The sequence below is a fragment of the Actinomycetospora sp. NBRC 106378 genome (genome assembly GCF_030269685.1).
GTDB lineage: Bacteria > Actinomycetota > Actinomycetes > Mycobacteriales > Pseudonocardiaceae > Actinomycetospora.
In genome coordinates this window covers 57,102-432,745 of record NZ_BSTT01000004.1, presented here as the reverse complement: position 1 = coordinate 432,745, position 375,644 = coordinate 57,102, and the positions used below count along the sequence as shown (strand labels likewise).

At 74.5% G+C, this 375,644-nt stretch carries 361 protein-coding genes, 7 tRNA genes, 1 other RNA gene and 1 riboswitch (1 of these 370 only partly in view); of the genes, 177 read left to right on the top strand and 192 right to left on the bottom strand.

All coding sequences use genetic code 11. The annotated features are described in order from the left end of the window. Positions 1–166: 166 nt before the first annotated feature. Both QSK00_RS13570 and QSK00_RS13565 read right to left on the bottom strand, forming a co-directional pair. Positions 167–577: a hypothetical protein gene (locus tag QSK00_RS13570; RefSeq protein WP_285591425.1), complete on the bottom strand. Its 411-nt coding sequence runs from the start codon at positions 575–577 to the stop codon at positions 167–169. Between the two features lie 116 nt (positions 578–693). After that, positions 694–1,803 carry a glycoside hydrolase family 27 protein gene (locus QSK00_RS13565; protein WP_285591423.1) on the bottom strand — a complete coding sequence of 370 codons (1,110 nt, stop codon included), beginning with the start codon at positions 1,801–1,803 and terminating at the stop codon, positions 694–696. A gap of 65 nt (positions 1,804–1,868) precedes the next feature. On the opposite strand from QSK00_RS13565, the gene QSK00_RS13560 reads away from it, so the two are divergent. Both QSK00_RS13560 and eccB read left to right on the top strand, forming a co-directional pair. Continuing rightward, positions 1,869–2,339: a hotdog fold domain-containing protein gene (locus QSK00_RS13560; RefSeq protein ID WP_285591421.1), complete on the top strand. Its 471-nt coding sequence runs from the start codon at positions 1,869–1,871 to the stop codon at positions 2,337–2,339. Positions 2,340–2,432: 93 nt separating this feature from the next. Next, positions 2,433–3,839: a type VII secretion protein EccB gene (gene eccB / locus QSK00_RS13555; RefSeq protein ID WP_285591419.1), complete on the top strand. Its 1,407-nt coding sequence runs from the start codon at positions 2,433–2,435 to the stop codon at positions 3,837–3,839. On the opposite strand, the gene QSK00_RS13550 is transcribed toward eccB, so the two are convergent. From QSK00_RS13550 to QSK00_RS13535, 4 genes are all read right to left on the bottom strand, one after another. Beyond that, on the bottom strand, positions 3,840–5,426 hold the full coding sequence (locus QSK00_RS13550) for a serine/threonine-protein kinase (RefSeq protein WP_285591417.1): 1,587 nt from the start codon (positions 5,424–5,426) through the stop codon (positions 3,840–3,842). It lies immediately after the preceding gene. 206 nt (positions 5,427–5,632) lie between these two features. Continuing rightward, the gene (locus QSK00_RS13545) at positions 5,633–8,089 is read right to left on the bottom strand and encodes a HelD family protein (protein WP_285591415.1); all 2,457 of its coding nucleotides are present in this window, start codon (positions 8,087–8,089) and stop codon (positions 5,633–5,635) included. A 103-nt stretch (positions 8,090–8,192) separates the two neighbouring features. Then, a complete protein-coding gene (locus QSK00_RS13540; RefSeq protein WP_285591413.1) occupies positions 8,193–9,236 on the bottom strand; it encodes an MBL fold metallo-hydrolase in 1,044 nt (347 codons plus the stop codon). A gap of 4 nt (positions 9,237–9,240) precedes the next feature. Then, the gene (locus QSK00_RS13535) at positions 9,241–9,978 is read right to left on the bottom strand and encodes a pyridoxamine 5'-phosphate oxidase family protein (RefSeq protein ID WP_285591411.1); all 738 of its coding nucleotides are present in this window, start codon (positions 9,976–9,978) and stop codon (positions 9,241–9,243) included. Between the two features lie 452 nt (positions 9,979–10,430). Here QSK00_RS13535 and QSK00_RS13530 point away from each other — a divergent pair, with 452 nt between their 5' ends. Continuing rightward, complete coding sequence (locus tag QSK00_RS13530; RefSeq protein ID WP_285591409.1) at positions 10,431–11,612, top strand: heparin lyase I family protein; 1,182 nt, start codon at positions 10,431–10,433, stop codon at positions 11,610–11,612. Positions 11,613–11,683: 71 nt separating this feature from the next. Here the strand turns inward: QSK00_RS13530 and mihF are convergent, their stop codons facing one another. After that, positions 11,684–11,995 carry an integration host factor, actinobacterial type gene (gene mihF / locus QSK00_RS13525; RefSeq protein ID WP_026204617.1) on the bottom strand — a complete coding sequence of 104 codons (312 nt, stop codon included), beginning with the start codon at positions 11,993–11,995 and terminating at the stop codon, positions 11,684–11,686. A 376-nt stretch (positions 11,996–12,371) separates the two neighbouring features. Here mihF and QSK00_RS13520 point away from each other — a divergent pair, with 376 nt between their 5' ends. Continuing rightward, complete coding sequence (locus QSK00_RS13520; RefSeq protein WP_285591405.1) at positions 12,372–13,229, top strand: DUF4190 domain-containing protein; 858 nt, start codon at positions 12,372–12,374, stop codon at positions 13,227–13,229. Positions 13,230–13,296: 67 nt separating this feature from the next. Here QSK00_RS13520 and QSK00_RS13515 read toward each other — a convergent pair whose 3' ends face one another. From QSK00_RS13515 to QSK00_RS13500, 4 genes are read right to left on the bottom strand one after another with little or no spacing between them, the layout of a single operon-like run. Further along, positions 13,297–13,947 carry a class I SAM-dependent methyltransferase gene (locus tag QSK00_RS13515; RefSeq protein WP_285591402.1) on the bottom strand — a complete coding sequence of 217 codons (651 nt, stop codon included), beginning with the start codon at positions 13,945–13,947 and terminating at the stop codon, positions 13,297–13,299. Beyond that, the gene (locus tag QSK00_RS13510; RefSeq protein WP_285591400.1) at positions 13,937–14,881 is read right to left on the bottom strand and encodes a lysophospholipid acyltransferase family protein; all 945 of its coding nucleotides are present in this window, start codon (positions 14,879–14,881) and stop codon (positions 13,937–13,939) included. Before QSK00_RS13510 ends, QSK00_RS13515 begins: the two co-directional genes overlap by 11 nt. Then, complete coding sequence (locus QSK00_RS13505) at positions 14,878–15,705, bottom strand: GNAT family N-acetyltransferase (protein ID WP_285591399.1); 828 nt, start codon at positions 15,703–15,705, stop codon at positions 14,878–14,880. The genes QSK00_RS13510 and QSK00_RS13505 overlap by 4 nt, the downstream gene beginning before the upstream one ends. Next, positions 15,702–16,901 carry a glycosyltransferase family 4 protein gene (locus tag QSK00_RS13500; RefSeq protein ID WP_285591397.1) on the bottom strand — a complete coding sequence of 400 codons (1,200 nt, stop codon included), beginning with the start codon at positions 16,899–16,901 and terminating at the stop codon, positions 15,702–15,704. Before QSK00_RS13500 ends, QSK00_RS13505 begins: the two co-directional genes overlap by 4 nt. Before the next feature lie 314 nt (positions 16,902–17,215). Between QSK00_RS13500 and QSK00_RS13495 the strand changes: the two genes are divergently transcribed. The 4 genes from QSK00_RS13495 (at position 17,216) to QSK00_RS13480 (ending at position 21,473) form a co-directional block, all read left to right on the top strand. Then, on the top strand, positions 17,216–18,190 hold the full coding sequence (locus tag QSK00_RS13495) for an SAM-dependent methyltransferase (RefSeq protein WP_285591395.1): 975 nt from the start codon (positions 17,216–17,218) through the stop codon (positions 18,188–18,190). Positions 18,191–18,391: 201 nt separating this feature from the next. Then, positions 18,392–18,799 carry a transglycosylase family protein gene (locus QSK00_RS13490; RefSeq protein WP_285591393.1) on the top strand — a complete coding sequence of 136 codons (408 nt, stop codon included), beginning with the start codon at positions 18,392–18,394 and terminating at the stop codon, positions 18,797–18,799. 22 nt (positions 18,800–18,821) lie between these two features. Then, positions 18,822–20,465, top strand: coding sequence for an FAD-binding dehydrogenase (locus QSK00_RS13485; protein ID WP_285591391.1), 1,644 nt, complete (start codon positions 18,822–18,824; stop codon positions 20,463–20,465). A gap of 9 nt (positions 20,466–20,474) precedes the next feature. Next, complete coding sequence (locus QSK00_RS13480) at positions 20,475–21,473, top strand: aldo/keto reductase (RefSeq protein WP_285591388.1); 999 nt, start codon at positions 20,475–20,477, stop codon at positions 21,471–21,473. Positions 21,474–21,476: 3 nt separating this feature from the next. Here the strand turns inward: QSK00_RS13480 and QSK00_RS13475 are convergent, their stop codons facing one another. Genes QSK00_RS13475 through QSK00_RS13465 form a run of 3 tightly spaced genes read right to left on the bottom strand, consistent with a single transcriptional unit; the run spans position 21,477 to position 23,487 of the window. After that, the gene (locus tag QSK00_RS13475; protein ID WP_285591385.1) at positions 21,477–21,914 is read right to left on the bottom strand and encodes an SRPBCC family protein; all 438 of its coding nucleotides are present in this window, start codon (positions 21,912–21,914) and stop codon (positions 21,477–21,479) included. A 2-nt stretch (positions 21,915–21,916) separates the two neighbouring features. Beyond that, positions 21,917–23,035 carry an alpha/beta hydrolase gene (locus tag QSK00_RS13470; RefSeq protein ID WP_285591383.1) on the bottom strand — a complete coding sequence of 373 codons (1,119 nt, stop codon included), beginning with the start codon at positions 23,033–23,035 and terminating at the stop codon, positions 21,917–21,919. Next, positions 23,032–23,487 carry a GNAT family acetyltransferase gene (locus QSK00_RS13465; RefSeq protein WP_285591381.1) on the bottom strand — a complete coding sequence of 152 codons (456 nt, stop codon included), beginning with the start codon at positions 23,485–23,487 and terminating at the stop codon, positions 23,032–23,034. Before QSK00_RS13465 ends, QSK00_RS13470 begins: the two co-directional genes overlap by 4 nt. Positions 23,488–23,504: 17 nt before the next feature. On the opposite strand from QSK00_RS13465, the gene QSK00_RS13460 reads away from it, so the two are divergent. After that, the gene (locus QSK00_RS13460; RefSeq protein ID WP_285591379.1) at positions 23,505–24,023 is read left to right on the top strand and encodes a GNAT family N-acetyltransferase; all 519 of its coding nucleotides are present in this window, start codon (positions 23,505–23,507) and stop codon (positions 24,021–24,023) included. 68 nt (positions 24,024–24,091) lie between these two features. Here the strand turns inward: QSK00_RS13460 and QSK00_RS13455 are convergent, their stop codons facing one another. Further along, on the bottom strand, positions 24,092–24,925 hold the full coding sequence (locus QSK00_RS13455) for a PhzF family phenazine biosynthesis protein (RefSeq protein ID WP_285591377.1): 834 nt from the start codon (positions 24,923–24,925) through the stop codon (positions 24,092–24,094). Positions 24,926–25,000: 75 nt separating this feature from the next. On the opposite strand from QSK00_RS13455, the gene QSK00_RS13450 reads away from it, so the two are divergent. Further along, positions 25,001–25,360 (top strand): DUF3253 domain-containing protein, encoded by a 360-nt coding sequence (locus tag QSK00_RS13450; RefSeq protein ID WP_285591374.1) that lies wholly within the window; start codon positions 25,001–25,003, stop codon positions 25,358–25,360. Here QSK00_RS13450 and QSK00_RS13445 read toward each other — a convergent pair. Next, on the bottom strand, positions 25,357–25,842 hold the full coding sequence (locus tag QSK00_RS13445) for a flavin reductase family protein (RefSeq protein WP_285591372.1): 486 nt from the start codon (positions 25,840–25,842) through the stop codon (positions 25,357–25,359). The genes QSK00_RS13450 and QSK00_RS13445 overlap by 4 nt on opposite strands. A 94-nt stretch (positions 25,843–25,936) precedes the next feature. Between QSK00_RS13445 and QSK00_RS13440 the strand changes: the two genes are divergently transcribed. Then, positions 25,937–26,512 (top strand): TetR/AcrR family transcriptional regulator, encoded by a 576-nt coding sequence (locus tag QSK00_RS13440; RefSeq protein WP_285591370.1) that lies wholly within the window; start codon positions 25,937–25,939, stop codon positions 26,510–26,512. On the opposite strand, the gene QSK00_RS13435 is transcribed toward QSK00_RS13440, so the two are convergent. Further along, positions 26,493–27,614, bottom strand: a complete 1,122-nt coding sequence (locus QSK00_RS13435; RefSeq protein WP_285591368.1) for a cobalamin-independent methionine synthase II family protein — start codon at positions 27,612–27,614, stop codon at positions 26,493–26,495. The two genes, QSK00_RS13440 and QSK00_RS13435, sit on opposite strands and share 20 nt — an antisense overlap. Positions 27,615–27,886: 272 nt before the next feature. On the opposite strand from QSK00_RS13435, the gene QSK00_RS13430 reads away from it, so the two are divergent. The 8 genes from QSK00_RS13430 (at position 27,887) to QSK00_RS13395 (ending at position 34,530) form a co-directional block, all read left to right on the top strand. After that, positions 27,887–29,065, top strand: a complete 1,179-nt coding sequence (locus QSK00_RS13430) for an FAD-dependent monooxygenase (protein WP_285591366.1) — start codon at positions 27,887–27,889, stop codon at positions 29,063–29,065. Further along, a complete protein-coding gene (locus QSK00_RS13425) occupies positions 29,062–29,931 on the top strand; it encodes a dioxygenase family protein (protein WP_285591364.1) in 870 nt (289 codons plus the stop codon). Before QSK00_RS13430 ends, QSK00_RS13425 begins: the two co-directional genes overlap by 4 nt. Before the next feature lie 3 nt (positions 29,932–29,934). Then, the gene (locus tag QSK00_RS13420; RefSeq protein ID WP_285591362.1) at positions 29,935–30,813 is read left to right on the top strand and encodes a LysR family transcriptional regulator; all 879 of its coding nucleotides are present in this window, start codon (positions 29,935–29,937) and stop codon (positions 30,811–30,813) included. After that, complete coding sequence (locus QSK00_RS13415; RefSeq protein WP_285591360.1) at positions 30,810–31,913, top strand: mandelate racemase/muconate lactonizing enzyme family protein; 1,104 nt, start codon at positions 30,810–30,812, stop codon at positions 31,911–31,913. Before QSK00_RS13420 ends, QSK00_RS13415 begins: the two co-directional genes overlap by 4 nt. Before the next feature lie 68 nt (positions 31,914–31,981). Next, positions 31,982–32,263: a muconolactone Delta-isomerase gene (gene catC, locus QSK00_RS13410; RefSeq protein WP_285591358.1), complete on the top strand. Its 282-nt coding sequence runs from the start codon at positions 31,982–31,984 to the stop codon at positions 32,261–32,263. 67 nt (positions 32,264–32,330) lie between these two features. Then, positions 32,331–33,095: a 3-oxoadipate enol-lactonase gene (gene pcaD, locus QSK00_RS13405; protein ID WP_285591356.1), complete on the top strand. Its 765-nt coding sequence runs from the start codon at positions 32,331–32,333 to the stop codon at positions 33,093–33,095. After that, positions 33,092–33,895, top strand: coding sequence for a CoA transferase subunit A (locus QSK00_RS13400; RefSeq protein ID WP_285591354.1), 804 nt, complete (start codon positions 33,092–33,094; stop codon positions 33,893–33,895). The genes pcaD and QSK00_RS13400 overlap by 4 nt, the downstream gene beginning before the upstream one ends. After that, a complete protein-coding gene (locus tag QSK00_RS13395) occupies positions 33,892–34,530 on the top strand; it encodes a CoA transferase subunit B (protein WP_285591352.1) in 639 nt (212 codons plus the stop codon). The genes QSK00_RS13400 and QSK00_RS13395 overlap by 4 nt, the downstream gene beginning before the upstream one ends. A gap of 79 nt (positions 34,531–34,609) precedes the next feature. Here the strand turns inward: QSK00_RS13395 and QSK00_RS13390 are convergent, their stop codons facing one another. Together QSK00_RS13390 and QSK00_RS13385 are read right to left on the bottom strand one after the other, a co-directional pair. Then, positions 34,610–35,284 carry a class I SAM-dependent DNA methyltransferase gene (locus QSK00_RS13390; protein WP_285591350.1) on the bottom strand — a complete coding sequence of 225 codons (675 nt, stop codon included), beginning with the start codon at positions 35,282–35,284 and terminating at the stop codon, positions 34,610–34,612. A 29-nt stretch (positions 35,285–35,313) separates the two neighbouring features. Further along, positions 35,314–36,201, bottom strand: coding sequence for a hydroxymethylglutaryl-CoA lyase (locus QSK00_RS13385; protein ID WP_285591348.1), 888 nt, complete (start codon positions 36,199–36,201; stop codon positions 35,314–35,316). 156 nt (positions 36,202–36,357) lie between these two features. Between QSK00_RS13385 and QSK00_RS13380 the strand changes: the two genes are divergently transcribed. Continuing rightward, positions 36,358–36,786 (top strand): CBS domain-containing protein, encoded by a 429-nt coding sequence (locus QSK00_RS13380; RefSeq protein ID WP_285591346.1) that lies wholly within the window; start codon positions 36,358–36,360, stop codon positions 36,784–36,786. On the opposite strand, the gene QSK00_RS13375 is transcribed toward QSK00_RS13380, so the two are convergent. After that, the gene (locus QSK00_RS13375) at positions 36,771–37,946 is read right to left on the bottom strand and encodes a glycosyltransferase (RefSeq protein WP_285591344.1); all 1,176 of its coding nucleotides are present in this window, start codon (positions 37,944–37,946) and stop codon (positions 36,771–36,773) included. The genes QSK00_RS13380 and QSK00_RS13375 overlap by 16 nt on opposite strands. A 92-nt stretch (positions 37,947–38,038) precedes the next feature. Here QSK00_RS13375 and QSK00_RS13370 point away from each other — a divergent pair, with 92 nt between their 5' ends. Then, a complete protein-coding gene (locus QSK00_RS13370) occupies positions 38,039–39,013 on the top strand; it encodes an aldo/keto reductase (protein WP_285591342.1) in 975 nt (324 codons plus the stop codon). Between the two features lie 62 nt (positions 39,014–39,075). On the opposite strand, the gene QSK00_RS13365 is transcribed toward QSK00_RS13370, so the two are convergent. The 7 genes from QSK00_RS13365 to QSK00_RS13335 form a co-directional block, all read right to left on the bottom strand. After that, positions 39,076–39,381: an antibiotic biosynthesis monooxygenase family protein gene (locus QSK00_RS13365; protein ID WP_285591339.1), complete on the bottom strand. Its 306-nt coding sequence runs from the start codon at positions 39,379–39,381 to the stop codon at positions 39,076–39,078. A 5-nt stretch (positions 39,382–39,386) separates the two neighbouring features. Continuing rightward, positions 39,387–41,126, bottom strand: coding sequence for an NAD-binding protein (locus QSK00_RS13360; RefSeq protein WP_285591337.1), 1,740 nt, complete (start codon positions 41,124–41,126; stop codon positions 39,387–39,389). Between the two features lie 11 nt (positions 41,127–41,137). Beyond that, positions 41,138–42,766 carry an adenylate/guanylate cyclase domain-containing protein gene (locus QSK00_RS13355; RefSeq protein ID WP_285591335.1) on the bottom strand — a complete coding sequence of 543 codons (1,629 nt, stop codon included), beginning with the start codon at positions 42,764–42,766 and terminating at the stop codon, positions 41,138–41,140. Positions 42,767–42,831: 65 nt separating this feature from the next. Then, on the bottom strand, positions 42,832–44,439 hold the full coding sequence (locus tag QSK00_RS13350; protein ID WP_285591333.1) for an adenylate/guanylate cyclase domain-containing protein: 1,608 nt from the start codon (positions 44,437–44,439) through the stop codon (positions 42,832–42,834). After that, positions 44,436–45,665 (bottom strand): fatty acid desaturase family protein, encoded by a 1,230-nt coding sequence (locus tag QSK00_RS13345; protein ID WP_285591331.1) that lies wholly within the window; start codon positions 45,663–45,665, stop codon positions 44,436–44,438. Before QSK00_RS13345 ends, QSK00_RS13350 begins: the two co-directional genes overlap by 4 nt. A gap of 41 nt (positions 45,666–45,706) precedes the next feature. Next, positions 45,707–46,819, bottom strand: a complete 1,113-nt coding sequence (locus QSK00_RS13340) for a ferredoxin reductase (RefSeq protein WP_285591329.1) — start codon at positions 46,817–46,819, stop codon at positions 45,707–45,709. A gap of 130 nt (positions 46,820–46,949) precedes the next feature. Further along, on the bottom strand, positions 46,950–47,699 hold the full coding sequence (locus QSK00_RS13335; RefSeq protein WP_285591327.1) for a MerR family transcriptional regulator: 750 nt from the start codon (positions 47,697–47,699) through the stop codon (positions 46,950–46,952). A gap of 150 nt (positions 47,700–47,849) precedes the next feature. Here QSK00_RS13335 and QSK00_RS13330 point away from each other — a divergent pair, with 150 nt between their 5' ends. From QSK00_RS13330 to QSK00_RS13320, 3 genes are read left to right on the top strand one after another with little or no spacing between them, the layout of a single operon-like run. Continuing rightward, on the top strand, positions 47,850–48,920 hold the full coding sequence (locus tag QSK00_RS13330) for a M4 family metallopeptidase (protein WP_285591325.1): 1,071 nt from the start codon (positions 47,850–47,852) through the stop codon (positions 48,918–48,920). Continuing rightward, positions 48,917–49,228, top strand: a complete 312-nt coding sequence (locus QSK00_RS13325; RefSeq protein ID WP_285591323.1) for a protealysin inhibitor emfourin — start codon at positions 48,917–48,919, stop codon at positions 49,226–49,228. The genes QSK00_RS13330 and QSK00_RS13325 overlap by 4 nt, the downstream gene beginning before the upstream one ends. Further along, positions 49,225–49,770, top strand: a complete 546-nt coding sequence (locus QSK00_RS13320) for an SMI1/KNR4 family protein (RefSeq protein WP_285591321.1) — start codon at positions 49,225–49,227, stop codon at positions 49,768–49,770. Before QSK00_RS13325 ends, QSK00_RS13320 begins: the two co-directional genes overlap by 4 nt. Positions 49,771–49,993: 223 nt before the next feature. Here the strand turns inward: QSK00_RS13320 and QSK00_RS13315 are convergent, their stop codons facing one another. The 3 genes from QSK00_RS13315 to QSK00_RS13305 all read right to left on the bottom strand — a co-directional run bounded on the left by QSK00_RS13315 (position 49,994) and on the right by QSK00_RS13305 (position 51,635). After that, positions 49,994–50,302: a hypothetical protein gene (locus QSK00_RS13315; RefSeq protein WP_285591319.1), complete on the bottom strand. Its 309-nt coding sequence runs from the start codon at positions 50,300–50,302 to the stop codon at positions 49,994–49,996. Positions 50,303–50,454: 152 nt separating this feature from the next. After that, complete coding sequence (locus tag QSK00_RS13310; RefSeq protein WP_285591317.1) at positions 50,455–51,177, bottom strand: hypothetical protein; 723 nt, start codon at positions 51,175–51,177, stop codon at positions 50,455–50,457. Then, on the bottom strand, positions 51,135–51,635 hold the full coding sequence (locus QSK00_RS13305; RefSeq protein ID WP_352231130.1) for a GNAT family N-acetyltransferase: 501 nt from the start codon (positions 51,633–51,635) through the stop codon (positions 51,135–51,137). Before QSK00_RS13305 ends, QSK00_RS13310 begins: the two co-directional genes overlap by 43 nt. A gap of 204 nt (positions 51,636–51,839) precedes the next feature. Between QSK00_RS13305 and QSK00_RS13300 the strand changes: the two genes are divergently transcribed. The 6 genes from QSK00_RS13300 (at position 51,840) to QSK00_RS13275 (ending at position 56,396) form a co-directional block, all read left to right on the top strand. After that, complete coding sequence (locus QSK00_RS13300; RefSeq protein ID WP_285591315.1) at positions 51,840–52,262, top strand: hypothetical protein; 423 nt, start codon at positions 51,840–51,842, stop codon at positions 52,260–52,262. Positions 52,263–52,371: 109 nt separating this feature from the next. Then, on the top strand, positions 52,372–52,932 hold the full coding sequence (locus QSK00_RS13295) for a YceI family protein (protein WP_285591313.1): 561 nt from the start codon (positions 52,372–52,374) through the stop codon (positions 52,930–52,932). A 13-nt stretch (positions 52,933–52,945) separates the two neighbouring features. Then, positions 52,946–53,818: a patatin-like phospholipase family protein gene (locus QSK00_RS13290; RefSeq protein ID WP_285591310.1), complete on the top strand. Its 873-nt coding sequence runs from the start codon at positions 52,946–52,948 to the stop codon at positions 53,816–53,818. 75 nt (positions 53,819–53,893) lie between these two features. Beyond that, positions 53,894–54,388 carry an inorganic diphosphatase gene (locus tag QSK00_RS13285; RefSeq protein ID WP_285591308.1) on the top strand — a complete coding sequence of 165 codons (495 nt, stop codon included), beginning with the start codon at positions 53,894–53,896 and terminating at the stop codon, positions 54,386–54,388. Next, positions 54,385–55,077 carry a hypothetical protein gene (locus tag QSK00_RS13280; protein ID WP_285591306.1) on the top strand — a complete coding sequence of 231 codons (693 nt, stop codon included), beginning with the start codon at positions 54,385–54,387 and terminating at the stop codon, positions 55,075–55,077. Before QSK00_RS13285 ends, QSK00_RS13280 begins: the two co-directional genes overlap by 4 nt. Further along, positions 55,074–56,396 carry a carboxylesterase family protein gene (locus tag QSK00_RS13275; RefSeq protein WP_285591304.1) on the top strand — a complete coding sequence of 441 codons (1,323 nt, stop codon included), beginning with the start codon at positions 55,074–55,076 and terminating at the stop codon, positions 56,394–56,396. Before QSK00_RS13280 ends, QSK00_RS13275 begins: the two co-directional genes overlap by 4 nt. Here QSK00_RS13275 and QSK00_RS13270 read toward each other — a convergent pair. Next, complete coding sequence (locus QSK00_RS13270; RefSeq protein WP_285591302.1) at positions 56,369–59,887, bottom strand: indolepyruvate ferredoxin oxidoreductase family protein; 3,519 nt, start codon at positions 59,885–59,887, stop codon at positions 56,369–56,371. The genes QSK00_RS13275 and QSK00_RS13270 overlap by 28 nt on opposite strands. A gap of 205 nt (positions 59,888–60,092) precedes the next feature. Between QSK00_RS13270 and QSK00_RS13265 the strand changes: the two genes are divergently transcribed. Continuing rightward, positions 60,093–60,569: an Lrp/AsnC family transcriptional regulator gene (locus QSK00_RS13265; RefSeq protein ID WP_285591300.1), complete on the top strand. Its 477-nt coding sequence runs from the start codon at positions 60,093–60,095 to the stop codon at positions 60,567–60,569. Positions 60,570–60,647: 78 nt separating this feature from the next. Next, complete coding sequence (locus tag QSK00_RS13260) at positions 60,648–60,848, top strand: hypothetical protein (RefSeq protein ID WP_285591298.1); 201 nt, start codon at positions 60,648–60,650, stop codon at positions 60,846–60,848. A gap of 13 nt (positions 60,849–60,861) precedes the next feature. Here the strand turns inward: QSK00_RS13260 and QSK00_RS13255 are convergent, their stop codons facing one another. Further along, positions 60,862–61,599, bottom strand: a complete 738-nt coding sequence (locus tag QSK00_RS13255; RefSeq protein ID WP_285591295.1) for a Clp protease N-terminal domain-containing protein — start codon at positions 61,597–61,599, stop codon at positions 60,862–60,864. A 373-nt stretch (positions 61,600–61,972) separates the two neighbouring features. On the opposite strand from QSK00_RS13255, the gene QSK00_RS13250 reads away from it, so the two are divergent. The 7 genes from QSK00_RS13250 to QSK00_RS13220 all read left to right on the top strand — a co-directional run bounded on the left by QSK00_RS13250 (position 61,973) and on the right by QSK00_RS13220 (position 66,963). Further along, a complete protein-coding gene (locus QSK00_RS13250) occupies positions 61,973–62,899 on the top strand; it encodes a helix-turn-helix domain-containing protein (RefSeq protein ID WP_285591293.1) in 927 nt (308 codons plus the stop codon). A gap of 33 nt (positions 62,900–62,932) precedes the next feature. Continuing rightward, a complete protein-coding gene (locus QSK00_RS13245) occupies positions 62,933–63,907 on the top strand; it encodes a phosphotriesterase family protein (protein ID WP_285591291.1) in 975 nt (324 codons plus the stop codon). Positions 63,908–63,941: 34 nt separating this feature from the next. Then, on the top strand, positions 63,942–64,448 hold the full coding sequence (locus QSK00_RS13240) for an SRPBCC family protein (RefSeq protein WP_285591289.1): 507 nt from the start codon (positions 63,942–63,944) through the stop codon (positions 64,446–64,448). Next, positions 64,445–65,500: an LLM class flavin-dependent oxidoreductase gene (locus QSK00_RS13235; protein ID WP_285591287.1), complete on the top strand. Its 1,056-nt coding sequence runs from the start codon at positions 64,445–64,447 to the stop codon at positions 65,498–65,500. Before QSK00_RS13240 ends, QSK00_RS13235 begins: the two co-directional genes overlap by 4 nt. A gap of 5 nt (positions 65,501–65,505) precedes the next feature. After that, a complete protein-coding gene (locus QSK00_RS13230; protein WP_285591285.1) occupies positions 65,506–66,291 on the top strand; it encodes an SAM-dependent methyltransferase in 786 nt (261 codons plus the stop codon). Between the two features lie 102 nt (positions 66,292–66,393). Continuing rightward, positions 66,394–66,714, top strand: a complete 321-nt coding sequence (locus QSK00_RS13225) for a DUF6247 family protein (RefSeq protein WP_285591283.1) — start codon at positions 66,394–66,396, stop codon at positions 66,712–66,714. A gap of 69 nt (positions 66,715–66,783) precedes the next feature. After that, entirely contained in the window at positions 66,784–66,963 is a 180-nt protein-coding gene (locus tag QSK00_RS13220; RefSeq protein ID WP_285591281.1) for a hypothetical protein, read from the top strand. A gap of 46 nt (positions 66,964–67,009) precedes the next feature. Here the strand turns inward: QSK00_RS13220 and QSK00_RS13215 are convergent, their stop codons facing one another. From QSK00_RS13215 to QSK00_RS13205, 3 genes are read right to left on the bottom strand one after another with little or no spacing between them, the layout of a single operon-like run. Further along, complete coding sequence (locus QSK00_RS13215) at positions 67,010–67,645, bottom strand: LutC/YkgG family protein (protein WP_285591279.1); 636 nt, start codon at positions 67,643–67,645, stop codon at positions 67,010–67,012. Then, positions 67,642–69,090, bottom strand: coding sequence for a LutB/LldF family L-lactate oxidation iron-sulfur protein (locus QSK00_RS13210; RefSeq protein ID WP_285591454.1), 1,449 nt, complete (start codon positions 69,088–69,090; stop codon positions 67,642–67,644). Before QSK00_RS13210 ends, QSK00_RS13215 begins: the two co-directional genes overlap by 4 nt. A 17-nt stretch (positions 69,091–69,107) precedes the next feature. Then, the gene (locus tag QSK00_RS13205; protein WP_285591277.1) at positions 69,108–69,896 is read right to left on the bottom strand and encodes a (Fe-S)-binding protein; all 789 of its coding nucleotides are present in this window, start codon (positions 69,894–69,896) and stop codon (positions 69,108–69,110) included. A 239-nt stretch (positions 69,897–70,135) separates the two neighbouring features. Between QSK00_RS13205 and QSK00_RS13200 the strand changes: the two genes are divergently transcribed. The 3 genes from QSK00_RS13200 to QSK00_RS13190 all read left to right on the top strand — a co-directional run bounded on the left by QSK00_RS13200 (position 70,136) and on the right by QSK00_RS13190 (position 75,915). After that, entirely contained in the window at positions 70,136–72,742 is a 2,607-nt protein-coding gene (locus QSK00_RS13200) for a helix-turn-helix transcriptional regulator (protein ID WP_285591275.1), read from the top strand. Positions 72,743–72,935: 193 nt separating this feature from the next. After that, positions 72,936–75,140, top strand: coding sequence for an HNH endonuclease signature motif containing protein (locus QSK00_RS13195; protein ID WP_285591273.1), 2,205 nt, complete (start codon positions 72,936–72,938; stop codon positions 75,138–75,140). Positions 75,141–75,180: 40 nt separating this feature from the next. Next, a complete protein-coding gene (locus QSK00_RS13190; RefSeq protein ID WP_285591271.1) occupies positions 75,181–75,915 on the top strand; it encodes a metallophosphoesterase in 735 nt (244 codons plus the stop codon). 48 nt (positions 75,916–75,963) lie between these two features. Here QSK00_RS13190 and QSK00_RS13185 read toward each other — a convergent pair whose 3' ends face one another. The 5 genes from QSK00_RS13185 to QSK00_RS13165 form a co-directional block, all read right to left on the bottom strand. Then, entirely contained in the window at positions 75,964–76,821 is an 858-nt protein-coding gene (locus QSK00_RS13185; protein ID WP_285591269.1) for a hypothetical protein, read from the bottom strand. A 147-nt stretch (positions 76,822–76,968) separates the two neighbouring features. Continuing rightward, positions 76,969–78,483: a dynamin family protein gene (locus tag QSK00_RS13180; RefSeq protein WP_285591267.1), complete on the bottom strand. Its 1,515-nt coding sequence runs from the start codon at positions 78,481–78,483 to the stop codon at positions 76,969–76,971. Beyond that, positions 78,476–80,293, bottom strand: coding sequence for a dynamin family protein (locus QSK00_RS13175; RefSeq protein ID WP_285591265.1), 1,818 nt, complete (start codon positions 80,291–80,293; stop codon positions 78,476–78,478). The genes QSK00_RS13180 and QSK00_RS13175 overlap by 8 nt, the downstream gene beginning before the upstream one ends. 20 nt (positions 80,294–80,313) lie before the next feature. Then, positions 80,314–81,030 (bottom strand): hypothetical protein, encoded by a 717-nt coding sequence (locus QSK00_RS13170; RefSeq protein WP_285591263.1) that lies wholly within the window; start codon positions 81,028–81,030, stop codon positions 80,314–80,316. 92 nt (positions 81,031–81,122) lie between these two features. Beyond that, entirely contained in the window at positions 81,123–82,841 is a 1,719-nt protein-coding gene (locus QSK00_RS13165) for a hypothetical protein (RefSeq protein WP_285591261.1), read from the bottom strand. Between the two features lie 269 nt (positions 82,842–83,110). On the opposite strand from QSK00_RS13165, the gene QSK00_RS13160 reads away from it, so the two are divergent. After that, on the top strand, positions 83,111–85,087 hold the full coding sequence (locus tag QSK00_RS13160; protein ID WP_285591259.1) for an Hsp70 family protein: 1,977 nt from the start codon (positions 83,111–83,113) through the stop codon (positions 85,085–85,087). Here QSK00_RS13160 and QSK00_RS13155 read toward each other — a convergent pair. Next, the gene (locus QSK00_RS13155; protein ID WP_285591256.1) at positions 85,084–86,214 is read right to left on the bottom strand and encodes a lysylphosphatidylglycerol synthase transmembrane domain-containing protein; all 1,131 of its coding nucleotides are present in this window, start codon (positions 86,212–86,214) and stop codon (positions 85,084–85,086) included. The genes QSK00_RS13160 and QSK00_RS13155 overlap by 4 nt on opposite strands. Positions 86,215–86,361: 147 nt before the next feature. Next, a complete protein-coding gene (locus tag QSK00_RS13150; RefSeq protein ID WP_285591254.1) occupies positions 86,362–86,829 on the bottom strand; it encodes a GNAT family N-acetyltransferase in 468 nt (155 codons plus the stop codon). A gap of 45 nt (positions 86,830–86,874) precedes the next feature. On the opposite strand from QSK00_RS13150, the gene QSK00_RS13145 reads away from it, so the two are divergent. Continuing rightward, entirely contained in the window at positions 86,875–88,155 is a 1,281-nt protein-coding gene (locus tag QSK00_RS13145; protein ID WP_285591252.1) for an aminotransferase family protein, read from the top strand. 4 nt (positions 88,156–88,159) lie between these two features. On the opposite strand, the gene QSK00_RS13140 is transcribed toward QSK00_RS13145, so the two are convergent. From QSK00_RS13140 to QSK00_RS13130, 3 genes are all read right to left on the bottom strand, one after another. Beyond that, positions 88,160–89,200 carry a magnesium and cobalt transport protein CorA gene (locus QSK00_RS13140; protein ID WP_285591250.1) on the bottom strand — a complete coding sequence of 347 codons (1,041 nt, stop codon included), beginning with the start codon at positions 89,198–89,200 and terminating at the stop codon, positions 88,160–88,162. Between the two features lie 61 nt (positions 89,201–89,261). Next, positions 89,262–90,101, bottom strand: coding sequence for an alpha/beta fold hydrolase (locus QSK00_RS13135; RefSeq protein WP_285591249.1), 840 nt, complete (start codon positions 90,099–90,101; stop codon positions 89,262–89,264). An 81-nt stretch (positions 90,102–90,182) separates the two neighbouring features. Then, positions 90,183–90,734, bottom strand: a complete 552-nt coding sequence (locus QSK00_RS13130; RefSeq protein WP_285591247.1) for a hypothetical protein — start codon at positions 90,732–90,734, stop codon at positions 90,183–90,185. 96 nt (positions 90,735–90,830) lie between these two features. Here QSK00_RS13130 and QSK00_RS13125 point away from each other — a divergent pair, with 96 nt between their 5' ends. Beyond that, positions 90,831–91,454 (top strand): L-threonylcarbamoyladenylate synthase, encoded by a 624-nt coding sequence (locus QSK00_RS13125; RefSeq protein ID WP_285591245.1) that lies wholly within the window; start codon positions 90,831–90,833, stop codon positions 91,452–91,454. A 4-nt stretch (positions 91,455–91,458) separates the two neighbouring features. Here the strand turns inward: QSK00_RS13125 and QSK00_RS13120 are convergent, their stop codons facing one another. Both QSK00_RS13120 and QSK00_RS13115 read right to left on the bottom strand, forming a co-directional pair. Continuing rightward, on the bottom strand, positions 91,459–91,998 hold the full coding sequence (locus tag QSK00_RS13120) for a DUF4333 domain-containing protein (RefSeq protein ID WP_285591243.1): 540 nt from the start codon (positions 91,996–91,998) through the stop codon (positions 91,459–91,461). Positions 91,999–92,357: 359 nt separating this feature from the next. Further along, positions 92,358–92,870, bottom strand: a complete 513-nt coding sequence (locus tag QSK00_RS13115; protein WP_285591241.1) for an Hsp20/alpha crystallin family protein — start codon at positions 92,868–92,870, stop codon at positions 92,358–92,360. Positions 92,871–92,985: 115 nt separating this feature from the next. Between QSK00_RS13115 and QSK00_RS13110 the strand changes: the two genes are divergently transcribed. The 3 genes from QSK00_RS13110 (at position 92,986) to QSK00_RS13100 (ending at position 94,784) form a co-directional block, all read left to right on the top strand. Then, entirely contained in the window at positions 92,986–93,198 is a 213-nt protein-coding gene (locus QSK00_RS13110; RefSeq protein ID WP_285591239.1) for a hypothetical protein, read from the top strand. A gap of 93 nt (positions 93,199–93,291) precedes the next feature. Beyond that, positions 93,292–94,053 (top strand): PP2C family protein-serine/threonine phosphatase, encoded by a 762-nt coding sequence (locus QSK00_RS13105; protein ID WP_285591238.1) that lies wholly within the window; start codon positions 93,292–93,294, stop codon positions 94,051–94,053. A 14-nt stretch (positions 94,054–94,067) separates the two neighbouring features. Next, positions 94,068–94,784 carry an HAD family hydrolase gene (locus QSK00_RS13100; protein WP_285591236.1) on the top strand — a complete coding sequence of 239 codons (717 nt, stop codon included), beginning with the start codon at positions 94,068–94,070 and terminating at the stop codon, positions 94,782–94,784. A gap of 2 nt (positions 94,785–94,786) precedes the next feature. On the opposite strand, the gene QSK00_RS13095 is transcribed toward QSK00_RS13100, so the two are convergent. Continuing rightward, on the bottom strand, positions 94,787–95,560 hold the full coding sequence (locus QSK00_RS13095; RefSeq protein WP_285591234.1) for an N-acetylmuramoyl-L-alanine amidase: 774 nt from the start codon (positions 95,558–95,560) through the stop codon (positions 94,787–94,789). 63 nt (positions 95,561–95,623) lie between these two features. Here QSK00_RS13095 and QSK00_RS13090 point away from each other — a divergent pair, with 63 nt between their 5' ends. Beyond that, a complete protein-coding gene (locus QSK00_RS13090) occupies positions 95,624–96,055 on the top strand; it encodes a phosphatase domain-containing protein (protein ID WP_285591232.1) in 432 nt (143 codons plus the stop codon). Here the strand turns inward: QSK00_RS13090 and QSK00_RS13085 are convergent. Next, on the bottom strand, positions 96,052–97,449 hold the full coding sequence (locus tag QSK00_RS13085; RefSeq protein ID WP_285591230.1) for an MFS transporter: 1,398 nt from the start codon (positions 97,447–97,449) through the stop codon (positions 96,052–96,054). The genes QSK00_RS13090 and QSK00_RS13085 overlap by 4 nt on opposite strands. A gap of 120 nt (positions 97,450–97,569) precedes the next feature. Here QSK00_RS13085 and QSK00_RS13080 point away from each other — a divergent pair, with 120 nt between their 5' ends. From QSK00_RS13080 to QSK00_RS13070, 3 genes are all read left to right on the top strand, one after another. After that, on the top strand, positions 97,570–98,475 hold the full coding sequence (locus tag QSK00_RS13080; protein ID WP_285591228.1) for a helix-turn-helix domain-containing protein: 906 nt from the start codon (positions 97,570–97,572) through the stop codon (positions 98,473–98,475). Positions 98,476–98,573: 98 nt separating this feature from the next. Further along, complete coding sequence (locus QSK00_RS13075) at positions 98,574–98,798, top strand: DUF397 domain-containing protein (RefSeq protein ID WP_285591226.1); 225 nt, start codon at positions 98,574–98,576, stop codon at positions 98,796–98,798. Next, complete coding sequence (locus tag QSK00_RS13070; RefSeq protein WP_285591224.1) at positions 98,798–99,064, top strand: hypothetical protein; 267 nt, start codon at positions 98,798–98,800, stop codon at positions 99,062–99,064. Before QSK00_RS13075 ends, QSK00_RS13070 begins: the two co-directional genes overlap by 1 nt. Positions 99,065–99,090: 26 nt before the next feature. On the opposite strand, the gene QSK00_RS13065 is transcribed toward QSK00_RS13070, so the two are convergent. From QSK00_RS13065 to QSK00_RS13050, 4 genes are all read right to left on the bottom strand, one after another. Beyond that, on the bottom strand, positions 99,091–100,542 hold the full coding sequence (locus tag QSK00_RS13065) for a wax ester/triacylglycerol synthase family O-acyltransferase (protein ID WP_285591222.1): 1,452 nt from the start codon (positions 100,540–100,542) through the stop codon (positions 99,091–99,093). Next, positions 100,539–101,933 (bottom strand): 1-acylglycerol-3-phosphate O-acyltransferase, encoded by a 1,395-nt coding sequence (locus tag QSK00_RS13060; RefSeq protein WP_285591220.1) that lies wholly within the window; start codon positions 101,931–101,933, stop codon positions 100,539–100,541. Before QSK00_RS13060 ends, QSK00_RS13065 begins: the two co-directional genes overlap by 4 nt. Beyond that, positions 101,930–104,284 (bottom strand): glycerol-3-phosphate 1-O-acyltransferase, encoded by a 2,355-nt coding sequence (locus QSK00_RS13055; protein WP_285591218.1) that lies wholly within the window; start codon positions 104,282–104,284, stop codon positions 101,930–101,932. Before QSK00_RS13055 ends, QSK00_RS13060 begins: the two co-directional genes overlap by 4 nt. Positions 104,285–104,368: 84 nt before the next feature. Then, positions 104,369–105,355: a helix-turn-helix domain-containing protein gene (locus QSK00_RS13050; protein ID WP_285591216.1), complete on the bottom strand. Its 987-nt coding sequence runs from the start codon at positions 105,353–105,355 to the stop codon at positions 104,369–104,371. A 216-nt stretch (positions 105,356–105,571) separates the two neighbouring features. Between QSK00_RS13050 and QSK00_RS13045 the strand changes: the two genes are divergently transcribed. After that, positions 105,572–107,707, top strand: a complete 2,136-nt coding sequence (locus tag QSK00_RS13045) for a molybdopterin-containing oxidoreductase family protein (protein ID WP_285591214.1) — start codon at positions 105,572–105,574, stop codon at positions 107,705–107,707. A 2-nt stretch (positions 107,708–107,709) separates the two neighbouring features. Further along, positions 107,710–108,117, top strand: coding sequence for a CBS domain-containing protein (locus QSK00_RS13040; RefSeq protein ID WP_285591213.1), 408 nt, complete (start codon positions 107,710–107,712; stop codon positions 108,115–108,117). 70 nt (positions 108,118–108,187) lie between these two features. Here QSK00_RS13040 and QSK00_RS13035 read toward each other — a convergent pair whose 3' ends face one another. The 3 genes from QSK00_RS13035 to QSK00_RS13025 all read right to left on the bottom strand — a co-directional run bounded on the left by QSK00_RS13035 (position 108,188) and on the right by QSK00_RS13025 (position 110,479). Beyond that, the gene (locus QSK00_RS13035) at positions 108,188–108,907 is read right to left on the bottom strand and encodes a hypothetical protein (protein WP_285591212.1); all 720 of its coding nucleotides are present in this window, start codon (positions 108,905–108,907) and stop codon (positions 108,188–108,190) included. Between the two features lie 254 nt (positions 108,908–109,161). Continuing rightward, entirely contained in the window at positions 109,162–110,028 is an 867-nt protein-coding gene (locus QSK00_RS13030) for a hypothetical protein (RefSeq protein ID WP_285591211.1), read from the bottom strand. A gap of 49 nt (positions 110,029–110,077) precedes the next feature. Beyond that, positions 110,078–110,479, bottom strand: coding sequence for a DUF3224 domain-containing protein (locus QSK00_RS13025; RefSeq protein ID WP_285591209.1), 402 nt, complete (start codon positions 110,477–110,479; stop codon positions 110,078–110,080). 69 nt (positions 110,480–110,548) lie between these two features. Here QSK00_RS13025 and QSK00_RS13020 point away from each other — a divergent pair, with 69 nt between their 5' ends. Both QSK00_RS13020 and QSK00_RS13015 read left to right on the top strand, forming a co-directional pair. Next, complete coding sequence (locus QSK00_RS13020; protein WP_285591207.1) at positions 110,549–111,301, top strand: SDR family oxidoreductase; 753 nt, start codon at positions 110,549–110,551, stop codon at positions 111,299–111,301. Positions 111,302–111,449: 148 nt separating this feature from the next. Beyond that, on the top strand, positions 111,450–113,027 hold the full coding sequence (locus QSK00_RS13015; protein WP_285591205.1) for an FMN-binding glutamate synthase family protein: 1,578 nt from the start codon (positions 111,450–111,452) through the stop codon (positions 113,025–113,027). Here the strand turns inward: QSK00_RS13015 and QSK00_RS13010 are convergent. Next, positions 113,024–113,461 (bottom strand): BLUF domain-containing protein, encoded by a 438-nt coding sequence (locus QSK00_RS13010; protein ID WP_285591203.1) that lies wholly within the window; start codon positions 113,459–113,461, stop codon positions 113,024–113,026. The genes QSK00_RS13015 and QSK00_RS13010 overlap by 4 nt on opposite strands. Before the next feature lie 286 nt (positions 113,462–113,747). Here QSK00_RS13010 and QSK00_RS13005 point away from each other — a divergent pair, with 286 nt between their 5' ends. Beyond that, the gene (locus QSK00_RS13005) at positions 113,748–114,335 is read left to right on the top strand and encodes a TMEM165/GDT1 family protein (RefSeq protein ID WP_285591201.1); all 588 of its coding nucleotides are present in this window, start codon (positions 113,748–113,750) and stop codon (positions 114,333–114,335) included. On the opposite strand, the gene QSK00_RS13000 is transcribed toward QSK00_RS13005, so the two are convergent. Beyond that, positions 114,325–115,677: a serine hydrolase domain-containing protein gene (locus QSK00_RS13000; RefSeq protein WP_285591451.1), complete on the bottom strand. Its 1,353-nt coding sequence runs from the start codon at positions 115,675–115,677 to the stop codon at positions 114,325–114,327. The two genes, QSK00_RS13005 and QSK00_RS13000, sit on opposite strands and share 11 nt — an antisense overlap. A 28-nt stretch (positions 115,678–115,705) precedes the next feature. On the opposite strand from QSK00_RS13000, the gene QSK00_RS12995 reads away from it, so the two are divergent. Further along, positions 115,706–115,843, top strand: coding sequence for a hypothetical protein (locus QSK00_RS12995; protein ID WP_285591199.1), 138 nt, complete (start codon positions 115,706–115,708; stop codon positions 115,841–115,843). Here QSK00_RS12995 and QSK00_RS12990 read toward each other — a convergent pair. The 4 genes from QSK00_RS12990 to QSK00_RS12975 all read right to left on the bottom strand — a co-directional run bounded on the left by QSK00_RS12990 (position 115,832) and on the right by QSK00_RS12975 (position 119,363). Next, complete coding sequence (locus QSK00_RS12990; protein ID WP_285591196.1) at positions 115,832–115,966, bottom strand: hypothetical protein; 135 nt, start codon at positions 115,964–115,966, stop codon at positions 115,832–115,834. The genes QSK00_RS12995 and QSK00_RS12990 overlap by 12 nt on opposite strands. Then, the gene (locus tag QSK00_RS12985; protein ID WP_285591194.1) at positions 115,963–117,450 is read right to left on the bottom strand and encodes an FtsW/RodA/SpoVE family cell cycle protein; all 1,488 of its coding nucleotides are present in this window, start codon (positions 117,448–117,450) and stop codon (positions 115,963–115,965) included. The genes QSK00_RS12990 and QSK00_RS12985 overlap by 4 nt, the downstream gene beginning before the upstream one ends. A 19-nt stretch (positions 117,451–117,469) precedes the next feature. Further along, positions 117,470–118,846, bottom strand: coding sequence for an LCP family protein (locus QSK00_RS12980; RefSeq protein ID WP_285591192.1), 1,377 nt, complete (start codon positions 118,844–118,846; stop codon positions 117,470–117,472). A gap of 166 nt (positions 118,847–119,012) precedes the next feature. Next, positions 119,013–119,363, bottom strand: coding sequence for an ArsR/SmtB family transcription factor (locus tag QSK00_RS12975; protein ID WP_285591190.1), 351 nt, complete (start codon positions 119,361–119,363; stop codon positions 119,013–119,015). Positions 119,364–119,626: 263 nt separating this feature from the next. Here QSK00_RS12975 and mgtA point away from each other — a divergent pair, with 263 nt between their 5' ends. The 4 genes from mgtA to QSK00_RS12955 all read left to right on the top strand — a co-directional run bounded on the left by mgtA (position 119,627) and on the right by QSK00_RS12955 (position 125,915). Beyond that, positions 119,627–122,224 carry a magnesium-translocating P-type ATPase gene (gene mgtA, locus QSK00_RS12970; RefSeq protein ID WP_285591188.1) on the top strand — a complete coding sequence of 866 codons (2,598 nt, stop codon included), beginning with the start codon at positions 119,627–119,629 and terminating at the stop codon, positions 122,222–122,224. Between the two features lie 74 nt (positions 122,225–122,298). Then, entirely contained in the window at positions 122,299–123,933 is a 1,635-nt protein-coding gene (locus QSK00_RS12965) for an NRAMP family divalent metal transporter (protein ID WP_285591187.1), read from the top strand. A gap of 204 nt (positions 123,934–124,137) precedes the next feature. Further along, positions 124,138–125,280 carry a magnesium transporter MgtE N-terminal domain-containing protein gene (locus QSK00_RS12960; RefSeq protein WP_285591185.1) on the top strand — a complete coding sequence of 381 codons (1,143 nt, stop codon included), beginning with the start codon at positions 124,138–124,140 and terminating at the stop codon, positions 125,278–125,280. After that, entirely contained in the window at positions 125,277–125,915 is a 639-nt protein-coding gene (locus QSK00_RS12955) for an NAD(P)-dependent oxidoreductase (protein WP_285591184.1), read from the top strand. Before QSK00_RS12960 ends, QSK00_RS12955 begins: the two co-directional genes overlap by 4 nt. Before the next feature lie 64 nt (positions 125,916–125,979). Here the strand turns inward: QSK00_RS12955 and QSK00_RS12950 are convergent, their stop codons facing one another. From QSK00_RS12950 to QSK00_RS12940, 3 genes are read right to left on the bottom strand one after another with little or no spacing between them, the layout of a single operon-like run. Then, positions 125,980–127,377 carry a dihydrolipoyl dehydrogenase family protein gene (locus QSK00_RS12950; RefSeq protein WP_285591182.1) on the bottom strand — a complete coding sequence of 466 codons (1,398 nt, stop codon included), beginning with the start codon at positions 127,375–127,377 and terminating at the stop codon, positions 125,980–125,982. Beyond that, complete coding sequence (locus tag QSK00_RS12945) at positions 127,370–128,083, bottom strand: FAD-binding oxidoreductase (protein ID WP_285591181.1); 714 nt, start codon at positions 128,081–128,083, stop codon at positions 127,370–127,372. Before QSK00_RS12945 ends, QSK00_RS12950 begins: the two co-directional genes overlap by 8 nt. Further along, positions 128,073–128,684 carry a sulfite oxidase-like oxidoreductase gene (locus QSK00_RS12940; RefSeq protein ID WP_285591180.1) on the bottom strand — a complete coding sequence of 204 codons (612 nt, stop codon included), beginning with the start codon at positions 128,682–128,684 and terminating at the stop codon, positions 128,073–128,075. The genes QSK00_RS12945 and QSK00_RS12940 overlap by 11 nt, the downstream gene beginning before the upstream one ends. A gap of 323 nt (positions 128,685–129,007) precedes the next feature. Here QSK00_RS12940 and QSK00_RS12935 point away from each other — a divergent pair, with 323 nt between their 5' ends. From QSK00_RS12935 to QSK00_RS12915, 5 genes are all read left to right on the top strand, one after another. Then, positions 129,008–129,478 carry a DUF5709 domain-containing protein gene (locus tag QSK00_RS12935; RefSeq protein ID WP_285591179.1) on the top strand — a complete coding sequence of 157 codons (471 nt, stop codon included), beginning with the start codon at positions 129,008–129,010 and terminating at the stop codon, positions 129,476–129,478. Positions 129,479–129,517: 39 nt separating this feature from the next. After that, positions 129,518–130,135 carry a TetR/AcrR family transcriptional regulator gene (locus QSK00_RS12930; RefSeq protein WP_285591178.1) on the top strand — a complete coding sequence of 206 codons (618 nt, stop codon included), beginning with the start codon at positions 129,518–129,520 and terminating at the stop codon, positions 130,133–130,135. Next, entirely contained in the window at positions 130,132–131,541 is a 1,410-nt protein-coding gene (locus tag QSK00_RS12925) for a cytochrome P450 (protein ID WP_285591176.1), read from the top strand. Before QSK00_RS12930 ends, QSK00_RS12925 begins: the two co-directional genes overlap by 4 nt. An 11-nt stretch (positions 131,542–131,552) precedes the next feature. Continuing rightward, the gene (locus tag QSK00_RS12920; protein ID WP_285591174.1) at positions 131,553–132,032 is read left to right on the top strand and encodes a nucleoside deaminase; all 480 of its coding nucleotides are present in this window, start codon (positions 131,553–131,555) and stop codon (positions 132,030–132,032) included. 120 nt (positions 132,033–132,152) lie between these two features. Next, the gene (locus QSK00_RS12915; protein ID WP_285591172.1) at positions 132,153–132,416 is read left to right on the top strand and encodes a hypothetical protein; all 264 of its coding nucleotides are present in this window, start codon (positions 132,153–132,155) and stop codon (positions 132,414–132,416) included. A 43-nt stretch (positions 132,417–132,459) separates the two neighbouring features. Here QSK00_RS12915 and QSK00_RS12910 read toward each other — a convergent pair whose 3' ends face one another. Next, the gene (locus tag QSK00_RS12910; protein WP_285591171.1) at positions 132,460–133,002 is read right to left on the bottom strand and encodes a YbhB/YbcL family Raf kinase inhibitor-like protein; all 543 of its coding nucleotides are present in this window, start codon (positions 133,000–133,002) and stop codon (positions 132,460–132,462) included. A gap of 76 nt (positions 133,003–133,078) precedes the next feature. Further along, positions 133,079–133,753, bottom strand: coding sequence for a metal-dependent transcriptional regulator (locus QSK00_RS12905; protein WP_285591169.1), 675 nt, complete (start codon positions 133,751–133,753; stop codon positions 133,079–133,081). Positions 133,754–133,969: 216 nt separating this feature from the next. On the opposite strand from QSK00_RS12905, the gene QSK00_RS12900 reads away from it, so the two are divergent. Together QSK00_RS12900 and QSK00_RS12895 are read left to right on the top strand one after the other, a co-directional pair. Next, positions 133,970–134,440 carry a hypothetical protein gene (locus QSK00_RS12900; RefSeq protein WP_285591167.1) on the top strand — a complete coding sequence of 157 codons (471 nt, stop codon included), beginning with the start codon at positions 133,970–133,972 and terminating at the stop codon, positions 134,438–134,440. Positions 134,441–134,647: 207 nt separating this feature from the next. Further along, positions 134,648–134,998, top strand: coding sequence for a hypothetical protein (locus QSK00_RS12895; RefSeq protein ID WP_285591165.1), 351 nt, complete (start codon positions 134,648–134,650; stop codon positions 134,996–134,998). Between the two features lie 52 nt (positions 134,999–135,050). Here QSK00_RS12895 and QSK00_RS12890 read toward each other — a convergent pair whose 3' ends face one another. Continuing rightward, positions 135,051–135,275 (bottom strand): FmdB family zinc ribbon protein, encoded by a 225-nt coding sequence (locus QSK00_RS12890; protein ID WP_285591163.1) that lies wholly within the window; start codon positions 135,273–135,275, stop codon positions 135,051–135,053. Positions 135,276–135,411: 136 nt separating this feature from the next. Here QSK00_RS12890 and QSK00_RS12885 point away from each other — a divergent pair, with 136 nt between their 5' ends. The 9 genes from QSK00_RS12885 to QSK00_RS12845 all read left to right on the top strand — a co-directional run bounded on the left by QSK00_RS12885 (position 135,412) and on the right by QSK00_RS12845 (position 146,613). After that, positions 135,412–135,930: a VldE C-terminal domain-containing protein gene (locus tag QSK00_RS12885; RefSeq protein WP_285591161.1), complete on the top strand. Its 519-nt coding sequence runs from the start codon at positions 135,412–135,414 to the stop codon at positions 135,928–135,930. Positions 135,931–136,074: 144 nt separating this feature from the next. Next, positions 136,075–137,496 (top strand): DEAD/DEAH box helicase, encoded by a 1,422-nt coding sequence (locus QSK00_RS12880; RefSeq protein ID WP_285591160.1) that lies wholly within the window; start codon positions 136,075–136,077, stop codon positions 137,494–137,496. A 28-nt stretch (positions 137,497–137,524) separates the two neighbouring features. Beyond that, complete coding sequence (locus tag QSK00_RS12875) at positions 137,525–138,178, top strand: DUF2461 domain-containing protein (protein ID WP_285591158.1); 654 nt, start codon at positions 137,525–137,527, stop codon at positions 138,176–138,178. Between the two features lie 29 nt (positions 138,179–138,207). After that, on the top strand, positions 138,208–139,254 hold the full coding sequence (locus QSK00_RS12870; RefSeq protein WP_285591156.1) for a YihY/virulence factor BrkB family protein: 1,047 nt from the start codon (positions 138,208–138,210) through the stop codon (positions 139,252–139,254). A 159-nt stretch (positions 139,255–139,413) separates the two neighbouring features. After that, a complete protein-coding gene (locus QSK00_RS12865) occupies positions 139,414–142,869 on the top strand; it encodes an indolepyruvate ferredoxin oxidoreductase family protein (RefSeq protein WP_502872037.1) in 3,456 nt (1,151 codons plus the stop codon). A gap of 22 nt (positions 142,870–142,891) precedes the next feature. Further along, on the top strand, positions 142,892–143,893 hold the full coding sequence (locus QSK00_RS12860; protein ID WP_285591154.1) for a YihY/virulence factor BrkB family protein: 1,002 nt from the start codon (positions 142,892–142,894) through the stop codon (positions 143,891–143,893). 157 nt (positions 143,894–144,050) lie between these two features. Beyond that, positions 144,051–144,896 (top strand): SDR family NAD(P)-dependent oxidoreductase, encoded by an 846-nt coding sequence (locus tag QSK00_RS12855; RefSeq protein ID WP_285591152.1) that lies wholly within the window; start codon positions 144,051–144,053, stop codon positions 144,894–144,896. A 149-nt stretch (positions 144,897–145,045) separates the two neighbouring features. Then, positions 145,046–145,438: a ribbon-helix-helix domain-containing protein gene (locus QSK00_RS12850; protein ID WP_285591150.1), complete on the top strand. Its 393-nt coding sequence runs from the start codon at positions 145,046–145,048 to the stop codon at positions 145,436–145,438. A 56-nt stretch (positions 145,439–145,494) separates the two neighbouring features. Next, a complete protein-coding gene (locus tag QSK00_RS12845) occupies positions 145,495–146,613 on the top strand; it encodes an extracellular catalytic domain type 1 short-chain-length polyhydroxyalkanoate depolymerase (RefSeq protein ID WP_285591149.1) in 1,119 nt (372 codons plus the stop codon). On the opposite strand, the gene QSK00_RS12840 is transcribed toward QSK00_RS12845, so the two are convergent. The 9 genes from QSK00_RS12840 to QSK00_RS12800 all read right to left on the bottom strand — a co-directional run bounded on the left by QSK00_RS12840 (position 146,610) and on the right by QSK00_RS12800 (position 155,399). Continuing rightward, positions 146,610–147,614, bottom strand: a complete 1,005-nt coding sequence (locus tag QSK00_RS12840) for an NAD-dependent epimerase/dehydratase family protein (RefSeq protein WP_285591147.1) — start codon at positions 147,612–147,614, stop codon at positions 146,610–146,612. The genes QSK00_RS12845 and QSK00_RS12840 overlap by 4 nt on opposite strands. Next, positions 147,611–149,212, bottom strand: coding sequence for a fatty acid CoA ligase family protein (locus tag QSK00_RS12835; protein WP_285591145.1), 1,602 nt, complete (start codon positions 149,210–149,212; stop codon positions 147,611–147,613). The genes QSK00_RS12840 and QSK00_RS12835 overlap by 4 nt, the downstream gene beginning before the upstream one ends. Then, a complete protein-coding gene (locus tag QSK00_RS12830; protein ID WP_285591144.1) occupies positions 149,209–150,090 on the bottom strand; it encodes an alpha/beta fold hydrolase in 882 nt (293 codons plus the stop codon). Before QSK00_RS12830 ends, QSK00_RS12835 begins: the two co-directional genes overlap by 4 nt. Beyond that, on the bottom strand, positions 150,087–151,109 hold the full coding sequence (locus QSK00_RS12825) for a 3-oxoacyl-ACP synthase III (protein ID WP_285591142.1): 1,023 nt from the start codon (positions 151,107–151,109) through the stop codon (positions 150,087–150,089). The genes QSK00_RS12830 and QSK00_RS12825 overlap by 4 nt, the downstream gene beginning before the upstream one ends. A gap of 228 nt (positions 151,110–151,337) precedes the next feature. Then, positions 151,338–152,243: a hypothetical protein gene (locus QSK00_RS12820; RefSeq protein WP_285591140.1), complete on the bottom strand. Its 906-nt coding sequence runs from the start codon at positions 152,241–152,243 to the stop codon at positions 151,338–151,340. A gap of 51 nt (positions 152,244–152,294) precedes the next feature. Then, positions 152,295–152,696 carry a DUF4267 domain-containing protein gene (locus tag QSK00_RS12815; RefSeq protein WP_285591138.1) on the bottom strand — a complete coding sequence of 134 codons (402 nt, stop codon included), beginning with the start codon at positions 152,694–152,696 and terminating at the stop codon, positions 152,295–152,297. Positions 152,697–152,771: 75 nt separating this feature from the next. After that, complete coding sequence (locus tag QSK00_RS12810; protein ID WP_285591136.1) at positions 152,772–153,671, bottom strand: chitosanase; 900 nt, start codon at positions 153,669–153,671, stop codon at positions 152,772–152,774. Positions 153,672–153,742: 71 nt separating this feature from the next. Further along, a tRNA-Thr gene (locus tag QSK00_RS12805) sits at positions 153,743–153,816 on the bottom strand. A gap of 86 nt (positions 153,817–153,902) precedes the next feature. Further along, positions 153,903–155,399, bottom strand: coding sequence for an MFS transporter (locus tag QSK00_RS12800; RefSeq protein ID WP_285591135.1), 1,497 nt, complete (start codon positions 155,397–155,399; stop codon positions 153,903–153,905). A 71-nt stretch (positions 155,400–155,470) separates the two neighbouring features. Between QSK00_RS12800 and QSK00_RS12795 the strand changes: the two genes are divergently transcribed. The 4 genes from QSK00_RS12795 to QSK00_RS12780 all read left to right on the top strand — a co-directional run bounded on the left by QSK00_RS12795 (position 155,471) and on the right by QSK00_RS12780 (position 158,583). Next, a complete protein-coding gene (locus tag QSK00_RS12795; protein ID WP_285591133.1) occupies positions 155,471–156,496 on the top strand; it encodes an Lrp/AsnC family transcriptional regulator in 1,026 nt (341 codons plus the stop codon). Between the two features lie 40 nt (positions 156,497–156,536). Beyond that, positions 156,537–156,965, top strand: coding sequence for a thioredoxin family protein (locus QSK00_RS12790; RefSeq protein ID WP_285591131.1), 429 nt, complete (start codon positions 156,537–156,539; stop codon positions 156,963–156,965). Positions 156,966–157,073: 108 nt separating this feature from the next. Further along, positions 157,074–157,493 carry a DUF4395 domain-containing protein gene (locus tag QSK00_RS12785; protein ID WP_285591130.1) on the top strand — a complete coding sequence of 140 codons (420 nt, stop codon included), beginning with the start codon at positions 157,074–157,076 and terminating at the stop codon, positions 157,491–157,493. A gap of 4 nt (positions 157,494–157,497) precedes the next feature. After that, on the top strand, positions 157,498–158,583 hold the full coding sequence (locus tag QSK00_RS12780; protein WP_285591449.1) for a PLP-dependent cysteine synthase family protein: 1,086 nt from the start codon (positions 157,498–157,500) through the stop codon (positions 158,581–158,583). Here QSK00_RS12780 and surE read toward each other — a convergent pair. Both surE and QSK00_RS12770 read right to left on the bottom strand, forming a co-directional pair. Continuing rightward, positions 158,580–159,425 (bottom strand): 5'/3'-nucleotidase SurE, encoded by an 846-nt coding sequence (gene surE, locus QSK00_RS12775; protein WP_285591129.1) that lies wholly within the window; start codon positions 159,423–159,425, stop codon positions 158,580–158,582. The two genes, QSK00_RS12780 and surE, sit on opposite strands and share 4 nt — an antisense overlap. After that, positions 159,422–160,147 (bottom strand): arylamine N-acetyltransferase family protein, encoded by a 726-nt coding sequence (locus tag QSK00_RS12770; RefSeq protein ID WP_285591127.1) that lies wholly within the window; start codon positions 160,145–160,147, stop codon positions 159,422–159,424. Before QSK00_RS12770 ends, surE begins: the two co-directional genes overlap by 4 nt. 21 nt (positions 160,148–160,168) lie before the next feature. Here QSK00_RS12770 and QSK00_RS12765 point away from each other — a divergent pair, with 21 nt between their 5' ends. Further along, positions 160,169–160,957, top strand: a complete 789-nt coding sequence (locus QSK00_RS12765; RefSeq protein ID WP_285591125.1) for a carbon-nitrogen hydrolase family protein — start codon at positions 160,169–160,171, stop codon at positions 160,955–160,957. Then, positions 160,957–161,433: a YbaK/EbsC family protein gene (locus tag QSK00_RS12760; RefSeq protein WP_285591123.1), complete on the top strand. Its 477-nt coding sequence runs from the start codon at positions 160,957–160,959 to the stop codon at positions 161,431–161,433. The genes QSK00_RS12765 and QSK00_RS12760 overlap by 1 nt, the downstream gene beginning before the upstream one ends. 411 nt (positions 161,434–161,844) lie before the next feature. On the opposite strand, the gene QSK00_RS12755 is transcribed toward QSK00_RS12760, so the two are convergent. Genes QSK00_RS12755 through QSK00_RS12740 form a run of 4 tightly spaced genes read right to left on the bottom strand, consistent with a single transcriptional unit; the run spans position 161,845 to position 164,453 of the window. Next, on the bottom strand, positions 161,845–162,357 hold the full coding sequence (locus QSK00_RS12755) for a DUF3558 family protein (RefSeq protein WP_285591121.1): 513 nt from the start codon (positions 162,355–162,357) through the stop codon (positions 161,845–161,847). Between the two features lie 31 nt (positions 162,358–162,388). After that, complete coding sequence (locus tag QSK00_RS12750; protein WP_285591120.1) at positions 162,389–162,856, bottom strand: hypothetical protein; 468 nt, start codon at positions 162,854–162,856, stop codon at positions 162,389–162,391. A gap of 51 nt (positions 162,857–162,907) precedes the next feature. Continuing rightward, positions 162,908–163,363 (bottom strand): ArsR/SmtB family transcription factor, encoded by a 456-nt coding sequence (locus QSK00_RS12745; RefSeq protein WP_285591118.1) that lies wholly within the window; start codon positions 163,361–163,363, stop codon positions 162,908–162,910. A gap of 16 nt (positions 163,364–163,379) precedes the next feature. Beyond that, positions 163,380–164,453, bottom strand: coding sequence for a serine hydrolase (locus tag QSK00_RS12740; protein ID WP_285591116.1), 1,074 nt, complete (start codon positions 164,451–164,453; stop codon positions 163,380–163,382). Positions 164,454–164,500: 47 nt separating this feature from the next. Here QSK00_RS12740 and QSK00_RS12735 point away from each other — a divergent pair, with 47 nt between their 5' ends. Further along, complete coding sequence (locus QSK00_RS12735; protein WP_285591114.1) at positions 164,501–165,373, top strand: hypothetical protein; 873 nt, start codon at positions 164,501–164,503, stop codon at positions 165,371–165,373. On the opposite strand, the gene QSK00_RS12730 is transcribed toward QSK00_RS12735, so the two are convergent. Together QSK00_RS12730 and QSK00_RS12725 are read right to left on the bottom strand one after the other, a co-directional pair. Further along, positions 165,370–166,572, bottom strand: coding sequence for a DNA polymerase III subunit delta' (locus QSK00_RS12730; RefSeq protein WP_285591112.1), 1,203 nt, complete (start codon positions 166,570–166,572; stop codon positions 165,370–165,372). The genes QSK00_RS12735 and QSK00_RS12730 overlap by 4 nt on opposite strands. A 38-nt stretch (positions 166,573–166,610) precedes the next feature. Further along, positions 166,611–167,087, bottom strand: a complete 477-nt coding sequence (locus tag QSK00_RS12725; RefSeq protein ID WP_285591110.1) for a hypothetical protein — start codon at positions 167,085–167,087, stop codon at positions 166,611–166,613. A 90-nt stretch (positions 167,088–167,177) separates the two neighbouring features. Between QSK00_RS12725 and QSK00_RS12720 the strand changes: the two genes are divergently transcribed. Beyond that, positions 167,178–167,360 (top strand): DUF4236 domain-containing protein, encoded by a 183-nt coding sequence (locus QSK00_RS12720; protein WP_285591108.1) that lies wholly within the window; start codon positions 167,178–167,180, stop codon positions 167,358–167,360. 1 nt (position 167,361) lies between these two features. Here QSK00_RS12720 and QSK00_RS12715 read toward each other — a convergent pair whose 3' ends face one another. Then, on the bottom strand, positions 167,362–168,129 hold the full coding sequence (locus QSK00_RS12715) for a thermonuclease family protein (RefSeq protein WP_285591107.1): 768 nt from the start codon (positions 168,127–168,129) through the stop codon (positions 167,362–167,364). A gap of 76 nt (positions 168,130–168,205) precedes the next feature. After that, positions 168,206–168,865: a TetR/AcrR family transcriptional regulator gene (locus tag QSK00_RS12710; protein ID WP_285591105.1), complete on the bottom strand. Its 660-nt coding sequence runs from the start codon at positions 168,863–168,865 to the stop codon at positions 168,206–168,208. Positions 168,866–168,936: 71 nt separating this feature from the next. On the opposite strand from QSK00_RS12710, the gene QSK00_RS12705 reads away from it, so the two are divergent. Then, positions 168,937–169,635 carry a DUF998 domain-containing protein gene (locus QSK00_RS12705; protein ID WP_285591099.1) on the top strand — a complete coding sequence of 233 codons (699 nt, stop codon included), beginning with the start codon at positions 168,937–168,939 and terminating at the stop codon, positions 169,633–169,635. 1 nt (position 169,636) lies between these two features. Here the strand turns inward: QSK00_RS12705 and topA are convergent, their stop codons facing one another. The 3 genes from topA to QSK00_RS12690 form a co-directional block, all read right to left on the bottom strand. Next, complete coding sequence (gene topA / locus QSK00_RS12700) at positions 169,637–172,384, bottom strand: type I DNA topoisomerase (protein WP_285591447.1); 2,748 nt, start codon at positions 172,382–172,384, stop codon at positions 169,637–169,639. A 358-nt stretch (positions 172,385–172,742) separates the two neighbouring features. After that, positions 172,743–173,603 carry a hypothetical protein gene (locus QSK00_RS12695; protein ID WP_285591097.1) on the bottom strand — a complete coding sequence of 287 codons (861 nt, stop codon included), beginning with the start codon at positions 173,601–173,603 and terminating at the stop codon, positions 172,743–172,745. 278 nt (positions 173,604–173,881) lie between these two features. Then, a complete protein-coding gene (locus tag QSK00_RS12690; RefSeq protein WP_285591095.1) occupies positions 173,882–176,185 on the bottom strand; it encodes a sodium-translocating pyrophosphatase in 2,304 nt (767 codons plus the stop codon). Positions 176,186–176,403: 218 nt separating this feature from the next. Here QSK00_RS12690 and QSK00_RS12685 point away from each other — a divergent pair, with 218 nt between their 5' ends. Continuing rightward, a complete protein-coding gene (locus tag QSK00_RS12685) occupies positions 176,404–178,779 on the top strand; it encodes a DEAD/DEAH box helicase (RefSeq protein ID WP_285591094.1) in 2,376 nt (791 codons plus the stop codon). 546 nt (positions 178,780–179,325) lie between these two features. Here the strand turns inward: QSK00_RS12685 and QSK00_RS12680 are convergent. The 9 genes from QSK00_RS12680 to QSK00_RS12640 all read right to left on the bottom strand — a co-directional run bounded on the left by QSK00_RS12680 (position 179,326) and on the right by QSK00_RS12640 (position 186,042). Continuing rightward, complete coding sequence (locus tag QSK00_RS12680) at positions 179,326–179,973, bottom strand: bifunctional DNA primase/polymerase (protein ID WP_285591092.1); 648 nt, start codon at positions 179,971–179,973, stop codon at positions 179,326–179,328. A gap of 275 nt (positions 179,974–180,248) precedes the next feature. Then, positions 180,249–180,614: an Rv3654c family TadE-like protein gene (locus QSK00_RS12675; RefSeq protein WP_285591091.1), complete on the bottom strand. Its 366-nt coding sequence runs from the start codon at positions 180,612–180,614 to the stop codon at positions 180,249–180,251. Continuing rightward, complete coding sequence (locus QSK00_RS12670; protein ID WP_285591089.1) at positions 180,611–181,000, bottom strand: TadE family type IV pilus minor pilin; 390 nt, start codon at positions 180,998–181,000, stop codon at positions 180,611–180,613. Before QSK00_RS12670 ends, QSK00_RS12675 begins: the two co-directional genes overlap by 4 nt. Before the next feature lie 17 nt (positions 181,001–181,017). Continuing rightward, positions 181,018–181,230: a DUF4244 domain-containing protein gene (locus QSK00_RS12665; protein WP_285591088.1), complete on the bottom strand. Its 213-nt coding sequence runs from the start codon at positions 181,228–181,230 to the stop codon at positions 181,018–181,020. Between the two features lie 42 nt (positions 181,231–181,272). Further along, a complete protein-coding gene (locus QSK00_RS12660; RefSeq protein ID WP_285591087.1) occupies positions 181,273–181,854 on the bottom strand; it encodes a type II secretion system F family protein in 582 nt (193 codons plus the stop codon). Further along, positions 181,851–182,657, bottom strand: a complete 807-nt coding sequence (locus QSK00_RS12655) for a type II secretion system F family protein (protein ID WP_285591085.1) — start codon at positions 182,655–182,657, stop codon at positions 181,851–181,853. The genes QSK00_RS12660 and QSK00_RS12655 overlap by 4 nt, the downstream gene beginning before the upstream one ends. Continuing rightward, positions 182,654–183,913 (bottom strand): TadA family conjugal transfer-associated ATPase, encoded by a 1,260-nt coding sequence (locus tag QSK00_RS12650; RefSeq protein ID WP_285591083.1) that lies wholly within the window; start codon positions 183,911–183,913, stop codon positions 182,654–182,656. The genes QSK00_RS12655 and QSK00_RS12650 overlap by 4 nt, the downstream gene beginning before the upstream one ends. Positions 183,914–184,107: 194 nt before the next feature. Then, positions 184,108–185,193, bottom strand: a complete 1,086-nt coding sequence (ssd, locus tag QSK00_RS12645) for a septum site-determining protein Ssd (RefSeq protein WP_285591081.1) — start codon at positions 185,191–185,193, stop codon at positions 184,108–184,110. Between the two features lie 108 nt (positions 185,194–185,301). Next, positions 185,302–186,042, bottom strand: coding sequence for a Fic family protein (locus QSK00_RS12640; RefSeq protein ID WP_285591080.1), 741 nt, complete (start codon positions 186,040–186,042; stop codon positions 185,302–185,304). A 135-nt stretch (positions 186,043–186,177) separates the two neighbouring features. On the opposite strand from QSK00_RS12640, the gene QSK00_RS12635 reads away from it, so the two are divergent. The 3 genes from QSK00_RS12635 to QSK00_RS12625 all read left to right on the top strand — a co-directional run bounded on the left by QSK00_RS12635 (position 186,178) and on the right by QSK00_RS12625 (position 188,115). Next, positions 186,178–186,555: a peptide chain release factor-like protein gene (locus QSK00_RS12635; protein ID WP_285591078.1), complete on the top strand. Its 378-nt coding sequence runs from the start codon at positions 186,178–186,180 to the stop codon at positions 186,553–186,555. A 131-nt stretch (positions 186,556–186,686) separates the two neighbouring features. Beyond that, the gene (locus QSK00_RS12630; protein WP_285591076.1) at positions 186,687–187,181 is read left to right on the top strand and encodes a phage holin family protein; all 495 of its coding nucleotides are present in this window, start codon (positions 186,687–186,689) and stop codon (positions 187,179–187,181) included. Positions 187,182–187,248: 67 nt separating this feature from the next. Then, complete coding sequence (locus tag QSK00_RS12625) at positions 187,249–188,115, top strand: alpha/beta fold hydrolase (protein WP_285591074.1); 867 nt, start codon at positions 187,249–187,251, stop codon at positions 188,113–188,115. Here QSK00_RS12625 and QSK00_RS12620 read toward each other — a convergent pair. The 4 genes from QSK00_RS12620 to nth are packed head-to-tail and all read right to left on the bottom strand — an operon-like array spanning position 188,112 to position 191,399. Next, on the bottom strand, positions 188,112–189,311 hold the full coding sequence (locus QSK00_RS12620) for a MarP family serine protease (protein ID WP_285591072.1): 1,200 nt from the start codon (positions 189,309–189,311) through the stop codon (positions 188,112–188,114). The two genes, QSK00_RS12625 and QSK00_RS12620, sit on opposite strands and share 4 nt — an antisense overlap. Then, positions 189,308–190,003 (bottom strand): NUDIX hydrolase, encoded by a 696-nt coding sequence (locus tag QSK00_RS12615; RefSeq protein ID WP_285591070.1) that lies wholly within the window; start codon positions 190,001–190,003, stop codon positions 189,308–189,310. Before QSK00_RS12615 ends, QSK00_RS12620 begins: the two co-directional genes overlap by 4 nt. Next, positions 190,000–190,641: a TlpA family protein disulfide reductase gene (locus QSK00_RS12610; protein WP_285591069.1), complete on the bottom strand. Its 642-nt coding sequence runs from the start codon at positions 190,639–190,641 to the stop codon at positions 190,000–190,002. Before QSK00_RS12610 ends, QSK00_RS12615 begins: the two co-directional genes overlap by 4 nt. Beyond that, positions 190,638–191,399 (bottom strand): endonuclease III, encoded by a 762-nt coding sequence (gene nth, locus QSK00_RS12605; protein WP_285591066.1) that lies wholly within the window; start codon positions 191,397–191,399, stop codon positions 190,638–190,640. Before nth ends, QSK00_RS12610 begins: the two co-directional genes overlap by 4 nt. Positions 191,400–191,511: 112 nt before the next feature. Between nth and QSK00_RS12600 the strand changes: the two genes are divergently transcribed. Together QSK00_RS12600 and QSK00_RS12595 are read left to right on the top strand one after the other, a co-directional pair. Beyond that, positions 191,512–191,793 carry a hypothetical protein gene (locus tag QSK00_RS12600; RefSeq protein ID WP_285591064.1) on the top strand — a complete coding sequence of 94 codons (282 nt, stop codon included), beginning with the start codon at positions 191,512–191,514 and terminating at the stop codon, positions 191,791–191,793. 231 nt (positions 191,794–192,024) lie between these two features. Continuing rightward, a complete protein-coding gene (locus tag QSK00_RS12595) occupies positions 192,025–192,699 on the top strand; it encodes a Crp/Fnr family transcriptional regulator (RefSeq protein WP_026204588.1) in 675 nt (224 codons plus the stop codon). A 69-nt stretch (positions 192,700–192,768) separates the two neighbouring features. Here QSK00_RS12595 and QSK00_RS12590 read toward each other — a convergent pair whose 3' ends face one another. The 5 genes from QSK00_RS12590 to sp36 are packed head-to-tail and all read right to left on the bottom strand — an operon-like array spanning position 192,769 to position 197,369. Next, positions 192,769–193,551, bottom strand: coding sequence for an MBL fold metallo-hydrolase (locus QSK00_RS12590; protein ID WP_285591061.1), 783 nt, complete (start codon positions 193,549–193,551; stop codon positions 192,769–192,771). A gap of 44 nt (positions 193,552–193,595) precedes the next feature. Further along, complete coding sequence (locus QSK00_RS12585; RefSeq protein ID WP_285591059.1) at positions 193,596–196,001, bottom strand: hypothetical protein; 2,406 nt, start codon at positions 195,999–196,001, stop codon at positions 193,596–193,598. Then, positions 195,994–196,701: a hypothetical protein gene (locus QSK00_RS12580; protein WP_285591057.1), complete on the bottom strand. Its 708-nt coding sequence runs from the start codon at positions 196,699–196,701 to the stop codon at positions 195,994–195,996. The genes QSK00_RS12585 and QSK00_RS12580 overlap by 8 nt, the downstream gene beginning before the upstream one ends. Before the next feature lie 51 nt (positions 196,702–196,752). Next, positions 196,753–197,211, bottom strand: a complete 459-nt coding sequence (locus tag QSK00_RS12575) for a RidA family protein (RefSeq protein WP_285591055.1) — start codon at positions 197,209–197,211, stop codon at positions 196,753–196,755. Beyond that, positions 197,208–197,369: a Sp36 family protein gene (gene sp36 / locus QSK00_RS12570; protein ID WP_179796080.1), complete on the bottom strand. Its 162-nt coding sequence runs from the start codon at positions 197,367–197,369 to the stop codon at positions 197,208–197,210. Before sp36 ends, QSK00_RS12575 begins: the two co-directional genes overlap by 4 nt. 169 nt (positions 197,370–197,538) lie before the next feature. Between sp36 and bagA the strand changes: the two genes are divergently transcribed. Both bagA and bagB read left to right on the top strand, forming a co-directional pair. Continuing rightward, a complete protein-coding gene (gene bagA, locus QSK00_RS12565; RefSeq protein ID WP_285591053.1) occupies positions 197,539–198,591 on the top strand; it encodes an ATPase BagA in 1,053 nt (350 codons plus the stop codon). Further along, positions 198,581–199,741 (top strand): ATPase BagB, encoded by a 1,161-nt coding sequence (bagB, locus tag QSK00_RS12560; protein ID WP_285591052.1) that lies wholly within the window; start codon positions 198,581–198,583, stop codon positions 199,739–199,741. Before bagA ends, bagB begins: the two co-directional genes overlap by 11 nt. A 95-nt stretch (positions 199,742–199,836) precedes the next feature. Here bagB and QSK00_RS12555 read toward each other — a convergent pair whose 3' ends face one another. Then, positions 199,837–200,184 carry a WhiB family transcriptional regulator gene (locus QSK00_RS12555; RefSeq protein ID WP_285591048.1) on the bottom strand — a complete coding sequence of 116 codons (348 nt, stop codon included), beginning with the start codon at positions 200,182–200,184 and terminating at the stop codon, positions 199,837–199,839. Between the two features lie 206 nt (positions 200,185–200,390). On the opposite strand from QSK00_RS12555, the gene QSK00_RS12550 reads away from it, so the two are divergent. The 5 genes from QSK00_RS12550 (at position 200,391) to QSK00_RS12530 (ending at position 206,076) form a co-directional block, all read left to right on the top strand. Beyond that, positions 200,391–202,793 (top strand): penicillin-binding protein, encoded by a 2,403-nt coding sequence (locus QSK00_RS12550; protein ID WP_285591047.1) that lies wholly within the window; start codon positions 200,391–200,393, stop codon positions 202,791–202,793. 125 nt (positions 202,794–202,918) lie between these two features. Beyond that, positions 202,919–203,908, top strand: a complete 990-nt coding sequence (locus tag QSK00_RS12545; protein ID WP_285591046.1) for a metallophosphoesterase — start codon at positions 202,919–202,921, stop codon at positions 203,906–203,908. Positions 203,909–203,931: 23 nt separating this feature from the next. Next, positions 203,932–204,005: transfer RNA gene (locus tag QSK00_RS12540), tRNA-Pro, on the top strand. 194 nt (positions 204,006–204,199) lie between these two features. After that, complete coding sequence (locus tag QSK00_RS12535; protein WP_285591045.1) at positions 204,200–205,030, top strand: hypothetical protein; 831 nt, start codon at positions 204,200–204,202, stop codon at positions 205,028–205,030. Beyond that, positions 205,027–206,076 (top strand): glycoside hydrolase family 18 protein, encoded by a 1,050-nt coding sequence (locus QSK00_RS12530; RefSeq protein ID WP_285591043.1) that lies wholly within the window; start codon positions 205,027–205,029, stop codon positions 206,074–206,076. The genes QSK00_RS12535 and QSK00_RS12530 overlap by 4 nt, the downstream gene beginning before the upstream one ends. Here the strand turns inward: QSK00_RS12530 and QSK00_RS12525 are convergent. Then, the gene (locus QSK00_RS12525; RefSeq protein ID WP_285591041.1) at positions 206,073–207,089 is read right to left on the bottom strand and encodes an alcohol dehydrogenase; all 1,017 of its coding nucleotides are present in this window, start codon (positions 207,087–207,089) and stop codon (positions 206,073–206,075) included. The genes QSK00_RS12530 and QSK00_RS12525 overlap by 4 nt on opposite strands. 163 nt (positions 207,090–207,252) lie before the next feature. Between QSK00_RS12525 and QSK00_RS12520 the strand changes: the two genes are divergently transcribed. Both QSK00_RS12520 and QSK00_RS12515 read left to right on the top strand, forming a co-directional pair. Further along, entirely contained in the window at positions 207,253–209,709 is a 2,457-nt protein-coding gene (locus QSK00_RS12520; RefSeq protein ID WP_285591039.1) for a glycerol-3-phosphate 1-O-acyltransferase, read from the top strand. A gap of 1 nt (position 209,710) precedes the next feature. Next, a complete protein-coding gene (locus tag QSK00_RS12515) occupies positions 209,711–211,159 on the top strand; it encodes an HAD-IB family hydrolase (protein WP_285591037.1) in 1,449 nt (482 codons plus the stop codon). A 57-nt stretch (positions 211,160–211,216) separates the two neighbouring features. Here the strand turns inward: QSK00_RS12515 and QSK00_RS12510 are convergent, their stop codons facing one another. Together QSK00_RS12510 and QSK00_RS12505 are read right to left on the bottom strand one after the other, a co-directional pair. Beyond that, positions 211,217–211,954, bottom strand: a complete 738-nt coding sequence (locus QSK00_RS12510) for an enoyl-CoA hydratase (RefSeq protein WP_285591036.1) — start codon at positions 211,952–211,954, stop codon at positions 211,217–211,219. Positions 211,955–212,055: 101 nt separating this feature from the next. Then, positions 212,056–212,538, bottom strand: a complete 483-nt coding sequence (locus tag QSK00_RS12505; RefSeq protein ID WP_285591034.1) for a winged helix-turn-helix transcriptional regulator — start codon at positions 212,536–212,538, stop codon at positions 212,056–212,058. A 42-nt stretch (positions 212,539–212,580) separates the two neighbouring features. Here QSK00_RS12505 and QSK00_RS12500 point away from each other — a divergent pair, with 42 nt between their 5' ends. Further along, on the top strand, positions 212,581–213,372 hold the full coding sequence (locus QSK00_RS12500; RefSeq protein WP_285591032.1) for an alpha/beta hydrolase: 792 nt from the start codon (positions 212,581–212,583) through the stop codon (positions 213,370–213,372). On the opposite strand, the gene QSK00_RS12495 is transcribed toward QSK00_RS12500, so the two are convergent. Continuing rightward, entirely contained in the window at positions 213,353–218,944 is a 5,592-nt protein-coding gene (locus QSK00_RS12495; protein WP_285591030.1) for an ATP-binding protein, read from the bottom strand. The genes QSK00_RS12500 and QSK00_RS12495 overlap by 20 nt on opposite strands. A 134-nt stretch (positions 218,945–219,078) precedes the next feature. On the opposite strand from QSK00_RS12495, the gene QSK00_RS12490 reads away from it, so the two are divergent. Both QSK00_RS12490 and QSK00_RS12485 read left to right on the top strand, forming a co-directional pair. Further along, positions 219,079–220,932: a prolyl oligopeptidase family serine peptidase gene (locus tag QSK00_RS12490; protein WP_285591028.1), complete on the top strand. Its 1,854-nt coding sequence runs from the start codon at positions 219,079–219,081 to the stop codon at positions 220,930–220,932. 9 nt (positions 220,933–220,941) lie between these two features. After that, on the top strand, positions 220,942–221,691 hold the full coding sequence (locus tag QSK00_RS12485) for an HpcH/HpaI aldolase family protein (protein WP_285591026.1): 750 nt from the start codon (positions 220,942–220,944) through the stop codon (positions 221,689–221,691). Here QSK00_RS12485 and QSK00_RS12480 read toward each other — a convergent pair whose 3' ends face one another. Next, a complete protein-coding gene (locus QSK00_RS12480) occupies positions 221,692–222,255 on the bottom strand; it encodes a TetR/AcrR family transcriptional regulator (RefSeq protein WP_285591024.1) in 564 nt (187 codons plus the stop codon). A gap of 96 nt (positions 222,256–222,351) precedes the next feature. Between QSK00_RS12480 and QSK00_RS12475 the strand changes: the two genes are divergently transcribed. After that, positions 222,352–223,269, top strand: a complete 918-nt coding sequence (locus tag QSK00_RS12475) for an SDR family oxidoreductase (RefSeq protein WP_285591022.1) — start codon at positions 222,352–222,354, stop codon at positions 223,267–223,269. 143 nt (positions 223,270–223,412) lie between these two features. On the opposite strand, the gene QSK00_RS12470 is transcribed toward QSK00_RS12475, so the two are convergent. Beyond that, positions 223,413–223,892: a Dps family protein gene (locus QSK00_RS12470; protein ID WP_285591020.1), complete on the bottom strand. Its 480-nt coding sequence runs from the start codon at positions 223,890–223,892 to the stop codon at positions 223,413–223,415. Positions 223,893–224,202: 310 nt separating this feature from the next. On the opposite strand from QSK00_RS12470, the gene katG reads away from it, so the two are divergent. Beyond that, complete coding sequence (katG, locus tag QSK00_RS12465) at positions 224,203–226,458, top strand: catalase/peroxidase HPI (RefSeq protein ID WP_285591019.1); 2,256 nt, start codon at positions 224,203–224,205, stop codon at positions 226,456–226,458. A gap of 81 nt (positions 226,459–226,539) precedes the next feature. On the opposite strand, the gene QSK00_RS12460 is transcribed toward katG, so the two are convergent. From QSK00_RS12460 to QSK00_RS12445, 4 genes are all read right to left on the bottom strand, one after another. Then, a complete protein-coding gene (locus tag QSK00_RS12460) occupies positions 226,540–228,039 on the bottom strand; it encodes a catalase (protein WP_285591018.1) in 1,500 nt (499 codons plus the stop codon). Positions 228,040–228,117: 78 nt separating this feature from the next. After that, the gene (locus QSK00_RS12455; RefSeq protein ID WP_285591017.1) at positions 228,118–229,170 is read right to left on the bottom strand and encodes an aspartate-semialdehyde dehydrogenase; all 1,053 of its coding nucleotides are present in this window, start codon (positions 229,168–229,170) and stop codon (positions 228,118–228,120) included. A gap of 13 nt (positions 229,171–229,183) precedes the next feature. Continuing rightward, the gene (locus QSK00_RS12450) at positions 229,184–230,449 is read right to left on the bottom strand and encodes an aspartate kinase (protein WP_285591016.1); all 1,266 of its coding nucleotides are present in this window, start codon (positions 230,447–230,449) and stop codon (positions 229,184–229,186) included. An 81-nt stretch (positions 230,450–230,530) separates the two neighbouring features. Further along, positions 230,531–230,884 carry a hypothetical protein gene (locus QSK00_RS12445; RefSeq protein WP_285591015.1) on the bottom strand — a complete coding sequence of 118 codons (354 nt, stop codon included), beginning with the start codon at positions 230,882–230,884 and terminating at the stop codon, positions 230,531–230,533. Between the two features lie 294 nt (positions 230,885–231,178). On the opposite strand from QSK00_RS12445, the gene leuA reads away from it, so the two are divergent. Further along, the gene (leuA, locus tag QSK00_RS12440) at positions 231,179–232,972 is read left to right on the top strand and encodes a 2-isopropylmalate synthase (protein ID WP_285591444.1); all 1,794 of its coding nucleotides are present in this window, start codon (positions 231,179–231,181) and stop codon (positions 232,970–232,972) included. Between the two features lie 45 nt (positions 232,973–233,017). Here leuA and QSK00_RS12435 read toward each other — a convergent pair whose 3' ends face one another. Next, entirely contained in the window at positions 233,018–234,154 is a 1,137-nt protein-coding gene (locus QSK00_RS12435; RefSeq protein WP_285591013.1) for an epoxide hydrolase family protein, read from the bottom strand. Between the two features lie 64 nt (positions 234,155–234,218). Here QSK00_RS12435 and QSK00_RS12430 point away from each other — a divergent pair, with 64 nt between their 5' ends. Further along, entirely contained in the window at positions 234,219–235,220 is a 1,002-nt protein-coding gene (locus QSK00_RS12430; protein WP_285591011.1) for a helix-turn-helix transcriptional regulator, read from the top strand. On the opposite strand, the gene recR is transcribed toward QSK00_RS12430, so the two are convergent. Together recR and QSK00_RS12420 are read right to left on the bottom strand one after the other, a co-directional pair. Then, positions 235,217–235,843 (bottom strand): recombination mediator RecR, encoded by a 627-nt coding sequence (recR, locus tag QSK00_RS12425; RefSeq protein ID WP_285591009.1) that lies wholly within the window; start codon positions 235,841–235,843, stop codon positions 235,217–235,219. The genes QSK00_RS12430 and recR overlap by 4 nt on opposite strands. A 33-nt stretch (positions 235,844–235,876) precedes the next feature. Next, on the bottom strand, positions 235,877–236,200 hold the full coding sequence (locus QSK00_RS12420) for a YbaB/EbfC family nucleoid-associated protein (protein WP_218891505.1): 324 nt from the start codon (positions 236,198–236,200) through the stop codon (positions 235,877–235,879). A gap of 87 nt (positions 236,201–236,287) precedes the next feature. On the opposite strand from QSK00_RS12420, the gene QSK00_RS12415 reads away from it, so the two are divergent. After that, positions 236,288–238,093, top strand: a complete 1,806-nt coding sequence (locus QSK00_RS12415; protein ID WP_285591007.1) for a S9 family peptidase — start codon at positions 236,288–236,290, stop codon at positions 238,091–238,093. A 91-nt stretch (positions 238,094–238,184) separates the two neighbouring features. On the opposite strand, the gene QSK00_RS12410 is transcribed toward QSK00_RS12415, so the two are convergent. Both QSK00_RS12410 and ffs read right to left on the bottom strand, forming a co-directional pair. Continuing rightward, positions 238,185–240,422: a DNA polymerase III subunit gamma and tau gene (locus QSK00_RS12410; RefSeq protein ID WP_285591005.1), complete on the bottom strand. Its 2,238-nt coding sequence runs from the start codon at positions 240,420–240,422 to the stop codon at positions 238,185–238,187. 45 nt (positions 240,423–240,467) lie between these two features. After that, an RNA gene (gene ffs / locus QSK00_RS12405) (signal recognition particle sRNA small type) lies at positions 240,468–240,562 on the bottom strand. Positions 240,563–240,681: 119 nt separating this feature from the next. Between ffs and QSK00_RS12400 the strand changes: the two genes are divergently transcribed. After that, positions 240,682–240,769, top strand: a tRNA-Ser gene (locus QSK00_RS12400). 22 nt (positions 240,770–240,791) lie between these two features. Here the strand turns inward: QSK00_RS12400 and QSK00_RS12395 are convergent. Next, positions 240,792–241,541 carry an AraC family transcriptional regulator gene (locus QSK00_RS12395; RefSeq protein ID WP_285591003.1) on the bottom strand — a complete coding sequence of 250 codons (750 nt, stop codon included), beginning with the start codon at positions 241,539–241,541 and terminating at the stop codon, positions 240,792–240,794. An 86-nt stretch (positions 241,542–241,627) separates the two neighbouring features. On the opposite strand from QSK00_RS12395, the gene QSK00_RS12390 reads away from it, so the two are divergent. After that, positions 241,628–242,185: a class I SAM-dependent methyltransferase gene (locus QSK00_RS12390; protein WP_285591440.1), complete on the top strand. Its 558-nt coding sequence runs from the start codon at positions 241,628–241,630 to the stop codon at positions 242,183–242,185. 66 nt (positions 242,186–242,251) lie between these two features. Here QSK00_RS12390 and QSK00_RS12385 read toward each other — a convergent pair whose 3' ends face one another. Continuing rightward, positions 242,252–242,830: a TetR/AcrR family transcriptional regulator gene (locus QSK00_RS12385; RefSeq protein ID WP_285591001.1), complete on the bottom strand. Its 579-nt coding sequence runs from the start codon at positions 242,828–242,830 to the stop codon at positions 242,252–242,254. Positions 242,831–242,903: 73 nt separating this feature from the next. On the opposite strand from QSK00_RS12385, the gene QSK00_RS12380 reads away from it, so the two are divergent. Genes QSK00_RS12380 through QSK00_RS12370 form a run of 3 tightly spaced genes read left to right on the top strand, consistent with a single transcriptional unit; the run spans position 242,904 to position 245,873 of the window. After that, positions 242,904–244,049 carry an acyl-CoA dehydrogenase family protein gene (locus QSK00_RS12380; protein ID WP_285590999.1) on the top strand — a complete coding sequence of 382 codons (1,146 nt, stop codon included), beginning with the start codon at positions 242,904–242,906 and terminating at the stop codon, positions 244,047–244,049. A gap of 27 nt (positions 244,050–244,076) precedes the next feature. Continuing rightward, on the top strand, positions 244,077–244,850 hold the full coding sequence (locus QSK00_RS12375; RefSeq protein WP_285590997.1) for an LmeA family phospholipid-binding protein: 774 nt from the start codon (positions 244,077–244,079) through the stop codon (positions 244,848–244,850). 24 nt (positions 244,851–244,874) lie between these two features. After that, the gene (locus tag QSK00_RS12370) at positions 244,875–245,873 is read left to right on the top strand and encodes a Gfo/Idh/MocA family protein (RefSeq protein WP_285590995.1); all 999 of its coding nucleotides are present in this window, start codon (positions 244,875–244,877) and stop codon (positions 245,871–245,873) included. Here QSK00_RS12370 and QSK00_RS12365 read toward each other — a convergent pair. Then, on the bottom strand, positions 245,848–246,645 hold the full coding sequence (locus QSK00_RS12365; protein WP_285590993.1) for a hypothetical protein: 798 nt from the start codon (positions 246,643–246,645) through the stop codon (positions 245,848–245,850). The two genes, QSK00_RS12370 and QSK00_RS12365, sit on opposite strands and share 26 nt — an antisense overlap. 416 nt (positions 246,646–247,061) lie before the next feature. Here QSK00_RS12365 and QSK00_RS12360 point away from each other — a divergent pair, with 416 nt between their 5' ends. Continuing rightward, positions 247,062–247,334 (top strand): hypothetical protein, encoded by a 273-nt coding sequence (locus QSK00_RS12360; RefSeq protein WP_285590991.1) that lies wholly within the window; start codon positions 247,062–247,064, stop codon positions 247,332–247,334. Between the two features lie 48 nt (positions 247,335–247,382). Here the strand turns inward: QSK00_RS12360 and QSK00_RS12355 are convergent, their stop codons facing one another. The 3 genes from QSK00_RS12355 to QSK00_RS12345 all read right to left on the bottom strand — a co-directional run bounded on the left by QSK00_RS12355 (position 247,383) and on the right by QSK00_RS12345 (position 251,035). Beyond that, a complete protein-coding gene (locus tag QSK00_RS12355; protein WP_285590989.1) occupies positions 247,383–249,179 on the bottom strand; it encodes an ATP-dependent DNA ligase in 1,797 nt (598 codons plus the stop codon). 345 nt (positions 249,180–249,524) lie between these two features. Beyond that, positions 249,525–250,355, bottom strand: a complete 831-nt coding sequence (locus QSK00_RS12350; protein WP_285590987.1) for a zf-HC2 domain-containing protein — start codon at positions 250,353–250,355, stop codon at positions 249,525–249,527. Further along, a complete protein-coding gene (locus QSK00_RS12345; protein ID WP_285590986.1) occupies positions 250,352–251,035 on the bottom strand; it encodes an RNA polymerase sigma factor in 684 nt (227 codons plus the stop codon). The genes QSK00_RS12350 and QSK00_RS12345 overlap by 4 nt, the downstream gene beginning before the upstream one ends. Before the next feature lie 229 nt (positions 251,036–251,264). On the opposite strand from QSK00_RS12345, the gene mftD reads away from it, so the two are divergent. Next, the gene (gene mftD, locus QSK00_RS12340; protein ID WP_285590985.1) at positions 251,265–252,446 is read left to right on the top strand and encodes a pre-mycofactocin synthase MftD; all 1,182 of its coding nucleotides are present in this window, start codon (positions 251,265–251,267) and stop codon (positions 252,444–252,446) included. A 143-nt stretch (positions 252,447–252,589) separates the two neighbouring features. Here mftD and QSK00_RS12335 read toward each other — a convergent pair. From QSK00_RS12335 to QSK00_RS12325, 3 genes are all read right to left on the bottom strand, one after another. Continuing rightward, positions 252,590–252,678 (bottom strand) — tRNA-Ser (locus QSK00_RS12335). Positions 252,679–252,688: 10 nt separating this feature from the next. Then, positions 252,689–253,174, bottom strand: a complete 486-nt coding sequence (locus QSK00_RS12330) for a nucleoside deaminase (RefSeq protein ID WP_285591438.1) — start codon at positions 253,172–253,174, stop codon at positions 252,689–252,691. Continuing rightward, positions 253,164–253,703 carry a tRNA adenosine deaminase-associated protein gene (locus QSK00_RS12325; protein WP_285590983.1) on the bottom strand — a complete coding sequence of 180 codons (540 nt, stop codon included), beginning with the start codon at positions 253,701–253,703 and terminating at the stop codon, positions 253,164–253,166. The genes QSK00_RS12330 and QSK00_RS12325 overlap by 11 nt, the downstream gene beginning before the upstream one ends. Before the next feature lie 122 nt (positions 253,704–253,825). Here QSK00_RS12325 and QSK00_RS12320 point away from each other — a divergent pair, with 122 nt between their 5' ends. Continuing rightward, the gene (locus QSK00_RS12320) at positions 253,826–255,076 is read left to right on the top strand and encodes a M20 metallopeptidase family protein (RefSeq protein ID WP_502872036.1); all 1,251 of its coding nucleotides are present in this window, start codon (positions 253,826–253,828) and stop codon (positions 255,074–255,076) included. 80 nt (positions 255,077–255,156) lie between these two features. Next, positions 255,157–256,176: a prephenate dehydrogenase gene (locus QSK00_RS12315; protein ID WP_285591433.1), complete on the top strand. Its 1,020-nt coding sequence runs from the start codon at positions 255,157–255,159 to the stop codon at positions 256,174–256,176. A gap of 27 nt (positions 256,177–256,203) precedes the next feature. Here the strand turns inward: QSK00_RS12315 and QSK00_RS12310 are convergent, their stop codons facing one another. Continuing rightward, positions 256,204–257,133, bottom strand: coding sequence for an SDR family NAD(P)-dependent oxidoreductase (locus QSK00_RS12310; RefSeq protein WP_285590981.1), 930 nt, complete (start codon positions 257,131–257,133; stop codon positions 256,204–256,206). Positions 257,134–257,239: 106 nt separating this feature from the next. Here QSK00_RS12310 and QSK00_RS12305 point away from each other — a divergent pair, with 106 nt between their 5' ends. Further along, on the top strand, positions 257,240–257,896 hold the full coding sequence (locus QSK00_RS12305; protein ID WP_285590979.1) for a TetR/AcrR family transcriptional regulator: 657 nt from the start codon (positions 257,240–257,242) through the stop codon (positions 257,894–257,896). A gap of 9 nt (positions 257,897–257,905) precedes the next feature. Here the strand turns inward: QSK00_RS12305 and QSK00_RS12300 are convergent, their stop codons facing one another. Next, positions 257,906–258,679, bottom strand: coding sequence for an ATP-dependent DNA ligase (locus QSK00_RS12300; RefSeq protein WP_285590977.1), 774 nt, complete (start codon positions 258,677–258,679; stop codon positions 257,906–257,908). 67 nt (positions 258,680–258,746) lie between these two features. On the opposite strand from QSK00_RS12300, the gene QSK00_RS12295 reads away from it, so the two are divergent. Both QSK00_RS12295 and ku read left to right on the top strand, forming a co-directional pair. Further along, positions 258,747–259,496: a DUF6597 domain-containing transcriptional factor gene (locus QSK00_RS12295; RefSeq protein WP_285590975.1), complete on the top strand. Its 750-nt coding sequence runs from the start codon at positions 258,747–258,749 to the stop codon at positions 259,494–259,496. Between the two features lie 73 nt (positions 259,497–259,569). Further along, complete coding sequence (gene ku, locus QSK00_RS12290; protein WP_285590974.1) at positions 259,570–260,550, top strand: non-homologous end joining protein Ku; 981 nt, start codon at positions 259,570–259,572, stop codon at positions 260,548–260,550. A gap of 141 nt (positions 260,551–260,691) precedes the next feature. Here ku and QSK00_RS12285 read toward each other — a convergent pair whose 3' ends face one another. Beyond that, positions 260,692–260,922 (bottom strand): heavy-metal-associated domain-containing protein, encoded by a 231-nt coding sequence (locus tag QSK00_RS12285; RefSeq protein ID WP_285590973.1) that lies wholly within the window; start codon positions 260,920–260,922, stop codon positions 260,692–260,694. A gap of 189 nt (positions 260,923–261,111) precedes the next feature. Between QSK00_RS12285 and QSK00_RS12280 the strand changes: the two genes are divergently transcribed. Further along, complete coding sequence (locus tag QSK00_RS12280; protein ID WP_285590972.1) at positions 261,112–261,702, top strand: type 1 glutamine amidotransferase domain-containing protein; 591 nt, start codon at positions 261,112–261,114, stop codon at positions 261,700–261,702. Between the two features lie 82 nt (positions 261,703–261,784). Next, complete coding sequence (locus QSK00_RS12275) at positions 261,785–262,900, top strand: YncE family protein (protein ID WP_285590971.1); 1,116 nt, start codon at positions 261,785–261,787, stop codon at positions 262,898–262,900. A gap of 40 nt (positions 262,901–262,940) precedes the next feature. Here the strand turns inward: QSK00_RS12275 and QSK00_RS12270 are convergent, their stop codons facing one another. Then, positions 262,941–264,146, bottom strand: a complete 1,206-nt coding sequence (locus QSK00_RS12270) for an MGDG synthase family glycosyltransferase (RefSeq protein ID WP_285590970.1) — start codon at positions 264,144–264,146, stop codon at positions 262,941–262,943. Positions 264,147–264,422: 276 nt separating this feature from the next. Here QSK00_RS12270 and QSK00_RS12265 point away from each other — a divergent pair, with 276 nt between their 5' ends. Both QSK00_RS12265 and QSK00_RS12260 read left to right on the top strand, forming a co-directional pair. Beyond that, the gene (locus QSK00_RS12265) at positions 264,423–265,607 is read left to right on the top strand and encodes an MGDG synthase family glycosyltransferase (protein WP_285590967.1); all 1,185 of its coding nucleotides are present in this window, start codon (positions 264,423–264,425) and stop codon (positions 265,605–265,607) included. After that, positions 265,604–266,497: a DMT family transporter gene (locus QSK00_RS12260; RefSeq protein WP_285590966.1), complete on the top strand. Its 894-nt coding sequence runs from the start codon at positions 265,604–265,606 to the stop codon at positions 266,495–266,497. The genes QSK00_RS12265 and QSK00_RS12260 overlap by 4 nt, the downstream gene beginning before the upstream one ends. Positions 266,498–266,670: 173 nt before the next feature. Here QSK00_RS12260 and QSK00_RS12255 read toward each other — a convergent pair whose 3' ends face one another. After that, on the bottom strand, positions 266,671–267,576 hold the full coding sequence (locus QSK00_RS12255) for an LCP family protein (RefSeq protein WP_285590964.1): 906 nt from the start codon (positions 267,574–267,576) through the stop codon (positions 266,671–266,673). A 541-nt stretch (positions 267,577–268,117) separates the two neighbouring features. On the opposite strand from QSK00_RS12255, the gene QSK00_RS12250 reads away from it, so the two are divergent. Then, a complete protein-coding gene (locus QSK00_RS12250; protein ID WP_285591431.1) occupies positions 268,118–268,831 on the top strand; it encodes a VOC family protein in 714 nt (237 codons plus the stop codon). A gap of 164 nt (positions 268,832–268,995) precedes the next feature. Here QSK00_RS12250 and QSK00_RS12245 read toward each other — a convergent pair whose 3' ends face one another. Continuing rightward, on the bottom strand, positions 268,996–269,652 hold the full coding sequence (locus QSK00_RS12245; RefSeq protein WP_285590962.1) for a TetR/AcrR family transcriptional regulator: 657 nt from the start codon (positions 269,650–269,652) through the stop codon (positions 268,996–268,998). A 71-nt stretch (positions 269,653–269,723) separates the two neighbouring features. Between QSK00_RS12245 and QSK00_RS12240 the strand changes: the two genes are divergently transcribed. From QSK00_RS12240 to QSK00_RS12215, 6 genes are all read left to right on the top strand, one after another. After that, entirely contained in the window at positions 269,724–271,241 is a 1,518-nt protein-coding gene (locus QSK00_RS12240; RefSeq protein ID WP_285590960.1) for a flavin-containing monooxygenase, read from the top strand. Then, positions 271,238–272,122 (top strand): SDR family oxidoreductase, encoded by an 885-nt coding sequence (locus tag QSK00_RS12235; protein WP_285590956.1) that lies wholly within the window; start codon positions 271,238–271,240, stop codon positions 272,120–272,122. Before QSK00_RS12240 ends, QSK00_RS12235 begins: the two co-directional genes overlap by 4 nt. 61 nt (positions 272,123–272,183) lie before the next feature. Next, positions 272,184–273,389, top strand: a complete 1,206-nt coding sequence (locus QSK00_RS12230; RefSeq protein WP_285590954.1) for a cytochrome P450 family protein — start codon at positions 272,184–272,186, stop codon at positions 273,387–273,389. A gap of 12 nt (positions 273,390–273,401) precedes the next feature. Further along, entirely contained in the window at positions 273,402–274,553 is a 1,152-nt protein-coding gene (locus tag QSK00_RS12225) for a hypothetical protein (RefSeq protein WP_285590953.1), read from the top strand. Between the two features lie 96 nt (positions 274,554–274,649). Beyond that, a complete protein-coding gene (locus QSK00_RS12220; RefSeq protein WP_285590951.1) occupies positions 274,650–275,513 on the top strand; it encodes a DNA-formamidopyrimidine glycosylase family protein in 864 nt (287 codons plus the stop codon). Then, positions 275,476–276,126 (top strand): DUF1707 SHOCT-like domain-containing protein, encoded by a 651-nt coding sequence (locus QSK00_RS12215; RefSeq protein ID WP_285590949.1) that lies wholly within the window; start codon positions 275,476–275,478, stop codon positions 276,124–276,126. The genes QSK00_RS12220 and QSK00_RS12215 overlap by 38 nt, the downstream gene beginning before the upstream one ends. Before the next feature lie 74 nt (positions 276,127–276,200). On the opposite strand, the gene cobA is transcribed toward QSK00_RS12215, so the two are convergent. The 8 genes from cobA to QSK00_RS12175 form a co-directional block, all read right to left on the bottom strand. Continuing rightward, the gene (gene cobA, locus QSK00_RS12210) at positions 276,201–277,418 is read right to left on the bottom strand and encodes a uroporphyrinogen-III C-methyltransferase (RefSeq protein ID WP_285590948.1); all 1,218 of its coding nucleotides are present in this window, start codon (positions 277,416–277,418) and stop codon (positions 276,201–276,203) included. Beyond that, positions 277,415–279,313 (bottom strand): 5,6-dimethylbenzimidazole synthase, encoded by a 1,899-nt coding sequence (bluB, locus tag QSK00_RS12205; RefSeq protein ID WP_285590946.1) that lies wholly within the window; start codon positions 279,311–279,313, stop codon positions 277,415–277,417. Before bluB ends, cobA begins: the two co-directional genes overlap by 4 nt. Beyond that, a complete protein-coding gene (cobC, locus tag QSK00_RS12200; protein ID WP_285590944.1) occupies positions 279,310–280,362 on the bottom strand; it encodes an Rv2231c family histidinol phosphate aminotransferase CobC in 1,053 nt (350 codons plus the stop codon). The genes bluB and cobC overlap by 4 nt, the downstream gene beginning before the upstream one ends. Next, the gene (locus QSK00_RS12195; protein WP_285590941.1) at positions 280,359–280,736 is read right to left on the bottom strand and encodes a hypothetical protein; all 378 of its coding nucleotides are present in this window, start codon (positions 280,734–280,736) and stop codon (positions 280,359–280,361) included. Before QSK00_RS12195 ends, cobC begins: the two co-directional genes overlap by 4 nt. Before the next feature lie 93 nt (positions 280,737–280,829). Beyond that, positions 280,830–280,953, bottom strand: a riboswitch (cobalamin riboswitch). 74 nt (positions 280,954–281,027) lie between these two features. Then, a complete protein-coding gene (locus QSK00_RS30415; RefSeq protein WP_352231129.1) occupies positions 281,028–281,600 on the bottom strand; it encodes a response regulator transcription factor in 573 nt (190 codons plus the stop codon). Between the two features lie 88 nt (positions 281,601–281,688). After that, positions 281,689–282,636 (bottom strand): asparaginase, encoded by a 948-nt coding sequence (locus QSK00_RS12185; protein WP_285590940.1) that lies wholly within the window; start codon positions 282,634–282,636, stop codon positions 281,689–281,691. 34 nt (positions 282,637–282,670) lie between these two features. Next, positions 282,671–283,243 (bottom strand): cyclodeaminase/cyclohydrolase family protein, encoded by a 573-nt coding sequence (locus QSK00_RS12180; protein ID WP_285590938.1) that lies wholly within the window; start codon positions 283,241–283,243, stop codon positions 282,671–282,673. Beyond that, on the bottom strand, positions 283,244–284,941 hold the full coding sequence (locus QSK00_RS12175; RefSeq protein WP_285590936.1) for a formate--tetrahydrofolate ligase: 1,698 nt from the start codon (positions 284,939–284,941) through the stop codon (positions 283,244–283,246). Between the two features lie 100 nt (positions 284,942–285,041). On the opposite strand from QSK00_RS12175, the gene QSK00_RS12170 reads away from it, so the two are divergent. Then, the gene (locus tag QSK00_RS12170; protein WP_285590934.1) at positions 285,042–285,983 is read left to right on the top strand and encodes an AEC family transporter; all 942 of its coding nucleotides are present in this window, start codon (positions 285,042–285,044) and stop codon (positions 285,981–285,983) included. Here the strand turns inward: QSK00_RS12170 and QSK00_RS12165 are convergent. Beyond that, a complete protein-coding gene (locus QSK00_RS12165) occupies positions 285,980–286,198 on the bottom strand; it encodes a hypothetical protein (protein WP_285590931.1) in 219 nt (72 codons plus the stop codon). The genes QSK00_RS12170 and QSK00_RS12165 overlap by 4 nt on opposite strands. 88 nt (positions 286,199–286,286) lie before the next feature. Here QSK00_RS12165 and mobA point away from each other — a divergent pair, with 88 nt between their 5' ends. From mobA to QSK00_RS12140, 5 genes are read left to right on the top strand one after another with little or no spacing between them, the layout of a single operon-like run. Then, the gene (mobA, locus tag QSK00_RS12160) at positions 286,287–286,940 is read left to right on the top strand and encodes a molybdenum cofactor guanylyltransferase (RefSeq protein WP_285590930.1); all 654 of its coding nucleotides are present in this window, start codon (positions 286,287–286,289) and stop codon (positions 286,938–286,940) included. 28 nt (positions 286,941–286,968) lie between these two features. Continuing rightward, entirely contained in the window at positions 286,969–288,516 is a 1,548-nt protein-coding gene (locus QSK00_RS12155; RefSeq protein WP_285590929.1) for a chloride channel protein, read from the top strand. Then, positions 288,513–288,971, top strand: coding sequence for a hypothetical protein (locus tag QSK00_RS12150; protein WP_285590928.1), 459 nt, complete (start codon positions 288,513–288,515; stop codon positions 288,969–288,971). The genes QSK00_RS12155 and QSK00_RS12150 overlap by 4 nt, the downstream gene beginning before the upstream one ends. A 51-nt stretch (positions 288,972–289,022) precedes the next feature. Then, positions 289,023–289,448: a PPOX class F420-dependent oxidoreductase gene (locus QSK00_RS12145; RefSeq protein WP_285590927.1), complete on the top strand. Its 426-nt coding sequence runs from the start codon at positions 289,023–289,025 to the stop codon at positions 289,446–289,448. Continuing rightward, on the top strand, positions 289,445–289,864 hold the full coding sequence (locus QSK00_RS12140; protein WP_285590923.1) for a cupin domain-containing protein: 420 nt from the start codon (positions 289,445–289,447) through the stop codon (positions 289,862–289,864). Before QSK00_RS12145 ends, QSK00_RS12140 begins: the two co-directional genes overlap by 4 nt. Here the strand turns inward: QSK00_RS12140 and QSK00_RS12135 are convergent, their stop codons facing one another. Continuing rightward, positions 289,865–293,419, bottom strand: coding sequence for a transglycosylase domain-containing protein (locus tag QSK00_RS12135; protein ID WP_285590920.1), 3,555 nt, complete (start codon positions 293,417–293,419; stop codon positions 289,865–289,867). 330 nt (positions 293,420–293,749) lie between these two features. Between QSK00_RS12135 and QSK00_RS12130 the strand changes: the two genes are divergently transcribed. Beyond that, positions 293,750–294,259 (top strand): hypothetical protein, encoded by a 510-nt coding sequence (locus tag QSK00_RS12130; RefSeq protein WP_285590919.1) that lies wholly within the window; start codon positions 293,750–293,752, stop codon positions 294,257–294,259. Here QSK00_RS12130 and QSK00_RS12125 read toward each other — a convergent pair. The 6 genes from QSK00_RS12125 to QSK00_RS12100 all read right to left on the bottom strand — a co-directional run bounded on the left by QSK00_RS12125 (position 294,256) and on the right by QSK00_RS12100 (position 299,520). Continuing rightward, the gene (locus QSK00_RS12125) at positions 294,256–295,014 is read right to left on the bottom strand and encodes an SDR family NAD(P)-dependent oxidoreductase (RefSeq protein ID WP_285590918.1); all 759 of its coding nucleotides are present in this window, start codon (positions 295,012–295,014) and stop codon (positions 294,256–294,258) included. The two genes, QSK00_RS12130 and QSK00_RS12125, sit on opposite strands and share 4 nt — an antisense overlap. Before the next feature lie 9 nt (positions 295,015–295,023). After that, the gene (locus QSK00_RS12120; protein ID WP_285590916.1) at positions 295,024–296,031 is read right to left on the bottom strand and encodes an acetamidase/formamidase family protein; all 1,008 of its coding nucleotides are present in this window, start codon (positions 296,029–296,031) and stop codon (positions 295,024–295,026) included. Beyond that, positions 296,028–296,351: a putative quinol monooxygenase gene (locus QSK00_RS12115; protein ID WP_285590914.1), complete on the bottom strand. Its 324-nt coding sequence runs from the start codon at positions 296,349–296,351 to the stop codon at positions 296,028–296,030. Before QSK00_RS12115 ends, QSK00_RS12120 begins: the two co-directional genes overlap by 4 nt. A 69-nt stretch (positions 296,352–296,420) precedes the next feature. Beyond that, on the bottom strand, positions 296,421–296,810 hold the full coding sequence (locus QSK00_RS12110) for a hypothetical protein (RefSeq protein ID WP_285590912.1): 390 nt from the start codon (positions 296,808–296,810) through the stop codon (positions 296,421–296,423). A gap of 136 nt (positions 296,811–296,946) precedes the next feature. Further along, positions 296,947–298,755 carry a protein kinase domain-containing protein gene (locus QSK00_RS12105; protein ID WP_285590910.1) on the bottom strand — a complete coding sequence of 603 codons (1,809 nt, stop codon included), beginning with the start codon at positions 298,753–298,755 and terminating at the stop codon, positions 296,947–296,949. A gap of 54 nt (positions 298,756–298,809) precedes the next feature. Next, positions 298,810–299,520: a DUF1707 SHOCT-like domain-containing protein gene (locus tag QSK00_RS12100; RefSeq protein WP_285590908.1), complete on the bottom strand. Its 711-nt coding sequence runs from the start codon at positions 299,518–299,520 to the stop codon at positions 298,810–298,812. A 46-nt stretch (positions 299,521–299,566) separates the two neighbouring features. On the opposite strand from QSK00_RS12100, the gene QSK00_RS12095 reads away from it, so the two are divergent. Both QSK00_RS12095 and QSK00_RS12090 read left to right on the top strand, forming a co-directional pair. Further along, positions 299,567–300,523, top strand: a complete 957-nt coding sequence (locus QSK00_RS12095) for a DUF3048 domain-containing protein (RefSeq protein ID WP_285590907.1) — start codon at positions 299,567–299,569, stop codon at positions 300,521–300,523. Between the two features lie 18 nt (positions 300,524–300,541). Beyond that, a complete protein-coding gene (locus QSK00_RS12090; RefSeq protein WP_285590905.1) occupies positions 300,542–300,715 on the top strand; it encodes a CsbD family protein in 174 nt (57 codons plus the stop codon). A gap of 58 nt (positions 300,716–300,773) precedes the next feature. On the opposite strand, the gene QSK00_RS12085 is transcribed toward QSK00_RS12090, so the two are convergent. After that, a complete protein-coding gene (locus tag QSK00_RS12085; protein ID WP_285590903.1) occupies positions 300,774–301,019 on the bottom strand; it encodes a hypothetical protein in 246 nt (81 codons plus the stop codon). 375 nt (positions 301,020–301,394) lie between these two features. Between QSK00_RS12085 and QSK00_RS12080 the strand changes: the two genes are divergently transcribed. The 3 genes from QSK00_RS12080 (at position 301,395) to QSK00_RS12070 (ending at position 303,350) form a co-directional block, all read left to right on the top strand. Beyond that, positions 301,395–301,745: a hypothetical protein gene (locus QSK00_RS12080; protein ID WP_285590901.1), complete on the top strand. Its 351-nt coding sequence runs from the start codon at positions 301,395–301,397 to the stop codon at positions 301,743–301,745. A gap of 13 nt (positions 301,746–301,758) precedes the next feature. Further along, a complete protein-coding gene (gene purU, locus QSK00_RS12075) occupies positions 301,759–302,616 on the top strand; it encodes a formyltetrahydrofolate deformylase (protein ID WP_285590898.1) in 858 nt (285 codons plus the stop codon). A gap of 422 nt (positions 302,617–303,038) precedes the next feature. Beyond that, positions 303,039–303,350: a hypothetical protein gene (locus QSK00_RS12070; RefSeq protein WP_285590896.1), complete on the top strand. Its 312-nt coding sequence runs from the start codon at positions 303,039–303,041 to the stop codon at positions 303,348–303,350. Between the two features lie 37 nt (positions 303,351–303,387). Here the strand turns inward: QSK00_RS12070 and QSK00_RS12065 are convergent, their stop codons facing one another. Next, positions 303,388–304,935 (bottom strand): alpha/beta fold hydrolase, encoded by a 1,548-nt coding sequence (locus tag QSK00_RS12065; RefSeq protein ID WP_502872038.1) that lies wholly within the window; start codon positions 304,933–304,935, stop codon positions 303,388–303,390. A gap of 162 nt (positions 304,936–305,097) precedes the next feature. On the opposite strand from QSK00_RS12065, the gene mtnA reads away from it, so the two are divergent. Then, positions 305,098–306,042 carry an S-methyl-5-thioribose-1-phosphate isomerase gene (gene mtnA, locus QSK00_RS12060; protein ID WP_285590892.1) on the top strand — a complete coding sequence of 315 codons (945 nt, stop codon included), beginning with the start codon at positions 305,098–305,100 and terminating at the stop codon, positions 306,040–306,042. Here mtnA and QSK00_RS12055 read toward each other — a convergent pair. After that, positions 306,039–306,971 carry an SDR family NAD(P)-dependent oxidoreductase gene (locus QSK00_RS12055; RefSeq protein ID WP_285590890.1) on the bottom strand — a complete coding sequence of 311 codons (933 nt, stop codon included), beginning with the start codon at positions 306,969–306,971 and terminating at the stop codon, positions 306,039–306,041. The two genes, mtnA and QSK00_RS12055, sit on opposite strands and share 4 nt — an antisense overlap. Before the next feature lie 82 nt (positions 306,972–307,053). Between QSK00_RS12055 and QSK00_RS12050 the strand changes: the two genes are divergently transcribed. Continuing rightward, positions 307,054–307,584 carry a TetR/AcrR family transcriptional regulator gene (locus QSK00_RS12050; protein WP_285590888.1) on the top strand — a complete coding sequence of 177 codons (531 nt, stop codon included), beginning with the start codon at positions 307,054–307,056 and terminating at the stop codon, positions 307,582–307,584. A gap of 5 nt (positions 307,585–307,589) precedes the next feature. Here QSK00_RS12050 and QSK00_RS12045 read toward each other — a convergent pair whose 3' ends face one another. Beyond that, on the bottom strand, positions 307,590–308,207 hold the full coding sequence (locus tag QSK00_RS12045) for a proteophosphoglycan 5 (RefSeq protein ID WP_285590886.1): 618 nt from the start codon (positions 308,205–308,207) through the stop codon (positions 307,590–307,592). Positions 308,208–308,277: 70 nt separating this feature from the next. On the opposite strand from QSK00_RS12045, the gene QSK00_RS12040 reads away from it, so the two are divergent. Then, the gene (locus QSK00_RS12040) at positions 308,278–309,168 is read left to right on the top strand and encodes a sterol desaturase family protein (RefSeq protein WP_285590885.1); all 891 of its coding nucleotides are present in this window, start codon (positions 308,278–308,280) and stop codon (positions 309,166–309,168) included. Here QSK00_RS12040 and QSK00_RS12035 read toward each other — a convergent pair. The 5 genes from QSK00_RS12035 to QSK00_RS12015 form a co-directional block, all read right to left on the bottom strand. Continuing rightward, a complete protein-coding gene (locus tag QSK00_RS12035; RefSeq protein ID WP_285590883.1) occupies positions 309,113–310,561 on the bottom strand; it encodes a hypothetical protein in 1,449 nt (482 codons plus the stop codon). The genes QSK00_RS12040 and QSK00_RS12035 overlap by 56 nt on opposite strands. 5 nt (positions 310,562–310,566) lie before the next feature. Next, on the bottom strand, positions 310,567–311,310 hold the full coding sequence (locus QSK00_RS12030; protein WP_285590881.1) for an ABC transporter ATP-binding protein: 744 nt from the start codon (positions 311,308–311,310) through the stop codon (positions 310,567–310,569). Then, positions 311,307–311,873 carry a TetR family transcriptional regulator gene (locus QSK00_RS12025; protein ID WP_285590879.1) on the bottom strand — a complete coding sequence of 189 codons (567 nt, stop codon included), beginning with the start codon at positions 311,871–311,873 and terminating at the stop codon, positions 311,307–311,309. Before QSK00_RS12025 ends, QSK00_RS12030 begins: the two co-directional genes overlap by 4 nt. Before the next feature lie 82 nt (positions 311,874–311,955). Then, complete coding sequence (locus QSK00_RS12020) at positions 311,956–313,245, bottom strand: aspartate aminotransferase family protein (RefSeq protein ID WP_285590877.1); 1,290 nt, start codon at positions 313,243–313,245, stop codon at positions 311,956–311,958. Further along, on the bottom strand, positions 313,242–314,021 hold the full coding sequence (locus QSK00_RS12015) for a helix-turn-helix domain-containing protein (protein ID WP_285590875.1): 780 nt from the start codon (positions 314,019–314,021) through the stop codon (positions 313,242–313,244). The genes QSK00_RS12020 and QSK00_RS12015 overlap by 4 nt, the downstream gene beginning before the upstream one ends. A 53-nt stretch (positions 314,022–314,074) precedes the next feature. Here QSK00_RS12015 and QSK00_RS12010 point away from each other — a divergent pair, with 53 nt between their 5' ends. After that, complete coding sequence (locus tag QSK00_RS12010) at positions 314,075–315,949, top strand: prolyl oligopeptidase family serine peptidase (protein ID WP_285590873.1); 1,875 nt, start codon at positions 314,075–314,077, stop codon at positions 315,947–315,949. Here the strand turns inward: QSK00_RS12010 and QSK00_RS12005 are convergent. Beyond that, entirely contained in the window at positions 315,939–316,391 is a 453-nt protein-coding gene (locus QSK00_RS12005) for a nuclear transport factor 2 family protein (RefSeq protein WP_285590871.1), read from the bottom strand. The two genes, QSK00_RS12010 and QSK00_RS12005, sit on opposite strands and share 11 nt — an antisense overlap. Before the next feature lie 137 nt (positions 316,392–316,528). Here QSK00_RS12005 and QSK00_RS12000 point away from each other — a divergent pair, with 137 nt between their 5' ends. After that, on the top strand, positions 316,529–317,155 hold the full coding sequence (locus QSK00_RS12000) for a DUF3159 domain-containing protein (protein ID WP_285590869.1): 627 nt from the start codon (positions 316,529–316,531) through the stop codon (positions 317,153–317,155). 152 nt (positions 317,156–317,307) lie between these two features. On the opposite strand, the gene QSK00_RS11995 is transcribed toward QSK00_RS12000, so the two are convergent. Next, positions 317,308–317,380: transfer RNA gene (locus tag QSK00_RS11995), tRNA-Arg, on the bottom strand. Positions 317,381–317,424: 44 nt separating this feature from the next. Next, positions 317,425–317,514: transfer RNA gene (locus QSK00_RS11990), tRNA-Ser, on the bottom strand. Positions 317,515–317,716: 202 nt separating this feature from the next. Here QSK00_RS11990 and QSK00_RS11985 point away from each other — a divergent pair. Continuing rightward, entirely contained in the window at positions 317,717–318,748 is a 1,032-nt protein-coding gene (locus QSK00_RS11985) for a zinc-binding dehydrogenase (RefSeq protein WP_285590867.1), read from the top strand. Between the two features lie 57 nt (positions 318,749–318,805). On the opposite strand, the gene QSK00_RS11980 is transcribed toward QSK00_RS11985, so the two are convergent. Both QSK00_RS11980 and QSK00_RS11975 read right to left on the bottom strand, forming a co-directional pair. Then, positions 318,806–320,557, bottom strand: coding sequence for a phosphatidylglycerol lysyltransferase domain-containing protein (locus QSK00_RS11980; protein ID WP_285590865.1), 1,752 nt, complete (start codon positions 320,555–320,557; stop codon positions 318,806–318,808). A 63-nt stretch (positions 320,558–320,620) separates the two neighbouring features. Further along, positions 320,621–321,325: a dienelactone hydrolase family protein gene (locus QSK00_RS11975; RefSeq protein ID WP_285590863.1), complete on the bottom strand. Its 705-nt coding sequence runs from the start codon at positions 321,323–321,325 to the stop codon at positions 320,621–320,623. Positions 321,326–321,422: 97 nt separating this feature from the next. Between QSK00_RS11975 and hisC the strand changes: the two genes are divergently transcribed. After that, on the top strand, positions 321,423–322,475 hold the full coding sequence (gene hisC, locus QSK00_RS11970; protein WP_285590861.1) for a histidinol-phosphate transaminase: 1,053 nt from the start codon (positions 321,423–321,425) through the stop codon (positions 322,473–322,475). Here the strand turns inward: hisC and QSK00_RS11965 are convergent. Then, positions 322,388–323,557 carry an acyltransferase family protein gene (locus QSK00_RS11965; protein ID WP_285590859.1) on the bottom strand — a complete coding sequence of 390 codons (1,170 nt, stop codon included), beginning with the start codon at positions 323,555–323,557 and terminating at the stop codon, positions 322,388–322,390. The genes hisC and QSK00_RS11965 overlap by 88 nt on opposite strands. Before the next feature lie 144 nt (positions 323,558–323,701). On the opposite strand from QSK00_RS11965, the gene QSK00_RS11960 reads away from it, so the two are divergent. From QSK00_RS11960 to QSK00_RS11950, 3 genes are all read left to right on the top strand, one after another. Next, positions 323,702–324,388, top strand: a complete 687-nt coding sequence (locus QSK00_RS11960) for a DUF1990 family protein (RefSeq protein WP_285590856.1) — start codon at positions 323,702–323,704, stop codon at positions 324,386–324,388. Positions 324,389–324,412: 24 nt separating this feature from the next. Continuing rightward, the gene (locus QSK00_RS11955; protein ID WP_285590854.1) at positions 324,413–325,603 is read left to right on the top strand and encodes a low temperature requirement protein A; all 1,191 of its coding nucleotides are present in this window, start codon (positions 324,413–324,415) and stop codon (positions 325,601–325,603) included. A 71-nt stretch (positions 325,604–325,674) separates the two neighbouring features. Further along, positions 325,675–326,007, top strand: coding sequence for a nitroreductase/quinone reductase family protein (locus QSK00_RS11950; RefSeq protein WP_285590852.1), 333 nt, complete (start codon positions 325,675–325,677; stop codon positions 326,005–326,007). Here QSK00_RS11950 and QSK00_RS11945 read toward each other — a convergent pair. After that, positions 325,988–327,118 (bottom strand): FAD-dependent oxidoreductase, encoded by a 1,131-nt coding sequence (locus QSK00_RS11945; protein WP_285590850.1) that lies wholly within the window; start codon positions 327,116–327,118, stop codon positions 325,988–325,990. The two genes, QSK00_RS11950 and QSK00_RS11945, sit on opposite strands and share 20 nt — an antisense overlap. 68 nt (positions 327,119–327,186) lie before the next feature. Here QSK00_RS11945 and QSK00_RS11940 point away from each other — a divergent pair, with 68 nt between their 5' ends. Continuing rightward, positions 327,187–327,849, top strand: coding sequence for a TetR/AcrR family transcriptional regulator (locus QSK00_RS11940; RefSeq protein WP_285590848.1), 663 nt, complete (start codon positions 327,187–327,189; stop codon positions 327,847–327,849). A 34-nt stretch (positions 327,850–327,883) separates the two neighbouring features. On the opposite strand, the gene QSK00_RS11935 is transcribed toward QSK00_RS11940, so the two are convergent. Continuing rightward, a tRNA-Ser gene (locus tag QSK00_RS11935) sits at positions 327,884–327,971 on the bottom strand. Positions 327,972–328,099: 128 nt separating this feature from the next. Then, positions 328,100–328,564 carry a MarR family winged helix-turn-helix transcriptional regulator gene (locus tag QSK00_RS11930; RefSeq protein WP_285590846.1) on the bottom strand — a complete coding sequence of 155 codons (465 nt, stop codon included), beginning with the start codon at positions 328,562–328,564 and terminating at the stop codon, positions 328,100–328,102. 80 nt (positions 328,565–328,644) lie between these two features. On the opposite strand from QSK00_RS11930, the gene QSK00_RS11925 reads away from it, so the two are divergent. Continuing rightward, the gene (locus tag QSK00_RS11925) at positions 328,645–329,637 is read left to right on the top strand and encodes an NAD(P)H-quinone oxidoreductase (RefSeq protein WP_285590844.1); all 993 of its coding nucleotides are present in this window, start codon (positions 328,645–328,647) and stop codon (positions 329,635–329,637) included. Positions 329,638–329,730: 93 nt separating this feature from the next. On the opposite strand, the gene QSK00_RS11920 is transcribed toward QSK00_RS11925, so the two are convergent. Further along, on the bottom strand, positions 329,731–330,948 hold the full coding sequence (locus QSK00_RS11920) for a cysteine desulfurase-like protein (RefSeq protein ID WP_285590843.1): 1,218 nt from the start codon (positions 330,946–330,948) through the stop codon (positions 329,731–329,733). Positions 330,949–331,174: 226 nt separating this feature from the next. On the opposite strand from QSK00_RS11920, the gene QSK00_RS11915 reads away from it, so the two are divergent. The 6 genes from QSK00_RS11915 to QSK00_RS11890 all read left to right on the top strand — a co-directional run bounded on the left by QSK00_RS11915 (position 331,175) and on the right by QSK00_RS11890 (position 339,041). Continuing rightward, complete coding sequence (locus QSK00_RS11915) at positions 331,175–331,723, top strand: bacterial proteasome activator family protein (RefSeq protein ID WP_285590841.1); 549 nt, start codon at positions 331,175–331,177, stop codon at positions 331,721–331,723. 47 nt (positions 331,724–331,770) lie between these two features. Further along, positions 331,771–332,751: a galactan export ABC transporter permease subunit Wzm/RfbD gene (gene wzm / locus QSK00_RS11910; RefSeq protein WP_285590839.1), complete on the top strand. Its 981-nt coding sequence runs from the start codon at positions 331,771–331,773 to the stop codon at positions 332,749–332,751. Between the two features lie 21 nt (positions 332,752–332,772). Beyond that, positions 332,773–333,579: a galactan export ABC transporter ATP-binding subunit Wzt/RfbE gene (gene wzt, locus QSK00_RS11905; protein WP_285590838.1), complete on the top strand. Its 807-nt coding sequence runs from the start codon at positions 332,773–332,775 to the stop codon at positions 333,577–333,579. Next, entirely contained in the window at positions 333,576–334,490 is a 915-nt protein-coding gene (gene glfT1 / locus QSK00_RS11900; RefSeq protein ID WP_285590837.1) for a galactofuranosyltransferase GlfT1, read from the top strand. The genes wzt and glfT1 overlap by 4 nt, the downstream gene beginning before the upstream one ends. Before the next feature lie 85 nt (positions 334,491–334,575). Then, on the top strand, positions 334,576–337,965 hold the full coding sequence (locus QSK00_RS11895) for an arabinosyltransferase domain-containing protein (RefSeq protein ID WP_285590835.1): 3,390 nt from the start codon (positions 334,576–334,578) through the stop codon (positions 337,963–337,965). Positions 337,966–338,132: 167 nt separating this feature from the next. Further along, a complete protein-coding gene (locus tag QSK00_RS11890; RefSeq protein WP_285590833.1) occupies positions 338,133–339,041 on the top strand; it encodes a type IV toxin-antitoxin system AbiEi family antitoxin in 909 nt (302 codons plus the stop codon). Positions 339,042–339,126: 85 nt separating this feature from the next. On the opposite strand, the gene QSK00_RS11885 is transcribed toward QSK00_RS11890, so the two are convergent. Further along, positions 339,127–339,579: a GtrA family protein gene (locus tag QSK00_RS11885; RefSeq protein ID WP_285590831.1), complete on the bottom strand. Its 453-nt coding sequence runs from the start codon at positions 339,577–339,579 to the stop codon at positions 339,127–339,129. A 65-nt stretch (positions 339,580–339,644) separates the two neighbouring features. Here QSK00_RS11885 and QSK00_RS11880 point away from each other — a divergent pair, with 65 nt between their 5' ends. The 4 genes from QSK00_RS11880 to dprE2 are packed head-to-tail and all read left to right on the top strand — an operon-like array spanning position 339,645 to position 347,844. Next, a complete protein-coding gene (locus tag QSK00_RS11880) occupies positions 339,645–342,782 on the top strand; it encodes an arabinosyltransferase domain-containing protein (RefSeq protein WP_285590830.1) in 3,138 nt (1,045 codons plus the stop codon). After that, positions 342,766–345,651 (top strand): arabinosyltransferase domain-containing protein, encoded by a 2,886-nt coding sequence (locus tag QSK00_RS11875; protein WP_285590829.1) that lies wholly within the window; start codon positions 342,766–342,768, stop codon positions 345,649–345,651. The genes QSK00_RS11880 and QSK00_RS11875 overlap by 17 nt, the downstream gene beginning before the upstream one ends. A gap of 46 nt (positions 345,652–345,697) precedes the next feature. Next, complete coding sequence (gene dprE1, locus QSK00_RS11870) at positions 345,698–347,068, top strand: decaprenylphosphoryl-beta-D-ribose oxidase (RefSeq protein WP_285590827.1); 1,371 nt, start codon at positions 345,698–345,700, stop codon at positions 347,066–347,068. Between the two features lie 20 nt (positions 347,069–347,088). Then, positions 347,089–347,844: a decaprenylphospho-beta-D-erythro-pentofuranosid-2-ulose 2-reductase gene (gene dprE2 / locus QSK00_RS11865; protein ID WP_285590825.1), complete on the top strand. Its 756-nt coding sequence runs from the start codon at positions 347,089–347,091 to the stop codon at positions 347,842–347,844. Between the two features lie 258 nt (positions 347,845–348,102). Here the strand turns inward: dprE2 and QSK00_RS11860 are convergent, their stop codons facing one another. Next, positions 348,103–349,464: an acyltransferase family protein gene (locus tag QSK00_RS11860; RefSeq protein WP_285590823.1), complete on the bottom strand. Its 1,362-nt coding sequence runs from the start codon at positions 349,462–349,464 to the stop codon at positions 348,103–348,105. A gap of 430 nt (positions 349,465–349,894) precedes the next feature. Here QSK00_RS11860 and QSK00_RS11855 point away from each other — a divergent pair, with 430 nt between their 5' ends. Next, positions 349,895–352,120 carry a DUF8728 domain-containing protein gene (locus QSK00_RS11855; RefSeq protein WP_285590821.1) on the top strand — a complete coding sequence of 742 codons (2,226 nt, stop codon included), beginning with the start codon at positions 349,895–349,897 and terminating at the stop codon, positions 352,118–352,120. A 39-nt stretch (positions 352,121–352,159) separates the two neighbouring features. Here the strand turns inward: QSK00_RS11855 and mscL are convergent, their stop codons facing one another. Together mscL and QSK00_RS11845 are read right to left on the bottom strand one after the other, a co-directional pair. Next, positions 352,160–352,594: a large conductance mechanosensitive channel protein MscL gene (mscL, locus tag QSK00_RS11850; protein ID WP_285590819.1), complete on the bottom strand. Its 435-nt coding sequence runs from the start codon at positions 352,592–352,594 to the stop codon at positions 352,160–352,162. A 149-nt stretch (positions 352,595–352,743) separates the two neighbouring features. Continuing rightward, on the bottom strand, positions 352,744–353,064 hold the full coding sequence (locus QSK00_RS11845) for a hypothetical protein (protein ID WP_285590817.1): 321 nt from the start codon (positions 353,062–353,064) through the stop codon (positions 352,744–352,746). 350 nt (positions 353,065–353,414) lie between these two features. On the opposite strand from QSK00_RS11845, the gene QSK00_RS11840 reads away from it, so the two are divergent. Next, the gene (locus QSK00_RS11840; RefSeq protein WP_285590815.1) at positions 353,415–354,758 is read left to right on the top strand and encodes an MFS transporter; all 1,344 of its coding nucleotides are present in this window, start codon (positions 353,415–353,417) and stop codon (positions 354,756–354,758) included. A gap of 295 nt (positions 354,759–355,053) precedes the next feature. Here the strand turns inward: QSK00_RS11840 and QSK00_RS11835 are convergent, their stop codons facing one another. After that, a complete protein-coding gene (locus tag QSK00_RS11835; protein ID WP_285590813.1) occupies positions 355,054–355,779 on the bottom strand; it encodes a cell envelope integrity TolA family protein in 726 nt (241 codons plus the stop codon). A 138-nt stretch (positions 355,780–355,917) separates the two neighbouring features. On the opposite strand from QSK00_RS11835, the gene QSK00_RS11830 reads away from it, so the two are divergent. After that, complete coding sequence (locus QSK00_RS11830) at positions 355,918–356,331, top strand: hypothetical protein (protein ID WP_285590811.1); 414 nt, start codon at positions 355,918–355,920, stop codon at positions 356,329–356,331. Here QSK00_RS11830 and QSK00_RS11825 read toward each other — a convergent pair. Next, entirely contained in the window at positions 356,328–358,331 is a 2,004-nt protein-coding gene (locus QSK00_RS11825) for a glycosyltransferase (RefSeq protein WP_285590809.1), read from the bottom strand. The genes QSK00_RS11830 and QSK00_RS11825 overlap by 4 nt on opposite strands. Before the next feature lie 163 nt (positions 358,332–358,494). Here QSK00_RS11825 and QSK00_RS11820 point away from each other — a divergent pair, with 163 nt between their 5' ends. Beyond that, positions 358,495–359,958, top strand: coding sequence for a hypothetical protein (locus tag QSK00_RS11820; protein WP_285590807.1), 1,464 nt, complete (start codon positions 358,495–358,497; stop codon positions 359,956–359,958). Positions 359,959–359,976: 18 nt separating this feature from the next. Here the strand turns inward: QSK00_RS11820 and QSK00_RS11815 are convergent, their stop codons facing one another. Genes QSK00_RS11815 through glf form a run of 4 tightly spaced genes read right to left on the bottom strand, consistent with a single transcriptional unit; the run spans position 359,977 to position 363,981 of the window. Beyond that, entirely contained in the window at positions 359,977–360,702 is a 726-nt protein-coding gene (locus QSK00_RS11815; RefSeq protein WP_285590805.1) for a hypothetical protein, read from the bottom strand. A 24-nt stretch (positions 360,703–360,726) separates the two neighbouring features. After that, the gene (locus tag QSK00_RS11810; RefSeq protein WP_285590803.1) at positions 360,727–361,920 is read right to left on the bottom strand and encodes an alpha/beta hydrolase; all 1,194 of its coding nucleotides are present in this window, start codon (positions 361,918–361,920) and stop codon (positions 360,727–360,729) included. Continuing rightward, on the bottom strand, positions 361,917–362,783 hold the full coding sequence (locus QSK00_RS11805; RefSeq protein ID WP_285590801.1) for a DMT family transporter: 867 nt from the start codon (positions 362,781–362,783) through the stop codon (positions 361,917–361,919). Before QSK00_RS11805 ends, QSK00_RS11810 begins: the two co-directional genes overlap by 4 nt. A 4-nt stretch (positions 362,784–362,787) precedes the next feature. Next, positions 362,788–363,981: a UDP-galactopyranose mutase gene (glf, locus tag QSK00_RS11800; protein WP_285590799.1), complete on the bottom strand. Its 1,194-nt coding sequence runs from the start codon at positions 363,979–363,981 to the stop codon at positions 362,788–362,790. A gap of 43 nt (positions 363,982–364,024) precedes the next feature. Between glf and QSK00_RS11795 the strand changes: the two genes are divergently transcribed. Continuing rightward, complete coding sequence (locus tag QSK00_RS11795; RefSeq protein WP_285590797.1) at positions 364,025–364,471, top strand: SRPBCC family protein; 447 nt, start codon at positions 364,025–364,027, stop codon at positions 364,469–364,471. A 91-nt stretch (positions 364,472–364,562) separates the two neighbouring features. On the opposite strand, the gene QSK00_RS11790 is transcribed toward QSK00_RS11795, so the two are convergent. Beyond that, complete coding sequence (locus QSK00_RS11790; RefSeq protein WP_285590795.1) at positions 364,563–365,936, bottom strand: heparin lyase I family protein; 1,374 nt, start codon at positions 365,934–365,936, stop codon at positions 364,563–364,565. A gap of 162 nt (positions 365,937–366,098) precedes the next feature. On the opposite strand from QSK00_RS11790, the gene QSK00_RS11785 reads away from it, so the two are divergent. Next, positions 366,099–366,680 carry a TIGR03086 family metal-binding protein gene (locus QSK00_RS11785; RefSeq protein ID WP_285590793.1) on the top strand — a complete coding sequence of 194 codons (582 nt, stop codon included), beginning with the start codon at positions 366,099–366,101 and terminating at the stop codon, positions 366,678–366,680. On the opposite strand, the gene QSK00_RS11780 is transcribed toward QSK00_RS11785, so the two are convergent. After that, positions 366,662–367,957, bottom strand: a complete 1,296-nt coding sequence (locus QSK00_RS11780) for a heparin lyase I family protein (RefSeq protein WP_285590792.1) — start codon at positions 367,955–367,957, stop codon at positions 366,662–366,664. The two genes, QSK00_RS11785 and QSK00_RS11780, sit on opposite strands and share 19 nt — an antisense overlap. 201 nt (positions 367,958–368,158) lie before the next feature. On the opposite strand from QSK00_RS11780, the gene QSK00_RS11775 reads away from it, so the two are divergent. Continuing rightward, positions 368,159–368,770 carry a hypothetical protein gene (locus QSK00_RS11775; protein WP_285590789.1) on the top strand — a complete coding sequence of 204 codons (612 nt, stop codon included), beginning with the start codon at positions 368,159–368,161 and terminating at the stop codon, positions 368,768–368,770. Here QSK00_RS11775 and QSK00_RS11770 read toward each other — a convergent pair. Genes QSK00_RS11770 through QSK00_RS11760 form a run of 3 tightly spaced genes read right to left on the bottom strand, consistent with a single transcriptional unit; the run spans position 368,730 to position 371,039 of the window. Beyond that, the gene (locus tag QSK00_RS11770; RefSeq protein ID WP_285590787.1) at positions 368,730–369,194 is read right to left on the bottom strand and encodes a hypothetical protein; all 465 of its coding nucleotides are present in this window, start codon (positions 369,192–369,194) and stop codon (positions 368,730–368,732) included. The two genes, QSK00_RS11775 and QSK00_RS11770, sit on opposite strands and share 41 nt — an antisense overlap. A 46-nt stretch (positions 369,195–369,240) precedes the next feature. Then, positions 369,241–369,597 (bottom strand): DUF6752 domain-containing protein, encoded by a 357-nt coding sequence (locus tag QSK00_RS11765; RefSeq protein WP_285590785.1) that lies wholly within the window; start codon positions 369,595–369,597, stop codon positions 369,241–369,243. Beyond that, the gene (locus QSK00_RS11760; RefSeq protein WP_285590783.1) at positions 369,594–371,039 is read right to left on the bottom strand and encodes a class I SAM-dependent methyltransferase; all 1,446 of its coding nucleotides are present in this window, start codon (positions 371,037–371,039) and stop codon (positions 369,594–369,596) included. The genes QSK00_RS11765 and QSK00_RS11760 overlap by 4 nt, the downstream gene beginning before the upstream one ends. 220 nt (positions 371,040–371,259) lie before the next feature. Between QSK00_RS11760 and QSK00_RS11755 the strand changes: the two genes are divergently transcribed. The 3 genes from QSK00_RS11755 to QSK00_RS11745 all read left to right on the top strand — a co-directional run bounded on the left by QSK00_RS11755 (position 371,260) and on the right by QSK00_RS11745 (position 374,624). Further along, entirely contained in the window at positions 371,260–372,042 is a 783-nt protein-coding gene (locus tag QSK00_RS11755) for a class I SAM-dependent methyltransferase (protein WP_285590781.1), read from the top strand. A gap of 87 nt (positions 372,043–372,129) precedes the next feature. Further along, positions 372,130–372,720: a class I SAM-dependent methyltransferase gene (locus QSK00_RS11750; protein WP_285590780.1), complete on the top strand. Its 591-nt coding sequence runs from the start codon at positions 372,130–372,132 to the stop codon at positions 372,718–372,720. Positions 372,721–372,737: 17 nt separating this feature from the next. Further along, positions 372,738–374,624, top strand: coding sequence for a glycosyltransferase (locus tag QSK00_RS11745; RefSeq protein WP_285590778.1), 1,887 nt, complete (start codon positions 372,738–372,740; stop codon positions 374,622–374,624). A gap of 6 nt (positions 374,625–374,630) precedes the next feature. On the opposite strand, the gene QSK00_RS11740 is transcribed toward QSK00_RS11745, so the two are convergent. The 3 genes in view from QSK00_RS11740 to QSK00_RS11730 are tightly spaced (at most 53 nt apart) and all read right to left on the bottom strand, a layout consistent with a single transcriptional unit that may run on beyond the window. Next, on the bottom strand, positions 374,631–375,059 hold the full coding sequence (locus QSK00_RS11740; RefSeq protein ID WP_285590776.1) for a type II toxin-antitoxin system VapC family toxin: 429 nt from the start codon (positions 375,057–375,059) through the stop codon (positions 374,631–374,633). Next, positions 375,059–375,286: a hypothetical protein gene (locus tag QSK00_RS11735; RefSeq protein WP_285590774.1), complete on the bottom strand. Its 228-nt coding sequence runs from the start codon at positions 375,284–375,286 to the stop codon at positions 375,059–375,061. Before QSK00_RS11735 ends, QSK00_RS11740 begins: the two co-directional genes overlap by 1 nt. Before the next feature lie 53 nt (positions 375,287–375,339). Beyond that, positions 375,340–375,644 carry the 3' end of an arabinofuranosyltransferase gene (locus tag QSK00_RS11730; RefSeq protein WP_285591429.1) on the bottom strand. The gene runs 1,507 nt beyond the window's last position, so 305 of the gene's 1,812 nt are visible here — the last part of the coding sequence; the start codon falls outside the window, past its right edge; it ends in the stop codon at positions 375,340–375,342.

Below are 375,644 nucleotides of genomic sequence, written 5' to 3'. Positions count from 1 at the left end.
ACCGTTCTCATCGATAACGCGATCGCCGCCAGCCTTACCCTTGACCGCAGCGTCCGCTACCAGCGGAACACCAACCTGTCCGCGATGTGCTGAGACTTATCTGTCCAGGATGTGCTGAGACATCACACCGTGCCAGGACACGGAGAAGTACTCACGGGCGGAGCACCTACGCGGGTCGCGGCATCCCGGGGCGACGCGCGGCGAGGGCACGGTGCGGCACCCGTGCCGGGGCGTCGGCGCGCACCGGCACGGCGCCCGGGCGGGCCGCCCGCCCGGCCGGGACCGGACCGCGCATCGTCGGGGTGACCGGCATCGGGCGACCGGTGAGTACGGCGGCGAGGACGCCCAGCACGTCGGCGGCACCGGCGTAGTCCGCCTCGGGCACGCGTCCGAGCAGCTCGCGCGTCACGGTGTCGCAGCCGTACAGGTCGCCGGCGGTGACGATCTGCCAGCGGCGGGCGGGGAAGGGCAGCTCGCGCAGGATCGGCAGGAGCCGCTCGGCCAGGGCGGCCGGCGAGCACTCGCTGCGCGGGAGTCCGGGGACGGCGACCGGTGCGGGGCGGGGCGTCGTGGGCATCGGGTGCTCCTTCGGGTCCGCGGCGCCATGCCGCTCCATCTCCCCTGTCCCCTGCGAACATGTTCCATAACCCTCGTTGTGCGCCAGACGGGTGTCGAACGTTCCGGGATGCGGAATCAGGACACGACGACGATCGTGTCGTGCGCCGCCACGAGCTCCCCCGGGGCGACCGCACCCCCTGCCACCACGTCGCGCCCCGCGATCCCGGCGGGCACCGTCTCCGGGCGGTCGCCGAGAGCGGTGACCGACACCGCGGTCCGCCCGTCCGCGAGTGCCCGGCGCAGCACGAGCCGGTCTCCGTCCCAGGTCACGGCCGGGGTCGACCACGCCGGGTCCTGGTCGATCGCGACGAGGTCGGGGTTGGCGAGCAGGGCGATCGCGGCGGGGTCGTCCCGAGCGGCCGCCGCGACGTCCGTCCCGGCGAGCAACGGCGCCCCCAGCATCGACCACACGGCCATCTGGCTGGCCTGCTCGGTCGGGGTCGTGCCCGGGTTCCCGACCTCGAGCATGTCGGGGTCGTTGCCCCGGGCGTACGGCACCGCGGTCGTGAGCCGGACGATGTCGGCGATCGAGTCCCAGTCGTCGGCCACGTCGTGGGTGGTGCGCCACACCTGCGCGATCCCGGGCGCCCAGCCCCACGGCGCCGAGTTCCCCTTGTCGCAGACGGCGAACACGATCGGCCGCCCGGTGGCCCGCAGCGCGGCCGCCATCGCCGTGTAGCGGGCGATCGCGTCGGTACCGGCGGTGAAGCAGTCGTCCTCCTTCACGTAGTCGACGCCCCACGCGGCGAACGACGCGGCGTCGGCGGTCTCGTGCCCGAGGGAGGCCGGGAAGCCGCGGGGATCGCAGGTCATGGTCCCGGCGCTGGTGTAGATCCCGAGGCGCAGGCCGCGGGCGTGGACGTAGTCGGCGAGGGCCGCGATGCCGTGCGGGAAGCGCACCGGGTCGGCGACGAGGCGGCCCGCGGGATCGCGGTGCGGCGCCGCCCAGCAGTCGTCGAGGTTGACGTAGCGGTAGCCCCGGTCGCGCAGCCCGGTGCCGACCAGGGCGTCGGCCTGGGCGTGCACCCAGTCCTCGTCGAAGGCGTCCGTGCAGCCCGTCGCGTTCCAGTTGTTCACGCCCATCGGGGGCGCGGCCAGGGAGACCGCCGGGATCGGGACGGCGGGGGCATCGGCCGCCACCCCGAGCACCAGGAGCGCGGCGAGGAGCACGAGGAGGGACCGCATCGCTCGCGGAGCGTGCCCGCCCGAGCTGTGTGCACCATCTGTTACTCCTGAGTAGGTTCTCATCCATGAGTGCCGTGCTGTCCTCCTGGAACCGCTTCTCCGGCTCGCTGCCCGGCCGGCTGCTCGTCAGCGGTGCGGTGTGGCTGCGGGCCCCGTACTTCCTGACGGCGGCCCCGGTGATCAGCGAGCTCGACGAGAAGCACAGCCGGGTGCGGATGACGAAGTGGTGGCTCGTGCACAACCACCTCGGCACCGTCCACGCCATCGCCTCGTGCAACCTCGCCGAGTACGCGATGGGGGTGCTCGCCGAGGCCGCCGTGCCGCCGAGCCACCGCTGGATCCCGGTCGGCATGGAGGTCCGCTACCTCGCCACCGCGAAGACCTCCGTCGTCGCCGACGCGCAGTGGGCGACGCCGCCCGCGTTCGGGCCGGACAAGGAGGACGTGACGGTGGAGGTCGCGATCCGCGACGACCGGGGCACCGAGGCCGTCCACGCCTCGATCCGGCTCCGGGTGTCCCCGCGCCCGCCGAAGTAGGTTCCCCGCGGGCGGAACGAACGACGCGTTCGTGCGGCCAGAAGCCGCGAACGCGTCGTTCGTTCCGTCCGGCTGTGCCACGATCGGCCGGTCATGAGCGCCCCGCCCGAGTCCCCCGGCCGCCGCGGCGCGACGGCGGGGCAGGTGGTGGCGGCGCGGTTCTCCGCCCGTCGGCTCACCTCCGCGCTCGTGCGTCGCGACCCGGCGCCCGTGGTCGACCCGCTCCGCGCGCACTCCCGCGCCACGGTCGCGGGCGCCCTGCTCGCGGCGCTGGGGCTCGGCGCGGCGGCCGTGGTCGGCGCGGTCCACCGGCCGGCGGACTGGCGGACCTCGACGATCGTGGTGGGCGAGCGGTCCGGGGCGCTGGCGGTGGTCACGCGCGCCGACCCGCCCGCCCTGATCGGTGTCCCGAACCTCGCGTCCGCGCGGCTCGCGGCGGCCGCCGTGGCGGGGGCGCCCGTGCCGGTCGACCCGGTGGAGATCGACGACGACGTGCTGGCCGCCGCACCGCGCGCCCGGCCCGTGGGGATCGTGGACGCTCCCGTGCTGCCGCCGCCCGACCTCCCCGGTCCCACGGTCTGGTCGGTCTGCGACACCACCGAGGCCGCCCCCGACCGGTCCCGCCCCCGCACGACGACCACCGTGCTCGGCGGCACCCGCCCGTCCGGGCGGCCCCTCGCGCCCGGCGAGGGCCTCGTCGTGGTGGACCGGGCCGGGCAGAACTGGCTGGTCCTCGGCGGGACGCGGGCCCGCCTCGACGTCACCCGCCCCGCCGTCGTGGAGGCCCTGGGGCTCGGCGGCCTGCTCCCCCGTCCCGCGAGCAGCGGGTTCCTCGCCGCGCTGCCGGAGGCGCCGGCGATCACGCCCCCGGTGATCCCGCGGCGCGGGGCCCCGGTCCCGGTCGACCTCGCGGGCGAACGGGCCGGCGGGGTGGTCCGCCTCGTCGGCGCCGGGACCGCCGACACCTACCTGCTCGTGCTCAGCGACGGCGTCGAGGTGGTGCCCGAGCTGCTGGCGCGTCTCATCCGCCTCGACGACCCGGCCCTCGCCGGTGTCCCGATCCCGACCGTCTCGCCCGCCCAGGTCGCGAACACCCCGGTCTCCCGGGCGATCGACGTCGGCGCCTACCCCGATCCGGCTCCGGTGCCGCTGCCGCCGGACCGCGCGCCGACGGCCTGCGCGGACCGCACCGCCGGGCCGGCCGGGGTGACGGTGGCGGACGGTCCGCTGCCGCCCGGCGTGGCGCTGCGCCAGGCCGACGGGTCCGGCGACCGGGCCGACCGCGCGGTGCTCCCCGGTACGGGCGTGGCGATCCGCGGGGAGGACGGGGCCCTGGCCGTGGTCGGGGCGAGCGGTTCGGTGCACGGGGTGCCCGACGCCGCCACCGCCGAGGCGCTGGGGCTGGGTCGCACGGCCACGTCGGCGCCGCGCGCCGTCATCGGCCTGCTGCCCACCGGCGCGCCGCTCTCCGTCGAGGCCGCCACCCGCCCGCTGGGCTGATCAGCGCCCGGCCGCGACGACCTGGTTGGGCTGCTGCGGCGCCGGGTCCTGGTCGGGCACCGGGGCCTCGGTGGTGGTCGAGCGCCCCGACGGCTCGGTGGTGACGACCGGCGGGGGCGGGGCCTGCGTGGTGACGACGGGTGGCGCGGGCGCCACGGTCGGAGCCACGGGGGCGGGGGTGGTCGTCGTGGTGCGTACGCGGGTCCGGGTCGTGGCGCGCACCCGCGTCGACTCCACCCGCTCGGGTGCCTCGGTGGTGGTCGGCACCACGACGGCCGGCACTGGTGGCGCCGGGACCTGGGTGGGCACCGCGGGCAGCGGGGTGGCCCGGGCGCCGGCGACGAGCGAGTAGGCGAGCGCGGACCCGGCGACGAGCACCACCGCCAGGACGATGCCGACCGTGAGGAGCACGCCGCGTCGCCGTCCCGACGACGGCGAGGCCCCGGTGGGCCGGTCGAGCGCGGGTCCGGTGGGGACGCCGGCGGTGAGGAACGGGCCCGGCGCCTGCGCGGCCGGACCCGTCGCGAGCGGCACGGCGCCGGTCGGCGCGGCCATCAGGGCGGGCGAGAGCACCGTCTCGGCGTCCAGACCGATCTCCCGCGACACCCCGCGCATCGCCGCGAGCACCTCGTCGGCCTCCGGGCGGGCGGCCGGCTCGTCGGCGGTCATGGCGACGAGGAGCGTGCGCAGCGACTCGGGCAACGCCGTCGGCACTGCGGGGCGCCGGTGCAGGCGGGCGACGGCGGCCTCGAGCGCGTTGCCCGGGTACTCGCGGCGTCCGGTGACGCACTCGATGAGCACCAGGCCGAGGGCGTAGATGTCGACGGCCGGCGTGACCGCCTCACCGCGCACCTGCTCGGGGCTCAGGTAGGACGCCGTCCCGATCACCATGCCGGCCGCGGTGACGGGGGCCGCGTCGCGCACCGCGGCGATCCCGAAGTCGGAGAGGTGGGCGCGGCCCTCGGCGTCGAGCAGGACGTTGCCGGGCTTCACGTCGCGGTGCACCACGCCCCGGCGGTGCACGTAGCCCAGCGCGTCGGCGAGGGCGGCACCGAGGGCGACGACGTCGCCGAGCGGCAGCGGGCCCCGCCGGATGCGCTGGGCGAGGGTGTCGCCCTCGATGAGCTGCATGACGAAGTAGGCGCGACCACGGTCGTCGCCGACGTCGTAGACCGTGACCAGACCGGGGTGCGACAGCGCGGCGAGCGTGAGCACCTCGCGACGGTTGCGCGCGTCGGAGCCCTCCTCGAGATCCCCGACCAGCTCCGCGGGCGACGCGGCCGCACGGGACCCGGACCCGCCGTCGTCCCGGCCGTAGCGGGCGTGCTCGGCGCCCGACCCGTCGTCGGGACCGGCCTCGTCCGCGGGCGGGTCGGCCGGCGCGTCCGCGGAGCCCGGCACGTCCGGCGCGGCCTTGGCCTCGGCGACCACGTCGCCCCCGGCACCGAACATCTTGATCGCGACGTCGCGGCCGAGGAGCTCGTCGCGGGCGCGGTAGACGTCGGCGGCGCCGCCGCGGCCGATGAGGTCGCCGACGGTGTAGCGCCCGCCCACCACGGAGGGCGGCCCGGCCTCGGTCGTGCTCACCGCGCCACCTCCTCCGCTCCCCGCCGGGGTCCATCATCCCCCGGAACCCGGCCCCGTGTCCGTGATCCGCACGAACCCGGCCCACGGTTCATCCCTGGTCAACGACGACGTCGGGCCCGGGACGCGGGTCGTTACGCAGCCGTGAGCTGGGGTGTCCGGATCGTGACGAACCGGATGCCGGGCCTGCGCCGTCCGCCCGGCGGGGCTCAGCCGACGGGCGTGTCGTCCAGGGCCGCGAGGACGGCCGGGAGAGCGCCCGGGTGCACGACGTCGAGGGAACGGGTGGCCCGGGTGAGGGCGACGTAGAGGTCGTTCAGCCCGCGCGGGGACTCCGCGACCATGCCCTCGGGGTCGACGAGCACGACGGCGTCGAACTCGAGGCCCTTCGCGTCGGACACCGTGGAGACCACGACGGCCACCTCGAGGTCGGAGCCGCCGCGTTCGTCGTCGGTCTCCGCGGCATCGCCGGCGACGAGACCGTCGGCCACCAGCCGCGCGCGCAGCTCCCCGACCCGGCTCTCCGGCACGAGCACCGCGACCCGGCCGTTGCCCTCGGCGTCGACGACCTCGTCGGCGGCCGCGCGGGTGGTCGTGGCCACCTGGTGCGCGAGGCCCGCCGGGTCGGTGGCGACCGCGCGGGGCGGCACCCCGGACTCGCGCACCGACTCCGGCGGCTTCTGCCCCGGGTCGATCACGGCGAGCACGTCCGCGGCGACCGCCGCGATCTCGGCCGGGGTGCGGTAGTTGACGGTGAGCGACTCGCGGCGCCAGCGCGCGGCGACGTAGGGCGAGAGCACGGAGTGCCAGGAGGAGGCGCCGTCGCGGGCCCCGGTCTGGGCGACGTCGCCGACGAGCGTCATCGACCGGCTGGGGCAGCGGCGCATCAGCACGCGCCAGGCCATCGGCGAGAGCTCCTGCGCCTCGTCGACGATCACGTGCCCGAACGTCCAGGTGCGGTCCTCGGCCGCCCGCTCGGCGGCGCTGGCGTAGGAGACCTCGCGGCTGCGGTCGGCGAGCACCGAGGCGTCGACGACGTCGGTGGGGCGCAGCAGCTCCGGGTCCCAGTCCTCCTCCATCGCGAGGATCTCGAGGACGCCGGCGGCGTAGGCCTCGTCCGCCTCGCGCTTGCGCTCGGCCCGCTCCCGCTCGGCGGTGTCGTCCTCGCCGAGCAGCTCCGCGGCCTCGTCGAGCAGCACCGCGTCGGCCGGGGTCCACCACTGCGCGTCCAGCGGGTGGCGGGGACCGGACTCCCGCCGGAGCAGGGCCCGGTCGGCGTCGGTCCAGCCACGGGTGGCGGCGGCGATCCGCTTCGGGTCGGTGAACAGGTCGACGAGCAGCTGCGGCGGGGTGAGCGTCGGCCAGAAGGCGTCGAGCGCGGCCATGAGGTCCGGGTCGTCGCGCATCGTCTGCCGGATGTCGGCGAGGTCGCCCCGGTCGAGCAGCCGACGGTCGGAGTCGGGGACCTCGGGGTGCGAGCCCTGCGTGGCGATCCGGTCGCGCTCGCGCCGCGCGAGCAGGTCGACCGCCTCGCGCAGGAACGTGCGCTTGGCGTCGTTGTGGGACCGGCGGGTGCGCCGCGCCCGGGTGCGGGCCTGCGCGACGAGGTCCCGGTCGATCTCGACGGGCTCCCCGTCGACCACGAGCCGCACGGGCCGCCGCGGCAGCTCCTGCCGGTCCCGGACGGCGGCGGCGAGGACCTTCGCCATGTCCAGGTCGCCCTTGCGGGCGGACCGCTCGGGCGCCTCGTGGCCCTGGGCCGCGAGCCCCGGGTAGAGCTCGCCGACGGTCTGCAGCAGCACCGAGGTCTCGCCGAGCGAGGGCAGGACCTGCTCGATGTAGCGCAGGAACGTCGGGTTCGGCCCCACCACGAGCACGCCGCGCTTCGCGAGCTGCCGCCGGTGGGTGTAGAGCAGGTACGCCGCGCGGTGCAGCGCGACGGCCGTCTTCCCGGTGCCCGGGCCCCCCTCGACGACGAGGACGCCGTTCACCCCGGCGCGGATGATGCGGTCCTGCTCGGCCTGGATGGTGGCGACGATGTCACCCATCCGCCCGGTGCGGCCCGCCGTCAGCGCGGCGAGCAGCGTCGCCTCGCCGGTGAGGCCCTGGCGCTGGCCGTTCGAGGCGGCGACGGCCGCTTCGGCCAGGTCGAGGATCTCGTCGTCGACGGCGAGCACCCGGCGGCTGCGGGTCCGCAGGTGGCGTCGGCGCCGGATGCCGTCGGGGTTGGCCGCCGTCGCGGTGTAGTACGGCCGGGCGACCGGGGCACGCCAGTCGATGAGCAGCGGCTCGTAGTCGTGGTCCTCGTCGAGCAGCCCGAGCCGGCCGATGTAGACCGTCTCCTGGTCGAACCCCGGCGTCTCCGGGTCCGCGTCGCCGCTCAGCGCCTCGGGCTCGACGTCGAGCCGACCGAAGCAGAGGCCCTCCTCCACCGCGGAGAGCGTCGCGAGCTGCTCGGAGTACATCGCCGCGGCCGCGTCCCGCTCCGAGACCGCCTGCGGCGTCCCCGTCGTCTCCTCGCGCAGCACCCGGGCCAGCAGCTCGGCGGTCTCCTTGCGACGCACGTCGAGCCGCCCGTAGAGCATCTCCACGTACGGCTGCTCGGCGGCGACCGGGTCTCCGGCCGGCTCGCTCTGCGGTCCGGCGGGGGTGACGGGGTGGGACAAGGACGACCTTCGTTCGCGCTCGCGTGCCTGCGGTGAGGGCCCTCCAGCCTAACCGCCGCGGGTGGGGACCCGGCGCCCCTTCCCGACGGCGGGTGCGCCCGCGTCAGCCGCCGACGGCGTGCCGCGCGACCCCGTCGTCGCCGACCGCGCGCGTCACCCGGCCCTGCGCGCCGAGCACCTCGAGGTGGGCGTCGGTCTCGAGGATCGCGAGCACCTGGTGGAACCCCTCGAGGTCGTCGAGCTTCGTCTCGCGCCGCGTCCACGTCATGGCCGCCGCCACGTCGAGGGCGGTCGCGTCGCCCGCCACCACGCGCCGCTCGATCTCGCCCAGCCGCGCGTCGTGGTGGTCGAGCAGCTCGTCGATCCGGGCGTGCACGCTCGGCGCGACCGGCCCGTGGGCGGGCAGCAGCTGCCGGTCCGGCCGCTCGCGCAGGCGGGCCAGCGAGGAGAGGAAGCGCTGCAGGGCCCCGGGCCGGGCGTCGGGCTCGAACCCGATCGACGGGGTGATGTGGGGCAGCACGTGGTCGCCCGCGAACAGCAGCGGCTCGTGCTCCCCGTCCGCCTCGAAGACCAGGTGGCCACGGGTGTGGCCGGGGGTCTCGAGCGCGGTCAGCGTCCGGTCGCCGACACCGATGCACTCCCCGTCGACGAGCCACCGGTCGGGCAGCGCGTAGTCGGCCATCTCGTCCTCGGAGGGCGCGGGGACGGTGCCGGCGACCTCGTCGGCCAACCCCGACGCCCCGGCGACCCGGAGCCCGGCGAGCTGGGCCGCCATCGGGGTGGGACGCGTCGCCATCAGCTCCAGCGAGTCCCGCTCGCCGACCCCGAGGGCGACCTGCGCGCCGGTCTCACGGCGCAGCGCCACGGCCTGCGTGTAGTGGTCCCGGTGCATGTGCGTGACCAGGAAGCGGACGATGTCGCCGACCGCGGCCCCCGAGCCGGCGAGGGCGGAGTCGAGGATCTCCCGGGCGGTGGTGAGCGTCCAACCGCCGTCGACCAGCGTCAGCCCCCCGGCCTCGGCGAGCACGTAGACGTTGACCGCACGCAGGGCGTCGAAGGGCAGCGGCAGCGGGACCCGCAGGACGCCCGGCGCCACCTGTTCCGGCTCGGGTCGGCTCCAGGCGTGGCGGTCGGGGGTGGCGCTCATCCGCTCAGGATGCCGCGCCCGCTCCCGCACGCTCGTCGACCGGGGACATCTCACGTTCCGGGGCGGTCCGGTCGGCCTCCGCCGCCTCCGCCGCCTCCCGGGCCTCCGTGGCCTCCTCGGCCCGCCGGGTGGCCGCCGCGCCGAAGAAGTCGCCCCCCTTCGGCGCCGTGGCGTCCGTGCCCCAGCGACGGCGCCGGTCGGCCGGGACCATCCGTGGGATGTGCTTGCGGCAGTGGATGTAGGCCTCCTCGACCTCGACCACCACCCACAGCTCGGCGCGCCGCCCCGGCACCGGGTCCGACGGCAGGTCGGGGTACTCGCCGCGGAGGTCCGCGTCCTCGACGACCCGGGCCGTCCCGTTGACGTGCAGCCCGATCAGGTCCTCGACGAAGTCGATCATCATGAGCCCGACGTGCGGGTTCTCCGCGATGTTGCCCAGGCTCGCCATGACGCCGTTGCCCCGGTACTCCGGATACGCCACGTGCCGGTCGTCGAGCACCTCGACGAAGCCCTCCGGCCCGGCGCGCAGCGAGGAGTCGCACTCGCCGTGCGCGTCGGAGGTGGCCACGAAGAGCAGGCTCATCCGCCGGACGAAGTCGATCATCGTCGGCAGCAGCCGGTCGCGCACCTGATCGCCGTAGAAGCGGTCGGCCCGGGCGGTGGTGCCCAGACGCTCCTGCAGCTGGTGCTCCCCGTGCGAACCGGGGAGCAGGTCGCGCGGATCCAGGGCGGCGTCGGTCATGGTCCTCGTCTCGCGTCGGGGGTCGCGCGGGCCTCGACCGACGATGGTACGGACGCCGACGACCGGGTCCACCGGGGTCGACGCGCAGGTCGGAGGCCGTTCGGAGCAACTTGACCGTGACGTCGGTCACGGCTTCGTCGGGTGTACCGACGTGACCTGCGCGTCTCGCGATCGCGACCCGCCCGTGAGCAGGCAGAACGTGACCTTTTCGTGATGCGGCCCTCGCGCGCGCGTCCCGCGGCCGTCCGACGGGGCCTCCGGGGAGTCCCTACGGTGGGAGGTGACCGGCGCCCGCCGCGGTGCCGGTCCCGGACCCGTGGCGCCCGCCTGTCCCGGCGGGTCCGGCCCCCCGAACCGGTGCGGGACAGGTGGACACGCCTCGACGACCCCGTCGGGGCACCGGATCGCTCCCCCTCGACCGGGTCCCGTGCGCCACGACCGAGGACCGACCCATGGCTCGACATCGCTCCGGGGCCCAGCAGCCCCGTACGGGGTCCTGGCCCGCGGCGCTGGACGCGCCGGCGTCCGGACCCCGCCCCTACGGCGGTGGCCGCCACCGCGGTGACCCGGCGACCACTCCGCTCGACCTCGCCGCCATCGCCCGCGCGACCGCCGAGGCCCGCGGGACGGCGCCCGGGCGTCAGCCGTGGGCCCCCGCCGACGACGAGCGTCAGCAGCCCGCCACACCCGCGACCGGCAGCCACCGCACGCCCCGCGCCCGGGCCCTGTCGACCACCCGCGCGGCGGGCGCCCTCGCCCTGTTCGGCGCCCTCGCGGGCGCCAGCGTCGCCGCGGCCAGCACCGGGCCGGCCTTCCTCGCGGACCCGCCCGCCGACGCCGGCGAGCTCGTGCGGCCCGACGCCCTCGCCGTCGCCCCGGCCGGTGTCTCGGAGGCCGTGACGCCGCGCGTCAGCCCCCACACCACGTCGGCGGCCCCGACCACGACGACGACGCCGCCGACCACCTCCACTGCGGAGGCCGCCCCCCGTGACGACGGCGGCCGCACCCTCTGGTCGGCCGACTTCCGCGAGGCCGGCCTGAAGAACTTCAAGTCCACCCCGTGGAACAACCAGGGCGCGAAGTCACCGACCCTCGCGGGCGGACTCCTGAACTTCCTCATGCCCGGCGGCGGCAAGCGCTCCGAGGTCGAGCCCGACTTCAAGAGCCTCTCCGAGGGCGACGAGTACTACTTCGGGTTCTCGGTGCGCCTGGCCCCGGACTTCCCCGTGAACACCTCCGACTGGCAGGTGATCACGCAGTTCAAGAACGACGGCACCGGTACGCCTCCGCTCGAGCTCAAGGTCCAGGACGGCAAGTTCCTCGTCGACGGCGACGGCGGCGGGTTCTCCCGGGAGGTCGGCCCCGCGACGCCGGGCCAGTGGACCCACATCGTGCTCAAGGTGAAGTTCTCGTCCTCGGACGGCACGGTGAGCGCCTGGCAGGACGGCGTGCAGCGCTTCGCCGACTTCGCCCCGCCCTCGGGGACGCTCTACGAGGGCAAGGACAGCTACGTGAAGACCGGCATCTACCGGGACACCTCGATCGGCCAGGCCGGCAAGCTCTCGTTCGGCAGCTGGGCGATCGGGACGAGCCTCGGCTCGGTGAGCAAGGACCTGCCGGCCGGCACCGACTGACGCCCGGTCACACGACGACGGCCCGGTCACCTCGCGAGGTGACCGGGCCGTCGTCGTGAAGGCGGGTGGACTCAGCCGAGGGCCGAGACCAGCGCCTCCTTCTGGCGGGCGCCGAGGCCGGCGACACGCCGGTCCTCCGGGATGCCGGCCTGCTCGAGCACCGCGGCGGCCTTGGCCGGGCCGTAGCCCGGCAGGGCCCGCACGAGCTGCGACACCTTCGTCTTGCCCGCGATCGGGTCCTCCTTGCCGCGGTCGAGCACGGCCGGGATGGTCTCGTCACCGCTCTTGATCCCTGCGAGCAGGGCCGAGCGGGCCTGACGAGCCTCGCGGGACTTGGCCTGGGCCGCCTCGCGCTGCTCGGGGGTCAACGTGGGGAGTGGCATGGTCTCCCTCTCTCCTCACCTGCACAGGTCTGGTCTCGGTGCGACCGCGCCCCGGACGGGCCGGCCGGTCTCATCGTGACCGGGTGACGGGTTCCTCCCCGGTCACGACACACCATCGCGCACCACGTGTCGGTGGCTGACGCCGGGGGCAGGTGGTCGACCCCGACGCCGGTGACGGTGGCCGGACGCTACACCGGGCCGTTTTGCCACCACGGGCTGACCTGGTGTTATCGCTCAACGTAACATTAACTAGGCCGAACGAGTGGCACTTTGCTGCATTACTTGGCGTTTTGGTCGACGAAGAGTGACGGTAGTCGGGCACCCGGCAGAGCCCGGAACCACCGCCGGGACACCCCGGCCGACCAGGGAGACCGCCATGACGCAGCACCTCGACCACCCCGTCACCCCGATGATCGACCCGTCCGTCGACGCCGCCACCACCACTCCGGCCGGTGGCACACCCCTGGTCCAGAACCCGGGGTGGCCGCCGCCCGGCTCGCCCGTCGGCCACCCGGCCCCGGCGCCGGCGCCGTACTCGACCCCGACCCCGGCCGGCACCGCGTACCCCGTCGCCCCCGAGGCGCCCCTGAACACGCTGTCGTGGGTGTCGGTCGTGGTCGCGTTCGTCGTCTCGCCGGTCGCGATCGTGCTCGGCGCGATCTCGCGGCGCCAGATCGCCCGCACCGGCGAGCGGGGCAAGGGCCTCGCGACCACCGGCATCGCGCTCGGCATCGTCTTCACGCTCATGGGCATCGTCTCGACGATCATGGTGCTGTCGATGGTCACGACGGTGACCTACACGCCGGCCCCGGCCCCCGCGCCGGCTCCGGTCGCGGCGGCCCCGTCCTCCGCCGCCGCCCCGGCGGCGACCGACCCCGGCACGGCCACCGGCCAGGCCGACGTGCTCACCGCCTACCTCGACCTGATCGGCGCCAACCAGACGTTCGAGACGAACTGGCAGGCCCACAACACGGCCGCGGAGCTCCGGGCCGACATCGCCGAGTACCGGGACGCCGTGCAGAAGTTCCGGGACACCGTCGCCGCCGCGGACCTCCCGGCCGACCAGCGGGCCCGGATCGACGGGCAGCTCCTGCCCGCGGTCGACAAGGTCCTGGCCGACTGCAACGGCATGCTGAACGCTCAGACCGACGCCAAGGTCAAGGCGGCGGCGCAGGCCTTCGACACCGACAACCCGGCCATGGTCCAGACGGCCGCGGACGCCATCAGCAGCTGATCCGGCCCGGGGGGGTGAAGGACCGGCCCGGCGCCGGGAGCCAGGAGCTCCCGACGTCGGGCCGGCGTCATGCCCGGACCGGGCGGGCGGCGCGGTGCACGACGGCGGGTGGCAGGTTGCGCCAGACCGTGGGGCTGGTGGTGACCTCGCCGTAGAGCTCGCGCAGCTCCTCCTCGAGGGCCCGCGCCGGCCCGGCCCACCGGGTGAAGGTGTAGCCGAACTGCACGAACACGCCGCCGGCGGCGAGGGTCGAGGCCACGACCGGCAGCAACGAGTCGTCCCGCCCGGGACGGGTCGCGGACCACCCGAGCCCGCTGACGACCACGTCGACGCCCCCGGTCGCGGGCAGTCCCCGGACCGCGAGCAGGGTCGGGAGCTCCGCGACGTCGGCCGGGACCACCTCGACCGTCGGGAGCCGCTGGGCGAGGTGGTGCGCCAACGCCGGGTTCAGCTCCACCGCGAGGTGCCGGCCCCGCCCGCCGAGGCGACGCGCGAGCTCCAGGGTGAAGGCGCCGGACCCCGCACCGAGCTCCACGACGACGGGCGCGGTCGTCCTCGTGGGCCCCTCCGGCCCCAGCGCGGCGTCGGCCACCGTCCGGGCGAGCGCGGACGAGCTCGGCCAGACCGAGGCGGTGGCCACGGGAGCCCGGACGAACTGCGCGGCGAAGCGGGCGTCGTCGCGCCAGCCGCGGGTGGGGACGTCCTGGTCAGGCGGCACGGGTCACCTCGTCACGGGTCATCCCGGCGGGCCGCACGGCCGGGCGGACCGGGCCGTGGACGGCCGGCACCGGGCGCGGGTCGGTGCCGGGCGCGGGCAGGGCCGCGGTGATCGCCGCCGCGGCGGCCCGGGCACTGCCGCGGCGGGCGGGTTCCCGGTCGCCGGGCCGGTGCTCGTGCCCGACGACACCGGTCCACGCAGGGAGCACCCGCACGGTCAGCACGGTCCGCGGCGCGGCGGCGACGCGGAGCAGGGAGGAGAGGAGGTCGTCGTCGCCGACGAAGGCGGCCGTGGCGTCGACGGTCCCGCCGGCGTCGGCGTAGGACAGCGCGACGGGGACCACCGGGGCGTCCGCGTCGAACGCGGCCTGGAACGCCGCCGGACGGAACCGGCCGAGGTCGCGACCGCAGCGCGTGGTGCCCTCGGCGAAGACGCCGACGCACCCGCCGGCCCGCAGGGCGTCCGCGACCGCGGCCACGGCGGCGGGCAGGGCGCGGAGGCGGTCCCGCTCCAGGAAGACGGTGCCGACGCGGGCGGCCATGGCGCCGATGAGCGGCCAGGACCGCACCTCGACCTTGGCCAGCATGCGGACCGGGGTGACCCGGTTGAGCGCGAGCACGTCGAGCCAGGACACGTGGTTCGCGACGACGAGCGATCCCGCGGCGGGGCGTGGACCGGTCACCACGACCGTCACCCCGGCCGCCGCGAGCAGCCGGGCGCACCAGAAGGCCTGCATCCGGCCGACCGCGCGCGGGCCGAGCAGCGGGGCGAGGGCCGCGAGCGGCACCCCGGCGAGCAGCACCACGAGGAGCCCGGTCATCCGCGCGACGGTGCGGGCGAGCCGCCGGAACCGGACCCACCCGTCGTCGGGAACCCGCTCGGGCAGGCACGCCGGGGTGCAGGGGGACGCCGGGAACCAGCCGGAGGGACTCATCCGTCCTCCCCCAGCAGGTGGCGGCGCCAGCGCGGGTCGATGGCGGTGTGGTCGAGCAGGACCAGGAGGTCGGCGACCCCGAAGTCGTGGTCGATCGCGGGGGCACCGCCGATCTCGGCGCCCAGGCGCAGGTAGCCGCGCAGCAGCGGCGGGGTCAGGGCGCGGGCCGCGCGACGGCCTTCGTCGGGACCGATCGGGGCCGGACGGTGCGGGACGACCCGGCGCTCGTCGGGGGCGTAGTGCTTCTCGCGGACCAGCGACCAGACCGCGCCCGGCAGCTCCCCGTCGGCGGTGAGGGGAACGCTGGCGCACCCCACCAGCCAGCGGTGCCCGGAGAGGACGAGATAGCGCCACATCCCCGCCCACACCAGCGAGAGCACGGTGCCGGTGCGGTGGTCGGGGTGCACGCAGGAGCGGCCGACCTCGACCAGGCGGGAGCGCAGCGGATCGAGTCGACGCAGGTCGAACTCGGTGTCGGAGTACAGCCCGCCCGCCTCGGCGGCGCCCTCCGGCGTGAGCATGCGGTAGGTGCCGACGATCGAGCCGTCGGTGTCGTCGCGCACCATCAGGTGGTCGCAGAACGCGTCGAACCGGTCCTCGTCGCGGCCCTCGTCGGCCGCCGTCCCCGGAGCGAGACGCGCACCCTGCTCGACCGCGAACACGTCGTGGCGCAGCCGCTGCGCCGCGCGCACCGCGCCGGCCTCGCGGGAGACGAGCAGGCTGTAGCGCCCGGAGTCCTCCGGCCGCGCGATCTCGTCCCGGGCGGGAGCGGGGCCGGCCGGGGCGGCCGCTCCGGTGGTGAGCAGGACCTCGGTGCTGGTCATGCCGCGGTGTCTACGGTGCCAGTGCGCCGTTCGGCCGACCCGCGCGTGACGACGCGGTGTGCTCCGCGTGAATCGTGAGCGGTGAGATCCGCGTAGTGCCCCAGCAGCTCCTCGCAGACCGCGGGCCAGGTCCGGCCCGTGGTCGACGCCCGGGCGGCGAGGCCCGTCCGGCGGCGGACGGCCGGCTCGTCCCGCCACTGCCGGACCCGCTCGGCGAGGCCACCCCCGGCGGGGTCGTCGACGTCGAAGAGCCACCCCGTGACCCCGGGATCCACGAGGTCGCGCACCCCGCCCGCGTCCGGCGCGATGACCGGCAGGCCGGTGGCCTTGGCCTCCTGCACCGTCTGGCAGAAGGTCTCGAAGGGGCCGGTGTGGACGAAACCGTCGAGCGCGGCGTAGGCGGTGGCGAGGTCGGAGCCGCCGCGGAAACCGAGGAAGGCGGCGTCGGGCAGGAGCTCGGCGAGCCGCGACCGGGCCGGGCCGTCCCCGACGACGACGACGCGCACGCCGCGCAGAGCGGAGAGCGCGGCCAACCGCTCCACCTGCTTCTCGTGCGCGAGCCGCCCGACGTAGCCGACCAGCATCTCCCCGCGCGGCGCGAGCTCCCGGCGCAGCGCCGCCGCGGCCGCGCCGCCGTCGGCGTGCTCCGCGGCCGGGCGGAACCGGTCGGTGTCGACGCCGCGACCCCACCGGTGCACGCGCGGGATCCCGTGCTCGCGCAGCGCGTCGACCGCCCACGCCGACGGGGCGAGCGTCCGGTCCGCGCGGCTGTGCAGCCGCCGGGTCCAGCGCCAGGCCGCGCGGGCGGTCAGCCCGACGCCGTACGAGGCGGCGAACCCGGCGACGTCGGTCTGGTAGACCGCGACGGTCGGCACCCGCAGCCGCCGGGCCGCGGTGATCGCGCGGGCACCGAGGACGAAGGGCGACGCGAGGTGGACGACGTCGGGACGGAACTCCTCGAGGGTCGCCCGGACCGCGGGCGTGGGGACGCCGACGGGGAGGGAGTCGACCACCGCGAGATCGAGCGCCGGGACCCGGATGACCGGGGTGCCCTCCACCTCGTCGGGGCCGACCCCCGGGGCCAGGACGAGGGCGTCGTGCCCTCGTCGTCGGAGATGGGCGATGACCTGCAGGACCGAGTTCGTGACCCCGTTGACCTGGGGCAGGAAGGACTCGGTCACGACCGCGACGCGCACGGGATGGACGGTTGCCGCCGTGAGGTCCGGGTGAGCGACGACGACGTGACCTCCCGCCGAACCCTCTCCCAACAGCTCGGAGCGGCCGCGCTGTGACCTAGTCGTGACATCTGACCGTCCGTGACGAGATCGGCGCGCGCCACGGAAGGCGCCCGGCGCGGCACAGGGTTTTGCGGACGGGTCGCTCACCGTGCGGGGTCGTCCGGACCTCGACGCGCTGGTTCCTCCGTGGTGCGCGTTTGACACCGCCGGATCCCCCTTGCCTACTGGCCACCGACCGCCCCCGCCCGGAGGCGACCGTCGGAGGTGGCCGCGTGCTCGAACCGCCGCGCCGCCACCGCCCCGCCCCGCCGGCGCCGGGGAACCCCGGCGGCCTCGCCGAGCGGGCCGCGACGCCCCGTGCCGTGCTCGGGCTGCCGCCCGGGTCGGTGCCCGGCCAGGCCGGTCCGCCCGCCGGCGAGGTCCTCCACCCCGCCCTGCCGTCGTCGCCCACGCGCGGGCGGGAGCCGTCGCCGTCGCCGGAGGAGTTCGAGCGGCCGAGTTCGGCGCGCGTCTACGACTACCTGCTCGGCGGGGCGGCCCACGGCGCCGTCGACCGCCGCGCCGGCGACGAGCTGACCCGAACCTCGGGGGACGTGGTGACCCTGGCCCGCGAGAACCGGGCCTTCCTGCGCCGGGCCGTGCGGTTCCTGCTCGCCGCCGGCATCGACCAGTTCCTCGACCTCGGCTCCGGGGTGCCCACCATGGGCAACGTGCACGAGGTGGTCGCCCGCAGCCGGTCCACGGCCCGGGTGGCCTACACCGACGTCGACTCCATCGCCGCCCTCCACGGGCAGGCGCTGCTCGCCGCGGTGCCGACGGCGAGCTACAGCACGGTCGACGTCACCGACGTCGCCGCCGTGCTCGCCGCACCGGGGGTCGCCGGCCTGCTGGACCTCGGCCGGCCGGTCGGGCTGCTCGCGTTCTCGATGCTGCAACACGTTCCCGACGACGCCGCCGGGCTCGTCGAGCGCTACCTCGCCCGGCTCGTGCCCGGCAGCGCGCTCGCCGTCTCGCACTTCACCACCGACGACGGCCGGGCCACCCGGCACGTCGAGCGGATCACCGCGAGCTACGCCCACGGCGCCCCGCGGGCCCGCTCACGGGACCAGGTCGCCCGGATCGTGGCCGGGGTCGATCTCGTGGAGCCCGGGCTCACCTGGGCCGGGCAGTGGCGTCCGGAAGCGGGGCGGCCACCGGCCGACACCGACCCGCGTGGTCACTGGGCGGCGGTCGGCTTCCTGCGCTGAGCGCCCGTTCGGCCGATTCAGCCGTATGGGGTCGCTCCGTTCGCCGCCCACCGCCCGCAGCCCGCCACTCACCGCGACACTGCGCGGCCGTCCGGTCACGCGAGGTGACGGAAGGTCTCGGTTCGATTACGGTCCCCGCCTGCCGGTCCGCTCCCCACGCACTCCGGCCCGAGTGTCCCCGACTCGACTTGGAGCCGACGTATGTCTGGTCGCCACCGCAAGCCGTCCACGCTGTCCGAGACCACCGGCAGCCTCGCCCTCGCGTCGCTCAAGGTCGGCGTCGTCGCCGCCTCCGTGACCGCGCCGGTCGCCCTGGCCGGCACCGCCATGGCCGCGCCGAGCGCGACCGCCTCGCCGGAGAGCAACGCCACGTGGGACCGCCTCGCCAAGTGCGAGTCGACCAACAACTGGGACGCGGACACGGGCAACGGCTTCAAGGGCGGCCTGCAGTTCACCGACTCCACCTGGCGCGAGTTCGGCGGCCGCAAGTACGCGCCCTCGGCCGACCAGGCCAGCCGCGAGGAGCAGATCGCCGTGGCGAAGAGGGTGCAGGACGAGCAGGGCTGGAAGGCGTGGCCGACCTGCACCAAGAAGCTGGGGATGCGCTGACCGCTCTTGGCATGATGGCGGCGTGAGCACCCCGGACGTCGTCGTCGTCGGAGCCGGCCTGTCCGGGCTCGTCGCCACCGCCGAACTCGCCGACGCGGGTCGTCGGGTCGTCCTGGTCGACCAGGAGCCCGAGGCCTCGCTCGGCGGGCAGGCCTGGTGGTCGTTCGGCGGGCTCTTCCTCGTCGACTCCCCGGAGCAGCGCCGGCTGCGGATCCGCGACTCGGTCGAGCTCGCGTGGTCGGACTGGCAGGGCTCCGCCCAGTTCGACGCGACCGGCGACGAGCAGGGCCGGGCGTGGGCCCGGGCGTACGTCGAGTGGGCCGCCGGGGAGAAGCGCTCGTGGCTGCGGGCGCAGGGCGTCCGCTTCTTCCCCGTCGTCGGATGGGCCGAGCGGGGCTCCGGCTCCCCGACCGGTCACGGCAACTCCGTTCCGCGCTTCCACATCACCTGGGGTACCGGCCCCGGCATCCTCGAGCCCTTCCTGCGCCGGGTGCGTGCCGCGGTCGCCGACGGGCGCGTCGAGCTCCGGCACCGCCACCGCGTGGACCGCGTCGTCACGACGGCAGGTGTGGTCACCGGCGTGAGCGGCGCGGTGCTCGAACCCAGCGACGTCTCCCGCGGGCAGTCGAGCTCGCGCGTCGAGACCGGGACGTTCGAGATCGCCGCGGGCGCCGTCGTCGTCACCAGTGGCGGGATCGGCGGGGACCACGAGGCCGTGCGGAAGTACTGGCCGGCCCGCCTCGGCACCCCGCCCGAGCACATGATCTCCGGCGTGCCCGCGCACGTGGACGGCCGGATGATCGGCATCACCGAGGCCGCGGGCGGCGCGGTGGTGCACCGCGACCGGATGTGGCACTACACCGAGGGCATCGTCAACCACTCGCCGGTCTGGCCGCTGCACGGCATCCGCATCCTGCCCGGGCCGTCCTCGATGTGGTTCGACGCGACCGGGCGACGACTGCCCGCACCCCTGTTCCCCGGCCACGACACGCTGGCGACGCTCGCGCACATCCGGTGCACGGGGCACGACCACACCTGGTTCGTCACCACCCAGCGCATCCTGGAGAAGGAGTTCGCGCTCTCCGGCTCCGAGCAGAACCCGGACCTCACCGGCCGCGACATCCGCCTGACCCTGCAGCGCGGTCGTCCGGGCCCGACCGGTCCGGTCGGCGAGTTCCAGCGCCGCGGCGCCGACTTCGTGGCGGCGGGCTCGCTCGCCGAGCTGGTCGACCGGATGAACGCCCTGACCCCCGAACCGCTGCTGCGCCTCGAGGACGTGGAACGGGAGGTCGTGGCCCGCGACCGCGACCTCGACAACCCCTACGGCAAGGACGCACAGCTCGCGGCGGTCCGCAACGCCCGCGGCTACCTGGGCGACCGGCTCGTGCGGGTCGCGGCGCCGCACCGCCTGCTCGACCCGGAGGCGGGCCCGCTGGTGGCGGTGAAGCTGCACGTCCTCACCCGCAAGACGCTCGGCGGGCTGCACACCGACCTCGCCGGCCGGGTGCTCGGCGTGGACGGCGTCCCGGTGCCCGGGCTGTACGCGGCGGGCGAGGCCGCCGGGTTCGGCGGCGGCGGGGTGCACGGCTACAACTCGCTCGAGGGCACGTTCCTCGGCGGCTGTCTGTTCTCCGGGCGCACGGTCGGGCGGGCGCTCGCGGGGTAGTCCCGGGACATGGAGCAACGACCACTCGGGACCCAGGGCCTCTCCGTCTCCGCCCTCGGGCTCGGCTGCATGGGGATGACCTACGCCTACGGCGGGCAGGACGACGCCGAGTCCCGCGCCACGATCGCCCGGGCCCTGGAGCTCGGCGTCACCTTCTTCGACACCGCCGACATCTACGGCCCGCGCACCAACGAGGACCTGGTCGGGCAGGAGCTGCGGGCCCACCGCGACGAGGTGCAGATCGCCACCAAGTTCGGCAACGCCGTCTCCCCCGACGGGAGGCCCGCGGGCCGCGTCGACGGATCGCCGGAGTACCTGCGGCAGGCCGTCGACGGGTCGCTGCAGCGCCTCGGGACCGACCACATCGACCTCTACTACCAGCACCGCGTCGACCCCTCGGTGCCGATCGAGGAGACCTGGGGCGCGCTGGGCGAGCTCGTCACGGCCGGGAAGGTCCGCTACCTCGGCATCTCGGAGGCGGCGCCCGACACCATCCGGCGGGCGCACGCGACGGCGCCGGTCAGTGCGGTGCAGACCGAGTACTCGCTGTTCACCCGCGAGGTCGAGGACGACGGCGTGCTCGACGTGTGCCGCGAGCTCGGCATCGGCTTCGTGCCCTACAGCCCGCTCGGCCGCGGTTTCCTCTCCGGGGAGATCCGCAGCACCGACGACCTGCCCGAGGGCGACTGGCGCCGCAACGCCCCGCGCTTCTCCGGCGAGGCGCTGCAGGCCAACCTGCGCGTGCTCGAGCGGGTGGAGGAGATCGCGGCGTCGAAGGGCGTCCCGACGACGGTGCTCGCGCTCGCCTGGGTGCTCGCGAAGCAGATCCCGTCCGGCGTCGTGCCGATCCCCGGCACCAAGCGCCGCCGGTACCTGGAGGAGAACGTGTCCGCGGTGGACGTGACGCTCACCGACGACGAGCTCGCGGCGATCGACGAGGCCGCGCCGCTGGGCGTGGCGACCGGCGACCGCTACCCGTCGGCGATGATGGGCGCCCTGCGGCACTAGCCGTCAGGAGCGCTCGGCGTCCTTCTTCACCGACTGCAGGTTCTTCTTCGCCGAGCGACCCATCGCCCGCTCGAGCCCCCACTCGGGCACGGGGACGGTGACCTCCATCGTGGAGGTCATCGTCAGCTCGGTGCCGTCGCCGGACTCGGCCGCCTCGTAGCTGATCGTGCTCTCGCGGATCAGGCGCCCACCGTCCCCGGTGCAGGTCAGCGTCACCGACGAGTCGGTGTACGCGACGTCGTAGACCGCCGCGGTGGTGAACCCGATCGCGCCCAGGGTGACCTCGATACGCGTCGGCCGCCCGTCGTCACCTCGCGCCTTCACCTCGGCGCCCTTGGCCTCGTTGGCCCAGCGCTCGGTGTTCTCCAGGTCGGCCACGATGTCGACGACGGTCGACACCGGCGCGGCGATGGAGATCGATTCCTTCACGGGTCCCGCCATGGTCAGGAGATACCCGCACCACGGTCCGCCACGCCCGGCGTGTCCAGGGCCATCCCCGACGACGACCGTGGACCGGTCAGCGCGATCCCCGCCCGGAGGGCCGACGCCGCGTCGAGCACCGCGTCCCGCGCCGCCGGGATCAGCCCCGCGAAGCCCGCGTAGCCGTGCACGAGCCCGGGGAACCGGCGGGCCACGACCGGGACCCCGACGGCCCGCAGCGCCGTCACCAGCTCCTCGCCCTCGTCGCGCAGCGGGTCGAAGCCGGCGGTGGCGACGTAGGCGGGGGGCATGCGGTCGAGATCGTCGGCCTCGAGCAGCGCCGTCGGGCGGATCGGGTCGAGCCCCTCGGGCAGGTACAGGCCCTCGAACCACTCCACGTCCTGGGTGCGCAGCCCGAACCCGACGGAGAACAGCTCGCGGGAGCCGCCCTGCCGGCCGGCGTCGGTGACGGGGTAGAGCGCGAGGACGAACTCGGCGGTCGGCTCGCCCCGCCGCGCCAGCTGGTGGGCGGCGGTGAGGGCGAGGTTCGCGCCCGCCGAGTCGCCCCCGACCGCGACCGCGCCCGCCCGGAACTCCTCCCGGTGGGCGAGGACATGGCGCAGCGCCGCGACCGCGTCCGCGAGCCCGGCCGGGAACGGGTGCTCCGGGGCGAGGCGGTACTCCACCGACAGCACCCGGGCGCCGGCCTGCTGCGCCAGCGCCCGGCACAGCGGGTCGCCGGAGGCGATGCTGCCGAGCGCGAAGCCGCCGCCGTGGAAGAAGACGAGCAGACCCGACGTCGCACCCGCGACGTCGACCGGTTCGTAGAGGCGCGCGTCGAGGGTGCCCGGGGCGTCCCGGGTCGGGCCCACCGGCACGGGGATCGTCACCGACCGGCTGACGACGCCGCGGGTGACCTCGGCGAGACCGGTGGCGGCCTCGTCGGTCAGGCGGCGCTGATCGGAGATCGGCGGCTCCTCGCCCGGGTTCGCGGCGAGCGAGATCAGCTTGATGACCATCTGGACGTCGAGGTCCAGCACCTGGCCGTCGAGCTCGACGCGTCGTCCGGCGATCGCACGCTTGAGCGGACGCGGCAGCCCGACGAGGCCGCGCAGGACGCGACGCAGGATCGGGAACTTCACTCCTGGGAGCCTAGGAGCGTCCCGTCGGTGGGGCGCACCGGGTCGGCCGGGATCACCCGCTGCCACACGGTCACGTCCGAGCGCCGGTAGCCGAGCCGCTCGTAGAAGGCCGACGCGGCGGCGTTGTCGGCGCGGACCATGAGCTGGACCTTCGGGACGGACGTGGCCAGCCAGGTCTCGGCCGCCGCCATGAGGGCCCGCCCGACGCCGTGCCCGGGGGCGGCGGAGGCGAGGTAGTACACCCAGCCGCGGTGCCCGTCGTGGCCGGCCATGACCGTCCCCAGCAGGCCGTCGCCGTCGTCGGGAACGGCCACGAGGACCGTCGAGGACGGTCCGCGGACCGCCCGCTCGAGGTCGGCGCGCGGGTCGTTCCAGGGACGGGTCAGCCCGGCGGCGTGCCAGAGGGCGATCGCGGCGTCGTGCTCGGCGGCCGCGAGATCTCGGATGCGCACGCCGCGATGATGGACCCGTGACCGTGCTGCTCGGCGTGCTGACCCGACTCCGGCCGTGGCGCGACGACGACGCCGAGGCCATCTTCCGCGCGTGCCAGGACGCCGACGTGCAGCGCTTCACGACGGTGCCGTCGCCCTACCGCCGCGAGGACGCCGACTGGTTCCTCGCCCACTACGTCCACGACGTCGAGGCCGAGGGCGGGGCGTCGTTCTGCGTCGAGGGGCTCACCGCGCCGGGGCGGGTGGCGGGCAGCATGGCGCTGCTGCACGTGCGCGACGGCGTGGGCGAGATCGGCTACTGGTGCGCGCCGGAGGTCCGGGGACGCGGGTGGACGTCGGACGCGCTCGCGACGCTGGCGGCGTGGACGTTCGCCGAACGGGACTGCCGGCGGCTGGAGCTGACCGTCGAGCCCGCCAACGCCGCCTCGCTGGGCGCGGCGCGGCGGGCGGGGTTCGTCGAGGACCACGTCGACCCCGCCCGGCGCCTGCGGGACGGGTCGGTGCGGACGATGGCGGTGCTCGCGCTCGACCGGTGAGCCCCCGGGCGGAAGTGCGGCGAAGTGCGTCAGGAGTGACACATTCCGCCGCACTCGCGGGAGCGGGCTCAGACGGCGAGCGTCCCCGACACCCCGACGACCGTGTCGCCGCCGACGTGCACCGCGTCGCCGGCGTGCTCGACGTGGATCCGCCCCCGGCGGCCGAGGACGGTCCCCTGCGCCGCCACGTACGACGACGGGGCGTGCCCGGCCGGGACCAGCCACTGCGCCAGTCCCGCGTTGAGCGAGCCCGTCACCGGGTCCTCGCCGACTCCCATCGACGGCACGAACGCGCGCACCTCGAACGCCGCGTCCGACCCCGCCGGGTGCGGCCCCACGACGCCGACCGCCCGGCTCACGTCGCTCTCGGCGAGGGCCCGCAGGTCGGGCTCGAGGGCCAGCACGGTCGCCGCGTCGCGGAGCAGGAGCGCGACCCAGCCCGGCCCGTTGTCCACCCACGCCGCGTCCACCACGTCGTCCACGCCGAGGCCCGCCGCCAGCACCGGCAGGTCCCCGGCGTCGACCGGGCCCGAGCGCAGCAGGGGCGGCGCCTCGAACGCGAGCCGGTCGGCGGCGTGCACGCGCACGAGACCCGCGCCGCACTCCTGGACCGGACCGGCCCCGTCGTCGGGAACGCCTCCGGCCTCGAGCCAGGCGCGGGCCGAGCCGAGCGTCGGGTGGCCGGCGAACGGCAGTTCGCGGCGCGGGGTGAAGATGCGCAGCCGGTAGTCGGCGCCGGGCTGCGTCGGGCGCAGCAGGAACGTGGTCTCGGACAGGTTCGTCCACGCGGCGATCGCGGCCATCTGCGCGTCGGTGAGGTCGTCGGCGTCGTGGACGACCGCGACCGGGTTGCCGGCGAAGAGCTCGTCGGTGAACACGTCGACCTGGGTGAAGCGGTGCACGGCGCGACCCTTCCCGACGACAGGTCACCGCGGCAGAGCCACCTGCGACCGGGTGGCAGCGGGTACACCGGGGGCGTGGAGGAGAAGACCTGTGCGACCTGCGGGCGGCGCATCGAGTGGCGCAAGAAGTGGGCGCGGGACTGGGAGAACGTCCGCTACTGCTCCGACGGCTGCCGTCGCCACCGGCCGGACGACACCGACCGGGCGCTGGAGACCACGATCGTCGAGCTGCTCGACCGGCGGGCCGCCGGGAAGACCATCTGCCCGTCGGAGGCCGCGAAGCAGGTCGGGGGCGACGGCTGGCGCGACCTCATGGAGCCCGCCCGACGCGCGGCCCGTCGGCTGGTCGACGCCGGGACGATCGAGATCACGCAGCAGGGCCACGTGGTCGACCCCTCCACCGCGAAGGGGCCGATCCGGCTCCGGAAGGTCTAGAGCGTCGCGTTCGTGCGCGCGTAGGCGCCCCGGTGGAACACCAGCGGCGGCAGCTCGGCGGTCGCGAGCTCCTGCACCGCACCGACGACGATGAGGTGGTCGCCGCCGTCGTAGGACGCGTGCAGCGTGCAGTCGATCCAGGCGGTGGCGCCCGCGAGGATCGGTGAGCCCGACCCGGAGGCCGCCGTCCACTCGACGCCGGCGAACTTGTCGGTCCCCGACCTCGCGAACTGCGTCGACAGCGCTCCCTGGTCCTCGGCGAGCACGTTGACGCAGAAGCGCCCGGTCGACTCGATCCTCGGCCACGAGGACGAGTTGCGGCCCGGCAGGATCAGGACCAGGGGCGGGTCGAGGGACAGCGAGGAGAACGACTGGCAGGTGAAGCCCGCGGGCTCGCCGTCCACGACCCCGGTCACGATGGTGACGCCGGACGGGAAGTGCCCCAGGACCGACCGCATCGTCGTCGGGTCCGTGCTCGGCATGCGTTCCTCCAGGTCTGGCTCTCGCGGCGTCCGGCGGCCACGCTAGGCGTTCTCGCCGATCCGGGCCATGCACGCGCCGTACGCTCCGGGGCCCATGGAGCCCGCACCGTCCCCGGTGACCCGCCGCGGTCGCGTCAAGGACCGGAGCAAGGACGCGGCCGTCCTCGACGCCACCGTGCGCCTGCTGGCCGAGCACGGCGTCGCGGGGACGTCGATGGACCGGGTGGCCGCGGCGGCCGGGGTGTCCAAGGTGACCGTCTACACGCGGTGGCCCACGAAGAACGCCCTGGTCGGAGCCGCCCTGGCCCACCTGCGGCTCGGCGACGTCCCCGAGCCGACGGGGGACGTGCGGGCCGACCTCGTGGCGCTGCTCGACGCGATGCGGGCGCAGTACGAGGCGGTCGGGGCGATGAGCATCCTCGGGACGTGCCTGACCGACCGGGACGGTGTCCTGCTCGACATCGTGCGCGAGAACACCCTGCTCCCCCGCCGGGCCCTGTTCGCCGCCGTCCTCTCCGCCGGTGTCGAGCGGGGCGAACTCCAGGACGATCTCGACGTCGAGGCCGCGACCAGCCTCGTCGTCGGGACCCTCTACGCCGACCACCTCGCCGGTCGGACGACCCCGCCGGAGACGGTGGTGGCCCTGGTCCTCAGCGGAGCCGGGCGCTGACCAACCGGGCGCCCTCGGCCATCGCGTCGAACTTGGCCCACATGACGCGCTCGTCCACCTCCGGGCGGTAGGTCGCCTGGGAGGAGAACCCGCAGTCCGCGCCGGCCATCACCCGCTCCGGTCCGACCAGGCGGGCGAAGCGCTCGAGGCGCTCGGCGATGAGTTCGGGGTGCTCGACGATGTTGGAGGCGTGGGTGATCACGCCCGGCACGAGCACCTTGTCCTCCGGGAGCGCGACGGTCTCCCACAGGTGGTACTCGTGCTCGTGGCGGGGGTTGGCCGCCTCGAACGACACGTAGCGGGCGTTCACGGCCAGCACGAGGTCGATCACGTCGGCCAGCGGGACGTCGAACACCCGCGGTCCCTCGTTGATCGAGTAGCAGGTGTGGAAGCGGACCCGCTCCGGCGGTATCCCGCGCAGGGCGTGGTTGACCGCCTCCACGTACATCCGTCCGCGGCGCTCACGGGCGGCCTCGTCGTACCCGTGGAAGCTGAAGATCTCGGTGAGGAACGGGTCGTCGACCTGCAGCGTGAACCCGGCGTCGACGATCGCCCGGTACTCGGTGTGCAGGGCGTCCGCGACGGCGAAGTAGTACGCCTCCTCGGTCTCGTAGTACTCGTTCACGCCCACGCCGCTCGGGGCGATCGAGGGGACGAACGCCTCGGCCGGGTCGACCGCGGCGGCGAGGTTGTCCAGGTCGCGACGCAGGGCGGTCTCCCCCTGGTAGACCAGCGGCCCGGTGCACACCACGGGCTCGATCGTCCCGACGGTGCCGCCCATCATGGCCTGCGCGAAGTACCGCTCGTAGTACTCCGGGAACGCCTCCTGCTCCGCCGCGAAGCTGTACACCGTCTCCGCGCCCGGCCGCCGCTCCAGCCCACCGAGGCGCTCGGTGACGTAGCTGAAGAAGCCGAGCTTGCCCATCTCGCCGTCGGTCACGACGTCGATCCCGTGCTCCCGCTGCGCCGCGACGATGTCGGCGACGGCCTCGCGGGTCGCCTCCTCCCGCGCGCCCGGGTCGGCCTGCGGGGAGGCGAGCAGGTCGAGCAGGGTGGTCGGGCGCGGAAGACTCCCGACGTGGGTCGTGCGGATGCGGACCACGGTGTCCCCTTTTCCTGAACCGAACAGTTCAGGTGAAGCTAGGCGGGCCCTCGATCGACGGTCAAGCGGCCGAGTATCGAGACACTGAACATCTCAATCGTGCGCGATTCAGCGCTTTCTCCTCCGGGATGACCCGTGTCACGCTGGCAGTCGAGACCCGCACGACAGGAGGCGTTCAGCGTGGAGACCTTCGTCCTGATCACCGGTGCGTGGCACGGCGGGTGGAGACGGCGCCCCGCCGAGCTCACCGACGCGTTCCTCTGGGCGGCCTCGTGAAGATCGCCGTCGTCGGCGCCGGGATCGGCGGACTGACCCTCGGGCTCGCGCTGCGGGCCCGGGGGATCGACATGGACCTCTACGAGCGCGCCGACGAGCTGCGCGAGGTCGGCGCCGCGGTGGCGCTCTCGGCGAACGGCAGCCGGGAGCTGTACCGGTTGGGCGTCGGGGAGGCCCTGGACCGGGTCTCCACGATGCCCACCGAGCTGATCTACCGCGACGGCCGCAGCGGCGAGCGGATCGCCGCCCACCCCGGCGGCGACGAGTACCGGCGTCGCTTCGGCGCGCCCTACTGGGGCATCCACCGGGTCGACCTGCAGCAGGGTCTCGCCCGGGCGTTCGGTGCCGAGCACCTGCACCTCTCGCGGGCGGTCGCCGGGATCGGCGACGACGGGCGCTCGATCGCCTTCGCCGACGGATCCACCGTGACCGCGGACGTCGTCATCGGCGCGGACGGGGTGCACTCCGTCGTCCGGGAGTACGTCGCCCCCGGCTCCGGCCCGGTCTACTCCGGCACCAGCGCCTTCCGCGGGCTCGTCCCCCGCTCGGCGCTGCCGTCGCTGCCCGACCCGCTCGCCATCCAGTTCTGGGCCGGCCCCGACGCGCACCTGCTCCACTACGCCCTCGGCGGCGTCGAGCGCGACGACGACACGGTCAACTTCTTCGCCGTGCTCTGCGGTCCCTCGCAGTGGGAGGGCGGCAACCGGGAGGTTCCCGACGGCGAGCTCCTCGCGGCCTTCGAGGGCTGGCACCCCGCCGTCGTCGAGATGCTGGCGGCGGTCCCGCAGAGCCCGCGGTGGCCGCTGCTCTCGCAGCCGCACCTGACCCGGTGGACCCGCGACCGGGTCGCGCTGATCGGCGACGCCTGCCACGCGATGCTCCCCCACCACGGCCAGGGCGCGAACCAGTCGATCGAGGACGCGGTCGTGCTCGCCGATCTCCTCGCCGCGCTGAGCCCCGACGAGGCGCTCGCCGCCTATCCCCGTCAGCGGCGCGCCCGCACCCGCGCCGTCTCCACCAGCGCCTGGGAGACCGGGACGCTGCTGCACCTCCCCGACGACGACGTCGACGGCCTGAAGGCGCGCGACGCGCGCTTCGCGGGCTACCTCGACGACAACGCCTGGGTCCACGAGTACTCCGCCACCACCGCCATCACCACGAAGGAACCCGCATGACCACCACCGAGGACCAGTCCGTCTCCGACGCCGCCACCGCCGGGAGCCACGCCACCGACATCGCCCGCTCCGGCGCGGCCACCTTCCGGACGGCGGGTGGCAGCGCCGACCCGGCCCGCGTCTCGGCCGTCGTGGGCGCCGCCCTCGAGGGCATCCGCGCCGCCATCCGCGAACAGAAGGTCACCTACGAGGAGTTCGACGCCTTCAAGCGCTGGCTCATCGCCGTCTCCGACACCGGCGAGTGGCCGCTGTTCCTCGACGTGTACCTGGAGTTCGAGGTCGAGAAGGTCGCCGCCGAGACCCAGCAGGGGTCCGTCGGCACGATCCTCGGCCCGTTCTGGCTCGACGGGCAGGCTCAGCTGGACTCGCCGGCCACGCTGCCGATGCGCGACGACGAGCCCGGCACGCCGATGATCCTCGCCGGGCAGGTCACCGACACCGACGGCAACCCGCTCGCGGGCGCGACCGTCGACATCTGGCACACCGACGACGAGGGTTGGTACTCCGGCTTCGCCGCCAAGCCGCCGGCCGGGAACCTGCGCGGTGTCGTCACCGCCGACGACCAGGGCCGCTACGAGATCCACACGCGCAAGCCCGCGCCGTACACGATCCCGCTCGACGGCCCGACCGGGCAGATGACGCTGGCCGCCGGCTGGAGCCCGTGGCGCCCTGCGCACATCCACCTGCTGGTCTCCGCGCCCGGGCACCGCACGCTGACCACCCAGCTGTTCTTCACCGGCGACCCCTACCTGGGCAACGACGTCGCCTCAGCCGACAAGCCCGAGCTCACGCTCGACCCGCAGCCGACCGGCCACGGCACCGAGGTCCGCTCGGACCGGGACTTCGTGCTCGAGCGCGACGCCTGACCCGTGGACCTCCGGCAGCTGCGCTACTTCGTCACCGTGGCGCGGACGCGACACTTCGGGCGGGCGGCCGAGCAGCTGCACATCGCCCAGTCGCCGCTCTCGCAGGCCATCCGGCAACTGGAGTCGCACCTCGGGGCACCGCTCTTCGAGCGGACCACGCGCCGGGTCGACCTCACCGCCGCGGGCGAGGCGCTGCTGCCGGAGGCCGTGCGCATCCTGGAGTCCGTCTCGGCCGCCCGCGACCAGGTGTCGCGGGTGGCCGCGGGCGACCTGGGGTCGCTGCGGGTCGGCGCGACCGGGCTCGCGACCTACCGGCACGTGCCGGAGCTCGTCCGGCGCCTCGCGGGCGCCGTCCCCGGTCTGGCCCTCACCTTCCGCACGGAGATGCTGACCCCCGACCTGGAGGCGGCCCTCACCGACCACCGCATCGACCTCGCCGTCCTCCGGCCGCCGGTGGGCGACGGGAGTCTGTGCACGCACGTCCTGGCCCGGGAGGGCCTCGTCCTCGCCGAGCCGACGTCCGGCCCGGCGCTGGAGGGGCTGGTCGACCTCGCCGACCTCGCCGACGCCGACTTCGTGGTGTACGCGGCTCCCGGGTCCGTGGTCGGCGCCGCCGCCGACCGCGCCTGCCGGGCCGCCGGGTTCGTCCCCCGCCACACCCACGAGGCCGGTCAGACCTCGACCGTGCTGGCCCTCGTCGCCGCGGGCCTCGGGGTCGCGCTGCTGCCGGAGTCCGTGCTGGCCGTGACCGTCGAGGGCGTCCGCTACCGACCGCTCGCCGACACCGGGGTGACCACCGACGTCGCCCTCGCCTGGCGCGCCGACGACCCCTCACCCGCCCTCGCCCGCGCCCTCGCCGTCCTCCTGGAGGAGCGACCATGAAGATCACCGCCGTCGAGGCGATCCCGCTCGCCGTCCCCTACCGCCGGCCCTTCGCCTTCGCCAGCGGCGCCGTCACCGCCGCCGACCACGTGCTGGTGCGCATCACCACCGACGACGGGCTCGTCGGGGTCGGCGAGGCGCCGCCGCGGCCCTACACCTACGGCGAGACCGCCGCCTCCGTCGTCGCCGTGGTCCGCGACCTGTTCGCCCCCGTGCTCGTCGGCGCCGACCCGTTCGCCCGCGAGCGCATCCGCGCCGACCTGCGGCGCACGGTCGCGAACAACGCGGCCAAGGGCGCGATCGACACCGCCCTGTGGGACCTCGTCGGGCAGGCGTGCGGGCAGCCGGTCCACGTCCTGCTCGGGCACGCCGCCGACGAGGTGCGCGTCGCCCACATGATCGGCCTGGGCACGCCGCAGGAGATGGTCGCCGACGCCGCGGAGATGCGCGACGAGCACGGCGTGGAGGCCTTCAAGGTCAAGGTCGGCCGCGAGCTCGGGGTCGACCTCGCCGCGGTGCGGGCGCTGCGGGCCGAGCTCGGCGACCAGGTCGAGCTCTACGCCGACGCCAACCGCGGCTGGGACGCGGACACCGCCGTCGTCGCCGCCCGCCGGCTCGCCGAGCACGGCGTGACGATGCTCGAGGAACCCAACCCCGCCGACGACGTCCTGGGCCGGCGCCGCATCGTGGCCGCCTCGCCGATCCCGATCGTCGGCGACGAGTCGACGATCACCCTCGGCGGCGTCGCCCGCTCCCTGCTCGACGGCGACGCCGAGGCCATCAGCGTGAAGGTCGCCCGCACCGGATTCACCGAGTCGGCCAAGATCGTCGGGCTCTGCGAGGGCCTGGGGGTGACGACGATGATCGGCAACCAGATCGACGGGATGGTCAACACCGTCGCCTCGACGGCCCTCGGCTGCGGCCTGGCCGCCCTCGCGCGACACCCCGTCGAGGTCACGAACTTCCTGCTCATGGCCGACGACGTCCTCGCCGAACCCCCCGTGATCACCGACGGCCGCCTCGCCGCCCGGCAGGCACCGGGTCTGGGCGCGACGATCGACCCCGACAAGCTCGCCCACTACCGCGCCGACCGTCCCTGACCGGCAGGAAAGCGTCGTTGCTGTCAACCAGTGGCAGGAAAAGCCACATCGTCGAACTGGGAGTCCCCGTGCAGTTCCTCGTCCGTATGGACGTCCGCCTGCCCCACGACATGCCGCAGGACGTCGCCGACGACCTGCGTGCCCGGGAGCGGGAGCGGGCCCACGAGATCCAGCGGTCGGGGAAGTGGCCGGAGCTGTGGCGCGTGGTCGGGCGCTACGCCAACGTCAGCCGGTTCGACGTGGAGTCCGGCGACGAGCTCCACGAGCTGCTCTCCAGCCTCCCGCTGTTCCCGTACATGGACATCGAGGTGACCTCCCTGACCCGGCACCCGTCGAAGCTGGACGTGTGAGCGGCGCACACTGCCGGTGGCCGGAAGTCCCATGGGCACACATCGCCCGATACGGGAGGGTGTTCGAGTGCGACTCCACGTGACCGACGAAGGGCCGCGCGAGGCCCCGGTCGTCGTCCTGCTCTGCTCGCTGGGCTCCACGGTCGACATGTGGGCCCCCCAGCGACGGGACCTGGCCGTCGAGCACCGGGTGATCACGGTCGACACCCGCGGCCACGGCACCTCCCCCGTCCCGGACGGGCCGTACTCCGTGTCGCAGCTCGCCGACGACGTGCTGGAGACCCTCGACGGGCTCGGCGTCGACCGTGCGTCCTTCGCCGGCGTCTCCCTGGGCGGCGCGATCAGCCAGGCGATCGCCCTGCGCGCGCCTGCGCGGGTCGCGGCCCTCGCCCTGGTCTGCACCTCCGCCCGCTTCGGCGATCCCGACCCGTGGCTGGAGCGTGCGGCGACGGTCCGAGCCGACGGCGTGGGCGCCATCGCCGACGCCGTCGTGGCCCGCTGGTTCACCGACGACCACGCGGAGGCCGCACCCGCCGTCCGGAACGCGATGCGCGACATGATCGCCGCGACCCCGGCCGAGGGCTACGCCGCCTGCTGCGAGGCGATCGCCGCCTGGGACTCCCGCGCGCGGCTCGGTGACATCACCGCGCCCACCCTCGTGATCTCCGGGGAGCACGACCCGGCGACGCCGCCCGAGCACGGGCAGGTCCTCGCCGACGGCATCCCCGGCGCCCGCTTCGAGGTCGTCGCCGACGCCGCCCACCTGGCGTCCTACCAGCGACCCGAGATCGTCACCCCCCTGCTGGCCGAGCACGTGAAGGGATCTGCATGAGCGAGATCGACAAGGTGGTCGCGAGCGCCGACGAGGCGGTGGCCGACATCGCGAGCGGCGCCTCGTTGGCCGTCGGTGGCTTCGGCCTGTCCGGGGTGCCGATCGTGCTGATCGACGCGCTGAACCGCACCGACGCGACCGACCTGAAGGTCGCGTCCAACAACTGCGGCGTCGACGGCTGGGGGCTGGGCGTGCTGCTCGAGCAGCACCGCATCTCCCGGGTGGTCGCCTCCTACATCGGCGAGAACAAGGAGTTCGCCCGCCAGTACCTGGGCGGCGAGATCGAGGTCGAGCTCAACCCGCAGGGCACCCTGGCCGAGCGCATGCGCGCCGCCGGCACCGGCGTCCCCGCCTTCTACACCCCGGCCGGCGTCGGGACGATGATCGCCGACGGCGGGCTGCCCTGGCGCTACGACGCCGACGGCAACGTCACCGTGACCTCCCCGGCCAAGGAGGTCCGCGAGTTCGAGGTCACCCAGGCCGACGGCTCCCGGATCCGCAAGCCCTACGTGCTCGAGACCGCCCTGGACATCGACTTCGGCATCGTCCGCGCGGCCAAGGGCGACCGGCACGGCAACCTCGTGTTCAACAAGTCCGCGCGCAACTTCAACCCGCTCGCCGCGATGGCCGCGCGGGTCGCGATCGCCGAGGTCGAACAGCTCGTGGAGCCCGGCGAGATCGACCCCGACGAGGTCCACCTGCCCGGCATCTTCGTCCACCGCGTCGTCGAGCTCACGCCCGACGAGGTGGGCCGCAAGCACATCGAGAAGCGCACGACCCAGGAGACGATGAACCGATGAGCCTGACCCGCGAGCAGATGGCCGCCCGGGCGGCCCGTGAGCTCCACGACGGTTCCTACGTCAACCTCGGCATCGGCCTGCCGACCCTGGTCCCGAACTACGTGCCCGACGGCGTCGGCATCTCGCTGCACTCCGAGAACGGCCTGCTCGGGGTCGGCCCGTACCCCTACGACGCCGACGTCGACCCGGACCTCATCAACGCCGGCAAGGAGACGGTCACGACGCTGCCCGGCGCCTCGTTCTTCGACTCGGCGCTCTCCTTCGGGATGATCCGCGGCGGCAAGGTCGACACCGCCATCCTCGGCGCCATGCAGGTCTCCCAGACCGGCGACATCGCCAACTGGATGATCCCCGGCAAGATGGTCAAGGGCATGGGCGGCGCGATGGACCTCGTGCACGGCGCCAAGACCGTCATCGTGCTCATGGAGCACGTCGCGAAGGACGGCTCGCACAAGATCGTCGAGAAGTGCGACCTGCCGCTGACCGGTGAGGGCGTCGTCCAGCGCATCATCACCGACATCGCGGTCATCGACGTCACCGAGTCCGGCCTCGTGCTGCGCGAACTCGCCGAGGGTGTCACCGAGGACGAGGTCCGCGAGAAGACCGGGGCCGAGCTGACGAGCGCGCTGGGCTGATCGCCACACCCCCGTTCCGCACGAACGGCACTCTCGCGCACGTAGATGCTGCGAGAGTGCCGTTCGCTCGTTCCGGGGACTACGCCACCCGCAGCACCACCATCCGGGCGCCGACATCGGCGGCGCGGCGGTAGTCGACCACGTCGGTGGAGACGACCTCGACCATCGCCATCTGCGCGAGCCGGTCGACCTCGGCGCGGTAGCCGCCGGAGTCCCAGATGTCGTCGAGCACGGTCGCGACGATCGTCCCGCCCGGCCGGGTCAGCCGGACGAACTCGCCGAACGCACCCGGCCCCACGTGCCCGTGGGTGAGGGTCCCGACGCAGACCACCACGTCGTAGGAGTCGGCCGGGCTCGGCAGGGCCCGGGACAGGTCCGCGGGGGCCAGGCGTCGGTACACCCCGGTCGCCTTCGCCCGCGCCAGCATCCCCGGCGACAGGTCGACGCCGTCGATGTCCTTCGCGCCCGCCGCGGCCAGGGCGATCCCCACCAGGCCGGTGCCGCACCCGGCGTCGAGGATCTCCCCGTCGACGCCCGCCTGCGCCACGACCGTCCGGGCGGCGAGCTCCGGGCCCACGTAGCCCTGCGACGCGCCGGTGAGCTCCTCGTCGTAGGTCGACGCCCACTCGTCGTAGAGGTCGCGGGCGTCGTCGGGCCCGGTGAGGGTGTAGGCCCGCTGCAGCCAGGCGCTGCCGGCGGTGTTCGTGTCGAGCGGATCGGGCGCGGCGGCGGTGTCGGCCGGGGTCTCGGACATGCCGCCATCCTTCCCGACGGAGCGCGGTCCTACCCGGGGAACGTCCCCGCCCGCGGCAGCAGCGCGGGCACCCGGTAGCCGAGCTGGTCGGACAGGAAGCCGGCGATGGGGATGAGCCTGTCCAGGTCGAGCCCGGTGGGCACACCCATGCGCTCGAGCAGGTAGACGAGGTCCTCGGTGGCGATGTTGCCGGTCGCCGCGGGCGCGAACGGGCAGCCGCCGACGCCGCCGTTGGACGAGTCGAGCCAGTCCACGCCCCACTCGTACGCCGCGACCGCGTTCGCGAAGCCGGTGTTGCGGGTGTTGTGGAAGTGCGCGCGGATGATCACGTCGGGCGCCACCGAGCGCACGCCGTCGAGCAGGGTCCGCACCTGGGTGGGCACGCCGACGCCGATCGTGTCGGCGATCGCGATCTCCTTCGCACCCGCCGCCGCCGACCGGCGCGCCACCTCGACCACGCGGTCCGGGTCGACCTCGCCCTCGAACGGGCAGCCGAACGACGTGGCGATCGTGACCGTCGCGAACAGGCCCGTCGACGCCGCCTCGGCGCAGACCTCCTCGGCCACGGCGGTGAGCGCGTCGGTGGTCGAGTTCTGGTTGCGCTTCGAGAAGGTGTCGGACGCCGGGACCACGACGTTGATCTCGTCGACCCCGGCCGCGACCGCGCGGTCGAAGCCCCGCCGGTTGAGCACGAGCCCGATGTGCGAGACGCCCTCGGGCCGCGGCACCCGCTCCATCACGGCCTCGGCGTCGGCCATCGCGGGCACGAGCTTCGGGTGCACGAACGAGCACGACTCGATCCGCGTCGCCCCCGCGGCGATCGCCTGGGAGATCAGCTCGACCTTCGCGTCGGTCTCGAGCAGGGTCTTCTCGTTCTGCAGCCCGTCGCGTGGGCTGACCTCCACGATTCCGACCATGTCGTGTGCGTCCCTCCTGGTCCGTCGGCCGACGGCTCGACCCTAGCCGTCGCAGAGTGACCCGGAGATCGTCCCGGAACCCCCGTCGGGAGCCTTTCCGACGCAGACCGGACATGCGATCGTCGTCACACCATTCGCCGGACGAGGGAGTCGACGATGCGCATCCGGGACGTCCTGAACGCCAAGCCCGCCGGGGTCCTCACGGTCGAGCGGAGCACCCCGGTGCCCAGCCTGCTCGCCGCTCTCGCCGCCCGCGGCGTCGGAGCCGCGGTGGTCGTCGACGGCGAGGGCGGCGTGGTCGGGATGGTCTCCGAACGCGACGTCGTCCGGCACCTGCACCACCGCGGCCGGGCCGTCCTCACCGACTCCGTGGGGTCGATCATGACCGCTCCGGTCACCACCTGCGGCCCCGACGACGAGGTCGACGCGCTCGGCGCGGTGATGACGGAGCGCCGCATCCGCCACCTGCCGGTCATCGAGGACGGGACGCTGGCGGGCATCGTCAGCATCGGCGACGTCGTCAAGACCCGGCTCGACATGCTCGAGGACCACCGCCGCCAGCTCGAGGCCTACATCGCGGGCTGAGCCCAGTCCTCCACCCGGGCGGCGACGTCGTCCGGGGACGGGATCGCGGCCACCTCCGCCGCCAGCGCGCGGGCGGAGGCCCGCTCGGGGCCGTCGTCGAGCAGCTCCCGCACGGCCGTCCCGACGGCCGGTGGGGTCGCCTCGGGGCCGAGGAGCTGCCGGCCGGCACCGATCCGCACCACGGCCGCGGCGTTGAAGAACTGGTCGGCGCCCTGCGGCAGGAACAGCTGCGGCACCCCGGCGCCCGCGCAGGAGAGCGTGGTGCCGCTGCCGCCGTGGTGGACGACGACGGCGGGCGGGTCGTCGCTGCGGAGCAGCTCGGCCTGCGGCACGAACGGCTCGACCTGGACGCCGTCGCGGTCGAGGTCGGCCAGCTCCCCCGCGTCGACCGACCCGGTGGCGACCAGGACGTCGAGGTCGGCCGCGGCGAGACCCTCGACGGCGGCCCGCAGCACACCCGCGTCGCCGAACGCGGTGCCGAGCGTGAGCAGCACCCACCGGGTGCCGGGCCGGCGGCGGGCGACGAAGGAGGTCGGCGGGTTCCATCCCGTCGGCCGCAGGGGCAGCTCGGTCAGGCCCGCCAGCACGTCGGCGGTCTCCGGGTCCTGCATCGACGGCGGGCAGACGTCGAGGTAGGCGTGCGCGAGGGGCCGGTCGACGGCCACCTCGATCCCGACCTCCGCGGCCACCCGCGCCAGCGGCTCGCGGACCCGCACCGCGAAGGGCGCGATCGGCACGGGACGGCGCCCGAAGGAGTGCAGCACGCACGGGGTCCCGGTCGCACGGGCGGCGAGTGCGGCCCCGGGCGCGCCGGTCTCGGCGATCACCAGGTCCGCGGGGTGCTCGGCCAGGTGGTCGCGCAGGGCCGGGGCGAACAGCCGCGGCATGGCGGCGCCGAACACCTCGCCGGCGATCTCCCGGGTGCCCTGCGTCGAGGTCGGCGGCCCCGTCATCCCCCGGGCCGCCATCACCTCGCGGAAGACGTCGAACATCGGCCGCCCGACGGCGAGCGTGGGCACGCCGGTCGTCGCGATCGTCGGCTCGACGTCGGGACCGGTGGCGAAGGTGACGTCGTGCCCGGCGTCGTGCAGGGCGACCGAGAGCGGGACGAGCGGGAAGGCGTGCCCGGGCGAGCCCAGGGCGGCCACGAGGATGCGCACGTCCCGACACTGTGCCGAAGATCGCCGGGGCCGGGGAGACCCTGCCCGATACGTCCCCGAATCACGGCGCCGGGGCCGGGGTAGCCGTCGGTATGAAGACGACCAGGCTCGGCAAGACGGAGCTCGAGGTGTCCCGGATCGCGTTCGGGACGTGGCAGGTGTCCGGGGAGTGGGGCTCCTACGACGCGGACCAGGCGCAGCGCGCGATCCGCCACGCCCTCGATCTCGGCGTGAACTTCTTCGACACCGCGCAGGCCTACGGGTTCGGCGAGGCCGAGGAGGTGCTCGCCAACGCCCTGCGCAGCGAGCTCGACTCGAACCGCGACTCCGTGGTCATCGCCACCAAGGGCGGGATCAACCCGGGCGGCGACAAGGCCCGCGACTCCAGCCGCGAGTACCTGCGCTCCGGGGTCGAGTCCAGCCTGAAGGCGATGAAGATCGACCACATCGACCTCTACCAGATCCACTGGCCCGACACGGAGACGCCGTTCGAGGACACCGCCGGCTACCTGCAGGAGCTGGTGGACGAGGGCAAGATCCGCCACGTCGGGGTGTCGAACTTCGACGAGCAGCAGATGGCCGCGTTCGACCGGCGCCGCCCCGTCGAGACCCTGCAGCCGCCGTACCACCTGTTCCGCCGCGGCATCGAGGAGAAGATCCTCCCGTACGTCCGCGAGAACGACATCGGCACGCTCGTCTACTCGCCGCTCGGCTCCGGGCTGCTGACCGGGACGATGGACTCGTCGACGACGTTCGAGGACTCCGACTGGCGCTCCCAGGCCTCGGCGTTCCAGGGCGAGAAGTTCGAGAAGAACCTCGCCGTGATCGAGCGACTGAAGTCGTTCGCCGCCGACAAGGGCGTCGAGGTCTCGCAGCTCGCGATCGCGTGGGTGCTCGCGCAGGAGGGGATCGACGTCGCGATCGTCGGCGCCCGCTCCGACCGCAACATCGAGCGCTCGCTCGCCGCGGTCGACGTCGAGCTGTCGAACGAGGACGTGGCCGAGATCGAGAAGATCACCGCCGACGGCGTGCAGGTCTCCGGTGCCTCCCCGGAGGGCGTGGCCTGACCCACCCCCTGCGTGAGGGGAACCCTCGGGCCATAAGAGCGCTCCAGGGTTCCCCTCACGCGTCAGGTGGCGTGGCCGGGCAGCGCGAACTGGATGCGGCGGATCTCCGTCGAGATCGGCGCGAACAGCTCCCGGCGGATGCGGTTGTGCTCCTCGTCGGCGTCGTAGACGCGGTAGGCCTCGTCGTCCGGGAAGTCGACGGTGAGGCAGTAGGAGGCGTTGCCCGGACGCAGCCCGCGGTCCTGCCCGGCGAGCAGGTCGAACTCCAGACCCTCGACGCGGAGGTCGCGCAGCGCCTGCAGCGCCTCCTCGACCTGTTCGGCGCTCACGCCGTCGGACACCACACCGACCACCACGTTGCGGATCATGGTCGTCATCCTGCGACGACGGACCGTGGCGCGCAGCGTTCCAGCACCGTCCCGAGTCCGCCGCGGGTGGCGACGACGAGCAGCCGGTCGCCGACCTTGAGCCCCCGGTGCGGCCGTGGCGGCATCTCCAGCACGGCGTCGGGCCCGGCGCCGCGGAACACGCCGACCACGCGGACCTGCCCGGCCTCCACGAGCACCGCGACCGGCAGGCCCGTCATCAGGGACGCCCGCCCCACCGTCACCTCGGCCATGAGCAGGATGCGGCGCCCGACCGGGATGGTGGCGAGCACCTGGCCGTCCCGCAGGGCCGCCGCGAACACCGGCGCCGCGACGTAGGAGACGCTGCGTGAGATCGCGTCCATGCTGCGCTCCACGCGGGCGGCGAGGTCGTCGTCGCGCAGCCGCAGCACCACCCGGACCGCCCGCTGGACCGACCGGGCCACCAGCGCGGCCTGCAGGTTGGTGGCGTCGTCGCTGGTCACGGCCACCAGGGCGCGGGCCCCCTCGGCGCCGGCCTCCCGCAGCACCCGCTCCCGCGTGGCGTCGCCGAACACGACCGGCACCCCCGCCCGGGCGGCGGCGGCCGCCCCGGCGGTGTCGTCCTCGCGCTCCACCCCGACGACGGGGACCCCCCGCTCCCGCAGGGTCGTCACGATGCGCAGCCCGACGTTGCCCAGCCCCACGACCACCACGTGGTCGCGGCGCGGCATCCGCCGCGTCGTCCCGCCGGTGGTGCGCGCGCTGACGGCGCTCTCCACCACCACCGCCGTCACGAGCGGGATGATCGCGATGCCCACGACGGTGACGAAGGCCTGGATCACGCGGACCGCCACGCTCGCCTGCGTGTCCGGCTGCGCGGCACCCGCCGAGTCGAGCACGGCGAGGTAGATGGCGTCGCCGAGGGAGTAGCCCCCCGCCGTCGCGAAGGCGATGGTCCCGGCGACGAAGAGCAGGATCAGGGCCAGCGTGGCGCGCGCCAGCCGACGGGTGAGGGTGCCCCGGACCCGGGCCACGACGCGGTCGAGGAGGTTGCGGAGCCGCTCGGTGCGCGGGCGGCTGAGCTGGTCGGTGACCCGCGCCCGGGAGACGGCGAGGGCGAGCACGTAGTCGGCCGGGTCCTGGCCCTCGTCGGGCAGCAGCCGCGGTCCGCCCGCGGCGCCCGTCTGCGAGTTCGCGGCGAGCCCGCACAGGACCGTCTCGTCCCCCACCTCGCGGCGTCCCGCCACCACGAACGTGCGGTCCGCCAGGCGCACGTGCTGCCGGGTGTTCCGTCCGATCGCCTGCGCGACGAACGACGGCGCGGCGGTCTCGGAGACCGAGAGCACGGTCGCGGTCGGCAGGATCCCCTCGATCCGGGCGCCGAGGCGGGTGTTGAACAGGCGCACCACGAGCCGGACCGACGGGTCGATCTCCTGCACCCGCAGCGCCCGGTGGATGTTGGTGACGTCCTCGCGGTCGACCAGCGCGACCGCGGTGGCGCCGCGCACCCCGGCGGCGAGCAGGGTCCGGTCGTCGTCGGAGCGGCCGCCCTCGACCACGCGCACGCCCGGGGCGGCGGCGATGCGGTCGACGTAGCGGCCGGCCCGGTCGGCGACCACGACGACGATCTCGGTGCCGTCACCCCGTTGGCGTTGCAGCGCCTCCACGATCCGGAGGGTGAGCAGGTTCTCCCCGCAGATGACGAAGCGCTCCGTCCGGGTGCCCGAGCGCGTTCGCCCGGACGGTGCCGCCCCCACCGTCGTCACGAGCGGTGACCTTAACGGCGCGTGACCTCGTTCGTGGCCCCGACGGACTCGACGGCCTCGCCGGGCTCGACCGACGACGTGACGTACCGGTCACGCGGGACCGCCACCGCCGTGTCCGCGGCCCGTCCCCGCAGCCGCTCGGAGCCGATCACGAGCCAGCGCCGCGCCTCGGCGTCGCCCGCCCGCTCCAGGGCCGCACCGGAGGCGGCCACCCCGCGCCAGGCCGCGTCGCCGCCCTCGCCCCAGCGGCGGCTGCGCTTGGCGAGGTCGCACAGCCGCGCCGCCTCGTTCACCGGGTCGCCGATGACGGTGTACTCGTAGCGGCGGGCGTCGCCGACGTGCCCCGCGACGGCCTCCCCGGCGGACACGCCGATCCCGGCGTGGGCACCGCAGCGTTCGAGCCGGTCGGCGAGCTCGCGCGCGGCGGCCAGGGCCCGGGCGGCCGGGTCGTCCACGTGCTGGGGAGCCCCGAACACGGCGAGCGCGGCGTCGCCCTCGAACTTGTTGACCCAGCCGCCGTGGCGTTCCACGGCGTCGACCACCTCGGCGAAGAAGACGTTGAGCCGCGCGACGACCTCCGTCGGGGGCCGGTTGGCGGCCAGCGCGGTGGAGCCGACGAGGTCGACGAAGAGCACCGCGACCTCCCGCACCTCCCCGCCGAGCTCGACGTCGCCCGCCAGCGCGGCCTCGGCCACGTCCTCCCCGACCTGCCGCCCGAACAGTTCGCGCACCCGGTCCCGCTCGCGCAGGCCCGCGACCATCGTGTTGAAGCCCGACTGCAGCAGCCCGAGCTCGGTGGTGTCGGAGACCTGGACCCGGGTCTCGAGGTCACCCTGCTCGACGCGGCGCAGCGCGCGGCGCACCGCGGTCACCGACGCGACGATCGAGGTCGACGACAGCACGGTGACCAGGAAACCCACCGACAGCGAGACCAGCGCGAGCACGAGGACGACCAGCCCGAGCCGCTGCACGGTGAAGTAGTCGGCGTAGACCAGCGAGGTCCCGGCCGCGATCACGACGCCGAGCAGCGGCACCCCGGTGCCCATCACCCACGCGCCGAGCGAGCGCACCGCCACTCCCGGCAGGCCCTTCTCCGACGGCGGCTCGTGGACGAACACCCGCGCGACCTCACGGCGCATGACCAGTTCCGAGAAGCGGTAGGCGACCGTGACCGTCGCGATGCCGCCCAGCGCGATCATGCAGGCCACGGCCAGGGCGAGCGTCCGCGACCAGGTCGCGTCGACCACCGCGAACAGCGCCACGCCGATGGTCCAGGGCACGGCCTGCACGACGGCGAGCCGCACCGGCGCCCGCAGCACCACGCGCCGTGCCCGCTGCCGGTGGCAGGCGAGCTCCGCCTCGCTCGGCGTCGGGCCCGGCGGCTCGGGCACGCGCAGCCAGGCCCAGCCGAACGCGAACGCCCCCAGGCCGGCCAGCGGGGCGTACACCGCCAGGAGGACGAGGTTGGTGCGCAGGGCGGCCGTCTCGTCGGTCACCAGCGCCCGGAAGGGCAGCACCCAGGCGCCCAGTCCGACGAGGATGAGGGCGCCGACGACGTTGGACACGACGATCAGGGCGCCCACCAGCACCTTGGTCGATCGCGCGACCTGGTGCGGGACCTCCCGTGTCTCGTCCTGCATGTCACCGAACGTAGCGACGTTCGGGCGGCACGGGGACCATCTGTGGTCGGATCGACCCGACCGGGTCAGGCCTGCGCGGAGAACGTCCTCCCGTTCCCGACGTCAGGTGTGGTCGCCTCCGGTTCGCACGGCTCGGCCCCGAGGCGGTCCGTCGGCGCGGAATACTCGGTCTCCTCGTGGCGGCCGCGCAGCTGGGCCAGCCCCACCACCTGCCAGCGGGCGCGCTCGTCGTCGCCCGCGCGGGCGAGGGCCGCCCCCGACGCCGCGACGCAGCCGGGCACGGTCTTGGCCAGGTCGGTCAGCCGGGCGGCCTCGTTCACCGGGTCGCCGATCACGGTGTACTCGTAGCGGCGGGCGTCGCCGATGTTGCCCGCGACGGCCGGGCCCGCGGACACCCCGATGCCGGCCGACACGGTGTCGAGCGCGTCGAGCCGGACCGCGAGGTCCCGGGCGGCCGCGAGCGCGCAGCCCGCCGGATCGTCGAGGTCGCTCGGCGACCCGAACACGGCCAGCGCCGCGTCGCCCTCGAACTTGTTGATCCAGCCGCGGTGGGCCTCGACGACGTCGACGACCTCGGCGAAGAAGGTGTTGAGCAGCTCCACGACCTCGGTCGGCGGGCGGTCGACGGCCATCCGGGTGGAGCCGATCAGGTCGACGAACAGCACGGCGACCTCCCGCACCTCCCCGCCGAGCTCCAGCTCGCCCTCCATCGCGGCGCGCGCCACCTCCTCGCCGACGTGCCGGCCGAACAGGGCGCGGATGCGGTCGCGCTCGCGCAGACCGCCGGCCATCGTGTTGAACCCGGCCTGCAGCAGGCCGAGCTCGGTGGCGTCGGTGACCGGGACCGTGACGTCGAGGTCACCGCGCTCCACCCGGCCGAGGGCCCGGCGCACCGCGACCACCGGCCCGGCGATCGAGGCGGCGGTCAGGGCGTTGAGCCCGAAGCCGACGACCAGGGCGATCACCGAGAGCACGAGCACGGCGAGGCCGAGCGCGCGCACCGTGTACTGCTCGGGCACGAGCAGGCTCGTCGCCGCGACGAGCGCGACCCCGAGCACCGGGACGCCCGTACCGAGCACCCACCCGCCCACCGACCGGATGCCGACGCCGGACAGGCGGTAGCCGCTGGGCGGTTCGTGCGCGAGCACCCGCGCGACCTCGCGGCGCAGGGCGAGCTCGGAGAGCCGGAAGGCCACCGCGACCGTGGCGAGCCCCCCGAGCGCCACCACGCACCCCACGACGAGGGCCAGACGCAGCGACCACACCGCGTTCATCCCCGCGAACAGCACGACCGCGACCGCCCACGGCACCGCCTGGACGACGGCGAGCCGGGTCGGCACCCGCAGGACGACCCGTCGGGTCGCCCGGCGGTGCCGGACCCACCCGGACGGGGACGCCCCGCCGTCGGGAAGGCGCGGGACACGGCTCCAGACGATCCCCCAGACCACCCCGACCGTCACCGCGACGACGAGGTAGACGGCGAAGAGCACGACGTTCGCGGTGATCGCTCCCGCGACGTCGTCCACGAGCGACCGCGTCGGCAGCACCCACCCCGCCAGGGTGAGCACCACCGCCGCGCCCACGACGTTGGCGACCACGACGAAGACACCGAGGACGACCCTGGTGCGTCGTTGCAGGTCGCGGTGTGCCGGGCCGGGCCCGGCGGCGGTCACGACCCGCCGGCCGGGGACACCGAGGTCGGGTGACCGGGCGTCGACGACGGCGCCGGCGCGACCGAGGCGTTCTCCGCGCCGCCGGGCGAGACCTTGCCGTACTGGCGGGGGAGGCCGCGGTCGATGCGCCGCTCGTTGGCCTCCCGGATCTTCTTCGCCGGCAGCGACAGCCGCCAGATCGACCGGGTGGCCTGCCAGAACTGCCGCGGGAACGAGCCGGTGGTGTAGGGCAGCTCGTACTTCTCGCAGAGCGCCTTCACCCGCGTCTGGATCTCCGGGTAGCGGTTCGACGGCAGGTCCGGGTAGAGGTGGTGCTCGATCTGGTAGCCGAGCGAGCCCGACATGATGTGCATGAGGCGGCTGCCGGTGAAGTTGGCCGAGCCGAGCAGCTGGCGCAGGTACCACTCGCCCTGCGTCTCGTTCTCCAGCTCCTCCTCGGTGAACACCTCGGCGCCGTCCGGGAAGTGTCCGCAGAAGATGATCGCGTACGACCAGACGTTGCGGATGATGTTGGCGGCGAAGTTGGCCGACGCCGTCGACGCGAAGTTCGGGCCGGTCAGGGCCGGGAAGAGGACGTAGTCCTTGCCGACCTGGCGGGCCTGCTTGCGCAGGATGTCGAGGAACTTCTGCTTGAACTCCTCGGGGTTCTCGATCCGCTGCTTGACCAGGCCGTCGATGTCGAGGTCGTGCAGCGAGACGCCGTACTCGAAGAACGTCATGAGCAGCGCGTTCACCACGGGCTGCGTCAGGTAGTACGGGTGCCACGGCTGGTCGGAGCGGACACGGAGGATCTCGTAGCCGACGTCCTTGTCCTTGCCGATCACGTTGGTGTACGTGTGGTGCAGGTAGTTGTGGGAGTGCTTCCACTGGTCGGCGGGGCAGACGTTGTCCCACTCCCACGTCGACGAGTGGATCTCCGGATCGTTCATCCAGTCCCACTCGCCGTGCATGACGTTGTGGCCGATCTCCATGTTCTCGAGGATCTTCGCCACGCCGAGCGTGACCGCCCCCGCCCACCACAGCTCGCGGCGGTGGCTGCCGAACATCATCACGCGGGCGGCGACGTTGAGCCGCCGCTGCACGGTGATCAGGCGCCGGATGTACGCCGCGTCGTGGTCGCCGCGCGACTCCTCGATGTCGGCGCGGATCTGGTCGAACTCCCGACCCAACGCCTCGACGTCGGCCTCGGTGAGGTGGGCGAACTCCTTGACGTCCCGGATGGCCACGACGGTCCTCTCTCGATCTTCGGGGATCTGGTCAGGCAGCGTCAGGCATCGACGACGCAGTCGCCGGCCGCCGCGGTCACGCAGGTCTGGATCTTCACGGCGTCCCAGCTCTCGCCGCCGGAGCCGTCGGCCCGGTGCTCGGTGCCGTCGCGCAGGTCGCGCACCACGCCGGAGCGCAGCGGGACCACACAGGTGTGGCAGATGCCCATGCGGCACCCGAAGGGCAGCTGCAGCCCGGCCTGCTCGCCGGCCTCCAGCAGCGTCGTCGCCCCGTCGATCTCGATCTCCGCGTCGGAGTTCGAGAACGTGACGGTGCCGCCCTCGGCCTCGCCGCCCGCGAGGTTGGCCGAGAAGCGCTCGACGTGCAGGTGGTCCTCGATGCCGGCGTCGGCCCAGACCCGCTCGGCGTCGTCGAGCATCTCGTTCGGCCCGCACACCCACGCGGCCCGCTCGGCCCAGTCCGCGCAGACCTCGTGCAGCGCGTCGAGGTCGAGGTGGCCGTCGTCGCGGGTGTGCCGCCGGATCACGGTGAGGCTCTCGTGGCGCCCCTCGAGCTCGTCGAGCTCGTCGGAGAACAGGAAGTGCTCGGGGTCGGGCGCGGAGTGCACGACCACGACGTCGGGCATCGTCCGGCGTCGGTCCAGCGTCCGGAGGAACGCCATGATCGGCGTGATGCCCGACCCCGCCGTCAGGAACAGGATCTTCGCGGGCGGCGGGTCGGGGAGGACGAAGTCGCCCTGCGGCGGGGCCAGCCGGACGATCGTGCCCGGGGCGACGCCGCGCACCAGGTGCTGGGACAGGAAGCCCTCGGGCTGCGCCTTGACCGTGACCGAGAGGTGGCCCGCGTCGCGCTTGGGCGGCGAGGTGAGGGAGTAGGAGCGCCAGTGGAACCGCCCGTCGACCTGCACGGCGATCCCGACGTACTGGCCGGCCTGGTGGTCGAACGACCAGCCCCAGCCCGGCTTGATCACCAGCGTCGCGGCGTCCTCGGTCTCCTGCACGACCTTGACGACCTTGCCCCGCAGCTCCCGCGCGGACCACAGCGGGTTGAGCAGCGTCAGGTAGTCGTCCGGGAGCAGCGGCGTCGTGAACCGTGACGCAGCGGAGCGGAGCCGCTGGACCGGACGGGGGAGCTTGGCCGACGCCTCGTTCACGTTCGCCTCCGTATCGCCACTGAGAACACCCTCGTACGCATCTTCCCGGGTGAGAGGGGAGCGTGGCGCGTGGATGTCCGGTGTGAGCCAGATCAAAACATGCCGGGGTGTCATATGACATCCCGGGATGTCACATCGGCTCGCTGCCGCCGTCCTCGAGGACCTGCGAGGCCTCCCGGACCAGTTCGCCCACCGCGCGCGGCATCGTCTCGCGGAACGCGGACATCACGGTGCGGGCCGCGATCGGCTGCAGGTTCGCGACGGCGTGCCGCACGCCCTCGAGCTGCTCGGCCGGGAGCCCGGCCGCGACGAACTCCTGCCAGACCGTGCTGCGGAAGAGGTCGACGAAGCCGTCCGCGACCTCGTCGAGGTGGGCGAGCACCCGTTCCCGCGTGCGCAGCAGCGCCTCGACCGGGAGCCCGAGGGCGGCCGCCTCGACACCGGCCCGGACCATCTCCGGGCTGTGCACGCGGATGCGGCCCTCGGGGAGCTCCTCGACCATCCCGGCGTCGACCAGCGCGCCGAAGGAGGCCGGCTCCCCGCCGAGCCAGGAGGTGAACTCCTCGCGGGAGAGGTCCACCGGCGGCTCGGCCCGCCAGGGGGTGAGCATCTCGAGGTACTGCGAGAGCGCGCGCTCGGCGGACTGGCTGGGCGTGGCCTCGACGAGCCGCTCGATCGCGGCGAGCGAGAAGCCCTCGGCCTGCAGGTGGGTGATGAGGTCCAGCCGCGCCAGGTGGTCGGAGCCGTAGAAGCCCGTCCGTCCCTGCATGCGGGGCGGGGGCAGCAGACCGCGGGCGGCGTGCGCGCGGACGTTGCGCACCGTCATCCCGGCGTGGGCCGCCAGACGGTCGATCGTCCAGTCGGCCGAGGAGCCCACCACGATCTCCCACGCTACGGGCCCGGACCGGGGGGATCGGTTCGTGTTACGCCCGGTACCGCGTAGAGGTGCCCTGATCAGCGGTGTTCCGTCGTCGGAGCCCACCCGTCCGCCCGTCGCTGCGCCCGCCCCGGGTGTGCCACATTGCGGGCCATGCACCTGTGCGCGATCGCGCCCCCGTCCCTGCTGCTCCGTCTGGCCGAGTCCGGGTCGGAGGCCGCCCGCGAGGCGGCACGGGAGACGCAGCGGGTCTCCGAGCGGCTGCGGGGCCGCCGGATCGCGGTGGCACGGGCGCTGCGCGAGCAGGGCGCGGCCGTGCCACCGGACCGCCCCGGGGTCACCGCGAACACGGTGTTCGACGTCGAGGGCGGCGAGGAGTCGGCCCTGCCGGGCCGGCAGGTCCGGACGGACGGCGATCCGCCGTCGTCGGACACGGCGGTCAACGAGGCCTACGACAACGCCGCGACCACCGTCGCCTTCTACCGCGACGTCCTCGGCCGCGAGTCGATCGACGGCCGCGGGCTGGACCTCGTCTCGTCGGTGCACTTCGGGCAGCGCTACGACAACGCCTTCTGGACCGGCGAGCAGATGGTCTACGGCGACGGCGGGGGCGGCACCTTCGTGGCGGGCGCCCTCACCCGCTCCCTGGACGTCATCGCCCACGAGCTCACCCACGGGGTCACGCAGTACACCGCCAACCTCGTGTACGAGGCGCAGAGCGGGGCGCTGAACGAGTCGTTCTCCGACGTGTTCGGGATCCTCGTCAAGCAGCGGGCGGGCGGCATCGACGCGGCGACGTCGGACTGGTTGATCGGCGAGGGCGCGCTGGAGCCCTCGCTCGGCAAGGCCCTGCGCAGCATGCTGGCCCCGGGCACCGCGTACACCGGCGACGACCAGCCCGCCGACATGGACTCCTACCGGGACCTGCCGGTCGACGACGACCCGCGCAACGACTCGGGCGGCGTGCACATCAACTCCGGCATCCCCAACCGCGCCTTCGCGGAGGCCGCGCGCACGCTCGGCGGCAACGCCTGGGAGACGGTCGGGCCGGTCTGGTACACGGTGCTCACCGAGCGGCTGCGGGCGAACGCGCAGTTCGCGGACGCCGCGGCGGCCACCATCGCGGCCGCCGGGGAGCGCTACGGCGACGGCTCCCGCGAGCACGACGCGGTCCGCGGCGGCTGGGACGCGGTGAAGGTCGTCCCGACCCCGGACCCACGGTGAAGGTCACCGTGGTGCGGGCGGGCGGGATCGCCGGGATGGTCACGACCACGACCGTCGACGCCGCCGACCTGGACGACACCCGCACCGAGGCCCTGCGCGCGGTCGTCGAGGGCTGTTCCTTCCGCGAACGCCCGGGGCCGGTCGCCCCGGCGGTGCGCGACGGCTTCTCCTACGAGGTCACGGTGGACGCCGACGACGGCTCCTCGCACGGCGTCCGCTTCGTCCAGGGCACCGCCCCGGAGGGCATGGACGCGCTGCTGCGCTTCGTCGACGACGAGCCGGCGGGCCGGCGGGAGACCGGGCGGTGACCGACGGGCGACAGCCCCTGTCGAGCCGGCCGCGCGGGAGCGCCCGGCCCCGGTCGGCGGTCGGCGACGACGAGCTGCGCGTGGCCTGGACCCGCTGGCTCGGGGTGCTGCGCGTCCGCGGGTGGGACCCGGTCCCGGTCCTGCGCCCCGGCGCCGCGCCGAGCGCGATCGCGGCCGCGGAGCAGACGGTGGGCCGCGCGCTGCCCGACCCGGTGCGCGCGCTCTACGCCTCGACCGACGGCCAGGCGGACCCGGCGGAGGTCGGCGGCCCGGTCCTGTTCCCCGCCCGGCGGTTCTGCTCCCTCGACGCGGCGGTCGAGCTGTGGCGGGCCCGGGAGGGCGAGGACCGGTGGCCCCTGGCCGCGGGGGCCGCCGGCGGCCTGCTCCTCCTCGACGAGCAGGGCCGGGTGGTGGGGTCGGGCTCCGGGGTGCTCGCGGACGGGATCGTCGACTACCTCGGCCTGCTCTCGGTCGCGGAGCTCGAGGGGCCCGGGTCCGACCGGGACGGTGCCGTGGTCTGGGACGCGCCCGGGCTGCGGTGAGGTGGCGCCGGCCCCGAGGTCGGCCGTGGCCCACCGCTGACACCTGACGTCAGCAGCGGGCCACGCTCGACGCGGGCCTGCCGGGACCGGGAGGCCGGCTCCTCCGCGCCGCCTCGTCGCGGGGACCCGACCCTCCCCCGGCGCCCTGTCGTTCTGATTCACCACGACAGGACGGCGGAGGGACGGGAACTGCCCGCGACGAGGCGTCGAGGAGCGGCCGGGATCAGTGCTTGGTCGTGACCCCGTGGTGCGCGGCCGGCGTGCCGAGGGCGGCGTGCTTCGCCCCGGCCTTCGTCGCGTGCGCCTTCGTGGCCGTCACCCCGTGCGCCTTCGTGGCCTTCACCCCGTGCGCCTTCGTGCCGTGCGCCTTCGTGCCGTGCGCCCCCGGCGTGGTCGGCGTGGCGGGCGCGGTGGTCGTGCCACCGTGCGGCGCGGGCGCCACCGGCGCGGCGTTCGCGACGCCGACGGCGCCCACGGAGGCGGCGGCCACGAGGCCGGCCGCGACGGTGATCCTGCGGAACGTGCTCGCCATGACGAGCTCCTCTCCCCGACGCCGGACGGCCAGCCCGTCCGGACGACCGCGGAAAGTAGCCCCGTAATCACTCTCCGAAATCGCCTACCCGAAGCCTCGGGCGGGCCTCGGCTGCCGGTCAAGCGCCGGTCAGCCGCACCTCAGCGCGAGGTTCACCAGAGATCGCCGTCGAGGCCCCCGCCGAAGCCGTCGAAGGCCCCGTCGAAGCCCCCGCCGAGCCCGGGATCACCCCACCCGCCGTCGGGAACGCCCCCGAACCCGCCCCCGAAGCCGCCGCCGAACCCCGAGAACAGCGCGTCGGCCAGCAGCACACCCCCGACCGCGCCGGCCCCGCCGAGCAGCATCGGCTTCCACCACGGCTCGGAGTACCAGCCCGCCGCGACCGGGCGGCCGGCGACACTGCCGCCCGGGTAGTAGTGGGCGTTGCGCGCGGACGGGTCCGGCGAGCCGGTGACAGCACGACCGCCGACGTCGACGGTGCGCTCGCCCGTGAGTTCCCCGGCCCGGGCGCGGTCGGTGCTCGAGGGCAAGTCGGGGCCCGGGTCCATCCCCATGGCGGTGCGGGCGGCGCGGACGAAGTGCAGCCCCTCGAGTGCGGTGTCGGTGACGAGCCGCCACTGCCCGGGAGTCGTGGCCGAACCGAGCTGGGAGCCGGCGGCGGTGTAGCGCTCGGCGGCGTCGGCGAGGGCCTGGCGCGACGGCTCGTCGGTGCCGGTCAGCGCGAGGACCTGCCCGCCGAGCCGGTCGTACCAGCGGCGGGCCTCGGCCTCGAGGTCCGCGGTGTCGGCGGCGGCGACCGAGCGCCCGGGGCGACGGCCGACGGCGAGCGCGATCAGTCCCCCGACGACGAGGACGAAGAGCAGGAAGGCGAGCACGTCGCCGACGATCCGCCCGTCGCCTGTGGGTCGGCTGAGCCCTTCCTGAGCATCGGCACGTGCGGGATGCCGTCCTCGTCGTAGCCCGGGCCCGACACGGCGAAGCCGAAGCGTGCGTAGAACCCCTGCGAGCGGACCTGCGCCCCGAGCACCACCGGTCCGGACAGCGTCTCCAACGCGGCCGCGAACAGCTCGGCGCCGGCGCCGGTCCCGCGGACCGCGGGCGCCGAGACGACGCGGCCGATGCGGGTCGTCCCGTCCGGCTCGGACAGGACGCGCAGGCAGGCGGTGAGCGCCCCGTCGGCCGAGCGCGACCACCAGTGCTCGGCCTCGGGGTCGCGGCCGTCGATCTCGGGATAGGCGCACTCCTGCTCGACCACGAACACCGCGACGCGCAGGGCGAGCACGTCGTGGAGGTCGCGCGGGGTCATGTCGTCGAGGCGGGCGTGGTGGATCACCACACCGAGGGTGGCACCGAGGGTCGTCCACGGTGTAGGAAAAGCGCGTGGGCACCGAGGATCTGGAGCGGTTCTGGCCGAGCCGCCGCCTCGACGCCTTCGACGAGTTCTGTCGCCCGGGCACCTGACGTCGCCTCCGACGTCGCCGATCCCGCTCCGCGACCACTCCCTCGAAGGGCCTCATCCGTCATGTCCACCGTCAGCGTGACCACCCCCGCGACCGTCACCCTCGACCCCGTGCACCACGGCCTGGTCGACCCCTCCGGCGGCAGCCGCGACCTCGACGCGATGCTCGACGAGGCCCGCGAGGCCGAGCGCGCCGGTGCCGCCGCGGTCCTCGTGCCCGCCGCGGGCGCGGGCGCCCCGGCGCCGCGTCACTGGCCGGCCACCGCGCAGGCCCTCGCCGTGCTGCTCGCCACCACCCGGGTGCGCGTGATCGTGCCGATCCGCGCCCGCGCCTGGGACGTCGAGGCGGTCGCCCGCTTCGCCGCGAGCGCGACGGGGCTCGCCGGCGACCGCCTGGTCGTGCGGGTGCTCGGGGCCGGCGCGCCCGCGTTCGCCACCCGCCTGCAGTCGCGGTGGTCCGGCGCCGTCGAGGTCGGCGACCCCGAGAGCGCAGCCGCCTGATCCCCCGGTGGGGCCACGAGGCCCACACCACACCCCGACACTTGAAACTTGAAGCGTAAGTGCTAGGCTCTGGCCTATCAGTTGATGCTTCAAGTGTCTGGAGAACACGATGACCGAGACCACCACCCCGCAGCTCACCCTCGGCGGCTCCTACCAGATCGACCCGGCCCACAGCCGGATCGGCTTCACCGCCCGCCACGCCATGGTCACGAAGGTGCGGGGTCAGTTCGGGGAGTTCCGCGGCACCGCCGTCATCGACGAGGCCGACCCGGCCGCGTCCACCACCGAGATCGTCATCGCCGCCGCCAGCTTCGACTCCAGCCAGGAGCAGCGCGACGGCCACGTCAAGAGCGGGGACTTCCTCAACGTCGAGGTCTACCCGGAGATCACGTTCCGCTCGACCGCCGTCGAGAAGGCCGGTGACGACGTCTGGCGCATCACCGGGGACCTGACGATCCGCGACGTCACGAACTCGATCACCATCGACTTCGAGCAGAACGGGGTCGCGAAGGACCCGTTCGGCAACGAGCGGGCCGGCTTCGAGGGCTCGACCACGATCAACCGCAAGGACTACGGGATCACCTTCAACGCCGCCCTGGAGACCGGTGGCGTGCTCGTGAGCGACAAGGTCGGCCTCGAGTTCGACATCTCGGCCATCAAGCAGGCCTGATAGACACGCGTCCATGAGCGCGGCGCAGCAGCCCGGTCGGACGGCCCTGGTCCTCGGCGGCGGTGGAGTCACCGGCATCGCCTGGGAGATCGGGGTCCTGGCCGGGCTGCGGGCCGTCGGGGGCCCGCTCGCCGCGGCGCTCGACGCGCCCGCGCTCGTCGTCGGGACCTCCGCCGGCTCGGTGGTCGGCACGCTCGTGGCCGCGGCCGCCGACAGCGGCCCCGGCTGGGACCTCGCCGACGCCCTCGCCGCCCAGCACGCCCCCTCGACCACCGAGCTGCCGCGCGACGTCGACCTCGACGCGCTGTTCGAGCAGCTGACCGCGACCACGACGACGGACCCGCTGGAAGCCCGCCGCGCCGTGGGCGAGCTGGCCCTCGGCGTCGACCGTTCGGTCTCGGACGAGCGCCGCGCCACCGTGGCCGCCCGCCTGCCGGTGCACGACTGGCCCTCCACCCCGCTGCGGGTCACCGCCGTCGACGCCCGCTCCGGCGAGCTCGTCGTCCTCGACGCCGCGGCGGGCGTCGCCCTGGACGACGCCGTCGCCGCCAGCTGTGCGGTGCCCGGCGTGTGGCCGGTGGTCCCGATCGGCGACCGGCTGTTCATGGACGGCGGGATCGCGTCGCTCTGCCACGCCACCCTCGCGGCCGGGCACGACCGCGTCGTGGTCCTCGTCCCGTTCCCCGCGACCGGCGGCGCCGGGGCGCGCCCGCTCGACGACGAGCTCGCGGAGCTCCGCGCGGGCGGCGCGGAGGTCGTCGTCGTCGGGCCCGACGAGGACTACCTGGCTGGTCCCGGCCGGGCCGCGCTCGATCCCGCCGGACGGCCGGCGTCGGCCGATCTGGGGTACCGGCTCGGCCGGTCGATCGGAGAGGGACGGGCCTGATCCGCCCGGGGTGGCCCGGGCGGATCACACACGCCACACTGACCACCCACCGTCGGTGACCGAGAGGGGCAGGTCGTGGATTTCGACGTCTTCGTCGAGGTGCCTCGGGGCAGCCGCAACAAGTACGAGCTGGACCACGAGTCCGGCAAGATCCGGCTCGACCGGACGCTCTTCACCGCCACGCAGTACCCGGCGGACTACGGCTTCATCGAGAACACACTCGGACAGGACGGCGACCCGCTCGACGCCCTCGTCCTGGTCCAGGAGCCGACCTTCCCCGGCTGCCTCGTCCGCAGCCGTGCCATCGGCATGTTCCGCATGACCGACGAGGCCGGCGGCGACGACAAGGTGCTGTGCGTGCCGGTGGACGACCCGCGTCTGGAGCACCTGCGCGACATCCACCACCTCGACCAGTACCACCGCATGGAGATCCAGCACTTCTTCGAGGTCTACAAGGCGCTGGAGCCCGACAAGTCCGTCGAGGGCCACGAGTGGGTCGGCCGTGCCGCGGCCGAGAAGGAGGTCCAGGCCTCCGTGGACCGCGCGAAGCGGGAGGGCTTCACCACGTGACGACCGACGGGGGCCTGTTCGGGACCCCCCGCCAGGACGGCCCCCGCCCCAAGCTCGTCGTCATCGGGATCGTCTGGGCGGGCTTCGGCGTCGTCGCGCTCATCACCGCCGTGCTCATGCGCTCGGTGGGGATCGCGGTGTTCGGTCTGCTCTGCGTCCTCGCGGGCGGCGGGCTCTACGCGGGCCAGCGCGCCCGGGAGCGGCTCGAGGAGGACGAGCGCAGCTGGCGCTCCGACCCCGGCGACCTCGACGACGACCCGTCCGACCTCGAGCCCGACGACGAGCCGGTCGACGACGACGGCGCCCCGCCCGACCCGGACCGCGAACAGGCGACCCGCGTCATGTCGACGGGCGGGCACGACGACATCGTCGACGCGGAGTACACCGAGTACGTCGACTACGAGCCCTCCCCCTCCGAGCAGGACGACGGCACCGGGTACGACGACGAGGAGACGGCCTACCAGCGCCGCCGCCAGGACGAGTGGGAGCGGGAGTCCCGCGCCCGGGAGGACGACACCCAGGTGATCGAGGCCGACGACCACGACGACGAGCGCCCCGCTGCCGGCGACCGTCCCGAGGACCGCAGCGGTGGCCACAGCGACGACCACGGCGGCGACCACGGCGGCGGCGACGGCGGCGGCGACCGTGACGACCGTGACGACCGCGCGCAGCGGGACGCCCCGCGGTGACGGTCACGACCGGCGCCGACGCCCCCGTCGTCCGGACCCCGTCCGGGGCGGTCCGCGGCCGCGTCCATCCCGACGGCGGTGTCGTCGAGTTCCTCGGGCTGCGCTTCGCCCGCGCGGAGCGCTTCGGTGACCCCGAGCCGGAGGCGGCCTGGACCGACACCCGCGACGCCCGCACGCCCGGGCCGCAGTGCCCGCAGCTCGCGTCGCGGATGGACGCGATCGCCGGCCCGTCGAACGCCGACGAGCTCGGTCAGGACGAGGACTGCCTGCGCCTCACCGTGCGCGCCCCCGACGATCTCGGGCCCGACGAGCGCCTGCCGGTCCTCGTGTGGATCCACGGCGGCGCCTACGTCATCGGCGGCGTGGACCTCGCCTGGTACGACACCGCCCGCCTCGTGCGCGAGGGACGCGTCGTCACGGTGAGCGTCGGCTACCGACTCGGCATCCTCGGGTGGCTGCGCCTGCCCGGGGTGTCGGACGGCAACCTCGGCCTCGCCGACCTCGCGGCCGCGCTGCGCTGGATCCACGAGCACATCGGGGCGTTCGGCGGCGACCCGGACGCGGTCACGCTGGTCGGCGAGTCGGCCGGCGCCCACGCCATCGCCTGCCTGATGAGCGCCCCGTCGCTGCGGCCGCTGTTCTCCCGGGTGGTCCTGCAGTCCGGGCAGCTCGGGCTGGGCCTCGGCACGGAGCGCACGGCGGCCCGGGTCGCCGGGTACGTCCGCGACGCCCTCGACGGGGCCGACCCGCGCACCGTGCCGATCGCGGACCTCCTCGAGGCCCAGCGCCGGGCGATGGTCCGGCACGCCGGACCCGGCGGGATCAACTCCGCCCCGGCGTTCACCCCCGTCGCGGGCGTCGCCCCGCTGGTCGGGGTGGCCGCCGCCGACCCGTGGGTGGCCGCCGCCCACTCCGGCCACCCGATGATCATCGGGACCACGGCCGACGAGGCGAACACGTTCATCCACATCGCGCCGGGGCTGCGACGCCTCGGACGACGGTTCCCGACGCTCGTCGGCCTCGGGTCCCGCCTGGCCACGCACCGCGTCTTCACCGCGCCCGCCCGGGCACTCGCGGTCCGGGCGGCCGCGGTCGGCACCACCGTCAGCACCTACCGCTTCACCTGGTCGGCGCCGGACTCCGGACTCGGGGCCTGCCACGCGATCGAGCTGCCGTTCCTCTTCGGCGGCCGCGCGGCGTGGCAGGAGGCCCCGATGCTGGCCGGGGCCTCCTGGGACGACGACGTCGAGCCGCTGGGCCGGGCGATGCGGGCCCGGTGGTGCGCCTTCGTTCACGAGGCGGCGAGCGCCTCCCGGTAGCGGGCGACGTTGGCCAGCTTCACGTCCTCGTAGCCGCGGACCAGGTCGGGCAGGGCCGCGATCGTGACGGCCCGGTCCACCTCGCCGGCCGCCGCCATCTCCGCCAGGCGCGGCACGAGCGCGCGGTACTCGGCCACGAGCTCGCGCTCCACCCGGCGGACCTCGGCGCGCCCGAACGGGTCGAGCGGGGTCCCCCGCAGCCGGCGCATCGCCCGCAGCGAGGCGTACGCGGGCCGGAACCACGGGCCGAGCGTGAGCTTGTGCCGCAGCCCCATCGCCCGCAGCGACGGCGGGTGCAGCTTCCACGAGATCAGGGCGTCGGCGCCGAACTCCGCCCGGACCGACGCGCTGAACGCCGGGTCCAGCGAGAGCCGGGCGACCTCGTACTCGTCCTTGTAGGCCATCAGCTTGTGCAGCCCGACGGCCACCGCCTCGGCGAGCGCGGCCGGCCCGTGCACGAGACCGGCGACGACCTCGGCGTACGACCGCGCGTACGCCGCGTCCTGGTAGGCCACGAGCTCCGGCACCCGGATCCCGACGAGCCGCGCGAGGTCCGAACCGTCCGGTGCACCCACGGAGGCGACGATCTCGGCCGCCGCACGAGCACCCGCCGTCGTCAAGCCGGGCACACCGTCCGGCACCGGACGGGTCACCGCGTCGACCACCGCCCCGAACGCGTCCGGGTCCGCCACCGACTGCCGGCCCCGCCGGAACGCCTGGACGTTCTTCTCCACGGCAGCCCCGTTGAGTTCGAACGCCGCCTCCACCGCGGCCGCCGGGAGCGGCAGCGCCCCGAGCTGGTACGCGGCGCCGAGCAGCAGCGACAGCGCGAACTGGTCGTCGCCGAACAGCGACTCGGCCAGCGCCCGCGCGTCGAGCACCGCGCCGACGTCGGTCCGCACGGCGCTCCGGATCCGGCCGAGCACCGCGTCCACCGGCGGATAGGTCACCGTCGGGTCGACCACCTGGTCGCCGGTCGGGATCTTCGCGCTGGAGACGACCCCGACCGTGCGCGACGGCGAGGCGGCCTTCAGGTACGCCGGGTCGGCCGCGACGAGCAGGTCGGCCCCGAGGTAGAGGTCGCACTCGCCCTCGGCCGCGCGCCCGGCCAGCTCGCCGTCGCCGAGCTTGACGTCGGAGACGACGGCGCCGCCCTTCTGCGCGAGGCCCGTCTGGTCGAGGCCGCGCGTGGGTCGCCCGGCGATCCGTGCGGCGGCCGCGAGCACCTGCGCGATCGTGGTGACGCCGGTGCCGCCGATGCCCGCCAGCCGGACCACGGCGTCGTCGGGAACGGTCCGCCGCGGCTCGGGCAACGCCTCTGCGTCCAGCGGCGTCACGGCCGCGGTCGGCCGGTCGCCACCGGGCTCGACGACGGTGAAGGCCGGGCAGTCGCCGTCCAGGCAGGAGTAGTCCTTGTTGCACGACGCCTGGTGGATGCGGGTCTTGCGCCCGAACTCGGTGTCGACCGGGGTGACCGACAGGCAGTTCGAGGTCTGCCCGCAGTCGCCGCAGCCCTCGCACACGCGCTCGTTGATGACGACGCGCGTGGTCGGGTCGGTCGACGTCCCCCGCTTGCGCTTGCGCCGCTTCTGCGCCGCGCACTCCTGGTCGTGGATCAGCACGGTGACCCCGGGCGTGCCGGCCAGCAGCTCCTGGGCCTCGTCGATGCGGGAGCGGTCCCAGACCTGCACGCCCTTCGCGAGCTTCACCCGGCGGTAGCGGGCCACGTCCTCCGTCGTCACGACGACCCGCGCGACGCCCTCGTCGAGCAGCACCCGGACCAGCTGCGGCATCGACAGCTCGCCGACCGCGTCCTGCCCGCCGGTCATCGCCGCCGCCCCGTTGCGCAGCAGCCGGAAGGTCACGTGGGCGCCCGCCGCGACGGCCGCGCGGACCATGAGGCTGCCGGAGTGGTGGAACGTGCCGTCGCCCATGTTCTGCACCCAGTGCGAGGCCTTCGCCGGGTCGGCGAACGGCTCCGTGCCGAGCCAGTGCGCGCCCTCGCCGCCCATCTGCGTGATGCCGGTGACGGCGCCGACCTGCGCCTCCGGCATCAGCATCACCATCGTGTGGCAGCCGATGCCGGCACCGACCAGCGAGCCCTCCGGCGCCGAGGTCGTCGAGGAGTTGTGCGGGCAGCCGGAGCAGAAGTACGGGTTGCGGGTCGCGCCCGCGAGCGGGAGGTCGATGCGGGTCCGTTCCCGACGGCGGGTCTCGGCCCACGCCTCGACGCCCGGGATGCCGGCGAGTCGCGTCGCCAGGCCCTTCGCCACCGCGTCCGGGTCCAGGTCCCCGTGCTCGGCGAACAGGGCGCGTCCGTCCGGCCCGCGCTTGCCGTGCACCGCGGGCGCCCCGGTCCGCCCGTAGAGCCGGTCCTTGATCTGGGTCTCGAGGAACGCCCGCTTCTCCTCGACCACGACGACCTCGTCGAGCCCGTCGGCGAAGCGGTCGACGATGCCGCCCTCGAGCGGCCAGGGCATGCCCACGCGCAGCAGGCGGACCCCGCGGCGGGCGAGCTCGCCGTCGTCGAGCCCGAGGGTCGACAGGGCCTGGCGCAGGTCGAGCCAGCTCTTGCCGGCCGCGACGATCCCGATCCGCGCCGGGCCGGAGCCGACGATCGTGTCCAGCCCGTTGGCCGCGGCGTAGCGGCGCGCGATCACGAGCCGGCGCGCGTGCAGGTCGCGCTCGAGCGGGGCGAGACGCGCGCCGAGGAGCTTCGCGTGCGGCTCGTGGCGGAACTCCCGGCCGTCGAACGTCAGGTCGGGGACCACCGGGCGGATCCGGTCCGGCGCGACCACGGCGGTCCCGGAGCCGTCCGCGACCGCCGTGACCATCTTGAACCCGACCCACAGCCCGGAGACGCGGGACAGCTCCACCGCGTGCCGGCCGAGGTCGAGGACGTCCTGCACGTCGGCGGGGTAGAGCACGGGCAGGGCCATGTCGGCGAACGCGGCCTCGGAGGCGCACGGGACGCTCGAGGACTTCGCCGCCGGGTCGTCGCCGACGATCGCCAGGGCGCCGCCGTGGCGGGAGGTGCCGGACAGGTTGGCGTGGCGCAGCGCGTCGGTGGCACGGTCGAGTCCGGGGGCCTTGCCGTACCAGTAGCCGGTGATGCCGTCGGCCACGTCCGCACGCAGCGCACCGGTCGACGGGGCGAGCTGACCGCCCTGGACGGCGGTCAGCGCAATCTCCTCGTTCAGCCCGGGAGCGAACACCACGCCGAGGGCCTCGAGGAGGTCGCGCTGCCGGGCGAGCTCGAGGTCGTAGCCCGCGAGCGGCGAGCCCTCGTAGCCCGACACGTAGCCGCCGGTGCGCAGCCCGGCCGCGACGTCGGCGCGGCGCTGGTCCATCGGCAGCCGCACCAGGGCCTGGACGCCGGTCAGCGCCACCGTCCCCTCGGTCCCGGTGTAGCGGTCGCGCAGGGAGAACCGCCGGGGGTCGGCCGGCGACGGCGGGCGGGGCACGGGGCGGGCGGGAAGGTCGAGGGTCACGGTGGCGACCTCCGGTCGGGACCGGGGGAACCCGTCGCCGGGTTCACCGACGGCGAGCGCCCGAGTGTTGGTGCTCGGATGGCCGATGAAGTTAGCCACCTACTCGCCAGTGGTCCATGCTTTCCCTCTGGAGCTGGGCCATTGGTACCGTCGGGGAGATCGAACACCGCCCGGGGCGGGCCGATGGACCAGCGGGGAGACGCCGATGAACCTGGACGACCTCGACCGGGCCCTGCTCCTCGCGCTGCTCGAGCGGCCCCGGGTGGGCCTGCGGGAGCACGCCCGCTCCCTCGGCGTCGCTCGCGGCACGGTGCAGGCGCGCTTCGAACGCCTGCAGGAGGCGGGCGTCATCACCGGTTTCGCGCCGCGGGTGGCGCCGGCGGCCCTGGGCTACGGCGTGCTCGCGTTCGTCACCCTGCACATCGCGCAGGGACGGCTGAACGCGGTCGCCGAGCACCTGGCGTCGATCCCGGAGGTGGTGGAGGCGCACTCGATCACCGGGGACGGCGACCTGTGGTGCCGGGTGGTCGCGCGCGACAACGCCCACCTCGAACAGGTCATCCAGGAGGTGCTGGCCGTCCCCGGGGTGGAGCGCACGCAGTCGGAGATCTCGCTGACCGAGCGGGTGCCCGCCCGGGTGCTGCCGCTGGTCCGCTCGCTGCCGCGCGCCGGGCGCCGGTGAGCGACCCGTCCGTGTCATCGGCGTCACGTGTGCGGTTGCGGGGTATCGCAGCTCCAGGTGCACCCGAGGAGGACTCCCATGAGCAGCCCCGAACTCCGTCCCGCCGCCCTCGACGAGACCGCGCTGGCCGACGTCCGGCGTCTCGAGCAGAGCCTCGGGACGCCCGTCGTGGCCTACGAGCCGGAGAGCCCGTACGCCGAGCTGTCCGAGGCCCAGCTCGCGGAGATCCGACGCGTCGAGACCGCGCTCGGCGTCCGGCTGCTCGCCTACCGGACCTGAGGCCCGTCCCGCGTCAGGCGGGGACGCCGGTCGCCGGCTCGTCGACCACCGCGACCGCCGCGGGCGCCGCGGGCGCCGCGGTGGTCGGCACCATGACCGTCACCGGAGCGACCACGCCCACCGGCAGCGCGATCCGCCGGGGACGAGGCTCCACGGCGTCCGCCGCCGCCCGCACGGTCGCCGCGGAGGCGCCGGCGAGGAGGGCGTCGACGAGGTCGTCGACATCCACCCCTCGGCGTTCGAGCAGGTCGGAGACCCGGCCCGAGCGGGCCACGGCCACGGCGAGCTCGGCCGCGGACACCGCCCGGTCCTCCCGCGCGGCCCGGTGCGCCACCCGGTGCAGCACGGTCCGGGCCACCGAGCTCAGCGCGGGGTGCACCGGGTCGCCACCCGCCTCGTCGTCGGGAGCGTCGAGGTCGTCGTCGAGCGTGGCCAGCAGCACCGCCGGTCCGACGCCGCGCATCCCGAACACCCGCCCCACGTCGCCGCCCGCGCGCACGGCCGCCAGTGCGAGGTGGACCGTGCCGACCCAGCGCCGGCCGAGCGCCATCGCTTCCCGGCGCGCGCCCTCCAGCAGGCGGGTGACCTCGTCCCCGCCGCCGATCCGCCCGGGGTCCTCCGCCTCGAGGCAGCCCCGCCCGAAGGCGTCGGAGCCGATCACCGCCGTGGGCCGCGGACGCGGTGCCGTCCGACGGCGGTCGGCGGCCGCGTAGTGCGCGGCGAGATCGTCGAAGATCGGCGTGACGGCCACGGCGACAGGCCCCTCCCCCGGGTCGTGCGATCACGGACGGTCCAGGTATAGCTGCGCCGGGAACGCGGATCCGGCATCTGGGCGTCGGCCCGGCACGGGACGGTGATCCATCGATCGAGTGACCTGACGGCGCCCCGTGACCGCCACGCCCGGACCGGGCGACGAAGGTCCGCGCGGCGCCCCGCTCGGTCGGCCCAGCGTCGTCGCCCAGGGACGCCGGACGTCACCCCCCGGGGTGCTGCGCCGCATCGGGAGGACACCATCGGGTGGACCTCGGCCGCATCGCGTGGGGAGCAGCCCCCTCGGCCGTCGCGCGTTCTCGTGTGTGACGCTGCTGTGAGTCGCGCAGGGGCGAGGGACGAGGAGGTGGGCGATGAACACGGCCGGCCGACCGGACGCGCCCGCGGCCGTCCCCACCCGCTCCGGACACACCCGCACGGTCGTCGCCGCGCTCGCCGGGGTCGCCCCGCCGGCCCGGGACCGGGACGCGGGCGCGGAGGCCGCCGCCATCGTGCGCTGGGCCGGAGGACGGTCCCGCGACGGAGCGCTCGCGGTCGACCTCGACACCCCGGAGGCGGCGTCGCGTCTGGTCTCCCTGCTGACGCGGCTCGGCGCCGAGGACGGCACCGTCCGGGGCGACCCGGCGCGCGGCCGGTGGCGGGTGGAGGTGGGTCCCGACACCGGCACGGGCGACCCGCTGGCCGTCCGGCTCGGCGTCGTCGACAACCGCGGCCGGTCCCTCACCACCCCGCCGGAGTGGCTGACCGGCGGGTCGCTGCCCGGCGCGGTCGCGACGTGGCGGGGCGCCCTGCTCGCGCGGGGCACCCTCGACGACGGCGGGCTCGCGCTCGACTGTCCGGCTCCCGGGGCCGCGCTGGCCCTCACCGAGCTGGGGCTGCGGCTCGGGGTCCGCGCCCGGCGGGTGGACGCCGGGTCCCGCCTCACGGTCGGCGAGCCCGCGGAGGTCGCCCTCCTGCTCACCACGTGCGGCGGCCGGGCCACGGCCGCCGTCGCGGGGTGGGCCGACGCCGCCGACCCCGACCGCCACGAGTCGGCCAACGACGCGCGCGCCACGGTCGCGGCCTCGAGGGCGGCCGCCGCCGTCGCCGAGGCGTTCACGACCCTCGAGCGGGCCGGCGCCGCCGTCCCCGCCGCGCTCGCCGAGGCCGGCCGGCTCCGGCTCGCCCACCCCGACCTCGGCCTGCCCGACCTCGCCGCGCGCGCCGAGCCGCCGCTGTCGAAGGACGCCCTGGCCGGCCGGCTGCGCCGCCTGCTCGCACTCGCCGCCCGGCACCGCTGAGCGACCCCGACCGGCTCGCGCCACGATGGCGCGATGGTGGACACGGTGCGCGGCCCCGTCGACGCGGCGGCGCTCGGCACGACCCTGATGCACGAGCACGTCTTCGTCCTCACCCCCGACCTGCTCACGAACTACGGCGCGGACTACTGGGACGAGGAGCTGCGCGTCGCCGACGCCGTCACGAAGCTGCGGCGGCTGCGGGAGCTCGGCGTCGAGACCATCGTCGACCCGACGGTCGTCGGGCTCGGCCGCTACGTGCCGCGGGTGGCGCGGGTGAACGCCGAGGTCGACCTCAACATCGTCGTCGCGACCGGGCTCTACACGTTCGCCGAGCTCCCCCGGCAGCTGCAGAACCGCGGGCCCGGGACGCTCCTCGGCGGCCCGGAGCCCCTGACCGCGATGTTCCTGCGTGACGTCCGCGAGGGCATCGGCGGCACCGACGTGCGGGCCGCCCTGCTCAAGGGCGTCGTCGAGGCGGCCGGGCTGACCCCCGACCAGGCGCGCATCCACCGCGCGATCGCGGCCACCCACCGCGAGACCGGGCTCCCGATCACCGTGCACACCAACTCCGAGCACCGCACCGGCACGCTCGCCCTGGACTTCTACGCGGCGCACGGCGTCGACCTGACGAAGGTCGTGGTCGGCCACGCGGGCGACTCCAACGACCTGGACTACCTGCGCTCGCTGGCCGACCGCGGCGCCACGCTCGGCTGCGACCGCTTCGGGCTCGACCGGTACAACACCACCGATCGACGGGTGGCCACGGTCGCCGCGCTGTGCGCCGAGGGCTACGCGGACCGGATCGCGCTCTCCCACGACGCGTCCTGCTACATCGACTTCTACGCGGGCGAGGACGCGCAGCGGGCCCTGCGGGACGCGGCCCCGAACTGGCACTACGAGCACATCAGCCGCGACGTACTGCCGGCCCTGCGCGCCGCCGGGGTCACCGACGCGCAGATCACGACGATGATGGTGGACAACCCGCGGCGGTACTTCACGGCTGGGTAGCCGTCCGCAACCCAGAGCCCCTAGGCTCCGGCCCGTGGAGTGGACCGGAGCGCGCTACGCCGACCAGCCCGAGGTGTCCGTGGACACCTGGATCGCCGCGCCCCCCGAGCGGGTCTGGCCCCTCGTGGCCGACCTGGAGCGGATGCCCGCCCGCAGCACCGAGCTCGAGTCCCTGACGTGGCTCGCCGACGGACCGGGCGCCGGCGCCCGCTTCGTCGGGCACAACGAGCACCCCTCGCTCGGGCGCTGGTCGGTGGAGGGGACCGTCGTCGAGTGCGACGCGCCGGCGCGCTTCGCCTGGGAGATGGACGGTGAGGACGCGCCGTCCGCGCGCTGGAGCTTCGACCTCGTTCCCGACGACGGCGGCACCCGGCTGACCCAGCGGGCCCGCATGGGTCCGGGTCGCTCGGGGCTGAGCCGGGCCATCGAGGCCATGCCGGACAAGGAACAGAAGATCGTGTTCGTGCGGCTCCGCGAGTTCGAGGCCGCCATCACCCGGACGCTCGAGGCCATCCGCACCGAGGCGGAAGCCGCCGGATGAGGACCGCGACGACCGTCGAGGCCTCCTCGGACCCCGACCTCGCCACCTTCGTCGTCGAGGCGGAGCACCTCGGGCTCGACGAGTGCTGGGTGGCCGAGGCGTGGGGCAGTGACGCGCCGTCGGTGCTCGGCTTCCTCGCCGCCCGGACCGGCCGGATGCGACTGGGGAGCGGGGTGATCCAGCTCGGGACCCGCTCGCCGGTCGCGATCGCCCAGGCCGCGCTGACCCTCGCCGAGCTCTCCGACGGGCGGTTCTCGCTCGGCCTGGGCGCGTCCGGGCCGCAGGTGGTGGAGGGGCTGCACGGGGCGGAGTTCGCGCGCCCGCTGACCCGGATGCGCGAGACGATCGCGGTGATCCGCCAGGCGTTCGCGGGCGACAAGGTGGCGTTCGACGGCCGCACGGTCGCGATTCCCCGCCCCGGCGGCGAGGGCCGACCGATGCGGCTGTCGACGCGGGCCAACCCCGACATCCCGATCTACGTGGCCTCGCTCTCGCCGCGGATGCTGACGCTCACCGGGGAGCTCGCGGACGGCTGGCTCGGCACCAGCTTCGTCCCCGAGGGCGCGGACGCGTACTTCGGCCCGCTCGACGCCGGGCTCGCCGCGGCCGGGCGGGAGCGGAAGGACCTCACGGTCTGCCAGGGCGCCGAGGTCGCGTTCGCCGAGTCCCCCGAGGAGCTCACGACGATGGTGGCGGCCCGGAAGAAGGGCCTCGCGTTCTCACTGGGCGGCATGGGCACGGCGAGCACGAACTTCTACCACGACGCCTACGCCCGGCAGGGGTTCGCGGAGGTCGCCGTGGCGGTCCGGGACCGGTGGCAGGCCGGCGACCGTGACGGTGCGGCCGCGCTGGTCCCCGACGAGATGGTGCTCGCCACGACGCTGCTCGGGACCGAGGACATGGTCCGCACGCGGCTGCGGACGTGGTCGGACGCCGGCGTCGACACCGTGCGTCTCTACCCCGCCGGCGACACCCTCGACGAGCGCCTCACGACGCTCGGCCGCGCGATCGACCTGGTCCGGGACGTCGACCGGACATCTCGGGCACGATGACCCGCGTGTCCGACGCGATGCCCGACACCGACCGCCCCAACGCCGCCCGCATCTACGACTACATGCTCGGCGGCGCCCACCACTTCGCCGTCGACCGGGCCGCCGCCGCGCAGATGCTCGAGCGATTCCCCGACGCGGCCCGTGCCGGGCACGCCAACCGCGACTTCCTGCGCCGAGCCGTGGAGTTCTGCTGCGCCCGCGGCATCCGGCAGTTCCTCGACCTCGGCTCCGGCATCCCGACCGTCGGCAACGTCCACGAGGTCGCCCGCCGGCACGACCCCGACGTCCGGGTCGCCTACGTCGACATCGAGCCGGTCGCGATCGCGTACAGCCGCGAGGTGATCGGCGACGACCCACTCGTCACCGTCACCCGGGCCGACCTCCGCCGCCCGCAGGACGTGCTCGCCGCCCCCGGGGTCGCCGGCCTCCTCGACCGCAGCGCACCGGTCGCCGTGCTCGCGGTCGCCTCCCTGCACTACGTCGCGCCCGAGGACGGCCTGACCGCGGTCGTCGCCGCCTACCGCGCCGCGCTGGTCCCCGGCAGTGCCTTCGTCATGTCGCACGGCAGCGACGACGTCGACGACGAGGACGCCGCGGCACACATCCGGGAGCTCGCCGAGGTGATGCGGCACAGCGCGACCCCGGCGTACGTCCGCACCCGCGCCGAGCTCCTCGACGCGCTCGCCCCGTTCGAGCTCGCCGACCCGGGCCTGGTCGACATCCGCCGTTGGCGTGCGGAGTCCGACCTGCCCGACGCCGCGGTCTACGGCGCCGTAGGGCTCGTTCGGTAGGCCTGCCGCCCAGATACCGTTGGTCGCACCACGGCCGCTGGCCTGCCTCGTATGGTCGTGCGAAGGGCCGGCTCGTCGATGGGTTGCCGCTACGGTGCTCACGTGAGCGTTGCCCCGAGCCCGGAACCAGAGCCTCACCCTCTCCTGCAGGGAGCTTCACCTCGCACGGTCCGCGAGTGGCTCTCCCCCGAGCTCGCAGCGCGCTTCGATGACGCCTACCGGGCCGCGATCGACACTGCTCGGAGCACCTTCGAGCTCGAACCGGTCTACACGGTCGTCGAGGATTTCCGTCGAATCGCCATCCTGGAGACCGACCCGGCCGCCTTCCGTCGCACGATGCGAGCCGCGGCGGAGCTCGCAACCGGCGAACCCTCGCCGGAGGACGAGCCTTGGCAGACGACGCTGACCAAAGCCGGCCTGTAGGTGTACGTCGTCGCCGACGACGCCGTACGTGAGGCGGTCGCCGCGCTGCCGGCGGAGCTTCTTCCAGCGATGGCGGAGCTGCGTACCGCCCTCGAGCTCGCGCCTTGGTCCGTCGGGACGCCCCTCGTCCCGAGCAACCCGCGGGGGCTGCGCGTGGTCGGGTTCGGCGAGCGCGAACGGGCCCAACTCGTCTACGGCGTCGTCGACCGCGATCGACTCGTCTCGCTGCTCCAGCTCTCCTGGGTCTGACGGCGACCGCCGAGCGTCCCGGGAGAGTCCGGCTCCGTCGCGTCGGTCAGGGACCGACGAGCACCACGTCGAGCCGGCGCGGGCCGTGCACGCCCTCGACCCGGTCGAGCTCGATGTCCGAGGTCGCCGACGGGCCGGACACGAAGGTCAGCGGCGCCGAGGGGTCGAGCCGCGTGACCGCCTCCGGCACCGAGCACACGACGTCGGCCGCGCGGATGACGCACACGTGGTGGTCGGGGACCAGCGTGATCGCGCGGCGGCCCTGGTCGGAGGCGGCGGAGGCGAGCACGAACGTCCCGGTGTCGGCGATCGCGACGGCCGCGCCCGTGACGACGGCGTCCACCGCGTCGAGCTCGTCGACCGACAGCGGCGGACCGTCGCGCCGCACCTCGCCGTCGTACGCGGCGAGCCACGCCTCCGGCAGCCCCGACGGCACGACCACCGTGCGGGCCCCGCCGAGGAACGCCGCCACCGCACCCGGCACGTCGTCCGTCGTGGCCACGCGCGTGACCGTCGCCTTGTAGTCGGTCAGCGTCTCGTCGAGCCGCGCGAGCACCTCCGCGCTGCCCGGCGCGAGCTGACCCGTCGTCGCGTACTCCCGGGTCACGACGACGGGTGTGGCCGGGTTGCCGGCCACGCTCGCGGACCGCAGCCGGGCGAGGACCTCCTCACGGGCGTTCACCGGTGCGTCCTCTCCCACCACTGGCGGAACGTCTCCGCCGGCGGCGCCGGCAGGTCGCGGGCGTTCGTCCAGCCCGACATCGGCCACGGCAGCCCGGTGATCCGGCCCTTCTTCCCGGCGAGGACCCGCCCGAGCCCGAGCGCCTTCTCCGCGAGCTTGAACCGTCCCGGCGTGGTCATCGCGATCGCCATGGCCTGCATCGTCAGGTCCTGGCCGGTCGGCCGGGTGTGCGCCGCGACGGCGGCGGCCCGCTGCTGGACGAGCAGGTGCGGGATGTCGATCCGCACCGGGCACGCGTCGAAGCACGCCCCGCAGAGCGAGGAGGCGTAGGGCAGCGAGGCGTTGACGTCGTCGGTCCCGGAGATGCCGGTGAGCTGCGGGGAGAGCACCGCACCGATCGGCCCGGGGTAGATCGAGCCGTACGCGTGTCCGCCGGTGCGCTCGTAGACCGGGCAGACGTTCAGGCACGCCGAGCAGCGGATGCAGTGCAGGGCCTGCCGGCCGTCGGGCGAGGCGAGGACGTTCGAGCGGCCGTTGTCGAGCAGCACGAGGTGGAAGGTCTGCGGCCCGTCGCCCGGGGTCACGCCGGTCCAGGTCGAGGTGTAGGGGTTCATCCGCTCCCCGGTCGAGGAGCGCGGCAGCAGCTGGAGGAACACCTCGAGGTCCTGCCACGTCGGCACGACCTTCTCCACGCCCATCACCGAGATCAGCGTCTCCGGCAGCGTCAGGCACATGCGGCCGTTGCCCTCGGACTCGACCACCGAGAGCGTCCCGGTCTCCGCCACGGCGAAGTTGACGCCCGAGATGCCCACCTTCGCCGTCAGGAACTTCCGACGCAGGTGGGCGCGGGCCGCCATGGCGAGCCGCCGGGGTTCGTCGGTGAGCGCGGGGTCCACGTCCGGCATCTCGCGCAGGAAGATCTCGCGGATCTCGGCGCGGTTGCGGTGAATGGCGGGGACGAGGAAGTGCGACGGCCGGTCGTGGGAGAGCTGCACGATCAGCTCCGCCAGGTCGGTCTCGAACGCCGCGACCCCGGCGGCCTCCAGGGCCTCGTTGAGCCCCGTCTCCTGGGTGGCCATCGACTTGACCTTGACGACCTCGTCGGCGCCCGTCCCACGGACGAGGTCGACAACGATCCGGTTGGCCTCCTCGGCGTCCCGGGCCCAGTGGACCTGGCCGCCGCGCGCGGTGACCTGCTCCTCGAGCTGCACCAGCAGCTCGGGCAGGCGCGCCAGGGTGTCGGCCTTGATCGTCTCCCCGGCGCGGCGCAGCTCCTCCCAGTCGTCGACCTCGGAGACGACGGCGGCCCGCTTCGCGCGGATCGTGCGCGTGGCGTGCCCCAGGTTGCGGCGCAGCTGGGTGTCGGCGAGCGCGTGGTGCGCGGCCTTCGGGAACGACTCGGTGCCCCGGAGGTGCCCGTGCGGGTCGGCCGCGACGGTGGGCATGCCCAGTTCGACGGCGGTCACCGCGAGGCCTCCTCGAACACGATGTCGGTGGACGCGTCGTCCCGGTCGGTGCTCGCGAGGATCTCGGCCAGGTGCACCGTCCGCACCCCCGAACGCAGCCGCGAGAGCCCGCCGCCGATGTGCATCAGGCACGACGAGTCGCCCGCCGTGCACACCTCGGCCCGCGACGACAGCACGTTCGCCATCTTGTCCGCGAGCATCGCCGTCGAGGTCTCGGCGTTCTTCACCGCGAACGTGCCACCGAAGCCGCAGCAGACCTCGGCGTCGGGCAGTTCGACCAGCTGCAGGCCGCGCACGTTCCGCAGCAGCTGCAGCGGCTTGTCGCCGACCCGCAGCATCCGCAGCGAGTGGCACGTCGGGTGGTAGGTCACGCGGTGCGGGTAGTAGGCGCCGACGTCGGTCACGCCGAGCACGTCGACGAGCAGCTCGGAGAGCTCGTAGGTCCGCGACGCGCCCGCCTCGGCCGCCCGCGCGAGGCCCTCGTCGCCGCCGCGGCGGGCGACCATCGCGTGCTGGTGGCGCACGCATCCCACGCAGGATCCCGAGGGCGCGACGATCGCGTCCACCCCGTCGTCGAGGGCCTTGCCGAACACCTCGACGTGGTGGCGCACCACCGGCAGCGCCGCGTCCAGGTAGCCGGTGTTGACGTGCATCTGCCCGCAGCAGGTCTGGTCGGCCGGGAAGACGACGTCGTGACCGAGCCGTTCGAGCAGCTGCACGGTCGCGATGGGGGCCTGGGGGAACATCGCGTCCCCGAGGCAGGTCGCGACGACGGCGATCCGCATGGGCGGGTCCTTCCCGACGTCGGGTGGTGGTGGTGTCCGAGTCTGCCCGCTCCGTCCGTGTGGCGCCCCCCGTGGTCGGGGCGTCACGCTGCGCGATGCAGTAGTCGAAGTCCGACTACTGCACTGTGCCGTGATCGGTTCCGCCGCCTCCCGAGGGCGTCGACAATCCGTCGCATGTCGGAGATCCGGTGCCTCGCTGTGGGACCGGGCTGCGCGACTCGTCGTCAGGAGTCCTGACGATGCCGGGGCGGTTGCGGGCGGTGGGGGGCGAGGAGGTCGAGGCGGCGCGCGATCCGATGGTCGCGGGCCTGCCGGGTGCGGTGGCGCTGCTGGCAGCGCACCGCGCCGATCCCCGCGCGCCGCTCACGGCCGCCGTCGTCGGGCCGGGCGGATCGGGCAAGAGCGCCGTGCTCTCCGCGCTCGTCCGCTCGGCCCGACGGCGGGGGGTCACGACCCGGCGCATCCGCTCCGGGGACACCGTCCCCTTCCCCTCCGACGAGGACGCGCTGCTGCTCGTCGACGACGCGCACGCGCTCGACGCGGCCACGCTCGCGGAGCTCAACGACGTCGCCGACGATCCCGACGCCCGGCTCGTGGTCACCGCCCGCCCGTGGCCCTGCCCCCGGGCGCTGTCGACGCTGTGGCTCGCGCTTGGCCGGGACCGGGCGCCCGTGGCCCTCGAACCACTGACGGTGGCGGGGACCGGCGACCGCGCGTCGGCCCTGCTCGGCTCCCGGTGCCCACCGGCTCTCGCGACCACGCTGCGCCGGCTGTCCGGGGGCTCCCCCGCGGTCGTCGACCGCCTCGTCACGCAGATCCGCGACGCCGGCACGCGCGCCGTGTCGGCCGCCGCCGAGCGCGGGTCGCAGGAGGTGCCGCACGGGGTGCTCGACCTGCTCCGGCACGAGGTGGGGGGTCTCGACGACGGGACCCGCCGGCTGCTGCTGGCCCTCGCGGTCGGCGGACCGCGGGTGCCCGCGCCGCTCGCGGAGGTCCTCGGGATCGACCGCACCACCCTCGAGGACCGGCGTGAACGGGCGCGGGCGAGTGGGCTGCTGCTCCCCGCGCCGGACGCACCCGCCGAGCTCGGGGCGCCCCGGGAGGGCGTGCCCCCGCTGGCGCGGCGCAGCCTCGTCCGCCTCGCCGCCGCCGACGAGCGCCTCGACCTCGAGCGCCGCATCGCCGAGCAGGCACTCGCGCGCGGCGCCTCCGTCCTCGGGCCCGCCCGGCGACTGCTCGGCTCCGGGCTGCGTGGCGGCGATCTGCCGCGGGTGTTCACGGCCGCGGGCGACGAGGCCCTGGCCTCCGCCCCGCACCTCGCGGTCGCGCTCTACGCGGACGCGGTGGCCGCCGGGGCGCCGCCGGAGTCGGTCGTCCTGCGCCGGGCGGAGGCGGCGGCCCTCGCCGGGGATCTGGACACCGCCCTGCGCCTGGCCGACCCGCTCACCGCGGCCGCCGACGACCGGGACCGCGCCCGGGCCGTCACGGTCGTCGCCACCGTGATGGCCCACCGCGGCATGGGCCGCCGGGCCGCCGAGATGCTGGCGGAGGAGCCGGGCCTGCGCGCGTGGGCCGCACCGGGCCTCGTCGGGAACGGGGACCGGGAGCGGGCCGCCCTCCCCGCGGACGGGGTGGCGGTCGGGTCCACCACCGTCCGGTCCGCGACGGCGCTCACCGCCGAGGGGATCCTGACGTCGCTGCGGCCCGACCCCGGCGCGGCCTCGGCCGCCCTCTCCGAGCTCACCCGGGCGGCGTCGCTGCTCGAACCCCTCGGGACGGGTGTCCTCCTGCCCGACTCGCCGTCCGCCCTGGCCGCGCTCGTCGCCCTGCACGCGGGCGAGATCGATGTCGCCGAGTCCGTGCTGCGGCGGGCGGTGGAGACCACGTCCGGCGGACCGGCGCTCGGCCCGCGCCACCAGCTGCTGCTCGCCTGGGTGGCCATGGTGCGCGGCGACGTCGCCGGGCTGCGGGAGCACGTGGCCGCCGCCCGCTCGGGCGGTCCGCTGGAGCCACGGGACGAACTCCCCGCCGCGGCCCTCGAGATCGGGGTCGCCCGCCGCACCGGGGACTCGGCCGGGCTGAAGGCCGCGTGGGGCCGGGCGCGGGAAGCGCTCGTGCGCCACCCGGTCGACCTGTTCGTGCTCCTCCCGCTGGGGGAGCTCCTCGTGGGCGCCGCCCGGTTGCGGGAGCGCTCCGCGGTGCGGGTGGCGTGGGACGCGGCGGACGCGCTGCTGACCTCGTTGGGCGATCCGCCGCTCTGGCGGGCGACCACCAGCTGGTACGCCCTGGCCGCCGCGGTGACCGCGGACGACGTGCCCGAGGCGGAACGACAGCTGGAGGCCCTGCGCGCGGTGGCGCCCTCGTCGGTGCTGGCAGGCGCGCTGACCCGCTGCGCCGAGGTGTGGCTGGCCGCGCTGGCGGGCGAGGTCGACGCGGCCGCGGTCGAGAGTGCGGCGCGGGGGCTGCACCGGCTCGGGTGGACGTGGGACGGCGCGCGGCTCGCCGGCGAGGCCGCCATCCGCACGCGCGACCGCCGGGCCATGGCGACCCTGCTGGCCTGTGCCCGCTCCCTCGCGGACTCGGGCCGTCCGGCGCCGGACGGTGCGGAGGCCGTCCCGACGTCGGGTCTGGTCGGCGAGGGCGGGGAGGTCGCGCTCTCCGACCGGGAGCGCGAGGTCGCGCGTCTCGTGCTCGCCGGGCTCACCCACAAGCAGATCGGCGCGCAGCTCTACATCTCCGCGAAGACCGTCGAGCACCACGTCGCGCGGATTCGTCAACGGCTCGGCTCGACCAGCCGTGGGGAGCTGTTCGCCCAGCTACGGGAACTGGTGGGTGGGCCGGGGTAGCGGCAGTTGCCCGGTCCGTTCGTGATCACTTCGTGATCGCGCGGTTTCGCCGGCTTCCACGGCCGCGAGTGTCACGTGGGGCAGGTTTCTGGGGCTGGATTCCTGCCTGGTGTGCCTCTCGTGTGGGCGGCCGTGGCGTCGGGTGCTTTCGGGCTGCCGGTGACCGTCGGGGGTGCGAACTACAGTTCGAGTCGTGGCGGTGGAGGCGGGGTTCGCGGTGGGCGACGGGGTGTTCGACACCCCGCTGCCCGGCGTGCCGTTCGCCGACCCGCGGGCTGCGGTGGGGCAGGAGTGCGAGGCCGGGCTGGTGGCCTGGCAGGCCCGGATGGTGCACGACGAGTGGCGGCGGGCGTGCTGGATGCTGGAGACGGCCCGGGCCCGCGCGGACACGCTGCAGCGGTGGCCGGAGCCGGATCCGCGGGTGATCGCCGCCCGGCTGGGGTGGTCGGTGGCGATGGCCGCCTCTCGCCTGGAGACCGCGCAGGGTGCCCTGGAGCGGCTCCCGCGGCTGGGGGAGGCGATGCGGGAGGGCCGGGTGGAGCACGCCAAGGCCGCGGTGTTCGTCGCCGGGTTGCGGGATGTGACCGACGAGCAGGCCACGGTGGTGGTCGATGCGCTTCTGTCTCAGGCTCCGAAGTTGGGGGTGTGGGAGCTGCAGCAGCGGATCGCGGCGGCGGTGAAGGACGTCGACCCGCTGGGGGCGGAGAACCGCCGCGACGCGGCGGTCGCCCGGTCGCGGGTGTCGACGCGGATCGCGCCGTCGGGGGCGGCGGAGATTCACGGGCTCGATTTGGATCCCGGGATGGCGGTGCCGGCGTTCGAGCGGATCGTCGCGATCGCCGAGGAGGCCCTGTCTCAGCTCAAGGCGGCGGGCAACTCGGTGGGGCCGGCGAAGGTGCAGGCCCAGGTGTATCTGCGGCTGCTGCACGGCTGCCCGCACGGCAGTGATGACCTCGCGATATTGGAACAGGTCGTCCTCGACCTCACCACCCCCGCCGACCCCACCGATGATGTCGGGAACCTGACCGACCTCGACGACCTCCCCGACCCTGATGACGGGCCGGACGACGGCCCGGACGACGGCCCGGACGACGGCCCGGACGACGACGACCCGGACGACGAGGGCCCCGACGGCCCCTCGGACGGCGGCCCCGACGCTCCCGACGACAAGGGTCCGAACGAAGGCCCCGACGACAGTGGGCCCTGTGGCGCCGGGCCGGACGACAGCGGTCCCTCGGACAGCGGTCCCTCGGACAGCGGGCCCGTCCCGCGTGAAGACGGCGGCCCGGACGAACGCCCCGACGCCGGCCGGGGGAGCGACCACGCGCCTGACGCAGCTACCGCGGAGGACCTCGACACTCTCTTGCTCACTGCTTCACCGCCGGGGTGGCAGCCCGGGGACCCGGAACCGGACCCGCCGCCACCGGACACTCCCGATCCTCGGGTGCCGAGCACCGAGCCGCCGCCGGACGTGGCCGCGCGGTGGACCGAACGCGGGCTGGTGTTCCCACCCGCCACCCTGCGCACCACGTTGGCGTGCGTGCTCGGGCTGCAACGCGCCCACGGCCGTATCGGCGCCGGCACGTTGACCGGCTGGGACGCCTACCGCGCCGCCTGGGCGAGAACCTGCGCCCAGTTCCGGGTCCTGCTCTACGACCCCGACGGCGCCCTCGAACACGTCCTGCTGGTCAAAGCCCCGCAGCAGCCCGGCGCGGACCCCCGCTACCGGCGCCAGGTCGTCGAACTCACCGCCCACACCAGCGAGGTCGACACCCTCGACCCCGAGCGGCAACTGATCGGGATCTGGGCCGAACTCGCCCGCCGCGCCAAGAATGCGCTGGCCGCGGCGAGAGCACGACCACCAGAGGACCACCCCGCGCACAGCACCCGCGAGGCCGGCCACCGGTTCCCCGGCGCCGAGCTCACCCGCTGGATCCACGCCCGCGACCGCACCTGCCGGTTCCCGATGTGCACCGTCCCCGCCGTCGCCTGCCCGATCGACCACACCCACGACCACACCTATGGCGGACCCACCCAGGCCGACAACCTCGGGCCCCTGTCCGTCGGCGACCACGTCCGCAAACACGACCCGACCTCCGGCTGGACCGTCCGCCAGACCAGACCCGGCCGATTCGTGTGGACCGCCCCCACCGGCACCCACCACGTCGTCGAACCCGACCCCTACCGGCCCCTACGACCGGTCGGACGAGACCGGTTCGACCACGGCATCACCGACACCCGCACCACAGCCCGCCCCACGCGGCCCTGGCAGCCACGCACCGACCAACACGGGCACCTCACCGACGCCCAACGACAGACCCTGCACGACCTCGACCGCAGGAGGCGCCGACAGCAGAACCAACCCCCGAACCCCCACGACGACGACCCGCCGTTCTGACCGGCTGGCCACCGGGCTCGCGGGGCAGCACCGTGCACCCATGCTCGTCGCGCACCTGTCCGATCTGCACCTCGACCCCGCACGGCCCGAGACGCTGGACCGGGCCCGCCGCGTCGTCGACCACGTCCGCGCGCTGGACCCACGTCCCGACCTGAACCTCGCGTCCGGGGACATCACCGACCACGGAACCGACGAGGAGTACGCCCACGCCGCGGAGCTGTTCGCCGGACTCGACGTGCGCATGCTCCCCGGCAACCACGACCGGCGTCCGGCGATGCGGACGATGCTCGGACTCCCGCGGACCGACGAGCCGATCACGTCGATCCACCCGATCGGGGCGGTCACGCTGGTGCTCGCCGACTCCCACGTGCCAGACCACGACCACGGCGAGCTCGCACCCGAGAGCCGGGACGCGATCGCGGAGGCCGCCGCACGCCCCGGGGTCCTGGTCGTCGCGCTCCACCACCCGCCGATGCCGATCGGGAGCAGGCTGCTCGACCCGATCCGACTGCTCGACCCCGAGCCCCTGCTCGGGCCGCTACGCGGGCGCGGACACCCCTCCGTGGTCCTCTGCGGTCACGCCCACACGCCGCTGGCCACGACGGTCGACGGCATCCCGGTGCGGATCGCGCCGGGCGTGGTGTCGACGTTGCGGCTGCCGTGCGAGCCGCAGCCCGACACGGCCGACCGCGGTGCACCCCCGGGCTTCGCCCTGCACGTGCTCGACGAGCGCACCGGCGACCTCGCGACGCACGTCCGCACGCTCGCGACGTGAGGGGGACGCGTCCCGGGCCCGACCCCCGTCAGGCCCGGGACGCGAGGATCAGGAGGCCGAACCGACCGGCGTCGGGACCGCCACCGGGAGCGGACCGGAGGAGACGCGCGGAGCCGGGAACGGCCCGTCGTCGGGAAGGACGTCGACGGCGGAGCCGCGCGTGAACTCGAGCGTGGTCGGCTCGAAGCCGAGGAGCCGCTGGAAGTGGCGTAGCCCGGAGTCGAGCCAGAGGGCGGTGTCGACCGCGAGGTGGCGCACGCCGCGCTCGATCAGCTCGCCGACGAGGTGCGCCGAGAGGAGGTAGCGGGCGGGGCCGGCCTCGCGGTCGGGCGCCGAGAGCATGAGGTCGAGCCGCGCGAACGGGCCGTCGGCGGAGGTCAGGGCGATCACCTCGGTGACGTCGTCGGCGTCGCGGGCCACCCACGCCTGCACCAGCCCACCGACGAGGTCGGCCCGGACGCCGGGCAGCAGGTCCTCCTCCTCGCGGGCCCGCAGCAGGGCCGAGATCCGGACCTCGGCCTCGACCCGCCCCATCCGCCGGCAGGTCACCCCGGCCTCGCGGGCCCGGCGGCTGTTGGTGCGCAGGGCCTGCTTCGAGCGGCCGCGCAGGTAGTCCTCGACCGAGTCGGGCAACGACAGCACCGACACCGCGAGCCGGCGCGGGACCCCGGAGCGTGTCCCGTCGTACTTGGCCGCCATCCGGTCGCCGGCCTCCGAGACCGAGCTCGTGACCAGGAGCTGCGGCAGGTCGGCGAGCACCGGCATCCGCTCACGCAGGGCCGGGACCGCGCACGCCACCGTCGCCGCCGTCCGGCGCATCCGGCCCTGCACCCGGTGCCGCCGCTGCAGGGCCTCACCGAGGCGCACGAACTCCGGATCCGCCAACCCGCTGCCTGCCGAGCCCACACACGCCTCCGTCGTCGGGGGTTCGCCCGGCCGGGAGTCCTTCCCGGCGAGCGCTGTCCACCACCGACAACGGCGCGTCCGTATGGCGTTCCTGATACTCCGAAAGGTGCACTGACTCTGCGTCCATATGCACCACTCGTTCGAGGGTCACGCGGTCGTGAGGGCCACCAGCATGCCCTCGCAGCTGCGGACGACGACCCCGCACGCGTCGGCGGTCGCCCGGTCCAGCATCGGAGAGGCCGCCCGTCGGCGCCAGCGTCCCAGGGCGTCGGTGACCGCCGCCCGGCACGTCGCGGCGTCCGCGTCCGGGTCGAGGCCCAGACGTGCGGCCGCCCGGGACCCGGTTCCCCCGATCAGGCGCTCCGCCTCGTCGCGCGCCTCCGCGGGCAGGGGCACCGAGCGCGTCCGCAACGCGGCCAGGAGCCGGAGCTCGGCGAACTCGTGCGCGCTCGCGAAGACGCGCTCGACCTCCGCGCGCAGCGCCGCGGCCGCCGGACGCGGCTCCCGCTCGAGCACGAGCTCCACGGCGAGCAGCGCGGAGCGCGCCTTGAGCAGGTCCCGTCGTTCGCCGAACTGCGTGGCGAGCACCTCGCGCAGCTCGTCCAGACCGCTCGCGGCGACCAGCTCCGTGGCGAGTCGTGCGGCGTCCGGAGCGTGGTCGCGGAGGGCCGCGAGCGCGGTCCGCACCCCGAACACGCCCAGCCGCGCCAGCAGGGCGCGGCGGGTGTCCGCCCCCGGTGCGTCCGCGGGCAGCCGGTCGCGCAGGGAGTCCGGCGGCGTCACGAAGCGGTCCGTGGAGAGCAGGAGACCGTCGGTGACCTCGGAGGGCAGTGCCGCGAGCGCGCGGAGTGCGAGGAACTCGTCCTGACGCAGGGTCCGCCCGGACAGGGCGACCAGCCCGGCGACGGCGACCACGGTCTGGCAGAGCGCGGAGAGCTTCTCGTCCGTGCGGTACCGACCGGCAATCCGCCGGGCGGAGTCGAGCGCGTCGATCCGGCCCGCCCCGATCTCGTCGGCCCGGGAGAGGACCGCGATCGTGGAGACCGGGGTGGCCCGGGCGACGTGCCGGTCGTGGAACGACTCGAGGAACCGGGCGTCGGCCGAGTGCAGGTGCCGCATGAGGTAGAGCACGGCGTCGGCCTGACCTGGCGCCTCGTCGGAGGAGAGGAACTCCCGCGCCCGCCCGGAGGTGTCGGCGGTCAGCGAGGCGATCCCGGGCGTGTCGATCAGCGACGTCGTCCGCAGCCCGGACGACGGCCAGTCCACGGTGAGCCGGTCGACGGCCGCGGGGTCCTCCCCGTCGAGGTCGACGACGAGACCGCCGTGCTCGGTGCGCCGCGTCCGCAGCGGCCGTGCCGGGCCCCGACGCGGGTGCAGCACGATGCGGGGGCTCGGCCCGTCCTGGTACCAGGTGACGACCCGGGTGCACTCGCCCGCGTCCGTGGCCGCGATCTCCTCCCCCACGAGGGCGTTGAGCAGCGTCGACTTGCCCGCCTTCACCTTTCCGGCGATGGCGAGCCGCAGCGGCTCGTCGAGCCGGTCCAGGTGGTGCCGCAACCAGCCGGCGGCCCGCGGGCTGTCGCCGTAGACCTCGAGCGTCCGCTGCAGCAGGGTCCGGGTCCGGACGCCGAGCGCGGGCGCGCGGGCGGGCGCCTCAGTCATCGCCGACCAGCGCCTTCGCGCGCTTCTCCAGGGCAGCGAGCCGGTCGAGCTCCGTGGTCAGGGTCCGCACCCGCTCCTCGCGCTCGCTCGTCACGGTCTTCACCGCGGCCTGGGCGGACGCGACCGACTCCGCCATCGACGTCGACACCTGCGCGGCGATCTCCTGGAAGTGGTCGCGCAGGTGCCGCTGGACGGCGCGCAGCAGGTCGCGGGAGTCCTTGCCGACCGCGAAGGTGACGTCGTCGACGTGCCGGCGCACCGCCTGCTTGGCGTCCGCGCGACGGCGCTCGAGCAGGCGTTTGCGCTCGTCGCGCACGCCCTTGGCGCCGAGGAGCACCGCGGCGGCCCCCGTGATCGGGTTGAGCATCGCCATGCCCGCCAGGCTCGTGATCAGGCCGAACATCATCACGCCACCCTGGCCGCCGCGCATGCCGGTGATCAGGGCGGACCCGAGGTTGAACTTCGCCATCTCGGGTCGGATCATCGGCGCGACGTGCCCGCCCGTGCCCGGGGCCCGGTCGCGGGACAGGTCCGGGAGGTCCACCTGCCCGCCGGCCACGAAGTGGTCCGCGACGACCAGGGACAGGTGCTGCGCGCGCTGGCTCGCCCAGACGAAGTTCGTCGACGCGGCCTGGGCCACCGCCGCGTGCAGCCACTCCGCGAACTGGTCCCAGATGACGGCCGGGTCGTCACCCTCCAGCGTCTCCTCGGCCTCCTTCTGCAGCGCCCGCATCCGATCGCGCAGGTCGTGGTCGATGTCGGACTGCAGGTCCCCGAACCCGTCGTTGAGCGTGGTCTGCCACCGGGACGACCGCTTCTTCAGGTCCTCCGCACGCTGCTTCGCGTCCTGCAACCGCGCGATCAGGCGGTCGGCCTCGACGGGGTTCTGCTGCGCCTGCAGCTCGGCCCGCATCCGGTAGGAGATCTGCTCGACGACGGCGAGGACGTCCCGCGAGGCCGCCCGGCGGTCGAGCTGCTCGGACTGCGCCAGCACCTGCTCACGCAGGTAGGTGACGAAGGCCTTGAAGCCGGACTCCTCGTTGAGCGCCGCGTCGTTCGCCGCCGCCGCGGCCCGCCGCAGCACCGACGACACCGGCAGGATCGGCGCCCGGACGCCCTGGCGGTCGAGGTGGCCGCGGTCGAGGTCGGCGATCCGGCGCCACTCCGGGTACAGGTCGGTCTTGGTGAGGACGCACGCGACCGTCGGACACAGCGCCGTCGCCTGTTGCAGGAACCGCAGCTCGGGAGCGGTGTACTCGGTGGCGCAGTCCGAGACGAGCAGGACCGCGTCGGCGGTCGGCAGCGCCGCCATCGTCATCGCGCCGTGCGCGGACCCGAGACCGCCGACGCCCGGGGTGTCGACCACGACCAGGCCCGTCGAGAGCAGCTTGCGCGGGACGGTGACCTCGACGTGGCTCACCCGCTCCCGGTTGCCGGGGTTGCCCGCCTCGGAGACGTAGCGCGACAGGTCGGAGAACGGGACGTCGGTGCGCTCGGCGCGGACCTGCCCGTCGGCCGGGCCCGCGGCCTCACGCACGACCGTCACCGACGGCGCGCCGGCGGTGTACCGGACGGCGGTGGTGACCGCCGTGGAGATGTCGTCGTCCTCCGGGCAGACGTCGGCCGAGACCAGCGCGTTCACGAGCGCGCTCTTGCCCTGCTTGAACTCCCCGACCACCAGCACGCGCACGTCCGGGTCGGCGACCCGGCGCCGGGTGGCGTCGAGCCGCGCGGTCAGATCGGGGCGCTGGTAGGCGACGGTCGCCTTCTTCGCGAGGTCGATCAGGTCCAGGGCCGGCGTCGACGGCACGGCTGCTCCTTCCGGACGGCTCAGAGGTCGAGGACGTCGTGCGTGAGGTGGACCTCGACGGGGTCCGCGGCGTGGTGGAGGTCCCCGTACGCGCCGGGATGCTCGGGATGGCCGGGATGGCCGGGGTGGTCGTGGTACCGGTGCACCGCCGGCTCGTCGAACGGGTCGGTCACCGCCCCGTTCCCGACGTCGGGTCCGTCCTGCGGCTCCGCGGTCCCGGGGTCCTGCGCCGGCACGTCGACCGCTGCGGGCGTGGGGTCGTGGTGGTCCACGACCGCTGCCGCCCCGTGGGGGGCGACGACGTGCGCCACGTCCAGGTCGGTCGGCCCGGGGAGGTCGTCCAGGAACGCGGTCGGGTCGTGCGGTCCGACCGGCACGGGGTCGTCGAGGTCGTGGTCGGCCTCGCCCGCGTGGGGCCCGGCCAGCACGGCCTCGGAGACGTGGGCGAACTGCCGCGCCAGCGCGTCCAGGGGGTGCTCCCCGACGTGCTGGGCCTCCACCGGGCCGGTGCGCCCGGGGTCGATGTCGTGGCCCAGCCGCGCGGCCACCCCGTCGGTCACGAGCGGGAGCGCGTGGTGCAGGTCCGCCGGGACGACGTGCCCGAAGCCCTGTTCCCCGAGGAGCCCCCGGGGATCGGCGGCGAGGCGGGCGCGCAGCTGGGGGTCGACCGCGAGGCGCGTCGCCCACTCCAACAGGCTCGACGGCTCGTCGGCGAGGTCGGTCACGGCCTGGCTCACCTCCTCGGACCTCGACGATCGGCGCGGGGACCCGAACGATCCGGTGGAACCGACGCCCCGGCCCGCCGTCGTCGGTGGGCCGGGGTACGGGGTCAGCCGACGTGGCCGCCGTCCCCGCCGTGGTCGCCGCCGCCGTGGTCACCGCCGTGAGCGGCGTGCGCGGGCTCCTCGTGGTGGGCCGACCCGGAGTCGTCCGACCCGAGCCCGGTGCTCGAGGAGCCGTGGTCGAGGTCGGTGACCCCGCCGTGGCCGCCGTCGTCGGTGATGTCGGCCGCGGGGTCGTGGCCCGCGTCCGTGGTGTGCTCGGAGCCCGCCGGGTCGTGCTGCTCGATCTCCGGGACCGGCCTCGGCGCCGGCGCGCCGAAGTCGAGGTCCTCCGCCGTGCCGCCCGCGTGGTCGATCGGGGCGGGGGCGCCGAAGTCCGGGTCGCCGGGGTGCCCGGGGTCGGTCGTGGGGGAGGTCGTGGACGAGGTGGTCGTCCCCGCCGGGGCCGTGGGCGACGTGCCCGGCACGTCGTCGAGCCCCGGGTCGGTGCCGGCCGGGTGCAGCGGGTCGGCGCCGGCCGGGTGCAGCGGGTCGGTCGACGCGGGCGGGGTGGTCGTGGTCGTGCCGGAGGTGCCGGCCGCCGGGTCGCCGGGGTGCGTCGAGTCGGCGGGAGTCGTGGTGGTCGGGTCCGTGCCGGCCGGGCCCGTGGTGGTCGAGTCCGTGGTCGGGTCCGTGGTCGGGTCCGTGGTCGTCGAGCCGTGCGTGGGCTCGCCCGTGGTGCCCGGGTGGTCCCCGGCCGGGTCGCCGGTGCTCCCGTGGCCGCCCGCCGGCTCGCTGCCCGTCGTCGTGCCCATCGGGGCCGTGGTCGAGCCGCCGCCGGTCGGGTCGAGGGGTGCGTTCGCGTCGACCGGGACGACGATCGGCGGCGTGCCGGAGGTCCCGGTCGTGGTCCCGGTCGTCTGCCCGGTCGTCGGGGCGGGCTGGCCGGGCGTACCCGTCGTCGACGACGGGGTCGTGGTGCCGGGCGTGGTCGGCGGGGTGTGCTGTCCGGTCGTCGGATCCGTCGGGTCCCCGCCGTGGGTGGTCTCCACGACCGGCGGGGTGTGGCCCCGCGGCGGCCAGTCCTCGTCGGGGAAGGGCACGTGCTCGATCGGCACGGGACGGCCGATCACCACGTTCCCGTCGATGTCGATGTCGATCTCGATGTGCACGTGGATGGTCTCGCGGAACGTCTCGTTGCAGTGGTGCGCGAAGATCCGCTCGCACTCGTGGTGCTCCCAGTCGCCGCCCCGGTGCTCCCAGTGGCCGCCGTCGTGCCCGCTGGACCCGTGGCCGCCGGACCAGTGCCCGCCGGACCCGTGGTCACCGTCCGACCAGTGGTCGCCGCCCGACCAGTGGTGCGACTCCTGCTGGTAGCAGTGCGAGCGCTCGATCACGTACGAGAACGTGGTGCTCGAGCTGTAGTCGATGCCGAAGCGCTCGAACAGGGCCCAGCGGTCCGACAGGAGCTCCGCCTGCTCCTCGGGCGAGCACCCGCGCAGGAAGTCCATCATCGCGTCGAAGTGCGCCGACTGCTCGGCGGTCGCCTCGGGCGGCAGCGCGCCCCCGAGCGCGTCGACGGAGGAGCCCGCGTCGCCCGGGGTGACGGGTCCGTCGAGCCCGTCGAGGCCGGCGGGGTCTCCGTGGTCGCCCGTCGGGGTCGACGTACCGGGGTCGGTCTGCCCGGACCCGGACGCGGACCCGGAGGAGGTGTCGGGGGACGGGGTCGACTCGGCCTGCCCGCCGGTGCCGGCCGTCGGCTCGGCCGAGGGGGACGCAGTGGTCATCGGGGTCTCCTGGTTCTCGGGGCGATGCGCTCGCCGGGCGTCGGGGCCGGCGGTCGGCGACGACCGGAGCGGCGGACGGCGGGAACGTTAGGAACCCGCGAACCCCGGGCCATCGGGGCGAGACCGACGGCGACGGGGGAGCACGTCGGGGAGTGTCGTCACCCCATGTACCGGGGGACAGGGGATGCTCACTCGAACGGATGAGGGGATTTGCCCTAGTCCGCGTTCCGACCGGCTGACTGGTGACCCAGGGCCGCGATACTCCTGCCATGACCCCGCCGCGTGCCTATCGCCTGGGCATCGACCTCGGCACGACGTACACCGCGGCGGCCGTGTCCCGGCGGTCCGGCACCGGGTGGTCGGAGCCCGAGATCGTCGCCCTGGGCAGCCGCACGGCGGCGGTCGCGTCCGTACTCCACCTCTCCGCGGCGGGCGACGTGCTCGTCGGCGAGGCCGCGGAGCGGCGCGCCCACACCGAGCCCGAGCGGGTGGTCCGCCAGTTCAAGCGCCGGGTCGGCGACGACGTCCCGCTCGTGGTGGGCGACGGCGTGCACACCGCCCAGGCCCTCGCCGCCCGGTTGACCCGCTGGGTCGTCGACCGGGTGGCCGAGCGGGAGGGCGGCCCGGCCGACGCCATCGCCGTCACCCACCCCGCGAGCTGGGGCGACCACAAGCGGGAGCTCCTGGCGGGCGCGCTGCGCGACGCGGGGCTGACCGGCACGACCTTCCTCTCCGAGCCCCAGGCGGCCGCCGTCGCGTACGCGGCCAAGGAGCGGGTCGAGGTCGGGGCACCGGTCGCCGTCTACGACCTCGGGGGCGGGACGTTCGACGCCGCCGTGGTGCGGCGCGCCGCGACCGGCTTCGAGCTGCCGGGGCGCCCAGAGGGCATCGAGACGCTCGGCGGCGTCGACTTCGACGACCGCGTCGTCGACCACGTCCGCGCCGGCCTCGGCGCGGCGTTCGACGAGATCGACACCGAGGACCCCGACGTGCTCGCGGCCCTCCGGCGGCTGCGCCAGGAGTGCGTCGAGGCGAAGGAGGCGCTCTCCTCCGACACCGAGGTCACGATCCCGGTGATGCTGCCCTCGCTGCGGACGAACGTGCGGCTGACCCGGCGCGAGTTCGAGGCCATGATCCGCATCTCGATCGACCACACCGTCGGGGCGCTCATGCGGACCGTCGAGTCCGCGGGGCTCACCGCGGAGGACCTGCAGGCGGTCCTGCTCGTCGGCGGGTCCTCGCGCATCCCCCTGGTCGCCCAGATGGTGTCCGAGGCGGTCGGGCGGCCGGTGGCCGTCGACACCGACCCGAAGACCTCGATCGCGGTCGGGGCCGTGCTCACCGTCGCCCCGCGCACCGCGGACCCGCGTCCGTCGGCCTCGGCGGTCCCGGCCGGCCCCGACGCGGCCGCCTCGGCCGCGGTCACCTCGAAGGTGAGCTGGCGGACGGCCTCGTCCGGCCCGTCGTCCGGGCTGCTCGACCTCCGCCCGGCTGCCCCGACGCGCCCGAGCGGGCCGACCCCGTCGTCTGCCCCGTCGTCTGCCCCGTCGGGACCCACCCGGACGACCCGACCGGGCCGGGGCGAGGCCGTGACGGGCCCCGGGTCGGGCCGGCTCCCGGCGGCGCCGACCTTCCGCACGGGCCCGGGGTCGGGCTACTTCCCGTCGCCGAACCACGGGCTGGGGCCCAGCTCCTCGCCGTTCCGCTCTCCGGCCGCCGACGACCGGACGACCCTGACCCCCGGCGGCCGCACGCCGCCCCGTCCCCCGCTCGGCCCGTCCGCCCCGGAGGAGGCCGACGCCGGTGGGGCGCCGGAGACGCCCCCGCGGTCGCGGACCCGCCTCCTGGTGATGACGGGAGCCGCGGTGCTCCTCGTCGCGGGGCTCACCACCGGAGGAGTCGTCTACGCCCGGGGTGCCTCGGTGTCGGCCACGTTGGTTCCGCCCGCACCGACCACGAGCGAGGTCGTCCCGGCGGTCGTCGTCCCGACGAACGCGGTCGTCGCCGAGGACCCGGCACCCGCCGGGAACAGCGGCACCGCCGGCGGGGGTGCGACGGGCACCGGGTCGCGGAGCGGCTCGGGCGGCGGGAGCTCCTCGGGCGGCTCGTCCGGTGGCTCGTCCGGCGGACACCACGGTTCGACGACGACCACGACCACCACGAGCCGGTGGAAGCCGACGGAGGACCCTCGCCCGACCGACCAGCCGACGCCGGAACCGGGGTCGGGGTCGGGGTCGGGGTCCTAGCGGGGCCCCACCGCGTCGCCGCGGGTGCGGGCCGAGGGGAACGGCAGCGTCTGCACCTCGCCGTCGGGACCGGTCCGCTCGTCCAGCGGGTGCTCGTCGACGCTGCCGCGGGTCTGCACCCAGAACCAGGCGCCCCAGCCCGCGGCGGCCACGCCGACGAAGCTCACCAGCCGGTAGAGCAGGACCGCGGCGAGAGCGGGGTGCGACGGGACGCCGCCCGCGACGAGCGCCGCGAGCAGGGCACCGTCGACGAGGCCGAGGCCACCCGGCAGGAACGCGAGGCTCGAGGCGGCGGTGGCCGCGGCGTAGGCGACCAGGACGAGCGAGAGGGTCATCCCGTTGGCCCCGACGGCGACGCAGCAGGCCGCGAGGCAGGCGATGTCGAGGAGCCAGTTCGCCAGGGCCGAGAACCCGACCACGACCCGGCCGCGGGCGTCGAGCTCGATCAGCGCGAGCCCCTCGATCTGGGCGACGAGCTCGGGGACGCCGGTCTCGCGCGGGCGCCGCCGGACCTTGTTGACCAGGCGCAGACCCGCGGTCGCCGCGGCGGTGATGAGTCCGGGCCGGCGGCTGACGACCACGATGAGCGCGCCGAGCGCGACCACCCCGGCGAGCTGGAGCAGCTGCGGCCCGAGCGTGGTCGCCCGGCCGTTGACCACCAGCGCCGAGCCGACCGCGATCCCGGCGAGGGCCAGGCTGGCGGCCACTCCGCCCGCGACCATCGTCCAGGTGGTGACCGGCCCGGACGCGCCCCAGGCGCGCCGCTTGCGGAAGGTGTAGGCCGTCGAGAGCGCGGCGCCGCCGGGCACCGTGAGGTGCAGGGCGTTCGCCGCGAGGGTCACCATCACGACCGCGCGGAACCGGACCCGCACGGCGGCGGCTCGCAGCAGACGGTGGTGCAGCAGGGAGAACGCCAGGATCGAGGCCGCCTCGCAGACGACCGCGAGGGTCACCCACATGGCGTCCGCGTCGCCGAGGGCGGCGGCCGCGGCCTCGATGGTCGGCCAGATGAGGAAGCACCCGACGGCGAGCCCGGAGACCACGACGATCCCTGCGAGGACGCGGGTGGTGCGGGCGGACGCGACGCGCCGGACCCGGCCGATCACCTCACCCGTCGTCACCGTCACGACCTCCACTGTCCTCCATCGGCCGCATTCCGGGAACGCGGGGTGCCGAGCGTCGCCGATCGGATTAGCCGTTCGGCGGCAGCGCCACACGCGCCGACCCGACCGGACGTGTGGGGTGTGCGTCTCAGGCGGCGGCCGGGGCCGCGGTCACGGCAGGGGGCGCACCCACCACCAGGTCGCCGCCTCGTCCTCCCGGGCCGTCTGCCGGACGAAGCCGCACCGCGTGAGCACGGTGGTGGAGGCGCTCGGCCCCGGCGCGGTCCGCGCCACGACCCGCACCAGCCCGGCGCGTCCGGCACGCGCCACCCAGGTGCGCACGGCCGCCGTCGCGAGGCCGCGCCCCCGGCGGGCGGGGGCGACGTGGTAGCCGACCTCCACCTCGCCGTCGCGCGGCGGACCCGTGAAGCCCCCCATCCCGACGACCTCGCCGCCCTCGAGGAGCAGGTGCGTCAGCCACCGGGGGTCGACCCCGCCCTCGAGGGCCTCGACGGTCGGTTCCAGCGTGCCCGGTTCGTCCCAACCCTCGACGAGCGTGAGCCCGAACCGCTCACCGAAGGCCTCGGGTTCGAAGGCGAGCGTCACCGCCTCCTCGACGGTCACGGGCCGGACGTCCACGTCCCGACACGCTAGGGGCTTGCCCCGGCGGCGAGAATCGCGGACATGGGATCCCTGTGGCACCCGTTCTCCGACATGGCCGCCGTCCGCGAGCACGAGTTCGTCGTCGACCGCGCCGAGGGCGCCTGGGTGTACGACGAGGCCGGCCGCGCCTACCTCGACGGGTGCGCGAGCCTCTGGTACGCCAACGTCGGGCACGGCCGCCGGGAGATCGTCGACGCGGCGATGCAGCAGATGAGCCGGCTCGAGGCCTACTCGTGCTTCGCCGACATCGCGAACCGCCCCGCGCTGGAGCTGGCCGACCGGCTCGCGGCGCTCGCCCCCACGGGCCCCGACACCAAGGTGTTCCTCGGCTCGGGCGGCGCCGACGCCATCGACACGGCGGTGAAGATCGCCCGCGCCTACTGGCAGGCGCGTGGCGAGCACCAACGCGTCCACGTCGTCTCCCGCGAGACCGGCTACCACGGCACCCACGGCTACGGGACCTCGATCGTCGGCATCCCCGCCAACCGCGAGGGCTGGGGCGTGCTCGCCGGGGAGAACACCGTCGCGCCGCAGGACCTGGACGGGGTGGAGAAGGTGTTCGCCGACGTCGGCCCGGAGCGGATCGCCGCCTTCGTCATGGAGCCGGTCACCGGCGCGGGCGGCGTGCACATCCCGGCCCCGGGCTACGTCGAGGGCGTGGCCGAGCTGTGCCGCCGCCACGGCGTGCTGCTGGTCATCGACAGCGTGATCTGCGGCTTCGGCCGGCTGGGCACCTGGTTCGGCATCGAGCGCTTCGGCGTGCAGCCCGACCTGGTCACCTTCGCGAAGGGGGTGACGGCCGGCTACCTGCCGCTCGGCGGGGTGCTGGTGTCGGCGGCGGTCGCCGAGCCCTGGTGGACGACGCCGGGCGAGCGCACGTTCCGACACGGCCCGACCTACTCCGGGCACCCGACCTGCTGTGCCGCCGCCCTCGCCACGCTCGACGTCTACGAGCGGGAACGCCTCATCCCCCGCGGGCAGGAACTCGAGACCGCGCTGGAGGCGTCCCTGGCCCCGCTGCGCGAGCACCCGTACGTCGCCGAGGTCCGCGCCGGGTTCGGGCTGCTGGCCGCCGTGGAGCTGACGCCGGAGGTGCTCTCGTCCGTGCCCGACGCGCCGAACAAGGTCCTGGCGGGCGCCCGCGCGGCCGGCCTCCTCGTGCGGGGCCTGGGCAAGGGGGTGGCGGTGTCCCCGCCGCTGATCGTCACCGACGAGGAGATCCGGCTCCTGGGCGAGGGCATCCGGGCCGGGCTGGACGCCCTGCCGGACCGGACGCCGGTGCCGAGCGCGCCGGGCGCGTGACCGGCTACAGCCAGCCGCGCTTCTTGAAGATCAGGTACAGGACCACGGCGGCGACGATCATGAGGCCGATCGCGAAGGGGTAGCCGAGGGTCCAGTGCAGCTCCGGCATGTCGTCGAAGTTCATGCCGTAGACGCCGGCGATCACCGACGGGGTGAAGATGATCGCCGCCCAGCTGGAGATCTTCTTGACCTCGTCGCCCTGCGCGAGGCTCGTCTCGGAGAGCCGGCGCATCTCCTCGTTCTGCCGCTGACCGACGAGCGAGGCGTTGACGGTGAGCAGCCGTTCGAGCAGCTGGCGGAAACCGTCGGCGGCCTCGACGCACGACTCGACGTGGTCGGCGACGTCGCGCAGCCCCCGGTGCAGGACCACCGCGTGCGGGTCGTCCTCGGTCTCGGCCAGGAGGGTGCCCAGGATCGCGCGCAGCGGGTCGGTGGCGCGTTGGAACTCGATGACCTCGCGGGAGAGGTGGTAGATGCGCCGCGAGACGTCGGGGTCGCCGCCGAACACCTCGGTCTCGATCTGGTCGATGTCCCGGCGCAGCTCGTGCACCACGGGCCGGTAGTCGTCGACGATCCGGTCGAGGATGCCGTAGAGCACGGCGCGCGGGCCGAGGCGCAGCAGGTCGGGATGGTCCTCGAGCCGCCGGCGGACGTCCGCCAGGTCGGGGGTCTCGGCGTGCCGCACGGCGACCACGAAGTCGGTGCCGAGGAAGAGGTGGACCTCGCCGACCTGGACGTCCTCCTCCTCGTCGACGTACCAGGCGGGGCGGAGCACGACGAAGTCCACGTCGTCGTAGCGCTCGAACTTGGGACGCTGGTGGGCGTGCACCGCGTCCTCGACGGCGAGCTCGGGCAGCGAGAAGTCGCGGGCGACGCGCGAGATCTCGTCGTCGTCGGGGCGCAGCAGGCCGATCCACGCGAAATCGGCGGGCCCGCGCCCGTCGGACGACTCCTCGTCCCGCAGCACGCCGAGCGTGCCGTCCAGGGTCTCGGGCTCCGCCTCGCGACGTCCGCCCCGGTACACCGCGTTGTCGACGACGCTCATGCCGGGCCGAATACCCGACGGCGGATCGGAGCACGACCCGCCGTCGGGAAATTTACGTCGATCAGCTCACGAACTGCACGAGCGCGCGGTTGAACTCCTCCGCGTGCGTGGCGTTGAAGCCGTGCGGTCCGCCCTCGACCACGACCGTCTCGGCGTTCGTGATCGCCGCGGCGGTGCGCTTGCCGGAGACTTCGAACGGCACGATCGCGTCGGAGTCGCCGTGGATGACCAGGACCGGGATGCCGGACTCGTCGATCGTCGCGAGGTCCGCGCGGAAGTCGGTGCGGCCGAAGGCGGCGATGCAGTCGAGCGTGCCCTTCGGCGAGGCGAACTCGGCGATGTGGCGGTGGTACTCGCGGTTGGGCCCGGAGACCAGCGGGCCGTTCCCGGCGTCGAAGAAGTTCTTCGTGAACTCCTCGAGGAACGCGATGCGGTCGCCGGTCACGCCGCCCTGGAACTGCTCGATCGTGGCGTCGTCGAGCCCGCCGTCGGGGTTGTCGTCCGACTTGTACAGGTACGGCGGCACGGCGCCGGCGAAGACGGCCCTCGCGACGCGGGCCGTGCCGTACCGGCCGAGGTACCGCGCGACCTCGCCGCCGCCCATCGAGAACCCGACGAGCGTGGCGCCGGTGACGTCCAGCGTGGTGAGCAGCGTGTCGAGGTCCGCGGCGAACGTGTCGTAGTCGTAGCCGTCCCACGGCTGGGAGGAGTCGCCGAAGCCGCGGCGGTCGTAGGTGATGACGCGGTGGCCCGCGTCGATCAGGGCCGGGACCTGGTTCTCCCAGGATCGGCCGGACAGCGGCCAGCCGTGGATGAGGACGACCGGGCTCCCCGCGCCCTGGTCGGTGTAGTGCAGTTCGATCGGAGCGCCGTTCTCGGTTCCGACCTGGACGCGTGCCATGCCTGTCGACCTCCTCGTGTGGCGGACGACGGGTCTCGCCGTCCGTCCGACAGGCGAAACCTCGATTGCGCGCAATCGATGTCAGCGGATGGGGATGGTCCTGCTCTCACCCGACGGGGGAACGTCCGAGCTCGGACCGGTGTTGCCGGACGCCGCGATCGGCTGGACGGTGCTCCGTCCCGACGGCGACGACGGCGGGCTCGGCGGGGGCGCGGGAGTGGCGGCGGGCGCCGCGTGCTCCTCCGGTGCGGTCCCCTCGTCGGAGTGGCGGTCGGGATCGTCGACGTCGGAGTGGTCGTCGGCGGCGGCGTCGTCTCCGTACGCATCGAGGTCGCTGTCGCTCATCCCGACGTCGGCGAGGGCGTCCCGCACGGTCTCCTGCGCCTCCGCGCGGGCCCGGGCGGCCTCCTCCTGCGCCGCCGCGGCCGCACTCCCGCCGTGGCCGGAGGTGGCGTCGACCGACCGCTCGACGTGGCCGTGGTGGCCGGCCCCGTCGTGACCCGACCCGTCCTCGTGGGCGAGGGCGGTGCCGGTGCCGACGACGCCGGTGACGGCGACCGCCAGCGTGGTGGTCGCGACGCGCGCGACGGTGATCGGGCCGGTGTCGGCCGGGCGGGCCGAGTGGGCTCCCATGGTCGTGCCTCCTGCTCCCGGGTCACGGTGGCATCACGAACGTATCCCGAGACGGCTACGGTCACACGTCGCCACGGCGGGGCTACGCTGTCGGAGGTGGCCAGGTTCTACGACGTGCACCCGGAGAACCCGCAGCGTCGCACCATCACGCAGGTCGTGGCACTGCTGCGCGAGGGCGGTCTGATCGTCTACCCGACCGACTCGGGGTTCGCCTTAGGCTGCCGGATCGACGCGCGGGAGGCGGTCGACCGGATCCGGTCGATCCGCCACCTCGACGACCGCCACCACTTCACGCTGGTGTGCCGGGACTTCGCGCAGCTCGGGCAGTTCGTCGAGGTGTCCAACCCGGTGTTCCGCGCCGTGAAGGCCGCGACCCCCGGTCCGTTCACCTTCATCCTGCCCGCCTCGCGCGAGGTGCCCCGACGCCTCGCGCACCCGAAGAAGCGCACGGTCGGCGTCCGGATCCCCGACAACGTCGTGACCCGGGACCTGCTCGACGAGCTCGGCGAGCCGCTGCTGTCGAGCACCCTGCTGCTGCCGGGCGAGAGCGAGCCGCCCACCGAGGGCTGGGAGATCGCCGAGCGCCTCGAGCACCAGGTCGACGCCGTGCTCGACTCGGGCGACCAGGGCAAGGAGCCCACCACCGTGGTCGACCTGTCCGGCCCCGAGCCGGAGATCGTGCGGCAGGGCGCGGGCGAGGAGCGGGTCTGGCGCTGGTGAGCGCTCAGCCGCGCGTGACGTCGAACCGGACGTCGCGGCCCTGCACGCTCCTCACGGTCGCCTTCAGGTTCACCGGCTGACCGTTCTGCGTCCCGGTGCAGGTGATCGTGGCGTTCACCGCGGCCGGGAGCGATCCGGGGCACCGGACGCTGCCGGCGGGGAGCTTCGCGGCCTGCTCGATCTGCGTCTGCACGTCGGCCGCGGCGACGTCGTTCGAGGGGAGCCAGGTCGTCGGGATGCCGACGGTCAGCGCCACGACGAGGGCGACCTCGAGCAGGGTGAGCACCGCGCCGAGGACCACGGCGGCGGTGGCGGTCCCGCGCCCGGTGAGCCGTTCGCGTGGTCCGCGCGGTTCGCCGAACGGCCCGTCGAACGTCGGTCGGGTGGAGGCGGCGATGCGGCGTCGCGCGACGACGCCGAGGACCAGACCGACGGGGGCGACGAGCACCGCGAGCACGAGCGCCACGACGGCGGTGCGGGAGGCGCGGGTGGGCGGAGGCGCCGCCATCCGGTTCGGCCCGCCCGCCCCGTAGATCGACTGCACCGGCGGCCGCGGCGGAGGCGCCCCCGGCCCGCCGGGTGCCGCGCCGGGGAACGGACCCGTCGGCGGGCGTGGTGGACCCGGTGGACCCGATGGACCCGGTGGACCCGGTGGACCCGCTGGACCCGACGGACCCGGTGGCCGTGCTCCCGGGTACGGCCGCTGCTGCCATCCGGGACCGGGACGGCCGGGCGGCGGGGCCTGCGGGGGCATCGGTGTCTCCGGGCGGTCACGGCGTCGGGTCGATCATCGATCGTAGCGACCTCCCCGGGCCCGAGCAGGTGATCGTCCGCGCCCGGACACGACGACGCCCCGCCGGACGGGGTCCGACGGGGCGTCGTGCCGGGTGGCGGCGGGCCGGATCAGGCCTCGGTCGAGGCCCCCTCGGCGGGGGTCTCGTCCGCGGTCGCGTCGGCGGCCGGTGCCACGCCCGCGATCTCGATGCGGCGCGACGCCGGGGTGACCGGCTGCGGGGCGACGTGCGCACCCGCGACCCGGACGCTCAGCACGCCGGCGTCGTAGGACGCGCTCACGGCGTCGGCCCCGACGTGACGCGGGAGGCCGAAGCTGCGGCGGAACGCGCCGCGGCGCGACTCCCGGAAGCCCTGGCCCTCGTGCTCCTCGCGGCGCTCGCCGGCGATGACGAGGCGGTGCTCGACGACCTCGACGGTGACGTCGGAGGCGAGGTCCACCCCGGGCAGCTCGACGCGGACCACGGCGTCGTCGCCGTCGCGGACGACGTCCGCGGCCGGCACGTACCAGGCCGACTCGGCCTGACGCGGCGTGCCGAACGTGCCGCGGACGAGGGCGTCGGCCACGCGGAAGGGACCGAACGGACCGACGAAGCGGGGGTAGCGGATCAGTGCGGAACTCATGGTGGTCCTCCTCGGACGACGGAAGGGGGCCCGGCCTTGCGGGCCACTGACTCCTCCAACCTGAGTCGGGTCGACTCAATTCCCGCCCCCGGGCCGATTCTGGGAACCTGGGGCGATGAGCGAGCCCGGACCCGACTACACCGCCGACGGCGTGCCGACCTTCGACTACGTGCGCGACCGCATCGAGCAGCGCGCGGCGACCGCGGACGGCGCCGACGAGCTCGACGCCGCGACCCCGCAGGCGCACGACCTCGCGCAGCAGGAGGCCGACCGCGCGGAGGCCGCCCGCGTCAAGCTCGAGGAGATCCGCCGCAGCCTCGGCGGCTGACCGGCAGCTGATCTCCGCGTCTCACCCGGTCCTCAGCCGACCCACAGCTCCCGCGGGCAGCCTCGGATCCGAGGGCGTAGCGAGGAGGCCGCGATGGGCGTGACGGTGGGACCAGGGACCGTTCGGGCCGGGCGTCGGACGGCCGGTCCGACCCCGCTGCCCTGGTGGTCGGCCGCCGCCCGTGGCCCGCGGCGGCACCAGGCGGACGCAGCCGGCGGGTTCACCGGCCGGGACCACCGCCACGCGGTGGCCGTCGCCGACGGCGTCGGGGACTCGTCGGCCGCGGCGCACGCCGCCCGCATCGCCGTCGACCACGCCGTCCGCACGGCGGTCCTCGACGGGCGCGCCGACCTCGCGGTGCTGGCGGCCCGCGACGTGCTCCTCGGCGCGGGTCTGCCCGGTGACGCGGCCCTCACCGTCGCCCTCGGCCCCGATGCCCGGCTCGCCGAGCCGACGTGGACGGTGGCGTGGGTGGGCGACGTCCGCGCCGTCGCCCTGATCGACGGTGCGGTCCTCCCGCTGACCCGGGAGCACACGGTGGGCGCCGAGATGCGCGCGGCCGGGATCGCGGTCGCCGACCACCTGGACCACGTCCTGACGACGAGCGTGCGGACGGTGCGCGGCGCCGTCGAGATCGGCCTCACGTCGATCGCCGAGCCGGACGCGCTCGTCCTGGCGACCGACGGCGTGCACCGGGCCCTCGGACCGGACGCGCCGGCCGCGCTGTGCGCCCGGGTGCCCGCCCCGGGTCTGGCCCGGGCGCTCGTCGACGCCGCGGGCGCCGCCGGGACGCGGGACAACGCCACCGCGCTGGTGGTGGCTCCGGTGCGGGTGCCCCGGCCGCGACGGGGCTGATCCACACTGGGCCCGTGCGCGCCCTGTTCGACCTGACCGCCGCCTACGAGCCCACACCCGATCAGCGTCGCGACCCGGTCCCGCCGGTCGAGGCCGTGCTGTTCGACTTCTCCAACACCCTCTTCCACATGGTCGACACGGCCGACTGGCTGCGGTCGGTGGGCCGGGCGACGGACCGTGAGATCGCCGCCGACGTCACGCTGGACGACCTGGCGAGCGCCGCCGCCCGCCCGGACGTCGCGGCCGCGCAGCGCGGCCGCGACCTGTCCGACGACGCCCACCGCGCCGCCATGCGGGCGTGGTTCGCGCAGGTCCCGGTACTCCGCGGGGTCGAGGACACCGCGATCGACCTGCTGCGCGCCCCGGACGCCTGGGTGCCCTACCCCGACACCGCCGCGGTCCTGCAGGCCCTGGCCGACCGCGGCCTGCGGGTCGGCGTCGTGTCCGACATCGGGTGGGACATCCGGGTGCACGCCCGGGCGGCCGGCGTCGAGCACCTCGTCGGGACCTGGGTGCTCTCCTGTGACCTCGGCGTCGAGAAGCCCGACCCCGCCATGTTCACCACCGCCTGCACGGCCCTCGACGTCGACCCGCGGGCCACGCTCATGGTCGGCGACAACCCGGCCCGCGACGGCGGGGCGGTGGCCGTGGGGTGCCGGGCCTTCCTGTTGCCCAGCGAGTTCCGGCTCGGCGAGCGCGGGCTCGGCGCCGTGCTGTCCCTGCTCGGCTGAGCTCAGCCGATCGACGCGGCCAGCGCGGCGGCGAACCGCTGCTGTCCCTCCGGCGAGCGCGCCAGGGCCGCGTCGGCGGGGTTGCGGAGGTTGGCGCACTCGACGAGCACGGTCGGCACGGTGGCGAGGTTGAGCCCCGCGATGTCGGCGCGCGGGTCGAGGCCGTCCCGCCCGATGTAGGTGGCCGGGGTGAAGCCGGCCCCGCGCATCGCGGTGACCGCGGCGTCGGCGAGGGCCCGGGCGGGCCCCCGCTGCGCCGGGTTCAGCGGCGGCGCGGAGTACAGGACGTGGAACCCGTGGCCGGCCGCCGGGGCGCCGTCGGCGTGCACCGAGAGCACGGCCGCCGCCCCGGCCCGCGCTCCCGCCGCCCCGCGCTCGTCGACGCACGGCCCGACGCCGGCGTCGTCGGGCCGGGTGAGCACCACCCGGTAGCCGCGGGCGCGCAGCAGGTCGGCCAGCCGCTGCGACACCGCCCAGGTGAACGCGTGCTCGGGGTAGCCGTCCGCCGTCGACGCGCCGGTCGTGTTGCACGGCTTCGTCCCGCCCCGGCCGTCCGGCACGGGGCGCGCGATCGCGGCCGCGGCCCGGCCGTTGCCGCCGTCGTGCCCGGGGTCGATGACGATCGTCGCCCCCGCGGGAACCACGAAGGTGCCCGGCGGAGCCGCCGGACCCGCCGTCGGGACCGGAACGGCCGCCGGCGCGGCGGGCGCGCTGCCGGGCGCGGCGCACGCGGCGAGCACGACGACGAGGGCGGTGACCAGCAGCGCACGTGACACGCCGCGCGATGGTGCCGCACCGGGTGCGCCGCGCCCGGCAGCACGGCGCCAGAATTCGCGCACATGGAGGAGGTGCTGCTCTGCGACGTCGACGGCACGCTCGCCCTGCGCGCCGACCGTTCCCCCTTCCCCGGGCCGCACGGGGAGCTGCGGGCCGGCGAGGACCTCCCCAATCTCCCCGTCGTCCGGGTCCTCGACGACCTGCGCCGCTCGACCCCGCGCGTCGTGTTCCTGTCCGGGCGCACCGAGGCCGCCCGGGTCCCGACGGAATGGTGGCTGCACGCGCACGTGCTCGGCGGGCGGGAGTGGCCGGAACTCTCCCTGCGGGCGGTGGGCGACACCCGGCCCGACGACGTCGTCAAGCGCGAGCTCTACGAGCGGGACGTCGCAGGGCGCTACCGGGTGCGGCTGGTCCTCGACGACCGGGACCGGGTGGTCGCGATGTGGCGCGCGCTGGGGCTGACGGTCCTCCAGGTCGCCGACGGCGACTTCTAGGCCGCCTCCCGCGCCCGCAGCGCCGTCACCGCGCCGAGCAGGGCGACGACACCCATGCCGCCGTAGAGCAGGGTCGCGGACACGGCCGGATCGTCGTCCCCGAGCGCGACCGCCACGCCCGCGAACGCCGCCCCGAGGGCCACGGCGAGCATCTGCACCATCGTGATCGCGGCCGACGCGCGGTCGCCCTCGCCGTCGTCGTCGGTCCCGTCCTCGGCGGTGCCCCCGGCCATGGCCCCGGCCGCCAGGTGCGGCCACGCCACGCCGACGCCGAGCCCCGCCAGCACCAGCCCGACCGCCCACCACACCACGCCGTCCGGGCGCTGGGTGAGCGTCAGCACCGCGAACCCGACCACACCCAGGAGCGGCCCGACACCGACGGCGAGCCGTCCGCGACCCACCGACGCGCTGGTCATCTCCCCGACCACCCAGCCGCAGGCGAGCGCCACCCCGAGGAAACCGGCCCACACCGGCGACAGACCACCGAGGCGCTGACCGAACAGCGGCACGAAGCCCTCGACGGCCGAGACCCCGATCAGCACCGCCGCGGTCACGTACACCGCGGCCAGCGGCCCGCCGCGTGTGAACGTCGCCAGCGGCAGCACCCGCACGGCGCCGGGCCGGCGTTCGTGGAGCACCAGCCCGACGAGCAGCGCCAGGGCCACGACGATCCCGCCCGCGGCGACCACGACACCCCGCGTGCTCACGCCCGCCCCGGAGACGGCGAGCCCGGAGACCGACAGCACCGCGGCCGCCCCACCGACGAGGAGGACCGAGAACAGGGGGAACGGCGTCCGGGTCGACGGGGGCCGCGCGCCGGCGCGCCGCAGACCGGCCGGGACCGCCACCGCCACGACCCCGGTGACCACGACCATCGTCGCGAAGGCGCCCCGCCAGAGGCCGGACTCGGCGAAGACACCGCCGAGGACCGGGCCCACCAGCAGCCCGACGCCCCACATGGCGGAGATCGCCGCGCTGCCGCGGGTCCACAGCTCGCGGGGCAGGGCGGTGCGGATGAGCGCGTAGGCGAGTCCGGCCAGCAGCCCGCCGCCGGTCCCCTGCACCGCCCGGCCGATCAGCAGGACGGCCATCGAGGGCGCCACCGCGTCGATCGCCGTGCCGACGCCGAACGCGAGCAGGGCGAGCAGGTAGGCCCGCCGGGCCGACCACGCCGCGAGCGCGCGGCCGGTCAGCGCCGAGGTCACCACGGCGGGCAGCAGGTAGACGGTGACCACCCAGGAGTAGAAGCGCTCGCCCCCGATCTCCGCGACCGCGGAGGGCAGCAGGCTCGCGGTGACGTAGGTGTCCACCGCGAAGAGCAGCACCCCGCCGCAGAGCACCCCGACCGCCCCACGGCGTCCCGGGGCGAGCATCCCCGCCCAACCCGCCGTCACGATCGACCCCGTCCCACGGGCCCGGATGCTCCTCCCGAGCGGCCGCGACACGTTCGGAATCCGGCCACGGGCCTGTAGTCTCCCGGGTCCGAGGAGTCACCGACACCGGAGGACGCCGGCGTGGCCGAGAACGCTGCCGAGGGACCCGAGGGCACGGACCTCCCCTCCGGGGCGGACGACCCCGGGCCGACGGCCCGGCGCATCATTGTCGGCGCGCAGCTCAAGCGGCTGCGCGAGGAGGCCGGGGTCACCCGGAGCTCCGCCGGCTACCACATCCGCGGCAGCGAGTCGAAGATCAGCCGGATGGAGTCGGGCAAGGTCGGCTTCAAGCACCGCGACGTCGACGACCTGCTGACCCTCTACGGCGAGGGCGACTCCGAGCGCCGCGCCCGGCTGCTCGAACTCGCGACGCAGGCCAACGAGCCGGGATGGTGGCAGCGCCCGGGCGAGGCGGTTCCCGACTGGTTCTCCGAGTACGTCGGACTGGAGTCCGCCGCCGTCCGGATCCAGACCTACGAGCTGCTGTTCGTGCCCGGTCTGCTCCAGACCCGCGACTACGCGCTCGCCATCGTCACGCGCGGACACCCGGAGCAGGCCACGCCGACCGAGCACGAGCGGGTCGACGTCCGCATGAAGCGGCAGCGCATCCTCGAGCGCCCCGGCGCGCCCCGGCTGTGGGCGGTCGTCGAGGAGGCCGTGCTGCACCGGCCGATCGGCGGGCACGCCGTCCTCGCCGCACAGCTCGACCACCTGGCCGAGGTGGCGCGCCGCCCGAACGTGACGCTGCAGGTGCTGCCCTCGGAGCTGTCGGGCTACGGCAGCGAGACGGCCTTCACGATGCTGCGCTTCGCCGAGCCCGACGTCCCCGACATCACCTACATCGAGGGCCTCACGGGCGCGCTGTACCTCGACCGTCGCGCGGAGGTCGAGGAGTACTCGCGCCAGATGGACGAGCTGACCATCGACGCCCTGAGCCCCGAGGAGAGCCGCAGCCTGCTCGGGAAGCTGCGCGCCGACCACGCCTGACGACACCGGCGGGCGCTGAGTGCTTCTGCACATGCAGACGGCGCTCGCCGGTGTTACCGTCGTATCGGTTTCAAGCACCGACGGCGACGGGACGACCGATGCACACCACGGCTTCACGCCTCGTGGGCGCAGCCTGGCGCCGCAGCCGGTACAGCGGCAAGCAGGGCAACTGCGTGGAGCTCGCCGCGGTCGCCGGGCAGGTCGCCGTCCGCAACTCCCGGTTCCCCGACGACGCGGCCCTGCTGCTGACGCGCGACGAGCTCGGCGCCTTCCTCTCCGACGTGCGCGCCGGCCGCTTCGACGACCTGCTCGAGGGGGCGTGATGGCCGCCCCCGTCGACCACGACGCGCTCCGCGGCAGGGCCCACTGGCTCACCTGCGCGCTCGACGGACGGGACCACGCCGTCCTGCGCCACGACCCGGAGACCGGCGCCCACCGGGCCGCCTGCACCCGCACCGTCTGGGCGTCGTCCCTCGCGAGCCCGCCGGCCGCGCGGTGCCCGGAGTGCGCGGAGGCGACCGGGGAGGGCGACGGCACCGACCGCCGCCCGTCCCTGCTCGACCGTCTGCTCGGGCTCCGCGCCGCCTGACCCGGCGCCGCCCGAGGAACGCGACCTCAGGTCCGGAGCAGCGGCTCCGGGGCGTCGGGGCCGAGGGCGAGCACCTCGACGAAGCCCTCCACGAGGCAACGACCGAAGAGCTCGCGGTCGGTGATGGCCGCCGGGTCGATGTTCGCGCCGAGGCAGCAGGTGTCGCCGTGGGTCAACATCGTGATCATCGCGGCGCAGCCGGGTCGCGGGGCGTAGGGGAACATCCGGTCCACCCGGGCACCGGCCAGGAACACGTCCTCGCGGATCCCCGGGACGTTGGACGCCTGCAGGTCGTTGCCCTTGGTGACCCCGCCCGCGACCGCCGCCATCACGCTGCCCGGCAGCCGGGCGAGCAGCGGCGACACCAGGCCGATGTCGTCGGCCGCCGGCTCCGCCCGCCCCCGCGCCACGTCGGCGGCGATCGTCGCCATGCGGGCCACCGGGTCCTTCTCCGCGATGTGCCCGGCCAGCCGCAGCGAGGCGATGCGGTTGCCGCCGGCCGAGTCGGCGTCGGCGCGCAGGGACACCGGGATCGACATGCGGATCGTGTCGGTCGGCTGGCCCAACGCCTCGTGGTAGAGCCGGAACGCGCCGAGCAGCGCGGCGAGGTAGGCGTCGTTGACCGTCCCGCCACCGGCCTTCGCGGCCGCCCGGAACGGGGCGAACGGCAGTTCCATCGACACGAACCGCCAGTCCGGGCCGCGCGTCGCGAGCAGGGGCGACGGGGCGGCGCCGGGATCGCCGATGACCCGGATCGCCGAGAGCCCGAACGCGACCGCCTCGCGGGCCTTCGCGATCGGGTCGCGCAGGGCGGCGCCCGCCGCGCGCACCATGTGGACCGGCACGGACGCCAACGCCTCGGCGTCGTGCCGGACCTGCCGCCCGAGCGCCGCCCACGGGCCCGGCCCCGCCACCACGGGGACCTCCGGCTGCGGCTTGTCCGTGTCGGTCTCCCGCGAGCGGTTGAGCAGCCCGTTGAACAGCTGGACACCGCCGAGCCCGTCGGTCGTGGCGTGGTGCAGCTTCAGCAGGTACGCCGCCCGGCCGTCGGGCAGGCCCTCGACGAGCACGGCCTCCCACGGCGGCCGGTCCCGGTCGAACGGGGTGAGCGCGAGGTGCTCGGCGATGGCGAGGACCCCGGACCAGCCCTGCCCGCTCGGGACCGACACCCGTCGCACGTGCCGGTCGAGGTCGAAGTCGGGGTCCGGCGACCACACCGGGGCGCCGAGCCCCAGCGGGGGTTCCACCACGCGCTTGCGGAAGCGGGGCACCATCCGCGTCGCCCAGTCGTGGGCGGCGACGAGACGCGGCCAGTCGGGCGTCGCGTCCAGATCGGCGACGGCCACCATGGTCGACCGCAGGGCGGGGTCGGCCTCGGCACGCCACATCATCGTCTCGAACGCCGTCATCTCGTCGGCGTCCGCCCAGCCGAGGCCGTTCTGCTTCCCGTCGCTGCGCTCGCCCCGGTCCTCGGTCACTGCTTCTCCCCCAGTCCCAGGGTGTCCAGGAACAGGCCCCGCACGTGCGCGACGTGGTCGTCGAGAGTCTCGGTGCTCCAGTCGCCCGTGTCGATCGGAGGCAGGACGGTGACGCGCACGGTGCCCGGTCGGACCGTCACGTCGTGGCGCCACATCAGCTCGCCCGCGTTCTCCAGCACGATCGGCACCATCGGGACGCCCGCCTGCATCGCGATGTGGAAGGCACCCTTCTTGAACCGGCCCGGCCGGGGCGTCGGAGAGCGCGTCCCCTCCGGCGCCATCAGCAGCGACATCCCCCGCCGGACCTTCTCGACGGCGGGTTCGAGGGCCTGCCTGGCCTGGGTCGTGTTGCCGCGCTCGACGAACGCGACGTCGGCCAGCATGAACAGCTGCCCGAACACGGGCATCGAGCGCGCCTCCGCCTTCGCGACGCCGGTGAAGTCGTGCCGCAGCATCGTCATCGCCACGATCGGGTCCAGCGCGCTCTGGTGGTTGAACACGAACACCGCGGGCCGGGTCGACCACAGGTGCTCGGCGCCGTCGACCTCCACGTCGACCCCCGCGATGCCGAGGGCCAGCTCGGAGCCGAGCGACCCGGCGAGGTTGATCGCGTGGTGCCGCGACAGCCGCAGCGCGCCGGAGCCGAGGGCGGCCGCGGTCGCCGAGAGGAACCCGGCGTAGAAGCCGAGGGTGCCGCCGATCGCCTCGACCGGCGGCACCGCCCCCCGGGGCCGCACGGGCAGCGCCGGACGGATCCCGTCGGGCTCCCCGACGACGACGGCATGGGCCGCGAGGTCGAGGAGCGCCCGGTCCTCCGCCGGGGCGTAGACGAACGCCTGCCCGAGGTCCACGTCGTGGTCGTCGGCCCATCCCACCACCGCCGCGGCCGCGTCCGGTCCGCTGCACACGGGCGAGCCGAGGCCCGCGACGACGTCCCCGTCGACCGAGAGCCGCGTCGCCACCACGTCGTCCGCCCCGAGCGCCTCCGCCAGCGGCGCGACGTCGGGCGGGGTCGCCGCCGACACGAGGACCACCCGGTGCCCGCGGCGTGCGTGGTGCACCGCGAGCCGCCACACCTCGGGGTGCAGCCACGACGCCGTGGTGGCGCGGAACGTGGCCCGGCACTCCTCGGCGACCTCGTCCACCCGCCGGCGGCGCCGGGCGCGGACCACGCGCTCCACGTCGGCGGGGGTCACGACGGCGGGTCCGGCCACGCCCGCACGGACGTCGGCGACGAGGCGGCCCCAGAGCGAGTCCGGGGCGGCGAACGGCGCGAGCGGACTGCCGGCGAGCAACCCACCGTCGACGGCCACGAAGGCCGTCACCACCTCCCCCGTGGGCGCGGCGTCGATCCGCGCCCCGAGCTCCGTCGCGGGTCCGTCCGCGCTCATGCCAGCAGCTCCTCGGTCCGTCGCTCCTCGAGCCGGGCGAGCTCCACGAGCCGGCCCCGCACCTCGTCGATCTCGGCCAGGAACGCCGGCCGCCCGACCGGGTCCTCCAGCAGGCCCCGGTTGCGCGCCAGGTCCAGCGCCGACGCGTACAGCTCGAGGGACACCGAGTCCGGCCGGGCCACCCGGCCCTGGCGCAGCATCTGCCGGCCCAGCCCGAGGCACTCGCGGGGGAACGCCTTCGGGTCGACCTCGGCGGCCGGGTCCAGCGCGGCGAGCTTCGTCGCCACCACCCACTGCGCGTCGACGAACGAGCGCAGCGTCCGGGGCGCGACGAGGAACCGCGCGTCGGCCAGCAGGTCGGCCGCACCGTCCCCTCGCGCGACGCGCTCGCGCCACCGGACGTCGATGAGGTCGGTCTCGGCGGCGATGTCGTCGGAGAACCGTCGCTTCGACGGGAAGAAGAACTCGAACTTGAGCAGGTCGCGCAGCGCGAGCGCGTCCGCCCACGCGGCCTCGACCGGGTCGGTGCCCGCCGGCGCCCGCGACGCCGCGAGCAGGGCCATCTCCACGATCGCGCGGTCGACGAAGTGGTGGATCGCGCCGTTGCGGTAGAACGCCGCCACCCGGTGGCGCCCGTCGCGGATCGACCACACCGGCTCGTCCCCGCCGTCGTAGCGCTCGACGACCTCGCCGGAGACGAGCCGCGCGAGGGTGCGGGAGAGCCCGTCGTCGTGCAGGCCCTCCCGGGGTCCCGGGCGGTCGAGGGCGTCGAGGTGGTCGAGCAGCGGCGCCGTGGAGTCGCGGATCTGGTCGTGGGTGAGGGCCCTCCCACCTGTTCCGAGCAGGGCGAACGTCACCAGGGCGGTCGGGGTGGCCGGCGTCGCGCGGTTGATGCCGTCGCAGATCGCGAACGCGACCTTGTCGAGCCGGTTGGGTCCGTCGCCCGCCTCGGCGAGCGCCCCGGCCAACGAGAACGGCTCCCCGAAGCGCACGCGGGCGTGGCCGTCGTTGCGGGCCTGGCCCCGGATGTAGCGCGCCATCCAGCCGAGCCCCTCCGCGGACTTGTCCGCGCCGCCCTGCTCGGCGGCCATCGCATCGAGCTCGTAGAGCCGGTTGTAGACCAGGGAGGTCGGGACGAGCTGGACGTCCGGCACGCGGCCGTCGTCGAGGGCTCCGACGAGGTAGGAGAGCAGGCCCATGCTGGGTCGGCGGAGCTTGCCCGTCCGGGAGCGACCGCCCTCGATGTACCACTCGAGGTTGAACCGCTTGGAGACGAGGTGGGCGATGTACTCCCGCAGCGCGAGCCGGTAGACCGTGTCGTCGCCGCTCGAGCGCCGGATGAACACCACGCCCGCCCGCTTGCCGAGCGGCCCGATCGGCCAGAACGACATGTTGTTGCCGCCGAGCACCGTGTTGCGCGGCAGGTCGTGGTCGCGCAGCACCTCGCCGAGGACGAGCGGGTCGGCGTAGGAGCGGTGGGTCGGCAGGAAGACCAACGGCGCCGTGCGGTTGAGCGCCCGGAGCGGCTCGACGGTCTCGGCGTCCACCTCCACGTCCCACGCCGACGTGTGCATCGGGGAGAGCGCGGCCCGGAAGGCGTCGATGGACAGCGGGTTCTGCACCGCCGCGAGGTCGGCGAGACGGGCACGCATCGCGTCGAGCACCTCGTCGAAGGCACGTCCCTCCTTCTCGGCGAGCGCCCGCACCTTCTCCCGCACCGTGGTCGAGGCGACGATCTGCTCCACGACCATCCGCGGCACCGTGTAGTGGTCGCCGATGACCACCCGTTCCGCGCGCTCGCACGACAGCACACCGGCGCGGAACACGAAGTCGGCCAGCGGCTCCTCGCGCGCCTGCTCGTCGTGGCGCCGGGTGAGGTCGGCGAGCGTGGCCGGTTCGCCCTCGACCACCTGCACCCGGTCGGGGCTGTTCCGGGCCAGCCGGCGCTGCCAGAACGTCGGGGGCCGGCGGTGCCCGATCAGGGCCAGCAGGTCGACCGCCTTCGGCCGGTGGGGCGGGGCGCCGGTCCCGTCCGCCCACTCGGCGGCCCGGGTGGGCGGCAGCCAGGTCACGCGGACCGGGACCACGTCCGCCGTCGGGACCGCCTCCGCGAGCGCGTCGTCGAGGTCCGCGACGGACAGGCAGACCGGGGCGCCCGGGTGATGACGCGCGGCCCACTCGGCGATCAGCTCCCGCTCCGGTGCCGTGCGGACCGCGCCGAGCACGATCACCGCGCCGGCACCCGTCGTCGGGACCGCCTCGGACTCGACACCGACCGCCATCGCCCACACCCCTGCCGCGTCCAGGTACGTCTGCCCGAGCTCGCCGTCGGGGCCGGGACCGGTGCGCATCCGAGGTGCACGGCCGTCGATGGTCGCGATGGCATGGTTACCCACGCCACACCGGATCGCACCAGGGGCGCACGACCGGGTCGGTCAGCCGCGCATCGTGAACCCGCCGCGGCGGCGGTAGGCCGCGGGCGCCTCGTGGAACTCCTGCTTGAACCGGCGGCTGAACGACGCGAGGTCGGCGAAGCCGCACGCGTGGGCGATCTCGGTGAGGCTCAGGGCCGCGTCGCGGGGGTCGAGCAGCCGGCGCCGGGCGTGCTGCAGCCGGCGCAGACGCACGAGCGCCGCCACCGAGAGGTCGCTGTCGGCGAACACCCGGTGCAGGGCGCGGACCGAGATGAAGTGCGCGTGGGCGATGTCCTCGGGCCCGAGGTCGGGGTCGGCGAGGTGCTCGGTCACGTAGTCGTCCACGCGCCGGCGCAGGTCCTCCGCGCTCCCGGGGGAGAGCACCTCGTCGCGGCGCAGGGACTCGCCGACCGCGGTGCCGAGCAGGGCTGCGAGCTGCCCCGCGAGCCGTCCGCCGGCGGGGTCGCCGAGGTCGGGCGGTGACGTGGCCGTCTCCGCCAGGGCGTGCCCGACGATCGCGCCGAGCCGGTCCTCCCCGAGGGCGCGGGCGGTGGCGGCCCGCGTGACGTCGACGCCGAGGGGCACGAGCTCGCGCGGCCAGGTGAGCACGTTGAGCGTCCACGGGCCGTCGAAGTGCCAGACGAACGGGCGGTCGGTCTCGTAGACGGCGTAGCGGCCGGGCGTCAGGACCGCCTCCCGGCCGTCCTGCTCGAGCACCGCACGACCCCGGGTCACCATCCCCACCTGCAGGTAGGTCCGCGGGTCGGCGCGGACGAGCCGCTCGGTGCGTCGGGCGCTCTGGCGCATCGAGCTGACGACCGCGGCCGAAAGGTGGCCCACGAGCGTGCTCCGCACCGTGGAGACGAATCCGGCGTCGGCGTCCACGGTGTCGTCCACGTGGAGCGACACGAAGTGTTCGCGCAGCAGCTCGTTCCACCGTCCGAGCCCCTCCGCCGTGTCGGCGGCGCACGCGTTCCCGGGCTCGTCGAACGGCCCGACGGGGTGCATGGCTCGAGTCATGGGCGGGTGGCTTCCGGTGGTGGTCGCCCGACGCTATGGCGGCGATCACCCCGGCCGCAAGGCTGCTCATGTTTCCGTCCGGTAGCAACTGCGCCGCCCGCCGTGGTCTGGCACGGAGCGACAAGCCCGCTCCGGTGGGCCCGGACGACCATCCGCGACACGTCGATGACGACTCCGCCACCACCACCTGCCAGGAGGAGCTTCGTGACCGCTCTGGACGACCTGACCCTCACGCCGACCACCACCACGGTCCGCGCCGCCTGCCCGCACGACTGCCCGGACACCTGCGCGATGCTCGTGACCGTCGAGGACGGGCGCGCCACCAACGTGGCGGGCGACCCCGACCACCCCGTCACCCGGGGCGGCCTCTGCGTGAAGGTCAACAACTACCCGGACAAGACCTACAGCCCGGACCGGCTCCTGTACCCGATGAAGCGGGTCGGACCGAAGGGCCTCGGCCGCTTCGAGCGGATCACCTGGGACGAGGCGATGGAGACCATCGCGTCGACCTTCAAGGCGAAGATCGCCGAGCACGGCGCCGAGACGGTCATGCCGGTCAGCTACCTCGGCACGCAGGGCATCCTCAACGGCCTCTCCGCCGGCGACGCGTTCTTCCACCGCCTCGGCGCGACGGTCACCGAGCGCACCTACTGCGACTCCGGCGCCTGCACCGCCTACGCCTCCACCGTCGGCGCGACGGCGGGCGTGGACCCCGAGAGCATCGTCCACTCGAAGTACATCATCATCTGGGCGTCGAACACGATCTCGACGAACCTGCACCTCTGGCCGGTCATCGCCGAGGCGCAGAAGCGCGGCGCGAAGGTCGTCTGCATCGACCCGATGCGGCACAAGACGGCGCGGCGCGCCGACTGGCACATCCCGATCCGGCCGGGCACCGACGGCGCCCTCGCCCTCGCGATGATGCACGTGATCATCACCGAGGGGCTGCACGACGAGGACTACGTCCGCGAGCACACGCTGGGCTTCGAGGAGCTCTCCGAGCGCGTGGCGCAGTACACCCCGGAGTGGGCGTCGGAGGAGACCGGCATCCCGGCCGAGGACATCCGGACCCTCGCCCGCGAGTACGCGACCACCGACCCGTCGATGATCCGCATCGGCGTCGCCATCGAGCGGCACGCCGGCGGCGGCCAGACCGTGCGCTCGATCGCCTGCCTCCCGGCGCTCGTCGGGGCCTGGAAGCACGTCGGCGGCGGTCTGCTGCAGCTGCCGCTGTGGGCGCACCCGGTGAACTGGCCCGCCTTCATCCACCCCGAGTACCGCACGCCCGGCACCCGCGTGATCAACCAGTTCCTGCTGGGCCGCGCGCTGACCGGGGAGATGCAGCTCGACACCCCGGTGACGGCGCTGGTGGTCTACAACTCCAACCCGATGGTCGTGGCACCGGAGCAGGAGAAGATCGCGGCCGGGCTGGAGCGCGAGGACCTCTTCACGGTGGTCAGCGAGCACTTCATGACCGACACCGCGCGCTACGCCGACATCGTGCTGCCCGCGACCACCCAGCTCGAGCAGCACGACATCATGTTCAGCTGGGGCCACTTCTACGTCACGCTGAACACCCCGGCCGTCGAGCCGGAGGGCGAGTCGGTGCCCAACACCGAGCTCTTCCGGCGTCTCGCCGCCGCCATGGGCTTCGAGGACGACTTCTTCAAGCTCTCCGACGAGGAACTGCTCGCCCAGGCCTACGACTGGTCGGCGCCCGCGATGGAGGGCATCACCCTCGAGTCGCTGCGCGAGACCGGCTGGGCGCGCCTCAACCTCCCCGGCCCGGACGAGTACCGCCCGCACGCCGAGGGCGGCTTCCCGACGCCGTCGGGGAAGACGGAGTTCAAGAGCTCCGCGCTCGAGGCGATGGGCAACTTCGTCGTGAACCTCTTCCGGCAGCTCTCCGACGACCACCAGCCCGGCACGCCGGTCGACCCGCTGCCGCACTACATCGGACCGCGCGAGCGCGGCGAGCTGTACCCGCTGAACCTGCTCTCGCCGAAGTCGCACGCCTACATCAACTCGAGCGCGGGCGACCAGGCCATGCAGAAGCGGGTCCAGGGCGAGCAGACGGTCACGATCCACCCCGCGGACGCCGAGGCCCGCGGCATCGACGAGGGCAACTACGTGGCGGTCTCCAACGACCGCGGCCGGTTCGTGGCGCTGGCGAGGATCTCCGAGGAGGTCGCACCCGGCGTCGTGGTCTGTCCCATGGGATCGTGGGGCAAGAACGCGAAGGAGGGCACCACGGTGAACGCCGTCAACCCGTTCGTCTTCGCGGACCTGGGGAACGCACCGACGTTCTCCGACACCCGCGTCGAGGTCACCCCGGTCTGACCATGCCCACCGTCGCCGACGCCCACCTGCGGACACCGAAGGTCCACGGACCCGACGTGTCCGTCGGTGCGGCGCGTGTGTTCTTCCTCGACGGACACGTCCACGCCCTGCTGCTCGTCGACCGCGGCGTCCTCGTCGCGGTCGTCGAGCGGGCGGACCTCGAGGGTTCCCCCGATTCCGTGCGGGCCCGCACGGTCGGGACGCTCGCGGGTCGGGTCGCCGCGCCGGGCGACGACCTGGAGGAGACCCGGCAGGCGATGGCCGCCCGCGCCCAGCGCCGGCTCGCCGTGGTCGACGCCGACGGGCTGCTGCTCGGGCTGCTCTGTCTCAAGCGGCACGGTCGGGGCTTCTGCTCGGCCGCCGACGTCGCCGCGCGTGATGCCGACCGGGCGGCCAGCCGGGTCGGCTGAGCGGCCCCGCAACGACAGAACGCCGGTCCTCCCGTGACGGGAGGGCCGGCGTCCGTCGTCGTGCGGTGGATCAGAGGTTGAGGTGCATGCCGCTCAGGGCGGCCTTCGAACCCTCGTCCTTCGCGGCGTGCTTGCCGTCGTCCTTCTTGGCGTGCTTGCCCTGGGCCCCGGTGTCGGCCTTCTTCTCGGCGGCCTTCGTCGTGTCTGCGGCGCGGTGCTTGCCGCTCTCCTGGATCGGCTGCGTCGACGACGGGGCGGCCGGGGCCGCGGCGGGGGCGGCGGCGGGCGCCGCGGCAGGCGCCGGAGCCGCAGCGGGCGCCGGGGTGGCTGCCGCGGGCGCGGGCGTGCCCGTCAGCGCGTTGAAGACGCCCAGGATCGGCGACTCGGGCGCGGCCGCGGGCTGCGCCGCGGCGGCCGGCTGAGCAGCGGTGGCGGGCTGAGCAGCGGTGGCCGGCTGAGCCGCGGCGGGCTGCGCAGCGGGGGCCGGAGCGGCAGCGGGCTGGGCGGCGGCCGGCTGGGCCGCGGCGGGCTGAGCGGCGGCCGGCTGGGCCGCAGCGGGCTGAGCCGCAGCCGGCTGAGCGGCCGCGGGCTGAGCCGCAGCCGGCTGAGCGGCGGCCGGCTGAGCGGCAGCCGGCTGAGCGGCGGCGGGTGCCGGCGCAGCGGCGGGCTGCGCGGCGGCAGGGGCCGGAGCCGCAGCGGGGGCCGGGGCAGCCATCGCCACCGCCGGCGAGGCGGCAGCCGCGGCGAGCACACCGACGGTCAGGGCGCGGGTACGCGCGGACAGGGGCACGGACGACCTCCACTGCGGGGCGGGGAGCGGCGACGGACGGACGGGGCCCGTCGGGGGATGTCGTCCGCGTAACGAGTCCGATCGCGGCACGATGCGATCTCTCGCCCCGGCATCTGCCGATCGAGGTGATCGGCCCCCCGGACGGGGTACGGGACGGATCGCCCGCACGCCGCGTGCATCCGCCCAGGTGGGGAGGCACTGGTCGGAACGTGACGACGTCGCATCACCCGGACGACCGCCGCTCCGGCGACGGGTCAGCGCGGCACGGTGGTGCCGGCCGGACCGCCGGAGTGGGAGAGCTTCTTCGCCAGGCAGTCGTCGGCGGCGAAGCCCTGGGCGTCGCACCAGGCGTTGGCGCCGGCCGCCGTCGGGAAGGACTGCGGGTAGACGACCACCCAGTAGTCGCTGCCGTTGAACACCGGCCAGTCGCCGGACCACAGCAGCGCCGCCGACGGGTAGCGGGCGGCGAGCGCAGAGTAGTGGTCGAGGATCGACGCGTCGTCGTAGGTGATGCCGTCGGCCTTGGTGCCCTCGTGCTTCGCCGACAGCTGCGGCACCCAGGTGCCGACGACGCCCTCGACGGTCGAGCGGTCCGCCTCCACGAGGCCCTGCAGGCTCGCTCCTGCCGTTCCCGACGACGGGTCGGTGCCGGTCGCGTCCGATCCCTCCGATCCCTCCGATCCCTCCGACGCCTCCCGCGCCACGGGGACGCCGACGGTGACCGTCGGCGCGGCGACGGGGGTCGGGACGGCGACGGTCGTCGTGGCGGTGGGACGGAGGGCGAGGAGGAGCCCGAGGGCCAGGAGCACGACGGCCACCACCGCCGACACGCCGGCGACGATCCACGGGGCGTTCGAGCGGGGCGGCCCGACGGTCGCCGGACGGGGGTGCACCGGCGGGCCGAACACCGCCGGGGGCACGGGAGCGGGCCGGTGGGTGGGCGGCGGGTAGCCCGCCCCGGCCATAGCCGGGACACGCCGGACCACCGGTTCCTGGCGTGCACCGCACGCGACGCAGAAGTGCAGGTCCGGCACCAGCGAGGCCCCACAGCGGCAGCGCGCCATCACGATCATCCCCCCGACGACCAGGCCGGGCAGCTCCCGACCGTTCACCATCTGCATCGATCGGGGGAGGCACCCGTTAGCGGCGACCACTCGAACGAGTGACAGGTCAGCCGAGGTCGTAGTCGAACGTCACGTGGTGGGTGCCGTCCCCGTCGATCGAGAGGCTCCCGCCACCGCGGATGCCGGCCAGGTCGCCGGTACCGCTGCCCTCGACGATGCGCAGGTACTCGTCGGCGCGGTCGGAGCCGCCCGTCGAGGCGGAGTGCAGGAAGGCGAACGTCCCGGACCGCCCGTCGACGGAGCCCTCGAACGCCTCCATCGCGACGTAGCTGCCGAGGGTCCCGTCGAAGGCCGACGTGAACAGCGTCGCGGAGCGCCCGGACACGGCGCCGGCGAAGGTCTTCGTCAGGCGGGCGACCCCGATCGGGAGGGCGGTCTCCACGGACGGGGTGAGGGTCACGTCGACGGCCTCGAACAGCGTGACCTCGAAGGTCCCGGTGGTCTGCATGGCGCGGACGCTAGGGGCCCGGCCTGCCGTCGCGATTGAAGATTCGCGACCCCGTGCCAGGGTGACGCCATGGCCAGCCACACCGAGCCCGGGTTCGCCGTCGTCACCGGAGCAGGCTCCGGGCTCGGGCGGGTGATCACGCGAGCCCTGCTCGACGACGGGTGGCGGGTCGCTCTGGCCGGGCGCCGGGCGGAGGCCCTCGAGGAGACGGTGGACGGACGTGGGCACGCGCTGACGGTCCCGACCGACGTCGCCGATCCCGAGGCCGTCACCGCCCTCTTCCGCACCGTCCGCGAGACCTGGGGCCGGCTCGACCTGCTCGTGAACAACGCGGGGATGACCGGGCCGGTCGGCACGCCGGACGAGGTGGACGTCGAGGGCTGGAACGCCACCGTGGGCGTGAACCTGACCGGCTCGTTCCTCTGCGCGCGCGAGGCGTTCGCGATCATGCGGGCGCAGGATCCGCAGGGCGGCCGGATCGTCAACAACGGCTCGATCGCGGCGCACGTCGGACGACCCGGCGGGATCGCGTACACGGCGACCAAGCACGCCATCACCGGGATCACGCGGTCGATCGCCCTCGACGGCCGCCCGTTCGGCATCGCCTGCGGGCAGTTCGACGTCGGCAACGCCGCCACCGACATGACCGCCCGCATGCGCGAGGGGATCGTGCAGCCCCACGGCGCGCGGATGGTCGAGCCGACCTTCGACGCCGAGCACGTCGCCGACGCCGTGCGCTACATGGTCGGGCTGCCGCTGGACGCGAACGTCCCCTTCCTCACGGTCATGGCGACGACGATGCCGTATCTGGGCCGGGGCTGACCGGGGCTCAGGGACCCCCGCGAACGGGTCCCCGCCCGGGGTCTCGGTACCCATGATCGCCGCCACGATTCGAACACTGGTACGAAGGTCCGACCGTCACGGCCCGCTTCGACGCGCCCAGGATGCTTCGCAGTCCTAACGTGATCACGTGCTGGCCTTCTTCATCCTCGGCTTCCTGGTGCTGCTCGGGGCGCTCACCGTCCTGGCGGCCGCGGTCGGCTCCGCGGCGTGGTGGGTGCTGCTCGGCGTCATCGGCCTGATGCTGCTGCTCGGGATCGTCGACGTGGTGCAGACCCGGCACTCGATCCTGCGGAACTACCCCGTGATCGGGCACCTGCGGTTCCTGCTCGAGAAGATCCGTCCGGAGCTGCAGCAGTACTTCATCGAGCGCAACGTCGATGGCCGCCCCTTCCCCCGGGACACCCGCACGATCGTCTACGAGCGCTCGAAGGGCATCGCCGGGGAGAAGGCGTTCGGCACCGAGCTCGACGTCAACGCCGTCGGCTACGAGTACCTCGTGCACTCCGCCGCGCCCGCGGACGAGCCCGCGCAGCCCCACTACGTGCGCGTCGGGGGGCCGGACTGCACGAAGCCCTACGACATGGCCCTGCTCAACGTCTCCGCCATGAGCTTCGGAGCGCTCTCGGCCAACGCGATCCGTGCCCTGAACGCCGGCGCCGCGCTCGGCGGGTTCGCGCACGACACCGGCGAGGGCGGGCTCTCCAAGTACCACCTCGAACGCGGTGGCGACCTCATCTGGGAGCTCGGCAGCGGCTACTTCGGGGCGCGGCTCCCCGACGGCAGGTTCGACGCGGCCCAGTTCGCGGACAAGGCCTCCCACCACGCCGTGAAGTGCGTGTCGCTCAAGCTCAGCCAGGGCGCGAAGCCCGGCATCGGCGGTGTCCTGCCCGGCCCGAAGGTGACGCCGGAGATCGCCGAGGCCCGGGCCGTGCCGGTCGGCGAGACCGTCACGAGCCCCTCCCGGCACACCGCCTTCGCCACCCCGCGCGAGCTGGTCCGGTTCATCGCGCGGATGCGCGAGCTGGCGGGCGGCAAGCCCGCCGGGTTCAAGCTGTGCGTCGGCACCCGGGTCGACGTGCTCGCCGTCGTGAAGGCGATGCTCGACGAGGGCACGACACCGGACTTCATCGTCGTCGACGGCTCCGAGGGCGGGACCGGGGCGGCGCCGCTCGAGTACGAGGACCACATGGGGACCCCGCTGACCGAGGGCCTGATCCTGGTGCACAACGCCCTGGTCGGCGCCGGGCTGCGGGACCGGGTGCGGATCGGGGCGTCGGGCAAGGTCGCGACCGGCACCGACATCGTGAAGCGACTGATCCAGGGCGCGGACTACACCAACTCGGCGCGGGCGATGATGATGGCGACCGGCTGCATCCAGAGCCAGCGCTGCCACACCAACCAGTGCCCCGTCGGCGTCGCGACCCAGGAACCCAAGCGGGCCCGGGCCCTCGTCGTCGAGGACAAGCTGCACCGGGTGCACCGCTACCAGCGGGCGACGGTCATGGAGGCCTCCCGGATGACGGCGTCGCTGGGCGCCACCTGCCCGGCCGAGCTGCACCCACGGATGCTCCGGCGCCGGATCGGTCCGACCGACACCCGGTCCTACGCGGAGCTCTACGAGTGGCTGCGGCCCGGCCAGCTGCTGGCCGAGCCGCCGATGGACTGGGTCGACGACTGGGAACGCGCGGACCCGGACCGCTTCTAGCCGCGCACGTGCTCGCGCATGGCGTCGAGCGCGACGTCCTCCTCGGGTGTCGTGGCCCGCGGCGCCGCCGGGCTGATGCCGCCCTTGTCCCGGTTCATCAGCAGAGGGATGTCCGGCTCGTCGTCCTCGGTCACCCGCGCCATCGACCACCGGCCGAAGACCCGGGCGGCGGTCTCGGTGCCGATCACCTCGACGCGGTCGTGCCGTGGGTCACGCTCGATCACGTCGTACAGCGCGCGGACCGTGTCCTCGTCGCCCTCGAGCGACTGGACGATGTGGTCCTCCCAGACGAGCAGGGCGCCGGTGATCCCCGCGCGGGTGTTCTTCGAACGCGCGGTGCTGAAGATCGCGCCGAGCTCGGCCTTGCGGTCGTGCTGCGGCACCCGCAGCCGGCTCTTGTAGGTCAGGCGGAAGACCTGTTCGCCGTCGGCCATCTGCGTTCCCTCCCTCGGGCGCCCGACGCCGGGCGACCGCTCGACCGTAGACACGTATGGGCGAGGTCACATCATTCGATCGACGTGTGCAGATGCTGACGCCGCCGTGGCAGAATCGTTGCCGAAGCGAAGGGGAGTAGCCCCCCGCACCGGCGTCGACATGCTGGCGGTCCTCCGCCCGGCCCGGTGGCCCCGCTCGGGGTGGGCGAGACCTTCGGTGCCCCAGCCGCCCCACGCGGCCGCACCGAGGTCGGTCCGGTCGCGTGACGTCCCGAGAGGTCCAGCAGTGAGCCTCGCCGTCACCGGCATCGTGTTCGCGATCATCTTCCCGGCCGAACTGCCGGACAAGACCGCCCTCGCGAGTCTGGTGCTCGGCAGTCGCTACGACCCGCGACCGGTGTTCGTCGGGGTCGCGGGCGCCTTCCTGGTGCACGTCTGCCTCGCGATCGCGGCGGGAAGCCTGATCGCCCTGCTCCCGCACCGGCTCGTCGAGGGCGTCGTCGCGGCGATGTTCCTGGTCGGCGCGGTCCTGCTGCTGCGCGGGGCCCGTGGTGAGCAGGCCGGCACCGAGGAGCTGCCCGCCTCGTCGTCGGTGGCCGGCCGGCGGGTCGCCGCGACGAGCTTCGGGGTCGTCCTCGTGGCCGAGTTCGGCGACCTCACGCAGATCGTCACGGCGAACCTTGCCGCGCACTACCAGGACCCGATCGCCGTCGGGGTGGGCGCGACCCTCGCGCTCTGGGCCGTCGGCGGCCTCGCGATCGTCGGCGGTCGCAAGGTGCAGCGGATCCTGTCGCTGACCTGGCTGACCCGGATCGCCGCGGGCGTCATGATCGTGCTCGCGGGGTTCAGCCTGGTCTCCGCCGTCACCGGGTGACGCCCCACCCGTCGTCGGGAACGCCGCCGGGGATCACGTCGCCGGGCGCGTAGGGCTCGCGGGTGAGGACGAAGCTGCCGAGGTCGAGGTGGCTGACCGAGCCGTCGGGACGCCGGACCGCGCGGAGCGTCTCCCCCGCGTAGTAGCCGTCGAGCCCGACCCACGTGCCGTCCGGCCGCGGCGAGAACCGCGAGGCCCGCGCCCCGCCCCCGAGGCCGCCGACGGTCAGCTCGTCGGTCCCGCGCAGCCGCAGCGCGATCGGCGCGGCACCCCAGTACCAGGGCCCGAGCAGCGCGAGGACCTCCTCGTCCACGACGGCGGGTCGCCACGGCTGCGGCAGGCGTGGCTCGCGCTCGGCCACGATGCCGATGAGTTCGGCGACGAGGGCGCCGATCGCGGGGCCGGACGTGGCGTTGGCGAACGCGATCGCCGCGAGGTCCTCGGCCGGGTCGACCCAGAGCGTGGCCACGAAGCCGGGCATCGAGCCGGTGTGGCCCGACAGCGCACGCCCGGAGTGGCGGAGCAGCTGCAGGCCGAGGCCGTGGGAGCGGTCGGTGTCCCCGGCCTCGGACGGCGCGGAGGGCCGCCGCATCTCCTCGACGACGCGGGCCGGGAGCACCCGGTCGTCGCCGTGGAGGAGGAACGCGCCGTAGCGGGCCAGGTCGGTGGTGGTCGACCACATCTGACCGGCGGGCGCCATGAGGCCGGCGTCGTGCGCGGGCTCCGGGTGCAGCAGGTCGGCCCACGGGTGGACGGCCCAGCCGGCCGTGTGCGGGGCGGTCGGGTGGTAGGTCGTGCGGGGCATCCCGAGCGGCTCGAGGATCTCGTGGCGCACGGCGGTGAACCAGTCGTGCCCGCGCAGGTGGCCCACGAGCGCCCCGAGCAGGCCGAACCCGACGTTGGAGTAGTGGTGACGGCGACCGGGGGCCCGGAGCGGGGGCTCGGCGACGAGGCTCGCGAGGTCGGGGCGCACGCTGCCGTCGGAGCGCTCCCACCACGGCGACCCGGTCTCGGCCGGGAGCCCGGAGGAGTGCGCGAGCAGCTGGGCGACGGTCGCGTCCGGCACGGGCGCGTCGGGCAGGTGGTCGCCGAGCCGGTCGTCGAGCGCGAGCCGGCCCTCCTCGCGCAGGCGCAGGACCAGCACCGCGACGAAGGTCTTGGTGATCGAGCCCATCCGGTACTGCGTGTCGTCGGTGGGCGGAGCCCCGTCGACCTCGCCGCGCGCCCCGCTCCACACCACCTCGTCGCCCCGCAGCACCGCGCCCGCCATCGACGGGGCCCGGCCGCGGGACTGCTCGACGGCGAGGCGATGGGTGAGGGCGCGGGCGGTGGCGTCGAGCAGCACCGGACCAGTGTGGATCACGCCGCGGGTGCCCGGAACCGGAGTCCAGCTGCGCTCCTACGCCGACGCCGGCTACGACGAGGTGTACGTGCAGCAGATCGGGCCGGACGTCGAGGGCTTCTTCGCGGCGTACGCGAAGGAGGTCCTGCCCGCGCTACGGGGCTGAGTCGTCGTGCCCGCGTCCGCGCCACCGTTCGAGCCACACCGGCCCGAAGATGGGCAGGGCGATGAGGAACAGGACGACGAGCGGGATGCCGGCGAAGACGCCGGCCCCCTCCCAGAAGGTCATCGGGTCTCCGATCGACGGGCCTCGGCGACGACGTCGGGGCGCGGGCTCATGACGGTGGCGGCGTGGGCGAGGGGCACCGACGGTGCCGCGGGTCGCTCGATCGGCCGACGCGTGTGGTGGGACACGCGCAGCAGCGCGGCGACCAGGACGTAGTTGGCCAGCAGCGAGGACCCGCCGTACGAGAGGAACGGCGCCGTCAGCCCGGTCTCGGGGATCAGGTCGGTCACGCCGCCGACGACGATGAACAGCTGCAGCGCCAGGGAGAACGACAGCCCGGCCGCCAGCAGCGTCGAGAACGGGTCGCGCGCGGCGGTGGCGGTGCGCAGGCCGCGGCCGATCAGCAGGAGGAACACGCAGAGCACCGCGGAGAGCCCCGCGAGCCCGAGCTCCTCCCCCAGCGCGGCGATGATGAAGTCGGTGTTCGCGAGGGGCACCAGGTCGGGATGGCCGGCGCCCAGCCCCGTGCCGAGCAGCCCGCCGTAGCCGAGGCCGAAGAGCCCCTCGGAGAGCTGGTAGCCGGTGGTCGCGAAGTCCCCGGTCGGGTCGGCCCACACCGCGACCCGGACCGCGACGTGGGCGAAGACGTGGTCGGCGAGGACGCTCGTGGCCACGAAGAACAGCAGCCCGATGAGCACCCACGAGACCCGCTCGGTGGCGATGTAGATCATCGCCAGCACGATCCCGAAGAACAGCAGGGACGCACCGAGCTCCTTCTCCAGCGCGAGCACCCCGACCGCCGCGAGCCAGGCGATGAGCAGCGGCGCGAGGTCGCGTGGCCGGGGCAGCTCCATGCGCCCGATCCGCCGACCCGCCGTCCGGAACAGGTCGCGCTTCTCGACGAGGAACGCCGCGACGAAGACGATGATCGCGAGCTTCGCGAACTCGCCCGGCTGCAGCGAGAACGGCCCGAGCCGGATCCACAGCTTCGCCCCGTTGACCTGCGAGATGCTCGCCGGCAGCAGGCCCGGGAGCACGAGCAGGACGAGTCCGACCAGGCCGAACAGGTAGCCGTACCGCGCGAGCACGCGGTGGTCGGGCAGCCGCCACAGGACGACGACGAGCAGCAGCACCGCGCCGGCGGCCCACGCGAGCTGGCGGATCGCGTCGGGCGCGGGCGGGGTCTGGCCCTCGTTCAGCGCGTCGGTCGCGAGCCCGAGGTCGAGCCGGTGGATCATCACCAGACCGAGCCCCGTGAGCAGGGCGACGCAGGGCAGGATCAGCGGGTCGGCGTACGCGGCCCACCGCCGGACGGCGAGGTGCGCCCCCGCGAACAGCGCGAGGTAGGCGAGCCCGAGGTAGCCCAGGGCCGGGCTCAGCGCGTGCTGCTGGTCGATCTCCACCGCCACCAGCGACGCGGTGGTGATCGCTGCGGCGAGCACGAGCAGCGCGAGCTCGGTGCGTCGCCCGGTCGGCGGCGCGGGGGGTCCCGACGACGGGGCGGGTCGGGTCGGGCCGGCGGCCTCCACCCGGTCCCGGACGGTCACGACGGGCACCTCCGTCGGGTCAGTCGACGCACGGGACTCCTCCGGCCTGGACGGGCCCGCCGGACGGACCGGCGACGGACGGTGGGGCAGGCGGGCGGTAGTCGGTGCCCAGGACGACGCGCAGGTGCCCGGCGGGCAGCCCCGGGTCGGTCGTGGTCGCGACGCCGCCGCCGAGCAGGGACGCCGCGAGGGCCGCGGCGGGCCCGGAGCCCGGGGAGGCGGCCACCGTGGACGTCGCCCGATCGGCGACCGTCGTCGTCGCGCCGGGGCTGAACCCGTGTCCGACCAGCATCGACTCGGCCGTGGCCGCCTCGCCCGCCGTGCCCGAGGCGTTGTCGACCTCCACCGTGACGCCGGTGGCCGCGGCCGGGTCCGGAGCGGGGGCCGGGGCGGGGGGCGGCGCGGCGGCGGCCGCGATCTGCTGCCGGATGAACGCCTGCACCCGGGCCGGGTCGACCTCGTTGTCGTCCTCGTCGTTCGCCTGGACGTACCCCTCGATCGGCAGCGTGTAGAAGGCGGCGTCGCCGCTCGTCAGGTTCTGCGCGGAGGCGGCGAAGGAGAGGGCGTCGAAGCCCTGGTCGAGCACGACGTCGCGGTGCGCGACGTCGAGCAGGGACGCCAGCCTCGACGGGTCGGTCCACGTGCCCGCCGCCGTGACCTGGTGCATCGCCGAGGAGAGGAACGCCTGCTGGCGGTGCGTGCGGTCGAGGTCGCCGTTGGTCAGCCCGTGGCGCTGGCGGACGAAGGCGAGGGCCTGCGCACCGGTGAGCTGCTGGACCCCGGCCGGGAAGTCGGCGCCGGAGTAGGAGTCCGACACCGCGTGGTTCAGGCAGACCGTGACCCCGCCGAGCGCGGTCGCGAGGTCGTAGAAGCCGGCGAGGGTGATCTCCGCGTAGTGGTCGACCGTGAGCCCGGTGAGGGCCTCGACGACGCCCACCGTTGCGCGCCGCCCGGCCTCCCGGCCGTCCTGCTCGAGGGTGGCCGGGTCGGTGACGCCCTGCGCGGCCAGGCGGTCCTCGACGGCGGCCTTGGTGACGCCGTAGGCCTGCTTGATCTTGTCCGGCCGGTAGCCCGGGATGGGGACGAGGTCGTCGCGCGGGATCGAGAAGGCGGTGACCCGTCCGCCGTCGGCGGGGACGTGCAGCAGGATCAGGGTGTTGGTGTTGTAGCCGCCCTCGTTGCCGTCCCCGGCGTGCAGGGCGTCGAGGACCGCCGCCGGCAGGGGGCCGCCGTCCTGGTCACGGCGGGTGTCCAGCCCGATGAGCAGGATGTTCGTCGAGCCGTCGGCGGAGTGGGACCCCGCGGTGACCACGGACGTGCCGGTGAGCGACCGGTCGGTCGACCACGCCGCACCCGTCGCGAGCAGGACCAGCAGCGAGCAGAGCGCGACGAGCACCCGCCCGACGCGTGACCGCCGACGGCGGCCGCGCCCGGGTGCGGCCGGCGGAACCGGCGGGGCCGGCGGAACGGGCGGGGCCGGCGGGGCCGGCGGAACGGGCGGGCGCGGGACGAGCACGACGGGCCGGGAGGCGCCACGGGGGGCCGGGCGGCCCGGCCGCGCGTCAAGCACCACGGCGACGCCGACGCGCCGGCGGCGTCTGCCGGAGCTCCTCGTGGTGGGCGACGGCGCCCCGCACGAGGTCGACCACGTGCGGGTCGTCCACGGCGTAGACCTGGTGCTTGCCCTCCCGGCGGGCGCTGACCAGGCCCGCGAGCCGGAGCTTGCCGAGGTGGTGGCTCACGGTGGCCACCGACTGGCCGGTGAGCTCGGCCAGGGTGCCGACGTCACGCTCCCCGCCCGCGAGCAGCCAGACCAGCTCGACGCGCACGGTGGCGGCGAGGAGGCCGAACGTGCCCGCGGCGTCCTGGATCACGGCGGGATCGGGCGCGTTCCCGGGGTCCGACGGGGCCATCGTGTCTCCTCTCCGACGTGAGGGAGCATACTTGCACAATCGTTTGACCGTCCGTGCGTGGCGGGCGTCTACTGTCCCGGTCGCCGCACCAGGCGACGGAGTCCGACCTGCGACCCGAGGAGGTGGAGCCCGATGACCGACGACGGAAGTCCGGGCCGCCACGCGGGCGGTCGGACCCCCCGGGACCCCTGAGGTCCCCCGTGTCCGGTCGATCCGCGTGGTGGCGCGCCCCCGAACCGCTCGACCAGCGACAGGGACCGACCATGCCCACCGTCCTGCCCACCCCCCTGCCCGGCACCACCTCGCTGCGGCAGGTGGCCGCCGACCCGGCCTTCGCGGTGCTCCGCACGCTCGACACCCGACCGCACGGCCTCACCGAGGCCGAGGCGACCCGCCGTCAGGACCGGCACGGCGCGGACGTCCCGGACCTCGACCCGCGCCCGTCCGCGCTCGTCGCCGCCTGGAGCGCGCTGCGCAGCCCGTTCGTCGCCCTGCTCTCCGGGCTCGCCGTCGTGTTCCTCGTCGTCGGCGACCTCCGGGGCGCCGGCACCGTCGCGGTGATGGTCGTGGCCTCGGTGGGGCTGCGCCGCTGGCAGCAGGTCCGGTCCGAGCGCGCCGTGCGGTCGGTCCGCCCCCGGCTCGTCACCACCGTGACCGTCCGGCGGCGCGCGGACGACGACGTCGAGCCGTGCGACCGCGAGGTCCCGGTCGGCGACGTCGTGCCCGGGGACCTCGTGCTGCTCGCCCCGGGCGACGTGGTGCCCGGCGACCTCCGCCTGCTCACCAGCGCGGACCTCTTCGTGGACCAGGCCGTGCTCACCGGCGAGAGCCTGCCGGTGGCGAAGTCCGCGACCGGGACGGGCGGGACCGGCCCCGAGGACTCCCCGGTGCTGTGCCTCGCGGGGTCCGAGGTGGTCGCCGGGACCGCGACGGCGGTGGTCGTCGCCGTCGGACCCGCCACCTACTCGGGGGCCCTGGCCCGGCGGGCCGCCCGGGACCGCCCCGAGTCCTCCTTCGACCGCGGCGTCCGCGACGTGAGCCGCACACTCGTGCGCTTCATGCTCGTCCTGGTCCCGATCGTGCTCGCCGTGAGTGGCACCGTCAGCGGCGACTGGGGGCAGGCGCTGCTCTTCGCCGCCGCGGTCGCGGTCGGCCTGACGCCGGAGATGCTGCCCGTCGTCGTCACCACCACCCTCGCCCGCGGCGCGCGCCGGCTCGCGCGGGCGCACGTCATCGTCACCCGGCTGAACGCGGTGCAGGACCTCGGCGCCGCGGACGTCGTGTGCCTGGACAAGACCGGGACGCTCACCGAGGAGCGCCTGCTCGCGACGCACAGCATCGACCCGTGGGGACACCCCGACGACGAGGCCGCGGCCTACGCCGTCCTGGCGGTCCGCTCCCAGATCGCGCCCGTGGGCCGGCTCGACGAGGCCGTGCTCGACCAGCTCGCCGACCCGAGCGACACGCTCGACGAGGCGCTCTACACCCCGGTCGACGAGATCGGCTTCGACCAGGTGCGTCGCCGCGCGACGGCGGTGGTGCGCCGGCGCGACGGCGAACGCCTCATGATCACCAAGGGCGACCCGGACGAGGTCCTGCCCCGGTGCGACGAGGCGCGGCTCGACGGGGACGCGGTCGCGCTCGACCCCGGCCGCCGGTTCGCGGCGGAGGATCTCGCGCGGGCCCACGCCGACCAGGGTCTGCGGTTGCTCGCCGTGGCGGCGAAGCGGCTGCCGCGACTGGGCGAGGTCTCCGAGCGCGACGAGCAGGGCCTGACGCTCGTGGGCTTCGTCGGGTTCGTCGACCCGGTGCGCGAGAGCGCACCGGCGGCCGTGCGCGACCTGGCCCGGCACGGCGTCGAGGTCCTCCTGCTCACCGGGGACAACCGCCACGTCGCGGCCCGCGTCGCGCACCAGGCGGGCATCCCCGCCGCCGACGTCGTCGTCGGCGAGGACCTCGACGGGCTCGACGACGCCCGCCTCGGGCGCCTGCTCGAGCGGGCCCGGGTGTTCGCCCGGGTCACCCCGGCCCACAAGGCCCGCGTCGTCACCGCGCTGCGCGCCCGCGGCCGGGTGGTCGGCTTCGTCGGCGACGGCGTGAACGACGCGCCGGCGCTGCGCGTCGCCGACGTCGGCATCGCCCCCGACTCCGCGACGCCGGCCGCGAAGCGCGCGGCCGACCTCGTGCTCACCGACCCCGACCTCGCCGTCCTCGCGGCCGGCGTCGTGGAGGGCCGTCGGACCCTCGGCAACACCCTCAAGTACGTGACGATCACGGCGAGCTCGAACTTCGGCAACGTGCTGACGCTCGTCGCCGCGGCCGTCGTGCTGCCCTTCCTCCCGATGCTCCCGCTGCAGCTCGTGGTGCAGAACCTGCTCTACGACGCCGCCCAGCTGGCGTTGCCGTGGGACCGGGTCGACCCCGAGTACGCCGCACGGCCGCGCCGCTGGGACACCTCGGACCTGATCCGCATCATGCTGACGTTCGGGCCGCTGTCCTCGCTGTTCGACCTCGCCACCTTCGGGGTGCTCTGGTGGGGTCTCGACGCCGGGTCGGCGCCGGACCGCTTCCGCGCCGGCTGGTTCGTCGAGGGCCTGCTCACCCAGCTCGCGATCGTGCTGGTGCTGCGCACCCGGGGCGCTCCGTGGCGCCGTCTCCCCCGACGGCCGGTGGTCCTCGCGACGGGCGCCGCGGCAGGGGTGGGGCTCCTGCTGGCCTTCAGCCCCCTGGCCGGCCGGCTCTCGATGCAGGGCCTGCCGGCGGTCTACCTGCTGTGGATCGGGGCCGCGGTGCTCGGCTACGCCGCGCTCGCCCAGGTGCTCAAGGCCCTGCACCTGCGCCGACGGGGCCGCTGGCTCTAGTCCGCCCCGCTCCCGTAGCCCCTCCCCACGACCTCCGTTCAAACGATCGTATGACCATGAGAGCGAGCTGAACCATGGCCACGCCCACCCCGACCGAGCGCGGCAGCGCCGACAGCGCGGTTCTCGACGACGCCCACCTCGGCGACATCCACGGCGCCCTCGGCACCGTCCGCCTCGACGACACCGGCGCGCGGGTGACCCTCCCCGCCCGCCTGAAGACCCTCGTCGCCATCGTCGGTCCCGGCCTCATCGTCATGGTCGGCGACAACGACGCCGGCGCCTTCGGCACCTACACCCAGGCCGGGCAGAACTACGGGACGAGCCTGCTCTGGACGCTGCTGCTGCTCGTCCCGGTGCTCTACCTCAACCAGGAGATGGTGCTGCGTCTCGGCGCGGTGACCGGCGTCGGGCACGCGCGGCTGATCCTCGAGCGGTTCGGCCGCTTCTGGGGCGCGTTCAGCGTCATCGACCTGTTCCTGCTCAACGGCCTGACGATCGTCACGGAGTTCATCGGCATCAGCCTCGGGCTGTCCTACCTCGGGCTCCCGACCGTGCCCGGGGTGCTGGTCGCCGCCGTCGTCGTGGTCGCGGCGGCCTCCACCGGGAGCTTCCGCCGGTTCGAGCGGGTCTGCCTGGTCCTCGTCGTCGGGAACGTGCTGCTGATCCCGATCCTCGTCATGGCGCACCCGCCGATCGGGCAGCTGGCCCGCGACTTCGTGGTGCTCGGCCTGCCCGGCGGCGAGCTGTCGACGGTGATGCTGCTGATCATCGGCATCGTCGGGACCACCGTGGCGCCGTGGCAGCTGTTCTTCCAGCAGTCCTACGTGATCGACAAGCGCATCACGCCCCGCTTCATGAACTACGAGAAGGCCGACCTGTGGATCGGCATCGTCATCGTGGTGATCGGCGCGGGCGCGATGATGGCCTTCACCGCGACGGCGTTCGCCGGGCAGCCGGAGTTCGGGAACTTCACCGACGCGGGCGGGGTGGCCGACGGCCTGGGGCGCTACGTCGGCCCGGCCGCGGGCGTGATGTTCGCGCTCGCGCTCATCGACGCCTCGATCATCGGGGCCGCCGCGGTCTCGCTGGCGACCGCCTACGCGATCGGCGACGTCCTCGGGCTGAAGCACTCCCTGCACCGCGGGGTCCGGGAGGCGAAGGGCTTCTACGCGGTCTTCGCGGGCATCCTCGTGCTCGCCGCCGTCGTCGTGGTGATCCCGGGCAGCCCGCTCGGGCTGCTCACCGAGGGCGTGCAGACCCTCGCGGGCGTCCTGCTGCCCTCCGCGAGCGTGTTCCTGCTCCTGCTCTGCAACGACCGCGAGGTCCTCGGGCCGTGGGTCAACGGGCGGGTGCGGAACCTGCTCACCGTCGTCGTCATCGCGGTGCTCGTGCTGCTCTCGATCGTCCTCACGGCCGCGGTCGTGTTCCCCGACATCACCGCCGGCGCCATCGTGACGATCCTCGGGGCGGGCGGGGGCCTCGCGCTGCTCGTCGGGCTGGTGGCCCTCGTCGTCGGGCTGCGCCGGCCGCGCACTCCCCGGCCCGCCGCCCCGGAGCGCACCTCGTGGCGGATGCCGCCGCTGGCCCTGCTCACCCGCCCGGAGCTCTCCCGCGGCCGTCGGGTCGGCCTGACCGTGCTCCGCGGCTACCTCGTCGTCGCCGTCGGGATGGTCGTCGTCCGGATCGTCCAGCTCGCCCTCGCGTCGTGAGTCCCGCCCCGACCCCGGAAGGAAGCACCATGAACCGGCGATCCCTGCACGACCTCCTCGGACGTCCGGTCCGCGGCACCCACGACCAGCACCTCGGCCGCATCGCCGACGTGATCGTCCGGCTGCGCGGGCACGACCACCCGGCCGTGACCGGGCTCGTCGCCGACGTCGGCGGCCACCGCCTCGTTCCTGCCCGCCGAGGAGGTGGTCGACTGGAGCGCCACCGACCTCACCCTGCGCGGGGACCGGCTCGACCTCCGGCCCTTCGCCCGCCGGGACGGTGAGGTGCTGCTGCGCGAGGACATCCTGGGGCACCGCCTCATCGACGTCCCCGCCGCCGCCCTGGTCACCGCGTGGGACCTGGAGCTCGCCGTCACCCCGGCGGCCGCCACGCTCGTCGGGGTCGACGTCCGGCCGCGTGCGTGGTGGCGGCGGGCGCTCGGCCGGCTGCTCCCCGGCCCGGTGGCCGTCACCGACGACGACGGCGCCCGGTGCCGCGACTGGCTCGCCTTCGAGGCCCTCATCGGGCACGCGCCCTCGGTCCTCGCCCGCACCCCGCTCGACCGGCTCCGCGCCCTGAAGGCCCCCCAGCTCGCGGACCTGCTGGAGGACGCGTCGCGGGCCGAGCAGGCCGAGCTGCTCGACCGCGTCCACGCGGACCCGGAGCTGGAGGCCGACGTCTTCGAAGAGCTCGACGAGGACGACCAGACCCGGCTCTTCCGCGGCCGCACCGACGACGACGTGGCCGCCGTGCTCGCCCGGATGGACGCCGACGACGCGACCGACGCCCTCATGGACCTGCCCCAGGAACGCCGGCGGGGGGTGCTCGACCTCCTGCCCGCCCCGCGGCGGGCGAAGGTCGTCGCCCTGCTGGGCTACAAGCCGACGTCGGCGGGCGGGCTGATGATCCCGGACCACCTCGCGCTGCCCGGGTCGACGCCCATCGGGGAGGTCCTGGACCGGGTGCGGACCTCGGCCGTCCAGCCGGGGGTGCTCGCCACCGTGCTCGCCCTCGACGCCGACGACCGGCTGTGCGGCAGCGTGCCGCTCGTGCACCTGGTCCAGGCCGACCCGACGGCCGCGCTGGCCACCGTCGCGGAGCCGGATCCCGTGCGGGTGCGGGCCGACGCCGACGTCGTCGAGGTCGCCGTGCTGATGAGCGACTACGACCTGCTCGCGCTCCCGGTGGTCGACCGCGACGGCCGGGTGCTCGGCGTGGTCACCGTCGACGACGCGCTCGAGGCGACGGTCCCGGCGGACTGGCGACGCCGTGACCTGCCCGCCCCGGGTGTGCTGCCCGACACGGAACGGTTGGGCACACCTCCCGTGAGCCATCCCACCCCATGAAGGTCACCGTGTTCGGGGCGACCGGCGGGGTCGGCCGGTTCGTCGTCCATCACCTCCTCGCCGACGGGCACGAGGTCACCGCCCTCGTGCGCAGCCCCGAGAAGCTCGGGGACCTGCAGTACGCGGTCGACGTCGTGGAGGCCGAGCTCTCCGACACCGACGCGGTCGCCCGGGCCGTCGACGGCGCCGACGGGGTGATCACGGCCTACGGGCCGCCGATCGACCCGTTCCTGTCGGACACGCCGCTGACCGACGGCACCCGCACCATCGTCAAGGCGATGCACGCCGCGGACGTCCGTCGTCTGGTGTCGCTCGTGACCGTGAGCGTCCCCGACCCGCGCGACCGGCCCCGCCTGCTCGACCGCCTCGTGCCGATCGGCATCGGCATCCTCATCCCCGGCGCGCTCGCCGAGGTGCAGGGCATCCACGAGGCGGTGACCACCTCGGAGCTCGACTGGACCGTGGCGCGCATGTTCGCGCCGATCGACGTGCCGGGTGGCAACCCGATCCGCTCGGGCTTCCTCGGCGTCGACCCGATCGGCGTGGAGATGGCCCGCGCCGACGTCGCGCGGTTCCTGGTCGACCAGCTGACCAGCACCACGTACCTGCGCGCGTCGCCGGCGATCAGCAACTAGGTGGCTTCGCCAGGTGAGCACAAATCCGTGCCCGAACACGGATTAGTGCTCACCTGAGCGGAGCTCACATCCCGTACGTCTCCAGCAGGCGCAGCCAGACCTCGGACATCGTCGGGAACGACGGGACCGCGTGCCACAGGCGGGCGAGCGGCACCTCCCCGACGATCGCGATGGTCGCCCCGTGGACCATGTCGGCGACGTCCTGGCCGACGAAGGTCGCGCCCACGACGACCTCGCGGTCGGTGTCGACCACGATCGTCGCGAACCCGTCGTAGCCGTCGGCCTGCAGCGAGCCGCCGGCGGTGTTCCCGATCTCGTAGCTGACGGCGCGCACGGTCAGCCCGGCGCGCTCGGCACTCTCCGAGGTGTGCCCCACCGCCGCGATCTGCGGGTCGGTGAAGATCACCTGCGGGACGGCCGTCGACTCGGCGGTGGCCGCGTGCTTCGAGTAGCGCCCACCGAGCTCCTCCCCCCGCGAGCGCGCAACCAGCACGTCGCCGCAGATCCGGGCCTGGTACTTGCCCATGTGCGTCAGCTTCGCGCCCGTCGAGGCGTCGCCGACGGCGTAGAGCCAGTCGCCCTGCACCGTCGTCGTCTCGTCGGCGTCGAGCGGCTTCCCGGGTTCCAGGCCGACCGTGTCCAGCCCGAGGTCCGACGTGGCCGGCTTCCGGCCCGCCGCGACCAGCAGCTCGGCGCCGCGCAGCTCCGAGCCGTCGTCGAGCGAGGCCACGACCTCACTGCCGTCCCGCTTCACCGCCGTCATGGAGACACCGAGCCGCACGTCCACGCCGTCGCGCTCGAGCGAGGCCTGCAGCCGCCGCGACGCCTCGGGCTCGACGGAGGGGACGAGCCGCTCGCCGTGCTGCACGAGGGTCACGCGGCTCCCGAGCCGCTGGTAGGCCGTCGCCATCTCCACGCCGACCACCCCGCCGCCCAGGATCAGCAGCGAGTCCGGGACGCGGGAGGCCTGGGTGGCCTCGCGGTTGGTCCAGGCGTCGACCTCGTCGATGCCGTCGATCGGCGGGTAGGTCGGCACCGAGCCGGTCGCGACGACGACGTAGCGCGCGGCGACCTCCGTCGTCGTGCCGTCGCCGTGGTCCACCGCGACCGCACGCTCGCCGGTGATCCGGCCGCGCCCGCGCAGCAGCGTGATGCCGGCGCCGTCGAGCCAGTCGGCCTGGCCGGAGTCGTCCGGGTTCGCGAACTGGTCGCGCCGCTCGAAGACCTTCGCGGCGTCCACCGGGCCCACGTCGAGACCGGGCATGCGCTCCACCGCGGCCCGCAGGTCGACCGGCCGCAGCAGCGCCTTCGACGGGATGCACGCGTAGTACGAGCACTCGCCCCCGACCAGGCCCGCCTCGGCGACCGCGGCGCTCAGGCCCTGCTGGTGCGCGCGGTCGGCGACGTTCTCCCCCACCGGGCCCGCGCCGATCACCACGACGTCCACGTCGATGTCAGCCATTCTCCGCACTCTCTCCCGTCGGCCCGAACCGTTCGATCCGGATGCTGGACTCCGGCTGCCCGGCGGACAGGAGGTGTGACTCCATCGCCAGGGTGAATCGTGCCGAGCCGCACACGAACGCGGTCGCGCCGGGGTCGGCGACCGCGGCGATCACGGCCGCGTCCAGGCGCGATCCGCCCTTCTGCCGGGAGTACGCGACGAGCGCGCCGGACGACTCCAGCTCCTCGCGGTAGGGCAGGTGGTCGGCGGTCCACGCCGAGACCGCCAGGTGCAGCAGCTCGGGGTGCCCGACGTCGCGGGCGTGCCGCAGCATCGACACCAGCGGCGCCACCCCGCTGCCGCCGCCGATCCCGAGGGCGGGCGACTGGCCGTCCCAGGCGAACCAGCGCCCGATCGGACCGCGGCACTCCAGCAGGTCCCCCGGCTCGACGACCTCGGCGAGGAAGCCGGACACCTCGCCGTCGGGAACCTTCTCCACGTACAGCTCGACCAGGTCGTCCGACGGGGCCGACACCGCGGAGTAGGAGCGGCTCGCCGTGTAGCCGTCCTCGGCGCGCAGCCGCAGGACGTAGTGCTGGCCGGGGCGGTGGACGACGCGGTCGGGCACGTCGAGGCGCAGGACCACTCCGAGCTCGCCGTGGTGGTCGACCGAGACGACCTTCGCGTCCCGCCAGGTGGCCGCGAGCTTCCGGTCCTCAGTCGCCATCGAAGCGCTGCTCCTGCCAGGGGTCGCCGCGGTGGTGGTAGCCGTTGATCTCCCAGAAGCCCGGCTCGTCGTGGTCGAGCAGCGTGATCTTCGAGATCCACTTCGCGGACTTCCAGAAGTAGAGGTGCGGCACGAGCATCCGCACCGGTCCGCCGTGCTCGCGCGTGAGCGGCTTGCCCTCGTGCTCCCACACGACCCAGGCCTTCCCACCCGTGACGTCCTCGAGCGGGAGGTTGGTGCGGTACCGCGTCGTCGACTCCTCGACGACGAACCGCGCCTCCGGCAGCGGCTGCGCCACGTCGAGCAGGGTGTCCAGGCTGATCCCGGTGAACGAGGTGTCGAGCTTCGACCACGTCGTCACGCAGTGGATGTCGCCGCGGTAGGTGTCCTGTCCGAGGGCCTTGAGCTCCTTCAGCGACCACGACGTCGGGTGCGCGACGAGCCCGTCGATCGTCAGCGACCACCGCTCGGCGTCGACCCGGCCGGTCGGCTCGGCCGTCAGCACCGGCCACGACTTCCCGACGTCGTACTGGCCCGGGGGCAGCCGCGGGTCGCGTTCCGCCTGCTTGCGCCGCCCGGAGAACCCTCGTGTGATCGCCATACCGGCTCCTCTCGACCTCGCCGCCACACCCTAGGGATGGGCCGTGTCCGCTCGCGTCGGTCGAACGACGCAGCGCGGCGCTTCCTTCCCGACGCCGGTCGGTGCGGGTGCCGACGCGGCTCCGGCGAGACATCACCGTCGGGCTGCGCCGGGCCCGGAGGGCCGGATGAGTGACGGCTCGCCGACCCGACCGGGGTCCGCCGAGCCGGTCACACCCGTCGTCGGGACGACCTGGGGAATCTCCACGGTCGGTCGAGGCAACGCTCCGGAGCGTGCCCGGGCAGGATCGACCGCGTTCACCCGTGAGCGCCGAGAGGACCACCATGACCGGGACCGAGCTGCCCGACAGCCCCGACGACCTCCCCGCCGACGACCGCGACTCCGTCGACGACACCTCCTTCGAGCAGCTCGACGAGGCCGACCTGCTCGACGGCGACGCTCCCGAACGCGACCCCGAGGACCCGCTCGACGCCGGCTGGGTGCCGAACGAGCGCACCCGCGGCGTCGACGCCTGGGGCGTCACGCAGCGCGAGGAGGAGGAGGGCGAGCCGCTCGACGACCGGCTGCGCCGCGAGATCCCCGAGGACCCGGACGACCTCGGCGCCGACGGCCTCGGCGACTCCCGCGACACGGCGGGCGAGCTCTACGACGACGAGGTCGGGGACGCGCGCTCCGGTCGGCTGGTGCTGCGCGACGAGGGCGACGAGGGCTACGCCGACGACGTGGGCGTCGACGGTGCGGGCGCGAGCGCCGAGGAGGCCGCGGTGCACGTGATCGGTCAGGAGGAGGGTTGAGTCTTCCTTCCTGACAGGGCGTCCTGTCAGGATGGGTGCATGCCCACCCGCACCTTCCAGGGCGCGAGCGCCGCGGAGCGCGTGGCCGAGCGCCGCGCACGGCTGCTCGACGCCGCCCTGGACGTGGTGGGCGAGCGGGGGGTCGCCGACTTCACGATGACGGCGGTCTGTCGGGCGGCCGGGCTGACCGAGCGCTACTTCTACGAGTCGTTCGCCCGCCGGGACGACCTGCTCGCGGCGCTGTTCGAGGCGACGTCGGACACCGCGCTGCGCCAGGCCGAGCAGGCCGCCGCCGCCGTGCCCGCGGGCGACCTGCAGGCCCGGGCCCACGCCGCGGTCCGGGCGACCGTCACACTGCTCGCCCGCGACCCACGGTCGGCCCGGCTCTACCGCGAGGCGGTCGGGCACCCGGTGCTCGCGGCCCGCCGTCAGGACACCGTGGCCGCGTTCGCGGCCTTCCTCGCCCGCCTGATCGTCGAGGCGCGACCGCTCCTGTCCCCCGACGACCTCGACGTCACGACGGTGCTGCTCACCGCCGGCATCGTCGACGCCGTCGGCTTCTGGCTCGACGGCCGCCTCGCCGTCGACGCCGAGCACCTCGTCATGCGCTGCGCCCGCCTCGTGGTGGCGGCGGCCGATTTCCGGGAGGACCGATGACGGCACCACTGTCGCACCGCATCCAGAGCGGCCTGGCCACGGCTCTGAGCCGGGTGCCGTCGACCGCCGCGCCCCTCGCGCCGCCCCCGCCCGGTAGCGGGCTGGAGGCGGTCCCCGGGGACTTCGGCACGCCCGTCGTCGGGCGGTCCCTGGAGTTCGCGTCGGACATGCTCGGCTTCGGGCGGCAGCAGTACGAGCGCTACGGCCCGGTGTCGTGGACCGGGGCGTTCGGCCGGCGCATGGTGTCGGTGCTGGGCCCGGACGCGCTGGGCCAGGTGCTCGTCAACAAGGACAAGTACTTCGGCAACGCCGACGGGTGGGGCTTCTTCATCGGCCCGTTCTTCCGGCGCGGGGTGATGCTGCTCGACTTCGAGGAGCACCGCACCCACCGGCGCATCCTGCAGGAGGCGTTCACCCGCGACCGGCTCGCCGAGTACCTCGAGGTGATGAACCCGCGGATCCGGCGCAGCCTCGACGACTGGACCACCGGCGACGGCATCCGCATCTACGACCGCATCAAGCAGATGACCCTCGACATCGGCACCGAGGTGTTCGTCGGCGCCGAGCTCGGCCCGCAGGCGGACCGCGTCAACCGCGCCTTCGTCGACACCGTGCACGCCGGCGTCGCGGTGGTCCGGGCGCCGGTGCCGGGCGGCTCCTGGAAACGGGGCCTCGACGGGCGGAAGGTCCTCGAGGACTACTTCGCCGCGCAGATCCCGGTCAAGCGCGCGGGCGAGGGCCGCGACATGTTCAGCGTGCTCTGCCGCGCCCGCAGCGACGAGGGCGAGACGTTCTCCGACGACGACATCGTCAACCACATGATCTTCCTGCTCATGGCGGCGCACGACACGTCGACGATCACGCTGTCGATGATGAGCTACCTGCTCGCCAAGAACCCGGAATGGCAGGAGAAGTTGCGCGAGGAGTCGTTGGCGCTCGACTCCGACGACCTGACGGGCGCCGAGCTCGACTCGCTGGTCTCCCTCGACCTCGCGATGCGCGAGACGCTGCGGATGTACGCCCCGGTCGGCCAGCTCGCCCGGATCACCGTCCGCGACGCCGAGCTGCAGGGCTTCCACATCCCCGCCGGGACGCTCATGTCGCTCGGCATCCACGCCTCGCAGCGCATGGAGCCGTGGTGGAACCGGCCCGACGAGTTCGACCCCGACCGCTTCGCCCCCGAACGCGCCGAGGACAAGTCCCACCGCTTCGCCTGGATGCCGTTCGGCGGCGGGGTCCACAAGTGCATCGGCCTGCACTTCGGCGGCATGGAGGTCAAGGCGATCATGCACGCGATGCTGCGGCGCTTCCGCTGGTCGGTCCCCGCCGACTACGTGATGCCGGTCGGCCTGACGACGGGTCCGACCCCGGCCGACCACCTGCCGCTGCGCCTCGAGCGGCTGTAGCTTCCCCGGGCGTGCGCGACGCCGATCTCGTCCATCTCCGCCGCTGTGTCGAGCTGGCCCGCGAGGCGCTGGAGGCCGGCGACGAGCCGTTCGGGTCGGTGCTGGTCGGGCCGGACGGCACGGCGCTCGCGGAGGACCGGAACCGGGTGAACACCGGCTCCGACGCGACGCTGCATTTGGAGTTCGCGCTGGCGCGGTGGGCGGCGGAGTCGATGCCGCCGGCCGACCGTCCGGGCGCGACGGTCTACACCTCGGGCGAGCACTGCCCGATGTGCTCGGCCGCGCACGCCTGGGTCGGGCTCGGTCGGATCGTCTACGCGAGCTCATCGGCGCAGCTCAGCGGCTGGCTCGTCGAGTTCGGCGAACGCCCCGGGCCGGTCGCGGCGCTGCCGGTGGCGGCCGTCGCGCCCGGCGTCGTCGTCGAGGGCCCGGCGCCCGGCCTGGACGAGGAGGTCCGGGAACTGCACCGCCGCCTCCACGGACGGGGGTGACCCGCATCGCCTGTCACCCGGCCCACTCGGCGGTGTGACGGCGGCTCCGGGCAGGCATCCTGCGGCGATCGCCCCAGTGCTGTGGTGGTCGATACCAGCACGGATCAGGTGGTGATGGCGATGCCGACGACTTCTGTGCCCTGGATGGGCAACCGCGTCGTGATGTGGGAGATCGAGGGCACCGAGCTGACCGCCGTCGAGTGGCGGCGCCCCTACAACGGAGTCACCCGCGGTTTCCGGGTGCTGGGCGCCGAGGAGCTGGCGCTGGTGTGCCAGGCCGTCGAGGAGGCGACCGCGGACATCCGACCGGCCCCGCGTCTCGAGGACGTGGCCGGACGCCCGCTGGACCTCGAGGCGTTCATGGACGAGCTGCTCGAGCGCTGAGACGCGTTCCGGGCCCGGTGGACACCGGGTCCGGAACGGTTTCTCAGCCCGCGACCTCGTAGGTCGGCGTGATCGTGGCGCGGCCGATCGAGTGGAAGAACAGGTTGAAGCCCAGGAACGCCGGGCTCCCGTCATCCCCCACCCCGAGGTCCTCCACGTCGACGGCGTGGACCACGAAGAAGTAGCGGTGCGGCCCGTGCCCTCCGGGCGGGGCGGCCCCGATGAAGCGGTGGGCGCCGGCGTCGTTCGCGAGGGTGACCGCGCCCTCGGGCAGCAGGCCCTTGTCCGGGTTGCCCGCGTCGGTCGGCAGCGACGTCGTGGTCACCGGGATGTTCGTGACCGCCCAGTGCCAGAACCCGCTGGCCGTCGGGGCGTCCGGGTCGTAGCAGGTGACCGCGAAGCTCTTGGTCCCCTCGGGGAAGCCCGACCATTCGAGCTGCGGCGACACGTCCTCGCCACCGGCACCCATGATGCCGCTGACCAGCGAGTTCGGGACCGGCTGACCGTCGGTGACGTCGGTGGAGGTCACCTGGAAGGTGGCCACCTCGGGCAGGAAGCTGTACGGGTCCGGCGGCTGCGACGCCACGGGGTCCTCCTCGTTGGATCGTGGACGATTCCGTGAGGTCTCTTCCCCGGACGGCAGTCCGATCATGCACCGGGCCCTACTCGCCGCCGGCGACCCACATGGCGGCTGCGAGTTCCGGGCCGAGCAGGTGTTCCTCGGGATCGCCGCCGAGCGAGACGATGAACGAACCGCCGAAGGGGTGCCGCCCGCGCATGACCACCTCGGTGCCCAGGCCGAAGCCGCGCTCCTTCAGGTGACGCAGGACCGCCGGGTCCTCCTCGTCGACCCGGACCAGCCGACCCGTCGACCCGGTCTCGAGCAGCGAGAGGACACAGGCCTCCTGCTCCACCGTCCGGCCCTCGGGGTCGGGGATCGGGTCACCGTGCGGGTCGACCTCCGGGTGGCCGAGGCGGGCGTCGATGCGGGCGAGGAAGGTGTCGGAGACGTAGTGCTCCAGGACCTCCGCCTCGTCCTGCACCTCGTCCCAGCCGTACCCGAGCTCCTGGACCAGGAAGGTCTCGATGAGCCGGTGGCGCCGCAGCATCGACAGCGCGTGCCGGCGACCGGCCTCGGTCAGGGTGAGCCCGGCGTACGGGCGGTGCTCCACCAGCCCGAGGTCGGCGAGCTTGCGCGCCATCCCGGAGACCGACGATGCCGACAGGCCCAGTCGCAGCGCGAGGCGGGAGGTGGTCGCGGTGCCCTCGGACTCGACGAGCTTGTAGACGGCCTTGACGTAGTCGTCGACCGCCGCCGAGTGCGCGCCACCCTCCACGGTCACCACGATATCGCCGCGACCGCCCCGGGACCTGCGACTCCATGACGAGCAATCTCCGCCACGATCCGTGGTCACAGGAAGCACAGTGACCCCGAACCACACCATCAGTTCCGCGTGTCGACAATTCTTGTCGCACACGAGCACGCAGCGTTTCCTCCTCGTCGCCTGATCGCGACGGCGATCGGGCCGGCATCGAGAGTGCGGGGGCACACGATGAGGACGAGGACGAAGGCCGCGCTGGCGGCGGTGGTGGTGGCGGGTGCGGCGCTGTGGAGCGCACCGGTGGCGATGGCCGACCAGGTCTCGCCGCCGACCGGGACGACGGACCACGGCATCCCCGTGGTCTCCGACCTGCTGAGCTCGCTCGGGCTGGCCGACCCGACGCCGCCGTCGGGCTCGGTGGGCGTGAACGGATCGGCGTCGGGCGGGGTCGCGGTGCCGGTCCCGGCCGTCCCTGCCCTCCCCGCCGTCCCTGCCGTACCCGCCGTGCCGAGCGCACCCGCCGTGCCGAGCGCACCCGCACTGCCGAGCGCACCCGCACTGCCGACCGTGCCCACGCTCCTGACGCCCGCGCTACCCGCGGCCCCCGCACTGCCCGGCGCACCGGGCGTCCCGTCCGTGTCCGGCTCGGGCGGCGTGGGAGCGGGCCCGGTGGGCGCCGGCGGCGGGGTCTCCACCGGCTGAGCGGTCGGGCGCCGGCGCGGAACCGTGGCGGCGCCCGACACGCCGGAGGCACAGGGCCCGGGCGCCGACAAGATCGCGGAGACCCGAACCGCACGATCGAGTGCGGCGTGTCGCGCTCACTTGTCGTGATCACCCCCCGGGCGTTTGCTCGACACCGCCGAGAACTGGGGCCGACTGCTCCAGCGGATGAAGTCGATCGGGGGAGACATGCGCGTTCGGATCGCGGCCGCTGCCGCCATGATGGCGATCGGTGCGGCCGTCGTGGTCGCACCCGTCGCCAGTGCGACGGTCCTGCCGGCCACACCCGCCGTGGCGGGGCAGGTGACACCACCGACCGCACCGTCGGTCCCGGGTACCCCGGCGGTGCCCGGGGCTCCGGCCGTCCCGGACGTGCCGGCGGTGCCCGGTGCGCCCGCGGTCCCGAGCGCGCCCACGGCACCCGGTGCGCCCGCGGTGCCGAGCGCGCCCGCGGTGCCCGCGGTGCCCGCCGCGCCGGACGTCCCCGCCGCACCCGCCGTGCCGGGGGCTCCTGCGGCGCCGTCCGTTCCGGGCGCCTAGGCCGGGGCGGGTCCGGTGGACCGTGTCCGACGGACACGGTCCACTCCCGCGGTCAGCCGCAGCACCCGCCGCCGCCGCAGCACCCGCCGCCGCCGGACGGCGCCATGGCGGGTCGCTGCGCGGTCCGCGCCTTCCCGCCGAGCGCGACGGTCGACAGCAGCTTGACGGTGTCGGCGTGCCCGTCCGGGCAGTCGGCGGGGTCGCCCGCCTGCTGCATGGGCCGGTTGACCTCGAAGGTCGACCCGCACTCCCGGCACCGGAACTCGTACACGGCCATGCCCGCGACCCTAGGCCGCGCCACCCGCCGTCCGGAAGGCCGGCGGGGGGGCCACGACTCACCGCCGGATCACGACCGATCTTCCTATCCTGGACACATCGCCCGAACCACCACCCGCACCCTCGTCGCCGTCCTGGTGCTCGTGCTGCTCGCCGCCGGGGCCGCCTGGGTCGCCACGAGCCGCGGGGTCACCGCCGCCGACGTGTGGGAGGTCGCGGCGCCCCCGCCGCCCGAGGCGTGCAGCGAGGACGACCCGACGGGCGACGGCTGCCTCACGCCCACCACGCGGCGCCTGCACGACGCGGCGGTCGCCCGCTTCGACGCCGACCTGCGCGGGGTGAGCTGCTGGTCCGAGCACGCATGGAACCCGTCGAGCGACCACCCGGCCGGGCGCGCGTGCGACCTGTTCCCCACCCGCTCCGGGCGCTTCCCGGCCGGCGAGGAGCTCGCCGCGGGGTGGGCCATGGCGACGTGGTTGCGGGAGAACGCGACCGAGCTGCGCGTCCGGTACGTGATCTGGCAGGGCCGCATCTGGTTCCGCGGGTCCGCCGACCAGGACGGATGGGGCCGGCCCTACGACGGCGGCGGGGTCTACGACCCGACCGACGCGACCGGCGGGCACTACGACCACGTCCACGTCAGTGTGCGCCCCTGAGGACGAGTATCACGTTCGACGGCATCCCGGACGATCTCCGTGAGACACTGGCGAACGAGCGCGACACCCCCGATGCGTGACGCGCACGCCGCCTGGCCCTCGCGACGCGCGAGCACCGCCCGGGCGGACCCACCCCGACGCTAGGTGCTCCTCATCTCTGACATCACCACGTTCACCGGCCTGGGCATCTCGCCCTCGATCGCCGAGCTCCTCGCCCCCCGCGGCATCACGGAGCCCACCCCGATCCAGGCCGCCGCGATCCCCGACGCCCTGGCCGGACGCGACGTCCTCGGCCGCGGGCGCACGGGATCGGGCAAGACCCTCGCCTTCGGTCTCCCCGTGCTGGCCAAGCTCGCGCGCTGCGACGCCCCGACGCGCCCCAACCGCCCGCGGGCGCTGATCCTGCTGCCGACGCGCGAGCTCGCGAGCCAGGTCCGCGACGCGCTCGCCCCGCTCTCGGAGGCCCTCGGGCTCGAGCAGACCGTCGTCTACGGCGGCGTCGGCCAGCGCCCGCAGGAGAACGCGCTGCGCCGCGGCGTCGACCTCCTCATCGCCTGCCCCGGCCGCCTCGAGGACCTCATCGGCCAGGGCATCCTCGACCTCGACCGCGTCGAGGTCACGGTGCTCGACGAGGCCGACCACATGTCCGACCTCGGGTTCCTCCCGGCCGTGCGCCGCCTGCTGCGCCGCACCCCGACCGACTCCCAGCGCCTGCTCTTCTCGGCGACGCTCGACGGCGAGGTGGACAAGGTCGTCAAGGAGTTCCTCCGCTCCCCGGTGACCCACAGCGTCGACCGCGCCGCCGAGCCGGTGCCGGACATGACCCACCACGTCTTCACGGTGGCCCCCGGCGACCGCGCGCAGATCGTGCAGGAGCTCGCCGGCGGCCTCGGCCGCACGATGCTGTTCACCCGCACGAAGCACGCCGCCCGCAAGCTCTCCCGCAAGCTCGCTGCGTCGGGCATCCCGGCCGCGGAGCTGCACGGCAACCTCGCGCAGAACGCCCGCGACCGGAACCTGGGCTGGTTCCGTGACGGCGAGGTCCGCGTCCTCGTCGCCACCGACATCGCCGCGCGCGGCATCCACGTCGACGACGTCACCATCGTGGTGCACGTCGACCCGCCCGCCGAGCACAAGGCCTACCTGCACCGCTCCGGGCGCACCGCCCGCGCCGGCTCGGCCGGTGACGTGGTCACCCTCGCCTCGCCGGACCAGCGCTCGGACGTCAACAAACTGACTCGCCAGGCCGGCATCAAGCCGCGCACCGTGCAGGTCACCCCGGGGTCGCGCGAGATCCGCGACCTGGTCGGCGAGGCCGCCCCGCCCGCCGAGATGCCGGTGGCCGAGGCGCCCGAGCAGCAGGCCCGCCCGTCGTCGGGCTCCTCGCGCAGCGGCCGGCCGCGTCGACGGGGTGGCCGGGGCGGCGCCCCGCAGGGCGGCGGCCAGAGCACCGGCGGGCAGGCCCCGAGCGGTGGCGGCGGCCGACGTCGAGGTGGCCGGGGCGGACAGGCGGCCTCCGCGGCCGGGTCCGGATCCGGGGCTCCCCGCGCCCGACGCAGCCGCTGAGCCGACCGCCGTACTAGCGTCGTCGACCGTGTTCACGGGGTTCGGCGACGCGGCGGTCGACTTCTACGAGGGCCTCGAGGCCGACAACACCAAGGCCTACTGGCAGGACAACAAGCACCTGTACGAGGACCACGTGCGGGCACCGATGCAGGCCCTGCTGCTGAGCCTCGAGCCCGAGTTCGGCGAGGGCCGCATCTTCCGGCCGTACCGGGACGTGCGGTTCTCGAAGGAGAAGGTGCCCTACAAGACGCAGTGCGGCGCCACCGCCGGCGCCCACTACGTCCAGGTCTCGGCCGACGGGATCATGGTCGCCGCCGGCTACTACGCGATGGTCCCGGGTCAGGTCGCGCGGTACCGGGCCGCGGTCGACGACGACCGGCACGGGCCCGAGCTCGAACGGATCGTCGCCGATCTGCACGACGACGGGTTCTCCCTCGGCGGGGAGCGCCTCAAGACCCGACCCCGCGGCACCGATCCCGACCACCCCAGGATCGACCTGCTCCGCCACAAGGCCCTCTACGCCTGGACCTCGTGGGAGCCCTCCGACGAGCTGCACACCCCGGAGCTCGCCGAGCGTGTCGCGGCGGCCTGGCGGCGGATGGATCCGCTCGCGGAGTGGATGAACGCGCACGTCGGGGTCACCCTCGACGACGCCGCGGAGAGTTCCCGACGACGACGGTGACCCCGGCCGTCGGTCGGGTACCACCAGGAATGAACCCAGCCAGGTTGCTCGCCGCGGGGTTGGTCGCCCGCAGTGTCACCCAGGGGGTGCGCCACCCGCACCCGCCGTCCGACCACGCCCCGGCGCCGGTCCGCGGCACGGACGACCCGCCCGGCGGCAACGCCGAGAAGCCCACCGAGATCCCACCGACCGGCTGGTGGCAGATCCTGAAGCGTGCGTTCGCCGAGAGCGGCAAGGACAACGTCAGCATGCTGGCGGGCGGCGTCGCGTTCTTCGGGTTCCTCGCGATCTTCCCGGCGCTGATCGCCCTGGTGTCGCTCTACGGGCTGGTCGCCGACCCCGCGCAGGCAGCGCAGACGCTGGAGAGCATCACCTCGGCGCTGCCCGAGAGCGCACGCCCGCTGGTCGCCGACCAGCTCCGGTCGGTGGTCACCTCCTCGACCGGCGGCCTGACGACGGGCCTCGTCATCGCCGCGCTCGCCGCCCTGTTCAGCGCCTCGAGCGGCACCCAGAACCTCATGGCCGCGATCAACATCGCCTACGACGAGACCGAGACGCGCGGCGCGGTGAAGCTCCGGGCGCTCGCCCTCCTGCTCACGATCGGCGCGGTCGTCTTCGTCATCGTCGCGATCGCGCTCGTGGCCGTCGCGCCGATCGTGCTCGACGCGCTAGGACCCGTCGGTCAGGTGGTCGGACAGGTCGTCCGCTGGGTGCTGCTCGTGCTGTTCATGCTGGTCGCGCTGGCCGTGCTCTACCGCGTCGCCCCCGACCGCGACGCCCCGCGCTTCGCGTGGGTCACGCCCGGGTCGATCTTCGCGACGGTCGTCTGGGTCATCGCCAGCGTGTTGTTCAGCGTCTACGTCGACAACTTCGGCAGCTACAACAAGACCTACGGCGCGCTCGCGGGCGTCATCGTGCTCATGCTGTGGCTGTACCTGACCAGCTACATCGTGCTCCTCGGCGCCGAGGTCAACGCGGAGTCGGAGTACCAGACCGCGGCGGACACCACGACGGGCGCGACGGAGCCGATGGGGCGGCGCGGGGCGGTGAAGGCGGACGACGCCCTGACGCCCTGACGCCCTGACGCCCTGACGCCCTGACGCAACGTCCTCGCTCCAGAGCCCCTGTCGGGACGGGTTCTTTTGCGTCCTTCCCGACGGCGGGTCGCGGAAGGTTGCGCCGCCGAGGTCGCGTCCGCTGCCATGTGGGCTCCACCACGACGGGCAGGGGCGCACATGGGCAGCACGACCGTCTCCCTCGACGACCGCTACACCGCCACGAGCGGGCGCGCACTGATGACCGGGATCCAGGCGCTGGTGCGGCTCCTGCTCGACCAGCGCCGGCTCGACGAGGCCCGGGGGCTGGACACCCGCGTGTTCGTGTCCGGCTACCAGGGCTCGCCGCTGGGCGGGTTCGACTCCGAGATCGGGCGCGCCCGCCGTCACCTCGATCCCGCCGGCGTGGTGTTCACTCCCGGGGTCAACGAGGAGCTCGCCGCGACGGCCGTCGCCGGGTCGCAGCTGCTCGACCGCGTCCCCGGTCGGCGGCACGAGGGCGTCGTCGGGTTCTGGTACGGCAAGAACCCCGGCCTGGACCGGGCGGCCGACGCGATCCGGCACGGCCAGCTCGTCGGCACGGCCGCGCAGGGCGGGGCGGTCGCGATCATCGGCGACGACCCGGCGAGCAAGTCCTCGACCGTCCCGAGCTCCTGCGAACCGATGGCCGCCAGCCTGTCGCTGCCGCTGCTCGCCCCCGGGTCGGTCGCCGAGATCGTGGAGCTCGGCCTGCACGCGGTCGCGCTGTCGCGGGCGAGCGGGCTGTGGACCGGCCTCAAGATCATCGCCGACGTCGCGGACGCCTCCGCCACCGTCGACCTCGGTGCCCTCGCGCCCGACGTGGTCGGCGTGCCGCACCCGCCGTCGGGGACCCGTCCGGCGCCGTCCGCGCTGGTCGGACCCACCGCGCTCGACGCGGAGCACGACATCCTCACCCGCCGGCTGGACCTCGCGAAGGCCTACGCGCGGGAGACCGGGCTCAACCGGGTCGCCTTCACCGCGCAGCGGGCCCGGCTCGGCATCGTCGCCTCGGGGACGAGCTACGCGACGGTGCTGCGGGCCCTCGACGACCTCGGGCTCGGCGAGCCGGAGCTCGACGCGCTCGGCGTGCGACTGGTCCGCCTCGCGATGCCGTTCCCGGTCGACCACGAGGCCCTCGCGGCGATGACCGCGGACCTCGAGGAGGTGCTCGTCGTCGAGGACAAGGTGCCGTTCCTGGAGGGCCACGTCCGCCAGGCCCTCTACGGCGCGGTCCCCGCGCCGCGCGTGGTCGGCCGCCGCGACGACCGGAACCGCCCCCTGTTGTCGGCCCGCGCCCAGCTCGCGGCGGAGGACGTGGCGAAGGCGGTCGCGGCCCGAATCACCGCCCTCGGCGGAGAGCTGCCGGCGGCCGCGCGGGCGCACCTCGACGCCCTCGCCCCGCCACGGCCGTCGCGCATCCCGCTGACCACCGCCGACACCCCGACGCGCACGCCGTACTTCTGCTCGGGCTGCCCGCACAACACCTCGACGCGCACGGGCGACGACACGCTCGTCGGGGTCGGGATCGGCTGCCACGCCATGGTCGCGCTCGACCCGGCGCACCGCGGCCACCAGGTCGGGATGACGCAGATGGGCGGCGAGGGCGCGCAGTGGATCGGGCTGGCCCCGTTCACCGACGACCGCCACCTCGTGCAGAACCTCGGCGACGGCACCTTCCACCACTCCGGCTCGCTCGCGATCCGCGCGGCGATCGCCGCCGGCGTGTCGATGACCTACAAACTGCTCTACAACGACGCCGTCGCGATGACCGGCGGGCAGCGCGCCGAGGGCCGCCTGGACGTCGCCGCCATCACCCGCGAGCTCGCGATCGAGGGCGTACGCCGCATCGTCGTCACCACCGACGAGCCCGGGCGCTACGGGCGCGGCGACCTCGACCCGATCGCGACCGTCCGCCACCGCGACGACTTCGCCGACGTCGAACGCGAGCTCGCGGACGTCGAGGGCGTCACCGTGCTCATCCACGACGACCGCTGCGCCACCGAGGAGCGCCGCCTGCGCAAGCGCGGCGAGCTGCCGACGGTCACCGAGCGGGTCGTGATCAACGAGCGCGTCTGCGAGGGCTGCGGCGACTGCGGCGACGTGTCCACGTGCCTGTCGGTGCTGCCGGTGGAGACCGAGTTCGGCCGCAAGACCCGCATCCACCAGGCGTCGTGCAACTCCGACCTCTCCTGTCTGAAGGGCGACTGCCCGTCGTTCCTGCTCGTCGAGCCGGGTACGCCGACTCCCCGCGCGGTGCCCGAGCTGCCGGTCCGCCTCGTCGAGCCCGCCGAGCGGACGCAGGGCGACGAGGTGCTGCTGCGGATGCCGGGCATCGGCGGTACGGGCGTCGTCACGCTCTCCCAGATCCTGCAGATGGCCGCGCACCTCGACGGGTCGTTCGCGGCGGGGCTGGAGCAGGTCGGGCTCGCGCAGAAGGGCGGCCCGGTCGTCTCCGACGTCCGCATCGCGAAGCACCCGGTCGTCGGGGCGCTGCGGGCCTCCCGGGGCAGCGCGGACGTCATCGTCGGGTTCGACCTGCTCGGGGCGGCCGACGCCGCCACGCTCGGGGTCGCGCGGCCGGGGCACACCGTCGCCGTCGTCAACACCTCGCTCACGCCGACCGCGGCGATGGTCACCGGTCGGGTCGTGCTGCCCGGCTCCCCCGACGATGCGCTCGAGAAGCTCGCGGCGGTCAGCGCCGAGGTCCACGGGGTCGACGCTCAGCGCCTGTCCGAGGCCCTGTTCGGCGATCACCTGCCCACCAACCTGCTGCTGCTCGGCGCCGCCTGGCAGCACGGGGTGGTGCCGGCCTCGGCCGAGGCGCTCGAGCAGGCGATCCGGCTCAACGGGGCCGCGGTGGACACCTCGCTCGCGGCATTCCGGTGGGGGCGTGCCGCCGCCATCGACCCGGCGGCGGTCCTCGCCGCGGCGCTCCCGCCCGCACCCGTCGTCGTCCCGGTGGACGCGCGGTCGGCCGCGCTGGCGAGCGAGGTGGAGGGACTGGAGGACGTGCTGGCGACGCGGATCGCCGACCTCACCGGCTACCAGGACGCGGCCTACGCCGCCCGCTACGCCGAGGAGGTCCGGCGGGTCACGGCGCTCGCGACGGAGGCGGTGGGTCCCGATGACGGGTCGCGCCTCGGCGCCGCCTACGCGCGCGGCCTGCACAAGCTGATGGCCTACAAGGACGAGTACGAGGTCGCGCGGCTGCACCTGGACCCCGTCGAGGTCGCCCGCCGCGAGGCGGAGTACGGCGCCGACGCCGACGTGTCGGTGATGCTGCACCCGCCGCTGCTGCGCGCCCTCGGGATGCAGCGCAAGATCCGGCTGCGGGGTCGGACCGCGGACATCGCCTTCCGCGGGCTGCGGGCGGCCCGCCGGCTGCGGCACACCCCGCTCGACGTGTTCGGCCTCGCGCACGTCCGGGCGGTCGAGCGGGCGCTCGTCGGGGAGTACCAGCAGGCGGTCCGGACGGCGGTGACGCGGCTGCCGGAGCTCTCCGTCGAGCGGGTGTCGGAGATCGCGGGGCTGGCCGACGACGTCCGGGGGTACGAGGAGATCAAGCTCCGGAACGTCGAGCGCTTCCGCGCGCGGCGCGACGAGCTGCTGGCCTGAGTCGGGAGGCACCGTGGGTGTGGTGGGCGCGCTCGACGGTTTCCAGCGGCGACACCGGTGGGCGGGGCTGCCGATCGCGGTGCTGTGGAAGTTCATCGACGACGAGGGCACCTACCTCGCCGCGCTGATCACCTACTACGGCTTCCTCTCGCTCTTCCCGCTGCTGCTGCTCGCGCTCACCGTGCTGGGCTTCGTGCTCCAGGGCGACCCGGCGCTCCAGCAGGCCCTGGTCAGCTCGGCGTTGCGCAACTTCCCGATCGTCGGCGACCAGATCGGGGAGAACGTCCGCTCGCTGCAGGGCAGCGTGGGGGCGCTCGTCGTCGGGATCGTGGTGAGCCTCTACGGCGGGCTCGGCGTCACCGTGGCCGTGCAGAACGCGTTCGCCCGGATGTGGGTGGTCCCGAAGGCCGAGCGCCCGGCGCTGCCCACCGCCTACGGTCGGGGTGCGCTCGCCGTGGTCGTCCTCGCGGTCGCCATCGCCGCGGCGGCCGGGATCACCGCGCTCGGCGGGCAGCTCCCGGGGCTGCCGACGCCGCTCGAGGTCCTCGGTCGGATCCTGCTGACCCTCGCGGGCATCGCGGTGAACGCCGCCCTCGTGGTGCTCGCGTTCCGTCTGCTGACCCCCCGGACCCTGACGATGCGCCAGGTCCTCCCGGGGGCGGTGCTCGCCGCGGTGGCCTGGTACGTCCTGCAGTCGCTCGGCGCCTACCTCGTGCGCTACCAGCTGAGCGGCATGAGCTCGAGCTACGGCATCTTCGGCATCGTGCTGGGCCTGCTCGCCTGGATCTACCTGAGCGCCGTCGTCGCGCTCTTCTGCGCGGAGCTGAACACGGTGCGCGTCCTGCGCCTGCACCCGCGCAGCCTGCTCTCGGCGATGCCCGACGACACCGACACCACCCCGGCCGACGAACGCGCGTACGCGGCCTACGCCGCGGCCGAGCGGTTGAAGTCCTTCCAGACCATCGACGTGGAGTTCGACCCGACGGCCACCCCGCCCCGGGGCCACGAGCGGCCGGAGTCGTGACCCCCTCCCCGTGGCAGGAAAGCGTCGTTGCTGTCATCCAGTGGCAGGAACACCGCCTCGTCGCGTCCCGGGTGGCCTTGCGCCCCGCCGGTACGCTGACGTACCGTCTGCTTCGGTACGAGGCCGTACCGAACGACGCCGAGGAGGCACACCACCCATGAGCAGCGTGCGGGACAAGGTCACCGTCGTGACCGGGGCCGGGTCGGGCATCGGACGCCGGCTCGCGCTCGAGCTCGCCCGTCGTGGCGCGCGGCTCGCGATCTCCGACGTCAACGAGACCGGCCTGACCGAGACCGCCGACCAGGCGAAGGCCCACGGCGCCGAGGTGCACACCGCGCGGCTCGACGTCGCCGACCGCGAGGCCGTGCTGGCCTACGCCGCGGCCGTCGAGGAGCACTACGGCGTGGTCCACCAGGTCTACAACAACGCGGGCGTCGCCTCGTCCGGCACCGTACTCGACGGCGAGTGGTCGGAGTACGACCACGTACTCGGCATCAACCTCTTCGGCGTCATCAACGGAACGAAGGCGTTCCTGCCCGCGATCGTGCGCTCCGGCGACGGGCACGTCATCAACGTGTCGTCGCTCAACGGGATCATGGCCCAGCCCGGCATGTCGGCGTACTGCACCGCGAAGTTCGGCGTCCGGGGCTTCACCGAGACGCTGCGCGCGGAGATGCTCGCGGGCGGCAAGCCGGTCGCCGTGACCGTGGTGCACCCGGGCGGGGTGAAGACCAACATCGCGACCGCCGCCTTCGAGCGCGGGTCCGCCGCCGGGCAGACCACCGCCGCCGACGAGCGACGCGTGAAGGCCTACAACGAGAAGCTGCTCAAGATGCCCGCCGACCAGGCCGCGACGATCATCGTCGACGGGGTCGAGAGCGGGAAGCCGCGCGTGCTCGTCGGGAACGACGCCAAGCTGGTCGACCTCTTCGTGCGCCTCGTGCCGCGCTTCTACCCGGCCGCGCTCGTGCGCTTCGGCGGGAAGGTCCTCGGCGGCCGCTGACCCCCTCCGCCCCGCGACAGGAAAGCGTCGTTGCTGTCATCCCGTGGCAGGAACGCGTCGTTGCTGCCATCGGGGGATCGACACTTGCCCTCGCGCCCCCGGCCGGGCACCATCCACATGGATGGCGGCGGGATGACGAGGGGCAGGTCGTGGGGGAGGACAAGAACGAGAAGATCACCGTCAACCTCGGGTTGGTGGATCTCGGGCACATCGACCTCCTCGTGCAGGAGGGCTTCTACACGACCCGCACCGACTTCATCCGCACCGCGATCCGCAACCAGCTGAGCGCCAACGGTCCGGCCCTCGACCGCACGGTGGCCCGCCGCACGTTGGTGCTCGGCACCCAGCACTTCTCCCGCGCCGACCTGCAGGCCCTGCAGGACCGGGGCGAGCAGATCCACATCCGGGTGCTGGGACTGGCGAGCCTCGCCGAGGACGTCCCACCCGACCTGGCGGTGGCCACCATCGCCTCGGTCGAGGTCCTCGGCGCGTTCCGCGCGAGCCGGGCCGTGAAGGCGGCCCTGGGGCCGCGGATCGTCTGAGCCGTCGGCGGCGTCGGGGCCCTCCCCTCGCCCGACACCTCCTCCGAGGGGACCCCATGTCCGTCACACAGCGCGCCCGCCGATTCGTCGAGGCGCTCGCCGCACACCACCCGGTCCCGACGACGGGTCCCACGCCGTCCGCCGTCATCGAGGCCACCCGCCTGACCCGCGCCGGCCGGCTCACCGAGGCGATGACCGTCCTGCAGGGCGCGGGAGGCGCACCCACCGGCGTCTTCCCGACGATGCCCGGGTCGTTCCCGACGATGCGCGGAACCGTCCCGACGATGCCGGGCGCTTTCCGCGCGGGAGCCCGCGCGACCGGACCGGACCCGACGTCGGGAAGGGTCTCCCGCGGCTCTGTGACGGGCGCCGGCGGGACACGCTCGTACCGCCTCGTCGTGCCCACGCAGCCGCAGGACCGGCCCCCGCTGATGGTGATGCTGCACGGCGGCACGCAGGACGCGGAGACGTTCGCGGCGGCGACCGGGATGGACGACCTGGCCGAGCAGGAGGGCTTCGTCGTCGTCTACCCCGAGCAGTCCCGGTCGGCGAACGCGATGGGCTACTGGAACTGGTTCGAGCCGGCCCACCAGGGGCGCCACGGCGAGGCCGCGCTGATCGCGGCGGTGATCTCCGAGGTGTCCGCGGCGCACGGGGTCGACCGGGACCGGGTGTTCGTCGCGGGCTTCTCCGCCGGCGCGGCGATGGCGGCGGTGCTGGGCGCCGCCTATCCCGACCTCGTCGCCGGGGTCGGCATCCACTCCGGCCTCCCGGCCGGGTCGGCCCGGGACGTCGGCTCGGCGTTCGCCGCGATGCGAGGGGCGCCGTACCGCGCCGCCGCGACGGACGTGCCGACGATCGTGATCCACGGGTCCGACGACCCGACGGTGGCCGCCGTCAACGGCACCCGCGCCGTCGAGGCCGCCCTGGCCGACCGACCGGGGTGCGCCCACACCGTCGAGCATGGCCACGGGGGCCGGGACTGGACGCGGGAGAGCTGGACCGACCGGGACGGCATCGTGCGGGCCGAGCACTGGACGGTGCACGGCAGCGGGCACGCCTGGTCGGGCGGCCGGGCCGGCGGGTCGTACACCGATCCGGCGGGCCCGGACGCGAGCGCGGCGATGGTGCGCTTCGCGCAGGTGAGCAGAAATCCGCGCTCTGACACGGATTAGTGCTCACCTGCGCGCAGCGCACACCCCAACCGCGCGAACCCCTCGTCGAGCGGGACCTGCGGCGCGTACCCCAGGTCCCGCTTCGCGGCGGAGATGTCGAACCAGTGGTCGGTGGCGAGCTGGCGGGCGAGGAACCGGGTCATGGGCGGGTCGCCCACCGACGCGAACCGCTCGAGCCCCTTCCACACCGTCTCCACCACGGCGCCCGCTGCGACCGCCACGGGCAGCGGGACGGTCGCCGAGATCGGCTCCAGCCCGCCCGCCGTCACGATCCCGTTCACCAGGTCGCGCACCGGCCGCGGGTCGCCGGAGGTGATGAAGTACGGCCGCCCGGCGCAGGGAGCCCCGGGGGCGAGCCGGTCGGCGGCGTCGAGGTGGGCCTGGGCGGCGTCGTCGACGTAGGTGGTGTCGATGACCGCGGAACCGTCCCCGACCAGCCGCAACCGTCCCGAACGGGCCCGCTCCAGGATGCGCGGGACGAGCTGGGTGTCGCCCGGGCCCCACACGAGGTGGGGGCGCAGCGCGACGATCGCCAACGACGGGGAGTTCGCCGCCAGCACCAGCCGCTCGGCCTCGGCCTTCGTCTCCGGGTACGGGGAGTCGAAGTGCGTGGCGTAGGGCAGCGACTCGTCGCCGCCGCGGATGTCGTCGCCGCCGTGCACCACGCTCGGGGTGCTGGTGAAGACGAACCGGCCCACCCCCGCCGTTCGGCACGCGTCGAGCAGGCAGCGGGTCGCGTCGACGTTGCTGCGGCGGAAGAGCGCGGCGGAGCCCGAGATGCCGGCGCGGGCGGCGACGTGGAAGACCACGTCGACGTCCTCGACGGCGGACCGGGCGACGGCGGGGTCGGCCAGGTCGCCCCGAATCGTCGCGACCCCGCGGGCCCGCAATGCCGGGTAGTCCCCGCGGGCCACGCTGGTCACGTCGTCACCGCGCGCGAGCAGGGCGTCGACGACGGCGCCGCCGAGGAACCCCCCGCCCCCGGTCACGAGGGCCCTCACGACAGCTCCCCCGCCGCCCAGTGCCCCAGTGCCTCGCGGTCGATCTTCGAGTTGTGCCGCGGGTCCACGGGGAGCGCCCGGTGCTCGAGGAACGTCTCGATCGGCTTCGTCCGCGGGTCCGACGCGGCGAGCGCGCGCAGGTCGTCGAGCGAGGAGCCCAGCCGCGCGCCAGCCACCATCTCGACCACGGCCACCGGCGTGCGGTCCGCCGACGGCCCGATCCCGACGAGGGCCGTGCGCCGCACCGCCGGATGGCGGTTCAGCACCTCCTCGCACGGCACGCTGTACAGCGGGCCGTCGGCGGTGTGCACCACGTGCGCGACCCGGCCCGCGAACCAGAGCCGGCCGGCGTCGTCGAGCGAGGCGAGGTCGCCGGTGCGGTGCGCGAGGCGACCGTCCCAGGAGACCTTGGCGGCCGCGGTGGCCTCGGGCCGCTCGGCGTAGGCGGGGCTGACGACGGGGCCGCGCACGACCACCTCGCCCACCTCACCGTGTCCGACCAGCATCGACGGCTCGAGCCGCGTGACCGGCCCCTCGGTCGGGCGCATCAGGGCGACGTCGACGCCGGGCACGGCGCGGCCGACGCAGATGCCGTCGTCGGGCAGCTCGAGGAGCTCGTGGCTGCCGATCGTCGCCACCGGAAGCGCCTCCGTGGCGCCGTACGGGGTGTGCACCTGCGCGCCGTCCGGGAGCAGGGCCAGCACCCGCCGCTGGACGTCGCGCGGCACCGGTGCGCCCGCCGAGATGACCTGGCGGAGCGTGGGCAGGTGGGTGTCGGCGGGGACGCCGCGGCCGAGCCGGTCGAGGACGGCGGGCGAGCCGAACATGACGGTCGCGCCGGTCCGGTTCGCGGCACGCACCAGCCGCGACGGGACGACCTTCGCCGGCTTCGTCGGGTCCATCCGCGGCACCACCGTCGTCATGCCGAGGGCCGGTCCGAACAGGGCGAACGGCGGGAAGGTCGCGAGGCTGACGTCGCCGGGACCCAGCCCGTAGAGGTCGCGGACGAGGCGCGCCTGCGCGAGCAGCCCGTCCTCGTGGTGCTCGACGCCCTTGGGCGGGCCGGTGCTGCCGCTGGTGAACAGGATCGCCGCGGGCACGCCCTCCGGCCGCGGGAGCGGCGGGAGGGCCCGGCGTCGGGACCCCGCGCGTTCGAGGCGGCGCAGCGAGTGCGTGCCGGGCACGGGAACGGGGCCGGCCGTCACCGCGATCCGGGCGGACGGGCACCACCGCAGCCCGCGCCGCGCGAGGTGCGCCTTCGCGATCCCGACGAAGGCCTCGGGCGCGGCCTCGCCGAGGCAGGAGCGGACACGGTCCAGGCCGATGCCCGGGTCCACGACGACGGGGACGGCCCGCACGCGCAGGAGCGCGTAGGCGACGACGAAGAAGTCGGCGGTCGGGGGTACGAGCAGCGCCGTGCGCGTGCCCGGCCCGATCCCGGCGGCGAGCAGGCCCGCCGCGGCGTCCGCGACGCGGCGCTGCAGGGCCCCGAAGGTGATGGTCCGCGTGCGACCGAGGGGCGCCGGCAGGACCAGGGCGGCCGCGTCGGAGCGGGCGACGGCGTGCTCGGCGAGCATGCCGTCGAGCGTGGGCGTCACCGGCCCGCCGTCAGGAAGGTGCGGACGCGGGGCACGATCCGGTCGGCGGCGTCCTCGAGGACGTAGTGCCCGGCGGCCGGGTAGCGGTGCACCGCGGCGTGCGGCAGGTGCGCCACGAGGTGGCGCAGGATCGTCTCGTCGAAGACCGGGTCCTTCATCCCCCAGTGCACCTGGACCGGGTGCGTGTCGAGCTCGGGCAGCCTCTCCGCGAGCCGGACGAGGACGGGGTGGGCCGGGTCGTCGGGCCCGGTCGGGATGTCCTGGACGAAGGCGTGGACGGCGACGCGGTGCTCCGGGGAGTCGTACGGGGCGAGCAGCCCGCGACGGGCCTCCGGGCCGAGCAAGGGGCGGCCGCTCCCGAGGGCGAGCGCGCCGAGGGAGAACGCGTTGAAGCGCCGGACGAGCACGTCCCCGACGACGGGGAGGCGCGCGACCTGCAGCGTCCACGGGATGCGCTTGTCGGCGGGCAGCGGGAAGGCCGCGCTGTTGAGGATGACGATCCGGTCGACCCGGTCGAGGTGCTCGGCGGCCCAGGACAGGCCGATGGGGCCGCCCCAGTCGTGGACGACGAGGTGCAGGGGCTCGTCGAGGTCGAGGTGCTCGACGAACGCCGTCAGGTCGGCGACCCGGCGGGCGAGGGTGTGCGGGTACGCGTCGCGGCCGGGCTTGGCGGAGCGGCCCATGCCGATGTGGTCGGGCGCGATCGCGCGGAACCCGTCGTCGGGGAGGGTGGAGAGCAGCGAGCGGAAGTAGAACGACCAGGTCGGGTTGCCGTGGACGTGCAGCACCGGGGTGCCGGCGCCCTCGTCGACGTAGGCCATCGTGTGGCCGCCGATCTCGACCGTCCTCGACGCGAGGGCGAAGTCGACGGCCGTCACCAGACGACCTCGGCCGCCGCGGCGTTGATCCCGCTGCCGACGCCCATGAGCATCACGCGCGAGCCGTCGGTGACGGTGCCGTCCTCGACCGCCTTCGACAGCACCGTCGGTACCCCGGCCGGCCCGATGTTGCCGAAGCGGGGGAACTGCGAGGGGAAGCGGGCGATGTCGAGGCCGAGCTGGTCGGCGACCGCGCGGGTGTGCACCTTCGAGACCTGGTGCAGGCAGTAGACGTCGTAGGAGTCGGTGTCCCAGTCGAAGGCCGAGACCGCGTCCTTCCACGCCCGCCCGGCGAGTTCCATCCCGGCGCTGAGCAGCCCCGAGGAGTCGGTGCGCATCTCGTCGGCCTGCCCGACGCAGAGCTCGGAGTTGCCCATCGTGCTGGCCCGGCCGAGGCCGCCGAGGTAGCGGTGCCCCTGCGTGCCCCGGGAGAGCACCATCGCGACCGCGCCGGAACCGACGGTCAGCGTGGCGAACTGCTGGTGGAACATCTTCCGGGTGGCGTCGTCGCCCGCGAGCCGCGCGATCGTCGATTCCATCGCGAATCGACTCGTCTCGCCCGCCACGACGAGTCCGTGGTCGATCTCGCCCGCCTCGATCATCGTCGAGACCACGTTCATGCCGTTGAGGAATCCCAGGCACGCATTCCCGAGATCGAAGTTCCCCGCCTCCGGCGACAATTCCATCCGGCCGTGCACGATGCTCGCGGTGCTCGGCTCGAGGTGGTCGCGGGACACCGAGGTGTTGATCAGGATGCCGATGTCGTCGCGGCTCACGCCGCTGTCGGCGAGGGCCTTCTCCCCGGCGCGGGCGGCCACCTCGCTGGGCATCGTCCCGTCGTCCCACACCCGGCGCTCGGCGATGCCGGACAGCTTCTCGAGCAGGCCGGGGGTGATGCGAAGCTTGGCGAGGGTGCCGGCGAGCCGGTCCTCGAGGTCGGTGGAGGTGACCACGTGCGGCGCGTCGACGTGCGCCAGCCCCGTGATCACCACGTCGTCGTAGCGCTGTGCCGCTCTCATGAATCCGAGAGTGCGGGTTTTCTCGTGACGACGCCATGAGAGGTGTTCGGGACACCCCGTGTCCCTTACCGGACGTTCCCGTTACCGCGAATCATAAGCAACGCGCGGTAACGGGAAGATTCGTGCGATTCCCTGGGCCGAACGGTGGCCGCCGCTCGGGGAATCGGCAGCGGCGCACCGTACGGCACTACTGCGGAGTACGACGACGGGTCCGATGCGATGTTCTCATCAATCCTCGTCGTCGCAATCACAGCAGCAGTCGCAGCAGCAGGTGCAGAGCCGCGCGATCGGCATGCCGGCGGCGATCAGGTCGCCGTGCAGCGCGATCAGCACCCACGCCTGCTCCCCGACCTCGTCGTCGGCGTCGGTGAGCGGGAGCGTCTCCGCGTAGGCCCCGGCCGCGTCGCCCCGCGCGATCGCGATCTGGGCGAGGCGCAGCCGGTACCGCCGCGGACGGGCCCCGGGTGCGTCGGAGGCGGCCGCGAACCGGTCCGCCGCCTCCTCCAGCTCCCCCCGGCGGAAGGCGAGCTCGCCCCGGACCCCGTGCTCCCAGCCCGTGAGGTTCGGCCCGCCCGGCCGGTGGTCGGGGCGCTCGAGCCGGCGGAGGGCCTCCCGCGCCCTCGCGGTGTCGTCCGCGCCGAGGTGGCGTTCCGCGAGGGCGAGGCGGCGCTCGTCCCGACGGGCCGCGGCCTCCTGGGCCCGCTCCCGGTCGCCTCGCCGCAGCGCCTCCGCCGCCTCCGGGCAGCCCGCCTCCGCGCCCTGGCGCAGGAGGGGTGCGGCCGTCCCACGCCGGCCGCCCCGCAGGTGCGCGCGCCCGGCCCGCGAGGCCGCCGCGCCCGCCAGGGCCGCGTCCGGTCCGCGGGCCGCCGCCTCCCACCACGCGAGGGCGATCCGACCGTCCCGCTGCCAGGCGTCGATGTCCCCGAGGGCGATCAGCGCGCGCTGGTGCGGCACCGCGGCCGCGAACACCGGCCGCAGGGCCGCCCGCACGTTCGCGTCGGTCGTCCAGCGCGCCAGCAGACGGGCGGCGGTGTCGACGCGGGCGGCCACGTCGCCGGTGTCGCGTCGGAGGGCGGCCGCGACACGGAGCGCGTGGCGGCGCGCCCGGATCGGGTCGTCCTCGGGTGCGTCCATGCCCCCAGGGTGGGCGCGCCCCGTGTGGGGCGCGACGGAGTTTCGTCCCGCTCAGCGGGTCACGAGCAGGCCGGCGGCGGACGCGGCCATGACGAGGCAGGTGGCGCCGTGGATGCCGAACGCGTCCCGGGGCCGCCCGCCACCGCGCAGCACCACGACCATGTCGCCGAGCGGGATGGTGGCCGCCGCGAGCCCGACCTGGCCGGCGAGCCGACCGTCGCCCCGGGCGAGGACGGCGAGCGTCATGAGTCCGGTCGCGATGTCGCGGATCCCCTTGGGGGGGCCGTACGGGTTGTCCGCCGTCGTCGGGAGCCCGTAGCCGGTCTGGGCCGCGTCGGGGGCGACGAGGAAGCGCACCCCGATCGGGATGATCGCGACCGCGGCCGCGCCGAGTCCGAGGAGGCCGGCACGGTGGGCCCGGGAGGGGCCGGAGGTCTGTCGTAGCGTGGTCATCACGTCTCCTAGCATCGCTAGCTCCAGGAGCCACGCTAGACCAGGCGCCGGCATTTTGCTAGCGCTGCTAGAAGTTCAGGAGATCGTGTAGCGGTCCCCGTAGACCGAGAACGTCAGCGGCGTCCGGAGCTCATCGTTGCCGTCGCGGGCGAACTTCTGCTGCACGTCGGTGATGCGGGTGACGTCGGTGTGGGCGGGTTCGGAGCGCATCACCGCGATCCGCACGCGCCAGAAGGCGTCGAGGTAGTCGGCGAGGTCACCGCCCTGCGCCGGGGTCCTGGCCTGCTTCTTCGCCGCGGCGCGGATACCCCCGAAGCTCGCGGGATCGCTGCCCGGACCGTGCACCACGATCGCGTCGTAGTAGGCGAACTGCCCGAGCGGCGGCAGCCCGTCGGCCTTCGCCGCTGCGACGGCGGGGTCGAAGTAGGCCTGGTCGCGGAGGCGGTCCTGGGCGGCCGTGAACCGACGGTCGGTCGACGCCTCGCGCCAGGCGTCCTCGAACGCCGCGCCGAGTCCGTCGTGCGAGTCGCTGCCGTTCACCGCCCGCAGGGCCGGGAGGAACTCGGCGAGCGGGTTCCCCGGCACGGTCGCGGTGTAGTTCCGGACGAGAGCCAGCATGTCGCCGGTCCCGGACGTGAAGCCGATGATCCCGCCGGTGTAGCCGCGCCCGTCGCCGATGTCCTGCAGGTAGCCGTATTGGTCGCGCCAGTCCAGCGTCGAGTTCTCGGCGGCGGACACCAGCTGCATCGCGACGTCCTTGAGCGCCGGATCGTGCAGGTCGGCCGGCGCCGGGGCAGCGGTGGTGGGGGTCGTCGTGGGCGGCGCGGCCGGCGGGGGCGCGACCACGGGAGGCGGTGTGGGCGTCGCCGCCAGGGGTGCGACGGCGGGTGCCGGCGCACCGCCACAGGCGGTCGCGAGCAGCAGCACGGCCGCGCACCCGGCCACCGCGAGCGTTCGCCTGCGCAGCCCCGGCACCGGACACAGCCTCCACGACGTCCACGGAAAAGGGCCGGCCCGGAGACGTCCGGACCGGCCCTGACCAGCGGAGCCGCCTTCGGGATTCGAACCCGAGACCTACGCATTACGAGTGCGTTGCTCTGGCCGACTGAGCTAAGGCGGCAGCAGAGCCGAGTGTAGGGGACCTGTCCGGCGCCCCGGTCGGGCGGGGTGGGCAGGACGAGCGTGGCGGTTTCCTGACGTCGAGGGTCAGCGGTGGGCCACGGCTGACGCCGGGTCGGTGCGGCGGGCCCGCACCACCGTCCACGCGACGAGGGCCCCGAGCAGCCCGGCGAGCCCGGCGACGGCGAGCAGCGAGGCCATCCCGTGCGCGACCGCGGCGCGCACGGCTCCCTCGAGGGCCGGCCGCGCGGAGACCGGCGCGGCGGCGAGCACCTGGGCGGTCCGCCCGCCGACCACGTCGCGCGCCGCGGACCCCGCCCCGCGGCCGGCGAGGGAGGATCCCGTCGCACCGGCGAAGACACCGCCGAGCAGGGCGACGCCGAACGCGACCCCGACCTGTCGGGCGGTGTAGACCGCGCCGCCCGCCATCCCCGCCCGGGCGGCGGGCAGGGCACCGGTCCCGGCCGAGCCCAGCGGGGCGGTCGCGAGCCCGATCCCCACGCCGACGAGCAGGAAGCCCGGCAGCAGGGCCGGCCACGCCGCGAGGGTCCACACCAGCACCGCCCCCAGCAGGTCCCCGACCCCGACGAGCAGGAGGCCGCATCCGATCACCGCACCCGCCGTCCGGACCCGCAGCAGCCGCCCGGTCGCGAGGGAGGCGACGAAGGCCGCCACCGACATCGGCAGGGCGACGAGACCGGCCGTGACCGGTGAGAGCCCCAGCACCGACTGCATCCACAGCGAGGCGAAGGCCGGCGAGACGTACGCCGCGCCGTTGAGCAGCAGGGCCACCGGCAGGACACCACCGAAGACGGGCTGCCGCAGCAGGGCGAGGTCGAGCAGCGGCTCGGCGACGGCCCGCTCCACCGCGGCGAAGGCGGCCAGCAACAGCACCCCGAGGACGATCAGGCCCCAGCACGCCGGCGACGACCAGCCGTCGTCGGTCGCGCGGATCATGCCGGAGGTCAGCGCTGCGATCGCGGCGCTGAACACGACGACCCCGGCGACGTCGACCCGACGGGCCCGCGCCGGACGCGCGGCGGGCAGGACGAAAAGCGAGACGGCGATCGCCACGACGCTCACCGGCACGTTCACGAAGAAGATCCACCGCCACGACAGGGCCTCGGTGATCGGACCGCCGAGCAGGGGCCCGACCGCCGTGGAGGCCCCCGACACCGCACCCCACACGCCGTAGGCGCTCGCCCGGTCGGAGCCCGTGTAGGAGCCGTTGAGCAGCGCGAAGGTCGTGGCGATCATGGCCGCGCCCCCGATGCCCTGCACCAGCCGCGACACGATCAGCATCGCCGGGTCCACCGCGAGGCCGCAGCCAAGGGACGCGAGCGCGAAGACGACGGTGCCCGCGACGTAGGTCGACCGGTGGCCGACGCGGTCGGCGACCCCGCCGGCGGCCATCAGCAGCGCCGCCAGGGCCAGTGCGTAGCCGTCGATCACCCACTGCAGCGCCCCGAACGACGTGTCGAGGTCGACCGCCGTGGCCGGCAGCGCCACGTTCACGATCGTGACGTCGACGAGCAGCATGAACGTCCCGAGACACACCGCGATCAGCCGCAACCACCTGAGCACGCGGCCAGCGTGCGCCGCACCGCCCCGGCTTCCGACGCTCCGGCCGCCATTCCCGTGCGATCCTTGCGCACGTGGACGGCGAGACGTCGGAATCGTGCAGCCTGGCGCCCGAGGACCTCCGTATCCTCCGCACCCTGCAGCTCGCACCGAGGGCACCCTTCGCGACGATCGCCGCCGTGCTGGGGACCTCCGAGGCCTCCCTCTCCCGTCGTCACGCGCGGATGCGCCGGGCCGGCGTGCTGCACGTCGCGGGGGTCGTGGATCCCGGGGCGTTCGGCCAGACCCAGTGGCTGGTGCGGCTGCGCTGCCGTCCCGGCAGCGCGGCCGCGATCGCCGAGTCGCTGGCCCTGCGCGCCGACGTCGGGTGGGTCGCCCTGAGCGCGGCCGGCACCGAGGTCACCTGCGTCGTCCGGTCACGCTCCCAGGAGGCGCGCGAGGACCTGCTCGGCACGCGGCTGCCCCGGGCCGCGGCCGTCCTCGACCTCGAGGTCTCGGTGGTGATGCGGAAGTTCGCGGGCGGCCGGGGCGAGTACCGGACCGTGTTCGACGGCGTCCTGACCCCGGACGAGGAGGCCGCCCTGGGCGGCACGTCCGACACCGTCGTCGAGCGGTCGGCGGTGTCCGACGTCGGGCCGCTGCAGGACGGCGACGAGCCGCTCCTCGACGCCCTGGTCCGTGACGGACGCGCGAGCCACGTCGACCTCGCGGTCGCCACCGGGCTCACGGCCGGACGGGCCGCACGGCGGCTCGCGGACCTCGTCGAGCGCCGGGTCGTGCACTTCCACCTCGAGCTGGCGCCCGCCGCACTCGGGCTCGCGGTCGGGGCGAACCTCTGGCTGCACGTCCACCCGTCCCGCCTCCGGGCCGTCGGGCGCGCCCTCGCCGGCATGCCGCAGCTCGGGTTCGCCCTCGCGGTCTCCGGCCGCGCGAACCTCCACGCCCTCGTGCACTGCCGCGACACCGACGAACTCTTCGAGCTCACCTCCGACCGGATCGGCGGCCTGCCCGGGGTCGACGGGCTGGAGGTGAGCCCCGTCCTGCGGCACGTGAAGCAGTCGGGCGCGCTGACGGTCGGGCGTCGGCTGGAGACCGGCTGAGCGGGGAACAGTCCGCGGCCGCGCGGGGTTGGTGCACGACGTGTCCGTCACCGGTCTGATCGTCGTCCTCGGGGTGCTCGCGCTCGCGTCGGTCGTCGGCCTCGTGCTGCGCTTCCGCGCCGGCCGGGTCCGGACGACGACGCGTCGGGGCGCCCCGGGGTGGGACCTCGCGGGCGTGACGCCCGAGGCCGTCGACCGGGTGCTGCTGCTCCAGCTGTCCTCCCCGATCTGCACGCCGTGCCGTCAGACCGCGGCGCAGCTCACCGACCTCGCGGCGCGCCCCGGCATCCGGCACGTCGAGGTCGACATCGCCGAGCGCCCGGAGATCGCCCGCACGCTGGACGTCATGCGCACCCCCACCACCGTCGCCTTCGCCCGCGACGGACGGGAGCTGCTGCGGGTGTCCGGGGTGCCCCGTCGTCAGGAACTGCTCGAGGCGCTGGACAGCGAGCTGACCTCAGCCCGATGATCGACGACGTGCTGACCCGACGACGCGCCGTGGACCACGGCCGCCTCGCCTCGGACCTCTGTCCGGGCCGCTGACCCGCGCGCCCACCACTCCGCAGAGGAAGTCCCCATGCAGCTCGATCCCCGTGGCGTCCGTGTCGCCGCGACCATCACGACCGTCGTCCTGGCCCTCGTCCTGATCACCGGCAGCGGCTGGCTCGCGCTCGCCCAGGCCGTCGTGTTCGCGCTGCCCGCCCTGTTCGGCATGCGCCTCTCGCCGTACGGCGCCCTGTTCCGCGTCGCGGTCCGCCCGCGCCTGGGCCCGCCGTCCGAGACCGAGGACGCGGCCCCCGTGCGCTTCTCGCAGACCGTCGGGCTCGTGTTCACGGTCGTCGCGGCCGCCGGGTACATGACCGGGGTGACCGCGCTCGGCGTCGTCGCGACCGCGTTCGCCCTGGCCGCGGCTTTCCTCAACGCCGCGTTCGGCTTCTGCCTGGGCTGCGAGATGTACGGGCTGATCGCCCGCGCCCGGGGAGCGCGCACCGCCTGAGAGGCTGCGGGGCGTGGAGCTCCGAGACGTCCGCCCGGCCACGACGACCGACCGCGCCTGGGTGACCTGGGCGGTCGGGCAGATCACCGCGGACACCCGGCGCTCGGCCGACACCCACCTGCTGCGGCTGCCGGGCGGCGGCGACGTCCAGCTCTACCTCAAGGACGAGTCGACGCACCCGACCGGCAGCCTCAAGCACCGGCTCGCCCGCAGCCTGTTCCTCTACGCGCTCTGCAACGGCGACATCGGACCCGGCACGACGGTCGTCGAGGCCTCGTCCGGCTCGACCGCCGTCAGCGAGGCCTACTTCGCGCGGCTCGTCGGGCTGCCGTTCGTCGCGGTGATGGCGCGGTCGACCAGCGTCCGCAAGGTGCGCCTCATCGAGCGCGAGGGTGGCACGTGCGCGTTCGTCGACTCCCCGGGTGCGGTCTACGCGGAGGCCCGCCGGATCGCCGACGCGTGCGGCGGCCACTACCTCGACCAGTTCACCCACGCCGAGCGCGCGACCGACTGGCGCGGCAACAACAACATCGCCGAATCGATCTTCGACCAGCTCGCGGAGGAGCCGCACCCGGTCCCGACCTGGATCGTCGTCGGCGCCGGCACCGGCGGCACGAGCGCGACGATCGGCCGCTACCTGCGCTACCGCGGCCACCCGACCCACCTCGCCGTCGTCGACCCCGAGGGATCGGCCTTCCTGCGCCACTACGCCGGGGAGGAGCCGACCGGCCCCGGGTCGGTCATCGAGGGCATCGGGCGGCCGCGGGTCGAGCCGTCGTTCGTCCCGCGGGTCGTCGACCGGATGCTCGGGGTTCCCGACGGCGGGTCGGTGGCGGCGATGCGGTTCCTCGCCGACCGCTTCGGGATCGACGCCGGGCCGTCCACCGGCACGAACGTGGTCGGCGCGCTGCACCTCGCCGGCGAGATGATCGACCGGGGCGAGCAGGGCAGCGTCGTCACCCTGCTCTGCGACCGCGCCGACCGCTACCGCGCCACCTTCGGCGACGACGCCTGGCTGGCCGCGCAGGGGATCGATCCGACGCCGTACGCGGACGCGGTGGAGGCGGGCTTCGCCCGGGTCGACGCCTAGGCGGGGACGTCCCGGAGCCGGTCGACGACGGTGGTCGACGGCTCCGGTCCCAGGTCCAGCTGGGTCAGCGTCGCGACGCCGTCGTCGAGCAGGTCGACGTCGTCGTCCGGCCCGTCGGTCGGCACGCGCATGTCCTCGCCGTCCAGCTCGACGACGAGCGGGTCGCGCACCCGGACCTCCTCCGCGCGGTCGCCCGCCGGGTAGTTGACGTTCACGACGACGCCAGGTGCGAACAGCCGCGGACCGAGCGTCCGGACGAGCCGGGTGACGTACGCGGCGGTCGGGGCACAGTCGTCCTCCGTCTTCCCGCGGTGGGTCGACGCGGCGATGGCCGGGAAGCCGGCGCGCGCGGCGGTCACGGCAGCGCCCACCGTGCCGGACTCCACGATCCCGGTGCCCGAGTTGTGCCCGAGGTTCGTGCCGGAGACGACGAGATCGGGCGGGTCCGCGCGCATGAGGTCCAGGCCGGCGCGCACCGCGTCGACCGGGTAGCCGTCGACGGCGTAGACACCCGGGCGCTTCTCCTCGAGCTCGGTCCGCCCGTCCGAGGTGGCGCCCGCGCCCGAGCGGTTGCCGGACGGGGCGACCAGCGTGACGTCGTACCCGGCGTCGAGCAGGGCGGCCCGCATGGCCGTGATCCCGCCGGCCTCCCAGCCGTCGTCGTCGGTGAGGAGGACGCGGAGCTTCTCGGGTGGGGTGGCGGTGGTGGTCGTCGTCGGCGCGGGGGCTTCCCGCGCCTGGACGGTCGCCGCGGGCGGAGCCGGCGGGGCGACCGGCGCGGCGGCGCACGCACCGCAGAGCAGCGCACCGACGACGGCGAGGACCAGACGCGGCGCGATCACGACAGCGGGTGCAGGGCGACCGGGAGGCGGTCGAGGACGATCCCGAACAGGTCGCGGTAGGCGACCAGGGCCTCGTCGTCGGGAAGGTCGTTCTCGCTCCGGGTGCCGTCGGCGGCCGTGACGATGCGACGGGCGCCGGCCATCGTGACGCGGCCGCCGTCGGCGGTCGGCAGGGAGCACGTGGGGCCGTGGGTGAACCCGGAGTCGGGGTGGGTCGCGGTCCAGAAACAGGTGGGGCCGAAGTCGTCGCGAGACCGCACCCGGCGCTCCAACCGGTAGCCGGGCCTGCCGTCGGGACCCCGGACCTCGACGTCACCGTCGGGCTGCGGGTCGACGTGCGTCGACGGCCGGTCCAGTGCGGCCGGCGGGACGGGGAAGTCGCCGAACCCGACGTCGACGAGGAGGCCGTCCACCTGCAGGGCCAGGTGGGCCAGCGGCGCCGTGTCGCCCTTCGGGGTGTGGACGACCGCGCCGAGGAACGCGACGTCGTGCCCCAGCTCGTCGAGCAGCCACCCGAACAGACCGTTGAGCTCGTAGCAGAAGCCGCCGCGCCGCCGGTGCACGATCTTGTCGAACAACGCCTCGGGCGCGAGCTCGATCGGCTCGCCGAGGTGGATCGACAGGTTCTCGAAGGGCACGGACCGGAAGTGGCGGTCGGCGAGGGTCGCGAGGTCGTCGTCCTCACGCGCCCCGATGCGCCCGAGGTATGCGGTCACGTCCACGCGCCCGGTATACACGGGCCCATGCGCGTCGCCCTCGCCCAGATCCTGGCCACCGACGACCCGAAGGCGAACCTGGAGCTGGTGCGCGACCACACGGCGCTCGCCGCGCAGCAGGGCGCGACGGTCGTGGTGTTCCCCGAGGCGACCATGTGCCGCTTCGGGGTGTCGCTCAAGCCGGTCGCGGAGCCGCTCGACGGTCCCTGGGCCACCGAGGTGCGCGCGATCGCCGAGCAGCACGGGGTGCTGGTGGTCGCGGGGATGTTCACCCCGACCGACGACGGGCGCGTGACCAACACGCTGCTCGCGGTCGGGCGCGGGGTGGACACCTCCTACGACAAGATCCATCTCTACGACGCGTTCGGGTTCGCCGAGTCCCGGACCGTGGCGCCCGGCTCGTCGCCGGTCGTGGTGGAGGTCGACGGCGAGACCCTGGGGCTGGCGGTCTGCTACGACGTCCGCTTCCCCGAGCTGTTCCGCGCCCTCGCCGACCGCGGCGCCTCGACGGTCCTGCTCCCGGCGTCCTGGGGTGCCGGCGAGGGGAAGATCGAACAGTGGGAACTGCTGGTGCGCGCCCGGGCCGTCGACTCGACGACGTTCGTGGTGGCCTGCGACCAGGCCGACCCCCTGGCCCGCGGCCTCGACCCCGGCAAGGCGCCGCGCGGGGTCGGCCACTCGCTCGTGGCGTCGCCGACGGGGACGGTCGTGGAGTCGCTGGCCGACGACCCGGGCCTGCTCGTCGTGGACGTCGACACGACGTCGGTCGCGAAGGTGCGTGAGGTGCTGCCGGTGCTCGCGAACCGGCGTCTTTGATGGCCAAGGGACGGAGTGTCGCGCGGGTCGCGTCCGCGCTGTCCGAGCTCGGTCTGGGCGGTCGCTCCCGTGAGCTGCCGGACTCGACGCGCACGGCGGCCGAGGCGGGCGCCGCCCTGGGCTGCGAGGTCGGGCAGATCGTGAAGTCGTTGGTCTTCCGGCTGCCCTCGACGGACACGGCCGTGCTGGTGCTCGCGTCGGGGTCGACGCGGGTGGACGTGGGGAAGCTGTCCGCCGTGGTCGGTGAGACCGTGGAGCAGGCGTCCGGTGCGTTCGTGCGGGACCGGACGGGCTTCGCGATCGGCGGGGTCGCGCCGGTCGGGCTGGTGGCGCCGGTGACGACGTACGTCGACCGCGGGGTCCTGGGCTGGGACCACGTGTGGGCGGCCGCCGGGTCGCCGCGGACCGTCTTCGACGCGACGCCCGACGAACTCCTGGCGGCCACCGGCGGCACCGTGGTGGACGTGGCGGAGTAGGCCGGTCTCCACTCGGATCCGTGCCCGACCATCCGAGTCCTCGCGCCTCAATCGGACGGCCACGTAGTTCGGTGCCACACAGGTCGACGACGGCGGGGCGAGCAGAGGGCACGCGAGGGATGTCAGCGGCACGAAGCGCCCCAGAGGGGGGCCGGTGCCACTGACAAGGGCCGCACCGTCGTCAGACGACGAACTTGTGTGGCACCGGGGCCACCTGGGTGCACCCCGTGCCACACAGGTCGACGACGGCGGGGCGAGCAGAGGGCACGCGAGGGATGTCAGCGGCACGAAGCGCCCCGGAGGGGGGCCGGTGCCACTGACAAGGGCCACACCGTCGTCAGACGACGAACTTGTGTGGCACCGGGGCCACCTGGGTGCACCCCGTGCCACACAAGTTCCTCCGCCGGACGGTCACCGCAGCGGCGGGAGCTTCCTGACGACGAGCGCGATCGCCTCCTCGGCCTTCGCGCACGGGTCGGTGGTCTGGCGGGTCATCAGTCCCGACCACTCGGTCTCGAGCGCCTCGCTCGGGCCCAGCCCGGTCGTCACCGTGCACGTGTTGTCGTCGAGCCGCATCCGTTGCCGGACCGCAGGCATCCCCTCGACGGTCGTCGGCTCGAAGATCGGCAGCACACGCGCTCGGTAGGTGTCGACGAGCAGGTCGCGGCCTGCGTTCACGGCCATGGCCAGACGCCCGTCGCTCGCCGTTCGCCACGAGCACTCCTGGACATCGATGGACGTCCGTTGCCGGCCGGGCGCTCGCAAGCCGAGAGTGAGCAGTTCGGGCCCCGACAACAGGTCGCAGGGCTGCCCAGCGAACGCCCGACCGTCGCGCGGCTCCATCACGACGGGAGCGCCGTACCGGATCGGACTCGCTGTCGTCGGAGGAGTCGGCGCCGGGGCCTGCGCCGAACAACCTGTCATGACGAGTAGGAGACCGAGAGCTCCGACCAACTCACGGCAGCGCATCGAACCCGCGGCCGGCCGATTCCTCGGCGAGCCGGTACTCCCCGAGTTCGGTCTCGATCGCGTGGACCAACGCTTCGAGGCGTCGGAGGCCACCATCGAGGGCGCTCAACAGACTTCCGGTTCCGCCCACGGCCACCGTCTCCAGGACCGACGCTGCGTCGCGGCTCACCTCGTCGCTCGTCCCCGGATCGACCTTGCCCAGCTGGACCGCATCTCGTCGGATCGCCGTCAGCTCCTCGGCCGCCTCCCTGAGATCCCGGAGGACCTGGGGCGCGGCCGCGAGGTCGACGGAGAACGAGTCGACGGCCGGGACGGTCGGCATCGCCTGGCGCGGGACGACCTGGCCGGTGGAGAGGACGGTCGGGTCGGAGGCCTGCGGCGGGGGCGGCGGCGGGAACGCCGGAGCGCCACGGGACGGCTCCGTGTACAGGCCGAGCGGCACCGGGACACTCACCCGACCCACGCTAGCCAGCCGAACCCGCCGTCGGGAACGGAACGGACGAACTCAGCGGAGGAGGCCGGCGACGTCGCCCGCGGCGAGGAGCATCGTCAGGACCGGGACGACGCCGGTGGCGGGGACGCGGAAGGAGCGGGCGTCCTGCTCGACGACGCGGGCGGCGGTCAGGGCGCGCAGGTGGTGGTAGACCTGCCCGGTCGAGGAGAGATCGGCGGCCTCCTGGAGCTCCGCGGCAGAGGCGGGTCCGGCGAGCAGCCGGCGGACCAGGGCGAGCCGGACGGGGTGGCCGAGGGCCGCGAGGACCTCGGCGGTCGGACCGGCCGGGAGGTCGACGACGGCGGCCGGCGAGTAGCCGATCCGCCACGACACCTCGCCGTGCAGCCGGACCGCGCCCTCGTAGGACAGGAGCCCGGACTCGTCCGCCACGTCGGACGGCGGCGCCGGGGTGGACGACTCCAGCGCGGCGACGCGGGCCTCGAGGGCGGCGAGACGGTCGTCGGTCACCGGCCGATCGTCCCACTCACGCGACGCAGGCCAGACGGTCGAACCGGTCCGGGGAGACGAGGGCCTCGAGCACGAGCCCCTGCTGGCCGGTGACCTGCTCGGTGACCGGCGGCGTCGTCGGGAGGTCCCGCCCGAGGACGACCGCGTAGCCCGTCGATCCGTCGTCGCGACGGAGGAAGCCGCCGAAGGTCAGGACGCCCACGAGGCTCCCGCCCTTGAAACCGATCGTCCCGGCCGACGTGGGGCCCTGCCACGTCAGGTGTCGGGCGGCCACGTCCGCGCCGGGGACCGCGCCGGTCGCGATCGCCCGGTGGAGGGCGAGGAGCTGGGTGGGCGTGCCCTGCGCGGTGGTCGCCGACCAGGCGAGGGCGTCGGCGACGAACCGGGCCGGGTCCTGCGCCGCGGCCGCGGCGACGCGCCGGGCGACCTCATCGTGGAACGCCGCGTCGTCGGCCACCCGGCGGCCGAGGCGCCCGTCGAGGTCCATCAGCTGGGCGTGGGTCGACCCGGGGGTGACCAGCTGCGGCATCGCGAGCCGGGCCGTGGCGCCGGCGAACCCGGGCAGTTCGACGCCGGACCAGCCGACCGAGGCCGCAGCGGCCCGCAGGGCGTCGTCGCCGAGCCGGGCGCGCAGCCAGTCGGCGGCGGCGTTGTCGCTCTCCCGGATCATCGCCGTGACCAGCTGGTCGACGGTGTAGGCCGGCCCTGGCCCGAGCCGTTGCAGTGCCACCGGATGGGCGCCGCCGTCGGTCCCCGCGACGTACCAGCGTTCCCAGTCGACGCGGGCGACCGGCTCGTCGGGGCGGATGCGCCCGTCCGTCACGGCGGCGGCGTAGGCGGTCAGGTGCACGACCTTCACCGCCGAGGCGAGCGGGAACGGCGTGTCGGCCCCGTGCGACACCACGTGCCCGCGCCCGTCGTCGACCACGAGCCCGACGGTCCGGGGCGCTCCCGCGACGCGGCCGAGCCAGCCGTCGGCGGTCGTCAGGTCCGACGACCCGACCGGCGGGCAGGAGGCGGGCGCCGACCCGCATCCGACCAGTGCCAGGCCGAGGAGAACCGTGATTACGATAATCCGGAATGTCGACATGCCGGCGACGCTAGCAGCCGTCGCCCGCTGTTCGCCTCCCCGACGGCGTGGCCCCGCTCGGCACGGGGCACGGGTCCGACATGGCGTTCACGTGGATTCGCGGCCGGCTCGTGGTGGTCGGCTACTCCCCCGACGGCGACTCGGTGCGGTTCGTGCCGGACGAGATCGCGACCGTGCGCGGGCTGGAGAACGGCGGTCGGGTCGACCCGAGCACGCGGGACGGCAGCATCCAGCTGCGGCTCGACGCGATCGACGCGCCGGAGACGCACTACCAGGACCAGGCGCAGCCGCTCGCCGGCGAGGCCCGGACGACGCTGCTCGAGGCGGTCGGCTTCCGCGACGTGACGTTCGACGACCACGAGACCGTCACGGCGGCGACGCCGGAGTCGGTCCCCGCCGCCATCTGCGCAGCACTCGTCGAGGTCAACGGCCGCCCGGTGGCCCTGCTCGTGACCGGGGACGCGGCCGGGGCGCACGCGGACGGCGACGAGGTCGATCCGGCGACGGTCGTCGACTCCTCGGTCAACGCCACGCAGACGAGCAACGGGCGCGCCTACCTGACCCTGTACACCTCGACGCCGGAGCCCGTCCGTCACCGATTCCTGGAACTCGCGGCCGCGGCGACGGGGTCCGGCAGCGTGTGGGCCGCCGACCGGTCGGGCGGGTTCACGCTGACGAAGCAGGCCGACGTCGGGCCGGACGGCCAGCTGATCCTGCCCAAGCTCTTCCGGCGCGCCACCGACTACCTGCGCGCCGACACCTCCGAGACCTTCCTCGAGTGGCTGCGCGCCCAGGGCGGCGACGACGACCCGGTGGAGGCGGCCGGCCGCCGCACGACCCTCTCCGAGCTGATCACGCAGGACGGCGACCGCGTGTCGCTCACGGTGCCGATCACCGACCTGGTGTTCGTGGAGGACTAACCGGCCCGCAGCGCCGTCACCATCGCCTCGACGGCGATCTGCGGCTTCACGTTGGTCTCCAGCGCCTCGCGGCAGGCCAGCACCGCCTCGAGGCGCCGGAGCGTGGACTCGCGCGAGCCGTCGCGGGCGGCGTTCTCCACCTCGATCGCCCGGTCGGGATGCGTGGCGGCGACCTGGGCGTGGAAGCCCCGGACGAGGACGTCGCGGTAGTACCCGGCCAGATCGACGAGCGCCCGGTCGAGCGAGTCGCGCCGGGCGCGGGTCTGCCGCAGCTTCTGCGCCTTCTCCAGCTCCTTCTCCGCGGCCTTCGCGACCCGTTGCGCCTGCGCCACGCCCTTCCCGGTGCCGCCCGCCCCCATCGAGACGGCGAGTTCCTCGCGCTCCGCCTCGTCGCGCGTCCCGGTGAGGGCCACCATCTCGGCCTCGGCGGCGGCGAGCATGTCGTCGGACGCCTCGAAGGCAGCGGCCGCGTCCCGCAACGCCCGCGGCAGCCCCAGGACCGCCTCGCGGCGCGCCCGGGCGTCCTCGTCACGCGCCAGACGCCGCGCTCGACCGATGTGCCCGCCGCACACGCTGGCGGCCCACGACGCGGTCTCCGCGTCGATCCCGTCGCGCTCGCGGAGCACGTCGGCGATCGCCGACGCCTGCGGGGTGCGCAGCCGGACCGGCCGGCAGCGGGACCGGATGGTGACGCTGACGTCGTCCGGGTGCTCGCTCGGCGCGCAGAGCAGGAACACGGTGCGCTCGTTCGGCTCCTCGACGGCCTTGAGCACGGCGTTCGAGGCGTTCTCCGACATCCGGTCGGCGTCCTCGATCAGCACGACCTGCCAGCGCGCGGTGGTGGGCATCCGCGCCGCCCGCTCGATGACCGCGCGCATCTCCTTGACCCCGAGCGAGAGCTTCTCGGTGGCCACCTCGTGGACGTCGGCGTGCGTGCCGGCGAGCACCGTGTGGCAGACCTGGCAGGCGTCGCATCCCCCGCGCGGGCACTGCAGGGCCGCCGCGAACGCCCGGGCGGCCACCGACCGACCCGACCCGGGCGGCCCGGTGAACAGCCAGGCGTGCGTCATCCCGGCCGTGACCCGCGGCCGGTCGTCGGGGCCGTCGGAGGTGAACCGCACATGGGCCGCGTGCTCGGCGGCCGCGCGCAGCTCGGCCACCGCCTCCGGCTGCCCCACGACCTGCGACCACACGCTCACACCAGGAGATGATGCCCCAGGCCACCGACAGGCTCCGCCTACAGGTGCAGGGCCAGCGCGAACACCGCGATCAGGACGGCGATGAGCACGATCAGCGGCGCCCCGAGCCGCACCCCGCCGAGCGGACCGGGCGCGCGGCGCGGCGCGCCCGCGCGCCACTCCCCGAACTGCGCGCGGAACTCCGCCTCCTCCCGCCGTTCCCGCTGCCACGCCGACTCCTCGCCGTCCCCGGACCGGGCAGCCGGGACCTCCGTGAACTCCGGCGGGAGCACCCGTTCCCGACGCGGCCGCGGGATCGGCCGGGGCGGGGGCACCTCCCGCGCGAGCGGGCGCAGCGCGCGGCTGCGGTCCTCGTCCATCCACCGCGAGACGCCATCGGGGTCGGTCGCACCCGGGAGCCGCAGGTCCGACGGCCGGGGCGTGGCGGTCGTCGGGTCGTCCCCCCGACGGGCCGGTCCGGTCCCGTCCGGGCCGGCGAGGGGGTCCCCGAACCCCTCGGTCGTGCGCTCGTCCATCTCTCGACGATCCCCCTTTCGAGCGTCATCGGCCACTGTCCGCGCCGACCGACGCGCGTGGCACGGGCCGGGAGCGGGCAGGAGACCGGTATGGGACTCAACTACCGCAAGAAGCGCCGCCTGGGCCCGCTGCCGATCTGGCGGAACGTCTCGCGCTCCGACTCCGGCAAGACGGTGTCGTACTCGTTCAAGCTGGGCCCCTGGACCTGGAACAGCCGGACGAAGAAGAGCACCGTCGACCTGCCCGGCGGCTACTCGTACACGTCGGACTGAGTCACTCGCAGGCCACACCGTCCCCGTCGCGGTCCAGCTTCGCCGCGTATCCGGGCTCGCCCCGGTGCAGGGGCGTCACTCCGGCGGCGCGGGCCTCGGTGCAGTTCTTGTAGGACGCCGCCGCGGGCCTCGGGGCGGCGGCGACGGGCCTCGGCTGCGGGGCCCGCGGTGACACCGCGGGGCGCGGCTTCGGCTGCGGCTTCGGCGACGGGTTCCCGACGACGGGTGCCGGTTGCCTCGTGCTGCTGGTCGCGGCGGTCCCGCAGGTGCGTCCGTTGCCGTCGAGGGAGCGCAGCCGGGCCTGCACCGCGGCGGAGGCGTCGTTGCGACCCTTCGTGTAGATCGCGGTGTGGTCGGCGCGGACCATCATCTCCGCGAAGTCCCCGTCCGCGTAGGAGACGTAGCGCAGCTGCCGGCCGTACCGGTCGAGGTCGACGCCCGGCTCCGTGGTGAGCCGGACGGCCTGCCCCAGGATCGCGTCCTCCGCCGCGCGCGTCGCCCGCCTGCCGCCGGCCGTGGGCGCCTCGCACGAGTCGATGCCGAGCACCCGGACCTCGGTGCCGCCGTCGACGACGAACGTGTCGCCGTCGATCACCCGCGTGACGGTCGTGCCGGTCGTGGTGGCGGCGTCGGTGTCCGCCACCGGGGACGCGGCGACCGGGGCCGCGGAACCCGCCGCACCCGACGTCGGGAAGGAGCGCTCCGGGACGCACCCGGCGAGCAGCAGGACGGCCGTGACGGCCCCGACGACGAGCGCGACGATGCGCACCGATCCCCCCGATCGATTCGACCGGGCGCACCCTGCGCCTCGGACGACCGGGCTATCGACGCCCTTGACCTCGTCGTTACCCGAGCGGCCGGACGACCTGCAGCGCGTGCTCGACGAGGGCGTCGAGACGCTCGTCGTCGGGAGCGGGGGCGCCGGGGTGGAAGAGGGCGTGGTCGAGCTCGGCGCCGACGAGCACGAACGCGAGATCGGCCGCGACGCCCTCCGGGTCCTCGATGCGGACCAGGCCCCGCTCCGTCAGGTCGGCCAGTCCGGCCGCCACCGTGCGCAGCGTGGCCCCCGGCGCCCGTCGGTGGTACTCGGCGGCGAGCTCGGGGAACCGGCAGGCCTCGGCGATCACGAGGCGTCGGACCGCGAGCACCCGGGGGCTCAGGACGGCCGCCGCCCACCGCCGCATGAGCCCTCGCACCGCCGGCTTCACGTCCTCCGGCCGCGAGACGGCCGCCAGCACCGTGGACAGCTCGGTCCCGAACGCCTCGGCCGTGGCGGTGACGCCGAGGACGACGGCCGCGAAGAGTCGACGCTTGTCGCCGAACTGGTTGTAGACCGTCTGCTTCGACACCGCGGCCGCCGCCGCGATCCGGTCGGTGCCGGTCGCCTGGTAGCCCTCTGCGAGGAACAGCTCCGTGGCCGCCCGCACGATCGCGGCGCGCGCCGGCTCGTCCCGGCGTCGCCCGGGTGGCCCCCCGCCGTCGACCCGCACGATCAGCTCATCCACTGGACCGAACGGTACTGCTCTCGGTACCGTCCGGTCCAGTCGGAGTACTGATCAGTCCAGAGGGGCTCGCCATGACCACCTCCCGCCCCACCGGCCCCTCCGGCAGCCCGCTCGTCGGGCGCGGGGACGCGGACCGCCACGCCGCCGTGACGCGGTCGCTGCTCGGCTACGGCCTGCTGGCCGGACCGCTGTACGTCGTCTCGGCCCTCGTCCAGGGCCTGGTCCGGGACGGGTTCGACCTGACCCGCCACGACGTGTCGCTGCTCGCGAACGGCCCGGGCGGGTGGGCGCAGATCACGACGTTCGTCGTCTGCGGGCTCATGACGGCGGCCGCCGGGGTCGGCGTCGTCCGGGCGTTGCGGACGCTGCACACCGGCCGGGCGTGGAGCGGGTGGCTCGTCGTCGGCTACGGGATCGGCCTCGTGGGGGCAGGGGTGTTCGTGGCCGACCCGATGCAGGGCTTCCCGCCCGGCACCCCCGACGGACCACCGGCGACGGTGTCGGCGAACGGGACCGGGCACGTCGTGTTCGCCGCGCTCGGCTTCCTGTGCCTCGTCGTGGCGTGCTTCGCCGTGCCCGCGGGCCGGCCCTGGTTCGGCCGCGTGACCGGGGTGCTCCTCCTCGTCGCCTTCGTCGGCGTCGCGAGCGGATCCGCCGCACCCGTCGTCGTGATCGGCTTCTGGATCGCCGTGATCCTCGCCTGGGCGTGGCTCGCACTCACGAGCCTCGACCTGTACCGGCGGACGCCGTTGCTGACGCCCGTCGGGTGAGTCAGGTCGTCGGCGACTTCCGGGCGGTCGCCTTCTTCGCAGGGGCCTTCTTGGCGGTCGCCTTCTTGGCCGGGGCCTTCGCCGCGGCGGGCTTCTTCGGCGCCGGGCCCTTGGCCCGCTTCTCCGCGAGGAGCTCGGAGGCCCGCTCGTCGGTCAGCGTCTCCACGCTGTCGCCCTTGCGCAGCGACGCGTTGTAGCCGGTGCCGTCGGTGACGTAGGGGCCGAAGCGGCCGTCCTTGACCACCATGGGCTCACCGGACACCGGGTCCTTGCCCAGCTCCTTCAGCGGGGGCTTGGCCGCGGCCCGACCACGCTGCTTCGGCTGCGCGAAGATCTTCTGCGCCTCCTCGAGCGTGACCGTGAAGAGCTTGTCCTCGCTGTCGAGCGACCGCGAGTCCTTGTCCTTCTTGATGTAGGGCCCGTACCGCCCGTTCTGCGCGGTGATCTCGACGCCGGTCTCCGGGTCCTTCCCGACGACGCGCGGGAGGCTCAGGAGCTTCAGGGCGTCGTCGAGGGTGATCTCGGAGAGCGTCATCGACTTGAACAGCGAGCCGGTACGCGGCTTCTCCTTCGCGCCCTCCGGCAGCACCTCGGTGACGTACGGCCCGAAGCGCCCCTCCTTCGCGAGGATCTCGTGCCCCGACCCCGGGTCGGTGCCGAGCGAGCGGCCCTCCTGCGGCGTGGCGAACAGCTGCTCGGCCAGGTCGAGGTCGAGCTCGTCGGGCGGGAGGTCCTCGGGCAGGTTCGCCCGCTGGGAGCGCTCCTCGCCGTCCTCGGTGATCGTCCGCTCGAGGTAGGGCCCGTAGCGCCCGACCCGCACGACGATGTCGCGGCCCTCGCCGTCGACCACGATCGGCAGCGAGTTGATCTCGCGGGCGTCGATGCCCTCGAGGTTGTCGCCGACGAGCTTCTTGAGGCCACCGAGCTGGGTCATCGACGCCTCGACGCCGTCCCCGGTCGTGCCGTTCGCGGACTCGCCGTCGCCGCCGAAGTAGAAGTGCGAGAGCCACGTCTGACGCTGGGCGTTCCCGGACGCGATCGCGTCCAGCTCGTCCTCGAGGGTCGCGGTGAAGTCGTAGTCGACCAGCCGGCCGAAGTGCTTCTCCATCAGCCCGACGACGGCGAACGCGATCCAGCTCGGGACGAGCGCACTCCCCTTCTTCCAGACGTAGCCCCGCTCCTGGACGGTGTTGATGATCGACGCGTACGTCGACGGACGGCCGATGCCGCGCTCCTCCAGGGTCTTGACGAGGCTCGCCTCGGTGTAGCGCGCGGGCGGGCTCGTGGCGTGCCCCGACGGGTCGAGCTGGTCGGCCGTGAGCCCCTGGCCCTCGGCCAGGCGCGGCAGCCGCGACTCGGCGTCGTCGGCCTGGCCGCCCTCGAGCTCGTCCACGGTCTCGACGTAGGCCCGCAGGAAGCCGGGGAAGGTGATGGTGCGACCCGACGTCGTGAAGGTGCACGCCTCGCCGGTCGCGGCGGTCGCCTCGATCCGCACCGTCATCGTCGTGCCGCGGGCGTCACGCATCTGGCTCGCGATGGTGCGCTGCCAGATCAGCTCGTAGAGCCGGAACTCGTCGCCGCCGAGCTCCCCGGCGACCTGACCCGGCGTCCGGAAGGAGTCCCCCGCCGGACGGATGGCCTCGTGGGCCTCCTGGGCGTTCTTCACCTTGCGCGTGTACTGGCGCGGCTGCTCCGCGACGTTCTCGGCGCCGTACAGGTCGCGCGCCTGGCTGCGCGCGGCGTTGATGGCGGTCTCCGAGAGCGTCGTGGAGTCCGTACGCATGTAGGTGATGTAGCCGTTCTCGTACAGCCGCTGCGCGGTGCGCATCGTCCGCTCCGACGAGAACCGCAGCTTGCGGCCGCCCTCCTGCTGCAGGGTCGAGGTCATGAACGGCGCGTAGGGCTTGCGGGTGTAGGGCTTCTCCTCGACCTCGGCGACCGTGTAGTCGCTGGCGCCGAGGGCCTCGGCGAGCCGCCGGGCGGAGGCCTCGTCGAGCCGCGTGACGGCGTCGGACTTGAGCTGCCCCCGGGCGTCGAAGTCGCGGCCGGTGGCGACGCGCCGGTCGCCCACCTTCGTCAGGGAGGCCTTGAAGGTCGAGGTGTTGCCCGTCTCGGCCTTTTTGCCGGTGTTCAGCTGGGCGTCGATGCCCCAGTAGCCGGCGGAGACGAACGCCATCCGCTCGCGCTCCCGCTCCACGATCACGCGGGTCGCCACCGACTGGACGCGGCCCGCCGAGAGCTTCGGCATGACCTTCTTCCACAGCACGGGGCTGACCTCGTAGCCGTAGAGCCGGTCGAGGATGCGCCGGGTCTCCTGCGCGTCGACCAGGTCGTGGTCGAGCTCGCGCGGGTTCGCGGCGGCGGCGCGGATCGCCGACTCGGTGATCTCGTGGAAGACCATCCGGCGGACCGGGACCTTCGGCTTCAGCGTCTCGAGGAGATGCCAGGCGATGGCCTCGCCCTCGCGGTCGCCGTCCGTCGCGAGGTAGAGCTCGTCGACCTCCTTGAGGGCGTCCTTGAGCTCGGTGACCGTCGACTTCTTGTCCGGCGTGACGATGTAGAGCGGCTCGAAGGAGTTGTCGACGTCGACCCCGAGGCGCGCCCAGCTCTCGCCCTTGTACTTGGCGGGCACGTCGGCGGCGCCGCGCGGCAGGTCGCGGATGTGCCCGCGGCTCGACTCGACGATGTAGCTCGAGCCCAGGTAGTCCGCGATCTTGCGGGCCTTGGCCGGGGACTCGACGATGACCAGCCGACGGTTGCCGTCGCCGGCCGGCGTCGCCGTGCCGCCGCCGTTCTTCCGACCGCCGCCCTTCGCGGTGCTCTTGCGCGTGCTCGACGCGCGGGCGCGCTGGGTCGGAGCCGGCGTGTCGTCGGCCGTCGCGGTCGCGCTCCGTGCCGGTGTCGTTGCCGACTTCCCAGCCGCTGCCTCTCGCGCTGCCACCAGTCATGCCTCGTCTCGTCGCCTCGTGGCGGCCCGTTGTCGGGTCCCCCACTCGTCGCCAGTGTGCCTCACGGCGACGTCCGTGCCATCGAGAACGTCGACCGCGGTGCGGTCGTTCCCGGATCACCCACCGATTCTCGCTGGTCATGAGCCTGGATCGGCTCCGTCAGTCCGGCCACACCCCGTCGTGGAGGTGCCGTGGCCGGTCCCCGACCAGTTCGGCGAGCCGGCGTTGTCGCGCCCGCCCGACGATCCGGACGACGGGTTCGCCGGAGTCCCCGGCGAGGGTGGCGCCGAGGCCCGCCCGCTGACAGGCCGTGAGCAGGGGCTCGTGGGTCGTCGGGGCGAGCGGGTCGAGACCGAGAGTGTAGGCACGGCCCGCCCACCGCCCGGCGGCCAGGACCCACAGGCGTAACCGCGGGCCGTCCAGCTGGAGGGGATCCGGGACGTGCTTCGGGTCGGTGTGCCAGTGCTCCGCCAGCGGCAGGAGGTCGGCCCGGAAGGCGCTGCGCACCACCGGTCGCCCGTCGGGCAGGCGCTCCACCTCGGCCGGCACCCCGCGGCCCCGGAAGGCACAGCACAGGGCGTGCGCGCGCCACTCCGTCATCGGGTCCGTTCTCCCGACAGAGCAACCGAGCACGCCGACAGGAGATGGGGCCGGCCCGGGCGCGGCAGGCGGCGGCTCCGGGGTGGAGGGCGCCCCGTCGTCACGGACCGGGAGGTCGTCGTCGTAGATCTCGTCGACGCCCTCCTCCCAGGCCCGGGCGGGCGGCTCCTCGGTGGGCGCCTCCGGCTCGGGCGTCGCCGGCTCCGGGGTGGATTCGACGGGCTCTGGCTCCGGCTCGTCGTCGAGGTCCTCGTCGGGCGCCTCGTCGGGCGGGGGTGGTGGAGCGCCGAGGACGATCGTGAGGCGCGCGGCCGTGCCGCGGCCGAACAGGGACATGCCCCCGCCGGCGCAGAGCACGCCCTCGAGGTCGGTGATCGCGCGCGGCAGGGCGTCCGCCGAGTAGAACGACATCTGCCCCACGCGCGCGCACTCTAGAACATGCGTTCGAACGATGGACGATCACGCGCCGGTCGTGTCTCGGCACCGCTCTGCCGACCCGCTCGCGAGGGGTGCGTCAGGCAGCCTCCACGGCCTCCGGACCTGCCTGGCGTGCCTCTCGGGCGACCACCCGGCATCGGGCGACCGTGGCGCCGCGCTGACGTCAGGTGTCAGCCGTGTGCCACCGCTGACGTGCCGCCCGGCCCCGGACAGCACGAAGGGCGCCGCCCGGACCGGACGGCGCCCTCCGCGGAGCGGGACTAGGCCGACACGGACGCCGGGGCGTCGGTGTTGGAGTCCGCGATCGCCGTCGAGCGGCGCTTCGAGATGTAGACCGCCACCGCGATGCCGATGACCGCCACGAGGGCGATCACGATGCGCACCACCGGGTTCGCGTCGGGCCCGACCGAGAGCACGACCACGGCCGGCGCGATGAGCACCGACACCAGGTTCATGACCTTGATCAGCGGGTTGATCGACGGACCCGCGGTGTCCTTGAACGGGTCGCCGACGGTGTCGCCGATGATCGTCGCCTCGTGGGCGTCCGACCCCTTGCCACCGTGGTTGCCGTCCTCGACCAGCTTCTTCGCGTTGTCCCAGGCGCCGCCCGAGTTCGCGAGGAAGACCGCCATGAGCGTGCCCGCCGCGATCGCGCCGCCGAGGTAGCCGGCGAGCGGACCGACGCCGAGGCCGAAGCCGACGGCGATCGGGGCGAGGATGGCGAGCAGACCCGGCGTCGCGAGCTCGCGCAGCGCGTCGCGGGTGCAGAGGTCGACCACGCGGCCGTACTCGGGCCGCTCCTCGAACGTCATGATCCCGGGCTTGGTGCGGAACTGCCGCCGCACCTCGTAGACCACGGCGCCCGCGGCGCGGGACACGGCGTTCACGGCGAGACCGGAGAACATGAACACGACGGCCGCGCCGAGCACGACGCCGACGAGCAGGTTCGGGGCGGTGACGTTGTAGATGTCGGTCACCTGCTGGCCGACCTGCTCGTAGGCCTGGCGGATCGCGTCGTTGTACGAGCCGAACAGCGCCGTGGCGGCCAGGACGGCGGTCGCGATCGCGATGCCCTTGGTGATGGCCTTCGTCGTGTTCCCCACCGCGTCGAGCTCGGTGAGGATGTCCGCGCCGGCGCCCTCGACGTCACCGGACATCTCCGCGATGCCCTGCGCGTTGTCCGAGACCGGACCGAAGGTGTCCATGGCGACGATGACGCCGACCGTGGTCAGCAGGCCGGTGCCCGCGAGGGCCACGGCGAACAGCGCCACGATGACCGACCCGGAGAGCAGGAAGGCGCCGTAGACGGCCGCACCGATGACGATCGCGGTGTAGACCGCCGACTCGAAGCCGACCGAGATGCCGGCGAGGATGACGGTGGCCGCGCCGGTGAGCGACGAGGTGCCGACGTCCTTGACCGGCTGGTCCTCGGTACCGGTGTAGTAGCCGGTCAGCGCGAGGATGATGATCGCCAGCACGATGCCGATCGCGACGGCGATCGCGGCGATGACCGCCGGGTTGCCGGCCGCGGCGAGGTCGCCGACGGACGCGGCGTTGACCCCGGGCAGCTGGTCGAAGCTCGAGGGCAGGTAGACGAACGCCGCGATGATCGTCAGGACCAGCGAGATGCCCGCGGAGATGTAGAAGCTGCGGTTGATCGCCTTCAGGGCGTTCTCGCCCTCGCGGGTCCGGGTGATGAAGACACCCACGATGGCGGTGAGCACGCCGATCGCCGGGACGATGAGCGGGTAGGTCAGGCCGAGGGTGCCGAACGCGACCGAGCCCAGGATCAGCGCCGCGACCAGGGTCACCGCGTAGGACTCGAAGAGGTCGGCGGCCATGCCGGCGCAGTCACCCACGTTGTCGCCGACGTTGTCGGCGATCGTCGCGGCGTTGCGGGGGTCGTCCTCCGGGATGCCCTGCTCCACCTTGCCGACGAGGTCGGCGCCGACGTCGGCGGCCTTGGTGAAGATGCCGCCGCCGACGCGCATGAACATGGCGAGCAGTGCGGCGCCGAGGCCGAAGCCCTCCAGGATGCGCGGGGCGTCCTGGACGAAGATCAGGACGACGACGGCCGCGCCGAGCAGGCCCAGCCCGACGGTCGCCATGCCGACCACACCACCGGTGCGGAAGGCGATACGGGCGCCCTCGTCACGGCCGCCCGGCTTGGTGGAGGCGGCGGCGACGCGGATGTTCGCCTTCGTCGCGAGGTTCATGCCCAGGCCACCGATGGCCATCGAGAACAGCGCACCGACCACGAACGCGATCGAGCGCGCGATCCGCTCGCCCCAGCCGGTGGCCGGAAGCGCCAGCAGCACGAGGAACACGATGACGATGAAGGGGGCGAGGGTGCGGAACTGGCGACGCAGGAAGGCCTGAGCGCCCTCCTGCACGGCGCGACCGATGTCGCGCATGTTCTGCGTGCCCTCGTCGGCGGCGAGGACCTGCTTGCGCAGGACGAACCCGATGGCGAGAGCGATGAGAGCGATCACCCCCACCACGCTCACCACGGTGTATTCGCTCGTGGAGAACTCGACTCCCTGAGCGAGGACGGACGCTTGCATCCAGCCTCCCGGTTGGAACGGATCCGGCGACGGGAGGCCGGCTGGCGGCGTCCTCGGCGCTGAGTGACCGCCACCACGCGCGATCCGCACGAAGTGGCAGGTGTCGCAGTGTAGGAGGGGTGTACGACAGCCGTCGGGCCCGGTTCCCGATCAAGCTGTGAGATGCGGCTCTTTCCCGGCTCAGAGCGTTGTCGGGGTCGTGTGCTTTTCTCGGTGCCGTGAGCAGCGTCGGGGCCCTGGAGCGGGCGGAGGGCATTCCCGACGACGACGGGCGCGGCACCGCCCTGCTGCGCCGGGTCCTCGCGGGCACGCCGCAGGGCGAGGCGCCGCTCACGCACGCCGAGGTGGTCCCCGCCCGCGAGGGACGGCGCGCGCCGTGGCCGGAGTGGGTTCCCGACGACGTCCGTGCCCGGCTCGCCGCCCGCGGCATCCCGGGTCCGTGGCGGCACCAGGCCGAGGCGGCCGAGCACGCGTGGGCCGGCCGGCACGTCGTGGTCTCCACCGGCACGGCGTCCGGCAAGTCGCTGGCCTACCAGCTGCCGGTGGTCGCCGGGCTCTCCGCCGACCCGCGGGCCACCGCCCTCTACCTGTCCCCGACGAAGGCCCTGGGCGCCGACCAGCTGCGCGCGGCCCGGGCGCTCGACCCGGGCGGGGAGGCGGGCCTGCGGGCGTCGTCCTACGACGGGGACACCCCCTACGCCGAGCGCGACGCGATCCGCCGGACCGCCCGGTGGATCTTCACCAACCCCGACATGCTGCACCGCGGGGTCCTGCCGCGGCACGGGCGCTGGACCACCTTCCTGCGGCGCCTGCGCTACGTGGTGATCGACGAGGCGCACGCCTACCGCGGGGTGTTCGGCTCGCACGTCGCCCTGCTCCTGCGGCGGCTGCGCCGGGTCTGCGCCCGCTACGGCGCACACCCGGTGTTCGTGCTGGCGTCGGCCACCATGTCGGACCCGGCGACGTCGGCGTCCGCGCTGACCGGGCTCGACGTCGTGGGGGTCACCGACGACGCGTCCCCGCGGGGGGCACGCGCGGTGGGCCTGTGGGAGCCGCCGCTGCTCGAGGAGATCACCGGCGAGAACGGGGCGCCCGTACGCCGCTCCGCGGGCGCCGAGACGTCCCGGATCCTCGCCGACCTGGTGGTGGAGGGCGCCCGGTCGCTCGCCTTCGTACGCTCCCGACGCGGGGCGGAGCTCGCTGCGCTCGGGGCGCGGCGCGTGCTGGCCGAGGTCGACCCCGATCTCGCGGACCGGGTCGCGGCCTACCGCGCGGGCTTCCTGCCCGAGGAGCGGCGCGCGCTCGAGGAGTCCCTGCTCTCCGGGGAGCTGCGCGGCGTGGCCACCACCAACGCCCTGGAGCTGGGCATCGACATCGCGGGGCTCGACGCGGTCGTCGTGGCCGGCTTCCCCGGCACGCGGGCCTCGTTCTGGCAGCAGGCGGGCCGCGCGGGCCGTTCGGGCGACGACGCCCTGGTGCTGCTGGTGGCCCGGGACGACCCGCTGGACACGTTCCTCGTCCACCATCCCGCCGCGCTCCTGGGCGCCCCGCTCGAGCGCTGCGTGCTCGACCCCACGAACCCCTACGTGCTCGCGCCGCACCTGGCGTGCGCCGCGTCGGAGATGCCGTTGACGGCCGCGGACGTGGCCGACGTGTTCCCGGGCAGCGGGGACGTGCTGGCCGACCTCGTGGCGGAGGGCCTGCTGCGGCACCGCCGCGGCGGCTGGTTCTGGGCGCTGCCCACGGAGACCCCCCACCACGGTGTCGACATCCGCGGCTCCGGCGGGGAGCAGGTCGTGATCGTCGAGTCCGACACGGGCCGCATGCTCGGCACGGTCGACCCGGGCGCGGCGCACTCGACGGTGCACGAGGGCGCGGTGCACCTGCACCAGGGCGCCAGCTACGTCGTCGACGAGCTGGACCTCGAGGAGAACATCGCCCACGTCCACGCCGAGGAGCCGGAGTGGACCACGCAGTCGCGGTCGGTCACCGACATCGCGGTGGTGCACACCGAGCAGTGCGAGTCCTACGGCGCCGCGTGTGAGGACGGGCCGGAGCTGCAGGTCTGCCTGGGCACCGTGGAGGTGACCGAGCAGGTCGTGGGCTACCTGCGCCGGATGCCGTCGGGGCAGATCGTCGAGCAGGTGCCGCTGGACCTCCCGGAGCGCACCCTCGCGACCCGGGCGGTCTGGTACACGCTCTCCGAGTCGCTGCTGGCGGCCATCGGGGTGCAGCCCGCCGCGGTGCCGGGCTCGCTGCACGCGGCCGAGCACGCGGCGATCGGGCTGATGCCGCTCGTGGCCACGTGCGACCGGTGGGACATCGGCGGGGTCTCCACCGCCCTGCACCCCGACACCGGCCGACCCACCGTGTTCGTCCACGACGGGCACCCGGGCGGGGCCGGGTTCGCCGACCGGGGGCACGAGGCGATGCGGGTGTGGCTCACGGCGACCCGCGACGCGATCGCGGACTGCGAGTGCCGCTCCGGGTGCCCGTCGTGCGTGCAGTCACCGAAGTGCGGCAACGGGAACGACCCGCTGGACAAGGCCGGCGCGATCGCCGTGCTCACGGCGGTGCTGGACCGGCTGGGCTGATCCCCGGCCCGGTGTGAGCGAACGGCACTCTCGCTCACAGAGAAGCTGCGAACGGCACTTTCGTGCAGGGCCGACCGGACGTGTGCCGGGCCGCCCGCCGCGAGGGCGACACCACGCAGGCCCGGCGGACCGAAAAGCTGCCTGACGTCACTCTCGCGGGGGGAACGTGGGGTCCTCCGCGGGCCGAGGTCTTCGGGGGACGCTCGGCCCGCGGGGAAGCTGGTGGGGTCCACCGCGGGCCGAGGTCTTCGGGGGACGCTCGGCCCGCGGGGAGGTCTGCCACGCCGCAGGGCGGGGAGGTGACTCGACCCGCCCTGCGGCGCTGTTTCGGGCGGCGGTGGGCACCAGGGGCGCGCTCCACGCGGACGGCGGCACGTCTCCAGGGGGCCGCCGGGCGGGCGCTGCATCGTGCCGGTGCCCACCGCCGCGGGTCTGCCGGACCGGGACGTCCCCCTCGCGGGCAGCAGCGGGGCAGGGCGCGCTCCGCGGGACGTCGTCGGCGGTCCTGGCCGACCCGAGTCTTCAGTTGTGGTAGTGGTGCGGGTGCTACGAGCGGATGCCCGTGGCGACCGTCGCCAGGCGGTAGGTCGAGCTGCCGCCGAGCCCGCGGTGCGGGCGCTCGCGGACGGCCTCGGCCATCGCGTCCTGGACGCTGTAGGGGTCGGGCAGCCGCCAGCCGGATACCGCCGGGCGGACCCGCCAGTGGATCGAGCCCTGCGGGAACGTCGAGGGCGGCGCGGTGAGGTAGCTGCCGCGGCCGTGGAGCGTCATGCCCGGGCGCCCCGCGAGGTCGGGCCGCAGCGGCTCACCGGGCAGGACCGGGAAGAGCCACTCACCGGTCGGCGTCGCGGCGATCGGCACCGGGGCACCCACCGCGCGCAGGGCCGCGGCCGCCCGCCGGCCGATGCTCGCGGGCACCTCGATGACGTCGAACGTGAGGCCGGTCGGCAGCAGGATCGAGTACGGCAGGCCCGACCACCAGTCGGCGATCTGGGCCGTGTCGGTCGTCGCCCTGGCCGCCCAGTCGTCGAGCACGGGCACGGGACCGACCTGCGGCGCCTCCGCACGACCCGTCCAGACCTCCCCCTGCGGGAAGGTGCCCGGGACCACCGCCCAGCCGTGGTCGGCGAGCACCATCGCCTCGGCGCGGAGCTCGGTGCCGTAGACGGCGCGGTAGCTGTCCCACCACTGCATGCGGGTCCTCCCGGTACTGGTCCACCCCGTGCGGTGTTCCTGTTCCAGTAACGGCAGGTTCCGCCCCGATTTCCACCCGTCGTCGCCCATCGGACCCGCCGGAACGCCGAGCGCCCGTCCTGGCACCGTCGAACGGGCGAACGCGCATTCGGCGGGCGGTCGGCGCACCACTCGTCCCGGCTGCACCATCCGTGTCGCCGCTCGACGGGGACGTCGGGCCGCTCGTCCTCGCAGGACACGATCTGATGACGATCGGTCACCGCGCCCCCGGCGATTCAACCCATGACCTTCACCACAGGACCTGCCCGAGCGCGCACGGTGGCCGAGCCACCGGCAGGGAGACATCCGCAGCTCACGGCCACGACGACCTCCAGATCCCAGCCCTGCCACGTGCACGACCGCAGCTCGCCGCCGTTGCGCCCGGCGAGATCGCCAGCCCGGTCGCAGCCCGCCTGCTGACCCCGCACGCCCTCGGCCGCGCCTCCGAGCGCGGCGAGGTCCGCCGCGATCGCCGCCCGGTGCCGGGTCGCGACCGCCGACCCGAGCACGAGCACGCTGGCGAGCAGCAGCGTGAGGGCACCGATCATCGCCGCGGCCACGACCGTCGCGGCGCCGCGGTCGTCGGTCACCACCGCCCTCACGGCGGCAGCTCCTCGGGCGTGACCTCCGCACCGGGCGTCGCGGACCCACCGTCGGGCACCCCTGTCGGCCCGGCGACGGAGGGCTCCCGGGCCGCGACGGCCTCCGCCGAGACCTGCAGGCCCCGCAGTGCCCCGCCGAGGGGCGGGAGCCCGACGCGGACCCGCACCGTGTCTCCCTCGCTCGTCACGGTCACCGTGGCGCCCGGGGGTAGGTCCGCGGCGAGCTCGCCCGCACCGATCCCGTCGTCCCGGGAGGCGCGCCGCGCGGCCTCACCCGCCGCGTCCACGCAGCGGATGCGGGCGACCACGGCGCCGAGGCCCGCGAGCACCACCGCGAACACCAGGACGAGGGCGCCCAGGGCGATCGCGGCCTCGACGGTGGCCATGCCCCGGTCGTCGCCGATCAGCCGGCGGCCGGGGCGAGGGCCCGTTCGATCAGCCCGGTCAGGGCGTCCAGGACCCCCGCACCGTTGATGATCACGATCAGCAGTCCGGCGAACGCCGCCGCGGCCACCAGCCCGACGGCGTACTCGACCGTCGACATGCCGTCGTCGGACCGCATCAGCGCCGTCAGCCGGGCCGTCAGCAGCGCGACCGCGGTCGTGGGGTTCTCCATCACGTTCTCCTTCCGTCCCGGGCCCCGGGTGGGCGCCGGTGGTCATGTCCGCTCCAGCAGCGGGCCCGCCAGCCCGATGACGACCGGGGCGATCCCCAGCGCCAGGAAGGCCGGCAGGAAACACAGCCCGAGCGGGCCGGCGACGAGCACCCCGGCGCGTTCGGCCCGGGCGGCGACCGCCTCACCGGCCTCGGCCCGGACGTCGGCCGCGACGGTCGCCGCCACCTCCGCGACGGCCGCACCGCTGCGGGCCGAGCGACGGGCGGCCCGGGCGAGCCGCGCGGTGGAGGGCTCCTCGAGCGCGGGCAGCCAGGCCGCCGCGGGATCGGCGCCGAGAGCGACGAGGTCGGCGACCCCGGTCAGCGCGGCCGCGGTCGCGTCCGGGGCGGAGTCGGCGACCGCGCGGACCGCGAGATCGAGCGGGAGGCCCGCCCGCAGACAGGCGGCGAGCTCGTCCCACCCGCCCGCCTCGCGCCAGGGGTCCGGGCGGTCCGGCCGCAGGAGGACGGAGGATCGCGCGGGCGGACGGTCGAGCGCGGCCAGGCGGTGGGCGGCGTCGACCGGCCCCGGGGACACGAGCAGGGCAACGGCGAGCAGCAGCACCGCGAGCAGGACGCCGGTCACCGGACGACCCGTGCCGTGAGTCGGGCGCTCCACTCCAGCCCTGCGGCGACGAGCACGGCCCCGACGACGAGCAGGCCCTGACCGAGCGCCGTGCCGGTCAGCACCGCCCACGGCCGGGCGCCCAGCAGCTGCCCGAGGAGCAGGCCGACGACCGGCAGGACCGCGAGCACACCGGCCGTCGTCCGCGGACCGGCGAGCTGCGCACCCAGCCGGCCCTCGAACCGGGCCCTCGCACGCAGGTCCTCCGCGACCGCCTCCGCCAACCCGGCGAGACCGATGCCGTGGCGGTCGGCGAGCGCCCACGCGTCGGCGAGCCGTCGGACGTGCCCGCCGACCAGCGGCTCCGTGTCGGCGTGCGCGCGCAGGGCCCCCGGGACGTCCCCACCGAGCCGGGCCGTGGCCTCCACCAGCGTCAGCGCGCGGGCACACACCGCGTGGGCGTCCCGGGCGGCGGCGCCGGCCGCGACGGCGGGCGGATGGCCCGCGCGCAGGTCGGCCGCGAACCCGGCCAGCCCCTCCGCGAGCCCCGCGACCGCCGTGCGCCGCGCGCGGTCACGCCGACGGGCGGTGCGGGCCCGCCACAGCACGCCGCCCACCACGGCGGCCGCCACACCGCCGCCGGGTCCGGCGAGGAGGACCACCGCACCGAGCCCGACGGTCACCAGCGCGACGACGGGCGGACGTCGGACGGCCCGCGGGCCCGACACCGCCGCCGCGAGGGCGCGCACCCGGACCGGGGCGGGCGACCCCGGCCAGGTCAGGACGGCCGCAGCGCCGAGGAGGAGGGCGACGGGGGCGCTCACGCCGACACCGACCGCAGGCTCGCGACCCCGCCGGCCAGCCGCGGCGTCGTCGCCCGGGGCGCCGGGGCCTGCGCGGACGTGCCCGTCCACGGCGCCGCGACCCCGCGCTCGGCGAGCATCGCCCCCAGGTCGGCCCGACCGGGCGCCCAGCCCTCCTCGCGCCCCCAGGCCGGCACCACCGTGACCGCATCGCCCTCGGTGCGGCGCAGCACCCCCACCGCCTCGAGGACCCGCCGACCGTCGGGCACCCGCCGCACGTGGAGCACCGCCTGCACCGCGGCCGCCATCTGGCTGCGCAGCGCCGCCGGGCTCATCCCGCCGAGGGCGGCGAGGGCCTCGAGCCGTGCCGGGACCTCCCGCGGGGAGTTGGCGTGCACCGTGCCCGCCCCGCCGTCGTGCCCGGTGTTGAGCGCCGCCAGCAGCTCACAGACCTCGGCGCCGCGGACCTCTCCGACCACCAGCCGGTCGGGGCGCATCCGCAGCGCCTGCCGGACGAGGTCGCGCAGCAGCACCGTCCCGGCTCCCTCGACGTTGGCCGGCCGGGAGACGAGCCGCACCACGTGCGGGTGCGCGGGCCGCAGCTCCTCGGCGTCCTCGACCACGACGATCCGCTCGGAGGCCGGGACGCGGGCGAGGAGCGCCGAGAGCACCGTCGTCTTGCCCGACCCGGTGCCCCCGACGACGAGGAACGCCAGGCGCGCGGCCACGACCGCCTCCAGCAGCGCCCGCCCAGTCGCGTCGACCGTCCCCCCGGCCTCCAGCGCGTCCAGGTCGTGGCACGCCGGACGCAGCACGCGCAGCGACACGCACGTCCCGTCCGCCGCGACCGGCGGGAGCACCGCGTGCAGGCGCACCCCGCTGCCCGGCAGCCGCGCGTCGACGTACGGGCTGGCGTCGTCGAGCCGACGACCCGCGGCGGCGGCCAGCCGCTGCGCGAGGCGCCGCACCGCGTCCTCGTCCGCGAACGACACCCCCGCCCGCTCCAGCCCCGCCCCGCGGTCGACCCACACCGCGTCCGGTGCGGTGACCAGCACGTCGGACACGGCCGGATCGCGCAGCAGCGGCTCCAACGGCCCCGCCCCGACGAACTCGCGCTGCAGCGTGCGCACCGCCGCGAGGACGTCGGCGTCCCCCACCACCCCGCGGGCCTCGGCACGCACCGCCGCCGCCAGCTCCGCCACCCCCGCCTCGCCGCCCGCCGCCGCGAGCCGCGTCCGGACCCGTTCCACCAGGTCCGGCACCCCGCCGTCCGCCATCCCCCACACCTCCCGCCCGATCGACGTCGACGCTGCCCGAGCCCGAGCACCGCGGTCGAACGGCGATCACTGCTCTGTGGACAACCCGGGCACCGGCTGCCGGTGGGGACAACCCACTGCTCCGAACGCCACCGCGGGCAGGCACGACGACGACCCGGCTCCCCCGTGGGGAGCCGGGTCGCACACCGACCGCCTCACGCCGCCAGCGACGGACCTCCCGCTCCCTCGAGGGCGTCGAGCACGGCCTCGGCCGCGTCGGCCAGCGGTCCCCGCCGGACGCCGGGCACCGTCCCGTGGTCCATCGCGGCCGCCAGACCGGGCTCCGCGTCGACCGACGCCAGCACCTCGAGCCCGAGCGCGGCCGCAACGTCCTCGCCGGTCAACCCGCCCGGGGCCGGGCCGCGAACCACGACCCCGACCGCCCCGCCGTGCTCGGCGACGAGCCCGGCGACCCGGGACGCCGCCGCCGTCGCGCGCACCTCGGCGGGGACCACCAGCACCGTCAGGTCGGCCACGGCGAGGACCGCGGCCGCCGTGTCGGTGAGGTGGCGCGGCAGGTCGCACACCACGGTGTCGCCGGCCCGGCGGCCCGCCTCCACGACCGCCACCGCCGCGTCGGGCGCCGGGCCCGGCCCGTGCCGGTCGCAGGCGAGCACCGTCAACGGCCCGCCCGCCCGCGGCAGCGCCGCGTGCAGCGACGAGGCCGCCACCCGGCCGCCGCCGAGCGCGAGCCCCGGCCACCGCAGGCCGTCGACCTGCTCGGCGCCGACCACCAGGTCCAGCCCGCCCCCGAGCGGGTCGCAGTCGACCAGCAGCACCCGCGCGCCCGCGTCGCGCGCCCGCACCGCGATCGCCGCCGCCAACACCGAGGCGCCCGCGCCACCGCGACCGCCGACGACGCACACGACCCGCCCCGGCCCGCCGTCGGGAACGCCTCCGCCGGCGTCGGAGAGCGCCGTGACCAGCCAGTCCTCGCCCTCGGGCAGCGACACGACGTGCTCGGCGCCGACCGCCACCGCCCGCTCCCACACCGTGCCCGGCGGCTCCCCACGGCACAGCACGACCACGCCGTCGCGCCGGCCCGGCCGCGTCCCGGCGGCCCCCACCGCGGCGGCACCGCCCTCGTCCAGGAGCACCATCGCCGCGCCCGACCACCGGCGCCGCAGCGCCACCGCGTCCGGCACCCGCTCCAGTTCGGCCCCCGCCGCGGCCGCGACACGCACCGCGTCGTCGGCCAGGTCCTCGTCGTCGCACAGCAGGATCACTCGTCGTCCGTCCACGCCCCGCAGGGTGCGGCGGTCGTCCCGACGACGGGTACCGGCGCCGGTCGGGCTGGGGACAACTCCCCGGCTCGCTGCCGGTGGGGACGGAACGCGCGGCCGGACGGCCTAGCCGGCGGCGTCCGCGATCCCGGTGGCCTCCTTGGCACCGGTGCGCCACGCGGTCACCTCGTGGGCGAACCAGCGGGCCAACCCGTCGCGCGTGCCGGTGGCGAAGGCGGCGGCCGCGTCGACGTACTCGGCCTGCGCGCGCAGGTGACCGACCTCCGGCACCACGAGGCCCTTGGGGTCCAGCCCGGTGGAGATCGCGGTGAGGCGGGCCGCGGCCCGCGCGACGATCCCGTTCCCGACCCTGAACGGCGCCAGCGCCAGCAGCTCCCCGTGCACCACGCCGACCAGGACCGGCCCGGGCACGGACGTGCCGCCCGCGACGAGGCCCGCGAGACCGTCGAGGCGCGCACCCAGCTCCGGCCCCACCCGGGGACGGCCGAGCTCCGACTCGGGCACCCGGTCGGTCGCGGCGAGCACGTGCAGCTTCGCGAGCGCCTGCAGCGGGGCGCGGCGCCAGGTCGGGAGGAGCCCCCCGAGCGCCTCGGCGACCCGCAACGAGCCCGCCAGCACCGGGTCGGTCACCGGACCGTCCTCGGGGAGGTCGGCGGCACCGCCGTCGAGCGCGGCGGACGCCCGGGCGGCGCGGACGGTCGCCTCGGCCGCCGTCGCCGGCCAGCCGCGCCGGTTCGTGCGGTGCCCGTGCACGCCCTCGACGTGCCGGCGGATCGACTCGGCGCCCTCGGCGACACCGGGCAGGTCGAGCAGCGGCGCGAGCGGATCGGTGGTCGCGGCGGTCATGCGGTCCATCGTCCCAGGTCGCCCCGCGTCGACGATGTGGCGTTCCTGCCACTGGATGACAGCAACGACGCTTTCCTGCCGTCGGGGGAGCCGAGACAGGGGTTAAGGACTCGACACCGTGAGCACACTGGAGGCATGGACAGCACCGGACTGCTGCCCGAGCGTGCCCTGACCTGGCGGTTCTCCCGGTCCTCGGGCCCGGGCGGGCAGGGCGTGAACACCACCGACTCCCGCGTGGAGCTCCTCGTCGACCTCCACGAGCTGCCGGACGCCGAGCGGCTCGTCGAGCGCCTCGGGCCCGTGCTGCACGTCACGGCCTCCGAGCACCGGTCGCAGCTGCGCAACCGCGAGGCCGCCCTGGAGCGGGCGGTCGCACGGATCGAGGCCGCCCGGCGGCCCGACCCGCCGTCGAGAAGGGCACGCCGCCCCAGTCGGGGGGCGAAGCAGCGCCGCCTGGAGGACAAGCGACGCCGCAGCGACCGCAAGGCGTTGCGCCGCGCCCCGTCCGAGTAACCGGCGTCAACAGCAGGACTGGACCTCGCCATGATCGGGAAGACACGGGCCGTGCTGTCGTGTCACCGGTCGCGTCCCGGCCGGTCGTGGCACGATGTGCCCCCGCTCGACCCGACCCGCCAGGAGGGCCCGTGACCTCGCCGTCGTCCCCCGGAGGCCCGCCCGTGGTGCCCTCCATCCCGCTCCATGCCGAACCCGCGCGCCAGAACGGCGACGCCTCGGTCGGCGCGCTGGTGAAGGAGGTGACCACGCACGTCTCCACGCTGGTACGCGCGGAGGTCGAACTCGCCAAGCAGGAGATCACCGGCGAGGTGAAGAAGGGTGTGCAGGGCAGCATCTTCTTCGTGCTGGCCGGCGTGGTCGCCCTGTTCAGCCTCTGGTTCTTCTTCTTCGCGGTCGCCGAGGCCTTCAACCTCCTCTTCCCGACGCAGCGGTGGGCGGGCTTCGCCATCACCTTCGCGCTGATGCTGATCATCGCGGGCATCGCGGGCTTCCTCGGCTACCTCAAGGTCCGCAAGATCAAGGCGCCGGAGCGCACGATCGAGACCGCCAAGGAGTCCGTCGAGGTGCTGCGTCGCGGCCGTTCCGACGCCCCCGCCGCGACGCCCGTCCCGACCCGGACCTGAGCCGCCGACCCTGAGCCGTCGACCCGAGGACCCCGCCGCACTCGCCGGGCCGTGGCGGCACCGCAGCGTGTCCGCCAACGGCATCCGGCTGCACCTCGCCGAGTGCGGGCCCGCCTCCGGCGAGCCGGTCCTGCTGCTGCACGGGTTCCCGGAGTTCTGGTGGTCCTGGCGCCACCAGCTGACCGCGCTCGGCGCGGCCGGGCACCGTGCGGTGGCCGTCGACCTGCGGGGCTACTGCGGGTCGGACCGGCCCCCGCGCGGCTACGACCTGTGGACCCTCGCCGGTGACGTCGCCGGGCTCGTCCCGGCCCTCGGCGCCCGCCGGGCGACCGTCATCGGGGCCGGCTGGGGCGGTGCGGTCGCCTGGACCCTCGCGACGCTGCACCCGCGGGTCGTCTCCCGCCTCGCCGTCGTCGCCGCCCCGCACCCCCTCGCGCTGCGCCGCGCCGTGCGGCGGCGCCCCTGGCGCTGGACGCGCGCCCTGCGCGACGTCGCGTTCTTCCAGCTCCCCCGCCTGCCCGAGCGGTCCCTGCGCCGCGACCGGGGTGCTGCCGCCGGCGCCTTCCTGACGGCGGGTGCGGGCGCCGGCTGGCCCGCGAGCCCCGAGTTCGCCGGGGTCGCCGCCATGCACGCCGCGGCCCTGCTCACCCCCCGCACGTCGCACTGCTCGCTGGAGTACTTCCGCTGGGCGGTCCGGTCGCAGGCCCGCCCCGACGGGGCCCGCTTCGCCGCCGCCCTCGAGCGGGGTGTCGAGGTCCCCGTGCTGCACGTGCGGGGCGAGGTCGATCCCTGGGTGCCGGACGCCGTCGTGCGGGACTCGGCCCGCTGGGCGCCCGCGCACGAGGTGGTCACGGTGCCCGGCGCGGGCCACTTCCCGCACCAGGAGGCCCCTCGGCACGTCGGGGAGGTCCTCCTGCGGCGCCTCTCGGGCTAGCTGGCGCAGCTCCCCGTCGACACCCGCGCGGTCGAGGACTGCGCGGCGTCGAGCGCGGCGCGGACCTGGTCGGAGGTCAGCACGAACCCGGTGTCGCCCTGGTCGACGGCGGCGCCGAACACGACGCCGATCACCTGTCCCTGCGGGTTCACCAACGGCCCGCCCGAGTTCCCGGACTTCACGGTGCCGCGGATCGTGTAGACGTCGCGGGTGACGGTCTGCGAGTCGTAGATGTCGGGCCCGCGCAGCTGGATCCGCTGGCGGATCTTCGCGGGGCTCGACGAGAACGGCCCGTCGAGCGGGTAGCCGAGCGCCACCGCGTTGTCGCCGGTGTCGGCGCCCGCGTACTGGATCGGCAGCGCCCGCGCCTCGAGGCCCGGGACGGCGAGCACGGCCACGTCGACCTCCGGGTCGTAGTAGACGACCCGCGCCGACTCGGTGTCGGCCCCGCCGCCGGAGCGCGGCACCTCCACCGACACCTCGTTGGTCCCCGCCACCACGTGCGCGTTGGTCATCACGCGCTCGTTGCCGATGACGAAGCCGGTGCCCTCCAGGGCCCGGGAGCACGACGGCGCCCGACCCCGGATCTTCAGCACGCTCGCGCGGGCGCGCTGCACCACCGGGTCGCGCACCAGACCCTCGTCGGGGGCGGACACCTCGGCGACCCCCGGCGTCGGGGAGAACGGCGAGAGCACGTCGGGGAAGCCGGACGCGTCGAACATCGCGCGCAGCTCGTTCGGCAGGGCCCGCAGCGGGTCGGGCATCACCGAGTCGACGGTCGAGAGCACCCCGGAGTTCTTGAGCGCCGAGGACAGCGCGACGTTGGACGACGACGCCAGCGGCAGCGCGATCAGCCACGCGACGACCAGCGCGGTCAGTGCCTGCAGCACGGCGCCGAACGTGGAGTCGACGGTGCGGACGGCGCCCAGTCGCATCCGGTCGCGGACGGCGCGGCCGAGGTACACCCCGAGGGTCTCCCCCAGCGCGACCAGGGCGATGACGATCAGCACGCTGACCACGACGCGGCTGGTGTCGCCCTCGAACATCCCGACGACGAGGGGCGCCAGCTTGAGCCCCAGCAGCGCGCCGCCGATGACGCCCAGGAAGGACAGCGCGGCCACCGCGAGACCGTGCCGCCAGCCGGAGATGGCCGCGGCGACGGCGAGCAGCACGACGACGACGTCGACCCAGCTCATCGGATCGCTTCCCCCTCGTGCCGACGGGCCCACGCCTCGCCGAGATCGCGTACGTCTCCGTGCTCCCACGGGATGGTCCACCCCGCGAGGTCGAGCACCCAGGAGAGCACCCCGGCGGTGAACCCCCACACCAGCAGGCCACGCACCGTGAAAGCAGGACCCTGGTATCCACCCGGCGAGGTCACCGTGAAGCGTCGGGCCGGGTCGGTCAGTTCCGCCAGCGGGACCCGTACGACGGCGGCGGTCTCGCCGGGGTCGACGACCCCGACCGGCACCGGCGACGCCCAGTGCGCGACCACCGGGGTCACCGCGAAGCCGGAGACCGGGATCGTCAGGGGCGGGAGCGTGGTCAGCGGGACGATCCCGGCGGGGTCGGCGCCGATCTCCTCCTCGGTCTCGCGCAGGCCCGCCGTCACGAGCCCGTCGAGCCCGGTGCCGTCCTCCGGGTCCAGCCCGCCGCCCGGGAAGGCCGCCTGCCCGGCGTGCGAGCGCAGGTCGGCGGCCCGCTCGGTGAGCACGATGTCCGGGCCCGCGGGGGCGTCGTCGCCGAAGAGCAGCACGACGGCCGCCTCGCGCCCGTTCCCGCCCGGTCGGCGGCGGAACGGCACGTCGTCGGGGGACAGCCGTCCGCACGCCTCGACGAGCCCGCGCAGCCAGTCCGGGGCGGCCTCCGGGTGCAGCAGCCCGCTCACGCGGCCACCCCTGCGACGGCCGCGCGGACCTGCTCCGGGGTGGCGAACACCTGCGGCGCCAGGGGCACCACGGTGCCGTCGGCGCGCACGACGAGGCTCGCGGGCAGCACCGGCGCCGCCCCGAGCCGGCGGGCGACGACCTGGTCGGGGTCCGAGACCGAGGGGTAGCGCGCGCCGAGGGCCGACATCAGCGCCAGCGCGTCGGTCGGGTCGTCGGCCACGTCGACCCCGAGGACCGCCGCGGCGCCCGGCTGGGCGGCGTACGCGGCGATCGCCGGGATCTCCTGACGGCACGGCCCGCACCACGACGCCCACAGGTTCACCAGCGTCACCCGGCCCGGCAGGGCGGCGGCCAGGTCCACGGACCCGGGCGCCCCGAGGCATCCGAGGGTCAGCCCGGCCAGCGGCGCCCCGGCCGGGGCCGTCCCGACGGCCGGTGCGGGGCACTCCGCGAGCCCGGCCCGTGTCCGCGCGTCGGCCAGCGCCTGCGGGTCCGCCCCACCCGCCGCGGCCGCGCTGCTCGCCGGCGCCGACCCGGCGTCGGGAACGGATCCGGAGTCGCGCGGCCAGAGGGCGATGACACCGACCACGACGAGGATGAGGACGAGCAGGGTCGAACCGACCTCGGTGCGCGTCACCGCTCGAGACCGACGAGGGCGAGGAGGTGGTCGGCCTCCGGCCCCTTGACGAGCTTCGCGGCCTTCACCGGGTCGTTCTCCCCGATCCCGGCCGACGGGCAGTCCTTCGCGATCGAGCAGGCGCCGCAGGCGGGCTTCTTGGCGTGGCAGACGCGTCGGCCGTGGAAGATCACCCGGTGGGACAGCATCGTCCAGTCCTTGCGCTCGATGAGCTCCCCCACCTCCTTCTCCACCTGCACCGGGTCCTCGGAGGCGGTCCAGGCCCAGCGGCGCGTGAGCCGGCCGAAGTGGGTGTCGACCGTGATGCCGGGGACGCCGAACGCGTTGCCGAGCACCACGTTCGCGGTCTTGCGCCCGACGCCGGGGAGCTTCACGAGCGCCTCGAGCCTCGCGGGGACCTCACCGCCGTGGTCGGCGACGAGGGCCTGCCCGAGCGAGATCACCGAGTTCGTCTTCGCCCGGAAGAAGCCGGTGGGCTTGAGGATCTCCTCCATCTCGGTGCGGTCGGCACCCGCCATCGACGCGGCGTCGGGATACCGGGCGAACAGCGCCGGGGTGACCCGGTTGACCGTCACGTCGGTGGTCTGCGCGGAGAGCACGGTGGCGACGAGCAGCTCGAGCGGCGAGGTGAAGTCGAGCTCGCAGTGCGCGTCGACGTGCGCCGCGGTGAGCGCGCGGTGCATCCGACGGGCCCGACGCACGAGCCCGAGGTGCGTCTCGCCCGGCTTGGTCGCAGCAGGCGTCGCACCCGAGGTCATTCGACCAGGGTAGAGAAGACCTCCGACACCGTGACGGCCCGGGAGCACCCGCGACACGCCGGGGCACCCCGGTGCCCGCTCCGGCGCGCGGGTGCGGGACGATGCGCTCACCATGACCGCCTGGATCGCCATCCTCATCCCCCTGCTCATCATGGTCTTCGCCCTGGGCATGGAGCGCCTGGAGACGAGACTGCGGGCGGGTACCGTCCGTGAGGACGAGGTCGAGGACTTCCTCGAGCGCGCCCGACCCGACGAGGTCAAGGCCCTGTTCCGGCAGGGGATCGGCGGCGCGCTGACGTTGTTCCGCCTCCGCAACCTCGGCAAGCGCGGTGGACCCACCCGCCGCGGCGCTCGGGCGTCCGAGACGTCCGGCCGGAGCAGGACCAACGCCTGACGCTCACCCAGCGGCGTCATGATCGGCGGGTAGGGTCGTCCATTCGGGGGGCACGCCTCGCGGAGAACGACGGAACACGGCTAGATCCGGGGATCGTCCGCCGCGTGCTGCGTGATCATGACCATGCACGCGATTAGACTTGCGGCAGACGTGACTGGTGACACAGCGGAGTCCCGGGTGCAGGATGCCGGGCCCGTGGGGGTCTCAAGAGTCGGCGAGGAGCGGACGACGGTGGACGAGGTACTGGCGCGGGCAGGGATCTTCCAGGGAGTGGATCCGGCCGCCATCGAGGTGTTGACGGAGTCGCTCGATCGCGTCGAGTTCCCGCGGGGCACCGTCATCTTCAACGAGGGCGAGCCCGGTGACCGGCTGTTCATCGTGCAGAGCGGCAAGGTCAAGATCGGCCGCCGGTCGCCGGACGGGCGCGAGAACCTGCTGTCGATCTTCGGTCCGTCCGACATGTTCGGCGAGCTGTCCATCTTCGACCCGGGCCCCCGGACGTCGACCGCCACGTGCGTCACCGACGTCCGCGCCTACTCGATGGACCGCACCGCGCTGAAGGAGTGGATCGCGCAGCGCCCGGAGATCGCCGAGCAGCTGCTGCGCGTGGTCGCCCGCCGGCTGCGCCGCACGAACAACCTCCTCGCGGACCTCATCTTCACCGACGTGCCCGGCCGGGTCGCGAAGGCGCTGCTGCAGCTCGCGCAGCGCTTCGGGTCCCAGGAGGCGGGCCTGCTCCGCGTGACGCACGACCTCACGCAGGAGGAGATCGCCCAGCTCGTCGGTGCCTCGCGCGAGACGGTCAACAAGGCCCTGGCCGACTTCGCCGCCCGCGGCTGGCTGCGCCTGGAGGGCAAGAGCGTCCTCATCCTCGAGCCGGACCGCCTGGCGCGCCGGGCCCGTTAGCCCTGTTCCGGACGAACGGCACTCTCGCGCACACCGATGCTGCGAGGGTGCCGTCCGTGCGTTCCGGGGCTACTCCGGACGCAGGTACTCCAGCTGGGCGGCCACCGAGATGTCGGCGGCGGGCCACAGCGACTCGTCGACGTCGGCGTAGACGATCTCCACGACCTGCCGGGGCTCGGGGTCGGCGGGCAGCTGCCGCAGGGCCGCCCGGACCTGGTCGAGGCGCTGCTCGCGGTGCGCGAGGTAGTCGCGGGCCGTCCGCGGGGCGTCGGGCAGGTCGGGGCCGTGCCCGGGCAGCAGGGTCGTGCCGACGGGCAGGGCGGCGAGCCGGTCCAGGGACGCGAGGTAGTCGCCCAGGGCCCCGTGATGGTCGCCGAGAACGGTCGTCCCGCGGCCGAGCACGGTGTCGCCGGTCAGCACGGACCCGTCGCCGTCGACGACGAAGCACAGCGAGTCGACGGTGTGGCCCGGCGTCGCGAGCACGCGGATGTCCAGGCCCGCCGCCCCCACGGCCTCCCCCGCCCCGAGACCCTCGGCGCCGAGACACAGGGTCGGGTCCAGCGCGCGCACCGGGGCTCCGGTCAGCTCGGAGAACGTCCGTGCCGCCTCGGAGTGGTCGAGGTGGTGATGGGTCAGCAGGACGAGCTCCACCGGCCCGTGCTCGCGGAGGCGCTCCAGGTGGACGGGGTCGTCCGGTCCGGGGTCGACGACCACGCAGCCCCGGTGTCCGGGTGCGCGGAGCACCCAGCTGTTCGTGCCGTCCAGCGTCATGCCGGAGGGGTTGTCGGCGAGGACCACCCCCGCCGCCGTGGTCACGGGACGCAGGACCTCGTACGCCGGGTGCTCGGACACGTCGGGGACCCTAGAACGACCGGGACCCGCCCGCGCCCGCCGGCTCACGACGCCGGGTCGTGTCCCCCCGGCAGGCCGTGCCCGTTGGTCCGCCCGGGAGGCGGACCCTGGCCGTTGCGGCGCTCGGGCGGGGGGCCCGGCGGCCCCTGCGGTCGCGGCGGCTGTGGCCGGCCGGACGGGCCCGCGAACGGGTCGGTCCCCTCGGCCCGCTCGCGCTGGGCGAGTTCCTCGTGGAGCCGGGCCAGCAGCTCGCGCTCCCGGTCCGAGAGCTGCGCGACGGAGTCGTCGGTGTCCGGCGCCCAGCCGCCGGTCACCTCGGCGTCCGCGGGCCCGACCGGGCCCGACGGCGCGGGCTCCTGCGGCGGCCGGTACGTGGGCGGTACGGGAGCGGGCGGCGGCGGCCACCCCGCCTGCTCCTGCGTCCAGGCCGGGCCGTCGGCCGTGGCCCAGGGCGGGGCGACGTCCCCGACGGGACGGGGCGCCGTGTCGTCGGCCGGGCTGCCGTGCAGCGGCGTGCCGTTGACCGCCCGTGGGGGCGCCGCGGACCAGGCCACCGGCCCGGTGGCCGGCTCGTCGACCTCGTGCGGCTCCGGCGGGACGACGGGCACGGCGTCGTGGCGATGCCCGTTCGTCCCGAGCGTCACCGGCTCCTCCCCGATCTCGACCGGCGAGGTGAAGAGGGTGTCCGGGCCCGGGCGGTCGCCCGTGACCGGGGCACCCGGCCATGCCGGTCCCGGCCCGGCGCCGTAGCGGGCGTCGTGCCCGAAGCGGGCGGATGGCGTGGGTTCCTCGGGGCGTCCCCGGCTGTGCCGGGCGCGCTGCACCTGCGCCGCGTCGTCCTCGGGGTCGATCGCGGTGCCGTCGGGCGGGGTGGGCTCGCCGGGGTCGACCTCCTCGGCCTCGACCGGGTGGTCGCCGAGGTGGTGCCCGTTGCGGCGGGGCGCCGGGCGGGGCGGCCGGGCGAGGAACGCCGTGGTGCCCCCCTCGTCCCGGGGGGCCCGCCCGTGCCGGCCGACCGGATCGTCGTCGACCCCTCCGTCGACCCCGTCCTCGATCTCGTCCACCGCCGACGCCCCGTCGACGTGGACGTGGTCCGGTCCCGCCTCCGTGTCCGGGTCGGGCTGCGGTTCGAGTCGCGTCTGCTCGAGCGAGTCGGCGGGCAGCGGCGCCGAGAAGTCCTCGGGCACCGGGCGCGCCCACAGCGCCGCGATCCGGCGGGCGGTGAGCGAGAGGTCGTCGTCGATCGACGTGGGCGCGGCGGGCTCGGGGTCCGGCTCGGGCTCGGGCTCGATCCACACCTCCGGGGCGGGTGCCTCCGCGACGACGGGAGCGGGCTCCTCGGGCATCGGCGCCGGGGGAGCCAGCCGTGCCGTCCCGGCGTCGGCGACCGTCCGCCAGGTCTCGCCGTCCTCCCGGACGACCTCGCTCGCACGCGGCGGGTCGACCGGAGCGGCCTGGGCGGCCGGGGCGCGGGCGGGCAGCGGGTCGGACGTGGTGAGCGGGCGGGCCGCGGCCAGGGCGTCGCGGTGGTAGGCGGGCAGCGTGATCCCGGAGGCGAACACCTCGACCGAGGTGCCGCCGAGGCCGCGCGCGGCGTGCGCGAGGTGGTGGACGACGTGGTCGCAGTCGTCGGGGTCGGCCGTCTCGACCAGCACCACGCGGTGCGGGACCGGTCCGGGCGCGGCCCCGGCGGGCGTCACGCGCCAGCTCTCGCGCACCGCGACGACGCCGGAGAGCCGACGGGCGGCGCGCGCGAGCGGGGCGGCCGGGGCCACGCCCGCCGCCGTCGGGACGAAGCGGTGCCCCGAGCGGTGCAGGGCGTCGGGGTCGACCGGGAGGCGGGCGAGGAGGTCCGGGTCGACCCGGGCCGTGGCGAACCACGGCCCGAGGACGCCGCGCTCGTCGGGGCTCAGGCCCACCTCGTCGGCGAGCAGACAGCCCGCGAGGAGCTCCGCGGCCTCGGCGTCGTCCTCGGCGGCGACCATCTCGCGGACCGCGGTGAGCGCGTCGTCGTCGATCCGGCCGGCGAGCCCGAGCAGGACCTCGTGCAGCCGGCCCGGCGCCGGCGGCCCGTCGTCGGGAAGGGGACGGGGCGGGCGGGCCACCTCCGCATCGGTCCCCGGCCGGGCCTCCCGCGGCACGTCGCCACCAGGCTCACGCAGGACCGCGCCGTCGAGGGGGCGCGGCCGGGCGGGCTCGGGCACGTCGACGAGGCCCGGCTCGTCGATCTCGGGCGACGGAGACACCTCGGAGACCTCGGGCGCGGGCTCGGCGACGAGGTCCTCGACGGGGTCGACGTCCTCGCCACCACCCGCGGACCGTCGCCGCTGCTCCGCGACACGACGCCACGCCGCGAGCGCCACCGGGTCGCGTCCGGCGCGGGGGCGACCGGCGCGGCCGGGCCCGTCGGGACGCGGCCCGTCGGGGTGCGGGACTCCGGGCTCAGCCATGGCGCACCAGTTCCGGGGGCGAGGACAGGCTGCCGGAGCGCGGGTCCGGCAGCCGGGCGTGGTCGGGGGCGTCGCCGGACGCCGCGGCACCGGCCCGCCAGAGGACGTCGGAGGCGGCGAGCGCCGCGCGGTGGTACCCCGTGGTCGGCGTCCCGGCGCCGATGACCTCGACGCACGGGTCGGCGTCGCCGTGCGCGCGCAGGGCCCGCTGGACGATGCCGGTCAGGGCGGCGAGGTCGCCGGCGGCGCTGACGAGCACCACGCGGGAACCCCCGGAGCGCCAGGCCCGGCGGACCTCGCCGACGTCCCCGGCGGCGGGCACGACGGCCCGCAGCACGAGGTCGGCGGCGTCCCAGGCGGCGGCGCCGGGCTCGACGAACGCCGTGGCGGGCTCCGGGGCGACCTCGGTGTGCAGGACGGCGTCGACGAGCCGCGCCGACCCCCGCCACGTCGTGACCGCCTCGCGGAGCAGATCGCGCTCGGCGTCGGTGACCCCGACCCGGTGGCGCAGCAGCGTGCGGGGCACGGCCGTCCGCAGCGCGGTGTCGGCGCCGGCGGCGAGCCAGTCCCGCAGCCGCCACAGGGCGCGGTCGGGGACGCGTCCGGCGAGGGCGACCAGCAGGTCGTGGCACGCCCGGGCGCCGGCAGGGCCGCCGGCGGTGCCCGTCGTGTCCGCTGCGTCCGAGCCCGTGCTCGCCACGTCCGTACTCCCTACCGCCGCGGTGGGTCCACGGCACTCGTCACCATCAGCTCACGCGAGGTCGACGACGACCTCAACCTCCACGGGGGCGCCCAGCGGCAGCGCCGCCACCCCGATCGCCGAGCGGGCGTGTTCGCCCGCCGGACCGAAGACCTGACCCATCAGCTCGGACGCGCCGTTCACCACCTGGGGCTGGCCGCCGAACCCGGGCGCGGACGCCACGAAGCCGACGATCTTGGCCACCGAGACGACCGCGTCCAGCCCGACCAGCGCGTCGATGGCGGCCAGCGCATTGAGCGCGGCGATCCGGGCGTACGCGGCCGCGTCGTCCACCGACACCTCGGCACCGACCAGCCCCGTCGCGGGGAGCTCGCCGCCGACCAGCGGCAGCTGCCCGGACGTCCAGACCTGGGTCCCGACCCGCTTGGCGGGCACGTAGACGCCCTTCGGCGGAGCCACCGGCGGCAGCTCGACGCCGAGCTCCGCGAGCCGCGCGGTCGGGCTCGTCACGACAGCGGCCGCTTGAGGTAGGCCACGTGCTGCTCACCCGTGGGACCCGGGAGCACGGTGACGAGCTCCCAGCCGTCCGACCCCCACTGGTCGAGGATCTGCTTGGTGGCGTGGGTCAGCAGGGGGACGGTGGCGTACTCCCACGTCTGGGCACTCATGGACGCCGAGGGTAGATGTCCACCCCGACACTCCCGGCCGCGCCCCGATCCGGACGACACGCCCTCACCCCGGCGACCACACCGCACGCACCGTCCGTGACGGGCGGTGTGACCCAGCCCCTCCGGCCGGGGCCCGCGTCCCGAGGGACACGGTCCTACGCTGGTCGCCGTGAGCAACCAGCGGCAGTCCGGGGGTGTCGGTCTCTTCGACGAGGCCGGCGTCGAGCGGTGGCCGGACGCCCTCGCCGGGGCACGCCTGCACGTGGTGACCGGGAAGGGCGGCACGGGCAAGTCCACGCTCGCCGCCGCCCTGGCGCTGGCCCTGGCGGCCGGCGGCGGCCGCACGCTGCTCGTGGAGGTCGAGGGCCGGCAGGGCATCGCGCAGCTCTTCGACACCCCGCCGCTGCCCTACGCCGAGCAGCGCATCGCGGTCGCTCCCGACGGGGGCGAGGTCCGCGGCCTCGCGGTGGACGCCGAGGAGGCCCTGCTCGAGTACCTCGAGATGTTCTACAACCTCGGGCTCGCCGGCCGGACCCTGCGCCGCATGGGAGCCGTCGAGTTCGCGACGACGCTCGCACCGGGCCTGCGCGACGTGCTGCTCACCGGCAAGGTCAAGGAGTGCGTCGGGCGCACGGTCGGCGAGGACCGACGGGGCCGCGGGTCCCGCCAGCCGCTCTACGACGCCGTCGTCCTCGACGCGCCGCCCACCGGCCGCGTGGTGAAGTTCCTCGACGTCACGAAGGCGATGGGCACCCTCGCCCGCACCGGCCCGATCCGCACGCAGAGCGAGGGCGTCGTGGCGCTGCTGCACTCGCCGCAGACGGTGGTGCACGTGGTCAGCCAGCTCGAGGACCTGCCCGTGCAGGAGACCCTGGACACCGTCGACGAGCTCGCCGAGGCCAACCTGCCGCCGGGCGCGATCATGGTGAACCGCGTGCGCCCCGCCCGGCTGCCGGTCTCCGACCGGGTCGACGAGGGCGACCTGCGCGCCGGGCTCGAGGCCGCCGGGCTCTTCCTCAAGGACGACGAGGTGGGCGGCCTGCTCAGCGAGGTCTCCGAGCACACCGAGCGGCTCGCGGTCGAGTCCGGCGTCCGGTCACGGCTCGACGCGGCGGGGATGCCGCAGATCGAGCTCCCCGAACTCGCCGACGGGGTCGACCTGGGCGGGCTCTACGAGCTCGCGGAACTGCTGCGCGAGCAGGGGGTACGTCATGACCGCTGAGCCCGTCCCCGACGGAGGACGTGGTCGCCGTCCCCAGCACCTGGACCTCGACGCGCTGATCGACGACCGCGCCACCCGGGTCGTCGTGTGCTGCGGCTCCGGCGGCGTCGGCAAGACCACGACGGCCGCCGCCCTCGCCCTGCGCGCGGCCGCCCGCGGACGCCGAGTCGTGGTGCTCACGATCGACCCGGCCAAGCGGCTGGCGCAGTCGATGGGCCTCGAGGAGCTCGACAACGAGCCGCGGGTCGTCCCCGGGGTCGACCCCGGCGCGGGCGGCGAGCTGCAGGCGATGATGCTGGACATGCGCCGGACCTTCGACGAGATGGTCCTCGGCCACACCACGCCCGACCGGGCGCAGGCGATCTTCGACAACCCCTTCTACCAGACCATCTCCTCGTCGTTCTCCGGGACGCAGGAGTACATGGCGATGGAGAAGCTGGGGCAGCTGGCGGCGACCGGCCGGTGGGATCTCATCGTCGTCGACACCCCGCCGTCCCGGTCCGCGCTGGACTTCCTGGACGCGCCGCAGCGTCTGTCGTCGTTCCTGGACGGGCGGATGATCCGGCTGCTCTCGGCGCCCGCGCGGGCCGGCGGCAGCGCCCTGCGCAAGCTCGTCGGCTCGACGTTCAACCTGTTCGCCAAGGCGGTCTCGACGATCCTCGGCGGTCAGATGCTCGCCGACGCGTCCGCCTTCGTGCAGGCCTTCGACACGCTCTTCGGCGGGTTCCAGGAGCGGGCGAACGCGACCTACCAGCTGCTCCGCGCCCCGGGGACCGCGTTCCTCGTGGTGGCGGCGCCCGAGCCGGACGCGCTGCGCGAGGCGTCGTACTTCGTCGAGCGGCTGGGCACCGAGCGCATGCCCTTGGCCGGGATGGTGCTGAACCGGACCCATCCGGTGCACGCGACGCTGTCCGGCGCGCGGGCCCGCGAGGGCGCCGAGTCACTCGAGGCCGCGCGCGGCGACGCGACGACCGCCGCCGTGCTCCGCCTGCACGCCGACCGGGTCGAGACCGCCGAGCGCGAGCGCCGCGTCCTCGCGCGCTTCACCCGCGCCCACCCGGCCGTGCCGATCGTGGACGTGCCGGCCATGGCGACGGACGTGCACGACCTGGACGGGCTGCGCGCCATCGGGGAGCTGCTGAGTTCCTGACGGCGGGTCGGGCCGGTTGCGAGGTGCACACCCGGCAGGTCCCGGACGCGCGGACGCTGCCTGACGTCACCCTCGCGACCGGGGCCGCGACCAGCTCAGCCCACGTGACGGGCCGGCGTCTCCGCGGCCGGGGCCCGCTGCGGCGCCGGCTGCTGCGGGCGCAGGGCCGCGCGTCGGGCGGCCTCGAGCAGCGCCGACCACGACACGACGTCGGGCCGGCGCTTGAGCAGCGCGCGGCGCTCCCGCTCGGTCATCCCGCCCCAGACGCCGAACTTGATCCGGTTGTCCAGGGCGTGCGCCAGGCACTCGGTGCGCACGGGGCACGCCCGGCACACCTCGCGCACGTCACGCTGCTGCGCACCCTGCACGAACAGGGTGTCCGGGTCCTCGTGGCGGCAGCGTGCCTCGCGCCGCCAGTTCCTCGTGCCCGCCTCGTCGTCCACGTCATCCCGCCCTCGTGTGACCCACGGCTCCGGTGACCCCCGATCACCGGCGCGCCCGGCCCCGCCGGCCGTGCGCACGCCCTCTCATGGGCTCCGACGCACTCTAGGAGCGATCGGTTCCCCCGACCAAGGCCGAAAAAGGATCTGTCGTGTGAACACCCGCGCGGAGCACGAACCACACCTCGGGCCCAGTAACCTGGACACCGATGACTGGGGGAACGGAAACCGACAACGGTGACGGCGGACGCGGCGGCGGTCGTCCCGGGCTCGCGGCGCGTCCGATCGCGCGACTGCTGGGGCTGTGCCTCGTCGCCGGACTGATCCTCGCGGGCATCGTGTTCCCGCTGGTCGGCGGCGTCGGACTCGTCTCCAACGACGCGAGCGACACGGTCAGCGCCACGTCGTCGGACCTGGCGGCCGGGCAGCTCCCGCTCGTCACCACGGTCACCGACCGGCAGGGCGCCCCGATCGCCTACCTGTACGACCAGAACCGGCAGAACACCCCGCTGGAGCAGATCTCCCCGACGATGCGGGCCGCGATCGTCGCGATCGAGGACCGCCGGTTCTACGAGCACGACGGCGTGGACTGGACCGGGACGCTGCGCGCCCTGGTGACCAACCAGTCGGCGGGCTCGACCCAGCAGGGCGCCTCGACGCTCACCCAGCAGTACATCAAGAACTACCAGCTCTACGTGACCGCGCGGAGCGCCTCGGAGCGACTCAAGGCCACCGAGGCCACCTACGCCCGCAAGCTGCGCGAGGTCCGGGTCGCCCTGCAGCTCGAGCGCCAGCTCGCGGAGGGCACCTCGAAGCGCCAGGCCAAGGACGAGATCCTCCAGCGCTATCTGAACATCGTGTTCCTGGGGAACAACTCCTACGGCGTCGGCGCCGCCTCGCGGACCTACTTCAACACGACGCCGGACAAGCTGACGATCCCGCAGGCCGCGATGCTCGCCGGGATGGTGCAGTCCACCGCGCAGTTCGACCCGGTGGCCCACCCGCAGGCCGCCACGGGCCGGCGCAACGAGGTCATCAACCAGATGCAGCTGCAGGGGATGATCACCCCGCAGCAGGCGCAGGAGGCGATCGCGAGCCCGCTGGGCGTCAGCAGCGCCGCCCCACCGGCCAACGGCTGCATCGGGGCCGGTGACGCCGCCTTCTTCTGCAAGTACGTCGTGGACTACCTCGGGCAGGCGGGCCTCTCGTCCGAGCAGCTCGAGCGCGGTGGCTACACCATCCGCACCACGCTCGACCGCGCGGCGCTCACGGCGATGACCACCGCGCTGCGCAACGAGGTCCCCGCCCAGCAGCGCAACGTCGCCGACGTCATGGCCGCCGTGTCGCCCGGGCAGGACCGCCACGAGGTCACCGCGATGGGCTCGAACCGCGTGTTCGGCGTCGACGGGGCCGCGCTCGAGACGAGCTACGGGCTGCCGTGGGAGCCGGTGAACCTCGGTGCCGGGTCGGTGTACAAGGTGTTCACCGCCGCGACGGCCCTCGACAAGGGCCTCGGCATCGATTACCAGATGCAGATCCCGCCGGACGGCTACGCGTCGCCGATCTACCGCGACGGCCAGGGCAACCCGTTCCCGGTGCGCAACGCGGGCAACTACGCGCCGGTGCTCTCGATGACCGACGCTCTCGCCCAGTCGCCGAACACCGGGTTCGTGAAGCTCATGGAGTACACCGGCGTCGCGCCGGTCGTCGACATGGCGGTCAAGCTCGGCATGCGCTCGCTGGCCGAGCCGCAGGGCAACGGCGGCAAGTCCATCGCCGAGATCGCGAAGGAGCAGAACCAGGGCTCCTTCACCCTCGGCGTGACGCCCACGAGCGTCCTCGAGCTCTCGAACGTCGGCGCCACGCTCGCCTCCCGCGGGAAGTGGTGCCCGCCGACGCCGGTCGTCGGGGTCACGGGTCCCGACGGCGGGACGGTGCCGGTCCCGGAGCAGCCGTGCGAGCAGGTGGTGCCGCCGACGCTGGCCGACACCCTGATGAACGGGATGAGCAAGGACGACCAGCCGGGCGGCACCTCGGCGGCGGCCGCCGCGGAGAACGGCTGGACCCGCCCGATGTCCGGCAAGACCGGGACCACGCAGCAGAACAAGTCGGCGGCCTTCCTCGGCTTCACCCCCGGGATCTCCGGAGCGGTGATCACGTTCGACGACTCGTCCTCGCCGCGGCCGCTGTGCGACGGCGGCGGCGACTCCCCGCCCTTCGCCTGCTCGAGCGGCAACATCTTCGGTGGCAAGACCCCGGCCCGGACCTGGTACAAGGCGATGAACCCGATCGTCGGACCCACCCCGGTCCAGCCGCTGCCCCCGACGGACCCGCGCTACGTGCAGGGCGGCACCAACGAGCAGATCCCCGAGGTCACCGGCCAGCAGGTCGACGCGGCCGAGCAGGAGCTGCGCGACGCCGGCTTCACGGTCGTGCGCACGCCGGTCGCGAACCGCGCCCCCGCCGGTACCGTGGTCGGGCAGTCCCCCCGCGGGTCCGCGCTGCCCGACCAGGCCATCACGCTGCAGGTCGCCAGCGGCACCGTGCCCGCACCGCCCCCGCCACCCGGTGCCGTGGCGGCCCCGGCGATCGGCCCGGCACCGGGGAACTGACGGCACGGAGGACCCGGGTGGCGCGGCGCGGAGGGCTCTTCCGATCAAGGACGAGCACGCCGATAGGGGGTCGGGTCACCCTGGGTGCCACGGCCGCCGGTGCACTCGGGCTCGGGTACGCGTCGATGATCGAACGTCGCTGGTTCGTCCTGCGCCATGCGACGCTCCCGGTGCTCGCCCCCGGCGCCCGCCCCGTCCGGGTCCTGCACGTCTCCGACCTGCACCTGCGCCCCGGGCAGCGGCACGAGGAGCGCTTCGTGGCGGGCCTCGCGGAGCTCGAGCCCGACCTTGTCGTCGACACCGGGGACAACCTCTCCCACCCGCGCGGTGTGCCGGTGGTGCTGCGCGCCCTCGGCCGGCTGCTCGACGTGCCCGGCGTGTTCGTCCTCGGCAGCAACGACTACCACGGGCCCAGACCGAAGAACCCCGCCGACTACCTGATCCGTCCCGGGCACCGTGTCCTCGGCCCGGAACTCCCGTGGCGCGACCTGCGGGCGGCCTTCGTCGAGCGCGGCTGGCAGGACGCGACGCACACCCGGCTCACCGTGACCGTCGCCGGACAGACGATCGCGGTCGCGGGCGTCGACGACCCCCACCTCGGGCGCGACGACTACGACCGCATCGCCGGGCCGCTCGAACCCCCGTCGCTGCGCTCGCCCGGCTCCGAACCCCCGTCGCTGCGCTCGCCCGGCTCCGAACCCCCGTCGCTGCGCTCGCCCGGCTCCGAACCCCCCGTGCTGCGACTGGGGCTCACCCACTCCCCCGAACCGCGGGTGCTCGACGGGTTCGCCGCCGACGGCTACGACCTGGTCCTGGCCGGCCACACCCACGGCGGACAGCTCTGCCTGCCCGGGTACGGCGCGCTGGTGACCAACTGCGGCCTCGACCGCAGCCGGGTCAAGGGGCCGTCCCGGTGGGGTGCGCACACCCGCCTGCACGTCTCCGCCGGGCTGGGCACCTCCCCGTGGGCGCCCGCCCGGTTCTGCTGCCGCCCGGAGGCGACGCTGCTCGAGCTCGTGGCGGCGCGCGGCGGCCCCGACCCCGCACCGGTCGGCACCGTCGGCGTGGGCGGTGACACCCGGCCCCCGTCCCGGCCCGTCGGACCCACCAGGTAGGCTTCTGGACAGAGCGATTCGCTCGGGGTGTGGCGCAGCTTGGTAGCGCGCCTCGTTCGGGACGAGGAGGTCGTGGGTTCGAATCCCGCCACCCCGACACACCAGGTCCGGCCCCGGTTCTCCCAGGAGAGCCGGGGTCGTTCTCGTTTCCGGCTCGTATCGCCCTGATCACAAGGATCCGACCACGGGTTGGTCACCGGCTGGTAACGGTGCCATCCTTCTCCCCGATACCTCGTACGGGTGACGCCCGCACAGGCGTCGATCACCGATCGGGGACGGCAGGGACGAACCATGACGAATCACCGCGCGACGGACGGCACCGCACGCCGCTACACGGTGCTCGATTCCACCGATCGGATGTCGTTCGGCGGCCATCCGTCACCGCGCACCGTGACCGCCCGGACCACCGCGGTCCCGGCCCCGCGCACCGCCCTCACGGCCCGGCCGAGCACCGTTCCCGGGGTCCCGGAGCGCCGCCACGCCCCCGAGCCGGTCACCGCGGTCGTCGCCGGGCCCGCGCGGCGCAGCGACCCCGCGGACCTGCGGGGCGCCACCGCGCAGCGGAGTTCCTCCGACGACATCGAGGCCCGCGCCACCACGACGCTGATCCCCAACTCGCCCGGTGACCGGGCGAAGGCCGGACCCGTCTTCGTCGACGGCAGCGGCCGGCGCGCCCGCCGCTTCAAGGGCCTCGCGGTCGCCGCGGCCACCCTCGCCGCCGGCTACGTGGGCGTCGTCGTGACCGGCGCGCTCGCCGGCGCCACCGGGCCGGTCGGCGGCGGCCCCGCCCCGGTCGCGAGCGGCGCCTCCCTCGCACCCGCTCCCGCCGTGCCCGCCGTCGTCCCGAGCCCGATCGTCGCGACCCCGGCCGACGTCACGACGAAGGCCACCGCGCCGACGACGAAGCGCCCGAGCACGGCGAAGAAGGTCGTGCCGCGGACGACGACGCCGAGGAAGGTCGTCACGGCCCCCGTCGTACCCCCGCCGGCCGCGCCCGTGGCGCCCGCGGTACCCGCCCCGACGAAGCAGGCCGAGCCGCCCGTCGAGGTCCCGAAGGAGCAGCAGCCGGAGCAGAAGGAGCCCGCGGTCGTCGAGAAGTCGCCCGCGCTGAAGAACACGTGATCGTCGCCCTGCGCGCGGCCCTCGCGGGCGCCCTGCTGACGGTGCTGCTCGTCGTCCTCGCGATCCTGCCCTCCCCGGTGCGGACCGCCCAGAGCTCGCCCACCGCCGCAGGGCCGACGTCGACGGCCCCGAGCCGCCCCGGGCCGCGCGCCCCGGACGGACCGCTGCCGACCGTGCGCGCCGCGCCCTACGTCGACCTGACCACCCCGCCGCTGCCCGACCTGGGCGCCGTGGCGGACGCGTCGGGCCAGCGCGACGTCGTCCTCGGGTTCGTCCTCGCGGGCGGCGGCTGTGCCCCGACCTGGGGCGGCACCACCCCGATGACCGATCCGGCGTTCCAGCGGTCGATCGCCGGGCTGACGAGCCGCGGCGGCACCGTCACGGTGTCCTCCGGCGGCGCGGTCGGGGACTACCTCGAGACCCGCTGTCCGGACGCCGCGTCCCTGGCGCGCGCCTACGGCGAGGCCCTCGACGCCGTCGGGACCGACCACCTCGACGTCGACATCGAGACCGACAAGGGCCGCGCGGTGTCGACCGCCCGGGTCGCCGACGCGCTGAAGCTCCTGCAGGACGAGCGCGGGGCCCGGATCACCCTGACGGTCCAGGTCGAGAGTGCCGACGCCGGGATGACCGACGACGCCCGCGACCTCGTCGAGACGGTCAGCGCCCGCGGCGTCGCCGCCCGCGTGAACCTCATGGTGATGAACTTCGAGCAGCGTGGCGGCTGGGCCGAGTCGATGCTCGACGCCGCCGACCTCTCCCTCGCCGCGCTGCAGCGGCTCTGGCCGGGCAGCGATCCCGCCGACGTCGCCGGCCGGGTGGGGGTCACGATGATGATCGGTCGCAACGACACCGCGGCGACGACCACGCTCGCGGACGCGGGCGAGCTGGTCGAGGGCGCCCGCGCCCGCGGGTACGGCTACGTCGGCGCCTGGTCGCTGATGCGGGACGACGGGGGCTGTCCGGGCACCGCGACCGAGGCCGACGACTGCAGCGGGATCGCCCAGGAGCCCTGGGCCTTCACCCGCGTCCTGCAGCGCTTCTAGTTCCCCGTCGTCAGGACCATCCGGAACCGGGCGTCGTTCGCCATCATCTTCTCGTAGGCCTCGGCGGCACGCTCGAGCGGCATCGTCTCGATCATCGGCCGCACGCCGGTGATGCGGGAGAAGTTCAGCGTGTCCTCGGAGTCCTTCGACGTCCCCGACGGGTGCCCCGCGACCTGCGTCGCCGGGCCGATCAGCGACATCGCCTCGATCGTCAGCGGCGTCTCGGCGGCGCCGACGACGATCAGCTGGCCGCGGGGCGCGAGGCCCGGCACCAGCGAGGAGATGGCGCCGCCGTCGGTGGCGGTCGCGACGATCACGGTGGCGCCGCCCATCGCGGCGAGCGCCTCGCCCGGGTCGGTCGCCTCGGAGTCGACGTGCTGGTGCGCCCCGAGCTGCTTCGCGAGGTCGGCCTTGGCCGTCCCCCGCGAGATCGCGACGACCTCGCAGCCCATGCGGGCGGCGAACTGGATGGCGAGGTGGCCGAGGCCGCCGATGCCCATCACGGCGACGCGGTCGCCCGGCCGCACGACGCTGGAGCGCAGGGCGTGGTAGGTCGTGACGCCGGCGCACAGCAGCGGGGCGGCCTCCTCGCTCGAGAGCTCCTCGGGCACGCGGGCCAGCGCGTCGGCCGGCACGACGACGGCGTCGGCGTACCCACCGTCGAAGGTCACGCCGGGGATGCGGCCGTTGGCGCACGTGATGAAGTCACCGCGCCGACAGGACTCGCAGTGGTAGCAGGCGCCGCCGAACCAGCCGACGCCCACGCGGTCACCGGGCTTCCAGTCGCCGCGCACGTTCTCGCCCAGGGCGTCGACGAGCCCGACGATCTCGTGGCCGGGGATGATCGGGAACGGCGTCGCGTCGCCCATCGCCCCCTCCTTGGCGAACATGTCCGAGTGGCAGACCCCGCAGGCCTGCACCGTCACCCGCACCTCCCCCTCGCCGGGTTCGGGCAGATCGCGCTCCACCAGCTCGAAGTCGCCGCCGGCCTGGGGCACCTGCACTGCTCGCACGTCGTCTCTCCTCGTACCGGGTCCTCGGTCGATGGATGCGTACCCCTGCATCCGTCGGACGACGCGTGACGATCAGCCCGCACCCGCCGTCCGGGTAGGGTGGTCCCACCCGCGCCGCCGCCGTCTCCTGGCCGCCGCGGGTTCGGCGCGGGAGGTGCACACCGTGGGAGCTGGTCCCGTCTCCGCCGCGTACCCCGTTCCCGACGACGCGTCGGGTCCGGCGGGCGTGTCACGTCCGGGATCCGGGGGCCTGCCCGACTCGGGGGACCGCCACCTCGTCGTCCTCGTCGACGCCCCGAGCGTGCTCGAGCGCCGGCTGATCGACCGCTGGCTGACCGCGAACCGGCCCGACAACGGCCGCTCCGTGGAGACCGTCCCCGCCGAGGGCGGTGACCTCGCGGCGCGCCTCACCCGCGGCGACAACCCGCTGCTCGTCCCGGTGCGCCTGGTGTGGGAGCCGGGCAGCGAGGCCGTGCCCTCCAAGCCGCTGCTGCGCGTCCTCGACGCCGTGACCCGCCGTTCCAAGCTGCGCGACCGGGCCCGCGCCGCCCGCGCCCAGCAGGAGCGCGCCGACCGGCCGCGGCACCGCGTGGTGGTCGGCCGGCCCGCGACCGTGCGCGAGCTGCTGGTGCGGCACCGTCGCGAGCGGATGTCCACCGAGACCGAGGACTTCGTCCGCTTCGTCACCCAGCAGGCGAACCTGGCCCTCGACCGGGCCGAGCGCAGCGTGCTGGGCAACCGGTCGAAGGTGCCGCGGGAGGTCGCCGATCAGATCGTCGGCGGCGCCCACTTCGCCCGCGAGGTCCGGCGCCTGGCCGCCGAGACCGGTGAGCCGGAGGCGCAGGTCGCCGCCGAGGCCGAGCAGCACCTGCAGGGACTCGTCGCGGCGATGGACCCGACCGCGGTCGACATGTTCTCCGGCGTGCTGCGCCCGATGCACGAGCGCGCGTGGGAGGTCCACGCCGACACCAGCGGGCTCGAGCCGCTGCGCGCGCTCAACGCCGAGCACGCCCTGGTCTTCCTGCCCTCGCACCGCTCCTACACCGACCCGTTCGTCCTGGCCGAGGTGCTGCGCGAGAACGACTTCCCGCGCAACCACGTGCTGGGCGGGAACAACCTGCGGATCTGGGGCCTGGAGTCGCTGGCCCGGCGCAGCGGGATCATCTTCATCCGCCGCAGCTTCGGCAAGGACTCGGTCTACAAGGCGATGGTCCGCGAGTACTTCTCGTGGCTCGCGGCGAAACGGTTCAACCTCGAGTGGTACATGGAGGGCGGCCGCACCCGCACGGGCAAGCTGCGCCCGCCGAAGTACGGCCTGCTCTCCGACGTCGCGCACGCCGTGGAGACCCGCCGGGCCTCGGACGTGTTCCTGGTGCCCGTGTCCATCACGCACGACCAGCTCCAGGAAGTGCACCAGATGGCCGTCGAGCAGTCGGGCGGCACGAAGACGCCCGAGGGGCTGCGCTGGCTGATGGGCTACGCCCGGGCGCAGCGCCGACGCGTCGGGTCGTTGCACGTGGCCTTCGGCGAGCCGCTCTCGCTGCGCCAGGCGCTGTCGGCCTCGGGCGACCCGGCGCTGGAGCGCCACCCCGACGAGCTCGACGCCGACTCGGGGGACTCCCCCGCCCGCCGCCTCGCGCTGCAGAAGACCGCGTTCGAGGTCTTCGTCCGGATCAACCGCGTCACGCCCGTCACGCCGATCGCCCTGGCCGCGCTGGCGCTGCTCGGGGTCCGCGACCGGGCCCTGACGCTCTCCCAGGTGCGTCGCGTGGTCGAGCCGGTGCTCGACTACGTCGAGGCCCGCAAGCTGCCGCACACCGGGATCGAGTCGCTCCGCACGAACGGCGGCGTCGCCGAGGCGCTGCTCGCGCTGCGCCAGGAGAAGGTGGTCACCGCCTACACCGAGGGCACCGAGCCGGTGTTCACGATCGAGCCCGGCCACCACATCGTCGCCGCCTTCTACCGCAACTCGGCGATCCACCACTTCGTCAACCGGGCGATCGTCGAGCTCGCCGTGCTCGAGGTCGACGACGCCGATGACGGCCGGGAGGCGCTGGCCGCGGGCTTCACGCACGCGCTCGCCCTGCGCGACCTGCTCAAGTACGAGTTCTTCTTCCCCGACAAGGAGACCTTCCGCGCCGAGCTGGCCGACGAACTGACGCTCATCGACCCGGACTGGACCGAGGTCGGCCGCCCCGTCGCGCGGACGAAGGAGATCCTGCTCGCGAGCAAGTTCCTCTGCGCGCACCGGGTGCTGCGCTCCTTCGTCGACGCGCAGTGGCTGCTCGCGCAGCGCCTCGCAGCGTGGGACGTGGCCACCCCCGTCGTCGACGACGAGCTCTTCGACGACTGCCTCGCGGTCGGCCGCCAGCTGCTCCTGCAGGGCCGGCTGCACGGCCCGGAGGCGTTGTCGCGCGAGCTGTTCGCTTCGGCGTTGCGCCTGGCGGGGAACCGGGGACTCGTGACGCTGCCCGACGGGCCGGCCCCCGAGGTTCTCGCGCGCCTCGCGACCCGCCGTCAGGAGTTCGCCGACGAGATCCGCGCCGTGGTCGGCCGGGTCGTCCGCATCGACGAGACCGATGCCCGCAACCGACAGGAGAGCACCGGTGTCAGGCCCTAGCGTGTCGAGACCCAGCCCCGAGTCCCTGCTCGCCGACGTCCGCGACGCCCCCGAGGGCCCGACCGTCGGCGCGTTCTTCGACTTCGATGGCACCGTCATCGCGGGCTACTCGGTGGTCGCGTTCATGCGTCACCACGTCACCCACCTCGACATCGACGTGCCGACGACCGTCCGCACCCTCGCGGCGGCCGGCAGCCAGTCCCTGGAGACCGAGGAGGACTTCACGAAGTTCCTCGGGATCACCCTGCGCAGCTGGGCCGGCCGCACGCCCGAGGAGCTGGAGAAGCTGGGGCGCCAGCTGTTCCGCGACGAGATCGGGCCGTCGGTGTACCCCGAGGCGTGGCGCCTGGTGCGCGCCCACCTCGAGCGCGGGCACACCGTGGTGCTGGCGTCGTCGGCGACCCGCTTCCAGGTCGGGCCGGCCGCGGACGCCCTCGGCGTCGACCACACCATCTACACGGCCCTGGAGGTCGGCGAGGACGGCCGGATCACCGGTCGGCCCGACGGTCGCAGCCCCTACGGCGAGGGCAAGGCCGCCGCCGTGAAGGAGTTCGCCGCCGCCCACCAGGTCGATCTCGACCAGAGCTTCGCCTACTCCAACGGCAACGAGGACGTGCCCTTCCTCGCGACCGTCGGGCGCCCGACCGCGGTCAACCCGTCGGCCGGGCTGCGCCGGGCCGCCGCCGAGCGCGGCTGGCCGACGATCGACTTCCCCGGCCGGCCCTGGGCGGGCCCGGTCGAGGTCGCCCGCACCGTCGGCACCTACGCCGGGATGATGGGCGGGTTCGTGACGGGCCTCGGGCTGGGGCTGCTCGGCGGGTCGCGCCGGGCGGGGCTCAACCTGGGCATCGGGCTCGGCGGCGACCTGTCGCTGCTCGCCTCGGGCGTCACCCTCGACGTCGTCGGCGGGCACCACATCTGGGAGAACCAGCCCGCGGTCTTCCTCTTCAACCACCAGAGCCAGCTCGACGTGCTCGTGCTCGGCGGCCTGCTGCGCGGCAACTTCGCGCCGGTGGCGAAGATGGAGCTGGCGAACAACCCGCTCTTCGGCCCGCTCATGCGGCTGCTGGAGACGGCGTTCATCGACCGGGCCGACAACGCCCAGGCCCGCAAGGCCCTCGAACCCGCCGTCGAGCGTCTCCGCTCGGGCGTCTCGGTGGTCATCGCGCCCGAGGGCACGCGGTCGGCGACGCCGAGCCCGGGCACCTTCAAGAAGGGCGCCTTCCACCTGGCGATGCAAGCAGGGGTGCCGGTGGTCCCGCTGGTGTTCCGCAACACCGGCGAGCTCATGAGCCGCAACGCCATGCTCATCCACCCGGGCACGGTGCAGGTGGCGGTCCTGCCCCCGATCGACGTGTCGTCGTGGGACCCCTCGGACCTCGACGAGAAGGTCGAGGGCGTGCGTCAGCAGTACCTGGACACCCTGGCGAACTGGCCCGGCGAGGAGTGAGCCCCGTACGTCAGCGGTGGCACACGGCTGACGTCGGGTGTCAGCAGGGCGCCCCGTTCACCGGCCGACGAACCGCGGCGCCCGCTTCTCCTCGCGGGCCCGTCGCCCCTCGGCGAGGTCCTCACTGGCCCAGCAGGCGCTGAACCCGGCGGCGACGGCGTCGAGGGTGGCGGCGTCGGCCGGGTCCTCGAGCAGCCGGTTCACGGCGAGCTTGTTGTACGCGAGCGTGAGCGGCGCCAGCGCGGCGACCTCGGCCGCCCAGGCCAGGGCGGCCGCACGCGGGTCCTCGGCGGTGCGGTCGACGAGGCCGGCGGCCGCCGTGACGTCGAGGCGCTCGCAGGTCAGCAGCATCCGGCGCGCCGGGCCCCCGCCGGCCAGCAGGGCGAGCCGGCGGACGGTCCACGGGTCGACGGCGAGCCCGAGGGCCGCCGTCGGGAGCCCGAAGACCGCCTGCTCGGAGCACACCCGCAGGTCGGCCGCGATCGCGAGCTGCGTGCCCGCCCCGATCGCCGGTCCCTGCACCGCCGCGATCACCGGCACCTCGACCTCGACCAGCCGCTGCAGCATCGCGTAGAGCGCGTCGAGGAACCCGGCGTCGCCCACGGTGTGGAGGTCGGCCCCGGAGCAGAACGCGGTGCCCTCGCCGGTCAGCACAACCGCCCGGGTGCCGCCCGCGACGGCCTCGTCCAGCGCGGCGTGCAGGTCACGGCAGTGACCCGTGTCCAGGGCGTTGCGCCGCTCCGGGCGGACGATCCGCAGCTCGGTCACGGCGTCGTGGACGTGCGTCTCGATCACGGGGCCATCGTGTCAGCCCCCGACCCGTGACAGGAAAGCGTCGTTGCTGTCACCCGACGACAGCAACGACGCTTTCCTGCCACCACGGGGGACGCCCGGCGTCAGGAACCGGACACGACCGCCGCGTAGGCCGCCGCCAGCTTCTCCGTCGCCGACGGACCGTCCGGGGGCGGGGCGCCGAGGTGGACCGTCCGCAGCTCGGCCATGAACTCCGCCCACAGCACCGGGCCGCCCGCCTCGAGCAGTTCGGCGCGGACCCGCAGCGGCTCGGACGTCTCCCGGTGCCGCAGGCCCCACGAGCCGAGTGCCGCGTACACCGGCACCAGCTGGATCGCGGCCTCGGTGAGGCTGTACGTGGCCCGGCGGCCGCGCCCCGGGTCGTCCCGCGTGAGCAGCCCGCCCTCGACCAGCCGCTTCAGCCGGTCGGCGAGGATGTTCGACGCGATCCCCTCCTGCGAGCCCGCGAGCAGCTCCCGGAAGTGCCGTCGCCCGCCGAACGTGATGTCGCGGAGCACGAGCAGGCTCCACCGGTCGCCGAAGGCCTCCACCGCCTGGTTGATGGGGCAGCCGGATCGCGTCTCCATAGTGCTTGCACTTTACCACCGCCTGCCGCTAGAACTGGTTGCATGTTGCCACCGGTTGAGTCCCTGGGTCCCGACGACGGCTGGCCCGTGCTGCTGATCGGGGGCGCGACCTGGTCGCGCGACTGGTGGGACGAGATCGCCACGGGTCCGCTCGTCGCGGCCGGCGCCCGGGTGCTGCGCTACGACCACCGCGACACCGGCGAGGCCGAGCACTGGCCGCCCGGCGCGCCCGGGTACACCGGGGCCGACCTCACGGCGGACGCGCTCGCGGTGCTCGACCACCTGGGGATCGGGGCGGCCCACCTGGTCGGGCTGTCGATGGGCGGCGGGATCGCGCAGGAGCTCGCCCTGCACCACCCCGACCGCGTCACCGGCCTGACGCTGATCGCGACCACTCCGATCGACCCGCGCGTCACCGGTATCCCGGGGCCCGACCCGTCGCTCGCGCCCGGCCCGGAGCTCCACGACCCGGTGGAGTCGATCGTCGAGGCCGAGCGCCCGTGCGCCGGTCCCGGCCGGTTCGAGGAGGCGCGGGTCCGGGCCATCGCGGAACGGGTCGTCGCCCGCACGCACGACCTGGCGTGCGCGACCAACCACTTCCTGGTCGCCGGGGACGCGGCCGGGCCCGCCGACCTCGCCGCCCTCGCGGGCCTGCCGGTCACCGTGGTGCACGGCAGCGCCGACCCGGTCTTCCCGCTCCCCCACGGCCGCGCCCTCGCCGATGCGGTTCCGGGCGCGGAGCTCGTCGTCGTCGAGGGCATGGGCCACCAGCTCCCGCCGGAGCGGGACTGGGGACCTGTCGTCGGGACGGTCCTCAGCCGAGCGTGGCGATGATCCGCGGGCGCATCTCGCTCGCGGAGATGACCGCGTCCACCGACCCGACCTCGACCGCGCGGTGGATGCTGTGTACCCGGTCGAACTCAGCGGCGACCTCGCCGAGCTTCTCGGCGCGCACCGCGGTGCGGACCTCGCGCAGCCGCGCGGCGATCGGGACCCGCTCGACCTCGTCGGCCGAGCGGGCCGCCTCGGAGAGCTCGGCGACCCGCGGGTCGGCCTCGGTGCGCTTGTCGACCTCCGCGGCGAAGACCACCGCCGCCGCCGGGGCACCCCCGATGACCGAGGCGAACGAGCCCTCCACGGCCAGCACCGTCATCCGCGGGTTCAGCGCCTTCGAGAAGACCACGAACGCCCCGCCGTGGTACCGCGAGATCACGCAGAACACGATCGGGCCGTCGAAGTTGACCACCGCGCGGCCGATCTCGGCGCCGTACTCCAGCTGGATGTTGCGCATCGAGTCCGGGGAGCCGTCGAAGCCGGAGAGGTTGGCGAGGACGACGACGGGCCGGTTCCCGCTGGCGGCGTTGATGGCCCGGGCGGCCTTCTTCGAGGACTTCGGGAACAGCGTGCCCGCCGTGTAGGTGTCCGGGCCGTCGGTCGGCGGGAAGCCGCGGCGGGGCACGGCGCGCGACTCGATGCCCAGCAGGCAGACCGGATGGCCACCGAGGTGGGCGTCGAAGACCACCGCCGTGTCCGCGTCGGCCATGCCCGCCCAGCGCTCGAGCGTCGGGTGGTCGGCGTCGGCCAGCGCCCGCATCACGGTGCGGATGTCGAACGCCTTCTTGCGGTCCGGGTTCGTGGCCGACGAGAAGATCTCGCCGATCGTGGTGAAGGTCGAGTCCGGCGAGTCGTGCGGTGCCGTGGTGATGTCGCGGTCGACCGGGTCGGTGGTCGGCAGGCGCCGCGGCCCGGCCTCCCCGGGGACCACGTAGGTGTGCTCGTGGTGGGCCAGCACGATGTCGCGGGCGCTGCCGAGGTCGGGTGCCCAGTACTGGGCCTGCCCGTTCGGGCCCATGACGCGGTCGTAACCGCCGATGCCGAAGTTGTCCTCGGCCGACACCCCGCCGGAGAAGTCGAGGGACTGCTTGCCGGTGAGCACCATCGCCGACTCCGGCGTCATCACCAGGATGCCCTTGGTGTGCATGAGCATCGTGGCCTCGGCGTTCCAGTACGGCTGGGCGCCGACGTTGATGCCCGCGACCACGATGTCGATCTCACCGCCGGACTGGGTGAACTCGATGATGCGCTTGAGCGCCCGCGCCACCCAGTCCATGTTCTCGGTGCCCGACGCCATCGCGATCCGCGCGCCGGCCGACAGCGCGTACCACTCCACGGGCACGCGCATCGTCTCGGCGAGGTCGAGCGCGGCGATGATCCGCGAGCACTCCGGCTCGGAGACCGCGCCCAGGGCCTTCGTCGGGTCGCCGGCGAGGACCACCCGCGTGACGCCCTCGGGATAGGCGTCGGTCGGGGTGGTGACGACGGCGGCGACGATGCCCGCGCTGTTGCCGCCCGGGGCGCGGTGGACGGGCACGAGCCGACCGGTGTCGTCGAGGTCGTGCTCGACGTACGAGCCGTTCTCGCCCGCCACGACGGTGAGCACCTCGTAGGGGTGGACCGTGCCGCGACGGCGGGCGCGCATCACCTTCTGGCCGTAGTCGTCCATCGGGGCGAGCCGCTCGGTGGGGGGCGGGCCCACCGAGTACTGCACCCCGGCCCCGGGCTGGGCGTAGAAGCGGCCGGTGATCGGATACACGCCCTCGGGCGTCGCGATCCGGCCGGACGCGAGGACCTCGTCGATCCCGGCCCCCGACGTGATCGGCGCGATGCTCGCGCGGACCGCCGTCACCTGCTCCAGCTCGGCCTCGATCGGCGGCCAGATGTGGATCCAGACGTGGTTCATGTCCAGCGGCACCGACCGCGAGGACCGGGCCGCCCGCGCGCGGCGGATGCCCTCGACACAGTCGGCGATCGCCCGCTCGACCTGCGGCAGCGAGGAGACCCGGCCGTCGCCGTCCCGCACGACGGCGAGCTCGCGCACCTGGGTGAGCGCGACGAGGCGCTGGTCGGCGGGGTTGTCCTTCGCGATCGCGTGGTAGAGCAGCACGTCGTCGGGGGCGTCGACGCGGGTGATGTCGAAGTCCCGCAGCCGCCACAGGTCGAGTCGGCGCCCGACCATCGGGTGCACCCCGCGGACCAGGTCGTCCTCGACGAGGCCGCCGTCCTCGGACGGTCGCATCGTGAAGTAGCCGACCGGGCGTCCGGGGGTGCAGACCGCGACGGCGACCCGCCGGACCTCGTGCGCGAACGCCGTCGCGCCCAGCCGCTCGCGCAGGGCCGCGCAGCAGGCCTCGGGGTCGTCCGGCGCGTCGGGCCAGGCGAGGTAGAGGTCGACGACGGCCGCCTGGCCGGGGCCGTGCGCCGCGACGCGCTCGGCCAGGGCCGTGGCGAGGGCGCCGTCGGGCGTCAGCTCGTCGACCGTCCCCACCGTCGACACCAGCCGCGTCGGGCGGGCGTCGAGCACGTAGTCCGCCTCGATGCCCGGCCGGTCGGCCACGGTGGGGGTGCGCAGGTCGTCCAGCTCGTAGCCGCGGTAGTGCCGGCGGGTGAGGACGTCGAGCAGCGGCTCCCGCACCGGGACGCCGGCCAGGAGCCGGTCGGCCAGCAACCCGACGACCCGCTCCGGGGTGGCGGCGAGCGCCTCGATCCGCTCCGCGCGGTCGGGGGCGTCGGGGTGCTCGTCGAGGTAGGCGAGCTCGGCGGCGACCCCCTCGAGGGCCGCGGCCCGCTCGCGGGCGACCGCGGGCTCGTCGAACCAGCGGTAGCGCACGCTGCGGGCGAGGTCGCCGACCGCGGGGAAGCGGCGCTGCATGGCACGGACCAGCCGGTCGAGCAGCTCGCGGACGCCGACGGCGCGGTCGTCGTCGATCGCGGGCTCGACCAGCCAGCGCTGCAGGATCGCGGAGACGATCGCGAGGTCGGGGGCGGAGCGGCCCTGGGCGAGGAAGACCCGGAAGACCACGCGCTCGAGCTCGGGGGTGCGGGCGAGGTCGTCGATGCCGTAGTGCGCCAGCACGCTGCGCAGCTTGGCCGTGAACATCTCGGGCAGCGCCCCGCGCTCGACGTCGAGGCTCTGCAGGTAGGTGTGGAAGTACTCGCGCGGGCTGTGCACCCGCATCTCCGCGCGGGCCTCCTCGTCGGCCGGACGGTTGCGCGAGAGCTCGGCGAAGTCCGCGAAGATCGCGAGCAGGTCGATCTCCGCGTCGCGGACGTCCTGTCCGGCGGCGGCCCGCGCGTCGCGGTCGGCCAGGTAGCGGGCGAGGGCGGCCTCGGTCCCCCAGCCGCCCTCCTCGTCGTCCGAGCCCGACCCGACGTCGTAGCCGAGGAGCACCGCGACCAGGTCGTCGAGGGCGCTGCCGGCGTCGTCGCCCGCGTCGGGCAGGTCGAGCTCGGCGGCGCCCGGGTCGGGCTGCGCGGCGGCCTCGTCGGGGTCCTCGAGCGGCTCGAGGCGGGCCAGCGGCGTCCCGGTCTCCACCTGGCTGCCCGTCGAGACGTGCAGCTCGCGCACCACCCCGGCGAAGGGCGCGTGGAGCTGGGTCTCCATCTTCATCGACTCGAGCACGAGCACCGGGGCGCCGGCCGCGACCTCGTCGCCGACCGCCACCGGGGTCGCGACGACGAGGGCCGGCGCGGGGGACCGCACGACGCCGCCCTCGTCGCGGCTGACGCGGTGGGCGATCCCGTCGACCTCGACGAAGTGCACCGGCCCGTGGGTCGCCGAGAGCACGCGGTGCCCGTGGCCGCCGACCACCACCCGGCGGTGGTGGTCGTCGAGCAGGTGCACGGTCACGTGCACGACGCGGTCGGGGACGCCCTCGCCGACGACGATCACCCGGAACCGCCGGGCGGCGATCCGCGACACCTCGAGACGGTGGCTGCGGCCGCGCAGGGTCAGGTCGAACGGGCGGGCGGACCGGTGACCGACCTGCGGACGGCCGCCGCGCGCCGTCTCGAGCAGCCGCGCGACGTCGACGAGCTCCTCGCTCTCGTAGGCCTCGATCGCGGCGCTGACCAGCGCGATCCCGGAGTGCCGGTCCTCGACGAGGCCGCCCTCGGCGCGGACCCGGTCGATCCACCCCGTGTCGGCCGACCCGTCGATCACCTCGGGGCGGTCGAGCAGGTCGAGCACGAAGCTCTTGTTCGTCACGCCGCCCTCGACCACCACCGCGGTCTCGGTGACGGCCCGCCGCAACCGGGCGAGCGCCTCGTCGCGGGTGCGGCCGGAGGCGATGATCTTCGCGATCATCGAGTCGAAGTCCGGCGGGATGACGTCGCCGCGGCTGACGCCGGTGTCGACCCGGATGCCCGGCCCGCTGGGCAGCTCCAGCAGCTCGATGCGGCCCGGGGACGGGGTGAAGTCGCGGTCCGGGTCCTCGGCGTTGAGCCGCGCCTCGACGGCGTGCCCCACCTCGGACGGCTTGGGGCCGGTGAGCCGCCCGCCGCTCGCGACGTGGATCTGCAGCCGGACGAGGTCGGTGCCCGTGGTGACCTCGGTGATCGGGTGCTCGACCTGCAGCCGGGTGTTCACCTCGAGGAAGGAGAACGTCTTGTCGCCCGGGTGGTAGAGGAACTCGACGGTGCCCGCGCCGCAGTAGCCGACGCGCTGCGCGAGCCGCTCCGCCGAGACCTTCAGCTCGTCGGTCTGCTCGCCGGTCAGCAGCGGCGAGGCGGACTCCTCGATGATCTTCTGGTTACGACGCTGCACCGAGCAGTCGCGCACGCCGAGGGCCCAGGCGGTGCCGTGGGAGTCGGCGATGACCTGCACCTCGACGTGCCGGGCACCCGTGACCAGCCGCTCGAGGAAGACGACGTCGCTGCCGAAGGCCCGGCGGGCCTCGTCGCGCGTGTTCTGGAACGCGGCGCGCAGCTCGTCCGCACCGCGGATCGTCCGGATGCCCCGGCCGCCTCCGCCCGCCGCGGCCTTGAGCATCAGCGGGTAGCCGATCGCGTCCGCCGCCTCCAGCGCCGCGTCGAGCGAGTCGACCGCCCCGCCGCTCCACGGCGCGACGGGCACGCCCGACTCCTCCGCGAGCAGCTTCGCGCCGATCTTGTCCCCGAGCCGGCGCATCGCGTCGGCGCTCGGGCCGATGAAGGTGACGCCGTCCTGGGCGCACCGCTGGGCGAACCCGGGGTCCTCGGCGACGAAGCCCCACCCGACCCACACCGCGTCGGCCTCCGTCGCGCGCAGGGCGTCGGCCAGCCGGTCGTGGTCGAGGTAGGGCCGGTCGGCCGCGGCGCCGAGGGGATACACCTCGTCGGCCTCGCGGACGAACATCGCCGCCGGCTCCGCGTCCGTGGCCAGGGCGATCGTGCGGATCGGTTCCTCGTCGGTGCCGCGGCGCTCGGCGTTGATGTCGCGGACCGCGTGGATGAGCCGGACCGCCGCCTCACCGCGGTTGACGATCGCGAGCCGCCGCACGGCCCGCGGTGCGAGGCGGTCGTCGGACGCCGAGGGGTCGACCCTCCCCGAGACAGCGAGGGGCGGCGTGGTGCCTTCGTCGGACGCCATGGCGTGAAACTTGCCGTCTCCGGGGCGTACTCGCCAGTCCGTCGGCTGCGGAACTGCGCACACGGACCCGGCGGTACGCGCTACCCCGGGTCCGGTGTGCCCGCCCCGTCCCGGAGGAGGGGCATGATCGGGGCGTGGAGACCCGACGCGATCCCGCCGTGGACGTCCCCGAGGCCCTGTTCGCCGACCCGGAGGCCGAGGCGCGCTGGCGCGGCCGCTTCACGGCGGCCCGCATCTCGGTGCCGGACTGGGCCCGCGACGCCCCGGGGCGCAGCGTCTACTCCTCCAACGCCAGCGGCACCTGGGAGGTCTACGCCTGGGACCGTGCCACCGACTCCCACCGGCGGGTCACCGACCGGCCGAACGGCACGCGGGGCGCCACCGTGTCGACCGACGGCGACTGGATCTGGTGGTTCGACGACACCGACGGCGACGAGTTCGGCACCTGGGTGCGCGAGCCGTTCGCACCCGACGTCGCGAAGGCGGTCCCCGCGGTCGAGGGCGCGGAGCGCGGCTACCCCGCGGGGCTCGACCTCGGGACCACGACGACGGCGATCGGCTGGTCGACCGACGACGGGTCGACGCTCGCGGTCCGGGTCGGGGACGCCGACCTGCGCACGATCTACTCCCACACCGAGGACGCCGGGATCGGCGCGCTCTCGCGGGACGAGACGCTGCTCGCGATCTCGCACTCCGAGCACGGCGACTCCCGCCACCCCGCGATCCGGGTGCTGCGCGTCGCGGACGGCTCGGCGGTGGCCGACCTGTACGACGGCGAGGGCCTGGGCCTGGAGCCGGTGGAGTTCGCGCCCGTCGCGGGCGACCCGCGGCTGCTGGTCCAGCACGAGCGGCGTGGCCGGGACGAGCTGCTGATCTGGGACCCCGTCGCGGGCACCGAGACCGAGCTCGACATCGACCTGCCCGGCGACGTCTCGGCGGGCTTCTACCCCGACGCGTCCGCGCTGATCGTCGCCCACACCCGCGCGGGCCGGACGACGCTGCACCGCTACGACCTGGAGACCGGCGCCCTCGCCGACCTGCCCACGGCGCGGGGATCGGTCGGCGGCGCGGACGTGCGCCCGGACGGCTCGGTGGAGTACGGCTGGTCGTCGGCGGAACAGCCCTCGAGCGTCCGGGTGCTGCGACCGGACGGCACCGACGAGGTGCTGCTGACGCCGCCGGGCGAGCGGCCCGCGCCGTCGGTGGTGCTCGAGGACGCGTGGGTGCCGGGTCCCGGCGGGGACGTGCACGCGCTGTACTCGCGCCCGGCCGGCAGCAGCGGCCCGGTGCCCACGCTGTTCATGATCCACGGCGGGCCGCAGGCCGCCGACGAGGACCGCTACTCCGCGGTGCGCGCGGTGTGGCTGGACGCGGGCTTCGCCGTCGTCCACGTCAACTACCGCGGCTCCTCGGGCTACGGCTCGGCGTGGCGGGACGCCATCGAGGGGCGACCGGGGACCACCGAGCTCGAGGACATCGCGGCCGTGCAGGCGTGGGCGGTGGAGTCCGGCCTCGCCGACCCCGCGGCGTGCGTGCTCGAGGGCTGGTCCTGGGGCGGCTACCTGACGCTGCTCGGGCTGGGCGTGCAGCCGGAGCGGTGGGCGGTCGGCGCCGCGGGCGTCCCGGTGGCCGACTACGTCGCGGCGTACGAGGACGAGATGGAGCCGCTGCGGGCGTTCGACCGGTCGCTGTTCGGCGGGTCGCCCACCGACGTGCCGGAGCGGTACCGCACGGCGTCGCCGCTGACCTACGTCGACGCGGTGACCGCCCCGGTGCTCGTGCTCGCGGGCGAGAACGACCCGCGCTGCCCGATCCGGCAGATCGACAACTACCTCGACGCCCTGGCCGAGCGCGGCACGCCCTACGCCATGGTCCGCTACGACGCCGGGCACGGGTCGCTCGTGGTGTCCGAGACGCTGAACCACACGGCGGCGGAGATCGCCTTCGTCCGCCGGGCGCTCGGCATGTCGGTCCCCGTCCAGGGGTAGATCCCGGCCGTGACTCTCGCGGAGAAGCTGCGCAGCGGGGCGCGGACGATCGGCTACTGGGTGCTGTCGGACAACCCGCAGGCGGTGGAGCGGATCGCGGGCGTCGGCTACGACTACGTCTGCTTCGACGCCCAGCACGGCCTGCTCGACTACCGCGCCCTGCTCGACGGCCTGACCGCGCTCGACGCCCGCGGCTGCGCCGGGCTGGTCCGGGTGCAGGACAACCAGCAGTTCTGGATCGGGCAGGCCCTCGACGCGGGCGCGGCGGGTGTGGTGATCCCGATGGTGAACTCCGCCGACGACGCCCGCGCCGCGGTGGCCGCGTGCCGCTACCCGCCGACGGGCCGGCGCTCCCTGGGCCCGGTGCGCGCGGAGCTGCGCTTCCCCTCCCGGCCCGCCGAGGCCGACGCGGCCGTGCTCTGCCTGCCGATGATCGAGACGGCGGAGGGGCTCGAGGCGGTCGAGGAGATCGCGGCGGTCCCGGGCGTCGACGGTCTCTACATCGGCCCCTCCGACCTGCGGCTCGGACTCGGGGGTGCGGCGCCGGACGACCCGGCCTACGACGACGTCTTCGCGCAGGCGCTCGAGCGGGTCCGCGCCGCGGCCGCGTCGGCCGGGATCATCGCCGGCATCCACACCCCGAGCGGTGCGGTCGCGTCCCGGCGCTTCGCCGAGGGCTTCACGTGGTGCAGCGTGGCGAGCGACCTGACGCACCTCGAGGAGGCGGCGCGCAGCCACCTGGGCGACGCGCAGGGCTGATCAGGCCACGACCCGGCGGAGGGCCTCCACCGCGGCGTCGAGGTGCCACGGGAGGTCGTGCTCACCGGGGTCCGCGACCCAGGCGGTGAAGGCGAGCCGGAAGGCGGCGATCCCGGCGTCGGCGGCCAGCGCCGCCTCGCCGTCGGGAACCCCGCGCCGGCGCAGCACCTCCGCGATGGCGGTGCTGACCCGGGTGAGCTTGATCAGCTCGCGTTCCTGCAGGTCGGGGTGGGCGTCGATGACCGCCTGGCGGGCCCGCGAGGAGGGCCGTCGTTCGTCGTCGAGCCACCGGCCGGTCGCCGCGATCCCGGCGACGACGGCCGCGAGCGCGTCCATCTCGACCGGTGTCGCCGCGAGCGCCTCGAGGATCACCGCGTGGAACTGCTCCTGGCCGGCGAAGAGCACCTCACGCTTGTCGGTGAAGTGCCGGAAGAAGGTGCGCTCGGTCAGCCCGGCGCGCTCGGCGATCTCCGCGACGGTGACCCGGTCGTAGCCGCGCTCGGCGATGAGCTCCATCGCCGCGTGCTGCAGGCGTCCCTGCGCGCCCGGCTGCCATCGACCCATGCGTGCCATCCTAAGGATGTCAGACTCTGACATCGAGGTGTAGCGTGCATGTCAGTCGCTGACATCAGCGATCTCGTTCCTCTCGGAGGTCTCGTCATGCACGTGTTCGTCACCGGAGCGTCGGGCTGGATCGGCTCCGCCGTCGTGCCGGAGCTGCTCGCGGCCGGCCACACCGTCTCCGGGCTCGCCCGCTCCGACGCCTCCGCGGCGGCGGTCGAGGCGGCCGGCGCCGTCGCCGTGCGCGGGGACGTCACCGACCTCGACGTCCTGCGCGCGGCCGCGGCCGACGCCGACGCCGTCGTCCACCTCGCCTTCCGCCACGACATCGCCTTCACGGGCGGCTTCGCCGACGCCGTCGGCTCGGACATCGCCGCGATCACCGCCCTCGGCGAGGGCCTTCCTGACGGCGGGGCGCTCACCATCGCCGGCGGCATCCTCGGTCTGGCCTCGGGCGAGCCCGCGACCGAACGGGACGCACCGTCCCCCGACTCGATGGCAGCGGGTCGCCAGGCCTCGACCGACGCCGTCCTGGCCCTGGCGCCGCGGCTGCGCACCTCGGTCGTGCGACTCTCCCCGACCGTCCACGGCGACGGGGACGCGGGCTTCGTCCCGACCCTCATCGACATCGCCCGTCGGCAGGGCGTGTCCGGCTACCCGGGCGACGGCTCGTCCCGGTGGACCGCGGTGGCCCGTGAGGACGCGGCGCGCCTGTTCCGGCTGGCGATCGAGGTCGCCCCGGCAGGGTCGGTGCTCCACGGCGTCGCCGACGAGGGCATCCCGGTGCGCGAGATCGCCGGGACGATCGGCCGCCACCTCGACGTGCCGGTGGAGTCGGTCCCGGACGACCGGCTCGGCGACCACTTCGGCTTCCTCGCCGGCTTCCTGGGTCTCGACAGCCCGGCGACGAGCGCGATCACCCGTGAGGTGACGGGCTGGACGCCGACCGGTCCCGGCCTGCTCGAGGACCTCGACAAGGGGCACTACTTCGACCCGGCGAAGGGCTCGAAGTACTGATCCGGCACCGGTTCGAGCGAAGGGCCCCCTCGGTCGGGTAGACGGGCGAGGGGCGCCCTTCGCCAGGACGACCCCGGACGAACGAAGGGCCCCTCCGGTCGAACAGATCGACCGGAGGGGCCCTTCGCTGCGCGGGGTGAGGCTCAGCCGGCCTGCTTGGCCTGCCACATCCAGTGGGCCTCCTCGAGCTTGGCCGTCTGCCCGATCAGCAGGTCCTCGGTGACCGGGTCCGGCTCCGAGGTCGCGGCGATGCGGGCGCGGTGGCGCTCGATGAGCACGGCGAGGATCTCCACGATCTTCGCGGTGACGTCCTCGACGGAGTGCCAGCCCTCGTCGAAGGTCGGCAGCCCGCTCTCCTTGCCCACCGTCTCGGCGCGCCCGTCGGGCGACACGCCCAGCGCGGCGGCGCGCTCGGCGACCTCGTCGGTCTGCGTGCGGGCGAGGTCGACGAGCTCGTCGAGGTGGAGGTGGGCGTCCCGGAAGGTGCGGCCGAGGACGTTCCAGTGGGCCTGCTTGCCGATCAGCGACAGGTCGGTGAGGTCGGCGACGGCCTCCTGCAGCACCCGGCCGACGACGTCCTGCGCCTCGGCGGGCAGCGGGCTCGTGATGGGCGCGGTGGTCATGGTGTGTCTCCTCCCAGCGGCCGGCTCCCGGCCGCTCACGGTCGTTCCAACCAGGGGGTCGCCCGTTTCCTGCCCGGGCATGCCGAGATGCGCCCCACGATGGGTGAGGCGGCCCTCGATCCGGCCGCGCCCGAGCGATCTCGGTCCGTACCGGTGTCGACCGCGCACGCGGGGGTAAACGGGTTCGGGTCCCCGTGACGGCCGCGCGCCGACCTGCCGGACGCCGCGCCCCCGCCGACGAGGCGGAGCGCGGTGGTCGGGTGCCGCACCGGGGTCCGCCGAACGTCCTCCAGCAAAGGGGCCCTGCGACATGACCGACTACGCCGAGTACTCCGACGTCCTCGAGGGAGCGTGTCCCTTCGGGGGCAACAAGATCGGCGGGGCGTACACGGCCTCGCCCACGCTCGCGGAGTGGTACCCCGACCGCCTCCGCGTGGAGCAGCTCCACCGCAACGGGCCGGCCGCCAACCCGCTGTCGGACGACGACTACTCCGCGGCCTTCGCGACGATCGACCTCGCCGAGCTCAAGGCCGACATCCGGCACTTCATGACGACGTCGGTCCCGTGGTGGCCCTCGGACTACGGCAACTACGGCCCGCAGATGATCCGGATGGCGTGGCACTCCGCGGGCACCTACCGCATCGCCGACGGGCGCGGCGGCGCCGGGCAGGCGATGCAGCGGTTCGCGCCGATCTCGAGCTGGTGGGACAACGGCAACGTCGACAAGTCGCGCCGCCTGCTGTGGCCGATCAAGAAGAAGTACGGCGCCGCGCTGTCCTGGGCCGACCTCATCATCCTCACCGGCAACGTCGCGCTGGAGGTCATGGGCTTCCCGACGACGGGTTTCGGCGGCGGGCGCCGCGACGCCTGGGAGGCCGACGACTCGACCTACTGGGGTCCCGAGTACATCGACATGACCAAGGCCGCGTCGTACGACGACATGGTGATCCGCGGCGACCGGTGGACCGCTCGCCCCGGCGAGGAGGGCTACGAGCTGGAGCAGCCCCTCGCCGCGTCGCACCAGTCCTTGATCTACGTCAACCCGGAGGGCCCGGAGGGCAACGGCGACCCCGCCGCCTCCGCGCGCGACATCCGCATCACCTTCGGGCGGATGGCGATGAACGACGAGGAGACCGTCGCCCTCATCGCCGGCGGCCACGCCTTCGGCAAGAGCCACGGGCAGGTCAGCCCCGACCGGATCGGCGCGCCGCCGGAGATCGCGCCCATGGAGCAGATGGGCCTCGGCTGGCACAACCCCGAGGGGACCGGCAACGCCGAGTACACGATGACCAACGGCATCGAGGGCTCCTGGACCCAGGACCCGACGGCCTGGGACAACTCGTACCTGGAGAACCTCTTCGGGTACGAGTGGGAGCAGACGCAGAGCCCGGCGGGCGCCCTGCAGTGGACCCCCGTCGACCCGGCGGCGCCGAAGACGCCCGACGCCCACCGACCCGGCGTCGAGCACCCGCTGATGATGATGACCAGCGACATCGCGCTCAAGGTCGACCCCGTCTACCGCGAGATCTGCGAACGCTTCCTCGCCGACTTCGACTACTTCACCCAGGAGTTCTCGAAGGCTTGGTACAAGCTGACGCACCGCGACATGGGGCCGAAGTCGCGCTACCTCGGGCCCGAGGTCGCCGCGGAGGACTTCATCTGGCAGGACCCGCTGCCGGCGCACGACGGCGCCCCGGTCGACGAGGCGGAGGTGGGCCGTCTCAAGGACGTCCTGCGTGACTGCGGCCTGTCGGTCTCCGACCTCGCCTACACCGCGTTCTCCTCGGCCGTGACCTACCGCGACACCGACAAGCGCGGCGGCGCGAACGGCGCCCGGATCGCGCTGGCCCCGCAGAAGGACTGGGCCGTCAACGCCCGCACCGTCCCCGTCGTCGCGAAGCTCCGGGAGATCGTCGCGGCCGAGAACGGTCGCGTGAGCCTCGCCGACCTGATCGTGCTCGGCGGCTGCGTCGCGGTCGAGCAGGCGGCGGCCGCGGCGGGCGTCGAGGTCACCGTGCCCTTCACGCCGGGCCGGGTCGACGCGCGCCAGGAGGACACCGACGTCACGCAGTTCAACTGGCTGGCCCCGGTGATCGACGGCTTCCGCAACTACCAGCTGGAGTCCTACTCCCACCTCGCCCACATCGCCCCCGAGGAGATGTTCCTCGACAAGGCGGCGCAGCTGAACCTGTCCGCTCCGGAGTGGGTCGCGCTGACCGGGGGCCTGCGGGTGCTGGGCTGCAACCACGACGGCTCGGGTACCGGGGTGTTCACCAACCGGGTCGGCGTGCTCTCCGCGGACTTCTTCGACGTGGTGACGAGCACGGACTACGTGGCCGCCAAGGACGACGAGGCGGGCACGTCGTTCACCCTGTCCGACCGCGAGAGCGGTCGGCCGGTCTTCCAGGCCACCCGCAACGATCTGGTCTTCGGGTCCAACGCCCAGCTGCGCGGCATCGCGGAGGTGTACGCGTCGGCCGACGGCCAGGAGCGTTTCGTGCGCGACTTCGTCGCGGCCTGGGACAAGGTGATGATGTCCGACCGGTACGACGTGCTGGTCGGCTGACGAAGCCCGTGACGTGAGCGAAGGGCCCCTCCGGTCGCACAGATCGACCGGAGGGGCCCTTCGCGCGTGACGGGAGCCGGGTCAGCTCTGCGCGAGCTGGCGCGTCTCCTGCCCGAGGAGCTCACGGGTGGCCTGCTCGACGCGGTCACCCATGCCCTGGTCGATCGAGCGCCAGTAGTCGAACGCCCGCTCGAGCACGTCCTCCCCGACCCCGCCCGCGAGGTGGCCGGAGACGTTGGTGACGAAGCGGTCGCGCGCGTCGTCGTCCCAGACCTCCATCATCAGCGCCCGGGCCTGGCCCTCGTCGGAGTCCTCCGGGTGCTGCACGTACGCGGCCCGCTGGATCTCGCCGTCGGCGTACCACGTCGGCGGCTGGTTCACGTGGCCCTGCGGGACCTGCGGGCTGCCCTTCGAGTTCGGCACGTAGACCGGGTCGACCGAGTTCACCACGCGCATGGCCCCGGCGTGGGTCTGCGTGTTCGTCGGGTTCTTCGGCGCGTTGACCGGGATCTGCTTGTAGTTGACCCCGAGCCGGGCGCGGTGCGCGTCGGCGTAGGAGAACCCGCGGGCCAGGAGCATCCGGTCGGGCGAGAGGCCCAGCCCGGGCGGCTGGTTGTTCGGCTCGAACGCGACCTGCTCGATCTCGGTGTGGAAGTCGACCGGGTTGCGGTTCAGCGTGAGCCGCCCGACCTCCTGCAGCGGGTAGTCGCCGTGCGGCCAGACCTTGGTGAGGTCGAACGGGTTGAAGCGGTAGGTCTTGGCGTCCTCGAAGGGCATGATCTGCACCTTCAGCGTCCAGGACGGGAAGTCCCCGCCCGCGATCGCGTCGAACAGGTCGCGGCGGTGGTAGTCGTTGTCGATCCCGCACATCTCGTCGGCGCGGTCCTGCGTCATCGTCTGGACACCCTGGTCCGAGATGAAGTGGTACTTGACCCAGAACTCCTCGCCGGCGGCGTTGATCCACATGTAGGTGTGGCTCGAGTAGCCGTTCATGTGGCGCCACGTCTCGGGGACCCCGCGGTCGCCCATCAGCCAGGTCACCTGGTGCTTCGACTCCGGCGAGAGCGTCCAGAAGTCCCACTGCATGTCGTGGTCGCGCAGGCCGTTGTCGGCACGGCGCTTCTGCGAGCGGATGAAGTTCTGGAACTTCATCGGGTCACGGACGAAGAACACCGGGGTGTTGTTGCCGACCATGTCCCAGTTGCCCTCGCGGGTGTACAGCTTCAGCGACCACCCGCGCGGGTCGCGCCAGGTGTCGGGGCTGCCCCGCTCGCCCGCGACGGTGGAGAACCGGATGATCCCCTCGGTCACCTCGCCGGGCTGGAACACCGCGGCCTTGGTGAACGCGGAGACGTCCTGGGTCACCTCGAACGTGCCGAACGCGCCGGACCCCTTCGCGTGGGGCTGGCGCTCCGGGATGCGCTCCCGGTTGAAGTTCGCCATCTGCTCGATCAGGTAGTGGTCCTGGAGCAGGATCGGGCCGCCCGGCCCGACCGTCATGGAGAATTCCTGGCTCTGCACCGGGATGCCGGCGTCGTCGGTGGCGACGTCCGTGGTGAGGTCGTTGCTGTTGCCGGTCACGGTCACCTCGTGTGCTTGGCAATGGTGGAAGTCCGTAGCTACCCACTGCCCCGCCGGGACGACACGTGACCCTCGTCGTCAGGGACGCACGAGCTCCTCGGCGATCTCGTAGGTGTTGAGCGCCGCGCCCTTGCGCAGGTTGTCCCCGCACACGAAGAAGTCCAGCGTGTTCGGGAAGTCGAGCGCCTGCCGGATGCGGCCCACGTACGTGGGGTCCTCGCCGACGACGTCGGCCGGGGTCGGGAACCGGCCCTCGCGCGGCTCGTCGACCACGACGATCGAGGGCTGCGCGGCGAACACCTGACGCGCGGTCTCGACCTCGACCGGCGAGGCGAACGTGGCGTGCACCGCGAGGGCGTGGGTGGTCACGACGGGGACGCGCACGCAGGTGGCCGAGACCTTGAGGTCGTCGATCCCGAGGATCTTGCGGGACTCGTTGCGGACCTTGAGCTCCTCGGAGCTCCACCCGCCGTCGCGGTACGAGCCCGCCCACGGCACGACGTTGAGCGCGAGCGGCGCCGGGAACGGCGACTCCGCCGGCAACCCGGCGGCCGACAGCGCCTCGCGCACGTCGCCGGCGCGGTGGCCGACGCCCTTGCCCGCCACCGCGGACACCTCGGCCTGCAGCCGGTCGATGCCCTCCTGGCCCGCGCCGGACGCGGCCTGGTAGCTCGCGACGACGAGCTCGGTGAGCGTGAAGGCGCGGTGCAGGGCCCCGATCGCCGCCATCATCGACAGCGTCGTGCAGTTCGGGTTGGAGACGATGCCCTTGGGCCGGGTGTGCGCGGCGGCGGCGTTGACCTCGGGGACGACCAGCGGCACGTCGGGGTCCATGCGGAACGCGCCGGAGTTGTCGACGGCGATCGCGCCGCGGGCGGCGGCGACCGGCGCCCAGGCCGCGCTGACCTCGTCGGGGACGTCGAACATCGCGATGTCGACGCCGTCGAAGGCCTCCTCCGACAGCGCGATCACCTCGATCTCCTGCCCGCGGACGGTGAGCCGCTTCCCGGCCGAGCGGGGGGACGCGATGAGCCGGATCTCCGACCACGGCACGGACTCCCGCGCGTCGATGATGTCGATCATGACGGAGCCGACCGCACCGGTGGCGCCGACGATGGCGAGGGTGGTCACTGCGGGGGCTCCTTTACCGACCGGTGCCGGCGTGGACGACGGCCTCGGTGTCGCCGCCGAGGTCGAAGGCCTCGTGCAGGGCGCGCACGGCGTCGTCGAGCTGGGTGTCGCGGATGAGGGCGGAAATACGGATCTCCGAGGTGTTCATCATCTCGATGTTCACGCCGGCCTCCGCGAGCGACTCGCAGAAGGTCGCGGTGACGCCCGGGTGGCTGCGCATGCCGGCGCCCACGAGCGTCACCTTGCCGACGTGCTCGTCGTAGATGACCTCCTCGTGCCCGACCTCGGCCTGCACCGCGGAGAGCGCCTCGACCGCGCGGGGCCCGTCCTTGACCGGGAGCGTGAACGTCACGTCGGTCTTGCCCGTCTTCAGGTGCGAGATGTTCTGCAGCACCATGTCGATGTTGATGTCGACGTCGGCGACCGCCCGGAAGATGCGGGCGGCGAAGCCGGGCTGGTCGGGCACGCCGACGACGGTCACCTTGGCCTCGGACCGGTCGTGCGCGACCCCGGTGAGGACGGCCTGTTCCACGCTGAGCTCCTCGATGGACCCGACGATCGTCGTGCCGGGCTGGTCGGTGTAGGAGGACCGCACCCGCAGCGGCACGCCCTCCCGGCGCGCGTACTCCACCGCGCGCAGGTGCAGCACCTTCGCCCCGCACGCGGCCATCTCGAGCATCTCCTCGTAGGTGATGGTCTCGAGCAGCTTCGCGTTCGGGACGATGCGCGGGTCGGCGGAGTAGACGCCGTCCACGTCGGTGTAGATCTCGCAGACGTCGGCCTGCATCGCGGCGGCCATGGCGACGGCGGTGGTGTCCGAGCCGCCCCGGCCGAGCGTGGTGATCTCCTTGGAGTCCGCGCTCACGCCCTGGAAGCCCGCCACCAGCGCGACGCCGTCCTCGGCCAGCGCCGAGAAGATGCGGCCCGGCGTCACCTCGACGATGCGGGCGTCGCCGTGCTTGCCCGTGGTAATCATCCCGGCCTGGGAGCCGGTGAAGCTCCGCGCGCGGCCGCCGAGCGCGTTGATCGCCATGGCGAGCAGCGCGTTCGAGATGCGTTCGCCCGACGTCAGGAGCATGTCCAGCTCGCGGGGCGGCGGCGCCGGGTGCACGGCGAGGGCGAGATCGGTCAGCTCGTCGGTGGTGTCGCCCATCGCGGACGCGACCACCACCACGTCGTTGCCGTCCTTGCGGGTCCGCATGATCCGTTCCGCGACGCGCTTGATGCGCTCCGCGGACTGGACGGACGACCCGCCGTACTTCTGGACGACGAGCGCCACGGCGACGACCTCCGGCTCCTCGGGTTGACGTTGGCGGCGTCCACCCTAGCCGAGCCGACCTGGCCCGACCTGAGCCTTAGCTCACGGGGCCAGGGCGTTGAGGATGCGCGCGACGACGGCGCCGATGATCAGCCAGACGACGGCGGCGAGGCCGTAGTTGAGGATCACCTTGAGCGACTCGCTCGCCGGCACGAACAGGTCGCCGATGCCGAGCGTGAGGTTGTTCGCGGCGTCGGCGAAGAACGTGAAGATCCCGTTGCTCTGGTTGGCCGAGGCGACGAACAGCACGATGTAGACGACCAGGATGGCGGCGAAGATCGTGCACAGGATCTTGACGACCGACGCCACGAGGGTCATGGACTTGCTGGCGAGCGCCCGCAGGTCCGCGGAGGTGTTGGCCTTGCGCTGCGAGCCCGTGTCGGCGTCCTGCGTCATGGCGCAGATGATGGCACGGGTCACTACCGACTGGTAAGCCGAAGCGGTACCGCGCATCCGGTTGTTCGCCGAGCGGTGGTTCTCCTCACCCGGTGCCACCGCTTGCCCGCCCCGGGGTGGTTGGGTCTACCGTGGTGAGTGATGCTTCGCGTGCTGCTCCTTCCCAGCCGCGGCGGGGTCTGACCGAGACCGGCCCCCTGCCGCGGGTGATGCGCGCTCGCCGGTCGGCCCGGACCCAACCCTCCGGGATTCCTGCACCGCCGCACGGAGACCCTGATGAGCATCACCCCTGACATGCCGGCCGCCGGCATCCGCGAGACCGTCGTCCACCCGGACGGCGAGATCCCGGCCGACCAGCCGTTCTGGAACACCCAGCGTCCGAGCCACATGCCGGTGCACCGCTACCAGCCGTTCGCCGAGATGGTCGAGCGCATCTCGCTGCCGGACCGCACGTGGCCGGACCGCGTGATCACCAGGGCCCCGCTCTGGGGCGCGGTGGACCTGCGTGACGGCAACCAGGCCCTGATCGACCCGATGTCGCCCGCGCGCAAGCGCCGCATGTTCGACCTGCTGGTACGCATGGGCTACAAGGAGATCGAGGTCGGCTTCCCGGCCGCGTCGCAGACCGACTTCGACTTCGTCCGCGAGATCATCACCCAGGACGCGGTGCCGGCCGACGTCCGGATCCAGGTCCTGACCCAGGCGCGGCCGGAGCTGATCTCGCGGACCTTCGAGTCCCTCGAGGGCGCCCACTCCGCCGTCGTGCACCTCTACAACTCGACGTCGATCCTGCAGCGCCGCGTGGTGTTCCGGTCCGACCGCGACGGGATCACGAAGATCGCCACCGACGGCGCGAAGCTGGTCCGTGCCGAGGCCGAGAAGCGGCCGGACACCGACTGGCGCTTCCAGTACTCGCCGGAGTCCTACACCGGCACCGAGCTCTCCTACGCGAAGGAGATCGTCGACGCGGTCGGCGACGTCTGGGAGCCCACCCCGGAGCGCCCGATGATCGTCAACCTGCCGGCGACGGTGGAGATGGCGACCCCGAACGTCTACGCCGACTCGATCGAGTGGATGCACCGCAACCTGGCGCGCCGCGACTCGATCATCCTGTCGCTGCACCCGCACAACGACCGTGGCACGGGCGTGGCCGCCGCCGAGCTCGGCGTCCAGGCCGGCGCGGACCGCGTCGAGGGCTGCCTGTTCGGCAACGGCGAGCGCACCGGCAACGTCTGCCTCGTGACCCTGGGCATGAACCTGTTCAGCCAGGGCGTCGACCCGCAGATCGACTTCTCCGACATCGACGAGGTCCGCCGCACGGTCGAGTTCTGCAACCAGCTGCCCGTCGGCGAGCGCCACCCGTGGGGCGGCGACCTGGTGTTCACCGCGTTCTCCGGCTCGCACCAGGACGCGATCAACAAGGGCCTCGAGGCGATGAAGGTCGCGGCCGACGCGGCCGGGCACCCGATCGACGAGCACCCGTGGGAGGTCCCGTACCTGCCCATCGACCCGAAGGACGTCGGCCGCACCTACGAGGCCGTCATCCGGGTCAACTCGCAGTCGGGCAAGGGCGGCGTCGCCTACCTGATGAAGACCGAGCACCAGATGGAGCTGCCCCGGCGGCTGCAGATCGAGTTCTCGCGCCGCGTCCAGGAGGTCACCGACACCGAGGGCGGCGAGGTCTCGGCCAAGGAGATGTACGACATCTTCGCCGAGGAGTACCTGATGCGGCGCAGCCCGCTGGAGCTCGTCAGCTCCCGGGTCGCGACGCACGACGACGGGAAGGCCGAGCTGACCGCCACGCTCAAGGTGGAGGGCGAGGTCCACGAGGTCACCGGCGTCGGCAACGGCCCGATCGCCGCGTTCGTCGACGCCCTGGCCTCGGTCGGCTACGACGTCCGGGTCCTCGACTACGCCGAGCACGCCATGGCCGCCGGCGACGACGCCCGGGCCGCCGCCTACGTGGAGGCCGCCGTGGGCGACGGAGCCGGCGCCGACGTCGAGGTGTGGGGCATCGGCATCGACGGCTCGATCCTCACCGCCTCGCTGAAGGCCGTGGTGTCGGCGGTGAACCGCGCCCTCAGGTGAGCTCCGCCCCGGTGAGCACCGAGTGGGCCTCCAGTCCCTCGGTGCTCACCTGGCCGCAGGCCACCCCGTCGCCCGCAGGTCCGCCACGATCTCGGCCGGGCTCTCCATCGACGCGTAGTGCCCGCCCCGGGTGGCGTGGGTGAAGCGGACGACGGCGGAGTTGTCGCGCTCGGCGAGCGAGCGGATCGTCGTGAAGTCGTCCGGGAAGACGAGCACCGCGGTGGGCGTGTGGTTGACCGCGGGCTCGGCCCCGGCGCGGGCGTCCTCGTGGTAGTACCGCGCCGCGGTGCCGCCGCTGTTGGTCAGCCACGCGAGCGTGACCTGGGCGAGCACCTGGTCGCGCGTGACCAGGCTCGTCCCGTTGCCGAAGGACTCGAACAACTCGCTGTACGCGAGCTGCGCCACCGGGGAGTCCGCCAGCGCGGCGCCGATCGTCTGGGGTCGGGACGCGTTCATCTGGTTGTAGCCGCCCACCGCCTGGAACCACTGCATGTGTTCCAGGGCGGCGTACTCGGCGGGGCCGAAGCCCTCGAACTCGGCCGGGTCGCCGCTCGGGAACGAGAACAGCTGCAACACGTGGATCCCCAGCAGCCCGGGCGGCGCCAACAGCCCGAGTTCGCGGGCCACGGTCGCACCCAGGTCGCTGCCGTGCACCCCGTAGGACGCGTATCCGAGGGTGCGCATCAGGTGGTCGTAGAGCTCGGCGGTCCGCCGCGTCGTCCAGCCCGGCTCGTCGATCGCCGGGCTGAAGCCCACGCCGGGCATCGAGGGCACGACGACGTGGAACGCCTCCTCCGGTCGGCCGCCGTGCGCGACCGGATCGACGAGGGGCTCGATGAGGTCGACGACGTCGAGGAACGAGCCGGGGTAGCTGTGCGCGAGCAGCAGCGGGGTCGCCGTCGGCTCCGCGGACCGGGCGTGGATGGCGTGGACCGTGCGTCCGTCGACCTCGACGAGGACGTGCTCGAAGCGGTTGATGCGCTCCTCGACGGCGCGCCAGTCGAAGGACCGCCACGCCTCGACCGTCTCCCGCAGGTAGGAGACCGGGGTCCCGTAGGCCCAGTCGTCGCCCGGCGCGGGCTGCGGGAGGCGGGTGCGGGCGAGACGGTCCTGCAGGTCGTCGAGGTCGGCCTGCGGGACGGCGACGGTGAAGGGGCGGACGGTGCTCAGGACTGCGGTCATGAAAGAACGATAGGAACCAACCAGGTATGGATCGTTCCTCGTTGAACAGCCATCCTGGACGACGATGACGACGACCTCGACGCGGCTCCTCGCGCTCCTCGCGCTGCTGACCACCCGCCCGTCCTGGTCGGGGCCCGAACTGGCGGAGCGTCTCGACGTCGGCGTCCGCACGGTCCGCAACGACGTCGCCCGTCTCCGGGCCCTCGGCTATCCGGTGGAGTCGACGACGGGCCGGACCGGGAGCTACCGGCTCGGAGCGGGCGGGTCGCTGCCGCCCCTGCTCCTGGACGACGACGAGGCGGTGGCGGTCGCGGTGGGGCTGCGCGCGGCGGGCGGGGTCGCGGGCGTCGGACAGAGCAGCGCGAGTGCGTTGCGCAAGCTCGAGCAGGTGATGCCCGACCGGCTGCGCCGCGAGCTCACCGCCCTGCACGAGTCGACGGTCGAGGGCCCGCGGACCACGGCGAGCACCGACCCGGAGCCGGAGGTCGGGGCGGACGTCCTGCGCACCGTGTCGGCCGCCGTCCGCGACCGTCGCTGCCTCCGGCTCGACCACGGGATCGACCCCGCGAGCACCGAGCTCGCCCCGACGCCGCCGCTGACGGTGGAGCCCTACCGCGTCGTGCGGTGGCAGCAGCGCTGGTACCTCGTCGCCGTCGAGCTCGCGGGCGGGTCGTGGCAGCCGCTCCGGCTCGACCGGGTCCGGCTGCGGCCCCCGCACGGGGCGCGGTTCGTCCCGCGGACGCTGCCCGCCCGGCCGGGAGTGCACGCGGCCGACGACTACGCCGCCTTCGTCGTCCGGCAGGTCGCGAGCAGCGGTTGGGCGGTGCACGCCCGGATCGAGGTCGCCGCGCCAGCGGCCGAGGTGATCGCCCGCGTCAATCCCGCCGTCGGCGCGGTGGAGGCCCTCGACGGCGAACGGTCGGTCCTGGTGACCGGCGCGGACAGCCTCGAGATGGTCGCCGTGTTCGTCGGGCTGCTCGACCTGGACTTCCGGGTCCTCGAGCCACCGGCGCTCGCCGAGCACCTCCGGGCGTTGGCGGCCCGGTACGCGCGAGCCGCGTCCTAGAGCGCGCCGCGCCGACCGGCGAGCGCCCGGCCGAGCGTCAGCTCGTCGGCGAACTCCAGGTCACCGCCCATGGGCAGGCCGCTGGCCAGCTTCGTCACCGCGAGACCGGGGAAGTCGCGCAGGAGCCGCACGAGGTAGGTCGCGGTGGCCTCGCCCTCGGTGTTGGGGTCCATCGCGAGGATGACCTCGGCGATCTCCGGCTCCTGCTCGCCGCCCTCGGTCTGCTGGCCGCCTATGCGGCGGAGCAGTTCGCGGACACGCAGCTGGTCCGGGCCGATGCCGCCCATCGGGTCGAGCGCCCCACCGAGCACGTGGTAGCGCCCCCGGAACTCCCGGGTGCGCTCCACCGCCATGACGTCCTTCGGCTCCTCCACGACGCACACCAGCGTCGCGTCCCGGCGCGCGTCGGCGCAGATGCGGCAGCGCTGCTTCTCGCTGACGTTGCCGCAGACCTCGCAGAACACGACGCCGGCCTTGACCTTGGCCAGCGCGTCCTGCAGTCGCGTGATGTCGGCCTCCTCGGCGCCGAGGAGGTGGAACGCCAGGCGCTGGGCGCTCTTCGGCCCGATCCCGGGGAGCCGGCCGAGCTCGTCGATCAGGTCCTGGACCGGGCCCTCGAACACTGGTGCCTTCCCGTCGCTCCGCTCGCCCCGCCGCTACATCCCCAACTGCGGGCCGCCGCCCATGTCCAGCCCGCCCGCGAGCGGCCCCATCTTCTCGGCCTGGAGCTGCTGGGCGGCGTCGGCGGCGTCGGCGAGGGCGCCGAGCACGAGGTCCTGGAGGGTGTCGACGTCGGTCGGGTCCACCACCTTGGGGTCGATGGTGATCCCCCGGATCTCCCCGGCGGCGGTCTGCGTGACCGTGACGAGGCCGTTGCCGGCCTGGCCGGTCACCTCGGTCTCCGCCAGTTCGGCCTGGGCGTTCATGAGCTGCTCCTGCATGGCCTGCGCCTGCTGGAGGAGGGCACCCATGTCGGGCATGTCCGGCTGTCCTGGCTGCACACCCCCAGGGTAGGGCTTCCCACGTTCCCGACGACGGGTGCGGGTTCCGGGTGGCAGGGTGGCGCCGTGAGCGACACCGCCGAACTCGTCACCCGCCTGCTCTCCGCCCGCACGTGGCGGGCCTTCGACGTGGCGGCCGACGGCCGGGTCCTCGCCGGCGACGACACCTCAGGGACCGTGCAGCTCGTCGAGCTCGCCCCGGACGGGACCCGCCACCGGCTCACCGCGCTGCCCGGCGCGTGCTCCGGGCGCTACCTCAAGGGTATCGAGCCCCGCACGATCGTCGTCTCGCACGACACCGACGGCGACGAGCGCGCCCAGCTCTCCCTGCTGCGCCCCGAGGAGGTCACCGAGCCGCTCGGCACCGACGACCTCGAACCGCTCGTCCGCGACCCCCGGTACATCCACTCCCTGGCCGAGGTCCTCGACGACGGCCGCGTGGTCTACGCGACGAACCGCCGCAACGGCGTCGACTTCGACCTCGTCCTGCGTCAGGTCGCGACGGGCGAGGAGACGGTGCTCTACGACGGCGGCGGCATGGTCGGCGGGGCGGCGGTCGCCCCCGACGGGTCGGCCGCGCTGATGACCCGCCCCGGCCGTCCCGCCCTGAGCTCCCAGGTGCTGCTCCTCGCGGGGAGCGGAACGACCGAGGTCACCTCCGCCGACGAGCCCGCCATCCACGGCGGCCTGCAGTGGCTGCCCGACTCCTCGGCCGCGCTCGTCACCACCAACTCCGGACGGGACCGGATGGGCATCGCCCGCCTGGACCCGTCGTCGGGCGGGCTGGAGTACCTCGTCACCGACGACGCGCACGACGTCTCGGGGCGACTCTCGCCGGACGGGCGGCTCCTGCTCGTGGCCACCGACGACGACGGCTCGTCCCGCTTCGCGATCCACGACGCCGAGAGCGGCGCGCACCTGCGCGACGTCGTCACGCCCGGCGTCGGGGTGGGCGACTTCCTGACGTTGCCGCGCTGGTCGGCCGACTCGCAGGGCCTCGCGCTGACGTGGACCTCGCCGACGGTCGCGGCGGACGTGGTGCTGGTGGACGCCGCGACCGGGCGGACCGGCACGGTCGCGTCGTGGGCGGAGGACCTGGACGGCCTCGACCTGGTGACCCCGACCAGCGTCGGTGTCCCGACCCCCGACGGCGAGACGGTGCCCTGCTTCGTCTACTCGCCCGCGGCCCCGACCGGATCGAGCGTGCTGATCATCCACGGCGGGCCGGAGGGCCAGTCGGTCCGCTCGTTCTCACCGATCACCCAGGCCCTCGTCGCGCAGGGACACACGGTGCTCGTGCCGAACGTCCGCGGCTCGGTGGGCTACGGGAAGCGGTGGTACTCGCTCGACGACGTGGACAAGCGCCTCGACTCGGTCGCCGATCTCGCCGCCATCCACGACTTCCTGCCGCAGCTGGGGCTGGACCCGGCGCGCTCGGCACTGTGGGGTGGCTCGTACGGCGGCTACATGGTGCTCGCGGGGGTCTCGTTCCAGCCCGAGCGGTGGGCGGCCGGCGTCGACATCGTCGGCATCTCCTCGCTCGTGACGTTCCTGGAGAACACCTCGCCCTACCGCCGGGCCCACCGCGAGCGCGAGTACGGCTCGTTGGAGCGCGACCGGGAGTTCCTCGAGTCGGCGTCGCCGCTCAACCGCATCACCGACGTGCGCGCCCCGCTGTTCGTCATCCACGGCGCCAACGACCCGCGGGTGCCGCTCTCCGAGGCGGAGCAGGTCGCGGCGGCCGTGCGCGGCAACGGGGTCGAGGTGGAGCTGGTGGTCTACGACGACGAGGGCCACGGCCTGGCCAAGCGGGCCAACCGTCTCGACGCCTACCCGCGGGCGATCGACTTCCTCGGCCGCATCCTGGGCTGAGGCGCCGCACCTCGAGACTCACACCAGGCAGGACACCGGGCCGCCGGAGCTGCCTGGCGTGCACCTCGCGGCGGGAGAGAAACGCGAGCGCTCAGCGTCCGTCGACCCGGCGGGCGCCGAGGTGCTGGGTGAGCAGCTCCATCGCAGCATCGTCGGGGTTGCGCGCCGCGACCCGCTCGCCGCCACCGGGGTCGGCGTGCGCCTCGGCGTACATGTCCTCCTCGGTGACCTCCTCCTCGTCCGGCGGCTCCGGCGGGGGCGGGATGTCGGCGGGAGCGCTCGCGGGCCGCGGACGCTCCGCCGCCGGGCCCGCTGCACCTCCCGCCGCGGCGCGCGCGACGCTCGGGCGCTGGAACTGCGGTCGGCCGCCGGCCGCGCCGTTCTCCGCCCGCTGCGGTTCGGACCGCGCGGGACGCTGCGGCTCGGGCGCGCTCTCCGGCCGGGACGGCCGCTGGGGGGCCTGCGGAGCGGCCGCGCGGGCGGGCGCGCCCCCGCGAGCGCCGTCGGACGGCGGTCCGCCCGCCTGCGCGCCCGCGGCGTCGGTCGCGCGCAGCGCCCACTCGCCGGAGAGCACGCGGGAGAGCGCGGCCGTGACGTGGCCGGCCCGGTTGGGCTGGGACAGCTGACGGGCGAGCGGCGCGGTGGGCATCGCCAGCACGACCGTGGTGCCCTCGACCGCCGCCACCGTCGCGTTCTGCAGCAAGGCGTGCGTCGGCTTGTTCCCCTCGCGCACCGCGGCCATGACCTCCGACCACACCCGGCGCAGGTCGGCCGCGTCCATCGCCCCGGGAGCGGCCTGGGCGGCCGCCGGAGCGGAGCGCTCCGCCGGTGGCTCGGGGGCCGCGGGCCGACGCGCGCCGTCCTGCGCCGGTGCGTCCTGGCGGGCCGCCGGTCGGGCGGCCGGTTCCGGCTGCGGCGCTGCTGCCCGGCTGCGGTCGGGGCGCGGCGCCTCGACGGTGGCCGTGGGGCGTCCGGTGGGCGGCGCGACGGTCGCGTCCTGGGGGTCGGCGCGGGGCGGTGCGGCAGGCGCGGCGGGCGCGGCGGGCGCGGAGGCCGCGGGCTCCGGCTCGGACGGGCGCTGCGAGGGACGCTGGAACCGGGGCTCGCCCGCCGGCTCCGGCCCGTCGTCGGGAACGACCAGGGGACCGCCGGCGCTCGCCGTGGCCCCGGCCTGCAGCCGCCGCTCGACGCCCTCGAGGCGCTGCACGAGCGCGGCGTCGGACGCCGACGCCGCGGGCAGCAGCATCCGGGCGCAGACCAGCTCGAGGAGCAGGCGCGGCGCCGTCGCCCCGCGCATCTCGGTGAGCGCGGTGTGGACGAGCTCCGCGTGCCGGGCCAGCGCGGCCGGACCGAGGCGCTGCGCCTGGTCGACCATGCGCGCCATCTCGTCGGCGGGTACGTCGACCAGTCCCTTGTCGGCGGCGTCGGGCACGGCGTGGACGAGGATGAGGTCGCGCAGGCGCTGCAGCAGGTCGGCGGCGAAGCGGCGCGGGTCGTGCCCCGCCTCGACCAGCCGGTCGACCGCGCCGAACACCGCGGCGCCGTCCTGCGCGCCGAGGGCGTCGACCACGTCGTCCAGGATCGCGACGTCGGTGACGCCGAGCAGGCCGACCGCCCGCGCGTAGGTGACGCCCTGGTCGTCGGCGCCCGCGAGCAGCTGGTCGAGCACCGACAGCGAGTCGCGCGCCGACCCGCCGCCGGCCCGGATCACCAGGGGGTAGACGGCCGGCTCGACCCGGACGCCCTCCTCGCCGCAGATGCGCTCGAGCAGCGCGCGGAGGGTGCTCGGCGGGAGCAGCCGGAAGGGGTAGTGGTGCGTCCGCGACCGGATGGTGGGCAGGACCTTGTCCGGCTCCGTCGTCGCGAACACGAAGATGAGGTGCTCCGGCGGCTCCTCGACCACCTTGAGCAGCGCGTTGAACGCCGCCGTGGTGACCATGTGCGCCTCGTCGATGATGAAGACGCGGTAGCGGGAGTTGACCGGCGCGTACGCCGCCTTGTCCCGCAGGTCCCGCGCCTCGTCGACGGTGCCGTGGCTCGCGGCGTCCATCTCGGTGACGTCGAGCGACCCCGGCCCGTTGGGGGCGAGCGCGACACAGGACTCGCACACCCCGCACGGATCGGGCGTGGGCCCCTGCTCGCAGTTGAGCGAGCGGGCCATGATCCGCGCCGACGACGTCTTCCCGCACCCACGCGGACCGGAGAACAGATAGGCGTGGTTGATGCGGCCGGCGGTCAGCGCCGTGCGCAGCGGATCGGTGACGTGCTCCTGCCCGACGACCTCGGCGAAGGTGCCGGGTCGGTATCTGCGGTAGAGAGCGAGTGCCACGATCGCGAGGCTACGCGGGGGGTCCGACAGCCCGGGCCCGGGGAAGAAAGGGGACCCCGCGCACCCGCCAGAGCCCGCTTACCCTTGCTGCCTTCCGGCCCTGGGGGAGTTCACAGGATGGACGCCGCGCGGGGTCCGGAGCCGACTGTACCGGTCCGGCGCGACCGTCTCCCGGGCCGGGGGTCGCCGTCCGCGCGGTGCGTCCGGGTCGGGCTCCCACCGCGCGGGGCCGGAGGAGCCGCCCTGTATCGTCCTCGACGGAGGATTGGCCGAGTGGCCTAAGGCGCACGATTGGAAATCGTGTTGGGCTAACCCCCTCACGGGTTCGAATCCCGTATCCTCCGCCAGCTCCACGAGACGCCGGGTCCCTCACGGGGCCCGGCGTTCGTCGTCCCCGGCCCCGCGCAGGGCGAGGTACCGGCCGGGCGTCGTCCCGACGACCCGGCGGAACGCCGCGAGGAACGCACTCGGCGTGGCGTAGCCGACGCGGTGGGCCACCCGCGCGACGCCGTGTCCCTCCGCGAGGAGCGGGAGCGCCGCCCGGAGGCGCAGGTGCGTGCGCCAGCGCTCGAAGGCCAGCCCCGTGTCCGCCACGAACAGCCGCGAGAGGGTCCGCCGGCTCGCCCCGACGACGCGGGCGAACTCCGCCAGGTCGCGCGGGTCCGCCGGATCGGCGTGCAGCACGGCCGCCACCGACCGGGCGCGCGCGTCGACCGGCTCCGGGACCGCGATCGGCGCGGTCGGCAGGGGCCGCAGCACGTCGGGCACCACGGCCTCGGCCCGGCTGCGGGCCGCGGGGTCGAGGTCCGCGCCCAGATGGTCGGCGAGGTGCGAGAGCAGGGGGTCCACCGCCACCGCGACCGGCTCGCCGGCACCCAGGTCGGGCAGGTCGGGCGCGAGGTAGAGGCTGCGCAGCACGGCGTCCCGGGTCGCCCCGGTGCGGTGCGGGGTCCCGGCCGGCAACCAGAGCCCGAGGGTCGGCGGCAGCACCCACGAGCGGGTCCCGACGACGATCCCGAGCACACCGCGGTCGGTCCAGTTCAGCTGGTGCTCGCGATGGGCGTGCTCCCCGACCCACGACCCCGCCGCCAGGGGCAGGCTCCCGACGGCGACGGTCACCCCGTCAGTGTCCTCCACACGACATCCCCCGGCCTCCCGGCGGATCGCGGCCACCGTGCTCCGGCGGGGATCGTCGTGCCGTGCCGATGAACCTGATGCACCGCCGCCTGTGCAGCTCCGCCGACTGGGCCACGAAGGTCGCCGACCGCATGCCGCGCGACCTGGCCGACGTCGAGCTCGGGGACGACGTCCTCGAGATCGGCCCGGGCTACGGCGCCACCACCCGCGTGCTCCTCGACCGCGTGCCGCACCTGACCGCGGTGGAGGTCGACGAGGCGTCCGCGGCGCGGCTGCGCGTCGAGTTCGGCGACCGGATCGTGCACGGCGACGGGACCGCACTGCCGTTCGACGACGGCCGGTTCTCCGCCGTCGTGTGCTTCACGATGCTCCACCACGTCCCCTCGCGGGCCCTGCAGGACCGGCTCTTCGCCGAGGCCCGCCGCGTGCTCCGCCCGGGCGGGGTGTTCCGTGGCGTGGACTCGCAGCTCTCGCTCCGGTTCCGCCTGCTCCACGTCGGCGACACGATGGTCGTCGTCGACCCGGGGACGCTGCCCGGGCGGTTGACGACGGCGGGTTTCGCCCCGGATCCCGAGGTCGAGGTCATGTCCGACACCCGACTCCGCTTCACCGCCCGGAGGCCGTGAGCGTGGCGCCCTGCTGACGTCGGGTGTCAGCCGTGTGCCACCGCTGACACCCGATCCCACCCGTCGTCAGGAACGCAGGCCCGAGACGAGCAGCGTGGCGAGCTGCTCGTAGGCCTCGGCGTCGTCGAGCCCGGTGGCCGCGGCGACCCGGCGCTGCTGGATCGCCTCCATCGTCGAGGCCACGACCTCCGCGGCGAACGCCACGTGCACGTCGCGGAAGGCGCCGGACTCGACGCCCTCGGTGATGATCTCGCGGACCCGGCGGGCGGCCGCCCGCGTGTTGCGCTGGTAGATCGCCGCCGCGGGCGCGAACGAGGCGACGTCCTCGAAGAACGCCGCCGAGGCGGGCGCGAGCTCGGCGGACACCGCACGCAGGTAGGCCGCGAGCCGGTCGGCGGGTACGGAGCGGGTGGCGACCGCCGCCTCGACGTGGACGGTGGCCGCGCGGAAGAACCGGACCACGGCCGCCGTCACCAGCTGCTCCTTGGAGCCCGCCAACCCGTAGAGCGTGCGCTTCGAGCAGCGCAGGCGGGCGGCGACGTCGTCGAGGGTGAAGCCGGCGAAGCCCTCGGCGAGGAACAGCTCGATCAGGGCGTCGGCGAGCTCGTCGCGTCGGGCCGCGCCACGGCGCACCGGAGATGCCACCTGGCCACCGTAACCTCCCGGCGCTACTCTCAACGGTACTGACGTTCCACTTTCAGTACCGTTAGGACGTGACATGGCGGTCGACCGTCTCCTGCCCACCGACGAGGCCCGCGCGCTGATCGAGCTGACGCGGGAGGTCGCCGACAAGGAGCTGGCGACCCGCGTGGACGACCACGAGCGCGGCGACGGCACGTACCCCGAGGGACTGTTCCGCACCCTCGGCGAGACCGGCCTGCTCGGGCTGCCCTACCCCGAGGAGTACGGCGGCGGCGCCCAGCCCTACGAGGTCTACCTCCAGGTCCTCGAGGAGCTCGCGGCGCGCTGGGCGACGGTCGCGGTGACGACGAGCGTGCACGGCCTGGCGTGCTTCCCGGTCGCCACCTTCGGCACCGAGGAGCAGAAGCAGGAGTGGCTGCCGAGGATGCTCGCCGGCGAGCTCGTCGGCGGCTACAGCCTCTCCGAGCCGCACGCCGGGTCGGACGCCGCCGCGTTGCGCTGCCGGGCTGAGAAGGACGACGACGGCGACTACCGCATCACCGGCGAGAAGGCGTGGATCACCCACGGCGGGAAGGCCGACTTCTACGCGCTGTTCGCCCGCACCGGCGAGGGCAGCCGCGGCGTCACCTGCTTCCTCGCCCCCGGACACACCGAGGGCCTCACCTTCGGCCGCCCCGAGGAGAAGATGGGCCTGCACGCCGTCCCGACGACGAGCGCCACCTGGGACGGCGGCCTCCTGTCGGCCGACCGCCGGATCGGCGACGAGGGCCAGGGCCTCCCGATCGCCTTCGCCGCGCTGGACTCCGGCCGCCTCGGGATCGCCGCGTGCGCCGTCGGGCTCGCGCAGGCCGCGCTCGACGCCGCCGTCGACTACGCGAACGAGCGGCAGACGTTCGGCAAGCGGATCGTCGACCACCAGGGGCTCGGCTTCGTGCTGGCCGACATGGCCGCCGCGGTCGACTCGGCGCGCGCGACCTACCTCGACGCGGCCCGCCGCAAGGACGCCGGCGTGCCCTACTCGCGCCAGGCCTCCGTCGCGAAGCTCGTCGCCACCGACGCCGCGATGAAGGTGACCACGGACGCCGTGCAGGTGTTCGGCGGCGCCGGCTACACCCGCGACTTCCCGGTCGAGCGCTACATGCGCGAGGCCAAGATCATGCAGATCTTCGAGGGGACGAACCAGATCCAGCGGCTGGTCATCTCGAGGCACTTCGCGCGCTGAATCGCCCGTGGCGGACACTGACGGGTGATGCGCGGATTCCTCATCACCCTGGCCGTGCTCGCCGTGCTGCTGGTGGGCGTCGACTTCGGCGCCCGCTTCGTGGCCCAGGACCGGGTGGCCGCCCAGCTGCAGACCCAGCTGAAGCTCGACGCCGAACCGAGCGTCGACATCCACGGCTTCCCGTTCCTGACGCAGGCCGCGGCCGGCGAGTACCCCTCGGTCACCCTCACCGCCGAGCACATCCCCTACCGGCAGCTGCGCGACATCACGCTCGTGGCCGACCTCGGCGACGTGACGCTGCCGCCGCAGTCGCTGCTCGACGGCACCGTCCGCTCCATCCCGGCGCGGACGGTGACGGCGAGCGCCGAGGTCGACCCGGCGGACCTCGCGCGCATCCTCAAGGTCTCCGACGTCACGGTGGAGCCCGTCACCGAGCAGACGCTCGCCGCCCGGGGGTCGAAGGTCGCGAACGTCGACCCGTCCCAGGCGGTGGAGCTGACCTCGACGACGACCGTGCTCGGGCAGCAGGTCCGCGCCTCGGTGATCGCCACCTTCCGGCTCTCCGGCGGACAGATCGTGCTCTCGGCCCGCGACATCGCGGTGGACACCGGTGACGCCCCGTCGTCGGTCTCCGGAGCCGTGACCAGCGCGCTGCGCTCCCGGCTCGGGAACTACTCCGCCCGCCTCGACCCCGGCCAGCTGCCGTTCTCGATCACCGCCACCGACCTGCGCGCGGAGAACGGCAAGCTCGTCGTGTCGGGCACCGCCGAGGACGTCGACCTCCTCGGTGGCTCCCTGTAGCGGACCGCGTGACAGGCTGACGCCGTGCAGACCATCCGCTGGGGCATCGCCGGACCGGGCCGGATCGCGGCGAACGTCGCCCGGGACCTCGTCGCGGTGGAGGGCACCGAGTTCGCCGCCGTCGGGTCCCGGTCGGCCGAGCGGGCGGAGGCGTTCGCCGCGGAGCACGGCGCGGCGCGGGCGCACGGGTCCTACCGGGCGCTCGTGGACGACCCGGACGTGGACGCGATCTACATCGCCACCCCGCACCCGCAGCACGCGGATCTCGCCGTCGCCGCGCTCGAGGCCGGCAAGGCGGTGCTGGTGGAGAAGACCTTCACCGCCACCCTCGCCGGGGCCTGGCGCGTGGTGGACACGGCCCGGCGGCACGGGGTCTTCGCGATGGAGGCGATGTGGACCCGCTTCCAGCCCGCCGTCGTCCGGGCGCGCGAGATCTACGAGGCCGGGGAGATCGGGGAGGTCCGCTCGGTGCAGGCGGACCTCGGCACGGTGCGCGACGTCGACCCCGACGACCGCCTCTTCAACGCCGAGCTCGGCGGCGGCGCGCTGCTCGATCTCGCCGTCTACCCCGTGTCGTTCGCGCAGATGGTGCTCGGCGGGAGCCCCTCACAGGTGCACGCGGTCGGGCGCCGGGAGACGACGGGCGTCGACGCCGAGAACGCGCTGGTCATGGCGTGGGAGGACGGACGCTTCGCCACGGCGCAGACGTCGTTCCACTCGCCGTCGCCGGGCCAGGCGCGCATCTTCGGCTCCACCGGGTGGATCGACGTGCTCCCCCGTTTCCACCACCCGACGACGATCGTGGTGCACCGCTCCCCCGACGATCCCGGCGAGCGCCTCGAGCTCCCCGCCACCGGCGCCGGCTACTCGCACGAGATCGTCGAGGTGAACTCCTGCCTGCGGGCCGGGCGGACCGAGTCGGCCGTGATGCCGCTCGACGACACCCTCGCCGTGCAGGGCGTGCTCGCCGAGGCGGCGGACCAGCTGGGGCTGACGTTCAGCGAGGCGACCCTGGCGCTGTAGGCGGCAGCCACAGCCGTCCCTCGGTTCCCGACGCCGGGTCGGTGCAGGCGGGCAGCGCCGCGAGCTCGGCGGCGTGCTCGGCCATCCCGAGCGCCGCGTAGGCGGCGTCGAAGGCGTCCTCGGTCGCGGTCGCCGCGACCCGCAGGTCCGCCGGGATGCGGGGATCGGCGTCGACGAGCGCCCGTCGCGCGTCCGCCGAGGACTTCACCACGGGCCCGGTCATCGCCCGCGGGTAGACCTCGACGACGAGCACCCCGCGCGGTCCCGGAGCCGCGTCGAGCGGCCACACGCCGATGCCCTCGCGGCGCCACTGCCCCAGCAGCGCCATTCCGCGCACCGAGCCCGTCCCGACCGCCCCGGCGCCCCCGATCTGGAACGTCGACAGCGGGTTCAGGCCGCGGTCCCGGGCCGCGCGCTCGGTGTCGCGGTAGAGCTCGACGTCGGCGGGCTTCCGGGTGCCGGGCCGCCCCCAGAACGGCGGATCGCACGCCCGCAGCCAGCCCTCGCCCTCGTCGCGGGCGAGGTCCCACACGTCGGGCAGCGACGTCGCGCCGTACCGCGCCGGGAACCAGGCCGGCAGCCCGAAGGAGAAGTCCATCCCGACGACGACCGGTGCGGGCGGGTCGCGCAGCTCCGCCAGCATCGCGCCGACTCCTGCGCGGTCGAGGCCCCCGCGCACGCCGAGCAGCCGTCCGGGCGCCGCCTCGGCCACCCGGATGCGCCGGGCCGCCGCGCGCAGGTCGCCGGACCAGTCGACGGCGAGGACGCGCACGGGACGCCATCCTGCCGGGCCCGTCCCGGACCACGAGAAGCACACCAGGCATGCCCGCGGGCCCCTGCAGATGCCTCACGTCACCCTCGCGGCGGAGGACCTCGCGGCCGCCCGACTCGACCGCGCTGCGAGAGGCACACCAGGCATGCCCGCGGGCCCCTGCAGATGCCTCACGTGCCACTCGCGGGAAGGGCGAGCCAGCGGACTACTCACCCGTTCGTCGCAGCAGGACGACCGCTCGACCCTTGTACCGGACCGTTCGACCCGGCGCGAGCCGGGCCACTCGTTCCGGGTCGAACTCTTCGCCCCAATGGCCCCACCGGTCACAGGGGTGGAGAGTCCCTCTCGACCGTTCGTCGCGGGGCAGCTGCGCCGAACGGTCGATCCGACCTACTGCGTACTCGAGGAGGAATCCCGTGGCCAAGCACCGCGCCCCACGCCGGCTCACCCGGCGTGCCGCCACCCCCGTCGCCGCGCTCGCGCTGTCGGCGGCGGCCCTGACCGCCGTGGCGCCGATGGCATCCGCGCACGCCCGCATCGACGACCGCGACGGCCCCTCGGGGAACGGCAACGTCGGGGTGCTCAACGACCTGACGTTGCTGCCCGTCAACGCGTGCGGGCTCCAGGTGCCGATCCTGGGCAGCATCCTGTCGGGGGTCACCCCGACCTGCTCCAACACCGACGACTGAGGACGGCTGGCGTCCCCCGGGCAGACGTCGGAGGACCGGGGGACGCGCTCAGCCCACCAGCAGTCGATCGGCCGGCGGTTCCTCGGCGCGCCGGGCCGGGACCCGCAGCCGGACCGTGGTGCCGACCCCCGCACGGCTGTCGACGTGTAGGTCGCACCGCCCGCCGTACGCGGCACGCAGGCGACGCGTGACCTCGGCGATCCCGCCGTGGCGGGCGTCGACCTGCGAGGCGGCGCGCGACGCCTCAGGGCCCATCCCGGCCCCGTCGTCGGAGATCGTCACGACGCAGTCGGCGCCCGCACCCGCCGCGGTGATGCGCACGGTGCCGCCGCCCAGCACGGGTTCGACGCCGTGGCGGACGGCGTTCTCCACCAGCGGCGCCACCACGAACGGCGGGAGCACCACGTTCTCCACCTCGGGCGCCACCGTGATCTCCACCCCGAGCCGCGCGCCGAAGCGGGCCTGCTCGAGCGTGAGGTAGCGCCGGGCGTTGCGCAGCTCCTCGGCCACCGTCGTGGTCGTGTCCGAGGCGCGGAACGAGTAGCGGGTGAAGTCGGCGAACTCGGTGAGCAGCTCCCGGGCACGCGTCGGGTCCACCCGCACGAAGGTCGCGATGGCGGTCAGCGCGTTGTGCACGAAGTGCGCGGAGAAGCGCGACCGCAGCGCCGCCTCGACCTCGGCGTCGGGCAGGACGACCTCGGCGGCCGCCGGCACGAGGACGCCGGGCGGCAGGGGCGCCACGACGTCGGTCTCCGCGGTGTCCACGGAGGCCCTGTTCCCCGAGCCGGCGCCGCCCGGCCCGTCCACCCGCTCGAGATCGTCGAGCGCGAGATCCGTCGCGACGACCGGTGCCGCGAGCACGGGGGCGTGCACGGTCGCGGGGTGCGTCCCTGCCCGCAGGCCCTGCCACACCGGGCGCCCCAGGAGCCCCGTCGGCGTCCAGCGGCGGTGTTCCACCCGCCCGACCAGGCGCGGCGCGAGCCACTGCGCGGCCGCCTCGACGTCGGCGGGCAGGTCCCCGTGGAAGGGGCTGACCAGGCGGTCCAGGCCGACCGACGCGTCGAGGACCTCCCGGCGGGCGGCGGCCGTGACCCCGGTGGACACCCGCCCGACGTAGCGGAGCACCCCGTCGTCGGGCACGCCGAGCAGCAGCGAGCCGACGCCGTCGGGGCTCCCCCGCGGCGGCAGCCAGCCCCCGACCACGACGTCCTGCGCCCGCGTGATCTCCGCGGTGATCCAGCTCCGGGAGCGGCGGCCGCTCTGGTAGGTCGACTCGAGCCGCTTGGCCACCACGCCCTCGAGGCCGTACTGCCGCGCCGTACTGGTGATCTCCTCGGCGCTCACGCCGGTGAACGACGGCGGCACCACCAGGTTGCCGCCCACGAGGTCGATCTCGGTGAGCAGCTCGCGGCGCTGCCGGTAGGGCAGGCGCGCGGTGGAGCGCCCGTCGATCTCGAGCACGTCGAACACGTAGTAGGAGACCGGCGTTCCGCTGACCAGGGCCCGTGAGGGCCGGGCCACCCGACGCCGGCGCCGCAGGCGCGTCATGCTCGGCCGACCCACCGGGTCCTTGGCGACGACGACCCCGTCGAGCACCAGACCGTGGGCGGCCGGGAGGCCCAGCTCCGGGAACCCCGCCGTCACGTCGTGCCCGTCGGCGTCGACGAGGCGGAGCTCGCCGTCCCGGGCGTACGCGAAGCAGCGCAGGCCCGACCACACGAACTCGAAGGCCCATCCCGCCCCGCGGGGCAGTTCGCCCGCCGAGGCCAGCATCGGGCGTGCGGCGCCACGCGGCCCGGGAACGCCGGGCAGGACCTCGGCCGGGGCAGCCGCACCAGACGCCATGCGCACGCCTCCCGGTCCCATCGCGACGCGCCGGCCCGCTCCGACGCCACCCGCCGGGCACGCACCGACGCGTCTTCCCGACGGTCGTCACGGTAGCCAGACCCCCCGACAGTGACGCCGGGTTCCGCGGCGCGCCACGGCGTGCTGCGGCCGGACAGCGACACCACGCGACGAACGGCGGACCCGACATCGTCGCGCGGTCCGGCGGGTGGCGCACGGCGAAGGGAGGCCGCCGGACGACGGGGCTCGCCCGGTCGGCCCTTGCGCGGGCGTGCGCGCCCGAGCGAAGGGCCCCTCCGGTCGCTCTGGTCGACGGGAGGGGCCCTTCGCGGTCCGGGCGTGCGTCTAGATCAGCGGACCGCTCGCCACCACCGACGAGGGCCGGGCCGGCACCGGTCCGGCCGGCTCCGCGGACACCGCGTACGCACCCTGGGCGAGCCCGGCGTCCGGTCGTGCCCCGGTCGAGGTGAAGCTGCCCGCGCCGTCGAAGGTGCCCACGGCCGTGGCCGTGCCGCCCGCGACGCGCCAGAGCACGAAGGTCCGGCCCGGGCCGAGCTCCGGGACGTCGACGGGGACGACCCGGGGTCCGGCCGCGTCGTCCAGCACCACCGCGAGCACCGCGCCGCCGGGCTGGAGGAGCGCCGCGTGGCGCACGTCCGGGTCCCGGGCCTCGGCGGAGGTGATCACCTGGTCGGCCCGGGCGGCCGACGCGGTGCGGGCGTCGTCCCCGGGCCCGGTGGCGATGCCCCGGGCGGAGAAGACGACGACGCCGGCCACCACCGCGACGAGCGCGAGCACGGCGGCGCTGCGCCGACGGGGAGCTCGCCCGGACAGGACCCGGGCGGTCGGCGCCGGGTCTGCGGCGACGGGCGGGACGGCGACCGGGGCGGGTGCCTCCGGGGGCTCGTCGGGCACGCGGACCGACGGGCGCAGCGGCTCGTCCGCCGCCGCGGCGAGGATGCGGGCACGCAGCCCGGCGGGCGGCTCGACGTCGGCGACGGCGTGGGCCATCGCGGCCATCGTCGCGTGGGTCTCGGAGAGGAGCGACCGGCACGGGGCGCAGGTGCGCAGGTGCTCGGTGACGCGGTCCTCCTCCTCGGGCTCGAGGGCGTGCAGCGCGCGACCGACGACGGCGCCCGCGAGCTCGCCGTCGTGCGGGTTCTCGGGGCCGCTCACCAGGTGTCTCCGAGCAGCTCGAGGCCCGACGTGCCGAGGACCGGGGCGAGGAGGACGCGCAGCTTGGCGACGCCGGTGAACATGCGCGACTTGACGGTGCCGATCGGGACGCCGGTGATGGAGGCGACCTCCCGCTGCGTGTAGCCGCCGTAGTAGGCGAGGCCGAGCGCCTGACGCTGCTCGGAGGGCAGGTGGCGCAGCGCGGCGCGCACGTGCTCGGCGATCACCGAGCCGAGGGCGGCCCGGTCGGCCGAGGGCGCGGAGGAGGCGTCGAGGCCCACCTCGGGCTCGTCGGTCGGGACGTGGTGGCGACGGCGGGTGGCCTCCCGGCGCACGGCGTCGACGGCCTTGTGGTGCACGAGCGTGAGCAGCCAGCTGATCACCGAGCCGCGCGTCCGGTCGAACCGCTCCGGGTCGCGCCACAGGACGAGGAACACCTCCTGCACGACGTCCTCGGCGAGCCCCTCGTCCACGCAGATCCGGCGGGCGAGCGAGTAGGCCGCACGCCCGTGCCGGGCGTAGAGGGAGTCGAGGGCGCCGGTGTCGCGGGCCGCGAGACGGGCGACGAGGTCGGCGTCGGTGACGTCGGCATCGACCGGAGCCGGTCCGGGAGCGTCGGCGTCCCGACGTGACCGCGTGGGTGCAGTCAGGTCGGGACCGGCCGCGCGGGACGGTGTCATGACAGGGGGCTCCTTCGGTGAGGCCGCGTCCCCGGCCACGGACCGGGGACGTCGGGGCTTTCGTCAGGACGGCGGCGGTCGGTTCACCGGAGCCCGGCGCGGGTTCCCGGCGGCGCGACGTCCGGGCGACCCTGTCCTGACGGACGGGGCGCAATCCCCCCGCGAGAGCGGCGCGGGCGTGAGGCGGGCCACTTACCCTCGGGGACACACGCGACTGCGGAAGGTGCACATGGCTGGTCAGTGGTTCGAGTCGGTGGCGGAGGCGCAGCGCCGCGCGAAGAAGCGGCTGCCGAAGTCGGTGTACGGCGCGCTCGTGGCGGGCAGCGAGGCGGGCTACACGCTCGACGACAACACCGGCGCCTTCCGGGAGTTGCAGTTCGCCCCGCACGTGGCGGACCTGCCGTACGAGAAGTCCCTCGCGACGACGATCATGGGGCAGGAGATCTCCATGCCCGTCATGATCTCGCCGACCGGGGTGCAGGCGGTGAACCCCGAGGGCGAGGTCGCCGTGGCGCGGGCCGCCGCCTCCCGGGGCACCGCGATGGGGCTGTCGTCGTTCGCGAGCCGCTCGGTCGAGGACGTCGTCGCGGCGAACGACAAGACGTTCTTCCAGATGTACTGGGTCGGCGACCGCGAGACGCTCGCCGCCCGGGCCGAGCGCGCCAAGCGGGCCGGCGCGAAGGGCCTCATCGTCACCCTGGACTGGTCGTTCTCCCACGGCCGCGACTGGGGCAGCCCGTCCATCCCGGAGAAGATGGACCTCAAGACGATGATCAAGTACATCCCCGAGGGCATCACGCGCCCGCGGTGGGGTCTCGAGTTCCTCAAGGCCCGGTTCATCCCCGACCTCACCGTCCCGAACATCCCCGTCGACGGCTCGGCGCCCCCGACCTTCTTCGGCGCCTACGGGCAGTGGATGTTCACCCCGCCGCCCACCTGGGCCGACGTGGCCTGGCTGCGGGAGCAGTGGGGCGCCGACCTGCCGTTCTGCGTCAAGGGCATCACCCGGGTCGACGACGCCAAGCGCGCGGTGGACGCCGGCGCGACGGCGATCCAGGTGTCCAACCACGGCGGGAACAACCTCGACTCCACGCCCGCGCCGATCCGGGTGCTGCCCGGGATCGTCGAGGCGGTCGGCCGGGACGTCGAGGTGATCATGGACGGCGGCGTGCGCCGCGGCTCCGACGTCGTGAAGGCCCTGTGCCTCGGCGCGAAGGCCGTCGCGATCGGGCGCGCCTACCTGTGGGGCCTCGCGGCGAACGGCGAGGCCGGCGTCGGGAACGTGCTCGACATCCTGCAGAGCGGCATCGGGTCGGGCCTCATGGGTCTCGGCAAGTCCTCGGTGCAGGAGCTGACCCCCGAGGACCTGCTCATCCCGCCGAACTTCACGCGGCAGGCCGGGGTCGCGTAGGCCCCTCGGTCCCCTGCTCCGACACGAGCGGGCCGTTCGTCACGGAAGAGCGTGACGAACGGCCCGTTCGTGCGTTCCGGGGCCGGACACCCACGCCGGACACACGAACGCCGGGCCCTCCCACGGGGAGGCCCGGCGCTGGCTGGCGGTAGCGGTGGGATTCGAACCCACGGTGGGCAGAACCCACACACGCTTTCGAGGCGTGCTCCTTTGGCCGCTCGGACACGCTACCGGCGAGAACTCTACCGGTCCGGCCCGTGCGGACCGGCAGCACCCCGGAACCACCCCCGCAGCAGCTCCGAGCAGGCGTTCTCCCGCACCCCGCCGACCACTTCCGGGCGGTGGGTGAGGCGCCGGTCGCGCAGGACGTCCCACAACGAGCCGGCGGCACCGGTCTTCGGCTCCCAGGCGCCGAACACCACCCGGTCCACCCGGGCGAGCACCGCGGCGCCGGCGCACATGGTGCAGGGCTCGAGCGTGACGGCGAGGGTGCAGCCCTCCAGCCGCCAGCCCCTATCGGCGTGCTCCCCTTGCTGAACGAGTGCCGCGGCCCGCAGCGCGAGGACCTCCGCGTGCGCGGTCGGATCGCCGAGCGCCTCGCGCGCGTTCGTGGCGGACGCGAGTTCGCGTCCGGACGCATCGACGACGACGGCGCCCACCGGCACGTCGGCGGGGTGCGCCGTGCGCGCGACCTCGAGGGCGCGGTCGATCAGCGACTCAGCTCGCAGGCGCGGTCTCCACGATGCGGGCCAGCTCCTCGGCGAAGCCGCAGCGGCGGGCGATCGCGGTCAGCTGCTCGTCCGGGTACAGGTCGATCTCGTCGACCAGCACCGCCAGCTCGTCGGCGGGGACGCCGAGGTCGGCCAGCATCCCGAGGTCGCCCTCGGGCCAGGGGTCGTCGTCGACCTCGTCCTCGTCGGGCACGTCGAGGCGCAGCAGGTCGAGCACGTCCGCGGCGACGTCGTAGTCCAGCGCCGCGACGGCGTCGGAGAGCAGGAGCGAGACCCCGCCGGGCACCGGGCGCACGAGGACGAAGAACTCGTCGTCGACGTCGAGCAGTCCGATGACCGCTCCGGTCGACCGTAACGCGCGGAGCGCGGTGATGGCGGAATCCAGGTCGGCGAGCGCGGTACGGTCCATCGAGACCGCACGCCACCGACCCTCCTCACGGGTCACCGCGACGGCCCAGCCGTCCAGGGGTACGACGGTGCCCTGTCCACCGCCTCGAGGGGCGGTCTGCGCGCCCTGTCCTGCCATGGTCACCACGGTAGGACCGGTGGCCGACGCCGTGAAGGGGACGGACGACAGGCGCACCGAATCGACACCTTCCGCGCGCCGGACGGTCGCCCCTCCGGGCCCGGGGGTGCAGGATCGGGGGTGTGAGGACGTCTGGCGAGGCCCGGCAGGAGGTCCGTCGCCGCGCCGCCCACCGCGCGCCCGAACGGGCCCTGCTCACCGAGGCCCGCACCCTGCAGCCCGACACGGTGGCCCTGCGCCGCACCCTGCACCGCCAGCCCGAGCTCGGCCTCGACCTGCCCCAGACCCAGGCCGCGGTGCTCGCCGTCCTGCGCGACCTGCCCGTCACGATCACCTGCGGCCGGTCGTCGACCTCGGTGGTGGCCACGCTCACCGGCAGCCGGCCCGGCCCCGTCGTGCTGCTCCGCGCCGACATGGACGCCCTGCCGCTGCACGAGGACACCGGCCTCGACCACGCGTCCCGTGTCGAGGGCGCGATGCACGCCTGCGGCCACGACCTGCACACCGCGATGCTCGCGTCGGCCGCCCGCCTGCTGGCCGGACGGCGGGACCGGCTGGCCGGAACGGTGGTGTTCATGTTCCAGCCCGGGGAGGAGTCCCGGCACGGGGCGCTCGCGATGCTCTCCGAGGGCGTGCTCGAGGCGGGCGGCGCCGTGCCGTCGTCGGCGATGGCGCTGCACGTGACCTCGCGGCTCGGCTCCGGCACGTTGCAGACGCGGGCCGAGTCGATCATGGCCTCGTCGGACGACTTCACCGTCACCGTGCACGGCGCCGGCGGCCACGCCTCCGCCCCGCACGACGCGCTGGACCCGGTGCCGGCGGCGGCCGCGATGGTCGGCGCCCTGCACACGATGGTGGGACGGCGGGTCAGCGCCTTCGACCCGGCGGTGCTCACCGTCGCCCACCTCACCGCGGGCACCACGACCAACGTCATCCCCGAGACGGCGACCCTCGAGGGCACCGTCCGCACGCTCTCCGAGACCACGCGCGAGCAGCTCCTGACCGAGCTGCGACGGGTCTGCACCGGCACCGCCGAGGCCTACGGCTGCACGGCCGAGGTGGAGATCGACCGCGGCTACCCGGTCACGGTCAACGACGGGGAGGTCGCGGAGCGGGTGGCCGACGTCGGCCGGTCGGTGCTGGGGTCGCGGTTCGTCGAGCCGATGCCCGACCCGATCATGGGCTCGGAGGACTTCTCCTACGTGCTCGGCCGGGTGCCCGGGGCGCTGGCGTTCCTCGGTGCCTGCCCGCCGGGGGTCGACCCGACCGAGGCGCCGCCGAACCACTCCAACCGCGTGGTGTTCGACGAGGACGCGATGGTCGCGGGCGTGGCGCTCTACGCGGGGTACGCCCTGGAGGTCCTGCGACCCTGATCCACCGCCGACGTGTCGCTGGAGTGGGTGAACGACCGTCACCGGCGGGTCCCGCCCTACGCTCGGCGACCGTGGGGACAGTGGAACCGGACACCGGTGCGGTGCTCGCCGCCGCGTTGACCCGGCCCGTGTGCGTGGTCGGGCTCGGGTTGATCGGCGGCTCGTTGCTGCGCGCCGCGACCGACGCGGGCCGCGAGGCCTGGGGGGCGTCGGCGTCGGAGACGACGGTCGAGAAGGCCCGCGCCGACGGCTACGAGGTGAGCGACACCGTCGCGGACGCGCTGCGCCGGGCGAAGGACGCCGACGCGCTGGTGGTCGTCGCCGTGCCGCTCACGGCGATGGACGACGTGCTGGCCCTCGTCGGCAAGGAGGCGCCGGACTGCCGGCTCACCGACGTCACGAGCGTCAAGGAGCCGGTGCGTGACGCGGTCGAGCGCTGGGCGCCGGGCACCCGGTTCGTCGGCGGCCACCCGATGACCGGGACCGAGTTCTCCGGGTGGGACGCGGGCTCGCTGCAGCTCTTCCACGACAAGGTCTGGGTCGTCGCCACCGACGACGACACCGACCTCGCCGTCTGGACCGACGTGGTCGCCCTCGCGCTCGCCTGCGGCGCCACCGTCGTGCCGGCCGCCTCCGACGAGCACGACGTCGCCGTCGCCCGCATCTCGCATCTCCCCCACCTGCTCGCGGCCGTGCTGGCCGCGGTCGGCGCGGACGGGGGCGAGCTGGCACTGGCGCTCGCCGCCGGGTCCTTCGCCGACGGGACCCGCGTGGCGGCGACCCGCCCCGAGCTGACCGCGGCGATGTGCGAGGGCAACCGCGCCTCGCTGCTCGCCGCCTTCGACGACGCCCTCGGCCGACTCGGCGCCGCCCGCGGCTCGCTGGCCTCCACCGGCGGCCTGCTCGCCACCCTGACGGCGGGCCACGACGGCCGCAGTGCCCTGGAGGCCGCCCGCCTCGACCGGCGCGAGGTCCGCATCGACCTCGCCGGCACCCCGGCGGAGCACCTCGAGGCGATGCGCGACCTCGGGCGCACCGGGGGCCGGATCATCGGCTGGACCGCCGAGGCACTGGAGGCGGCGGCCCCCGAGGAGGACTGAGGGTTCCCGACGACGGGTCGGGGACGCTCAGGCCGGGACGGTGGCCTCCAGCGACACCCCGGTGACCCGCTCCGCCGCCGTCCAGTAGCGCGCGGCGAGCCCGGCGTCGCCCGCGGCCCGGGGTGCGCGCACCTGCGCGGTCCGGCCCCGCATCTGCAGCAGCCCGGTCGGCCCCCACCCCGTCGGGCCCCAGTACGTGCCGCCCGCAGCGGTGGGATCGGTCGCGGCGAGGAGCATCGGCTCCGCGCCGGTGTCGACCTCCTGCAGCGGCAGGAACCGCTCGAAGGAGGGGTTGGCCCGCGGAGCTCCGCCGCCCGCGGCGGTGCCGTTCGCGAACAGGTTGGTGCGGGTCACGCCGGGGTGGGCGGCGAGGCTGCGCAGGGCCCACCCGCGGTCGTCGGCCACGCGGGCGAGGTGGTTCGCGAGCAGCAGGTCGGCGAGCTTCGTGGCGCCGTAGACCAGCTGGGGGTGGTAGCGCCGCGGCACGGCGGGCGACTCCGGGTCGACCCGCCCCGTCCACGCGGCCGTGCTGCTCATCCACACCACGCGCGGGGCCGGGGCGGCCAGCAGCTGCGGGAGCAGGCGCAGGGTGAGGGCGAAGGGGCCGAGGACGTTGGAGGCGGTCTGCAGCTCGAACCCGTCGACGGTGAGGTGCTGCTCCGGGACGGCCATGACGCCCGCGTTGTTCAGCAGCAGGTCGACCGGGCCCTCCAGGCCGTCGGCGAAGTCCCGCACCGACGCCTGGTCGGCGAGATCGAGCCGGCGGACCTCGACCGCCGCCCCCGGTGCCCGGTCGAGGATCTCGGTACGGGCGGCCTCGCCCTTCTCCGGCGTGCGCACGGCCAGCACGACGTGCGCGCCCGCCGCCGCGAGCCGGGCGGCGGCCTCCTTGCCGGTGCCGCTGTTCGCGCCGGTGACGACGGCGGTCCGTCCGGACTGGTCGGGTACGGAGTACATGGCGAGGTCCTCCCGTTCGAAGAGACCGGCGGTCTCTTGACATGGACGACGCTAACGGACCGCCGGTCTCTTCTACAAGAGCCCGCCGGTCTGTAAATTGACCGGCGTGACCTTCCGGCGCGCACGCAGCGACGACCAGCGCGAGGAGCGGCGCCGGTCGGTCCTCAGGACCCTGGCCGGGATGCTCGCCGAGATGCCGGTGTCCGAGATCAGCCTCAACGAGCTGGCGCGACGGGTCGGGCTCGCGAAGTCGAACGTGCTCCGCTACGTCGAGTCGCGCGAGGCGGCCCTGCTCGCCCTGCTCCGGGAACGGCTCGCGGAGTGGGTCGACGCGCTGGACGCGGCCCCACCGGCCGTCGGGACCCCGCGGGCGCGGATCGACGCCCTCGCCGACCTCCTCGCGACCACCCTCACCGAGCGCCCGGTGCTCGGTGACCTGCTCGCCACGCAGTCCGCGGTGCTCGAGCGCAACGTCTCGACCGAGGTGGCGCTCGAGCACAAGCGCGGGCTGCGCGACCTCGGGCTCCGGCTGGGCGGGATCGTCCGGCGGCACGTCGGCGAGCTCGGCGACGACGACGCGTTCCGGGTCGGCGCCGCCGGCCTGCTCTGCGCGGGCACCGTGTTCAGCGCCTGCCGCCCGACCCCGGCGATGGCCGCCGTCTACGACCACGACCCGACGCTCGCGGCGATGCGGGTCGAGCTGCCGGACACGCTGCGCGAGCTGCTCGCCGTCCTCCTCAGCGGGCTGGTGGCCCGCGCCTGACGACGCGCGTCACCAGAGCCCGGGCGACTCCTCCTGCCGTCGGCTGTGGCGGCCGCGCGGGACCTTGCCCGACGCCGGGTCGGGCCGGCTCGGCGACAGGGCCGACAACGCCGGGCCGGCCGGGGGCTGCTCGGCGGTCGGGAGGTCGACGGCCGTGGCCGCCGTCGGCGCGGTGGGCGCCTCGGCGGGCGCCACGACCCGCAGCCAGTCCCCGTCGGCGTCCGCCTCGTAGGGCGTGTCGCGCCGGCGGGCCATGACCCCGGGCAGCCCCTGCTCCCGGACCCCGGCGAGCAGCGCGGGCCCGTCGTCGTAGACCGGGGAGACCTGGATGCGCCCGACCTCGTCGAGGCTCAGCCGCCCCAGGGTGGCCCGGCGCTCGTCGAGCGGGCGCGCGGCGAGCGGGACGCCGTAGAGCCGCAGGACGTCGTAGACCATGAGGATGGCCGGCCGGGCCCGGGCGAGCGTGCGGGCCTTGCGCGGGTCGGCGCGGCGCAGCCGGTCGAACAGGGCGAGCGACGACGGCTGGCCCGCGTCGAGCAGCACCGCCTCGCCGTCGAAGAGCCCGTCGGGCACCACGTCGGCCAGCGGCGCGAACTCCGGGAAGCGCGCCGTGACGTCGTCGCCCTCGAGCGTGCGCAGGCACAGCACGCCGTCCTCGACGTCGGCGAGCAGCCGGATGCCGCTCCAGTCCACCTCGTAGGACCACTCCGGGCCCACGGGCAGCCGCCCCGGCACCGGCTGCATGGGCCGGATGCCGGCTCCGCGCACGCCGACGTCCTGCATGCCCGACATCGTGCCCGGTGGGTCCGACACTCTCGTCCCCGACACCCCGGAACGCGACACTGGGCGGGTGCGCGACGAGCGGGAGACCGGAGGGCGGTGGCGGCGCCACCAGCGGCACGAGCACCGCGCGCCCGACCCTGCGCTCGCACCGTGGGTCGACCACCTCTGGGCCGTCACGTGGGACTACGCCACGCCCTACGCGCAGAAGGTCCCGCCGTCGGTGTCGGTCCACCTCACCGCCCGCGAGGGCGCCCCGCCGCACTGGCACGGGGTGACGACCCGCCACCGCACCCGCGGGCTCTCCGGCCGGGGCGGCGTGGTCGGCGCGGCGCTGCGGCCCGGCCTGGCCCGCGACCTCCTCGGGGGACCCGTGGCCCGCTGGACCGACGCCTCGGTGCCCGCCGGCGGGCCCGCGGGCATCGTCACCCTCGACGCCCTCGTCGACTGGCTCGCCGACCGCCTCCCCGCCGCCCCGGCCCCGGCCGCCCTGGAGGCGGCCGCCGCCGTCGGGATCGCCCGTGACGAGCCGGCGCTGGTCCGTGTGGAGGACCTCGCCGACCGGTGCGGGACCCACCTCCGCCGCCTGCAGCGGCTGTTCGCCGAGCACGTCGGCGTCGGCCCGAAGTGGGTCCTGCGCCGGTTCCGGCTCCGCGAGGTGACCGACCGCATGGCCGCCGGGCGCCCGATCGACTGGGCCGGGCTCGCGCACGAGCTCGGCTACGCCGACCAGTCCCACCTCGTCCGGGACGTCACCGGGCTGCTCGGCGAGACCCCGACCGCGTACGCCGCGCGCTACCCGCCCGCGGAAATCCTGTGAGGCGGCACGCGTGTGGGGCATCCTGGGGTCCGAGCACCGGTGACGCCCGGTGACGGACGAGAGGAGCCGTGCGATGCGCGCGATCTGGAGCGGCGCAGTGTCGTTCGGACTGGTCAACGTCCCGGTCCGGCTCTACGCCGCGACGTCGAACCACGACATCCGCTTCCACCAGGTGCACGAGATCGACGGCGGACGCATCCGCCAGAAGCGCACGTGCTCGGTCTGCGGCGAGGAGGTGGCCTACTCCGAGATCGCGAAGGGTTACGAGACCGACGACGGGCAGCTGATCATGCTCGACGACGACGACCTCGCCACCCTGCCCACCGCGACCGGCCACGAGATCGACGTCGTGCAGTTCGTCCCCGCCGACCAGGTCGATCCGCTGCTGCTCGACAAGAGCTACTACCTCGAGCCCGAGAACAAGGCCCTCAAGCCCTACTCGCTGCTCCGCGAGGCCCTGCGCGAGACCGACCGGATGGCGGTGGTGAAGGTCGCGCTGCGCCAGCGGGAGACCCTGGCGCTGCTCCGGGTCCGGGAGAACGCGATCGTGCTCCAGACGATGCTCTGGCCGGACGAGGTCCGCGAGGCCGAGTTCCCGGTGCTGGACAACGACGTGGAGGTCCGCCCGCAGGAGATGGCGATGGCGTCGTCGCTCATCGACTCGCTGTCCGGCGACTTCGAGGTCGACGGGTTCGAGGACGAGTACCGCAAGGCCGTCGGCGAGCTCATCGAGTACAAGCGCGAGCACGGGGGCGGTCGTCCGACGCCGGAGGAGGCCCCGGCCGAGGACACCGACGACATGACCGACCTGCTCACCGCGCTGCGCCGCTCCGTGGAGGCCGCGGGCGGGAAGGCGGCGGAGCCGTCGTCGTCGGCGGAGCAGCCGGACGCCGCTCCCGCGGAGGAGCCGGCGGAGAAGAAGCCGACCCGGAAGAAGTCGTCGGGCACGAAGTCCGAGGACGGCTCGTCGTCGGGGACGAAGAAGAGCTCCACCTCCCGCTCGCGCCGGAAGAAGTCCGACGACGACCCGGCGGAGAAGGAGAAGGCGAGCTAGACGCCGAGGGTCACACCACGCAGGCCTCCGAGCCCCGGGCCCAGCCTCACGTCACCCTCGCGATCCGGCGTCCGGCCGGGCCCGACGGTATGACGCTCCCGGCCTCGGGTGCACGCCCCGGCTGCCCGCACCCGGGAATGGTCAGGAGGCCCGGACGTAGGCGTCCCGGTTCGGGACGTCGTACCCCTGGTCCTCGATCGCCTCGACGACGGCGCCGAGCTGCAGCTCGTCGTCGTGCTCGACCCGGACCACGCGGTTCTCGAGGTCGACGTCGATGCCCTCCACCCCGTCGATCGGCGAGAGCGCGCCCTCGATCGCGGCGCGGCAGTGGTCGCAGTGGATCTCGGGAACCGACAGCGTCGTCGTGGCCATGAGGTGTCCTTCCGAACATCGGGGTGGTCGCCCGCGACGGTGCCACGCCCGCCCCCGCCGCGTGGCGCCCACCCCGGGGGCGTTTCGTCGGGCGAGCGCCGGGGATCCCGGCCCTGTCCGTCGGCCGTCGCGCCGACCGTTACCCCCCAAGGGTATCCCACCTGCTGTTTCAAGGAGTGTCGTATCGCCATGGCCACATCGGACCGCCCGCTCGAGGGCCGCACCATCGGGTTCCTCGCCGCCAAGGAGGGCACCGAGCAGGTCGAGCTCACCGAGCCCTGGAAGGCCGTCGAGAACGCCGGCGGGACGCCCGTGCTGATCTCGGAGACGCCGGGTTCCATCCAGGCCTTCAACCACCTCGACAAGGGCGACCGCTTCGACGTCGACGCCGTGGTCAGCCAGGTCAAGACCGACAACTACGACGGGTTCGTCCTGCCCGGCGGCGTGGCCAACCCCGACCTGCTGCGCACGATCCCGAACTTCGTGCGCCTCGTCGGCGAGGCCTTCTCCGTCGGCCTGCCGGTCGCCGCGATCTGCCACGCGCCGTGGCTGCTCATCGAGGCCGACGTGGTGCGCGGCCGACGGATGACGTCGTTCCCCAGCCTCGCCACCGACCTGCGCAACGCGGGCGCCGAGTGGGTCGACGAGGAGGTCGTCGTCGACCACGGGCTGATCACCAGCCGCAACCCCGACGACCTGCCCGCCTTCTGCTCGACGCTGGTGGAGGAGTTCGCCAAGGCCGAGAGGGTGGCCGAGATCCACGCACCCGAGGTGCGCTGAACCACGCCGGTCGGGGCGACGGACGTCCCGCGACAGCCGGGCCATCGCCCCGACCACACGTGACGAACGGGATACTCCACCCATGCCTCGACGCCGAGCACGCGTCCTGATCCTGTCCGCCCTGGCCGCGAGCCTCGCGCTCACGGCGTGCAGCACCCAGACCTCCCCGGCTCCGCAGACGCCCGCCCCGACGTCGTCGCCGAGCGTCGCGCCGACCACCGGGCTCCTCGTCCCCGGCGTCCCCACCGAGGGCACGCGCCCCGACACGACGAACCTGTCGCCGGCGGCGGAGCCCGAGTCGGCCCCCGTGCCGACCACCACCCCACCCGGGCGCCAGGTCCAGGTCGGGCAGGCCCCGGAGGGCGTCGTGGTCGACCCGGTGACCCGGACGGTCGCGGTGGCCACCCGCAACCCGAACTCCCTGGTCCTGCTCGACGCCGACACGGGCGCGATCCGCACCCGCACGCCCCTGCCCGGGTTCGTCCGGCACCTGCAGCTGGCGGCGCCGGGCGGGCCGATCCTGGTGCCGGTCGAGAGCGCCAACGCGCTGGTCCGGGTGAACCTGCCCGGCGGTCAGGCCGACGCGCCGCTGTTCGTCGGCACCGTCCCGCACGACGCGACCGAGGCGCCCAACGGCACCGTCCTGACCGCCGACGAGCTCGGCGGCACGGTCTCGGCCGTCCGCGGCGACCGCGTGGTGAAGATGTTCACCGACGCCGTGCAGCCCGCCGGTCTCGCCCCGGTCGGCGACCTCGTCGGGCTGATCGACGTCCGCAAGGACGACCTGACGATCTACAACGTGAACACGCTGAACATCGTCGGCAGCGCCCCGTCCGGTGCCGGCCCGACCCACCTCGTCGCCGACCGGCACGGCCGCATGATCGCCACCGACACCCGCGGCAACCAGGTGCTGGTGTTCCAGCCGAACGCGAGCGGCCCGCCCACCCAGGTCGGCGCCGTGCCGCAGCCCGGCGGCCCCTACGGCATCACCTACGACCCGGTGCGCGACCGCGTCTACGTGGCCTCCTCGGGCACCAACGAGGTGATCGGCTACGACATGACGAACCCGCAGCCCCGCGAGGTGGCGCGCGTCGCGACCGCCCAGGGGCCGTACACGCTCGGCGTCGACCCCACGTCCGGTCGGCTCTACATCGCGAGCGTGAACACCGGAGTGATCCAGATCGTCGACGCGCCCTAGGGACGGTCGCCGTGGGGCCACCGGCCCCACGGCGACCGGGTCACGAGGCGGCGGCCACCTGGGCCCGCTCCCCGGCCGCCGCGAGGACGATCTCCGCGACGTCGCCGTCGGGATCGGTCGGCCAGGGTGAGAGCGGAGAGGTCCGGGAGATGCCGTCGAGCACCTCGGCGAGCGCCTCCGGCGTCGTCGGCCACGGGGCGAGGCCGGCGTCGGCCAGCACCGTCGCGTTGGCCCGCCCGTGCCCCGGGATCGGGCAGTAGGTCACGGCCGGCAGGTTCGCGACGAGGGCCTCGGTCACCGAGAGGCCACCCGCGTTGTGCAGCAGGACGTCGCAGGCGCCCATCAGCGCGGGCACGTCGTCCCGCCAGCCGAGGGCCGTGACCCGGGGCATCGCGTCGAGCTCGGCCTGCAGCCCGGTGTTGCGGCCGCACAGCACCACCACGTGCGACGCCGGGTTGGTCAGCGCCGCCGACACGAGCGACGGCACGTCCCCGAGCCCCAGCGAGCCCGCGCTGATGAGCACGGCGGTCTCGTCGTCCCGCAGGCCGAGCGACGCGCGGGTCTCGGCGCGGTCGGCGTCGGTGTGCGCGCGGGAGAAGGCGGGGCCGACGAGCGGGCCCGCCGGGCGCACCTGCACCCCGTACATGGCGTCGGCCGCCGCCGCGCACGCGCTGGTCACCGACAGGTGCGTGTCGACGCCGGGATGGAGCCACATGCGGTGCGGGGCCGGGTCGGTGAGGTAGCTGATCACCGGCACGCCGATGCGGCCCGCGGCGCGCATGCGGCCCAGCGTCTGGCAGGACAGCGGGAACGTCGACACCACGACGTCGGCGTCCCGGGTCCACCGGCGCACGGTGCGCTCGGAGAAGGTGAGAAAGGTCAGGATGATGCCGCGGACGTCCCAGCGGTGCTCGAGCGCGTAGAAGAGCCAGTCGAAGAAGCGCGGCAGCCGGTTGACCGTGAAGCCGTACCCGTCACCGATGATGACCTGGCCGTAGCGCGGCAGGGCGTCCAGGTAGTCGTGGACGTCGACGACGGCACCGCGGGCCCGCAGGCGCGCCGCGAGCTCGTAGGCGGCCCGGTCGTGCCCCGCGCCCACGCGCGCGGTCAGGACGACGACGCGGGGGGAACGGTCGGGGCGGGGGTCCTCGGTCGGGCGGTTCCGCCGCAGGACCCGTAGGTGCCGGGGACGACGCAGGGGGCGACGTCGGCCATGGGTCGACCTCGGGACGCCGAGTGCGGTCATCGGTCGGAGGGCTCCTCTCGGGCGTGACGACGGCCGGGGGCCGGGTCGGTACGACCCACCGACGATCGTCCGGGTGCCGTGACCCGCCCGTGAACCTACTGTGACCCACGGTGGACCTCGACGCGGGACTCATGATCGGCGCGTCCGGAGGACGGACGATGAGGCGCGGGTGAAGCGTCGCGGAAGGACACGGGTGGGGGTGAACGGGAGCCGCCGCTCGTGTGAACGGCACACCCGGACGGGTGCGCCCCCTCCGCGGTCGGGAGACTGGGCGGCGTGACGGGCCCGCCGACCGACCGTGCCACGCGGCTGCTGATCGTCTCCGGGGAGATCGGTGAGGGTCACGCGGCGGTCGCCCGTGCGGTGGCGACGATCGTCGCGCGGGACCGCCCGGACTGCGACATCCGGCTCGCGGAGGCGTTCGCGCGGATGGGCCACGGCTCCGGGCCGGTGTTCCGCTGGCTGTTCGAGTTCGCGGTGCAGTGGACGCCCGTCCTGCAGGAGGCCTGGTACGCGGCCGTGACGCACCTGCGCCCGGTGCGCTGGTTCTACCGCGAGGTCATGGGCGCCTGGGTCGCCCGCGCGCTCGCCGCGGACCTCGAGGGTCCGCACGCCCGCCTGGCGGCGGACGGCGCTCCGGACGTCGTCGTCTCGACCCACCAGCTCGCAACGGCGGGTCTGGCCTGGCTGCGCCGCCGTGGCCGGCTCGAGGCCCGCGTCGTCGCGGCGATCTGCGACTTCGCGCCGCACGCCTACTGGACCTACCCCGGCGTCGACGAGTACCTGGTCCTCGACGACCTCGCGGCCGCCCCGACGCGGGTCATGGACCCCGGGGCCGGGGTCACGGTGCGCTCGGCGCTCGTCGGGGCCCCCTTCACGCCCGTCCCCGACGAGGAGGCCCGCGCGGCCCGCGAGCGCCTCGGGCTCCCGGCGGACGCGCTCGTCGTCGTCGTGACGGCGGGCTCACTCGGCCTGGGCGGGGTCGCCGGCGCGGTGCGGGCGGCGCTCGCGGCCGACCCGCGCTGCCACGTGGTGGCGCTGTGCGGCCGCGACGAGCGGGCGCGGCGCCGGCTGCGGGACCTCCAGGACCGCGTGGGTTCCGCGCGGCTGCGGGTACCCGGGTGGGTGGACGACGTCCCGACGCTCCTCGCCGCCGCCGACGTGGTCGTCAACAACTCCGGCGGCGCGACCGCCCAGGAGGCGCTCGCGTGCGGGCGCACCCTCGTGCTCTACCAGCCGCTGCCCGGGCACGGGCGTGACTCCGCCCGGCTGCTGGGACGCGCCGGCCTCGCCCGCACCTGCCGTCGGCCCCGGGACCTGACCCGGCTGCTGCGGGGCTGGCTCGCGGACCCGGCCGACCTGCGCGCCGCACACGCCCGGGCCGCCGCCTGGTCCCGTCGTCAGGCCGGCGTCGACCTCGCCGCCGTGCTCAAGCTCCCCACCGTGGAGAAGATGCCGTGACCGTCGCGATCGCCCTGCTCGCCGCCCTGGTCGGCGCCGCGGGGATCTCCACCGGCACCGTGCTCCAGCAGCGCGCCGGGCAGGAGATCGACGAACCGGGCTCCACCCGGGAACTGCTCGCCCGCGTGCTGCGTCGGCGCCGATGGTGGGCCGGGCAGGCCGTGATCGTGGTCGGGTTCGGCTCGTACGCCTACGCCCTGCACCTCGGCCCGGTCGCGCTGGTGCAGCCCGTCCTCGTCACCGGCCTCGTGTTCGGCACGATCGCGTCCGCCGCCCTGGCCGGCCGCCGCCTGGACCGCCGGTTGCTCGGGGCGTCGGTGGTCTGCGTCCTCGGGCTCGCCGCCTTCCTCACCATCGCCCATCCGCAGGCACCCGCCGTCATGCCGACCCCCGCCGTCGGGCCGCTCGTGGCGGTGGGGCTGATCGCCGGGTTCGTGGGTGTGCTGGGGCTGCGCGGCGACGGCTGGTCGGAGCCGCTGCGCGCGACGCTGCTCGCCCTCGCGACCGGCGGCTTCTACGGGCTCACCGCGACGCTCTTCGCCACCGCGCTGGCCGCCTCGAACCTCGTCGTCGCCGTAGTCTCCTGGCCCTTCGCGGCGGCGTTGGTCACCTCGCTGTGCGGCTGGACGTTCTCGCAGCGCGCCCTGCACCTCGGCCGCCTCAACGCGCCGGTCAACGCCGTCATCGGCACCACCGACCCGGCCGTGGCGGTCACCCTGGGCGTGCTGGTCCTCGGCGAGTGGGTCCGGACGACGCCGCTGGCGCTGGTCGGTCAGGTGCTCGCCGCGGCCGTGGTGGTGGCGGGCACCGTCGCGATCACCCGGCAGAGCGCGGCGCTGCTCGACACCGATCGCGCCGCGTCGGGCGAGCGCGCCCCGGCCTGGGGCTGAGCATGTCCTGGGACACGCTCAACGCCGTGCTGCCGATCGCGCTCATCGTGCTCGGCTGCACCGTGCTGGCGATCCTGTTCGCGCGGGACCGCTGACCCCCCGCTCGTGACAGAAAAGCCCTATCGGCGTGCTCCGTTGAACTGCTGTCGTCCAGTGGCAGGAACGACGCATCGTCACGACCCCGCGGTGACCAGGTCCGGCGGGATGTCGTCGCCGCTGCGCAGGGCGTCCCAGAGGCGCGGCGCGTTCGTCCTGTCCCACACCACGGCGCCGGAGACCGACGTCGAGGGCCGGACCGGCACCGTCGTCGTGACCCCGCCCGAGCCGACGGAGTGCATCGCCCAGCCGAGGCCCGCGAGGTGCCAGACGTGGGTCGACTCGTCGACGGTCAACGTGCGCACCGCCGCCGTCGCGAAGGGGACCGACGCGAACGGGTCGGCCAGCGTCAGCGGGCTCGCCGCCGTGGACATGAGGGCGGACAGGAACGCCCGCTGGTTCTGCACGCGTTGCAGGTCGGCGTTGGGGAACGCCCGGGTGCGGACGTAGCCGAGGGCGTTCGGCCCGTCGAGCTCCTGGCAGCCCGCGGGCAGGTCGATGCCGGCCTTCGGGTCGTCGATCGGGTCGTCGAGGCACATCTCGACCCCGCCGACGGCGTCCACCATCGACGCGAACCCCTCGAACCCGATCTCGGCGTAGTGGTCGATCCGCAGGCCCGTGGACTGCTCGACGGTGCGCGCCAGGAGCTGCGGACCGCCTGACGAGTAGGCCGAGTTCAGGCGGGCGGTGGTGCCGTCGACCTCCACGAGCGAGTCCCGGGGCAGGCTGACGATCGAGGTCTGCCCGCCGAACGACCCGACGTGGACGATCATCATCGTGTCGGTCCGGTTGCCGTCCGCCTCGCCGGTCGAGAGCTGCTGCTCCTGCGCCGACGAGAGCCCGGCGCGGCTGTCGGAGCCGACGAGCAGCCAGTTCGTGCCGGAGCCCGACGCCGGACGACCGGCGTACGAGGACAGGGCCTCGGTCCGCGTCATCTGCGTGTCGAGGTAGATGCCGAACCCGACGACGAGCAGCAGGAGCACCCCGAGCAGCGCTGCGATCCGGCGTCCCCACCGTCCCTTCCGGACGGCGGGTCGCGGCGGCCGTGCCGGCGCGTTCCCGACGGCGGGTGGGGGGCCGACGCGGGTCGGCTGCGGTGGCATCGGCTGCGGTGGCATCGGCTGCGGTGGCATCGGCTGCGGTGGCAACGGACGCCCGACGCGTGGGGGTGGTCCCGGCGGTGGTCCCGGCGGCGGGCCCTGCGGCGGCAGGGCGAACCCGCCGGGGCGCGGCGGTCGGGGGCCCGGCGGGCCCGGGACTGGAGCCATCGCACGTCTCCCTCGCTGCTCGGCTCCCCCGCCTCCGGTCACCGGCGCAGGAGGGACGCCGGGAGATACCGGACGCCGCGTTGGTTCCGGGACCATATCCATCCGGGACGTGACGACTGCATCCGGGACACGACGTCCGGATCACCCACCCGTTGCCTCGTGTCACCTGACCGGACCACCGCCAGGTGCACGCCAGGCATCCCGACGAGGCCCCGACCGTGCCTGGGGCACCACTCGCGACGTCGACCCGGAGATGATGCGGCCCGTGTACCTCGAGAACGTCGTCCAGGACACCCGCGACCCGGGCACGGCCGGCCGGTTCTGGGCCGCCGCGCTCGGCCTGACCGTGCTCACCGACGAGCCCGACGCGTTCGAGGCCCGCCTGGAGCTCGGCACGGCGGGCTACCTCGACCTGTGCTTCCCGCGGGTGTCCGATCCCTCGCCGTCGCCCGCGCGACTCCACCTCGACCTGCTCGGGGGCGCCGAGCGGCAGGCCGTCGCCGACCGGCTGACCGGACTCGGCGCGCACCCGGTCGACATCGGTCAGGGCGACGTCGGATGGACGGTGCTCGCCGACCCCGCGGACGAGCCGTTCTGCGTCATGGAGGACCGCGCCGCCTACCGCGACACCGGTCCGATCGCCGCGCTCCCGTTCGACAGCGCCGACCCGGAGCGCGACGCCGCGTTCTGGGCGGCGCTCACGGGCTGGACACCGACGACCGGCACCCCCGGCCTGCTGAGCCTGCGTCACCCGTCGGGGGTCGGGCCGCTGCTCGAGCTCTGCCCAGAGCCGACCCCGAAGCGGGGGAAGAACCGGATGCACCTCGACGTCCGGGCCGAACGCGCCGACGGCGACCCGGGACCGCGGGTGCGCGACCTCGGCGCCCGGCTCCTCGAGGACCCGGAGCTGCCGTGGACGGTGTGGGCCGACCCGTCGGGCAACGAGTTCTGCGTGCTCGACGCCCGCTGAGCGCGCGGCGAGGTGCACACCAGGCATCCCCGCGGGCCCGGCGGCATGCCCCACGTGACCCTCGGCGTACCGAGCTCGCCACCAGCGAGCGCGAGGTGCACACCAGGCATCCCCGCGGGCTCGGCGGCATGCCCCACGTGACCCTCGCGGCCCGACGTGCTCGGCTACCGGTCCAGGACGGCGACACCCAGCTCGGTCACGGTGTCCCCGAGCGCGAGGATGGCGTCGGCCATCGACGAGGCCGGCACGTCCGCCGACTCGACGGCCTCGAGGACCAGCTCGTTGATCCCGCCGACGAGGGCCTGCGCGACCCCGGCGGAGAGCTCCCGCCCGCCGGCCGCGGCGAGCGCCACCAGGCCGTCGGCGAAGCGGCGCATCACCTCGCGGCGTACCGCGAGCCCCGCGGGCCCGGCCGAGCCGACCTCGGTGAGCATCGCGCGGGTCAGCAGCGGGTGCTCGGCCATGGCCGCGAGGTACGCGCCGGTGACGCCCGCGATCTCCTCGCGGACCCCCAGCCCGGTCCCGACCGACGAGGCGGCGGCCTCGGCGATGCGGTGCAGCGGGGCTTCGGCGACGACGCGGTAGGTCGCGAGCAGGCACTCCTCGCGGTCGGCGAAGTGCTGGTAGAAGGTCCGCTTCGACACGCGGGCCCGGGCGACGACGTCGGTGACGGTCACGCTCGCGTAGCCCTGTTCGGCGAGGAGCTCACCCATCGCGGCGATCAGCCGGTCGCGGTGGTCCGGTCCGGGAGCGGTGCCGGTGCGGATCGCGACCACGACCGGGTGGTCGCCGGAACCCGTCGTGTGCGCGCTCACAGTCACTGGCCTATGGTACCAGCTCGTACCATCCTCCCGGAGAGCACGGTACGAAGCCGTACCAAGGGAGGGACCGCGTGACCACCGAAGCCGCTGCACCTGCCGTCGGGAAGGATTCCGACGTGCCGCACCTGTCCGTCGCCATCGTGGGGAACGGATTCTCCGGGCTGGGCACCGCGATCCGGCTGCGGCAGGCCGGCGTCGAGGACTTCCTGATCTTCGAGCGCCACGGCGACGTCGGCGGGACGTGGCGGGACAACTCCTACCCGGGCTGCGCCTGCGACGTGCCGAGCCACCTGTACTCGTTCTCGTTCGCGCCGAACCCGGACTGGAGCCACGCGTTCTCCCCGCAGCCGGAGATCCACCGCTACCTGCAGACGATCCACCGCGAGTACGGCATCGAGCGGTTCACCCGGAACCACCACGAGGTGACCGAGGCCCGCTGGGACGACGGGACGCAGCACTGGACCGTGACCACCACGCAGGGCACGTGGACCGCGGACGCCCTCGTGCTCGGCAGCGGCGCGCTGTCCGACCCGTCGTTCCCCGACGTCCCCGGCCTCGACGACTTCGAGGGCGAGGTCTTCCACTCGGCCACCTGGCGCCACGACCTCGACCTGCGCGGCCGGCGCGTCGCCGTCATCGGCACCGGCGCCTCGGCCATCCAGTTCGTGCCCGAGATCGCGCCCGTCGTCGGGCAGATGACCGTCTTCCAGCGCACCCCCCCGTGGATCATGCCGCGGCGCGACCGCCGGATCACCGGGATCGAGAAGTGGGCGTTCCGCCGCTTCCCCGCGCTGCAGAAGCTCAACCGTGAGGCGATCTACTGGGCCCGCGAGACCTTCGTGCTCGGCTTCAAGGACCCGAAGCGCATGGCGAAGGCCGCGAAGCTCGCCGAGAAGCACATGCGCACCCAGGTCACCGACCCCACGCTGCGCGAGAAGATCACGCCGAGCTACTCGATGGGCTGCAAGCGCATCCTGCTGTCCAACACCTACCTGCCGGCGTTGGACCGCCCCAACGTCGAGGTGGTGACCGAGAAGATCACCGAGGTGCGGCCGCACGCCGTCGTCACCGCCGACGGCACCGAGCACGAGGTCGACACGATCATCGCCGGCACCGGCTTCGCGATCAGCGACCTGCCGATCAGCCACCGCGTGTTCGGCCGCGACGGGCGCAGCCTCGCCGAGCACTGGGGCGACACGATGTTCGCCCACAACGGCACGATGATCAACGGCTTCCCGAACCTGTTCACGCTGCTCGGGCCGAACACCGGCCTGGGGCACAACTCGGTCGTGTTCATGATCGAGGCACAGATCAACCTCGTGATGGACGTGCTGCGGCGGCTGCGGACCCGGTCGGTCGGGGCCGTCGAGCCGCGCCAGGACGTGCAGGACCGCTTCGTCGAGGAGATGCAGCGCCTCACCGAGGGCACGGTGTGGACCGACGGGGGCTGCCGGTCGTGGTACCTGGACGGTCACGGGAACAACTCGGCACTCTGGCCGACCTTCACGATGCCCTTCCACCGGCGCCTCAAGCAGATGAAGACCGACGAGTACGTCCTCACCCCCCGACGAGCCCTGGAGCGTTCGTGACCTACGACATCACCGGCCGAGTCCTCTTCATCACCGGCGCCGCCCGCGGTATCGGCGAGGCCGTGGCTCGGGCCGCCGCCGCGCGGGGGGCCCGCGTGGCCCTCGTCGGGCTGGAGTCCGACCGCCTCGAGCGCATCGCCGGCGAGCTCGGCCCGCAGCACACCTGGGCGCCGTGCGACGTCACCGACCAGGCCTCGCTCGACGCCGCGGTGAAGCACACCGTCGCCGAGCTCGGCGGGATCGACGTCGTCATCGCGAACGCGGGCATCGCCAACCACGGCACGGTGGCGGAGTCGCCCGCCGACGTGATCGCCCGCGTCATGGAGGTCAACCTCATCGGCGTCTCGCGGACCGTGTCCGCGACGGTCGCCGAGGTGGAGAAGCGCCGCGGCTACTACCTGCTCGTGTCCTCCCTGGCCGCGTTCACCGCCCTGCCCGGCATGGCCGCGTACTGCGGGTCGAAGGCCGGTGTGGAGAACTACGGCAACGCGCTGCGCTTCGAGCTCGCCCACCGCGGCATCGGCGTCGGGACCGCCCACATGGGGTGGATCGACACCGACCTCGTGCGCGACGTCAAGGCCGACTCCTCGACCTTCGAGGACACCCTGCGCAAGCTGCCGCCGCCCCTGGGCAGCATCGCCACGGTCGACGAGTGCGTCGCGGGCTTCCTCGAGGGCATCGCGAAGCGCAAGCGGCGCGTGTTCGTCCCGAAGTCGGTCGGGCTGCTCGCGGGGCTGCGCCCGATCACCTTCTCCTGGCTCGGCGACCTCCCGATCATGGCGCAGGCGAAGAAGATGGTGCCGCAGCTCGAGGAGCAGTTCCGCAAGACCGGGCGGGCGTTCGGGCGTACCTCCGTCGGGATGGGTGAGCCGAAGGGCTGAATCCCTCGTTTCATTGAACGAACCCTCAGCGACCTCACGCCGGGGGTGTTCTGATGGCCGCGTGACCGACCTCGCCACCGGACCCGTCTTCACCGACGCCTACTGGGCCGACCCCTACGGCACGCTCTCGCGCCTGCGCGAGATCGCGCCGGTCCGGGAGGTCGACCTTCCCGACGGCGGGTCCACGTGGCTGCTCACGCGCTACGCCGACGTGCGGGCGGCGTTCGTCGACCCCCGCCTGGCCAAGGACTTCCGCTCCACGATGCCGCCGGAGCAGCGGCCGGCGGAGCCCCTGATCCCGGGCCCGGCGGGGCACATGCTCCTGCTCAACGACCCGCCGGTGCACACCCGGCTGCGCAAGCTCGTCGTCTCCACCTTCACGGTGCGCCGGATCGCGGCGCTGCGCCCCGCGATCGAGCAGATCGCGACGACGCTGCTCGACCGGGCCGAGCAGGCCGGCGACATCGACCTGGTGAACGACTACGCCGTGCCCCTGCCCATGCAGGTGATCTGCGAGCTGCTCGGGGTGCCGCTCGACGACCGGGACGCGTTCGCCCTGTGGTCGCGCACGATGATCGACGACACGTCGACCCAGCCGGAGAAGCACCAGGCGCAGGCCAGCCTCACCGGCTACCTGTCCGAGCTGGTCGCGGCGAAGCGGGACGCGCCCGACGAGGCCCTGCTCTCCGCGCTGATCCGGGCCTCGGAGGACGGCGACGCGCTGTCCCACGACGAGATCGTCGCCATGGGCATGATCCTGCTGATCGCGGGCCACGAGACGACGTCGAACCTCATCGTCAACAGCGTCCACGCGATCCTGCGCGACGACGCGCTGCGGGAGCGGGTGCTCGGCGCGGACTCCCTCGCCCCCGTCGTCGAGGAGTTCCTGCGCTGGACCTCGCCGGTGGCCAACGCGCCGGTGCGCTTCGCCACCGAGGACATCGAGATGGACGGGGTGACGATCCCGCGTGGCGCGCTGGTCACGCTGTCGGTGGCGGCCGCCAACCGCGACCCCCAGCGGTTCGACGCCCCCGAGCTGTACGACACCGACCGGGACCTCACCGGGCACGTCGCCTTCGGCCACGGCATCCACTTCTGCCTGGGCGCCTCGCTGGCGCGCCTCGAGGGCGAGATCGCGCTCACCGCGCTGTTCGGCCGCTTCCCGCGCCTCGCGCCGGCCGTGCCGCTCGAGGAGATCGTCTACCGGCACAGCATGCTGATCCACGCCCTCGCCGCGCTGCCGGTGCGACTCTCGCCGGGGTCCTGACACACTGCGCCCATGGGCGACCTGCGCTGGGTGCTGGCGGTGGACCACGGCACCTCGACGACCACCGGGGCCGTCGCCGACGTCGATCCCGACGACGGGTGGACGCGGGTCTCGACGGTCGCCGTCGACGGCGCCACCGAGCTGCCGTCGGTGGTCCTCTCCCGCACCGACGGCGCCGTCCTCGCCGGTCGCCCGGCCCTCGAGGCCGCCCACGCCGAACCGCAGGCGGCGGTCCTCCGGGGCCGCGACTACCTCGGCGCGGCCACCGGCGGCCGCGACGACGCGCTGCTCGCCACCTGGCCCCGCCCGACGACGGCCGTGAACGTCGCGACCGCGCTGATCGCCCGCGTGCTGCAGGCCGAGGCCGGGCGCCGCGGCAGCGCGCCGAGCGTGCTCGCGCTCGTCCACCCGCCGTCGTGGACCGACCCCGCCACGGGGCGGGCGGCGCTGACCGCGGCCGGCCGGTCCGCGCTGGGCGCCGTGCCGGGCGCCGGCGACGCCGAGGTCGCGCTGGTGCCCGCCCCCGTCGCGGCCGCGGTGCGGCTCGGCGGGAGCGGACCCGTCGTCGTGGTGGACCTGGGTGGGGGCGGCACCGAGGTCGCGCTGGTCGACCGGTCCGAGGGCGAGCACGGCACCACCGCCGCCCGGCTGCGGCCGGGCACCCGCACCGTGGACGTCGGGGCGGAGTCGCTCGACGACGCGCTGACCCAGCTGGTGCTCGACCGGGCCCGTCCCGCCCTGGCCGACCGCATCCGCTTCTCCGCCGACCCCGAGGCCCACCGCGCCTGGTTCTGGCTGCGCCGCGGGGTGCACGACGCCAAGCCGCGCCTGGGCACCGACGGGTACGTCGACATCGCCGTCCCGGTCCTGCCGCCCGAGAACCCGGGGCCCGGCGCCGTCCGCATCACCCACGACGACCTCGGCCCCCTCTTCGCCCCGGCCCTCGAACAGGTGGGCGCGGCGACGGTCGACCTGCTCGGGGACGACCGCCCTCCCCTGCTCGTGCGCGGCGGGATCGCGGCGCTGCCCGGGGTCCGCGACTGGCTAGCCGCCCGGACCGGGTGCGCGCTGGCGGGCGTGGAGGACCCGGGCGCCGGGTCGACGACGGGCCTCGTGTGCGGCGCGGCGGCGTGGGCCGCGGACCGGGCGTCGCTGGGTCGCTGACCCCCTCCCTCGGGTCGGCAGGAAAGCGTCGTTGCTGCCATCCGGTGACAGCAACGACGCTTTCCTGCCACGCGGGGTGCGGGTACACCCCACCCCATGGAGGGTGACGCGGTCCACCGGGCGGCCGCGCGACTGAGCACGCTCGCCGGCGCGACGGTGACCCGCGCCGAGTTCCGCAACCACCTCGCGGGCGCCGACCTGCGCGGGGCCGTGCTCGACGCGACGAAGGCGCACGGCAAGCATCTGCTCAGCCGCTTCACCGACGGCCGCACCCTGCACTCGCACCTGCGCATGGACGGCTCGTGGACGATCGTGCGCAAGCACCGGCCCGACGGCCGGCCCGCCCTCCCGCGCCACCTCCTGCCGAACCTCCGCGTCGCGATCACGCTCGACGACGGGCGCAGCCTCGTCGGGCTCGGCGTGCCGGTCACCGACCTGCTCGACACCCGCGACGAGCACCGCGTCGTCGGCCACCTCGGGCCCGACGTCCTGGCCGGGCAGCCGACCGCGACCCAGGAGCACTTCGACCTCGACGAGGCGCTGGCACGGCTACGGACCGACCCGTCCCGCGCCGTCGTCGAGACCCTCCTCGACCAGCGCGGGGTCGCGGGCTTCGGGAACCTGTGGGCCGTCGAGATGTGCTTCCTGCGCGGCCTCGATCCGTGGCGGCCGGTCGGCGACGTCGAACTCGAACCGCTCCTCGCGCTCGGCCGGAGGATGATCCGGCACTCCCTCGAGCACAACACCGGGATGACGACGACCGGGGTGAAGCGCAAGGGCCGGAACCACTGGGTGACCGGGCGGTCGAACCGTCCCTGCTATCGCTGCGGCACGCTCGTCCGGTTCCGACCCGCGACCGGGGCGCACTACGCGCGCGAGGTGTGGTGGTGTCCGTCGTGCCAACCGCGTCAGGATGAGCGGCGTGGAGAACGCGCCGGAACCGCGGATCGGGGACCGTGAACGCCGCGAGGTCGACGAACGCCTGAGACGGGCCCAGGACGACGGCATGATCACGCTCGCCGAGTACGACGAGCGCGCCCGGGCCTGCTACGCCGCCCGCTACCGCAGCGAGCTCGACCCCCTCACCGCGGACCTTCCCGACGAGGGCCCGTCCCCGGCCCCTCAACCCGAGCCACCGACCGTCGTGGCCGAACCGTCGTGGCACGAGGACACGCGATCCCCCGAGCGTCGACGGCGACGACGTCGCGTCCCGGGCGGCGTCGTCGGGCTCGTCGTCTTCGTCGCGGTGGCCGCCACCGCACCCGGCGTCCTCGGGGCGAGCCAGGGCGCGGCGGTGTTCGGCAGCCGGGTCGTGCAGGTCGCGGCCGGTCAGAGCGACGTGCAGGTCGGGGTGCTGTTCGGCTCGACGAAGGTGGTGGTCCCCGACGGCACGCAGGCGCGCACCTCGGGCACCACGATCTTCGGGTCCACGAACTGCGAGACGGCCTGCGCCCCGGAGCCGCCCGGCGCACCGCAGGTCCAGGTGTCCGGCCGCGGCGCGTTCGGCAGCGTCGAGGTGCTCACCGCCACCGAGTACGCGCAGGACCAGCAGCGCCACGACCGGGACGACTGACGCCTCCCGCGACGTGCGCGAGAGTGCCGTTCGCAGCTTCTCAGTGAGCGAGAGTGCCGTTCGCGCGCCCGGGATCAGGGCGGCGGGAAGGCCGACGGGTCGGCGACGGGCCCGATCACCACGACGGCGGGCGGGCGGAGTCCGGCGTCGACGATGGCCGACGGGAGCTTCGCCAGCGGCGCGCGCACCGTGGCCTCGCCGGGCAGGCCGCCCTCCCGGATCGCGATCGCCGGCGTCTCCGGGTCACGGCCGCCCGCGACGAGCGCCTCGGCGATGTGCGGCAGGTTCTCCACCGCCATGAGCAGCACGACCGTGCCGGTGAGCCGACCGAGCGCGGCCCAGTCGACCAGCGACTGCTCGTGCCCGGGCGGCAGGTGCCCGGACACGACGACGAACTCGTGGGTGATCCCCCGGTGGGTCACCGGGATCCCGGCGAAGGCCGGCACGGAGATCGCGCTGGTCACGCCCGGGACGACGTCGACCGTGACGCCCGCCGCGGCGCACGCCTGGATCTCCTCGTAGCCGCGGCCGAAGACGAACGGGTCGCCGCCCTTGAGCCGGACCACCCGGTTCCCGGCCAGCGCCTCGTCGACCAGCACCGCGTTGATCGTGTCCTGGCTCATGTAGCGCCCGCGCGGGAGCTTGGAGGCGTCGATGACGGTGACGTCCGGCGGCAGCTCGTCGAGCAGGGCCTGCGGGGCCAGGCGGTCGGTGACCACGACGTCGGCCTGCGCGAGCGCCTGCCGGCCGCGCACGGTGATCAGGCCGGCGTCGCCCGGGCCGCCGCCGACGAGCGTCACCCCGGGGTTGCGGTCGCCGCGGTGACGCCGGTCGGCGAGGGTGCCGCTGCGCAGCGCCTCGACGACGCCATCGCGCACCCCGGCCGCGCGGCGCGGGTCGCCACCGCCGATGACGCCGACCGTGACGTCGTCGTAGCGCCCGACCGCGGGGGTCACCGCGGTGCCCTCCCCCGCGCTGTCGGCGCGCACGCAGAACACGCGGGCGCCCTCGGCCTCGGCGGCGACCGCCGCGTTGACCGCCGCGGAGTCGGTGGCGGCCACGCAGTACCAGGCGGCGTCGAGGTCGCCCGTGGCGTACTCCCGCTGCTCCCAGGCGATCTCCCGCGACGACGCGAGCGCCTCGAGGGCGGTGGTCACGGCGGGGCTCACGACGTGCACGTCCGCTCCCACCTCGAGCAGCCCCGCGACGCGGCGCTGGGCCACCGAACCGCCGCCCACGACGACGACGCGGCGACCGGCCAGGTCGAGTCCGACGGGATAGAGCGTGCTCACGGACGTGTCTCCTCGGTCTTCTCGGCGACCCCGGCGCTGTCGAAGGTGGCGACCTCGGCGAGCGCCCGCGCGGCAGCGGCGACCAACGGAGCCGCCAGGAGGGCTCCGGTCCCTTCGCCGACCCGCATCCCGAGGTCGAGCAGCGGCTCGAGCCCCAGGTGGGCCAGCGCCAGGGTATGGGCAGGCTCCACGGAACGGTGACCCGCCAGCCACGCCTGTGACGCATTCGGGGCGAGCGCAGCCGCGACGAGGGCCGCCGCCCCGGCCACGACACCGTCGACGACGACGGGGGTCCGCAGCGCCGCGCCGCCCAGCAGCAGCCCGGCGATCCCCGCGATCTCCAGCCCGCCGACGGCCGCGAGGGCGCCGAGCGGGTCGTCCGCCGCCGCACCCCCTTCCGACCGAAGGGCCCCGTCGCTCGATCTATCCGCCGAAGGGCGCCCCTCGCCATCGGCGTCGGCCGCACCCGGTCCCGACCGAAGGGCCCCGTCGCTCGATCTATCCGACCGGAGGTGCCCTTCGCTCGACGGGGCGCCCGGCAGCAGGCCGTGCCGCGCCAACGCCGTGCGGATCACGGCCGCCTTGCGCGCCAGCATCGCGTCGTCGATCCCGGTGCCACGGCCGGTGACCACCTCGGGCGAGGTCCCGGTGAACGCCGACACGAGCGCGGCCGAGGCGGTGGTGTTGGCGATCCCCATGTCGCCGGTGACGAGCAGCCGGTTGCCCGCGGCGACGAGGTCGCGCGCCACCTCGATCCCGGCGACGACCGCCTCGCGGGCCTCGGCCCGGGTCATCGCCGGCCCCACCGTCATGTCGGCGGTCCCCCGGGTGACCTTGCGGGGCAGCAGGCCGGGCGCCGGGTCGATCGTCGCCGCCACCCCGACGTCGACGACCACGACCTCCGCGCCCACCTGGTGCGCGAACGCGTTCACGGCCGCCCCGCCGGCGAGGAAGTTCGCCACCATCTGGTGGGTCACCTCCTGCGGCCACGGCGTCACGCCCTGGGCGTGCACCCCGTGGTCCCCGGCGAACACCGCGACGACGGCGGGCTCGGGGACCGGCGGCGGGCACTGCCCGGCCAGGCCGGCGAGTCGCACCCCGACCTCGGCGACCTGCCCGAGCGCCCCCGGCGGCACCGTCATCCGGGTCAGTCGCTCGCGGGCGGCGGCCTCCCCCTCGACGGTGGAGAGCGACGCGCACGCCGCCAGCGCGTCGTCCAGCGCGTCCCCGCCGGGGTGCGTGCCCCAGGCTCCGTCGTGCACGGCCCACTCCAGGGGTCGGCGCCGGGCCCAGCCGGCGCTCTCCAGCTCCGGCGCGTCGGCGAACTCGGTGACGTGCCCGAGGCACAGGTAGGCGACGATCTCGAGGTGCTGCGGGAGCCCGACCCGCTCGCCGAGCAGCGCCGCCATCTCCCGCTCGCGGAAGAACGACACCCACCCGACGCCGAGCCCCTCGGCCCGCGCCGCCAGCCACAGGTTCTGCACGGCCCCGGCCACGGAGTGCGCCGCCATCCGGGGCTGGGTGGCCCGCCCGAGCACGTGGCGCCCGCCACGCGTCGGGTCGCAGGTCACGACGACGCCGAGCGGCGCCTCCCGGATCGCCTCGACCTTCAGGCCCGCGAAGGCCCGGGCCCGCGCGGCCGGCAGCGACGCCGCGAACGCCGTGCGCTGGGCCGCCGCGAGCTCGGCGAGCTCGGCCCGCACCGCGGGATCGCGCAGCACCAGGAAGTCCCACGGCTGGGAGAAGCCGACGCTCGGCGCGGTGTGCGCGGCCGCGAGGACCCGCCCCAGCGCCGCCTCGTCGACGGGCTCGGCGGTGAAGCCGGTCCGCACGTCCCGCCGCGCCGAGAGCACCCGGTACAGCGCCTCCCGGTCCCCGGGCTCCAGCTCCGTCATCCGAGCACCTCCCGCAGCACGTCGATGAACGCGTCCATGGTCGTCCGGTCCCGGACGGCCACGCGCACGTGCTCCCCGTCGAGCCCCGGGAACGTGTCGCCGCGCCGTACGGCCCAGCCGCGGTCCCGCAGGCGGTCGCGGACGTCGGTCCGGCCCGGGAAGCGCAGCAGCACGAAGCTGGACGCCGGGGCGGAGCCGCGCACCTCGACCCCCGCCAGCCTCCGGAGCGCGGCCAGGAGGTGCTCCCGGTCGTCCCGCAGCGCGACCGCCGCCGCGTCGGCCTCGGCCCGCGCACCCGCCGTCGTACAGGCCTGCATCGCCTCCAGCGCCGGAGTGGAGACCGACCACGGCGGGGCGGCCGCGGCCAGCCCCGCGACGAGGTCGGCGGGGGCGAGCACGTAGCCCACCCGCAGGCCCGCGAGACCCCAGGTCTTGGTGAGGCTGCGCAGGACGACCAGCCCCGGCAGGTCGGTCCGCCCGGCCAGCGACTCCGGCTCGCCGGGCACGGTGTCGGCGAACGCCTCGTCGACGACGAGCACCCGGCCGGGCCGGGCGAGCGCCGCGAGGGTCGCCGCCGGGTGCAGGACCGAGGTCGGGTTCGTCGGGTTCCCGACGACGACGAGGTCGGCCTCCTCGGGCACGTCCCGCGCGTGCAGCGTCAGGTCGCCGTCGAGCACGACCCGCTCCACCGCGTGCCCGGCCGCCCGCAGCGCGGCCTCGGGCTCGGTGAACTGCGGGTGCACGACGACGGGTCGGCGGGGGCGCAGGGCCCGCGCGAGCAGCACGAACGCCTCCGCGACGCCCGCCACCGGCCACACCTGCGCCGGGTCGCGGCCGTGGGCGGCCGCCACCGCCGACCGTGCCGCGCCCGCGTCGGGGTAGGCGGCGAGCCCGGACAACGACGCGGTGAGGCGCTCGGTCAGCCAGGCCGGCGGGGTGCCGGCCCGGACGTTGACCGCGAGGTCGACGAGGCCGGGCCCGACCTCGGTGTCCCCGTGGTGGGCGAGGTCGTAGGCGGCCGCGGCGTCGTCGGGAAGGAGCGCCGTCACCGCATCTCGCCCAGGCGCGCGCCCGAGGCGGCGCGCAGCAGCGCCGCCTCGACCGCGGGCACCGACGCCGCGAGGACCGAGGTGACCGCCCGCGGGGCCGCGCCCGGGTCCCAGCCCTCGGCGTCCATCCGCTCCAGCAGCGCGTCGGTCAGGGTCTCGACGCGGGCGGCGAGGTCGGCCCGGGAACGGACCGGCCCCGCGCCGAGCAGGTCGAACGGGACGGTCGCGCCGTCACCGAGGCAGGCCAGGGCGAGGGCGGCGCGGACGTCGTCGACGGCGCGCGTGCGCCACGTGGCCGGTCGGGGGCAGACGGTGTGGCGGCGCAGGGAGCGGGAGGGACCGCCGGGCCGTCCGGTGTGGGGGGCGTGCGTCATCGCAGGCAGGCCTTCCTCGGGTTCCTCGCCCGATCGGCCGGCGGTCCCCGGGGTGGAGCCGTCGGCGTGCTGGTGGCACCTCACGACGGCCGGAGTCTCCTGGCTCCCGGATCGACGCTCGCCCCGGCCTTCCCGCCGGTTGCCCGACCGTGGCCATGCATGGGGTCCGCTCCCCGGTGACAGTGGCGGGACCGCGCCGGATTCACACCGGCTTCCTCCGCGTCCGTCGACCCCTGACCCGACCACACCACGGGTCGGGGGTCAACGACGTGGGCATCACGTGCCCGACGCTCAGTGCAGGATGCCCTGCCGGAAGCCGCGGGCCACCGCGTCCGCGCGGTCGCCGGCGCCGAGCTTGCGGAACAGGCGCCGTGCGTGGGTCTTGACGGTGTCCTCCGCCAGCGACAGCGACGCCGCGATCTCGGAGTTCGACAACCCCTCGCACATCCCCAGCAGCACGTCGAGCTCGCGGCGGGACAGCTCGGTGGTGGCGGGCCGGCGGCCGCGGGCGCTGAACGGCCGCGGCCCGGTCTCCTCCCCGGCGCGCAGGAATCCCTTGGCCCCGCGCTCCAGGGCCACGCCCGCCGCGCGCGGCTCGTCGGACGGGCCGCCGACGACGAGGACGGCGACGTCCGGCGCGGTGGTGCGCACGGTGTCCAGCACCGCGATCCAGTCCGTGCCGGCCCGGTCCAGGCCGTGCGCGTCGGCCGCGACCAGCACCAGGTCGGGCCGCTCGAGCTCCATGGCGGTGGTGAGCTCCTCGCCCGGTCCGACCCCCCGCACCACGTCGAACCCGGCGTCCACCCCGCGGGCGACCCGCTCCCGGGCGGCGGCGTCCGGCGCCACGATCAGGCAGACGGGCACGGCGGCTCCTCGGTTTCGGTCGATCGGCGTCAGACTCCCACACGGAACCGACACCCCGACCCCCGCCCTGCCGACACGTTTCAGGACATCACCCGTCCGGGTCGCGTGTCAGGCTCCCCCGCATCTCCCCGACGGGCTCCCCCTTCCCGACGACGGGTGGTGCGGCCACCGCGCGCAGCCCGTCGGACGTGGGGACGCCGACCGCGTCGAGCACCGCGAGCAGGATCGGTCCGAGCGCGCGGGCCGCGCCGTCGTGGACCTTCGCCGCGAGGGCGGTGCCGTCGGGGAGCGCGGCGACGAGCACGCCCTCGGCGCCGGACTTCGCGACGGCGCCGGGCAGCTCGGTCATCAGCACGGTGTCGAGCCGGCCGGTGCCCGCGACGAGGTCGGGCCGGGCCCGCATCGCCGCCGCGACCCGCGCGACGACCGGATCCGCCGGTCGCGCGAGGGCGTGCGCGAGCCGGGCCAGTCCGTCCAGCGGGGTGACGAACGCGGGGGCGCCGCAGCCGTCGACGCTCGCGCCGAGGACCGGGCCCGCGAGCTCGTCGACCGCCGCCCGGCACGCCTGCTGCAGCGGGTGGGCCGGGTCGAGGTAGGCCGGGTCGCCGCCCGCCGCGACGAGCATCGCGGCGTGCTTGCCCGAGCAGTTCATGGCGAGCGGGGTCGGCCCGTGCCCCGCGGCCAGGTACTGCCGCATCGCGGCGGCGCCCAGCGGCAGGTCGGGCACGCAGCCCAGGTGCTCGGGGGTCAGGCCGTGGCGCGCGAGGAGCGCGGTCACGGTGGCGAGGTGGACCGGCTCGCCGCTGTGCGAGGCACTCGCGATCGCGACCTCGTCGTCGGTGAGGTCGGCCCCTGCGCGCAGCACCGCGACCGTCTGGGCGGGCTTGAGCGAGGAGCGGCCGTAGACGGGCGCGGCCGGGTCACCCGCCGTCAGGCAGGGAGAGCCGTCGGGGCGCAGGACGACGAGGGAGACCTCGTGGACGGACTCGACGAGACCGCCGCGGGTGCTGCGCACGTGGGCACTCACGGTCGCCATGGCCACCTCTTCTGCTCACGAGGGCTCCGCCCACCTAGAACGCCGCCCGCTCCGCCAGCCGCCGCGCCTCGCCCGCGCGCTCCTCGGCGTCCTCCACGCGCGGGTCCGCCCACGCGTCGGGGCCGTCGGCGATGTTGATGCCGACCAGGGCCGAGGCGGCCTCGGCGGCGCCGGCGGCGAGCAGCGCGGCGGTCACGGCGTCGCCGGAGAGCGCGTCGGGACCGTGTTCGGCCAGGGCCGCCGCGATCTCGGTGACCCGGACCGCGAGCCCCAGCACGTCCAGCGGCACCTGCACGATCGCCTCGGTCGCCCCGGCGTCGCCGCCCGGGGCCCTCCGGGCGGCGAGGAACCCGGCGAACGCGGCCACGTCGTCGTCGGCCAGGACGAGGGCGCGGCCGCGCAGGCCGTCGAGCTCGTGGGACAGGTCGACGGCGGCGGGATCGGTCCGCGCGGCCGCCTTCGCGACCTTGCCCGCCAACCCCGCGGCCAGCGCCGCGGTGATCGCGGCGGTGGACCCGGCGGCCGGGCCGGGTCCCTTCGCCGCGAGCGCGTCGCCGAGCTTCCCGACGGGGACCTCGCCGAGCGGGCGGGGACTCCCGCCGGCCACCTAGAACAGCCCCACGATCGTCCCGTCGGGCTTGACGTCGATCGAGTGCGCAGCCGGCTGCTTGCCCAGACCCGGCATCGTCCGCATGTCGCCGCAGATCGGGTAGACGAACCCGGCGCCGACCGACGCGCGGACCTCGCGGACCGGCATCCGCCACCCGGTGGGGGCGCCGAGCAGCTTCGGGTCCGACGAGATCGACAGGTGGGTCTTCGCGATGCAGACCGGCAGGCCGCCGAACCCGTTGCGCTCGTAGAGGTCGATCGAGGTGTTCGCGGCCGGTGCGTAGTCGACGCCGTCGGCGCCGTAGACCTTCGTCGCCACCGTCTCGATCTTCTCGCGCAGCGACGCGCCGTCGGGGTAGAGGAGCTGGAAGTCCGACGGTTCCTCGGCCGCCTCCGCGACCGCCTCGGCGAGCTCGGCCGCCCCGCGTCCACCGTCCGCGAAATGCGTCGACACGGCCACGCGCGCCCCGAGCGACTCGGCGATCTCGCGGATCGCGGCGTGCTCGCTCGGGTGGTCGGTGGGGAAGGCGTTGATGCACACCACCGGGGAGACGCCGTGCAGGCGCATGTTCTCGATCTGCTTGCGCAGGTTCGCCCCACCGGCGTGGACCTCGTCGGGGTTCTCGGCGAGCAGCGCCTCCGGCAGCTCCTTGCCCGCGACGATGCGGTGGTTGCCGCTGTGGGCCTTGAGCGCCCGCACGGTGGCGACGACGACGGCGGCGTCCGGGGTCATCCCCGACGCGCGGCACTTGATGTTGAAGAAGCGCTCGGCCCCCATGTCGGCCCCGAAGCCCGCCTCGGTGACGAGGAAGTCCCCGGCGTGGATGCCGATCCGGTCGGCGACGATCGAGGAGTTGCCGTGGGCGATGTTGCCGAACGGGCCGGCGTGCACCAGCACCGGCGTGTTCTCCAGCGTCTGCATGAGGTTCGGCTTGAGCGCGTCGCGCATCAGCGCGGCCATCGCGCCGGCGCCGTGGATGTCCTCGGCGGTCACGGCGTCCCCGTCCGGGGTGTAGCCGACGACGATCCGCCCGAGCCGCGAGCGCATCTCCTCGAGCGAGTTCGACAGCGCGAGGATCGCCATCACCTCGGAGGCCGACGTGATGTCGAAGCCCGACTCGCGCGGGACACCGTCCAGCCGCCCACCGAGCCCGGTCACGACGTTGCGCAGCGCCCGGTCGTTCACGTCGAGCACGCGGCGCCAGGTGACGCGGTACGGGTCGAGCCCGGCGGCGTTGCCCTGGTAGAGGTGGTTGTCCAGCACCGCCGAGAGCATGTTGTGGGCGCTGGTCACGGCATGGAAGTCGCCGGTGAGGTGGAGGTTGAACTTCTCCATCGGCACGACCTGCGAGTAGCCACCGCCGGCGGCGCCGCCCTTGATGCCGAACGTCGGCCCCATCGAGGGCTGGCGGATCGCGATCACGCCGCGGCGCCCGATGTGGGAGAACGCCTGCCCCAGGCCGACCGTGGTCGTCGTCTTGCCCTCGCCGAGCGGCGTCGGGGTGATCGCCGTCACCACGACGTACTTGGCCGTCGGGCGGTCCGCCATCACGTCGATCGCGTCGAGCTCGATCTTGGCGACGTCGCGGCCGTGCATCTCCAGCAGGTGGGAGGGCAGGTCCATGGCCGCGGCGACGTCGTCCAGCGGCTTCAGCGTCGCCTTCTGGGCGATCTCGAGGTCCGACGGGATGCTCATGACGGATCACACAAGCAGAGACCGTCCCGGCCGTCGACGTGAAGTGACCTCGCGCCTACTGCGCGCACGCGCACTGAATCGTCGGAGAGAGTGGCGTCCCGTGGACCCGACGACCCTGCTCACCCAGATCGCCCCGATCTTCGCCGTGATCGCGGTGGGGGCGGTCGCGGCCCGGTGGGAGCGCTTCTCGGAGTCCGCCGCCGCGACCCTCAACGACCTCGTCTACTACCTCGCGCTGCCCGCCCTCATCTTCGACTCGGTGGCCGAGGCCGACCTGTCGACGGGCGTGTCCGGGACGGCGATCGCCGTCGCGTCCGGCCTGCTCGCGGTGGGCTACGCCCTCGGTGTCCTCGCGGCCAGGGCGATCCGGATGCCGCTGCGGGAGGCGAACGCGGTGGGCACGGTCGGCGCCTGGGGCAACGTCGGCTACCTCGGCATCCCGCTCTCGCTCGCCGTGCTCGGCCCGACGGCCGGGTTCGCGGCCTCGTTGGTCTCGACGATCCACACGGCGCTCGCCATCTCGGTGTTCATCGTCGCGGCGACCCTGGTCGACCGCGACCGGTCCTCGCGCGGGCTGCTGGTGCGCACGGTGGCGCGACGGGTGCTGGGGAACCCGATCGTCATCGCGATCGCGGCGGGCCTGCTCGTCGCCGCGAGCGGGTGGCGTCTGCCCCGTCCGGCCGCGACCACCGTCGAGCTGATCGGCGCGATGGCCGCCCCGGGCGGCCTGTTCGCCCTCGGGATCCTGCTGCGCGGCGCCGTCCCGGCGCTGCGCGGCGGGAAGCTCGGCGGGATCGCCGTCGCCGTCGTCCTGAAACTCGTGGTGCTCCCCGCGCTCGCGGTGGCCGCGGTGCACCTGTTCGCCGTGCCCGCCCCGTGGGCGGCGGTACTCGTGCTGATGTGTGCGCTGCCGGACGCGGCGACGGTGTTCGTCCTCATGGCGCAGTACCGGACCTGGTACCGCGAGAGCACCGCCGCCGTCGTCCTGACCACCGTCGGGTCGATCGTGACGCTGCCGGTGGTGCTGACGCTCGCGCTCTAGTTGCTCATCCAGAGGCTGCGGCGCTCCTCGTGGGTGCGGGCGTGCGCGATGCGGTCCACCGCCGCGCGCTGCTCCTCGTTCGCCGTGCCCAGGGCCACCGCCCGCTCCGCGTCGGCCATCTCGCGATCGGCGCGCGCCTCGTCGACGTCGGACGGCGTCGCCGCGATCTGTCCGCGCCGGGCGTCCTCGGGCTCGCCTGCGTACCTGCCGGCCATGCTGTTGCTCCTTCGTCGCACGGTGGGCCTGCTGCTCAAGCCCCGCCACCCGCGGGATAGACGCAATGTGCGCGCAACAATCAGCGCTGTGTCCGACACGACTGCCGCCGCCGTGGTCCTCGCCGGGGGGCGATCGAGCCGCATGGGCCGGGACAAGGCCCTCTTGAGCTGGGCCGACGGCACGCTGCTCGACCACGTCGTGGCCGTGGCGCGCCGGGCCGGATGCGGTCCAGTGGTCGTGGTCGGGGCCGCCGGATTCCCCCGGCCGGTGGACGGCGAGGGGGTCCTCGCGGTCACCGACGACGAGCCGGGGCGCGGGCCGCTGCAGGGCATCGCCACGGGCCTGACCGCGGCGGCCGGGGCCGGCCGCGCGACGGCCTTCCTGTGCTCGGTCGACCTGCCGCGGCTGCACCCGGCCTACGTCGGCGCGGTGCTCGCCGCGCTGGGCGACGCCGAGGTCGCCCTCCCCGTGCTGCACGGCCACCGTCAGCCGCTCGCCGCCGCCTACCGGACCACGCTCGGCCCCCGGGCCACCGGCCTGCTCGCCGCCGGCGCCCGCCGCCCGGCCGAGCTGTTCGCGGTGAGCGAGGTCCGGGAGATCACCGCCGACGACCTCCTCGCCGACCCCGTAGTGCGGGCCGCCGACCCCGGGCTCCGGGCCGTCGCCGACGTCGACACCCCGGAGGAGTACGCGGCCGCCGTCGCCCGGGAGCGGGAGGAACCGGACGACGCCCGGGCGTGACCCCGCCCGACGTGGGAGGTTGATCGTCATGACGACCGCGCCCCGCTGGCAACGGTTCCTGGGCGAGTCCGTGGTCGGCATGGCCGTGGCCGCCGTCGTGGTCGGTCTCGGGGCCGGTCTCGGGGCGGTCGTCTTCCGCGAGCTCATCTTCGGGGTGACCCGGCTCGTCACCGGGACCACCGACTACGCCGCGACGCCCGGGGCGCCGCTGCCGTGGTGGCCGGAGATCGGCCGCTGGTTCCTCGTGGCCGCGCCCGTGGTCGGCGGCCTCCTCTACGGCCCGCTGGTCTACCGCTACGCCCGCGAGGCCCGCGGGCACGGCGTCCCCGAGGTGATGCTCGCGGTCGCCGAGAACGACGGACGCATCCGGCCCCGCGTCGCCGTCGTGAAGTCGATCGCCTCCGCGCTGACCATCGGCACCGGCGGGTCGGTCGGGCGCGAGGGCCCGATCGTGCAGATCGGCTCGGCCATCGGCTCCAGCCTCGGCCAGTGGATGCGGATGCCGACCTCCCGGCTGCGCCTGCTCGTGGCGTGCGGCGCGGGCGGGGGCATCTCGGCGACCTTCAACGCCCCGATCTCCGGCGTCTTCTTCGCCCTCGAGATCATCCTGCTCGACTTCACCATGCTCTCGTTCGTCGTGGTGGTGACCGCGTCGGCGGTCGCGAACCTCGTCGCCCGGGCCTTCGAGGGCTCGACGACGTTCCTGAAGCTCCCGCCGTTCTCCGTCGACTCGCTCGCGCAGTTCGGCCTGTTCGCCGTGGTCGGCCTCGTCGGGGCCCTGGTCGGCGTGCTGTTCACCCGCGTCCTCTACGGCCTGGAGGACCTGGCCGACACCGTGTGGAAGGGCCCGGAGTGGCTGCGCCCCGCCGTCGGCGGCGTGCTCGTCGGCCTCCTGCTCGTCGCCCTGCCCGAGATGTACGGCGTCGGCTACCCCGTCCTGCAGGCGGGCGTGGCCGGCCGGTACGCGCTCGGCTTCCTGCTCGTCCTGCTCGTCGGGAAGCTCCTCGCCACCAGCCTCACGCTCGCGATCGGCGGCTCCGGCGGCATCTTCGCTCCCTCGCTGTTCCTCGGGGCCATGACCGGCACCGCGCTCGGACTCGGCTTCGCGGCCCTCGCACCGGGCGTCGCGGGCCCGGCCGGCGCCTACGGCCTCGTCGGGATGGCCGCCGTCCTCGCGGGCGCGACCCGGGCCCCGATCACCGCCGTCGTCATCGTCGCCGAGATCACCGGCGAGTGGTCGCTCGTGGTCCCGCTGATGATCGCGGTGGCCCTCGCGACCGCGCTCTCCCGCCTCGTCTCCCGCGAGACGATCTACACGATGAAGCTCTCCCGCCGCGGGATCCGGCTGACCCCGCCCGGCGCCCGCGAGTGGCGCCCGTTCGGCCCCGGGGAGGTGCTCGACCTGCCCGAGGAGCGGGTCCTCGTCCGGGTTCCCGTCCCCGACGACCGGTGGGCCCCGCCGCCCGCGTTCGCGCGGCTGGACGGCGGGACGGACGATGCGCGGGTGCTCCTCACCGGTCCGACCGACGACCTCGACACCCTCGCCGCGTCGCTGCGCCCGGGCGCGGACCGATGAGGCGCGCGGTCGTGCTCGTGGCGGTCCTGCTCGGGGTGCTCGCGGGCTGTGCGGACTCCGACAACCCGGCGAGCATCCCCGCCGGACAGTCCACGGCGGCGGGGGCACCCGGTCTCGAGAACCGGTCCCCGGACGCCGCCGAGAACAAGCTGCGCCTCGCGCTCGCCGATCCCTGCTACACCGACCCCGACCCACGCGCGGTGTGGCCGCGGTGCGGCCGCTGGGTGGAGGAGACCGCCTCGACGGCGCGCACGGCGGCGAACGCCCTGCCCGACGACGCCGCGGTGACGAACGCGGCGACCGCGGTCGGCGCCGCCCGCGACGCCTACGTCGCCCGCGGCTGTCCCGCGACCGCCCCGGGCGGGACGGTCGACGTGAGCGCCTGCGTCGGCGGGCTCGTGGCCGCCCGCACCGCGGTCACCGGTCTCGCGCGAGCGCTCGGGTCGCCGGGCTGAGGCCGGCCCGGCTCGCGGCGGACCGCGCCCCGCGTCCCTAGGCTCGCCGCCATGAGCAGCCTGACCGACCCCGCCGTCCGGGACTTCCTCTCCCACGGCACCCGCACCGGCAAGCTGGGCTGGACCGCGCGCGACGGCCGGCCCCTCGTCGCGCCGATCTGGTTCCTGGTCGAGGGCGACACCCTGGTGTTCAACACCGGGCGCGACACCGCGAAGGGCAAGGCCCTCGCGCGCGACCCGCGGGTCGTGCTCTGCGTCGACCTCGAGGAGCCGCCGTTCGGGTTCGTGCAGGTGCAGGGCACGGTCACGCTCTCCGAGGACCCCGACGAGCTCCTCCGCACGGCCACCGAACTCGGCGGGCGCTACATGGGCGCCGACCGCGCCGAGGAGTTCGGGAAGCGCAACGCGGTGCCCGGGGAACTCGTCGTGCGCGTCACGCCGACCAAGGTCCTCGCGTCGCTGGACATGACGGCGTGACCGACCGGCCGGCCCTCGCGGAGGAGTTCGACCTCGAGCCGCACCCGGAGGGCGGCTGGTTCCGGCCGATCTGGACCGCACCCGCCGTCGTGAGCCCGCCCGGGTACGGCGGCGAGCGCCCGACCGGGACGGCGATCCACTACGTCCTCGCGCCCGGCGAGCGCTCGGGGTGGCACCGGGTGCGCTCGGACGAGCTGTGGCTCTGGCAGCGCGGCGGCCCGCTCTCGGTGTGGATCGCCGACGCCCCGGCCGGCGGGGTGGAGCACCGGCTCGGTCCCGACGACGGTCTCACCGCGCTCGTCCCGGCCGGTTCCTGGCAGCGGGCGGAGCCGACCGGGGGCGCCGAGGTGCTGGTGACGTGCGTGGTCTCCCCGGGCTTCGACTACGCCGACTGGGAGCTCGCCGACGACGCCTGATCAGCCGCCCTCGGCGGGCTGCGCGGCCGGCTGCTGCGCCTGCTCCTCCGGCTGCTGGGCGGGCGCCTGTGGCGCGGCGCCCTCGGCCGGGGTCCCGGGCTCGACCGGCACGGGCTCCGGCGCGGGCCCGGCGCTCGGGGTCGGGGCCGCCGAGGAGGTGGTCTCCGGCGCCCGGCTGGCCGTCGTGGGCGCGGCCGTGGTGGTGGTCGCCTGCTGTCCCTCGCCGGTCGCCGTCGTCCCCGGGTCGGTCCCGGCGACCGGCACGAACTCGCCGAACGTCTGCTTCGGCGTGCCCTGCACCGCCCCGTTCATGAAGTTCTGCCAGATGTCGCTCGGGATGCCGTGCCCGTAGATCGGCCGGCCGTCGTCGTACTGGATCGGCGTGTTGTCGTCGGTCCCGACCCACACCGACGCGACCACCGACGGCGTGTAGCCGACCATCCAGGCGTCGTTGTTCTGGTTGTCCAGGTGCGACTGGACGGTGCCGGTCTTGCCGGCCGCGATCCGGCCACCGGCCAGTTGGGCGCCGTCGTAGGTCGGGACGTCCCGCATCGCCTCGGTGACGTTGCGCGCGACCTTCGGGTCGATGCGCTGCTCGCCCTGGTCGGCGGCGCCGTCGTAGAGGACCTCGCCGCTGGCCGTGGTGACCTTCTGGACCAGGTGCGGCCTGTGGTAGACGCCGTCGTCGGCGAACGTCGCGTAGGCCGCGGCCATCTCCACCGGCGTCACCTCGGCGTTGCCGAGCGCGAGCCCCGAGTTCGGGTTGTCCAGCTTCGCGGTGATGCCGGCCTGGTGGGCGGCGTCCGCGACGGCCTGCGGGCCGACCTCGTTGCCCAGCGCGGTGAACACGACGTTGTTGGACAGCGTCATCGCCCGCTTGAGCGTGCAGTTGCTGCAGTCCGCGCCCTCGACGTTGCGCACGGTCTTCCCGGGCACCGACTGTCCGTCGAACTGGGTGCTGATCCCGATCGGCGGGTCGTGCTGCAGGGCGGCGAGCATGACGAACGGCTTGAAGGTCGACCCGGCCTGCTTCTGCACCTGGGCGTAGTCCAGGCCCGAGCCGTTGTCCCCGCCGTAGTAGGCGAGGATCGCGCCGGTCCGCGGGTCCACCGACACGGCGGCGGTCCGCAGGTTGCCGGGCTTGCCCTTCATCTCCGCGCGCACCGCGTCGACCGCGTCGGACTGCTTCTGCGGGTCGATCGTGGTCTGGATCTGCAGGCCCTCGGTGACCAGCGCGTCCTCGTCGATCCCGAGGCTCTTCAGTTCGTCCTTGACCGCGTTGTAGATGTGCCCGCGGTCGTCGTCCGGGACGCCGTTGCCGACCTTGCGCGGCGGGATCGTCATCGGGAACGTCGCGATCGCGCGGTCGCCCGCGGACAGCCAGCCCTGCGAGACCATGCCGTCGAGGACGTAGGCCCACCGGCGCTGCGACCCCTGCAGGTTCACCGCGGGGTCCCACTGCGACGGAGCCTGGATGAGCCCCGCGATCATCGCGCCCTCGGCCGGGGTGAGCTGGTCGACCGACTTGGCGAAGTACGCCTGCGACGCCGCCTGGATCCCGTACGCGCCGCGGCCGAAGTAGATGCTGTTGAGGTAGTCCTCGAGCACCTGGTCCTTCGAGTACTCCTGCGTGATCTTCGCCGAGATGATCAGTTCCTTGAACTTGCGGAAGTACGAGTGCTCGGACCCGACCATCGCGTTCTTCACGTACTGCTGCGTGATCGTCGACCCGCCGCCCTGCCCGCCCGTGACCTGCTTCCAGGCGGCCTTCGCGATGCCGGAGACGTCGAAGCCGGAGTTCGTGTAGAAGGTGCGGTCCTCCGCGGAGAGCACCGCGTGCTGCACCGGCAGCGGGATCTGCGCGATCGACACCTTCTGCCGGTTGCCCTGCTCGCCGGGCGCGACGCGGGCGAGCACCGTGCCGTCGGAGAACGACACCGTGTTCAACTGGCTCTCGACCGCCGAGTCCGCGTTCGGCACCGGGATCAGCAGCCAGCCGAGGGTCAGCGTCAGGATCGGGACGCCGACGCACGTGGCCAGCATCGCGTAGCCCATCCGGCGGCGGCGACGCCACAGCCGCGCCGCGACCGGCAGCGACTCGCCGTCCTTGCCGTCGAGGTAGCGCTGCACGTACCCGTCGATCCGGTGGCCGGCGCGGACGAGGTGCTCCCCGCCCGGCCAGTGCACGACCTTCGCGGCCACCGCCGCGAGCAGGGTCGCGACGGCGGCGGCGATCCGCCCGCGCGGCGGGGCGGCACGGTCGTCGCGGCTCGGCACCGCGGACGGCGTGATCCGCGTCCGCCCCGGCAGAGCTTTCGGGCCCGCCTTCGGGCCCGCCTTCGAGCCCGCCCTGGCACCCGTCGCCCGGCGCCCGGCGGCCCGGGAGAGCCCGTCCCGGCCGGCCGCCCGACGCTCGGCGCGGGTCTGCATCGACTGCGGCGTCGTGGTGGTGCGGCGGGTCGACGTGGTGGTGGTGGATGCGGTGCCGGTGGTGGTCGCCGACGCCGCGCGGGTCGGCTCGGCCGTCCCGTTCTCCGTGCCGTCCTTCCCGACGGCGGGTGCGATGGCCGTGCCGTCGGGCGTACGGCGGGGCGTGGGCCCGTCCTGACCCTCGGGCGCCGAGGGTGCTCGCCGGTCGTCGACCGACGCGTCGGGCCGGACGGGCGCCGAGGACCGGGAGCCGGTCGACGGGGCGTCGGGCCGCTGCGAACCCGTCGGTCGGGCCGGGACGGCCGTGCCCGGGCCGGGACCGGCGGCGCCCGGACGCTGCGGGCCCGCCGGCCGGGCCGGAGCTCCCGGCGCTCCCGGGGCTCCCGGAGCGGCGGCCCCAGGTCCGGCGGGCGCGGGAGGCGTCCCGGGACCGGCGGGGCGGGCCGGCGCGGGCGCCGGGGCCGTGGCAGCGCGGGCGGTCGGTGGGACGGGGGCACCGGGCCGCACCGGGGCCGACCCGGTGACGGGCCGGTTCGGCGTCGCGGGGCCGGCCGGCCGGGCCGCGCCACCGGGGCGGGCGGGGGGCGGGACGACGGGACGGGGCTGCGGCCCGGAGTCGGTGCGCGCGCCGGGCACCGCGCGCGCCCCGGTCAGCCCGGTCGGTGCGGGCTGCGAGCCGGGGAAGGAGGGGTGGCCGACCGGGCGACGGGCCGGGGTCGACGGGACCGCCGGGCGGGCCGGCCCCTGCCCGCCCGGACGCTCCGGCAGCGGCCGCGCCGGGGGCGGCGGCACCGTGGGCGGCTGCTGCAGGGCCGTGGAGGTCGACCCGCCGCGGGAGGACCGCGAGCCGGTCAGCAGGCCGGCGGCGTGGGTGCGGCGCTCGGGCTCGGCGTGCCGCCCCGGCGCGTCGACGGCGGCCGCCGTGCGGAAGGAGGTCGCGGACAACGCGTTCGGGAAGCCGACCGGCGGCGAGGGCGGCGCCGGGTCGTCCGCGGGGCGCGGCCGGAAGATCTCGCCGTAGTCGCGGTCACGGTCCGTCGCATCGAGGTCGGGCGCCGGGGGCGGGGGCACCTCGTGCGGTGCCGGACGCTCGTGACGCGAGGCCCGCGAGTGCGCTCCCGCCACTGCTCCACCTCCCGCGTCCCACGCCGGCGGGTCGACCCGCCGATCTCGATTGGATCACGATCCGGTCACTGTCCGAACCCGGTCCCCTGCGCTGGACACCGGCACCACCAGGGACCGCCGCGCAGGCCATCCCGTCGGGGTCAACGGCAGCCGGAGGGGACGGATACAGGGGGAACGTGGCGCGCTCCGTGACCGGATGGAAACATGCGGCGAGCGGTGTTCGGGCGCGCCCCGGATGGGCGACACTGTCCTCCGCTCGCGGGAGGGCGGCCGGTCGCCGATCCGGCCTCCGTCCCGCCATCCGCCGGACCCGACGCGCAGAGGTGGCCCATGACCGACGAGCCGGACGATCCCCGCGGGGCGACTCCGGGTCCGTCGAGCGGCGCCGGCGGCGCCGAGGGCCCCGAGGACGCCGACCGGCCGGGGCTCGTCGCCGGCGAGGCGGCGGCGATCGCCCGGTTCGGCGACGGTCCCGCGCTCTTCTCGGCCGACGTCCCCGCGCCGCGCCACCCGCACGTCGGCCCGCTGCTGCCCCAACGTCGGCTCGCCTTCCGTGCCGGGAACGGGCGGGAGGAGGCCGCCCGCGCGACCGGCACCGACCCGTCGTCGGGAACGGAGCTCGTCCTGGCGCCGCGGCGCCTGCCCGCCCGGCCGGAGGAGGACCTGGCCGGCCGGTGGCGCCGCGCCGGGATCGCAGCCCGGCGCGGCGTGGCGGTGGCCGTGGACTGGACGGCGCGCGGCGTCGTGGCCGCCGTGACCGTGCTCGGCGCCGCGGCGAACGCCGTCGTCGGCCTGATCTTCGGCCCCGAGCGGCCGGCCCTGCCCGAGGGCCGCCGCTAGAGCTGAACGCCCCGCGTCAGCGCGCCGTCCACGACGAGGTTGGTGCCGGTGACGAAGGACGCGACCGGGCTGGCCAGGAACGTGACCGCCACCGCGATCTCCTCCGGGCGGGCCATCCGGCCGGTCGGGTTGAGCCCGAGGGCCCGGTCGTAGAGCTCCGGGTCGCCCGACTCGATCGACTCCCAGACGCCACCCTCGAAATAGGTGTTCCCCGGCGACACCGAGTTCGCCCGGACCCGGCCCGCGAGCTGGTGGGCGAGACCCTGGGTGTAGTGCACGATCGCGCCCTTGAAGGTGCCGTACGGGCCCGCCGCGAAGTCGATCTCGCGTCCGGAAACGCTGGAGATGGTGACGATCGACCCGACGCCGGACGCCTCCAGCGACGGCAGGGCCGCCTCGACGAGACGCACCGTGCCGAGCATGTCCGTACGGAAGGACGCCTCCCAGTTCTCCTCGGTCGGCGGGATGGCCAGCGCGGAGACGTTGGCCACGACGACGTCGATCCCGCCCAGCTCCTCGGCGCTGCCGGTGACCCAGGCGCGCAGCGCGTCGCCGTCGGCCACGTCGACGGCGCTCCCGCGGACGTCGTGGCCCTGCGCGGTCAGCTCGGCGACGGTCTTCTCGACGCCCTCGGTGCCGCGTGCGCAGAACGCGACCGTGGCGCCCTCGCCCGCCAGACTCTCCACCACCGCCCGACCGATGCCCTTGCTGCCCCCGGTGACCAGGGCCTTCCGGCCGGCCAGCTGCAGGTCCACGTCCGCCTCCTAGAGCTGCGCCGCGCGGGCGCGCAGATCCGCGTGCAGGCCGTCGTACGGCTCGACGCGGGGCAGGAACGCCTTCGACACCTTCGTCACGGCGCTGTAGTTGGTGTCGACCACGTTGGCCAGCGGGGCCAGCGAGATCTGGGTGAGCAGCTCGTAGGCGTCGAGCCGGTCCAACCCGTGCAGCGCCCCGAGCCAGGAGATCATCTCCTTCTGCCCGATCCGCCACGCGTCCTCGAGCGGCCGGGACGACCCTACGGTGATCAGCTCGTCGTCGCTCTCGATCCGCGGCCAGAGCGGCGCGGGCGCGACGTCGGCCTTGATCAGGTCGACGATGAGCGTCACGTTCATCGCGCCCTCGACGGCGGTGCCGCACGACTCGCCCTCGCCCTGGCGGTAGTGCCCGTCGCCCACGGAGAACAGCGCGCCCGGCTCGTTCACCGGCAGGTAGCAGGTGACCCCCGCGCGCATCTCCGGCGTGTCCATGTTGCCGCCGAACGCGTCCGGGGTCAGCGACGACCGGACCTCGCGGGCCGCGGGCGCCACGCCGACCGTCCCGAGCATGGGCGCGACCGGCAGGTCGACGGAGAACTCGCTGCGCCGCGCGACGAAGGTGACCGTGTTCCGCGCCCGGTCCAGCTCGTAGATCCAGGTCAGCTCGGGCAGCGGGTCGTCGAGCAGCGCGGTGCGGTCGGTGCCGGTGAGGCCACCGAAGAAGGGCACGAGGGTGGACGCGCCCCAGTCGCGCGCGGGCGTGAGGTCCACCAGGTGCAGCACCAGCGTGTCGCCGAGCTCGGCGCCCCGGACGAGGAACGGCCCGGTCTGCGGGTTGAGGAACCGGGGGTCGAGCACCGCGCTCGCGAGGTCGGTGACCGCGCGGATGCGGCCGCCGAAGGCGTCGTCGCACCACAGCCGCATCACGGTGCCGGGGTCGACCTCGCGGACCGGGGCCACGCCGCCGAAGGTCCAGGCGTACTGCTCGGGGGTCGGGGTGAACTCGAGCTCGGTCACCGCGGCTGGATCTCGCCCATGGGACCGAACCCGTCGTGCGGGGTGTCGATGTAGAGGATCTGCGGCTGGGCCGAGACGAGGTCGGGCATCTGCTCGAAGAACTCCTTCACGTAGGGCTGCGAGGTGTGCGTGGAGCCGGCGTCGGCATCCCGGAAGCCCTCGATGCAGATGTAGGTGTTCTCGTCGGTGAGGCTGCGGCTGAACATGAAGTACAGGCAGCCCTCCTCGGCGTTCACGTTCCGCGCGTAGGAGTCCGCCAGCGCCAACCAGTCGTCGGTCCTCTCGGGCCGGATCTGCATGACGATGTTGATGACGATCACGACGGGCTCCCTCGGGCGCGACGACGGTGCGCGCCGATCCTGCTGGGTCCGCGCGCCGAGGTCCAGCGGTCAGAAGTGGTCGGCGCCCGTGAGCTGCTGCTCGAGCCGGTCCGCGGTCTCGGTGACCAGGCGGAACGGGCCCTCGAACTCGGCGAAGGTCAGGTCCTCGAGCGGCGCGGCGTGGCGGAAGACGGCGATGCCCCCGACCGCGGCCGCTCCGCCCACCACGGCGTCCTCGGCCAGCTCGAGGAGCCGCCGGGCGTCGATGTCGTCGAGCTTCGCGATTGGCGACTCGATCTGCATCCAGTCGTGGCCGCCGACCTCGCCGCGGTGGCGCACGTACACGAGCTGGTCGCGGTCCTCGCCCGTCGGCAACCGGAAGGTGAGGCTGTCCGCCTTCTGCGCCATCACCTCGTACCGGACCCGCACCCAGAGCACCAGGTCGTCCCAGCTGGCCACGTGCTCCTCCTCGACTCGGACGGTGCGTGCGGAACCGTAGCAGCGGGTGGTCCGCCTCAGCGGGCCCCGACGACCGCGGCCCGCTGCTGACGTCGGGTGTCGGCCGTGTGCCACCGCTCACACCGGGGCCGCGACCTCACCGGGCCCCCACGAGCTTGTCCCAGGCGAAGCTGCCGACGGTCGCGGTGGCCCCGGAGCGGTCGAGCAGCCGCAGCAGGGCGGCGCCGTCGCGTGGGCGGTCGGCGGCGTCCTGGGCGGTGGCCCGGCGCAGCACGGGCACCAGGCGTGGCGAGAGCCGCCCGACGCCGGCGAAGGCGTCGGAGGGCGGGCCGTCGAGGATGCGGCGGGCGATGTCGACGATGTTCTCGCCGTCGAAGAGGTGGTCGCCACGGGCGGCGAAGACCACGCAGCACGCCCAGGCCCACACGTCGGTGGCCGGCCCCGCCCCGTTGCCGGTGACCTGCTCGGGAGCCATGTAGCCGGGCGTGCCGACCATGTTCCCGGCCGGGGTGTGGTGGGTCTGGCCGACGACCCGGGCGATGCCGAAGTCGACGACCTTCGGCCCCGCCGAGGTCAGCAGGATGTTCCCGGGCTTGAGGTCGCGGTGGGTGATGCCGTCGTTGTGCAGCGCGGCGAGCGCGCGGGCGAGGGCGATCGCCATCCGCGTCAGCGTCTCCGCGTCGCGGACCGCGCCGCTCTCGCACACGTACGCGTGCAGCGACGGGCCGTCGAGCCGCTCCATGACGATGTAGGGCATCGAGCCGTCGAACCCGACCCCCAGCACGCGGGCGGTGTAGTCGCCGGTGACCTTCTGCAGCGTCTGGCCCTCGCGCAGGAAGCGGGTGCGGGCGTCGACGTCGTCGAGCAGGTGCGGCGCCAGCACCTTGATCGCGACCTGGCCCGCGGTGCCGGCCCGGTGCCCGAGGTACACCGTGCCCATGCCGCCCGAGCCCAGGCGGCCGGTGAGCTGGTACTCGCCGACGGTCCGCGGGTCGTGCGGGGTCAGCGGCTGCTCCGGCGGCGCCAGGTCGATCAGGCGGGTCGCCGACGTCGGCGGGCGCGACGCGGTGGTGGACCGCGGACCGGCGACGGGCGGCGGGGTCCGGCCCGGGCCCGAGCGCGGCCCCGCGGGGACACCGATCGGGGGGCGGGCGGCGGTGCCGGGCCGCGCGCCGGTCGAGCCGGCCGCGCCGAGGGACGGCGCCGGGCCGCGCCGCGACCGGATGAGCCGGCGCTCCTTCGGGTCGGGGAGCCGGGCGGCGCGCAGGGCCTCGGGCAGGACGGGCGGCGTGGCGCACAGCTTCGGCCGCATCGCGCGGACGACGGCCTGGTGGCCGAGCAGGAACAGCCCGGCGGCGAGGGCCCCGTTGTCGAGGCCGATGAGCAGCAGCAGCCCGAAGACGAGCGCGGCGAACAGCCACGTCGTCCGACGCCGGGACAGCGGCCAGGGCCGGGTCACCGGCATCGCCCGGCGGCGCTCGACGTCCAGCGCGGCGACGTGCAGGGTGGCGACCGCCAGCGCGAGGAGCACCGAGACCACCGTGGCGACCACGAGGACGGTCGAACCCGAGCCCGGCGTCGGGAGCCCGGCGTCGTCGAGGGTCGCCACGAAGCGGTCGATGAGCTCGCGGCGGTCGGCGTTGCCGCCGGAGGTCAGGCGGGCGGTGAGCACCGCCCCCACCACGGTGATCACGCCGGCCAGCCCGGCGAGGCCGAGGACGACCGGCACCGGGTCGCCGGCCTGGCGGTGCAGGTGGCGCACGGCGCGGCGCCGTTCCGGCCCGGTCACCCGGGCGACCCGTCCGGTGACCACGCGGTCGACCAGGAGGGCCTGCCGGCGGCGGGCGACGAGGGCCCGGTAGAGCGGCGAGGCGCACAGGGCGACCAGGACGCCGACGACCAGCGGGGCGAGGAGCCGGAGGCCGGCGCCGGGCTCGAGCGTCACGGGGTCCCTCCTCGGTGTGCTGGGCGTCCTGGGCCGTTCGCGCGGGGCTCGACGTTACCCGGACGTGCCGTCGGATCGGCGTGCGTCGGGGCGGGCGGGTCGGCTCCCCGCGACCCGCTGCGTCACCCGGCGCGCCACCGAGCGCGGCGCCTCGGCCGGCAGCGACCGCAGCCGCTCCCACCGGCCGCGCACCGGATGGCGCAGGACGACGTCGCCGAAGGAGTGCCGTCCGCGCACGCTGACGTGCAGGTCCCCGCGCTCGCGGCGGTGCACCGTGTCGTCGCGCACCGACCCCGCGGAGATCCGCAGGTCGTCCACGTCGACGGTGGCGCCCTCGGGCACCACGATCGTCGGCGTGCACATGCCCGTGGCCAGCTCGACCGCGACCACCGCGGTGGCGCACTCCGCCTCGGACAGGTCGAGCAGCACCCGGCCGACCCAGCTGTGCACCCGCACCGTCGGGGGCACCTTCCACAGGCCGCGGCGGTCGATCGACCCGCCGAGCCCGGCCTCCAGTTCGAGGACATCGCTCCCGTGCGAGGAGTGCAGCACGAAGCCGGGCAGGTCCGAGAGCAGGCCGTCGAGCTGGTCGCGGTAGCGCGCCGCCTGCGCGATCGCGGCCCGGTCGGAGTACTCGACGGGCGTCAGCCGCCCGGCCACCATCGCCCGCGCGAGCATCGCGGCGACGTCCTCGCGCTCGGAGTCGGAGGCGCGTTCCCGCGGTGGGTCGACCGGATCGGGTTCCTGCGCTGCGCGGCGCGCCATGCCCTCGATCATAGGTCGGACCGCTCCACGGGCGAGGATGGTCGGCGTGGCGGAGGGGAACCGGCGGACCCGGGCGCTGGGCGTGCTGCTCGCCCTCCTGGTCGCCGCCGTCCTCGGGTTCGTCGTGCTGGGCGGGCACGACACGCCGGCCGGCGGCACCCGCACCACGTCCGCCGCGGGCTCCCCGCTGACGGGCGAGCCCGGCGACCCGGGGCGGGCGGTGCTCGCCGTCAAGGTCGACAACGCGCCGGAGGGTCGGCCCTGGATCGGGGTGGGCGACGCGGACGTCGTCTACGTCGAACCGGTGGAGGCCGGGCTGACCCGGTTGCTCGCCGTCTTCGCCTCGCACCTGCCCCCGACCGTCGGCGCCGTGCGCAGCCTGCGGGAGTCCGACCTCGACCTGCTGGCCGCCTACGGCCGCCCGGCCCTGGCCTACTCCGGGAACGCCCCCGAACTCGACGCCGCCGTCGCGGCCGCCGACATCGACGGGGTGTCCGCGGAACGGGTCCCCCGGGCCTACCGCCGCGCGGGGGACCGGCCCGCTCCGCACAACCTGCTCGGGGACCCCGCCGCGCTCCTCGCCGCCGCCCCGGACGCGGCGGGCCCGCGTGACGTCGGGTTCCGCTTCGGCCCGGCGGGCGGGGGCGGGACCCCGGCGGCCGACGTCGTCGAGCGGGTCGGGCGGACCGAGGTGCTCGCCCGTGCCGACGGCGGCCGTTGGGACCTCACGGTCGGAGGCTCGCCGACCGACGTGCGTCCCGCGACGATCGTCGTGCAGCGTGTGGCGGTGCGGACCTCGGCGATCCGCGACGTCGCCGGCTCGCCCTCCCCCACCGCCGTGACCGTCGGCTCGGGCGCGGTCGACGTCCTGCGCGACGGCACCCGGTTCACCGGCACCTGGTCCCGGGCCTCGCCGGCCGACCCGACCACCTTCACCGGCGCCGACGGCGCGCCGCTCACCTTCGCCCCGGGACCGGTCTGGGTCCTGTTGGTGGCGGCCTGAGATCGGGTACTCCGGGGTATGGCTACCGGTGACAAGATCGACAACAAGGCCGACGAGCTCAAGGGCAAGGCGAAGGAGACCGTCGGGAAGGTCCAGGACGACAAGGACCTGCAGGCCGAGGGCAAGGCCGACCAGACCAAGGGCAGCATCAAGCAGGCCGGCGAGAAGATCAAGGACGCCTTCAAGTCCTGATCACCTTCCCGACGACGGGTCCGTGCGGCGGACCCGTCGTCGGGACGGTCGGGACGGTTCAGTAACCGCGGGAGAACCGCTCGCCGGCGAAGCCGTAGACGGGGGTGCCGTCCGGGTCGCGGCGGGCGAGGCGGTGGACCGCGAAGACGTTCACGCCGGGGATCGTGCCGCCGTTGACGCCGTCGGTCGGCGTCCGTGGGCCCTTCTCCACGAGCACCAGGTACTCCTCGGGCGGCGGCGCGGAGTCGATCACCCGCACGTCGTGGTCCCCCGCGCACGGGCCGTCCTGCAGTCGGATGCGCATCGTGCCTCCCTCCGGCGACGGACATCGTCGCACAGCGTGGCTACCGGTGAGTCACACCGCACAGAAGGTGCGAACTCCTTGACGGGCGGGTGCACGCAGAGGAGCCTCAGCTTCGTCGATCATGCCCCCCGTGATCGACATAAGCCCGGTCGGTGTCCCCCCGCCGACCGGGCTTCCTCACGTTCCGGGGCCGATGCCCGGTCGGCCGTCACCCGTTCGCGTCGCCGTCCCCCGGACCGGTCGCCCGGACGGACGTCGTCACCCGCCGTTCATCGATCTGATGCCGGCCGGTTGCCGGAGAACGTGTGAATCCCGTGCGGTCGGGCATTCTCCGTGGGCCGGGAGGACGAACGGCGTATCGGGGAGGCTGGTCTCGTGGACGACGACGAACGCCGTCACCTCCGGGACCTCGTGCACCGGGCCCACGTGGCGCTGAGCGCGGTCGCCGAACGGGGGTCCGAGTGCCCGGCGGGTGTCGACCGGTTCGACTGGACGGCCGACCTCCTCGACGAGCTCGCCCGGGTGGCCCTGCAGGTCGGGAACGCCGCGGCCGCCCTCTCCGAGGGCGCCGACGACGAGGTCGAGGCCCGGTCCCGTGAGCTCGCCACCGCGATCGTGCGCCGTCGCAACGACGCCCTGATCCCCCTGCCGACCTCCCGACGCCGGATGCCCCGGGCCGTGGTGCCGACCCAGCTCGACGCCCGCGCGATGTCGCGGCACGCCTGACTACCCTGCTCGCGTGTCACGCCCCGCCGACACCGTCGGCCGCCTGCTCGTGCGCTGCCCGGACCGGTTCGGGATCGTCGCCGCCGTCTCGTCGTTCCTGTCCGCCTCGGGCGCCAACATCCTGTCGCTGGACCAGCACACCACCGCCACCTACGACGGCACGTACTTCCAGCGCACGGAGTTCGCGCTCCCGTCGGGCGACCTCGGCCGGCTGCGCGCCGCCTTCGACTCCGACGTCGCCCGCCACTTCGGGATGGACTTCACGGTCACCGACACCGCCGTACCCAAGCGCCTCGGCATCCTCGTGTCGCGGATCGACCACTGCCTGCTCGACCTGCTCTGGCGCACCCAGCGCGGCGACCTCGACGTCACCGTCGACGTGGTCATCTCCAACCACCCCGACCTGGCGGCCGCCGTCGAGTCGTTCGGGGTGCCCTTCGTGCACGTCCCGGTGACACCGGAGACCAAGCCGGAGGCCGAGGCCCGGCAGGCCGAGCTGCTGGCGGGCGTCGACCTGGTCGTCCTGGCCCGCTACATGCAGATCGTGTCCGCCTCCCTGCTCACGGCGGTCGGCGCCCCGATGATCAACATCCACCATTCGTTCCTGCCGGCCTTCGTCGGCGCCGTGCCCTACCGCCAGGCCAAGGAGCGGGGGGTGAAGCTCGTCGGGGCGACCGCGCACTACGTCACCGAGGAGCTCGACCAGGGCCCGATCATCGAGCAGGACGTCGTGCGCGTGAACCACCGGCACACCGCGGCCGACCTCACCCGCCTCGGCGCCGACGTCGAACGCTCGGTGCTCTCCCGCGCGGTGCGGTGGCACTGCGAGGACCGCGTGATGCGCGACGGTGCGACGACGGTCGTGTTCTAGCCGGGCGCTGCTCCTGGGCCGCCGGTCGCGTCTCGGGGGCGGACAGGGCCCAAGATCTCGTTCTGCGGAGCGAAGTGCTCGCTGAGCGACCGCTTCGCTCCGCTCGATCGGATCTTCAGGCCGTCCAGGCCGTTCCGGCCGCCGGAGCGCGCGATCGGTTCGTCAGGCGGTCCAGGCGATCCACATCGCGAGGACGATCACCAGGAGCACGAGCAGCAGGGCGAGGGCCGGGACACCGCTCGGGGTCCTCGGGGTCGGCACGGCCATGGTGGTCTCCTCAACCGGACGGGGCGTGTTCCCCCTCATCGCGGCCGGCACGCCGGGTGTGAGCCGGAGTCACCCGATCGTGTCACCGGTGCGGTCGCGTCCCGCCACGAGCGACCCCTCCGGGGTGGGTCGCTCCCGGTGGCATCCTCGGTGGGGTGAGCCGGATCCAGCGGTACGACGACGGGCTCGAGGTCGAGATCCACCCCGGCCGCGAGGAGCTGGCCGCACGGGTCGTCGCCGAGCGCGAGGCCGTCGTCGGGAAGGCCCTGGACCTGATGTCGCTGTACCTGCGCCTGGATCGGCGCGGCTTCCACCTCGACACGATCGCCGTCCCGCGGGACGGCGAGGCCGAACTCAGCTTCTCCTGGAGCTCGGCCGCGGAGCCGGAGGCCGAGGGCTACACGCGCTTCGACGTGTTCGTCTCCGCCGACCTCCGCCCCGTGGGCTTCGCCGTCCGCTTCGTCTGAGGGACCGGCCCGAGCGGCCGGCCCCGAACGACCGGGGTCAGTTCCCGAGCCAGCGCTGCGGCGCCACCGCGGTGACGGCGCTGGCCGCCGCCTTGGCGCTCGCGGCCGTCGGCGCGGGCAGGTTCACCGCCGTCGGGACCGGCTGCGGCGTCGGGGCGCACTGCGCGTCGGAACCGCCGTCGGCCTTGCGGGCCGGGAGGGTGCCGTCGCTCAGGTAGCGCGCCACGATCTGGTCCTCGCACGGGGCCTGTCCCTGCAACGTGCCGGCGTGCGTCGTCCCGCCGGTGCCCTCGACGAGGGCCGACCTCGGGAACGACTGCCGCACGGCCAGCGCGCCGGAGTACGGCGTCGCCGCGTCCAGGGTCTCGGAGACCAGCAGGATCGGCGGGGCCGCCGCCCCGTTGACCGCGGTCGGACGCCCGGCGGGCACCGGCCAGTAGGTGCAGGGCGCGTTGAACCACGCGTTGGCCCAGGTCTCGAACGGCGCCTTCGGGTACAGCGCGGCGTTGCGCGCCCGGAACTGCGGGTAGCGCGACCACGGGGCGTCGGAGCACTGCACGCCGAGGTAGATCGCGTACCCGTTGTCGTCGGTGGGCGCCGGGTAGAGCGCGAGCAGGCCCGCCGGGTTGTTCTGGTTCACCCACGCCGAGAAGGCGGAGGCGATGTCCTCCCAGCCGTACACGTAGTAGCCGGCCTGCAGGAAGATGTCGTTCCACTCCGACGAGCCGATCAGGCCGCCGGCCGGCTGGGTCCGGAGCTTCTGGTACTGCTCGTCGTACTTCGCCCGCACGGCCTGTGCGGTGGTGCCCAGGTGGTAGACGGAGTCGTACTTCGCCACCCAGCCGAAGAACACGCCGATGGAGCGCTCGAACGCCACGTCCTGGTCGTAGTTGCCCTGCTCCCAGACGCGCGACGGGTCGACGACACCGTCGAGCACCATGCGGCGGGTCTGCTGCGGGTGCAGCGTCGCGTAGGTGGTGCCGAGGTAGGTGCCGTAGGAGAACCCGTAGAAGTTGATCTGCTGCTCGCCGAGCGCCTTCCGGATCGACTCCATGTCCTCGACGGTGTCCGTCGTCCGCAGGTGCCCGAGCAGGTCGCGCCCGGCGACGGCGCAGGCCGCCGTGTACCGGGCGGACTTGGCGAGCCACGCGGCCTCGGCGCGCGGGTCCTCGGTGGCCACGTAGTACGGGCGGTTGTAGCCGGCGTAGGTCTTGTCGCACGACAGCGACGGCTCGCTCGCGCCCACGCCGCGCGGGTCGAAGCCGATCCAGTCGTAGGCGTTCCCGGCGCCGTTCGGGACGCGGGACTGCAGCCGGGAGAGGCCGAGCCCGGAGCCGCCGGGGCCACCCGGGTTCACCAGCATGATCCCCTGGGACTGCGGGGTCTTGTGGGTGATCCGCGAGATCGCGATCCTGATCTTCCGCCCGCCCGGGTTCGCGTAGTCCAGGGGCACGGTGACGAACCCGCACTGCGCGCCGGCCGCGACCAGGGTCGTCGAGGTGCACGGACCGAACGTCACGGGGGGCGGCTGGTAGCCCGGCGCGGGCGCGGCCTGGGCCGGCACGGCGGTCAGGGCCCCGACCACGGCGAGGAGCAGGGCGGCGGCGAGGCCGACGAGTCGAGTGCGCAGCGGAGGCTCCTCACACGGATCCAATGACGCTGCGACTCTAAACACCCACACGGGGTAACGGGGTCGTCCTGCCCGATTCCTCCCCGGACGTGATCGTCACAGTGCGACCATCGGGGCGTGGAGTTCGTGGACTGGTCCGACGACGGCCCCGCGGTGGTCCTGCTCGATCAGCGCGCCCTGCCGCACGAGACGGAGTGGCTGACCCTGCGCAGCGTCGACGAGGTGGTCGCCGCCATCCGGACCCTCGCGGTCCGGGGTGCCCCGAGCCTCGGGATCGCCGGGGCCTACGGGGCGGCACTCGCCTGCGCGCTCGGCACCCCGGAGGCCGCGGAGCGCATCGCCACGGCACGGCCCACGGCCGTCCCCCTGAGCCTCGGCGTGCGCCGGGTCCTCACCCGCGCCGACGACGGCCCCGCCGCGGCCCTCGCGGAGGCCCGGGCGGTGGCGGCCGAGGCCGCCGTCGTGAACGCCCGGGCCACGGAGCGCGCCGCGGACCTCGTGCAGGAGCTCCGCCCGGGGCCGGTGCGGGCGTTGACGGTGTGCAACACCGGCGACCTCGCCTGCGGGCCGGGCGGCTCCGCCCTCGGCGCGATCCTGCGGCTGCACGCCCGCGGGGTGCTCACCGACGTGCTCGCCTGCGAGACCCGACCGCTCCTGCAGGGCGCCCGCCTCACGGTGTGGGAGCTCGCCCGGGCCGGCGCGCCGCACCGGCTCTGCGTGGACTCGGCGGGGCCGGCGGCCATCGCGTCGGGGCTGGTCGACGCGGTGCTGGTCGGCGCCGACCGCATCGCCGCGAACGGCGACACCGCGAACAAGATCGGCACGTACTCCCTCGCGTGCGCCGCCGCCCGCTCCGGCGTGCCGTTCCTCGTGGTGGCCCCGGAGGAGACGATCGACCCGGACACCCCGACCGGGTCGGACATCGTCGTCGAGGAGCGCGGCGCCGACGAGGTCCGCGGGACCACGACGCTCGCCGGCACCCCGGTGTACAACCCGGCCTTCGACGTCACGCCGTTCGACCTGATCACCGCGGTCGTCACCGAGAAGCAGGCCTGGCGCTAGGCGATCAGCTCCTCCGACACCGTCCACAGCCGCGCCGCGTTCTCCGGGTCGAGCGCGAACGCGGCGACGCCGTGGCGACCGTCCGACCGGTCGCGTCCGGTGATGACCGTCGCCTCGTGGCAGTCCTCGAAGTACCGGCCTCCCACCCCGTCCAGCAGCGGGGACACCGCGCAGAGCACCGACGTCGACGCGCCCTGCTCCGTGGTCTTCATCGGAGCGGTCGCGCCCGCCGCCCGCCGCGCGGCCAGCAGCGCCTCCATGTCGACGTGGCGCTGCAGACCCGTCGAGATGCCGCCCGGCATCAGCGCGTTCACGGTGATCCCGTCGTCCGCCCACCGCCGCGTGGCCTCGACGGCGAACAGCACGTTCGCGGTCTTCGACTGGGCGTAACCGATCCACGGGTCGTACTGGACGAACGAGAAGTTCAGGTCGTCGAACAGCACGGGCAGGCGCAGGTGCGCCGAGGAGGACACGGCGACGACGCGGGCCCCGTCGGCCGCGGCCAGTGCCCGGTGCAGGCCCGTGGCCAGCGCGAAGTGCCCGAGGTGGTTGGTCGCGAACTGCGCCTCCTGCCCGTCGATCAGCGTGCGCTCCGGCAACGCCATGACGCCGGCGTTGTTCACCAGCAGGTGCAGCGGGCCCTCCCACGCGTCGACGAACGCGGCGATCGAGGCCCGGTCGCCGAGCTCGAGCGGCCGGACGTCGACCTTCCCGCCCTGCGCGCGGAGGTCTGCCGCGACCTTCTCCCCGGCCTCGAGGTTCCGGACGGCGAGCGTCACCTCCGCCCCGTGGGTGGCCAGCGTGCGCGCGGTCTCGACGCCGATCCCGGAGGAGGCCCCGGTGACGACGGCCCGCCTCCCGGTCAGGTCGATCCCGGCGGCGACCTCGTCGGCGGTCGAGAACTCGCCGAAGGGGGTCTGGATGGTCATGGTCGTGCTCCCTCGAAACGTAGGGCTCCTACGGATACGGATCGACCGTACCACCGAAACGTAGGGCGTCTACGCTTGTCGTGTGTCACCCCGTGCCGACGCCCGCGCGAACCGCGACGCGCTCCTCCGCAGCGCGTCCGCCCGCTTCGCCTCCGACGGCGCGGACGTCCCCCTGGAGAAGGTCGCCCGCGAGGCGGGCGTGAGCATCGCGACGCTCTACCGGCACTTCCCCAACCGCGAGGCCCTGGTCGCCGCCACCTACGCCCAGGAGATCGCGTCACTCGGCGAACTCGCGGACGAGGGCACCGGCGCGGTCGCACTCGCGGGCTGGCTCCTGCGCTTCGTCGAGTTCGCCCGGACCAAGCGCGCGCTCGGCGACCTGCTCCACGCCCCGGGCGCCGACCACCCGCCCGCGCGAGGCGTGATCCTGGACGCCCTCGACCGCATCCTCGCCCGGGGCCGGGCCGACGGGACGCTGCGCGACGACCGCGACCCCGCCGACGTGCTCGCCCTGCTCGCGGGCCTCTGGACGCTGCCCGACGACGAGACCTGGCCCGTCCGCGCCGACCGGCTCGCGGGCTTCGTCCTGGACGGGCTGACGACGCCGCGCTGAACCGCTCAGCCCCGGAACGCCCGCGCCGCCGCGACGCCCGCGTCGAGGTCCCACCCCGGGACGTCGGCGACGGCGCGCAGCTGGTCGTGCGTGAGGTCGGCGCCCGCGGCGATCAGCGCGGCGACGGCGTCGGGGCGTACGGGACCCTCCACCTCGTTCTCCACGAACTCGACGACCATCTCCGCGCACCGCTCGTCGTCGACGAAGACGGGGTGCAGCGACGTGAACCCGTCGGAGAGGTCGTAGGGCGCCCGCGACCAGCCGGAGCCGTCCCACCCGTAGACGAAACCGACCCACGTCTCGCGCGCCATCCCGTCGACCGCCGGCGCCTCCCACCAGTCCGGCGCGCCCGCGAGGAGGTCGGTCTCCTCCTCCTGGAAGTACGCCGCCGCCTCGCGGAAGTAGGTGTCGGAGTACTCGTGGTCGTTCCCGACGAGCACGGCGCGCCCCTGTCCGACGAGGTGCAGGTCGGCCCAGTTGCCCCCGCCGTCGTCGTAGTGCCAGCGGGCGGGTTCGGCGAAGGCGCCGCTGCCCCAGCCGCGGGCGCCGAGGATCGCGGCGAACGCGGCCCAGCGGCCGCGCATCGTCATCGGGGCGGGCAGGTCGACCGGGACGAGAGCCATGCCCGGCATCCTGGCGTCACCCGTTCCGGGTGCAGGAGGGGGGAACCACCCGGTCCGACACAATGCGCCCATGTCGGTCCTCCGGGATCCCCTCACCCTCGCGGTGCCGTTCTTCATCGCCTTCGTCGTGCTCGAGGCGGTCTCGTTCGCCGTGTTCGCCGACGACGACCTCCGCGGCTACGAGCGCCGCGACACGATCACCAGCGTCGTGAGCGGCATGGTCGCTCTGCTGTTCAACACGGTGGCGCGCGGTGTCGCCCTGCTCGGCTACGCGGTGCTGTACGAGCTGACGCCACTGCGTCTCGACCCGTCGAGCCCGTGGACGTGGGTCGGCGTGCTGCTCGGCGTCGACCTGCTCTGGTACTGCTACCACCGCACCGCGCACCGGGTGCGGCTCGTCTGGGCCGCCCACCAGGCGCACCACAACAGCGAGTACTTCAACTTCTCCACCGCGGCCCGCCAGAAGTGGAACCCGTGGTTCGAGATGCTGTTCTGGGTGCCCTTGCCCCTGCTCGGCGTGCCGCCGTGGATGGTGTTCACGGCCTTCTCGATCACCCTCGTCTACCAGTTCCTCGTGCACACCGAGCGGATCGGCCGGCTGCCGGCGCCGGTCGAGTTCGTGTTCAACACGCCGTCGCACCACCGGGTGCACCACGCGAGCGACCCCGAGTACCTCGACCGCAACTACGGCGGGATGCTCATCGTCTGGGACCGGTTGTTCGGCACCTACGCCGAGGAGCGGCAGCGCCCCCGCTACGGCCTGACCACCCCGCCGCCCACCCGCCACGTCGCCGGGCTGCAGTACCACGAGTTCGCCGCCATCTGGCGCGACGTCCGCGCGGCGACGACGTGGCGCGAGCGGCTCGCGCACGTGTTCGCCCCGCCGGGGCGGACGGCTCCGCCGGTCACGACGCCGGCTCCCGGGACCGGAGTCGCCGGGTCGCCACGCACGATGTCGTGACGACGAGGACGGCCCCGACCACGGCGGCGACCGGCACCCCCGTCCAGCACAGGCCCGGGACACCGAGGACCACACCGACGACGACCGGCGTCGCGGCGGGGGCGGCGGTCAGCGCGGTGACGTAGAGGGCGAGGTGGACCTTCACGGCCCACGCCGGGGTCGGGCCCCCGGTGGCGTCGAGCGGGAGGACCGCGACCGTCGAGCCCAGCCCGACGACCGCCGCGCCGCCCGCCAGCAGCGCCGGCGTGAGGGTCACGACCCACGGCCAGGCCCAGGCGTCGCCGGAGAGCCACACCCCGAGAACGCCCGCGACCACGGCCGGAGGCGCGACCAGGAGTGCCCACGCGATCTGGCGCCCCCGCAGGTCCGGCGTCGTCCACCCCGGGACGAGGCGCGTGAGCCAGGTCGACCCGCCGTCGAACCCGGACAGGTTCGACGCGCACGCCGCCGCGATGACGGTCCACCCGACCCCGACGAACGGCAGCAACGCGGTGGTCGAGGTCAGGGCCGCGACCGCGGCGGCGCCCACGCTGACGAGGGCCGCGAGGACCAGACAGGTCAGACGCAGGGGGTCGCGGAGCCACAGCCGCAGCTCCCGGCCGACGACGGCACCCGTCGGTCCGCCGGGGAGGACGCGCCGTCGGGTCCTGCTCCCGCGACCCGGCCGCGACGGGGCGGCCGCCCCGGCCAGGCGCCGTTCGAGCGCGGCGGGGAGCGCAGCCGCGGCGGCCAGGGTGACCAGGGCGAGCCCCACCAGCGGCAGGGCCACCGCGGCCGGACGTCCACCGGCGTCGACCGCGAGGAGGCCCCAGCCCGACGGCAGTCCCCGCACGGCGGTGGTGAGCGGGCCTGGCCCGTCGAGGGCGCGGAGGAGGAACGGCAGGGCGCCGCCCGCGAGGGCGACCACGGCGAGGCCGAGTGCCGTGGCCATCGTCGCGAGGTCCCGGCCACGGCGGCGCGCGGGAGCGACCAGGGCTCCGGCGAGCGCGGCGAGGACGACGGTCAGGAGCACCGTCAGGACCCAGGCCAGGAGCCCCACCAGCACCGCACCCGCCGCCACGCCGCGGACGACCAGCGCGCCGAGGGCAAGGGCGGTGACGAGGGTCGCGGGCTCCCGCAGGCCAATGAGGAGGGTCGCCGCCGCGAGGACCCGGTGCCGGATCGGCAGCAGGGCGAGCATCTCGGGCGGCAGGACGGGGTCGCCCCCGGCGAGCGCGGCCTGGGTCACCTGCCCGCCCACCCACAGCGCGAGGACGAAGGACAGCGTCCCCGGGGTCCCGACGAGGCCGAGCCACACCGTCGATCCCGCGCAGGCGAGACCGAGCAGCCCGGCCAGGACGAGCCAGCGGGTCCCCGTGCCCGCCACGGTGTGCGCGAGCACGGCGGCCCGCATCCGGATCAGGGTCCCAACCACGCGAGCCCCGTCGGGTCCACGTCCGCGCCGACCAACGTCGCGAAGCTCTCCTCGAGGGTGCGGCCGGCGCGGACCTCCTCGGTGGTCCCGCAGGCCACCAGCCGACCACGGTCCATCACGGCCACGTGGTCGCAGAGCGTCTCCACGAGCGCCATGACGTGGCTGGACCAGATCACCGCCCCGCCGGCGGCCGCGTAGCGCACGAGCAGGGCGCGGATCGTCGCGGCGGACACCGGATCCACGGCCTCGAGCGGTTCGTCGAGCACCAGCAGGCGCGGGTTGTGCAGGAGCGCGGCGGCGAGCGCGAGCTTCTTGGTCATCCCCGTCGAGTAGTCGACGACGAGGGTCCGGTCGCCGTGCGTGAGGTCGAGGACGCGGAGCAGCTCGTCGGTCCGCGAGGCGACCTCCTCGGCGTCGAGACCACGCAGCAGCCCGAGGTAGGTCAGCAGCTCCCGACCGGTCAGCCGCCCGGGGAGCGGGAGTCCGGCCGGCAGCGCGCCGACCAGGGAGGCCGCGCGGTACCGGTCGGCGGTCCCGCAGACCGTGACGGTGCCCCGGTCCGGCCGCAGGAGGCCGACGGCGACCGACAGCGCCGTCGTCTTGCCCGCCCCGTTCGGTCCGACGAGCCCGAGGATGCTCCCGGCCGCGACGGTGAGGTCCAGGTCGTCGACGGCGAGCGTGTCGCCGAAGTGCTTCGTGATGCCGCGCAGGGCCAGGACGTCGCTCACGGCCGCGGCTCCGGGGCGTCGGGTGCGGTGGCCCGGACGAAGGTCGCGGCGAGTTCGTGGGCCGCCCGGCGGACCTGCTCCTCGCCGGCGGGCGGGACCGCGACCACGGCGTCGATCGCGCCGGTGACCGCGAGCGCCATCAGCTCGGGGTCGAAGGACCCGAAGGCCCCGTGCGCCTGGCCGTCCCGGAGGAGCGCGGCGAGGGCACCCACGCGGTCGGTGAGTCCGGCGGTCGCATCGTCGGCCGGGGCGCTGCGGCCGGGCGCCGCGAGGACCTCACGCAGTGCGCGGACGTGCGCGGGGTGCTCGGCCACCAGCTCGACGTTCGCCGCGATCCGCGCGGACAGCGTGCCGACGTGCCCCTCGGCCGCCTCGATGCGCGGGCCCATGAACGCCACCGCCGCCCGCACCACCTCGGCGAGGACCTCGTCGAGCAGGTCCGCCTTGTCGGCGAAGTGGTAGCTGATCAGGCCGGTGCTGCTCAGGCCCGCCCACCGCGCGATCCGGGTGAAGGTCGTGGCGCCGTGACCGACCTCCGCGAGCACCTCGATCGTGGCGGCCACGATCTGTCGTCGACGGGCCGCCTCGGTGACGGAGCGGTTTGCTTGCACGAGCAAAGACTAGCTCAGCTGAGCAAGAACCTCCTCAGCCGACCGACCGCAGTGCCGCGTCGATGATCGACACGCCCCGGTCGATCTCCTCCTCGGTCGCCGTCAGCGGCGGCGCGATGCGGAACGTCCCGCCCATCCCGGGGAGCTGCACGATGTTCACGTGCAGCCCGAGCTCGGCGCACCGCGCGGTGACCGCGGCACCCAGCCGGTCGGCGTCCTCGCGCATCCTCCCCCCGTCGCTCCGCTCGCCCGGGTCCAGCTCCAGGCCCACCATCAGCCCGCGCCCGCGCACGTCGGCCACCACGTCGTGCGGCAACGCCGACAGCCCGGCCCGCAGCCGCTCCCCCAGCTCCCGGGCGCGCACGTCGAGCCGGTCGCGCTGCAGGACGTCGAGCACGGTCAGCCCCACGGCCGCCGGCAGCGGGTCGTTGACGTGCGTGGTGAAGAAGAGGAAGCCTCGGTCGTGCGCCCGCTCCTCGATCTCGGCGCTCGTGACGACGGCCGCGAGCGGCAGCCCGGCGCCGAGGGTCTTGGAGAGCGTGAGGATGTCGGGCACCACGCCGTCGCGCTCGACGGCGTACCAGTCGCCGGTGCGGCAGAGCCCGGTCTGCGCCTCGTCGACGATCAGCAGCATGCCCCGCTCCCGGCACTTCTCCGCGAGCGCCGCGAGGTAGCCGGGCGGCAGGTCGACGACCCCGCCGGAGGACAGGATCGGCTCCACCAGGCACGCGGCGAGCGCCCCGACCGACTGTGCGTCGACCAGCTCGAAGCCGAGGTCGAGCTGCCGGCGCCAGTCGAGCTCGCCGTCGGGACCGACGATCGAGGGCCGGAAGCGGTCGGGCACGGGCAGCGCGAAGTTCCCGGGCGCCGTCGGGCCGTAGCCGACGCGGCCCGCGCTGTAGGTGGCGTTGGCCGCGGCCTGGGTCATCCCGTGCCACGACCGGGCGAACGAGACGACCTCGTGTCCCCCGGTGACCAGCTTCGCCATCCGCAGCGCGGCCTCGTTGGCCTCCGCACCCGTCGTCAGGAAGACGGCCTTCTCGAGCGGGGCGGGCAGCGTGTCGACCAGGCGCTCGGCGAGGTCCAGGACCGGGCGGCTGAGCATGCCCGAGTGCAGGTGGTCGAGGGAGGCGACCTGCCGCGCGACGGTCGCGACGATCTCCGGGTGGGAGTGACCGAGGATCGCGCTCATCTGCCCGGAGGTGAAGTCGAGCAGCTCGCGGCCGTCCTCGGTGAACACCGAGCTGCCCGCCGCGCGGGCGATGACGTCGCGCGCGAACGTCCCGCGACCCGAGTAGCGGATGAGGTGCTTCTCGTCGCTCACGTCTCCGGATGCTTCCCGACGTCGGGTCGCTCGGCCAGGGTCTCGGGGTCCCAGCGCGCCCGGAAGAGCCGGATCATGCGGTTCATGACGTCGAGCTGGGCCGGGTTGTAGAGGTCCTCCATCGCCCGACGGACCGTGCGCAGGTAGCGGGGGAGACCGCCGGGGGCGTCCAGGCCGAACCTGGTGATCCGCGGGTCGGCGGTGGCCCGGGCCAGGACCGCGTCGGCGAAGCGCGCGGCGAGCCGGTCCCGGGTCGCCTCGTCGGCGTCCGGGTCCAGCACCTCGAACTCCTCGGTCAGCTCCGGGTCGGTGTCCTCGCCGCGCAGCAGGTCCGCGTAGACCTCCCGGCCCTCGGCCCCGAGCGTCCGGCCCATGACGGTGACGAGGTTCCGGTCGGTCTCCGACAGCGTCGCGGTGGACGCGGCGGCCAGGTCGCTCGGCAGGTCGGTCGGCAGCTCGTGCTCCAGGATGTCCGCGAGCTCCGCCCGCAGCTGCGCCAGCCGGTCGGCCTGCGCGGCGAGGTCCTCGTCGAGCGCGCGCAGGGCCTGCGCCGGGTGCTCGTCGCCGTCCCCGAGCTCGGCGATCTGCGGCAACGAGAACCCGAGGTCGGCCAGGCGCTTGATGCGCAGCAGCCGCACCAGGTGCGCGACGCCGTACTGCTTGTAGCCGTTGCTGCGCCGCTCGGGCTCGGGCAGCAGCCCGACGTCGTGGTAGTGCCGCACCGAGCGCAGGCTGGTGCCGGCGAGCTCGGCGATCTCCCGGGTGCTCCAGCCCACGGCGGGCAGTCTGCCCTTGACCGTGCCGCGACGTCACGGTGTCGGCTCGCACCATGACACCGCTGATCCCCGTCGAGGCCCTCGTCTCCCCGCCCGAGCGCGCCGGCGCCACGCTCTCCCCCGACGGCGGGCGGATCGCCTTCCTCGCGCCGTGGAAGGACCGCCTGAACGTCTGGGTCGCCCCGGTCGACGACCTCGACGCCGCCCGCTGCGTCACGGCCGACGGGACCCGCGGCATCCTCCAGTACCGCTGGGTCGACGACCGCTGGCTCGTCTACGCCCAGGACACCGGCGGCGACGAGCACTTCCACCTCCACCGCGTCGACCTCGCCGACCCGGACGCGCCGATCGTCGACCTCACGCCCTTCCCCGGCGCACGGGTCTTCGGCCACGACCTGCCCCCGGCCCGGCCCGGCCGCCTGGTGGTCACGATGAACCACGTGCGCCCCGAGCGGGTCGACACCTGCGAGATCGACGTCGCGACCGGCGAGCTCACGCTCGTCGCCGCCGGCGACACCGAGGTCGGGGGCACGATGGTCGGCCCGGACGGCGACCTCTACGGCATCGGCCAGGACGACGAGGGCCACTGGACGGTGAACCACCGCCGACCCGACGGCTCCGTCCGCGTCGTCGCCGCCCTCGACGGGGCCGATCATCCCACCGGCCCGTTCCCGACCCAGCTCACCCCGGACGGGACCGGGCTGTGGATCGGCCGGCACGGGCACACCGACCGTCTGCGCCTGGTGCACCTCGACCTCGCGACGGGCGTGGAGACCGAGGTCGCCGGCCACCCGACCTACGACCTCGACACCCGCGCCCAGGTCTTCCCGACGATTCCCTCGCCCCTGATCCGCGACCGTGGGGGCGAGCTGCTCGCCGTGCGGTACTCGCGCGAGCGCCAGGTGATCATCCCGGTCGACGACGGATTCGAGGCGGTGCTCGAGCAGCTCGAGGCCTTGTCGGACGGCGACGTGGGAGCGCTGTCGACCGACGCGTCGGGCCGGCGGTGGCTGGTCACGTTCGTCCACGACCGGGAGTGGGGCGCGACCTGGCTCTACGACCACGCGACCGGCGAGGCGCGCCTGCTCTTCCGGGCGCACCCGCACCTGGACCCGGCGACGTTGGCCCCGACCGTGCCGGTGACCGTGCGCGCCCGGGACGGTCGCGACCTGCCGTCGTACCTGACCCGACCGCTGGACGCCGAGGGTCCCGGCCCGATGGTGCTCGTGCCCCACGGGGGCCCCTGGACGCGCGACGCGTGGGGGAACGACCCGGTCGCGCAGCTCTTCGCCAACCGCGGCTACGCGGTGCTGCAGGTGAACTTCCGCGGCTCGACGGGGTTCGGGCGCGACCACATGCGGGCCGGGATCGGGGAGCTGGCCGGCGCCATACAGGACGACCTGGTCGACGCGGTGTCCTGGGCGGTGGCGGAGGGTTACGCGGACCCGGACCGCGTGGGCGTCTTCGGGGGTTCCTACGGCGGCTACGCGACGCTGACGGCGGTGACGCGCGACCCCGGCCTGTTCGCGGCTGCCGTCGACTACGTCGGCATCTCGAACCTGGCGACGTTCATGCTCGCCCTGCCCGAGGCGATCCGGCCCGGGCTGCGCCACAACTGGTACGCCTACGTCGGCGACCCCGAGGACCCGGCGCAGTACGCGGACATGATCGAGCGCTCGCCGATCACCCACGCCGACCGCATCGTCACGCCGTTGATGGTCTTCCAGGGCGCCAACGACGTCCGGGTGCCGCAGGCCGAGTCGGACACGATCGTCGCCTCGCTGCGCGCCCGCGGGGTCGAGGTGGACTACCGCGTCTACGCCGACGAGGGGCACATGTTCGCCCAGACCGAGAACCTCGTCGACATGTTCCGGGCGACCGAGCGGTTCCTCGCCGAGCACCTGGGCGGCCGCTCGCTCACGCGGTGATGGGCGGGGCGGCCGCCTCCGCGACGCCGTGGGCCGCGAGCCGGTCGAGGTAGTCGGCGACGAGCTGCGAGTTCTCGTTCGCGTCGATCTCGACGGCCTTCCCCCACCTCATCCGTACGACGTGCACGCCGCGGTTGAGGTAGGGGACGCCGTCGAGGGGCTCCTGGGTCGCCTCCCACCGGATGACCGCCACCGTGTCGTGCGGGAGACCCTTCACCCAGACGTCCGTCACGCGGAGGGCGAGCGTCGGCGTCAGCCGGCCCAGGCGCTCGAACCACCGTCCGAGAGCCTCGCGGGAGTGGCGCTCGCCGCCGAGGGCGTGGTCGCCGCCGAAGCGGTGGTGGATGTCCGGGCTGCACGCGGCCAGCACGGCCCCGTAGTCCCGGGCGGCCACCCGGTCGAAGGTGCGACGGGCGACGCGGCGGACGATGGCGTGGTACACGGCGGCTGCGCCTCTCCTCGACGACGGATGCCGAGATGATGCCCGAACGGATAGTTTCAGTATCCGTTTTATGCCGAGTGTGGTCTGCTTCACGTGCGGCTTGAGTGTGCCGCAGCGTCACGGAGTCAGCTGAGGTCATGAGCGAACAGCAGCAGACCGACGCTCCGACGCGACCGGCACCGACGGCCCTCGAGCAGATGGGCGGCGTACAGGGCTTCGTCTACTCCACGATCCCGGTGATCGTGTTCGTCACGGCGAACGCGTTCCTCTCCCTGCCGATCACGCTCGCCGTCTCCCTCGCGGCCGGCCTCGGCCTGACGATCCTGCGGCTGGTCCGGGGCGAGAAGGTCGCCTCGGCGGTGGGCAGCCTGCTCGGCGTCGGGGTCGCCGCCGCCGTCGTCGCGTTCACCGGGTCGGCGCGGGACTTCTTCGTCATCGGCATCTGGGCCTCCCTGGCCGGCTTCGTGGTGACCGCCGGGTCCCTGCTGGCGCGACGGCCGATCACCGGCGTCGTGTGGAACCTGGTGCACGGCGGCACGCACGCGTGGCGGACCGACCGCCGGGTCCTGCGCGCCCACGACCTCGCCACGCTCGCGGCCGCGGTCGTGTTCGGCGCCCGCTTCGTCATCCAGCAGTGGCTCTACCTCGCCGACGCGACCGGCGGACTCGGCATCGCCCGCGTCGTCATGGGGACGCCGCTGACGGTGCTCGCCGCCGTCGTCGTCGTGTGGGCCTTCCGGCGCAGCTCGAAGCGGCTGCTCTGAGCGCGTCGATCGAGGACGGGCGTCGCCTCCACCTCGACCGGGACGTCCGGCTCCCGGCGAGTGGCACTCAAGCAGTTCCGGCGGTCCCGTGTACCACTCGACACGGGGACGACGAAGGGCCCGTCACCGGTCGGTGACGGGCCCTCGTGATGCGCGCCCGAAGGGATTCGAACCCCTAACCTTCTGATCCGTAGTCAGATGCTCTATCCGTTGAGCTACGGGCGCAGGATCTTGAGTTGTTCGGCGGCAGACTACTGCCACTGCCGCAGCGGAGGCTCCGGGATTTGAACCCGGGATGGGGGGTTACCCCAAACCGCATTAGCAGTGCGGCGCCATAGACCAGACTAGGCGAAGCCTCCCGGAGCCCTGGGGCCCACCGGGAGAAGACATTACACGTCGCCCGCGAGGCCCTTGACGGCCACCCCCACGACGATGGCGGTCCAGTCCCGCCGAGTGGGAGCAGAGCGCCATCGTCACCACGCCTGCCGTCGGGACCCCGGTGAGCGGTGTGAGCCATCAGGATCGCCGCATGCGGGCGCGGCCCACGGGTAGCCCCGGGGTATGAAGGCGACTCTCATCTACGGAGCAGGCGACATCCGGGTCGAGGAGGTCCCCGACCCGAAACTGGAGAACCCGACGGACGCGATCGTCCGGATCACGCACTCCTGCATCTGCGGCTCCGACCTCTGGCCGTACAAGAGCCGCGAGGCGACCGACGAGGGCGGCCGGATCGGCCACGAGTTCATCGGCGTCGTCGAGGAGACCGGCTCGGACATCAGCCGGCTCAAGCAGGGCGACGTCGTCGTCGCGCCGTTCTTCTACGCCGACGGCACCTGCGAGTACTGCCGGGCCGGCCTCACCACCGCCTGCCCGAACGGCAGCGCGTGGGGCGCCGAGACGGACGGCGGCCAGGGCGAGGCGGCGCGCGTCCCCTTCGCCGACCACTCGCTGATGAAGCTGGACGTGCCGGTCGAGTCCGACCTCATGCCGAGCCTCCTCACGCTGTCCGACGTGTTCGGCACCGGCCACCACGCCGCGGTGTCGGCGCGGGTGGAGCCGGGCAAGGACGTCGTCGTCGTGGGTGACGGGGCCGTCGGCCTGCTCGCCGTGCTCGCCGCGAAGCGCCTCGGCGCCGAGCGGATCGTCCTCATGGGCCACCACAAGGCCCGCACCGACCTCGGCCGTGAGTTCGGCGCCACCGACGTCGTCGAGGAGCGCGGCGAGGAGGGCGAGCAGAAGGTCCGCGACATCCTCGGGACCGACGGCGCCCACTCGACCGTGGAGGCCGTCGGCTACGACCAGTCGCTGACGACGGCGCTCAACGTGACGAAGCCCGGCGGGTTCGTCGGGATCGTCGGCGTCCCGCAGAGCGGCGCCATCCCGAACGCCGCCCGCAAGTTCGGCGCGAACATCACCATCGCCGGTGGCATCGCGCCGACCCAGGCCAACATGCACGAGCTGCTGCCCGACGTGATGGACGGGAAGATCCAGCCCGGCAAGGTCTTCGACCGGACCATCGGGCTCGACGAGACCCCCGAGGGCTACCGCGCGATGAACGACCGTGAGGCGCTCAAGGTGCTGGTGCGGCCGTAGGAGGGGGTGCGCTCCGCGCAGGTGAGCACTTTTCCGTGCCCTGGCACGGAATAATGCTCACCTGCGGAGCACCCGCAGCACCGCGGGCGGCCTGCCCCCGTAGCCCTCCGCCTCGAAGGCGGCGACGGCGATGCGGGGCAGGTCGCGCACCGCGTCGAAGACCAGGAAGCGCGGCACCCAGGTCGGGCCGAACCGGGCGTTGAACCGGTAGAGCGTCTCGATCTGCCACCAGCGCGAGGCGATCCGCAACAGTCGCGCCCACAGCCGCGCCACCGGTCCCGCCCCGATCTTCTCCCCGCGCTCGAGGGCCGAGCGGAACACCGCGAAGTTGAGCGACACCCGGTCGACACCGAGCCCCCGGCAGGCGCCGAGCAGGTCGGTGATCAGCAGCTCGTTGAGCCCGTTCTCGGTGACCGCGGGGTCGCGGATCATGAGGTCGAGCGAGAGCCCCTCGGTGCCCCACGGGACGAACTGCAGCAGTCCGCGTGGGCTGCCCTCGGCCTCCGCCACGACGACGACGGCCTCCGGGTCGGCCTCCGCGTCGGCCACGCGGGAGAGCGCCATGGAGAAGCCGCGCTCGTCGGGCCCGCCCCGCCAGCGCTCCACGCAGGCGATCAGATCGGCCAGCTCCTCGGCCGGCACGTCCCGGAGTCGCCGCACGGTGGTCTCGTAGCCCGCCCGCTTGATCCGCGAGACCGCCTGCCGGACGGTGCGCATGGCCCGGCCCTGCAGGGAGAAGGTGGCGACGTCGACGACGGCCTCGTCGCCGAGTTCGATCGCGTCGAGCCCGGCCTCGCGGGACCACACGCGCGCGCCGGTCTCCGAGCAGCCGAGCACCGCGGGCACCCAGCCGTGTCGGCGGCAGACGGCGACGAACCCCTCGATGGCGCCCGGCCACGCCTCGACGTCGCCGAGCGGGTCACCCGAGGCGAGGGCGACCCCGGCCACCACGCGGTAGGCGACGGCCGACTTGCCCGACTCGGAGAACACCACCGCCTTGTCCCGGCGCAGCGCGAAGTAGCCCAGCGAGTCGGCCTTCCCGTGCCGCTCGAGCAGGCCGCGGATGCCGGTGACCTCGTCGGGGGTGAGTTCCGGGCGCGGCTCGGCCGAGCGCAGCAGGAAGTACCCGCCGAGGACCACCGCGCCGATGCCGAAGGTGAGGCCGACCGCGGACGTCAGGTCGTCGTACCACGCGAACCGGAACTCGACCGGCCCCTCGACGCCGATCAGCGAGAGCAGCGCGTGCAGCAGCTTCTCCCCCACCGACGGGCGGTCGAGGAGGAAGTTCCCCCGGACGAACAGCAGCATGGCGCTGACGATCACGAAGCCCGCGACGGCGAGCTGCAGCACGACGCGCAGCGCCACGAGCCGGCCGACCGGGTCGGGCAGGGCGTCGAACTCGCGGCGCGTCCAGAGCAGCCCGACGAGCAGCACCACCGCGACGACCAGCGGCGGGATCGGGTGCCGCCCGAGGGCGTGCGAGGCCACGATCACCACGCAGAGGGCGACGGCGAGCTGCCACGCACGGCGCTTGCGACGGCGCAGCCCGGTGGCGAGCAGCATGAGGCCGACCCCCGCCGTGGCGAGCACGACGGTGCCCACCAGCGTCGCCTCGACCGGGAGCCCGAACCACGCGGCCGGCTCCAGCCGTCGTCGGGCGGCGGGGGCCAGGATCGACAGGATCGACAGCAGGCCCACGATCCGGGCGGACCACACCACGACCCGGACGATGCGGGCACGGCGACGTCGTTCCCGGCGGGCCTCGTCCTCGGCCCCCTCCTCGGGGTCAGCGACCCGAGTGCCTGTCACCTGTGACCTCCGGTCCGGTGAGCACGAAGGGTCGCTGTAGCGGACCCTTCCTGCTCACGAGCGTCAGCGCAGATGCGCCTCGAACCAGTTCAGCACGCGGTGCCGTGCCTCGCTCCGGGTGCCCTCCACGCCCTCACCCGCGGCGAGGCCGTCGGGCACGACCGGGGAGTCGGCGTCGTCGAAGCGGTGCTCGGCCTCCGGGTAGACGATCACGTCGACCACGGCACCGGAGGCGTGCGCCGCCTCGCGCAGCCGGTCGACGTCCTCGGGGTCGAGCGGGTCCCCGCTCTCGCCGTAGAGCCCCAACCAGGGGCAGGTCAGCTCCCCGACGACGTCGAGCAGCGGCGGCAGCCCGTCGGCCAGGGGCTGCGCCACCCCGGCGGCCGCGACGGTGACCACGGCGCCGAGGGACCGCTTCGAGGCCACGACGAGCGCCGCGGTCGCCCCGAGGTCGAAGCCGAGGACTCCCATCAGGTCGGCCGCGACGCCGTGCTCGGCCAACCACCCGAACGAGGCGTCGGAGTCGGCCAGCACCGAGGCGCCGGAGACCTCGTCGGCGGAGCCGGTGCCGTGGAAGAGGTGCGGGGCCACCGTGAGCCAGCCCTCGTCGGCGAGGCCCGCCACGATGCGCTCGGTGCGCTCCGTGACGCCCTGCGAGGAGTGCAGCACCACGATCCCGCCGCGCGTCGGCGCCCCGTCCGGCTCACCGACGGTCACCGCGAGCTGGGTGTCGTCGACGAGCGGGATCGTCTCCGTGCGGGTCGTCATGGGAGCAGCCTTCCATGTCCTCGGTCACGGCCGCGGGAGGACCTGACCCGATGGGCGCAACCCGTTCCACCCGTCGGGGCCGCACTACGGTGGAGGCGTGACACCGTTGCGTCCGGATCTGTCGTCGCTGCCCGCCTACGTCGCCGGGCGGACCGTCCCCGGGGCGGTCAAGCTCGCGAGCAACGAGGTCGCGCTGCCGCCGCACCGGCGTGTCCAGGACGCGGTGGCGCAGGCGGTCGCGGCGGGGAACCGCTACCCCGACATCACCGTCACCACGCTCTCCCAGCGCCTCGCCGAGCACCTCGGGGTCGCTCCGGACCGCATCGCCGTCGGCTGCGGCTCGGTGGCGCTGTGCGGCCAGCTGGTCGCGGCCGTGTGCTCGCCCGGCGACGAGGTCGTCTTCCCCTGGCGCTCCTTCGAGGCCTACCCGATCGTGTCGGTGATCGGCCACGCCACGCCCGTGCCGGTGCCCAACACCGCGGGCCACGAGCACGACCTCGAGGCCATGCTCGCGGCGATCACCGACCGCACCCGCATCGTGTTCGTCTGCAACCCGAACAACCCGACCGGCACCGCGATCCGTCGTCGGGAACTGGTCGACTTCATGGCGCGGGTCCCGGAGCACGTCCTCGTCGTGCTCGACGAGGCCTACCGGGAGTTCGTCGCCGACGCGGACGTGCCCGACGGGCTCACGCTGCTCGACGCCCACCCGCACGTCGCGGTGCTGCGCACCTTCTCCAAGGCGCACCGGCTCGCCGGGCTGCGGGTCGGCTACGCGGTCACCGCGCCGGACCTCGCGGCCGCCCTGAAGAGCGTGTCCGTGCCGTTCTCGGTGTCCGCGCCCGCCCAGGCGGCCGCGCTCGCGGCCCTCGACGTCCTCGACGACCTGCTCGCCGACGCGCGCGGGGCCGCCGACGAGGCACAGCGGATGGCGACGGCGTTGCGTGAGGCGGGCTACGAGGTCCCGGAGACCCAGGCCAACTTCTGCTGGCTGCCGCTCGGGGACCGCACGCAGGCGTTCGCCGAGCACGCGCTCGACCACAAGGTGGTCGTGCGGGCCTTTCACCCCGACGGCGTGCGCGTCTCCGCGGGCGCGCCCGAGGAGAACGACCTGCTGCTCGACGCCGCGCGGTCCTTCCCCCGTTCCTGACGCCGGGTGAGGGCCCGGAACGTGGGCCGCTCCACGTAGCGGGTGAGCAGCCACCCGAGCAGGAAGGCCAGGCCGAGGACACCGAGCAGTCGGCCCCAGCCGGTGACGCCCGCGTAGTCCTGCGCGAGCCAGGCGAAGAAGTAGCCGATCTGCTGGTTCATCAGGTAGACGCCGTAGGAGACGCCCGCGGCCCAGCCGACGATCCGCGGCAGCGGGCCGACGCGCAGGAAGTCCCAGTCCGGGCCGAGCGTCGCCGCCCCGACGAGCAGGCAGGCCGCGGCGAGCACGATCGCGGAGTCGGTGTCGGGGGTGATGACCGCCTCGGCGAGGACCCCGGCCGCGGTGAGGGCGGCGAGGTGGGTCAGCGAGATGCGGCGGGTGCTCGCCAGCCACATGGCGAGCCCGATCGCGAACAGCTGCCAGCGCCACATGACGAACCCGTCGGAGAGCACCGCGAGCCAGCCCGTCGCGTACGTCGCGAGCAGCACCGGGGCGATCACGCCGAACCAGGCGAGCGCCGGCAGCACGCCCGGGCGGCGCCAGAGGTCGCGGCCGAGCAGCCCGACGGTGAGCGCCACCAGCGAGAACACCCCGAGCTGGAGCGGCAGCGTCCAGTACGAGTGGTCCATGTAGGTCACGGCCGGGTCGAAGCTCTGGACGAGCAGCAGGTTGCCGACGAGGTCGCGCACCCCGGGACGCCAGTAGCCGAAGTCGGCGGCGAAGAGCGTCGCGACGTAGGTGACGAGCACGGCGACGAGGTAGGCGGGCAGCAGCCGGGCGAGACGCTGGTACCACCAGCGGCCGGGACGGCGCTTCGCGATCGTGACGCAGACGAAGAACGCCGAGATCACCATGAGCGTGTTCGCGCCGGCCTCGACGCTCCACGTGAACGGCGGCGGCGCGAGCCACGGCATGACGCCCTGCGCGGTGTAGGTGGCGTGCTGCACGATCGCCGAGAGCACCGCGAGGACGCGGATCACGTCCCACGAGAGGCGTCGCTCGCCCGACGCGGCCGGGCGCAGGATGCGGCCGGTGGGTTCCGCGCTGCGGACCCGCGTCGGGCGTTCGTCGAGGAGCGTCATCGCGGACGGAAGTTACGGACGGCTCCTGAGCGGTCGCTGAGAGGTGCGTGAGTGCCCGGGGGTGGAGCCGCCGAACGGCCGCGACCGCGCGGCGACCGGGAGGGGCACGACCGTTCGCCGGGAAAAACGGGTATGAGGAGCGCGATGCGGACCATGCGGCTGAGCCCGGTGTCCGATCCGGCGGCCGACCTCGCCGAGATCGCGGGCCTCGAACTGAACTACGACCCCTCGACGACGAGTGGCAAGGGCTGGCACCACGACCGGCTGCGCCACACGCTCGCGGTGGAGGACCCCGGCGACCCCGAACCCGGCGGGCCCTGGGAGATCGCCTGCGCCCTCGTGCACGACTACGAGTTCGCCGACCGGTGGATCATGTCGGCCCTGTTCCACGCCGAGGTCCCGCTGAAGGGCCGCGACATGCTGCTCGAGGGCCGCTTCGTGGTGCTGCGCTTCCCGATGGGCGTGCGCGTGGACACGGTCGTCGACGAGACGCGTGTCCGGGCGGACGGGGCCGAGGAGCGCGTCTGGGGCTGGAGCTACCAGACCCTCGGACAGCACCTGGAGCGCGGCCGGCTGGTCTACGAGGTCGTCAAGAACACGACGACGGGGCGGGTCGAGTTCGTGATCACCGGCGTCTCGTCCCGCGCGTCGATCCCGAACCCGGTCATCGCGCTCGGCTTCCTCGTGTTCGGCCGCTACACCCAGCGGCGCTTCTACCGGGCGGTGGCGAGCAAGCTCGAGGAGCGGGTGCGGCAGGTGCTGGAGGGGCAGCCGCGGCCCACACCGGCGCCCGTCGGGCCGGACGACATCGTGCGGGCTCCCTCGGCCTGACACGGATCTGACAGGCTCGGCCGCGTGACGAGCCCACGCACCCAGTGGCGGCGGCCGATGGTCGCGCGCGACCCGCACGAGTCCCCCCGCGCCGCGTCGCCCCTCGAGCTGCTGTTCGACCTCGCGTTCGTGGTCGCGATCTCCCGCGCGGCCGCCGAGCTGCACCACGCCATCGCCGAGGACCACGTCGGGGCGGGGCTGTTGAGCTACCTGCTCGTCTTCTTCGCCATCTGGTGGTCGTGGATCAACTTCACGTGGTTCGCCTCGGCCTACGACTGCGACGACGCCCCCTACCGCGCCCTCGCCCTGCTCAAGATGGCCGGCGTCCTGGTCCTGGCCGTCGGGGTCCCCGACGTCTTCCGCGGCGATCTCGGCACCGTGATCCTCGGCTACACGATCATGCGGGTCGCGATGGTCGCGCTCTGGCTGCGGGCCGCCGCCGGCGATCCGTCCCGACGACGGGTCTGCCGCACCTACGCGGCCGGGCTGGTCGTCCTGCAGGTGCTCTGGGTGCTGCTGGTGCTCGTCCCCTCGCCGTGGATCTTCGTCGCGGCGGTCGTGCTGATCCTCGCCGAGGTGTCGCTGCCCCCGCTGGCCGAGTCGCGCGGACCGGCGACACCGTGGCACCCGGAGCACATCGCCGAGCGGTACGGCCTGCTCACGCTGATCGTGCTGGGCGAGGTGATCCTCGGGATCACGAACGCGTTCGCCGGCGCGCTGACCCAGACCGGCTTCTCGATCGGCCTGCTCGTCCTCGGGCTGGGCGGGCTGTTCGTGGTGGTCGGACTGTGGTGGATCTACTTCCTGGGTGGCGACGAGGAGGGCCTCACCTCGCTGCGCGTCGCGCTGACCTGGGGTTACGGGCACTACCTGGTGTTCGGGGCGGTGGCCGCGGTCGGCGGCGGGATCGAGGCGGCGGTCGACGTCGAGGAGCACGTCGCGCACGTCTCCCCGGTGACCGCGGCGTTCTCCGTCGCGGTGCCGATCGCCCTCGTGCTCGTGACCCTGACCGCGCTGCGGCGCTTCACCTGGGCGGCCGGCTCCCTCGTGCCGGGCCTGGCCGTCGCGGGTGCGGTCGGGGTCCTCGCCTGCGCCGCCGTCGCCGGCCTGGTCGGCGACGGGGTGTCGATCCTGCTCATGGGCCTCGTGCTGCTGGCCGTGCTCGTGGCCTTCCTGCTCACGACCCGACGGCGGGCCCGGGCGGCGGCCGGCTGAGCATCAGCCGTGGCCCACCGCTGACGCCCGACGTCAGCACATCGCCACGCTCGCGGGCAGGATCGGGAACCATGACCGTCGTGCAGACCGTGGCCGCCGCGCTGAACCGGGTCGTGCTCCCCCTCGTGCGGCGCGGGGTCGGCGCCGGTTCGCTCGCGATCGTCACGTACACCGGGCGGCGCTCGGGGCGGACGTTCTCGTTCCCGGTCGGCTACCGGCGCGACGGTGACCACGTGTGGATCGGGATCGGAGCACCGGCGCAGAAGAGCTGGTGGCGCAACTTCCTGGGCGACGGCGGACCGGTCTCCCTGCTGCTCGACGGCCGGACCCGCACCGGGCACGCCGTCGCCGTGCGCGACGGCGAGGTCGACGTGCACGTGGAGGTCACGCTCGATCCGGCGTGACCTCCCGGCGGGAACCCATCTGCTCGAACATCCGGACGAGGCTGTCCGGGGCGTCGGGGCCGTACATGAGGTCGTGGAGCTCCAGCCCGTCGGCCGTCTCGTCCCGGGCGAACATGGCCTGTTCGAACACGGTGAGCGCGGCCTCGACGTCGTCGGGGTGGGCGGCGAGCGCGAGGGCCAGTTCCGCGCCGTCCTGCATCGCGAGGTTGGCGCCGTCGCCGTTCGGGAGCGCGAGGTGGGCGGCGTCGCCGACGAGGGTGACGCCGGGCACGCGCTCCCAGCGGTGGCCGACGGGGAGGGTGTGGAGGCGCCGCACGACCGGCGCCGTGTCGCTCTCGGTGAGCAGCGCGGTCAGCTCGGGGGCCCAGCCCTCGAACTCGGCGGCGACCCTGGCGGTGAGCGTGTCCGCGTCGAGTGCGTCGAACCAGGCGAGCGGGCGGGTCAGCGCGACGTAGCCGTGGAGCGTGCCGCCGCTCTCGCGGTGAGCCGAGATGCCCTGTCCGGGGGCGAGGGCCATGAGCGCTCCGCCGCCGACGACCGCGGCCGCGGCGGGGTGGCGGGTGTCGCCGTCGTACAGCCACGTCTCGACGTACGAGTGGCCGGCGTAGGTCGGCGTGGCGTCGGAGAGCAGCGGGCGGACCTTCGACCACGCGCCGTCCGCGCCGACGAGGACGTCGGTCGTCGCGCTCGTGCCGTCGGCGAAGGACAGCTCGTGGCGGCCGTCGCCGAGCGGCCGCACCGACGTGATCTTGTGACCCCACCGCACGGTGCCCTCCGGCAGCGACTCGAGCAGCAGCCGGCGCAGCTCCGCGCGCTGGACCTCGGGTCGGCCCCCGGAGCCGTCGTCGGGCTCGTCGAGCAGGACCGTCCCCTGCGCGTCGAGGATGCGCATCGCCTCGCGCCCCTCCAGGACGAGGGCCCGGAAGCCTGCGGTGAGCCCGGCGGCCTCGAGGGCCGCCTGCCCGTCCTGCTCGTGGATGTCGAGCATCCCGCCCTGGGCGCGGGCGTCGGCCGAGGCCTCCGCCTCGTACACGACGGCGGGGATGCCCTGCACGTGCAGGACGCGGGCGAGCACCAGGCCGCCGAGGCCGGCACCGACGATCGTGACCATGTCAGCTCCTCTGGAACGTTGTTCCATCGCAGTTTGGAACGCGGTTCCAGCCGTGTCAAGATGGGCGTGTGGCACCCCGTCGGTCCGAGTCGCTCTCCCGGGAACGGATCGTCGCCGCGGCGATCGAGGTCCTCGACGCCGCCGGCGAGGGCGGGCTGACCTTCCGCGTGCTGTCCGAGCGCCTGGCCACCGGACCCGGGGCCATCTACTGGCACGTCGCGAACAAGGGCGAGCTGCTCGGCGCTGCGACCGACGCCGTCGTGCTGGCCGCGCTGGAGGAGGAGCCCGCGTCGGGCTCCCCGCAGGACCGGGTGCGCGCCGTGGCGCTCGGCCTGTTCGACGCGGTGGACGACCACCCGTGGATCGCCGCACAGCTCTCCGCCGGCGCGTGGCAGGCCGGCACCCCCCGGATCGTGGAGGCGGTCGGCCGCCAGGTCCGGGCGCTCGGGGTGCCGCAGCGGGACTGGTTCGTGACGACGACGGTGCTGGTCCAGTACGTCCTCGGCGCGGCCGCCCAGAACGCGGCGAACGCGCAGGCGGCCCGGCCGGGCACGAGCCGCGAGGAGATGCTCGACGCGATGGCGACGAGGTGGGAGGAGCTGGGCCCCGACGAGTGGTCCTTCACGCGCACGATCGGCGACCAGATGCGCGACCACGACGACCGCGAGCAGTTCCTCGCCGGGATCGACATCGCGCTGGCGGGGATCGCCGCGCTCTACCCGCCGCCGTGATCCGGTCCGGGCGGAGCGCAGGGCCTGCTGCCGCTGGCGGAAGCGGGGGGATTCGAACCCCCGGTCCATCTCTGGACGTCCGCTTTCAAGGCGGGTGCAATCGGCCGCTCTGCCACGCTTCCGCGGGCCAGGTTAGGGGACCGGCGCCCCGGCGCGCGTCGAGACGTCACTGATCGGGCGGCCGCTGCCCACCCGGGCGGCTGGGTGACGTCCCGGCGGATGCCGACCCGACCCGTCGTCGGGAAGGGGCTTAGGGACGGAGCTTGGCGACGATGCGCTCCATCACGTCGCCCATGACGCGGCGCTCGTCCTCGTCGAGGAGGTCGATGAAGTGCTCGCGGACGCCGCGGAGGTGGTCCGGCGCCGCCTTCTCCAGGCGGGCGAAGCCCTCCGGCGTCAGGACGGCGAAGACGCCGCGTCCGTCGGAGTCGCACACCTCGCGGCGGACCAGACCCTGTCCCTCGAGCCGGGCGACCTGGTGGGAGAGGCGGGACTTGGAGGCGACGACCTCCTCGGCCAGCGACGTCATGCGCTGACGGTGATCGGCCTTCTCCGAGAGCCGGACCAGGATCTCGTAGTCGGCGAACGCGAGATCGTGGGAGTCGGAGAGCTCACGACCCAGTCGCCCGAGCAGGAGCGCCTGCCCGGCGATGAAGTTCCGCCAGGCACGCCACTCCTCGGCGTCGAGCCAGCGCGGCTCCTCCGAGGTGGACATGTCGTGCATCTTAGCGGCAGGCAACCGCTTCCGGTTCGTCCTTCTGCGTCCGGACGCGTGGACCGCTAGCGTCCGCCGCCGTGTACGGCATCGCCATCCGTGAGCCCGGCGGACCCGAGGTCCTCGAGTGGACCGAGCAGCCCGACCCCGAGGCGGGCACGGGCGAGGTGGTTTTGGACGTCGTGGCCGCGGGGGTCAACCGCGCCGACGTCATGCAGCGGCAGGGCAACTACCCGCCGCCGCCCGGCGCCTCGGAGCTGCCCGGCCTGGAGTGCTCCGGTCGGATCAGCGCGGTGGGGCCCGGGGTCAGCGGCTGGAACGTCGGCGACGAGGCCTGCGCGCTGCTGGCCGGCGGCGGCTACGCGCAGAAGGTCGTCGTCCCGACGGCGCAGCTGCTCCCGGTCCCGGCAGGCGTCTCGCTGGTCGACGCGGGCGGGCTGCCCGAGGTGGCGTGCACGGTCTGGTCGAACCTCGTCCTCGCGGCCGACCTGCGCTCGGGCCAGACGCTGCTCGTGCACGGCGGGAGCGGCGGGATCGGGACGCACGCGATCCAGGTCGGGAAGGCCCTCGGGGCGACGGTGCTCGCGACGGCGGGTCACGACGACCGCCTCCAGCTCTGTCGCGACCTCGGGGCCGACGCGGCCCTCGACTACCACGGCGACCTCGTCGAGCTGGTCACGGAGGCGACCGACGGCCGCGGGGCCGACGTCGTCCTCGACCACATCGGGGCCCGCAACCTCGACGCCAACCTCGACTCGATGGCGGCCGGCGGCCGGATGGTGATCATCGGCCTCATGGGCGGCGCCAAGGGCGAGATCAACCTGGCGAAGATGCTGACCCGCCGGCTCTCCGTGGCCGCCACGTCGCTGCGGGGCCGCCCCACCGACGGGCCGGACGGCAAGGGCACGATCGTGGCGGCGGTCCGCACCGACCTGTGGCCCCTCGTGGAGTCGGGCCGCGTCCGGCCGATCGTCCACGAGCGCATCCCCATGCCCGAGGCCGCTCGGGCGCACCAGCTCATGGACGACGGCGGCGTCGTCGGGAAGATCATCCTCGAGGTGCCGGAGGCCTGATTCCCGACGGCGGGCCGGGCGGCTCCTCCCGAGGATGCGGCGGGACTGCCACTGGACGACAGCAACGACGCTTTCCTGCCGCGGCAGGGGATGTCACATCCGCGACAGCGCGCCCAGCAAGGCGTCCACGTCCGCCCGGGACGTGTAGTGGGCCAGCCCGACCTTGACGACCCCGCCGATCTCGGCCCCGCCGATCACCTCGAGCGCGCCCTGGTCGCCGGGGTCGATGAGCACGCACACGCCCTGGTCGGCGACCCGTTCGGCCACCTCCTGGGCGGTCCGACCGGCGACCACGAACGCGACGGTGGGGATCCGCCGGGCCGGGTCGCCGATCACGCTGACGCCGGGCAGGAACCGGAGCTCGGAGACGAGGTAGCCGGTCAGCTCGTCGTGGTGGGCGCGCAGCGAGGACATCGAGGTGAGCACCCGGTCGCGCCGGGAGCCCCGCGCGCCGTCGTCGAGCTCGGCGAGGTGGTCGACGGACGCGGCCAGGCCCGCCAGGAGCGCGACCGGCGCGTCGCCCACCTCCAGCCGCTCGGGCCCGCGGGCGGCGGCGTCGAAGGACACGGCGGGCAGCCGATCGAGCAGCTCGGGCTGGCGGAACACCAGCGCGCCGACCGACGGGCCACCCCAGGCGGCGGCGGAGAGCACCAGGACGTCGGCGCCCATCGTCTCCAGGTCCAGCGGCAGGTAGGGCGCCGCGGCCGAGGCGTCGACCACCATGAGCGGCTCCACCCCGGAGGCGGGCGCGGGTAGGGCGTGCACCTTGCGGGCGATCGCCGCGATCTCGGTGCGGGTGCCGAGGTGGCTGCACGCCGCGGTGACCGTGACCACGCGGGTGCGGGGGCCGACCAGGTCGTCGTACTGCCAGCTCGGCAGCTCGCACGTCTCGATGTCGACCTCGGCCCAGCGCACCGCCGTGCCCGTCCGCGAGCAGGCCCGCGTCCAGGGGAGCACGTTCGCGCGGTCGTCCAGGCGGGAGACCACGACCTCGTCGCCCAGCGACCACGACGAGGAGAGCGTGTCGGCGAGCCGCTCCAGCAGCGACCCCGCGGACGATCCGAGCACGACGCCCTTGGGCTCCGCGCCGACGAGGTCGGCCACCGCGCGCCGGGCGGCGTCGACGATCGCGCCGCCCCGCTGGGAGGCGGGGAACACGGAGCCGGGCGGCGAGACCGGCGCGCGCAGCGCCGAGGACACCGCCGTCGCGACCTGCTCGGGGACCTGCATCCCGGTCGGCGCGTCCAGGTGGACCCAGCCGTCACCGAGCGCGGGGACCTGGCCCCGGACCCGAGCGACGTCCACCGTCATGCTCCAGTACGGTACGTCGGCTCCGGGCCGTAGCCGAGCCCGGTCCGCTCGCCGCTCGACCGGCGGAGGCTCCCCGTCGGCAGGGGGCTCGACCGGCGCAGTGCGCACCCACCGTCCCGACGATGCGGCGTCACCGCCACGGGACGACGGCAACGACGCTCTCCTGCCACACGGGAGCGGTGCGGATCCCCGTCACCGGACGGCGGGGACTGCCAGGATGGCGGTCATGAGCGAGCAGCCCAGCGACGAGTCCGGGGTCTCCGCGGGCGACCAGGTGATGATCGTCGGCGCCGACGGCCGGCCCGTCGGGACCGTGCGCATGCCCTCCGGGGAGGTCGAGGAGGCCGAGGGCGAGCGCGAGGACCTGTCGTCGGCCGTCGAGGAGCCGGCGAAGGTCATGCGGATCGGCACGATGATCAAGCAGCTCCTCGAGGAGGTGCGCGCGACCGAGCTCGACGACGCCAGCCGTCGTCGGCTCAAGGAGATCCACGCCTCGAGCCTCGCGGAGCTGGAGTCGGCGCTCTCGCCGGAGCTCCGGGAGGAGCTCGCCCGGATCATCGCCCCGTTCGGGGACGGCACGCCCACCGACGGTGAGCTGCGGATCGCCCAGGCCCAGCTCGTCGGCTGGCTCGAGGGGCTCTTCCACGGCATCCAGACCGCGCTGGTCGCCCAGCAGATGGCGGCCCGCATGCAGCTCGAGCAGATGCGCCGCGGACTGCCCGCGGGCGCGGGGGGTGCGACCGGTTCCGGGGCGACGACCGGGCAGTACCTCTGAGGGCTGGCATCGGGGCCCGCACTCCCCGGTAGGTACGCTCACGCCCCGTGGCCGTCCCTGCACTCGCGCGCCCCGGCGCCGACGATCCGTCGGACGACTCGGGCGACGACGCGGCCGGGCCGGACCTGCACGGGGCGTCCCCGCGCTCCTGGAAGCGCGCCTTCGGCGACATCCGCCAGGCCATCGCGCAGCGCGAGCTGTGGGGCCACCTCGGCTGGCAGGACATCAAGCAGCGCTACCGGCGCTCCACGATCGGCCCGCTGTGGATCACGATCAGCATGGCCGTGACGGCGGCGGCGATGGGCGGGCTGTACTCCCAGCTGTTCGGTCAGCCGATCGGCACCTTCATGCCGTACGTGACCGTCGGCTTCATGATCTGGTACTTCATCAGCGCCTGCGTGCTGGAGGGGACCGAGACCTTCATCGCGAACGAGGGCCTCATCCGGTTCCTGCCGGCGCCGCTGATGATCTACGTGTTCCGCACGGTGTGGCGCCAGGTGCTGTTCTTCGCGCACAACGTGGTCGTCTACGTGATCGTGCTGGTGATCTTCTTCGGCCAGCTCGACCAGCCCTACCGGATGGTCGCGAAGGTGCCCGGCACCCTGGACACGCCGGGCATCCTGCACCCGGGCCTGTCCTGGTGGGCGCTGCTCGCGGTCCCGGCGTTCGTGCTCATCGTCGCGAACGGCCTCTGGGTGACGCTGCTCTTCGGCATCATCGCCACCCGCTTCCGGGACATCCCGCCGGTGATCAACAGCTTCATCCAGCTGTTCTTCACGATGACGCCGATCATCTGGACCCCGGACCTGCTCCGCGGCGGCGAGCCGGGCAGCACGCGGGCGATCGTGGAGCAGCTCGCGAAACTGAACCCCTTCTACCACTTCATCGAGATCTTCCGGGCCCCGCTGGTGGGGCAGGAGCAGAGCTGGACGCACTGGGCGGTCGTCGGCGTGATCACCGTGGTCGGCTGGGCGCTGGCCCTGATCGCGCTGCGCAACTACCGCTCCCGCGTCGCGTACTGGGTGTGAGCTAGCCATGGAAGAGATGTAATGGTCTCGATCGATGTCCAGGGCGCGAGCGTCGACTTCCCGATCTTCGACGCCAAGAACCGCAGCCTGAAGAAGTCCGTGCTGGGCCGGGCGGGCGGCCGGATCACCGACGCCAAGGTGCCGGTGGTCGAGGCGCTGCGCGACATCGACCTGAGCCTGCGATCGGGCGACCGGGTCGGACTCGTCGGGCACAACGGTGCCGGGAAGTCCACCCTGCTGCGGCTGCTCGCCGGCATCTACGAACCGACGCGGGGGCGCGCACGGATTCGAGGGCGTGTCGCCCCGGTCTTCGACCTCGCCGTCGGGATGGACCCCGAGATCTCCGGGCTCGAGAACATCCTCATCCGCGGCCTGTTCCTCGGCATGACCCGCAAGGAGATGGAACGGCGCGTCGACGAGATCGCCGAGTTCACCGAGCTCGGCGACTACCTCTCGATGCCGCTGCGCACCTACTCGACGGGCATGCGGGTCCGGCTCGCGCTCGGCGTCGTGACCTCGATCGACCCCGAGATCCTCATCCTCGACGAGGGCATCGGCGCGGTCGACGCGGCATTCCTCGAGAAGGCCCGCGACCGGCTGCGCGACCTCGTCTCGCGCTCCGGGATGCTCGTCTTCGCGTCGCACTCCGACGAATTCCTCGTCGAGCTGTGCGACACCGCGATCTGGATGGACACCGGCGAGATCAAGGAGCAGGGCTCGCTGCGTGAGGTGGTGAGTCACTACAAGGGCCGGGACCTCTTCGAGACGCTCAGCCCGGAGACCCTCAAGCGGATCGGGGCGGACGCACCCAGCGAGGCGCGTCCGTGAGCGGGTCGAGCGGCACCGACGGCACCGTCCACGCCGTCGTCGTCACCCGGCACCGCCCGGAGCTGCTGGCCGACGGCCTCGCCGTCATCGCCGCACAGACCCGCCGTCCGGACCATCTCGTGGTGGTCGACAACGGGCCCGACGAGAAGACCCGCGAGGTCGTCGAGGGCTGCGGCCTGCCGGTGACCTACCTGCCGTCGCGCCACAACCTCGGCGGCGCCGGCGGCTACGCCCTCGGCATGCTCACCGCCCTCGCCGCGGGCGCGGACTGGCTCTGGATGGCCGACGACGACGGGCGACCCGCCGACGAGCACGTGCTCGCGACGCTGCTCGAGGTCGCGCAGCGCCGCGGACTCGCCGAGGTGTCCCCCGTGATCGCCGACGCGGCCGACCCGCAGCGCCTGGCGTTCCCCCTGCGCCGCGGCCTGACCTGGGTGCGCCGGCGCAGCGACCTCGACGGGTTCGGCGACGGCGAGCTGATGCCCGGCATCGCCCACCTGTTCAACGGCGCGCTCTTCCGCGCCGAGACACTCGATGTGGTGGGAGTCCCCGATCTCCGCCTGTTCGTGCGCGGCGACGAGGTCGAACTGCACCGCCGCCTCATGCGCTCGGGGCTTCCCTACGGGACGTGCCTGACCACGGCCTACGTCCACCCCGACGGATCCGACGAGTTCAAACCGATGCTCGGCGGCCGTCTGCACGCCCAGGATCCGGGCGACGCGACGAAGCGCTACTACACCTACCGCAACCGCGGCTACCTGCTCGCCCAGCCCGGGCTGCGCAAGCTCGGCGCGATCGAGCACCTGCGCTTCGGCTGGTACTTCCTCGTGGAGCGACGGGACCCGGCGGCGCTGCGCGAGTGGCTGCGCCTCGTCCGGCTCGGTCGCCGCGAGAGGTTCCGCCGGGCATGAGCTCCCCCCTTCCCGACGACGGGTCGAGCTCCACTCCGTTCCGTCTCCCTCCGGAGGTCCTACACCCCATGTCAGGACGCACCCCGTGCTGACCTCGGACTCGGTCCCGCCGACCACCCGCGACGCGGACGCCACCCGCCCCGACCCGGCGTCGGCCCGGGCGGACCAGCGGGTGCTGCGCCGGTGGCGCTGGATCGCGATCGTGCTCGGCGGGCTGGGCTCCGTGCTCGCCGTCGTCTACCCGTTCCTGCCGGTCGTGCAGGACACCGCGACGATCCAGTGGCCGACCGCGGCCACCGGCACGCGCTCGGTCGACGCGCCGCTCGTGGCGTTCCGGCCGGAGTCGATGACGGCGACGATCCCGTGCGCGGCCATCCGCAGCCTCGACGCGCGCGCCACCCAGCGCGCGACGGTGTTCTCCACGACGCCGCCGCTCTCGCCGCAGGGCGCGCAGGTCGGCATGCAGCTCTTCGTCGACGACGGGCAGCTCACGGTCGCCGACCGCGGCCAGCAGGCCGCCCAGGAGCCGATCCCCGGCGGCCCCTGCGACGTCACGATCACCTCGGACTTCTCCGAGACGGTGATCAACCTGGGCGCGGGGGCCGACACGACGCTCGGCGGTGACTTCCGGCCGCAGGTCGTCGGCATCTACTCCGACCTCGACCAGAACCGCGACCCCGTCGCCGGCACCAGCGTCTCGATCACCCCGGACACCCGCTTCCAGACGACGGCGACCGCCCTCAAGACCGCCGCCGGCCTCCTCGCGATCCTGTGCTTCCTCGGCGCGGTGTGGGCGCTGCACGTGCTCGACACCCGCGCCGGCCGGCGGGCCCCGCGGCTCGCCCCGCGCCGTTGGTGGGTGCCGACCTGGCGGGACGGGGTGGTCGTCGCCGGGCTCGCCGTCTGGGCGGTCATCGGCTCCCAGACCTCCGACGACGGCTACATCCTCGGCATCGCGCGGGCCCGCGAGAGCGCCGGCTACATCGGCAACTACTACCGCTGGTTCAACGTCCCCGAGGCACCGTTCGGCTGGTTCTACGAGCTGTACGCGGTGTGGGTGCAGGTCAGCGACAACGTGCTGTGGATGCGCCTGCCCTCGGTCTTCATGGGGATCGTGTCCTGGCTGCTGATCAGCCGCGAGATGCTCCCCCGCCTCGGCCAGCAGGTGCGGCGCTCGAAGGCCGCCGGCTGGGCCGCCGCGATGGTCTTCCTGATGTTCTGGCTGCCGTTCAACAACGGGCTGCGACCCGAGCCGGTGGCCGTGATCTCCGCGCTGCTCGCGTTCTGCTCGGTCGAGCGGGCCGTGGCCACCCGCCGGCTCGCCCCGGTGGCGCTGGGCCTCGTCGCCGCCGCGTTCGCCCTCGCCGCCACCCCCACCGGCCTCATGGCCGTCGCACCGTTCCTCGCCGCCGCGCGGCCGCTGTTCCGGCTCGTGCAGGAACGGGTCCGCCGCCTCGGGTGGCTGCCGGTGCTGCTGCCGATCCTCTCGGCGGGCCTGATCGTCCTCGTCGCCGTGTTCGCCGACCAGACCTACGCGGCGGTGATGGAGGCGAACCGGGTCCGCTTCCTGCTGGGCCCGAACTACACCTGGTACCAGGAGGTGGTCCGCTACGAGTCGCTGTTCTCGGTCTCGGCGGACGGCTCGCTGGAACGCCGGGCCCCGGTGCTGCTGCTGATCCTCGGGCTCGTGGTCTGTCTCGTGGTGCTGCTGCGCCGCAACCGCATCAAGGGCGCCGCCCTGGGACCGTCGCAACGGCTCATCGGCACCACGCTGCTCGGATTCCTCGTGCTGGCCCTGACGCCGACGAAGTGGACCCACCACTTCGGTGCGTTCGCCGCGCTCGGGTCGGGGATGGCGGCGCTGACGGCGCTCGCCACGTCCTCGGACGTGCTGCGCTCCCGGCGCAACCGCTCGCTCTTCCTCGCCGCCGTGTTCGCGACGCTCGCGCTCGCCTTCACCGGCCCGAACACCTGGTGGTACACGAACAACTGGGGCGTGCCCTGGAACGACAAGCCGCCGTCGTACCACGGCCACCAGGCCTCGACGTTCCTCCTCGGCATCGCCTTCGTCTTCCTCGTCGTCGCGGCCATCGAGCACCTGCGGGGCATCCCGGAGGAGCGCCGCGTCCCGGCGGAGACCGGTCCCAGCTTCCTGACGACGGCCTCGGCGCCGCTGCGCGAGCGCATGCGCCGCCTGCGCGGGTCGCGACGCGGCAGCGCGATGGAGCGCCGGGCCCGGGCGCTACGGCTCGGGTCGGCACCGATCGCGGTGATCTGCGGGGCCCTCGTGCTGTTCCAGATGGGGTCGATGGCGAAGGCGATCGACAAGCAGTGGGACAGCTTCTCCCTCGGCGGCGACGTGCTGCGCACCGCGTTCTCCACCTCGTGCGGGCTCGCCGACCACGTCAAGGTCGAGGGCAGCCCCGCCGCCGGAATCCTGCCGACGGCGCCCGCACCCACCGGGATCGTGCCGTCCGCCCGGGGCGTGCTGCCGATCGTGGCGCCGCAGGTCCCGCTCGCGCCCGGCCAGCAGCCCGCCCCACTGCCGCCGGACACCGTGCCCGCGTCGAGCCCGCTCGCGCAGCTGGTCGACCCGACCCCGCTCAACGAGGGCTTCCACGCCGACGACGCCGTGCCACCCACCGGCGGCGGCACCGGCGTCTCGGGCTACGAGTACACGCTGCGCAACGACCTGTCCTCGCAGGTCCTCGGCACGTTCGACCCCACGGGACGCGCGACCGGCACCCTGCGCACGCCCTGGCAGTCGGTGGACGACTCGCTGCGCTCCGGCAACACCCCGCTGGTGATCTCGGTGGCCGGCCGCCTCGACGGCGGGAACTCGCTGTTCCTGCAGTACGCCAAGCGCTTCCCCGACGGCCGCATCCAGATCCTCGGCTCCGACCAGCTCGGGGGCGGCGGGGGCAACGAGCCGCCGTGGCGCGAGATCAAGGTCAACCTGAACACGACCAAGGGCGCGACGGCCGACGAGGTCCGCCTCGTCGCCCAGGACCGCTCGCTGGGCCCGGACGGCTGGATCGCGGTCGCCCCGATGCGGGGGCCGAAGCTGGTGCCGTTCACCCAGGCGGTCGGGACCCAGCCGGGCTACCTGGAGTGGCCGGTGCAGTTCGCCTCGCCGTGCCTGCGGCCGTTCGACGTCGCCGACGGCATCGCCGAGGTGCCGACCTACCGGCTCATCGCCGACGCCTCCCAGTTCCGGATCGGGGGCGAGACCTGGTCGCAGCCCTCGGCCGGCGGGCCGATGGGGTGGATCGAGGTGCTCGAGCGCCAGGAGGACGTGCCGTCCTACCTCGAGGGCGAGGCCTCGCTGGACTGGGGCCGCATCGAGCGGCTCGAGCCGTACGCCCCGGGCACCGTGGCGCCGCAGGTCGTGCACGGCGAGAAGACCGTGTGGGGCAACCACAGCGAGGGCGAGATCGGCGACCCGCCGCCCGGGATCCCGTCCCCGGAGAGGTGAGCTTCCGGCCCGGCGGCGGCGGACCCGCCGTCGGGAAGGGCCTCCCCGATCGCAAGATCTCATCGGGCGGGGCGAAGTGGTCGCTGGGCGACCACTTCGCTCCGCGCGTCCGGATCTTGTCGTGATTCTGGTGGAACCGGATCGGCTCCACCGCACTCCAAGCTGGTGTGAGCACCCGTGAACAGGAACTCGAACTGGCCGTCCTCATCAGCAACCAGGACGGCGTGATCCACCTCGACCAGGCCCTCGCCCGCGGTATGAGCCGCGAGGCAGTCCGCCGGCGCGTCGCGGCGAAGCAGTGGTTCCGCCTCGGCCCGCGGGTCTATCAGGTCGCCTCGCACCAACCCACCGACCGCGCGCTCGTCCGGGCCGCGGTGATGTCGCTCGGGCCGGACGCCGTGCTGGTCGGCGAGGGAGCGGCCTGGTGGTGGGGTCTGCGGGACCGACGGCCACGCCGCGCCCAAGTCGCCGTCGGGCGCACCTCACGGCGTCGGGGGCGGAAAGAGGTCGACCTGGCGTTCCGCGACGTCCCCGCCGCCGACCGCACCACGCATCGTCGGCTGCCGGTCACCACCCCGGTCGCCACGGTGCTCGACGCCGCGGTGACCCTCGGGCTCGTCGAGGGCGCGCAGCTGTTCGACACCGCACTGCAGCAGCGGAAGGTCACCGTCGCCGCGCTGCGGGCCGCGAGCACCCGACGGTCCGGCCGACCCGGCACCGAGCTCCTCATGACGTTGCTCGCACTCGCCGAGGGCGGAGCGGTCTCCGAGGCGGAGCGGCGCACCCACGCCGGGCTGCGGGCTGCGGCGATCGTGGGCTGGGTGGCGAACCTGCCGGTGGACCTGCCCGGGTACGGCCGCGCCGTGCTGGACGTCGCGTTCCCCGAGCTCAAGGTGCTCGTCGAGATCGACGGGTGGGCCTACCACCGCGGCATCAAGGCGTTCCTGCGCGACGCCGCCCGGCAGAACGCCCTCGCCGCCGCCGGATGGATCGTGATCCGCACGAACTGGCACGAGATCACCGGCAGGCCCGAGATCCTCCTGGCGAGCCTCCGGCGGGTGCTCGCCGCGCGCTGACCCCCGGCGCAAGATCCGGACGTGCGGAGCGAAGCGGTCGCTCAGCGAGCACTTCGCTCCGCACGATCAGATCTTGCGGAGGCGGTCAGCTCCGGAACAGCACCCACTTCATGACCACGAAGTTGATCGTGGTGGCGCAGGCCTGGGCGACGAACCAGGACAGCACGGAGGCGAACAGCGGCGGGTTCACCGTCGGGGCGTCGGCGAGGTGCAGGACCAGGGACGCGACGCCCACGTTCACCGCGAACGTCGACCCGTACAGCACGAGGAAGCCCACGAACTTCGCCCCGCCGCCGGCGGACGCGGCGAAGGTGAAGCGCCGGTTGAGCAGGTAGGCGGTCGTCGTGCCGAGGATGAAGGACACGCCCTTGGCCAGCGGCGCCCACACCCCGAGGGCGAGGAGCAGCTGGTAGATGCCGAGGTCGACGCAGGCCGCGACGCCACCGATCAGCACGAAGCGGAGCAGCTGCGCCTTCAGGCCCAGTGCGACGGGGGCGACCGCAGCCTCCGCGGGACCCACATTCTCCTCGACGCTCACGCCCTCCGATGGTAGGGACCCTCCCCCACCGGTCCGTCACCGCACCGTCGATACCGTTCCCACCCATGGCCGTCGTCGAGGACACCCCCGTGCGCGCCACGGAGGCTCCGCCCCGGACCACGCCGCGCTCGACGGTGCGCTCGGGCTGGTTCCTCGCCGCACTTGCGGCCGTCACCGTGCTGCTGGGGGTCGCGATCCCCTTCGCGCCGGTCACCGCGGACGACCCGGTCGTCTCGTGGCCGAAGGCGGGGGAGCCCGCGGCGTCGACGAGCGTGCCGCTGGTCCCCTACCGACCGCTCGCGATGACCGCCGACGTCCCGTGCCAGGCCCTGCGCGGCGGCGGCGACGCCCTGCGCACCCAGCCGACCAGCGCCGGGACGCCGGGGCGCGGGCTCACCGTGTCGAACTCCGGCGGCCGCGTCACGGTGACCAGCGACGGGGCCACCCTCGTCGACGAGGTCCTGCCGCTCACGCCCTGCGTGTACCGCTTCACGAACGACGGCACGACGACGACGCTCACCCGCGACGGGCAGCAGCTCTACGCCGCGCCGGGGCAGGCCCCGCAGGTCGCCGAGCTCGCCACCGACGCCCCGGGCACGCCCGGCCTGGCGGCCACGATCCACCCCGACGACCGCTACTCCAGCGTCCCGTCGGGGCTCAAGCTGACGCTCCTGATCCTGCACGTCCTCGCGCTCGCGGCCACGCTCGTGCTCGCCGCGCGGCGCTGGTGGGGCCGGGGCGACCGCGGATTCGTCCGGCCCAGGTTCCACGGCGCCGACGTCGCCGTGGGCGTGATCAGCGCGGCCTGGGTGATCCTCAGCCCGCTGCAGAACGACGACTCCTGGTACCTGCTGATGGCCCGCAACGCCGGGGCCACCGGGTTCGTCGGCAACCAGATCTACATGTTCGACGCCACGGAGAACCCGTTCGTCGGCAGCCAGTACCTGATGTCGATGTGGGGGTCGGTCGGGAACTGGCTCGGCATGCCCGGGTGGGGTCTGCTCTGGATGCGGGTCCTGCCGCTGCTGCTGGGCCTGCTCACGTGGTTCCTGCTGCGCGGGGTGCTGTCCACCGCCCTCGGCCGCATCGAGCGCCGCCGGTGGGTCCCGTGGACGCTGCTCGGGGCGCACCTGGCATGGTTCCTGCCCTACGGCATGGCGCTGCGGCCCGAGGTGTTCATCGTCCCGGTCTTCGCGGCGGTGCTCCTCCTGGCCGAGATCGCCCGCCGTCGGGACGCGGTCGGCGCGCTGATCCCCGCGACGGCGCTGGCGGCCCTGTCGGTGACCATCTCGCCGTCCGGCCTGGTCTCCGCCGCACCCGTCGTCGTGACCCTCCCGTGGCTCTTCCGGTGGCTGCGGACGACGAGCTGGCGCACGCGGCTCGGCGTCGTGGGCGCGGTGATCGCGGCGGGCACCGTCGCCATCCCGGTCGGGTTCGGCGACGCCACCCTCGGCGACGTCCTCGAGGCCACCGGGGTGCACTCCTGGTACTACGTGACGTTCCCCTGGTACGAGGAGTGGGCGCACTACCGGACGCTCATCGAGACCGGGACCTGGGGCCGCCGGCTGCCGGTGCTGCTCACGCTGGTCCTGCTCGTGATCGTGTCGATCGGTTCCGGACGACGGGGCCGCGCGGACGGTCCGATCCACGCCTACACGCTCTCCACCGCGGTGACGACGGCGGTCGCGCTGTTCCTGCTCGCGCTCGGCCCGACGAAGTGGGTCAACCACTTCGGCGCGATCGCCGCGCCGGGCACGCTGCTGCTGACGCTCGCGATGCTGCAGACCCCGCTGCCGCGGCGCCCGGGCGCGCTGGTCACGGGGGCGGGCGTCGCGCTGCTCACGGGCGCGACCGTCCTCGGGTTCGCGGGTCCGAACGTCTGGAAGCCGTACTCCGACCGCGGCCAGCCGTTCGGCAAGCACCTCGACCCGGACATGTCGATGCTCGACCTGGAGGGCCTCGCCCCTCACATCGGCCCGTTCTTCCTGCGGCAGTTCTTCTGGTGGATCGGGCTCGCGGTGCTGGCGGCGCTGTTCGTAGCGTGGCGACGGCGCAACCGGAAGCCCACCTTCGGGATCACGCCGGACCGGGCCGTGCTCGTGCCGTCCGTCGTCATGACCGCGCTGCTGATGGTCGCGGTGATGGTCTACGCGCCGGTGATCCAGGCGCCGGGCTGGTCGGTCGCGGGCTCGCAGCTGCAGGCACTGGCCGGGCGGCCGTGCCAGCTGTCGAACTCGGTCGAGGTCATGGAGCGGACCCCCGCCGACCTCGGCGGACCGGTCACCCCCGCCGTCGCGACCGGGGACTTCGCGCTGACGCAGCCGGGCAACGGCGGTCCCGACGAGGCCCCGGTGCCGCCGCCCGGGTCGGCACCCGGCGGGTCCGGCCCGGAGCTGTGGCACGACGCGGTGACCACCGACCCCAACCTCCCGCAGCAGGGCACCGGCCTCGGGACCCTGACGACGGGCTGGTACCCGGTGCCCGCGCAGTCGACCGCGACGCACGTCGTCGTGCCGGTCGCGGGCAACGACCCGAACTCCCAGCGCATCGTCCTCGAGTTCGGCTACGGGCCGGCCGCGGCGCCGACGCGCACGACCGCCGTCACGGTCAACCCCGCACCCGGCCTGACCGCACGGCAGTGGCAGGAGGTCCCCGTCCTGTTGCCGGGCGACCGGCCGACCGCCGTGCGCCTGATCGCCGAGGACCGGGTCGCCGGGCCCGACACCGCGCTCGCCGTCGCGCCGCCGCACCTGGCCGCGATGCAGCCGGTGCAGTCGCTGGTGGGTCCCGACTCCTACGGCAACGGGCCCGGCAGCGGCCCGCCCGTCTTCGCCGACCAGCTCTCCGCCGTGCTGTGGCCCTGCGTGAACCAGGTGGCCGTGCAGCACGGGATCGCCCCGACGCCCGTCGTCCGGCTGCAGGCCGCCGAGAACACCCCGGACTTCATCCTCACCAACCCGACCTACGAGTCGTGGGGCGGGACGATGGTGCAGTCCGAGCGGACCTGGGCGACCGTGCGCATCTACTCGACGGTGACGGCGGGCGGCCCGCCCACGCTGCAGTGGGGCAACGTCGACCGGATCGTCTACGACCACCCGACCGACGGCTACGACCTCACCGTCGGCTCCGTCACCCGCGGCGGGCTCACCCGCTTCCCCACGCTCGCGACGGAGGCCTACTCGGGGCGTGAGTACCTCGGGTAGGTGGGTCGCCCTCGTCGCGGGCATCGTCTCGGTGCTCGCGGCGCTGGCGTTCCCCTTCGCGCCGGTGACCCAGCCGGTCGTCACGTACGCGTGGCCGACCTCCGCGGCGCCGACCGGTGCGGCGATCCCGATGCTGCCCTACCAGCCGCAGTCGCTCGTCGTGACCGTGTCCGCCTCCGCCGCGCGTGCGACACCGGGCACGGTCCTGTTCTCCACCGCGCCGCTCGTCACCGACCCGCTCGCCGAGCCGATCCAGGGGCTGACGGTGCGGGTCGACGACGACGGGCGCCTCGACGTCACCTCCGGCGGGCGGACCTTCGACCCCGTGGCCCCGGGCGCGCTGCAGGTGGACTCGACGATCGCGGCGACGACGCTGGCCGTGGACGGCCGTGAGGTCGCCCGGGCCGATGGGGACGTCCGGCCCGCCGTGGCCGGTGCCTTCACCGGCGCGGCGAGCTCGGCCGGGCTGAGCTTCTCCGCCGTCGGCGACACCCGGTTCCAGACGACCGCGAGCGGATGGAAGATCGCACTCGGGATCGTGGCGGTGCTGGCGTTCCTCGTGGCGCTGGGGGCGCTGTGGCTCAGCGGCCCCCGTGGCAGGAAAGCGTCGTTGCTGTCGTCCAGTGGCAGGAAAGCCACACCGTCGCGCCTCGCCGACCTCGGCGTCGTCGGCGGCCTGCTGCTCTGGCAGGTGATCGGTCCGCTCACGGTCGACGACGGGTACATCGCCGGGATCGTCCGCTCGCTCGGGCAGAACGGGCAGGTCGGCACCGTCTTCCGCTGGCTGAACTCCCCGGAGACGCCGTTCGGCTGGTTCTACGACGTGCTGGCGCTGATCGCCGGAGTCGACCCCGCGCCCTTCTGGCTGCGCCTGCCCGCGACGGCGCTGGGCATCGTCGGATGGTTCCTGCTCAGCCGGTCCGTGCTGCCGCGCCTGACGGCCCCGTCGATGCCGCTGCTCGCCGGCATCGTGTACCTCGCCTGGTGGCTGCCCTACGACCTCGGCGTCCGCCCCGAGCCGTGGGTGCTCGTCGGGTCGGCACTCGTGTTCGTGCTGGTGGAGCGGGCGATCGAGCGGTCGAGCCCCCTCGCGCTCGTCGGTGCGCTCGCGATCGCCGGGTTCACCCTCGCCGTCACCCCGACCGGTCTGATGGCCTTCGTCCCGCTGCTCGTCGGCGCGGCTGCGCTCCTGCGGCTGCTGACGCCGACCACGCTCGTCGTCGGGATCGCGGCCCTCGGCCTGACGCTGGTGCTGGTCTACGTCGACCAGACCTGGGCGTCCGTGCTCGACTCCGTCGGCATCCGCACCCTCGTCGGCGGCGACCGGCCCTGGACCGACGAGTACGTCCGCTACACCTCGCTGCTCACGGTCGGCGACGCGGAGGGCAACCTCGGGCGGCGCGCCCCGGTGCTGCTGCTGGTCCTCGCGTTCGCCGCCCTGGCCTTCGGCGCCCGCGACCGCCTCGTCGGGACGAGTCGCCGCGTCGTCGTGGTCACGCTGCTCTCGCTCGTCTCCCTCGCCTTCACCCCCACGAAGTGGACCCACCACTTCGGCGCGTTCGCCGTCCTCGGCACGGCCACGACGCTGCTCGCCCTCGACGCCTGGCGGCACTCCCTTCCCGACGACGGGGGTCGCCGGCTCCGGCGCGCGTCGGTCGGCGTCGCGGTGGCCGCGGGCGTGTCCGGCCTGACGCTCGCGGGCTACAACCAGTGGCACTGGATCTCGAGCTACGCGATCACGTGGTCGACGCTGTCGCCGCAGCTCGGTGGGGTCCGGTTCGCCGACGCGGTGCTGGTGCTCGGCGCGGTCGTGGCGGTCGTCCTGGCGGTCCTGGCGCTGCGACGAAGCGGCGAACCTGTCACTGGACGACAGCAACGACGCTTTCCTGCCACGAGTTGGGGGCCCGGACTCGCGATCGGCGTCGTCGTCCTGGTCGTCGCGATCGAGGTGCTCTCGTTCGCCCGCACTGCCTACCAACGGCGCGACTCCTACACGCTGGCGTCGGACTCGATCGCGTCGTTGACGGGCCGCTCGTGCGGCATCGCCGACCGGCTGCGCGTGGAGCGCGACCCCCTCGCCGGCCTGCTCCCCGCCGAGAGTCCCGGCGCCCTCCCGACGGTGCCCCCCGACGGGCCGACCATGGCCGGCGCCGACCTCCCCGGCTGGCGCGGACCCGACGTCACCACCGGCTGGTACCGCCTGCCCGGCGGGGAACCCGGACCCGTCGTCGTCACCCTGACCGGGCCCGTCGCGGCCGGGGACGTCGTGGCGGAGTTCCGCGACGCCGACGGGCAGGTCACCCGCGTCCCCCTCGACGAGGGCGCGACGCAGTACGCGGAGTCCGCGTCGGTCGACGCGCCGCGCTCCCGCGACCTGCGCCTCGACCCCGCGCTGTCGGCCGACCACGAGGCCGTCCGGCTGGTCAGCAGCCGCGACACCCCGGCCGACCAGGGCTTCTCGTCACCGCGCATCGCCCGCCTCGTGCCCTGGAACGAGGTGCTGCCGCCCGGCACGCCCGCCGCCGTCGACTGGCCGGGGGCGTTCCTCTTCCCCTGCACCCCGTTCCCGACCCTCCGTGATGGCGTCGCCGCCCTCCCCGGCTGGCGGGTGTCCACCGACGCGCGCAGCGAGGCCCAGTCGGGCTACATCAGCTACACCGCCTCCCAGGGCGGGCCGTGGCTGACCGCGCGGGCCCTGGTCCGGCAGGTCCGCTACGCGGTCTACCTGCCCGGCCTCCCGCTCACCGACATCGCGAGCCTCGAACGCTGGGTCCCGACGGTGCCCCTGGTCGCGCCCGCGGTCACCTCCCGCGACGTCACCCACAGCGGGTTCTCGACGCCAGGTCCGCTCTCGATCGGCGAGAGCTAGCACCTCCGGACAGGGCGCACCACCCCGCGCGCTAGCCTCGATACCGATGGCTCGCACCGTGAAGACCCTGGTCGGATGGGCCCGCACCGCCCCGAGCCGGGCGACCGTGCTCTCCGGCGACGAGGTCACCTCCGACACCCAGCTCGCCGAGGCGGTCACGACGGCGGGTCCACGTGGCGTCATCGCGCGCGGACTCGGCCGCTCCTACGGCGACCCGGCGGTCAACGCGGGCGGCCTCGTCGTCGACATGACCGCCCGGCACCGCGTGCACGCGATCGACGCCGAGAGCGGGCTGGTCGACGTCGACGCCGGCGTCTCGCTGGACACGCTGATGAAGGTCGCGCTGCCCTTCGGGCTGTGGGTCCCGGTGCTGCCCGGCACGCGCCAGGTGACGATCGGCGGCGCGATCGCGAGCGACATCCACGGCAAGAACCACCACTCGCACGGCAGCTTCGGCAACCACGTCGTGTCGATGGACCTGCTGACCGGCACCGGCGACATCCGTCGTCTCGAGCCCGAGGGCCCGGAGTCGGACCTGTTCTGGGCGACCGTCGGCGGCATCGGGCTGACCGGCATCATCCTGCGCGCGACGGTCCGGATGACGAAGACCGAGACCGCCTACTTCGTCGCCGACACCGAGCGGACCGCGAACCTCGACGAGACGATCGAGCGGTTCTCCGACGGGTCCGACGAGGCCTACGACTACTCCTCGGCCTGGTTCGACTCCATCTCCACCGGGCCGAAGCTCGGCCGGGCGGCGCTGGGCCGCGGCTCGCTGGCGCGCCTCGACGAGCTGCCCGAGAAGCTCCGGCGCGACCCGCTCAAGTTCGACGCGCCGCAGCTCGCGACGCTGCCCGACGTCTTCCCGAACGGCCTCGCCAACAAGGCGACGTTCTCGCTGATCGGCGAGCTGTACTACCGGAAGACGAAGAACAAGCGGGGCCAGATCCAGAACCTCACGGCCTTCTACCACCCGCTGGACCTGTTCGGGGACTGGAACCGGGCCTACGGCTCGAAGGGCTTCCTGCAGTACCAGTTCATCGTCCCGCTGGCCGCCGAGGCCGAGTTCCGGTCGATCATCGCCGACATCGCCGCGTCGGGGCACGTCTCGTTCCTCAACGTCTTCAAGAAGTTCGGCGAGGGGAACCGGGCGCCGCTGTCGTTCCCCATGCCCGGCTGGAACATCTGCGTGGACTTCCCGATCGTCGACGGGCTCGGCCGGTTCTGCCGCGACCTCGACCGCCGGGTCCTCGCGATGGGCGGCCGGCTCTACACCGCCAAGGACTCCCGCACCGACGCCGCCACGTTCGCCGCGATGTACCCGCGGCTCGACGAGTGGCGCAAGGTGCGCGACGCCGCCGACCCGGACGGCGTGTTCGCCTCGGACATGTCGCGCCGGCTCGCCCTGACCAGCTGATCCCATCCGACTGGAGACCCATGATCGACGCCGTCGGGCACCCGTCCTCCCTGCTCCTGCTCGGGGGCACCTCCGAGATCGGGCTCGCCATCGCCGAGCGCTACCTCGCCGACGGGCCGGTCCGGGTGGTGCTGGCCGGCCGGCAGTCGCCGCGCCTCGCCGACGCCGCCGCCCGCCTCGAGCGGGCCGGTGGCCACGTGGAGACCGTCGAGTTCGACGCCAAGGACGCCGCGGTGCACACCGAGGCCGTCCGCAAGGCGTTCGCGGGCGGCGACATCGACGTCGCCGTGGTCGCGTTCGGGCTGCTGGGCGACCAGGAGAAGGCCTGGCAGGACATCGACGTCGCCGTCGAGCTCGCCGAGGTCAACTACGTGGCGACCGTGTCGGTCGGGGTCGCGCTGGCCGCCGAGTTCCGACGCCAGGGGCACGGGCGGATCGTCGCGCTGTCCTCGGTCGCCGGGGAGCGCGCCCGCCGCTCGAACTTCGTCTACGGCTCCACCAAGGCCGGCATGGACGCCTTCTACACGGGGCTCACCGAGGCGCTGCGCGGCGACGGGATCGGCGTGACGATCGTCCGCCCCGGGTTCGTGAAGACGAAGATGACCGCCGGCATGGACTCCGCGCCGCTCGCGACGACGCCGGAGGAGGTCGCCCGGATCACCGTCGACGCCGTCACGAAGGGCCGCGAGCTGGTCTGGGCGCCGGCGCAGTTCCGGTACGTCATGAGCGTGCTCCGGCACATCCCGCGGCCGATCTTCCGTCGCCTGCCGGTCTAGGGACGACACCCGGCCGCGAGAAGCACACCAGGCAGGTTCCGCAGCTCCGGCCCCTGCCTGGTGTGCCTCTCGCGACGGCGTGGGTCGGCGCGAAGCCGTCAAGATCCTGACGTGCGGAGCGAGGCAATCGCTGAGCGAGCACGTCGCTCCGCGGAACAGGATCGTGCTGCTCAGCCGGACGAGCGTGGTCCAATCCTGACGTTCGGTGTCAGCCGTGTGCCACCGCTGACATCACGGACGCGGACCTGACACGAGCCGTCAGGAACGCATGAGCCGACGACGGGCCGGCTCCTCGATCCACCGGTAGGCGAGGTGGGCCACCAGCACCGACGCGACGAGCACGTGCGGGACGACCAGGGCCGCGAGCGAGGAGTTGGGCGCCAGCGCCGGGAACCGGGTCATCGCGACGACCGTGATCTCGATCAGCGGGAAGTGCACCAGGTAGATCGCGTAGGAGATGCGGCCGCCGTGCTGCAGGCGGGGTGAGGCCAGCCAGTCCACGAGCCGGCCCCGGGCCACGCAGAGCGCGCCGAGCAGCACCGGGAAGAGCGGGACGGCGAGCCAGAGCCGGTCGGCCGCCGGGATCGCCGCCGACGCGGGGGCGGACGCCGCCCAGTAGGCCACGAGCACGGTCTCGGCCAGCACGAGGAGCACGAGCCGCCCGGCCCACTGCTCCACGCGGGGGGTCCGCGGCAACCGCTCCACCACCAGCCACGTCAGCATCCCGGACGTGAACCCGCCGCCGATGCGCAGCAGCCACACCCACGCGCCCGACTCGCCCGCACCCGCCGTCACCACCGGGACGACCGCGACCGGCGAGGCCGCCAGCACCGCGAGGACCGCGAGCACCGGCAGCGGCCACGACCGGATCCGCCACGCCGCGAGGACCAGCAGCGGGAAGCACAGGTAGGCGAGCCACTCGGCGCTCACCGACCACGCCGGGAGCACGAACGAGACGCCCTCGATGCCGGACGAGGTCCACATCTGGGTCATCGTCAGCTGCCGGATCCAGCCGAGCGGGCCGAGCGAGGGCTGCGGGTTCTGCCAGGCGACGATGCCGTCCGAGCCGAACACGAGCCGCGCCGCGCACCAGGCGCCGAACGCGACCGTGACCACCGCGTACAGCGGCCACACCCGCGCGATCCGCGCGCGCAGGAACCGGGCCGTCCCACCGACCGACGGCCTGGACCCCATCCGCGCGAGATAGGAGCGGGTCAGCACCAGCCCCGAGAGCACGAAGAACAGGTCCACCCCGAGCGGCCCGGCCGCGACCAGCGGCGCGATCGGGGCGGTCCACCGTGCGAACACGTCACCCGGGATGTACGAGGCGTGCAGCAGTAGCACCCACACCGCGGCGACGAAGCGCAGCCCCGTGAGCTGCGCGATGTCCGCCGGCCTGCTTCCCGACGCCGGGTCGGTGCCGGTCCGGCGTTCGGCCGGCGGCGCGACGGCGGGGGTCGGCGAGGTCCCCCGGGTCCGGGGGAGCGGGAGGACGGTCCCGCTCCCCGCACCCGGCGTCCGGAAACCCACCGGGGACGCCGCGAGGGCCTCCCCGGAGGACAGGGGCACCGCCACGAGCGGCGTCGTGCGCAGCGTGGAGACCCGGGCCGGCTCCGCCACCGACCCGTCCGCACGGGTCGTCCGCGACGTGAGTGACGTCAGCGTTCCCATCGTGCTGCCTCCCGACCCCGTGCTTCCCCGACGAGCTCCCCGATCAGGTCGACCGCGGTGCTCGACCTGAGGAACGGCACGACTCGTCCGAATCCTGATACGCCATTCAGTGGATCGAGCGACCGCCGTCCGGTCGCAGTCCGCAGGGCGGGTGACGGCGGCACGCACGGTGACGGGAACGGCGGCCGGAACCGCCGATCCGACCCGACCGAGCGGTCCCCGACCCCTCCCCGGTGGAGGGGTCGCGTCCCGGCCCGACGACGATCGCGCCTGGTCACGCACCGTGTGCCCCGCGCCCCGCTCGCCGGCGGTGTCGGCGGGCCCCCTACCGTGGCGGGGTTGCCGCGTCGGAGGCGTGTGACGAGGAGGAACAGCTGTCGTGACCAGGGGCCCGACGATCTCCGATCCCGAGCTCGCGCCGGACCCGACGCGCCCGGCGGACGCGGTGGATCACCCACACGGGGAACAGGTGCAGCCCCACTGGAGGCGCCTGCTCGGTGACCGCGCGCTCGTGGCCGTCGGGGCGCTCGCCCTCCTGAGCGCCCTCGCCGTGATCGCGGTCGACGCCGCGCACAACCAGGGCCGCTTCGTCCCGCCCCTCGACGACGTCTACATCCACCTGCAGTACGCCCGTCAGATCGGGCTCGGCGAGTTCCTGCGCTACCAGGCGGGCGCTCCCCGGACGACGGGCGCGAGCAGCCTGCTCTACGTCCTGCTGCTCGGCGCGGCCTCCGTCGTGGTCCCGACCGGGCTGCTGCTCTACGCGGCGGTCGCGTTCGGGGTGCTCTGCTTCGTCGCGACGGTGGTCCTGGTCGCCCTGCTCGGCCGGGAGCTCGGCTCGCGACGCACCGGCACGGTCGCCGCCGCGCTCACCGCCCTGTGCGGGCCGCTGCTCTGGGGCGTCACGAGCGGGATGGAGGTCGCGCTCGTCGCGGTCCTCGCGGCGGGCCTGCTGCTCGCGTTCGTCCGTGAACAGCGGTCCGGGGCCTTCGTGGCGACCCCGCTCGTCGCGGTGCCCCTCGCGATCACGCGGCCCGAGGGTCTCGTTCTGGTCGTCGCCGTGCTCGCGGGCGCGGTGGTGACCCTCGTGCGGTCCCGGCACCGACCCGGCGTCGGGAAGGCGCTGCTGCTGGCGCTGCCGCTGCTGGCGGCGCTCGCGCAGTTCGGGCTCTACCGCCTGGTGACGGGCGCGGCGGAGAACTCCGGCGTCGTGGCGAAGTCCTGGTTGAGCCGACCGCTCGGGTCGCCGCTGGAGGTCGCCGACCGCGTCGTCAGCACCGCGCGGACCGCGCTGGAGCTGATCGGCGGGCTCACGACGACGGAGGTGGCCGGGCCCGGCGTCGCGGTCCTCGCCGCGATCGGGCTCGCCGCGGTGGCGTCGCGACGCCGGGTCCTGGCCGCGGTACTCGCGCTCGGGCTCGCCGGGGTGCTCCTGGCGGTCGCGACGTTGCAGACCGCGCTGTGGCACGACGGGCGCTACCTGCAGCCGTTCCTGCCGATCGTCGTGCTGCTGGCGGTGCTCGGCATCCGGGCGATCGGTCACGCGGCCTCCGACGCGCGCAGCGGCCGGGTCCTGACGACGGGTCTGGTCGCGGTGCTCGGCGCCTTCGCCCTCGTCTCGGCGCCGACGTGGGCGCTGCGCCAGGGCGAGCAGGCGGCCGGCATCCGCGAGTCGGCGGTGTCGGTGGCGCAGTGGATCCGGGGCAACACGCCCCCAGACGCCGTGGTGGCGGTGAACGACGTGGGCGCGGTCGCGTGGTTCTCCGACCGTCGCGTGGTCGACCTCGTCGGGCTGACCACCCCCGGCTTCGCCCGGCCGGCGCTCGAGGGGTCGGGCGCGATGTACGAGCAGCTGGCGCACCTGCCGCCCGCGCAGCGACCCTCCTACTTCTCCATCTTCGACGACACGCAGCTCGTCCCCGTCGGTGAGCTCGGGCGGGCCCGCATCCTCGGCGACGAGCCCCTCACCTCCTTCGACCTGAAGAGCCCGCAACGCGACGGCGGCCCCTTCGGCGGCATCTGCCAGACCGCGGGCGGCTGCCCGGTGATCAGCGTGTGGCGCGCGGACTGGTCACACGTCGGCAGCGGCGACCTCCCCGACTTCCCCGTGACCGGCCGGATCGTGGACCGGGTCAACGTCGGCGACCTCACCGACGAGGCCGCGCACGGGTACGGCGTCGACCGGGCGCTCGTCGGGGTGGCCGACCAGACCGACGTGCGCAACCAGGACGTCGCGGGCCGGGTGGTCGTCGACAGCGGGCGGCACGTGGTGGGCGGCGAGCACTTCACGCTGCGCGGCCTGACACCCGGGCGCCCGGTCACCCTCGTCGCCCGGGTCGACGCCCGCGAGCCGGTGAAGGACCGCAACACCGGGGCGGGCGTGGTGGCCGTGGCCGCCGACGGGCGTGGCGTGGGCGACTGGGCGTTCGCGACCGAGGTCCCGGGCCTGCCGGCGGGGTCCGAGCACGCGTGGGCGCAGTCGACGTTCACGATCCCGGCGTCGGCGGTGACCGCGCCGGAGCTCACCGTGTCGTTGGGTCCCCGGCAGCCGTTCCTGGCGCCCTACCCGGACTACCGGTCGTTCTCGTACTGGGGTGTGCAGTAGCCCCGTTCGGCCCGTTCGTATCGATCGGAACGCGGTCGCTCACCGGTCCTGGTGCGGAATGCGCCCGGCCGTCCCGCCGTCGTCCCGACGAGGGCGTCCCTGCTCGCGCAGCAGGTCCCGGATCTCGGTGAGCAGCTCGACGTCGGTGGGCTCGGCCGGTCCGGCCTCCTCGCCCCGCTTGCGACGCTCCGCGACGATCTTGAGCGGCAGGACGACGAGGAAGTAGATGACGGCGGCCGTGATGACGAAGGTGATCACCGCGTTGATGAACGACGCGTAGTCGAACACGACGCCGTTGACGGTGAAGGTCCCGGCCAGCTGCCCGCCGCCGCCGGTGGCCAGCTGGATGAGCGGCTTGAGGAACGCGCTGGTGAAGGCGGTGACGACCGCGGTGAACGCGGCTCCGATCACCACCGCGACCGCGAGGTCGACGACGTTGCCGCGGAGCAGGAAGTCCTTGAACCCCTTCAGCATCCGAGGGTCCTCCGTATCACTGATCTGCCACAGATGTGCACCGAGCGTAACCATGGCACACAGAACGACGCGCCCGCCACGCCGGTGGGGGGGCCGGCGGGACGGGCGCGTCGCTCTTCGGCGCGCCGGCGTCGGCGCGACCGAGGTCTTTAGTTGATCGCGTGGATCGGGTTCGAGCAGGACTTGGCGTTGGTCGCCGAGTTGCCCTTCTTGGCCTCCGACAGCAGCGGGATCGACCCGGCGTTGTCCTGGACCGGCACCTGGACACCCAGGACGTTGACCGGGACGTCGTTGTTGCAGACGTTGATCGGGGTGTTGGGCGCGAAGTCGCTGGAGTTGATGAGGCCCTTCTGCACGGTGGCCCCGTCCCAGTCGCTCTCGTGCGCGAACGCGGCGCCCGTCGTGCTCGCGAGGCCGGCGCCGATCAGCGACGTCGCCAGCACGGCCTTGCGGATAACTCCCACGGTCATGTCCTCTCGATCTACGTCGGCGACCGGGGTCGATCGCGTGACCGGAACGTAATCAGGCGTGTGCGAAACGTGTTGGAACCGGGGTCGCAGGGGGCGGCCACCCGTCCGGGAACCCCGGCTCGTCCCCCGATCCCGTGACCGCAGGCCCACACGGTCGACTCCCGGTGCGCGCACGGACGCCCGTCACCCGCCGAGACACACGGCGTCATCACACCCTGCTTCCGACACCTTTTCCGCACGCGTTCCCGACTGCGCCGGGCGGCAGACCGGACGCGCCGGACGGCAGGGCGCGTGTCGCGTGTCGTCGGGAAGAGGGATGCGGGGGGCGCGGTGCACTAGCGTCCGCGGACGTGTCCACCGGGTCGGCCACGCCGCTCTCCCCCGCTCCCTCCCCGCGCACCACCGGCGCGCTCGTCCGCTGGGCGGCCTGGGACTGGGGTTCGGCCGCGTTCAACGCCGTCATCACGACCTTCGTCTTCACCGTCTACCTCACCAGCGGCGTGGCGGCCGACGAGGCCAGCGGGTCCGCCGCCCTCGCGACCACGATCGCCATCGCGGGCGTGCTCGTCGCCCTCACCGCCCCGGTCTACGGCCAGCGCAGCGACGCGTCGGGCGCCGAGCAGGGCCGACAGCGCCGCCTCGGGGTGCTGACCGCGGTGATCGTCGTGGCCAGCGCGCTGATGTTCCTGGTGCAGGGTGCGCCGGAGTACCTGCTGCTCGGGCTGATCCTGCTCGGCGTCGGGACGTTCGCCTACGAGCTCGCGCAGGTCGAGTACAACGCGATGATCTACCGGCTGGCCCCGCCCGGGCGCACCGGCTGGGTCTCGGGGGTCGGTTGGTCGGCGGGCTACCTCGGTGGGATCGTCCTGCTGGTCCTCTGCCTGGTCCTCTTCATCCCGCCGGTCGGGGTGATCAGCTTCGGCGCCGACGACCTCGCCTACCGGGTCATCGCCCTGCTCGCCGCCGTGTGGTTCGCCCTCTTCGCGATCCCGGTGCTGTTCATGCGCTTCCCGTTCCCCGCCCCGCCCGGGGACGCCGAGGCCGCGTCGGTGAGCTGGATCGGCTCCTACAGGTTGCTCGTGCAGCGCCTGATCCGGCTCTACCGCACCGACCCCCACCTGCTCGGCTTCCTCGTGGCCTCGGCGATCTACCGGGACGGCCTCACCGCCGTGTTCACCTTCGGCGGCGTGCTCGCGGCCGGCACCTTCGGGCTCAGCTCGTCGGAGGTCATCGTGTTCGCGATCGTCGCCAACGTCGTCTCGGCGATCGGTGCGGTCGTCGGCGGCCGCCTGGACGACCGGATCGGCCCCAAGCCGGTCATCCTCGTGTCCCTCGCGGCGCTGGTCGTCGTCGCGGCCGCGCTCCTCCCGGCGTCGGGCAAGACGGCGTTCTGGATCGGCGGGCTCTTCCTCTGCCTGTTCGTCGGCCCCGCCCAGGCGTGCTCCCGCAGCTACCTCGCGCGCCTCGTCCCGCCGGGGCGCGAGGGCGAGATCTTCGGCCTGTACGCCACGACGGGCCGGGCCGTCAGCTTCCTCGCGCCGGCCCTGTTCGGGCTGTTCATCACCCTGTTCGGCGAGCAGCGCTGGGGCATCCTCGGCATCGGCATCGTGCTGCTCCTGGGCCTGTTCGCCCTCATCCCGGTCCGGGGCGTCCCGGGCTCCGTCGGCGCCGGGAGCGCGGCGGCGGGGAGCTGATCGCGCTGCGCCTTCCCGACGCCGGGTCGGCGCCGGTCGGGCCGGCCTCGACCCTGTCTCGGCCGCGAGGGGCACACCAGGCAAGACTGGCCGCGGCAGAACCTGCCCCACGTACCTCTCGCGAACGGAGCAGCGCCTCGTCCCGCCGCGAGACGTACGTCAGGCAGGCCCGATAGGCCCGGGACCTGCCCCACGTACCCCTCGCGAACGGAGCAGCGCCTCGCCCCGCCGCGAGACGCACACCAGGCAGGCCCGAGGGGCCCGGAACCTGCCTCACGTGATCCTCGCGCGGCGTCTACTTCACCCGGGCGGCGAGGAAACGGATCAGGCGGGACAACAGCTCGCCGACGAACACCCAGAACGCGGCGGCGACGAGCGAGTTGACGATCAGGGCGATCGTCGGGTCGGCGGGCACGAAGAGGTCCCGGAACCCGAGGATCACCCGACCCGCGAGGCCCCCGATGAACTGCGCGACCCCGTTCGCGGGGTTCACCCCGACCAGCACGAGCACCAGGTTCGCGATCAGCACGAGGGCGAAGAGGATCGCCAGGGTCCGCACGAGCGTGGCGATCACGTTGCCCGCCCGCCACGCGATCTCGCCGACGTCGACGTGGCGGCGCTGCGGGGTCTCGGGCTCGGCCCACGAGGTGTCAGCCGCCCCCCGCCGATGCTGCTCCGTCTTCGCCTCCTCCGGCGCAGCGGACTTCTCCGTCTTCGCCTCCGCCGGCGCAGACTTCTCCGTCTTCGACTCCGCCGGCGCGGACTTCTCCGTCTTCGCCTCCTCCGGCGCAGCGGACTTCTCCGTCTTCGACTCCGCCGGCGCGGACTTCTCGGCCTCCGCCTCCTCCGGCGCAGCGGACTTCTCCGTCTTCGCCTCCTCCGGCGCGTCCTTCCCGGTCGCCCCGTCGGCCGACTCCGACTGATCGGCCGCCCCCTCGTCGGTGGCACGGTGTCGGCCGCTCGCCTCCTCGGAGGACTGCTGGTCGGACGACGTCTGCTCCTCGGTCCCCTGCTCCGCCATGCGGTGATCCTGTCACCGCGGGCCGCCCGGGTCCGTGCGACCGGCGGGGCACGCCCAGAGCGAAATCGGTTGAGCCGGACCCGTCCTCTCGGCGACGGTGAAGCCGTCGTCACGCGCATCGAGGCCGAGGAGGGAACCGTGACCACCACGACGGTGACGGTCGTCCGCCCCGCCCTCCCGCGGACACCGTTCGCGATCGAGCTCGCCGCCTGGATCCGCGAGGGCGTCGACGGGCACCCGCTCCGGACGGACGGGCGGAGACGACCCGCCGTCGTGATCGTCCCGGAGTACCTGCACACCGCCCCGCGGACCCTGCTCGCCGACCTGGCGACGGCCCGGTGGGCCGGACGCCCGGTCGGCCTGATCGGCTACGGCGGGCGGACGCGCGCCCGGTACGCGCTCGAGGACGCCCGCGACGCGCTGCGCGGCGCCGGTGCCACGCTGGTCGGACCGTCGGTGGGGCTCGACGTCGCCCGGGTGCGGGCCGCCGGGTTCGACCCCGCCGACGTGCTCCTGCGCGACCTCGTCCTCGACGAGCTCGCCGCCGCCTAGCGGAACCGCGAGAAGACCTGGGCCTCCCACGCCTTCCGACTGACGAGCTCGCCCATGTTCTCCCGGTAGCGCCGCCGCAGGGCGGGCCACGCCCGCTGGACCTCACGGTGCATCGCCAGCGAGGTGCGCAGGAGCCGCCAGAATTCCGCCCGGTCGCGCTGCCGGAACGTGACGCCGGTGCCGTCGGAGGTGGACACGGTGACCCCGTCGAGCCGCGACAGCAGGAACCACGTCCCGTGCTCGGCGGGGACGTTGCGCTGCGGGCGCTCCGCGGCACCGGGGTCGGTGGGCCGCAACTGGTGGCGCAGGGCTCCGGCGAGCGCCTTGACCTGCGCGACCTTCCCCTTCGGCGGCTCCGGCCACAGCTGCGCGGCCAGGGCGCCGATCGGGGGCTCGGGCAGGTCGCGGGCGCTGGCGACGACCTTCCCGTCGGGGTAGCGCGCCCGCAGCGCCCGGACCTCGCCGAGCGCCGTGGGCAGCGCACCGAAGAGCACCTTCGGACCGAGCAGGAAGTCCCGCATCGCCATCTGGTGCAGCGCGATCGCCGAGTACTCGAGCAGGAAGAGGTGCCGCAGGGTCCGCTTGAGCGAGTCGAGCAGCAGCGCCTTCGGATCGTCCGGCCCGTGCAGCGCGGCGACGACGAGGCGGTTGCGGGCGTGGAAGTAGGCCTGCCAGTCCGAGCTGTCGTCCTTCTCGACGAAGCTCATGTGCCAGATCGCCACGCCGGGCACCGTCGCCGTCGGGAAGCCGTGCGCGCCGGCGCGCAGGCCGTACTCGCAGTCGTCCCACTTGATGAACAGCGGCAGCGGCTGGCCGATCTCCTCGGCGACAACCCGGGGGATCAGGCACATCCACCAGGCGTTGTAGTCGACGTCGGTGCGGCGGTGCATCCACAGCGTCTCGCGCAGCGAGTCGACCGCGAAGTCGTGGTCGTCCTCGGTGTTCGGCGCGAGCTGCCAGAAGAAGGTGTGCCGGTCGACCACCTCGCCCATGGCGTGCAGGTGCGAGCGCGCCTGCAGCGAGAGCATCTGACCGCCGACGAGCATCGGCGTGCGGGCGTAGCGGGCGAAGGCGAGGGCGCGCAGCACCGAGTCGGGTTCGAGGACGACGTCGTCGTCCATGAACAGGACGAACTCGGCGTCGGTGTGCTCGAGCGCCTCGTACATGATCCGGCTGTAGCCGCCGGAACCGCCGAGGTTGGGCTGGTCGATGATCCGCAGCCGGTCCCCGAGCAGCGCGGCGGCGTCGTCGAACCCGGCCTGCTCGCGGACCTTCGAGGTGCCCTGGTCGGGGATGACCACGGCGGTGAGCACGTCGCGCACCAGCTCGTCCTCGCCGAGCGCGCGCAGCGTGTTCACGCAGTCCGACGGCCGGTTGAACGTCGGCATCCCCACCGTCACGGCGGCACGTCCGGGCGCGGGGCGGTCGGCGAACCACCCGCCGTCGAGCAGTTCGAGGGGCTCGGCGCCGCTGGAGAGGTCGAACCAGACCCACCCGCCGTCCTCGAAGGGACGCAGGGAGACGGGCACGTCGATCGAGCCCTCGTCGGTGATCGCCTCGCCGTGGACGTGCACCGGCACGCCCCGCGCGGTGGACCGGTAGACGTCGACCCGGCCCGCGCCGCGCAGCCGCAGCCGCAGGTGCACCGCGTCGAGCACCGACCAGCGCCGCCAGTACGAGGCCGGGAAGGCGTTGAAGTACGCCGCGAAGGAGGTCTCGGTGTGCTCGGGGACCCGCACCGAGGTCCGCGAGAGCACCTCGGCGCGTCGCCCCCCGGCGGTGGTGAGGTGCAGGACGAACTCGTCCTGCTCGTCGTTGACCGTGCCGGGCCGCTCCGCGGTGGGCGCGGCCGAGCGCAACGAGGTCGCCGTGCCCTCGTCGAGGTAGAGCGCGCGGACGGTGGTGGGGTCGGCCGGGCGCGGCAGGATGATCCGCTGGAGCAGCCCCGACCCCGATTCGCGGGCGGTGGACTCCACCGGCGCCTCCTGCGTGCTCGTCATGGCTCCGACGGTAGCGCCCACCCCCGACAGCACCCGTCCGCCCCCGCCGCGCAGGGCCGGGTGGAGCAACCCGCCGTTCTGCTGTTGATTGTCCGTTTTCTCCCTTCCCGACGACGGGAAGCACGAGCTCCCGACATCCGTCACCCCAGGACGTGAGGCCCCGATGACGACGCAGATCGCCCGCCCCGCCTCCACCCTCCCGACGCCGGGTCTGGTCGGTGATCTCGTCGGCCCGGTCGTCCGCGCGCTGGGTCTCGCGCCGTCCCGGCGCACCAGCGGTCGACCGGGCCGCACCCACGTCGAGGTGCGCGGGATCGCCACGCCCGGGCAGGCGGGCGCGCGCCGGGACCTCGTCGAGGAGCTGCGCGCGGTGCCGGGCGTCTCCGGGGCCGTGGTGAACGCCGTCCTCGGCCGGGTGGTCGTCGACCACACCCCCGATGTCGAGCTCGCCCGCCTCGTCGCCGTGGTCGAGGAGGTCGAGCGCCGGCACGGCCTGCACCGGGCCCCCGCCGACACCGGCGGCCACCACCCCGCCGACGTCACGCCGTGGTCGCGTCAGGTCCTCGCCCTCGGGGTGGACCTCGCCGGGCTCGGGCTCGCCGGGGTCGAGCGCTGGCTCGGTCTCGTCCCGCTGACCCGGGCCGTCCCGCCGCTGCTCACCGGCACCCTCTCCCTGGTCGACGCCGTGCCCTCCTCGCGGAGTGCGGCGGAGCGCACGGCGGGTGGCGCGACCACCGAGTCCTGGTTCTCCCTCGGCAGCGCATCCCTGCAGGCCCTCGGGCGCGGCCCGGTCGGGCTCGTCGTCGACGCCTGCTACCGGGCGATCCGGGCCGACGAGGCGGCTGCCCGCACCTCGGCGTGGACGGCCTGGGACACCCGGGCTCCGCTCACGGCACACGCCGCGGAACCCGTCGACGCCCCGTCGCGGCCCGGCGCGCTGCCCCGTGGTCCGGTCGACGTGGTCGGCGACGTCTCCGGCGCCACCGCCCTCGCCGCCTTCGGCACCGTCGCGGCGCTGGTCCCCGAGCGGGCCGCCGCCGTCCTGCTCTCCGGCGTCCCGAAGGCCGCCCGCTGGGGCCGGGAGGCCTACGCCGCGGCGGCGCACCGGGCGGTGTCCGACCTCGGCGTGGTCAGCATCGACCCGCAGGCCCTGCGCCGCGCCGACCGCGTCGACGTGGTCGTCCTCGGCCGGACCCTGGCCGACCGTCTCGGTGCCGCGGCCTCCGAGGTCGGGCGGCTCGTGGTGGTCGACGACGCGGCGACCGCGGGAGCGGTGGCCCGTCTCCAGGCGGCCGGGCACGGCGTGGTGCTGGTCTCGGCCGACGACACGGAGGGCCTCGCGGCGGCCGACGTCGGCATCGGGGTCGGGCCCGACGTCCCGTGGAGCGCCGCCCTGCGCTGCGCCGACGCCGACCAGGCCCGAGCCCTGCTGCTCGCCGTCGCCGGGGCGCGGGCGGCGTCCTGGCGGGCAGCCCTGCTCGCCCTGACCGGGTCGGCGGTGGGCGCCCCGATCGCGCTGGGCACGTCGCTGGTGGGCCTCACCGGCCGCACGAACGCGCCCGTGACCCTGGCCGCCCTGGCCGCGCTCGTGGTGAACACGTGGGCGGGCCGCCGATCGGCCCGGTGAGGGGAGGTTCCGAGCGGCCTAGTGGTGCGAGGGTTCCCCTCGCACGGCGAGCGGGGTCCGCCACGCCACCGGGTCCCGGTGCGCGACGAAGGTGGCCGCCCGGCTCTCCTCGAACTCCTCGGGCAGTGCGTGGACGCCGCCGTCGCGGCCGATGTTGTCGCTGCGGCTCGCGAGGGGCCCGACGAAGCGCATCCCGTGGGCCGCGGCGATGCGCTCGACGCCGAAGTCCCAGCCCGCGCCGGCCCCGTCCCACGGCGCCCGGGCCGCCTCGAACCAGTCGTCGCGCAGACACCCGGTCCACCGCGAGGCCCACGTGCCCCAGACCCAGGCGCAGAACCCGGTGTCGGCCAGGACGTCGGTCGGCTGCGGGGCGGGACGGTCGGAGAAGGCGCAGGCGGCGAGCACGTCGGGCTCGTCCGGGACGGCCAGCAGGCACTCGAGGACGTCGTCGGCCACGACGATGTCCTCCTCGCCGAGCACCACGAAGCCGGCGCCGGTCCCGAAGGCGGCCGACAGCGCGTGGTGCGGGTTGGCCCGCACGCCGCGCCGCTCGGGGTTGACCTCGACCTCGACCGACCGCGCGACCCGCCGTCGGGAGAACTCCTCGAGCACCGCCTCGCAGCGCGCGAGCTCGGGGCCCGGTTCGACGACGAACCGGACGTCCCACGCCGACAGTCCGCGGACCGCCGACCAGGAGTCGAGCGTCTCGGCGAGGTAGCCGGGACGGTTCCCGGACACGGTCATGGTGATCACGTGCCCTGGTACCCACTACTGCCGGGGACAGCTCACCCCGGTCGTGGGGAGACCGACGCGCTGCGCGAGCCACGGCAGGGAGTCGGAGAACGCCTGGGAGAACACGTCGAAGGTGTGCCCGCCGCCCGGGACGACGACGGAGCACACGGTGATCCCGGACCGGCGCGCGAGCGGCACGAGCGCCTCCTGGGCGGCGTACGGCTCGGCGTCGGAGTCGCCGACCTCGAACCAGCCGCCGAGGCGCGGGAAGCGCCGGTCGGCGAGCAGCGCGGACGGCTCGTGCGCCGCGAACGCCGACGACGACCCGCCGAACAGGCCGCTCACCGTCGAGGCGGTGTCGGCGTTGGTGTCACCGACCCGGGGCCCGGCGAGCCCGGAGTAGTCGCCGAACGTCTCGAACAGCGCGGGGTGGCGCAGCGCCAGCATCGTCGCGCACGCGCCCCCCTCGGACAGGCCCGCCACCGCCCAGCCCCGCCCGGTGGGCTGGGTGCGGAAGGTGGAGGTGACGAACGCCGGCAGGTCCTCGGTCAGCGCCGTCTCCACCCGGCCGAGCGGGGAGTCCACGCACTCGGTGTCGGCGTCCTCGGTGCCGTTGATGTCGGGGGCCACGAGGACGGGCGCGGTCCCGCCGTGCGCGGCGGCGAAGGCGTCGGCGCTCGCCGCGGCACGCCCCGGCCCGAACCAGTCCGACGGCGTCCCCGGCGTGCCGTGCAGCAGGACGATTACCGGCAGCTTCGGCCGCGGGCGGTGGAACCACGCCGGGGGCACGTAGACGAGTGCCTGCCGTGCCGCGAAGCCCGACCGGCGGGTCGGCACCGTCACGGCCGCGATCTCGCCCGCCGCGGGCACGCTCGTCTGGCGCAGGAGCCGGGCCAGGGACTCCTCGTCGGCGGGTTCGACCCCCAGGACGGCGCCGAGGGTGCGGTCGTAGTCGACGTAGGTGTTGACCGCCGCGGCGAGGTTGAGCAGCAGGACGAGCACCGCCGCCAGCGCCGACGTCGCTCGCGCGGGGCGACGGCGTGCGGTGGTGGCGGCGACCACGGCGAGGAGCAGCAGCACCACCAGCAGCGCGTGGAACGGCCACTCGGTGACCGGGACGTCGCGGGGATCGCCACCCGCCGTCACCAGCAGCACCGCCACCAGGACCACGGCGGCCGCCACGAGCGCGGTCCGCGTGGACCCGACGACGGGTGTCGTCCGGCTGCTCACGCCGGTACCGGCGCGGGCGCGGCGGTGGCGCTCGACCGGGCGAGCACCGTCGTGGCGACGACCGTGACGAGCACGAGCACCCCGATCAGCACCCACTCGGCGCCGTCGGCCCGCACCTGCTCCCCGAGCACGGCGAGCCCCAGGACGGCTGCGACGAGAGGCTCGGCCACGGTGATCGCCGGCAGGGTCGTCGCGAGGTCGCCGGCCTGGAAGGCCGCCTGCTGCAGGTAGGTCCCACCGACGGCGGCCACGACGAGCACCCAGGTCTCCCAGCCGAGCAGGAGCGGCACGAGGCCGTGGGTGAGCAGGTCGACCACCGACTTCGTCAGGGCGGCGAGCACCCCGTAGGCGATGCCGGTCGCGACCGCGAGGGCGGCGGCACGGACCCGGCCGTGACGGCGGGCGGCCAGCGCGAGGCAGCCCAGCACCACGACGACGAGCACCGACCCCGTCGGTACCCAGGCGGCGAACGGCGCCCGGTCCCGCCCCGCGGTCGGCTCGCCGATCACCAGGAACAGCGCCAGCGCGGCGGCCAGCACCACCGCCCACACCCCGTCGCGGACGGTGATCCGCCGCCCGCCCGTCCACGCCTCGAGCGGCAGCGCGAACAGCAGCGTGGTCACCAGCAGCGGCTGCACGAGCAGCAGCGAACCGACCCCGAGCGCGGCGGCCTGCACGACGAAGCCGCCCGCGTCACCGACGCTCCCCGCCCACCAGGTGGGCGAGCGCACGAGGCGACGGAGCAGCCCGAGCCCACCCGCCTCGTCGTCGGGAACCTGCCCGGCGGCGCGGCGCTGGGCGACCGACCCGACGGCCAGCAGGAGCGCCGCGAGGAGCGCGAGCGCGACCGCCAGACCGGTCACGCCCTCAGCCCTCCAGCGGGTCCGCGCCGTCGAAACCGGTCCCGTCGGTGAACCACGGGGCGATCCGGTTGTCGAACATCGTCAGCGCCGAGCCGATGGCCATGTGCATGTCGAGGTACTTGTACGTGCCGAGCCGGCCACCGAAGAGGACCTTGCGGTTGGCCGCCTCCTTGCGCGCGAGCTCGCGGTAGCGCTCGAGCTTGGCGCGGTCCTCGGGCGTGTTGATCGGGTAGTACGGCTCGTCGCCGGACTCCGCGAAGCGCGAGTACTCCCGCACGATGACGGTGCGGTCGGTCGGGTAGGTCGTCCGCTCCGGGTGGAAGTGCCGGAACTCGTGGATGCGGGTGAACGGGACGTCGCGGTCGGCGTAGTTCATGACCGGCGTGCCCTGGAAGTCACCCGTTGTCGTGACCACCTCGGACTCGAAGTCGAGCGTGCGCCAGCCGAGCTCGCCCTCGCTGAAGTCGAAGTAGCGGTCGAGCGGGCCGGTGTAGACGGTCGGCACGTCCTCCGGCAGCTGGTCGCGCAGGTCGAACCAGTCGGTGTCGAGGCGGATCTCGATGTTCGGGTGGTCGGCCATCCGCTGGAGCCAGGCGGTGTAGCCGTCGACCGGCAGGCCCTCGTGGGTGTCGGCGAAGTACCGGTTGTCGAACGTGTAGCGGACCGGCAGGCGGCTCACGATCGAGGCGGGCAGGTTCTTCGGGTCGGTCTGCCACTGCTTGGCGGTGTAGCCCTCGAAGAACGCCTCGTAGAGCGGGCGGCCGACGAGCGCGACGCCCTTCTCCTCGAAGTTCTGCGCGTCGTTCACGTCGATCTCGGCGGCGTGCTCGGCGACCCAGGCGCGCGCCTCGTCGGGCGTCATCGCCTTCCCGGCGAACTCGCAGATCGTCGCGAGGTTCACGGGCAGCGGGTAGACGCGGCCGCGGAAGATGGTGAAGACGCGGTGCTGGTAGCCGGTGAACGCGGTGAACCGGTTCACGTACTCCCACACCCGCTCGTTGGACGTGTGGAACAGGTGCGCGCCGTAGCGGTGCACCTCGATCCCCGTCTCGGGGTCCGGCTCGGAATACGCGTTCCCGCCGAGGTGGGCGCGGCGCTCGACGACGAGCACGCGCTTGTCGAGCTCGGTGGCGGCGCGCTCGGCGATCGTGAGTCCGAAGAAACCGGAACCCACCACGACGAGATCAGGCTGGGCCATGGCACTCACGGTAGCCGTGCGTCCTGCCGGGTAACCGTCCGGCATGCCGACCGTGACCCGGACCGTCTCCACCCCCGCACCGCTCGACGTCGTGCGGTCCTACCTGCGCGACTTCGGCAACGCCCCGGAGTGGGACGCAGGCACCGTGACCTGCGAGCCCGTCGACCCGACGACGCCGGTCGCCGTGGGCAAGCAGTGGACCAACGTCTCGGAATTCCGCGGGAAGCAGACGACACTGACCTACACGCTGGAGGCCGACGAGCCCACCCGTCTGCGCATCGTCGGGCGGAACAAGACCGTGACCAGCGAGGACGAGATGACGTTCACCGGCGCCGACGGCGGCGGGACCACGGTGAGCTACACCGCGACGTTCACCTTCCACGGCTTCGCCAAGGCGGCGACGCCGTTCATGGTGCCGGCCCTGAAGGGCCTCGCCGACGACGCCGAGCGGTCGCTGGGCGACGCGCTGCAGAAGCTGCCCACGTCCTGACGGCAGGTCGGCCCGACCTCCTGCCGCCCGGCGAACGGCACTCCCGCGGCATCGACGTGCGCGAGTGCCGTTCGTGCGGGACGGGCGGGGCTCAGCCGTCGACCTGGGCCCGGGTGTTGCCGACCTTCGCGCTCTCGATCGTGTACCGGGCCTGCTGGGTGATCGCCGAGTCGCGGTAGATCCCCATCTTCCAGTACGAGCTGCTCGTGGCCGTGTTCTTCTTGTCGGTCGGGTACAGCGTCCCGCCGGCCGGCCGGTAGCCCGCGAGGACCTGGGTGCCGTTGTTCCAGACGTCGACCGTGCCCTTGGCCGGGTCGCGGGAGAAGAACACGTGCAGCACCAGGTCGGTGCGCTGCCCGGTCACCGCCGGGGCCAGGGGCTGGGCGAAGGTGCGGGGCCCGGCGGGGTAGCCGTAGCCGCCCTCCAGGTTGAGGTTGCCCCCGCCGACGGTGACCTCCAGCGGTGGCGAACCGGTGCCGTCGTTCTTCCACTGGGTGATCACCTGCCACGTGGTGACCTGGGTCGGGAAGCCTGCGGGCAGGAAGAAGGAGAACCGGAACCAGCGGTCCTGGCCCTCCGAGAACTCCGCCGTCGTCGGGACGATCTCCGTCCGCGTCCCGCCGCCCGGCATCGTGAACTGCGCGGCCTTCGCCCCGGACGTGACCGGCGAGTCGACGATGACCGGGGCGTCCGCCCCCACGTCGTTCCACGGGGTGTCGTCGAACGTGCCGAGGCCCGCCGAGGTGAAGCTCGAGTCCCAGGTCTGCGTGGTCTGGGGCGGGAGCGACGTCGTCGTGGTGGTGGTCGTCGTCGGCACCGTCGTGGTGGTGGTCGGCGGGACGGTCGTCGGCGGCGGCACCGTCGTGGTGGTGGTCGGCGGCACCGTCGTGGTCGGCGGCGCGGTCGTGGTCGGCGGCGCGGTCGTGGTGGTCGTCGGCGGCACGGTCGTCGTCGTGGTCGGCGGCGGCGTCGTGTCCGGCGTGGAGAGCGCGGGCACCGTCCACCGCTGCGCGGCCGTGGTGACGCACGTGGCGACGGTGATGACGACCTTGGCGGCGATCTTGTTGTTCTGCGGCGCGAGGCAGAGCTTCGACTTCTGGTTCTGGATCACGCCGGAGGCGGCGATCGTCCACTTCTGTGAGGTCGAGGTCGTCGAGCAGACGACGAGCACCACGCGGGTGCCGTTGGTGGTGCCCCCGTTCAGGGTGTCGACGCAGCGGCCCTGCACGCGCACGGTGCCGTCGGACCACCGCGACCACTGCTGGCCGAGGTTGGTGCCGCAGGTGTTGAGCCACTGCGCGTTGTTCGTCGCCGTCGAGTTGTTGGAGTTCTCCATGCACCCGGCGGAGGCGTTCCGGATCTGACCGGTCACCGTGCCCGCGGCGGCCTGCCCCGCGAACCCCACCAGCAGCCCGACCAGGAGCGCCAGCGCCCCGATCCCTGCGATCCACCGTCGACCTGACACGACCATGCTCCCCCCAAGAACTCACGTCCGGTGGTCACGTCGCGGGGAACCCGGGAAGTATTACGGTCGAGTTTCACTCGAACGGCCCCACTTGGTGACCTGCTGTCGAAGAAACGGCCACGGGTTCGACTGCGGAACGGACACCGAGAACAGGAGCGCGCCATGAACGCTGCCGAGCAGTACCGCGAGACCGCCGGGCGATTCACCGCACTGGTCGAGGCCGTGCCCGACGACGCCACGTGGGACCGGCGCTCACCGGTGCCCGAGTGGACCGCGCGGGACGTCGTCGCCCACCTCGTCGGCTGGTTCCCGTCGTTCCTCGCGGGAGGGGCCGGGGTCGACCTGCCGTCGGGACCCGACGTCGCCGAGGACCCCGCCGGGGCGTGGCGGACCATGAGCGACGGCGTGCAGGACCTCCTCGACGACCCGGCCACGGCGGACCGACAGCTCGTGAACCCCTACGTCGGGACGGTGCCGCTGCCGGAGGCCGTGTCGCGGTTCTTCACCACCGACGTCTTCCTGCACACCTGGGACCTCGCGCGGGCGACCGGGCAGGACCCCCGCCTCGACCCCGACCGCTGCGCCGCCCTGCTGGCCGAGATGCAGCCGATGGACGAGATGCTCCGCGCCTCGGGGCAGTACGGCCCGAAGGTCGAGGTCTCCGACGACGCCGACCCCGCGTCCCGGCTGATGGCGTTCATCGGCCGGGACGTGGGGTCGTCGGGTCAGGCCACCGAGGCGTAGGTGTTGCCGACCTTGGCGCTCTCGATCGTGTACTGGGCGGCCTGCGTGATCGCCGAGTCCCGGTAGAGCCCCATCTTCCAGTAGGAGTTCGTCGTCGCCGTGCCCGCCGAGCTCGTCGGGTAGAGGGTGCCGCCGGCCGGCTTGTACCCCGCGAGCACCTGGGTGCCGCCCCGCCAGACGTCGACGACGCCCTTGCTCGGGTCGCGGGAGAAGAGGACGTGGACGACCAGGTCGATCCGCTGGCCCGTCGTCGCCGGGGTGAGGGCCTTGGCGAAGGTCCGCGGGCCGGCGGGGTGGCCGTACCCGCCCTCGAGGTTGATGTTGCCGTTGCCGACGGTGAGCTCGAGCGGCGGTGAGCCGGTGCCGTCGTTCTTCCACTGCGTGATGACCTGCCAGGTGTTCACCTTCGTGGGGAAGGTCGACGGCAGGTAGAAGGAGAAGCGGAAGTAGCGGTCCTGGCCCTCGCCGAACTCGGCGGTGGTCGGGACGATCTCGGAGCGGGTGCCGCCGCCGGGCATCGTGAACTGGGCGGACTTCGCCCCGGACGTGACCGGGGACGTGACGATCACGGGCGCGTTCGCCCCGACGTTGTTCCACGGGGTGTCGTCGAAGTTGCCGAAGCCCGCGCCGGTGAAGTTCGAGTCCCACACCTGGCGAGTCTGACCCGGCAGCGTCGTGGTGGGCGGCGCGGTCGTCGTGGTCGTCGTGGTGGGCGGCGGCACCGTCGTGGTGCTCCGCGGCGGCGTCGTCGTCGTGGGTGGGGGCGTCGTGGTGGTGGGCCGCGGGGTCGTCGTCGACGGCGGCGGTGCGGTGGTCGTGGTGGTCGGCGTGGAGAGGGCCGGCACGCTCCACTTGTGGGCCGCGACGTTCGCGCAGGCCACGATCGTCATGACGACCTTGGCGGCGATCCGGTTGGCCAGCGGCGCGAGGCAGAGACCCGACTTCTGGTTCTGGACGTAGCCCGCGACGTAGAAGTTCCAGCGCTGCGAGGTCGCGGTGGAGCACGCGGCGAGCACCACGCGGGTCCCGGAGGCCGTCGCGCCGCCGGCGGTGTCGGCGCACAGGTTCTGCACGCGCAGGGTGCCGTCGGACCAGCGCGACCACTGCTGCCCGGCGTTCGTGCCGCAGACGTTGAGCCAGAGCGGGTTGTTCACCGCGGCCGCGTTGTTCGCGTTCTCCAGGCAGCCACCCGCGGAGTTCGCGACCCGCCCGGTCACGACGGCGGCCTCGGCCCGTCCCGCTGCCACGCCCGTCGCCAGCACACCGACGAGCAACACCAGAGCACCCAACACGGACACCAGGGCCCATGTGCGACGGTGTGGCGCCCGTGCCCGCCCGAACTCACTGTCCGTCATCCTGCTCCTCCGTTGCGTGACCGTTCGCTCCGGAGTTCGCTCGGGGACACCGCGGTATTAGTCCGAACGGACTACACGACCGGGTGATCACGGGAAGATGACGGCAGGGGAAGGTGCCCGACGATGCCTCGCCCGGCCGCTCTCGCCGCCGCCGCTCTGCCTCCGCTGCTGCTCGCAGCGGTGGGGCTCACCCACCCCGTGGTGCTCACCCCGGAGACCGCGCCCTGGTGGCGTGACCTGCACGTGATCGGCCTGGTCGCGTTCCCGCTGCTGGCGCTCGGCCCGTGGGTCGTCGTGCGGGGCCGCGGGCGGCTGCTGGAGGGCGCCGTGATCGCACTCGGCCTCGTCTACGCCTGCTTCTACACCGCGCTCGACGTGCTGGCCGGGATCGGCGGGGGCCACGAGACGATGACGCTCGGCCCGGGCCCGTGGGTGTCGACCCTGTTCGGCATCGCCGACCAGCTCGTCGTCCCCGGCGTCTACGCCTACCTGGCGACCGCGGTGATCGGCGGCATCACGGCGATCCTCGTGACGCCCGGGCCCGGGCGGGCCGTGGCCGTCGTCGGGACCGTCCTCGTCGTCGGCGGGGCGTACTCGTTCCTGACGAGCCACATCTACTACCCCGTCGGGGTCTTGACGATGGTCGTGCTCGCGGTGGGCTGGACCGCGCTCGCGGCCGTGGTGCCGTCGCCGGTCAGGTCGTCGCCGCGGCGGCGGCAGCCTGTTCCCACATGAGCAGCACGACGGCGAGGGTGAAGACGGCGAGCGGGGTCGGCATGCCGGGCAGCTCGGCCTCGGCGTCGCCCCGCCAGGTGCCGGTGCGCCGGATACTGCCCACCGGCTCCTCGGTCTCCGGGTCGGCCACCCACTCCTGGTCGGCCTTCCAGATGGAGCGGCGCCGGAAGAAGAACGTCCCCTCGGGCGTGACGATCGACCAGCGCTTGCGCCCGACCCGCTCGGCCCGGGCGAGCTCGGTGCCCGCGCGGGTGAGCGTGTACTGGGTGCCGGTCCAGGTCGACTGCACCTCGTAGTCCAGGCCGTCGAGCGCGTAGCGGACCGCCGAGCGCCACCCCTTCGCCTCGAGCACGAGCAGGGGCGCGTCGTCCTCGCGGACCTCCCAGCGAGAACGCAGCGACGACACCCGGTGGGCCTCCAGCACGGGGGAATCAGACCAGTCGGACAGGTCCGGTTCAAGCCGGACGCAATCAGGTCGGCTCGGTGCCCTCGTTCCGCATGCGAGACACGTCGATCTCCCGGTCGTGCAGAGGGAGCACGACCTCGGTGACGAGGTCCGTCACCTCGGCGACGCGTGCCGAGAGACGACGGTTCTCGTCGATGTCCTCCTCGAAGGAGTCGACCCGCGCGCGGAGTGCCTCGTTCTCGCCGTGGATCTCGGCGGCTCGCCGCTGCAGGTCCGCGAGCTCCCGGCGCAGGACCCGCACATCGGACAGCAGACGGTCGCGATCCTCTCGCAGGACGCCGATGTCTCCCAGGATCGCGCTCCACTCGGGCACGAGGAGGCGACGCGCAGCGCCGCCTGCCACCCGCACGGGGTTCCTCATGCGACCGCCAGGGCTACCTGGGCCCGACGAATCTCGGTGCCGACCGCGGTGCGCTCGACGACCAGCCCGTGATGCCTCGCGCTCCGTGTCATGGTCTCGGAATCAGCCGGAGGATCGAGGACCGCATGGCCGCCCCGTCGGAGGACCATGCCGAGCAGACGCAGGACGTTGTCGCGCGCCCGCTCGTCGAGGTGGTCCAGGAGCTTCCCGACGAGGACCACCCAGCCGTGCCCCTCGGCCGCGAGCCGTGCGCCGACCCGCAGGACCGCCCGGAAGTCCCGCAGGTTCACGCAGAGGATGTCCGCATTCCTCCCCACGACGGCGGCCCGCGCCCGGTCGAGCGCGGGCTCGTTCCAGTCCAGGCCCACGGCTCTCCCCAGTCGATCGGCGAGGAAGGCCGTGTCCGCCCCCGCGCCGCAGCCGAGATCGAGTGCGGGGAGGCCCGGGTCGCAGGCGACCAGTCTCCGCGCCCGCTCGCTGACCTCCGCGCGTTCCGGTCGCAGGGCCCAGTCCTCGCGATCGGCGTGCACGCCCGGGAACCAGACGTCGAGACGACGTCGGGTGGCCCGCGGCGTCTCGAACCGGAAGGCGGGGTCCGGGACCCGCCAGCCCGGGCCGTAGTTCGCCTCGAGCGCCAACTCGACGTCGGCGGGGGCCGGAAGTGGACGGCCGTCGATCGTCACGGTGGAGCGCGGCAGCAGATCCGAGCGTCGCGCGGGGTGCCGGATGCAGAACAGCTGGTGCCAGTGACCCTCGCGGATGAAGCCGGCGAAGACGTCGACGTAGTGGTCCGACACCCCGTCGTGCGAGAAGTGCATCTGCAGGTGTCCGGGCGAGTGGCGCAACACCGCGAACCCGGCTCGTCGCAGGACCCGGCCGACCTCGAAGCCCTCGCGGGCGACGTCCACGGGGTCCTCGTAGCTGCTCACGTAGCCCAGGTCGACGTCGTCGTCGTGACCGAGCAGCCGACCCTCACGGACGGCACCGAGCAGGGTGCCCCCGGTTACGAACGGCTCGAGACCGAGATGGCGCTCCAAGACCGCGGAGACCTCCTCGGCGTGGTCGAGGAGGCGGGCCGTCACCCCGGGATCGCTGTCCCCGAGCGCTCGACCGAGACGGCCCCACTTGTTCACGACGAGATGCCGGCCCGACGCGTCGACGACCTCGAACCGGCCACCACCGCCGAAGTCGGCCGCGATCCCGGCCCCGACAGGTCCCCCAGGGCGCCGGAGCGCGATGACCGCGCGGCCGTGCAGGTAGGGCCGGACCGCGTCGGGCCACGGGACGAGGGTGGACGGGTGGTCCTCCAGCCGCACCGAGAAGAGGCGTCGACCGTCCACGAGGACGTCGACCGGTCCGACGAACGGAGCCACCTGGATCGACAGACCCGTCGATGTCGCCGCGACGGCGTCGGGCGCCGTGACGGGAATCTCGTCCTCCATGGTTCGTCACCGTAGGGCCCGCATCCCGACGCCCGCCGTTTACCTCCGTCTTGCCTACGTGAACGGTCCGTGGGCCTGGACGAGCGGAACGAGGCGATCGGTCGACGGGGCGCCCGCGAGGCGGTTCGATGGCGTGATGGTCAGGCTCCCCGCAGCGCGTCGCCTCCGCCATGCGCTCCGTGTGCGGCTCCTCGAAGCAGTGCACGACGCGGTACGGCCGGTGGCCGCGCAGATCGACGAACTGCGGTGCGAACAGGAACGGCACTTCGCGGAGGTCTCCGCCCAGATCGAGGACCTCCGCGTCGCGCTGCACGCGCGGGAGGTCCGGGACCGCCGGGACATCCTCGCGGCCGGAGAGCGTGACGCGGTGGCGTCCAGTGCCCGATTCGTGCGCGAGACCATGACCGGAGCCCGGACGTTCCCGAGCCCGCCGGAGACACTCGCCCACGCACTGGCCCTCGCTCCCCGCGGCGGGATGGCACTCGAGTTCGGGGTCTACAGCGGGACGACGCTGCGACAGATTGCAGGCGACCGGGGCGGCGCGGTATTCGGCTTCGACTCGTTCGAGGGGCTGCCGGAGGACTGGCGCGCCGGCTTCCGCGCCGGCACCTTCGCCGTCGACACACTCCCCGAGGTCGACGGCGCCGAGCTCGTCGTCGGGTGGTTCTCGGAGACCCTGCCCGGCTTCCTGGACTCCCACCCCGGTCCTGTGGACCTGCTCCACCTCGATGCCGACCTCTACTCCTCGACGGCCACCGTGCTCGAGCTCGTCGGGCCTCGGCTGCGGTCGGGGTCGGTGGTCGTGTTCGACGAGTACCTCAACCACCCCGGGTGGCAGGACGGCGAGCACCGGGCCTGGCGCGAGTTCGTCGCCGCCCACGACGTCGAGTTCGTCTACGAAGCCTTCACGCACGACAACGAACAGGTCGTGGTGGTCGTCACCGGGGCCAAGGATGAGGAGACCCCGACGGCCCCACGCCAGGTCACGTGGCGTCACACCTGATTCGCGGTACGAGCGAGGTCCGCGCACCCACTGAGCCGGACGCGGCGGCGGACTGAGAACCTTGGGGCAGGGTTTCGAGGAGGCTCCGTGGGTGACACAAGTCAGAGCGCGTATACCGAGCGGCTCTCGGGGCTGCAGACAGCGCGCTGGAAGCGCGTTCTCGATGTCCAGGCCCCGTACCGGCGGAAACTCCGATCGATCGTGGGTGGGCGTCGGGCCCTGGACGTCGGCTGCGGAATCGGTCGCCTTCTCAGCCATCTGCCGGCGGGCAGTCTCGGCGTCGATCACAACGAACATTCCGTCGCCTACTGCCGCAGGATCGGCCTCGACGCCGTCACCGTCGACGAGCTCGGAGAGCCTTCAGCGACGTTCGACGCACTCGTCGCGGGTCACCTCCTGGAGCATCTCCCAGAAGGAGGACAGCCCAGCCTTCTACTCGAGTACCTTCCGTGGCTCCGACCGGGCGCGCTGGTGATCCTCATCTGTCCCCAGGAGCGCGGATACTTGTCGGACTCCACCCACCTCACCTTCTGCGACCATGCGAAGCTCGCGAGGTATTGCGAGGAGGTAGGGCTCACGGTGCAGGAGCAGTCCTCATTCCCGTTCCCGCGCTTCGCCGGCAAATGGTTCGTCTACAACGAATTCGTCACGGTGGCTCAGGTACCTGAAGCAGCATGATCGTTGGAGAACACGAAGTGAGCGAACTGCGCACGGCGACCTTGGACCAGAGCCACCACGGGGCGGGGCGAGCTCGACCGGACTCTCGGCTCACGGTGCAGCGGGGCCTGTTCTCTGGACCGGACGTTGAAATCCCCGACGAGATGTACGTCGAGGTGGTGTCCGGCCACGCCGAGCGCCGCCGCCACCACGTCCGCGTCGGCGCCTACGGCCGGGTCAGCACGAACACCTACTTCGGCCGCTTCCCGGCGTCGTACTGGCAGCGTTGGACGACGGCGACCTCCGTACGCTTCGAGGGCCGCATCAGCGGCACGGGTCGCGTCATGCTCCGTGCCTCGGACACCAACGGCGTCCCGCGCACCATCGCCGTGCACGACGCCCAGACCGAGGACGTGCGACTCGAGGCCCGGCTCGACCGCTTCCTCGACGGCGGCGGCCTATGGGTCGAGATCGTCACCGACGACGCCGAACTGCTCTTGCACGACGCCCGCTGGACGGTCGAGGCGCCGGCCACCCGGCGCCGGACGAACATCGTCATCTGCACGCACAATCGGGCCGACGACTGCGCCGCCACCCTCGGCGCCCTCGCCGACGACCGGGAGGCGCTCCGCGTCGTCGACGAGGTGATCGTCGTCGACCAGGGCACCGACGCCGTCGACACCCGCCCCGCGTTCGCCGACGTCGCGGAGACGATGGGCGCGCAGCTGTGCTACCTGCGTCAACCGAACCTGGGCGGGTCCGGCGGGTTCACCCGTGGTCTCCACGAGGTGGTCACGAAGGCCGGCGACCAGCCCACCGACGCCCTGTTCATGGACGACGACGTGCGCTGCGAGCCCGAGGTGGTCGTCCGGCTGGCGGCCTTCGCGCAGTACACGGCGCACCCGACGATCGTCGGCGCGCAGATGCTCAACCTGCTCCACCCCACCCAGGTGCTCGCGGGCGCCGAGTACGCCGTGCTCGAGGACCTGACCAACGGCCACGTCGCCCCGGGCGCGGTCGGCGAGTCGGACGTGACGTCCTACCTCCCCGACGGCACGAAGAACGTCCAGGACCGCCGGGTCGACGCGGGCTACACCGGGTGGTGGTCGTGCCTGATCCCGGTCGAGGTCACGCGCACGATGGGCTACCCGCTGCCGCTGTTCTTCCAGTGGGACGACGTCGAGTACAGCTACCGCGGGCGGGCGAACGGCTTCCCCACCGTGACCCTGCCGGGGGCCGGGCTGTGGCACGCCGACTTCCCGTGGAAGGACTGGGACGACTGGCACCGCTATTTCAACCTGCGCAACGCCATGATCACCTCGGCGCTGCACAGCGGCTTCCCCGCCCGTCACGTCGCCGCGACGCTCGCCGAGCTGCTCGGGCGCTACCTGCTCTCGATGAACTACGGCCTCGCGGCGACCCTGATCCGCGCCGTCGAGGACTTCCTCGCCGGTCCCGAGGTCCTCGACGACGGCGGGGTGAGCGCCACCGGTCGCATCCGGGCCGAGCGCTCGAGGTACCCGGAGACCGTGATGCACCCGATCTCGGCGGCACCGGAGCTCGGCTCTGCGCAGATGCCCGTGGTCCGTGCCGGCGGGAAGCCGACGCGGATGAAGGCCGTCTGGGCGAAGCGGGTCGTGCAGCAGGTGACCGGGCGGGTGCCGTTCCACGAGGGGCTCGTCGGCGCCGGCGAGGCGCACTGGTGGCATGTGGCGCTGTTCGACCGGGTGGCCGTCACCGACGCGGGTCAGGCCGGCGTGCGGGTGCGGCAGCGCGACCCCGAGACGCTGAAGCGACTCGGTCGCGACGGCGCGAAGGTGCTACTGCGGTTGGTCCGTGAGGGCGAGGACGCCGCCGGCCGCTGGCGGGCCGCCGCGCCGGGCCTGACGAGCGCCGAGAACTGGCGTCGCCTCTTCGGGATCTGACGAGCGTCAGGTTGCCGTGGGGTCGAGCCACGACAGTTCGGTGAAGCGGGCGAAGTCCGTATCGGCCGAACACACCCCGACCCCGTGCTCGATGGCCAGAGCCGCCAGATGCACGTCGGGGACGAGATTCGCGGTCGTCCCGTAGGCCCTGAGCAGGGACCCGAGAACATCGGCATGGCGTTCCGTCGGCACCGGCACCCAGGCGCTGGGTGCGCTGAGCCAGGCCTCCACGATCGCCCAGGCGTCCCCGATCGCCAAGGGGGACCGGTACACCCGGGGGTTCGTACGAATCCGGAGGAAGGCGACCAGGGACGGCCACGGCAGGCCGGTTCGTCTCGGCCCGTTCAGGGCCTCGGTGAGCCAGGCCCGGCACTGCTGGTGATGGGCGCTCGTGTCGTCCTCCGCGTAGAGCAGGACGTTCGCGTCGACGAGCATCAGGAGCGGGGTTCGTCGAGCACGTCGAGCACTTCGCCGATGTTGCGCACGTCGACCAGCGCATGGCCGGACGACGTGGCCTGCACGAAAGGCTGCCGCTGCCGCGGAACGGACAAGCCACGACGAGCGAGCTCGTTCAGGGCGGCACTGAGCCCCATACCGCTGCTCTTCTGGATGTCCTTCACCGCCGCGGCGACATCGTCATCCAGGTTCACCGTCGTACGCATCGCCCGAGGCTAGCATCGCGATGCCGACCAAGCCTGCATCATGATGCCCCAGCTCAGCGGCGGACCGCCACGAGATAGGGCCCCACGTCGCGGACCTGGAAGGCCGGCGAGTCGAACAGCCTCGCCGGGAACGTCGCCTCGCTGAACGCGACGTTCGGCGTCGCCGGGAAGGCGTCCTCGACGATCCGCGTGGTTCCCGACCCGTCGGGCAGGCGAAGCAGCACGAACACTTCCGGCGTCGGCCACGGCGCCGTGTCGAGCTGGCGGACCAGGTCGTCGGCATCGCGCGCGCCGGCCCACGAGCGAATCGCGTCGTTGCGGGCCTCGTACTGCGCGAGCGGATTCGAGTAGTGCGGCG

What these genes read in the sequence shown, in the direction of transcription:
- QSK00_RS13570 (WP_285591425.1), bottom strand. Translation starts at nt 577, where the DNA reads ATGCCCACGACGCCCCGCCCCGCACCGGTCGCCGTCCCCGGACTCCCG.
- QSK00_RS13565 (WP_285591423.1), bottom strand. Translation starts at nt 1,803, where the DNA reads ATGCGGTCCCTCCTCGTGCTCCTCGCCGCGCTCCTGGTGCTCGGGGTG.
- QSK00_RS13560 (WP_285591421.1), top strand. Translation starts at nt 1,869, where the DNA reads ATGAGTGCCGTGCTGTCCTCCTGGAACCGCTTCTCCGGCTCGCTGCCC.
- eccB (WP_285591419.1), top strand. Translation starts at nt 2,433, where the DNA reads ATGAGCGCCCCGCCCGAGTCCCCCGGCCGCCGCGGCGCGACGGCGGGG.
- QSK00_RS13540 (WP_285591413.1), bottom strand. Translation starts at nt 9,236, where the DNA reads ATGAGCGCCACCCCCGACCGCCACGCCTGGAGCCGACCCGAGCCGGAA.
- QSK00_RS13535 (WP_285591411.1), bottom strand. Translation starts at nt 9,978, where the DNA reads ATGACCGACGCCGCCCTGGATCCGCGCGACCTGCTCCCCGGTTCGCAC.
- QSK00_RS13530 (WP_285591409.1), top strand. Translation starts at nt 10,431, where the DNA reads ATGGCTCGACATCGCTCCGGGGCCCAGCAGCCCCGTACGGGGTCCTGG.
- mihF (WP_026204617.1), bottom strand. Translation starts at nt 11,995, where the DNA reads ATGCCACTCCCCACGTTGACCCCCGAGCAGCGCGAGGCGGCCCAGGCC.
- QSK00_RS13520 (WP_285591405.1), top strand. Translation starts at nt 12,372, where the DNA reads ATGACGCAGCACCTCGACCACCCCGTCACCCCGATGATCGACCCGTCC.
- QSK00_RS13510 (WP_285591400.1), bottom strand. Translation starts at nt 14,881, where the DNA reads ATGAGTCCCTCCGGCTGGTTCCCGGCGTCCCCCTGCACCCCGGCGTGC.
- QSK00_RS13505 (WP_285591399.1), bottom strand. Translation starts at nt 15,705, where the DNA reads ATGACCAGCACCGAGGTCCTGCTCACCACCGGAGCGGCCGCCCCGGCC.
- QSK00_RS13490 (WP_285591393.1), top strand. Translation starts at nt 18,392, where the DNA reads ATGTCTGGTCGCCACCGCAAGCCGTCCACGCTGTCCGAGACCACCGGC.
- QSK00_RS13480 (WP_285591388.1), top strand. Translation starts at nt 20,475, where the DNA reads ATGGAGCAACGACCACTCGGGACCCAGGGCCTCTCCGTCTCCGCCCTC.
- QSK00_RS13475 (WP_285591385.1), bottom strand. Translation starts at nt 21,914, where the DNA reads ATGGCGGGACCCGTGAAGGAATCGATCTCCATCGCCGCGCCGGTGTCG.
- QSK00_RS13445 (WP_285591372.1), bottom strand. Translation starts at nt 25,842, where the DNA reads ATGCCGAGCACGGACCCGACGACGATGCGGTCGGTCCTGGGGCACTTC.
- QSK00_RS13440 (WP_285591370.1), top strand. Translation starts at nt 25,937, where the DNA reads ATGGAGCCCGCACCGTCCCCGGTGACCCGCCGCGGTCGCGTCAAGGAC.
- QSK00_RS13425 (WP_285591364.1), top strand. Translation starts at nt 29,062, where the DNA reads ATGACCACCACCGAGGACCAGTCCGTCTCCGACGCCGCCACCGCCGGG.
- QSK00_RS13415 (WP_285591360.1), top strand. Translation starts at nt 30,810, where the DNA reads ATGAAGATCACCGCCGTCGAGGCGATCCCGCTCGCCGTCCCCTACCGC.
- QSK00_RS13400 (WP_285591354.1), top strand. Translation starts at nt 33,092, where the DNA reads ATGAGCGAGATCGACAAGGTGGTCGCGAGCGCCGACGAGGCGGTGGCC.
- QSK00_RS13395 (WP_285591352.1), top strand. Translation starts at nt 33,892, where the DNA reads ATGAGCCTGACCCGCGAGCAGATGGCCGCCCGGGCGGCCCGTGAGCTC.
- QSK00_RS13390 (WP_285591350.1), bottom strand. Translation starts at nt 35,284, where the DNA reads ATGTCCGAGACCCCGGCCGACACCGCCGCCGCGCCCGATCCGCTCGAC.
- QSK00_RS13385 (WP_285591348.1), bottom strand. Translation starts at nt 36,201, where the DNA reads ATGGTCGGAATCGTGGAGGTCAGCCCACGCGACGGGCTGCAGAACGAG.
- QSK00_RS13380 (WP_285591346.1), top strand. Translation starts at nt 36,358, where the DNA reads ATGCGCATCCGGGACGTCCTGAACGCCAAGCCCGCCGGGGTCCTCACG.
- QSK00_RS13370 (WP_285591342.1), top strand. Translation starts at nt 38,039, where the DNA reads ATGAAGACGACCAGGCTCGGCAAGACGGAGCTCGAGGTGTCCCGGATC.
- QSK00_RS13365 (WP_285591339.1), bottom strand. Translation starts at nt 39,381, where the DNA reads ATGATCCGCAACGTGGTGGTCGGTGTGGTGTCCGACGGCGTGAGCGCC.
- QSK00_RS13355 (WP_285591335.1), bottom strand. Translation starts at nt 42,766, where the DNA reads ATGCAGGACGAGACACGGGAGGTCCCGCACCAGGTCGCGCGATCGACC.
- QSK00_RS13330 (WP_285591325.1), top strand. Translation starts at nt 47,850, where the DNA reads ATGCACCTGTGCGCGATCGCGCCCCCGTCCCTGCTGCTCCGTCTGGCC.
- QSK00_RS13315 (WP_285591319.1), bottom strand. Translation starts at nt 50,302, where the DNA reads ATGGCGAGCACGTTCCGCAGGATCACCGTCGCGGCCGGCCTCGTGGCC.
- QSK00_RS13295 (WP_285591313.1), top strand. Translation starts at nt 52,372, where the DNA reads ATGACCGAGACCACCACCCCGCAGCTCACCCTCGGCGGCTCCTACCAG.
- QSK00_RS13290 (WP_285591310.1), top strand. Translation starts at nt 52,946, where the DNA reads ATGAGCGCGGCGCAGCAGCCCGGTCGGACGGCCCTGGTCCTCGGCGGC.
- QSK00_RS13265 (WP_285591300.1), top strand. Translation starts at nt 60,093, where the DNA reads ATGAACCTGGACGACCTCGACCGGGCCCTGCTCCTCGCGCTGCTCGAG.
- QSK00_RS13260 (WP_285591298.1), top strand. Translation starts at nt 60,648, where the DNA reads ATGAGCAGCCCCGAACTCCGTCCCGCCGCCCTCGACGAGACCGCGCTG.
- QSK00_RS13250 (WP_285591293.1), top strand. Translation starts at nt 61,973, where the DNA reads ATGAACACGGCCGGCCGACCGGACGCGCCCGCGGCCGTCCCCACCCGC.
- QSK00_RS13245 (WP_285591291.1), top strand. Translation starts at nt 62,933, where the DNA reads ATGGTGGACACGGTGCGCGGCCCCGTCGACGCGGCGGCGCTCGGCACG.
- QSK00_RS13235 (WP_285591287.1), top strand. Translation starts at nt 64,445, where the DNA reads ATGAGGACCGCGACGACCGTCGAGGCCTCCTCGGACCCCGACCTCGCC.
- QSK00_RS13220 (WP_285591281.1), top strand. Translation starts at nt 66,784, where the DNA reads ATGGCGGAGCTGCGTACCGCCCTCGAGCTCGCGCCTTGGTCCGTCGGG.
- QSK00_RS13210 (WP_285591454.1), bottom strand. Translation starts at nt 69,090, where the DNA reads ATGCCCACCGTCGCGGCCGACCCGCACGGGCACCTCCGGGGCACCGAG.
- QSK00_RS13205 (WP_285591277.1), bottom strand. Translation starts at nt 69,896, where the DNA reads ATGCGGATCGCCGTCGTCGCGACCTGCCTCGGGGACGCGATGTTCCCC.
- QSK00_RS13200 (WP_285591275.1), top strand. Translation starts at nt 70,136, where the DNA reads ATGCCGGGGCGGTTGCGGGCGGTGGGGGGCGAGGAGGTCGAGGCGGCG.
- QSK00_RS13190 (WP_285591271.1), top strand. Translation starts at nt 75,181, where the DNA reads ATGCTCGTCGCGCACCTGTCCGATCTGCACCTCGACCCCGCACGGCCC.
- QSK00_RS13180 (WP_285591267.1), bottom strand. Translation starts at nt 78,483, where the DNA reads ATGACTGAGGCGCCCGCCCGCGCGCCCGCGCTCGGCGTCCGGACCCGG.
- QSK00_RS13165 (WP_285591261.1), bottom strand. Translation starts at nt 82,841, where the DNA reads ATGACCACTGCGTCCCCCTCGGCCGAGCCGACGGCCGGCACCGGCGGG.
- QSK00_RS13160 (WP_285591259.1), top strand. Translation starts at nt 83,111, where the DNA reads ATGACCCCGCCGCGTGCCTATCGCCTGGGCATCGACCTCGGCACGACG.
- QSK00_RS13145 (WP_285591252.1), top strand. Translation starts at nt 86,875, where the DNA reads ATGGGATCCCTGTGGCACCCGTTCTCCGACATGGCCGCCGTCCGCGAG.
- QSK00_RS13140 (WP_285591250.1), bottom strand. Translation starts at nt 89,200, where the DNA reads ATGAGCGTCGTCGACAACGCGGTGTACCGGGGCGGACGTCGCGAGGCG.
- QSK00_RS13135 (WP_285591249.1), bottom strand. Translation starts at nt 90,101, where the DNA reads ATGGCACGCGTCCAGGTCGGAACCGAGAACGGCGCTCCGATCGAACTG.
- QSK00_RS13130 (WP_285591247.1), bottom strand. Translation starts at nt 90,734, where the DNA reads ATGGGAGCCCACTCGGCCCGCCCGGCCGACACCGGCCCGATCACCGTC.
- QSK00_RS13115 (WP_285591241.1), bottom strand. Translation starts at nt 92,870, where the DNA reads ATGAGTTCCGCACTGATCCGCTACCCCCGCTTCGTCGGTCCGTTCGGT.
- QSK00_RS13110 (WP_285591239.1), top strand. Translation starts at nt 92,986, where the DNA reads ATGAGCGAGCCCGGACCCGACTACACCGCCGACGGCGTGCCGACCTTC.
- QSK00_RS13105 (WP_285591238.1), top strand. Translation starts at nt 93,292, where the DNA reads ATGGGCGTGACGGTGGGACCAGGGACCGTTCGGGCCGGGCGTCGGACG.
- QSK00_RS13090 (WP_285591232.1), top strand. Translation starts at nt 95,624, where the DNA reads ATGGAGGAGGTGCTGCTCTGCGACGTCGACGGCACGCTCGCCCTGCGC.
- QSK00_RS13075 (WP_285591226.1), top strand. Translation starts at nt 98,574, where the DNA reads ATGCACACCACGGCTTCACGCCTCGTGGGCGCAGCCTGGCGCCGCAGC.
- QSK00_RS13070 (WP_285591224.1), top strand. Translation starts at nt 98,798, where the DNA reads ATGGCCGCCCCCGTCGACCACGACGCGCTCCGCGGCAGGGCCCACTGG.
- QSK00_RS13060 (WP_285591220.1), bottom strand. Translation starts at nt 101,933, where the DNA reads ATGAGCGCGGACGGACCCGCGACGGAGCTCGGGGCGCGGATCGACGCC.
- QSK00_RS13055 (WP_285591218.1), bottom strand. Translation starts at nt 104,284, where the DNA reads ATGCGCACCGGTCCCGGCCCCGACGGCGAGCTCGGGCAGACGTACCTG.
- QSK00_RS13050 (WP_285591216.1), bottom strand. Translation starts at nt 105,355, where the DNA reads ATGCACCCCGTCGGGCCGTTCGACGAGCCCGGGAACGCGTGCGCCGCC.
- QSK00_RS13040 (WP_285591213.1), top strand. Translation starts at nt 107,710, where the DNA reads ATGCCCACCGTCGCCGACGCCCACCTGCGGACACCGAAGGTCCACGGA.
- QSK00_RS13030 (WP_285591211.1), bottom strand. Translation starts at nt 110,028, where the DNA reads ATGCAGATGGTGAACGGTCGGGAGCTGCCCGGCCTGGTCGTCGGGGGG.
- QSK00_RS13025 (WP_285591209.1), bottom strand. Translation starts at nt 110,479, where the DNA reads ATGCAGACCACCGGGACCTTCGAGGTCACGCTGTTCGAGGCCGTCGAC.
- QSK00_RS13020 (WP_285591207.1), top strand. Translation starts at nt 110,549, where the DNA reads ATGGCCAGCCACACCGAGCCCGGGTTCGCCGTCGTCACCGGAGCAGGC.
- QSK00_RS13010 (WP_285591203.1), bottom strand. Translation starts at nt 113,461, where the DNA reads ATGGCCGACGGCGAACAGGTCTTCCGCCTGACCTACAAGAGCCGGCTG.
- QSK00_RS12990 (WP_285591196.1), bottom strand. Translation starts at nt 115,966, where the DNA reads ATGACCTTCTGGGAGGGGGCCGGCGTCTTCGCCGGCATCCCGCTCGTC.
- QSK00_RS12975 (WP_285591190.1), bottom strand. Translation starts at nt 119,363, where the DNA reads ATGGCCCCGTCGGACCCCGGGAACGCGCCCGATCCCGCCGTGATCCAG.
- mgtA (WP_285591188.1), top strand. Translation starts at nt 119,627, where the DNA reads ATGCCCACCGTCCTGCCCACCCCCCTGCCCGGCACCACCTCGCTGCGG.
- QSK00_RS12965 (WP_285591187.1), top strand. Translation starts at nt 122,299, where the DNA reads ATGGCCACGCCCACCCCGACCGAGCGCGGCAGCGCCGACAGCGCGGTT.
- QSK00_RS12955 (WP_285591184.1), top strand. Translation starts at nt 125,277, where the DNA reads ATGAAGGTCACCGTGTTCGGGGCGACCGGCGGGGTCGGCCGGTTCGTC.
- QSK00_RS12950 (WP_285591182.1), bottom strand. Translation starts at nt 127,377, where the DNA reads ATGGCTGACATCGACGTGGACGTCGTGGTGATCGGCGCGGGCCCGGTG.
- QSK00_RS12945 (WP_285591181.1), bottom strand. Translation starts at nt 128,083, where the DNA reads ATGGCGACTGAGGACCGGAAGCTCGCGGCCACCTGGCGGGACGCGAAG.
- QSK00_RS12940 (WP_285591180.1), bottom strand. Translation starts at nt 128,684, where the DNA reads ATGGCGATCACACGAGGGTTCTCCGGGCGGCGCAAGCAGGCGGAACGC.
- QSK00_RS12935 (WP_285591179.1), top strand. Translation starts at nt 129,008, where the DNA reads ATGACCGGGACCGAGCTGCCCGACAGCCCCGACGACCTCCCCGCCGAC.
- QSK00_RS12930 (WP_285591178.1), top strand. Translation starts at nt 129,518, where the DNA reads ATGCCCACCCGCACCTTCCAGGGCGCGAGCGCCGCGGAGCGCGTGGCC.
- QSK00_RS12925 (WP_285591176.1), top strand. Translation starts at nt 130,132, where the DNA reads ATGACGGCACCACTGTCGCACCGCATCCAGAGCGGCCTGGCCACGGCT.
- QSK00_RS12915 (WP_285591172.1), top strand. Translation starts at nt 132,153, where the DNA reads ATGCCGACGACTTCTGTGCCCTGGATGGGCAACCGCGTCGTGATGTGG.
- QSK00_RS12900 (WP_285591167.1), top strand. Translation starts at nt 133,970, where the DNA reads ATGAGGACGAGGACGAAGGCCGCGCTGGCGGCGGTGGTGGTGGCGGGT.
- QSK00_RS12895 (WP_285591165.1), top strand. Translation starts at nt 134,648, where the DNA reads ATGCGCGTTCGGATCGCGGCCGCTGCCGCCATGATGGCGATCGGTGCG.
- QSK00_RS12890 (WP_285591163.1), bottom strand. Translation starts at nt 135,275, where the DNA reads ATGGCCGTGTACGAGTTCCGGTGCCGGGAGTGCGGGTCGACCTTCGAG.
- QSK00_RS12870 (WP_285591156.1), top strand. Translation starts at nt 138,208, where the DNA reads ATGAACCCAGCCAGGTTGCTCGCCGCGGGGTTGGTCGCCCGCAGTGTC.
- QSK00_RS12865 (WP_502872037.1), top strand. Translation starts at nt 139,414, where the DNA reads ATGGGCAGCACGACCGTCTCCCTCGACGACCGCTACACCGCCACGAGC.
- QSK00_RS12855 (WP_285591152.1), top strand. Translation starts at nt 144,051, where the DNA reads ATGAGCAGCGTGCGGGACAAGGTCACCGTCGTGACCGGGGCCGGGTCG.
- QSK00_RS12845 (WP_285591149.1), top strand. Translation starts at nt 145,495, where the DNA reads ATGTCCGTCACACAGCGCGCCCGCCGATTCGTCGAGGCGCTCGCCGCA.
- QSK00_RS12825 (WP_285591142.1), bottom strand. Translation starts at nt 151,109, where the DNA reads ATGAGAGCGGCACAGCGCTACGACGACGTGGTGATCACGGGGCTGGCG.
- QSK00_RS12820 (WP_285591140.1), bottom strand. Translation starts at nt 152,243, where the DNA reads ATGGACGCACCCGAGGACGACCCGATCCGGGCGCGCCGCCACGCGCTC.
- QSK00_RS12815 (WP_285591138.1), bottom strand. Translation starts at nt 152,696, where the DNA reads ATGACCACGCTACGACAGACCTCCGGCCCCTCCCGGGCCCACCGTGCC.
- QSK00_RS12785 (WP_285591130.1), top strand. Translation starts at nt 157,074, where the DNA reads ATGCAGCTCGATCCCCGTGGCGTCCGTGTCGCCGCGACCATCACGACC.
- QSK00_RS12765 (WP_285591125.1), top strand. Translation starts at nt 160,169, where the DNA reads ATGCGCGTCGCCCTCGCCCAGATCCTGGCCACCGACGACCCGAAGGCG.
- QSK00_RS12760 (WP_285591123.1), top strand. Translation starts at nt 160,957, where the DNA reads ATGGCCAAGGGACGGAGTGTCGCGCGGGTCGCGTCCGCGCTGTCCGAG.
- QSK00_RS12755 (WP_285591121.1), bottom strand. Translation starts at nt 162,357, where the DNA reads ATGACAGGTTGTTCGGCGCAGGCCCCGGCGCCGACTCCTCCGACGACA.
- QSK00_RS12740 (WP_285591116.1), bottom strand. Translation starts at nt 164,453, where the DNA reads ATGTCGACATTCCGGATTATCGTAATCACGGTTCTCCTCGGCCTGGCA.
- QSK00_RS12725 (WP_285591110.1), bottom strand. Translation starts at nt 167,087, where the DNA reads ATGGACGAGCGCACGACCGAGGGGTTCGGGGACCCCCTCGCCGGCCCG.
- QSK00_RS12720 (WP_285591108.1), top strand. Translation starts at nt 167,178, where the DNA reads ATGGGACTCAACTACCGCAAGAAGCGCCGCCTGGGCCCGCTGCCGATC.
- QSK00_RS12705 (WP_285591099.1), top strand. Translation starts at nt 168,937, where the DNA reads ATGACCACCTCCCGCCCCACCGGCCCCTCCGGCAGCCCGCTCGTCGGG.
- QSK00_RS12690 (WP_285591095.1), bottom strand. Translation starts at nt 176,185, where the DNA reads ATGCAAGCGTCCGTCCTCGCTCAGGGAGTCGAGTTCTCCACGAGCGAA.
- QSK00_RS12680 (WP_285591092.1), bottom strand. Translation starts at nt 179,973, where the DNA reads ATGCAGTGGTGGGACAGCTACCGCGCCGTCTACGGCACCGAGCTCCGC.
- QSK00_RS12670 (WP_285591089.1), bottom strand. Translation starts at nt 181,000, where the DNA reads ATGGCCACCGTCGAGGCCGCGATCGCCCTGGGCGCCCTCGTCCTGGTG.
- QSK00_RS12665 (WP_285591088.1), bottom strand. Translation starts at nt 181,230, where the DNA reads ATGGAGAACCCCACGACCGCGGTCGCGCTGCTGACGGCCCGGCTGACG.
- QSK00_RS12650 (WP_285591083.1), bottom strand. Translation starts at nt 183,913, where the DNA reads ATGGCGGACGGCGGGGTGCCGGACCTGGTGGAACGGGTCCGGACGCGG.
- QSK00_RS12640 (WP_285591080.1), bottom strand. Translation starts at nt 186,042, where the DNA reads ATGACCGCCGCGACCACCGATCCGCTCGCGCCGCTGCTCGACCTGCCC.
- QSK00_RS12635 (WP_285591078.1), top strand. Translation starts at nt 186,178, where the DNA reads ATGGACAGCACCGGACTGCTGCCCGAGCGTGCCCTGACCTGGCGGTTC.
- QSK00_RS12620 (WP_285591072.1), bottom strand. Translation starts at nt 189,311, where the DNA reads ATGAGCTGGGTCGACGTCGTCGTCGTGCTGCTCGCCGTCGCCGCGGCC.
- nth (WP_285591066.1), bottom strand. Translation starts at nt 191,399, where the DNA reads ATGACCTCGGGTGCGACGCCTGCTGCGACCAAGCCGGGCGAGACGCAC.
- QSK00_RS12600 (WP_285591064.1), top strand. Translation starts at nt 191,512, where the DNA reads ATGACCGCCTGGATCGCCATCCTCATCCCCCTGCTCATCATGGTCTTC.
- QSK00_RS12585 (WP_285591059.1), bottom strand. Translation starts at nt 196,001, where the DNA reads ATGGCTGAGCCCGGAGTCCCGCACCCCGACGGGCCGCGTCCCGACGGG.
- sp36 (WP_179796080.1), bottom strand. Translation starts at nt 197,369, where the DNA reads ATGAGTGCCCAGACGTGGGAGTACGCCACCGTCCCCCTGCTGACCCAC.
- bagB (WP_285591052.1), top strand. Translation starts at nt 198,581, where the DNA reads ATGACCGCTGAGCCCGTCCCCGACGGAGGACGTGGTCGCCGTCCCCAG.
- QSK00_RS12550 (WP_285591047.1), top strand. Translation starts at nt 200,391, where the DNA reads ATGACTGGGGGAACGGAAACCGACAACGGTGACGGCGGACGCGGCGGC.
- QSK00_RS12545 (WP_285591046.1), top strand. Translation starts at nt 202,919, where the DNA reads ATGATCGAACGTCGCTGGTTCGTCCTGCGCCATGCGACGCTCCCGGTG.
- QSK00_RS12535 (WP_285591045.1), top strand. Translation starts at nt 204,200, where the DNA reads ATGACGAATCACCGCGCGACGGACGGCACCGCACGCCGCTACACGGTG.
- QSK00_RS12505 (WP_285591034.1), bottom strand. Translation starts at nt 212,538, where the DNA reads ATGGAGACGCGATCCGGCTGCCCCATCAACCAGGCGGTGGAGGCCTTC.
- QSK00_RS12500 (WP_285591032.1), top strand. Translation starts at nt 212,581, where the DNA reads ATGTTGCCACCGGTTGAGTCCCTGGGTCCCGACGACGGCTGGCCCGTG.
- QSK00_RS12495 (WP_285591030.1), bottom strand. Translation starts at nt 218,944, where the DNA reads ATGGCGTCCGACGAAGGCACCACGCCGCCCCTCGCTGTCTCGGGGAGG.
- QSK00_RS12480 (WP_285591024.1), bottom strand. Translation starts at nt 222,255, where the DNA reads ATGGGTCGATGGCAGCCGGGCGCGCAGGGACGCCTGCAGCACGCGGCG.
- QSK00_RS12475 (WP_285591022.1), top strand. Translation starts at nt 222,352, where the DNA reads ATGCACGTGTTCGTCACCGGAGCGTCGGGCTGGATCGGCTCCGCCGTC.
- QSK00_RS12470 (WP_285591020.1), bottom strand. Translation starts at nt 223,892, where the DNA reads ATGACCACCGCGCCCATCACGAGCCCGCTGCCCGCCGAGGCGCAGGAC.
- katG (WP_285591019.1), top strand. Translation starts at nt 224,203, where the DNA reads ATGACCGACTACGCCGAGTACTCCGACGTCCTCGAGGGAGCGTGTCCC.
- QSK00_RS12445 (WP_285591015.1), bottom strand. Translation starts at nt 230,884, where the DNA reads ATGACGCAGGACGCCGACACGGGCTCGCAGCGCAAGGCCAACACCTCC.
- leuA (WP_285591444.1), top strand. Translation starts at nt 231,179, where the DNA reads ATGCCGGCCGCCGGCATCCGCGAGACCGTCGTCCACCCGGACGGCGAG.
- QSK00_RS12435 (WP_285591013.1), bottom strand. Translation starts at nt 234,154, where the DNA reads ATGACCGCAGTCCTGAGCACCGTCCGCCCCTTCACCGTCGCCGTCCCG.
- QSK00_RS12430 (WP_285591011.1), top strand. Translation starts at nt 234,219, where the DNA reads ATGACGACGACCTCGACGCGGCTCCTCGCGCTCCTCGCGCTGCTGACC.
- QSK00_RS12420 (WP_218891505.1), bottom strand. Translation starts at nt 236,200, where the DNA reads ATGCCCGACATGGGTGCCCTCCTCCAGCAGGCGCAGGCCATGCAGGAG.
- QSK00_RS12390 (WP_285591440.1), top strand. Translation starts at nt 241,628, where the DNA reads ATGAACCTGATGCACCGCCGCCTGTGCAGCTCCGCCGACTGGGCCACG.
- QSK00_RS12380 (WP_285590999.1), top strand. Translation starts at nt 242,904, where the DNA reads ATGGCGGTCGACCGTCTCCTGCCCACCGACGAGGCCCGCGCGCTGATC.
- QSK00_RS12375 (WP_285590997.1), top strand. Translation starts at nt 244,077, where the DNA reads ATGCGCGGATTCCTCATCACCCTGGCCGTGCTCGCCGTGCTGCTGGTG.
- QSK00_RS12355 (WP_285590989.1), bottom strand. Translation starts at nt 249,179, where the DNA reads ATGGCGTCTGGTGCGGCTGCCCCGGCCGAGGTCCTGCCCGGCGTTCCC.
- QSK00_RS12345 (WP_285590986.1), bottom strand. Translation starts at nt 251,035, where the DNA reads ATGACACCGTCCCGCGCGGCCGGTCCCGACCTGACTGCACCCACGCGG.
- mftD (WP_285590985.1), top strand. Translation starts at nt 251,265, where the DNA reads ATGGCTGGTCAGTGGTTCGAGTCGGTGGCGGAGGCGCAGCGCCGCGCG.
- QSK00_RS12325 (WP_285590983.1), bottom strand. Translation starts at nt 253,703, where the DNA reads ATGGCAGGACAGGGCGCGCAGACCGCCCCTCGAGGCGGTGGACAGGGC.
- QSK00_RS12310 (WP_285590981.1), bottom strand. Translation starts at nt 257,133, where the DNA reads ATGTACTCCGTACCCGACCAGTCCGGACGGACCGCCGTCGTCACCGGC.
- QSK00_RS12300 (WP_285590977.1), bottom strand. Translation starts at nt 258,679, where the DNA reads ATGCAGGACGTCGGCGTGCGCGGAGCCGGCATCCGGCCCATGCAGCCG.
- ku (WP_285590974.1), top strand. Translation starts at nt 259,570, where the DNA reads ATGCGCGCGATCTGGAGCGGCGCAGTGTCGTTCGGACTGGTCAACGTC.
- QSK00_RS12285 (WP_285590973.1), bottom strand. Translation starts at nt 260,922, where the DNA reads ATGGCCACGACGACGCTGTCGGTTCCCGAGATCCACTGCGACCACTGC.
- QSK00_RS12280 (WP_285590972.1), top strand. Translation starts at nt 261,112, where the DNA reads ATGGCCACATCGGACCGCCCGCTCGAGGGCCGCACCATCGGGTTCCTC.
- QSK00_RS12275 (WP_285590971.1), top strand. Translation starts at nt 261,785, where the DNA reads ATGCCTCGACGCCGAGCACGCGTCCTGATCCTGTCCGCCCTGGCCGCG.
- QSK00_RS12270 (WP_285590970.1), bottom strand. Translation starts at nt 264,146, where the DNA reads ATGACCGCACTCGGCGTCCCGAGGTCGACCCATGGCCGACGTCGCCCC.
- QSK00_RS12250 (WP_285591431.1), top strand. Translation starts at nt 268,118, where the DNA reads ATGCGGCCCGTGTACCTCGAGAACGTCGTCCAGGACACCCGCGACCCG.
- QSK00_RS12225 (WP_285590953.1), top strand. Translation starts at nt 273,402, where the DNA reads ATGGGCGACCTGCGCTGGGTGCTGGCGGTGGACCACGGCACCTCGACG.
- QSK00_RS12220 (WP_285590951.1), top strand. Translation starts at nt 274,650, where the DNA reads ATGGAGGGTGACGCGGTCCACCGGGCGGCCGCGCGACTGAGCACGCTC.
- bluB (WP_285590946.1), bottom strand. Translation starts at nt 279,313, where the DNA reads ATGACGGAGCTGGAGCCCGGGGACCGGGAGGCGCTGTACCGGGTGCTC.
- QSK00_RS12195 (WP_285590941.1), bottom strand. Translation starts at nt 280,736, where the DNA reads ATGACGCACGCCCCCCACACCGGACGGCCCGGCGGTCCCTCCCGCTCC.
- QSK00_RS12185 (WP_285590940.1), bottom strand. Translation starts at nt 282,636, where the DNA reads ATGGCGACCGTGAGTGCCCACGTGCGCAGCACCCGCGGCGGTCTCGTC.
- QSK00_RS12175 (WP_285590936.1), bottom strand. Translation starts at nt 284,941, where the DNA reads ATGAGCATCCCGTCGGACCTCGAGATCGCCCAGAAGGCGACGCTGAAG.
- QSK00_RS12165 (WP_285590931.1), bottom strand. Translation starts at nt 286,198, where the DNA reads ATGGCCGGCAGGTACGCAGGCGAGCCCGAGGACGCCCGGCGCGGACAG.
- QSK00_RS12155 (WP_285590929.1), top strand. Translation starts at nt 286,969, where the DNA reads ATGACGACCGCGCCCCGCTGGCAACGGTTCCTGGGCGAGTCCGTGGTC.
- QSK00_RS12150 (WP_285590928.1), top strand. Translation starts at nt 288,513, where the DNA reads ATGAGGCGCGCGGTCGTGCTCGTGGCGGTCCTGCTCGGGGTGCTCGCG.
- QSK00_RS12145 (WP_285590927.1), top strand. Translation starts at nt 289,023, where the DNA reads ATGAGCAGCCTGACCGACCCCGCCGTCCGGGACTTCCTCTCCCACGGC.
- QSK00_RS12130 (WP_285590919.1), top strand. Translation starts at nt 293,750, where the DNA reads ATGACCGACGAGCCGGACGATCCCCGCGGGGCGACTCCGGGTCCGTCG.
- QSK00_RS12100 (WP_285590908.1), bottom strand. Translation starts at nt 299,520, where the DNA reads ATGGCGCGCCGCGCAGCGCAGGAACCCGATCCGGTCGACCCACCGCGG.
- QSK00_RS12090 (WP_285590905.1), top strand. Translation starts at nt 300,542, where the DNA reads ATGGCTACCGGTGACAAGATCGACAACAAGGCCGACGAGCTCAAGGGC.
- QSK00_RS12085 (WP_285590903.1), bottom strand. Translation starts at nt 301,019, where the DNA reads ATGCGCATCCGACTGCAGGACGGCCCGTGCGCGGGGGACCACGACGTG.
- QSK00_RS12055 (WP_285590890.1), bottom strand. Translation starts at nt 306,971, where the DNA reads ATGACCATCCAGACCCCCTTCGGCGAGTTCTCGACCGCCGACGAGGTC.
- QSK00_RS12045 (WP_285590886.1), bottom strand. Translation starts at nt 308,207, where the DNA reads ATGGCTCTCGTCCCGGTCGACCTGCCCGCCCCGATGACGATGCGCGGC.
- QSK00_RS12040 (WP_285590885.1), top strand. Translation starts at nt 308,278, where the DNA reads ATGTCGGTCCTCCGGGATCCCCTCACCCTCGCGGTGCCGTTCTTCATC.
- QSK00_RS12035 (WP_285590883.1), bottom strand. Translation starts at nt 310,561, where the DNA reads ATGCGGGCCGCCGTGCTCGCGCACACCGTGGCGGGCACGGGGACCCGC.
- QSK00_RS12010 (WP_285590873.1), top strand. Translation starts at nt 314,075, where the DNA reads ATGACACCGCTGATCCCCGTCGAGGCCCTCGTCTCCCCGCCCGAGCGC.
- QSK00_RS12000 (WP_285590869.1), top strand. Translation starts at nt 316,529, where the DNA reads ATGAGCGAACAGCAGCAGACCGACGCTCCGACGCGACCGGCACCGACG.
- QSK00_RS11985 (WP_285590867.1), top strand. Translation starts at nt 317,717, where the DNA reads ATGAAGGCGACTCTCATCTACGGAGCAGGCGACATCCGGGTCGAGGAG.
- QSK00_RS11975 (WP_285590863.1), bottom strand. Translation starts at nt 321,325, where the DNA reads ATGACGACCCGCACGGAGACGATCCCGCTCGTCGACGACACCCAGCTC.
- QSK00_RS11965 (WP_285590859.1), bottom strand. Translation starts at nt 323,557, where the DNA reads ATGACGCTCCTCGACGAACGCCCGACGCGGGTCCGCAGCGCGGAACCC.
- QSK00_RS11960 (WP_285590856.1), top strand. Translation starts at nt 323,702, where the DNA reads ATGCGGACCATGCGGCTGAGCCCGGTGTCCGATCCGGCGGCCGACCTC.
- QSK00_RS11950 (WP_285590852.1), top strand. Translation starts at nt 325,675, where the DNA reads ATGACCGTCGTGCAGACCGTGGCCGCCGCGCTGAACCGGGTCGTGCTC.
- QSK00_RS11945 (WP_285590850.1), bottom strand. Translation starts at nt 327,118, where the DNA reads ATGGTCACGATCGTCGGTGCCGGCCTCGGCGGCCTGGTGCTCGCCCGC.
- QSK00_RS11930 (WP_285590846.1), bottom strand. Translation starts at nt 328,564, where the DNA reads ATGTCCACCTCGGAGGAGCCGCGCTGGCTCGACGCCGAGGAGTGGCGT.
- QSK00_RS11920 (WP_285590843.1), bottom strand. Translation starts at nt 330,948, where the DNA reads ATGACGGTGGACGTCGCTCGGGTCCGGGGCCAGGTCCCCGCGCTCGGT.
- QSK00_RS11915 (WP_285590841.1), top strand. Translation starts at nt 331,175, where the DNA reads ATGAGCGAGCAGCCCAGCGACGAGTCCGGGGTCTCCGCGGGCGACCAG.
- wzt (WP_285590838.1), top strand. Translation starts at nt 332,773, where the DNA reads ATGGTCTCGATCGATGTCCAGGGCGCGAGCGTCGACTTCCCGATCTTC.
- QSK00_RS11880 (WP_285590830.1), top strand. Translation starts at nt 339,645, where the DNA reads ATGGCCGTCGTCGAGGACACCCCCGTGCGCGCCACGGAGGCTCCGCCC.
- dprE1 (WP_285590827.1), top strand. Translation starts at nt 345,698, where the DNA reads ATGGCTCGCACCGTGAAGACCCTGGTCGGATGGGCCCGCACCGCCCCG.
- dprE2 (WP_285590825.1), top strand. Translation starts at nt 347,089, where the DNA reads ATGATCGACGCCGTCGGGCACCCGTCCTCCCTGCTCCTGCTCGGGGGC.
- mscL (WP_285590819.1), bottom strand. Translation starts at nt 352,594, where the DNA reads ATGCTGAAGGGGTTCAAGGACTTCCTGCTCCGCGGCAACGTCGTCGAC.
- QSK00_RS11845 (WP_285590817.1), bottom strand. Translation starts at nt 353,064, where the DNA reads ATGACCGTGGGAGTTATCCGCAAGGCCGTGCTGGCGACGTCGCTGATC.
- QSK00_RS11835 (WP_285590813.1), bottom strand. Translation starts at nt 355,779, where the DNA reads ATGGCGGAGCAGGGGACCGAGGAGCAGACGTCGTCCGACCAGCAGTCC.
- QSK00_RS11825 (WP_285590809.1), bottom strand. Translation starts at nt 358,331, where the DNA reads ATGACGAGCACGCAGGAGGCGCCGGTGGAGTCCACCGCCCGCGAATCG.
- QSK00_RS11820 (WP_285590807.1), top strand. Translation starts at nt 358,495, where the DNA reads ATGACGACGCAGATCGCCCGCCCCGCCTCCACCCTCCCGACGCCGGGT.
- QSK00_RS11815 (WP_285590805.1), bottom strand. Translation starts at nt 360,702, where the DNA reads ATGACCGTGTCCGGGAACCGTCCCGGCTACCTCGCCGAGACGCTCGAC.
- glf (WP_285590799.1), bottom strand. Translation starts at nt 363,981, where the DNA reads ATGGCCCAGCCTGATCTCGTCGTGGTGGGTTCCGGTTTCTTCGGACTC.
- QSK00_RS11795 (WP_285590797.1), top strand. Translation starts at nt 364,025, where the DNA reads ATGCCGACCGTGACCCGGACCGTCTCCACCCCCGCACCGCTCGACGTC.
- QSK00_RS11785 (WP_285590793.1), top strand. Translation starts at nt 366,099, where the DNA reads ATGAACGCTGCCGAGCAGTACCGCGAGACCGCCGGGCGATTCACCGCA.
- QSK00_RS11775 (WP_285590789.1), top strand. Translation starts at nt 368,159, where the DNA reads ATGCCTCGCCCGGCCGCTCTCGCCGCCGCCGCTCTGCCTCCGCTGCTG.
- QSK00_RS11765 (WP_285590785.1), bottom strand. Translation starts at nt 369,597, where the DNA reads ATGAGGAACCCCGTGCGGGTGGCAGGCGGCGCTGCGCGTCGCCTCCTC.
- QSK00_RS11760 (WP_285590783.1), bottom strand. Translation starts at nt 371,039, where the DNA reads ATGGAGGACGAGATTCCCGTCACGGCGCCCGACGCCGTCGCGGCGACA.
- QSK00_RS11740 (WP_285590776.1), bottom strand. Translation starts at nt 375,059, where the DNA reads ATGCTCGTCGACGCGAACGTCCTGCTCTACGCGGAGGACGACACGAGC.
- QSK00_RS11735 (WP_285590774.1), bottom strand. Translation starts at nt 375,286, where the DNA reads ATGCGTACGACGGTGAACCTGGATGACGATGTCGCCGCGGCGGTGAAG.